Raw genomic sequence first — 461,373 nt, 5'->3', positions numbered from 1 at the left:
GCGGTCTTTTTGCGTTTCTAAAGCGTAATAATTTTCAGGTATGATGTTTTTTCTAATGATTTTCGATAAATATTCTAAGGCGTACTCTTCTTGAATTAAGCCAAGGTTGATGCCATCTTCAAAATCGATAATGGTGTAGCAAATATCATCGGCAGCTTCAACTAAAAAGGTTAGCGGATGTCTGGAATAGCTCATACTATCGTTACTGCGTTTTATAAGGCCGAGCTCCTTAGCGACATCTTCAAAGTTTTCTTTTTCCGATTGAAATACACCATATTTCTTATCGGAAATATGTGAGGTAGGTTTTTTAGGAAGCGATTCTTTAGGGTATTTTGTAAAGGCTCCAAGTGTGGCATAACTTAAACGTATGCCTCCTGGTCGTCCTACTCTGGTTTCGGTTAAGATTTTAAATCCGTTGGCGTTGCCTTCAAAATCACATAAATCTTGATATTCTTTAGGGGTGAGTTGGTCTTTGTAAATTTTTCCAGAACCGTTAATAAAAAACTCACCAATGGCTTTTTCACCTGAATGTCCAAATGGCGGATTACCAATATCGTGCGCTAAAGCAGCTGCGGCAACAATAGCTCCAAAATCATTAGCATGGTATCCATGAATGTTTTTTAAATGGGGATGCTTTTCTAGGAGTTTATGTCCTACACTACGGCCCAAGGAACGACCAACAACACTAACTTCCAAACTGTGGGTGAGTCTTGTATGAACAAAATCGGTATTGGATAGTGGGATAACCTGTGTTTTGTCTTGCAGACTTCTAAATTCTGAAGAGAATATAATACGGTCGTAATCCACCTCAAATCCTATACGGTTTTCATCTTGTTCTTTTCTTATACGTTTATTGGTGTCGCCAAAGCGCTTTAAGGATAGTAGTTGTTCCCAGTTCATTGCTGTCATTTAAAGTGGTGGCAAGATACTTATTTTCATTAATAAAATGGGCTATGTTGGTCGTACTTCGGATTATTAATAATAGGTCTCTTAACATTGCGGTAACATTATAATCACAAACGATTAATCTTTTGGTAACACATAACGTTCAGATCTGTAGTTACTTTGCAAAATAATTCAGTAGAACAATGAAACAATTTTTATATATACTCGTTTTTTGCTTTTCCGCATTTGGTTTTGCTCAAAATACAGGTTCGATAAGTGGAAATTTATTGGATTTAGAAGAAGGCAATGCACCGCTATTGTATGCTAAAGTTAAGGTAAAAGAAACTGGTGTTGAAACTTTATCTAACGAAGCTGGTTTTTTTAAATTCGAAAATGTAACACCAGGAACTTATACTTTAGTTTATAGTTTTGTAGGGTATGAAACTAAAGAAGTTAAAGTTGAGGTTTTATCGGCTAACGATCAGAATTTAAAATTGTACCTAGGAGCTAGTACGGTGTCTTTAGATGATTTGGCTTCGGTTTTTGCTAGTGCTACAACGGCTAGTAATGATTCAGGTATCGTAAGTAATAAATAAACATAAAGTATTTAGAATAAGGTTAGGTAATAATACTGACTTTATAAAATTTAAAAAAGCTGCTTTCTAGTAAAATGGAAGCAGCTTTTTTAGTTAGGTTAAGTTTGTGTCTTTTGGAAAATGTTACAATCTAATCTGTTGGTATTGAGGTTCTTTGTTTTTTCATGTTAACTTAATGTAATGCGTTTTTGGTGGGTTTTATTTTTAGATAACCTTAACATAACACTTATGTTACTGTTCTTTAATCATGTGGTAACACTAAAATTAATCTCCTATGGTTTCTTTGCAGCGTGAAATTATGACAAAAACAATGAAAAAATTATTAGTACTATTTACAATTTTTACTTCGGCAGTAGCATTCGCGCAATCTACCGGTTCGGTTAAAGGCAAATTAACCGATCAAGAATACAACAACGAGCCTTTGGCATTCGCTAATGTATTAATTAAAGGAACCACAAAAGGAACGACTTCAGATTTTGATGGCCTTTACTACTTTGATAATATTGAACCAGGAAATTATACTTTAGTTTTTAGTTTCGTAGGTTATGAAACTCAAGAGGTAGCTGTTACTGTTACTCCAGGAAAAACGGAAGAAGTTAATATAGTGATGACCGCCAGTGCGGCTTCTTTAGATGAGGTGGTTGTAACAACATCCACTAAAAGGGAAAGTGAAACGGCTTTATTATTAGAACAGAAAAAAGCCGTTGAAATCAAACAAAGTATTGGTGCTGAAGAGTTAACAAGAAAAGCTGTTTCTAACGTAGAGCAAGGGTTAACAAAAGTATCAGGGATTACTACGGTACAAGATCGTGGTATTTTTGTACGTGGATTAGATGACCGTTATAACTTTTTATTAGTTAATGGTTTGCCTTTAGCTTCAGCAGATCCAGATAATAAAATTATACCACTAAGCTATATCGCTACAAGTATTGTGGGATCGGTTGATGTATTAAAAACTTTTAATAGTAGTATTTATCAAGATTTTGCCGGTGCAACTTTTCAAATTAATACGAAGCAAATTCCTAGTCAACCTGTAACTGTTGTTAATTTTGGTGCAGGTGTAAATACAAATACGACTTTAAAAGATTTCAATATAGATAATAGTGGTGACTTAGAGTTTTTAGGTTACACAGGTGGTGGTCGTAGTCTTCCTGGCCCTTATAATAAAGATGCTACTTTAGGTTACACGGCAACTCCATCAGAATCGGCAACAATGTTCGATACCTCATGGACGCCTGAAACAACAAAAGCACCTTTAAGTACAAGGTTTGGTATTTCTCATGGTCAAAGTATTTATAATAATGGAACCGATAAAGTAGGTTTTTATTTTAGCTTAGATTATAGAAACTCATTTCTTACTCAACAGGGTGTAGAAAGAGCCTTGAACTCAGAGGGTACTGCACAGCAGGATTTTCAAACAACAAATTACAATTTCTCGACACAAAAGTCTTCTTTATTCGGACTTAACTATAAAAGAAATAATAATTTTAGTTTATTATTTAATACCATTTACCTTCAAAACTCTTCCAACTTTATTAGAGAAGCGGCAGGTGAAAATAATGGATTCACTCAGTTAAACGATAAAGTATTCTACATTAGAGATACGAAGTATACCGAAAATGATTTAGTGTCTTTTCAATTATTAGGAGAGAAATCTTGGAGAGATGACAAACACATTCTTTCATTTGGAGGATCTTATGCTTTGGGTAATAATAATGTTCCAGATAGACGTGTGTTAAGAACTGCCGGAGAGGGTGAAGAAGCAGAGTATATTACTACCAATGGTATCGATCCTTTTAAATTTTATCAAGAGTTAGAAAACTATAACGTAAATGCTAAATTAGATTATCAAATTGGTTTACAGAAAAATGAAGAATTAGATAAGTATACCGCCATATTAAAAGCTGGGTATAATTACGATGAGATCTCTTACGATTTCTTTAATAGAACGATATCTGTAGATCAAAATTATAGTGGTGTTTTACCTTTTATTAATACGAATGATCCTCAAGCATTTTTTGATCAAGGGTTTGAAGATGGCTACTTGTTTTATAGAAACACAGCCGATCCACAAGCCAAGAGTTTTATCGACCAATCTATACATGCAGGGTATTTAGATTTTACTAAAGAATGGGACCGATTATTAGTGCAAGTAGGGGTTAGAGGAGAGTATGCTTATAGAAAAATTACATACCGTGAGCAGTTAACTTCAATTAATTCGCCTTACTCCGAATTAGAATATGAGCCGTTCGATATTAGTCCGTCATTCAACGTGAAATATACGCTTAACGATGTTTCAAATATTCGTATTGCGGGTTCTAAAACCGTAACGAGACCACGATTAAGAGAGATTCTACCAACAACGTTTCAAGATGGAGATGGTAATCAAGTTATTGGTAATCCAGAAATTGAAAACTCTAAGAACTACAATCTTGATTTAAAGTATGAGATTTTCCCATCAAACTCTGAGGTGCTTGCCTTTACTGCCTTCGGAAAATTTATTGATAGTCCTATAGAACGTCTTTCTAGAGCTACATCTGTAGGTTATAGAACATACTTCGATAATTTCGATCAAGCTTATATATATGGTGTAGAGATTGAAGCCAAATTAAACATTGGTAATGTTACCAATACAGAGGTTTTAGAAGGATTCACTTTTGGTCTTAATGGGATTCTAATGGATTCGGAAGCTTCAGCTGATCCTGATAGTGATGAGTTTGCTTCGGTGACAAACACAAACAGAAAATTACAAGGAGCATCAGATTGGGGAATAAATACCGATTTGAGTTATAAATTGGTCGATAAAGGAGAAACTAATTCTTCACTAAACTTGATTTTTAACACATACGGAAGACGTATTTACGCAGTAGGTGTAGAAGGTGCCGATGAGATTTATGAAAAACCAATTAATCAATTAGATTTTTCATGGAATACACAGTTTAATGAAAAAATAGGATTGCGTTTTACTGTTAGAAATATCCTTAACGAAAAAACACTTTTCACTCAAGATGCAACACAAGAAGTGCAGTTCCCAGAAAAGTATAGTAACATAATAGAAAGTTTTAACCAAGGCGTTAACTTTAGTTTTAACCTAACATATAAACTATAATTAATTTTAATACAAACAGTAACAATTTAATAACAAAAATGATGAAAACAAACTTTTTAAAAATTACACTTGTAGCAAGCTTATTTTTAGCTGCAATGTCATGTAGTAATGATGATGATGTCACTGGAGGTGATGATGGAGGAGGAACCGAAGGTATTATTGAAGGAGATATCACAGAAGATTTATTTTTAGAAACAGGTAATTACATTCTTAGAGGAGCAGTTAAAGTACACGAAAATGCTACTTTAACTATTGAAAAAGGTTCAACTATCACGGTAACAGCTGAAGACCAAGCTGCAGGAATCAACTTATTAATGGTATTACAAGGTGGTAAATTAATTGCTGAAGGTACAGCTTCTGAACCAATCGTATTTACTTCAGAAAACCAAAACGCTGAAGGTGGTTCTGGTGACTGGGGTGGAATCACTTTACACGGTAGAGCGCCGTTTAACGGTCCTGCAGATTCATTATCTGAAGCTGGTCAAGAGCCTTACGGTGGAAATGACGCGGCAGATAGTTCAGGGTCTTTAAAATATGTACGTGTTGAGTACGCTGGTCAAGCATCTTCAGACGGAGAATTCGAATTTAATGCATTTTCATTCTTCGCTTGTGGTAGCGGTACTGTTGTAGAATATTGTGAGGCTTTTGAAGGTGCTGATGATGGTTTCGAATTTTATGGAGGAACTGTTCACGCTTCAAACTTATCTATGGTTGGTATGGAAGATGATTCTATCGACTGGGATGAAGGTTATACAGGTTCTTTAACAAACGTTGTGATTTACCAGTATGATAACGTTGGTGATTACGCTTTCGAATTAGCAAGTAGAAGTGGCGAGTTTAATGCTACACCAAGAGCTAATGTTTTAGTTAAAGATGTTACAGTTAGAGCTAGTAACAGAGGTGGTAAAGCTGCTTTCGATCTTAAACAAGGTACTGCTGGAAATTTTGATAACATCGTAGTTTCAAATGCTGAATCAATCATTTTCTTAAACGATCAATTAGATCAAGTAAATGATGGAACTTTAGTATTTACTAACGCTAATTTTGAATACAGCACAAACTTAGTAGTTAACAACGTTGATGGTACTGATGTTTCAGGAACTTTAGTATCTCAAAACCCTGTTGCATCAGGAGCTGATGCTTCTGCTTTTGCTGGATGGTCTAGATATTCTGAAATTGATGGAACTGGAGCTAACACAGGTGTAATTGAAGGAACAATTACAGGTGAAGTATTTATTCCAGCTGGAAATTATACATTAAAAGGAGCGGTATACGTTGAAGATGGTGCTACTTTAACTATCGAAAAAGGTACTACTATTACTGTAACTGCTGAAGATCAACTTGCAGGTGTTAACTTATTAATGGTATTACAAGGTGGTAAATTAATCGCTGAAGGTACTGCTGATGCACCAATCGTATTTACTTCTGAAAACAAAAACGCCGAAGGTGGTGCTGGTGACTGGGGTGGAATTACTTTACACGGTAGAGCGCCTTTTAACGGACCAGCAGATTCATTATCTGAAGCTGGACAACAACCTTACGGAGGAAACAATCCTTCTGATAGCTCAGGGTCTTTAAAATATGTTCGCGTTGAGTATGCTGGTCAAGCATCTTCAGATGGTGAATTCGAATTTAATGCATTTTCTTTCTTCGCATGTGGTAGCGGAACTATCGTAGAAAACTGTGAAGCTTTTGAAGGAGCTGATGACGGTTTTGAATTTTATGGTGGTACTGTAGAAGCTACTAACTTATCTATGGTTGGTATGGAAGATGATTCTATCGACTGGGATGAAGGGTATGCAGGAACTTTAACAAACATTGTTATTCATCAATATGATAACGTTGGTGATTACGCTTTCGAATTAGCAAGTAGAAGTGGTGAGTTTAATGCTTCTCCAAGAGCTAATGCTGTTGTAAAAGATGTTACTGTTAGAGGAAGTAACAGAACAGGTAAAGCTGCCTTCGATCTTAAGCAAGGTACTGCTGGACATTTTGATAATATCGTTGTAACAAATGTAGAGACTGTAATTTTCTTAAACGATCAATTGGATCAAGTAAATGACGGATCTTTAGTGTTTACTAACGCTAATTTCGATTATACAACTACCGAGGTTGTTAACAATGTTGATGGTTCTGTATTAATCAGTTCTTTTATTACTAACAATGCTTCTGCTACAGGTGCTGATACTTCTGCTTTTGATGGATGGTCTCACTATGCTGAACTATAATGATTATTTAAAATAGGAGTCTTAGTTCTAAGATTCCTAAATAATATAATTCTAGAAACCCTGTAAATTATTTTGCAGGGTTTCTTGTGTTTTTAGCATATATATAAGGTACTATTTAACAAATAATAGATTTCCGAAGCCATTAAAAACTATATTCAAAATTAGGCTTCATTTTTCAGTCTAAAAAAGCAATAAAAACAACTTTCTTTTTAAATTAAAAAATATATCTTTGCAGCGCGAAAACAAAAAGTGTTTTCACTCAACTAAGTCGCATAAAATTAAATAAATAAGTAATGTCTAAAGTTACAGGTAAAGTTGCTCAAATAGTAGGTCCGGTTATCGATGTTAAATTCGCTTCGGAATCAGAACTTCCAAAAATTTACGATTCATTAGAAATTAAGAGAGCCGATGGTTCTATTTTAGTATTAGAAGTACAATCTCATATTGGAGAAGATATCGTTCGTACTATCGCAATGGATTCCTCTGATGGTTTAAGTAGAGGTACTGAAGTTACTGCAACAGGTGCTCCTATTCAAATGCCAATTGGTGATGATGTTTACGGACGTTTATTTAATGTAATTGGAGATGCTATTGATGGTCTTGGAGATTTACCTAAAGCTGGAGAAGCGGGGTTACCAATTCACCGTTCTGCACCTAAATTTGAAGATTTATCAACATCTACAGAAGTTTTATTTACAGGTATTAAAGTAATCGACCTTATCGAGCCTTATGCAAAAGGTGGTAAAATTGGTTTATTTGGTGGTGCCGGTGTAGGTAAAACTGTATTGATTCAAGAGTTAATTAACAATATAGCAAAAGGTCACGGTGGACTTTCAGTATTCGCTGGAGTAGGTGAAAGAACACGTGAAGGAAATGACCTTTTAAGAGAGATGTTAGAGTCTGGAATTATCCGTTACGGTGATGATTTTATGCATTCTATGGAAGATGGTGGATGGGATTTATCTAAAGTAGATAAGTCTAAAATGAAAGAATCGAAAGCAACTTTCGTATTCGGACAAATGAATGAGCCTCCTGGAGCACGTGCTCGTGTGGCTTTATCTGGTTTAACTATTGCTGAGTATTTCCGTGATGGTGCTGGTGAAGGTCAAGGGAAAGATGTATTATTCTTCGTAGATAACATCTTCCGTTTTACACAAGCTGGTTCAGAGGTATCTGCATTACTTGGTCGTATGCCTTCTGCGGTAGGTTACCAACCAACTTTAGCAACAGAGATGGGTGCTATGCAAGAGCGTATTACTTCAACTAAAAGAGGTTCTATTACATCTGTACAAGCGGTTTACGTACCTGCGGATGATTTAACGGATCCTGCACCGGCAACAACGTTTGCTCACTTAGATGCAACTACAGTATTATCTCGTAAAATTGCCGAGCTTGGTATTTATCCTGCGGTAGATCCTTTAGATTCTACTTCAAGAATTTTAACAGCCGATATTTTAGGTAAAGAGCATTATGCTTGTGCACAACGCGTAAAAGAGTTATTACAACGTTATAAAGAATTACAAGATATTATTGCGATCCTTGGTATGGAAGAATTATCTGAAGAAGATAAATTAGCCGTAGGTAGAGCAAGACGTGTACAACGTTTCTTATCTCAACCTTTCCACGTAGCTGAGCAGTTTACAGGGATTCCAGGTGTATTAGTAGATATCAAAGAAACTATTAAAGGATTTAACATGATCATGGACGGTGAATTAGATCACTTACCAGAAGCAGCGTTTAACCTTAAAGGTACCATTGAAGAAGCTATTGAAGCTGGAGATAAAATGCTTGCAGAAGCTTAATAGGTTTTCGGTTACTAGTTTTTAGTTTCTGGTTGATATGTGAAAACTAACAATCAATAACAAGAAACTAATAACTATCAACTAATAACAAATAACTAAAATTATGTATTTAGAAATTGTATCGCCTGAAGCAACCTTTTTTAGTTCAGAAGTGGAATCTGTGGCTGTGCCAGGTGTTGATGGTGAATTTCAAATGTTAGAAAATCATGCGCCAATAGTATCGCTTTTAACAGCTGGAACTGTTAAGATACGTATTCATACTAAAAGCCATTTAGATTACGATAAATTACATCCAGAAGTAAAACCTCATATGGTTGATACAAAAGTATTACTAATTGATATTAAATCTGGTACACTTGAAATGAAAGATAATAAAGCTATTATTTTAGCCGATTAAATTTAATTTCAATAACATATAAATTAAAAACGCGAAGCCTATGCTTCGCGTTTTTTGTTTTTGGCAAAAGTAAAATGTGGTGGATTCAGACTTCTGCCGAGTTTAAATTTAGTTGTTGTTGGTAAAGTGTAATAAGTTTATGATAGATTTAAAGGGTTCTAAAGTATTCTAATAGTGCTCTAGCTTCTTCTTTTGAATTGATTTGAACGGGCATTGGAGAGCCGTGGTACTCTTCTAATAAGGCTTTGGCTAAAGGGTCGTCTTTAACCATTTTATTTGGGCTTAATATCATGTTCATAACCCATTCTGGAGTGCGTCGGTTTAGGATGTCTTTCGGTGCTGGACCAATAAATTTTTTGTCTGTTCTGTGGCACGCTGTACAAGTGCTTTTAAAAATGTCTTCGCCTTGTTTAGCTAGTTCTGTATTTATTTGTGCATCTAAAATGATATTAGAAATAGGACCAACACCTTTATTCGTTAAATCTATGGTTTTTGATGGTGGCAATTCTTCAGATGCTGCTGTAGCGCCAGATTCTAATGTTGTTTTGTTCTCGTAAGTAAAACCCGGTTTTTTTTTCTCCGAAGTATCACCACAACTTATTAGGGCAGTCAGTATGACTGGGATTACAATTTTTAAAGCTGATTTCATAGAAATAATTAATATGGCAAAAGTAATCGCCTTAATTTTTAGAAATTATGATAATTGTCATAATTATCGATCCTTTTTAAAGAGATTTTTATAATTGTGGCCTTGTGTTTGTTTTACTAAGGTTTAAAAATACACCCTGAAAAATGGGGACCATGGGCTGAAATAAATGCTTTTATCGTCGTCATATAACACGTCATAACGCACGCCAAACGCAAAATTTCCGGTGCGGTAACCAGCGCCCAAATATAGTGCTGAAACCCAATAATTTTCATCTCGGTAAATAGTAGTAGCATCGAAATTTTGGTTAACATTAAGCTGTTCGAATTCTGCCGAAATTTGTATCGCAGGAATTACATTGTATAAACCAATAAGGCTACCACCTAAAATGGTAGATTTGTATAGGTCTTTTTGGTTGTTAAATGTGGCGTTTAGGCCCAGACCTAAGGCAAAACGCTCATCAAATTGGTAAATGGCACTTGGAGCAATCGTGCCGCTAAAAAAATCATTGCCGAAACTTAATCCCAGGCTGCCACCGTAGCGCACCTGATTCCAAAAATCGCCTTTAGTCTGTTGTGCTTGAATATTGATAAAGCAGAAAGAAAAAACAACGCATAATAGGCTTGCTTTTTTAGTAATATGAAATAAAGTCTTCTTCAAAATAATAATATATTAAAAAATTAACACTATTTTGATCATATTCGTGAAATGAAGATGAACTGCCATAAATATAGGCAAAGAATCATCTAATTTTACTAAAAGTTGTATTTTTGAGAAATATTTTTTTTGAAAAAACTACAGGAGACTTTAACTTACAATGGATAAATATTCTTTTTTAAACGCCGCACACACGGCGTATTTTTCTGACTTATATAATCAATATTTAGAAAACCCAGATAGTGTAGAGCCTAGTTGGAGAGCCTTTTTTCAAGGTTACGACTTTGGAACAGAGAACTATGGGTTAGATGGTGAGATTATTGAAGGTGTTTCAACACAAATACCAGAACATGTTCAGAAAGAATTTAATGTATTAAGACTGATTGATGGGTACAGAATGCGTGGGCATTTGTTCACCAAAACTAACCCTGTTCGCGACAGAAGAAGCTATACCCCAACTTTAGAATTAAGTAATTTTGATCTTTCCGAAAACGATTTAGATACACTTTTTAATGCTGGTGAAGTTTTAGGTGTCGGACCTAAAACATTAAGAGAAATTGTAAAACACCTTGAACGTATTTATTGCAGTTCTATTGGTGTGGAGTATATGTACCTGAGAAACCCGGAGGTTATTAAGTGGTGGCAAGATCAATTAAATAAAAATGATAATCACCCAACCTTTTCGGCAGATACTAAAAAGTATATTCTTTCTAAATTAAATCAGGCCGTAACTTTCGAAAACTTTTTGCAAACCAAATATGTTGGGCAAAAACGTTTTTCATTAGAAGGTGGAGAATCTCTAATTCCTGCTATTAGTAATGTGCTTTTTTATGCGTCTAAAAAATACGATGTAAAAGAGTGTGTTCTTGGAATGGCGCACCGTGGTCGTTTAAGTACTTTGGTTAACATTTTTAGAAAGCCAATGAACGAACTTTTTAGCGAGTTTGATGGTAAAGATTTTGAAGATGCTTATATCGATGGTGATGTTAAGTACCACTTAGGTTTAACACTTGATAAAACATACCAAAACGGTAAAACTATCAAAATGAACTTGGTGCCTAATCCATCGCATCTAGAAACTGTTGCCCCGGTTGCCGAAGGAATTACTAGAGCGAAGATTGATAATGATTATGATGGTGATGATTCTAAAATCATTCCAATTATCGTACATGGTGATGCTGCAATAGCGGGTCAAGGTGTGGTTTACGAAGTTGCTCAAATGAGTCAGCTAAACGGATATAAAACAGGAGGTACTATTCATATTGTTGTGAATAACCAAGTAGGATTTACTACCAACTATCTAGATGCAAGATCTAGTACTTACTGTACAGATATCGCTAAAGTTACTTTGTCGCCTGTATTACATGTTAATTCAGATGACGCTGAAGCTGTAGTTCACGCGGTTGAGCTAGCATTAGAATACAGAATGCGTTACAAAAAAGATGTGTATATCGATTTATTAGGCTATAGAAAATATGGTCATAACGAAGGTGATGAGCCTAGGTTTACACAGCCTAACTTATATAAACATATTGCAAAGCATGCCAATCCGTTTAAAATATACTCGGATAAGTTAATTGCTGAAAACACTATAGATAAAGCATATTCTACTCAAATTGTTGAAGAGTTTAAAGAAACGCTTGAAACGGCTTATACAAAATCTAAAGAAGACGATTCGTCTAAAGTTCGCGAGTTCATGATGGAGCGTTGGAAAGGATTTGTACGTCGTGGTGTTGATGCCATGTTAGAGCCTGCCGATACTGCCTATGCTAAAGATAAATTAGAAGGTATTTCAAAAATTGTGTCTACTGTTCCAGAAGGTGTGAAGTTTTTACGTAAAGCAGAGCGTATTCTTGACGGAAGAGCAAAAATGGTTTTTGAAACCGATACTTTAGATTGGGGTATGGCCGAAACTTTAGCATACGGAAGTTTGCTAGAAGAAGGATTTAATGTGCGTATCTCAGGTCAAGATGTAGAGCGTGGAACCTTTAGTCATAGACACGCGATTTTACGTGATGAAATTTCTGAAGAGCGTATCAATTTATTAAACACAAACCCAGCTAATAAAGGGGAAATGTATATTTACAATTCCTTCTTATCAGAATACGGTGTGTTAGGTTTCGATTATGGTTACGCCATGGCCAACCCAAATACATTAACTATCTGGGAAGCGCAGTTTGGAGATTTTAGTAACGGTGCCCAAATTATATTCGATCAGTACTTATCGGCTGCAGAAGATAAATGGAAATCTCAAAATGGTATCGTTGTATTATTACCTCATGGATACGAAGGACAAGGCTCTGAGCACTCTTCAGCAAGAATGGAGCGTTACTTACAGTTATGTGGAAACGATAATATGATTGTTGCCGATTGTACAACGCCAGCAAACTTTTTCCACCTGTTACGTCGTCAAATGAAACGCGATTTTAGAAAACCTTTAATCGTATTCACGCCTAAGAGTTTATTGCGTCACCCAAAAGCCGTATCTTCCATAAGTGAATTAGCATCAGGAGAATTCCAAGAGGTTATTGATGATACAATCAATCCAGATAACGTTACAAAATTAGTGTTCTGTACAGGGAAATTCTACTACGATTTATTAGCACAACGTGAAGAATTAGGAACAGAAGAAGTTGCTTTAGTTAGAATCGAGCAATTATTCCCATTACACATCGATAAAATAGATGCGGTAATAAATCGTTACCCTAATGTTGAGAAATATATTTGGGCACAAGAAGAACCTAAAAACATGGGAGCTTGGATGCATATTGCACAACGTATGGAACTTGTAAAACTTGAAGTTTGTTCAAGACCATATAACTCTGTGCCTGCTCCAGGGTCAAGTACAAGAGATAAAAGAAGACAGCAACAAGTTATTAATGCTGTATTTGATATAAAAAGTTAGATTAAAGAAATAAGATACCATTAAAATTATAAAAAATGATTTTAGAAATGAAAGTCCCTTCACCAGGGGAATCTATTACAGAAGTTGAAATTGCAACATGGCTTGTTGAAGATGGAGATTACGTAGAAAAAGATCAAGCTATTGCTGAAGTGGATAGTGATAAAGCAACCCTAGAATTACCTGCTGAAGTTAGCGGAATAATTACGCTTAAAGCGGAAGAAGGTGATGCTGTAGAAGTAGGCGCCGTGGTTTGTTTAATCGATACCAGTGCTGAAAAACCTGAAGGTGACGCTCCTGCAAAGGAAGAAAAGAAAGAAGAAGCTCCAGCTGCTGAAGCTCCAAAAGCGACTCCTGAAGCTAAAACTTATGCAACGGGTAGCGCAAGCCCTGCTGCTAAGAAAATATTAGCCGAAAAAGGTATTGAAGCATCTGCTGTTTCTGGATCAGGTAAAGATGGTCGTGTTACTAAAGACGATGCGATTAATGCCGTACCTTCTATGGGAACACCAACAGGAGGATCAAGAACAAGCACGACTAGTAAAATGTCGATGCTAAGAAGAAAAGTAGCAGAGCGTTTAGTTGAAGCAAAAAATACAACAGCTATGTTAACGACTTTCAACGAAGTTGATATGTCGCCAATTTTTGCTTTACGTTCAGAGTATAAAGATACTTTTAAATCTAAACACGGTGTTGGATTAGGATTTATGAGCTTCTTTACATTAGCTGTAGTGAGAGCATTAAAAATGTATCCTGCAGTAAACTCAATGATTAGTGGTAAAGAAATGCTTTCTTTCGATTTTTGCGATATTAGTATTGCAGTATCAGGACCTAAAGGATTAATGGTTCCTGTTATTAGAAATGCTGAAAATTTAAGTTTTAGAGGTGTTGAAGCCGAAGTAAAGCGTTTAGCATTACGTGCAAGAGACGGTCAAATTACTGTTGATGAAATGACTGGTGGTACTTTTACCATTACCAATGGTGGTGTGTTTGGAAGTATGTTATCTACGCCTATTATCAACCCTCCTCAAAGTGGAATTTTAGGTATGCATAACATTGTTGAAAGACCTGTAGCTATCGATGGTAAAGTTGAAATTAGACCAATCATGTACGTGGCACTATCTTACGACCACAGAATTATTGATGGAAAAGAAAGTGTTGGATTCCTTGTTGCTGTTAAAGAAGCTTTAGAGAACCCTACTGAAATTCTAATGGATAACGATATTAAAAAGGCTTTAGAATTATAAGCCAATAGATAATATAAAAAATAAAAAAGGGCGCTGAATTTATTTCAGCGCCCTTTTTTATTTTTTAGTTGATAATAGCATTAAATGAAAAACACGTAAATGTTTATACTGAGAATAAAAACAATAAGGAGTGTTAGACCTATTGTACAGTACCTGTTGAATGTGTTATTTTCCATGAGAGTATTGTTTTTAGTTTTAAGAGGATTTCTTAATAAACCCTGCACTGTTTCCAGTGCAGAGTGTTAAAAAAAATTCTCTCTCAAAAGAATTAATAGCAATACGAAGATAGTAGCTTATATCTTAATAGCAAATACGCAGTTCTACGTAATTTTAAGAAATCATTGTGATTTACTTAAGAAAATTCACATAAAACACACTGAATTGTAGGGTTTTAGCTTTATTTAATTAATGATTTTACAAGAGAAAGCGTAAAAGCATTAGGTTTTCTCTTGTTAAATTTAAAAATTAAATTTACTGTATTGTTAAAGTTTGAAGAGTAATCTTTTATTTATTAAAGCCCAGATGGCTAGTGATGTTGGTCTGTTATTAATCTCTAATTTTTTTACAATATTACTTCTGTGTTTTTCTACCGTTCTAACAGAAATAGATAAGTGCTCGGCGATTTCGTGACTTGACTTATGCTTTGAAATCAGTTTTACTATTTTTAATTCCGATTTAGTTAACTGGCGCATAGCATCAGTTGGCTGGTTATCTATGTGATCGGGATCTAAATAAGCATCAATTTCCTGACTAAAGTAAGTGTTACCTTGTTTAAGTTGCTCAATGCATTCTTCAATTTGTTCTATGGCTAATTCTTTTAGAATATAACCCTGTACTTTATATTCAAGCGCTTGATTGAAGTATTTTTCATTAATATGTAACGTAAGCAAAACCACTTTCGTAGGTAAGGCATTTTTTAAACAGAGTTCTGCAACTTCAAGTCCCGACATTACTGGCATATTAATATCCAATATGGCGACTTCAGGCTTGTGTTTTACAATTTGGTTGTATGCCGTTTGCCCATCACTAGAACTTCCTAAAATTGGATAACCTTCTGTGGTTAAGAAATCTAGTAGTCCACGTAAAATTAGGGGGTGGTCATCCGCAATTACAATAGAACTTTTCATATTTTGCTATTAACTCAGCTTTAAATATAAGTATTTCTTTTCGTAGTCTATTACAGCTTTCCCTTTTTTTAAAATATCGGCCCCTATAATACCATCTACAGGTTTGGAATTGTGATTAATTAAAGCAGCATTCACATGATTGAGGTTGAATAAAACTAATACAACCTTATTACTGGACCATTTTCCTATCTTTATTTTGTTCTTTTTAGACAGTTTGGTTTCCATATCAGTGGCACCTGCACCAGCAGCTTTAATTAAGGAATCCTCAGCGTTTAGTTTAAAGGATTTAATGGCTTCAAAACCAACACAGGAATTCGAAGCTCCGGTGTCTAAAATAAAAAGTCCTTTTTTCCCATTTATGGAGGCCTTAATTTCAAAATGATTTGTTTTAGTAAGGTGTAGTTTTATCTTAGAATACCCTTTATCAGTAAGAAATTGTTGCAGCGTTTCCATATCATCATGTTTTATACAAATATAATCATGTAAAAACGATTATTTTTGCCAAAAGCCATAACCCTTTAATTTAAAATTTTGCCTTTGATTATTACAGACACACACACCCATTTATATAGTGAAGCTTTTGATGACGACCGTGAGGAGATGATTACCCGAGCAATAGAGCAAGGGGTTTCAAGATTTTTCATTCCAGCCATAGATTCTACATATACTCAATCGATGCTGGAATTAGAAACCCGTTTCCCTGAAAATGTATTCTTAATGATGGGTTTACATCCTACACATGTTAAGGAAGATTATAAGGCCGAACTTCAACATGTAGAAGACATGCTAGAAAAACGGTCCTTTTATGCTGTTGGTGAAATAGGAATTGACTTATACTGGGATAAATCTACATTACATATTCAGAAGGAAGCATTCGTCTATCAAATCCGCTTAGCGAAAAAATATAAATTGCCCATTGTAATTCATTGCCGTGAAGCCTTTGATGAAATTTTTGAAGTTCTTGAAAGTGAGAAGTCCGATGATTTATTTGGTATATTTCATTGTTTTACCGGAAATTTGGAACAGGCACATCAAGCCATTTCTTACAATATGAAACTAGGGGTCGGCGGGGTAGTCACTTTTAAAAATGGTAAAATAGATCAGTTTCTAAATAATATTGACCTTAAACATATTGTTTTAGAAACAGATGCGCCCTATCTAGCACCAGTACCGTACCGCGGAAAACGGAACGAAAGTTTATATATACTAAAGGTTTTAGAGAGGTTGTCTGCGATATATGGTAAATCCATAGAGGAAATTGCAGAAATAACCACAAAGAATTCGGTAGAAGTCTTTAATAAATAGGATATGAAAAGTTCGAAAGTAAAAATATTACTCATTTATACAGGTGGAACCATTGGGATGGTTAAGGATTTTAAAACCGGGGCCTTAAAATCATTCGATTTTAAAACCTTACTCGATCAAATCCCAGAATTAAAACTTTTGGACTGTGATATCGATACGGTGTCTTTTGAAGAACCTATTGATTCTAGTAACATGAACATCGATTCTTGGGTTCAAATCGCAGAACTTATAGAAGATCAATATGATGATTTCGATGGTTTTGTTGTACTTCATGGTAGTGATACCATGAGTTATAGTGCTTCAGCTTTAAGTTTTATGTTGGAAAACCTGGGAAAACCTGTGGTGTTTACCGGCTCACAATTGCCAATTGGAGACTTACGAACCGATGCCAAAGAAAATTTAATAACCTCTATTCAGGTGGCTTCATTGCAAACTAAAGGTAAGCCTGATATTCAGGAGGTGTGTTTATACTTTGAATATAAATTATATCGCGCTAATAGAACAACGAAATTAAATGCTGAAGATTTTCAAGCTTTTTCGTCATTTAACTATCATGATTTGGCCGAATCGGGGGTGCATCTTAAGGTGAATTACGAGTATTTGTTTAAACCCAATACACGTAAAAAACTTAAAGTTCATAAAAAACTAGACAATAATATAGCTCTAATAAAGGTATATCCCGGTATTACCGAAGCTGTAATTCAAAGTATATTTCAAACTCCAAACCTAAAAGCAGTTATTATAGAATCATATGGTGCTGGAAATTGCACCACCGAATCTTGGTTTTTAAATATTTTAACAGAAAATATTTCAAAAGGTATTCATATAATAAATATTACACAGTGTGTAGGAGGAAGTGTTATGATGGGGCATTATGAAACGAGTAGTGCTTTAAAAAACATAGGCGTTATCTCTGGAAAAGACATTACCACCGAAGCAGCTCTAGGAAAATTAATGTTTTTACTAGGGCAAGAAATACCTGGTAATCGGTTCAAAACCATGTATGAAACGCCTTTACGCGGAGAATTGTCTTAAAATTAACCTTCAAAATTTTAGGGTTCAAAGAATTTTTTGTTATTTCATCCCCGAAAAAAAATAAGCATACAATAGAGAGGTGGCCGAGTGGTCGAAGGCGCACGCCTGGAAAGTGTGTATACCTCAAAAGGGTATCGAGGGTTCGAATCCCTTCCTCTCTGCTGTGATTTTTTGCAGTTTAATTGCTTTTTTTTTTTATCTTTAACCCTTTAACTAATAAAATTAAGATCTAGAACATGAAAAGATTATTTTCTATCCTTGCCATAACAGGAATGATGGTATTTGGAACTGCTAATGCAACTACAATTGCAAGTACAACTACTACGACAACAGTAGCAACAACTATTACACAAGATGACGCTGCGCCTGCTGAAACTTTAGGGTTTCACCAAGAATTAAAAAAGAGATTTATTGAAGGTGGTCCTGGATTTATGGGGATCGTATTATTATGTTTAATTCTAGGTTTAGCAATTGCTATTGAGAGAATTATCTTTTTAAACCTTTCTACTACAAATACAAAAAAATTAACTCAAGATGTTGAGGACGCATTAGCATCAGGTGGTGTTGAAGCAGCTAAAGAAGTTTGTAGAAACACAAAAGGACCTGTAGCATCTATCTACTACCAAGGTTTAGATAGAACTGATGAAGGTCTTGATGCTGCTGAAAAAGCTGTTGTAGCTTACGGTGGTGTACAAATGGGACAGTTAGAAAAGAATGTATCTTGGATATCTTTATTTATCGCTCTTGCACCAATGCTTGGTTTCATGGGTACGGTAATCGGTATGATTCAAGCCTTTGATAAAATTGAAGCAGCTGGTGATATGCAACCTTCTCTTGTAGCTGGTGGTATTAAAGTAGCACTTTTAACAACAGTATTTGGTCTTGTAGTAGCGATTATACTTCAAATTTTTTACAATTACATTATTGCTAAGATCGATAGTATCGTTAACAACATGGAAGATGCTTCTATTACGTTAATGGATCTATTAATCAGACACAAAAAGTAAGAGTAACAAATTTAAAAGACTAAAATTATGGGTTTACATAAAGTATTAAAAATAGTGGCTTTCGCTCTTGCTATTATTGGTGCCATTTTCGCACTAATGATTATGGCAGGTGACGATGAGACTGCTTTAAGTATGAGTGGAAACATGCTGTATATTGCCTACATCGTATTAGGTATCGTATTGTTGCTTGTACTATTGTTTGTAATTAAAGGTCTGTTTGCTGGTAATATTAAAAAGACAATCATGACTGTTGGTGCTTTTGCATTGATTATTGTGATTTCTTACGGAATATCTTCTGGAACAGATTTAAACTTAAAACCTTTTACAGATAAAGGTTTAGATATCACTGAAGCAACATCTAAAAATGTTGGAGCTGGATTGTATGCATTTTACATCCTTGCAGCTTTAGCTATTGGATCAATGCTTTACGGAGGAGCGAAAAAATTATTTAATAAATAAAATTATGGCGAAAAGAGCATCACCAGAAGTAAATGCAGGCTCTATGGCCGATATCGCGTTCTTACTATTAATATTTTTCTTAGTAACAACAACTATTGAAACAGATTCAGGTATTAACCGTAAACTTCCTCCAATGGAAGAATCTGATGTGGATGTTGTTATCAAGCAAAAAAACATCTTTACCGTTTTATTAAATGGTAAAGACCAATTGCTTGTTGAAGATGAACTTATGGAGCTTAAAGATTTAAGACAAGCTGCTAAGGAATTTTTAGATAATGGCGGTGATAGAACATGCGACTACTGTTCAGGAAAAAAGGATCCAGCTTCATCTGATAACCCAGATAAAGCTATTATTTCGCTTAAGAATGAACGTGAGACTACTTATAAAACGTATATAGCTGTACAAAATGAATTGGTAGCAGCGTATAACGAATTAAGAGATTCTAGGGCGCAATCATTATATGGGAAATCATTTAAGGAAATGGAAGCCAACTATAATGACGTTAACTGGCCTGGGAATAAAGAAAAGTTAAAGGAACAAATTGAGCAAATTAAGCTTGATTATCCTCAAAAACTTTCAGAAGTTCAATAGAATAAAAATAACGTTTAAACTATATGTCTAAATTTAAAAAGAAAAAAGACGGAGGCGTACCTGCAGTAAACACAGCAGCTTTACCTGATATTGTATTTATGTTATTATTCTTCTTTATGGTGGCCACTGTAATGAGGCAAAACACTTTAATGATTGAGAATAATTTACCATTTGCAGATCAAGTAGAAAAGCTGGACAAAAAAGATTTGGTTATGTATATTTATGCAGGAAAACCAAGCGAAAATTACAAGCAATACGGTACAGAAGCTAAAATTCAGTTAAATGATAAGTTCGCCGATGTTAAAGAAATTGCTGCTTTTATTGCTGCAGAACGAGCTTCTAAAAGAGAAGAATTAATTCCTTTTTTAACCACTGCTTTAAAAGTAGATAAAGGTGCTAACATGGGATTAATTAGTGATATTAAACAAGAACTACGTAAGGTTAATGCCCTTAAAATAAATTACACAACCAAAAAAGGTAGTGTATTTGGAAGAGATTAATTTACATTCTTAATTTTATAATAAAAGGCGTTTTGATTTTCTCAAAACGCCTTTCATTTTTTAATACCTTTAATGTTTTAATTTTAAACCGATTCTGATTTAATGAAGTACTTGGTCTTTACATTATTTCTTCTTCATAGTTTCTTCCTATGCACGGCACAGGACATCGCAACCGTGGAAGTCGATTCGCTTTATAAGGAAGACCATTTTTATGCAGGAATTACTTACAATTTGATTGTTAAAAGACCAGAGGGACTCTCTCAAAATGGCTTTTCTTGGAGTTTGAGTCTAGGCTATATTAAAGATATGCCCATAAATAAAGCAAGAAATAAAGCTTTCGGTATTGGATTAGGCTACGCTGCCGATTCATACAATCAAAATTTATTAGTTCGTGAGGATGATGGGAGTTTTGTATATGAAGTTATTGATGGTGATAGTTCCTTTTCTAAAAATAAATTTACTTTTCACCTTATCGAATTGCCTATAGAGTATCGTTGGAGGACTTCTACACCTACCGAATCTGCTTTTTGGAGAATCTACACGGGGTTTAAATTAGGTTACGTAATAAGCGATATCTCTAGTTATAAAGGTGATCTGGGAAGTTTTCGATATACAAATAATCCCGACTTCAATAGCTTTCAATATGGCCTAACTTTAAGTGTGGGTTATAATACATGGAATTTACATGTTAATTATCTTCTTAATCCCTTATTTTCCGATTCCGCAAAGCTTGATGGTGAAACCATAGATATGAGTATCATTAAAATGGGACTTATATTTTATATTCTGTAGATGGCAAACATTAGAAAAACAGAACAAGAAACAGAATGAATACAATCAAATCTTTATTGGAAACACCTGAAAGTTGGTTGCTTAGTATAGTGTTCGCAATTATTGGCTACTTTACTAAAACTCTCGTAGATATTTATCTAAACAAATCAAAAAAAAGAGTTGAATTACAACAATTATACTGGAAAGAGAAAATTGAATCTGCAAAAAAAGCATCTGAATTTTATTTGTATCAAATCGGATTTTTTAGCTTGACTGCGGACAAATATGAAATGATTGAAGAAGACCGAAAAGGAGCTGAAGAATTAGTCAAAAGTACTGAAGAATTAATTTCAAGTTACCAAAAGAGATTAATAGAATTTCCGCATTTTGAACATTATCACATAAATTTATTTTATGATTTTAACGAATCCAAAACAAAGCAAATAATAAAAGAAAATTACGAATCTATACAGAGTATTCATTCGGTAAATTTTCTGGAAAATGATGACAATTCAGAGTTTAAAAGAAAATTTGGAGTTTTGAAAAGTAATTTCGGAATTTTAAAAAAGAATAATAGAGAGTTAATCAGCATTTATCAAGGCTATTTGAAAATCATTAGAGATGACATAAAAACATTACCTTATAAATAAATAACGATTTGCCAACACCGTGTATAATTCATTGCTAGTACAAGATTACTTACGAAAATCCTCGCGAATTTTCTATTCGGTTTGTATTTGCTAAATTAGTTGCTGAAACACGCAACGAAATCATACACAAACACGTTGGCAACAAGCTGATAAAAAACTACACTTTAATTATCATATCATAATCGCCCGCTGTTTTTATTACCTCTTGAATAATTTCGGGTGCTACTGACTTTTCTTGAGCGTTTTGGTCGTTAACAGAAACCCCTAATGTTTCAAAAAAGTTGCGGAACCCTTTCGGGCTATGAATGTTTACCCATTTACAAGGCTGATTGGACTTGTTATTGAATGTATGCAATGTTTCAGGTGGAATATCTATAGATTCACCTGCTTTACAAACTTTTATTTCACCGCTAACCATAAATTCCATTTCGCCTTCTACCACCAAAAACACCTCTTTAAAAGAATGGTGTAAATGTGGCGGCGGCCCTTGTACCATTGCGGGTGTTTCACCCATCATTAAATCGTAATCCCCTGTTGTTTCATAAGGTGTTACTTTGTGTCCAAGCACCCATTTTGTTGTATTGTTATTCATTTTATGAGATATTTGTCTCACAAACATAAAATGTATTTTTGACTTTTACAAATTTTATAAGATATTTGTCTCATGAAAAATGAATATTTAAAAAAAGGAAGAGTTAAGCAAAAACAAGAAACTCGGGAAAAAATACTATGCAGCGCCCAAGAGCTTATGAATTATGGTGAAAAATTCACACTTGAAGACGTGGCAGAAAAAGTAGGGGTTTCAAGGGCAACGATATATCGATATTACTCAAATATTGACATATTATCTGCCGAAGCAGGAATAGACATCAATACAAAAAAACCGATAACGATATATGAGAATTTACAGGGTTTGAAAATAAAGGATAAAATTTTGGGCGTACAAGAATATTATAATAATCTTGCTCTTGACAACGAAAATGCATTTAGGGCTTACTTAAGTATTGTACTTACTTCGAATTCTCAACTTACCAAAAGAGGAGCAAGAAGGAGTAAAACGCTTAAAATGGTGTTGGATGAAACTAACCTAAAAAAAACGGAAATCAAAAATCTTAAAAATTTATTTACTGTTTTAATGGGTATTGAACCGCTTATTGTTTCAAAAGATGTTTGCGGATTAAACAATGATGAATCTAAAGAACTACTAAAATGGGGAATGGAACTTCTTCTAAAGGGAATTTCAATTGACGAAAGTAAATAGCCAGTTGCCAACAACGTCTATAGCTAATTGCTATTTAGTTGATTAATCAAAGTTAAGGCAAACTTGGAAAGGCGCCAAATTTTTAAATTTGACGATTTCCAATAAAAAATAAATAGTAAAATTTAAAAATCAGGCTTGTGGCTCAACCGAAAAATAATCGCTAATTTTCATGCAACGAAACCATAGCCAAACTGTTGTACAACTTATAATAGAGAAAACTTATGAGAAAAATAATTTCAATTATTGCAGTGACAGTTTTATTGTTTTCATGTAATGAGAATAAAAAAGAGTCTAACACCATTGACATTGATGAAATAAGTCAAACAAAAATTGAACAAGAAGTTTGGAAAGCGATTGAAGGTCGTTTTGTATCTTGGAAAGACAATGATTTCGAAACTTATATGGCTTATCATCATCCAGATTGGAAGAAATGGGAGTCAAAAAAAAATGAATTGACTACAAAGGAAGGGATAGCGAAGTTTTGGGAAATTATGAAGGAGGAAGAACAGTGTTTAGAAATGAAGGTTACTCCTGTAGAAATTCAAATATTAGATGATGGTAAATCAGCTATTGCCCATTATACACATACTGAAACATTCACTTATTATGGTGAGGATATGCCCGATGGACCAACAAAGGGGAATACCTTTATAGGTACTTTAAGATGGAGTGATTTTATGGTCAAAAAAGATGAAAATGGCTTGTAATTGGTGGGCATCGAGACATGAGTATGCCTGAAGGAGGATTAATTCAAGTTGATAACTGAAAAGAAATCCGCAGTACGACATTGTTTGTAAATTACTGGACAAGACTTGGTTAAAATAAAAGTAAGTGTGTTAGACAAACATATTAGCGGTTTAGCAGTGAAGTGATTCGAAATGCACAATGCTTCATACACAGGAGATCGTTATAATATATTTTGAGAATGAAGAACATCTTAACAATTTTACTGTTTTCGATTTTAGCTTTTAGTTGCTCAAAAAATGATTTTGAAAACACAAAGCTCTACTGGGAGCTTGATAAGGAAACGTATCAGTCTACTGACAATTTTGAATTGATCATTAGAGTTTACCCAACTGAGGCAGAAAAAACTATTCGATTTTATAAAGACTTAAATAATATTGAGATTTCATTTGTGCCAAATGTAGAAGAATTTAAATCCCGAGAGGAATTAAAAAAACGATTCATTGAAGGTCCACCTATATTCGGAGACGACAGCGAATATATTAACGAATATACCATTTCAAAGGAAAAACCATTTGAAAAAATATTTTTGGGAACTATATCTGAATCGATAGACGACATTGTATTTGAAATACCTGAGTTGAACATAAAGAACAAAATAGAAAAATTCTTCATACAGAAAAACCCAAATATTTTAATAAAAGGAAAGTGCAGTACAGTTTATGGAGGAAAGGACAAACCTTTTATGTCAAAGGAAATAAAAATAATATTGGAATAAAAATATACTACAAAAGGGTGTGTAATTTATACCTTGTTTGAGCTTACTTACCGATATTCATGCGTAATTTTCTAAACAAATTTTTTTTCTAGATTGATTGCATACACAGACAACTAAACACTTGATTATTGCTCTTTAGATAAACAATATTTCAATTTTTTACAGCCAATAGGGCACAAGTATCAATTGAGGAATAAAGCCTATAAAAGCGCCTATTACGAGTTCTATGGCATTATGAGCTTTATAGTGAAGTCTGGAAGTGGCTACAGCGCCAATTATTAAGGCCATTAAAGCTAAAGTGCCGTTTATATTAATGCTGTAATGAATGCTAAGGGCAACAAAATACATGGCTAAGCCATTTACTCCAATCATGTGAATACTTGCCTTAAATCCGAACATAGCTAAGCACAGGCAGGCCATATTTGAAATGAGAATACCCACAAAGAAAAAGTAAATCTCAATGGATTGATTGGGTGTTGTAATTCTTTTTATCACCAAAAGTAGAATGATACAATTCAGCATTAAAGGTAATACCCTTTGCCTGGCTGTTTCTAAACGAATACTGTTGACACGCCCTGTAATTTTTAGTAATAAATACAGTAAAATAGGCAATATAACAGTTAAAATAAATAAGGAAATTAATTTCGCTGAAATAATATCAAAAGGAATAAACCGTGGTGATTTAGCAAAATAAAACGCTACACCAGCAATAGGCATTAACAGCGGATGAAAAATATACGAAATACTCTTTAGTAATTTATCCATTATATTTTTTTACGTAATCGCGCTACAGGAATGTCTAATTGTTCTCTATACTTGGCAACGGTTCTTCTTGCGATTGGATATCCTTTGTCTTTCAGAATTGACGCTAGAGTTTCGTCGGTTAATGGCTTTTTCTTATTTTCTTCTTCAATAACAGTTTCAAGAATTTTTTTGATTTCTCGCGTTGAAACATCTTCACCTTGATCATTTTTCATCGATTCCGAAAAGAATTCTTTGATCAGTTTGGTGCCATAAGGAGTATCGACATATTTACTATTGGCAACGCGTGATACGGTCGAGACATCCATAGAAATTTCGTCAGCAATATCCTTTAGGATCATGGGTTTCAAATTGCGTTCATCTCCAGTTAGAAAATAATCTTTTTGATAATGCATAATCGCACTCATCGTAACAAACAGGGTTTGCTGGCGTTGTTTAATGGCTTCAATAAACCATTTTGCGGCATCTAATTTTTGTTTGATGAACATCACCGCATCTTTTTGCGATTTAGACTTCTCTTTAGAGTCTTTATAACCCTTAAGCATGTTGTTATATTCTCTAGAGACATGAAGTTCGGGAGCATTTCTTCCGTTAAGAGACAATTCTAATTCACCATCTACAATTTTAATGGCAAAATCTGGAACGACGTGCTCTACAATACGATTATTTCCTGCGTACGATCCGCCTGGTTTCGGATTTAAATGCTCGATTTCGGTGATGGCTCCTTTAAGTTGCTCTTCGGTAATATTAAATTTTTGAATCAATTTTTTGTAATGCTTCTTAGTAAATTGATCAAAAGCTTTATCAATAATGGCAATAGCCAAATCGGTATCTTCGGTTTTATTTTTTCGGTGTAATTGAATGCTTAAACACTCTTGTAAATTGCGTGCCCCAACACCAGCAGGGTCTAATTGGTGTACAATTTTAAGCACTTTTAATATGGCTTCTTCACTGGTGTAAACATTTTGAGTGAAGGCCAAATCGTCCATGATATCACTTATTTCACGGCGTATGTAACCACTTTCATCGACACTACCGACTAAAAATTCAGCAATATCGCGTTCTTCGTCGGTTAATCTATAAGTGTTTAACTGGTTAATTAAATATTGAGTAAACGATGTTCCAGCAGCATAAGGCATGGTTTTTTCTTCATCATCACTACTGTAATTATTAGCCTGGGTTCTGTATTCAGGAATCTCGTCGTCACTTAAATATTCGTCAACATTAATGTCATCAGTATTGATGGATTCGTTGTCGTTATATTCTTCAGATGAATTATCAAATTCGGAGTCTAAGTCGTTTAAGGCTTCTTCTTTACCACCCTCTAAGGCAGGGTTTTCTTCTAACTCTTGCTTTAAACGCTGTTCAAAAGCTTGCGTAGGCAGCTGTATCAATTTCATTAATTGAATTTGCTGCGGCGACAGTTTTTGAGATAATTTAAATTGTAAATGTTGTTTAAGCATGATTTGAAATTACATTAACCAAAAATAATTAAAATCGCTTAATAAGTGGAATAGATCGTATGCTTTCTTCTATTAGGGGCAAGCTATTTCTAATGAGAAGTATAAATCCCATGACTTACAGCTTGTTGCTAGCATGGGATATTTAGGCTACCTAGAATATTAATGGTCTAAGTTATTTGATATGTATGTTTTTAAAAGATACTGCTAGTATGTTTTGAACTAGAAAAATGCTTTAAAATTCTGCATTTTGAGGCGTTCTAGGGAAAGGAATAACATCTCTAATATTACTCATACCTGTGGCAAACATGACTAAACGTTCGAATCCGAGTCCAAAGCCAGAATGAACAGCGGTTCCAAATTTACGTAAATCTAAATACCACCAAAGTTCTTCTTCAGGGATGTCTATAGCGGCCATCTTTTCTTTTAAAATGTCTAGACGCTCTTCACGTTGTGCACCACCAACTATTTCACCAATTCCTGGGAATAGAATGTCCATGGCTCTAACGGTTTTACCATCGTCGTTTAAACGCATGTAAAAGGCTTTGATGTTCGCTGGGTAGTCAAATAAAATTACTGGGCATTTAAAGTGCTTCTCAACAAGGTAACGTTCGTGCTCACTTTGTAAATCGGTACCCCACTCGTTAATAAGGTATTTAAATTTCTTTTTCTTATTGGGCTTACAATTGCGAAGAATATCAATAGCTTCGGTATAACTAACACGTTTAAAATGGTTGTCGGTAACAAAGTTTAATTTTTCAATTAGAGACATGTCGCTACGTTCAGCCTGTGGTTTCTTTTTGTCTTCATCCTGTAAACGTTGATCTAAAAACTCTAAATCTTCACGATTGTGTTCTAAGATGTATTTAATCACCGATTTCATAAAGTCTTCGGCCAAATCCATGTTACCAGCTAAATCCATAAAGGCAACTTCGGGTTCAATCATCCAAAATTCTGCCAAGTGGCGTGATGTATTTGAATTTTCAGCTCTAAATGTAGGGCCAAAAGTGTAAACTTTACCTAAAGACATCGCATAGGTTTCAGCTTCTAACTGTCCGGAAACCGTTAAATTGGTTTCCTTTCCGAAGAAATCTTTAGTATAATCCACTTTGCCTTCTTCTGTTAAAGGCGGATTTTTTGGGTCTAAACTTGATACTTTAAACATTTCACCGGCGCCTTCAGCATCACTTCCAGTAATAATTGGTGAATGCATGTAGTAAAAACCATGTTCATTAAAGTACTTATGAATGGCAAATGAAAGTGACGATCTTAAACGCATTACGGCACTAAAAGTATTGGTTCTAGTACGTAAATGGGCATTTTCTCTTAAAAATTCGAAAGAGTGTTTTTTAGGTTGAATTGGATAAGTTTCTGGATCGGAATCTCCTAAAATTTCAAGGCTTGCGACTTGAATTTCTACACTTTGACCTTTACCTTGACTTTCTACTAATTCACCTTTTATATGAATGGCAGCTCCCGTAGTGACACGTTTTAGAGTAGCTTCATCAAACTTTTCGAAATCTACTACACATTGTATATTATTTATGGTAGAACCATCATTTAAAGCAATAAAACGGTTTGCTCTAAAAGTTCTTACCCATCCTTTTATTTCCACTTCTGGGATTACCGTATTTTGTGTTAATAAATCTGAAATGGTTTTTAGTTGCATAGGTTTAAGTTTTGAACTGTAAATATAAAGCATTATATCATTAAAATTGAAATAATAAAACTAAAAAGTGATATTGAATTTCTAAATATAAGCAGTAAAAGGTGCTAAATTGTAATCGGTGAGTTTTAGTAATTCTGTGTATTTTTATCGTTATCCTCCTTAGGAATCACATCGATCGCTGGTTTTTTAAATTCCTTTTTGTTTGCAATGCTACGTTCTAAAGACAGTAATAAAGATGGTAAAAGCAGCAGATTGGCCAACATGGCAAATAGTAAGGTTGCCGAAACTAAAGCACCCAAGGCTACAGTACCTCCAAAGCTAGATATGGTAAACACAGAAAATCCAAAGAAAAGTACGATAGAGGTATAAAACATACTCACACCTGTTTCGCGTAGTGCCCCGTAAACCGATACTTTAATTTTCCATTTATTAGCTTGTAACTCTTGACGGTATTTTGCTAAAAAGTGAATGGTGTCATCGACCGATATGCCGAATGCAATACTAAACACTAAAATGGTTGATGGTTTTAAAGGCACGCCCAAATATCCCATCAGTCCAGCGGTGATAACTAGGGGTAGGAGGTTAGGGATTAAAGAAATAATAATCATCTTCCCTGATCGAAACATAAAAGCCATAAATAAAGCAATTAATACAATGGCTAGTGAGAGTGAAATGACTAAGTTTTTTACCAAGTATTTTGTCCCTTTTTGGAAAACTAACGCTTTTCCAGTCATGGTGACATTATAGCGCTCTTTAGGAAAAGTTTTATCAATTTTAGTTTGTAGGTTTTCCTCGATACGTTCCATCTTATCAGTGCCAATATCCTTCATGAAAGTGGTGATACGTGCATATTGACCAGTAGAATCAACGAAGTTTTTTAATAGATCGATATCCGAATTTGATGTCGAATTTTTAGCATAAGAAAGTATGAAACTATTTTCTTGAGCTGTAGGTAATTGATAGTATTTAGGATTTCCGTTATAGTAAGCTTGCTTCGAATATTTTACTAACCCAACTACCGAAATAGGTTTCGATAATTCTGGTACATCAATAATCAGTTCTTCTAAGTCGTTAATGCGTTTTAAGGTAGAACGTTTCATGACACCTTTTTTACGTTTGGTATCAATCATGATTTCAACAGGCATAATACCATTGAATTCTTGTTCAAAGAAACGGATGTCTTTAACAAACTCAGATTTTTGAGGCATGTCTTCAATAAGACTCCCTGAAATTTTAATTTGGTAAACACCAATAATACTGGCTATAAGTAAAACAAGAGACGTGATATAAATGGTAATACGGCGGTGTTTTACCATGCGTTCCATCCAATCTACAAAACCACCAATCCAGCGTCTATTAAGGTGTTCTAAATGGCGGTCTTTCGGGAATGGTAAAAATGTGTATATAATTGGGATGATAAGTAAACATAGCATAAAAATGGCTAGAATACTCAAAGAAGCTACAATACCAAATTCTTTTAAAAGCTTGCTTTCGGTGAGTATAAAAGTTGCAAAACCAGAAGCGGTAGTCACATTGGTCATTAACGTGGCGTTACCAACTTTTGTAATAACGCGTTGTAATGATTTTACTTTGTTGCCATGAAGATTAACTTCATGCTGATATTTATTTATAAGGAAGATACAGTTAGGTATCCCAATGACAATAATAAGTGGCGGAATTAAAGCGGTTAAAACCGTTATTTCATATTCTAGGAAACCCAAAATACCAAAGGTCCACATCACACCTATACAAACAACAATTATGGAAATAAGCGTGGCTCTAAACGATCTGAAAAAGAAGAAGAATATGAGCGAGGTAACTAATAAGGCTGCTACAAGAAAGAGTCCTATTTCATCAATAATATTTTGCGCGTTCAGGGTTCTTATATAAGGCATTCCTGAAGCATGAACGTGTAAGTTTTGCGCCTCTTCAAATGCTTTCACCTTAGGAATGAAATCGTTGAGAATATAATTTTTACGGGCAGCCGTGTTTACAATGTCTTTCTTTAAATAAATGGCAGACCTAATGGTTTTGGTCTCTTTGTTGAATAAAAAACCATCGTAAAAAGGATATTTTTCAAATAAATCCGATTGCAGCTTTTCAATTTCTGCTACGGAACTTACCGAATCTTTAATGAAAGGCTCTAGTTTGAATTTTTCGTGTTCGCTATCTTTTACAAGTTTTTGAAGATCTTTAATAGATAGTACCGATTCAACTTCTGGAGCTGATTTAAATGAGGTGGTTAAATTGTTCCAAGCATTTAACTTTTCAACCGTAAAAAGACTTGGATCTTTAACACCAAGAATAATAAGATTACCTTCTTCACCAAAGGTTTCTAAGAATTTATTGTATGCTAAATTAACTTCATGATCATCTGGTAGTAGATTGGCCTCGGTATTGGTGAAGCGCATGTTTTTCCAATTCAAACTTAAAAGGAAAGTCGCTACGATAATACAAATGAGTATTATTATTTTATTTCGTAAAATGAGTCTAGCGACTGCGTCCCAAAAATCTTCGGTAAATAGTTTAAGCATGCGTTAATTTAATGAGGGCAAAGGTAGAAAAAAGGAGCATAATACCTTATAATGAGACGTTAAATGTGAATTTAAAAGCAATGTTGTCGCTAAAGGTAGGAAGGTAATAGGCCCCATACCTGTAGGTGAAACTTAAACCAAAGCCGTAAAGCAGTTTGTTGATTTCAAATCCAGATTCGGTATAGCCGTAATTTAAAGTGTCGAAAGTAACGTCTTGGTGTCGGTCTATGTTGTCCATATCGCCTAATGCATAACGCGTTATTAATACAACCTGAGGCCTAAATCGTTCTGTGACATGAAAGGGTTTAATGAAATATTTTAATTGAAACGTAAAAAACTTATCTGAAAAGAACTCATTAAAATACATGGTTTCAAAACTATTTAAACCTGCTATGGAAAAGCGTTCAAGGATTTTTTCTTTTCTAATATTATTAGGGTAGGCATGGTATAAATGGGTAAGCGGGGTGTCGCCGATAGCCATTCCCGAAACGAAAATGATTTGTGCAAAATGACTTTTTTTCTGACCCAGCTCAAAAATGGTTCGAAAATCTAACTTGGTAAAATCAAAATCACCTTTAAACACATCGTGATAACTTTTGGTATATTGAAATGAAAACTTTGGAAAGCCCGATTTTACTTCTTGTGTTCCTAAAGGGGTCTCCTTAAATTTACTAAATGGGCTCCATTGAAATCCTATAATGGCCGTGCTTAAATTATATGTAGTATAAAGCTGATCGTCTAGGGCGTAGGCATAATCGTAAGTAGGGTCGATGTCACTCACAGCAAATTCAACTTTACTCAATAAGTGATTAGTTATTTGATGTTCGAAGGTTAAAGATTTACTAATGTACTTATAAAATAAATCGATGTTAAGCAAACGGGGTTCAAAAAATTGAAAGACACGATCGTCGGTAATATATTTTGTGCTTCCTGTTTCTTGAAGGTCGTCGGTATAAGCAAAGTTTAACCAGGTGTTCGATTTTTTAATTAGGCGCATACCGCCGCCAATACTAAATTTAAAGCGGTGATCTCTAAATCCATAAACACCATAACTATTTAGGCGGTATTTTTCTGAAAACTTGTCATTAGTGACACCTCCAATACCTGTTCTAATACCTTCAAATTGATTAAATTTTATAAGGTATCTTAAATCAAAATTGAAATATTTGGTTGGGAAATAACCCGTACCAATACTTTTTAGGAGTAAATGCTTTTTTAATGTGTCTTTTGAAGTTTTTTGTGGTTGCTCGGTAAATGATTGTGCTTCCACAAAGGTAGAGCAGAATAGGAGTAACAATAAAAACGTACATTTTTTTAGCATTAGGGCCGACTGAAAATAAGGATTTAAAAAAAGCGACAATACTGTCGCTTTTCATATTATACGGTCATGATTTCTTTTTCTTTATTCTCGAAGACCTCGTCAACTTTTTTAACGTATTTATCGGTTAATTGTTGTACATCTATTTCGGCATTCTTTTTTAAATCTTCCGAAATGTCATCGTTTTTCTTAAGATCGTTATTGGCTTCTTTACGCGCCGATCTAATACTCACTTTAGCATCTTCAGCTTCAGCTTTAGCTTGTTTAGCTAAATCTTTACGACGCTCTTCCGTTAATGGTGGTACGTTTATAATAATGGTTTCACCATTATTCATCGGATTAAATCCAAGATTAGAATAAGCGATGCCGCGTTCTATTTCTTGCAGCATGTTTTTTTCCCATGGTTGTACTGTAATGGTTCTTCCATCTGGCGTATTTACGTTGGCTACTTGGCTTAATGGTGTTTGTGAACCGTAGTAATCAACCATAACACTACCTAACATCGCAGGACTTGCTTTTCCTGCTCTAATGTTTACAAATTGTTTTTCTAAGTGAGTAATGGCATTTTCCATTGCCTCTTTAGTACTGTCTAATATAAATTTAATGTCTTCGTCCATGATTTTAAATGCTTGTATTAAATCAAAAAAAGTAAGTCTTATATGTTAACAACGGTTCCAATATTTTCTCCAGAAACGACTTTTAGTAAGTTGCCTATGGTATTCATATCGAAAACAATAATTGGTAATTCGTTTTCTTGGCTTAAGGTAAAGGCTGTTGTATCCATAACTTTAAGGCCTTTACGTAACACATCATCAAAAGTAATGCTGTTAAACTTAACGGCTGTTTTATCTTTTTCAGGATCTGCATTGTAAATACCATCTACACGTGTTCCTTTTAAAATAACATCCGCTTCAATTTCGATAGCTCTTAAAACGGCTGCAGAATCGGTTGTAAAATAAGGATTCCCTGTACCACCTCCAAAAATAACAACGCGTCCTTTTTCAAGGTGACGAATGGCTTTTCTACGAATAAACGGTTCGGCAACCTCGTTAATTTTGATGGCCGATTGTAATCGTGTTGGAATGTCTACATCTTCTAAAGCACCTTGTAAAGCCAAGCCATTAATTACTGTGGCTAACATTCCCATATGGTCACCTTGTACACGATCCATACCTTTACTTGCTCCAGCAACACCTCTAAATATATTACCTCCACCAATTACAATGGCAACTTCTACACCTTTGTCGGTAATGGTTTTAATGTCTTGAGCATATTCTGCTAAACGATCTGGGTCGATGCCGTATTGGCGATTTCCCATTAAGGCTTCACCTGAGAGTTTTAGGAGTATTCTTTTGTATTTCATGGAATGGATTAATCTGTTAAAGGTTCTCGCTTTCGCGGAAATTAAAGTTTAGCAAAACTACATAAAATTTTTATTTTTTTGAATTTATATGAATTTAGAATTTAGTTATAAAAAAAACCACCACTCTAAATTTTAGAGTGGTGGTTTGTATTTAAGAGATTCCTGTTTTCACAGGAATTAAATTAACCTACAGAAGCACGTTTAAATCCAGCGATGGCAACTTCACCGTAAGAAGAAACATATTCTGCTACAGTTTTCTTTTCATCTTTAATGAATTTTTGATCTAATAAACACTGCTCTTGATCTAAAGTTGTGTTATCAGAGATAAAACGTTGCATTTTACCTGGTAAGATGTTACCCCAAATTTTCTCTGGTTTCCCTTCAGCAGCTAACTCAGCTTTAGCAGCTTCTTCAGCAGCAGCAAGAACTTCAGGAGTTAATTGTTGCATAGAGATGTACTGAGGTACATTTTTAAGAGTTTTTCCTAAACGACCTAATTCGATATTATCTTTTTCGATAACTGCGATTCTAGCTTCAGTTTCAGAAGCTACATAAGCAGGATCAAAATCTTTGTAAGATAATGAAGTTGCTCCCATAGAAGCTACTTGCATAGCTACATCTTTAACTAAAGTTTCAGCGTTATCAACTTTTGCAGTTAAACCTACTAAAGCAGCAATTTTGTTAATATGTACGTAAGCACCAACATAAGCAGCTTCTAATTTTTCAAAAGAAGTGATGTCTAGTTTTTCACCAATAACACCAGTTTGCTCAACTAATTTGTCTGCAACAGTCATGCCTCCAAAATCGGCAGCTAAAAATTCTTCTTTAGAAGTTGTATTTAAAGCGATATCAGCTAATTGGTTTGCTAACGCTAAAAAGTTTTCGTTTTTACCAACAAAATCAGTTTCACAACCTAAAACAATAGCAACACCAGCAGTTTGGTCTGCATTAATTTTAGCTACAGCAGCACCTTCAGAAGAATCTCTGTCGGCTCTTTTTTCTGCTACTTTTTGTCCTTTTTTACGTAATACTTCGATTGCTTTATCAAAGTTACCTTCAGCTTCAACTAAAGCTTTTTTGCAGTCCATCATTCCTGCACCAGTTGCTTGTCTTAATTTGTTAACTTCAGCCGCTGTTACTTTTACTGTAGTACTCATAGTGATTATAATTTAAAAAAGTCGTTCAATACATTTTCTGTAAAGAAAAGAACTAAACGACTTATTTGTGTTGTGTAAATGTTATTTATTCTTCTTCTTCAGCAGTTGCTTTAGCTTTAGGTGCTGCTTTAGCTTTAGGAGCATCGTCCTTAGCTGAAGCATCTTTCTCTGCTTTGCGTTCTGCTAAACCTTCTGCGATTGCAGATGATACGTGAGATAAAATTTTATCTATCGATTTAGAAGCGTCATCATTTGCAGGAATTACATAATCAACTTGACGTGGGTCAGAGTTGGTATCAACCATTGCAAAAATTGGAATGTTTAATTTTTGAGCTTCTTTAATCGCGATATGCTCACGCTTAATATCAACAACAAATAAAGCACCTGGTAAACGCGTCATATCGGTAATAGAACCTAAGTTTTTCTCTAACTTAGCTCTTAAACGATCAACTTGTAAACGCTCTTTTTTAGATAAAGTCATGAAAGTACCGTCTTTCTTCATTCTATCGATAGAAGCCATTTTCTTAACAGCTTTTCTAATAGTTACGAAGTTAGTTAACATACCACCTGGCCATCTTTCAGTGATGTAAGGCATGTTAATGTCTCCAGCTTTTTCAGCTACGATATCTTTAGCTTGCTTTTTTGTTGCAACGAATAAAATTTTACGACCAGATGCTGCAATTTTAGCAAGTGCTGCACCAGCTTCTTCAATTTTAGCCGCTGTTTTGTATAGGTTAATAATGTGGATGCCGTTACGCTCCATGTATACGTAAGGTGCCATGTTTGGATCCCACTTACGTGTAAGGTGTCCAAAGTGTACACCTGCTTCAAGTAATTCTTTTACTTCTACTGCCATTTTTGTAATAGTTTACGTTCTTTTAAATTAGCAATGTTCCGTTCGGTTTTTGGCTGTTAAGCTTCGGCCTTTGGCTTCATTTAGATGCTAAACTTTCAATTCTGAATTCGATTCAGAATCTTTTTAAATTAAATCGATACTCTGAAAATTTCAGAGTGTTTATTTTGAATATGGATGTAAACCTATAAAGGTGTTGAAACATGTTCAAAAGATGCTGAACCAAGTTCAGCATGAGCATATTAACGTTTCGAGAATTGGAATTTCTTACGCGCTTTCTTCTGACCGAATTTCTTACGCTCTACCATTCTTGGATCTCTAGTTAATAAACCTTCTGGCTTAAGTGTTAATCTGTTCTCAGCATCAACCTCACACATAGCGCGAGAAATTGCTAAACGAACAGCTTCTGCTTGTCCAGTAATACCACCTCCATATACATTTACTGTAATATCAAAGTTGCTGTCATTGTTAGTCAAAACTAAAGGCTGCTTTACTTTGTACTGTAACGTAGCTGTAGTAAAGTAGTTAGTTAAGTCTTTTTTGTTAATCGTAATGTTACCGCTTCCCGCAGAAACATAAGCACGAGCAACAGCCGTCTTTCTACGGCCGATTTTGTGAATTACTTCCATTTACTTGAATTCGTTTAAGTTAATTGTTTTTGGCTTTTGTGCTGCATGAGCATGTTCTGAACCAACAACAACTGTTAGATTACGGAATAAATTTGCACCTAATTTGTTTTTAGGTAACATTCCTTTAACTGATTTCTCTACTACTCTTGCAGGATCTTTTCCGTACAATTCTGTAGCAGTTAAACTTCTTTGACCACCTGGGTATCCTGTGTGACGAATGTACGTTTTGTCGTTCCATTTGTTACCAGATAACGTGATTTTTTCAGCATTGATAATGATTACATTATCTCCGCAATCCACGTGAGGTGTGAAGTTAGGCTTGTGTTTACCTCTTAAAAGTTTTGCAACTTTAGAAGCTAAACGTCCAAGCGCTTGACCTTCAGCATCAACAACTACCCACTGCTTATCTGCAGTAGCTTTGTTTGCTGAAATCGTTTTGTAGCTTAATGTGTCCACACTAATTATTTTTAATTATTAAACATTCCTCTCTTAAAAAGAGTTTGCAAATTTACGATTATATATTTGATTACCAAATAGTGAGCTCACTTATTTTTAATTGCACTTATTAACTGATTTTGAATTCATTATAAGCCCTTTAAATTGAAAATCATTTTTAGTTAAATATTTGTTTTTCAAGACCATGCTTTTATTAGTTTTGCAGCTTTAAATTTTTGCATATGATTTCAGTAGATAATTTAGCCGTAGAGTTTAGCGGACATACCTTGTTCAGTGACGTGTCATTTACCATAAATGCCAACGATAAAATTGCATTAATGGGGAAGAACGGTGCAGGAAAATCTACCATGATGAAAATTATTGCAGGAGAACAAAGTCCGACAAGAGGTAACGTGCGTTTTCCTAAGGATGCTGTAATTGCTTATTTACCACAACATTTACTAACTGAAGATAATACCACCGTTTTCGATGAAGCTTCTAAAGCTTTTAGTCATGTGTTTGAAATGCGTCATGAAATGGAAGCATTAAACAAGCAACTAGAAACGCGTACAGATTACGAATCGGATGATTATATGAAAATCATAGAACGTGTTTCCGATCTTGGCGAGAAGTATTATGCTTTAGAAGATGTTAATTACGATGCTGAAGTTGAAAAAGCTTTAAAGGGACTTGGTTTCAAGCAAGAAGATTTTACAAGATTAACCAACGAATTTAGTGGCGGATGGCGTATGCGTATCGAGCTTGCTAAAATATTACTGCAAAAGCCTGATTTAATCCTTTTAGATGAGCCAACGAATCATATAGATATAGAGTCGGTCATTTGGTTGGAAGATTTTTTACTGAATAAAGCCAATGCCGTCGTGGTGATTTCACACGATAAAGCCTTTATTGATAATATTACCAATAGAACGATTGAAGTGACTATGGGACGTATTTACGATTACAAGGCTAATTACTCACATTATTTACAATTGCGTGAAGAGCGTAGAGCGCATCAAATAAAAGCTTACGAAGAGCAACAAAAATTTATTGCCGATAATATGGCTTTTATCGAACGCTTTAAAGGAACCTACTCTAAAACCAATCAGGTGAATTCGCGTGAGCGTATGCTTGAAAAGTTAGAGATTATTGAGGTAGATGATATCGATACCTCGGCCTTAAAATTACGCTTCCCTAAAACCCAGCGTTCTGGCGATTATCCTATTACTGTAAAAGAGGTGTCGAAATCTTACGGCGATCATGTGGTGTTTAAAAATGCCAGCATGTCTATTGCTAGAGGTGAAAAAGTGTGTTTTGTAGGTCGTAATGGTGAAGGAAAATCGACCATGATTAAAGCCATTTTAGGTGAAATTGAGGTTGAAGGTACTTGTGCTTTAGGGCATAATGTACAGGTGGGCTACTTTGCACAAAACCAAGCCGCCTTGTTAGATGAAGAACTTACCGTATTTCAAACCGTTGATGAAGTCGCGCAAGGCGATGTAAGAAAGCAAATAAAAAACATTTTAGGACGCTTTATGTTTAAAGGCGATGCTATCGATAAAAAAGTAGGGGTGCTTTCTGGTGGTGAAAAAACCAGATTAGCCATGGTGAAATTATTACTAGAGCCGGTAAACTTGCTGATTCTTGATGAGCCTACAAACCACTTAGACTTAAAATCGAAAGATGTTTTGAAAGAAGCCTTATTAGATTTTGATGGTACTTTGGTTTTGGTTTCTCACGATAGAGATTTTCTTCAAGGCTTATCTAAAAAGGTATTCGAATTTAAAGACCAACGCGTTATCGAGCATTTCGAAACGATTGACGATTTCTTAGTTAGAAACCGTATTGAGAGCTTGAAGGCGATAGATTTGTAATGGGTGTTTAATTGATTAACTGTTGATGCGTTTATTTGTTTAATCGATGTTCTGCCGTCACCCTGAACTCGTTTCAGGGTCTCATATTATAAGCCTTTAGTGAAAAATAGTCTTGAGAAAGATGCTGAATAGGAATATCCCATATTGATATTTTTTTCTTTTACATGAAAAGACCCTTCAGGTTTTTGAAACCTGAAGGGTCTGTGGAAATTCCGATATTTATAGTGTTTTTTTAACAGGCTTTTATTGTGATGATGTATATAGGATGAGATTCTGAGACTAGCTCAGAATGACGAAATCGATGTTCTGCCGTCACCCTGAACTTGAATCAGGGTCGCATAAAGCAATGCCTTTGATGAAATATATTTTGAGTAAAAGCGATAGATTTGTTGTTATTATGCTAGGAAGGAGCGGTTTTTTAAAACGCAGATTTACAGATTTACACTCATTCTATGGTATGGCATGTGTAAAAATCCGTAAACACGATGCTTAAATCCATATGTTCGGTGAAGCTCTAAGAAGTCCTTGTAGCTTCAAGTTAAAGCGTCACAATAATAAATGTAATACCATGTTATAGTACCATGAGAATTTTCATCGTTTTTATTTTTCTGCTGAATAGCCTCGGTGTCTCATCGCAAATGCCCCCTGGTTTTAATGAAGAGGAAGCTGTTACGGCAATTGCCTTTTGTAATAGTTTTAATTTTAAAGAACAGTTTCAGAGTAATGAAGCTATAATTCCCAAGGGTTTTCGGTTACGTCATACTTCAAACATATTGAGTATGGACAATAAATTTGAAGTTTATCAGAACGATTCCATTGGTATTATTAACTACCGCGGTTCTACGGCAAAATTAATTAGTTGGATTGAAAATTGTTATTCAGCTATGATTCCCGCAAGCGGAAGTATCCTCCTTAATGAACAATCCTTTGATTATAAATTTGCTGAAGATGCCTTGGCAGCAGTTCATGCTGGTTATGCCTTAACCGTGGTTATTATTTCTGAAGATTTAATAGAACAAATTAACGCACTCAACAAAGCAGGTATCCATCATATCATCATTACGGGTCATAGTCAAGGTGGCGCTTTGGCGACTTTAACACGTGCTTATCTCGAGAATTTGCCAGCAGGTATTTTGTCTGAACACAACCGTTATAAAACCTATGCCTTTGCGCAGCCCATGTCTGGAAACAAAGAGTTTGCTGAAGAATACGATACGAGATTTAGTCACCTTGGAACCAGTTATTCCATAGTTAACCCGAAAGACCCTGTGCCTTATATGCCATTCAATTATGAAGAAGAGCGATTGGTTACCAAAGAAAAGGTGGTCTCTTGGCTTTTGGGAACTAAAGAATTTAAACCTAAAAAGCTCGGTCAAGATGCTATGATTCGTTTATTTGAAGGTGGCTTAACCGGATATATTAATAACAGTAATGCTTTAATTAATAAGATTCTAGATTTTAAATTTGGAAGTATTACCATGCCAGAGTTTGTGGCTGATATTAATTATTACCCCACCGGTGATCGCAAGGAGTTGCCAAAATTTGATTACCCTAAAATTGAAGTCGATGTTACTGGTTTAACCGAAGCGGAGCTAGATGATTTGGTTCAAGATGAAAACGGAACATGGTATAAAAAGGAAACCAAGTTTTTTCAGCATAAGCCTTATAATTACTACGTTGGGGTTTTAAAAAAATGGCAATATTCTTCGTATGATGCCTTAGATCTTAAGTATTTGCCTGGCGATTTGTAGTTGGTATATTTTATAGATTTACGCGTCTATAAGTGTCTTTTCAATATAAAAACAAAGTGATTTTAGTTAAATATTTGGTAATCAAATCATTGTAGTTATGGTGTCGTGTAGTTTTTTGACTATTTTTGCAGCGCTATGCAAGAATTAAAACTTTCAGATTGGTTACCTACCACAAACAAGGAGGTGAAAATACGCGGCTGGGATGCCCTAGACGTGATATTATTTAGTGGCGATGCCTACGTGGATCATCCATCGTTCGGGCCTGCCGTTATTGGACGTATTTTGGAAAGTTACGGATTGCGTGTAGCCATTGTTCCGCAGCCTAATGTGAATGATAATCTTCAGGATTTTGAAAAGCTAGGAACGCCAAAATTATTTTTTGCGATTACCGGAGGCTGTATGGACCCGATGATTAGCAATTATAACGCGAATAAAAAGCGTCGTGATAAAGATGCATACACGCCAAATGGTGATATTGGTTTTAGACCCGATTACGCTACTTCGGTGTATTCGAAAATATTAAAAGACAAATTTCCAGATGTTCCTATTTTAATTGGTGGGATTGAAGCGTCTTTACGACGTGTTACCCACTACGATTATTGGAGCGATAAGCTGTTGCCTTCTATTTTAGAAACCTCGAAAGCCGATATGTTGGTTTACGGTATGGGCGAGCAGCCTTTACGTGAGGTGGTGCGTTTAATGCAAAAAGGAGTGCCTTTTAGTAGTATTAATACGGTGAAACAAACAGCCTTGTTGGTTGATGGTGATGATAAAATTCCGAAAAACAGTAATTGGGAGGATGTTGAAATCCAGTCGCACGAAACCTGTTTAAAGGATAAAAAAGCCTATGCTTCTAACTTTAAAACGATAGAGCAGGAGAGTAATAAATTGGCGGCACGTCGTATTTTTCAGAAGATAGGTGATAAAACCTTGATGATTAATCCGCCGTATCCAACCATGACCGAAGACGAGATTGATGCCTCGTTCGAGTTGCCGTACACGCGTTTACCGCACCCGAAATACAACAAACGCGGACCAATACCTGCCTTTGAAATGATTAAGTTCTCGATAAACATTCACCGTGGGTGTTTTGGAGGCTGTAGTTTCTGTACCATTTCGGCACACCAAGGGAAGTTTATTGCTTCTAGGAGTCAGGAGTCGGTGCTTCGTGAGGTGGATAAAGTAGCGAATATGCCAGATTTTAAAGGCTATTTGTCTGATATTGGTGGCCCAAGTGCCAACATGTATAAAATGCAAGGGAAAGTGCAGTCCATTTGCGATAAGTGTGTGGCGCCTTCCTGTATTTCGCCTGTAATTTGCAGCAATTTAGATACGTCGCATAAACCGTTAACCAAATTATACCAAGCGGTTGATAGTCACCCGAAAATTAAAAAATCCTTTATTGGTAGTGGTATTCGTCATGATATGTTGGTGCCGGAATTTAATAAAAATGCCGACCCTAAGGAATTAGACGATTACACTGAAGAGGTGATGACCAAGCATATTTCTGGACGTTTAAAGGTGGCGCCAGAACATACCAGCGATCCTGTTTTAAAACTGATGCGTAAGCCTTCGTTTAGTTATTTCCATAAGTTTAAGGAGCGTTTCGATAAGATAAACGTAAAGCATAAGCTGAAACTGCAGTTGATTCCGTATTTTATTTCGAATCACCCAGCTTGTGAAGCTGAAGATATGGCTAACCTAGCTGCGGAAACTAAAGATATGGGCTTCCAGTTAGAGCAAGTACAAGGTTTTACACCAACACCTATGACGGTGGCTACCGTAATTTATTATAGTGGTTACCACCCATACACGCTTAAAAAAGTAAAAACGCCTATTACCGCTAAAGAAAAAGAGGAACAACACCGTTTTTTCTTTTGGTATAAAGACGAAAATAAAGCCTGGATTAGAAAGACCTTAAACAAACTAGGGCGTCAGGATTTACTAAAAGTGTTACTTCCTGAAAAGAACGAAAAATGGCGTAAAAACAAACCTAAAGGCGATGCTAAACACACTTTTGATGATGCTGTTCCTTTTAATAAACGCAAGAATAAGGTGAAGTTTCAAGGGAAGAAGAATCGGAAGCGTAGGTAGGGTGGCTATTTATCAATAACTTTCATTAATTCTGTAAGTGTGGTGGTGAATGGAATACCCGCTGCTGTTCTTATGTTTTTCCCTTTGACGGTTTTTTTGTATTGCTCTAATTCTTTGAAATTCCATACAGTATCCCTAAATTCCACAAGTTTTTCTGTGTCTACTTCGAAATCGTAAACGAGATAATTGTCTTTCGTTAAGTTTAATAATCCAAGCTCCAATAGCCTTTGTTTAGAAAATACACGAATTCCATGTTTTAATTTGAATATGTGTGAAGCTTGAGAATTTCCACTTTCACGAAGTAGTAAAAATTTTGCGTTTACAACTTCATTAGTGAATCTAGGAGAACCACTTTCATCATCCATTCTAAAATTATAAAGACCATGCTCTTTATACCAATTTAATCTATTATTGTTTTTTGAAAACCCAACTAAAACATAAGTGTCATCTGGAATTAATTTTTCATCATTAAAATATTCAGGAATAGGTTCTAAGAGCTCATTAGGAGTGTCATTTTTACGAATGGTATAACTTTTATGAGCAATATTTTCACGCTGTGAAGCAGTGTTTAAAAAGTGTTTTAAAACTTCCTTAATAAAATTTTCTAGGTATATAGTTTCGTTAGTGTTCTCAGTAGGTTTGATTGGGAATGCACCTAACCCTGGTAATACTTCATGAAAACCTCGAATTGGTTTATTTGTTTCCCCAGGATATAAAACATAAGCACCACTTGTACGTCTAATGGCATCTTTGTAAGCGTGCATTTTTAGTAAATCTGCATTTTTATAAATGCCTTTAAGGTTTTGTTTTTTCTGTTTATTTAAAGAATCTTCTGATTGCTCTTCGCCTAGTATTTGATTGATATTTGCAATCTTGTATTTGGCATCAAAATGAATGTGAACAATTTGGTCGGTTGCTTCAGCTTCAGTTTCCTTAAGTTTTGTTGGCCAAATGGATAGTGTATAATCTGGTCTTAACGTTGTTGTCCAACTTCCAGTTTTGGAAATATCATGAGTGCCACCATTAAAACTTCTATTATAATTAAATCTGATATTTAAATGTCTATTTGCTTTGGTATAAGAGCCTCTCAAAGCCGTTACTTTTCCTTGTTTAAGTTGCAAACTTAATTTATCGTTTGAGGGAATAATTAACTGTTCTAATTCTTTTGGTTCAATTTCAAAAATGTTCTTTAAAACATCTAAAAGTTTAAAAAATAACCAATATTCATATAGTGTGGCAATGTCCTTCTTTCCACCACTATAAACGTCGTCTCCTCCATTCCATATTAACTTTGCAGCCAAATCAAATTTTAACCACACTTTTAAGACTTCACGATAACCTTCTTTTTTCTGAAGTGTAGGGCTATTTAATTTTAAAGTAGTTGGTCTGGATACTTCTTTAAATAAATCATGTTGAAGATGTGTCTCTAGTTTTTCTGAAACGATATCTGCTTCTTCTTGAAGCCTCGTACCTGCATTAGGATGATTTGCAATATCCATACAAAATTTCAAAAACGTTTCTAATGCATGTTTTATAAAGCGATTTTCGGAAGTATCTACGCTTTCAAATTTTCTATAAGATTGTATTTTTGTTGCTACCGATTTAATGCCTTTTTGATATAAAGGATGTGTGACTCTCAGTTTTAAACGATTATCAGAATTTATAAGCGACCTTAATTCTGAATTTTTAAAACGTTTTATTTTTCGCGCATCTGTAAGTTCAGTCTCTTCTGTCCAATTAGTTGTTGGACTTGTTACAATACGTTGTACTGCATCTTCAAAATCATTAGAATTAATTATAGAATTAATGAAAGCAAAGCGTTGGTATAATGTTTTATTATCTGCTTCGAAATCGGTTTCAAAAGAATGAGTTACCGGTGAGTTGGCTTGAATGATTAAATCGGTACATTTAGAAGTGATTTCGTTTAACATGTACTGATAATCTTTTCTGTAGCCTGTTTTTTTAGATTGTACCTCTAAATGTAAATCCCATTTTTTGTCAGGCTGTTCAGTATTTAAAATTTGTAATGTTAATGTGCCAACAAATATGTTTGGAGCAATTACACCAATGTATTCTTTTCTTTTTCTGTTTTTTACAATATTACTTTGGTCGCTACAAAAAAGGCGAAAGTGTTTTGCTATGTTTTCATTTTTGTGTGAGAATTCAAAATCATAAAAACAACCTTCTTTTAATTGATAAATAGGTTCGTGTTTATAAAAATTTGTGGTATCAACTTCTATGTCGCCTTTTTTTTGAGCATCGACACATAAGTACAAACCATCTTTTATATAAGATAAATTTCTATGGATTGTTTTCTTTCCATCTATTAAGCTTCGGCGTAGCTCGCAAAACCATTGTCTATGGCACCTTTATACATTCTAGTAATTTTTTCTAAGGATAAAGGATATATTACGTTTACATTTCCTTTAAAAACTACAGTTTCCTTATTGTTTAAAAAGTCTTTTGAAACATCTGTTCTTTCTGTAACGCAAAAGGACGCCAATACTTCTAAAATAGGGCATAACTTACGTCTAGAGCCATGCAATTTTGGTAATAGCTTTTGCATAATGGCAACGTCTATTTTAGTGGTTTCTTTTATGGAGCTGTCTAAAACCGTTAATTGGTTGTAAAGCCTGTGTATTTCCGTAGCAGTACGATAGCCAAACTCAGCTCCTGTTTTCTTTAATTCTTCAAAAAACCTGATTAAGTTGGTATTTAGTGGAGAGTCGGTGTCAATTGAAGGAAAATCTTTGTTAGAAGCCAGGTTTATAAAACTTTCTCCCATTACAGCACCTGAATAATTTAAGGTAGTAAAATCTATTTCTTTAGGGGTCTTTAAAAAATCAGCAATATCGTCTTTATCTACTCTAAACTCTATAACATTAGCCCTGTCTAAAACTTTAGGGCTAAACATATACGTGGTTTCATCTATATTAACAGTACCAATAATAAATAAGTTTTTTGGCCAACTATATTCTTTTTCTACTTTAATCCCATTATTTCCAATTAAAGAGGTTTCAGAACTATGAAGTTTAAACTTAGCCTTAGATTCCATAACACTTAAAAAGTCTGCAAAATAGCGTTCTACATGACTTAAGTTCATTTCATCTAAAATTAGAAAATAGGGTCTATTTGCGTTTTCTTCTTTATTAGCTTTTAAAAGTAATTTTAAAGCGCCATTTTCGGGTAATATATATTCTTCGTTATTCAGTGCATTTATATAACCTAGAAGAGGTTCCCTGTTAGTCCAATCTGCTCCAACTGGTACAATACAATATTGGGTATTATCTTCCGAAATCCATTGAGCAAATGCTTGGGCTAATTTAGTTTTTCCTGAACCAGATAAACCACTTAATAGTACAAATGGCTTTGTTGCTAATGATGCAATGTATCTAGTTATTAGTTCTGGTTTGTAATTTAAACCTGAAGATTTACAGGATTCTTCGAATAACTTTAAATCAAATTCCTCTGATTGTATACTTATTTCAATTTTAGATTCTTTAGTTTCTATTTGAGAATATTTTTCAATGATTTCGTCTAAATCATGATTTAGTTCTTTTTCGTCAGGTAAATTGTTTACTTCATAGACTTTGAAAATATGTGAATCACCATATCTATCTGGGGTTCCATAATTATTTTCTTTAAAATATTCGGATATACTTTTAGAATTATGAATATTCCATTCAATAATCGGTTTATTCGTTTCACTTCTACCATAGGCAAGAATTAACTTGTTTATGCTTTTGTAGAATAAATAAACAGGATAGATGCCATCGCTAGTCGTAAAAGGTTCTTTTAAAAATGAAATCCAGGGTATTTTTGCAGTATTTCCTTGACCAAAACTTACTTTTACCTTTGTGTTTTTGTAGAATTTTAGATAATGTTTCGTTTTTAAATTGTCAGTTTTAGCCTGTTCTAAAAATTGATGTACAATTTCAAAAGCTTTAGACGAATCAATATGATCTGGTTTTGTTACTATTTCAATGCCTAATCGCTTATATGCCGCAAAACAAGGAGTGTTTTTACCTCCAGAAAAATAATTCCCAACAGTCTTTCCCGTAGCGTAATAATTTGCAATTGCCATTATAGGTTTTGGTGGATATAAAACTCCATCGATTTTTACGTCATAAAATTTAGAAGTGCTAAATTCGTCAGGGAGACCTTTTTTATTTAGGTGATCGACTGCTTTATTTATATGTTCAAGACTTACTTCATCGAATAGCATATTCTTTACTTTTTTTAATTAATCATATTAAATTAATAACGAAAAATTGTATTCGCTTCTAATGCGCCTCCAACCAATCACGACCAGTACCCAATTCCACATCAAGCGGAACTTCTAAAGTATAAGCACTCTCCATCTCTGTTTTTACTAAAGCTTTTATGGTTTCCAGTTCTGGTTTATAAACATCAAACACCAATTCATCATGCACTTGTAGGAGCATTTTAGTTTTATAATTTCCAGCTTCCAGCTTATTATAGATGTTAATCATGGCGATTTTTATAATATCGGCGGCACTACCTTGTATGGGAGCGTTCACGGCATTACGTTCTGCTGCGCCTCGAACTACGGCATTTCTAGAGTTGATATCTTTTAAATAACGACGACGCCCTAAAAGGGTTTGCACATAGCCGTTATCGCGAGCAAAATCTACCTGTTCGCTAATGTAAGCGCGAAGCTTCGGGTAGGTTTCGTAATAGGTGTCTATAAGCTCTTTGGCTTCTCCACGAGATAAATCGGTTTGATTGCTTAGTCCGAATGCCGAAACGCCATAAATAATACCAAAATTAACCGTTTTAGCATGGCTACGCTGTTCGCGAGTTACTTCTTCTAAAGGCACATTAAAAACTTTAGAAGCGGTTGAAGCATGAATATCCTCACCATTTTTAAATGCCGAAATCATGGTTTCTTCCTTACTTAAAGCGGCGATAATACGCAGTTCTATTTGCGAGTAATCGGCAGCTAGTAAAATATAATCTTCGTTTCGCGGGATAAAAGCCTTTCTAACTTGTCGGCCACGTTCGGTACGAATTGGGATGTTTTGCAAATTTGGGTTGTTACTGCTCAAACGCCCTGTCGCAGCTACCGTTTGCATATAATCGGTGTGCACGCGTGCCGTAACTTCATCAATTTGATTTGGTAAAGCATCTACATAAGTGCTTTTTAATTTCGATAAACCTCTAAAGTCTAATATATCCTGAACAATAGGGTGCTCTTTGGCTAAATAACTTAAGATGTCTTCACCCGTTTTATACTGTCCCGTTTTGGTTTTTTTAGGCTTGTCTACCAGTTTCAGTTTTTCGAAAAGCACCACACCCAATTGTTTTGGTGATGCAATGTTAAAGGTCTCGCCAGCCGTTTCATAAATACGGGTTTCTAGGGTAGCGATGTCACTATTAAGTTGCTCCGAAAGGCTGTTTAAAAAGGCCTTATCTAAATTAATGCCTTCCAATTCCATAGCTGCCAATACGCGAAGTAGCGGAATTTCAATATCATCAAATAAGGTTTGGGTATTTGCCTCGCCCAATTCATTTTTAAAATGTTCTTTAAGCTGTAGCGTAATATCGGCATCTTCAACGGCGTATTCGGTTAGTTTTTCCAAATCGACGTCGCGCATCGACAACTGATTTTTTCCTTTCCCGCCTGCCGAGCGGGCAGGCTTCCCAATTAAAGCTTCAATAGAAACTGGCGTGTAATTCAAATAGGTTTCGGCTAAAACATCCATATTATGACGCATATCGGCATTAATTAAATAATGCGCGAGCATGGTATCAAACAATTTGCCTTTTACCGAAATGTTGTATTTGGCTAAAACTTTAATGTCGTATTTTAAATTCTGACCCACTTTTTCGATGGCTTCATTTTCAAAAAACGGACGCAATTGTTCTATCAATTCTTGAGCCTCATCTCTGTTTTCCGGAAACGGTAAGTAAAAGCCTTTGCCCACTTCCCATGAAAATGCAATGCCTACCAATTCGGCCGATAACGGATTTAACCCTGTGGTTTCGGTATCAAAACACACACTGGTTTGGTTCAATAAATTTTTAATAAACAATTTGGTGGCCATGCCCGAAGCGACACTTTGGTAAAAATGTGGGGTGTTTACTATGTTTTTGCGCTCAAAAGTGTTTGTTGTTGTCGCTTCCGCGCCTGCCTGGTCGGCAGACAGGGAAGAAGGATCTGCTCCAAACAAAGAGAATTGTCCTGCTCCAGCAGCCTTTACTTCTTTAGGCGTTTCTTTGGTTTCTGCTACTTCTGAAGCTTTAGTTGTTTCGGTTGATGTTCCCGAAACCCCTTGAACAGCAAAAGTCTTGGTGAAATTATCAATTAAGCGTCTAAATTCTAATTCTTGGAAAATCTCGGTCACTTTTGGAATATCAGGTTCCGACATTTCAAAGTCTTCCGCATTAAATTCCACAGGAACGTCCAGCATAATAGTGGCGAGTTTCTTAGAAAGCAAGCCCAATTCACCGTTAGCCTCAACTTTTTCTTTCATCTTCCCTTTAAGCTGATCGGTATTGGCAAGCAAACCTTCCATGCTTCCAAACTGAGCAATAAATTTTTTGGCTGTTTTTTCGCCAACACCTGGAAGTCCAGGAATATTATCACTGGCATCACCCATCATACCGAGGAAATCGATCACCTGCATAGGATCTTCCACTTCAAACTTGGCTTTCACCTCAGGAATGCCCCAAGTTTCGTAACCGCCACCAAAAACAGGGCGGTACATAAAAATATTTTCGGTTACTAACTGGGCAAAATCTTTATCGGGAGTTACCATGTAGGTTTTGTAACCTTCTTTTTCCGCTTGACGGGAAAGGGTTCCAATCACATCATCGGCTTCATAACCGTTCTTAACCATGATAGGAATGTGCATGGCTTTTAAAATCTCGTAAATGTATGGCACAGCTGTTTTTATGCCTTCGGGTGTTTCATCACGATTGGCTTTGTAAGCCTCGAACATTTCAACACGATCGGCGCTGCCGCCTTTATCAAAACAAACGGCTAAATGATCTGGGCGTTCACGCTTTATTACATCTAATAAAGAGTTCATAAACCCCATAATAGCCGAGGTGTCTTCACCCTTAGAATTGATTCTTGGATTCTTTATAAAAGCATAATAACCACGGAAAATTAATGCATAAGCATCGACTAAAAAAAGACGTTTTTGATCGGACATTGTATTTGTTTTGATAGAAAGTCAAAACTACGAAAACTTAGGCTTAATTTGAGAAATATAATACCTTGCTTTGCTAAGGTTGGGGTTTTTTATGGCTTTGTAATGGATAAAATCTAAATTCTTTTTTTGATAGGATAGAGATGCTTATTTAAATATAAATCAAGTTTTTCAATGAATTTGGATTTCCAAAAGTAGTTGATAAAAGAAAATGTCTATTGGGATTGTTGACGGTAATACTTTTTATCTTTTAAACCAATTTTCAATTTTTAGATTGTTTAAATATTTAAAGTCTTTTATGTTGTCGGTTACTAAAGTCAGATTGTTTTCGATGGCTGATATTCCAATCATTAAATCAAATTCATCGTGCATAGGCGTTCCGTTTTTCCTTAGACGAACTTTTTCTTCAGCATATTTGTCTACAATTCCATAAATTGGAATAATTGATAGCCCTTTAATAAATTTACTAACAGCATTGTGTGATTTTTTTGGGTTTTCGCTGTTTTCAGCACCGTATTTAAGTTCGAAAACAGTTAATTCTGAAATAAAACAGTTTTTAGTTCCTTTTTCTCTTATTATCGAGTCAAGGTTTAATTTTCCTCGAAGAAAAAATACGCAAATATTGGTGTCTAACAAATACTGCATATCTCGTTATAATTTCAAATCTTCTCTGTTAAATTTCCTGCTATCTTTGATTTCTTTAGTGATTTGTTCAGCAGATTTTTCAGAACCGAAAGCTCCAAAAGATTTAAAGAAATCTGTATCGCTACTTTTTCTTTCTCTTTTTAAAGATTTAGCAAGTTTTTCAAGCAATTCAATTTTACTAATTGAGTTTAATCCCTCAAAAAGATTAGAATAAGTTTCAATTATATATTTTTCAGCTACTGTCATTATTTGCTATTTTTATCAAATATAGTGATTTTCGTTTGTTCGTATTTTCATCAATTAAAAAAATGAACAACAGAATCATTCAAATAAAACATGTTAATTCTTAACGATTCGTTAAATAAAAAAACCTTCGTTAACTATTCCCTTATAATACGACTATCTTTAGCAAAAATTTAAAATGATACGTTGGATTATTTTTATTGTTATTTTTTTAGTGGCCGATTATTATGCTTTTCAGGCGTTTAGAACCGTTACAAAAAATAATATACTTCTTGCTTTATATTGGGTGATTACCCTTTTTGTACTTGGTAACTTCGTTTTTCAGTTTTATGGTTTTAATCGTAGCGATGGGTTTTCACATACTCATGGTTATGCAGTTGGGTTTTTAATAGCCGTGGCTGTACCGCTTATTTTGGTAGTTGGTGTGATGCTTCTCGAAGATGTTTTTCGAGTACCTCAAGCCATTTACAGATATTTTACAGAAGGACAAAGTGACAATAGACAGTATATGTCTTCGCGTCGCCAATTTATAAGTAAAATAGCCTTGGGCCTTGCTGCCATTCCTTTTGCGTCTATTATTTATGGGATATATAAAGGACGATACAATTACAAAGTTTTAAAATACACCATGTATTTTGAAGACCTTCCAGAGGCTTTCGATGGTTATAAGCTCACCCAACTAAGTGATATTCATTCGGGAAGTTTTGATGATATGGAAAAGGTGGAATATGCAGTCGATTTAATTAATGAACAGGATAGTGATGTGATTCTCTTCACAGGCGATATGGTGAATAATAAAGCCGAAGAACTCATACCCTATAAATCTGTTTTCGGACGACTAAAAGCGAAAGACGGCTTGTATTCTGTTTTAGGAAATCATGATTATGGTGATTATGTGAAATGGGATTCTGCTGAAGCACAAAAGAAAAACTTAGACGACTTAAAGGCTATTCAAAAGGAAATGGGCTTTAATATGCTGCTGAATGAAACCAAGTTTTTAGAGAAAAATGGTGAACGTATTGCCCTGGTGGGTGTTGAAAACTGGGGAATTGGTGGTTTTAAGCAGGCTGGCGATTTAAAAAAGGCTTCCCAATTTGTTGATGCCGACGATTTTAAAATATTAATGAGTCATGACCCTACGCATTGGGAAAAACAAGTGATTGATGACGATTACCACTACCACTTAACCTTAAGCGGACATACCCATGGGATGCAGTTTGGTATTGAAATTCCGGGCTGGTTTAAATGGAGTCCTGTAAAATGGCGTTACAAATATTGGGCGGGTATCTACAAAGAGAAAGACCAATTTATTAACGTGAATCGCGGATTTGGATATCTGGCATTTCCAGGACGTGTGGGCATTTGGCCTGAAATAACGGTTATTGAACTAAAAAAGGGTCAGGCCGAAGCATAATTCCCTGTAATTGAGTTTAACTGAATTTGTTAAGGATTTATCTGATTTATTGTTCTAAGAATTATTTGTGATGAAACGTGATTTTATGGCCTATCGAAAATTTATCGTGAAATTTGAAGTGAAAACACCGTGAAATTTCAGGCTGTTTGAGCTAAACGAATTTTATAATTTAGTTCTAATTTTTATTGCGAGTTCCTGAAATTTAGGTGTCGAACAAAAAATTTAGATAAAGGTTCGTAAGCCTAGATTTTTTTGGTTCGTTTTTTTATCAATGAAAAAAATGAACTATGTTATACATAAGTTAGAAGTAATGATTCCATATAAAAGTTGCAATTGACTAGAAATTGCGTATTTTTATACTAATGCACTTATAATTAATAGTCCGTATTCAGGTGGTATTTAAACGACATGCAAACGGAACTTTTAAAAGTGTGTTTCAAAAATAAACTACATAGTATGTCAAAATTTGGGGACCTTATAGATGTGAATATTCCGGTATTATTAGATTTTTATACCGAATGGCATTCGCAATCAGAATCCATGAATCTCACACTTAGAGATGTGGCTGCTGCTTTAGGAGATAAAGCGAAAGTCATTAAAATTGATATTGAAAAAAACAAAGCGCTTGCCGATGCTTTGCGTATAAAGGCTTTGCCTACGCTTATAATTTACAAAGATGGCGAAATGAAATGGCGTTATAGTGGCGAGCAAGACGCTAACACCCTTATTGGTATTATTCAAGATTATATTTAGAAGTTCAAAGCTTTAAATGAAAAGCCTTGCTTTGTGTAATACTCTAAAACTTTAGGTAGCGCATATTGCATGTTTTTTGCGGCTTTTACACTGTCGTGAAACACAATAATACTACCAGGTACGGCATTTGAAAGTACGTGGTCGAGACACTTTTCTTCGCTTATTTCGCGATCCCAATCAAACGATATAATATCCCACATGATGATTTTATAACCTAAGGCGATTAGTTTTTTGCCTTGTGAATTTTTAATTCTGCCGTATGGTGGGCGAAATAGTTTTTGGGATTGAGGTTTTAGATGCTGATCTTGATCTAGTATGTCGTTGATGAGGTTTTGGTTTCTCGAAACATCTTCAAGATAAGGTTCTGTTTTGGTTTTCCAGCCCTTAAGGTGATGATAGGTATGGTTTCCTATGGCATGGCCGTCTTTTAAAATAGCTTTAAAAATATCGGGGTGTTTCTCTATATTATTTCCAATACAGAAAAATGTAGCTTGAGCTTGATATTCGGCCAATTTTTTTAAAGTCCAATCGGTAACCTCTGGTGTGGGACCATCGTCAAAAGTGAGGTAGATGGTTTTATCGTTGGTAGGGATGTCCCAAATGTACTTTGGGAACATCTTTTTCACTACCAACGGAACTTTTACAGGAATTAAGGGCATACCACCTTAATTTAAAATTATTTCAGACTGTCTATAATCTGTAATCCTTCAACCGCTTCAGGCGGTGTTACGGGTTCTACAGCATCTTCAGGTTCATCTTCACCATAAAAATGCTTAAAGGATCGTAAGTGGTTGTTAAAAATATCACCTTCACTTTCAGCGAATTTGATATCATACTGAATTAAAACATCAATCAAGCCTTTGTAGCGCTGGATATCGGTATAAATATCTTCAAACAAGCGCTCTTGGTTTTCAATTTTTAATCCGCTATAATAACTTAGGTTTTCTTGGTATTTTTTAGCGACATCTTTAAATAATTTACGAGCTTTTTCTTGATTACCAACTTCGTAATACAAGCTAATGTAAGGTTCTAAAAGCGTGTAGTAACCAAAGTACTCTACAGGCATATTCTTCATGGCGATGTCTGCAATTTCTTCAGCCTTATCCAATTTGCCTTCATTAATTAATTGTTCCCCTAAACGAGCTAGGTTACCACGATAAGTAATGGAGTTTTTTCTGGTTTCTACATCATGGTAAATGTCTGGGCTTCCACTGTTACCCCAATACCATTTCTTTACCTTTTCATACATTAAATCGCTATCTACACGTCCCATGTCAAATGGGTTATTTTTATCAATAGGCGTTTTAATAGGAACTAATTTATAGCATAAACCATCTAGTTGTAAATAGTCTTTCATCCAAAGGTAATCGTCGTCGCCAAAACTTCCGCCGGTAAAATAAATAGGGCGTTCCCAGTGGTTGTTAGCTACAATATCTAACATAAGAAGTCTGTTTTTGAAAAGCGCGCCACCAGATACCGTGATATCTATATACGGAACAATTTTATCGGCATCCTTTTCTTTCACAATACCAGATTTTAGAACATTCTCTTTGTTAACAGGAATGCGTAGATGAGGCGTTGGTAAGTAGGTAGCATTGGCATCCTGACTTCTTACTTTCGATATATCTACACCTTGTTGTTGTAATACGTATTTGTATTTCGTTTTAGGGTTGTTGCTTCCAACAAAATCTAAAAACTGTTTAACTTGCAAGGTGTCTTTAATTACGGGTTGAATGATAATATAGTCATTAGTACCAAAACGGTATAAATCGTGTGTAAGTTGAGAAGGAATTGGGTCACTCTCGTAAGCCTTACGCTTCATTTGGTCGATATACCAATCGGTTTGGAATAAACTGGTGTTTACAACACGTACATCTGTTCTATAGCCTTCAATTTCTTGAGCGTACCAAAGGGCAAAGGTATCGTTATCACCAATGGTAAATAATATGGCGTTTTCGGCACAGGAGTCTAAATACATTTTAGCCATAGAATTGGCTGTATATTTTCCTGAACGGTCATGGTCATCCCAGTTGCTAGCTATTAAATTTAAAGGCACCAATATCAAACAAAGGGCCGATACCACAGGTGCTGCTATAATTTTAGGAATATAGTTTTTAATAAAATCATAAGCCGCATATACCCCAAAACCTATCCAGAGTGCAAATACATAAAATGATCCTACTACCGAATAGTCACGTTCTCTTGGTTCAAACGGACGTACATTGGTGTATACCTGGATGGCTAAACCTGTAAATAGGAAGAATACTAGGGTTACCCAAAATATTTTTTTGTCTCTATTAAAAAGAAAGAAAAAACCTAAAAGCCCTAATAAAAGCGGTAAGAAGTAATAGGTGTTTCTTGCTTTATTGTTTTTTACATCACTAGGCAGATTCTCTTGAGGAAGACCAAGGTGCCACTCGTCTATAAAGTTTATACCTGAAATCCAATTACCATGGTTATCATAACGTCCTTGAATATCATCTTGTCTTCCTGTGAAATTCCACATAAAATAACGCCAGTACATATAGCCTAATTGGTATTCAAATAGATAGGAGATATTACTGAAAAGCGATGGTTTTTCGATGTCGATATAGTCTTTAAATCGTTTTAGGAAATTATGGTAATCTTCGTAATCGACATTACCTCTAGCTACATCTTTTTGGAAATTAGCTACCGAAGCTCGAAGCTCGTTTTCCATTTGATATTCTGGCTTTAATTTGAATTTCAAATACCCAGTAAACATCATATAGTTCTCTGCATGCTCGGAGCTCCACATACGCGGCAAAATAGAGGCGTGTTTAGAGTTATAATTTTGTTTGGCATTTTTGTAGTCGTTTACGATAACATATTTACCAGCTTCCTCGTCCTTTTCGTAATTCGGTTTGTCGTCTACATATGGGTTATTTTCATCCAAATAAGCGTATTGATCGGTGAATTGCGGACCATAAAACAAATGGGTTTCTGGGTATTGCTCTAAGTTATAATATGCTAAAAGTTCTCTCGCACTATTGGGGTTGTTTTCGTTTACAACCACATTCGCATTGGCGCGAATAGGTAGCATAATCCATGTAGCAAAACCTATAATAACAAAAGTTACACACAGAATGGCCGTATTTAAATGCACATAGCTTTTGTTTCGCGTGTATCTTAATGCATAATAAATAAGCGCTACTAAGGAAATACCAGCAATAATGGATCCCGAATTGAACGGTAATCCTACTGTGTTCACAAAGAAGATTTCAAAAACACTAAATATTTTTAGAATGTTCGGTGCAAGTAATTTAAATACAAAAAGCAGGATACCAACCGCAACGGCATTAGCAATAATGAAGTTTTTAACGGTTATGGTTTTGTAATTTTTAAAATAATAGATTAAGCCAATAGCAGGAATGGTTAAAAGACCCATAAAGTGAACCCCAAAAGAAAGTCCGATTATAAAGGCAATCAAAATGAGCCAGCGGTTACCTCTTGGTTTGTCCATGTCTTGTTCCCAGCGTAAGCCTAGCCAGAACAGTACCGACATAATTAAGGTTGCCATGGCGTATACCTCGGTTTCAACGGCATTAAACCAAAACGAATCTGTAAATGCAAAGGCTAAACTGCCTACAAAACCACTTCCTAAAATAGCGATAGCTTTACTTTGGGTCATGTTATCATCCTGCACTACCATTTTTTTTAAGAGTAGGGTAATGGTCCAAAACATGAATAAAATAGTGAAGGCACTGGCCACAGCACTCATCATATTCATCATAAAACCAACTTGAGAAGGTTCTAGTGCGAACATGGAGAAAAAGGCACCAAGCATTTGAAATAAAGGGGCTCCAGGTGGGTGTCCTACTTCTAGTTTTGCTGAGGTTAAAATGTATTCGCCAGCATCCCAAAAGCTTACTGTAGGTTCAACGGTTAAACTGTATGTTGTAAGTGCTATTAAAAAAGAAAACCAACCTAAAATGGTATTCCATTTTTTATAGTCAAAATTTGCCATGTATATCGTTATTTTTTTTGCAATGCGAATTTAAGAATAAATATGGTATAGCGGGTGATTTTATATTAAGCTTAAGTTTTTTGAAATATTTTTTTGTAAAAATGTTTGTAGAACTAAAACTTTGTTTTAAATTTGCAGCCTCATTACACGAATGGCCTATGGTGTAACTGGCAACACGTTGGTTTTTGGTACCAAAGAGTCTAGGTTCGAGCCCTAGTGGGCCAACAAAAAAGTCTTCCTTATTTAGGAAGACTTTTTTTATTTGTAGTGTTTTGTAATTAAACCTTAAAAGTAATCACGGGACGCATGGCATGATTTACTAAATCTTCACTAATGCTGCCGTTAAAAAAGTGCGAGATGCCTTTTCGGCCTCTGGTGCTCATGCTTATTAAATCGGCGTTTATGCTGTAGCTGTAATTAATAATACCTTTTTCAATCGTGTTGTCGTTGTAAATCGTTATCGTGAAGTCTTCAGCGTTTATATTTTTTACAAACTTTGTAATGCGTTCAGTTGCTGTTTTTGTAGTGATAAATTGATTTGGTGTATTTACTAAGAGTAAATGTATTTTAGCTTGCCATAGTTTAGCAAAATCTATAGTTTTTTGTAAGGCAGGTATGCTTTCTTCAGCAAAATCTGATGCAAATACAATATTATTGATGCTAAAATCGGTGTGCGGTCTTTTAATCACCAAAACAGGAATCTCAGAATTTCTAACCACTTTTTCGGTGTTACTTCCTATTAAAATTTCTTCAATACCACTAGAACCATTCGAACCCATAATGATAAGGTCGATGTTGTTTTTTTTGCATTGCCTAGAAATACCGCTGTAAATTTCAGTAAATTCTATGCTATCAATCACACGAATGTCTTTTAGGTAATCGCGTTTAAGCAAATCATTAAATTTTTGTTTTGCCAGTTTCATAAAGAATAACGCCTCAGGTCCTGAAGAGAAATTCATGGTGTTTACAGGGTCAATTTGCTGTAATGGTAAATCTAAAATATGGAGAATATGAATTTCACAGTTGTGCTTCTTAGCCAGTTGAGCGGCAACTTTTAGGGCATTTTCTGCTTGTGGTGAAAAATCGGTGGGGACTAGAATTTTGTTCATGATTTTAGTTTTTATTTTAAAGTCAAATTCAAATTATATGATTAGCTCTAAATTAAGAAATATTCTACTAAAAGTTAGTTTTTGTGGGGGCTTTAACGTTTTGTTTGGTTGCTTTTATTCATATGCACTAGGTGTGATTTTTTTGATTAAAGAAGTGTTTTTGATATCTGCGGACAAACCGTTCAATTCTTCGTAACTAAGTTAGCTTTAAGTGAGGTGCATCTAACTGAAGAGGTGGGTATTATGAAAACCAAAAATTCTGGTGTTAAGCGTTTTGTAAAGCTTTAAGTTTAGACTTATTTTAGCATGATGCTTTAAAAATCAATAAAATATTGTATATTTGCGCCGTTGAAAGGCGAATTTAAAGATATGAGGGGACGAAAAGTCCCCTCTTTTTATACTAAAAATGTTTAAAAATAAAGTTACAGAATTATTAGATGCAGCCCTGGTTGAAAGACCAGACTTGTTTCTTATTGATTTTTCTATAAATAATGAAAATCACATTAAGGTGATTATCGATGGTGATTCAGGTGTGTTAGTTGAAGACTGCATGTTCATTAGTCGCGCTATCGAGCACAATTTAGATCGTGAGGAAGAGGATTTTTCTCTGGAAGTGATGTCGGCAGGAGCAGCATCACCATTAGTTCACAATCGTCAGTACAAGAAAAATTTAAACAGAACCCTTAAGGTAAGAACAAAAACCGAAGAGATTGAAGGGACACTTGTTGAAGCAACCGATAATGAAGTTGTGTTAGAGTGGAAAGTTCGTGAGCCAAAACCTGTAGGTAAAGGCAAGGTTACTGTAAAAAAGGAAGGGCGTATTCCTTATGAAGATATTGTAGAAGCAAAAGTTATGATTAAATTTTAATTAAAAAGAGTTATGGAAAATATCGCGTTAATTGAATCTTTTTCGGAATTCAAAGACGATAAGCTAATTGATAGGGTAACCTTAATGGCAATCTTAGAAGATGTGTTTAGAAGCGCCTTGAAAAAGAAATTTGGTGATGATGATAATTTTGATATTATTGTAAACCCAGATAAAGGTGATTTAGAGATATGGAGAAATAGAGTTGTTGTTGCCGATGGTGAAGTAGAAGAGCCTAATCAAGAAATCTCTTTAACTGAAGCGCGTAAAATTGAGCCAGATTTTGAAGTTGGTGAAGATGTTTCTGAAGAAGTGAAACTTATCGATTTAGGTAGACGTGCTATTTTAGCGTTACGTCAGAATCTAATTTCTAAAATTCATGAGCACGATAACACTATAATTTATAAGCAATTTAAAGATTTAGTAGGAGAAATTTATACTGCAGAAGTACATCACATTCGTCATAGAGCCGTTATTTTATTAGACGACGAGGGGAATGAAATTGTATTACCAAAAGATAAACAAATACCTTCAGATTTCTTCAGAAAAGGAGATAACGTAAGAGGTGTTATTGATGGTGTAGAGCTTAAAGGCGCAAAACCTACCATCATCATGTCAAGAAGTTCACCTGTATTCTTAGAGAAATTATTCGAACAAGAAATTCCTGAGGTTTTTGACGGATTAATTACCATTAAAAATGTAGTTAGAATTCCTGGAGAAAAAGCAAAAGTTGCTGTAGATTCTTATGATGATAGAATCGATCCTGTAGGTGCTTGTGTAGGTATGAAGGGATCTAGAATTCACGGTATTGTTCGTGAATTAGGAAATGAAAATATCGATGTGATTAATTACACAAGTAATTTACCACTATTTATAACTAGAGCATTAAGCCCAGCACGTGTAACATCAATTAAAATTGATGAAGAAACGAAACGCGCTGAGGTTATTTTAAAACCTGAAGAAGTAAGTAAAGCGATTGGTCGTGGTGGTCACAACATTCGTTTAGCTGGTCAATTAACAGGTTTTGAAATTGATGTATTTAGAGAAGGAGCGGAAGAAGATGTTGAATTAAGCGAATTCTCAGATGAAATCGAAGGATGGATTATTGAGGAGTTTAGTAAAGCAGGTTTAGATACCGCTAAAAGTATTCTTGAGCAAGACATTAATGACTTGGTGAAAAGAACAGACTTAGAAGAAGAAACTATAAGTGAAGTGATCCGTATTCTAAGAGAAGAATTCGAAGATTAAAAAAATTAAGTGCAGATTTGCACGTTTGTTATGCCTTAACGGGTATAATGCATATATTTGAGTATTTTAAAGGCGATTTATGGCTGAAACAATTAGATTAAATAAAGTATTACGCGAACTTAACATCTCTCTAGATCGCGCCGTAGAATTTTTAGATTCTAAAGGTGTAGATATAGAGAAGCGACCAACTACAAAAATTTCTGAGGAAACTTATAAGATTCTTTCAGATGAATTTGAGACGGATGCTAATAAAAAGGTGAGATCGCAAGAAGTTAGTGAAGCGAAGCAAAAGGAAAAGGAAGATTTACGTGTTAAGCGTGAAAAAGAATTGGAAGCTAAGCAGAAAGCACAAGAAGCCATAGAAAAAGCCAAGCAAGAAGAGGTTGTAAAAGCTTCAAAAGCACTTTCAGGTCCTAAACAAGTTGGTAAAATCGACTTAGAGCCTAAAAAGAAAGTTGAAGAAGAACCTGTTGTTGAGAAAAAAGAAACCCCTGTAAAAGAGGAGCCTGTTGCTGAAAAGAAAACAGAACCTGCTAAAGAACCAGAGGTTATTAAAGCTCAAGCACCTAAAATTGGATTAAAACCTGTTGGCGATAAAAAGGTAGAGATTGAACCTAAAAAGGTTGAGCCTACTAAAACTGAAGCGCCTAAAAAGGAAACACCTGTAAAAGAAGAACCTAAAAAAGAAGCTACGCCAGCTAAGGCTGAAGCTACTGGTAAGGTTGATGAAGATGGTAATCCAATCGTTGAAGAACGCGTTAAAACACAATACCAAAAGCTTTCTGGGCCTAAAATTGCTGGAGATAAAATTGATTTATCACAGTTTAATAAGCCTAAAAAGAAGGTAGAGAAAAAGCCAGATCCTAAGCAAGGTGGTGGTGATCCTAAGAAAAAACGTCGTCGTATCAGTAAAGCTGGAGCGCCTAACACCGGTGGTCAAAACAGACCAGGTGGAGGTAGACCAGGAGGAAACGACCGTTTTAAAGGGAAACCAGGAGGTCCAGGTGCAGGACGTCGTAACATTGTTAAAGAAGAGCCTTCAGAAGAAGATGTTAAAAAACAAGTTAGAGAAACACTTGAAAAACTTCAAGGGAAATCTAACAAAGGTAAAGGTGCTAAATATAGAAGAGATAAAAGAGATCAGCACAGAGAACAATCTGAGATAGATCAACAACTCGAAGCTGCAGAAAGCAAAATCATTAAAGTTACCGAGTTCGTAACCGCTAGTGAAATGGCAACCATGATGGATGTGAGTGTGACTCAAATTATATCAGCTTGTATGTCACTTGGTATGATGGTAACCATGAACCAACGTCTAGATGCAGAAACTTTATCAATTGTTGCAGATGAATTTGGCTACCAAGTTGAATTCGTAACAGCCGATATTGAAGAATCTATTGAAGAGGTTGAAGATAAACCTGAAGATTTATTACCTCGTGCTCCTATTGTTACTGTAATGGGACACGTTGATCACGGTAAAACATCGCTTCTAGATTATATCCGTAAGGAAAATGTAATCGCAGGAGAGTCTGGTGGTATTACACAACATATCGGTGCTTACGGTGTGGAGTTAGAAAACGGACAAAAAATTGCTTTCTTAGATACACCAGGTCACGAGGCCTTTACAGCGATGCGTGCTCGTGGTGCTCAAATCACAGATATTGCCATTATCGTAGCAGCTGCCGATGATGAAATCATGCCACAAACTAAAGAGGCGATTTCTCACGCACAAGCTGCAGGGGTGCCTATCGTATTTGCTATCAATAAAATTGATAAGCCTGATGCGAATCCTGATAAGATAAAAGAAGGATTAGCACAAATGAACTTGTTAGTAGAAGACTGGGGTGGTAAAATTCAATCTCATGATATCTCTGCTAAAGTAGGTACAGGTGTTAAAGAATTATTAGAAAAAGTATTACTTGAAGCCGAATTATTAGAGCTTCAAGCGAATCCAAATAAAATCGCTCATGGTACGGTTGTAGAAGCGTACTTAGATAAAGGTCGTGGATATGTATCTACTATTTTAGTTCAGGCTGGAACACTTAAAGTTGGTGACTATGTATTAGCTGGTCAACATAGTGGTAAGGTTAAAGCGATGCACGATGAAAGAGGACATGATGTTGCTGCTGCTGGACCTTCAACTCCGGTGTCTATATTAGGATTGGATGGAGCGCCACAAGCGGGTGATAAATTCAATGTCTTCCAAGATGAGCGTGAGGCGAAACAAATTGCTTCTAAACGTGCTCAATTACAACGTGAGCAGTCTGTTAGAACGCAACGTCATATTACATTAGATGAAATTGGTCGTCGTATTGCTCTTGGTGATTTCCAAGAATTGAATATCATTCTTAAAGGTGATGTTGATGGTTCTGTGGAAGCATTAACCGATTCGTTCCAGAAATTATCTACTGAAGAAATTCAAGTGAATATCTTACATAAAGGTGTAGGTGCGATTACTGAAAGTGATGTGTTATTAGCTTCGGCTTCTGATGCGATTATCGTTGGATTTAACGTGCGTCCTGTTGGAAATGCTCGAATGATTGCTGATAAGGAAGAAATCGATATCAGAACGTACTCTATCATTTACGATGCTATTAATGATCTTAAAGATGCGATGGAAGGTATGTTATCTCCAGAGCTTAAAGAAGAAATTACAGGTACCGCTGAAATTAGAGAAATCTTTAAAGTGTCTAAAGTTGGAAGCATCGCAGGATGTATGGTTACCAATGGTAAGATCCTTAGAAGCTCTAGCATTCGTTTAATACGTGATGGTGTCGTTGTTTATACTGGTGAATTAGCGTCATTAAAACGATTTAAAGACGATGCCAAGGAGGTGACTAAAGGTTACGATTGTGGTATGCAAATTAAAAACTATAACGACATCAAAGAAGGTGATGTTATAGAAGCTTTCCACGAAGTAGAAGTGAAAAAGAAACTTAAATAATATTTAAGTTTACATAACAATAGTATAAAAAAGCACCTCTTGTAGGTGCTTTTTTTATTTGGAACTTTACCATCTGGTATTAGAGCAAAAAAAAGGGTGTTTTGGAATCGTAAATCCAAAACACCCTTTTTTTTATTTTAATGATGATGGCGTTTTATTTCTTAGGCTTAAAGATAAAAGCACTCGAAAACTCTTTTTTAATACGCTTTAAAGCGCGATCGGCTTCCAAACGCGTTCTAAAGTTACCAACCCATATTTTAAAGTTAGGTTGTTCGAAATGAATGCTAGGACGCCAGTCAGAAAACGTGGAACTAAACTTTTTTTGAGCTGCATAAGCGTCTTGTCGATTGCCGTTGTAAATTTGTATTTTATATCTGTCGGCATCGTCGTCGTTCATATTTTTTTTCAATTCCAACAGCTTCTCAATATTCTTATCTTGGTTAATGCTCACCTGACCTTCTTGGGCTTGGGTGTAAGTTGTTGTAAACAAAAGGCATACAGCCACGAATGTTAGAGCTCTAAATTTAATAGGAATCATATTTTAAATGTGTTTATGCAAATGTATAAGTATTAAACTAAATAGTTGCTTATTTTATTATTTAGAATGCCTCTAAATTAACTGTTAACACTTCCTTAGTATTTTGCTAATCGAGTTTAAATATTACTTTTGCGAGAGATTTTAAAGCTATGCTTTTTCATTTATTAAATGACAAAAGTCATACCAAAAGTTAAGAAGTTAATTTAACCAACAATATGAGAAAGGTGATTCACCGTAAATTAAGTAGAAACTTACTTCGTTTAAGCTTAATTGTATTATTAGCGTTTACAAGCTCGCTTTCAGCTCAGGAAGGCGATCCAGCAAAAGGAAAATCTTTATTTAATGCCAATTGTGCAGCATGTCATCAATTAGATAAGAAAATGACAGGGCCTGCATTGCGTCATGTTGAAGCGCGTCTGTCTGATGAAGAAGGATTAGATCGTGAATGGCTACATGCATGGATACGTAACAGTTCGGGTTTAATCAAGTCTGGTGATGCGTATGCAAATAAAGTGTATAACGAATTTGGAGGTGCTGCAATGACAGCTTTTCCTCAGTTATCTGACGACGATTTAAATAACATCTTAGCGTATACCGCTGAAGAAAAGAAAGCGGCTCCAGCTCCGGCGGCAGGCGCTACAGGGCAAGTTGCTGCAACAGGTGCTTCAGACGGTATTTCAAACGAGCTTATTTTAGGCGCTTTAGCGATTCTGTTTATTTTACTAGCTATTGGATTATATCTAGTTAATAAAACTTTACGTCGCTTTGCTGCTGCTCAAAATATTGAGTTAGAAACAGAAACTGGTAGAACACCACTTTGGAAAGCTTTTGTTCAGAATCAGTTTTTAATGATAGTAGTAGCTATTTTCTTCTTGCTTACTAGTGCTTACTTTGCTTTTGGTTTTTTAATGCAAGTAGGTGTTGATCAAGGTTACCAACCGGTACAACCAATTCACTTCTCTCACAAAGTGCATGCAGGTGATAATGGTATCGATTGTAAATACTGTCACTCTTCAGCTAGAGTAAGTAAAACATCAGGGATACCTTCTTTGAATGTTTGTATGAACTGTCATAAATCAATTTACGAATACAACGGTGAAACTTCAGCAGAGTACACTAAAGAATTTTACGATGGTGAGATTCAAAAGTTATACAAAGCTGCAGGATGGAGTGATGCCGATCAAAAATATACAGGTGAATCTCAACCAGTAAAATGGGTGCGTATTCATAACTTACCAGATTTCGCATACTTTAACCACTCACAACACGTCACTGTTGCAGGTGTAGAGTGTCAAACATGTCATGGTCCTGTACAAGAAATGGAAGTGGTTTATCAACATGCACCTTTAACAATGGGATGGTGTATTAACTGTCACAGAGAAACTGACGTGACGGTAAAAGATAACGCTTACTATGAGAAAATTCACGCTGAGCTTTCTAAAAAGTATGGTGTAGAGACTTTAACAGCAGCTCAAATGGGTGGTCTGGAATGTGGTAAATGTCACTACTAAAAACTTTTCGTAAATACGAAAAACCAAAAATTAATTTAAGAAGTAATTCAATTATATAATATGTCATCAAACAAGAAATACTGGAAAAGTGTTGAAGAGCTAAACGAAAATAGCTCTATTGTTGAGACGCTTAAACAAAACGAGTTTGTAGCAGAAATACCTACTGATGAGTTTTTAGGAAATAAAGAGACGTTAGAGTCTGGCTCTACAACGCGTCGTGATTTCTTAAAATATGTAGGGTTTAGTACAGCAGCTGCTTCTTTAGCAGCTTGTGAGGGTCCTGTTAAAAAAGCGATTCCTTACGTTGTACAACCAACTGAGATTATTCCCGGAGTAGCAAATTATTACGCTACAACAGTTGCAGATGGTTTTGATTTTGCAAGTGTTTTGGTTAAAACGCGTGAAGGTCGTCCAATAAAAATTGAAAACAATACCTTAGCTTCTACTCATGGCAGTGCTAATGCTAGAGTGAATGCTTCAGTTTTAGGTTTGTATGACAGTTTAAGAATTCAAGGTCCGAAAAAAGATGGTGCTTCAATTTCTTGGAGTGATTTTAATGCGGAAACTACTAAAAGTTTAAACAGTATTAAAGATTCAGGTCAGTCGATCGTGTTGTTAACACAGACTTTCGCTAGTCCTTCTACTAACAAGCTGGTTGCTGAGTTTAAAGAAACTTACGGTAACGTTAAGCATGTGGTTTATGATGCTGTTTCAGAATTTGCTGCTGTTCAAGCTTTTCAAAAGAAATACAATAAAAAAGGTTTAGCCGATTACGATTTTTCTCAGGCGATGACTATTGTTTCTGTTGGTGCTGATTTCCTAGGCGATTGGCAAGGTGGAGGTTTTGATGCAGGATATGCTAAAAACCGCGTGCCTCAAAACGGAAAAATGTCACGTCATATTCAGTTTGAATCGAATATGTCTTTATCTGGTGCTAATGCTGATAAGCGTGTACCGGTGACTCCTACTCAGCAAAAATTAGCCTTAGCGAAATTATACAGCCTGGTTACAGGAAATAATGTTTCTGTAAAAGGTTTACCTGAGCACGTTGAAACTGCTGTTAAAAATGCAGCTATTCAACTTAAAAAAGCAGGCAGTAAAGCTGTTGTGGTTACTGGAATTCAGGATGTCAATGCACAAACAGTTGTTTTAGAACTTAATGAATACCTAGCAAGTAAAGCTTTTAATAGTAAAGTAGCTATTAAAACTAAGCAAGGTAACGATAATGATGTTGCTCAACTTGTTGCCGATATGAAGGCAGGGAAAGTAGGAGCAATTATCATGAGCGGTGTTAATCCGTTATATACTTTAGCAAATGCAGCTGATTTTGCTGAAGGTTTAAAGAAAACAAAATTATCTATTGCGTTTTCAATGAAAGAAGATGAAACGTCTTCTCATACGCAATATATCGCTGCAGCACCTCACTTTTTAGAGGCTTGGGGTGATGTTGAAATAAAAACTGGTCACTACAGTTTAACGCAACCAACCATTCGTCCTTTATTTGATACGAAACAATTTCAAGATGTTTTATTAAAGTGGACGGGTAATAGCGCTTCATATAGTGATTATATTAAAACCACTTGGAATAGTGATATTCTAAATGGAGGATCTTACAACCAAGCTTTACATGATGGTTTCTTTGTGAAGTCTGTAGTTGCTTCTGAAGAAGTAGCAGAAGAGGTTTCCGAAACTGAAGAATCTGTAAACACATTTTCTGGAGCTGCACAAGCTTTAGTATCATCTGCCAAATCTAAAGGTATCGAGTTAAGTCTTTATACTAAAACAGGTATGGGTGATGGTCAACAAGCTAACAACCCTTGGTTACAAGAGTTTCCAGATCCGATTTCAAGAGTATCTTGGGATAACTACTTAACGGTTTCTAAAGCTGATGCTGAAGAGTTAGGATTAATTAACAGACACGTTGCAACCGGAGCGTTAAATGGTAGCTATGCTAACGTTACAGCTAATGGTGTAACAGTAAAAGCGCCTGTATTAATTCAACCAGGACAAGCTAAAGGTTCTGTAGGTTTATCTTTCGGTTACGGAAGAACAGCAGGATTAAAAGAAGAAATGCAAACAGGTGTAAATGCATATGCCTTATATCATAACTTATCAAACGTTCAAGATGTAACTATCGAAGCGGCTTCAGGTGAACATGAATTTGCTTGTGTACAGCTTCATAATACCTTAATGGGACGTGGTGATATCATTAAAGAAACGACTTTAGAGATTTTCAACACTAAGGACAAAGCGCATTGGAATGCGATGCCTGTTGTGTCTTTAGATCATGAAGAAACGCCTGTAACATCTCCAGATGTTGATTTATGGGATGAGTTTGATCGTAGTATAGGGCATCACTTTAACTTATCTATCGACTTGAATGCTTGTACAGGATGTGGAGCTTGTGTTATAGCTTGTCATGCTGAGAATAACGTGCCTGTAGTAGGTAAAGAAGAAGTGAGAAGAAGTAGAGATATGCACTGGTTGCGTATTGATAGATACTACTCATCTGATGATACTTTTGAAGAAGATAATGCCAAAAAAGAAGGCTTCTCAGGTCTGTTTGGAGATAATGGTTCCTTAGGTGGATTTGGTGAAATGGAACATGCAGCCGATAACCCACAAGTAGCTTTCCAAGCGGTAATGTGTCAACACTGTAATCACGCACCTTGTGAAACAGTTTGTCCTGTAGCAGCAACTTCTCATGGTCGTCAAGGTCAAAACCATATGGCTTACAACCGTTGTGTAGGTACAAGATATTGTGCAAACAACTGTCCGTATAAAGTACGTCGTTTCAACTGGTTCTTATACAATGGAAATGATGAGTTCGATTATCATATGAATGATGATTTAGGACGTATGGTACTTAATCCTGATGTGGTTGTACGTTCTCGTGGTGTGATGGAAAAATGTTCTATGTGTATTCAAATGACACAAAAAACAGTTCTTGACGCTAAACGTGACGGACGTGTAATTAAAGATGGTGAATTCCAAACAGCTTGTTCTGCAGCTTGTAGTAGCGGTGCGATGGTATTTGGAGACATCAACGATAAAGACAGTAAAGTTGCAAAACTTAAAGAAGATAACCGTATGTATCACTTGTTAGAGCATGTAGGAACAAAGCCTAATGTGCAATATCAAACAAAAGTGAGAAATACAACTGAAGCATAATATAGTTAAAAGGTTTTAAGTTTAAAAGTTGAAAAAATACGAGGTCAACTTTTAAATAAATAACAAGTAACAAATAACAAATAACAATAAATATGGCGTCTCATTACGAAGCACCTATTAGAAGACCTTTAGTTACAGGAGATAAGTCCTACCACGACGTAACTGTGGATGTGGCAAAACCTGTAGAAGGAAAAGCAAATAAACAATGGTGGATAGTTTTTGGTATTTCACTAGTCGCTTTCCTTTGGGGAATTGGATGTATTTTATATACCATTACAACAGGTATTGGTGTCTGGGGTCTTAACAAGACTGTAGGTTGGGCCTGGGATATTACCAACTTTGTTTGGTGGGTAGGTATTGGTCACGCAGGAACACTTATTTCTGCAGTACTTTTATTATTCCGTCAAAAATGGAGAATGGCAATTAACCGTTCTGCAGAGGCGATGACCATCTTCTCGGTAGTTCAGGCAGGTTTATTCCCAATCATCCACATGGGGCGTCCATGGTTAGGATACTGGGTATTACCAATTCCGAATCAATTCGGATCACTATGGGTAAACTTTAACTCGCCATTACTTTGGGACGTATTCGCCATCTCAACATATTTATCGGTATCACTAGTATTCTGGTGGACTGGTTTATTACCAGATTTCGCGATGCTAAGAGATCGTGCTATCAAACCTTTTCAAAAGAGAATTTACTCGATATTGAGTTTTGGATGGTCTGGTCGTGCTAAAGATTGGCAACGTTTTGAAGAAGTATCATTGGTACTTGCAGGTTTAGCAACACCATTAGTACTTTCTGTACACACGATTGTATCGTTTGACTTCGCAACATCTGTTATTCCAGGTTGGCATACAACGATTTTCCCACCATACTTCGTTGCTGGTGCGGTATTCTCTGGATTCGCGATGGTAAACACATTACTTATCATTATGAGAAAAGTGTGTAACCTTGAAGACTATATTACAGTACAACACATCGAGCTTATGAATATTGTAATCATGATTACAGGTTCTATCGTAGGTGTGGCCTATATTACTGAGCTGTTTATCGCATGGTACTCTGGTGTTGAATACGAACAATACGCCTTCTTAAACAGAGCAACAGGTCCTTATGCATGGGCATACTGGATGATGATGTCTTGTAACGTATTCTCTCCACAATTTATGTGGTTTAAGAAATTAAGAACAAGTATCATGTTCTCTTTCTTTATCTCGATTGTAGTAAACGTAGGAATGTGGTTTGAGCGTTTCGTAATTATTGTAACCTCGTTACACCGTGATTACTTACCATCATCATGGACGATGTTCTCACCTACATTTGTTGATATAGGAATCTTTATCGGAACTATAGGATTCTTCTTTGTATTGTTCTTATTATACTCTAGAACATTCCCTGTAATCGCTCAAGCAGAGGTTAAAACCATCTTGAAATCTTCAGGTGATAAGTACAAAAGAATAAGAGAAAGCGGAGAAAGTTTGACTGGAACTGGTGCAGATCCTAGAACTTCGAACGTTAATAATGAACCAAAAAACTAAAAGTAGCATATGGAAGCTTCAAAAGTAATTCACGCTATTTATAACGACGACGATATTTTAATGTCTGCCGTAAAAAGGGTTAAGGCTGAAAGATATCATATAGAAGAAATATATACACCATTTCCAGTTCACGGATTAGACCGCGCTATGGGACTTGCTCCTACACGTATCGCTATTACAGCTTTTATTTATGGTCTTATTGGTTTAACAGTGGCTACTTTAATGATGAACTTCATCATGATTGAAGACTGGCCTCAAAACATTGGTGGTAAACCAAGTTTTAGCTATTTAGAAAACATGCCAGCTTTCGTGCCAATTATGTTCGAGCTTACGGTATTTTTCTCTGCACACCTTATGGTAATTACCTTTTACTTACGTAGTAGAATGTGGCCATTTAAAAGTGCTGAAAACCCAGATCCTAGAACTACCGATGATCATTTCTTAATGGAAATAGCCGTAAATGGTAATGAAGAGGCTCTTTCTAGTATGCTTAAAGATACTGGAGCCGTAGAGATTAATTTAGTAGATAAAGCCCATTAATAAAAGATATGAAAAGCTTAATTAAAATATTAGCAGTAGCAGTTGTTTTTGTAGCCGTTTCTTGTAATAAGAGTACTGCACCAAATTACCAATTCATGCCTAACATGTACGAATCTGCAGGTTATGAAACTTATGGAGAAGCAGCATTTTCTAATGGCTTTGAAGCGCAATTACCTGCTGAAGGTTCTGTAGCTAGAGGATTTATCCCATTTGATATTGAAAATTCTACCGAAGGTTATGAATTTGCTAAAGCTAATTTGGTTAGTCCATTAGATTCTACTCAAGTAGATTTAAATAGAGGTAAAGAATTATACGATATATACTGTGGAATTTGCCATGGTGGTAAAGGTGATGGACAAGGTAACTTGGTAAAACGTGAAAAAATTCTTGGTATTCCAAGTTATGATGATGCGGGTCGTGCTATAAATGCAGGAAGTATTTACCACACTATTTACTACGGTAAAAATGCTATGGGATCTTACGCTAACCAATTACAAGAGGAAGAGCGTTGGCAAGTGGTTTCATATGTGTTACAATTAAAAGCAGATTTAGAAAAGTAAGATTGATAAGATTATTATAGATATGTATACATTTTCAAATAAATTAAAGACATTTTCTTTCATTCTAATGATTTTAGGAGCATTAGGTGTAGGTTATGGTTTTATGACGTCTCATAAATCTTTTGAGGAGGTTGAACACTTACTTGCTGAAGAATCACATCATGGTGGTGGTCACGGTGAAGCTAATGCGCATCATGCAACACCAAGTCACGATACCCACGCTAAGGCTGAAGGAAGTCATGGTGAAGAAGCACATGCTCATGTTGATGAACATACGAAGCATGTTGAACACGTACAACACCAAATTGCAAACAGACCTTGGTCTGCTTTATATGTAGCAGCGTTTTTCTTTATGATGATCGCTTTAGGTGTTTTAGCTTTTTATGCGATTCAAATTGCATCTCAAGCAGGATGGTCACCGGTTTTATTCAGAGTGATGGAAGGCATTACAGCTTATCTTTTACCAGGGGCTATTATCGTACTTCTTATTGCTATTGCATCAGGTACTATTGGTCACTATAACATATTTATTTGGATGGATCCAGATGTTGTAGCTCACGATAAACTTATTCAAGGTAAATCAGGATGGTTAAACCTAGGTGGTTTTGCTATTAGAGGAATCATTTTTATTGCTGGATGGGCTTTATACCGTCACTTTGCACGTAAATTTTCTATTGCTCAAGATAATGCTGAACCTGGAGATAAAACTAACTTCAAGAAAGCTTTCCGTATTACAGCTGGATTCTTAGTATTCTTTATCTATACCGAATCTATGATGTCTTGGGATTGGATTATGAGTGTTGATCCACACTGGTTTTCAACTTTATTCGGTTGGTACGTATTCGCATCAATGTTTGTTAGTGGTATTACGGTAATTGCACTATTATCAATTTACTTAAAATCTAGAGGGTACTTAGCATTTGTAAATGAAAACCATTTACATGATGTGGCTAAATTTATGTTCGGTATTAGTATTTTCTGGACTTACCTTTGGTTCTCACAATTCATGTTAATTTGGTACTCTAACATTCCTGAAGAGGTTACATATTTCATTACGAGAATTAATGATTACAGATTACCTTTCTTTGGTATGGTAGTTATGAACTTCGTATTCCCATTATTATTATTAATGAACGCAGACTATAAGCGTATGCCTTGGTTTGTTGTTATGGCGGGAATCGTGATCCTTGCTGGTCATTATATTGATATTTTCAATATGATTATGCCTGCAACTGTTGGAGATAGATGGTTTATAGGAATTCCTGAAATAGGCTCTGTATTATTATTTGGAGGATTATTCATATTTGTAGTATTCATGTCTTTATCTAAGGCTTCATTACTAGCAAAAGGATACCCACTTATGAAGGAGAGTGAAGATTTCCATTATTAATTAAGATTTATATAAAGAAGAAAGAAGAACCACCATGACTACTTTATTAACGATTATAGTTTTAGTATTTATTTTAATTGCCATTTGGCAAATGGTTAAGATTTTCGATTTGGCACAAGCTAAAACTGAAAACTCTCAAGTAGCTAACGATAAAGACAATGCCTTAAATGGTTATTTAATGATGGGCTTTTTAGCTTTCATTTACATCATAACTATTGTATGTATTGTGAAATGGGGCGATTTACCGCTTTTATCAAACTCTGCATCAGCACACGGACCTACTATTGATAACCTTATGGTTATTTCATTAGTAATTATATTCTTTGTACAAACTATTACGCAATTTTTGTTACACTACTTCGCTTTTAAATATAAAGGAGAAAAAGGAAAACAAGCATTTTTCTTTGCAGATAACAATAAGTTAGAAATGATTTGGACGATTATCCCGGTTATCGTTTTAGCAGGTTTAATTATTTACGGTTTGAATACTTGGATTAACATTACTAGTGTTGATGAAAGTGACGATCCTTTAATCGTTGAATTATATGCTCAGCAATTTAACTGGAAAGCGAGATATGCTGGAGCCGATAATACTTTAGGTAAAGCCAATGTTCGTTTAATTGATATTGATCGTGCTAATATTTTAGGTTTAGATGAAGCTGATCCTAATGCTCAAGATGATATTATTACTACAGAATTACACTTACCTGTAGGAAAGCCTGTGTTGTTTAAAATGCGTTCTCAAGATGTTTTACACTCAGCATACATGCCACACTTTAGAGCACAAATGAACTGTGTTCCTGGAATGATTACACAATTCGGATTTACACCTACTATTACAACTGCCGAAATGCGTCAAAATCCTGATATGGTTGAAAAAGTAGCTCATATTAATGAAATAAGAGTAGAAAATAGTAAACCATTAGTTGCTAAAGGTGACGATGCTCTTGAGCGTTACGAGTTTGATTACCTGTTATTGTGTAATAAAATTTGTGGTAAATCACACTACAACATGCAAATGAAGATTATTGTTGAAACTCAAGAGGAATATGATGCTTGGATTGCTCAACAAAAGGAATTTAAAAATTCTTTAATTAATTAATTTAAACAAGAAACCAAACCGATTATAAGATTATGTCAGCACACGCAGATACTCACGCTCACGAAGACGACCACGGACATCATCATAAAGAAACTTTCGTAACGAAGTACATCTTCAGTCAGGATCATAAAATGATTGCTAAGCAGTACCTTGTAACAGGTACGATTATGGGAATTATTGGTATCATGATGTCAATGATGTTCCGTATGCAAATTGCATGGCCAGAAGAGCCAAATGTATTATTTGAAGCGTTATTAGGTAAATGGGCTCCCGACGGTGTTATGGATGCCGATATTTATTTGGCATTAGTAACCATCCACGGTACCATCATGGTATTCTTTGTACTTACAGCAGGTTTAAGTGGTACTTTTAGTAACTTACTTATTCCGTTGCAAATTGGTGCTCGTGATATGGCCTCAGGTTTCTTAAACATGGTTTCTTACTGGTTATTCTTTTTATCAAGTGTAATCATGGTTATTTCATTGTTTGTTGAAGCTGGACCAGCTGCTGCAGGATGGACAATCTATCCGCCATTAAGTGCTTTACCAATGGCTCAAGGTGGTTCTGGTATGGGTATGACTTTATGGTTAGTGTCTATGGCTATCTTTATTGCTTCATCATTATTAGGTTCTCTTAACTATGTGGTTACCGTTTTAAACTTACGTACTAAAGGGATGTCAATGACGAGATTGCCACTTACTATTTGGGCTTTCTTTGTTACAGCTATTATTGGTGTTATTTCATTCCCAGTATTATTATCAGCTGCATTGTTATTAATTATGGATAGAAGTTTTGGTACATCGTTCTTCTTATCAGATATATTTATTCAAGGAGAAGTTTTACATTACCAAGGAGGTTCTCCAGTTTTATTTGAGCACTTATTTTGGTTCTTAGGTCACCCAGAGGTATACATTGTAATTTTACCTGCCATGGGACTTGTTTCTGAAATTATGGCTTCAAATTCACGTAAACCAATTTTTGGTTACCGTGCCATGATAGTATCTATTTTAGCCATTGCTTTCTTATCTACAATCGTATGGGGTCACCATATGTTTATCTCAGGAATGAATCCATTTTTAGGTTCTGTGTTTACGTTTACAACCTTATTAATTGCGATTCCATCGGCGGTAAAAGCCTTCAACTGGATTACAACCTTATGGAAAGGTAACTTACAAATGAACCCAGCGATGTTATTTTCAATCGGATTTGTTTCTACTTTCATCACTGGAGGTTTAACAGGTATCATCCTTGGAGATTCAGCTTTAGATATTAACGTTCACGATACATATTTCGTAGTAGCACACTTCCACTTAGTAATGGGTATATCTGCACTATATGGTATGTTCGCTGGAATCTACCACTGGTTCCCTAAAATGTACGGACGTATGTTAAATAAAAATCTTGGTTATATCCACTTCTGGTTAACTGCTGTTTGTGCTTATGGTGTATTCTTCCCAATGCACTTTATTGGAATGGCAGGTTTACCACGTCGTTATTATACAAACAGTAACTTCCCATTATTTGACGATTTAGCTAACGTTAACGTAATTATCACGGTGTTTGCTTTAGTTGGTGGTGTGGTACAGATAGTATATTTATATAACTTCTTTAGTAGTATTTTCTACGGAAAGAAGGCTACTCAAAACCCTTGGAAAGCGACAACCTTAGAATGGACTACGCCTGTAGAGCATATCCATGGTAACTGGCCAGGTGACATTCCTCATGTTTACCGTTGGGCTTACGATTATAGTAAACCAGGTTATGATGTTGATTTCGTTCCACAAAATGTACCTTTCAAAGAAGGTGAAGTGGAGTTACATCACTAATTTATTCCTGCGAAGGTAGGAATCTCTTAATAGAGTATCCAAAAGATTATTTAAAGCCTTTCCATAATGGAGAGGCTTTTTGTTTATATTTGAAATTGTATTTTTGTGTTTTAAATTATAAGTATTTATAAACCTCATTAAAGTTGGAATTATAATAATTTATAATATAAGTTAACCTAAATAGATTTCTGCCATCGCAGGAAGTTAGCATGAACGAAAACCTAGATCCTACCAACGATAATTTTTCTCCTGAAGAGTTTGATGTAGAAAAAAAATTAAGGCCGCTGTCTTTCGATGACTTCACGGGGCAAGACCAAGTATTGGAAAATCTTCAAATATTCGTTCAGGCCGCTAATTTGCGTTCAGAAGCCTTGGATCATACCCTTTTTCATGGCCCTCCAGGTCTGGGTAAAACAACACTAGCCAATATACTTGCTAATGAATTGAATGTAGGTATAAAGGTGACCTCTGGACCTGTGTTAGATAAGCCAGGTGATTTAGCAGGTTTGCTAACGAATCTTGAAGAGCGTGATGTCTTGTTTATAGATGAAATCCATCGTTTAAGTCCGATTGTAGAGGAATACTTGTATTCAGCTATGGAAGACTTTAAAATTGATATCATGATTGAATCGGGGCCCAACGCCAGAACGGTTCAAATTAACCTAAACCCGTTTACGCTTGTTGGCGCTACAACCCGTTCAGGTTTGTTAACTTCTCCAATGCGTGCCCGATTTGGAATCCAAAGTCGATTACAATATTATAAAACTGATTTATTAACCACCATCATTCAACGTAGTGCCAGTATTTTAAATGTGCCTATTTCTATGGAGGCGGCTATTGAAATTGCTGGACGAAGCCGAGGCACCCCTAGAATCGCAAACGCTTTACTACGTCGTGTGCGGGATTTTGCCCAAATTAAAGGGAATGGTAGTATTGATATTAAAATCGCAAAATACAGTTTAGAAGCCCTTAACGTGGATGCTCATGGTTTAGATGAAATGGATAATAAAATTCTATCCACTATTATCGATAAATTTAAAGGAGGACCTGTTGGTATTTCGACCATTGCTACGGCTGTAAGTGAAAGCCCAGAAACGATTGAGGAGGTTTATGAGCCTTTCTTAATTCAGCAGGGATTTATTATGAGAACACCTCGCGGTCGTGAAGTGACTGCTGAAGCTTATAAACACTTAGGGCGTGTAAAAGGACCTACCCAAGGTGGCTTATTTTAGCAGTCATGTTTTATATTACATTGAAATCAACCCCAAATAACCTATGAAATCATTTAAATTAATTACTTCAATGTTATTATTATGCCTTGTCTTTTCTTGCGATAAGGTGGATAAGCTTACTCAATTTGATATAGCGTATAACGAAAAAGTTGTTATAGAATCTTCAGCGGTAGTCGATTTACCATTTAATGCCTTTACGCCAGAAATCAGTTCTAATTCAGAATCGACTTTTGCAAATAATAACACCAGAAAGAATCTTATCGAATATATTGAATTAAAATCGATGACCTTGGAGATTGATGGACCAGATCATGGTAATTTCGATTTTCTAAACAGCATCGAAATCTACATTTCTGCAGAAAATGAACCTGAAGTTAAAATCTCATGGAAGGACCAAATTGAAGCTAACGGTAGTCGCGTTTTGAAATTGGATACCTCTAATGACGATCTTTAAAAATATCTTAAAAAGGATCAATTCAATCTAAGATTAGCTACCATTACCGACGAAATTATAACGTCAGACCACCATATTAACGTGAAGTCAGTGTTTTTTGTTGATGCTAAAATATTCGGACTTTAAGAGGTAAAAGTTTCAAGTGGCTTCGATTTAATTTTATTAATTTAGAGCAGAAGCCTTTAGAGCAGCTTAATGACATGTTAGATAATAAAGCGAAATACAGTCAATTGATTAAAACCGAAGCCAAGCGCCTCGGTTTTTTGTCTTGTGGTATTAGTAAAGCCGAATTTTTGGAAGAGGAAGCGCCTCGTTTGGAAAAATGGTTAAAAAATAACATGAATGGTGAAATGCGTTATATGGAAAACCATTTTGATAAACGCCTAGACCCTACAAAACTCGTTGAGGGTTCTAAAAGTGTCGTCTCCTTATTGTTAAATTATTATCCTGAAGACATTCAAACGGAAAACAGCTATAAGCTTTCTAAATATGCTTATGGTACCGACTACCATTTTGTGATTAAAGATAAACTTAAAGAACTCTTACATTTTATTCAAGATGAAATAGGTGAAGTAGACGGTCGGGCATTTGTCGATTCGGCACCGGTTTTAGACAAAGCCTGGGCTGCAAAATCGGGATTGGGTTGGATTGGTAAACATAGTAATTTGTTAACTCAGCAAGTAGGTTCCTTTTATTTTATTGCAGAACTTATTATCGACTTAGATTTAGAATATGATTCACGAGTTACCGACCATTGTGGTACTTGTACGGCTTGTATTGATGCTTGCCCAACGGAAGCCATAACAGCACCCTATGTGGTTGATGGCAGTAAGTGTATTTCATATTTTACCATCGAACTAAAAGAAAATATTCCTTCAGAATTCCAAGGTAAATTTGACGATTGGATGTTTGGTTGCGATGTCTGCCAAGATGTTTGTCCGTGGAATCGCTTCTCAAAACCGCATAACGAACCGCTTTTTAATCCGCACCCCGAATTACTATCCATGACTAAAAAGGATTGGGAGGAGATCACGACGGAGACTTTTCAAAAAGTTTTTAAAAAATCGGCTGTCAAACGCACCAAGTTCTCTGGACTTAATCGAAATATCAACTTTTTAAAGGGGAACTAATCTATTGTTAGTAGAGTAGCGATTTTGTTTATAGTATTTGTAAAATATGAAGCACGTCACTTATGTAAATTTTACGACTTAAATAGATCAAATGTCATGTAATCCTAATATAGGATTCTTATATTTGTTAGTCACAAAAACAATTACTACATGAGCGAAGAAAGCAAACGCAGAGAAGCCCTTATATATCATGCCAAACCTACCCCCGGCAAAATAAAAGTAGTTCCAACCAAGAAATATGCAACACAGCGCGATTTATCATTAGCCTATTCACCTGGTGTGGCAGAGCCTTGCTTGGAAATTGAAAAAGACAAGGAAAACGCCTATAAGTATACCGCTAAAGGCAATTTGGTAGCCGTAATTTCTAACGGAACAGCCGTTTTAGGCTTAGGAAACATTGGTCCCGAAGCATCAAAACCAGTGATGGAAGGTAAAGGCTTGCTATTCAAGATTTTTGCTGATATTGATGTTTTTGATATTGAAGTAGATACCGAAAATGTTGAAGAGTTTATCGCAACTGTAAAAAATATAGCGCCAACCTTTGGAGGAATAAATCTAGAGGACATTAAAGCTCCTGGTGCATTCGAAATCGAAAGACGCTTAAAGGAAGAATTAGATATTCCTGTGATGCACGACGACCAACATGGTACGGCAATCATTTCCGCGGCAGCGCTTATCAATGCTTTAGAAATTGCGAATAAGAATATTGAAGAAGTAAAAATTGTGATTAGTGGTGCTGGAGCTGCAGCCATTTCATGTTCGCGTTTATACCAAGCTTTTGGAGCTAGACGTGAAAATATGGTGATGCTGGATAGTAAAGGGGTCATTCGTGATGATCGCGACAACCTCACTGCCGAAAAAGCCGAATTTGCAACCCACCGCAAAATAGATACCCTAGATGAAGCTATGATTGATGCCGATGTGTTTATTGGTTTATCTATGGCTAATATTGTATCGCCAGAAATGCTATTGGCAATGGCCGAAAATCCTATTGTTTTTGCCATGGCAAACCCCGATCCAGAGGTTAAATACGAGGTGGCTATTGCAACACGTAAAGATATTATTATGGCAACGGGAAGGAGCGACCATCCTAATCAAGTGAATAACGTTCTTGGTTTCCCGTTTATATTTAGAGGAGCCTTAGATGTTAGAGCAACTAAAATCAATGAAGCCATGAAAATGGCTGCTGTAGAAGCTCTGGCGCGATTAGCCAAAGAACCAGTTCCAGAACAAGTAAACATTGCCTACGGGGAAACACGTTTAACTTTTGGTAAAGAGTATATCATTCCTAAACCTTTCGATCCACGTTTAATTGCCGAAGTGCCTCCAGCAGTAGCAAAGGCGGCTATGGAAAGTGGTGTTGCTAAAGAGCCTATTACCAATTGGGAAGATTACCAAGATGTTTTAAGAGAGCGCTTAGGCTCTGATAATAAATTTGTACGATTGCTTTTAAACCGTGCTAAATTAAATCCTAAACGTGTGGTTTTTGCTGAAGCTGATCAATTAGCCGTTGTTAAAGCTGCTCAAATTGTTCATGAAGAAGGTGTGGCCATTCCTATTTTATTAGGTAGAAAGGATACCATTAAAAGCTTAATGAATGAAATTGAGTTTGATGTTGATGATGTGATCATCATCGATCCTAAAACTGATGAAGAAGACGAACGTAAAAATAAATACGCCAAAGTTTACTGGGAACAACGTAAACGTAAAGGTGTAACACTATATGCCGCACAACGTTTAATGCGAGAGCGTAATTATTTTGCAGCCATGATGGTTAGTGAAGGTGATGCCGATGCCTTAATTTCAGGGTACTCAAGAAGCTACCCTACCGTAGTTAAACCCATGTTAGAGGTTATTGGTATGGCTAAAGGGGTTAATAGAGTAGCAACGACAAACGTGATGATGACCAAGCGTGGTCCTTTGTTTTTAAGCGATACGTCTATTAATATCGATCCAAGCGCAAGAGAGCTTACTAAAATAGCACAAATGACCGCTCAGATTGTTAAAATGTTTGGCATGGAGCCTGTTATGGCTATGACATCATATTCGAACTTTGGATCTTCATCCAATCCAATGGCTACAAAAGTGAGAGAAGCGGTATCGTATTTACATCGTCATGCACCAGATTTAATCGTCGATGGTGAATTACAAACCGATTTTGCACTTAATAACGAGATGCTTAAAGAGCGATTCCCGTTTTCGAAATTAGTAGGACAAAAGGTGAATACGCTTATTTTTCCAAATTTAGACTCAGCCAATATCACCTATAAATTAATAAAGGAATTGAATGAAGCAGATTCTATAGGACCAATTATGATGGGTATGAGTAAACCTGTTCATATTTTACAATTGGGTGCTAGTGTAGACGAAATTGTGAATATGACCGCAATTGCTGTGATTGATGCACAGAAGAAAGAACAATTAGATTCATAAAAGGAGGTTTCATTATATTTCCAATGAAAATAATTTTATTACATTTGGTCAGATAACCAACTGACATAGATGATAACCCATATTCAAGGTAAACTCACCGATAAAAATCCAACCCACGTTGTTATAGATTGTAACGGCGTGGGCTATTTACTTAATATATCTTTACATACCTACTCTCAAATTCCCGAAGGAGAACACTTAAAACTATATACTCATCTTCAAGTTAAAGAAGATTCTCATACTTTATACGGTTTTTCAAGTCTTGCCGAACGTGAAATTTTTAGATTGCTAATTTCTGTAAGTGGCATTGGTTCTAGCATTGCGCGTACCATGTTGTCGTCATTAACACCTAAGCAAGTTCGTGAAGGGATAGCTACTGGAGATGTGGCTTTAATTCAATCCATTAAAGGAATTGGAGCCAAAACAGCACAACGTGTTATTATTGAATTGAAAGATAAAATCATTAAGATTTATGATATTGATGAAGTTTCTGTTTCACAAGGCAATACCAATAAGGATGAAGCGTTATCAGCTTTAGAAGTTCTTGGTTTTGTTAAAAAACAAGCCGAACGTGTAGTAGATAAGATTATGATAGCCCAACCAGATGCTAATGTCGAAACCATCATTAAGCAGGCTTTAAAAAATTTATAATTCATTTTGAAAATAACTAACCTTCAATTTTATAAATCAATTAAACCGTGTTTTTTATTGCTTTTTGCCCTATGCTGTTTTACAGATGTATGGGGGCAAGGAACACCTCAAGATTCCATTCCGCCAGAACCTGGGTATCATGTTGGAAATATAAAAGAGCCAATGCCGTCAAGTGTAGTATCTAAATACACTTACGATCCTGTTTCTAACCGATATATTTACACCGAAAAAATTGGGGAGTATGATATTCGTTTTCCGGTAATCTTAACACCAAAGGAGTATTATGAGTTAGTCGCGAGAGAAAATCTAAGAGCATATTATAAAGAAAAAATTGATGCTTTCGATGGTAAAAAAGAAGGCTCTGAAGAAGGTCGTAGAAACTTACTGCCTGAGTTTTATATCAACTCAGGACTTTTTGAAAGCATTTTTGGAGGAAATACTATAGAAATTATTCCTCAAGGTTCTGTTGAAATGGATCTGGGAATATTGTATTCAAAACAAGACAACCCATCATTTTCACCTAGAAATCGTAGTAACTTAACCTTTGATTTCGATCAGCGAATAAGTTTGAGTTTGACAGGTAAAGTGGGAGAACGTCTTCAAATTAATACGAATTACGATACACAATCTACATTCGATTTTCAGAATTTAATAAAATTAGAATACACACCAACTGAAGACGATATTATTCAGAAAATAGAAGTTGGTAATGTGAGCATGCCATTGAATAGTTCCTTAATTACTGGAGCACAAAGTTTATTTGGTGTTAAGGCGCAACTTCAATTTGGTAAAACCACCATTACAGGGATTTTTTCTGAACAAAAATCACAATCCAATACCGTTGTGGCTCAAGGTGGTGGAACCCTCGAAGAGTTTGATGTTTTTATTAGGGATTATGATGAAAACAGGCACTTTTTCTTAGCACAATATTTTAGAGAAACTTACGACGCTGCTTTATCCAACTACCCGTTTATAAATAACAAAGGTTTACAAATTAAACGTTTGGAAGTTTGGGTAACCAACCGAAGTAATCGTACTGAAAATGTACGAAACGTTGTGGCTTTGCAAGATTTAGGAGAATCAGATAGAATTGGTTTGCAAACACCTCCAAATGATTTCGTAAACGTTGGGCCTGGGGCCTTTCCAGATAATGGAAATAATGATTTTGACCCGACCAATATTGGTGGTCCTGGATCACAACTAACTCCTGCTGTAAGGGATATTGCGACTGTGCAATCTGGTATTTTAGTGCCAAATGTTAGTGAAGGGCCTGATTATGCTAAACTAGAAAATGCAAGAAAATTAATTGAGGGTCAAGAATATACTTTAAATACAGAATTAGGATATATTTCGTTAAACCAACGGTTAAGTAACGATGAAGTTTTAGCTGTAGCTTTTCAATATACCATTTCAGGGAAGGTGTATCAGGTTGGAGAATTTGCTAATGATGGGGTAGATGCTACCGATGTGGATACCGATAACAATGGAAACGTTACCAATGTGGTTAACTCGGCTCTTTTGCTTAAAATGTTAAAAAGTAGTGTGACCAATGTAAATCAGCCAGTTTGGGATTTAATGATGAAAAATATCTACGACACTGGGGCTTATAATCTAAGTGTTGAGGATTTTAAACTGAATATCTTTTACAATGAATCGACACCTTTAAACTTTATAAAACCTGTTGGTAGTGAATTTGCTAACGATATTAATGGAAATCCGATTGGAACTAATACCAATCAGGAGGACTTGATTCAAAATATACCTTTATTAAGGGTTTTCAATTTAGATAAATTAAACTATAATAACGATCCACAAAGTCGTGGTGATGGTTTTTTCGATTTTGTTCCAGGTATCACAGTCATTCCCGTAAATGGTAAAATTGTGTTTACCAGTGCCGAGCCTTTTGGAGAGTATTTATTTGATGTGCTTGGGGGTGGAAATTATGAGGATGATACCTCCTATAATGACGATCAAAAGAAGTATGTATTTGATAAGCTTTATTCAGAAACTAAAACAAAGGCTTTAGATTACGTAGAAAAAAATAAGTTTAAATTACAAGGACGTTATAAATCCACAGGTGGCGATGGTATTCCAATAGGCTCGTTTAATGTACCTCGTGGTTCTGTACGCGTTACAGCAGGAGGTCGTGTTTTAGTTGAAGGCATTGATTATACTGTAAATTACCAATTGGGAAGGGTGCAAATTTTAGATGAAGCCTTAAAAGCTTCCAACACGCCTATTGAAGTTTCTACAGAGAATAATGCCGTTTTCGGACAACAAACAAGGCGTTTTACAGGATTTAACGTCCAACATCAGTTTAACGATAATTTTGTTTTAGGTGGTACGTTTTTAAATCTTAATGAGCGTCCTATAACACAAAAAGCAAACTACGGCACAGAATCAATAAACAACTCTATTTTTGGTGTTAATGGAAATTACGCTACTAAAGTACCATTCTTAACGCGTTTAGTTAATAAGCTACCAAATATCGATACCGATGTAGAATCGAACGTTTCTCTTAGAGGGGAATTCGCTTATCTTTCTCCAGGTGCTCCAAAAGGTACCGATTTGAACGGAGAAGCGACCTCATATATAGACGACTTTGAAGGTTCTCAAAACAGTATTGATTTAAAATCGCAACTGTCGTGGGTTTTGTCTAGTAGGCCTTTGGATTTAAATATTCCAAGTAATCCAAATCAAGATGATAATGGTATCCAAAATGGATATCAACGTGCCATGTTAAACTGGTATTCTATCGACCCTGTTTTTTACAGTAGTCAACGTCCAGATGGTATGACCGATGATGATATTTCTGGATTGTATACCAGTCGTGTATTTATTAACGAATTATTCCCAGATAGAGATTTAGTTCAGGGTCAGAATTCCGTGTTATTTACTTTAGATTTAGCTTATTATCCTAACGAACGCGGCCCTTATAACTTCGATCCCAATGCTGCTAGTGGCGTGATAAATAATCCGCAGGACAGTTGGGCCGGAATCACGAGACAAATTACTTCAACAGATTTTGAACAACAAAATGTAGAGTATATTGATTTTTGGGTACAGGATCCCTTTCAAGATAATCCTAATAACCCTGGAGGTAAGCTGGTTTTTAACTTAGGAAATATCTCAGAAGATATTATTAAGGATGGTAAGAAGCTCTATGAGAATGGGTTACCAAAAGATGGGGATGTTACTTTTTTACAGCCTACCGACTGGGGAACGGTAACACCACAAAACCAATCTTTAGTATATGCTTTTGATAGTACAGGTGAGGAGCGTATTAACCAAGATGTGGGGTACGATGGTTATAGTGATGCTGAAGAAATTATGGAATTTGGAGCACAGTTTGGCGACGACCCTTCTAATGATAATTATGTATATTTTTTAAATACCGATGGTAATATTTTCGATAGATATAAAAAGTATAACGGGGTAGAAGGGAATACCCCTGATGGATTTTCTAACACAGACCGTGGTGCAAACACCCAACCAGATGTGGAAGATATTAATCGTGATAACACCATGAATACCATAGATAGTTATTACGAGTATGAGCTGGAATTAAACAGGCAAAATTTACCAACAACCGAAGCTGACTTTGAGAACATTCCAGACAGTAATCCTTTAAAGCAGTTTTTAAGAGATTATAAGGAACGACCACGTCAATTACCAAACGGTCAGTCTGTAAATGTAAGATGGTATCAGTTTAGAGTTCCTGTTGAAGGTACACATGCTAAATCTGTTGGAAATATTTCAGATTTAAGATCGGTACGTTTTTCAAGAATTTATTTAAAAGAGTTTACCGAGCCAACGGTTTTCCGTTTTGGGACACTCGATTTAGTGCGAAGCGATTGGCGACGTTATACCTTGCCTTTAGATGAAAATGACCCAGACCCTATCGATCCTAATACCGAGTTTTCGGTTGGGGTTATAGGTACTCTAGAGAACGAAGGGCGTTATGAAAGTCCACCAGGCATTGTTCCAGAACAATTGTATAATAACAACACTGTTATTCGTCAAAACGAACAATCTTTAGTGGTTGAGGTTTGTGGTTTGGAAGCCGAAGATTCAAGAGGTGTATACAAAAATATCGATTTAGATATGCGTCAATATAAACGCATTCGCATGTTCTTTCATGCCGAAGATCAAGATGCTTCTGTTGGAACCTTAGATGATAAAGACTTAGTAGGATTCATTCGTATGGGAAATGACCTTACCGAGAATTACTATCAAATTGAAATTCCGTTACAAGTCAAAGGGTCCGAGTTATGGCCAGACGTGAATGAAATAAACTTGCCTATTGAAGTGTTAGGAGATATTAAAGCCGAAAGCATCTCTAGCGGCAATGCCGATTTAACATATTATGATGTCATTGGAGATGATGTATTACCTGTAAGCGATCCATTTACGGGCTATGTTTTAGGGCAGCATCGTGTGGCAATTAAAGGAAATCCTAACTTTGGAGATATTCGAACACTAATGGTAGGGGTTAAGAATGCTAGTGGCACTGATGTATGTGGAGAAATTTGGTTTAACGAATTGCGCATGTCAGACCTAGACAATCATGGCGGTTGGGCGGCAGTGGTAAGCATGGATTCTAACATTGCAGATTTTGCAAATATAAGCGCGACAGGGCGTCAAAGCACTTCTGGTTTTGGGTCCTTAGAACAAGGGCCAAGCCAACGTAGTCTTGAAGATGTTCAGCAATATGATGTGGTTACCAATGTGAATGTGGGGCAGCTATTACCTAAAAAATGGGGCGTACAATTGCCTTTTAATTATGGTCGAGGTGAAGCTCTTATTACACCTAAATATGATCAGTTATATAAAGATTTAACGTTAGAATCACGTTTGGATGCTGCTAATGATGCTGCCGAAAGGGAACGTATTAAAGAACAGTCGGAAGATTACACCATGCGTCACAGTATTAATTTTATAGGCGTCAGAAAGGTGCGTACTACCGATGCGAAACCTCGTTTTTATGATGTGGAAAATTTCACGCTTAATTATTCTTATAATAAAATTGAACATCGGGATTTTGAAATTGAGAACTCTGTTAATAAAACTTTACGTTTAGGGGCTAATTATGCCCATAATTTTGAGCCTCTGGTTATCGAGCCTTTTCAAAAGAACGATTCGTTGTTTACAGGTAAGTATTGGAAAATTTTAAAGGATTTTAACTTAAACCTGTTGCCAGCAAGTTTTACGGTTAACTCCGATTTAAATCGACAATATAACCGACAAAAATTTAGAGAAGTAGATCTTACGGGTGACAATATCGGCATTGAAGAATTGTATCGAAGAAACTATATGTTCGACTTTCAATACACTATAAATTATAATTTAACCAAATCCTTACAGTTAAATTATACGGCCACTAATAGTAATATTGTACGAAACTATTTTAAGAATGACGATTTTGAAGCTGGTGAGCAGGATGAAACCCTAGATATATGGAATGGCATGCTAGATTTTGGTGACCCTAACCGACAGATGCAGAATTTAGGGCTTACCTATAAAGTGCCCATTAATAAAATACCAACCTTTAGCTTTTTAGATCTTACCTACCAATACACTGGTAGCTTCCAATGGCAAAAAAGTTCCGATTTGTATCAAGAAGTGACCCTGGAATCTACTGGTGCGGTTTACGACTTAGGAAATACGATTCAGAATTCAAACGTTCATACCATCAACTCGTCTATGGATATGAATCGATTATATAAATATATTGGTTTAACCAAAAAGCCTGTTAGTCGTGCAAGGTCACGAGGTGTGCCAGGACGACCTGCAGCTACTCCGGAAGGGATGGAAGAAAATTCGCAGCCTAAAACAAAAGGGCAAGCCGGAACAAAAGCATTAAATGCTGCTATCGATATTTTAACAAGTGTTAAAAGAATTCAAATTAATTATTCTGAAAATAACGGAACCTTTTTACCAGGTTTTGTTCACACGCCTGGTTTCCTAGGGACTACGAAGCCAACATTAGGATTTGTTTTGGGAGGACAAAGTGATGTACGTGACAGGGCAGCTAGAAATGGGTGGTTAACACTGTTTCCAGAATTTAATCAGCAGTATACCACTACTGAAACCAAGCAGTTAGATATTTCGGCATCAGTACAACCAGTAAGAGATTTAAAAATTGATATTCTGGGCAACCGATCATACTATGAAAATTACTCCGAAAATTATAGAATAGAAAATGAAGAGTATTATTCCTTAACTCCAAATACCTTTGGAAACTATAATATTTCAACATTATTAATAAAAACAGCCTTTCAGGCTAGTGATGAAACGACTTCAGAAGCCTTTACAGAATTTAGATCGAATAGAATAAAAATAGCCGATCGTTTGGCGGAAGAGTTTTACGGTACAACCAATTATGCTAGAGATGCAGAAGGCTATCCTTTAGGATTTGGTAAGAACAACCAACAGGTATTATTGCCATCATTTTTAGCAGCCTACCAAGGAAAAGATGCCGAAAACATCACTACTGAAACTTTTAGAAACGTGCCAATCCCAAACTGGGATTTGAAATATACGGGGTTCATGAAGTTTGGGTGGTTTAAAAAGAACTTTAAACGATTCTCGTTAACGCATGGTTACCGTTCCACGTATACCATCAATCAGTTTTCAACGAATTTAAACTTGAATCTAGACCCTGCAGCTAATGAAAAACCAATTCCTGGTACACCTTACGCGAATCAACCAGCCGAGGCTTTAGATCAATCAGGGAATTTTAAAAACGAAACACTGTATAGTAATATCAATTTAACCGAAATGTTTAGTCCGCTTATGCGCATTGACATGGAAATGAAAAACTCGGTTAAAATATTAGCCGAAATTAAAAAAGACCGATTGCTGTCCCTGAGTTTTGATAATAATTTAATGACCGAAGTTCATGGTAATGAATACATATTAGGATTGGGATATCGTATTAAAGATTTACGCATCCGATCTAAATTAGCGGGGCCTCAGAAGCGTATTATTAGTGATTTAAATATGAAAGCCGATGTTTCGGTAAGAGATAATAAAACGATTGTTAGGTATTTAGATTTAGATAATAATCAAATTACTTCAGGGCAAACCATTTGGGGTGTAAAATATACAGCCGACTATGCCTTTAGTAAAAACCTAACGGGAATCTTTTATTTCGATTATACGTTTTCAGATTATGCCATTTCTACCGCATTTCCACAAACAACTGTAAGGTCAGGATTAACTATTCGTTATAATTTTGGGAATTAACAGAAAAGCAGTTTGAATTTAACATTTGAATAAATACATTTGTTGCAAATTATTAACTTAAAATATTAGACATGAATATTCCTTCAGAATTAAAGTACACTAAAGATCACGAATGGGTTAGATTAGAAGGCGATATCGCTACGATAGGCGTTACAGATTTTGCACAAAGTGAATTAGGAGATATCGTTTATGTGGAGGTTGAAACTCTAGATGAAACATTAGATGCCGATGAGGTTTTCGGAACAGTTGAAGCTGTTAAAACCGTGTCTGATTTATTTTTGCCACTAGCTGGTGAAATTATTGAGTTTAACGATGCGTTAGAAGATGAACCTGAAAAGGTAAATTCAGATCCTTACGGTGATGGATGGATGATAAAAGTGAAATGCTCTGATTTATCTCAAGCTGATGGTTTGCTTTCGTCTGAAGAATATAAAAGCCTTATAGGTGCTTAATAAAATTGTACCTATCGCTGCAGTAAGCTATACTGTTTTATTAGCAACGGTTTGTCTTATCACGCTTAAGAATGTTCCAGATATTGGGGTTTCTTTTGGTGATAAGATTTTTCATTTTCTGGCCTATGGTCTCTTAACTATTTTATGGTTTGGAACCTTTTTACTTAATTTTAAGATGGCCAATAAACCCGCTGTATATTACGCACTAATTTTAGCTGTAGTTTTTGGTATAATTATTGAGGTTTTACAAGGTACATTGACGGTTTCTAGGTCGTTAGATGTTTACGATATGGTGGCAAATACCCTTGGCGCCCTCTTAGCATCTTTAATCCTAATAGTTAAAAACAAAGTCCTGCGTTAAAAACTTTTGAAACGCTTGTTATTTTGGTAAATAAATAGTTATTTTAGCAATCTTGATAAACGAATTAAATTATGGAAGTTAAAAAAAATCCCAAAGCAAATGTAGGACGTAACAGTTCATTATACTTTGCTGTTGGCCTAGCACTAATGCTATTTCTTACAAATTATGCAATAAACTATAAAACTTACGATAAGGAAGATATAGATATTGGAATGGTGAATATGGATGAGGAATTAGAAGAAGATATTCCATTAACAGAACAAATTCAAACACCACCACCGCCACCACCGCCACCTGCAGCTCCAGAAGTTATCGAGATCGTTGAAGATGAGGTAGAGGTTGAAGAAACTGTAATCGAATCTACAGAGGTTGATCAAGAAACTGAAATTGTAGAGGTTGAAGAAGTAGAAGTAGAAGAGGTAGAGGAAGATGTAGATGTACCGTTTTCAGTAATTGAAAATGTGCCAATTTTCCCTGGTTGTGAAAAAGGAAGCAACAACGAGAAAAGAGATTGTATGTCTAAAAAGATTTCTCAGTTTGTAAATAAAAAGTTTAATACAGAGTTAGCTAGTGAGTTAGGTTTATCGGGAAGACAGCGTATTAACGTGATCTTTAAAATTGATAAAACAGGTTCTATTACAGGAGTAAGAGCAAGAGCACCACACCCTGGTTTAGAAAAGGAAGCTGCTCGTGTAATTAACTTATTACCTAAAATGCAACCTGGAAAACAACGTGGTAAGCCGGTAAATGTACCATATTCTTTACCAATTATCTTCCAAGTTCAAGATTAAGGTTTTCAAATACAAGGTTACATAATGTAATCTAGATAATAAATCAAAATCCCGTTACAATCCTTTTGTAACGGGATTTCTTTTTTTGGTATGCTTCTTGTGTCTTTAAGAAATTATTAACATTTAATTTGATAATATTATGAAGATTCAAAGTAAAAACAAGGATATTATACGATATGATGGTAAAATCATGAGAAAGTCACAAAAGCATGATGTGAATTTACAGAAAAACTCCACCAACTATTTCCAAGTAGGTATCATCTTATGCTTGTTGGTTGCTTTTGGTTTATTGGAATTAAATTTTAAAACGACCATTCCAAAAGTTGATGACGATTTACCTCCAATTGAGGAATTAGCTTGGGTGGATGTGCCGCTTATTAAAACAAAAGTTCCAGAAACTATGGAACGCATCAAAAAAAGGGCCCCAAAGGAACCTTTGTCTTTTGAAGTTATAAAAAATGATGAGCCGGAAGATATTTTATTTGAGGATGTCCAAACGGAAACACCAACCGAACCTGTTACCCCTGAAACGCTTGTGCCCTTAGTAGAGAAACCTACCGATGAGGAACCTGTTACTTTTAGAGCTATTCAAGAAGCTCCAATTTATCCTGGCTGTGAAAAAGTCAATGGGAATGAAGCTAGGAAAAAATGCATGTCCGATAAAATAACTCAACTGATTCAAAAGAAGTTTCAAGGTAGCGATATAGCATCCAATTATGGTTTAACAGGACGTCAGCGTATTCAAGTGCAGTTTACTATAGATAAAACAGGACATGTTACCAACGTTAAAACGCGCGCTCCTAACCCAGAGCTTGAACGAGAGGCCAAACGTGTTATTAACTATATTCCAGAAATGACACCCGGTAGACAGCATGACAAGCATGTTGGTGTGGTATATACCTTGCCTATTGTTTTTCAAGTACAATAATGAGTTAAAAGAATGCTGTCTTAAAAGCGAAGTAGTATGTGTTAAATGGAGCTTGTCGAAATACCTTAATATTTATTATTAAAATATGTTTCGGCAAGTTCTATCCTTCAAGCGGCTCATTTAATAAATGGCAAATCGACTTCTTTTTTTCAATCAACAGTATCAATATAGAGTACTTTAAATTAAGAATATAAAAAATATAGTATCTTTCCGCTCTAAAACCATTCTATCCAAACAAACATGAAGCAATTCATTGTACTTATCCTAATTATTATACAGGTTAAGGGGCATGCACAACGCTCTATTTTAAAAGAAAAACCACCTGTTTTTCCAGAATGTAAATCGGTATCTATAGATTCGCTTCAACAGTGTTTTGATCAATCCGTTTTTAATCATATATATAATGAGTTTCAGGTGCCAGAGCGGGTTTATAAAGAAAATTATAAAGGTGAAGTAGTCGTGCTTTTTGAGGTGGATACCACAGGAACTTTTCGAGTGATTTATATCGATGCGATGTATGATGAGCTTAAAAAGGAAGCCATTCGTGTTTTTTCTACTTTTCCTACTATTACACCAGCTACCTATAATTCTCGAAATACTTTTAAGCAGTATTCCTTTCCTATTAAAATTCCATTAGTTAATCAAAAAATGTCTTCTCAAGACTTAGCTAAAGCAAACAAATTAACGGCATTAGAGGAGCAAGCTAAGCGTGAATTCGATAGTGTAACAGCCCAAACGCGTGCCTTCAATAAACCAAATTATAAAAGTCAGTTAAACATTCCTTTTGTACATAGTGACTATGCAAAGTTCGATAAAGAGATGAATCTCGTAGGGACGAACAGCCATACCAGTGCCAAACCATTTATCTACTCAGAAGTTTCAAAATATTACGATTTTAATGCCGAAAATGAAAAACTACTTCAAGATAGAAAGACCTGGGTAGGGCGTAAACTTTGGAACGAGAACTTTGTTCAGTTACAAACCGATAATTATTGGTTTACAGTCGACCCTGTTTTTGATATTCAAATGGGTAAAGATCAGGATGCCGACTTTAGTTATACTTATAACAATACCAGAGGTATTGTAATTCAAGGTGGTTTTGGCGATAAATTTAGTTTTTTCACTTCGTTTCTAGAAAGCCAAGGTCGTTTTGCCGATTATTTTAATCGTTATGCAGAAACACTGAAAGCTGCAGGGCCAGACCCAGCCCTCATACCTGGTCGAGGTATTGCTAAGCGCTACAGAACAGATGCATACGATTATCCGGTTGCCGAGGCTTATTTATCTTATACACCTTCAAAATATTTTAATTTTCAATTCGGACATGGGAAATCCTTTATTGGAGATGGTTATAGATCTTTAGTTCTAAGTGATGTTTCAACCCCGTATCCCTTCTTCAAAATTAACACCACTTTTTGGAAAATGAAATATACCAATACTTGGATGTGGCTTATGGATGTTCGTGACGAAGTTCTTGAAGATAAAGCCTATAAAAGAAAATATATTGGCAATCATTTTTTAAGTTGGAATGTAACGAAACGTTTAAATCTGGGTTTCTTTGAATCTGTAGTATGGGATGATTCCAATGATAGAGGTTTCGATGTGAATTACTTGAATCCGATTATCTTTTATAGGGCTATAGAGTTTGAAACGGGTCAGGGAGCAGGTAATGCGCTCATGGGAGCTACGGCTAAATATAAGTGGAATGATAAGATGTACTTATATGGACAGCTAATTTTGGATGAATTTTCACTTGCAGACATGACAGGAGGTGAAAAAAGTTATAAGAATAAATACGGATACCAATTGGGTATAAAATATTTTGATGCCTTTAAAGTTGATAATTTATTGCTCCAATTCGAGTACAATCGCGTAAGACCGTATACATACTCCCATAATACTATTGTGCTTAACTATGCCAATAGTAACCAGTCAATGGCGCATTTATGGAATTCCAATTTTAGTGAAGCTATTGTTATTGGACGCTATCATTATAAAAGATGGTTTGCTAATGCTAAACTTATTTTTGGAGTTCGTGGTTTCGATTTTGATGATGATGTTGATAATTACAGTTATGGTGGGGATATCTACAGAGACTATTATGATCGTCCTTATGATACTGGTGTTGAAGTAGGGCAGGGTATTAGAACCAATATCTTTAATGGTAATTTACAAGCAGGTTATTTGTTAAATGTGGCTTCAAATATGAAGATTTTTGGAGATGTGACCTTTAGAGATTTCGATCCTGATGCTACAACATCTACGACGTATAAAAATAATACTGTGTGGTTTACTGTTGGTGTGCGTACCGATTTATTTAACTGGTATTTCGATTTTTAATTAAATTCTCCTTTTCACAGCCTCGTATTTTAACTTTATTCGGCTTGCTAAAATGCTTTTATAGAGTATCTTTGCACTCGCATTAAAAAAACCGTCAAGGAAAATTATATTGAGTCGTTCAAAATCAGCCATACAAGAACCTACTGTTATTTCAGATTTTAAAGAGATCACCAAGATGCGCTTGTCTTTAAGCGTCGTGTTTTCATCGCTTGCAGGCTATTTGTTAGGTGTCGATGTTATTGATATTAAAGTGCTCGTATTATTAGCCTTTGGAGGGTACTTCATGGTTGGTGCTTCCAATGCTTTCAATCAGATTATAGAAAAAGATTTAGATGCCTTAATGGACCGCACAAAAAACAGACCAATTCCAGCTGGACGTATGTCTGTTAATACCGCTTTTGTTATTGCTTCTATTTTTACAGTACTCGGCATCATTATTCTGTATACCATTAACAAGCAAACCGCTATGTTTGGTGCGATTTCTATTTTTCTTTACACCTGTGTTTACACGCCGTTAAAAACCAAAACACCTATTTCGGTATTTGTAGGAGCCATTCCTGGAGCTATTCCTTTTATGTTAGGTTGGGTAGCTGCTACCGATAATTTTGGTATTGAGCCAGGAACTTTATTCGCTTTACAGTTTTTTTGGCAATTCCCACATTTCTGGGCTATAGGTTGGTTTTTATTTGAAGATTATAAAAAGGGAGGCTTCTTTATGTTGCCTACTGGAAAACAAGATCGCGGAACTGCAGTGCAGGTTATCATGTATACCATTTGGACCATCATTGTGTCTATCATACCAGTTTTTGGTTTTACAGGTGAATTAAAACTTTCGATTGTAGCAGCAGTTATTGTATTTCTGTGCGGACTATTCATGCTGCATTATGCGGTACGATTGTTTAGAGAAATGACCGAAAAAGCTGCAAGACAATTAATGTTAGTGAGTGTGTCTTACATAACACTTATTCAAATTGTTTACGTAATAGATAAATTTATACGATAATCATGGACTTAACCCAAGGGACTAAAGAAGAGAAAATTGGCAGAGCAAAAAAAATGATGCTTTGGTTTGGAATCATTTCATTGGTAATGTCGTTTGCTGGTTGGACCAGTGCTTTCGTAGTGAGCAGTAGCAGACCTGATTGGTTAAAAGATTTCCAATTGCCAAATGCCTTTTTAATTAGTACGGTGTTTATTGTAATCAGTAGTATTACTTTTATAATGGCTAAAAAAGCTTTAAAAGCTGGCCAAAATAAAGCTACTATGCTTTGGTTATTAGCGACTCTAGTTTTAGGAGTGTTTTTTATTTATAACCAATTTGTGGGATTTCAGCAAATTATTGACTTGGGATACAATTTTACAGGGCCTACTAGTAATGTAACCATGTCGTATATTTATTTAATAGCCGTGGTTCACATTCTACACGTTGTGGTCGGGCTAATTTGTTTGTTGGTTGTAATTTTTAATCAATTTAAACAACGTTATAGCGCAAGTAATATGCTTGGTTTTGAGTTAGCTCTAACCTTTTGGCACTTCATTGATATTCTGTGGGTTTACCTCTTTTTATTCCTCTACTTTGTAAGGTAATTAGTAGTGGTCATTTATTTTTTTGATTATTTTAACAGCTAACTCCCAGTAAAACTGACAATTATCATAGTTTAAAATTTCAAGGCGTATATTTCGTCAGATGAATAAAATGATTATTTTTGTGCAACTTTTAAATAACAACCATTATATATGAGTACTACAGTTGTAAACGCTGGATCGGACCAAACATGGACGGGTGGTAATGAGCCTTTAAAAGCCAGTTATGGTAAAATGATGATGTGGTTTTTCATCGTTTCAGATGCATTAACTTTTTCTGGGTTTTTAGCAGCCTACGGATTTTCAAGATTTAAATTTATTGATTCATGGCCAATTGCCGATGAAGTGTTTACTCACTTTCCATTTTTACATGGTGTAGAAGCGCCAATGTATTATGTGGCTTTTATGACATTTGTACTTATTATGTCGTCTGTAACTATGGTGTTAGCTGTAGATGCAGGTCATCATTTAAATAAAAGCAAAGTAACCATCTACATGTTCTTAACGATTATTGGTGGTTTAGTCTTTGTTGGTTCTCAAGCTTGGGAATGGAACACTTTCATTAAAGGTGAATTTGGAGCTGTAAAAACAAAAGGTGGTAATATTTTACAATTTGTAGATACCGAAGGTCATCGTGTAGCTATTGGCGATTTTGCCATTGCTGATGCTCATGCCGAACGTGTTCAACAGGAAAATAAAAACGGACTTTGGTTCGTGTCTGAAGGTACTTTACCAAGTTTTACTGTTGATGAAGTTTTACATGGTTTAGAAGCTAACGATAATATTTTGGTTAGAACGCAAACTTTAACAGAAGAAGGTCATAAAACCGTACTGTCAAGAGAAGAGTCTATAAAACTTATTAAAACCTACGGAGTAAAAGTTGTTGAAGGTGCAAATCTTAAAGAAAATGAATATGGCTCGCCTTTATTCGCCGATTTCTTTTTCTTCATTACAGGATTCCACGGATTCCACGTATTCTCTGGAGTAATTTTAAACATCATCATATTTTTCAACGTTGTTATTGGAACTTATGAAAGACGTAAAAGTTACGAAATGGTTGAAAAAGTGGGGTTATACTGGCACTTTGTAGATTTAGTTTGGGTATTTGTATTTACATTCTTCTACCTAGTTTAATAAAATAGATTCTTTTTTATTTCCGTGAAAACGGGAATCTAAACATAAATAGACTTAAAATGGCAACAGATCATAAATTAGAAATATTTAGAGGCGCATTAAAATTCAAATCGAATACTCAAAAAATTTGGGGTGTTTTAATCTTGTTAACTATAGTAACTGTAATTGAAGTTATTTTAGGTATTATCAAGCCTGAAATCTTAATGGGTTATGTATTTGGAATGAAAGCCTTAAACTGGATTTTCATTATCCTAACCATTGTAAAAGCTTATTATATTACTTGGGATTTCATGCACATGCGTGATGAAACTCCAGGATTAAGACGTGCTGTTGTTTGGACAGCCATCTTTTTAATTGCTTACTTAGTATTTATTTTATTACAAGAAGGTGGATACGTGTTTAGCGTATATGATGAAGGCTATATAAAAAGAGATTTTTAAGAATTAAATAGCGCTTGATAGCGTATAGACTAAGTGTTAAATAGAGATGTAAGGTGGTTTTTTTAACCACCTTTTTCTATTTTTGCAGTGCTTTAAAAAAGGCTATAAAAAGGATGGTTAATGGATTATAAAAAAGTAAGTCGCTATGTGATTTTAGGAATATTATTTTTCCTTCCTGTCACGTTTTTATTGTTTTTGTACCCCGCTACTCATAACTATCAGCCTTTAGATATTGTAAACGAGTCGGTGGTAGATTTGGAGCATTTTACTTCAGATTCCGATACCCCAATCGTTCTTAAAGACCATATTACGGTATTAGGTTTTTTAGGTGCTCAGCCTTTAAGCAAAATCATTGCAGCTTCTAATTTAAAGGAATTAGTTTACGATAAATTTAAAGGTTTTAAGCGCTTTCAAATTGTTATATTAATGCCAAGAGGTACTGAGGAAGCCGTTAAAAAATTACAAGCTGAAATTAACTCCTATGAGGATATGCGGTTCTGGCATTTTGTTTTTGGCGAACCTCAAGACATTAAACGTGTTTTTTATAGTTTAAAAAGCACTGAGGACCTTGATGCCGATTTAGCAACCGACTATATCTTTTTAGTTGATAAAGACCTGAATCAACGCGGACGATTGGATGATAGAACCGATCCTGAGATTGAAAAAAATAAACCTGTATACCGATTAAACGCATATAACTGCATTGAGGTGGCCGAAATTAAAAATAAAATGAGTGACGATTTGCGTATTGTTTTTACCGAATACCGTCAAAAGCGTAAAGGGGAGTTTAATTCGGATACCAGACGTGCAAACGATTTAAATAGTCAAAATGAAGAAAAATAACTATTCATACATTGGCATTGCCTTTATTATTCTTGTTTTTGGAATTCTTTTCATTCCTAAAATTGTAGATAGAATTACCAATAAGGATGTCATTAGAAATGAAAGCAGAAGTAATTCTGTCAAAGAAAATCCGGCTCAAACATCCGATTTAGCATTCATCGAAATTAATGGAGAGGCTAAAAAAGTACCTCATTTTTCTTTTATCGATCAAAATGGTAACACGATTACGAATAAAGATTATGATGGTAAAGTTTACGTTGTAGAGTTCTTTTTCACGACTTGTCCAACCATTTGTCCGCGCATGAATGCTAACCTCGTTCAAATTCAAAATACTTTTGAAGGTTTTGAGGACTTTGGAGTGGCTTCCTTTACCATAAACCCAGATTACGATACCCAAGAAGTACTTAAAGCTTACGCTGAAAACTACGGAATTACAAACTCAAATTGGCATTTAATGACTGGCGATAAAGACGCTATTTACAAATTGTCTAATGAAGGTTTTAATCTTTATAGCGCTCAAGATGATGAGGCCGCTGGTGGCTTTGAACATTCAGGAAATTTTGCTTTGGTTGATAAAAATGGTTTCATCCGTTCAAGAAAGGATGATTTTGGAAATCCGATTATTTATTACAGAGGTATCGTTTCAGAAAAAGAACAAGTAGATGAAGACGGTGTGAAAGAAGAAATTAGTGCCCTAAAAGCAGATATTAAAAAATTATTAAACGAGTAGTTATAACCTACAATTACAGAATATGAGTAACTCAAGTATGATGCTAAATGAAAAAAAATATAACAGATTAATTATTGTATTGTCTGTACTAATACCTGTTGTGGTTGCTATTTTGTTTGGAGTTAAAATTCCTAACGTCGAGCCCTTATCGTTTTTACCACCTATTTATGCATCGATCAATGCGCTTACCGCTTTAGTGCTTGTTTTAGCTTTTTTAGCGATTCGAAAAAAGAATGTGAAGCTGCATAAGCAACTAATGATTTTCGCCATCGTACTTTCAACATCATTTCTAGTGATGTATGTGGCATACCATATGACTAGCGATTCGACAAAATTTGGAGGCAAGGGACTTATAAAGTATGTTTACTATTTCATTTTAATAAGCCATATTATTTTATCTATCGTTGTGATTCCTTTTGTATTGATTACTTTTTTACGCGGACTTACAAATCAGGTGGAAAGGCATAAAAAAATAGCGAAAATTACTTTTCCGTTATGGTTATATGTAGCTGTTACTGGAGTGATTGTTTATATTATGATTTCTCCGTACTACGTTTAAAACGGCTTACATGAAAACACGGTTTTTAATTATATTATTTTTTTGTACTAGCTTGTTTCAAGCTTCAGCACAGTGTGCTATGTGTCGGGCTGTATTAGAAACAGCCGAAGGGCAGTCTGCTGCCGAAGGTATTAACGACGGCATTGTGTATCTCATGGCCATACCATACGTGTTAGTGGCGGGAATGGGTTATTTTGTTTATAGAAAGTACCGTACGCTAAAAAAGGAAGGCTAAAATTTTTTTACGTTGTATTGTAACATTTCTTTGTGTTGTTAGTCTTATTGTAAAGTCTTTAGCCAAAAAACTTAAATAGAAATGTTGAAAATCAGCGAACTTCACAAGTCCTACAAAATAGGCGATTCCAGTTTACATGTTTTAAAAGGTATCGATCTTTCTGTTGAAGCAGGCGAGATGGTCGCCATTATGGGATCTTCAGGTTCGGGAAAATCAACACTTCTTAATATTATAGGTATGCTAGATGAAGCCGATGAAGGTGAATATATTTTAGATGGCTTACCTATAAAAAACCTCACAGAAAAAAAAGCTGCAGTTTATAGAAACAAGTTTTTAGGATTTATTTTTCAATCCTTCAACTTAATCAACTATAAAAATGCGCTCGAAAATGTTGCTTTACCACTGTATTATCAAGGCTTAAAACGTAAAGAGCGCCTAGAAAAGGCTGCTTTTCATTTAGAAAAAGTAGGACTTTCAGCTTGGGCACATCATTTACCTAAAGAGCTTTCTGGTGGTCAAAAACAACGTGTAGCCATTGCAAGAGCTTTAGCTGCTAACCCAAAACTACTTTTAGCAGATGAACCTACAGGTGCTTTAGATACCAAAACATCTCATGAAATCATGGCTTTTATTCAACATCTTAATGATGAAGGTAAAACCATTTTAATGGTAACACACGAAGAAGATATTGCTAATATGTGTAAACGTATTGTCCGCTTACGCGACGGAATAATTCTTGAAGACACCATTGTAAACCAGGTTAGAGCAGAGCAGTATGTTTGATATCGATCTTTGGCGAGAAATATTTCAAAGCATCAATAAAAACCGAACACGTAGTTTGATGTCGGGATTTACTGTAGCTTTTGCTATCCTATTATTCGCTATCCTTTTTGGTATCGCAAACGGATTAAAAAACACCTTTAAGGAGGCTTTTGGTACCGATGCGAATAATTCCATAATGATTTTCCCTGGACGCACTACAAAAGCATATAAAGGGTTGCAGGTAGGAAGACAAATCCAGTTTAAAAATGAAGATCGCGCGCTTATAAAAGAGAAATATGGCGACAAAGTACAGTTTATCACATCCAAAGTCAATAAAAGCGTGAGTGCTTCTTATCGCGGTGAAAAAAACAATTATGAGCTGCGAGGGGTGTACCCCGAATTTATGTTTATTGAAAATAATGTGGTTAAATCGGGACGGTATATTAATCAGAATGACTTAGATAATAAAGCTAAAGTCGTAGTCATTGGTAAATCTGTTGAAGATGATTTGTTTTTCAAAGAAGATCCTATTGGTAAATATATTAACCTGAGTGGTATACAATATAAAATTGTTGGGGTCTTTACCGATGATGAAGGCGATAGTGAAGAAAGTGTGATTTATATGCCCATTACAACCACACAGTTTGTGTATGGCAATAATGATTTTATAGACTTACTGCATCTCACCTATAATCCTGAAATGTCTAACGATCAAGCCTTAGCTTTTGGGAACTCCATTAAAAAAGTTTTAAAAGATAAATTTGATGTTGCTAGAGATGACCAACGTGCCATCAGAATGAGGAACATGGCCGAAGGCACCAAAAAAGTGGAACTGATGACTTCTAGTTTAACCGTTATTATCCTAGTTATTGGCTTTGGTACCCTTATCGCAGGGATTGTGGGGATAAGCAATATCATGATTTTTGTTGTTAAGGAGCGTACTAAGGAAATCGGTATTCGTAAAGCACTAGGAGCTACACCCCGTTCTATTGTGTCGATTATTTTAATCGAGTCGATTATCATAACTACCATTGCTGGTTATATCGGCCTGCTAATAGGCGTTGGTGTGTTGGAACTTGTAGGGCCTAGTTTGGAAGTTTATTTCATAAAAGATCCTGGGGTAAGTAACAGTTTAGTAGTTGGTGCTACTCTTACACTTATTGTCGCGGGTGCTATTGCGGGTTATTTACCAGCTAAAAAGGCGTCAGAAATTAAACCTATAATAGCTTTAAGAAACGATTAACGATGTTCAGATTTTTATTCGATAGAGATACATGGCAAGAAGTTTTTGATAGCTTGAGTAAAAATAAACTGAGGTCTATTTTAACTATGGTAGGTGTCTGGTGGGGAATTTTATTATTAATCGGTCTGTTAGGTTCAGCTAGAGGCTTAGAAAACTCCTTTAACAGATTGTTTGGCGATTTTGCCACGAATACTGTTTTTATATGGGGGCAAAATACTGGGAAATCATTTAAAGGGTTTCAAGAGGGTCGTCGTGTTAATTTAACGCTCACTGATGCTAAAAAAATCGAAGAAAATGTTCAAGGTGTTGAATTTGTACTGCCGCGAAGTCAGCAACCAACAGTCATAACCAGAAACTTTTTGTCAGGAAGTTTTCAAATGGCCGGTGATTATCCATTGCTGGATCAATTACAGAAGAAGAAGTTAATTCACGGACGCTTCATTAATCAAAGTGATATTCACGACCGAAAGAAAATTGCAGTGATTTCTGAAGATGCCTATAAGCAACTATTCGAAGTCGATGAAGATCCTATCGGAAAGTATTTAGATGTTAATGGCATTAATTTTTTGGTAGTTGGAATGTTTGAAACAGGAGATGTCAACATGGGACCTGCAACCGATGTGCACATTCCATTTACTACTTTTCAACAGATTTATAATAAGGGCGATCAAATTGGTTGGATGATGATAACGGGAAAACCCGAATACGATATCAAACAGATTGAAGCCGATACTAAATTATTACTTAAAAATCTAAACCACATTCATCCAGAAGATACTAGAGCTTTTGGTAGTTTTAATTTGGGTAAAGAATTTGCAAAAATGACAGGCTTTTTAACAGGCATGCAGTTTTTAACTTGGTTTGTAGGTATAGCGACTTTAATTGCAGGTGTTTTTGCTATTGGGAATATCCTTTTAATCACCGTAAAAGAACGTACAAAAGAAATTGGATTAAGGCGCGCCCTTGGAGCCACACCGTTTGAAATAAAGAGACAAATTGTAGTCGAGGCTGTTTTTATCACTTTAGTAGCAGGTATCATAGGAATTATTTCTGGTGGATGGATACTCATAGCCTTAGATCACTTTTTTGGTCAGGGTGAAGATGCCGCCATCGTGAACGCTTCAGTTTCTATAGCCGTCGTTTTCGTAGCCTTAGCTATTTTAGTGTTTTTAGGAACTTTAATTGGGTTAATTCCTGCAACCAAGGCCACAAGCATTAAACCCATTGAAGCATTAAGAGAAGAATAAATAATAAGCAACACAATGAATAAAACCGTAAAAATTATTTTAGTCATAGTCGTTATTGTACTATTAGCTTTTGTATTAAAATACTTTAAAGATTCGAACTCCAAAGACATTTTGGAATACCAAGTTGAGGAACCTTTTTACACTTCGATAAATACCAAAGCGGTGGCTACGGGTAAATTAAATCCCGAAGAAGAAATTGAATTAAAGCCTCAGATTTCTGGAATTGTCGATAAAATTATGGTAGAAGAAGGTGATGTTGTAGAGAAGGGGGCCTTAATTGCTACCATTCGAGTGGTGCCTAACGAGCAAAATTTAGTGAGTGCAAAAAGTAGAATTGCTACGGCAAAACTATCTTATGAAAACTCGAAAATTTTATATGATCGAAACAAAAGTTTATTCGACAAAGGGGTGATTTCAAGACAAGATTTTGAAAATAGCGAATTGTCCTTCATGCAAGCCAAGGAAACCTATCATCAAGCACAAAATGATTATAAGATTATTAAACAAGGATCGGTATCTGGTGGTTCCACTTCAAATACCAGCATCGTAGCACAAATTGCTGGGACGATTTTAGAAATTCCTGTACGTGAAGGTAATCAAGTTATTGAAAGTAATAATTTTAATGATGGTACAACCATTGCGACTATTGCTGATATGAGCAAGATGATTTTTGAAGGTAAAGTTGATGAAGCAGAAGTTGGAAAAATTAAAGAAGGCAAAGCAATTAAAGTGGTTTTAGGTGCGATTCAAGATGAAGAATATCCTGCAGTATTAACCTTTGTTGCTCCTAAAGGAATTGAAGAAAATGGCGCGGTACAGTTTACTATTAAAGCTGACGTAAAAATTGAAGGCAAATCAAATATTAGAGCAGGTTATAGCGCTAATGCTGAAATTGAATTGGAGAATAAAGAAAAGGTTTTAGCCATTCGTGAAGCTTTGTTACAATACAACCGTATTACCGAAAAGCCTTTTGTAGAGATTTTAGATGGTGAAAACAAATACAAAAAGCAAGATGTCGAGCTTGGTTTGTCAGACGGTATCGATGTTGAGATAGTAAAAGGGGTGAAAGAAGGTGATAAAATTAAGGTTTGGAATAAAGCTTCAGAAGATAATGAAGACGAAGTAGGTCGTAAAGGAGGAAAACGTTAGTCATATGGAAATATTAAAATATAAAATATTATTAGGTTGCTTTCTTATAGCTTCTGTGTCGATAGCTCAGGAAAAATTATGGACACTTCAGGATTGTGTTAATTATGCACTAGAAAATAATATTTCTGTCAAGCAAACAGAATTAGATACCCAGGTTGCCGATCAAGATTTAGTAAGTGCAAAGGGAAACTTTCTACCAAATTTAAATGGCTCTGCTTCACAAAACTATAACTTTGGGTCCTTTATTGGTCAAGATGGAAACCGTGTTTCTAGAGATTCTCGTGGTAACAACTTTGGTTTAAGTTCTAGTACTGTTTTATTTAATGGCTTTCAAAATACAAATATTTATAAACAGGCAAAGTTAGGTATTCAATCTAGCCAGTTGCAGTTGTCTATTTTGAAAGATAACATTTCGCTAAATGTTGTAAATCAATTTTTAAACATTATGCTTAATCGTGAGAATTTAAAAGTGGCACATGAGCAAGTGGATATCACCACGAAGCAAGTTAATCAAATTCAGGAATTGGTGAATTCTGGTGTTCGTGCTAAAGTCGATTTATACGAAGTGAAAGCACAATTGGCAAGCGATCAAGAGCAGTTAATTAATGCTGAAAACAGTTTAGAACTAGCCAATTTGGCTTTAGCACAATTGTTACAAATCCCAAATGAAGGTTTTGAGGTAAGTGCTATGGAAATAGAATTGCCATATGTCGTTTTAGAACATAAGAGCGCTTCTGAGATTTATAATTTTGCACTGTCCAACAGGCCTGAAATTAAGGTTGCAGAACTAAATATAGAAGATGCAGAATTAGGGACTAATATTGCTAAGAGTAGTTTTTATCCAACTTTAAGTTTTGGCGCTGGTTTAGGAACGTCGTATCAGCATTTTCAAGGTCAAGAAGATTTAAGACCCATTATAGATCCTTCAGATCCAAATAATATTATTCTTGTAGATAATGGTTTCGGTCAGCAATTAGAAGATAATTTAGGTTATAACTTCGGGTTTAGTTTGAATATCCCTATTTTCAACAGATTTCAAACTAAAGTCAATGTTAATAAAGCTGAAATCAACGTTAAAAAATTAGAATATTCTTTAGAACAAGAGAAGCAAGATTTACGAACCAATATAGAACAAGCTTACGCTGATGCTAAGGCCGCATTTAATCAATATCAAGCCTCAAAAGCGTCGTTGGATGCTCAAACAGAGTCTTTTAAAAATGCCGAGGAAAGCTATAAATTAGGCGTTATGAACTCTTTTGATTTTGAGCAGGTTAGAAACCGATTGGTAAATTCAAAATCCAACATTATAAATGCCAAATACAATTTTGTTTTTAAGACAAAAGTTTTAGACTTTTACATGGGAAAACCTTTAACAGATTAACGTGAACACATACATACTAAACATTGAAACAGCAACCACCAATTGCTCGGTAGCCTTGTCTAAAAATGGTAAAACTATTGTTTTAGAAGAAGACAATGATAAAAATTATTCGCATGCCGAGCGCCTTCATGTATATATCGATACGGTTTTAAAGGAAGGGAACATCACTTCTAAAGATTTATCAGCGATATCAGTCAGTAAAGGACCGGGTTCATATACTGGATTACGTATTGGTGTTTCGGCAGCAAAAGGTCTTGCTTATGCCTTAAACAAACCATTAATAGCGGTGCCTACGCTAGAAGCATTAGCACAACAAGTGAAAGCAGAGAGTGGTGTTATTGTAGCTATGTTAGATGCTAGACGTATGGAAGTGTACTCGGCCGTTTATGATACTAATTATAATGAGGTACGTGAGACACAAGCCCAAATTTTAGATGAATCGTCTTTCATGGAATATTTAGAGCAAGGACTGGTTTATTTTGTTGGAAGCGGTGTAGAAAAAACAAAAACCATAATTCAGCATCCCAATGCGCGCTTTATAGATGGTAAATTACCTTCGGCCAATTATATGGGTGAGATCGCTAATATGAAGTACAAAATAAGCGACACCGAAGATGTCGCTTATTTTGAACCTTATTACTTGAAAGATTTTGTAGCTCTAAAGCCAAAACCAAAGTCTTAAAAGTATTAAGACTCTTTATGAATTTCAACTTGATGTGGGTAAGGAATTTCAATTCCAGCTGCATCAAGAGCTTCTTTTACATTTTCAGTAACATCAAAATACACAGTCCAATAGTCTCCAGAAGCACACCATGGTCTCACGGCAAAGTTTACCGAGCTATCAGCTAATTCAGAAACATTAACTGTTGGTGCAGGTTCTTCAATTACTAATGGATGTGCTTTTAAAACATTCATTAAAACTTCTTTAGTCTTTTTGATATCTGAAGCGTAATCAACACCAAAAGTTAAATCTACACGACGTGTTCCTGCAACCGTATAGTTTACAATATTTCCGTTAGATAAAGATCCATTAGGAATGATAATTTCTTTGTTTGATAAACCTGTAAGTTTGGTAGTAAAAATGGTAATTTCTTTTACACCACCAATTTCACCTTGAGCTTCAATAACATCACCAACTTTAAATGGTTTAAAAATCATAATAAGCACACCTCCAGCAAAGTTTGAAAGCGATCCTTGTAAGGCTAAACCAACAGCTAAACCAGCAGCAGCAATAATAGCGGCAAATGATGTTGTTTCTACACCTAAAGTACCCAGTACTACGATAATTAAAACAATTTTAAGTCCCCATCCCGCAAGATTAGATAAGAAACCTTGAAGACTCTCGTCGTAGTTTCCTTTAGACATAATCGTTTTTATGCCTTTTAAAAGTTTTGAGATAACCCAAGAACCAATGATCCATATAACTATGGCTCCTATAAGTTTAAGTCCGTAATCTACGGCTAAAGCCATCCAGGCTTCAAAGTCAATTTTTTCTAATTCCATCATGTTGTTTAAAAATTAAGTTTGTTTCAAAAATATTAACAATTCGGAACAATTCTTCTATGAAACGATAAAAAATAGTTAAGTTTCATTAAAAAAAGACGAAAAACAGAAAAACAAGTATGGCAGGAAGTGCCTGTACAAAAAAGATGACTTTGTTTTTTGTAGAATAAAAGCCATAAATACCAGCAATTGCAATACAAATTAGAAAAAAAGAAGCAAGTCTTTCGGAATTTTCATAAATAGAAAACCATAACCCTGCAGCTAAAAAACCATTATAAAGTCCTTGATTTGCTGCTAATACTTTCGTGTTTTGAGCAAATTCTTTTGATTCTAATTTAAAAGCTTTAATGCCTTTAGGTTTATCCCATAAAAACATTTCCAGAATTAAAAAATAAAAATGTAAAAAGGCTATGAAGCTTAAAAGGATGATTTGGATGATTGTCATGAGTGATTTGGTCGTTTTTAATGACGTTGTATAAAAAAAGCTGCCTTAAAAGTTATTTTTACGTCAATCTGATTTTATTTCGGATTCTCATAATTATTGAATTTCAATGTCATGAGATTCTGTGTCGAGCACAGAATAACGATGGTTTTAACTTTTAAGACAGCCTCTTTATTTTTTTTGTAATGGTTTAATCTACTTCAAAAGTGATCTTCACATTGACTCTAAATTCCGTCACTTCACCGTCTTTTACGTTAGCACTATGGTCCTGAACATAAACAGAGCGGATGTTTTTTAACGATTTTGAAGCGTGTTTAACGGCTTGTTTTGTTGCATCTTCCCAGCTTTTTTCTGAGTTAGCTAAAATTTCAATTACTTTTAATACTGCCATGATTTTTGTTTATTTAAGTTGAATCTTAAAGTTAACAAAAATTATTGGGATTATCCGTTAATTGCCTCAACCATAGCAACTTTCCCTGGTAACATTTCTTTTAGCATGTTCTCTATACCACTTTTTAGGGTATAGGTTGACGAAGGACAACCGCTACAAGCACCTTGAAGCAGGACACTTACATTTTTAGTATCCGCGTCATAGGATATAAATTGAATATTACCACCATCGCTCGCCACAGCTGGTTTAACGTATTCTTCAAGAATATTTATAATTTCCTTTGAAGTATCGTCTAACGATTCAAAATGGCTATCTAATTGCTGATTTGTTTTTTCTAAACTTTCAGCAGCATTAGCCACAACGATTTCTTTTCCGTTTTCAATAAACGATCTAATAAACTCTCTAACCTCAATAGTAACATCCTGCCACTCGGCCATATCATATTTAGTTATAGATACGTAGTTTTCATCTAAAAACACACTTTTTACAAATGGGAAATGAAATAATTCGGTCGCTAATGGCGATAATTTCGCTTCATCGATACTGGTAAATTCAAAAAGTGCATTCACTATTTTTTTATTAGCAACAAACTTCATTACCGAAGGGTTAGGCGTGCTTTCAGCGTATACCGTAACAGGTACTTTCTTAGCAGTTGTCGTGTCTTCAACCACAATGCCACCATCATTAAGATAGGCTTCAATTTGTTCGGCTACTTCATCCTGTACATCATTCCACTCTACAATATTATAGCGTTCTACAGCAATAAAATTCCCGGATATATATACCTTTTTTACAAATGGTAAATAAAATAATTGCTGTGCTAAAGGTGAGGCCTTAGCTTCGTCGATATTATTAAACTCAAAACTTTGGTGTTGTGTAATAAATTGATTGACTTCAAATTTTACAATCGCATTATTTGTGGTCTCTTGCACGGAAACTTTAAAAGTGTTCATCTTATCTATTTTTTGCAAAAATACGAAAACTAAATGTGAGCATTAAATATATTTGAAAGGCTTTCGATATTTCTAAATTTCGATATTATATGGAAAAATTATCAAGTTGTTCGTTTCAATATGATTTGATGTTGTGGTGCGTTGTGCAGTAATTTCAAAGCTGAAATGGTACTATATTTAGAGGGGTTTTTGGGGAATTCTTATTAAATTCATGAATTTAAGTACCTAAAGGGTGAAAATACATGTATTATTTCTATCAAATTTCGTTTATTACACATTAATATAGCGAAGGTATTGAAAGGTAATAAGTTGTATTGCCATTTTAATAATTTACATGTTGAAATATTGCCTGTTTTTTATGTAAATACGTTATGTTTGTTAATTGATTAAACAAAGACTACTTTATATTATGAAACTAAACCACGTTATTCTTGCGGTTGTAGCTCTACTAAGCTTTCAATTTGTAAGAGCCCAGGAAGGCATGCCTATTTATGCCGATTATTTAAGTGATAATTATTATTTAATTCATCCTTCTATGGCTGGTGCCGCTAATTGTGGTAAAATTCGAGTAACAGGTAGACAACAGTGGTTTGGGCAAGACAATGCCCCTAAACTATTAACAGTAAGTGCTAACAGTAAAATTGGTGAATCGCAATCGGCAATAGGTGGTATTGTTTACACCGATAAAAACGGATACCATTCGCAAACGGGAGGTTATTTAACTTATGCACATCATCTTATGTTTTCTAGAAGTGCAACCGACTTAAACATGCTTTCTTTTGGTTTAAGTGCTGGGTTTATTCAGTATAAATTGGATGAAACCGAGTTTTTAAACGATTTACCAGTTCGTGATCCTAATATCGATGGAATTGTACAAAGTGATGCCAATTTTAATTTAGATTTTGGGTTTTCATACTTTTACTTAAACTTTTATGCTCATGCTACCGTTAAAAACTTACTTAATAATTCCGGTATTAATAACGATCTTGAAATTACAAGTAACCTAAGACGTTTTTTATTTTCAACAGGTTATGTGTTTAACCGACCAGGGAGCTCTTGGTCTTTTGAGCCGTCGACGTTATATCAATATAAGGCGGGTACAAAGGAAAATATTATTGATATCAATGCTAAGGTTTATAAGCAAATGGATTTCGGACAAGTTTGGGCAGGTTTATCTTACCGTCAAAGTCTAGATGGTGCCGAATACCAAACGGACGCTAACACTATTGAAACTCAAAAACTCAATCAAATTACACCGCTAGTTGGTGTTAATTATGAACGTTTTATGTTTGCATATACATATACTTATCAAACGAATGATATTGTATTTACTAATGGTGGATTTCATCAATTTTCTTTAGGTTATGACTTCAATTGTGCCCCTAAGCGTTACGAGTGTCATTGTCCTGCTGTTAATTAGATTAGAATAAGGACCAGGAGCCAAGAGTTAAGATTTGTAAAGCCAATAACTATTAACCAATAACCCTATAGTCAGCATGCCTGTAATAAAACCCGTAAATGGCAAATCGCCTCAAATTCCAGAAGATTGTTTTGTAGCTGAAAACGCAACCATCGTTGGAGATGTTACCATAGGTAAACAAGGTAGTATTTGGTTTAGTGCTGTAGTTCGTGGCGATGTTAATTACATTAAAATGGGCAATAAGGTGAACATACAAGATGGTGCTGTAATTCATGCTACATATCTTACTGCGCCCACCAATATTGGTAATAACGTGTCTATAGGACATAATGCCCTGGTGCACGGTTGTACTATTCACGACAATGTCCTTATTGGTATGGGAAGCATCGTTATGGACGGTTGTGTTGTTGAAAGCAATAGTATTATTGCGGCTGGTGCTGTAGTTACTAAAAATACTAGAGTAGAGGCTGGCAGTATCTATGCTGGTGTACCTGCTAAAAAGGTTAAGGATGTAAGTCCAGAGTTACTATCGGACGAAATTAACCGTATTGCCGATAACTACATTAAATATTCTAGTTGGTTTAAAGAATAAACAGCAATACTTTAAGTTTAAGCTCTTAGGGTTGTTTTTTTAGGGCGTTACCACAAGGGTCGCGTTTTCCACTATATCTTTTTTGGGTTATGTTTTCGTAGCTTTTTTAGTATTTTGAGTCAAAATGAAGGTATGGAAGCTAAAATTGTAGTTACCCAACCAAAAAAGGATGCCGTTGCAACCGCTAACGCAAAATCTTACCTTTTAAAAGTCCAGATAAGAAATATCATTAGACGCCCCCAAAAGCGTTGTAATAACCTGAGGATTCGCATTTGTAAATAATGTTGATTTGCCTTTTTTAGTAGACTGGTTTAGTAAATTGTGTTGAATTAAAACGGCTTTCGTTTGTCTAGCAACCGCTTCACCAGAATCTATAATTTTTATGCTTTTAGGTAATATTTTTAAAAGTATTGGGATAAGGTAAGGGTAATGGGTACAGCCTAAAACAAGGTAATCTATATCGGCATCAATCATGGGTTTAAGGTATACTTCTAACAGCCCTGTCATGGCTTCAGAGTGTAGTTTTCCGTCTTCAATAAGTTCTACAATACCATGCCCTTCTTGTTCTATAATTTTAGAGTCACTGGCGAATAAATGGGCCGTTTTATGAAAAAGCTCACTACTTAAGGTCCCTTTTGTAGCCAAAATACCTATGGTATGTGTTTTGCTGTTTAATGCGGCTGGTTTAATGGCTGGTTCTATCCCAATAAAAGGTATATTGTAATTCTTCCGAAGATAGTCTATAGCGTTTGTTGTAGCCGTATTACAAGCCACTACAATAAGTTTACAACCTTGCGCGATTAAATATTCTGTGTTTTTAATGCTGAGATCTATAATGGCCTGTTTCCCTTTAGGGCCATATGGGGCATTCTTACTATCGGCTAGATAAATCATATTTTCGTGCGGTAACAAGGCTTGGATTTCTTTCCAAATGGAAGTCCCCCCAACACCAGAATCGAAAATGCCAATAGGTTGTTTGCTCATAGTTTAACAAAAATAAAAAAGCTGCCTATACAAGGCAGCTTTTTTTGGAATTATTATGTTTTACTATGTTGTAGTCATTTAATCATCAGTCCTTTTTACAGCTCTTTTTCTCGCATATGAACCATTTTCACTAATAAATAATTGGTATGAATCTGTGTCTTCAAATAAATAGATATATCCAGTTTCTGAATCTTCATATATTATAGTTGTATTCTTTTCTAATAACGATTGGATGTATTCTGATTCTTCTGTTTTTATAACAAAAGCCTGCTCTTTATTTGTAACGTCAGTTTTCATATGGTATGCCTTACCATCTATAATATAAGTTGAATTTTCGTAGTTGATCTCAGACGATACATCAGAATTGGTGCTACAGGATAATAAAACAGTTAATAGGAGAAGGGTAATAAAATTTTTCATAAACTTCTTATTTTGGATTTAAATAAGCCTCTAATGTAAGTTAATACCTATAATATCGAAGATAATACGTGTTAAAAAAATGTTAAAATTTATTTGATTTTAAGGTATAATAAAAAAGCCACCTCTAAGTAAGAGGTAGCTTTAATTATGTCGTTTGACGTTTTGTGTTAGATCCCTAACTTTTTCTTCACGTCGGCTAAAATGTCTTTTCCGTCAGCAACGATTAAAGAAGCTCTATCTACTACGTAATCGTAACCTTGAGCTTTAGCAACTTCTTGAATAGCTTTCATTGCTTTCTCTTGGATAGGCTTAAATAACTCAGCTTCTTTTTTAGCGATGTCTTGTTGAGCATCAGCTCTAAACTGCTGAATACGTTGTTGTTTTTCTTGTAATTCTAAACCTCTTTTTTGGTTTTCTTCATCTGTTTTTGTTGCAGCTTCAGCTTCGTATTGTTTTACTGTGTTTTGGTACTCAGTAATAGAAGCTTGAATATCTGTTTGGTATGTTTTACCTAAAGTTTCAATCTCTGTTTGAGCCGCTTTAGCTTCTGGCATTGCTGCGATTAACTCTTGCGTATTTATATGTGCAATCTTGCTTTGTGCTTGAGTAAAACTAACTGTTGCAATACAAAATGCAGTTGCTAATAAGAGATTTTTTAATTGTTTCATTTTTAATAGTATTAAGTGTGTTATAAATTGATTATTTGTTTTGGTTTATACTGTCTCTTGCGCGTTGGCGCTCTTCTAATATTTTACGTTTTCTTTCTTCTAATTCTTTTTTTCTAGCTTCGCGATCGGCGAGTTTCTTTTGTCTGTTTTCTTCTATGAGTTGTTCTCTAGTTTTGGTTTCAGGTGCATTTTCCTTAGCAGTTTCTCCAGATTCTTCAATGTCATCACCGACTTCACCTTCTTCTTGTGGTGTAACACCGTTTCTAGCATCTAACTTGGCTTGACGTTCACGTTCTCGCTCTTCAATGATTTTCTGACGTCTTTCTAGAGCTTCTTGTTTTTTTGCTTCCCTAGCAGCCAAAACTTCTCGTTTTCGAGCTTCGGCAGCACTTTCACGAGCTTCAAGTTCCTCATTTATTTCCGGAACCAGTTCTTCTTCTTCGGCCGCTTTACGCTCTGTTCGGTTTTGTGCTTGATTTCTTTTTGCAGTTCTTGAAATACTTCTTAAAATCTGCTCGCTTAAATCATAACGTTTTGCCGAGAATAACATAGTGGCATCCGAAGATTTATCGAAAATAAAATCATATTTTTTACCTTCTGCGATATCTTGAACTGCCGAAAAAATTTGATCTTGTATCGGTTGCATTAATTGCTTTCTTTGAATGAACAAATCACCGTTTGGACCAAATCGTTTTTGTTGGTAGTCTAAAATTTCACTTTCTTCAAAATCGATGTCTTCTTCGCGTTCATGAATTAGTTCTTCCGTTAAAAGAACCTTTTCAGTGGTTAGGTCTTTTCTTTTTTGTTCAACAGCTTGCAACTTTTCATGGATTTCATTTTTCCATTTCTCAGCTTTTTGGTTTAACTGTTTCGTGGCTTCTTGATATTCGGGTACATTTTCTAAAATATATTCGGTATCAATATAGCCTATTCTAACCCCACGCTGCGCATGTAAATTAAAACATGCCGTAAAAATTAATATCAGTAAAAAAAGAACGTTGCTTTTATGATTTGTCAACATGTTTCTAATTTGGGTAACAAATAACGGGCTTATAATGTCATTTTTAAATGTTGTGTTTTTTAACAAGGCTCGTTTCATTTGGTTAATGTTTAGTGTTTGGTTTTAAAGTTTTAAAAGGGTAAACAAGGACGCCTTTTAAAATACAATCTTCAAAATTAACGAAATATAATCTTAAAAATTTTAATTCCCATGCAAAACATTAAAGTGTTATTAGAAAATATCGTGCCACAATAAATTAAGTTTTTAAAATTGTTGCCCAATAATAAAATGTGTTTCCCATCCATTACTTACTGTTGTTCCTGGAATTGGATCAAATCCATAACCAAAATCAATGCCTAATAATCCAAATGCAGGCATGAAAATTCTTAGTCCTACACCAGCTGATCGATTTAAATCGAAAGGATTATAATCTCTAAAACTATCATAGGAGGCTCCAGCTTCGGCAAAACCTAAAGCAAATATTTTAGCCGAGGCTTTTAATGTTATTGGGTAACGTAATTCTAATGAAAACTTATTGTAAATAGTACCTCCGTCTTGGCCAGATAAAGAATTGTTTGGGTAACCACGTAATTGGATAGTTTCCCTACCGTCTAAACTGTAATTCCCTAAACCATCACCACCAACGAAGAAACGCTCAAAAGGAATAACTCCTCTATCATTATTGTAGGCTCCTAGGAACCCAAATTCTGTGCTTGGTCTTAAGACTAAATCTTTAGCAATTTGTGTAAACCATTCTGCTTTAAACTTTATTTTGTAAAATTCTAGCCACTTGTAACGTTCTTGGTCTATTTCAGAGATTCTTTCGTTGGCAGCTAGAACTTCGTCAGGCTGTGTATCAGGTAGATTTCTAATGATATCATTTTCTTCACGTTCAATTTTTAATGCTTCATAATCCACATTGTTAAAGAGTGAATATGGTAAAGTAAGTTTAGCACTTACCGAGTAACTCGATCCTCCTGTTGGATAAATAGGATCTACGCTAGTGTTATTTCTACTAAGTCCAATAGTGTACGAAAGGTTGTTCGAGTAGCCGTCACCAAACTCAAAAAGTCCTGTGTTGTAGTTGTTCAAATCATAACGTTGGTAACCAATAGCTTGAGAAAGTGTAAAGAAATCATCTGGAACACTTAAACGTTTTGCTAAACCAAAAGTGATACCTGTAATGTTAAAACTTCTGCTCTTATCTACCTCGTAAGTGAATGGATTCTGTCCGAACTGTTTCGTATGCGATAAAGAAGCCGAAAATTGTACAGGCTTTTTACCACCTAACCAAGGTTCTGAGAACGAAAAACTGTAGGTTTGGTAAAACTGACTGGCTTGTAAACGAAGTGCTAGTTTTTGACCATCACCCATAGGGATTGGTTTATAGGCGTCCTTTTTAAAGATATCTTTTATAGAAAAGTTATTAAAGGATAGTCCTAAAGTACCAATAAATCCACCACCACCGTAGCCACCTTGTAATTCAATTTGACTAGATCCTGTTTCCTTAACCGAGTATTCCATATCTATAGAGCCCTCAACAGGATTTGGGTTTAGGAAGTTTGGCGTTAACTCTTGGGCATCAAAGAACCCTAACTGTCCAAGCTCTCTCACTGTACGAACCACATTAGCTTTACTATATAATTCTCCCGGACGTGTACGTATTTCTCGATAGATAACGTGATCGTTTGTTTTGTCGTTTCCAACAACACTTACATTGTTGAAATAGGCTGGTTTTCCTTCAGAAATTCTAATTTCAGTATCAATAACATGGTTTTCAACATTCACCTCTACCGAGTTGATACTTGAGAATAAATACCCGTTATTTTGATACTGGTTGGTAATATCGAAAGCATCTGGCTTGGAATTGTCAGCAATACGTTCCTGTAAAAGGATGCTGTTATAAACATCGCCTTTGTTAATTCGTAGTAATCGTTTTAAATATAAGTCACTGTAAACAGTATTTCCAATAAAATTGATTTCCCCAAATTTATATTGTTCTCCTTCGGTAACATTAATTTGAAGTGATATGGTTTTATCGTCGTTAACGATAAGGCTGTCCGATATAATTCGGGCATCTCTATAACCATTTTTCTTATACGTGTCAATAACATGACCTAAATCGGCTTGATACGCAGAGTCGATAAATTTAGAGCGTTTCCAAATGCGTAAACGATTTCTTTTTTTCGTGCTTTTCATACTAGCACGAAGTTTTTTATCCTCTAAAACCTCATTGCCATTAAATGTAATATCTTTAATTTTCACTTTGGCACCCCTGTCGATGTTTAATACCATATTCACGCGTTGCGTATCAATAGAATCTTTAACTTCAATAGTGTTTATGTGTACTTTGGTATTATAATAACCGTCCTTTTTATATTTTTTTGTAAGGAAGTTTTTGGTTGTAGTAATTAAGTTTTCAGTAACCTTTACACCTTTATTAAGGTTGTTTTCTTTAATAATTTCGTCTTGCTTCCCTTTTTTAACACCGTTAATTCTAAGTTCGTTAAGCTGAGGTAAATCAGAAAGCCTAATTTGTAGCGTCACAACGTTACCTTCTATATTGGTAACATAAACTTCAATGTCGTTAAAAAGTTTAGAGTTCCAAAGTTTCTTAATGGCGTTACTAATTTCTTCTCCAGGAATGTATATTTCTTTGCCTTTACTTAAACCGGAATATGTGATAATGGTTTGCTCGCTAAAGGTTGTATTTCCTTCTACAGATATCTCGCCAAGTGTATACTTTGTGTTAGGGTTTTGTGCTTCAATAATAAAGCTGCCTATAAAAAGAATTATAGAGGTACAATATTTCAAAAGTGTTAATACAGAAGGTGTATTAACTAAGTTGGTCGCTGGTTTTCCCAAATCGTCGTTCTCTTTTTTGATATTCAATAATAGCTTCATACAAATGTTGTCTGGTAAAATCTGGCCATAGCACACTTGTAAAATGTAATTCGGCGTACGCAATTTGCCACAACAAGAAGTTACTTATGCGTTGTTCTCCGCTGGTTCTGATAAGTAAATCTACATCTGGCAAATTTTGCGTGTAAAGATGCTCATTAATAATTGATTCATCAATATTTTCGGGCGAAATTATATTATTTTTAACTTTATTGCTAATTTCTTTTACTGCGTTTACTATTTCATCTCTTGAGCCATAGCTAAGTGCAAGAGTAAGAGTCATTCGTGTGTTATCTTTGGTTGATTCAATAGCAGATGAAAGCTCTTCAAAAACTTTTTTAGGTAGGGTTTTTAGACAGCCTATAGCAGAAAGTTTGATATTATTTTTTTGAAGGGTCTTTAATTCTTTTGTTAACGATGACACTAAAAGTTTCATAAGCGCTTTAACCTCTAGCTTTGGGCGATTCCAGTTTTCTGTAGAAAAGGCATAAAGCGTGAGGTTTTCTATGCCAAGTTCGGCACAAGCTTCTACGGTTTTTCTTACTGTTTTTGTGCCATTTTCATGTCCAAAAGCACGAATCATACCTTTTTGCTTCGCCCAACGACCATTGCCATCCATAATTATGGCAATATGTTTTGGTAAAGCGTCGGGTATTATATTATTTTTTAAATCCATTTTTATTTCACACAATAACATGGGTTTTGTCCAAACGTATAGGTTAGGGTAAGCCCAGAAAACATGTACCAGTCGTTATTGTTTATATTTCCAAATTGGTATTGCTGTAAATTGTCGGAACTCGGCATACTGCCATCAATTTCATCGGTAAATGTATAGCGAGCACCTACTTCTATACCAACAACAAAATTTCCAACTATTTTGGCTTTAACACCTATGGCCATGGGGATAGCAAAATCCCAACTTGATTTGTTTTCTGAAGTTTGACTTCCATTAATAAAATAGTAATTGCCATAACGTACCGTGCTAATACCACTATAGAGGTAAGGTGTAAATTCTTTTTTTCCGGAATGTAAATCGAAATCTAAAAAGGTGAATTCCATTCCAGCAGAGATTTCTAATAGGTTAGAATCAAAGTCATAATCGCGTTGAATACGTCTCGGGTCTTCTGATTTAGAGTCGTATGCTTTTAAATCGGAATAGATAATCGATGCTCTCCAAGAGTGTCTGGTGCTTCTGTTCCATCGGTATAGGAGACCCAGTGCTGGGGCGTTTGGCGCGATATATTCCGTAGAACCAACATCACCAATTAAATTACTGCCTCCTGCAAAACCACCAATTTCATGAATTTGTGCTTCACAAAAATGGATGCTTAAAATGCTTATTATCAATAGGGTTAAATGCCTCATAAAAATTCAAAAGTTTGCAAATATAATAAATAAGATTAGTTTGTAGTACATTGAACTAAATAGTCTTAGTGTAAAACAGCATTTCTTTATAATTATTGCTTTTATAAGTGTAGATAGTTAGGTTAGTTGTTGCGTTTGTCTTCTCCCCAAAGTAGTTTTTTTCTTAAAGTAATTAGGAAGCTTTCGTCTAGAAGATCAATCATTTTTATTTTGAAATCGGCTTTTTTAATTTTTATCAAAGTCCCGTTATCAAGTGTGGCAATTCTCGAATCTAAAGATACTAAATGGTTTTCTTCACGACCGCTAACCCTAAGGTGGACTTCGGTAGAATCTGGTATAATTAGAGGGCGGGCACTTAAATTATGAGGGGCGATGGGTGTTAATACAAAGCTGTTGGTGCTAGGTGTAATTACGGGGCCGCCACAGCTTAAGGAATATCCTGTTGAGCCTGTTGGTGTTGATAAAATTAATCCGTCACTCCAATAGGAGGTTAAATATTCGCCATCCAAATGGGTTTCCACGGTAATCATGGATGTGGTGTTTTTTCTGCTAACCGCAACTTCATTGAGCGCAAAATTCATCGCGCTAATATCTTTATTTTTCGGTGTTGTTTCCACAGCTAATAAACTACGCTCCGATATTTTGTAATTGCCATCAATAATATTTTGCATGGCGTTTTCAATCACATCGACTTGAATGGTGGCTAAAAATCCAAGGCGTCCTGTATTGATACCAATAATTGGAATGTCAATATCTTTCACAAAAGTAATCGCTCTTAAAATGGTGCCGTCACCTCCAATACTTACTAAAAAATCGAAGGACGTATCTAGGGTGTCAAAGGTTTTAAAGGAGCTGAAATCGTTTATTTGAGCGGAATTTTCTCTTATAAGGTTGAAAAAATGGGTTTCGATATAGGCATCGATGTTTTTTTTCAAGAGATAATTGAATAATCTTTCTACTGAAACAGATGTGTTTTTATTGTAAAATCGTCCGAAAACGGCAACTTTCATATATTATATGTTTAAGTATTTTTTTAAATAATCTGAACGCTCTTTTAGGGTTTCAATATACCCATCTTGTTCATGTCCAGATACGATATTATAGCTGTATCTTCTAAATGTTTGAATAACGTCTGTAATATCTGTTTGTCCAATTTTGAGAGTAATTTGGGCTAAATCACTGCTCATTCTAGAGATAAAAGCCCCGAGTATTTTACCGCCATTAGATTCAACAATCTGACTGATTTCACTAAACGAGTAGTCGTTTGTGCCTTTTTCAATCACTAAAACACCGCCAGACTCCGTGAAAAATGGAGAGTCACTAAACAAACTAATAATATCGTTAAGCTCGTAGTAGCCCAAATACTCATTTTTATCGTTTAGCACCGGCATTATATTGGTAGAGTTTTTGGCAAAAGCCTCTAAAACATCCAACCATAATGTGGTGTCTTGAACAAAAAAACCTTCAATAGAATATTTGTACTCCGTTAAGGATTTAGTTTTCTCAAAACAATAGGCATCGGCTTCAGAAAAACTGCCAATAAAAGCATTGTTCTCATCACTAACAGGGATATGAGAAAAGGTTAGCTGGTTGAAAAGCAACTGCAAATCACTCACCTTGCTCTCTATGTCCAAAGGCTTTATATCGTTTATAATATATTCTGAGAGTTTCATAATTCCTGTTGAATTGGACTGCAAATTAATCAAAAAAAAAGTATGATAGGCTGTTCTACTTTGTATTTTTGCTTTTTAAAACGGATTTATGACAAAGTTAAGTGTTAACATCAATAAGATAGCAACGTTAAGAAATTCACGTGGTGGCGATGTACCTAATGTGGTAGGTTTTGCAAAAGACGCACAGCGTTTTGGGGCCGAAGGGATTACTATTCACCCTAGACCAGATGAAAGGCATATTAGATATCAAGATGCACGCGATTTAAAACCAGAGGTGTACACCGAATATAACATTGAAGGAAACCCTGTAGAGTCCTTTATGAATTTGGTTCTTGAAGTTAAGCCAACACAGGTTACACTCGTGCCGGATGCGGTTGATGCCATAACTAGTAATGCTGGTTGGGATACGATTAAACATAAAGACTTTTTAATTGATGTGATTCAGGAATTTAAAAATAATGGCATTCGAACGTCTATTTTTGTCGATCCTGTTTTAAAGCAAATTGAAGGCGCTAAACTTACAGGAACCGATCGTATTGAATTATATACCGAGGCTTTTGCACATCAATATAGTTTAGGAAATAAATCAGCAATCAAACCTTATTTTGAAAGCGCTCAATTGGCCAATGAACTTGATTTAGGAATCAACGCTGGACACGATTTGTCTTTAGAAAATATTAAATTTTTTAAGGACGAAATTCCTAATTTATTGGAAGTTTCTATAGGTCATGCCTTAATTACCGAAAGTTTGTATTTAGGGGTAGAAAACGTTATTCAAATGTATTTAAACAAACTTAAATAATGCTATTACATTCAACAGTTATAGGTGAAGGAAAGCCTTTTGTTATTTTACACGGATTTTTAGGTATGAGCGATAACTGGAAAACCTTAGGGATGCAGTTTAGCGAGGCAGGATATGAAGTACACTTAGTTGATCAGCGTAATCATGGACGTAGTTTTCACGATGATGCATTTAGCTATGAAGTACTTGCTGAGGACCTAAAATTTTATTGCGAACACTATAATTTACAAGATATCGTACTTCTTGGGCACTCTATGGGCGGAAAAACAGCTATGATGTTTTCTACACTTTACCCAGAATTGGTGTCTAAATTAATTGTTGCCGATATATCGCCTAGGTTTTACCCGGTGCATCACGACGCTATTTTAAACGGATTAAGCGCTATTAAGTTTGATGAAGTTAAGAGTCGCGGACAAGTAGATAAGGTTTTAAGTGACTACGTTAAGGATTTAGGAACCAGACAATTTCTACTTAAAAACTTGTATTGGGTTGAAAAAGGACAGTTGGGTTTACGTATTAACTTAGAGGTGCTTCAAAATGAAGTTGCCGAAGTAGGTGAGGCCTTGCCAAGTCATGCGACATATGGTGGTGATACCTTATTTTTACGTGGCGATCGCTCAGAATATATAGGTGTAGGTGATGAGCGTATTATTAAAACACATTTCCCTAAAGCAAATATCGTTACGATTTCTAACGCAGGTCACTGGTTACATGCTGAAAATCCAAAAGATTTTTATGCTGAAGTGATGAAGTTTGTGTAAATTGTAGGAATTTAAATTCTAAAATCATGAAACTTATTCTAAAATGGTTATTAACTGCTGCTGCCGTGTTTCTATTGGCAAATTTTTTATCTGGTGTCACTGTTGATGGTTATACTACAGCGCTTATAGTTTCGGTTATTTTAGCAGTGTTAAATCTTTTTGTGAAGCCCATTTTGGTAATTTTTACTTTACCGATAACGATTTTTACCTTAGGCTTATTTTTACTTGTTATCAATGCTATAATTATACTTCTGGCAAGTAATCTTACTAGTGGGTTTCATGTAAATGGTATTTGGACTGCTATTATATTTAGTATTCTATTGTCTATTCTAGAATCTATACTCCATTCGCTTATAAAAGAGGATTAAATCACTCTAAAAATCAAGCTCTTAAAAACTTTGTCAGGATATAAAAATATATTATTTTTGCATCCCGATTTTAGTAGCACAAACTCTACGTGTATTCACTCTTAGAGTTTTCCATTGAAATTATCAGGCTCGTTAATTCGGGGATCTATTAATTTTAGGTTTTACAAAAAACCTTATTGTTAAATGCCTAATTTAAGGCTTTATATCATTTAAAATGAATATTACAAGAGAAAACGTTGATGCATTAAATGCTGTTGTTAAAGTGGATATCGCTAAAGAAGACTATAGTGATAAAGTTGAGAAAATCTTATCAGATTACCGTAAAACAGCAAACATTCCAGGTTTTAGAAAAGGACATGTGCCAATGGGCATGGTTAAAAAACAGTACGGAAAAGCTGTTTTGGTTGATGAAGTGAATAAATTATTACAAGACGCTTTAAACAAATATTTAACTGAAGAAAAATTAGATGTATTAGGGCAACCATTACCTAAAGCTCAAGAAGGTATTGATTGGGATGCTGATAACTTTTCATTTGAATTTGAATTAGGGCTTGCACCAGAATTTGACGTAGAGTTAAAAGGAAAAAAAGCGATTACTCAATATAATATCGTTGCTGATGATAAAATGATCGACGAGCAAATTGAGCGTATTCAAAAGCAATACGGGAAATTAGTATCTCAAGATACTGTTGAAAAAGACAGTGAAATCACAGGAACTTTTACTAACGAAGAAAAAGAAATCGATAATACGGTAACTTTAACTTTAGATAAATTCAAAGGTAAAGCTACTGCAAAACAATTTGTAGGGGCTAAAGTAGGTGATGTTATTACTTTAAAAACTAAAGGTCTTTATGATGATGATCACGAACTTATGCATGCTTTAAAATTAAGTCATGATGATGTTCATGGTTTAGATATTGAAGTAAACTTTACCATTACTGAAATTAACGAACGTGAGTTAGCTGATTTAGATCAAGAGCTTTTTGATAAACTTTTTGGTGAAGGTGAAGTAAAATCTGTTGATGAGTTAAAAGCTAAAATCAAGGAAGACGCCGAAAAACAATTTGCTCAACAAGCCGATCAAAAGTTATTAAACGACGTTACTGAATATTTAGTTGAAAACACAAAATTCGATTTACCAGCTGAGTTCTTAACAAAGTGGATGCAAACTGCAGGTGAAAAAGAAATTGATGCCGATCAAGCTAAAGAAGAGTATGAGAAATCTGAAAAAGGTTTGCGTTACCAATTAATTGAAGGAAAATTAATTACCGATAATGACGTTCAAGTAACAATGGACGATATTAAAAATCATGCTAAAGAAATGATTAAAGGGCAAATGGCTCAATTTGGTCAATTGAACCCTTCAGATAAAGAGTTAGAAGATATCGCAGCACGTGTGCTTGGAAACCAAGATGAAGCACGTCGTATTTCTGAGCAGTTAATCAGCCAAAAGTTATTAGCTGTTTACAAAGAAAAAGCAAATCTTAAAGTAAAGGAATTGAGTTACGAAAACTTTGTTAAAGAAGTTTACGGTGACAAATAAATAAAAGAATAATTGTTTATCTTTAAGCGCTTAAACCGGAAGGTTTAAGCGCTTTTTTTTAAACGAAAAGCTTATTTTAGTGATTTTCATGGTATTTGTTTGAAAATCAAGATCACATTAAATAATAAGAAAGAAAACTATGGATTACGCAAAAGAATTTGAAAAGTTCGCGATAAAAGATCAAGGGATTAGCAGCACCTATTACGATAAAATTATTAGTAGTATGTACCCGCAAAATCTGACTCCAAATATTATAGAAGAACGCCAAATGAATATTGCTGTTTTTGATGTATTCTCTCGATTAATGATGGATAGAATCATTTTCTTAGGGACAGGCATTAACGATCAAGTGGCTAATATTGTGCAAGCACAATTGTTGTTTTTAGAAAGCACCGATGCTAATAAAGACATTCAAATTTATATCAACTCTCCAGGAGGAAGTGTATATGCTGGTTTAGGTATTTACGATACTATGCAGTTTATTAAGCCGGATGTGGCAACGATTTGTACAGGAATGGCAGCGTCTATGGGCGCTGTACTTTTATGTGCAGGAGCTAAAGGGAAACGTAGTGGCTTAACACATTCACGTGTTATGATTCATCAGCCTTTAGGTGGTGCGCAAGGTCAAGCTAGTGATATTGAAATTACAGCGAGAGAGATCTTAACTTTAAAAGAGGAATTATACCAAATCATTAGTAAGCATTCAGGACAGGATTACGACAAAGTATATCAGGATAGTGATCGTGATTACTGGATGAAAGCCGATAAAGCTAAGGAGTACGGTATGATTGATGAGATTTTGGCCCGTAATTAAATAAAAATTTGTAATTTTAAATAATTGTTACCTAGGGGTTTATGAAATTTGAAATCCTCTCAAAATAAAATTAATGGCAAAAGAAGAATTAGAATGTTCGTTTTGTGGTAGAAAAAAGCCAGAAACAAATCTGCTTATAGCTGGTCTAGATGCTCACATTTGTGATCGCTGTATAGAGCAAGCGCATGGCATTGTTTTGGAAGAATCGAAACAAAGTGACAGTAGTGATTTATCTGCAGAATTAAAACTAAGGAAACCTCAACAAATCAAGAATTTCTTAGACGAATATATTATTGGTCAAAATGTGACTAAAAAAGTCATGTCTGTGGCTGTTTATAACCATTACAAGCGTTTATTACAACCGGTTACCAATGATGATATAGAAATCCAAAAGAGTAATATCATGATGGTTGGTCAAACAGGTACAGGAAAAACCTTAATGGCTAAAACCATTGCAAAAATGTTAAATGTACCATTGGCTATAGTCGATGCTACAGTTTTAACAGAGGCTGGTTACGTAGGTGAAGATGTAGAAAGTATTTTAACTCGCTTATTACAAGCTGCCGATTATAATCTTGAAAAGGCAGAAAAGGGTATTGTTTTTATTGATGAAATTGATAAAATTGCAAGAAAGAGTGATAATCCTTCCATAACACGAGATGTGTCTGGTGAAGGGGTGCAACAAGCTCTTTTAAAACTTTTAGAAGGTACTGTAGTTAACGTGCCACCAAAAGGCGGAAGAAAACACCCAGATCAAAAATTTATTGAAGTAAATACTGAAAATATTTTATTTATCGCTGGTGGTGCTTTTGATGGTATTGATCGTGTTATTTCTAAACGTTTGAATATGCAAGCGGTTGGTTATAGCGCATCCATTTCTGAAGATGTCGTTGATCAAGATCACTTATTACAATATATTATTCCAAAAGACTTAAAGGATTTTGGTTTAATTCCTGAAATTATTGGGCGTTTACCTGTATTAACTTATATGGATCCATTGGATGCAGAAACTTTAAGAGCCATTCTTACACAACCTAAAAATGCTATTATTAAGCAATATAAAAAGTTGTTTACAATGGATGATATTGAGTTTTCAATTACTGATGGCGCTTTAGATTTTATCGTAAATAAAGCTATCGAATATAAATTAGGAGCAAGAGGTTTACGTTCTTTATGTGAAGAAATATTAACCGATGCGATGTTTGAATTGCCAAGTAGTAAAGAAAAAACGTTGAATGTTACTAAGGCATATGCCGAAGAGAAATTAACAAAAACAACATTAAAGAAACTAAAAGCGGTTTCATAATGGGTTGGTTAAAGTAAAATAAAAAAGAGACTATCTATAAAAGGTAGTCTCTTTTTTTTGTTTAACATTTTATTAACTTTATTTTAGTTCGGTTTGTTCCGAACCAATATTATATTTGTAGCTTAATTTTGCTGCTTCGTATAAATGTTATTAATCATGACAGCAGTTTAAATAGTATATGATGAACGATAATGTTTGTAAGGATAAAATGATCCTAGTAGAGAAATTCGGGGTGTTTTTGGAGAAGCGAGAACAGTTAGCGCCCGTAGCAGCTCGCATCTTTGCATATATAGTTTTAACTGGGAAATCTGGAACTACATTTGATAATCTCGTTCAGGTTTTATGTGCCAGTAAAAGCACAATTTCTACAAATCTCAATCATTTGCAAGATTTAAAAAAGATTGAATACTTCACTAAAACAGGAGATCGCAAAAAGTATTTTAAAATCAATGATAATAGCATTCTGCAAAAAATTGATGAGATGATTTTTAATTGGACCGAAGAGCGAGAAATTCACACCGAATTAATGAATTATAAGAAGACTATTAATGCTTTAGATACAGTGCCTCATGAAGAAAAATTTGATCTAACCATACACCATGATTTTGTTCATTTTATAGATAACGCTACGTCTGCAATAAGCGACTTAAAAGAGAAAATAATTAAAACGCAATCCAAACTCAAATAATGTAATATGAAAAGAAAGCACACCTATAAATTAATCCTTTTTTCGGCCTTTCTCGCGGTTGTTGGCTGTGGTAACCAAGAAAAAAAGGAAGTAGCTCAAGCGCCACCACCATCTATTCCAATCATTCAATTAACTACAAAAACAGTTACTGGTTTTAAAGAGTATCCTACAAATATTGAGGGGGTAATTAACAGCGATGTTAGAGCAAAAACGGCTGGTTATATTCAAAAGGTTTTAGTAGACGAAGGTCAGAAAGTAAAAAAAGGTCAAGTGCTTTTTAAACTTGAAACGCAAGCTCTATCGGAAGATGCCGGTGCTGCAAAAGCCCGCGTTAATGTGGCTCAAGTTGAGGTGGATAAATTAGTTCCTTTGGTGGAAAAGAATATTATTAGTTCGGTACAGCTAGAAACTGCTAAAGCCAATTTAGCTCAAGCCAAAGCTAATTATAGCAGTATTGCTGCAAATATAGGATACGCGACTATAAGAAGTCAAGTTGACGGACACGTTGGAAGGATTAACTTTAGAGAAGGTGCTTTAATTAGTCCGAATGATGCCACACCACTTACCACGGTTAGTGATATTAAACAAGTGTATGCCTTTTTTAGCTTAAATGAAACCGAGTATTTAGATTTTTTAGAACATGCCGAAGGTAAAAGTTTAGAAGAAAAATTATCTAATTATGCCGAGGTGAATTTAATTTTAGCTAATGGTTCCCTTTATTCCGAAAAAGGTCAGATTCAAACTAGTTCGGGACAAATCAATCAGAATACTGGTACGGTAAGTTTTAGGGCCGTTTTTGATAATCCAAATCAGTTATTAACCAATGGAAATAGTGGAAAGATTCAAATTCCAACGGTTTATGAAAATCATATCGTGATTCCACAAGAAGCGACTTTCGAGCAACAAGGGAATATTATGGTTTTTAAACTCCAAGAAGGTAATAAGATTACAACAGCCATGATTGAAGTTAAAGCGGCCATAGATCATTTATATGTTGTAGAATCTGGACTGCAAAAGGGAGATAAAATTGTGATGTCTGGCGTTGGGAAACTAAGAAACGACATGGCCATTACCCCTCAAGAGGTCCCTTTTGAAAAGGCCGTTAAGCCGATTGCAAAATTATTTAGGAACTAGAAACTTATATCCATGTTAAAAACATTTATTGAAAGACCTGTACTGTCTACGGTGATTTCTATTATTATTGTCATGCTTGGGTTAATAAGTATTTCAAGCTTGCCTATTGAACAGTATCCAGATATTGCGCCTCCTACCATTAAGGTTTCGGCTTCCTATCCTGGAGCTAATGCCGAAACGGTTTTAGAAAGTGTTATCATTCCTATTGAAGAACAGATTAATGGTGTTGAAGGGATGACTTATATCACCTCTACTGCATCAAATAATGGGACAGCCGATATTACCGTTTATTTTGATCAAAATACGGATTCCGATATCGCTGCTGTAAACGTTCAGAATCGTGTGTCTAGAGCAAATTCTTTGTTACCTCAAGAGGTGAAGCAAATTGGTGTAACTACCCAAAAGCAACAAACAAGTGCATTGATGTTTGCTTCCTTGTATTCCGATAACGATGATTACGATGCCACTTTTATTCAGAATTATTTAAAAATTAATGTCATTCCTAAATTACAACGTATTAATGGTGTTGGTGATGTGAATGTGTTCTCTCAACAGGATTACGCTATGCGTATTTGGTTGAAACCAGAAAAACTAGCCGCATATAATTTAATACCTTCCGACATTACAGCCGTTTTACAAGAACAAAATTTAGAGGCTGCTGCTGGTGCTTTGGGAGAAAATAATGGTGAAGCGTTTTCATATATCGTAAAATACAGCGGACGATTTAAAAATGAGAGTCAGTATAGCAACATGATTATAAAAGCTCTAGGGAATGGTGAATTTCTACGCTTAGAAGATGTGGCCGATATTGAATTAGACGCGCAATCCTATTCCTCGGGTGCGCAAAGTTTAGGGAAGCCCGCTGTTTTTATGGGGATTTACCAAACCAAAGGTTCCAATGCTCAGGAAATTATCGACAACATAAAAACAACCATGGTGCAAATTAAAAAGGATCTGCCTAAAGGGTTAGATATTTTTACGCCTTATGATACCAGTTTGTTTTTAGGAGCTTCCATTGAAAAAGTTGTACATACCATTTTTGAAGCCTTTTTATTGGTTTTCTTCGTGGTGTTTATCTTTTTACAGGACTTTAGATCGACATTAATTCCGGCTATAGCCGTGCCCGTTTCTATTGTAGGAACCTTTTTCTTCCTCAATGTATTTGGGTTTTCAATTAATTTATTAACCCTATTTGCTATTGTATTGGCAATTGGGATTGTTGTTGATGATGCTATTGTTGTTGTTGAAGCTGTTCATGCCAAGATAGATGAAGGTGAGAAAAACCCGAGAAAGGCAACACTCGACGCCATGCATGAAATATCAGGAGCTATTATTTCTATTACCCTCGTTATGGCAGCTGTATTTATTCCTGTTACCTTTATTCAAGGACCAACAGGGGTATTTTATAAACAGTTTGGAGTAACCTTAATTATAGCCATTCTTATCTCTGCTGTTAATGCCTTAACGCTAAGTCCCGCTTTATGTGCCTTACTTCTAAAGTCTCATGACGAGGAAGCTCTTAAAGATAAAAATGCCTTACAACGTTTTTATACTCTTTTTAATCGTGGCTTTAATGCGACAATTTATAGATACGGACAATCACTTCAGTTTTTATATAAAAAGAAATGGATATCGGTTGTGCTAGTTATTATTGCGGCTGTTGGTATTATTTGGGCTTCTAAAACAACACCTACCGGGTTTGTGCCTAATGAAGACCGCGGCATGGTGTTCGCCAATATCGAATTGCCAGCAGGAGCTTCTTTAGATAGAACCAACGAAATTATACAAGACCTCTATGGTAAAACAGAAGGTTTACCTGGTGTAGAAGGGGTGTCCTTTGTTAGAGGACGAAGCTTATTAAGTGGTTCAGGTAGTAACTACGCTATTGGTTTTATAAAGTTAGATGATTGGTCTGAACGAGAAGATCCGTCGCTTTCTACACAGGCTACCATTGGAAAACTGTTTGGAATTGCATCAACCGTTCCTGGGGCTAATATTATTTTCTTTGCACCACCAAGTATTCAAGGTTTTGGAAACTCAGCTGGTTTCGAAGTCAACTTGTTAGATAAGTTTGGAGGCGATTTTGCCGAGCTCGATAAAACCAACCAAGAGTTTATAGGAGCTTTAATGAAGCATCCTGAAATCCAGTATGCGCAATCGGCTTTTAATACCAAATATCCGCAGTATGAGATGGATGTTAATGTACCGCTAGCTAAAGAAAAAGGGGTGCCTATTAATAGTATTTTTGCTACTTTACAAGGTTATATTGGAGGGGTTTATGCTTCCGATTTCTCTAGATTTGGGAAACAGTTCCGTGTATACATTCAGTCATTACCAGAGGATAGGGCTGATGTGTCTTCGTTAAATAGCATGTATGTTAGAACGGATAATAACGAGATGGCACCCATCACACAGTTTGTTACTTTAAAACGTGTTTATGGGCCACAATCGGTAACCCGTTTTAATTTGTCTAATTCAACAACCTTAACTGGTGCAACCAATTCAGGTTTTAGTACTGGTGATGCCATCCGTGTGATTGAAGAGGAGGCTTCAAAACTGCCTAATAATTACGAAGTCGCTTACTCTGGTTTAACCAGAGAAGAGGTTAATGCCGGAAACCAAACTACTTTTATCTTTATACTAAGTATCTTGTTTGTATACTTTTTATTATGTGCCCAGTATGAAAGTTATATTTTGCCATTAGCTGTGGTGCTTTCATTACCATTTGGTGTTTTTGGAGCATATATTAGCACCAAGTTTTTAGGTTTAGAAAACAACATTTATTTTCAAATAGCCTTAATCATGCTTATTGGATTGTTAGCTAAAAATGCGATTCTAATTGTGGAGTTTGCCTTGCAGCGCCGCCGAAAAGGGGCTACTATAGTTGATGCTGCGATAGATGGTGCAAAAGCCCGTTTACGTCCTATTTTAATGACGTCATTTGCCTTTATTTTAGGATTGATGCCATTGGTGTTAGCAAAAGGTGTTGGTGCTGCGGGAAACAATTCTATTGGAACAGGTGCAGCAGGGGGTATGCTCATTGGTACCATATTGGGACTATTTGTTATACCTATTTTGTTCATATTTTTCCAATGGTTACAAGAAAAAGTATCTAGTAAACCACAAATTCAAACAACCGAAGACTAATTATGAAAGTGATTAAAGAACCAAAATATTTACATAGGGCACTACTTCTAGTTGTTGTGTCATTGACACTTCAAAGTTGTTTTGTTGCTAAAAACTACGAGCGACCAGAGGTTATTGAAACCGAAACAGACAGCTTGTATAGAACCGATAACTTACCCGTAGATAGCTTATCGATGGCCGATGTTTCTTGGAAAGAGGTTTTTACAGATCCTTATTTACAACAATATATTGAAGAGGGGTTGTCGAAAAATATAGATATCCGTATCGCCATTCAGCAAATTATCGCAGGCGAAGCCTATATGAAACAAGGTAATGCTGGGTATTTGCCTACCTTAAGTGCAGGAACTTCTTTAACGCACCAAGAGTTGTCTAAAAACAGTCAGTTTGGTAGCTTTTTTAACGGTGCCATCAATCAGTATGAAGCCGTAGCTACACTGTCTTGGGAAGCTGATATATGGGGAAAGATTCGTAGTAACAAACGTGCTTTTCATGCAAGTTATTTAAAAAGTGTAGCAGCACACCAAGCTGTGAAAACTAAATTAATTGAAAGTATTGCCACAACCTATTACACCTTGGTGGCTTTAGATGCGCAGTTGGTTGTAACTAAAGAAACGGTGGACACTCGTGAAAAAAGTGTGGTCACAATTCAAGCTTTAAAAGATGCAGGCGAGGTTACTCAAGTGGCGGTCGATCAAAACATTGCGTTATATAATAATGCTAAAGCTATTCAGGTTGATATTGAGCGTGAGATTTTTAGAACCGAAAACGCCCTTAGTATATTATTGGCTAGAGAACCACAACATTTTGAGCGAAGTACGTTAGATGCACAAAATATAACAACGCCTATAAAATTAGGTGTTCCTTATTTGTTGCTAAGAAACCGTCCGGATGTTGTAGCCGCCGAAAGTCAGTTCATTCAGTCGTTTGAATTAACCAATGTAGCTTTAACTAATTTCTATCCTTCATTAACCTTAAGCGCTTCAGGAGGTTTTCAAAGTTTAGAGTTTGATAACTGGTTTAATACTAATTCTTTGTTTGCTAATATTGTGGGTGGTATTACCCAGCCTATATTTAATCAGCGTAAAATTAGAACCCAATATGAAGTGGCTCAAGCTCAGCAAGAAACAGCTTTGTTAAATTTTAAGCAAACGTTGCTGGTGGCAGGACGAGAAGTTTCGGAGGCTTTGTATTCCTATAATGCCGAAACGGAAAAACTGGAATACCTCGATAATCAGGTGCAAGCTTTACGACGTGCCGAAGTGAACTCCGAAGAATTATTAAATAACGGTTATGCCACTTATTTAGATTTATTAGTGGCCAGACAAAGTGTATTAACTTCAGAATTGACAAGTATTGAAAATAAACTAGATCGATTGATAGCTATTGTTAATTTATATAAAGCCCTTGGTGGTGGATTGAATTAACATTTTTTTGATTATTCATTAATTGTGTTATGAAGCAAGTCATTATTAGATGGCTTGCTTTTTTTATTTGCCTTTTAATGAAGGTTTAAAATCTAAAGGTGTATTGGAATAGTATTTAAAATTGTTTTTCAAACGCTATGAAATAGAATCTTCTACAACGGATTTATTATTTTTGCAAGATGAAAGAAGATATCAAAATCCCTAAAGTTGAATCTGTTTACATAGCAGTAGTTAACGAATACAACGACATTTATAAAACTCAAGATTGGAACGCTTACATCATAAATGATAAAGATGTCGATTTGGAGATGGTTCTTATTGTAACTAGTGGGTATTCTGAAAATAAAACGACTTCCGTTTTTAGAAAGAAGATAGATGTACTACCTAAAAAAAGTTACGCCAAAATAGAACTGATGCAAGAAGAATTATTTGCTTTAAATAACACGTTTAAAGTGACTTTTTTTGAAGGTAATCAAATGTATGATAAAACGTATTTGTTTAGGAAAAACAGTATCAATTTGAAAGCTTTACAGCCTGTTCCGCTCATGTCGGTAAAAGGTGTGCTGGTAAAATAACCGATTCCTGCGATAGCAGGAATCTTGCTAATCTAATTTCTCGGTAAGTTTCGTAAATACTTTCTTCGGATTTTTATTTTCATATAAAATCTCGTAAACCGCATTTATGATAGGCATTTGTGTTTTTTTGGCGTTTTTAAGGTTGAGTTCATGCGCACTCTTAGTGGCGTAATAACCTTCAGCAACCATATTCATTTCCATTTGCGCCGATTTTACGGTATAACCTTTACCAATCATATTACCAAACATGCGATTTCGGGAAAACACAGAGTATCCTGTAACCAGTAAATCTCCCAAATACGCCGAATTGTTAATGTTGCGTTTCATTTTATGAACTTTTTTAATGAAACGTTTCATTTCTCGAATCGCATTACTCATCAGGACACTTTGGAAGTTATCACCGTAACCTAAACCATGGGCAATTCCGGCAGCTATAGCGTAAATGTTTTTAAGCATTACGGCATATTCCACACCAATGACATCATCGGTGATTTTTGTTTTTATATAGTCGCTGCTTAAACTATTGGCTATGGCCTTGGCTTTACTTTGGTCGGCACAAGAAATAGTGAGGTATGATAAACGCTCTAAAGCGACCTCCTCGGCATGACAGGGACCAGCAATAACGGCTATGTTTTCATAAGGTACTTGATAGATATCATGAAAATGCTCGCCAACCAATAGCTCTGTTTCAGGCATAATACCTTTAACAGCTGAAACGATAATCTTGTTAGAAATATCTACTTTCAGTTTTTCTAATTCACTATGTATAAAAGCTGATGGTATTACGAATATAAGGACATCGGCATATTCGGCAATTTCATTAATATCATTACTGAGTTTGAGTTGTTCTAAATGAAACTCTACAGAACTTAAGTAATTGGGGTTGTGTTGTTCGCGTAAAAGGTGTTCTTTCGTATAAACGCTACGCATATACCAACCAATTTCATTTAAATTTTCAGAAAGCATTTTTACAATGGCAGTCGCCCAACTTCCTGCTCCGAAAACGGCGTATTTTAATGGTTTATCCATGAAATTTCTATCTAATTTCTGAGTCAAAAATACATAAAAAAATAATGATGCGGTTGATTTTGGAGGTTAAGCCTATGTAATTTTGGCACGTGTTTTGAATTTAATCGTTTTGAAATCCTTAACTTGTTTAGATATGAAAGCGATAAAATTATTTTTAGTAGTTATATTAAGTGGCGTTTTTTTTACGTCCTGTGATAGTGTACGAGAGGACATTGATCCTGGAATTTCTTTAAATCAGTTATTAGGGTCTTACGAGTTATGGTATGTCGATATTAATGCCACCTTAGGCTATGGTGAAACGCCTTGGCTTCAAAAGGCTTTTACTGTGTCATTTCGTAACGGGGTGCTTTACGCTAATAATAATATCGCTCGTATTGGTGTAACAGGCAATGGGTTTGGAATTGATGTTGGCTATTACGATGCTTATGAAATGATTTTAGATGTAGACCATGATATCGACGGTTTTTCTACCTACGATGTATATCAAATTTCTAATAATCGCATTGAATTACATAACCCCGATAACAATACTTCTTATTTTTTAGATGGCTACCAACGATCTAATTTTGATTATGATTTTGTGTTTTATGATAACATTCATTATTTCTTACAGGATTATGAAGCTTGGGAAAAAGTATATACTAGCAATACAGGAGCTGTTAATCCATTTGATGCCGAAAATTATTTACGCTTTTTGGCTGGAGGAAATGATGAAACGTTCCAAAGTTCCCAGGACCCTACAGGATTAAATCCAAATCGCGTTTATTGGGATTATACAGGTGCTTATGGCGTAGGTGATGTGGCTAATGATTTCTATTTAAAAACTTTAACATTAAATTATGATCAGTACGGCAATGAGTTTTTTGAATTGCGCGTTATAGATGACGAGACCATTTCGTTGTATCAGCCATCGACTAATACAACTTATAGATTTGCCGGTAGAGGTTATATTCAATATATAAAAGCGACAGATACTAAAACGGGTAAAACGGTCTTAAAAGAGAAGAAACGTAAATTTAAAAAAGAAAGAAAAGATAACCCGCGAGTTAGTTCAAGGGTTTTATAAGAGTTTTTTTGGTTGGTTATTTAGTTTGAAACCGTTTAAAGTCCATAGCTTTGAGCGGTTTCTTTTTTTATGTGAAATAGAGGGTATTTGGTTGCTAGAGGTAATAGAAGGAGAGAGAATGTTTTTTGAGCTGGTTGTGTTTACGATTCAATAGAGTACATGGCAGAATTATTGCCGTGTGTTAAGATGTGCTTTAGATTTTCATATTTTGAAATATGAGTCACCGACCAATAGGTGGTCCATAAAGCTAGGAGGAAGAAAACAGTTATTCCAATTTTAAAGTTGAAAAAGGCGATAATAGCACTTAAAACGATGTTGCACATGAGGTTTAATAAAATAGCTCTTCTAATACTCATTTTAAGAACGCCAGTAATAAAATTCCATGTTACTAATTCATCTTTGATTATAATCTTATTCGGATTTTTAAAATCCATGAAAATGCGATGACTATAATCCATGATGATGGTTAAGGTTTTGCCTTTACGTTCGTACTTGTAGTCAAACTTTTCTAAAAAATCGGCCGTATTATCTATGTTCATTTAATCTTTTTCTTAGCACTGCTCTTGAGAATTTGAGACTATGACTAAATTAATAGATTAAAAGTATGTTCTATACCAAACAGTAAGGTTAACAGAATGTTAATTAATTGTAAAGTTTTTAAACAAATAAACTTTTTATTGAATATTGTTCAAAGTGTTTGTGAAATTGATAAATATTCTAAGGTTTTATCTGTAAAAATTCATTTCATCCATATATTCCCATACGTGTTCAGGAAGCATGGGTTGGACGTTTTTGCCTGCGGCAATTGATTTTCTTATAAATGATGACGACAGTTGCATAATCGGGGCATTGATATGTATGATTTTCTCATGTCCATCAAATTGCGTTTCTATTACGTTTTCAGAAATTCTTGGGTACACATAAACAAAGTGGTTTTCAAGAATAAGTTGGTAGTTTTTCCATTTGTGAAAACTTTTTAAATTGTCCTCTCCCATAATTAGACAAAACTCTTTATTAGGGTACTTTTCCTGTAAATGTACCAAAGTGTTTATGGTATAGTTGGGCTGAGGTAAGTTAAATTCAATATTGCAAGCTTGTAGTTTGTCATAGGGTTCTGTAGCGCGATATACCATTTCTAGCCTGTGGTGGTTGGCAAGCAGTGTTTTCTTTTCTTTAAAAGGGTTATGCGGTGTCACAACAAACCACACTTCATCTAAATTACTATATTCTGCGATGTGGTTGCCAATAACCATGTGTCCGATATGAATCGGGTTAAAAGAACCAAAGTACAATCCAATCTTCATTTACAAAAAATGACTATGAGTTAATAAAATCGCTAATTTTTTGATGCGCTTCTTCTAAGGCGTGCTCCAGGGTATCGTTAACCACAATGGTGTCAAACAAAGGAGCTGTGGCCAACTCGGCCGAAGCTTTGGCTACACGCATATTAATTTTATCCTCGGTTTCGGTTTTACGTTTTTTTAAACGAATTTTTAGCTCATCAACACTTGGTGGTTTAACAAAAATAGCTAAGGTTTCATCGGGGAACTTGCGTTTTATACGTAGTCCTCCAGATACATCAATATCGAAAATAACGTTTTTTCCTTTGGCCCAAATGCGTTCTACTTCAGATTTTAAAGTGCCATAAAAATTATCGCGATACACTTCTTCCCACTCTAAAAAATCGTCATTTTTAATGTGTTGCTTAAAGTCGTCTGTCGATAAAAAATAATAGTCTGTTCCATCGATTTCCGTGCCGCGTTTAGCTCTAGAGGTGGCCGAAATGGAAAATTCTAAATTTAAAGATTCTTGACCAAGCAAGTGTCTTACAATAGTTGTTTTACCAGAGCCCGATGGTGCTGAAAATACAATAAGTTTCCCTTTTTTTGTTTCTTGTTGTGCTGTCAAACCTTAATGTTTTTATGGCTTAATATATTTTTATACCGTTAAAGAACGTTTAATAATTGTTCCTTAATTTTCTCCAATTCGTCTTTCATTTGAACCACTAACTGTTGCATAGGGGCGTAGTTACTTTTCGAGCCTATAGTGTTAATTTCACGACCCATTTCCTGACTAATAAAACCTAATTTTTTTCCGTTAGAATCTTTAGAGTTTATGGTTTCAGTAAAGTAGTTTAAGTGGTTTTTTAAACGGACTTTTTCTTCGGTGATATCAAATTTTTCGATGTAATAAACCAGTTCTTGCTCGAAACGGTTTTCGTCATACTTCTCCCTTAATTCTTCAATGCCTTTTAATAAACGTTCACGCACACCTTCAACACGTTCGGGATCCATAGCGATCACTTTTTCCAAAATGTTTTCAATGGTACTGATGCGTTGGTTGAAGTCTTGTTCTAAAACTTTTCCTTCATTTAAACGGTAGTTGTTTAGGTCGTTTATGGCGTTTTCAATATGAGTTTCTATACTTTTCCATTCGGTTTCGTCAATTTCCTCCCTTACAGTATTTAGGGCATCGGGAAAACGTACGGCCATTTTAAGTAATTCGATATCATTGCCATCCACAACATTTTTTAACTGCGTCATGTACTGTTTTACAACAGGGACGTTTATTTGTGTGGATGTGTCTTCAGCAGTTGTTTCTATATAAATTGAAAAATCAACCTTTCCTCTCGTTAATTGATCGGCTAAAACTTTTCGAATGGCAAGTTCCTTTTCACGATAAATCGAAGGCATCCTAGCATTTAAATCTAAATTTTTACTGTTTAAAGATTTTAGTTCAATCGTTACTTTTTTAGTAGGTAATTGCAATACAGATTTTCCGTAACCCGTCATCGAATATATCATATGCTGAAGTATTAAGTTACGCAAAGGTAATTAAAACCAAAGGTATAGGAAATAGTTAAATGTAGTAAAAGGGCATCAAGCCATAAATTGGGTTAAAACCCTAAAATGAGCTTGGCAATTAGAAAGTAAATAAAAATTCCGAAAACATCATTGCTCGTGGTGATGAATGGCCCTGTGGCTACGGCTGCGTCGACCCCTTTTTTATCTAAAAAGATAGGAATAAAAGTGCCGATAAGTGCTGCCATAATAATAACGGTAACTAAAGCGACGCAAATGGTTATGGACTCTAAATAGGTGGTTTTAAAAACAAAGTGGCTAATTAATAATACAATTGCCGCAATAGCAATTCCATTAACAAGTCCTAAGGCAAATTCTTTTAATAAACGGCTAAATATTTTACCATCAATACTGTTATTGGCTAATCCCTGAACCACAATGGCCGACGATTGTACCCCTACATTTCCTGCGGTAGCTTGAATTAATGGAATAAACATAAGCAATGCTGGATATTTTAGCATGGCATCACTAAATCCATTTATAATACTTGCAGCACCAATACCTCCAAACATACCAATTAGTAACCACGGTAATCGTGCTTTGGTAAGTTCCCAAATGCTATCGTCATGTTCAACATCACTGGTGATACCTGCCGCTAATAAGTAATCCTCTTCGGCTTCCTCTTTCATGACATCTACAATGTCATCAATGGTGATTCTTCCTAAAAGGGTATGGTTATCGTCCACAACGGGAATGGCTTCCAAGTCATATTTCTGCATGATTTTTACAACCTCTTCGGCATCATCATGAACATTAACAAAGTCTACATTTGAAATATAGATATCGGCTATTTTTTGATCATTTTTGGCAACAATCAAATCTTTTAAAGAAAGTCTACCAACGAGTTTTTCTTGCTTGTCCACCACATAAACCGAGTGTACACGTGTTACCTCTTCAGCCTGGCCACGAATACGTCGTAAACAGCCCGCGACGGTCCAGGTATCATAAACTTTTACCAGCTCCTTCGCCATTAAACCACCAGCTGTATCTTCATCATAGGCCAAAAGTTCTCTAATTTCGGCACGATGCTCGATGTCCTCAATATTAGAGATTACTTCTTGTTGGCGCTCTAAGGGCAGTTCGGCAATAATATCGGCGGCATCATCGGTATCTAGTTCTTCGACCTCTTCGGCGATTTCTTTGGCTGAAAGATTTTTTAAGACCTTTTCACGGTTGTCTTCATCCAGCTCCATAAGAATATCGGAGGTGGTTTCAGAATCCAGAAGTTTAATCACATACATGGCGTCTTCTAGATTTAATTCATCTAGAATTTCGGCAATATCAGCGTAATGAAACTCTTTTAAAAGCTTTTGTAGTTCTTTGTTGTTTTGTTGCTCAACAAGATTTTCTACCTGCTCAATAAGGGCGTCGGTTAGTTGAAATTGTATGTTTTCTTTTTCTTCTGCCAAATTAAGGGGTTTTAGGCGGTTTAAGCGTCGTTTTCAATCAATTGGGTGAGGGCAATAAAGTCTTCAACACACAATTGTTCTGGTCGTTGGCCAAATATAGGGTTTGCTTTTAAATTATCGGATATGTTGAATGTTTTTAAACTGTTACGAAGTGTTTTTCGTCGTTGCTGAAAGGCTGTTTTTACCGTTTTGAAAAACAATTTCTCATCACAAGGCAATGAGTAATTCTCTTTTCGAATTAATCTTAACACCCCAGAATCGACTTTTGGTGGCGGATTAAAAACGTTTGGTGGCACGGTAAACAAATATTCTGCCTCGTAGAAAGCTTGTGTTAACACCGAAAGGATACCGTACACTTTGCTGCCTTCTTTAGAGCAAATACGTTGTGCGACTTCTTTTTGAAACATGCCCGAAAACTCAGGAATTTGATCGCGCATTTCAAGCGTTTTAAATACTATTTGCGTAGAAATATTATAAGGGAAGTTTCCAATAATCGCAAAGGGTTCGCCTTTAAAAACATCATTTAAATCGAACTTTAAAAAATCCTTTTCAATAATGCGCGGAGCAAGATTTAAGTAATTGGCCTGTAAATAGGCTACCGATTCGGTATCAATCTCAATAACATAAGTAGTAAGATCTTTTTTTAGGAGATACTTGGTAAGTACGCCCATGCCTGGCCCAATTTCCAAAACCGTTTTGTAGTGCTCTAAAGTGAGCGTATTGGCAATTTTTTCGGCAACAGATTCATCATTTAGAAAATGCTGACCTAAATGTTTTTTTGCTTTTACTTGATGTTGATTTTGATGGTGTGCCACGAATTCGGATTTATAATTAGTAAAAAGCTCTTACGACCTGCGATGCAAAGCTACGTTATTTAAAGTTTACGGTATATTCATCTACTATTTGTAGCTCGGTTTTGAAGGTCAGCATTTTATCGGCAAACTGTTTCAAAGCTTCTAATTGAAATTTTTCAGCATCATCGCGATAAAAAGCATCTAAAGCTTCACGCGAATAGCTTCTGTATTGTACAGAATAGGTTTGTCCGCCTAGCTCTTCTTCAACCATAACCTTCGTTAAGGTGGCTTTTTCAAACTTTCCGGTCGATAAAACCTTTGGGATGTGTGCTTTTATCCAAACGAGCCATTCATCATGAACGGCATCATCAACATTCATGGTTTCGTTATATATGTACATGTTGTATGTTTTTTGTAATCTGTTTTGTTTTCAGAGACTAGTTAATCGCATCGCCGCGTAAAGCTCTAAATCGTTTTCTGGATTCTACGAAAAAAATACTGTCGGCATGATTAAAAATTATTTTTTCGTATAATGATTTGGCTTTCTCGGGCTGATTAAGCTGATTTTCATAAATTTTTGCTAGATGAAAATAAGCATCATCAATTAATAAACCATCTCTGTAATTTGTAATAATAGCTTCGTAATTATGCTGTGCTTTGTCGTATTGTTCTTCTATTTCAAACAATTGGGCTTGTTTGTATAAAGCTTGGGCTACGATAGGTTCAGTTTTATGCCCTTCTAAAATATTATTTAATAAGGAAATGGCTTCGTCATTTCTGTTTTGATAAGCCAATAAATCTGCTTTAGCATAGAGTTTTAAAGCTGTTTGAAGGGAATCTTCATATTTATTATCGCTAATAAGTAGTTTTAAATCTAAGGCATCGTTAGCGGTAAGTTGCGAGGTTGAAGATTTTAATATTTTCAGTTGAGATTCGGCCCATTTAAAATCACCTTTGTAATAACTGGCCTTTGCCACTTTAAAACGCGCTTCCTGCGATATGGTGCTGTTTTTTAAATTACGCTGAATTTGTGAATAATAAATTAAGGCCTTGTTGAATTTTTCCTGAAGCACCAATATGTCACCCAACTTAAGTTTAACTTGCGCTTGTTCTAATTTTGATAAAGGTGCCTTTAAAACATCTTCTAAAAAACTAACGGCTTCATCAGTCTCGTTAAGATAAAAGGCTAGAAAATTGGCGTACGAAATTTGTAAATCTAAAGTTCTATCATTGTTAGGATATTCCGTTAAAAGCGTTTGGTAATCAGATTTTATACGATCATAGTCGCCTTTTTTATTATTTTTTACCTCTAATTCTAGCAGATTAAAATGTGCATCTAATTTGGTGTCGTTGCTTGTTGAGGTGTCAATAATATATTGGTAAATATCTTTAGCGATGTCACTATCTTCATCGTTTGCAGCAATTTGAGCCAGTTCAAAAATGCGATAAAGACTTTGTTGATCTCTATTATAAATCGCTTTCTCTTGAATAAAAGCCTTGTTGTATTCCTTTTGCTGAATAAACAACCAGCTTAGCAGGGAGTTCCAAAGTGTTTTTGGGTCTTGCTGCATTTTTTTTAACAAGATTTTTTTGAATAGGATATTGTTTTCGTTTGAAGGATCTTCGCTAATAAAATCATTGATGGCGCGTTTGATGTCGCTTACTGCAGAAGGGTTGTTTTCTGCATAATCGATATAACTCGTAAACATTTTGTCGAGTAAACCTTGCTCGCCGTAAATTTGAGCCAATTGTACGCTAAAGTTAAAGTTTGGGTTCAAGGTCATGGCTTTTTCATAAGCCTGAGCAGCTTCATCCAAAAGCGAATGGGTTTGAAAAGCACGCGCTATAGCAAATACTTGGGTAGGCTGGTTTTCTAGAGCCAAAAGCGCTTTTTGATAATACGATTCGGCCGTGTTTTGATCTTTTTTAAGCTGATAATTATAACCCATTTCAACTAAAAAAGCAGGATAATGCACCCGTTTCATGATGCCTTCTAAAAAAGCATGGGTTTCATCATACTGTTCCAATTGTTGTTGTGCACTAACAATTTGATTGATGTAATTGATGTTTGAAGGAGACTTGTCGTAAAGCTTTTTATAAGCAATTAGCGCTTTTTCGTATTCCCCATTTTTGTAATATTCCTTAGCTAAAATATCTTCCTGCGCAACTAATGAAGCGCTAAGCAGTAGAAATAAAATTAGGAATCTTCTCATGGGGTAAAGATAAGCAATGTGCCTTGTTGTATTTATGCGAATTAGCAATTTTTAAGCTTTGCTGGCCATTAACGAGTAGGGTAAGGATAAAAAAATGCCCGAATTTTATTCGGGCATTTACCAATCAAAATAATTTGTATTGCTACTATTAAATTAAACACTCGATTGGGGACAGTCTTTAAGCCCTTGTGTGTGCAAGAAAGACTTTATTATTAAACTTTGAAATAATAAACACAACAGTTACTACTTACCAGCAATCTTGGTTGTCTTATCTATCGATTTTGTGGATTCAAAACCTGATGACAACAATTGACTTGCAAAAACAATGAGGGCAATTAATAGCCCAAGGCGTATTAAGTTTTTCATGTTTGAAAGATTCAGGAGGGGTTAGCAAGGCTAACTTGAAGATTTTTATTGTAAAACACAAAAAATCCACACACTTATCGTTGAATGACGTTTTCAGAGTGTGGTTTATCGATGTTTTATTAAAAATCTTATCTAACTCGTAATCTTTTACTTATTTTTTTGAGTTAGCTTAATTGATGATTTTAAACCCCGTGTAAGATTGAAGTGCTTCTGGAATAACTATCCCTTCTGGAGTTTGACAGTTTTCTAAAATACCTGCAAGAACACGTGGTAGAGCTAATGAGCTTCCATTCAGTGTGTGTGCTAATTCGTTTTTACCATCGCTGTTTTTAAAACGTAGTTTTAAACGATTGGCTTGAAAAGTTTCAAAATTAGATACCGACGATATTTCTAACCAACGGTCCTGCGCTGTAGAGAACAATTCAAAATCGTAAGTTAGGGCTGAGGTAAATCCTAAATCGGCACCACATAAACGTAAAATACGGTATGGCAATTTAAGATCTTCTAAAATTGATTTCACATGATTTACCATGCCGTCTAAAGCTTCGTAAGACTTGCTTGGGTGTTCTACACGAATAATTTCAACTTTATCAAATTGGTGTAATCGGTTTAAACCTCTCACATGGGCACCGTAGCTTCCCGCTTCACGACGGAAACATGGTGTGTAACCAGTAATTCCGATAGGTAAATCGCTTTCGTTTAAAACCACATCCCTAAAAATGTTGGTTCCAGGAACTTCAGCGGTTGGGATTAAATATAAGTTGTCTTCAGTGATGTGGTACATTTGCCCTTCTTTATCTGGCAATTGCCCCGTTCCAATACCTGAAGCTTCGTTTACTACGTGTGGTAACTGATATTCTGTATAACCTGCAGCTGTATTTTTGTCTAAAAAGTAAGCAATTAAAGCACGTTGTAAACGCGCACCTTTTCCTTTATAAACAGGGAAACCTGCACCTGCAATTTTATTTCCTAATTCGAAATCAATAATATCGTATTTCTTAGCTAATTCCCAATGAGGTAAGGCACCTTCATGTAAAGTTGGTACTTCTCCAGCTTTAAAAACTTCTTCATTGTCATCTTCAGAAACGCCTCGAGGTACAATCTCATTTGGGACATTTGGGATTTTGTACAACAATTCATTTAAAGCATCGGCTTTGGCATTTAGTAATTCCGAAAGTTCTTTAGATGTTTCTTTTAGTAAGCTCGTTTTTGCCTTTAATTCGTTGGCTTTTTCGGCTTGACCAGATTTAAATAAGTTTCCTATTTCTTTGGAAAGGGTGTTGGATTCGGCTAAGGTATTGTCTAATTCTGCTTGTAAACGACGTCTGTCTTCATCAAAAGTAATAACATCTTCAACCAGTTGAACCGCATTAAGATTTCTCTTTGCTAAACGTTCAACTACCAATTCTTTGTTTTCTCTAATAAAAGGAACTTGTAACATGTTGTAAAAATTTAAGCTGCAAATTTAATAAAATGAATTTTAGTACATGGTAAAATTAATCTAAACCTTGTTAAGTTTATTTTACCTTTTATGGATGTTTTTTTATGTGTATAAACCGTTTATATTTGCGTATAATTTCAATAAAAACGAGCCTAAATTAATTTAAATATTAAAGTTGAGATCATTTAATGTTTCTAAATATATTGAAGCTAATTCTGTGTCGGTATTTTCTTAAAAAGTACTACTAAAATTTAATGGTTTAAAAGAAAAATAGATGATAGTTTATTTTGTTCTTTTGTGAAGAACCACTAGGAAAAGTAGATTTTTTTGAATTAAAAAAGAATATATATAATTAGAAAATAGATATGAATTTATCAAAATGGTATCAGCTTATAAAACCAAACTTTAGGTTTTATAAAGATGGTTTTTTTGAATTTCCTTTTTTAGCAAACACACCGGAATTATTCATAGAGTCTACTGTAAAAAGTCCTGGAAGCAGACATGTTTCGGAAGATCAAGTTGTTTATAGAAATAATCCATTTGTAAATGGAGAAATGCATTACAGAAAAATAGATGACGGTTTATGGCTTACCATTACTAATATCAAGTTTAAATATGACACTGTAATTAAATCCAGTTATTCCAAAGATATTCCTAGTGATCATTATTCAATTACATTTACTGTATTTGACAGCGAGGTAAAACTTCAAAATGTTTTTATTGATAAAGTGCCTTTTCAAAACAAATTTTGGAGCTTTAAAAAGCCAGGCACCGATGTAGGGGCTTGTTTTTACAAAGGGTCGAAATGCCAGTTTTATATCTATTATATTAGCCCTAGTTGGTTTGAAAAACATGTGCCACTAGATGCATTAGATGCAAAGATTCCATTTAAAAGATTTCTAGATTCGAGCAAAGGCTTTATTTCTTATCAAGATATTGTGCCTAATGCAGAGGTATTGTCGCATGAAATACTACATACTTTCAAGACATTTAAAAATGACCCTTTTAACTCTACGATACTAAAAGCCCAAACATTAAGCATATTATCCACCTTTTTTAAAAATGTTTTTAACGACTCAAGAACTGATAATTACCAAGAATTGAGCTCTGTAGATTATAGTAAGATTACAAAATGCGAACTGATGATTTCTAAGCAATTATCGAAACCTTTTATAGGTATTGATGCCCTTGCAAAAGCATTAAATATATCTTCCTCTAAGTTAAAAATGGATTTCAAATCAGTTTACGGGACATCAATACTACAATACAACATTGATAAAAAAATGGAACTAGCAAGACACCTTACACTTAATACGACCATGCAAATAAAGCATATAGCTAAGGAGGTTGGCTATGAAAGTTCAAGTAAATTTAGCGCTACATTTAAGAAAAAACATGGGAAACTCCCTTCGGAATTGCGCTCGGGTAGTTTGGTCGACTAACCAGGTGCTTTTGAACTCAAATTAGAATATTTTAAAGAAAGCTACTGGGAGCTTCGTAATCCTGTATTTCACATGCTACTTTTATAATATAGTTAGATGATCGTTTATGAAATGTGAAGTTTTGACCATCTACACTATCATATTAATATGTCCGAATGGGCTATTGGTTTGTCTTAATGGACTACTTAAAAAAAATTTCATCTTCTAACTTTGCGTCCCTAAAAAACGTTAAAAAATAATTTAACCACCAAACTTATGAAGAAAAACTACTTTTTAATTCTACTTTTTTTAAGTATCAATTTTGTAAACGCCCAAAGTCAAGCCGATCATTTAAACTTTGATGGGGTAAACGATATTATTAGACTCGCCAATTCATTTAATGATGCAACCGATTATACTATTGAAGCTTGGGTAAAAACAGACACTGATGGAACGATTATATATAATGCTTCTGGTTATAATAATGGGTCTGTAGCAATAAGTAACGGAAAGTTGCAATATAGAGCACACAGACATGGTTATCCAGATTTGGTTGTGACTTCTACTACAAGTGTTGCCGATAATAATTGGCACCATGTTGCAGTGACTATGAGCTCGCCAATAACTAATGGTCTATGTAGTCTATATATTGATGGTGTTTTAGATAATTCAGGGACATTAGGTGACCATTCATTTTCACTTGGTGCTTTAGCAATTGGAAATTATTGGTCTCCATATTTTACCGGCTCAATTGATGAGCTACGGATATGGGATATGATTAGAACTGAAGCAGACATTAATAGTGGAAAAGATAGCGAAATCGCCTGTGGTGAAACAGGTTTAATTGCCTATTATCAGTTTAATAATGGTATTGGTGCTGGTGAAAACACAAATGCAACAATATTAAGGGATGTAACAGGAAATGGCCATGATGGTCCATTAACTGATTTCGCTTTAACGGGAACAACTTCAAATTGGTTAACTGGTTCACCAATAACTTCGTTTTTATCTCCACCAACTGTTGTTTCCTCAGTAGAATATGGACAGGATGAAACTGCCACAGCATTAACTGCAACCCCAAGTTTAAACGGTACAAGTTTATTGTGGTACACAACAGCAACAGGAGGGACAGGTTTGGTAACAGCACCAACCCCTTCAACATCAACTACTGGTGTGACGTCTTATTATGTTTCTAGTGTTAATGATAATGGTTGTGAAAGTGAAAGAGTAGAAATTATGGTGATAGTAGTGCCACCAGCTACTTATTTAAATTTTGATGGGGTGGATGATTTTGTGAATTTACCAAATTTAATTAATACAGGAGTTTCATATACAAAGCAAGCCATGATTCGACCTTATGATATTTCTTCAAATGCTGGACATAATATTTTATCAAATGATAATGAAGTATTTTGGATTTGGGACGGTAGTCTTAGAGCAGGGAATAAAGGTGATTTTCAACATGTACTAACAGATGCTTCATCATTAGTAAATAATTGGAGTCAAGTTACTGTAACTTACGATGCTCCAAGCACAACAATGAAATTGTTTCTAAATGGTAATTTAGTTGATGAAAACAATAGCGTTCCTGCAACTGTTGGTGGTGATATTCATATAGGAGCATTTGGTACATCTGCTACTTTTAATGGTGATATCGATGAAGTTCGTATTTGGAATAAAGCACTTACTGTAGACGAAATTAATGCTTATTTAAACTGTGAAATGAAGGGTGATGAAACAGGTTTGCTGGCACATTATAAATTTAATCAGGGTTATCATGGAATAAATAATTCCGAAGTGACATCATTAACAGATAATGCAGGTTCAAATCATGGTGCTTTTAGTAGTGGTTTTGTTTTAAGCGGAAGTACCTCTAATTTTTTAGCAGGGTCGCCAATTACAACGAATGTTACATGTGAGACGTTAAACGCAGCTAATTTTGATGTTAGTACTAAATTAAAAATGTTTCCCAATCCAGCAACGAACCATATTATAGTTAGTATTAATGATTTAACCAATGTAAAATTGCAAATATTGGATATTACAGGTAAAATTTTAGAAAATAGAATTTTAAATAGCAATTCAAATAGTATTAATATCGCTAAATATCCTTCTGGAATGTATTTGTTTAAAGTAGTTACGGATAACGGAACCTTAATAAACAAAGTAATTAAACAATAACAAATTAGATATAAATAGCACTAATATAGGTGTTTCAATATTCAAGTGGCCGTTCTTTTTGGACGGCCATTTTTTTTAACCAACTTTAGTTTTAAAAACATGTTACTTCATAGGTAAGATCCAATCACTGTGTTTAAAAACATCCCAAGGTACACTAGAGATGTCGATATCAGGATTAACAAGGGTTTGGTAAGCTTTGCCATTCACGCTTACTTGGCAATCTACATACACCCCAATATCCATTCCCGAAGATTTATAATGGGATTTAAGATATTGCGAAAACTGCCAAATGACATCGGGTTTAGCACTGGCGGTTCGAACTTGCTTTCGTGTTAAATGGTCACGAAGGTTTACTTTAATTCGTTTGCCATTGGCTTTGTTTTCAATCCAATAAGTGGTTCGAGCACGTTTTGTTCTAAGCATCATTCGCCAGGATAAACGATGACCTTCTTCCGTCCATAGAACATCGCTAGCAATAAAATGATGACGAAGGGGTAGGCCTATCTGTATGATGAAATAGATGAAGAAAATGGTTGAAAAAATCGGTTTGTAATTAGGAACAATGATTTCCGAGGCATCGTAATGCGGTTTTTTCTTTAAAAAGATTTTTTGAATGACTTCTGAAGGAAAAAAGAACAAGGTGAAAGCCAAGGATAAATAAGGAAAAATGCCAATTTGAAACACAAACGAATTAAATAGATGAAATACGATTGAAGCGGCAAAAGCATATTTTCGAGTAGGTTTGAAAAGTAGAAGCGGCACAATTAGGCCGTCAAATAAAATACCACCGTAGGCTAAAAAATACTGTACGCCTTTTTGTTGCAGTAATTCACCAACAAGCATATAGTTACGCTTACCAAACATAAGGATTTCCATGGCTGTGGCATCCAACCAATCGGGGTATAATTTCGCTATGGAAGCATAAGTGTAAACTATAAATAATTGTAAAATAATAACAATGCGACACCATCGCGGCATGCTGTTGCTTTGGATTTTCGGGTTTAACTTGGCATCTACCGAAGCATAGGTGTTTGCAGGAAGAAACACCATGAGACTGCTTATAAGGATTAATAAATAGTAGTGGTTGTTATACGACGATTTTTGCATTAAGTAGGTTGCTGTCCACATGAGTGTAAAACAAATCATGCTTAATCGATACTTGTATCCAATCATAATGAGTAAGCCAAAAACGCCCATAATGGCGTAATAATAATACATGCCATCGCCAGGAAGTGGTTGTAACCACTCGAAACCTATAAAATTAAAAGTAAAAGAGGGTTCGACTAAGGTGCGTCTAATCCATCCAGTAAAAATAGCGCCTACGGTTTCTAAAAAGCAAAGGGCTCCGAAAATTATTCGAAAAACAATTAAAGCCGAGTTGTCTATATGTTTAAAAAACCACTTATTCAGCATGGTGTTCGGCGATGTATTCAAGCGCAGTTTTGCGGTCTATAATGAGTTGCTGTGTGAGCGCTTCAACCGAATCAAATTTTTCTTCGTCTCGTAAGCGGTGTAAAAATTCAATTTTAATAGTTTCACCGTAAAGGTTCATGTCAAAATCGAAAAAGTGTACTTCAACCGATTGTTTTTTGCCGTTTACTGTAGGGTTGGTGCCAATATTCATCATACCAAAAACCGTTTTTCCGTTTATAGATGAACGAACGATATAGGAGCCCTGTTTGGGGATGATTTTATAATCGGCCGTCAGTTTAAGGTTTGCTGTTGGGAAGCTTAATTGTTTTCCTAAGCCTTTACCTTTGGTTACTTCACCCGAAAGCATAAAGGGATACCCTAAATAAGCGTTGGCTTTTATAATATCGCCTTCTTCTAAAGCCTTTCTGATTTTAGTTGAACTTACCGAAACATCGTTAATATCTTGTGCCGATATTTCTTCAACTTCAAATCCGTAGGTTTTACCATAAGCTTTTAGGTCATTAATGTCGGCATTTCTGTTTCTACCAAAACGGTGGTCGTAGCCAATAATAACCTTTTTAGCGTTTATTTTATCTACTAAAATGTCTTTAACAAAGTCTTCGGCAGAAATTCGAGAAAATTCTTTGGTGAAATTTTTAATGATTAAATAATCCAAGCCTAAAGCGTCTAAAATATCATGACGCTCCTCGATGGTGTTTATCAATTTGATGTTAGCATCTTTTTGTAAAACCATCCGCGGATGCGGGAAAAAGGTAAGAATAACAGATTTTAAACCCTCTTGTTTGCCTGTTGTTATTAAGCGTTTTATTATTTTTTGATGACCGATATGAACGCCGTCAAAAGTACCAATAGTAACAACTGCTGGCTCAACAGAATGATACGTTTCTATATTTTTAACTTTTCGCATTTAATGAATTAAAACCTAATACTTATAGTTTTGCTATATTTGAGATTAAAATATAGCTCCAAAAATTGTTTATGAAAACAAAACTACATTATGTTTTAACAACCGCAATACTTTTGTTTGCATTTTCAGCTGTTGCTCAAACTAATTTTTTTGTTAAAGTTGGTGATAGTAAATCGTTACAGAAGGGTAGATTAACTAAAAACCAAGGTAAAGGCACTTATTATCAATTTGATTATACAGCCTTAACAGAAACTTTAGCGGTAACATCAAAAGTTTCGAGTTCGTCGAAATCGTCTGGGGTTATTTTGAGTTTTCCTAGCAATAATGGTGTTTTTGAGCGTTTTCAAGTGCAAGAAGCTTCTGTTTTACATCCCGAATTACAAGCCAAATATCCAGAAATTAAATCGTTCGTAGCCCAAAGTTTAGAAGATCCCCATGTGCGTATGCGATTTAGTTTGTCGCCGTACAACGGACTTTCAGCCGTGGTTTTTGGTTATGATAAAACGCTTGTTTATCAGCCAGTAAAAAATAATCCTGATGAAATATTAGTGACTTCAAAGTCTAATGTTATTGAAAATGTTTTTTTAAATTGTGATAATTTAGGAAGCGATTTGGGAAAAGTTTCAAAATTAGCAGCTCAAAAAGATGCTAACGATGGTATAAATCGTAAATATAGAATCGCTATTTCTGTTACTGGCGAGTATGCACAGGCTAATGGCGGCACAATGCCATCGGTAAACGCTGAAATAAATGCGACTTTAACGCTTGTTAATGCCGTTTTTGAAAATGATTTTAATGTGTCGTTGGAGTTGATTGCTGGAAACGATGCTGTTGTTTATTTAAATCCGAATACCGATCCTTATACGTCTTTAGGGAGTTATAATCAGCAATTAGCAAATACGTTAGATACAGTTATTCAAGAGGCTAATTACGATATTGGTCATCTTTTTGGCGGTATAAATGACGCTAATGGCAATGGTACGGGAGATGCTGGGTGTTTAGGCTGTGTCTGTAATAACGGCGGATCCTATGCCGCAAAAAATCATAAGGGGTCAGGGTTTTCCACGAGTTCGAATCCGAGTGGTGTTAATTTTGCTATCAATTATGTCGCCCATGAGGTGGGGCATCAATTTGGAGCTACACATACCTGGTCGCATAATGGAAATGAAGGCTATGATTCACAAATGGAACCTGGTGGAGGGTCAACTATTATGAGCTATGCAGGTATTGCAGGATCCTATAATTTACAACGTAATAGCGATCCTTATTTTCATGCGATTTCGATTCAACAGGTTATGGGTGTTGTGAAAGCCACCAGCTGTGCGACTGAAACTAATACTGGAAATAGCACACCGATTGTTGATGCGGGTGATGATTTAACGCTTCCTATTGGAACGCCTTTTATGTTAAAGGCCACAGCTAGTGATGCCGATGGAGATGCCCTTAGTTATTGCTGGGAGCAATTTGATGAAAATAATGCTGCAACAACCTACCCAGATCCGAATTCTACCAATTCTAATAGTATCTTATTTCGATCATATCTACCAAGCACTGAAGCGACACGATACTTTCCTAATCTTTCCGATTTAAGGTTTGGTTTTAATGCCACACAATGGGAAAAAGTACCTAATGTGGCTCGATCGGCCGATTTTAGATTAACCGTTAGAGACCAAAGGGTTGATGGTGGCAGTAATAGTCATGATGATATGCGTGTTACTTTTAATGCTAGTTACGGACCTTTTGAAGTCACGTCTCAGAATACGGAAGGTGTTTCATGGATTGCAGGTACGACCGAAACGATAACTTGGCGCGTGAATAACACCAATAATATGAGTGGTGCTTCACAAGTTAATATTCTATTGTCTACCGATGGTGGTATGACTTATAATCAAATTTTGGCTTCCAATGTGCCAAATAGCGGGTCGCACACCTTGGTGGTTCCCGATACGCCTGCACCGTATTGCAGGGTAATGATTGTACCTACAAATCATCAGTTTTTTAGCATCAACACCCATGATTTTACTATAAATTACGAAGTAGAGACCCAGTGTAACCAATATGCTTCGGGGTCTAATTTAGGGATACATATTACTGATAACGGTAAGGCTTATACCCAAAGTCATACCATTAATATTGGAGCCTCTAAAACCATTTCTGATTTAAATATTGGTGTGAATATTACCCACGATTATATTGGCGATTTAGAATTTTCAGTAGTGAGTCCTAGCGGAACAGAAGTGATGCTTAAAAATCACCAAGATTGTAGTGATGAGGTTAATATATTAGGGCTGTATGATGATGAAGCTGAACCTTATATCTGTTCCAATTCGGGAGCAGGTTTGTCTTTTCAGCCACAATTTGAATTGTTATCACAATTTGATGGTGAAAATATTTCAGGCGATTGGACGATTCGATTAGGTGATTTTGAAGCTGGTGATGCTGGTACCTTAAATTCCTGGTTTATTGAAATATGCGATACTACTGAAACGGCATTGGATAGCCCTGAAAATCCTAATAAAAACGAGAGTTTAGTTGTGTTTCCTAATCCGAGTTACGGCGACTTTATTTTAAAAATGTACAACCCCTCTCAAAATAACATTGAGATTCGCGTGATAGATATTAACAACCGATTGGTGTATCAAGAAACACTGGAAGGATTAACTAATTTAGAACATGAATTAGATTTAAACCAGTTGAAGTCAGGTATGTATTTTTTAACGGTTTCAAATTCGGAAAAAAACTTCTCCAAAAAGCTTGTTATTAGATAGGTTACTAAGAGGTCTATTTACCGTTAAAACTATTCATAGTATTATTAATACCTGCTAGTCCGAAAGATTTAATAAGTTCCATAGATTTTTCTAAGCGTTCTTTTAGTTGATTGCTTTCTTCTGGTGTCCATTCGCCAAGAACATAATCAACTTGACTACCTTTAGAGAAGGCGTCGCTAATACCAAATCGGAATCGGTTATATTTTGTGGTGTTTAATTTGTCCTGGGTGTCCTTTAATCCGTTGTGTCCGCCATCACTGCCCTTAGTTTTTACACGAATGCTACCAAAGGGTAAGTTTAAGTCGTCTGTAATGACTAATAAGTTTTCTAAAGGAATTTTTTCTTTTGTTAACCAATATAAAATGGCTTTTCCGCTTAAATTCATGTAGGTATTCGGTTTTAGAAAAATAAAGGTTCTTCCTTTTAGCTTATAGGTGCAGATATCACCTAGTTTTTGAGTTTCAAAAGTTAGAGCTTCTTTATCAGCAAAGAAATCTAAAATCTTAAAGCCAATATTATGGCGTGTATTTTCGTATTTATCACCAATATTTCCTAAACCAACGATTAAAAATTTTTTCATGGGATCTGTTTCTTCTACAAGGGTGTTATTCTTAATAAAGTATTTTAAAAACGGCCACATAAACGTTTTTATGTAAAAATAAAAAAAGCATCCTGATGTATCAGGATGCTTTTAAATAAGTTATAGAATAGAATTTATTCTTGAGTTGCTTCAGCAGCTGCTTCTGCACCTTCTTCAACATCTTCATCCTCATCATCAACATCTGCAACAGCAGTTCTAGATGTTCTAACTTGACAAACTACAGTGTTGTTAGGGTGTAAGAAAGAGTAATCATCGTTTAAAATGTCACCTACAGATACTTTATCACCAATTTTAAGTGGTGTAATATCGATTTCGATAAAATCTGGTAAGTTAGCAGGAAGTGCTTTAATACGTAATTTACGGTTGTTTCTTCTTAAAACACCACCGTTTTTAACACCTCTAGAGTTACCTACTAAATGTACAGGAATGTTAAGGGCGATTTCTTTATCTTCAAATAATTGGTAGAAATCGATGTGTAAAATTCTGTCTGTTACAGGGTGAAATTGAATGTCTTGTAAAACAGCATTTAAAGTTTCACCGTTGTCTAAATTAATCACAACTGTATGCGCATTAGGCGTGTATACAAGTTTAGAGAAAGCTAATTCTGGTGCAGAGAAATGCACTGGTTTATCTCCTCCGTATAATACGCAAGGAACCTGACCAGCATTACGTAAGGCTTTTGTTGCTTTTTTGCCTACGCTTTCTCTTTGAGATCCGTCGATTGTAATTGATTTCATTTGTTATATATATTAATTAAAAAATTCTTTTTTAGTGCTCTGGTCTCTTTGTGGAGATAGAACCGTTACATTACAAAATTTGAACTGATAGATTGGTTGTTGTGAACCTTTTCCATAACCTGAGCAAATAAATTGGCACAGCTTAAAACTCTAATCTTGTCGCTTAAAGGCTTTACAGGAATAGAATCGGTTACTATTAATTCTTCTAATTTTGAGTTATTGATATTATCGTAAGCAGGTCCCGATAAAATAGGGTGCGTACAAATAGCTCTAACGCTTAATGCACCACGCTCCATCATTAAATCGGCTGCTTTAGTTAATGTTCCAGCAGTATCTACCATATCATCTACTAAAACAACATTTTTACCAGTAACATCACCAATAAGCTCCATGTGAGAAATCACATTAGCTTTAGCACGTTGCTTGTAGCAAATAACAACATCGCTCGATAGAGCTTTAGAGTATGCGTAAGCACGTTTAGAACCTCCCATATCTGGAGATGCTATAGTTAAATTTGGTAAATTTAATTCTTGTAAGTATGGTAAAAATATAGTCGATGCAAATAAGTGGTCTACCGGTTTTTCGAAGAATCCTTGAATTTGATCGGCGTGTAAATCCATAGTAATAATACGTGTAGCTCCAGCAGCTTCCAACATTTTAGCTACTAATTTTGCTGCAATAGGCACACGAGGTTTGTCTTTTCTATCCTGTCTTGCCCAACCGAAATAAGGTAAAACAGCGGTAATGTGTCTTGCCGACGCGCGTTTTGCAGCATCAATCATTAATAACATTTCCATTAAGTTTTCGGCACCAGGATTGGTAGAACCAATAATGAAAATCCTTGTACCACGAATAGACTCTTCGTAAGATGGTTGAAACTCACCATCGCTGTAAGTAGACGTTATAACATTTCCTAATTCTGCTCCAAAGGCTTTAGCAATGTTTTCTCCTAAAGCTTTACTTTGGGTACATGCAAAAATTTTTGCTTCTGTGATTACAATTGGCATAGTTAACTTGTTGTTTTAGAGTGTTTAAACGCTACCTGTTTTTTAACGAGGTGCAAATTTATGGATTTATTTTTACCTAAAAAGCATATTGCGCGGTATTTTTATGATTAATTATGGAAAAAATATATATTTTTGCAGTCCATTTGCTCAAGTGGTGGAATTGGTAGACACGTCGGATTCAAAATCCGATTCTTCGGAGTGCGGGTTCGATTCCCGCCTTGAGTACTATTAAAACCGTAATAGCCTTGGTTGTTACGGTTTTTTTATGCCTTACTTTTTAGTATAGCGCATAAATAAGATTAACCAACTTAACCAATCAAAATGAGAATTATTAAAATTGCTTGTATGTTTTTTGCTGTATCTATGCTAACAAATTGTGCATCAGGATACAAGGAAATTCAATTGAAATCCATTAATTATATTTCTAAAAATGAGGATTCAGACATTATTTTAGAGTATAAATATGATTTGCTGGACAAAAAATATGCTAAAAAAGAAACCAAAAGAGGTGTAAAACTTGTTGCTGTTAGAATAACCAACAACTCCGAAAAAGATATCATTTTCGGTAGAGATGTCAAGTTGGGTTATGTTAACGGTCATGAACTTTATGTTATGGATAACGATAAAGTTTATAAGACACTGAAGCAAAGCCCGGCCTCTTATTTATGGTATTTGTTATTAACACCTATAAATTTTTATACCTATGAGACCAATAGTTATGGGGGACAAGAAACAACAAGTTCTTTTCCTATCGGTCTTATTTTAGGTCCTGGGATTGCAGGGGGTAACATGATTGCTTCTGCTAATGCCAATAAAAAGTTTAAAACACAAATGTTAGATTATAATTTAAACGGGACTGTTATTAAGTCTGGTGAAATTAAGCACGGCCTGATTGGCATAGAGGCTGACACCTATGAGGCGTTAACTCTGACAGTGCAATAGTAAATAAAACGTAACCTCAGTTTAATTAAGGTATAAAGAGGTTGAATTAAAAGTCGATTTACGTCAATCTGAATTTGTTTCAGATTCTCATAACCATGGAACTTCAATATTATGAGGTTCTTTGTCGAGCAGAGTATGACGATTGTTTCAACTTTTTATTCAACCTCTTTTTTGTGTTTTAATGCATTCCACTTTGGATTTTTACTTTCAGTACTTTGGTTATTAAACCGTTAAATTAATCTTAGTTTATCCCGTAAATTAAGTTTTTTAGCTGTTTTTATAAGCTAAATCATTAATTTTAAGCAAGTAAACTTAAAACATGAAACACGATGAAGTATTTATTTTTATTCTTTTTTGTACTGTCCATGACCACACAAGCGCAAAAGGACTCAGATAATTGGACTAAACTTGCCGAAAAAACGGTAGCCTTTAAAAGTGAAACCGATAAAATTCAGTTGTTAGGATCTAACCGAACCATTGATAAGGTTAAAATTAAATGTGTACAAGGCACATTGCAATTAAAGAGTGTGACCATTGTGATGGATAATGGTAAAGAAAAAAAATATGATGCTAAAGGTGTAGGGGTACTAACCAAAGGCATGTCTTCCATGGCCTATGCCGTTCCAGATAAAGACGACAAAGTAAAGCGTATTGAATTTGAATACGATAGCAAAGGCGCCATGATAGTGACAAAAAAAGCTAAAATTGAGGTTTTGGGAAAGAAGGAGTAGTAGCTTTTACATTCTAACAGGGCTAAATTGCGAAGTTTAGTCCTGTAACCTTCTATCCCGAAATTCATTTTATAATTTGACACTTTGTGATTCTAGATCTTAATTCTGAATTACAAAAATTCTCAGCCTTAGAATCCTTTTTATCTTCCATAAATTCGTGCTGCAAATTTGGGGCATGCAACAGATGTTCTACACATAATTGTTATTCCGGCCTAGCCAAAACCTTTCCATGTCTAGTAAAGCAAGCATTTGCAACAAATGTTTTACAAGGTGCTGTATTTGTTTTAAAGTTATTTTCCTTTTCTAGATAGTTTTATTTTCTCAAACCAACTCAAAAATTGCGTTCTGCATTTTGGCTTAAAAAGTTTAACTATTTTATGAAAAAGAAATTTCCAGGCCTCTTGATATTAGGAATTGTGCTGCTCCTAGCTTCCTGTACTTCAAAAAAAGAGAAAGAAAAGAGTCCTATAACAAAAGCTAACCATGACATAGAAGCTAAAATCGATAGTATTTTACCTCTGTTAACCTTAGAAGAGAAGGTCGATTTATGTCATGCACAATCAAAATTCAGTACTAAAGGTGTAGCTCGATTGGGGATTCCAGAAATATGGATGTCCGATGGTCCGCACGGCGTTCGTGCCGAAATTAGTTGGGATTCCTGGGATTATGCAGGTTGGACGAATGATTCTATCACCGCTTTTCCCGCATTAACTTGTTTGGCAGCGACTTTTAACCCTGATTTGGCAGGTGAATTTGGCTTTAATTTAGGTGAAGAAGCTAGATACCGCAAAAAAGATGTCTTATTAGGACCAGGAGTAAACATTTACCGAACGCCGTTTAACGGAAGGAACTTTGAATATTTGGGTGAAGATCCCTTTTTAGCATCTACCATGGTAGTGCCTTATATTCAAGGGGTGCAAAAAAACGGTGTGGCCGCCTGTGTGAAGCATTTTGCTTTAAATAATCAAGAACATTGGCGCGATGTCGTGAATGTAGAAGTAAGTGACAGAGCGCTTTATGAAATCTATTTACCCGCTTTTAAAGCGGCCGTTCAAGAGGGAAACTCTTGGGCCATTATGGGTGCCTACAATAAATTTAGAGGACAATATACCACGCATCACGAATTGCTAACCAACAAAATATTAAAACGCGATTGGGGATTCGATGGTGTTGTAATAAGTGATTGGAGTTCTGCACACAGCACACTCGAAGCTGCAAACAATGGTTTGGATATTGAAATGGGAACGGGAACCGATGGTTTGGGAACCACAACTGAAAATCACTATCAGCATTATTATTTGGCCAATCCTTTTTTAGAGAAACTAAAAAGTGGTGAAATTTCAGAAGCGGTTTTAAACGATAAAGTCAAACGTGTTTTAAGATTACGGCTTAGAACCAATATGAAAGATGACCGCCCTCTGGGAAGTTTAAACACTCCGGAACATCATGAAGTGGCAAGAAAAGTAGCAACCGAAGGAATTGTATTGCTTAAAAATGAGGATAATTTCTTTCCTATAGAAGATAAAAAAGGACTTACGATAGCTGTTATTGGTGAAAATGCTACACGCTCGATGACTGCTGGTGGAGGGTCTTCAGAACTGAAACCACAATTTGAAATTTCACCTTTGGAGGGGATAAAAGCACGGTTCAAAAAGGCTAAAGTGATTCATACGATGGGCTATGAAACGGGTATTTCTGAATATGATGTGGTTCATCCACCAAAATTAAATCAAGATTCGCTTAAAGCGGAAGCCATCAAAATAGCAAAAACGGCCGATGTGGTGTTGTTTGTGGGCGGACTAAATAAAAGCCACTTACAAGATAGTGAAGGGGACGACCGACAACAATATGGTTTGCCATTCGGACAAGAAGCTTTAATTAATGAGCTTAGTCATGTGAATGAAAACCTTGGGTTTATACTTTTAACAGGAAATGCTGTGGCCATGCCTTGGTTAGGCCAAGTGAAAGGTTTGATAGAGTCTTGGTATTTGGGTAGTATGGCGGGCCATGCCATTGCCGATGTGGTTAGTGGTGATGTCAACCCATCCGGGAAATTGCCGTTTTCCTTTCCGAAGCAATTGGAGGATAATGCGGCGCATGCCTTTGGAGAAACCTCATATCCTGGAGTAGATATGACTCAGCATTACAAAGAAGATATTTTAGTAGGATACCGATGGCATGACACGAAAAATATCGAGCCACTTTACGCCTTTGGTTTTGGCTTATCGTATACCAATTTCAAGCTGGACAATATTTCTTCCGATAAGGAAAACTACACGCAAAACGATCAGATTAAAATAAAAACAGCGGTTTCAAATACAGGAGATTTGGCTGGTGCCGAAGTGGTACAAGTATATGTTGGTAAAAAGGATTCCAAAGTAGATCGCGCTTTAAAAGAATTGAAAGGTTTTACTAAAGTTTTCCTCGATAAAGGTGAAAACAAATCGGTAACCATAGAAATTCCAGTTGAAAAACTAGCTTTTTATAATGAAGAGCAATCCGATTGGGAAATTGAAACCGGCGATTACCAAGTTTATGTAGGGAACGCTTCTAATCATATTTCGGAAACTTTAAAAATCACTGTGAAGTAATGCTAAAAATTCTGAAGCCCCTCGTGTATTTGTTGGTTTGTATTTGTGTTTTTGGTTGCAAAACAGAAAAAAATAAGGATTTGGATATTAACCTTAAAGCGGATTTGGTCTATGATATCAATGCGCAATTGGGTGAAGGGGCGCTTTGGAATTATAAATCCCAAGAACTGTATTGGGTGGATATCGAAAACAAGACCTTGAACATTTACGATCCAAAAACGAAAACGAATACCGTTTTTAAAACCAAATCGCGCATAGGAACCGTCGTGCCTGTGTCTGAAAGTGAAGCATTAGTAGCGCAAGAAGATGGGGTGTACATTTTGAATTTGAATTCCGGAACCACTAACAGGTTTGTTAATATGGAAAACGAATTAGTAGGCAGCCGATTAAATGATGGGAAATGTGATCCTTCCGGACGCTTTTGGGTTGGGTCTATGCACTTAAATCAAGAGACTGGAAAGGCTAATTTATATTGTTTAAATGGTCGTGGGGAACTTGAGGTAAAATTGACCAATAGAACCATTTCTAACGGTATTGTTTGGACTTCAAACAAGAAAACCATGTATTACATTGATACACCAACTTCACAAATTAAAGCTTATGATTATGACGATGCCACCGCTACTATTTCAAACGAACGTGTGGTTGTTCAAATTCCAGTGGATTTTGGTTTTCCTGATGGGATGACTATCGATGAAGAAGACATGCTTTGGGTGGGGATGTGGAATGGTAATGGCGTGATACGCTTCAACCCTAAAACAGGAAAAGCAATTCAAAAAATAGAAGTGCCTGCTCATAATGTCACCTCCTGCGCTTTTGGAGGAGAAAACTTAGATGTGCTATATATCACCACTGCTTCGGTAGATATGACTGCCGAAGAAATACAAAAATATCCGCATGCAGGTTCCTTGTTTTCGGTGGTTCCTGGCGTAAAAGGGGTGCGTGCTAATTTTTTTAATAAACCCACTAATTACTAATCTCAAAACTTATGAAAAAGATAGTTTTTCTTTTATGTATACTAAGTGTCTTTTTGTTTTCATACACAAAAAAAACATCGATTAATAGCAACAATGAAGATCGATTTGTAAACGATTTGTTGGCTAAAATGACCTTAGAAGAAAAAATTGGGCAAACCAATTTAAGAGGTACTTCGAGTATGACAAAAGCCTTGCCAGAAGACCTAAAAACAGCCGTTAGAAACGGTGAAATCGGGGCTTTTTTAAATATTTCTAATTTAGATTATGTCGATGAGTTACAACGTATTGCCGTAGAGGAGAGTCCGAATAAAATTCCATTAATTTTTAGTCGCGATGTTATTCATGGTTTTAAAACCATTTTTCCTATTCCTTTAGGTATTGCGGCTTCCTGGGATACCGAAGTGGCTAAAAAATCTTCCGAAATTGCCGCTTTTGAAGCCTCAGCGATGGGCATACGCTGGACTTTTGCTCCAATGTTAGATATTGCCAGAGATAGCCGTTGGGGACGTATTGCAGAATCGCCAGGAGAAGATCCTTATTTGGCTAGTCTTTTAGGAAAAGCTTATGTAGAAGGTTTTCAAGGTGATGATTTAAGTAACCCTACAAGCATAGCGGCTTGTGCTAAGCACTATATTGCCTATGGAGCAGCCATTGGCGGTAGAGATTACAACACCGTAAATCTTAGTGAGCCTTTGCTGCGTAACGTGTATTTACCACCTTTTAAAGCCGCTATCGATGCTGGAGCGGCAACGGTAATGTCTTCCTTCAATGAGATTAACGGGATACCTGCCTCAGGGAATGCCTTTTTACTAAAAGAGGTGCTTCGTGACGAATTAAAGTTTGATGGCTTTGTGGTGAGTGATTGGGATTCTACTGAAGAAATGATTGCTCACGGATTTGCAAAAGATAAAAAGCACGCCGCAGAACTTTCTGCTAATGCGGGGATGGACATGGAAATGAATAGCACCTGTTATGCAGATAATTTGAAGCAACTTATTAAAGAAGGTAAATTTTCGGAAACGGAACTGGATACCTTCGTTAAAAACATTCTTCGTATTAAATACCGATTGGGTTTGTTTGAAAAGCCGTATCGTGATAAATCCCATACAGGAAATTATTATGCCGAAGCGCATATGCAAGAGGCTAAAAAGGCAGCTATAAAAAGCTCGGTATTATTAAAAAACGAAGACGTTTTACCTTTAGATAAAAATACGAAAGTTGCCTTAATTGGCCCGCTAGCCCATGCGCCACATGAGCAATTAGGTACTTGGACTTTTGATGGCGAAAAGGAACACACCATCACACCAGTAGATGCTTTTAAAGCAGCCAAAGTAAATGTTAATTTTGCAGCGGGTTTTACCCACAGTAGAGATCGATCAGATAAGGGGTTTCAAGAAGCGATTCAGGCGGCAAAAGCTTCCGATGTGATTTTGTTTTTTGGGGGTGAGGAGGCTATTCTTTCAGGGGAGGCTCATAGTCGTGCTTACATCAATCTGCCCGGCTCACAAGAGGCTTTAATCCACGAATTAGCAAAACTTAATAAGCCTATCGTTTTAGTGATTATGGCAGGAAGACCCATTTCAGTGTCTAACATTATGGATAAAACTGATGCGATTTTAATGGCTTGGCACCCTGGAACTATGGGAGGCGAAGCGCTTTATGATATGATTTATGGAGTTGCTGAACCTCAAGGACGTTTGCCGGTATCTTGGCCTAAAACCGCTGGACAGCTGCCTTATTTTTACAATCATAAAAACACAGGAAGGCCTGCATCAGCTGAAGAGTTTATTGAAATGGATTCTATTCCAATTCACGCGTGGCAAAGCTCCTTAGGTAACGATTCACATTATTTAGATGTTGGCTTTACGCCACAATATCCTTTTGGTTACGGCCTAGGGTATTCCAAGTTTAGTTATGAAAACTTGTCGATTTCTAAGGATACGATTGTTTTTAATGAAAAAATAACCATCAAAGCCAGAATCACCAATGTAGGGAAAAAGGCAAGTACCGAATTGGTGCAATTATATATTCAAGATGTGGTTGGGAGTATTACAAGACCTGTTAGAGAGTTGAAACGCTTTGAACATGTGTATTTAAAACCTGGTGAATCTAAAGAAGTTCGTTTTTTAATAAGTTCTAAAGATCTAGAGTTCGTAAACCATAGGATGGTTAAAGCTGCCGAAGCTGGAGATTTTAATGTGTGGATTGGTGAAAATGCAGCTTCTGGGTTAAAAACGGCATTCTATTTAAAGGAGTAGTTTTATTTTATTCATACAAGAATTTATTTTTTTGTTGTTTTAGTTTATGGTAATTAAGGTGGGGTTAAACCTGCCTTAATTTTTTTATGCCTTTTAGTTTGAGGAAAAAAGCTATGATTTTCTACGAATCAATAGGATTTATGATTCGTTTTGTCCTTTAATTTTGATCAAGGAAAACATAAGTTGGAAGATAGTATTAAGACTCAGTGTAATGGTATTGATATTTTATTCTTTTATGGTAGTTTGATAGGTATTGTAAAATCCTTTCAGAGGCTTAAATAGAGGTAAAAGGGGGTTATTTTAGCTGAATAATCAACTTGTTTTAAGTGAAATGGGGCTCTTTTTTTTGTAGGGTTGTTATCGAAATAAAAAAGAAACAGGAGGAGGATAATGTAACTATAGAATGGCTGAAACGTCATGTTCGTATTATACAAGTTCATCTATCTTCTTTTGACTTCACTGAATGGAGGTTGCTACTCGTAATAAAGTGATGGGTAAAAAAATAAGGCAGCAAGAAAAGTATTCCAGCTGCCTTATGAAACAAACAAACTAAACCAATTAATTATGTTTTTTCTTAGTAACCAGGGTTTTGGTCACTTTCATCTAATTCCGAATTTTTATCTATTTCAGTAATCGGAATGGGAAATAAGTCATTTTTAGACGAATATCCTGTGCCTGCTAATTCTGTTGAAGCTAAATCCCAACGAACTAAATCCCAAAAACGTTGGCCTTCAAAAGCGAGTTCTAAGAACTTTTCATTAACAATGGCATCAAACAGAGCCTCGCCTGAAATCGAAGGGTCGATATCACCTATATCAGCTCTATTTCTTACTTTATTTAATTCTGTTCTAGCCGCATCATCTTGCCCTAGTTTTTGATAGGCCTCTGCTGCTAGTAATAAGACTTCCGCGTAGCGCAATAATCTATAATTGGTGCTATAGTTTAATTCTCTAACACCATCTGGACTCGTATCTTCGGCTTTAGTGGCGTATTTTATTCTAATAGAACCTTCATAATCCCAAATAGCACCTCCAGTTGCGGCACTAGGATCTACAGCGCCACCAGCAGCAATGAGTTCGGCTTCAGTCATTAGAGAAGCTGCTTTTCTTTTAGTGTCTCCAGCATTTTCGAAAGCATTGGCTAGTTTTGCTGTTGGTAAGTTAAAACCCCAACCATTAATTAAGTCGGTACCAGTAAGATCAAAAATACCATCACCACGAGGTCCCATTAACTGGATGTGAATATTACTTTCGTTTCTTCCTCCCCAGTTAAAATTACCCCAGTCTCTTTGTGAGGTTGATATAAAGCCTAATTCAAATAAAGACTCAATACCAAATTCGTGGTTAATGTTCCAAACATCCTCTGGATTTGGTTCTAAGTCGTGTGACGGATTAGAAATGACACTGCTGAAAAAGGGAATAGCCTCGGCATATTTTTCTTGAAAAACTAACACCTTACCCATTAAGGCTTGTGCTGTACCTTTTGATACTCTAAAATCTTCGGTAGCCGATTTATCTGGTAGTGAAGCTATAGCATCGTTTAAATCGGATTCAATTTGTGTGTATATTTCTTGACGTGTTGATTTTGGAATGCCAAACTCATCTGTTTCCGAAGGAATGGTTAACCGTAAAGGCACATCACCAAACATGGTAGTCAATTCAAAATAACACCATGCTCTCATGAATTTTGCTTCCGCTAGAGCGGTGTCTTTATTACTTAGGCTACTGTCTTTAATGTTTTCGATAACCAGATTAGACAGGGCAATGGTGCGATAATACAAATCCCAAATACTAGTAATGGAAGCGTTAGAAGATGATACATCGGTATAGTCGTCAATATCTTGTAATTGTTGTTGATCTCCAGAGTTACTTCCTGCAGCATTGGAGGCGTCACTAGGGAGTAATTTTACTAAAAATGCGCTACTCCAGTCTTTACTGTAGTTGTGTTGCATTAAATCGTAAATACCTATTATAGCCGTTTCTACATTTTCTTCTTCAAGAAAATAGGTGTCTAGGTCTTCTACATTTAATCTCGGATTGGTGGTAAAATCATCGCTACATGACACCATACCAATACAGATTATTGCTATAAGAGTTATAATTGTTTTTTTCATAAAAAGTTAATTTTTTAGTATTAAAAGTTTAGCGATAATCCGAACAGAAGTTTAGCAGCTGTTGGATAAAAACCTCTATCGACACCTATCGAATCGTAATTAAAGTTTCCAATTTCTGGATCTAAACCACTGTATTTTGTAAAGGTGAAATAATCGTCTAACGAGAGATAAAGTCGTAGGTTTTTAATTTTCAACTGACTTAAAAAGGCCTCTGGCATGTTGTAACCTAGTTGAATTTGTCTGATTCGCATATACGAACCGTCTTCTACCACTAAATCGGTATCATAAGAGTCAATTACATTGGCAGCTCCAGGAAAACTAGCGTTATCACCAGGTTGTTGCCATCTGTTTTCATAAAAATGAATCGGTTTATTGGTGATTGGTCGAGATGGTTGGTGGTATACCGCTACGATATCGTTACCTGCAGTACCTTGAAATTGTAAATTAAAATCAAAAGCCTTGTAAGCTAAGTGGATGTTTCCACCATAAAGTAAGTCTGGATGCGGCGAACCAATGAAGGTCTTATCGGAATCGGTGATGGAACCATCATTATTTTTGTCAACTTTAATAACCTCACCAGTAGCCGAATCGATACCGTCTGTTTCAAACCCATAGAAATACCACGATGGCAAGCCTTCGGTAAATCGCGTAATACCATCGGCATTTTGAGGTGCTCCTGCTCCTACTAGGGACGCGCCTTCTGGAACGAATAAAATTTCTGTAACTTCATTTTTAAGGGTTGAAAGGTTTGCGCTTATGCTATAGCTAAATCCGCTAGTGGTGGTGTCGCTAAAACCGAGCTCAAATTCAAAACCAGAGTTTTCAATAGTTCCTGCATTAAATTCATTGGATAGAAAGCCTGCAGATCCTGGTGTAATTAACGAGCCATCTTCTACAATCGCATCTCTAGTGGTTTTTTTGTAGTAATCGGCCGTGAAAGAAAGCCTATTGCTTAGAGCTCTTAGGTCGATACCAACATCAAATTGTTCGGAGGTTTCCCATACTAAATTCGGGTTGGCATAACCGGTGATTTCTGCACCCTCGTTGCCTTCATAAATAATAGGAAGTTCGTTAACGATGTTGGTAATATAAGTTTTATCAGAATTACCTTTTAAGTTCGTTCGGCTACCATTTTGACCCCAACTTGCTCTAAATTTAAGATAGTTGAAACCAGCTTGTGTGTTCCAGAAGTTTTCATTTGAAATGATCCAACCTGCAGAGAATGAAGGAAAAACACCTGTTTTGTTATCTGTTGGGAATTTATCAGACTTATCTGATCTTACTGAAGCTTCAAATAGGTATTTATCGGCATAATCGTAAGAGAATCTACTGTAAAAAGACACCATGTTATCATAATATGGATCTACAATGTCTTGCTGCGTATTAAAACCGGGTAAGCTAAAATCCCATCCTGTAAAATCTGCAATAGCTACCGAGCCACTGTTTTTTAATGGAGTGTTAACCTCTTGGTCTTCGGCGGAATATCCTGCCAGTAATTTCATGTTATGTGATCCCAAAGATTTTTCATAGGTTAGGAAGTTTTCCCATAACCATCTCGTGCTTTCTACTTCTTCATGGGAACCTGTATACGTGGTGTTTGCGGCTTCTGAAGACACATAATATGGAATAATACGGGTTGTGGTTTTGGTGTCTTCTTGGTCGAGACCAAATCTTGAGGTTACCGATAGGCCTTTAGCTAAATTTAATTTTAAGTAGATAGAAGCCAAAAATTGGTTGCCGTCATAATTGGTTTTATCAATTTCATTAGCATAGGCAACTGGGTTTATAACTTCACCTGTTGAAAAAGCAGGGTAGCCGTAAACGTTACCGGCGCCATTGGTTAATAAAGGTACACCATTGTTATTAGCATTATCGATAACCGACTGTGGTACTTGTCCGTTGGGATAGGTAACAGGAGTTAAAGGATCAATGATTAACATGTTTTGAATAACACCTCTAGTATCGCTGTTTTCTTGAATCCCATTTCTATCGGATAGGGAATAAGTGGCGTTAAGTCCGATTTCAACAACCTTACCTAATTTACTTTTTAAATTGGTACGAAAGGTGGTTCTTGTAAAGTTCGAGTTTGATCTTCCAACGACACCATCTTGATCTAAGTGAGAAGCCGAAGCATAGTACATGAATTTCTCACTACCACCAGATACATTAAAATCGTAGCGTTGTAGCATGGCTGTTGAAAAGATTTCGTCCACCCAATTGGTGTTGTAGCCATTATCGGTTACTGTTCCAATTCCGGCTTCGTTCATATAGGTTTCAAACCGCGAAGCATCCATTAACTCCATGCTCGTATTTACAAACTGTACACCTGTTTGACTGTTAAATGAAAATCTTAAATCGCCAGCACGACCACTTTTAGTATTTATAATGATCACCCCGTTAGCACCTTCGGTACCATAAATGGATGACGAAGCGGCATCTTTTAAAATTTCAATGTTTTCAATATCTGAAGGAGCAATATCTTCTATTGATGAGGTTTTCATACCATCTACGATGTAAAGGGGTTCGGAATTACCACTGGAACCAGCTCCACGAATTCTAATTTTCGCCCCAGCACCAGGTGCTCCTGAAGATGATGATACAGTAACCCCAGAAGTTCGACCTTGAATGACTTGCTCCACTCTTTGGTCAGAAGAGGAACCAATGCGTTCATTGTCTATACTAGAAATAGCACCCGTAACCAAGCTCTTTTTCTTAGTACCGTAACCTACAACAACAACTTCATCCAGAACCGAAGTGTCCTCAGCTAAAGTGACGTTTAATGAGCTTTGCCCCGTATATTTTATTTTTTGTGATTCATAACCCACAAAGGAGAATACAAGGGTGCTTCCTGAACTGGTGTTTAATTCATAATTTCCGTCAAAATCTGTTACAGTTCCAATGGATGTTCCTTCAACTACAACATTCACTCCTGGTATAGGAAGTCCTGTTTTGTCGGAAACAGTTCCCGAAACTGATTGTGCATAAATGATACTGCCAAGTAATAAAAAGGCGGGAAGTATCAATTTTTTGAGTAATCTGTTTTTCATAAAGTTTAGCTAGTTTTTAAGTTATTACTATCCTTGTTTTAAAACACATATACAATAATGAAAAGAAGCAATGCTATAATGCATAGTATTAAAATGACTTCTCCGATTTTTTTGTATCTATTTGTTTTAAACATATCCCAAATGTTAAAAAATTATTAAATGAAATATGTAACCTTTAAAGCATGTGTTAGAAATTTTGTAGCAAAAGCCTTTCGTGACCGGGGTTTGCGACATTTGAATTAGATGGTGCAACAATTTTACTAACAGTGTGTTAAGGAGTGTTTAATGGCTTAAATGCTTTCATGAAGCTGTTTTGGTCTTTACTTCGGTAGGTAAAAAGCCAAAGTGGTTTTTAAAACATTTGGTGAAATAGGAGTGCGATGAAAACCCAGTAGCGTAACAAACTTTGCTAATATTAGTTTCGCCCATTTCTAAAATTTGCTTCGCTTTTTGCAGTCTAATATTTCTTAAAAACTCACTAGCCGTTTGATTAGTAAGGGCTTTAATTTTACGATAAAACTGACTTCTGCTTAAGTTGAGTTGGGAGGCCAAGGATTCTACATTTAAGTTCGGATCGCTAATGTTTTTGTTAATGTGATTTAGCACGTTTTCAATAAACTCTTTATCTAAAGGTGTGCTGTTTACGTCTTGTGGGACTTCGCTAATTACGCTAAAGTATTTATTAAAAATGAGTTGTCTGCTCGTGATAAGCTGAGCCAATCTCAGTTTAAGTAATCGTATGTTGAAGGGTTTTACCAAGTAGGCATCTGCTCCTGTTTCAATACCTTGAATACGATCTTCTACCTTGGCCTTGGCGGTAAGCATTAATACGGGAATGTGACTGGTACTTAAATCCTTTTTTAAATGTTGGCAAAATTCCATGCCGTCCATTTCAGGCATAACCACATCGGTAAGCACCACGTCCGGAAACGTTTCCTTGGCAATTTTTAGTCCCTCGGCACCATTGTTTGCAATGAGCACTTTATATTGCTTGCCTAACTCAAGCTTTAAATAAGCTCGAAGTTCTTGGTTATCTTCAACGACTAATATGGTGTGTTGTTTTTGAGCAGTACCTTCTAAGTGTTCTTCTTCCTCTTCCAATGTTACTGTTGGGACATAGGAGAAATCATCATCTTTAAGAAATTCAGAAGCATCATCAAAAATAATTTGGTTTTCCTCAAAGTGACTATAGCCTGTGGGTAGTAGTATTTTAAAAGTGGTGCCTTCACCAACTTTGCTACTTACTTCAATGTGGCCCTTATGTAACTGCACAAAGCTTTGTACGACTTCCAGACCAATGCCTGTGCCTCCAAAATAGGTTTTACTTTGGTTTTCTACTTGATAAAAACGTTCAAATATTTTCTCGGCTTCTTCAGGGTTTAGTCCAGGGCCCGTATCTGAAATAATAATTTCTACGGCTTGCACATTTTCATCCTTATTAGCCAAAGGCAAATGATATAACTGTTCAGTAGCTAATAAATCGATGTTTATAGCGCCACCTTCAGGCGTAATTTTAATGGCGTTAGATAGCAGGTTGAAAATGATTTTTTCCAACATTTTAATATCGGCCCAAACAGTTACATGGGGGTTGTCGGAATCGACGCTTAATAAGATGTTTTTATTAATAGCTTCTTCTTTAAAATAGCTCACGATGTTTTTTGTGAAATCAAGAAGATTTATTTCTCTGGCTTTAACATGAAGCTTATGCATTTCCAGTTTTCTAAAATCCATGAGCTCATTAATGAGACGGTATAAGCGATCTGCATTTTTATTAATAATGGCGTGTTTGTTTTTTACATGATGTGGTAAGATTAACTGCGTATCATGAATGAGATCTTTTAGAGGATTCATGATTAAAGTTAGTGGTGTGCGAAACTCATGTGAAATATTGGTGAAAAACTGAATTTTTTTCTGATTCAGTTCCTCTTGTTGTAAACGCTGCATGCGTTCATTTCTAATAAGTTCTTTTTCCTTTATTCTGCTTTGAGTAAGGTAGTTGAGGTAGTAGAAGCTAATTAAAAATAAGAGTACGTATAGGGTAATGGCCCAGTTAGATTTCCACCATGGCGGTAGAATTTCGATGCTTAATTCTAAAGGAGTTTCGGTCCAAACCCCATCATTGTTTGATGCTTTTAATTTAAAAGTATAGTTGCCCTGATCGAGGTTGGTATAGGTGGCACTGCGTTTTTGTCCTACATAATTCCAAGAATTTTCATAGCCCTCTAAATAATAGGCATAACTGTTTTTTTCGGGTCTGGTAAAGTTTATGCCGGTATATTCTATGGTGAAAACCGATTGCGCACTGTTAAGTGTAATGCTACTGGTTTCAGAAATGGATTTGTTTAAAGGCGAGTCATCTTGGTTGGGCGTCACCTTTTCATTAAATAATTTTAAATCGGTTAAATGTAAAATAGGAACCTTAGCATTGGTTTTTAGGTTGCTAGGGTGAAAATAATCCAGTCCTTTTAAATTTCCAAAGTAGAGCATATCTTGGCAGTCTTTTAAAACAGCTCCAGAATTAAAATCGTTAGAAAGCAAGCCATCGTTAATGGTGTAATTGGTATACCCTAAAGGATCCAATTCTATTTTTGTTAATCCGGAATTACCGCTAACCCAAATGTTGTTGTCGGCATCTTCAATAATGGCAGCAACGTTGTCTTCATCTAAACCATTTGATCTGTTAAACCATTCTAATTGTTTATTGGATGTATTGTATTGATAAAGACCTGTTCCTCGCGTTCCCACCCAAATATTAGCTTTAGAATCTTCGTAAATACTTAGGATGTAATTGGTGTTCGATGTGCTATTAAACGTTTTGTTTATTTTATCTGAAAAAGGAAGAATTTTCTTGATGCGCATGCCGTCTTTCTCAATTTTAAAAAGTCCGTCTACAGAGCCAAGCCATAAATCATCGTTGGTGTCTACAAGTACTTTGGAAACGTCGGTGGTGTTTAGTCGATGCTTCACAAAAGCTTCAGAATTGAAATGCTTAAAGTTTTGTGTTTTCGGATTAAAAGCATGGAGTCCCTGGAAGGAAGTGCCTATCCAAATGATACCTTCAGCGTCTTCAGTAATACTTCTAATGGTATTGGATTGTAATCCTTTGGCATTTTCTGTTGAATAGCAAATAAATTTTCTACTACCTTTCTTTAAAAAGAATAAACCATGATCCCAACTTCCGGCCCAAATGTTTCCGTTGGAATCTTTAAATAAAGACATGATATGGTTAGAGGCTAATCCAGAATACACACTCTGATCTTCGCTGTTTATATGTGTAATTTTATAGGATTTTGTGTTTAAAACATCGATACCTCCACCGTCGGTAGCCATCCAAAGATTTTCGTCTTCATCTTTTATAAGGGCCATTATGGAGGTGATTTTTAGTGAATTGTCTTTGTTTGGAGAACTTTTAATGTCCTCAAATTTGTCATATAAAGCATCACTAATGGCAACACCGCTATTAAAATAGCCCATCCAAATGCGACCATCATTATCTACGTATAATTTCCAAATGGAATTGTGTAATAAGCTGTTTTCGTCTTCCTTGCTATAGATGTAATTTTTAACAATAGCATCGTTGTGATCTAAATGAAAAAGCCCATCGTTTTCGGTGCCAACCATCATGGTGTCATCGGGTAATTGAGCTAGGGTGATGATTTTTTTAGTAGTTAATGAAATTTGTTTAACAGCAATAATGCTATAGTTCTGATTTTTATTCAAAGTACACTTATAAACCCCTTGGTTGGCTTGGGTACCAATCCATAAATGGTTATTTCGGTCGACCATAAGGGTCGAGATATCAGTTTCAAAACTGCTTTTGTCCTTAGTATAAAAATTGGTATGCACCAGTTTGTTTTCGGAAACATCAATTTCCTTTAAACCATAATTTGTGGCTACGTATAATTTGTTGTTGCCCACATGTTCAATACAGTTGGTGTTGATGCGATGCGATTCATCTTGAAAAGTCGAATTTGCCACTTTTTCAACTTTAAAGGTGTCGATGTTCAGTTTGTAAATACCATTACCATAGGTGCCCACGTATAGATGATTGGAGGCGTCTTCGGTTATGGTTGTAATTTTATCACTATTAGGATTGTTAGGATCTAGTATAAAGCGTTGAAATTGATCTGTGGCACTATGGTATAAGTCTAAACCGTTTTCGGTGCCAACCCAAAGTCTTTGTTTGCTATCAATAAAGGTGCAATCTACGCGGCTACTGCTTAAAGATGTGGAGTCGTTTAAAACATGTTTGTAGGAAGTGTAATTAATGCCATCAAATTTGAACAATCCTGTGGCATTAGTGGCAATCCAAATGAAGCCTTTGTGGTCTTGAACGATATCGGGAATTCCAACTTTGGGAATTCCTTCTTTGATACTTACAAAATCATATTGCTGCTGCTGGTTCTTCTTCTGAGCGTAGGAGTAAAAAACCCACAATAAAAGTAGGGATAAACATATGGTTTTTTTCATTAGTAAAGTGGTTCGTTGGATTTGTATTTAAAGATAAAGATAAAATTTAACAAAATTAGCTACTGAAATTAAACAAGCATCCATTGTAAATTATGTTGCATTTGGGTTGTAAATGTTGCATAATTAAGGGTTTGCGGATGTGTTGGCTTAATATGGAGTTCGAAGAGAATCTATAATCGGACTCTGTGCTATTTAAATCTTGAATGGTTTACGTGCTTGTTACTCGTGTTTCCTTTTTCAAGATTCGGAGAAGCTTCGGTATGCTAAAACTTCGTAAATTTGAAATCGAAATCCAGATTTATGAAAGTCCTCCATTTAGATACCAATCACGAGTTATTAATTGATCAATTAAACGCTTTAGGTTTTGAAAATCATGAAGATTATACGGCTTCAAAATCCGAAATTGAAGCTAAAATACATGAGTACGATGGTATTGTATTAAGAAGCCGTTTCACGATTGATAAAACGTTTTTAGATGCCGCAAGCCATTTAAAGTTTATAGGGCGTGTTGGTGCTGGTTTGGAAAATATTGATTGCGATTATGCCGAATCCAAAGGCGTGTTTTTAGTATCGGCACCCGAAGGCAACAGAAATGCAGTTGGCGAGCATGCACTTGGGATGCTACTGTCATTATTTAATAAATTGAATAAGGCTGACGCCGAAGTGAGAGCTGGTAAGTGGTTGCGCGAGGCCAATCGCGGGATTGAATTGGACGGAAGAACCGTGGGACTTATTGGTTACGGAAACATGGGCAAAGCCTTTGCCAAGAAATTACGTGGTTTTGATGTTGAGGTGCTTTGTTACGATATAAAGAACGGAGTTGGTGATGATAATGCAAAGCAGGTTTCACTCGCTGAATTTCAAGATAAAGTCGATGTAGTGAGTTTGCACACCCCACAAACGCCACTAACGTTAAACATGATTGATAGTAGCTTTATTAATCAAGTGAAAAAGCCCTTTTGGTTAATTAACACCGCACGCGGAAAAAGTGTGGTGACTCAAGATTTGGTTGCAGCTTTGCAATCAGAGAAAATATTAGGTGCCGGATTGGATGTTTTAGAATACGAAAAAGCCTCTTTTGAAACCTTATTTTCTACCGAACTCCCTGAAGCTTTTAAATATTTAATTGAAGCTGAAAATGTGTTGCTTACACCTCATGTAGCAGGTTGGACTGTGGAAAGCAAGGAGAAACTAGCTCAAACTATAGTAGATAAGATTAAAGCGAAATTTTGTTAACTTTAGGAAAAACAAAATAACGTGCAGTACAAAGCAACCTCTCCAGAAGATTATATCAGTCAGTTGCCAGAAGATCGGGTAGTACCCATTAAAAAGTTAAGAGCAACTATTTTAGAACATTTACCTCAAGGTTTTGAAGAAGGTATTCAATATGGTATGATTGGGTATTACGTGCCACACAGCTTATATCCAGATGGCTACCACTGCAAGCCTGAAGAACCTTTACCGTTTATGAGTTTTGCTTCTCAAAAGAATTCGATAAATCTTTACCATAGTGGCATTTATGCCATTCCAGAATTGTACGATTGGTTTGTTGCCGAATATCCAAAACATAGTAAATACAAGTTGGATATGGGGAAAAGCTGCATTCGGTTTAAAAAAGTAGAGGCTATCCCATATGAACTTATAGGGGAACTCACTACGAAGTTGAGTGTGTCGGAGTGGATAGCACTTTATGAGAACGCTATAAAAAGAAATTGATGTTTCGCTTTCGCGGAAAAGTATAATAGTTGGCTAAAGAATGCATTGCTGTAGATGGGGTTATGCAACTATAATTTTAATATTTTGACTTTTTTAAATGCTCTTTTTGTGTAATTTGGAGCTGTTTTAGAAATTCAATTATACTATGACTGAAGAAAATAATAAAAATCAGCATTTTAATGATTCTTTTGAATCGGCAAAGGAAAAGGCAAAGGGTTTTGCTGAAGAAGCCAAAGAAACCGCTACCGAATTTGCTGAAAATGCTAAACAAACCTTTGGGTCAAACGATAATCAGAAAGTGTTAGCTGGAATCTTAGCCTTGTTATTTGGGTCCTTCGGACTTCATAAATTTATTTTGGGATATACCAAAGAGGGCGCCACGCTTTTAGGAGTAACAATTTTAGGCGTGTTATTATCTTGTTTCGGAATAGGAGCTCTATTTGTTTGGGTGCCTACGGCTATTGGTGTTGTGGAAGGCATCATTTACTTAACAAAATCTGATGCCGATTTTTATAACACCTATCAAGTAGGGAAGAAACCTTGGTTTTAGGTTGGAGGTAATAAGCTGTTTGCTATAGGCTATGAGCTAAATGCTTTACGTTTTAGGCAATATGCTATATTGTTGTCAATCAATAATAAAAAACAAAATCGGTAGGCAATAGTAGAAAATCCTTTTATTAGTTTTCTTTTAACTGATAATTAAACCCCAATATCTTTAATACTATCGTGGCTTTCCTTAGGGTTTGGTCCCCATTTATTATTCCCAGTAATTTATTAAATCCTCTATGTCTGTATTATTGTCTTGAAAATAAATGTTTTCCCAGTATATTTTTCCGTCGATTTTTACAAAAACTTTATAATAGCCAAACTTTATCTCCTTTAAATCGAAAATTACCCTGGAGGCAGTCATGTCAGTAATTTCTAATTCAGCATGTGATGCAATTTTTGATTCATCATATAGGTTTGAATTCAATATCGTAGAAAAGTCCGTTTGTTGGTATATTTTATTGGCTTGTGAAGGAATAATCCATACGTCTGATATGCCAGAATTGGCTTTTATGTTCAATATACCTAAAGTTGGATTAGGGTATACGATAAGTTGATCAGCTATTAAAGCATTCGGATTACCTACTTGATATGGCGGTGAAATTTCTGAACTTCTCAAATTAAGACCTGTAACAAGTGTCATGTCGGTTTCGCCATTTGAATGATTATTTCCATCGTCGGATGAACAGCCAACTGCTGTAATAAAAAGTGTGAAAAGAGCTAAAAATTTTAAATTCATATTTAGTTGGTTAATTGGTTGTATAAAATAGTAGATATTAAATAGGTTTAAACGGGGAGCTTGGGTTTAAACATATATAGTTTTTTGGTCAAGAGTCAATAGTCAATATTCAAGAATCAATTCTCTTCCTCCTCGTCTTTTTGTCCGTTTTGAAGCTTGTTTTCTAACTCAGCTTGAAATTCTTCCATAACAGGACGTACCGTGCTTTCAGGTAAATCGGCGATTTTGATATACATCAAGCCATCCACTGAATTATTAAATAAAGGATCGACATTAAAGGCCACTAAACGTGCATTTTGTTTGATGTATTTTTTAAGTAATACAGGAAGGCGTAAGGCGCCTGGTTCAATTTCATCAATAAAACGGTCAAATTTATTTAAATCGGCTTCTGTTTCATCGAAAACAAAATCTTTGTCGGCGTCCTTAAGTTTTACCTTGAATTCTTTTTTCGGACGAACATATTGGGCGATATAAGGGTCGTAGTAATGCGATTTCATAAATTCAATCATCAATGATTTTGAAAAATTTGAAAACTGATTACTAATACTCACGCCACCAATAAGGTAATTGTGTTCTGGAAAACGTAATGTGGTATGTACGATGCCTTTCCATAGTAAGAATAAAGGCATGGGTTTTTGTTGGTATTCTTTAATGATGAAAGCGCGACCCATTTCAATAGATTCACTCATCATTTTATACAGTTCGGGTTCAAATCTAAAAAGGTCTTGCAAATAAAAACCATCGATACCATAGGCTTTAAAAATTTGAGAACCAAGCCCCATTCGGTAAGCCCCAGCTAAAACATCTTTGTCGTTGTCCCAAAGGAACATATGGTGGTAATAATTATCGAAGGGATCCAAATCAATAGCTTCATTGGTACCCTCGCCAATTTCTCTAAAAGTAATTTCTCTAAGACGCCCAATTTCCCTAAGGATGTTAGGTATTTTTTTCGGTTCGGCTAGAAACACTTCATAGTTCTTGCTTTCAAGAAGGCGTGAGCCGTCTTCCCTCACTATTTTAAGCTCTTCTAACATTAAGAGTTGATCCACCGGTGTTACGATTTTTTTTGGTGGTTTGGCTGTTTTGAAATTCGAAGTGATGTTGCTAGTTAACTTTGAAACTTCTTCAAAGGAATTAGAAAGCATATAGGTTTTTCTTCTTAAAAAATCGCTAAAATCTTGTATGGACGGATATTCCTTTTGGTCGTCGACAGAAATAGGTTTTCCTATTCTAACCTTTATAACGCGTTTTTTCTGAGTAAGTAATTCCGAAGGTAATTTGGCCGTTCTAAAAGTGTCGCTAATTTTAGATAGTTTATAAAAAAGACGACTATTTTTAGCATGAAAATAGATAGGTACTACGGGTACACTAGCTTTTTGAATAAGCTTCATGGCGGTCTCTTCCCAAGGTCGGTCTACAACCAATTTACCATCGCGGTATGTGGAAACTTCCCCAGCAGGGAAAATACCTAAAGGGTGACCCGATCTAATATGTAAAATGGCATTTTTAAAACCAGTAACGCTCGACTTGACATCTTTTCTGTCTTCGAAAGGATTCACAGGCATGATAAAAGGCTTCATTGGCTCGATGCGATGCAGTAAAAAATTGGCTATAATTTTAAAGTCACTGCGCTGTTCTAACATCAGTTTAAGCAATAAAATTCCGTCAATACCACCAAGCGGATGGTTAGAAATGGTAATGTATGCGCCATCTTTAGGTAAACGCTTTAAATCTTCTTCAGGAATCTCGAATTTAATTTGAAAGTCGTCTAAAATACCATCTAGAAAAGGTAAGTCACTCAGGTGCTTATTACGCTTATAAATTTTATTGAGCGTAGATATTTTTAAGACTTTCATTAAAATCCACCCCGTAAAAGTACCCAGAAAACCATATTTATCTAACTGGATGGCTTTTGCAACTTCTTTAGCGGAAACGAGTCCTAAATCTTGCGGTTTACTCATAGCTGTAAAAGTACTAAATTGTTTATTTAGTTACTACTTGGGTTGTTTCTTGGGTTAATTGTTTTAATAACACGGTTTTACTGGCTTCTATTTGATGAATGGAAGCCTCGTTATAGTGTCTTATCGTGTATAGGGAAACATTTTCATGGCAAGTTACTTTAAATTTTGCTTTTAAGTGATGTAAAAGTTTTTCAAGATTGTCATAAATGTTGTCAATGCACACGGAAAAGCTAATGGCAGAATTCTGAATCACATTAACTTTCATTTTATAAGTGGCTAGTAAACTAAAAATCTCACTGATATTCTCTTCTACGATATATGAAAAATCTAAAGACGATAAAGCGATAAGGGCTTGATCTTTTTTAACGATAAAGCACGGGATTTTAGGTTCTAAATCTTCGTTTTTTCCTATTTGTGTACCAGGAGCTTCTGGATCTAAAAAGGACTTTACAAATAAAGGGATTTCTTTGCGCTGTAAAGGCTGAAGGGTTTTAGGGTGAATCACCGAAGCGCCATAAAAAGCCAGCTCTATAGCTTCACGATATGATATTTTGTTTAGTAATTTGGCGTTTTCAAAGTAGCGTGGATCGGCATTTAATACGCCGGGTACATCTTTCCAAATGGTAACGCTTTCGGCATTTAAACAATAGGCGTAAATAGCAGCTGTATAATCACTGCCTTCACGTCCTAATGTGGTAGTGAAATTATGCGAATCACTAGCAAGGAAACCTTGGGTGATGGTTAATGTATTCGGATTGTAATTCTGGTTAATAAGACGCTGCGTACTGTCCCAATCTACATTGGCGCGTCTAAAATAACTATCGGTTTTAATGTGTTCACGCACATCAATCCAGGTGTTTTTAATGTTTATGCTATTTAAATAGGCGCTTACAATACTCGTAGAAACCAATTCGCCATACCCAATAACTTGGTCGTAAACATAACTGTAATCTGGCGATTTGTTTATTTTAAAGAAGGTGTTTAGCTCTTCGAAAAACTGGTTTATTTTATGGAAAATGGTGTGGTTTTCATTGTCAAATAAATCCAGTAAAATAGCATTGTGATATTTTCTAATATCTTGAATTGAGCTTTGTAATTCCTCTTTGTTTTCAAAGTAATTTTTGATAACAATTTCTAAGGCATTGGTGGTTTTACCCATAGCCGAAATAACAATAAGTGTATGCTCGTATCCTGTTTTTTGTAAAACCGAAGCTACATTTTTTACACCATGGGCATCTTTAACCGAGGCGCCGCCAAATTTAAATATACGCATACTACAAATTTGCTATATAGTTATTTATACCAGATTCATCGAGGTGAACCACATTCCAGTCTCTTAATACTTTAGCACCTTTTTTTTCATATAAAGTAATAGCGCCTTGATTCCAATCCAATACTTCCCAATTGATGCGTTTTACCCCTAATTGGTGACCGTATTTTATAACTTTATCTAAAAGAGCCGTTCCTAAACCTTGACCACGCATCGCTTTGCTAACAATTAAGTCTTCTAAATGAATAATTTTACCTTTCCAAGTGGAATAGCGGTTATAAATTAAAGCGATACCTTCAACCTTGTTGTTCACTTCAGCAACAAAACAATGAAACGCAGGTTGGTCTCCAAAACCATCGTTTTCTAAGTCGCTAAGGGTAACTTCTACAGCTTCTGGTTCTTCCTCAAAAATGGCTAGTTCATTAATTAAATCGAGCACGCGAGGCATATCGGTTTTTTCGGCATCTCTTATCGTAAAGTTCATTCTGGATATAATTGAAGGTCAAATATAGTTTAAAGTTGAATATTTTCGGTGTATAACCTTTTCGAAATCGTTGTAGTTACTAAAAAAATACAGATATTTGTCCAAACAAATAACCTCACATATGTCGCATAAAAAACAAACCTTAGGAGAATTTATTATTGAAAATCAATCAGCTTTTAAATACTCTTCAGGAGAGTTGTCCAGTTTGCTAAATTCCATTCGATTAGCAGCCAAAGTTGTGAATCACGAAGTGAATAAGGCCGGATTGGTTGATATTATTGGTGCTGCAGGAGATACGAATATACAAGGTGAAGATCAGCAAAAGTTAGATGTTTATGCTAACGAAAAGTTTATTCAAACCATGACCAAGCGTAATATTGTTTGTGGTATTGCTAGTGAAGAGGAAGATGATTTTATCTCGATTAATAGTCAAGATGAAAATAATGGAAATAAGTATGTTGTTTTAATAGATCCTTTAGATGGGTCGTCAAACATTGATGTTAACGTTTCAGTTGGAACGATTTTTTCAATTTACAGAAGGGTAACTCCAGTAGGAACCCCTGTGCAAATTGAAGATTTCCTTCAAAAAGGAAGCGAACAAGTGGCTGCAGGTTACGTGGTTTATGGAACGTCTACCATGATTGTATATACTACGGGCGCTGGCGTAAACGGATTTACATTAAACCCAGCTATTGGTTCTTTTTACCTATCTCACCCCGATATGACGTTTCCAGAAGATGGTCATATCTATTCTGTAAACGAAGGGAATTACATTCACTTTCCGCAAGGCATTAAAAATTACATAAAATATTGTCAGCAAGAAGAAGACGATCGCCCTTATACCTCTAGATATATTGGATCTTTAGTTTCCGATTTCCATAGAAATATGATTAAAGGTGGTATCTATCTTTATCCACAAAGTTCTAAAAACCCAAAGGGAAAACTTCGTTTGTTATACGAATGTAATCCTATTGCCTTTTTAGCAGAACAAGCAAAAGGTAAGGCTAGTGATGGATTTACACGAACTTTAGATGTGGTGCCTACCGAATTACACGAGCGTGTGCCATTTATTTGTGGAAGTAAAAATATGGTTGAAAAAGCTGAAGAATTTATGCGCTTAGCTCAAGAGAAATAAACGTTTGAAGCTATTCCTGTCTTAAATAAAAAGTATTACTGTTCATTTTTTCCATTGATGAAAAAACGAACCAAAAAAATCTAGGCTTACGAATCTTTATCTAAATTTTTCGTTCGACACCTAAATTTCAGAAACTCGCTATGAATGTTGCAGCTAATTTTATACATTAGTCTAGCTCAAACAGCCTGAAATTTTACGGTGTTTTCACTTCAAATTTCACGATAAATTTTCGATATGTCATTAAAATCGATTCATAATAAATAACTAATGTTATCTGTCGAATTCCTATTAAATACAGAATCTAATAAGGGGGTATTACAGACGTTTTAAACGTTATTGTTACCCACAATTTGAAAAAATGACTTACAGAATAACAAAATTTGACCCAAAAAAGAGAAATAAAGAAGGGCATTTTCTAGATAATTCCGAATGGACTGCGATTAGCGACATAGGGAAATCTAAATATAGAAACGTGGACTATGAAGAATATGAACAAACAGAAACGGCATATGCGGAATCTATTAAACTTATTCTTGACGAAAAAAACATATCGAGTCTAAAAATTGACTCATTAGAATTACACGATTCGTTCGATGATTATGAAAATTATAAAAAAAATGGTCGACTAAAGAACATTGATGTTGATTATAATAATGAAATTGACATTTTGGAAAACGGAACTATTTTGAATTTAACGCAGATTCAAAAAATGATTCGCTTGATTTTAAGAGAAACTATTTGGATGAATTTACTCGAATCTGAATTTAAAATAACTTTCGGATATGATTATTATATGTATGTTGAATGCTCAAAATTAACAAACTCAACAATAAAACGGATTGGAGAAATGGGACTTTTTGTCGAGCCAAATATGGGACAAAGGACAATTATAGTAACAGACGAAAAAGGAAACAAAATATAAAAACTGTGGGTAACACCGTGTATAATTAACGGCTTGTCCTCGCCTACTTGGAAAAATCCTGCGGATTTTTCCGCTGGTAAGTCTTTGTTTGCTAATTTAGTCACTCAAACAACGCCACTAACAATACACATAACCGGTATGAAACTATTATTAATATAAAAAATGCGAACTGTAACAGTTCGCATTTTTTTGTTTTAAACAACCTCTTAAGGTTGTATTTAGTTTTGGATTAATGCGCTACAAAGTAGTCGTAAACAACAACTTCTCCGTAGTTATTTGATTTTCCAGTTTCGCTACCTTCTTCTTCAGCATTACTTTGAGTATAGTTTCCTATTTTAAAGTAAGCTTCGCCATAAGATTTATCCATTAAAATGGTGCTAGAGCCATCTTTTACAAGATATGAAGATGCATTACCATTAGCATAAGCGTTTTTAAGGTTACCATCTTCGCTATAGTAGCAGTAATGTTTACCGTCTTTAACTTCAAAAATAACTTCATGTAGGGTTCCTAAAGAATAGTTAGTTTTTATGGTTAAGTCATCTCTTAATTTATTACCATTAAAGCTTAAGAAAAGGTGATTTCCTTCAAGTCTTAATACCATGGCATCATCAATACCGTCATCTTTATTACCGTGAATTTGAGTTGCCACTAAATGATCTTTAACAATAGGTAAATGGGTGATGGCTTGTTTAACATACACCACATGGGTTCCTGAAGTCGTCCAATAGATATCCGATCCACCATCTTCTTCACGTTCTCTAAGTTCAGAACGTACATAATCAGAGTTAGGTGTTGTACCATTATTACTTCTAATTGGTGCACGGAAAACCATACCGTTTTTGGCACTATTCACGTAGAAGTATTCGTTATTAGCTTCTCCACATAAGGTTTTATCTTCTTCACCATCTGGATACGTAATTTTCCATTGGTTACAGTTGCTCATTAAATCTGAAGGAATGCTAGCGTTCCCTGGGTTAGGTGTTTCTGGATCTGTAGGATCAGTTGGGTCTGTAGGATCTGTGGTTCCGCTACCCGTAGAAAATACTTGTACTTCAGCTAAAGAAAGCGCATTGGTGTCTTTTAATTTGATACGTACACGTGAACCTGTTACACCTCCTGTATTTATGGTAACTGATGGGTTTGGAGCATCTGCAATCGTTGTTTTATAAGCTAAATCGCCATTGTCTTTATAAACAAAAACATCAAAATTACTTAGTCTCGCTTTACAACAGCTATCGGTACGTCCCCAAATTTTTATGGAACCTATTTGGTAATCTTGTCCTAATCTTACTTGCCACCATGGTTGAGCTGTGCTTAAGGTATGCGTTACGCTACCGTTTGCCCATACACCAGAAGTGTTGCCATCTACCGCTCTACTTGGATCTCCGCCATGAGATACAGAAGATTGTTCTGCTGTTTTTCCTAATGCTAAATTTTCAGAAGTACTTTCATCCACATCGATTGGTGTGATTTTAATCCAATTGATATTCCAACCTCCGCCTGTAGCAAGAAGTTTTAAAGTGCTACTTCCTGCTTCTAAGTCAACGGTTTTAGCAGTGGTAACCCAAGTTTGGTAGTTACCGGTTGCTGCTTTGTTTACATTACTTAGTTTTGTGCCATCTTGATAGAAATCAAATTTAGACGTGTTGGTCTTAGAGGCCACTCTAAATTCAAATTTGTAACTTCCTGATGCTGGTACTTCGATATCGTATTCGAGGTAATCACCAGTATCTATCCAACCTACATTAAGTCCGCCACCAGAATCGGCAGTGTTTTCAGTTTTTATTCCGCTCATGCTATCATAAGCTTCAGCTTGAATGGTTACAGCAGATTTGGCTGATAGGGCAGATTTGGATAGGGCAGAGGCAGACAAGTTTGTGGCTTCTGTTGCTGTATCTTCTTCCATAATCTCTTCGTTAGAGCAAGCGTAAAATACAAGGGTGAGTGCTAATGTTGCAAAACTTACTGATGTAAACTTTACAAATTTTGAAAATCTGTTTTTCATGTTTAATTCATTTAAATTAGTTTAGTAAAAGATTAATTTTTAGCTGGTTAACTAATTTGGTCAACCAGAATGGTTTTCCAAATGTAAATGAATAACTAGAAATTCCAAATTTTAGTATATAAAAAGTGAGAATTTTATAATAAATATGTTAAAATATTACCGTTTGTCGAGTATATTACGGTTTTACCGTAATAAAGTTACTGGTAGTTAAGTGGTTATGGTATTATGAAATTCGTAACAGGTGTCTTTTTTACGCTGAAATAGAAGCAAAAAAAATGCGAATCTAAAAGATTCGCATTTTTTAATATTACACTAATTTTATTTTAACTACAGGGCAACAAGATCGCCAGTCATGTCTTTAGATGGTAAATTCGATTTACCCATTAAAAAGATATCTACTTGTCTTGCAGCCTCTCTACCTTCAGAAATTGCCCAAACAATTAATGATTGTCCGCGACGCATATCACCAGCAGTAAAGATGTGCGGTATATTGGTTTGATATTTGCCATATTCTGCTTTGTAGTTAGAACGAGCGTCTTTTTCGATACCTAATTTATCGGCTAAGTTGCCTTCAGGACCTGTAAAACCTAAAGCTAATAAAGCTAAGTCACAAGGCCATGTTTTTTCTGTTCCAGCGATTTCAATAAGTTGTGGACGCTCGCCAGGAACCATTTTCCACTCTACATTAACAGTTTTAAGAGCGATTAGTTTTCCGCTATCATCCTTTACAAATTCTTTGGTGTTAATTAACCAATTTCTTTCAACGCCCTCTTCATGAGAAGAAGATGTTTTTAATTGTAAAGGCCAGAATGGCCAAGGTGTTGTTGGCGAACGGTGTCCAGGTGGTTTCGGCATAATTTCAAAATTAACAACCGATTTAGCGCCTTGACGGTTAGAGGTTCCAACACAGTCAGATCCCGTATCACCACCACCAATAACAATAACGTTTTTGTCGGTAGCTAGTACTTGGTCTTTTATGTCTTGACCAAATACCACTTTGGTTTGTTGTGTTAAGAAATCCATAGCTTGTACAACACCGTCAGCATCGATACCAGGCGTTGGTAAGCTTCTTCTTTCTGTAGCACCGCCACAAAGTACAACCGAATCAAAGGCTTTTAAATCTTTAACATCATAATTAACACCAACATTTACGTTAGTTTTAAAAGTGATGCCTTCAGCCTCTAAAATAGCCACACGACGGTCAATAATGCCTTTTTCCATTTTGAAGTTAGGAATACCATAACGAAGTAAGCCTCCGATAGCATCGTCACGTTCAAAAACGGTTACAGTATGTCCAGCCCTGTTTAATTGTTGTGCTGCAGCTAATCCTGCAGGTCCAGAACCTACAACTGCGACAGTTTTACCTGTTCTTGTTTTTGGAGGTTGAGGTTTAATCCATCCTTCCTTAAAGGCACGTTCAACAATATTTTTTTCTATTTCTTCAATAGCTACAGGGTCTTCAATAATACCTAATACACATGATTTTTCACATGGTGCAGGACAAAGTCTTCCTGTAAATTCAGGGAAGTTGTTTGTTGAATGTAATAACCAAGAAGCTTTTTGCCATTCACCTTGGTGTACCATGTGATTGAAGTCAGGGATTAAATTCCCTAACGGACATCCACTGTGGCAAAATGGAATCCCACAATCCATACAACGGGATCCTTGTTTTACTTGGTCTTCTTCACTTAATGGAATCGTAAATTCATTATAATTCTTTACACGTTCCTTTACAGGAACGTTTTGTTCATCTTGTCTTTCAAATTCTTTAAATCCAGTTACTTTTCCCATGACACTATGCTATTGTTAATTCTTCTACCATTGGTTCTTCGTTCTCTAAACGCTCTAATGCACGTTTGTATTCTATTGGCATGACTTTTACAAAGTTGCCTAAGCTAGTTTCCCAATTGTCTAATATGGTTTTTCCTTTGTTACTATCGGTGTATAATACGTGTTTTTCGATAGCTGATTTTAATTCGTTTGCATCTTCGGTAGTAATGTCTTCAAACTCGATAGTTTCTGTATTACATAAACCATTAACAAATTTGTTTTCTGGATCATATACATAAGCGATACCTCCACTCATACCTGCGGCAAAATTTCTACCTGTAGATCCTAATACTATCACACGTCCTCCAGTCATGTACTCACAACAGTGATCACCAACACCTTCAACTACAGCTGTAGCTCCAGAGTTTCTTACTGCAAAACGTTCTCCTGCGATACCGTTAATGTAAGCTTGGCCTTCAACAGCACCAAATAAACATACGTTACCAACAATAATATTGTTTTCTGCAATAAAGTCTGCTTTAGCAGGTTTTTTGATGATTAATTTAGCTCCAGATAAACCTTTACCTAAATAATCATTGGTATTTCCATCTACTGTAAAGGTTAAACCGTGTGCTCCAAAAGCTCCGAAACTTTGACCAGCAGAACCTGTAAAGTTGATGTTTAGAGTGTCTTCCGGTAAGCCTAAGTGACCGTAAATTTTAGAAATTTCGTTACTTACAATCGCACCAACCGTACGGTTAATGTTATTGATAGGGTATGATAGATTTGTTTTTTCTTTTCTATATAATGCACGGTGTGAATCTTTCAGAATCGTAAAATCTAAAACTTTATCTAAGTTATGATCTTGTGTTTCTGTATTTCTTACCGTTAATTGTCTGTATGCACTTGGGCGGTGTAAAATGCTAGATAAATCTAAACCTTTAGCTTTATAGTGCTTAATGGCTTTATTAGCATTAATTTTATGTGTTTGCCCAACCATTTCAGCAAGCGTTCTGAAACCTAACTTTGCCATGATACCTCTTAATTCTTCAGCAATATAGAAGAAGAAGTTGATCACGTGCTCTGGAGTCCCTTTAAAGTTTTTACGTAACTCTTTATCTTGAGTTGCGATTCCAACAGGACAGGTATTTAAATGACACTTACGCATCATAATACATCCTGAAGCCACAAGTGGCGCGGTAGCAAAACCAAACTCTTCAGCACCTAAAAGGGCAGCGATAGCAACGTCACGACCTGTTTTTAACTGACCATCACATTCTACTACGATACGACTTCTAAGGTTATTTAATACTAAAGTCTGTTGTGCTTCCGATAAACCAAGCTCCCATGGAAGACCTGCGTGTTTTAAAGAAGTAAGCGGTGACGCTCCTGTACCACCATCGTATCCTGAGATAAGTACCACATCGGCTTTCGCTTTGGCAACACCGGCTGCAATAGTACCAACACCAACTTCAGAAACTAGTTTTACGTTAACTCTAGCATCACGGTTAGCATTTTTTAAATCGAAAATTAATTGTGCTAAATCCTCAATCGAATAAATATCGTGGTGAGGCGGTGGCGAAATTAATCCTACGAAAGGTGTAGAGTTTCTAGCAGAAGCAATCCATGGTAATACTTTCTCACCAGGTAATTGTCCACCTTCACCAGGCTTAGCACCTTGAGCCATTTTAATTTGAATTTCCTTGGCATTAGTTAAGTAATGCGAAGTCACACCAAAACGACCAGAAGCAACTTGTTTGATAGCAGAGTTTCTACTATCGCCATTCATATCTTTTTGGAAACGTTTTCTGTCTTCTCCACCTTCACCAGAATTAGATTTTCCTCCAATACGGTTCATGGCAATGGCTAAATTCTCGTGAGCTTCACGTGAAATCGAACCGTAAGACATGGCTCCAGTTTTAAAACGCTTAACGATTTCGGTCCATGGTTCCACTTCTTCTAATGGAATAGGATCTAAGTTGTCAAACTCGAATAAACCACGGATGGTCATTAAGTTTTCCGACTGTTCGTTTATGGCTTTAGAGTAAACATCATAACTTTTTTGATCACTTAAACGTACCGCTTGTTGCAGTTTAGCAACGGTAGTAGGGTTGAATAAGTGACGCTCGCCGTTACGTCTCCATCTGTAATCGCCTCCGATATTCAGGCCTAAACGTTTGTCGATTAAGTTATCTGGATACGCTTGTTTATAACGTTCGTTAATTTCTTTTTCAATTTCATATAATCCGATACCTTCTACACGAGAAGCGGTGTATGGGAAATATTTCTCAACAAATTGTGAGTTGAAACCAACGATTTCGAAAATTTGAGAACCTCTATACGAGTGTAAAGTAGAGATTCCAATTTTATTCATGATTTTTAAAATACCTTTTCCAATAGCTTTGTTAAAGTTATCAACGGCTTTTTGCTCGTCCATACCTTCAATGAAACCTTCTTTCACCTGCATTCTAATAATTTCGTTAACCATATAAGGGTTGATAGCACTTGCGCCATAACCAAATAAGGATGCAAAATGATGCGGTTCACGAGGTTCTGCCGATTCGATAATGATATCGAAATAAGAACGCTTACGTAAACGGTTTAACTGGTGGTTTACATACGAACAGGCTAATAAAGCTGGGATTGGTGCGAATTCTTGATTTACACCTCTATCTGAAAGAATAATAATATTCGTTTTTCTTTCAATAGCTTTTTCAATTTGAACTACGATATCTTCTAAAGCATCTTCTAGTCCGTTTAGACCTTGTGCTTTTGGATATAATATTTGAATAGTTTCAGCTTTAAAACTCTCGATAGAAATACTTCTGATTTTTTCTAAATCGGCATTCGAAATTACTGGATTTTGAATGCGAAGCTTTCTACATTGTCTGTCGGTAATACTGAATATGTTTCTGTCTTTACCAAGGTTTAAGCTGATATCTGTTACAATTTCTTCACGAATACCATCCAATGGTGGGTTGGTAACCTGTGCAAATAATTGTTTAAAGTAGTTTGAAATAAGTTGAGGCCTGTCCGATAACACAGCTAAAGGTGTATCGATACCCATAGAACCTAAAGCTTCTTTTCCAGCGATCGCCATTGGCGTGATCACTTCTTGGATATCCTCAAACGTATAGTTGAATAAACGTTGTCTTGTTTTGATGTCGATGGTTTCAATCGGACAAGTTTCACTTGTGTAAGGAACGTCTTTTAAGTGTAATCTTGTTTTGTCTAACCATTCTTTATAAGGTCTTTCAGAAACAATTTTACTTTTAATTTCTTCATCACCTATAATACGGCCTTCGTTCATGTCCACCAAGAACATTTTTCCTGGCTCTAATCTACCGTGTTCTTTAACATCTTCTGGAGCAACTTCAACCACACCAATTTCTGAAGACATGATAAGTTTTCCACTTTTAGTTACGGTATAACGTGAAGGTCTTAAGCCATTTCTATCTAATAAAGCACCTACGTAATCACCATCTGTAAATGGTACCGAAGCTGGTCCATCCCAAGGCTCCATAATACAAGCGTTGTACTCGTAAAATGCTTTACGTTCTTCCGACATGGTTTTGTGTTTTTCCCATGCTTCAGGAATCATCATCATCATGATTTCTGGAAGCGAACGTCCTGTATGTGTTAATAATTCCACAACCATATCCATAGAAGCAGAATCTGATTTACCAGGAAGGATGATAGGGAATAATTTGTCAATTTGCGGACCGAATACGTCACTTTTCATGATTTCCTCACGAACACGCATACGGCTTACGTTACCACGCAAAGTGTTGATTTCTCCATTCTGACACATAAAACGGAATGGCTGAGCCAATTCCCATGTAGGCATGGTGTTGGTAGAGAAACGTTGGTGTACTAGCGCTAAACGTGTTACTAAATCGATTTGTTGTAAATCGGTATAATAAGGTCCAATATCTTCAGGCATGATAATACCTTTATAGATAATGGTGGTGTTAGATAAACTAGGTACATAAAAATATGTGCTTTCAGAGATTTTAGATTCTCTAATAGCATGTTCTGTGATTTTTCTAGCAGCGTATAATTTTGCTTTAAAATCAGCTTCAGAAATGTCTTCTGTTTTACCAATAAATAATTGTTCGATATTAGGTTCTGATGCTAATGCAATTTCACCTAATTGTGAAGAATCTACAGGAACTTTTCTCCATCCTAAAACAGTGAGTCCTTGCGCATTTACTTCGTTTTCAAAAGTTGTTTTACAAAACTGGTATTGGTTAGATACTTTTGGTAAAAACACCATTCCTACAGCGTATTCACGTTGTTCTGGAATCGTAAAATCGCAAACGCGTTTAAAGTAATCGTGGGGAATATCTATTAATAATCCAGCACCATCACCGGTTTTTCCATCAGCACTTACACCTCCACGGTGTTCCAGTTTTACGAGTATCTCTAAGGCATCATGAATGATTTGATTGGTCTTCTCTCCTTTAAGATTACAAATGAAGCCAGCGCCACAGTTTTCGTGTTCAAATTCGGGCAAATAAAGTCCTTGTTTCTTCAGCATAATCAACAATATTGGTTTTAAAAACTTGAGTTGAAGCGTAAAGATATGCACTAGTGTTTGAATAACAATAGGCAGGAATTCATTATTTCGGTTTTACGAGTTAACTCAATATTATTATAATGATATGTCAATATTAATGGACTTTTTTAATAAATATTCAAACGCGAAAAAAGAGGTCTATTTATAGGGATATCTAATTTAATGCAAGCAATTCAATTAAATATTAGGGTAATGCTATGAAATGTTGAAAAATATTGCTGATAATTCAAATGAAGAAGATGTTAAAAAAACAATAAATTAAAAATAATTACGAAGACCCTTAAAAAAATGGGGGTAAAAATGGAAAATCAATAAAAGTGAACCAAATACCCCCTTTTTTTATGGGGGTTAAAAGTTTTTAGCATAAGTTTGAACCATTCTTAAGGGATAAAGATCTAAGTAAATCAACCAAAACTCTTAAACAAAACAACAGCTTACGTCTTGATTATTAACAACTTAACAATATTTACAATTATGAAAAAACTATTTACACTATCAGCATTATTACTAGCTAGCGTAGTTTTCGCGCAAGATGAGCCAAAAAAATTATCGATTAGTGGGTCTGTTGATACTTATTATCAAACGTATTTAACTGCTCCAGACAACGAGGGAGTTAGTTTCGGAACTGCTTTCGCAGGACAATCTGGTTTTGCCTTAGGTATGGGGAATGTGATTTTTGCTTACGAAGGAAAAAAAGCAGGAGCTGTACTTGATTTAGTAGTTGGCCCAAGAGGTGCTGGTGCAACATTTAGTAATGATATTGTAGATGGTATCGTTAATCAAGCATACGTTTACTGGAATGTTTCTGATAAAACAACTTTAACTTTCGGTAGATGGAATACCTTCTTAGGGTATGAGGTAATTGCTCCTGCAGCAAACTTCAACTATAGTACGTCTTATTTATTTTCTAGCGGACCTTTCTCTCATATGGGTTTAAAAGCTGATTTTGCTTTGTCTGATGACTTTAGCTTGATGTTAGCAGTTACAAATCCTTGGGATACTAACGATACATCTTTTACTGGACAATATGCACTTGGAGCACAATTAGGTTATAAAGGACAATTCTTAAATTTCTATTACGATAGTGGAGCTTACCAAGGTTTAGGTTTTGAAGTAGACTATACTGGTGGTTTTGATTTAACTGATTCATTTTTCTTAGGTATTAACGCAGCATACCAAACGACGTCATATGTGTTTGATGATGCTGGAGATGTGATTTCTGATGATTTCAAAAATGGATTCTACGGTGCTGCTTTATATCCACAGTTCGCTGCAACAGAAAGTTTATCTGTTGGTTTAAGAGGTGAGTATTTTGGATATCACGCAGAGGATGGAGATGATTTACCATCTGTATTTGCTACAACTTTAACTGCAAGTTACACTTTAGAGAATTTAATTCTTAAGCCAGAGGTAAGATTAGACTCTTGGAGTAACAATATGCCTTATATCAATAATGATATGGAGGCATCGAAAAACTTAGCTGCTTTCACATTAGCTGCTATCTATTCTTTCTAAACCAAGAAAAACAAACCTATAAAAAGGAGTATAAAGTAAAGCCACAACCATCTTTTTTTGTACTCCTTTAATTAACTAACCAAAAATATATTAATTATGTCAATATTAAATTTGCCCCTATTAATTCAAGATGTTGCTGCAACCAAAGCCGACATTGAAGGTATCATAGGTGATATGGGAATGTTATGGATGCTAATTTCAGGGATTTTAGTATTCTTAATGCAAGCAGGATTTACCTTAGTAGAGTCGGGAATGACACGTGCTAAGAACGTTGTAAATATTGCAATGAAAAACGTTTTAGATATCGCGGTTGGATCGATTGTATTCTGGTTCATGGGATATTCTTTAATGTATGGATCTACCAATGGGTGGATTGGATGGAGTGGTTTTATGTATAACCAAGGACCAGCCGATTTATTTTTCCAAACCGTATTCTGTGCGACTACAGCAACGATCGTTTCTGGAGCTATTGCAGGTAGAACAAAATACACAACCTATATTTTATTCTCTTTAGTGATGACTGCTGTTATCTATCCAATTTCTGGTGGATGGCAATGGAATGGCGATGGATGGTTAGCTCAAATGGGCTTCATCGATTTCGCTGGATCTTCAATCGTACATGCTGTTGGTGGATGGGCTGCCTTAGTTGGTGCTGCTTTAGTAGGACCAAGAATTGGTAAATATATCAATGGTCAAGCTGTTACTATTCCTGGACACAACAAATTATTAGCGACTTTAGGGGTTTTCATCCTTTGGTTCGGATGGTTTGGTTTCAACGGTGGTTCTCAATTAGCTTGGGGAGGTGATGATGCTGTAGGTGCTTCTATGGTAGTTTTAGTAACGAACCTAGCAGCTTCTGCTGGTGCGGTTGGTGCGCTTTTCTTATCATGGTTCAAATACAAAAAACCAAACTTAGATATGACTTTAAACGGTGCCTTAGCTGGTTTAGTGAGTATTACTGCAGGTTGTGGAAACATGACAGAAGGTGGTGCTTTAATCGCTGGATTCATTGGTGGTCTTATCGTAGTGTTCTCTATGGAATTCATAGAACAAAAATTAAAAATTGACGATGCTGTAGGTGCTGCTTCTGTTCACGGTGTATGTGGTGCATGGGGTACTTTAGTAATCGGTCTTTGGGGAGTTGATGGTGATACAGCTATTGGATTATTCAATGGTGGTGGATCTGCACAATTCGTAACTCAATTAATAGGAACAGTATCTTATGCTGTTTGGGCTTTATTAACGGCGTTCATCTTCTTCTTTATTCTTAAGAAAACATTAGGATTAAGAGTAACTGAAAAAGAAGAAGTAGAAGGATTAGATCTTTCTGAACACGGTACTTTAGCTTACCCAGGTAAGAGACAAAGAGAAATAGAAGAATAAACTCTTCTAAACTGAATAACGTTAGTTTTTAAAATGAAAACTCAAATGTTTATTAAGATTTAAGTGATTAAGTTTAAGTTTATATAAGGATGCCTGCTGATAAAGCAGGTATTCTTTTGTGTTTGCATTATTTGTGTTAGCATATAGTTAACAGGAAAAATCTTAAAAAGCATATAAATTTTTATATTTGGAATCTAACCATTAAAACGAAATGATATTATGAAAAAAATTGAAGCAATTATTAGAAAATCTAAGTACCGCGTGGTAAAGGAAGCTCTTCATGAAGTTGGAGTGAATTTTTTCTCGTATTGGGATGTTACCGGCTTAGGAAATGAAAAGGAAGGTCATGTTTACCGTGGTGTTTCTTATAGTACAAGTGATATTCAACGTAGATACTTGTCTATTGTAGTAAATGACGATTTTGAAGAGATTACCATTAAAGCGATTCTTCAATCTGCCGCTACAGGTGAAGTAGGTGATGGAAAAATTTTCGTTTCTGATGTTAGTGAATGCTACAGAATTCGTACAGGAGAAAAAGGTGGAGACACATTAAAATAAACTAATAAATACACAAAAAACTAATTAAAGATTTATGGAATTATTAACAATTAATAATGTATGGATGATGGTCTGTACAGCGCTCGTTTTCTTTATGCATACAGGATTTGCATTTTTGGAAATTGGTTTAACAAGACAAAAAAACACCATCAACATATTATTTAAAAACATTTTTATTATTACAATTGGCTTACTACTTTATTATATAGTAGGGTTCAATTTAATGTACCCAGGGTTTGCTGAAGATTCTGCTGGTATTTTTGATTTCGCAGGATTTGGTATTGCACCTCCTGAAAACGGAATGACTCCTGAATATGCCGATGGTGGTTATACTTGGTGGACTGATTTCTTATTTCAAGGTATGTTTGCTGCTACAGCTGCAACGATTGTATCTGGAGCGGTAGCTGAGCGTATGAAAATCGGACCTTTCATGATTTTCACAATCATTTACGTTGGATTGGTTTACCCAATTGCTGGTTCTTGGAAATGGGGTGGCGGATTTTTAGATCAAATGGGATTCTATGATTTTGCTGGTTCTACTTTAGTACACTCTGTTGGTGGATGGGCAGCCTTAGTAGCGGTTTGGTTATTAGGTGCTCGTATTGGGAAATTTCAAAATGGAAAGCCTCAGGCGATTCCTGGTCATAGTATTCCTTTAGCGACTGCGGGGGTTTTAATCCTTTGGTTAGGATGGTTCGGATTTAATGGTGGTTCCGTACTTTCTGCCGATCCTAGTTTAACGTCTTTAACTTTAGTAACTACATGTTTAGCTGCAGCTGCCGGTGGTGTAGTATCGGCTTTAGTGTCGTTCTTTAAATACAAAAACTTAGATTTAACCATGTTTTTAAATGGTATTTTAGGTGGTTTAGTGGGTATTACTGCTGGTGCAGATGTAATGACTCCTGAAAGTGCTATTATTATTGGTGCTATTGCTGGAGCTCTTATTGTTTTTGCAGTGAGTTTTGTAGATGCTATTAAATTAGATGATCCAGTTGGAGCCATTGCTGTACACTTAATTTGTGGTATTTGGGGAACTTTAGCTGTTGGAATCTTTTCAACTAACCCAGAGCATAGCTTTTTAGTGCAACTTATTGGTGTGGCATGTTATGCAGGATTTTGTTTAGTAACCTCTTTTATAATTATTTTCACGCTTAAGAAGACTCTAGGTATTAGAGTATCTGAAAGAGAAGAATTAGAAGGATTAGATGCACATGAGCACGGTATGGATGCTTATCCAGACTTCAGACTTAATGAGCATTAATTAGATATAGCTATTATCAATAATTCGTTAAAAGGATGTTTTACTTTATGTGAGACATCCTTTTTTTTGTTTCTATACCTGTTTTTGATGGTTACCTATAGTTGACGTATTCGTGTTAATTAGTGCAATTCGTGTCTTAAAACAGCCTTTTGTAGGTGTATTGGGTAATAGGAAATAGTAGTTTTATTCAGATTTGATTTTTGTGATATAGGATGAAATTAGTGTTTTAATTAGAGGATTTATAGGCGCCAGTGATTATATAGGTTTAGGATTACAGTCTTGGTTTTGATACAAGGATTAATCTTCTCAACAAAAAAAACCTCCACATCTACATGTGAAGGTTTTTATTTATAATATAATTCAAAAAGCTATTTATTAAGCTGAATTTCTACTGGCATTAATATTTCCGAATAACGAACGCGTTACAATTTTCTCAAAAATTAACTTTTCAGGATCATCGGCAGGAACTCCTGCTTTTTCTAACTCCTGAACCTTTTTAAGGGCGTATTGCTGAATCGTTAATAACGGTAGTACTATAGATTCTCTAACTTCAATGGAAGCCTTTCCTGTTGGCTCATTTTGCATTAAAGTTTCATATCCTGTAAGCTTTAAAAGCAAACGTTTTGTGGTTTCGTATTCCGTGTGGATAATGTTCCAAAAAGCACCAAATTCTTCGTCATTAGACATGTATTTTGTCAGGTTAAAGAAAGACTTTGTTAGTGACATCATACTGTTTTCAAGAAGCGTTTTAAAGAATTTATTGTTTTTGTAAAGTTGTTCAACCTTATCAAATTCGCCGCGATCTTCGTATTGTTTCAATGCGGTTCCTACACCGTAAAATCCAGGAACGTTTTGTTTTAATTGGCTCCAAGATCCTACAAAAGGAATAGCTCTTAAATCAGAGAATACTAATTTATCTGAAGAACCACGTTTTGATGGTCTACTACCAATGTTTGTTTTTGCATAATATTTTAAAGTACTCATGCGTTCCAAGTAAGGAATAAACATCTCATGACTCTTAAAGTCTTTGTAAACTTGGTAACTGGTTTCAGCTAAATCGGTCATTACTGCACGATCTTCGTCAGAAAGTTTGTTTTTCTCACTGCCTATACGGTTTGTTACACCCGAACTAATTAACTGTTCTAAGTTGAATTGGGACGAGTTTAATGTTCCGAAATTAGAACTAATCGTTTGACCTTGAATAGTAAGTTGTACTTCTTTATCTTCAATAGTAGGACCTAATGATGAATAGAAGTTATGTGTTTTTCCTCCTCCACGTGCTGGTGGTCCACCACGTCCGTCAAAGAATATGGCGGTAATACCATATTTTCTAGACATTTCGGTTAGCAATTCTTTGGCTTTGTAAATTCCCCAGTTAGCCATTAAGTAACCACCGTCTTTAGTTCCATCAGAGAAACCAAGCATGATAGTTTGTTTGTTTCCTCGGGCTTTTAAGTGCGCCATATAAGCTGGGTTGGTATACAATTGTTCCATAACCCCAGGAGCATTTTCTAAATCTGGAATAGTTTCAAAAAGCGGTGCTAAATCAACAGTTAAATCATCCTGGAATGATACCATTTTCAACATGGCAAAAAGTTGCATCATGTTTAATGCCGTCTGGTTGTTACTAATAATGTATCGGTTAGCTCCACGTTCACCATTCATTTTCTGAATTTGCTTAATAACCTGAATCGTTTTTAACGTGTTATAGGTCATTTCATCTTCAAAAACATCTAAATCGGTTATGACATCAGTAGTTTTCGATAAAATATCGATTTGTTCTTCTTCAGATAAATCATGGTAATTTTCAGGTAAACAAGAGTTACCGCTAGCTAGTAATTGATCGACAACATTTGTGAAAACACTGTGGTGAATTCTACTATCTTGTCTAATATCTAAAGTGGCAAAACGGTATCCGAATAGGTGAATGCGATTAATTAAATTGTTAATCTCATTTTCGTATAACGATTGGTGTTGCTCAACTACTATTTTTCTAATACTTAAAAGTTCTTCAGTCAATTCCTTTACCGAAATTGCTTTTTTACTTTTAAGGTTAATACTGTAATCGTATAAAATCGTTTCTAATTTAATGATACGATCTTCAACGCCTTTAAAAGTTAGTTTTCTTCTTAAATTCTTAAGGTCTTCATAGTATTTCTTAAGAATCGCTTTTTTAAGCTTTTTAGCTACTTTTAAAGTGGTTTCAGGCTTCACAAACGGATTTCCATCACGGTCACCACCTGGCCAGAAACCAATGTTTATAATCTCATTATGCTTCTGTTCGTCAGCATAAATATTCGTTTGAATGTAATTGTAAATTTTACCAAACGACGTATAGAATACATTCTCTAAATACCATATTAAGCTTTTAGCTTCATCGTATGGTGTTGGTTTTTTATGCTTGAAGAAAGGTGTTTTACCTAACTGACCAAAAAGGTTATTAATTTCAGATAAATTATTCTGTTCAATGGCTTTAGATAAATCGGTAATAATTCCTAAAACCGAACCTGGGTAAAATTGTGTTGGGTGTGCCGTTAAAACGATACGTACCTTAAAGTCATCTAGATAAGCTTTTAACTCATCTAAATTGTATTCAGCCTGTGCTTTATCTTTTAAGTTTCTTAAAGTTCCTACACCTTCCATGTTGTTTACTATAGGAAAGGCAGCATCTTCAATGGCATCAAAGAGTACAACTTGTCTTTCGATGTATTGAATAAATCGAAACAATAAATTGATCTGGCTTTCTTTGTTTCTACGTGCTTGGTATTTTTCAAAAAAAGTATCAACTATCGTTGTGGGATTGTCGCCGTTTTCGAACCCTTTTTTACAAGTTTCGTGAAATAGCGGAAGTAATACGCCTGTTTTGGTTACGGCATCAAAGGGTAATGTCATGAAGATACTGTTGAATATCTGGTATTTAGACAAGACGCTTTGATTAAATCGTGTTAATTTTGGCTCTATTGACATGTTATGGTTCTATTGAATTTTACGCATAAAAGTACTAAAGCTTAAGTGAAACACATAGTCTTTTCAAAGTTTTATCAATATTTGCTGATAAGGGATTTCTCTTTGTGAAAAATGAAATAAAAGACAGTTTAATCCAAAGTTTTTGTAATTAGTTTTTGAACGAAAAGACAACAAAATGAGTTAAAAAGTGGCTTTTTTGGTCTTTTTAGTGCGAAAAATGCTTGGTTTAAGTATGACATAAGTCATGTTTTTAGCTAAGATGTCGTCCTATCTTTGTAGCTCAAAATATAAATTATGAAAAAGACACATTCGTTCCACATTCCAGTTATGGGTATTGGTTTTACCATCGATACACCTTTGAAAGTGGCACAATATGGTATGGACTCTGTAATTTCGTTAGTAGATGATATTCTACTCGAGAAATTACGGAAAATGTATAGTGAGAAGTTTGAGGTGCCTTACCAAGAAATCACCGATAAAATTGATGATTTTAGAGCAAAAAGAATAACCTCATATTTAAATTTAATTAGTGATTTAGCCGATAAAAAGTTTGAAGCTTTAAAAAATTTAACCTCTAAAACCAGCGATGACATTTTAGCTTACATAAATATGTTGCCTAATAATTCTAAGCTTAAAGCGGAATATAAAAAGCTTACCGAAAAGGAGTTTAATTTTACTGAAGTTAAACGTTGGGCATCAAATAACTTAGTTATGGGTTCTATTGATGTGAACATTATGACTAAAGTTGATAAAGACAATTACAAGGATAAGGAGTTGTTACCAACCGAATATAACGATGCGCATGCCGCTTTGCGTGGTTTTGCAAACAGTAAGTTGAATTCTTCTGTAGTGCTTTCGGCAGGGATGAACCCGAGATTGTACAGTTATATGGGACAGTTTAATGATTTTTTTCCTGATACAAATGGTCAGTTTAAAAAGCGTATCATTTTAAAGGTTAGTGATTATAGATCGGCGCTAATCCAAGGGAAATTTTTAGCTAAAAAAGGACTTTGGGTTTCAGAATATAGAATCGAATCGGGATTAAATTGTGGTGGACATGCTTTTGCTACTGATGGGTATTTATTAGGACCTGTTTTAGCGGAGTTTAAAACAAATAGAAAAGCTTTACAGGAAACCATCCAGCAAGTTTTGTTTCAGGAACTTGAAAATTTAAACAAAACCATGCCTGAAGCAGATTTAACTTTCGAAGTTACAGCGCAAGGTGGTGTTGGTACCGAAGAAGAGCATAACTTTTTAATTGAGGAATATGATTTAGACTCAGTAGGGTGGGGAAGTCCATTTTTACTAGTTCCAGAAGCGACAACAGTTGATGATAGTACTTTACAAAAGCTTGTTAAAGCTAAGGAAAAAGACTTATATTTAAGCGATATTTCGCCTTTAGGGATTCCGTTTAATAATTTAAAAAACAACACCAAGGATCTCGAAAAGCAAGTGAATATTGATAAAAATAGACCAGGTAGTGCTTGTCCAAAGAAATTTGTGGCCCTTAATAAAGAGTTTAAAGAAACTGGAATTTGTACGGCCTCAAGAGAATATCAACATTTAAAAATAAAGGCTTTAGACGAGCAAGGTCTGGACTCAGAATCATATAAGAAAGCGTTCAATAAAATAATTGAAAAATCTTGTACTTGTGTTGGCTTAGGTACTTCAGCATTGTTAGCCTATGGCTTAGATACCAAAGTGGAAGGTGAAGGGGTGTCGGTTTGTCCAGGACCTAATATGGCATATTATTCTAAAGTGATGAGTTTGGCGAATATGACCGATCATATTTACGGAAGAGCAAATATGGTATCACGAGCCGATCGTCCAAATTTATTTATAAAGGAACTGGCCATTTATATGGATTTCTTAAAAAATAAATTTGAAGAGGCTAAGGTTAACATGAATAAAAAAGAAGAGAAGTATTTAAAAACCTTCACAACCAATATGAAAGCAGGTGTGGCCTACTATCAGGAGTTGTTTAAAGATGTTAAAGGTAGTTTTCAAGGTATAAAAAGCTCAGTGCTTAACGAACTTGAAAAAACGGAAGTGGTTTTAAATCAAATGCAACAAGACATTCAAAACTTAGCAGTTAAGTTTTAAATAGCAATAGAACTAAGTATAAATTTAAAAGTCAATAAAATGAAAAAATTAGTATTAGCTGTGTTGATTGCTGTAGGTGTTACTTTTTTAGTTACTTATACCTACAATCAAAGTCAACAAGAAACAGCAACGGAATCTAAAATAGCATTAAATTACATTACAGGCTGGAAAGATGGGTATTGTGAAGGTTGGAAGTTCGTAAAAGGTACTGATTGCCCTGCCGTCCCAACAGCCGAGGATTGTGGTGAGTGCCCAAACACCTATAAAGCTGGTTTTAGTATGGCCTTTAAGGCAGGAATGAAAGCAGCCAAATAATAAGAAAGCCTTAACTATTATAAGGATTTGTAAACTCTTTACTGTGAAGTAAAGAGTTTTTTTATGGATAAAAATAAAGGGATTTCTATTTTGTTAATTTTTAGAGGGAATCATTTCAGAAACATTAAAAGATGTAATAAATAGGGCATAGGTTGTTAATTTGATGCTTTTTTTTGATAGAATCTCATTTAATAAAATTAATAATTAGGATATTTGTATCTTTATAGGTGGTTAATGGCTGCCAATTATGAATTTCAAATTGTTCCAGAAACTTTAAAATGGATTTAGTAAAAGAAATACAACGCCTTAAGAAGGAGAAAAATGCTGTGATCTTAGCGCATTATTATCAAGTGCCAGAGATACAAGATATTGCAGATTATGTTGGTGATAGTTTAGGCTTGTCTCAAAAAGCTGCAGAAACTGATGCCGATATTATTGTATTTGCAGGAGTACATTTTATGGCTGAAACCGCCAAAATATTAAACCCAACTAAAAAAGTTGTATTACCAGATTTAGATGCAGGTTGTTCGTTAGCTGATTCTTGTCCGCCAGACGCCTTCGAGAAATTCACTAAAGCACATCCCGATCATATCGTGATTACTTATGTGAATTGCTCTGCAGAGATAAAAGCCCTTACAGATATTGTTTGTACATCATCTAATGCTTTAAAAATTGTAAATTCTATTCCTAAAGATCAACCTATCATTTTTGCTCCAGATAGAAATTTAGGGCAATATATTATAAATGAAACGGGTAGAGACATGCTGCTTTGGGATGGTAGTTGTATTGTTCACGAAGCTTTTTCCATGGAAAAACTTTTAGACTTACATAAAAAATACCCCGATTATAAAATCATTGCGCATCCAGAATCGGAAACTCATATTCTAAATACGGCAACGTACATTGGGTCTACTTCAGGAATGATAGACTATGTGAGACAGCATCAAGATCAAAAATTTATCGTGGCTACCGAAGCTGGTATTCTTCATAAAATGCAAGAAGAAATGCCAAATACAGAATTGGTTCCTGCTCCTGCTAAGGAAGATAATACCTGCGCTTGTAGCGAATGCCACTTCATGAAAATGAATACCCTTCAGAAATTACACGATTGCTTACTTAACGAATCGCCACAGGTGGATGTTGATGAAGCTATTCGAGAGCGTGCTTTATTACCTATTCAACGTATGTTAGACCTTTCTAAATAATGATGATGACTTCAGATTATTTAGTTATTGGGTCGGGTGTTGCCGGATTGACATTCGCGGTAAAAATTGCAGAAAAATTTTCAGATCGTAAAGTAGTCATCGTTACTAAAGCTAGTGAGGATGAGTCTAACACCAAATACGCTCAAGGGGGTGTTGCGATTGTTTTAAATAAAGAAGAAGATTCTTTTAAAAAACATATTAAGGATACTTTAATTGCTGGCGACGGACTTTGTAACAAAGAGGTCGTTAAAATGGTAGTTAATGAAGGTCCAGATCGTTTTGAAGAACTTTTATTATGGGGTGCAAATTTTGATGCTAACGATGCTGGAAAGTTTGACCTAGGAAAAGAAGGTGGGCACTCCGAATACCGCATCGCACATCATAAAGATATTACAGGTTTCGAAATTGAGCGCGCCCTACTTACTCGAGCACACCAATTACCTAATATTTCTATATTACCGCATCATTTTGCCATCGATTTGGTAACCAATCACCATATTGAAGGGAAAGATCCCGACGATTTATGCTGCTATGGGGCTTATGTGATGAACCAAAATACAGGTGAGATTTTCACCATAAAATCTAATAGTATCCTTTTAGCTTCTGGAGGTATTGGTCGGGTATACGGGCATACCACAAATCCTGTTATTGCTACGGGCGATGGTGTTGCTATGGCACATCGCGCTAAGGCACGCATTAAGGACATGGAGTTTATTCAATTTCACCCCACAGCGCTTTATGATGCTAAAGGCGAATCGTCTTTTTTAATCTCTGAGGCTGTTAGAGGCTTCGGAGCCATTTTAAGAAATGGTAAAGGGTATCGCTTTATGCCCGATTATGATGAGCGCGCCGAATTGGCGTCTCGTGATATAGTATCGCAAAGTATCGATAACGAATTGAAAAAATCGGGAGATTCGCATGTATACTTAGATTGTACACATTTGGATATGGATGGTTTTATGGCGCATTTCCCAAACATTTATGAAAAGTGTTTAGAGCACCACATCGATATTAAAACCGATTGGATTCCCGTAGTTCCTGCTTGTCACTATTTATGTGGTGGGGTAGATGTGAATATGCTTGGTAAAACCACGATCGATAATTTGTATGCCTGCGGCGAATGTACCAGAACCGGCTTGCATGGCGCTAACCGTTTGGCATCAAATTCACTGCTAGAAGCTTTGGTTTATGCTCATAATATTTATAAGCACTTAGCGGAAAGTGATAATACCGTAAAGGATGTTAATATTCCCGATTGGAACGACGACGGTACTGTAATTCCTAAGGAGCATGTACTGGTACAACATAACTTAAAGCAAGTTCAGGCGATTATGCGTGACTATGTGGGTATTGTTAGAAGTAACAAGCGTTTGAAAAGTGCTCTAAAGCATTTAGATGTAATTTCTAGCGAAGTAGAAGATTTGTATAAAGAATCAAGAATTTCTACAACCCTTTGTGAGCTTCGTAACATGATTAGTGTCGCCTATTTAATTATCTGGCAGTCTTTAGAGCGTACAGAAAACAAAGGCGGTTACTACAACCTGGATAACATCAAAAAGTAAAATTTTATAGTCTTTATAAAATTAAGTGTGACTGTAATGCACGATAAATAATATTTACGAAGCCTGCTTAACCTATTATGTGATTCATAATTTGGTTTAAGCAGGCTTCGTGTTTTAATAGGAGCTTTATTAAAAGCCTTTTATCTCTTTTTTGTCAGGCTGAGCTTGCCGTAGACCAATTGTATTCGAACATTAAAAAGATAGGTCGATAAGCTCCATGGACTAGGACTGAACTTTTCAGGCAGTCTCTTCTAATAGTATTCTATTTCCCCAGCATTAAAAGCTCGTTGCAAACAATTTCGGTCATGAATTTTTTTTGACCTTGTTTATCATCATAACTTCTTGACGTTAGTTTACCTTCAATGGCGACTTCTTTACCTTTTCCAACATATTTTTCAATAATATCGGCTGTTTTGCCCCAAGCAACCACATAATGCCATTGGGTATCTGTTATTTTTTCACCCTTCGCGTTGGTGTAATAGTCGTTTGTGGCTAGTCTGAATTTTGCCATCTTTTTCCCCGAGTCTAAATTCGTGATTTCTGGATCGTTTCCTAAGTTTCCAATCAACTGTACTTTGTTTCTAAGTGTGTTCATAATTTTAATTTTTTCGTTAAACAGTTAATACTAGTGTTCATGTCTGTTTGAGAGTAAATTTTATCAAACAAGGACAGGGCAAAGATGCGATAGCTTCAAAGTTTTAGTCGGTAATTACATATTTAAAATCGTTTGTAAACGTTTGTAGTCGTTTGTAAACAGTTTTTTTTGTTAAAGCACTTAAAAATTCACAAGCTTTTGAGTTTTATAATTGATTTTGAATTTATATAGCATTAACAGCTAAGATTCTAAATTGAAATTATTAAATTCATATGCTTAATATTCCTTTTGATTGTAAATAAGTATGCAGCAAAAGAGTTTACTTGTTTTAAATTATCTGTAAATTATGATTGCAAAAAAGCATGGGGTTACAAGTATATATGATCGTATTCGTCTAAAATTGACATCTAGGTTGCTGTTTAAATATTTTATTTTCATGCTTATTTTGCTAATACAGACACTTGTATTTGCTCAAAAAAGTATCAATGTAAAATATGTTGACAACGATAATTTTATAATTGATGGTGCCTTAGATGAGGGTAACTGGGAAAATGCGGTCTTAACAAGTGAATTTACAGAATACTTTCCTACAGATAGTAAGCTTGCTGATTATCAAACCGAGATCATGATGTTATATAATGAAAGGTTCTTGTATATTGGTGTTAAAGGTTATGCTCCTGGAAAAGATTACAGAACTCCTTCGTACGAAAGGGATTTTAGTATTAGTGGCGCCGATATTGTAAACTTAATGTTTGATACCTACAGTGATCGTGCCAATGCTTTTTTATTTGGAATTAACCCTTTTGGAGTAGAACGTGAAGGTGTGATTTATGGCGGTGGTGTTACTGGAGATCTTGATTTAAACTGGAATACCAAGTGGGTCGGACAATCTCAAATATATGATGGGTATTTTATTTCAGAATTAAGAATACCAATGTCTGCTTTTAAATTTAAAGCAGGCATTACTTCATGGAAATTTTCGGCCATGCGGTCCGATACACAATCTAATACTAAAAGTTCGTGGACGCGAGTGCCACAGAATCAAAATCAGCTTAACCTCGGGTATTTTGGTGATTTGATTTTTGAAAAGCCTTTAGTAAAAACAAGAAATCCTATTTCAGTGATTCCTTTTGTTACACCTTCCTATACCAACGAACATTATAAAGGTGAAAAGTCATTTAATTTCAAGGCTGGATTTGACGCCAAAATCCCCGTAAAAAGTAGTCTGATGCTCGATTTAACGGTACTCCCTGATTTTTCGAGTGATGATGTGGTTTCAGGACAAAATAATGTCACACAATTTGAAATTAAACAAGATGAAACCAGGTTATTCTTTATAGATAATGGTGATTTATTTAATGGTTTTGGAGAAGGTAATGCCTTAGCGTTTTATTCGCGACGCGTAGGAATTGGTAAAGATTCGCTTGGTAATGATAAAATTGTGCCTATTTCTGTAGGGGCAAAATTTACTGGAAAAATAAATAATAACTTAAGAATTGGTGTTCTAGATGTACAAACTGAAGGAGATGACCAGTATGGCATTGCGGCAAATAATAACTTAGTGGTTGCTGCCGAGCAAAGGGTGTTTAAAAAATCGAATATAGGAGCTTTTTTTATTAATAGGCAGGCCACAAACTATGACGAGTCTCTAAACGGTACTTCGTATAATCGTGTTATAGGTTCCGATTTTAACTTTTTTTCAAAAGATAATAGTGTGGACGGTAAACTGTTTTTTCATAAGTCATTCACTCCCGATATATCTGGTAATGCTATTTCAGCAGGAAACGAATTGAATGTTGAAAAAAGAGCATATTCTTTAGGACTCACAACTCAGTATGTTGATGCAGGTTTTCAATCAGATCTCGGTTTTACCAAAAGAAAGGATATTTTAAGAGTAAACCCTTCTGGAGCCTACAATATGTATCCGAAATCGAATAAAATAAACACGATTATAGTCGATGCGAGTTACAATGCCTATTGGAGGGCTTCAGGGGATATGTCTCTATCAGAAAGATATACGGCTTTAGGTGCTGCAATTAACTTTACAAGTGGCGCTTCCATTGGCTTACAAGGAACTAATGCTTATGAGTATTTGTATAGTCCGTTTGATCCTGTAGGCGAAAAAGGAACAGGAGCTCCTATACCGGTGGGTGGTTATGATATGAATTATTTAGATTTAGACTATAATACAGATAGGCGGAAAGCCTTTTGGTTAGAAGGAACGACAAGATATGGTTCGTTCTATACGGGAAATAAGTTTACCACTGATGTTACATTTCAATATCGTTATCAGCCTTTTTTCTTTGTTTCATTACAATTGCAGTATGATAACATTAAAATGCCAGAGCCCTATTCATCCGGACAAATTTGGTATTTGGGGCCGACATTAAATGTTACATTTACTAAAACTTTATTTTTTAATACCGATGTTCAGTTCAGCACACAATCGAATAGTTTTTTATTAGTTTCCAGACTACAGTGGCGATATGCACCTTTGTCTGATTTGTTTTTAACCTATACTGATACCGACACTACAGCACCTTTTGAACTAATAGAAAGAGGTGTTTACTTGAAATTAACTTATTGGTTAGATATTAGCAGAAAGAATAAAATCACTAATTAAGTCGGCTAGGAAGCCTAGAAATAAATGCTTATAAATAATGAAGATGATTTTGATACGAGTCATCAAGATAATTTATTGAACTTTAAGATGAACCTCAGTTTATGCTATAGGTGCTTTGTTTTAGTAGCTCATTGCAATTTGGTAAATGGTTATCATAAAAAGTAGGTTTTTTCGTATATTTGATTTTTGTATAGTATGCAGCTACCTTTTGCATTAAATTTAGAGGAAACATAAAAAAAGAGTCTTAATGTTTATGTTTCCTAAAAATGATAAAGCTGAGATTATGATGTTAAATGATATACTTATCGAGGTAATTAAATTAGAAAAAACATAGTTTTTCATCCTTATTCCTTATTGTTTTCTTAGGAGCTCCCTCTATACAAGCTGATAATTCTTAGGGAAGATCAAGATACATAACGCTAAAAACGTAAAACAAATGAAATACGCTGAATTTAATATTAACACGAACAAAATAAAATTTACAAATTCTGTACTCGGATTGGAGTATGTTTTAATAAACGGTAAGAAAGTTTCAAGTAAATTTTCTATTACTGGAACTGAACATAAATTCGAAATGCATTCCAAAAATTATATATTAAAATCTACAGCTAGATTATTGGCCAAAAGTGACATTAATATCCAACTTTTTGAAAATGGAAGGTTAATCGAAACGAGCAATCTTGGATATCATAAAAATCATCGCATGTACTGGATGGCTTTTGGCGTGTTTTTAGGTTTGCTTGGTTTTAAACTTGGGAAAATATTTGTTACTAATCTTTTATAGTAAAACCATTCTAAAATTACGTAAACCTCAAAATAGGTGGTTGAATTAAACCAAATAAAACCCGATTCATGGATAAGAAATGTTTAGAATGCAGCGATAAAATTATTGGACGCATCGATAAGAAATTTTGTTGTGACGCCTGTAGAAACGCCTATAACAATCGCGTGAATAAGGATAGCAAAAACCTCATTCGAAATACCAATAATCGCCTACGTAAAAACTATCGCATTTTAGAAAGCCTAAATCCGAACCAGAAAACCAAAACCTCACGAGCCAAACTTGTCGAAGCCGGATTTGACTTTAATTATTTTACCAGTATTTATAGGACTAAAGCGAATACGGTATATTATTTCGTTTACGATCAAGGGTATTTGCCCTTGGATAACGATTTTTATGCGCTTGTGAAACGAGAGGGGTAAATCGAAAAAAAAGCCTTCAGCCAAAAAGAGCTAAAAGCTTTAATAAAATTGCAGTGTGTAAAATTATAATATTATTTCCACGTCTGACCTTTCATAGTCATGGCGGCTTTTAGGATGTCTTTCTGACTTATTTGTCCAACGAGTTTGCCTTTTTCAATAATTGGGAACCTACGGCGTTTCGATTCTAAAAATTTCTTAGCGGCATCAAAAATATTCATGTTGCCGTCTATAGTTTCAACTTCAGAAATCATGTGTTTTTCAATCGTCTGATCTTGTAAAGGCATGTTGTAGTAACGGCTTTCACTAATTTGTTTAATGCAATCGCCTTCAGAAATAATGCCAACAAGTTCATTTTTTCTGTTTACTACTGGGCCACCAGATATTCTATTTTTTATTAATGATTGCATCACGCTTTCGATCGTTTGGTCTGGCCGGAATGTAATTAAATTACGGCTCATATAATCGCTTACGGTTAATGATGGTGTTGTGGTGGTGCCAGTACGCTTTCTTGCGCCTATAAAACTCTTTATCCCCATAGTAGTTAGATTTTTTGGTAATCCTAAATATAATGTATTTAATTTGGAATTCCTAATATAATTGGAGATAAACTATTGGTTAACACGGTTATAGTGTTGAGGTACGTGTTTAACAGAGGAGTGGCTGACTTTTAATCAGATTAATTTGAAACGGCGAAACTCATGTCATGCCTTAGAAAAAACAATTTAAATTAAGGTTTTTATGAATCCTTAATCCTAATTATTGCACTCAAAACGAGAGATGTTTATTGGGGTTTTACAATGTTGATGGCGTCAAACTCTGCTTTTTTATTCATTTGAAGGTTTAAATTCGAAAAAGCTACCAATACTTCTTCAACACTGGCCTCGAGTTCCTTTTCGCTAGTGGTGCCCAGATTAAACAAACTTTCCAATTTATAAAATTTGGTTTCTACAACCAAAATTCGAGCCTCAATTGAGGGCGATTTTATAGTTCCAGGAATGGTTGCTCTCAATTCTTTAAAGGTGTCTTTTATTGTTTTTTCATTATCCTTAAAAAAGTGTAAGTCGCTGGCTTTTACTTTTTCGATAACATCTTGCAGTTTATAATACTCGGTCCAATCCTTAATTTGAGCTTGTACTTTATTGTCTATGGAAAACTCGGTGTAATCGAAACTTTTAATGTCGTTTTCAGAAATGAGTTTACTGTTATCGACTTCAGTTTCGGTTGTTGTTGTTTGATCGGGATCTTTTTTACAATTCCAAAGTAGGATACTTATGCCGACTAACCATAAAAATTTATTACGCATCATTTTCATTTTGAGACAATAGGCTACAAAGATATAGGAATAGTTGATTTTATAATAACATAGCTGGATAGCAAATTAAGAATATTTCGGTCTTTTTGTAGATTATTTTTAACGAAAACTTATTATTTTTGAAAATTCTTTATAAACACCTTGAATATTGAGCTCTAAAATACTAATTATTGGTGCCTGTGGGCAAATTGGATCCGAATTAACTTTTAAGTTGCGAAGCATTTACGGCGATGAAAATGTGGTCGCAAGTGATATAAGCTACAGTAACTTAGATATTGTTAATTCAGGACTGTTCGAAATTGTTGATGCCAAAGATTATGCAAGCGTAAAAACATGTGTTGAAAAGTTTAATATTGATACCGTTTATTTAATGGCTGCGATGTTAAGTGCAACAGGGGAAAAATATCCTATGGAAGCCTGGGACTTAAACATGACCTCGTTATTTCATGTGTTAAACTTAGCCAAGGATAATTTTATAAAAAAAGTGTTTTGGCCTTCTAGTATCGCTGTTTTTGGTCCGACCACACCTAAAGAATATACGCCACAATATACCATTATGGAGCCTACAACGGTTTATGGGATGACCAAACAAGTTGGGGAACGCTGGTGCGAATATTATTTCAATAAATATCAGGTTGATGTGAGAAGTTTGCGTTACCCGGGTATTATCAGTTGGAAAACCTTACCAGGAGGTGGAACTACCGATTATGCTGTAGAGATTTATCATGAAGCCATCAAAAACAAATCTTATCAATGCTTTTTAAAAGATGAAAGTGAATTGCCTATGATGTTTATGGATGATGCTATTAAAGCTACTGTGGATATTATGCAAGCTAAAGCTGAAGATATTAAAATCCGTTCTTCCTATAATTTGGCGGCAGTAAGTTTTACGCCAGAGGATATTACTGAATCCATAAAAAAGCAAATTCCTGAGTTTGAAATATCTTATAAACCCGATTACAGACAGGATATTGCCAACAGTTGGCCAAAAAGTATTAACGACTCTTATGCGAGGCAAGATTGGAAATGGAAACATCAATTTTTTTTAGATGATATCACAGAGGAGATGTTGTCGCAACTCCGTTTAAAATATAATTAATTGCATATCTTTGAGCCACCCAAATTGTTATAATTATGCTTGAAAATTTCTGGTTTCACGTGGAATATGGTATCAACCATGTGCTTGATATTAATGCTTACGATCATGTTTTATTTTTAATTGTATTGGCTGTGCCGTATTTGTTTAAAGATTGGAAACGTGTATTGCTTTTGGTAACCATGTTTACTTTAGGTCATACTTTGTCTTTAATTTTAGCAAGCTATGGGGTGGTAAGTATTAACGCTTCCATTGTAGAGTTTTTAATTCCTATTACCATTTTAATTATTGCACTTTTTAATGTGTTTACCGCTGGAAAAGGAGCGCAAAAGGAAAAGGTTGGTGTTTTGTTTTTGTCGACCTTATTTTTTGGTTTAATTCACGGATTAGGGTTTGCTCGAGAGTTTAGAATTCTTTTAGGGGATTCGGATAGTAAATTACTGTTGCTTTTTGAGTTTGCCTTGGGTATTGAAATCGCTCAAGTGATTATTGTCTTTTTAGTCCTATTTTTAGGTTACCTCGTACAAACCATTTTCAGGTTTTCTAAGCGTGATTGGGTAATGGTAATTTCTGCTATCGTGGTTGGTTTAGTGATTCCAATGATCTTGAATAGTGATTTTTTAGCTTAAAAACAGGCTTTACTTATTCCTATCTTCCAGTTAAAGGCTGAATAAGCTTAAATTATTCTTAAAATTTAACGGGCTTACGTTGTAATTAAAATACGAAGCACCTATCTTCGTTAATCAGAATGGATTAGAGTTCGAACGTGAATTTGCGTTAAGGATTGCAGTGGAAATCCTTTTGCTTTTTTCGGCAAAAGATTGCAGCGTAAAGCCTGACCCGAATTGTAGTAAGGTCTCATTTTTAACGAGGACTTGAAATGAGGGTAACGCCCTAATGATTATAATTTTTAATGCCAGAACATAAACAACTTAAGTACGACAAGGCCTATTTGCGCATTGCTCAAGAGTGGGGGAAGTTGTCGTATTGCAATCGCCGACAAGTAGGAGCGATTATCGTAAAAGATCGCATGATTATTTCCGACGGATATAATGGAACACCTTCAGGATTTGAAAATTTTTGCGAAGATGACGAAGGTTATACAAAATGGTATGTGTTACATGCTGAAGCCAATGCCATTCTAAAAGTGGCGGCTTCAACACAATCGTGTAAAGGTGCAACCCTGTATATTACCATGTCGCCTTGCAAAGAGTGTAGTAAACTTATACATCAAGCTGGCATTGTAAAAGTGGTGTATCACGAAGCTTATAAGGATGACTCCGGTTTGAAATTCTTAGAAAAAGCGGGTATAAAACTTAAAAGAATAGAAGATCTAAAAGCATAACGTTTTATGGCTTTTCAAAAAAAATACCTTCCCTTATTTATAGGTGCTGCAATTGCGGCGGGTATTTTTATTGGCGGAAAATTAAGCTTTAGAGATTCGCCAGACCGTTTATTTACTACCAATAGCAAGAAAGATAAGCTTAACAGACTCATTGATTATATTGAATACGATTATGTAGATGATGTTAATACCGATAGTATTGTTGATGTTACCGTTAATGGAATTCTTGAGAATTTAGATCCGCATTCGGTATATATTCCCAAGGAAGACATGCAGCGAGTTGCCGAAGAAATGAAAGGTGATTTCGTGGGTATTGGTGTGAGTTTTTATACCTATAAAGATTCGATTGCTGTGATTCGTGCCATTGAAGGCGGACCAAGTGCAAAGGCCGGCATTAAAGGCGGCGACCGTATTATTTTTGCCGATGGCGATACCTTGTTTGGGAAAAATATTGAAGATGGCGCTTTGGTTAAAAAACTTAAAGGACCTATAAATTCTAAAGTGAATTTAACGGTGTATCGACGCGGCGAACCCGAACTATTAAAATTCTCGGTTAAACGCGATCATATTCCTATTAATAGTGTCGATGCCTATTACATGCTTACCGACAAGCTAGGCTATATTAAGGTGAATCGCTTTGCTGAGTCTACCTATAAAGAATTCCGAAAAGGCATTCAAGAACTCGAAGCTTTGGGAGCTACCGAAATTGCTTTAGACTTAAGAGGAAACCCTGGAGGCTTTTTAGGAATTGCCGAGCAGATTGCTGATGAGTTTTTAGAGGATGATAAGCTTATTTTGTTTACTAAAAACAAACGAGGAGATATCGAGGAGAGTTTTGCAACCAGTAAAGGGGACTTTGAAAACGGAAAAGTTTATGTTATGATTGATGAAAACTCCGCTTCGGCAAGTGAAATTGTAGCAGGGGCTTTGCAGGATAACGATATAGGTACCATTGTTGGTCGTCGATCTTATGGTAAGGGTTTGGTGCAACGTGAAATGGATTTGGGTGATGGATCGGCGGTGCGATTAACGGTTTCTAGATATTATACGCCTACGGGACGTTCTATTCAACGGCCTTACGATCAGGGTAATAAAGATTATTACGATGAGTATTTTGATAGGATTACCAGCGGTGAACTTTTAGATCCAGAGAAAATTCATGTTGACGATTCCTTAAAATTTGAAACCCCAGGAGGGAAAATTGTGTATGGCGGCGGTGGTATCATCCCCGATGTTTTTGTGCCTATTGATAGCAGTATGCAAAATGAAACCCTTTCCTTTTTATTACGTCGTGGGTTTTTTGGAAACTTTGTGTTTGAAGAACTTGAAAAAGACCGTCATCTCTACGATGGTATTTTAAGGCGTGATTTTATAGATAGTTTTGAAGTGGGGGACGACCTCGTTTTTGCTTTTCAGGATTATTTAAATCTGCGCTCCGATTCTAAAGTGACTTTCGTAGCCTATCACGATGAGGTGAAGCAATACATAAAAGCAACTTTAGCCGATCAGCTTTACGGTAATGGTGCTTTTGAAGAGGTGTACAACCAAACCGATATCATGATTGAAGAAGTGGTGCGCTTGAGTCGTGGTGAAGTTGTTGATGATGTTGAGGAAGTAGACTTTGAAAGCGGGGAGTAGGGTAGACGTTAGTTTGTTTTAGCTGGAAGGGTCATGCCGTAAAACACCTTGAAAATTATAAAATTATAAAGTTTCCAGTGTTAAATTATAGATTACACCGCAACCTTATCATGAATCTTCACATGTTTACCATTATTCCAAATGGTTAAAATATCGGTAGCCACATGAGCGCCACTTCCGGAAGCTATGGCAAACTGACTGCGCCAACCCGCTAAAGTACCAGTCACATATAGGTTTTCTTCAATAAGGTGATCGGTGATGTGTTGAAATGTTTTGAAGCTAGTAATTACCCTAAATAAATAGCATCTAGAATTCATGTTTTGTGGTTTATACGCTTACTATGTCGATAATAGTGATTAATTTTGCCCGCTTAAGTTATTCTTTATATTCTTAAATTATTCTCCCCAAATTGAAGACGAATAAGACGAAATACTTTATATGTTTAATACTTTCTTTTTGTTTAATAGGAAGTATATGTGCTCAAAATTCAGTTTCTTATAAAGTGTTCGATTTTAATAAAAACAATCCTATTCAGGATGTTGCTATTCTTGTGAAAGGGACGAAAAACGGAGCTTATACCGACGAGGAAGGTTTTTTTACTTTAAATGGAGTTTCAAGTGATGCTGTGTTAATTATTTCAAAAATAGGGTATAGCACATTACAGGTAGCTATTAGAGATATTAGTGATATTGTTTATCTGGAATCGGAAATTAATTTATTAAATGAAGTAACCATAAGGACTTTTTCAAGTAGCCAGTTAAAAAAGGTAATTCCAGATCAAGTTTACTTCTCACAGCAAGATATTCAACGACTTCCATTTATTTTAGGTGAAAAGGATCTTATTAAGTTAATTCAATACACTCCGGGGGTGCAACAGGCCACTGAAGGGCAATCGGGGTTACTGGTTCGTGGTGGGAATGGGAGTATGAATTTGACATTGTTAGATAATATATATTTACATAATACATCGCATTTGGGAGGTTTGTTTTCGGCTATAAATTCAGATTTTGTTCAATCCTTAGAGTTTTCGAAAGCAGGTTTTGATGCCAGTTATGGAGGTAGATTATCTTCGGTAACAGACATACAAACCTTAGATGTGCCAGATAAAACAAGCTTTAGTGGGAGTATAGGGCTTTTGTCGGCAAAGTTAACTGGCAATGTGAAAATTGATGACAAAAACAGTTTATTGGTTTCTGGACGTAGAACATATCTTGAGCTTTTTAAGCCTATTTTTCAAAGCGAAGACTCTGTTCTTGGTAAAAACAGTAATTATTCTTTATATGATTTTTTTGTTAAATATACTTTGAAATTATCGCCAAAAGATAGAATAGAAACTACGGTTTATTTAACAGAAGATAATTTTAAAGACAAAACTAGGGGGAGAAATCGGAAATTACAATGGGGAAATGTTATATATGGAACAACATATACACACCAGTTTTCTAATGGTTTAAGTTCTCAGACAACAATTAGTAATAGTTTTTACGAATTTTCATTTGGGAGTGATGATTTTATTTATGATTATTCAGCTAATAGTAATTTTTCGGTTTTTAGTTTAAATCATAAATTTTTATGGAATAAACCTAATTATTTCTTCATGCTTGGTGCTGCATATAATAATAATACAATCTTGCCAAAACGAGTACAAGCTACTATAAATAACGCGCCTTTAGAAATTTTAAACCAGGAAACTTCTAAGTTTGATGAGCTAAATTTATATGGGGATTTACAGTTTTCTTTTTCTGAAAGAATTAAGATTAAATCGGGTTTAAGGTTTACAACAATTGCAACAAAATCAAATGCTTTAGTTGATGCGGATCAATATTACTATTTAGAACCCAGATTAAGTGTTAAATATGAATTAAATGATAATCAAGCTTTAAAATTTAGTTATCAGAAATTAAATCAGTTTATTCATCAGGCATCTGTTAGTTCATTTAGTTTGCCTGCTGATTTTTTTGTAATTAGTAATAATAATGTACGACCTCAGGTTGCTAACCAATTGAGTTTAGGTTATGTTTTCGAGGAAAACGGCATGCAGTTTAATAGTGCTTTGTATTATAAAAACGTATCGAATTATACCGAGTTTAAAAATGGTTCTATTAATAATTTATTCTCGAATAATATTTATGAGGATATGGTGTCTGGTAAATTTAATTCCTACGGTTTGGAATTAAGTGTGAATAAAAAAATAAATAAATTTACTGCGCAATGTGCTGTTACGCTGTCAAAAACGATAGCTCAATTTGATGCTATAAATAAAGGCGAAGAATTTCCAACGGATTTCGATCGCCCTATAAATTTTAATACGATAGTGAGTTATAAATTAAATGATAAAATAGAATTTGGGTCTATTTTTTTATTTACCAGTGGTCAAAACTATACAAGACCATTGGATATTAGAATTATTAACGAGCGTCCTATAATTAATTTTGAGCCTAAAAATGCCTCACGATTCCCTAGTTATCATCGTCTAGATTTATCGTGTACATATTCTTTTAAAAGAAAGGGACGTTGGGGGTCAAAATTAAACTTAACTCTGTATAACGTTTATAATAATAAAAATCCTTTTCAAATATATTTTGCTACCGAAGGTAATACGGATGATTCTTTTGTGGAAATTGTGGAAAAAAGAGATAATTTCTTTCCATTTATACCTACAATAAACTGGTTATTTTCTTTTAACTAAAACGAATTAATATGAAGAAATTTATTTTGCTGCTAATTGTTCTGTCAAGTTGTACTGGAGATAATATAGATGTTTTAGCGTCTGACCAACTTACTGTTGAAGGAGAGATTAAAGACAATAGCTTTGCAGAAATACGATTAACAAATAGTATTGCTTTTGCAGGAGTTATAGATTCTTTAGAAATAGCTAAATCCATTGAATCGAAAGCTAGAGTTGAGCTTTTTGATGGGGAAGTCTCTGAAGTGTTAACTTTAAAAAGGGATGATTTTAATTTTCCTTTTTTATATTATAGAAGTAATATTATAAAAGGAGAGAAAGGGAGGGTTTATAACTTATCTATTTCGATACGGGGTAAGGAATTTAATTCTAAAACTCAAGTACCAGAAAAACCAGAAGTAGTGAATATTGATTTTTTAGAATCTGTTAAAGATGGTGTTGTTCAGCCCGATTATAGAGATGTTAAATTAACAATTAAAAATGATATTAAATCGGTTCAGTATTTTAAAATATTAGTTAGAAATGAAAATGAAGCTAAATTTAGTTATGCTAAACCTTTTATTTTTAATACCGAAAATATTGCTACGAATCAATTTCCTGTAATTGTAACATATGTTGAAATTCAAGATGATGGTGAAAGAAAAAATAAATTTAAGGTAGATGAAGTTATAGAATTACAACTTGTAGGAATTACGAAAGAACAGTTTGATTTTTGGAAATCTATTAAAGGTGATGAATCGACTTTAATAGATAATTCGTCCTTTACAAATGAAGTTATTTCAAATATAAGTAATGGGGCATTTGGCTATTGGTCTGGTGAAAATGTTGATAATTTAAAGTTTAAAATACTTCAAAAATAAAGGCCACCATAATTGTATGGTAGCCTTTTGTAGGTAAGAGAGGAGTTCTCTATGTTTTATTGAATATGCTGAAGGTTAACTAAGCATCAATATTTTCGAAAAGTTTTTCATAAGCTTCAAAAACAGCTTCAAATTTATTTTCTAATTCAGTAAATGATCCTTCAAAATAGGCCTCAAAATCACTAGAACTTCCGTCTTCAAATAAAAATCTAGCATTAATGATCTCTTCAGAAACTTCTATTTCTTCCCAGTTTTGCGTATTTGGATCGTATTCGTAGTCCATGTAAGTGTCTTGGTCTTTATAGAATTCAGTTTTAGCTAAAGGTCTGTTTTTGATACTTAGTTCGCCTTTAATATTGTTATTTAATAACTCTATTTGCTCGTCTATCGTTAGATCATCGTCGGAATTGAAATTTTTATCGTTAGCTGTTAAAGATAAATTTGCGTTTAAAACTTTAAACTTTAAATCAAAATCATTAAGAACATCTTCAATGCTACTGTCTTCAATTTGATCGTTTTCATTGTTGAAATCTCCGTTGGCTATAAGCTCGTATCCAGTTATAACATCATCATCAATTTTAAAATCGAAAGATTGTTTAATTAAAGCGCTGTTTGAGTTTGTGTAAGCTGTAATAAGTTTAAAACCTCCAATAGTAGTTGTGTTGTTAACCATGCTTGGTATTAAGCCGTTATCTTCAAAAGAAGCAGTAAATTCTTGAGAGAAAACAGTGGTGTTATCAACTTTAAGATTTGCTTTAACTAAAGTTGGAACTTCTTCGTCATTTTCGATAGTTGTATTGAAATTTGTAAAGCTAAAGATTGCATTTTTTCCGTAATAATTTACTTTGTAAATAATGATATCACTGTCTCCAGTTTTGTCAAATTCTTCAGTGTCTGCATTCCATTCGTAAATGCCTTTTTCTTCGTTATAGTCGTCAGTAAGTGGAGTTTCAGATACTAATGCAGTAGTTTGTTTAGCATTAAAAGCAGTTATGTTAGCTGTTTTAAGAGATGATAGATTGTTAATAGTGCTAAGTGTTGTTTTTTTAAAGCTAGTAGTAACTTTAGATGTTGAAGAGTTGCTTAGGTACTCTGCTAATTCTACTATTTCATCTAAAGCATCACTGTTTCTAAAGTCGTCAACTTTGTTTAACGCTTCAATCATATTGTCTTCTAATTGAGCTTTTCCTTCTTCAATACTTAAAGGCGTAGTGTTTTCCTCTACACTATCATCGCTTCCGCAAGAAATGTTTAAAATTAATAGTAGTGATAATAAGCTTAGACTAAGGTTTTTTTTCATTGTTTTGATTTTTATATATTTGAAGCCAAATATAACTCTTAACTTTATATTTTTCTTACTTACTAATAAGTTTTAAAAGAGTCTTCTTTTAACCGTGTTGTAGGTTGTTGATCTTTAGTGTTATAGGCTGTTTTTGAAGGCTAAATTAAATACCCGCAACCTTATCATGCACCTTCACATGCTTCCCATCATTCCAGAGTGTTAAAATATCGGTAGCCACATGAGCGCCACTTCCTGAGGCTATGGCAAACTGACTGCGCCATCCTGCTAAAGTTCCAGCCACATATAGGTTTTCTTCAATAAGGTGATCGGTATTTTTTAGCCAGATACGATTTTTTTCGGCTGCTGCTCTAGGGTGGGCTTCAATATACGGCTCCAAGCCTTCAATGGTCATCAAGTTGGTATAGCCTACCGCGATAACCGCTATTTTGGTGAGGTATGTGTTTTTATTCGTGGTTACGCTATAAACATCGTTTTGTTTGGTGAGGCTTAACACCTTTTCGTGGTCTATTTGCTCAACGTGTGGATATAAGTTAGCGAGTTGAATTTTTCCGCCTTCTAAAATACTTTCCCCAGTGGTTCCTGGGGTTAGACCTAAAACATTATTGAATAGGGCTGTTTGTAAATGTGATGTTTTTTGGTGTACGATGATACCAATCTTTTTATCGCTAGCAAAAGCCTTGTTTTTTGCGGAACCTAAAACTAAAGTGCAAGATAAACCTGCAGCGCCACCACCAATAATAAGGGCATCGTACATTATTTTCTGTTTTTTACTTTTTGTTCAATGCGTTTTGAAGTACGTAAAATGGCCATCATAACAATAACACAAAGTGATGCAACAATGGTAATTATGGCAACCATGCTTTCGCCTTCAAACGGTGTGTTAAAATCCAATTGCGTACAATTAAAAATGATTAAGCCTAAAGCAATGATGCTTAGTATAATGGTGAAAATTTTCATTGGTAAATAAATTTTTAAATAAGCTCGAACAACGCTTTAATGTTGTGGGCAAATAGTTTTACGGCAATGGCTAGTAGCACCACACCAAATACTTTTCTAATGATGTTGATACCGTTCTGTCCTATTAAACGTTCGATCTTAGCTGATGTTTTAAGCACGATAAAGATAATGATAACATTTAATAATACCGCAATTATGATATTTTCGGTAGCGAACTCAGCACGTAAGGATAGTAAGGTGGTTAAACTTCCTGGTCCTGCAATAAGCGGGAATGCTAAAGGGAAAACAGCTGTTGTCATGGCATCGTGTTCTTCTTGTTTGTAAAGTGTGATACCTAAAATCATTTCTAAGGCAATAAAAAATAGGATAAATGAACCAGCAACAGCAAACGAATTGACGTCGATACCAATAAGGTTTAAAATGCTTTTTCCTAGAAATAGGAACATAATCAATATGACTCCAGCAATAATCGAGGCTTTCTCACTTTGAATCTGTCCAGCCTTTTTTCGCAAATCGATAACAATGGGAATGTTTCCAACAATATCAATTACAGCGAATAAAATCATGAATGCTGTAAATATTTCTTTAAAATTGAATTTTAGTTCCATAGGTATTAAATTGTTAACCTAGTAATAACACTTGGTTTTTTTAGTTTTGTATTTTATATTCTTTTAAGAAAATTCTAAATTAAAAATCTGTTTTTCAGGTAATTTTGAATTTTCGGCAAAAATATACCATTATTGCCGAATAATCTTAAAAGTTTACGCTAAAGTTTGTTTATTTTTGCCCACGATTTTAATAGGTGATTTTTATGTTTCAGTTAGGGAAAACTATTGTTTCAGAAGATGTAGTAAAGAAGGATTTTTTATGCAATCTGTCGGCTTGTAAAGGCGCTTGTTGTATAGATGGGGATGCTGGTGCGCCTCTAGATGCTGAGGAAGCTAAAATTCTGGATGATATTTATCCGAAGGTTAAGCCTTTTTTGCGACAAGTAGGTATTGATGCTATTGAGGAACAAGGTACTTATACCGAAACTGAAGATGGTGATTTAGAAACCACGTTAATTGATGGCGCAGATTGTGCTTATGTTATTTTTGATGACAAAAATGTGGCGCTTTGTGCTATTGAGGAAGCCTATAATCAAGGAGAGATCACTTGGAAAAAGCCTGTGTCTTGTCATTTGTATCCTGTAAGAGTTCAGGATTACTCCGAATTTTCGGCAGTTAATTATCATAAATGGCAAATTTGTGACGATGCCTGTGCCCTTGGCCAGGAGTTGCAAGTGCCTATCTATAAATTTGTAAAGGAAGGTCTGATTCGTAAATTTGGAATAGACTGGTATACCGAATTAGAGAAGGTTGCTGCGTCTATGTAGCTTTCTAATTTATCTGTTAATAACGCTTAAAACCCCTTTAAATTAAGGGTTTTAACTGTAAAAATCATTAAATTTTTTTGTAAACTTTTTGAAGTTTGAAAATATGTAAAACACACATTTGTAGAGTTTTAGGTGTTTTTTTGTGTAAACTTATTGATTTTTAGTGTTTTCATTGTTTGTTAAAAACTTGTTGAAAAGCTTTCTTCTTTTTTGTTAAAACATATCAATCATTTTACAATCTTTGTTCTGCTCAAAATACAAGAATAGAATCCTTTTTTTAGCCTGTTAATAAACTTGTTAAAAATGTATTTTGAAATCACCGAATACCTTTTTTAATAAATCTTAGCTTTAAAGAAGTCTTTTTACTCAATGGACTTTATAGCGAATGATGTTGAATTTAGTCGTTATTCGGGAATGTTAGTTGCTATATTAATTAAATAATCTAAATCAGCGCCACAACCATGGAGATTACCCACATTATTAAACGCGATTACGACACAACCCCTTTTGTGTTGGAAAAGATCACAAATGCCATTGAAAAGGCAATGCTTTCTGTAAATCACGGTACTCGTGAAGATGCAGAAGACATCTCAAACAAAGTGTTCGAAGGCCTTTTGGCTCGAAAAGCCTTAGATGCACGCTATGTGCCAACTGTAGAGCAAGTTCAAGATATTGTTGAAGATAAATTGATGGGTAGTGCCTTTCATGATGCAGCAAAGGCTTATATATTATATCGTGACGAACAAAATAGAAAGCGTCAAACAAATATTTTTGAAAAACGTATCAATTTAAAGCCTTATGAATATCCAGATTTATATGAATATGTAAATGCTATTAGACATTCATATTGGATCCATAGTGAATTTAATTTCACAAGTGATATTCAAGATTTTAAAACCGGACTAAGTTCAGTTGAAAAATCGGCTATAAAGAATACCATGTTAGCCATTTCACAAATTGAAGTTGCTGTAAAAACATTCTGGGGTGATATTTATCAAAAAATGCCAAAACCAGAAATTGGTTCGGTTGGAGCTACTTTTGCCGAAAGTGAAGTGCGTCATCATGATGCGTATTCTCACCTTTTAGAGATTTTAGGATTAAATTCTGAATTTAAATCTATAAAAAAGAAGCCGGTAATTATGCGTCGTGTACACTATTTAGAAACGGCACTTAAAAATTCTAAAAGTGAAAATATTCAGGAGTATGCTGAATCTATTTTGCTGTTTTCTTTGTTTATCGAGCATGTTTCTCTGTTCTCTCAGTTTTTAATTATTATGGCCTTCAATAAGCATAAAAATATGCTGAAGGGTATATCGAATGTGGTAGAAGCAACGTCAAAAGAAGAGCAAATTCATGGCGATTTCGGAATTGATGTTATAAATATTATAAAGAAGGAAAACCCGAAATGGTTTGGAGAAGAATACAACGAAAAAATCCAGGCTATTTGTAAAGAAGCTTTTGAAGCCGAAAGCGATATCATCGATTGGATTTTTGAAGAAGGCGAGTTAGATTTTCTTCCAAAAGATGTTATAAACGAGTTTATTAAAAATCGTTTTAATAACTCACTAGAAAGTATTGGTATAGGTAAAGTGTTTACTGTGAACGAAAAATTAGTAGCAGAAACCGAATGGTTTGATGATGAAATTATAGGTACCAAACACGGCGATTTCTTCGTGAAACGCTCAATCAACTACAGTAAAAGAACAAAAAGTATAACCAGCGATGACCTATTTTAATTATGAAAGTACAAACGAACCTCCAAGAATCTAAAACCGAAAAATCTACAAACTACGACGAATTAGTAAATGCTCGTAAAGAACAAATTAAAAAAGCAACGCAACAGGATGACGCTCCTGAATTTAAATGGTTAACTGAAAACAGTCGAAAATTTTTAGAATCGGGTTACTTAACCGATGGGACTACCCCTGAAGAACGTATTCGTGAAATTGCGAATCGTGCAGAAGAGATTCTACAAATTGATGGTTATGCTGATAAGTTTTATAAATATATGGCGGAAGGGTTTTTCTCTTTAGCTTCGCCAGTATGGTCTAACTTCGGTAAAAAACGTGGCTTACCTATTAGTTGTTTTGGTTCGAATATCGCTGATGATATGGGGAATATCCTTTATACCCAATCGGAAGTCGGTATGATGTCAAAATTAGGAGGAGGAACCTCTGGTTATTTTGGTAATTTACGTCACCGTGGGGCACCGGTAAAAAATAATGGCGTTTCATCTGGTGCGGTACACATTATGCAACTTTTTGAAAAAATGGTTGATGTGGTAAGTCAAGGTTCTGTTCGTAGAGGACGTTTTTCTCCGTATTTACCTGTAGAGCATCCAGATATTAAAGAGTTTTTAGAAATTGGTACCGAAGGAAACTCAATCCAAGAACTTACGCATGGTGTTTCTGTAACCGACAAATGGATGCAGGAAATGATTGATGGTGATGTTGATAAACGTTCTATTTGGGCAAAAGTGATTCAGCGTCGTGGTGAAATAGGTTACCCGTATATCTTCTTTAAAGATCATGCTAACAATCAAGCTCCAGAAGTTTATAAAGAAAACGATCATAAAATAGTAGCATCTAATTTATGTACTGAAATTATGTTGCCTTCAAATGATCAGTGGTCATTTGTTTGTGTATTATCTTCAGTAAATGTATTGCACTACGATAAGTGGAAGGATACCGATGCTGTTGAAACAATGGTGTATTTCTTAGATGCTGTAATTACAGAATTTGTTCAGAAATTAGAGGAGTATAGAGATTCTTCAGATTTAGAGGATAGACAAACGTTCATGTTTATGGAACGTGCTTATAACTTCGCGAAATCTAACCGTGCATTAGGTTTAGGTGTTTTAGGATGGCATTCTTTATTACAGTCTAAAATGTACTCATTTGATAGTGAAGAGGCATATAGTTTAAATAGTGAGATTTTTAAGTTAATTCAGGAGAAGTCGTATAAAGCCTCAGAAGAATTAGCAGAGTTATATGGCGAGCCGGAAGTTTTAAAGGGCTATGGAAGAAGAAACGCGACATTAAACGCGATCGCACCAACGACATCTTCAGCCTTTATTTTAGGACAAGTATCACAAGGTATCGAGCCAATCTGGTCTAATATCTATGTGAAAGATATCGCTAAGATTAAAACCACGATTAAAAATCCATTCTTAGAGCAATTGCTAGAAGAGAAAGGTAAAAATACACCTGAAGTTTGGCGTAGTATTCGTGATTACGATGGTTCTGTTCAACATTTAGATTTCCTTACAGAACACGAGCGTGATGTGTTTAAAACTTATTCTGAAATCGATCAGTTGGTTATTGTATATCAAGCTGCCAATCGTCAAAACCATATCGACCAAGGACAGTCGGTAAATATTATTGTGCATCCAGATATGCCTGTAAAAGATATAAATAATATTTATGTTACAGCATGGAAATTAGGGCTTAAATCATTGTATTACCAGCATAGTATGAATGCGGCTCAAAAGTTTAAACAGAAGAAAGAATGCGCAAGCTGTGAAGGCTAATCGTATTAACTTTATAGAGTTAATCTTTTAAATATTAAAACGTCTAAAACGCATGTTTTAGACGTTTTTTTTTTTGCTCAATGCTAATACACCTAGTTAAATAAAACAGAACGAGCCGCCCAAAAGGCAGCTCGTTCTGTTTTATACAATATTGTGGAAGTGCTATAAATTAACTTTCATCAGCCATTAAAGCAAAAAACTTATCAATATTCGGAAGAATGATGATACGTGTTCTTCTGTTTTTCGCACGGTTGTCAGAGCTATCATTATCTACGATTGGTTGATAGCTACTTCTACCTGAAGCAATCAGCTTTTCTGGAGCTACATTATATTTATCTTGTAGCTTTCTAACTACCGATGTGGCTCTTAATACACTAAGGTCCCAGTTATCTGCGATATGATCTGTATTGATGGTTCTAGAGTCTGTATGACCTTCAACCATAACATCTAAGCTTTCTTCAGAGTTAATAACATCAGCTAATTTTTTTAAGATAGGATCTGCTTTAGAGCTTAATCTGTAACTAGCTGTGTTAAAAAGCATGTCGTCAGCAATAGAAATCATAACCACAGTACCGTCAATACTCACACCAAAATCTTCTTCGTCATCTAATTCTGAAGAGTTAATTACTTTTTCAAGGTTATAAGCCACAGCTAAATTCATAGAATCTTTAAGTGTTTTAGCTTGACTTAATTTTTCTGCATCCACATGTGTTAATGTTTCACGCATTTTAATTTTAGCATCATTAGAAATGACCGTTCCGTTTTCTACAACATCAAGTTTTGTGTCATTTTCGGCTTGTAAAGATGAGATTTTAGAGTTGTAGGTTTCTACACGCTCCTCAATTCTGGCAAATTTCGCCTCTAAATCCTCTTTTTCAACTTTCGTTTTTTGTAATTCGCTTCTTATTTCCCCATTCTCATGTTCTAAAGCCAGATACTTTTTTTTAGATACACATGATAACGTTAGGCCTGCGAGTAGTAAAATCGAAATTTTCTTCATAATTATAGTTTTTGTTTAATGCATTTACGTACAAAAAAACTATATAGATTACGAAGAACTAAAATTTATGCGTTTAAACGATTATTTGTAGGTGCACAAGTATGAAGTTTGAGAAGATACTTTAACCTGAAATTTTTCGTTCGCGTCAATTTCGTAAGCTTCTCCAGCGCTAAAAGTAGCCCAATCTGTAGCGTTTGGTAATTTAACAACCATTTGGCCTTCGATAACTCTCATAGTTTCATGCTTAGATGTAGCAAACTCATATTCACCTGGGTTCATAACCCCTAAAGTTGAGTTACCTTCTGAAGTCGTGTAACCTAAAGATTTTACATTGTCGTTAAAATACGCGTTGTTTGAAATCATAAAATTATTTGTTTTTTGTTTTTATTGCCAACAAAGGTATAAGTTTTAATGAGCTGAGCGAAAATATTGCGGGTTTTTTAGGAAACACGATTTATGACATCAAAAAAAACACCCATGAAACAAGTGTTTTATGGGTGTTTAGTCGGTAATGAGGATTAAGACTTATTCTTCCTCGTCTTTAATTTTAATCGTTTGAACCGTATTGACTTCAGCTATTTTAGCAGGCTTAACCGAATCGTCATGTGCATGGTCGTATTCTTCTAAAAGACTCATTGTTGCCGATAACAAATCCTTAGTTTCTAATAATAAGCTAAAATATAAGGTTGTGTTTTTCGGACTAGATTCTTCTGTTCTTGTGCGTTCCACTTGCTTATGAATTTTTTCAGTAAGCAATTTAAATAAAGGTTCTTTACTTGTTAATATATGCGAAATCTTACTGAAGGATTGAGTTTCAAAAGCCTCTTTAGTATCATTGAAAAGTTGTTCTAAAATAACATCAACCTCCTTCAACTCTTTAATCTGATTGAATTTTAATTTTTTATGATTGTTATTAACGTGCTTATGAACCGCTTTAGAAATGTATTCTAAGGATTGTGTCATATCTTGTAAGTATCCTAAGATATTTATGTAAAAATCACTAGCGCCAATACTTGAATCGTCTAAGTTTTTAATAAAGTAGAAAATATTATCTCGCAGGCCTTCTACTTCTTGTGATAATTTAACAATTTGTTTGTTGTTCTTTTTCAGCATGACTAAATCTTGCTTAGCCAATCCGTTTATAGAATTTGTATAAATTTTGTTACCACGTTTAACCACGTTGGCAATGTTATTAGCGCTTTCGTGAATAACACCTTGGATAGAGCTGCTTTCTGCTTTTATTAAGCTATCTTCAGCTCTTAGCTCTTTTGATTTTTTGTTATGTACTATAGAGCTTCTTATTAATAGAGCCAAGGCTACTAGTAATAAAATTGGAAACATTAAACCAATATTCAAATTAAGTAAGTAGGCTACAAGTGCAGCTGCTGTAAAGGCACTAAAGGCCGTAAAAAACCAACCACCTATAACATTGATTACTCCCGCAACTCTATAAACTGCACTTTCTGCACCCCAAGCACGATCGGCTAAGGAACTACCCATGGCTACCATAAAAGTTACATATGTTGTAGAAAGCGGTAATTTATATGATGTTGCAATCGAAATAAGTACAGCAGCGACCATAAGGTTTACTGCAGCTCTAACTAAATCGAAAGCTGGTAATTCAATTTTTTTATCTTTTGAAACGTTAATTACAGGGGCTTCAAATTGCTTATCAATTTTCTCTTGCCATGATTTTGGAAGCATGTAGCCGAAAATCTGTGACATTAATACCGCCGTTCTTACAAAAATTCGAGATAAGAAGTTTGGTTGAAAGCGTTCTTTTGTTTCACTTTGGCTTGAAAGATCTAAAGAAGTTTTTACAACATTTTTAGCTTTTGTTGAAAACCAAAGCGTTAAAACCATAATCATACCTGCTAAAAAAAGAAGCCAGTTGTTTGTTGGAACCTTTTGAGCTAGAATGCCCATTGAAAATTCACTAGCTGGAACACCGGAGCTAGACCATGCGGTAAAGGCATTATAAGCAGCTACAGGAACACCTATAAAGTTTACGAGGTCGTTACCTGCAAACGCTAAAGCTAGAGCAAACGTTCCTGCTACAATAACTAATTTGTAAATATTTGATTTTAGAAAAATAATTAAGGCATAGGATAGTAAAGACCAAAAAGCAAAGTTAGCAAGCACTATAGAAACTACTTGTGTTTCTAAAAAGTGACTCATAGTATCACCACCAAAAATATCGAATGACTGACTCGCGTAGGAAGTGCCTTTCAGTCCCTTCATAAATATAAAATAGGTAATCGCCGTTAATGCAAACCCACCAAATAAAGCGCCTACCCAATTAGCCTTCTTTTCGAAGTTATAGGATAATAGAAGTCTCGAAAACCATTGGACAAAGGCACCCACTGAAAACGCGACGACTACCGAGAGTAGGATACCAAAAATAATTTGTGTGGCTTTAGAGGTGTTTATATAAGTGATAACATCAGAAAAACTTCCACCATCATGGCCAATTTTTATGAGAGCGATGGCCACTGCAGCACCTAAAAGTTCAAATACAATGGATACCGTAGTCGATGTTGGCATACCTATAGAATTGAAAAAGTCTAATAGGAGTATGTCGGTTATCATGACGGCGAGAAATATAATCATGATTTCGTCAAACATGAATTCCCCGGGATTAAATATGCCCTTTCTGGCTACTTCCATCATTCCGCTGGAAAAAACGGCTCCAACTGCTACGCCTAAACTGGCAACAATCATGATGGTTTTAAACGAAATGGCTTTAGATCCAATCGCCGAATTTAAAAAGTTTACTGCGTCATTACTAACCCCAACAACCAAATCAGCAATGGCTAAAATGGCTAATGCGATAATCATGTACAAATAGATGTTATCCATAGTATTTAATTGAAATAAGTTTGCAAATATCATGAGTATAAATGTGTGTTGTGTTACCTAATTGTTATGTTTTAGAAGTGTACTTCCATTTGTAATCTTGCTAGGATTTCATTGGTTCCACTGTAGGTTTTTATGTAACTTAAATCACTTTGAATTTTTAATTTATGCCCAACAATATATTTTGAAACCCCTAAGGTATACATATCTTTAGAGTTTTGCATAGTAAAAGCGCTCATATTTAAGTCAGTATAGCGTCCTGAGACTTCCCAATTTGAGGGGAATAAATAACCAGATTGGAAATTTAGAGCGTTCCCTGCTTCTACGATGTCTCCTGTTAGGCTACCATCAGTATTTTTAGCAAAAGGATCGTCGGCAGTACGATCGGCATATTCAAACATAAATGAAAAGCCTCTAAATTTAAACATGGCGTCTACAAATACCGTGTTTATATTTGTTTTATAGAGTGCATTGTTATTGTCAATAAACATATAACTTCCTTGGTTACTTCTGGTTCTAACCGCATCATGGTTAAATTCATAACTTGCGGCAATCGCGAGTTTAGGTGTAGGCTCTCGTTCTAAATCACCACCTTTATAATCGCCTTTATTTTTAAAATTTCCAAAAGGTAATACTTCGACACCACCAACATATTGAAGGCCACCTAAATTTCCGGTGGTAATGTTTCGTCCTTCTCCTAACGAAATGGATAATATTTCACGAAACACGACATTTCCAAAAGGATTAAAAAAATGTTTTAGCTGAAAACCAATATCTCTATCAATATTAAACTTGCCATTTAATAATGATCGGTCTACCAGTTGGAGATTTGCTGAAGAAATAATACGTTCTCTATTTCCTGGAAGTTTTCCTTGACCTACGCGTAGAATCATATTTTTGTAGAAGTTCCAGTCTACATAGGCATCCATAATAAACCTAGGAGAACCATGAGTAAAATCATCGGAACCTCCAGACATGTCTCTGTTAGAGAAGCCGGCTTCAAATTTATATTTTAATTTAGGGGAATACACAAAGCCATCTAGCTTTAGTCTAGAACGTCTTACTAAAAAATTTAGATCAGCTGGTTGGTTTTCTTTCCAACTTGAAAAGCCTAGGAGTTGGAAGCGTACTGCGAATTTCATCGTAAAAGTACTATCCTTTCCTGTAATATTGAAAATGCCTTTTCCGAATGTGCCTGTCTTAATTTCTTGTGCATTCAAAAATGTGCATACCAGAAACGCTACCCCTAGTAGGGGATATTTGATATTCATTAAAATTAGTTTTTGTCGGCGGCAAAGAACTAACTCTAATGTTAACCCAATGTTATGTAATTGTTAATATTAGAAACAGTAAAGACTGCCTTGGCCAGGGCAGTCTTCCTAGAAATCATAATAATGTAGTCGACAAAAACTAATAAATTATATGAAATACTATTTTGTCTTAAGACATGGCAAATATCCTTTTTATAGTTCATTTCAATGTAACTTGAATATTATGTAATTATTAATAAACTTATGTTAATGGGTTTTTGTAAATAATTTACAAACAACTAGTTATGGTTTCAATGTTAAATTAATGTTACGTAAAGATTGTCTAAATGTTAATAATATCGTATATTTGTGTTATAACATTAAAACCCCATAATTATGAAGAAATCAATTTTAATATTTTTCGCTTTGTTAATGACAGTGGTTTCTTTTGCGCAACAAAAGAGGGAATTAAAACTTAATAAAGAAACCAATTTAATCGATGTTGTTTATTATCATGACAATGGTGTTGTAAGCCAAACAGGGTCTTACACAGTAGATGGTAAATTACAGGGAGTTTGGTTAAGTTTTGACACTGAAGGCAAAAAAATTGTTTCAGCTAATTATGATAATGGTAAAAAAGTCGGCAAATGGATTCACTGGGTAGACGGTGTAGCCAAAGAAGTAGATTATAGTAAAAATGTTGCTTCACTTTAAAAGTAGCAACTTTGAGATACTAAAAAAAGCACTCTTTTATAGAGTGTTTTTTTTGTTGTTAGAGCTTATACATCATTAATCAGATTTATGATATAGTGGGTCTTCTAATAATATAAATTATAAAACTTCTTGTTTTAAAAAAAGCTCTAATACGATACGTATTAGAGCTTTTTTTGGGGTTAATCTAAAAGGTCTTAAATTTAATTCAGATCTTCTTCATGCAGCGTTGGAGCATATGATATAGGGAAGTCTGCAGCTTTCATTAAGTTCCCTGAAGCTTCAAAATTAGACCCATATGTAGTATCAATAGCTTTTAAAAAGGTATTTGCCATTAAGGCATACCCTCGTGCTGTTAAATGGATGCCGTCTAAACTTACGAGCCCTCCAAAGACCAAATCTGTATTTAGAAAATAATTATCAAAAGCAATTCCATTTGTAGAAGCTTCATCTAAAACACTTTGTAAATCAGCTAAAGCTAAGCCTTTTGTTTTGGCAATAGCTTCAATACTGGCGTTGTAGGCCATAGTAGCATCGTTAATTTCGGTTTGTTCTTCTGGTGTCAGTACAAATTTATCACCCATTGGGGTCGATACGCCTATACCTTTAGGAATCTCAGATGATGCTGTAAGTAAAATTAAGTCATCTGTTGTAGCTTGTCTTAAATTGATTAAAGCGGGGTTCAAGGCTGTTAGATCCCTTAAATCTTCATCAATAATAACCAAAGCATTATTTGGACCAGCAGAAAAGGAGATTGTCCGTTCAGCAATCTCAGCATCAGCCATTTCTTGAGTTAATGGGGTATTAGCTACTAAATACGCGTATGCTTGGGTAATTCCAGCGTTATAAGCGCCATAGCCGTTCATACTATTAAGTAAATCCGCTGTAGATTGATCCAAAGGAACGGGATTATGTGTTACGGTAGTGAAATTAGAAACACTTGTAATACTTGGTACATTTGCTATAGCTCCTTTAGCACCGTTTGCTGTGAGTTTGTTTATTAAAATTTCTAAAGAGGCGCTAAAAGTTGCAGCATCTGTGATAGGGTCTGAGCCGTCGCCACCAGATAACGCGTAACCAAGAACATCATTTGCGCCAACTTCAGATAAAGTGAAAAATGTAGGCTGTTGTGCAACTGCGTCATCAATAACGGTCGCAGTGGGTGCAGAAGCAATTCTTGCATAATAAGGGTTAGCGCCAGCATACCCAGGAGTTATTAAATGAAAACTTTTGGAACCTGGAATACCAAAATTATTAAAGTCACTACCAATATTAATTCCTGCTTCTGTAGTAATTGGTGGTACAGGTTTGCCTATTCCTTCTAAAAATTCATTTAAAGGTTGCGGACCAGGAATCTCGCTGTTAAATGTTAATCGGTATCCACGAACAGGCGTGCCGCTAACTAAAATACCTCCTGTGTCATCTTTAACTAGTGGTTGTAAAAAATCACCACCTCCAACTTTTTTGAATTGTGAGGCTAACATGTTTGGGAATGAATTTTCTTGGCCAGCAATAAATAATCCAAGGTCGGTATATCCAGCTGTAAGGGATGCGCCTACGGCTATGTATTTTGAAAAATTGGCATCACCAGCGGTTAATTCAGGAAGCGTCTCCTCGTTTACAGGAGGAACCACATCTTCTGGAGAATTGCAAGCCGAAATGCTCAATACGGCTAAAATTATCCCTATATATTTAGATTTAATCATAATAGTAAGTTTATAAGTTGTTAATAGTCCATGAGATGTAATACATAGAGCCTATAAATCCAGTTCCGTAAGCCGTGTAGTATTCGTCTCCTAGTAAGTTAGTGGCTCCTAATTTAAACGTCGATTTAAAGCTAGGAATTGTATAGTTTACCTGGGCATCTACCACGTGGTATTGTGGAATTAGTCCGTTTCCGAAAGTTGATTCCCAATAATAATCATCACTAAAACGATAAGCGATATTAAAACCAAGATTTTTAAAAATATTAGTGTTTCCAAAAGTCGCTTTGAATTTATGTTCTGGCGTGTTGAAATTTGTAGTGAAGTCTGGATATTTCTCCTCGTCGAAATCTAATTTAGCAAAGGTGTAGTTGGCGCCTAAATCGAAATTACCAAATACTTTTGTAGATACACCAATAGAAGCACCATACGATTTTACGGCTGCTTTAGAATTCGTATAAGCGTTGTAGGTTACATCATCACCGCGATTAAGTGCGTCTATAGACAGTGAATTATCACCAGCTTGACCGTATAAAGTCGATATCACGTATTCTTGTGCGATAAAATTTTTGTAGCTATTGAAGTAGGCGTTAAAATCTATAATAAAGCCTTTATGTTTACCACGATATCCAATTTCAGCAGAGGTCACCTGTTCAGGCTTGATTATATCTGGATTAGAAACCACCAAGTCGTTAACATCACCTGAAGCTTGATAAGCTAACACCGAATTTTCAGAGTAGGAGTTATGGTATGCAGCAGCACCTGTTTGCGTGATGGTACTTGGTTGTCCTGCTATTTGTCCGCTTCCACTAACATTATAATCACCAGAATAGCGGTCTAAGTTTGTTGGGGCAGAACCTATTAATACGGCGCGATTAGCATCTAGACCAATAAATAAATCCTGAGTGGTAGGGTTTCTAAACCCCGTTTGAACAGAAGCTCGGAAGTTGTGGTTTTTGTTTAAAGTTAAACCAGCCGATATTCTTGGAGAGAAGAATCCATCGAAAAACTCGGATTTATCATAACGAACAGATCCTGTTAGTTTCAGATCTAGACTTTCATTTAATTCTAGGTTTTTCTGAATTTGTGTATACATGCCATATTCGTAATAATCAATAGGACCATCGTAATCAGTGTATATGGTTCCGAAAGAGTTTAGACTGTATTGTCTAAAAGATCCACCAACTTGAATTTCAGCAAATTTTATGATTTCGCTAAAATTATAATTTCCATCAGTATGATAATATTTTGAAGCATCTTGAAATTTTGATCCGGTTAATAAATCGGGGTCATTAATACTTCTATTAAAAGCCTCGATATATTCTGGTGTACCTGGTTCAAACCTTCCTGTTTCTGCTTGCGCACGAGCAGCAGCATGGGCTTGGGCATCATTTGAACCACCTAAAGTTTCTAACACATAGGTACCAGCATATTCTGCAAACCAGTTTAAATCTGGTTTCCATGCTCTATTAATATTAATACCTGTGAAAACCATATCGTATGAATCACCTGCTTTATCAGCAACCAAATAACTTCTTAGGAAGAAATTTCTATTGCGTAATTCAATTTTATGTTGTTCTTGAAAAAAGTTGTCAATGTAGTAACGATTTAATCCTTGGTAAATGGTTGAACCTGTTCCCACTTTTCCGACGTATGAAACCTCAAAGTCATTTTCAAACGGACGGTAGTATAAGCCCCAGTCTGCCTTTATACTTTTAGCCTCATTACTAGTAAGATATTTTTCATTATAACCTGTTCTACTTACTTGTACAGAAGGAGCTAAAGTGCTTGCGCCAGCTGGTAAATATGGTTGCCCAGTTGCAGGATTGATTGCCGATTCTAATAAAATAGCAACTTGTTTTAGGTTTTGAGATACTTCATCACCATAAACGTTAATACCGTTATAGTTTAGATCGGTTTCTCTAGTGCCTCCTTCCATGTTTCTGTCTACTTCACTAGTGGCTGCCCAATCTGTACCTTCTAAGTATCCAAAATTAACTTTAGCTGCAAATTTTTCGCTAAACTTATGAGCGGCTCGTATGCTTAAATCTGTATAAGGATTTGTACCAGCAGCTTCTTGAGAAGTAACTCCTCTTTTAAGTGAAGCACTTAATCCTTGATATTCGAATGGGTTTTTACTGCGCATAAATAGAATACCGTTAAAGGCGTTTGCTCCGTATAAAGCCGAAGATGCTCCTGGGAGAAGTTCGACACTTAGTACATCGGTTTCTGTCATACCAACTAAGTTACCAATAGGGAAGTTAAGGGCTGGTGTAGAGTTATCCATACCATCTACAAGTTGCATAAATCTGTTGTTTGAAAAAGTTGCGAAACCCCTTGTGTTGACAGATTTAAAAGTTAGTGAGTTAGTGTTGACGTCCACACCCTTTAAGTTTTCTAATCCGTCATAGAAATCTGCTGAAGCTGTACTTTTAATCTCTTTTAGACCGATACGTTCCACAGTCACCGGAGATTCGAAAATACGTTCAGGGGTTCTTGAAGCTGAAATAACAACTTCATCTAATGCTGTTCCTTCTGTCAATACGAAATTTATAGTTTCATTATTTGTACTAACTGTTTTAGTAACGGTTTCAAATCCAACGCTGCTGGCTTGAATGGAGAAGGGTGGATCTTGAGAGTAGTTTAAAATAAATTTACCATCAAAATCGGTAACGGTACCAACAGCGGCACCAACCACAATGATGTTAGCCCCTGGAATTGGTAAATCACCATCATCAACTACAGTTCCTGAAATGATTGTTTGTCCGTAAGTTAAGCTACAAATAAACAGCAAAATTAGTGGGAGAATTTTTTTCATTTAGTTTGTTTAGTTTAGGTTAAAAATAATAATCAGCAAAAGAACGAAATAATGTCCATTGTTAAAAATATAAAAATCTATGTATGCATAATAAAATATCGTAAAAAAAAGATGATTTTTTTGTGAAATAAACACTTTTAAACAGAAAAATGCCATGATTTCAATAAATCATGGCATTTTTAAATAATGTTATTTACGTTATTGTTTATTCAACAGTTACTGATTTTGCTAAATTTCGCGGTTGATCCACATTTTTATCTAACATAACAGCAATGTGGTATGATAGGAGTTGTAAAGGGATTGTTGTCAGTAAAGGTGAAAGAGATTCTAGAGTTTCAGGAACTTCAATCACATGATCAGCTAAGCCTCTAACTTGGGTATCACCTTCCGTTACGATACCAATAATTTTTCCTTTTCGGGATTTAATTTCTTGAATGTTGCTTACCACTTTTTCGTAATGTCCTTTTTTAGTCGCAATTACAGCAATAGGCATGTTTTCATCAATTAATGCAATAGGTCCGTGCTTCATTTCGGCAGCAGGATATCCTTCAGCATGTATATATGAAATTTCTTTTAGTTTTAAAGCGCCTTCAAGTGCTACAGGGAAATTATAGCCTCGACCTAAGTACAAAAAGTTTTTGGCGTCTTTGTAAATTTTAGAAATGACTTTAATGTTATCGTCCGATTCTAAGGCTTTTTCAACTTTTTTAGGTATTAATTCTAATTCAAGAAGATGGGTTCTAAAATCGGAACTACTAATAGTTCCTTTAGCACGTGCAAGTCTTAAAGCGATTAGAGTTAAAACGGTAATTTGAGTTGTAAAAGCTTTTGTTGAAGCAACACCAATTTCTGGACCAGCATGCGTATATGCTCCTGCATCCGATTCGCGAGCAATAGAAGAGCCAACAACATTACATACTCCAAATACAAAGGCTCCCTTTGATTTAGCAAGTTTAATAGCTGCTAAGGTGTCGGCCGTTTCTCCCGATTGGGAAATGGCGATAACCACATCGTCTTCATTAATTACAGGGTTACGGTATCTAAATTCAGAAGCGTATTCTACTTCGACAGGTATACGTGCTAAATCTTCAAATATATATTCTGCAACTAAACCAGCATGCCATGAGGTTCCACAGGCCACAATAATAATGCGATTGGCATTAAGAAACTTTTTCATATTATCTTCAACACCTGCCATTTTAATAATGGCTTCGTTTCTTAATAAACGTCCTCTATAGGTATCGGTAATGGCTTTAGGTTGTTCATGAATTTCTTTAAGCATGAAATGGTCAAAACCACCTTTTTCAATTTGCTCTAAGTTAATCTGTAATTCTTGAACGAAGGTTTCTACTACAGAATCATCCTTGATTTTTCTAATTTTAATGCCTTTATGGAATCTAATAATGGCCATTTCCTCATCTTCAAGATACACGGCGTTTTTAGTGTATTCTAAAAACGGAGACGCATCACTTGCGATAAAAAATTCATCATCATTATCTCCAATTCCAATAGCTAAAGGGCTGCCTAGACGCGCAACAACAATTTCTTCAGGTTTGTTTTTATCGAAAACTGCAATGGCATAGGCACCAATAACTTGGTTTAATGCCACTTGAACGGCTTTACCTAGTTTAAGATTGTCTTGCTTTTGAATTTCTTCAATTAAGTTTACAAGTACTTCAGTATCAGTATCAGACTTAAATGTGTATCCTCTCGATATTAATTCAAGTTTCAACGATTCGTAGTTTTCAATGATTCCGTTATGGATAATAACTAGATTACCTGAATTTGAAACGTGAGGGTGTGAATTTACGTCATTTGGAACGCCATGTGTAGCCCATCTTGTGTGTCCAATTCCAACATTACCAGTAGTGGTTATCTCTTTCTCAACTTGTGCCTCTAAATCGGCAACTTTACCTTTAGTTTTTGAAACTTTTAAATCTTTACCATCAAATAATGCAATTCCAGCACTATCATATCCTCGGTACTCTAATCGTTTCAAACCTTCTATTATAATTGGGTAGGCTTTTCTAGGTCCAATATATCCAACAATTCCGCACATATGTTATATTTTGATATTGAAGTTAATAATTCCTGACAAATATGTAAAATAAAGCGTAATGAATCACATTTATTATGTGAAGCTTTCATTTTATACGATGAAAGTCACAAAAAGGGTTGATTCATGGTTTTATTCTTTGGCTTCGGAAGAAAATATCCTCAATCGAAGTCTAGATTCTACAGGAATCGCAGTTGTACTACCTTGAATAATAGTTCCACGCGGCGAAATGATGGAAGCTCTTGGTACCTCTGTTACTTCGTCATCACTGTCTAAAATTATCCCGGTATCGGTATAATTTACATTAGTAGAAAGTACAAGCCCTAGTTTAGTAGGAGTATCTTCCGCAATGGAATCTGTAAATAAAATATTATTAAGGTGTTGGGTTAAACGAATTTTGAAAACGCCATCATCGCTACGTTGTCCTAAACTTATAATTTTGGAGTTTAATGGGTCTGCAGCATTTGTTGTAGCATCACCAATAGAGTAATCTAAAGTAGGGTTATTGGTTTTTAAGTTGTAAGCATAAATACGGTCGTATGTATGATAATCTTCATAACCTCCTGAAGGCAGGCCGTCTGCTTCTGTAACTATAAGTTGGGCTTCATTGATCAATTTTTTCACTTCAAACCTATTGGTTAAAGGATCTTTAATGTAGTTACCATTCTCATCTAGTTGTCTATAAGTTTGCTTAAAACAATCAATAGCATCCATATCTAAAACACCATCACCATCGCAATCCACCTGTCCGCTGAATAGCTCGACTACCGCCATGGATCCTTCGGTGCCTTTTAAGTACAGTTGGTCATCGCCTGAGGTTTTGTCACCATTGGTTAGTGTGATGTTATAATTGTTGACAAAAGTATTTAGAATATTACCTGAGAAATTTAAAATATAAGTATTCTGAATTCTACTTTCAGCTTCACCAGAGGTGTAATACAAGGTGATATTCGCATTAGTAGCTGCTAAATTTAGGAGTAACATACTTCCATCGGCGTTGATGGCTTCCGTTTTAAAATAAAGTCCGCGAAAATAATTTTTAAAATTATTGTTACTGCTAAGTACAGGATCACCTGCTTTATCAATAATGGTTGTTTTCCAATAAGTGGTATCCAATTTTACGCGAAATGCCGGGGATTCCCTAGTAATAACTTCGTCGTCGTCTTCTCCCACCGTTGTTATAGTGGCTTTGCTCTCAGGAATAAACGAAGGGTCGGAATATATAGGCGTAATCGGGTCTGCGATATGATCGTCGAAGTTAATAACAGAAGTACCATTTAGTACTGAATTAACTGAGCTGCTTCCGTTCGAATAATAGTTTTGTGCTGTGTTTTCTGTACTAGTTGGATCAAAATCTCTTAGAAAATAATTATTTCGATAGATTGTTAACTTAATAGAGGAATCGCTTTTTCCGTACAAAGAATCTAATTTATATTCTGGATTATTGTCGTCATCATAACTATCAATAGTACTGTAATAAGGGATTTTTAAAACCACACTATCTAAAACAGGGTTTTCACCAAAATCTGGAGAAAGTGTAACAGGTACCAATTGCGATACAATGCTTGCTGTTGTTAAACCATATGCAGGATCGTTAAATACACCAAGTAAATTTCCTCCCGAACCAGCATTACCCGTATTCCCTAGGTTGTTAATTTGTAATGAATCTAGCTTTTTGTTATAAGCGATTATAGGCCAAAGCGTGTCTTTAGTGTTAAAGTTTGCGTTCTCATCGCTAAGAACATCACTTTCTATAACGTTAAAATCTTTATCGCAGCTAATAAAAGCGCTAACCAAAAGAAGAAAAACAATAGGGTATCGAAGGAATTTAATTGTCTTTTTCATAAAATGTAATGACTTTGATCTTAGCCTAAAACGGTTTCGTTGAAGAATGTTGTATAAGCTTCACCAAATTCATCTTTTGATTTATATTCTAAAATAGGTTTGTCGGATGCTTTTAAGTAGGTTTCTAAATCTTCTGGAATGGTTTCAGAACCAATAATTAAAGCGTCAGAATAATCAATAGCAACCTTCATTAAGTTTGTATATGTTGGTTCCTCCAGTGGTTTAACCGAATCGTTATCAATATTGTCAAACTTGATTTTATTAATCATTTCTTCATTTAACGTCCCATTGAAACTTTGATTGTATACCGAGGTTACAATTTTACTTTCGTTAAATAACGGTTCGTCTTTATAATACTCCTTGAAATAAAGCGGTAATAAAGAAGCTAACCAACCATGAACATGAATAATGTCGGGCGCCCAATTTAATTTCTTCACCGTTTCAATAACGCCTTTTGCGAAAAAGATGGCACGTTCGTCGTTGTCTGGAAATAATTTTCCTGCTTCATCAGTTAACGTTGCTTTTCTTTTGAAATATTCGTCGTTATCTATAAAATAAACTTGAATGCGTTCTTTTGGAATAGAAGCTACTTTAATAATTAACGGCATGTCTAAGTCGTTAATAACTAAATTGATACCAGATAGTCTTATAACTTCGTGTAATTGGTGTCTTCGCTCATTTATATTGCCATACCTAGGCATGAATATTCTAATTTGTCCGCCTTGCTGGTTCACTAATCTAGGCGCTTCAAATGACATTGAAGAAATTTCGGTTTCAGGTAAATAGGGCACTACTTCAGATGATACATATAATATCCTCTTATCTTTCATATGATGGTTTTTGTTGACTTTAAAAAAACTTTACAAACGTAAATATTACGGTTTTCAACTTTAAATAAGAAGCTTTGTAAAGTTGTTTCTTTTAGCAATTGAAAATAAAAAACACGCAAAAATACAAAATTTTATGCAAATTGCTTGTAAAATCTTAAGTTTGCACCCGTTAATTTTATATTAAATCGTGGAAGTTTACTCAGAAAAACAACAAATTACAGCAGCGCTAGATGCTGTGAAAGCACAAAATAAAACCGTTGGTTTGGTGCCTACCATGGGAGCTTTGCATGAAGGTCACCTTGAATTGGTGAAAAAAGCTTTGGTTGAGAATGATCTAGTGGTGGTGAGTATTTTCGTGAATCCAACCCAGTTTGATAATAAGGATGATTTAGAGAAATATCCCAGAACTTTGGAGACAGACGTTGCTCTTTTAGAAGTAGTGAATGCCCACCGAATAATGGTTTATGCGCCAACTGTTAACGATGTTTATGAAAATGAATTAATCGCTCAAAAATTCGATTTCGATGGTTTGGAGTTTGAAATGGAGGGTAAATTTAGATCTGGACATTTTGACGGTGTTGGTACCATAGTAAAGCGTTTGTTTGAAATTGTTAAGCCTGAGAGAGCTTATTTCGGAGAGAAGGATTTTCAGCAGTTGGCTATCATTAAAAAAATGGCAGAGAAACATGACATGCCTATAGTTATTGTGCCTTGTGCTATTTATCGGGAATTGAATGGATTAGCGATGAGTTCGCGTAATGTTAGGCTTAAGCCAGATTATAAAGAAGCGTCCCCTTTTATTTATAAAACTTTAACAACTGCCAAAGAGAAATTTGGCACAGAAAGTGCAATTGATGTGTCGGAATGGGTTGAAAATCAGTTTTCTGCACATCCGTTGTTGGATTTGGAGTATTTTATTATCGCCGATGAAAACACGTTAAAAACAATAACAGAAAAAGAAAATCAAAAAAAATACAGAGCTTTTATTGCTGTTTATGCTGATGACATCAGACTAATCGATAATATCGCTCTAAATTAATTACCTTTGCCTCATGCAAATTCACGTAGTAAAATCTAAGATTCATAGAGTTAAATGCACCGGTGCAGAACTCAATTATATAGGTAGTATCACCATTGACGAAGACTTGATGGAAGCAGCCAATATTATTCAAGGAGAAAAAGTTCAAATTGTAAATAATGATAATGGCGAGCGCTTAGAAACGTATTGTATTCCAGGACCTCGAAATACTGGAGAAATTACCTTAAATGGAGCGGCAGCAAGAAAAGTTGCGGTTGGAGATACTTTAATATTGATTACCTATGCGATGATGGATATTGAAGAAGCTAAAGTGTTTAAGCCTGCTTTAGTTTTTCCTGATGAAGCGACAAACTTGTTAAAATAATTTATTGAACCAGAAAATAAAAAATCTGTTAAAGATTATACTCCCATTGTTATTGGGAGTTTTTTTAATCTGGTATTCTCTGTCTAAAGTTTCTATTGATAAACTTCTAGTGTATGTGCAAAACGCAAACTATTCATGGATTGTGTTGGGCATGTTTTTGGGTTTGTTAAGTCATATGTCGCGGGCTTACCGTTGGCGTTTTATGCTGTCTCCAATTGGTTATCATGTAAAGTTTGGAAATAGTTTTATGGCTGTTTTTGCAGCGTATTTAATTAATTATACCATACCAAGGGCGGGAGAGGTTGCTCGAGCTTCATTATTAACGAATTATGAAGGCGTTCCTTTTGAAAAAGGCTTCGGAACTATTGTCGCCGAACGTATTGCTGATATGGTTGTTATGATGGGGATTATGCTGATTACGCTTTTTCTTCAATTCGATTTTATATATGGCTTTTTAATTAAGAAGTTTAATCCGCTTAAGATTATACTGCTCTTAATGGTTGGTCTTATCTTGTTTTTAATTGTTGCCTTTTTTGTGACTAGAAGTCAGTCTGCAATTGCTTTAAAAATTAAAACTTTTGTTGGAGGCTTAATTGAAGGGGTTTTAAGTATTTTCAAAATGAAAAATAAATGGGCGTATATTTTCCATACCCTTTTTATTTGGGGGATGTACGTGCTTATGTTTTATGTCACCACTTTTGCAATTAGCGAACTAGGGGTGGTTGCCCCTGGGGCTATACTGGTTGGGTTTATTTCTGCAAGTTTTAGTATTGCTGCCACTAACGGGGGGATTGGGTCTTACCCTTTAGCAGTTTATGCAGCCTTTTCTTTATTTGGAATTCCCGAAGAACCAAGTATTGCTTACGGATGGATTATGTGGGCGTCTCAAACATTAGTTATAATTGTTTGTGGCGGACTATCGTTAATCTATCTGCCTATTTACAATAGAAAACGTATCAAAATTAAGGGGTAATACGAAGTTTGTACTTCCTAAAACTTTGCTTTTAAACTCTCGGTTTATTTATTACCTTGGCCTACCGAACCAAAATCTAATTATTTAATATGAAAAACCTACTTTTTGTTTTATTGTTTGCCGTGTCAGTGAGTTATGTGGGGGCACAGGTTAAATATCAAACCATCACTTCTTCAAAATTGGGAGAAGATCGTCAGCTGAAAATTCAACTGCCTCAAGGTTATAATAAAGATCAAGGTAACTATCCTTTAATTATTGTTTTAGATGCCGATTACATGTTTGAAGCCGTTGCAGGAAACGTTGCTTATTTTACGTATTGGGAAGATATGCCACCAGCCGTTGTGGTGGGTGTGAATCAATTAAATAAGCGTTATGACGATTGTATGTATTCAGAGCAAAATTCATTGCCTATTGATTCTGGAGCTGCATTTTTTGAGTTTATTGGCTTGGAATTGATTCCGTTTATTGAAAAATCATTTAAAACCGGCAGTTTTAAGGCTATAATAGGGCATAGTGAATCTGCAAATTTCATTAATTACTACCTATTAAAACCGCAACCGTTATTTCAATCTTATGTAGCGATAAGTCCAGATTTGGCGCCAAATATGTTGGATTATTTGCCAGAAGCTTTACGAAAAGTACCATCTAAAACCTTTTATTATTTAGCAAATACAGATTACGATACGGAAACCATTAAGTCGATGACAGATGCTTTAAATTCAGATATTTCTGGTATTGAAAATGAGCAGTTAGAGTATAACTTTAATAACTTTAAAGAGGTTTCGCATTATTCGGTTCCGACCAATGCCATTCCTGTAGCTTTAGAAAAAATGTTTAAAATCTATCAGCCTATTTCTAAAAAAGAATATAAAGAAGTTATTCTTGAATTGGAAACTTCACCTGTAGTATATCTTCAAGAAAAATATCAAGAAATTAGTTCGGTTTTAGGTATTGAAAAACCTATTTTGATTAATGATTTTAAAGCTATTGCTGCTGCCATCGAAAAGAAAGAGGCTTACGAGTATTATGAAGAATTAGGTAAAATGGCTAGGAAGTCTTATCCTGAAACTTTATTGGGAGGTTATTATATTGGACGTTTTTATGAGGAAACAGGTGAAACTAAACGTGCTATGAGAACCTATCAGTCGGCTTATACTTTAGATGAAATAGCAGGAATTACTAAAGATGAAGTGATGGATAGAGCCGACCTTATTAAAGCGGATTTTGGATATAACTAATCGCATTGTTTCTGTTAAAATAAAAAGATTTTATGGCCAAGGTTAAAACCACATTTTTTTGCCAGAATTGCGGAACACAATTTGCAAAATGGCAAGGGCAATGTACTGCTTGTAAAGAGTGGAATACCATTGTAGAAGAATTGGTGCAAAAACCTGAAAAAAGCGATTGGAAAACACCAACAACGGTATCAAAACGAGCGGCTGTGCCATTATTAGTGAGTGAAATTGATACCTCGAAAGAGCCACGATTAAACACTTTTGATGGGGAATTAAACCGCGTTTTGGGAGGTGGTATTGTGCCTGGATCTTTAACGCTTTTAGGAGGAGAGCCGGGTATTGGAAAAAGTACCTTGTTGCTTCAGGTTTCTTTGGGCTTGCCTTACAAAACGCTTTACGTTTCTGGAGAAGAAAGTCAGAAACAAATTAAAATGCGTGCCGAACGTGTTAATCCCAATAACAGCAATTGTTACATTTTAACAGAAACAAAAACTCAAAATATTTTTAAGCAAATAGAAGCTTTGGAGCCTGATATTGTGATCATAGATTCCATTCAGACCCTTCATAGCGATTATATTGAATCTTCTTCAGGGAGCATTTCTCAGATAAAAGAATGTACTACCGAACTTATAAAATTTGCTAAAGAAACGGCAACGCCTGTATTGCTTATCGGACATATCACTAAAGATGGAAATATCGCTGGTCCAAAAATTTTGGAGCATATGGTTGATACTGTTTTGCAATTTGAAGGCGATCGCAACCATGTATTCCGAATTTTAAGAGCCCATAAAAACCGTTTTGGTTCTACAAACGAATTAGGCATTTATGAAATGCAAGGTTCTGGACTTCGCGAGGTGTCCAATCCTTCAGAAATATTAATATCTAAAAAAGACGAAGAGTTATCAGGTAATGCTATTGCAGCAACTTTAGAAGGTATGCGTCCTTTAATGATTGAGGTTCAGGCTTTGGTAAGTACCGCGGTTTATGGTACACCTCAGCGTTCAGCAACTGGGTTTAATGCCAAGCGGTTAAATATGCTTTTGGCTGTTTTAGAGAAGCGTGCTGGCTTTCGTTTGGGTGCAAAAGATGTCTTTTTGAATATTACTGGCGGTATTACTGTTGATGATCCAGCTATCGATTTGGCCGTTGTAGCTTCTATTTTGTCTTCCAATGAAGATGTGTCTATTCCTAAAGATTACTGTTTTGCCGCCGAGGTTGGTCTTTCAGGTGAAATACGACCCGTTCAGCGTGTGGAACAACGTATTTTAGAAGCTGAAAAATTAGGTTTTGCTACCATTTTTGTTTCTAAATACAACAAGATTTCGCTTCAAAATACCGCAATAAAAATTCAGCTTATTTCCAAAATGGAAGATTTAGTGGATTTTCTAGTTTAATCAGTTCACAATCTTTTTAGCATAACAGAAATCGGTTTGTAAAAGGCGGACTTTGCATACTGTTAAACCCTTGTATTTTTCTTCTAAAACCCAGTAAATTCAAGTATAATTCCTTAAATTCGCGGACTTATTAGAAATACAAGTAAATGAACGCTAAATTTCCTGAATATAAAGGTCTTAGCTTGCCAAATGTAGCAAGTGACATTTTACAATATTGGCAAGAGAACAACATTTTTGAGAAAAGTGTAACCACTAGAGAAGGTAAAGAACCCTACGTGTTTTTCGAAGGGCCACCATCTGCAAACGGGCTTCCCGGGGTGCACCACGTTTTAGCGCGTGCGATTAAAGATATTTTTCCACGTTATAAAACCATGAAAGGTTTTCAAGTAAAGCGTAAAGCTGGTTGGGATACCCATGGTTTGCCTATTGAGTTGGGCGTGGAGAAAGAATTAGGTATTACTAAAGAAGATATTGGTAAAAGCATTTCTGTTGAAGATTATAACGCCGCTTGTAGAAAAGCCGTGATGCGTTATACCGATGTTTGGAATGACTTAACTGAAAAAATGGGCTATTGGGTAGATATGGACGATCCGTACATTACCTATGAACCAAAATATATGGAGTCTGTTTGGTGGTTACTAAAACAGATTTACAACAAAAGTTTGCTTTACAAAGGCTATACGATTCAGCCGTATTCTCCAAAAGCAGGAACAGGTTTAAGTTCTCATGAGCTAAATCAGCCAGGAACGTATCAAGATGTTACCGATACGACTATCGTAGCCCAGTTTAAAGCTGTAGCTGAAAGTCTTCCGGAATTCTTCCAAAATCAAGGTGATATTCACTTTTTGGCATGGACGACAACACCATGGACGCTACCAAGTAACACGGCATTAACCGTTGGTCCGAAAATAGAATATGTATTGGTTGAAACTTTTAACCAATATACCTTTGAGCCTGTTAAAGTGGTATTGGCTAAAAAATTAGTAAGTTATCAGTTTTCTGGGAAATTCAAATTAGTTGAAGAGGCTTCTGAAATTTCTGCTTATAAACAAGGCGATAAAAAAATTCCATATAGAATTATTAGCGAATGTATCGGGAAGGATTTAGTAGGAATAAAATACGAGCAACTTTTAAAGTATGCGCTTCCAAATGATAATCCAGAAAATGCATTTCGCGTCATTGCTGGTGATTTTGTTACTACCGAAGACGGTACAGGAATCGTACATACTGCGCCTACATTTGGTGCCGACGATGCCTTGGTTGCAAAACAAGCGACCCCAGAAGTACCGCCTATGTTGGTGAAAGATGAGAATGGCAATTTAGTGCCTCTTGTAGATTTACAAGGTAAATTTAGACCAGAAATGGGTGAGTTTGCTGGTAAATACGTGAAAAACGAATATTACAACGACGGCGAAGCGCCAGAGCGTTCGGTGGATGTTGAAATTGCGATCAAATTAAAAGAAGAAAATAAAGCCTTTAAGGTTGAAAAATATAAACACAGTTATCCAAACTGTTGGCGTACCGATAAACCAATTTTATACTACCCGTTAGATTCTTGGTTTATTAAAGTTACCGATGTAAAAGACAAAATGGTAGCGCATAACGACACCATTAACTGGAAACCAAAAGCTACAGGAACTGGTCGTTTTGGAAACTGGCTTGCCAATGCGAACGATTGGAATTTATCACGCTCGCGTTACTGGGGTATTCCGTTGCCAATTTGGAGATCTGAAGATGGCAAGGAAGAACTTTGTATAGGTTCTGTTGAAGAATTAAAAAGTGAAATGGCCAAGGCTGTTTCAGCAGGAGTTTTAGAAAAGGATATTTTCGAAGATTTTGAAGTAGGAAACAATTCAGAAGAAAATTACGCGAAACTCGATCTTCATAAAAATATTGTCGATAACATTGTGTTAGTATCGCCTACAGGTCAGAAAATGTTCCGCGAAAGCGATTTAATTGATGTGTGGTTCGATTCTGGATCTATGCCTTATGCACAATGGCATTATCCATTTGAAAATAAAGATTTAATAGACGATAAAAAATCGTACCCAGCCGATTTTATTGCTGAAGGTGTCGATCAAACACGTGGATGGTTTTACACACTTCACGCTATTGCTACTATGGTATTCGATTCTGTAGCCTATAAAAATGTGGTGTCTAACGGATTGGTGCTCGATAAAAACGGACAAAAAATGTCTAAGCGTTTAGGGAATGCTGTCGATCCTTTTGAAACTTTAAGTAATTACGGTGCCGACGCCACCCGTTGGTATATGATTGCAAATGCAAACCCATGGGATAACTTAAAATTTGATATTGAAGGTGTAGAAGAGGTGAAACGTAAATTCTTCGGAACACTTTATAATACCTATTCTTTCTTCAGTTTATATACGAATCTGGATAAGTTTAGTTATGCTGAAGCTGATATTCCATTAGCAGAACGTCCAGAATTAGACCGTTGGATACTTTCAGAATTACATACCTTAATCCAGAAAGTGGATGCTTTTTATGCCGATTACGAGCCAACAAGAGCTGCTAGAGCGATTTCAGATTTCACTCAAGATTATTTGAGTAACTGGTATGTGCGTTTAAGTAGAAGGCGATTCTGGAAAGGCGATTATGAGCAGGATAAAATTTCGGCTTATCAAACGCTTTATACCTGTATGGAAACCATAGCTAAATTAGGTGCGCCTATTGCACCGTTCTTTATGGATAGACTGTATTTGGATTTAAATTCGGTGTCTAATAAAGAACAATTTGAAAGTGTGCATTTAGCAGATTTCCCTGTATTTGATAGCGCTTTTGTCGATAAAAGCTTGGAGCGTAAAATGGAAAATGCGCAAATCATATCTTCTTTAGTCTTGTCTTTAAGAGCTAAGGAAAAAATTAAAGTACGTCAGCCGCTTCAAAAAATTATGATTCCTGTAAATTCTCTTCAGCAAAAAGAAGAAATCGAAGCGGTATCAGAATTGATAAAACACGAAGTGAATGTTAAGGAGATTGAGCTTCTGGAAGATGCGTCTGATATCTTAGTAAAACAGATTAAACCAAACTTTAAAGTGCTAGGGCCGCGCTTTGGAAAAGATATGAAAGCCATTGCTGGAGCAGTAATTAACTTTACAGCTGAAGATATTAACAAAATTGAACAAAATGGCAGTTTAGAAGTTGATATTAATGGAAAAAATATTACATTAGAACGCTCAGATGTTGAAATTACCTCACAAGATATCGAGGGGTGGTTGGTAGCAAATGAAGGTGCTTTAACCGTAGCTTTAGATGTAACTATTTCGGAAGACTTGCGTAAAGAAGGGATTGCCAGAGAGTTAATTAACCGCATTCAAAATTTACGAAAAGATTCAGGTTTTGAAGTTACAGATAATATTGCTGTTAAACTTCTTAGAGATGAGCAAATTGTAAACGCTGTAGAGGCAAATGTGGCTTATATTAAGTCGGAAACTTTAACCAAAGAACTAGAAATAGTTGAAAATTTAGACGGTGGTATAGAAATTGCTTTTGATGATGTCAATACCAAACTGTTTATTGAAAAACATTAATATTATGGCAGATAACGTAAGATATTCGGATGCAGATTTAGCAGAGTTTAAAGCGCTAATTACAGAGAAAATTGAAAAGGCGAAATACGATTTAGAGCTTATTAAAAGTGCCTACATGAACGATTCAACCAATGGTACTGAAGATACATCACCTACTTTTAAGGCTTTTGATGAAGGTAGTGCTGTTATGAGTAAAGAATCGAATTCTCAATTGGCTATTCGTCAAGAAAAGTTTATTCGTGATTTAAAAAACGCCCTTATTCGTATCGAGAATAAAACCTATGGTATTTGCCGTGTTACAGGGAAATTAATTAATAAAAAACGATTAGAGCTTGTGCCTCATGCGACTTTAAGCATTGAAGCAAAAAACATGCAACAATAAGTTTTTTAATATAGCTATATAGGCTGTCTGAAAAGTATTTTATATGTCATATTGAAGCTGTCAAAATATCTCAATGTACTTTTACATTAAAGGTTTTGACGCACTCAAACTAACAAACTAGAATGACATCACTTTTGAGACAGCCTTTTTATTTTTAGCTTCTACCTTTTTTAAAATTTCACCATTTATGTATAAAGTTTTTAAAGCTTTATAGACTTCTAATTTCTGTCCATGTCTTTAAAGAAATCGATTTTTATTATCATTGTTATTTTACTTATTGATCAAATTAGTAAGATCTACATTAAAACACATTTTGCTTTACATGAAAGTGTTGATGTGTTTTCATGGTTTAAAATCTATTTTATTGAAAATGACGGCATGGCTTGGGGTACCAAAATTAGCGATTTTACATCCTTAATCTCCGATAGAAGTGCTAAAGTGGCCTTGACTTTATTTCGTGTGTTTGCTATTTTCGGAATCGGGTATTGGTTATATGATGCCACTAAAAAACGAAGCTCCAAAATATTAATAGTGGCCATTGCTTTAATTTTTGCCGGTGCTTTAGGAAATATTATCGATTCGGTATTTTACGGTGTTTTATTTGACCATAGTTTCAATCAGGTTGCAACGTTTCTGCCAGAAACGGGAGGCTACGATACCTTATTACATGGTCGTGTGGTCGATATGTTATATTTTCCTTTAATCGAAATAGACTTGCCTCATTGGCTTCCTGTGTATGGCGGCAAGCGTTTTAATTTCTTCGAACCTGTGTTTAATATTGCCGATGTGGCTATAAGTACAGGCTTTATTATGCTAATTGTATTTAATAAAAAGGCCTTTTCTAAAGCCGAAGCGTAAATTTATTCGGTCAAGAATTTTCTTCTGATAGGGGTTTTCCTATATTTGGGGTTTAAAGCCTTATAAATGAAGCCGAACCGCCTACTTTTAGCACTTGTACTTGTTTTTTCTTTTCAGAAAGTTTATGTTCAAAATCATTACGATATTATTTTTCCTAGGAGTGCCAATGAGAGAAATCAAAAATGTAAATCCTGTTTTGAAACTTTTAAGAACAAACCCAAAGAGGTTAAGTTTTCCATAAAAAGAGACGGGAATAACCTGTACTTTGAAGTGAATGATAAGGACTGGTTTAATAAATTATTTGCAACCGAAAGTGATGGTATTGCCATAGATTTGGTTACAAAAAGTAAGTATGATTGTAGTATAGATTCTATAGAAAACAAACAAATTCGTGGCCGATTGATGCGTCCACTCTATGGCTCACGATTACGAAAAGCCTTGAGGCCTCATGGCGATAAAGCCTATCGTGTGCATGTAGGACGTGTTTCCGATATGGAAATTAAAGAGCCTATAGAATATAACATCCTGTTTTTAGGTAATAAAACACTTTGTAGATATAATCTGTTATACGATTTAGAATCTTATCCTTGGGATTTGCTCGATATGGGGATGTACTTGGATTCATTAAGTTATACAACTAGAAAAATTCAAGCCAAAGGTCATGAAGGCTATGATCTTAAGAATAAAACCTTGAAGTTTAAAATTCCTTTTGAAAAAGACAAAGCTGAATATTCTCAAGAAGATATAAAACCTATATACGATTCATTAAGACTTACCGATTATAATATAACGGCTATAAATATTAAGGCATATGCCTCGGTTGAAGGGAGTTTAGAGCGTAATTTGGAACTGCAAGAACAACGCGCCAATAGTATTGTGGCTTCATTGCAGTCGTTTCAACAACCTACTATTGAGACGACAGTTTCATCTTCCGAGAATTGGGTGGAATTTTTTAATGATATTAAAGGGACACCCTATGAAAATTTAAATACCTTAAGTAAAGATCAAATTAAAAGGGAACTTGCTGCAGGTGTAAGTGAGAAAATGGAGCCTATTTTGGAACGTCACCGTAAGGCAGTTGTCGATTTGGAATTGGAGCGCAAAGACAAGTACAAAACCATGTCTGAAGATATTTTACTTGAAAAGTTTCATGCGTCACTATCCACCGATGATTTAGAAGAAGCTATAGCGATTCAGAATTCCATTTTTGAGAAAATTAAAGGAGGCACGGTCTCGCCATTATTTTTAAGAAAAATGGAAGTTCCTCAGCAGGAGAAATACGCTAATTTGCTTAATAAAAACATGTCCTTTTTATATATGATAGATAAAAGGCAAGCGCTAAACGTGTATAATGCTTTGTTAGAACTTGAAAAATTAGTACCACAGGATGCTCACGTTAAGTACAATATCACGGCTATTAAAATAATATTGTGGCGTCATAAATGGCAAGATGTTGATGATAATCAGATTAAAAATGATATCAATGCCTTAAAAACTTACGGCATTGATCATGCGCTTATTTCCAGAATGCTTGTTAATTATAATATTGTTAAAGCTGAAGACTATATGAGAAAACGTGATTACGACAATAAAGACAAAGCTGTTGGTTTTATTGATAAGCACTATAGCGAATTTACTTTGTCTGATTACGACTATTTAAGTTTAGCACAGTTTTTTACCTATTACGCGAACTTGGATTATGCTGTTAAGCTGTTAGAAAATAAGGCAAAAAGTATCGATGTTGACGAAGATTTACTTTACTATTACTTAAACCTGACTTTAGTTAATAAAGAACTTACTCAGGATACCGATTACCGATCTATTTTACTCAATGCTTATAATATGAATCACAAGCGTTTTTGTGAGCTCTTTAATGCTGTTGAAGATGGAGGTGTGACCTTTCAATTGTTAGATGACGCCTATTTACGAGCAACGTACTGCGAAAGCTGTAACGATTAAAAGCGATATGTTTTATGTGGTGTTACACAGAAATCTAATTTAACATCCGTTTCAAAAGTTTCAATAGTCTCTGTTTCGGCTTCAAAAAAAGACAGGCCTATTTTTACGGTACCAGGTTTACATTGTGCTAAAAAGCGATCATAAAAACCTTTGCCATAACCAACCCGATTGCCTTTTTCATCAAAAGCTAAAAGCGGAATAAAAACAACGTCAGTTTTACTGTTCTCTATTTCAATACCATCTATCGGTTCTGGAATGTTATAGCTATTTTTTTTAATCACTGTGTTGTCTGTGAGCAGGAAACTATGCATGGCACCGGTTGTAAAATCAGATTTAGAAATCAGAATGTTTTTGTCCTTTCCCGATAAAATATTCAGGATATAATCGGTGTTTATTTCTTTTTGTTCAGCAATACTTAAAAAGATATGGTAAAAAGTATAGCTCCAAATGGGTAAATGTAAAAGCTGATTAGAAATGAGTAAACTTAAATCTTCCAATTGCGTTTCGGTGAGTTCCGATCGAAGCGTTTTATATTTTTTTCTTAATGCTAACTTATTCATGTCAATCTGAGTTTTGTTAATTTTGATTGTAGCATTACAATCGAAATCAGATTATTAGCTTAATACACGTTTTAGTTTTTTTGAAATATGAAATAAAGCATCGCCTTGGTACACAACAGGCGCTTCATTTACATTTATAATATAACCCGAATTCGGCGCTTTTACAAAGTAATTAAACTTTCCGTAAGGGTCGGTAATATGACCTAAAACATCGCCTTTTAATACATATGCACCAATATGAATAGAGGCTTTAAACATGCCCGAGTATTTGGCTCGTATCCATTTACTGTCATCAATAAATACGCAATCATGACGAGGTTTAGATGATTTTATATTGGTGTTAAGCATACCCAGATGTTTCAAAATACGCTTAGAACCATTTACACCAGAATTAGTAACTACATCATCAATATGAAAAGATTTACCGCCTTCAAAAAGTAAAATTGGTTTTCCTAATTTTGAACAAGTGGCTCTAAAAGATTTCGATAAATTTTTGGAGTAAAGTACAAAAGGTGCTCCAAAAACTTTGGCTAAAGCGATAAGCTCTTCATTCGATTTTTCAAAACGAAGTTGAGGTGCATTGAAGCGTCCCGATCCCCCGGTATGAAAGTCGATTATAAAGTCTACATTCGGAATCACATCATTAATCAGTTTATGAGCAACGCGTCCTGCAAGAGAGCCAGTGGGGCTACCAGGGAAAACACGGTTTAAATCACGACCATCGGGAAACTCACGTGTTAAGTTTATAAAACCGAATATATTAATAACAGGCATACACATAATGGTGCCGCATTTCGGTTTATTTATGTTTTTCGCGATGAGCTGTCTAACAATTTCAACCCCATTTACCTCATCACCATGAATACCTGCTGTAAATAAAACCGTTGGCCCGGGTTTTTTGGAGCGTTCAATAATTATAGGAACGTTTACTGGGGTAGAAGAGTGTAAGTTGGCCACATTAAAGTTAACCTCTTTACTTTCTCCTAATTTTATGGTGGTACCAAGAATGTGCAAATCACCTTTGTTTATGTTTGTCATTACCTTTTGTTTTTTTCAATAAAAGATATAATGGCTTTGGCGATGTTGCGACCAGTGGCTTTCTCGATGCCTTCTAATCCGGGTGTCGAGTTCACTTCTAAAAGTAGTGGACCTCTAGATGATTGAAGCATATCTACGCCACAAACAGGTAGTTTAAGGGCTGCCGCTGCACTCATAGCTAATTTGAGTTCATCATGACTTAATTTTATAATATTGGCTGATCCTCCACGATGCAGATTGGAGCGGAATTCGCCTTCTTTACCTTGGCGTTTCATGGCACCAACAACTTGACCGTCTACCACTAAAGCACGTAAGTCGGCGCCTCCGGCCTCCTTAATAAATTCTTGAACAATAACACGCGCTTGTAAACCATTAAAAGCTTCAAGTACCGATTCGGCCGCACTTTTAGTTTCGGCTAAAACTACACCTAATCCCTGGGTGCCTTCAAGTAATTTAATGATTACAGGAGTGCCTCCAACATGCTCGATAACTTCCTCGACATCTCTAGAGTAATTTGTAAAAACAGTTTTAGGCATGCCTATTCCTGCTTTGCTTAAACGCTGTAAGCTACGTAGTTTGTCACGTGAGCGCTGGATAGCATCAGAAGTGACAATAGTAAAAACCCCCATCATTTCAAATTGTCTAACAACGGCACAGCCATAAAAGGTTACCGAAGAGCCAATCCTTGGGATAATGGCATCTACGTAATCCAAATACCGGTCTTTATAGAAAATTGTGGGTTTTTCTTTTTCAATAATGATATCGCATTTTAGAGGATCGATAATTTCCATTTTATGTCCTCGTTTTTCGCCTTCTTCAATAAGGCGATCGGTAGAGTACAACTGCGAATTTCTAGATAGAACGACTATATTCATGTTATTTTTTTAGAAAGGAAACGTTTATTAAATCTACGTCTACTATAAATTTTTGTTTTAGAAACTGTCTGCCAATAAGCACTGGAAATTTCATATCGTCTCTTGTGCTTAAAGTTAGGTTAATCTTATATGTTTTGCCAAAAAAGACGATGTCAGATTTAATTTTGTAACGATTTTCTTTGTAACCGTTACTGCTTTTTACATCGGTACGCCAGAAAGTGTCGAAAACTATTTCTGTTTTGCCAAAGTTTTTATGGGTATTACTGTTAAAAATACATCTTAAAGTGCTGCCTTCTTCAATAATTTTTGAACAATGGATCGTAGAAGTGTAGGCTCCAGTGTCCATTTTTACATCTATATTGAAGAGTTCCAGATTAGGGAAGTCAACAATATCAGTGCGTCCGAGGGTTTTCTTACTCATTATTATTTTTTTTAAAAGTGGCGCAATGTAGGGAATTAGTTAACTCAAAGATAAATAATAGCTATTATGATTTTCAATCTATAAAAAATAATTTACATGTACAGATTCTCACATGTTAAAGCGCATTCTTATTATGCTTTATTTTTAGATAATGGATTAAATGTGACGGTAAAGTATTAGGCTACATTTACTACAATTCTGGCTTTGAGCGTGTTGTTTTTATGAATACTTAAAGCGATTTATTAAAGCTGTGAATTTCCTTTAAAATCTAAAAAGAATTACCTTTACGGGAATGGATCAGCCTAATCTAAAGATACAATTAAAAACACTTCCCAATCAGCCAGGAGTTTATCAATACTATGATAAAGATGGAGTTATTATCTATGTTGGGAAGGCTAAAAATCTAAAAAAAAGAGTCAGTTCCTACTTCAATAAAACACACGATAGCGGTAAAACTAGGGTTTTAGTAAAAAAAATTGTAGACATTAAGCATATTGTTGTCGATACAGAAACCGATGCGCTGCTATTAGAAAACAATCTTATAAAAAAATACCAACCCAGGTATAATGTATTGCTGAAGGATGATAAGTCATACCCTTGGATTTGCATTAAAAAGGAGCGATTTCCCAGAGTGTTTAGCACCCGACGTGTTTTTAAAGATGGCAGTGAATATTTTGGTCCCTATACCAGTTTAAAAACGGTTTATACTTTATTGGATTTGATAAAAGGGCTATATAATCTTAGAACTTGCAATTATCATTTGTCTGAAGAAAAAATAGACTCTGGGAAATATAAAGTGTGTTTAGAATATCATTTAGGAAACTGTAAAGGCCCTTGTGAAGGATTGGAAACTGAAGTGGCTTATAATGAGAATATCAAAGCCATTCGCGAGATTCTAAAAGGAAATTTTAAAGATTCTTTACAGCAGTTTAAAGTTCAAATGAAAGCTTATGCAGAGAATTTGCAATTTGAAGAGGCTCAAAAAATTAAAGAAAAAGTTGAGGTTTTAGAAAACTATCAAGCAAAATCGACCATTGTAAATCCTAAAATAAGTAATGTCGATGTGTTTTCGATTATGAGTGATGAAAGTTATGGTTATATCAACTTTTTACAAATATCTTACGGTTCTATTATTCGGTCTCATACTTTAGAAATTAAAAAGAAATTAGAAGAAACCGATCGCGAACTTTTAGAGCTGGCTATCACTGAAATAAGGCAACGATTCAATTCCAATTCTAAAGAAATTTACGTACCTTTTAATGTAGATTTGGGTGAGGATATCAAGGTAACGGTGCCTAAGTTAGGTGATAAAAAACATATTTTAGATTTGTCTCTACGAAATGCAAAATACTATCGTATGGAGCGTTTTAAGCAAATAAAAATAGTAGATCCCGACCGACACACCAATCGGATCATGGCACAAATGAAAATAGATTTAAGGTTATCGGAAGAACCACGACATATAGAGTGTTTTGATAACTCTAATATTCAAGGAACAAATCCGGTAGCGGCATGTGTGGTGTTTAAAGATGGTAAGCCAAGTAAGAAAGACTACCGTCATTTTAATATCAAAACGGTTGTAGGACCAGATGATTTTGCTTCGATGGAAGAGGTGGTGTACAGGCGCTATAAGCGCATGGTTGAAGAAAATCAATCCTTACCTCAATTAATTATTATTGATGGTGGTAAGGGGCAGTTATCTTCGGCTTTAAAAAGTTTAGACGCTTTAGGTTTACGTCAGGAAATTGCCATTATAGGCATTGCTAAGCGTTTGGAAGAATTATTTTATCCCGATGACCCTGTCCCGCTATATTTGGATAAAAAGAGTGAAACGCTTAAGGTGATTCAGTTTTTACGAAATGAAGCACACCGTTTTGGTATCGAGCATCATAGAAATCGTAGAAGTAAAACGGCCTTAAATACCGAGTTAGAAACCATACCAGGTGTTGGCGAAAAAACAATTGTAGAACTTTTAAAGCATTTTAAATCGGTTAAACGTATATCAAATGCTAAACGTGAAGAATTGGAAGCTGTTATAGGGCATTCTAGAGCTTCAAAAGTGTATAACCATTATCATAAAAATTAAAAAATTAAGGCTGTAATCCTAATAGAACTTTGAATCAAAAATACCTCATATGCATCTTGTTATTTTTCGCTGTATTTTCCGCGGAAGCGCAAAATAATGCTCAAGAAAATCAGCCTAAAGTAGGTTTGGTGTTGAGCGGCGGTGGTGCAAAAGGCTTGGCTCATATTGGTGCATTAAAGGTGATTGATAGTCTTGGGGTGAAAATAGATTATATAGCAGGAACCAGTATGGGGGCCATTATTGGAGGTTTATACGCTGCGGGATATTCTGGAAAACAATTAGATTCTCTATTTCAAGTGATTAATTTTGATGATCTTATAAGTGATGAATTGCCTCGTACTTCTAAAACATTTTCCGAACGTGCTAATGCCGAAAAATATGCAGTAAAATTACCTTTTAATAAGTTTTCTGTAAAATTACCATCAGCTATTTCTAAAGGACATAATGCCTATAATTTATTTTCAAACTTATTGTTTCCAGTTGGAAGTATAGATGATTTTAGTAAGCTTCCAGTGCCTTTTTTTTGTGTAGCTACTAATGTTGAAAATGGCGAACAAGTTATTTTAAATAAGGGGAATTTAGCACAGTCTATATTGGCAAGCGGGGCTTTGCCTTCACTTTATCAGCCCGTAATGATTAATGATGCCATTTTGGTAGATGGTGGCGTTGTAAATAACTACCCAGTAGATGAGCTTCGAGATTTAGGTATGGATATTATTATTGGTGTAGATGTTCAAGACGGTTTGGCCGATCGTGAGCATTTATCTTCTGCTCCTGATTTATTATTTCAAATAAATAATTTCAGAACTATTAATGATATGCGGCTTAAAGTTAGGAAAACAGATATCTATATTAAGCCAGATATTATGGATTACAATATGATTTCCTTTGATGATGGACAACAAATAATAAACTTAGGGAGAGAAGCTGCTTTAACTAAAGTTAAAGTGCTTAAAAAATTACCTGCGTATACTAAGGAAACAGCTAAAAAACCATTGCAATGTCGTAATGTAGATAGTATTTCTATTAACCATATTCGGATTAATGGTATTAAACATTACACCAGAGCTTACGTTTTGGGTAAACTTAAATTAAAAGAAAAGGAGACTGTAAGTTATGCCGATTTTAATGAAGGGGTTAATAATTTGGTGGCCACCGATAACTTTGATACGTTTGAGTATCAACTAAAAGAATCTAAAGATACGGTGGGTTATGATTTGGTAGCACGAGTTAGGGAATCTTCGGTAGATGCTTATTTAAAACTGGGGGTGCATTACGACGATTTATACAAAACAGCTGTTTTACTTAATCTCACCAAAAAGCGCCTATTGTTTAAAAATGACGAGATGTCTTTCGATTTGATTTTAGGAGATAATGTGCGCTATAATTTTGAATATTTAATTGATAAAGGATTTTATTGGAGTATAGGTGTTAAATCGCGTTATAATCAGTTTGCTAAAAAAATAAATGCGAACCTGGTTTTGGAGGATGAACCATTACGGGATAATGGCCTTAATAAAATTGATGTGAAATTAAGAGATCAAACGAATCAATTTTATGTACAAACCTTATTCAAAAGAGATTTTGCCTTTAGTATGGGGGCAGAACACAAACATATTGAAATTGATACCGAAAATTTAACAGGGATTGATGATGAAGATTATTCCTTTGGAAGTACCAACTATTTAGGTCTTGTAGGCGCATTAAAAATGGATAAGTACGACGATTTTTATTTCCCGAGAAATGGGGTTTATTTCGATGGTCAATTGAATATCTACCTGTATTCTTCCAGTGAAGGTAGCGATTTTAAAAATTATTCTATTGCCAAAGCAAGTATGGGTTACGCTTATAGTATTTCTAAAAAGTTGGCCTTTAATTTTCAAACCAGCGGCGGCTTTAAAATTGGAGATAAATCCGATCCAACCCTGGATTTTGCTCTGGGTGGATATGGAAATCACCTAATTAATAATTTTGTTCCCTTTTTAGGTTACGATTTTGTTTCGTTAACAGGTAATAGTTACGTAAAATCAGCACTCTCTTTCGACTACGAAATTTTTAGAAAACAGCACATTTTGCTAGAAGGGAACTGGGCTAATATCGATAATGATATTTTCGATTCTGGCGAGTGGTTTACACTACCCGATTATTCTGGTTACAGTATAGGTTATGGTATAGAAACCTTTATTGGACCTATTCAACTTAAATACACTTATTCCCCAGAATTGGGAGAGCGAAAATGGTTTTTTAATGTAGGGTTTTGGTTTTAATGTCTCGGTTATAGCAATTTCATTATTAGTGTCTTACTAATTCATATTTATATTATAAATAGATCTATTATAATTAAACGTAATAGGTCTTTTTTAATGATTAAAATTTGAATACATTTAGATGTCGTTTTCTGACAAAACTTAAGTTTTTGCTCGTGAAGCTTTGCGGTAACTATTTTATAAATAGAATTTCAATGTGTTTTATGGAACAGTAATTGCCAGAATTTAAGTATAACAATAAAAACACAGCTAAGAAGTTGTATAACAAACGACCCAACGTATGATGAAAAAAACACTACTTATATTATTTGTTTTAGGTGTTATGCCTACTGCTATCGCACAAGAAGAATCGGCTTTTGGAGTTGGTGAGTGGTTTAAATTTAAAATGAGTTATAGTAATTGGTTAAAGGCAGGGAATGCCACTTTAACGGTGAAAGAAGGGGAGGTAAAAGGTAAAAATGTTTATCATGTTGTTGGTAAAGGCTGGACTACAGGCATGATAAAATGGTTTTTTGCTGTAGAAGATCGTTATGAGAGTTATTTCGATAAGGAAAGTTTAGTACCGTACAAGTTTGTTAGAGACATTGATGAGGGTGGGCATACCAAGGATTTGGTAATCGATTTTGATCAAGTTAAACATAAGGCTTATATACATGATAAAAAGAAGGATACCAAAAAGGTTATTGAAACCAAACCTAATGTTCAAGACATGGTTTCTACGTTTTATTACCTTCGAAATAATTTAGATACAAAAAGCATTAAAATTGGTCATGAAGTACATGTCGATATGTTTTTTGATGATGAAAATTATGGGTTTAAATTGCGATATTTGGGAGAAGAAACCATTATTACAGATTTTGGGCCCGTTAGAGCTTTAAAATTTAGGCCTTATGTAATGGCAGGGCGTGTTTTTAAGGAAGAGGAAAGCTTAACGCTTTGGGTTTCTAAAGATAAAAATAAAATACCATTACGTATACAGGCAGATTTAGCGGTTGGGTCTTTAAGAGCCGATTTAGAAGATTTTAATGGTTTAAAACACCCTTTTAAAACGAGTAAAAAATAGGTATGGCTAATAAAGATTTATCAGATAAACTAAAAGAAAAATACGATGCTCTAGATCAAGATCTCGAAACGCATTTAGAAGGTTTATTACATAGCCGCCCAATTAATTATTGGGATTACATACAAACCGATACCTTGTTAAGTCTTCAAAAACCACGAACAGACTTTCCTGATGAAATGGTTTTTATCATGTACCATCAAATTTCCGAACTGCTGTTTAAAATGGTACTTAGTGAAATTAGTCAAGTGGCCGAAGCCGAAACTTTAACTGCAGAATTATTTACCGATAAAATTATGAGGGTGAGCCGTTATTTTGATGTGCTCACGTCGTCTTTTAGTATCATGAAAGACGGTATGGATTTGGAACAATACAATGCATTTAGAACCACCTTAACACCAGCAAGTGGTTTTCAAAGTGCGCAGTATAGAAAAATAGAATTTGCATCTACCGAGCTTATAAACCTCATTGATAAGCGTTTTCGAGATACCATAGATCGAAATACCTCCTACGAACATGCTTTTGAGCATTTGTATTGGCAAGCTGCTGGAAAAGATTTTGTTACAGGGAAAAAGTCTTATACTTTAACAATTTTTGAACAGAAGTATAAATCTGAATTTATTAATTTTACGCGGTTTTATAAAAACAACAATTTGTGGAGCAAGTTTAAACAGCTACCTAAGGCTGCACAAGAAAACAAAGCATTGGTGAAAGCCATGCGCCACTATGATTATACAGTAAATATCAAGTGGGTGATGGCACATTACAACACCGCAAATCACTATTTAAATATTGGTGGAAAAACTGCCGAAGCAACAGGTGGCAGTGAATGGGTGAAGTATATGCACCCAAAATATCAAAAAAGAATATTTTTTCCAGAATTATGGACAAAGACAGAAAAAGAAGCATGGGGAACAAATATAAAGTAACAGCATTTTTAGTATTAATCATTTTATTTTCAGCTTGTAAAGATAACCCCAAGAAATCGACGCCTATTGTAAAAGCAGAACCCCCTGTAGTTGAGGAAGTCAAAGAAATTCATGAATTCGGTTATAATTTAAACGATTACGTCGTAAAACGTGATACCATTAAAAGTGGTGATAGTTTTGGTCATATTCTTGGTCGAAATCATATAGGCTATTCAACCATTCACAATATTGTAGAAGCGGTAAAAAATACTTTTGATATTACAAGTTTACAATTAGGGAAGCCTTATACGCTTCTGTGTGCTAAAGACTCATTGCAAACACCAGAATGCTTTATATATCAGCCTAATCTGGAAGATTATGTGGTGGTAGATTTTAAAGACTCCATTCAAGCATATACCGAGCAAAAACCAATAAGCTATATTGAAAAATCGGCTACAGGTGTTATTAATAGTAGTATTTCAGAAACCTTAGAAGAACAAGGCTTAAGTCCGAGATTAGCCTTTAAATTGGCTGATGAAATTTACGCATGGACTATTGATTTTAGAAGACTCCAAAAGGGCGATCGATTTAAAGTTATATATACCGATAAATATATTGATGATACTATTTATACTGGAGTTCACAACATTAAAGCAGCTTATTTTGAGCATAACAGCGAACCGTTTTATGCCTTTGCATTTGAAACAGATTCCGATAAGGGGATAGTAGATTATTTTAATGAAGATGCCAAAAATTTACGTCGTGCGTTTTTAAAGGCACCGGTTCAGTTTAGTCGTATTTCATCGCGGTATAATTTAAAACGTCGAATTGCGGTTTATGGTTATAAAGTAAGACCTCATAAAGGTACCGATTTTGCAGCTCCTATAGGAACCCCAATTATGGCAACTGCTAATGGAACCGTTACAAAATCGGAACGTCGTGGTGGTAATGGGAATTATGTGAAAATTAGACACAACGCTACTTACGAAACGCAGTACCTGCACATGAGTAAGCGTAAAGTTAAAGTAGGGCAATATGTGAAACAGGGTGATGTTATTGGATGGGTTGGAATGACCGGGAATACTGGTGGTCCTCATGTGTGTTATCGCTTTTGGGTAAATGGAAAACAAGTCGATCCGTTTAAGCAAAAACTACCACAAGCGCAATCTATTTCAGATTCGCTAAAAGTAGAATATTTAGAGTTTATTAAACCGATAAAAGAACAACTAGACGATATTCCTTTCGAGATTAAACCTGAGCTTATCGAAGAGCCAAAAGGTGAAACCGTTAGGCAAAATGAACACTTAATTTCATAAACCAAAAACAACTACATGACACTACCAAGCATTAATCCTTTAAACACCCCTTCATGGAAAAAGCTTCAAGAACATTTTGAAGCTGTAAAAGACATTCATATGAAAGATTTATTTGCTTCCGATGCAGATCGTGCAAATAAATTTACAGTAAAATGGGATGATTTCTATGTCGATTTTTCTAAAAACAGAATAACCGAAGAAACCCTAAAATATTTATTAGAGCTCGCAGATGATGTGAAGCTTAAAGATGCTATTGCTAGCCAGTTTTCAGGAGAAATAATTAATCAAACTGAAGGAAGAGCTGTATTACATACCGCTTTACGTGCTCCAAAGACAGCTAATTTTAAAGTAGATGGTGAGGATGTCATGCCTGAAATCTATAAGGTAAAAGATCAAATAAAAGCCTTTACTAACGAAGTGGTTGGCGGCGTTAGAAAAGGATACACCGGAAAAGCATTTACCGATGTGGTGAATATTGGTATTGGTGGTTCAGATTTAGGACCAGCCATGGTTGTAGATGCTTTGCAATTCTACAAAAATCATTTAACCACACATTTTGTAAGTAATGTAGATGGCGATCACGTTAATGAAGTGATTAAAAATCTAAATCCTGAAACGACTTTATTTGTTGTGGTGTCAAAAACATTCACCACGCAGGAAACTCTGTCTAATGCCAATACGTTAAAAGAGTGGTTTTTAGAATATGCCGATGAATCGGACATTGCAAAACACTTCGTTGCTGTATCAACTAATATTGAAAAAGTTCAAGCCTTTGGGATTGATCCTAACAACATTTTCCCAATGTGGGATTGGGTTGGAGGCCGTTTTTCATTATGGAGCGCCGTAGGTTTAACTATTAGTTTAGCGATAGGCTATGAGCATTTTGATAGTTTGCTTAGTGGTGCTCATAAAATGGATGAGCATTTTAGAAATGAAGATTTCGATTCTAATATTCCAGTGCTATTGGCTTTAATAAGTGTTTGGTATAATAACTTTTTTAATGTAGAAAGCGAAGCTGTAATTCCTTATTCTCAGTATTTAAATCAGTTTGCGACTTATTTACAACAAGGGATTATGGAAAGTAATGGTAAAAGTGTAGATAGAAACGGAAATCCAATCAACTACCAAACAGGAACCATTATTTGGGGAGAGCCAGGGACCAATTCGCAGCATGCCTTTTTTCAACTTATTCACCAAGGTACTAAACTCATTCCTGCCGATTTTATCGGGTTTGCAAAATCTTTACACGGTAACCAAGATCATCAAGATAAATTAACTTCCAATTTTTTAGCCCAAACAGAGGCTTTATTAAACGGAAAGACTGAAGCAGAGGTGGTTGCCGAGGGTACTGGAGAAGCTATTATTCCGTTTAAAATTTTCCAAGGGAATAAACCGACAAATACTATCTATGTTGAGAAGTTGTCACCAGAAAGTTTAGGAAAATTAATTGCCATGTATGAGCATAAAATTTTTGTACAAGGGATTATTTGGAACATCTTTAGTTACGATCAATTTGGAGTAGAATTAGGGAAGCAATTAGCTAGTAAAATTTTACAGGAATTTAACAGTGCAGATTCTCACGAACATGACTCCTCTACACAGAATTTATTAGATTATTATAAAAGTTTTAGTTAAAAAATTAACAAGCATATAATAATAAGGCGCCTTTTTTATAAAATTGGCGCCTTATTTTTTTGTATAACGTGCTGATTGTGTTAATATTTAGTTAATATAGGTATTAAAATATTATGTATTTTTGCCCCGACTAATTCATAATAATTAATTCATGAAAAAAATTACACAATTTTTATTTGCAATGGCAGTTCTGTTATGTTCTGCAGTGGCGACATCACAGAGTACGGTTACAGGAACTATTGTTGATGGCGAATTAAACTCCCCTCTTCCTGGTGCCAATATAGTTGAAAAAGGCACAACGAATGGCGCTTCTTCAAGTTTTGAAGGCACATTTACACTACAAACTAATGCGTCTTCTGGACAATTAGTGATTTCTTATGTTGGTTATAGTACGATTACAGTTAAATTTAATGGTGATCAAGATTTAGGTGAAATTAAATTAATGCCAGATAACACCCTAGACGAGATCGTTATCGTAGGTGGTGGCGTTATTGATTTAGCTGAAGATAGAAAAACACCAGTAGCCGTGTCAACTATTAAAGCTAAAGAAATTCAAGAAAAAGCTGGAAACTGGGATTTACCAGAAGTTTTAAAATCGACACCTTCAGTTCAAAACATTAAAGCTGGTGGATTTGGTGACGGCCAAATGTTTTTACGTGGTTTTGATCAAACCAATACAGCATTCTTATTAAACGGACAACCAATTAACGGTATGGAAGATGGTAAGATGTACTGGTCTAACTGGTCTGGTGTTATGGACGTAGCCAATGCGATACAAGTGCAACGTGGTTTAGGAGCTTCTAAATTAGCTATTTCTTCAGTTGGTGGTACGGTTAACATTGTTACTAAAACCATCGATCAAAAAGAAGGTGGATTTCTTCAGCAAATGCTTGGTAACGATTTTTTTACAAAAACAACAGCATATTATTCAACAGGAGTTAACCAAAAAGGATGGTCTTTTGCCTCTTTGTTAGGGTACTGGCAAGGTGATGGTTATGTAGATGATACCGATGGACAAGGTCAAACGTATTTCTTTTCTGTTGGATACACTCCAAACGATCACCATACATTTAACTTTTTACTTACAGGAGCACCTCAATGGCATGCTGTGGCAGGAAGTGGCGATATCCAATCATTTTTAGATAATGGTAGAAAGTATAACTCTTGGACTTTTGACGGTGTAGATAGTCCTAATACTTTATCTAGTGGAAAATACCCTGGAGGTAGAAATATTTATCACAAACCTGTAGCTAACTTAAGTTGGGATTTCACTATTAATGATAAATCATCACTTTCTACAGTGCTATATGGTTCTATGGGACGTGGTAGTTTTGCACAGTCTATTGGTTCGGTGGACTATGCTAGAGGATCTAACAATAACCACAACTGGTATGGGTTAGTGTCTAACTATAACAACCAATTGACAGAGAACTTAAACTTTAATGTTGGAGCCGATATCCGTTTATATAATGGTATTCACTTTAGAGATGTTCGCGAGTTTATTACTGTAGATTCTGTTCAAGCTAATTCAGCTTATAACAACAACCAAGATTATTACTTAACGGAAGCTGGAGGTATTAATCCGTGGGAAGTGTTTTTTAAACCTAACACCGATCACTTACAACGTTTTGGATATGATTACGAAGAGCAAATCAATTACGGTGGTATATTTGGTCAATTGGAATATGCTAATGATAGTTTCTCTGCTTTTTTCCAAGGTGCATTTTCTAACCAGTCACACGTGCGTACCGAGTATTTATTTACTTCAACACCGGGTGAAGGAGAAAAGAGTGATAAGGTAAACAATCTTGGATTTAACGTAAAGGGTGGTTTAGCTTACGAGCTAAGTGATGCACACCGTGTATTTTTTAATACAGGATATTACTCTCGTCAGCCATTCCACGATACACTATATCAAAACAACAGAACAGGTAATGCTTTATTACAACCAGAGGCAGAAAACGAAGAAATTACTGGTTTCGAAGCAGGATATCAATTTCATGGAGGTAGAGCAATTTCGGCTAATTTAAACGCTTATCACACAACTTGGGATAATGTAACAAAATACCGTAATAATGGTGAGAATGGTGATGATTACATTAGCTACCAAACTATGGGTGTAAAACAAGTGCACTACGGAATTGAGCTTGAAGTGATGACACGTCCACTTGATAATTTAACGCTTAATGGATTCCTTTCTTTAGGTGAATGGCAATTTAAAGACAATGCGAATCAAAGAACTTTTGATAACGATGGAAACCAAATAGGTGGTGATGAAGAAATTGTTATCGACGGATTTAGTGTTGGTGGTGCAGCACAAGTAACTGGAGGTATTAATGGAAGTTATATGATTTGCCCAAGATTTAGTGTTGATGCTGCTTGGAACTGGTATAATGACATGTTTTCTGTAGGTGCATTAGATGAAGCGCCGCTTTCTATGCCTTCTTACAATACTATGGATGCTGGTTTATCATACAAAGTGATGGTAGGGTCTGATAACAAGTCTTTACAATTCCGTTTTAACCTTGATAACCTTTTCGATGAGGTTTATTTAGAGTCTGTTTCTGGAAACTTAGGGGCTTCTTCAAACCCAGATGAAAACTACAAAGGAATTAACACAGGCAATACGGGTCGTTTTGGATACGGCAGAACTTGGAACTTTAGTGTACGTTTCAATTTCTAATCAAATTGTTTGATGAACATAAAAAAACGCTTCAATTGAAGCGTTTTTTTTATGCCCATAATTATTATCTTTGGTTTTTAAAAATAAAACATAACCAACTATGTACGAGATTATATTGTCACTTCACTCTTATTGGGCTTATTTAGTGCTTATTGTTATAACCATTACTGCGGTTACGGCCATTGTTAAAACGATGGGCGATAAGGAATATGAAAACAATGATTTTAGAAGAGGTTTATTCTCTTTAATTGTATCCCATATACAGTTACTAATTGGTTTAGTGTTGTATTTTGTATCACCACGTTTCGAGTTATGGAGCGAATTAGGTGGTAAGGTGATGAGTAATTCATTAGCGAGACTATATCTTGTGGAGCATCCATTTGTTAATATTATTGCCATTGCTTTGATTACTATTGGTTATTCTAAACACAAAAGAAAACTTACTTCAAAGGCCAAACTTAAAACCATAGCTGTTTTTTATTCTTTAGCTTTAGTGTTATTGCTATCTAGAATTCCTTGGGGTACTTGGTTGAGTTAAGCTCAATCTGCTTCCTTAATTAAATAGAGATACACCGGAAAATGGTCGCTAAAACCATTTGTAAATCCGCTGTAGCCCCAACTTCTAAAAGGATAACCTTTATAGGAACCTGTTTGTTGTATGACCTCGTTTTTATTGTATATACCGGCTTTGTAATACGTGAAACCGTTGTTGTTTTTATTAAGTAAGGGTTTGGTTATCATTATTTGGTCGAATAAACTCCAGGCATCACGATAGGCTGTAGTCCCAAAACCTTCTTTATAAAATTTGGCAAACGGATTGTATATACCTTTCAACCCAACTTGATTTCTATCTGTTTTGGCTTTAAGTGTTTTTTTGACACTTTGGTTATTCGGGTTATCGTTTAAGTCACCCATAATGATAATTTTTGCATACGGATCGGTAATTTGGAGGGAATCGATAATACGTTTATTCAATTTTGCTGCGGCTACCCGTTTGTAGTTACTTTTAGCTTCTCCACCACGTCGTGACGGCCAGTGGTTTACAATAACATGTATCCATTCATTTTCAAGCTTGCCACTTACTAGAAGTTGATTTCTAGTAAAAACGCGTTTTCCGTTCGTTTCGTCGTAAATTTTTAGAACATGAGAACTTTGGTGTATAAGGGTGAATACTTCAGATTGATATAATAAAGCGACATCAATACCTCTGGCATCGGGCGAATCAAAATGAATAAATTTGTAGGACTTAGATTTTAAATAAGGCTCTGAAACCAAATCTTCTAAAACACGCTCATTTTCTATTTCACAAACCCCAATAAGCGTCGGAGAATTGTTGGTGAAATCCCTGCCTATATCTGCTATAACCCGAGCCATATTCTTTGTTTTTTGTTTATAGGCTTCACGGCGATGTGTTTTGAGTTCCATAATAGGACTGTAATCATCGAGCGTATTGGGATCGTTAATCGTATCAAAATAGTTTTCGAGATTATAGAAGGCAATGGTGTGAATTTTAAACTTTTTTTGCTGTGCATTTAGGTTAGTCACAAGTAAAAAAGTGAGGGCGCAGGTAAATAATTTTAATAATGACATGATTATAATTTGACATTCAAAAATAAGATATTACAACAATAATTGTAAGATTTTATTTTCATTTCATATAATTTTATATTTTTGGCTTTCAATTATTTTATGTGAAACAGCCCCTGTTCCTAATCTTTTTTCTAAGTATTTCATGTGTTATTTGTGCACAGGAAACGCTTATTATGGGTAGTGTTAAAAGCGCTGAAACCCTTCAGCCGATTGAAAGCGTTAATATTCACTTGGAAGGTACTTCACTTAGTGCGCAAACAAATAATTTGGGCGTATTTGCTCTTGAAGGTCCTATTCCGTTAGGTGAACAAATTCTTGTGGTTTCAAAACAGGGTTACAGCCAAAAACGTTACCCTATTGTGGTTTACGAAGGTAAAACGATTAATATTAACGATATGGTTTTGAGTCGGGATTTGTCACCAAACAATGATTTGTTTACCATTAGTTTGACTGATGATGAACTTCACGACGACACACTCGCATCCGATAATATTTCAGGATTACTTGCCGCTTCATTAGATGTTTTTCAACGTACTGCAGCTTTTGAATTTAGTGCGTCGTTTTTTAGACCTCGCGGCTTAGACTCTAACCACAGCAATGTGCTTATAAATGGGGTAGCGATGAACAAAAGTTTTAATGGCCGACCCTATTGGAGTAATTGGGGCGGATTAAATGATGTGCTTCGCAATCAAGAATTAGCCTTTGGTCTTGCGCCTTCCAGTTCTAGTTTTGGTGGTGTTTTAGGGAGCACCAATATTAATGTACGCCCTTCGGAAGCACGTTCTGGTGGCCGGTTAACTTACTCGTCATCTAATCGAAGTTATGCACACCGCATTATGGCGAAGTATGCTTCGGGCTTGTTAAAAAATAATTGGGCTTACACCGTGTCTTTAGGTAGACGATGGGGTTCGGAAGGGTATCAGGATGCTACTTTATATAGTGCTAATTCCTTTTTTGCTAGTGTAGAAAAGCAATTTATCGGAAACCAAAGTTTAAATTTTACAGCTATTTACGCGCCTAATATACGTGGAAAATCATCACCAAACACCCAGGAAGTTTACGACATAAAAGGCACAAAATACAATGAGTATTGGGGTTGGCAAGATGGCGAAAAACGCAATTCGAGACTAAAAGAGGTTAACGAACCCATACTCATGCTTAATCATTATTGGAATCTAAGTTCTAAAACTACGCTTAATACCAATATAGCTTTTCAGTTTGGACATATGGGTAATAGTCGATTGGATTACAATGGCACCGATTTAATCGACGGCATGCCACAAGGCGGAGGTTCTAATCCGAGTCCGACCTACTACCAAAAACTCCCAAGTTACTTTGAGCGGAATGATCCCGACCATTTAGAGTATGCCTATCAAGCCTTAAAAGCGTTTCAAAATGATGGGCAAATACATTGGAGCGATATGTATGAGGCTAATATATCCCATGCCACACAAGGAGGTCATGCGATTTATGCTTTGTACGAAGACCGTGTAGATGATACACAGCTCACCATAAATTCAATTTTAAATACGGCTATAAATAATAATGTAACCCTTAATGCGGCGGTTAATTATAACAGGTTGAATTCTGAAAATTTTGCTAATGTACTGGATCTTTTAGGTGCTTCGTATTATTTAGATGTCGATGCTTTTGCTTCCAATAGTCATGATGCGCAAAATGATTTACAGCACCCAAACCGTCTCGTAACAGAGGGAGACAAATTTAAATACCATTATCGCCTTTTTTCTAAAGCCTTAAGCGCTTTTACTCAAGCGCAGTTTAGGTATAACAAAATCGATTTTTATTTGTCAGGACAGTTCAGTCAAACCCAATACCAACGTGAAGGCTTGTATCAAAATGGCGGATTTCCAGATACCTCTTTAGGCAAAGGAAAAAAAATGAATTTTACAGGATTTGGTTTTAAAGGCGGATTCACATATAAATTTTCGGGGAAACATCTTTTTGATGGCAATTTAGGAGTTTTAACACGAGCTCCAAGCCTTCAGAATACCTTTTCAAATGCCAGAGAAAATCATAATACCGTACCTCAAATTTCAACTGAAAACATCCGGTCGGTTGATGTTAGTTATCATTTTCGTTCTTCGATAGTTAAGGCTAAATTAACGGGGTATTTTACAAAAATAGGTCGTGCTAACGATATTGCTTTTTATTTTGCTGATGGCGTTGGCGGGGATCATGCCGTTTTTGTTCAGGAGATTTTACAAGATATCGAAAAGAAACATCTTGGAGCCGAATTGGGTATTGAAGCCCATGTCACTTCAACCTTAAAACTTAAAGGAGTAGTCTCACTGGGGCAATTTACGTATGCTAACAACCCCAATCTATTACTAACAACAGAACCAGATGCTGAAGCTATAACCGCCGGATTTGTTGATGGTGCGAAGTATTTTGGAGAAACAAAACTTAAAAATTATCGACTAGCCTCTGGACCTCAAAACGCGTATTCCATTGGCTTCGAATATCGAGATCCCAATTACTGGTGGTTCGGGGCTACGGCAAATTTTTTCTCTAATACGTTTTTGGATGTGAGTCCACTAACTCGATCTTCCAATTTTAATACCGATTACGACGGACAAGTATTTAATGATTACGATGAAAATATTGCTAGGGAACTGCTGAAACAAGAGCGGTTTGATGATTATATGGTGGTGAATTTAGTTGGTGGAAAATCATGGAAAATTGGTAAGCACTATGTGGGTTTATTTGCTAGCGTTAATAATTTGCTTAATGCCAGTTATAAAACTGGTGGTTTTGAACAAGGCAGAAATGCCAACTATCGAGAGCTTCGAGATGACAAAGCTCTAGAAACTCCTGTATTCGGACCAAAATATTGGTATGGTCGTGGGACAACCTATTTTTTAAACCTAAATGTTAGTTTTTAATACAAATTTTTCATGAAGATAATGAACAGCCTTAGATTCGTATTACTGCTTTTATTGTGTATAGATTTGCTCCAATCCTGTGTAAAAACAGACGATTACGAACTTCCTGAAACTTCAATTAAGGAACCCCAAATACCTTCTGAAAACAAGACGACTTTTAAAGCGATAAAATCACTTTATGAGCAAGCGGTAAACGGGGGAAATTCAACTGTCGTTATAAAATCTGAAACCGATTTGTTTATTGAAGGGTATGTGGTTTCTTCCGATAAATCAGGAAATTTTTTTGAAGAACTCATCATTCAGAATAAAATCGATTGGAGTAATCCCGACGCCGATCCGAGACTCGGGTTTTGCCTGCTTTTAAATAAGAGTAATTTGTATGAAACCTTTCAATTCGGACAAAAAGTTTATATAAAAATGAACGGTTTAACCGTAGGTGAGAACAGTGGGGTGCTATGTATTGGAAAAGGTGATGGTGTTCGTGTCGAGCAAATTCAGGCTTCGGAAATCTCTTCCATTATTAGTAGAAGTCCTGAAATTGCAGAGATACAGCCTAAGCAGCTGCAATTACAAGATTTAACATCTAAAGATGAAAACACCTTCATTCAGTTAGAAAACATGCAGTTGAATCGCTTCGAATTAGGTGCAAGTTTTTCCAGTGAAGCTTATGATGAATTTGATGGTTTTCGCGTTTTGGAGTCCTGCGACTCTGGTGTTTCAGTAATGATGCAAACCAGTACCTATGCCGATTTTAAATCACTAATTGTTCCGCAAGGAAAAGGAAGTGTTTCTGGTATTTATAGTCGGGATTATGGCGATGATTTTAATGTGTTAGTTGTAAACAGTTCTGCTGATGTCCTTTTAAGTAACTCCGAACGTTGTGACCCATTAGAACTTCATTGCGGACTTGCCGAATCTTTCGGATCTGGAAATTTACTTACCGAAGATTTTGAGGCACAGAAAAACAATAAGCCTATAGAAATCACGGGGTGGACCAATTATATTGAAGCAGGTACTCAAGCCTGGGAAGCTTATTCGTCAACTTCATCAAATGCTTCGTTAGGGCGTTCAGCAAGGTTCCAAAGTGCTAGTTCTGGTGATACGAGTAATATTGGTTGGCTCATTACACCGCCCATAAATTTAGATGACCAAGAAGGTGAAACTTTACGTTTTAAAACTTCAAACAGTTTGGCAGATAGTAGTTTTATGGAAGTACTTTGCAGTCAGGATTGGGACGGTACCGAAGCAGGTGTGTTACAAGCCACTTGGGCTGTGTTATCGGCTGCTTACGTGGTAAAAGATTCCAATTCGTTTGTGCCGTGGTTTAATTCTGGTGTGGTCGATTTGTCTTGTGCCACAGGCGTAATGCATATCGCTTTTAAATATACGGGTGGCGGACAAGAATCTTTCGATGGGGTTTACGAATTAGACGATATTCGTATTGATTATATCGAATAGTTTTTAACTTTGAGGACTTTTAAAAATATACATGACCACATTCGATAAATTATTCTTTCATTTTTTTCAATACTACAAAGCTAAAAAAAGTAAGAAAGCCAACGAGATTGCTACCTTTTACGTGTCATTTTTGCAATGTAGTTTGTTACTGCTTCTAGGCGTTTTCTTTGCGGGATTTTTTAGGCAAATGAATGTGCAAACTATGTCGTCATCAAAAGCATGGATATTATTCGTGTTGGTTGTTATCTTCATTTATTTTAAAAATTGGATGCAGTACGGCGGTAGAAAACGAAAAATACGCAATGTTAAAATGCTTAAAAACAAAAAGCTAGATTATAATATTTGGGTGTTGTGGTTTTTGCCCGTTGTGGTTATAGGACTTACTTTAGTTTTATTTCAAGCGCTATAGCGGTTAATATCTTGTTGAAAAATCAATTTTTGAATTAATCTAATCAGCGTCCTTTTTTACTACTTTTAAACTATGAATTTGGTTCTAAAAACAGTCTGTACACTGTTTTGGATTAAAAGGGAATATGGTGAAAATCCATAACTGTTCCCGCAGCTGTAAACTCTTAAAAAATGGTGTTACATTCTTTAGTCACTATTTGAAAATTCAAATGGGAAGACGTAACTACCAGAGTAAGTCAGAAGACCTGCCGCTTTCATAATATGCTCAACTTTCGGGAAAAAAGTTACTGGCATTAAACCATCCTCATAAAGGATACCTATTGCAATTTAATCGTTTTTTTAATGTTTCGATAAACTCGTTTTATCGGTATTACCCTGTTATATGTATTATTATAATATGCAAATAGCGTTGCAAGAAGTACCAGGACAAATAAGTATTTGTTTTAGTATTTGCGGTTGTCAATTAAAGTGTCAAGGCTGTCACTCACCTTTCCTTTGGAAGGAAAAGAATGGAGAAAAGCTAACACAAAATATCTATTTGGATATCTTAAACAGATACAAAGGCCTTGCGTCTTGCGTGTTGTTTATGGGCGGGGAGTGGCATGCCCAAAAGCTTTCGAAATATTTAAATATCGCCCAAAAGCAAGGTTATAAAACCTGCTTGTATACTGGGGAAACCACCGTTCCAAAACACATTTTAGATGAGTTAACTTGGTTAAAAACAGGTAAGTGGATTCCGGAATTGGGAGGGCTTGATAGTAAAAAAACCAATCAGAAGTTTATTGAAGTACAATCCAATAAGGTATTAAATCATTTATTTATAAATCCCCAAAACCTATGATCAGATTAACCCCAAGACAAATTGAACAAAAAATTCAATTCATTTCCAATTACATCAATGCCAATAATGCTGCCGATGGATCTACTATGGATGCCAATGCCAATGTGGCTTCCAAAAACATAGCGACTATGGAGTTTGAGCTCAATAAAGATGTGAATATTCAGGTAAATAGACAATTGGTTAAAAATAAAATTGCCACGCTTTTTGATGAAGACTTAGCCAATGAATACGTACGACAAATTGAAAATCATGAGATTTATGTTCATGATGAAACCTCATTAAAGCCGTATTGTGCCTCCATAAGTATGTATCCATTTTTGTTAGATGGCATGACTAAATTGGGCGGTGAAAGTAAAGCGCCTATGCATTTAGAAAGCTTCTGCGGCGAGTTTGTTAATTTGGTGTTTGCGGTAAGTTCTCAGTTTGCTGGAGCTTTAGCAACGGTAGAATTTTTATTGTATTTTGATTATTTTGCTAAAAAGGATTATGGGGCCAATTATTTAGAAACCAATACAAAAACGATAGAAAATCATATGCAACATGTGGTTTATGCTATCAACCAACCTGCAGCTGCTCGTGGGTATCAATCGGTTTTTTGGAATATTTCTATCTACGATGAGCTTTATTTTAATAGTATGTTTAGTGATTTTGTTTTTCCAGATTTAACACCAGCGAGATGGAATGATTTAAAAAAACTACAAAGCTACTTTATGTCATGGTTTAATAAGGAACGTGAAAAGGCTGTAATTACCTTTCCTGTGGTTACCGCGGCCATGCTTGTAGCTGAAGGTAAACCCGTAGATCGTGATTTTGCAAACATGTGTGCCACCGAGTTAAGTGAAGGCAACTCTTTTTTTGTGTATCAGTCGGAGCGCGCCGATAGTTTAGCTTCTTGCTGTAGGTTAAGAAATGAGATTAGCGATAACACCTTTAGTTATTCACTTGGTGCTGGAGGAGTTTCAACGGGGTCTATAAATGTGATCACTCTAAATATGAATCGCCTTATTCAACAAAGAAGAGATCTTAAGGAAGAGGTTGTCAAAATTCAAAAATATCAGGTGGCTTATAGAAGTATTGTAGAAGATTATTTGCAAGCAGGAATGCTTCCTGTATATGATGCTGGTTATATATCATTGGATAAACAGTTTTTAACCATAGGAATTAATGGCATGGTAGAAGCGGCCGAATTTATAGGTATAAAAGCCGAAAACAGTACAACATATAAAGACTTCGTAAAAAAACAATTGAAAACCATTTTTGACGCCAATAAAGAAGCGAAAGAGAAATATGGTTACATGTTTAATACCGAGTTTGTTCCAGCAGAAAATTTAGGGGTTAAGAATGCTAAATGGGATGCAGAAGACGGCTTGTTTGTGCCTAGAGCCTGTTATAACTCTTATTTTTATCCTGTGGAAAGCCAGCAAATAAATCACCTAGACAAAATTATTTTACACGGTGAAGAGATTATTCAATATTTGGATGGCGGATCGGCATTACATTTAAATTTAGAAGAAACACCTAATAAAGCTGGATTTTTAAAACTTTTAGAAACCACCGCTGCTGCAGGGTGTAATTATTTTTGTTTCAATATAAAAATTACCATTTGTAATGATTGCCAACATATCGATAAGCAAACCCTTCAGAAATGCCCTAAATGTGCCTCACAAAACATAGATTATGGTACTCGTGTTATAGGTTACTTAAAAAGAGTTTCAAATTTTAGTTCCCCAAGACAATTAGAGCATGGTTTAAGATACTATGAACGCAAGGAAAAGAAAGCAGAAATGGTTTAAAAAAACAGAATATCTAAGTGCTTTCCGCGGAAGCGTAGTATTTATAAATGATCCTAAAATGTATTTGAATCCCCTTCGGGGGATTTTTTAGTTAATAAATGGGATTGTCTTATTCTTTATTTTTTATGGTTTTAGGCACTCTTCGCATGCTGGTTAATGTTTAAATAATATCCCCACGAATGAGGTACCAATAGAGTTAATCCTTTCAAAGAGTTACATCCATATAATGTCACAATTAGATATGATTTAGCTAGTAAAATAAGTTTTGCGTACGTCATTATTACTTCAAAAATCTCCTTTAAAAATAATAACGTTTAAGTATAACAGTGGATAATGCGCTTAAGCTATCTTTTTTATATTTTAAATGTATGAAATTACAGCAACCTTATGCATGTTAAGGGTTTGCTAGGTTTTATGAAAGACTAAAGAAAGTAGGGTTTTTGTGAATTACTCCTATTTATCTGTACTTCATTTTTTCTACTTGATAATTTAAATAGTGTTAAAATAAATATTTCGTAGAAATGACTTTCTAATTGTTATGCGTGCATAGAATAGATATTTTCGCCCAGTATTTTTTGTAGTGAAAAATCCTATAGCACACTGCGATAATACGTGTTTAATAAATCTTAAAATTAGAAATTATATAGCAAAAACCAAATCAAAAATTATGAACTTTAAAATTAAATTAACCAGTATCTTATTTCTTATCTGTACGTGTTGGGGGTATTCCCAGACGATAGATAATTCAGATTTAAAGACCTTTCTGAAAAAACACGTGTCGGAAGAAGGTTTTGTAAACTATGACAAGTTAGTTAGAAATAAGGAATCACTTGATGACATTGTAATGGGGCTTTCCAAAATTTCACCAACCAGTACTTGGTCGAGTAATGAAGTAAAAGCCTATTGGATTAACGTATACAACATCAATGTGCTAAAGTTAGTGTCTAGCTACTACCCATTGAAGTCTATTAAATATATTGACAAGCCTTTCCAAGTCGATTTTATTAGTGTTGAAGGTAAAAAGGTATCACTAGATTATATTGAAAACACCATCATGAAAGGCTTAGAGGATCCTAGAATTTATTTTACGTTAAATAATACTTGTGTGTCTGCTCCTTCACTAAACAGAGAGCCATATACAGCCGAAAATTTAGAATTGCAATTAGAAACTGCTGTTAAAGCTTTTGTGAACGATACTAGTAAAAACTATTTCTCAAACACTACTAACGAGGCTATCATTTCTCCAATTTTCAAATGGCATGCTTCAGAATTTAAAAACCTTATAATCTTTATTAACAACTATTTAGAAAACAAACAAATTACAGAACAAACCAAATTAACCTATTCTAGCTTTGATTGGACCTTAAACAAAGAAACCTATTAATCAACAAGCAATTATCATGAAAATCAAATTAACAACTATATTACTACTACTAGTTAGTCTCTCAACCTTCTCTCAAAATTACATCAAAGGAAAAATTATAGGGGATGACGGTACACCATTAATTGGTGTAGAAATTAAAATTAACAACAGCATAGAAGCTTCATCAGATTTTACTGGGGAATTTAATATTCCATATCAAGGCAGCTACCCTGTTGATGTAACTTTTAGTTATATTGAATATATTACATTAACGAAAACCTTATTCGAACCAGCAAACGGAATCAATTTGCTTGTGCAAATGAATAAGGAGAAAATTACCGATTTAACTCAAGTCGTAGTAGCGGCTTCTAGATCTACAGAAAAAAAGATTGAAACTCCGGTAACGATCGAAACTTTTTCTGAAAAATCTATTATCAATGGAACAAGCCCTAACTTTTATGATGAACTTGTAAATGTTAAGGAAGTACAACTTAATAGTAATAACTTAGTAAGTAAAACCATTAACACACGTGGATTTGCCCAAGGTACTAACACACGATTTTTACAAATTGCAGACGGTGCAGAATTTACAATTCCTGTATTTAATGCTTCTATAGGAAACTCCTTAGGGGTAAATCAATTGGATGTGGATAATATCGAAATTTTACCAGGAGCATCATCGGCCTTATATGGAGCAAATGCCTTCAACGGTATTATGTTTATCAATAGTAAAAGTCCGTTTGAAAAACCAGGAATATCTGTATACTATACGCATGGATACACTAGCCAAGAGGCAGCTGGAGTTAATGATTTTAATGATTTTGGACTGCGATGGGCATATAAAATGACCGATAAAGTAGCCTTAAAATTGAATATTAGCTACATTGAAGGTTCTGATTGGATTGCCAATGACCAGAATAGTAAGAATATAGTTGACATAGGCTTGCCTCCAGTTCAATATTTCGATGCTGTAAATATATACGGTGATGAAATAACAGGTAATAGTGCTGCTGCCGGTGGACCTGTTAGTAGAACAGGGTATAATGACGCCGATTTAAATGACGGTAAGATTGAGAACTTCAATGGAGACTTGTCTTTTCATATCAAACCTACCCTAGATTCTGAAATCAAAATACAACAAAAAATCTCTTATGGTACTACAAACTTTAGTGGTACTAACACCCGTGCAACCCTTAAAAACTTCTTAGTATTACAAACAGGATTGTCTTATACATCAAGTAATTTAACTTTTAGAGCTTATTATACGGTTGATGATGCTGGAGATTCTTACGATATGGTAAGAACCGCAATTAACGTGAGCAAAAGTGCTAAAAATAATAATGAATGGTTTACAGACTACGATAATGCTTTAGCGACGTTTAGAAATGATAATCCAACTTTTGACAATAACACGTTGTTGACAATGGCTCGTGAGTTTGCCGATTATAGTACTGTAGAAGGTTACAATGGTAATTTACCTAATTCTATTGGCGGTCAGCCACGTTTCGACCCAGGTACCGCTGCTTTTAACAATGCTTTTAATACCGTTACTACAAGTAATGATTTAACCAATGGTTCGAGATTTCAAGATAATTCATACACATTGCAAAGTGATATTAACTACAATTTCCAGGATATTATAAAATTTGCAGAATTTCAATTAGGAGGAACTTTTAAAAAGTATGGCTTAAACTCTAAAGGAACTGTGTTTAACGATGCTAACGGAAAAATTGATTACGACGTATATGGTGTTTATGGACAACTACAAAAGAAATTGTTAGATGATCGTTTAAAATTAACGGGATCGGTTAGGTATGATAAATTAACAGATTTAGAGGGGAGTTTTTCACCAAGATTATCTGTTAACTACGCTTTAGGTAAAAGAAAAACTCGTAACCTTAGAGCTTCTTTCCAAACTGGTTTTAGAAACCCTACGTCTAGTGATTTATATAATGGAGCCAATTATGGATTTATTGCTTTAGTAGGTTCAGCAAAAGACAATTTAGAAAACTACTCGCAAGTTATTAATTTTAGTAACCCTATTTTAGGGCCAGACCTACAAACTGTAGATATTACAGGTAATCATATTTATGATAGTTCTTTCTCTGTAGGATCTGTGCAAAAATTTGCGAATAGCTTTAGTTCATCTAATCCACAAGCGGCTATTGATTTATTAGAAATTAAAAAGGTAGAAGCTGTAAAAGCAGAAAAAGTAGAATCTTTCGAACTTGGATATAGAGCTGGAATTGGTAGATTTACTTTCGATTTAAATGGTTATTATAATAAATACACCGATTTTATTTACACAAAAAAGGTTGTTACTCCTTACTTTATGGATGCCTCTATAGCGCCTGAGTATGGTGGAATTGGAGCTGCCATTTTATCTCAACAATTTTTAGTGCACCAAGTGTATACTAATGCTGAAGTACCAATTGAAACTATTGGTTTAGGTTTTGGTGTTGAAAGAGATTTTAAAACATTCTTTGTTAGCGGTTCCTACAATTACACAAAACTTTTAGATTATGACCAAACGATTGATCCAGATTTCGTTCCAGAATTTAATACTCCAGAACATGCTGCAAAATTAACTTTTGGATCTGAAAAGTTATTTAGCAATTTTGGATTTAACACGAATCTAAGATGGAATTCTGAGTACGAATGGGTATCGCCGTTTGCTTTCGGAACGATTCCAGAACGCGTGGTTTTTGATGCTCAAATTAGCTACCGCATACCTGCGATTAAATCTATGGTAAAAGCTTCTGCAAATAATTTATTTGGAGAGGAATATATTCAAGTTATCGGAGCAGGGAACATAGGACAAACCTATTTCTTGTCACTAACTTATAATCCATAATTATAAAGTAAGTTCTATATTTTAATTTAAAAAACGGCTAGAGCATAGGTTCTAGCCGTTTTTTTTAATTAATGTTTTACCGTCCGAGTTTTTTCAAAGAAGGTTGCTGATTTTTTTTGTAATGACTATTTAGAGTTTTTCAACTGTTTATGCGACCCATCACAGGTAGGTTTGCGTTTGGATAACCCACAAGTGCAATCGGTTAGTCCGTAGCCATCGAGGATACGAGCCATGTTTTTTTCAATACGCGTTGTTTTGGTTTTAGACTGTTTTGGTTTGTCGAAATGTAAAAGATAACCCCGTTGACGCCCTGGAGTTAATTTATAAAATGCCTTTTTAAAATCGGCATGGTCTTTAAAAATGGCTTCCAATTCGGCAGGTACCGTATAATCGGAAGTTTTTTTCATTTCAATTTTTTGTCCCGATTTGGCAATGGCTTCCTTTACATATTGTTTTATAACCGGTTCAAGTGCTGTTATGTCTTCTAAACTCGTAAACCGCATTTGTCTAGCCGTTTGCATGTTTTCGGTTTGCTGAATGAGAAGTTTTTCAGGATCTTCTAAAAGCACGCCTTTAAAAAATGAGAGGCCACAATAGTCTTTAAACTCATGAATAAGCACCACATTATTCTTGTTATACGTATAGCACGGGTGCTTCCATTTGAAAGTTTCATCAAGCTCACAATCTAATATGAGGTCTCTAAGTTTTATTAGCGCCTTTTGCCAGGTTTTTTGGCGATCTAGATATTTTTTAACGTCTTCATTCATGGTTTTCGTTTCTCGTTGAACTTTCTATAGCAAAACAAAAAGTTGAAACTACATATAAGTCAGTTACTTCTTAAAAATAGCATACACTGGAAAGTGATCGCTATAACCGCCATTATAGCGTTTGCCGATGTACGTTCTGTAAGGTGTGCCTTTATAGGGGCCGCTAAAGGTTTTTAGGAAGTCTTCATCAAAAATATTGGCTTTGCTAAACTCAAAGTTGTTTTCAGAAACTTTAAAAAAGTTTGTAGAGATTAATATTTGATCGAACAAATCCCATTTTCTGTTATAGTAGGTCGAGCCGCGGTTGTAGGAACGCAAGGTTTCCATAAGATTAAATAAACTCGAGGTTTTAACTAATTCTTGAATACCAGGGTTGTTGGAGTCTTCATTAAAATCGCCCATAACAATGATTTTAGCATCCTCGTTAACAGCTTTTAATCCTGAAATGATCTCGCTAACTTTTGCAGAAGTGGCTAATCGTTTCGGTTCAGATAATACTTCCCCTTCACGACGCGATGGCCAATGGTTTACAATAACGTGTATTTCTTCATCGTCTAAAAGTCCAGAAACTAGTAGGATATCGCGGGTGTAATCGGGTAAACCACTGCCGTGGAAAAGTTCTATTCTAAACGGTTCGGAGTGGGTAACACTAAAAACATCCTGGTCGTATAACAAGGCCACATCAATGCCACGTTCGTCCAAGGAGTTGTAGTGCACATAATTGTAGTTTAAATGCTCTAAGTGTTTCGACTGTAATAAATCGTTTAAAACCTTTTTGTTTTCAATTTCAGCCACCCCAACAATAGCAGGGTTTTTCCCTGTTTCTCTTCGGCCTATATTCGAAATGGCATAACCTAATTTCCTCAGTTTATTTTCATACCGTTTATGCGTCCATCGTTTTGCTGAAGTTGGTAGAAAATCTTCATCATGAATGTGAGTATCATGTATTAAATCGAATAAATTTTCAAGATTATAAAAAGCAACCGCTTGTAAATCGTGGCGCACTGGAATATCGTCGAAGGTATTTGTCATAATTTCAAAAATAAGACTTATAGTTTAAAATTGAGGTTTAATAATATCTGTAAGTCTAAAATTCTTTTTTAATTATAATGGTAGCAATTGTGTAACTTTGTATAATATATTTATTTATATGATAGAAAAGAAGGATGTCGCTTTAGAAAGAGCCGTATTAATCGGTATCATTACTAAAGATCAAGATGAAGAAAAATCTAAAGAATATTTAGATGAATTGGAGTTTTTAACGTTTACCGCTGGTGGCTATGCGGTGAAGCGTTTTACCCAGAAAATGGAGATGCCAAACTCTAAAACTTTTATTGGAACTGGGAAGATGGAAGATGTGCGCGAGTTCATTGAAGCGAACGATATTAGCACAGCTATTTTTGATGACGAGTTATCGGCAGCACAAGAACGAAATATTAGTAAAATTCTAAATGTTAAGGTTTTAGATAGAACCAATTTAATTTTAGATATTTTCGCTCAACGTGCCCAAACTAGTTATGCGAGAACGCAGGTAGAATTGGCGCAATGTGAATATTTACTACCCCGTTTACGTGGTATGTGGACTCACCTTGAACGTCAAAAAGGGGGTATTGGTATGCGCGGACCTGGTGAAACCGAAATTGAAACCGATAGACGTATTGTTCGTGATAAAATAGCCTTGTTAAAATCGCGTATCAAAACCATTGATAAGCAAATGGCTGTACAACGCGGTAACCGTGGTAAAATGGTTCGTGTGGCGCTTGTAGGGTATACCAACGTTGGGAAGTCAACCCTCATGAATGTGATTAGTAAAAGTGATGTGTTTGCCGAAAATAAACTCTTCGCTACTTTGGATACGACCGTTAGAAAAGTGGTGATTCAAAACCTGCCTTTTTTACTTAGTGATACGGTAGGGTTTATTAGAAAATTGCCTACCCAGTTGGTAGATAGTTTTAAAAGTACCCTTGATGAGGTTAGAGAAGCCGATTTATTATTACATGTAGTTGACATTTCACACCCTAATTTTGAAGAGCACATCGCCTCGGTTGAAAAGATTTTAGGTGAAATTGATAGCAGCGATAAACCTACCATCATGGTTTTTAATAAAATTGATGCTTATCAACAAGAACCTATCGAAGAGGATGATTTAGCAACCGAACGTACCGAAAAACACTATTCTTTAGAAGAATGGAAAAGTACTTGGATGAGTAAAGTAGGCAATAATGCCTTATTTATTTCTGCGCTTAACAAGAAAAACTTAGAAGAATTTAAAAAACGGGTGTATGATGAAGTACGAGACATTCATGTGACTCGTTTTCCTTATAACCACTTTCTTTACCCCGATTATGAGGAAGAAGATTAATAACCTTTTGTATCTTGGATATTTATGAAACATAGTATTAAAAAGATATTACAGAATAAATGGATAAAACGGTTGCTACTTTTAGTGGTAGCTGTTTTTTTATTTTTTGTGGGTTTGTACTTTAGTATTTATCTCGGACTTTTCGGAAAGGTGCCAACCACGCAAGATTTAAGTTTTATCATTCAGGAAGAATCTACCGAAGTGCTAGATAAGGATGGTGAACTCATTGGTAAATATTATATCTATGACAGACAGCCTTTAGAGTTTGAAGATTTCCCCAAGCATTTAATAGATGCTTTAGTGGCTACAGAAGATGTGCGTTTTTTTAATCACGACGGCATCGATAATGTAAGTTTACTACGTGTTTTCGTGAAAAGTATTTTGCTTCAAGACAAATCGTCTGGAGGCGGAAGTACCATCACACTTCAGTTGGCTAAAAACCTTTTTGGGAGAGACGACTACTGGTTTTTTGGGATTGTGGTCAATAAATTCAAAGAAAGTATCATTGCCAAGCGTTTGGAAGAAATTTACACTAAAAATGAAATCCTAACCCTTTACTTCAATACGGTTCCTTTTTCAGATAACACCTATGGTATTGAAAGTGCTTCTCAAAAATTCTTTAATAAATCAACAAAGGAGTTAAGCATTTCTGAGGCGGCAACCTTAATAGGAAGCTTAAAAGCAAATACCTATTATAATCCTAGATTACATTTAGATCGCAGCCAAGAACGTCGTGATGTGGTACTTTCTCAAATGGAAAAGTATGGCTACTTGTCGGCCGATTCCTTAGAAGTTATTACAGAAACGCCTGTGGAGTTAAATTACCGGTCGTTTAATCATGACCAAGGCGTGGCACCTTATTTTAGAGAGCAGGTTAAAAAAGAATTATCAGCCATTTTGGATACCCTTAAAAATTCAAATGGCGATGCTTACGATTTATATAAAGATGGATTAAAAGTATATACCACCTTAGATTTAAAAATGCAGCAGCTTGCGGAAGAAGCCATGAAAACGCATATGGCTAAACTTCAAAAGGATTTTGAGGCATCTTATGGAAAAGCAGGACCTTGGACGAACTCCAAATTAATTGATGCAGAGGTTAAAAGATTACCCAAATATAAGCTGTACAAGGAGCAAGGTTTATCGGATGCTCAAATTCAGGATTCGTTGGCTGTAAAACGCGATGTTGAATTGTTTTCTTGGGAAGGTGACACCATTCAAAATTTGAGTGTAAGAGATAGTATTAGTCAGTTTTTAAAATTTTTAAACACAGGCATGTTGGCCGTCGACCCTAAAACCGGAGCTGTACGAACTTATATAGGAGGTGTCGATTACCGCTTTTTTAAATACGATCATGTGTCGCAAAGTGAGCGCCAAGTGGGGTCAACCTTTAAGCCTTTTGTGTATACGGCCGCCATTCAAAATGGTATGGATCCTTGTGAATATTTCTCATTGGCAGAAGTGACTTATACGAATTACAAAAACTGGACGCCAAGTAATTCTGGTAGCAGCGAAGAGGATGCTTATGAGAATTATTCTTTAGAGAAAGCCTTAAGTCATTCGGTAAACACCATTGCTGTTAAGGTGTTGAATAAGGTTGGTATTTCTAAGGTTATCGAGCAAGCCAAGCGTATGGGCATCACTAAGGAATTGCCTAACGAACCTTCCTTGGCTCTTGGTGTGGCCCAAATCAATTTAAAAGAACTTACGGGTGCTTATACCAGTTTTGTAAATAATAGTCATGTTGCCAAACCGTATTATATCACGAAAATTGAAGATCGTCATGGCAATGTTATCGCTTCTTTTGAGCCTGAAATAGCAGAAGAAGAAGCCTTTAGTGATTATACTAGGCAAGTGATGCTTCACATGATGAAGGCCACGGTAAATCATGGTACTGCTAAACGATTAAGAAGTAGTTACGGTTTAAAAAATGATATTGCAGGTAAAACAGGAACCACGCAAAACAATAAAGATGGTTGGTTTGTAGGCATTACACCAAAGTTAGTTACCGTGACTTGGGTGGGGAATGATAATCATAGCATCGGATTTAAAACCACAGGAATGGGGCAGGGAGCCAATTCTGCATTGCCCATTTTTGGTGAATTTTATAAAGCTTTAAATGCCGATAACGCTTTCGCGGAAATTACCAAAGCTCATTTTGAAGCGTCATCTCAACAAGTTATTTCAGATTTAAATTGCGAACCAGAAAAGCGTGATGGATTTTTTAAGCGTTTGTTTAAGAGTAAGAATAAAAAGAAAAAGTTTAAGGGCGATTAGCTCTAATGGGTAAGTTGAAATTTAAAAGGTCTTAAAAGTTAATTTTACGTCAATCTGAATTTATTTCAGATTCTCATAATCATTGAAGTTCAATATCATGAGATTCTGTGTCGAGCACAGAATGACGCTTGTTTTAACTTTTAAGACCTTTTTTGTTATGAACAGAAGTGGTTTATACGTTAAAAATTAACGTTGATACCAAGTCCGAAAACTTCACGAATTTGAAATCCTTTAAAGGCATCGTCATCATAAACAGTTTGGAAAGTGAAATTGGTTGAAAATACGTCGTTTATTTTCATTACCACATTCAAAGTATAATCGATATCGGTATTCAAGGGTTTATGAAGGTAATCGGAGTACAAGCTTAAAGTGTTTTCCATTGATATATTTTTCATAATGTCAAGCTTGTAATAGGCTCTAATGTTAAGACCAAACTCATATAATAGATTCTTTCCAGGCGGCACACCAAAAGTTTCTACATCATTACTAGACTCATAAAAAACGTTGTTTTCGTCATCGTCGTTAATGGTAAATATTTCATCGGTAATGAAAGTGAACCTAGATGAAAGTGGTGCAATATTCACATTTAAGTTGTTGCTTTTTTTCCATAGAAAACCAGGACCAAAACTCCAATAAGCTGGTTTGAAAAATCCAGATGTTGGGTACAACTCATTGTCACCCATAAAATCGTCGTTATAATCGTAGCCATCGGTAAACTGGGTTTTAAAGTTCATATAGAAGGAAAAGTTCCAGTATTTTTTTTTCATAGCCCTTCCTACAACCGAGTTAAGCTCTAAACGGTCATCTGTTTTACGTCTGCCATCATCTTCGTTAATGTTAAGTCCGTAACTCGCTAAGATTTTATTATCCCATGACCAAGGGCCTTTATCATAATTGAAATCATAGTTTACAGATAGGTTCGCAGCCAAGTTGTTATCGCCACCAGGTTGCCAGTTTGAAAATGCCGATTGGTTGACAAGTAAATTTATTTTACCAACGGTAGTCCAGCCTTCGGGGGTAATAATAGTGTCTTTAACTGTCGGGGTTTTTTGAGCATGAATGGCAAGAGTACTCAAAACTAAAAAACAAAAAATATGTAATGATTTTTTCATACGTGTTGTTGTTTAAAATTAAGGAAAAAGTAAAAGCGCCGATTAAGGCGCTTTAGTTAAGTGTTATAGGGTAATGGTGTTAAAAAGCATAGCTTAAACCAAAGGTCCAATAGGTTTGTAAGTCGTTATCAACGTTGTCAAACGTAGGCTCCGTTTGTGCTGGGATAGCCGTCGGATCGTAGTTGTCAAGTGCAAAATTTAAAGCTTCTTGTTTGTTGTCTCTTAAACCAAATTCAAATCCTAAACCAATACCTTTCCATACTTCGTAAGCAAAAGTGTTTGTCCATGTCCAGTTTGATAAATCAGAACTTTTATACGATTGGAACATCGATAAATTAGACTTTAATTTTAATTTCCCAATAGATTTCGAGTAGTTAGCAACTATTTTAGCACCTAAAGAGGAATCGAATACGGTAGATTCGTCGCTAAATACAATATTGTAGTTTAAAGGGTGTATAACCACTACTAAATCGCTAATTGGTGTCCAGGTTACACCAATACCTAAATCTAAGTAACCAGGATCGTTAAAATTGTTTAGTAAAGTTGTTCTGTACTCACCTAAGGTAGAAGCGGCCAATGTTTTACTAATTTTATAACCATAAAGCGATGTTAAAGTAAAAACATCAGTAGCTTGTCGGTAGCTATCATCATCTGTTGGATCATCTTTATCATCAAATTTCACCCAGCTTAAATTGATGTTTGCTGTATTATACCAAAAATATTTTTCGCGGTTTAACTTCGCAAAAGGGTTAACTGTAATGGTAACGTTACCTGCTGAATTGTTAGGTGTACCCTGAGCATACCAATTGTTGAATTCTGATAAATTAGCACCAATAGTACCAAAAGCACCATAATGCCAACCTGGGAATTTTTCTATTTGTTTTTTAAGGGCATCAACTTCAGATTGTAGTGCGCTAATAGAATCTTCTTTTTGAGATTTTAAGGCTTCTAATTCTTCTTTAGTTTGTGCGTTTAAGGAAATAAAACCCATAAATAAGGCACAAATTAGTAGCGTTTTTTTCATAGTTTTTAAGTTTTTAATAAAATGGATTGATTTAAAAAGTTTGTTTAATATTAAGGGTTATTTGTTTTTGTATAAGGGTACGGACGAACAGGCTTCGCCATACATAATGGATTTAGCAACCGGCTGCAATTTATTAGCAAGCATGATGTAGGCATTTTGAGGGACTGGTTTGTTCGAGCAACCTTTTATAATAATAGGTTTTCCTTTAAATTCAGAAACATCCAATTGCTTAATCACGTCTTGGTATATGGACGTTTCAAGGTTGTCCAAACTACCAACTACAATTTTTTTTGCAAAAGGTTGCAATTGAATACTAAGCAACATATAGGCCCATCCTGGAATGATGGCATCAGAACTACAGGTTAAGGCAACATACTGGTCTTGAAATTGATTCCAATCGAAGTTGGCAACCTGCTCTCTAAAGTCTTTTTCACGAAGCACAAAACCTTCGTAAAGCCAATCTTTAATGTCAAATAACACACGGTTGCCTTTAGGGTAATAATCCTCTAGGTTTATCGTGATTAATTTGCTATTCGCTACGCGATTGATGATTTCATCAGCCATATAAATGTTTGTTTTTTTAATATACCGTTAAGTGATATTTTGTGGAAGAAACAGGAGCAATTAATTGTTAACTTTTAATTATTAATTAATTCTAAAGCATACCCAATTCCAATTTCGCCTCTTCGCTCATCAGTTCTTGAGTCCAAGGTGGATCGAAAGTAATTTCAACTTCGGCATCCTTAACTTCGTCAAGAGATTTTACTTTCTCTTCTACCTCTAAAGGAAGGGTTTCAGCAACAGGACAATTAGGTGTTGTTAAAGTCATTAAGATCTTAACATCATTGTCTTCGTTAACAAAAACATCGTAGATTAATCCTAATTCGTAAATGTCTACTGGAATTTCAGGATCGTAAATAGTTTTTAAAACGTTTACAATTTTTTCGCCGAGTTCGGCGGTATCTATATTTTCACTCATAATCTTATAATTTTATTTTCATTTCCGCGCAGGCGGAAATCTGTTTGTTATGCTTCCTGTTTTTTTACAGAAATTATTTCAACTGAGTCTGATAAGCAATTGCATACATTTTTAATTGCTTTATCATACTGATTAGACCATTTGCTCGGGTTGGCGATAAATGTTCTTTAAGGCCGATTTTATCAATAAAATCAGTTTCTGAATGAATGATATCTTTAGGATGCTGATTAGAAAAAGTACGAATCAGAATCGCAATAATACCTTTGGTGATGATGGCATCACTATCGGCAGTAAATACCAATTTATCGTCTTGCATTTCGGCATGTACCCAAACTTTACTTTGGCAACCTTTAATGATGTTGCTGTCCGTTTTGTATTGGTCTTCGATAAGGGGTAAATCTTTCCCTAAATCAATCATATATTGGTAGCGTTCTTCCCAATCTTCAAACATTGAGAATTCATCTATGATTTCATTTTGTATCTCTTCTATACTCATTAATCTCAAATTTTAAGCAAAAATACAATATATACAGTTATTAGGTAAATTAAGGTTTTAAAATACCACTGAAATATCAGATTCTTGTGTTTTTATTTTCTTTAAGGAAGCTTAATTGGTTTCTCTTTCCTTATTCCATATTAGTAGCCAGATCTGTAATTTCTTTTACTAGTGCCTTAATGGCTTCTGGCGGATTGCCTTGGTCGAAGGCTTGAGTTTGGTAGGTATGTTCGTTAAGGGTGACTTTTAGTGTGGTTTGTGCTGCACCGTCAAAGGCGTAATTTTTACTTGGTGCTTTTAATTTTGGAATTTCTTTTAGTTGAATACCATCTAGAAGTTCAAGTAACCGTTCCCATTCTGGTTGTGGAAGCATGACAGGTGCTCCAGGTTTTCCTCGCTTTTTACTAACGACTATGAGGTTTTCAATAACTCTAATTTTATAATATGAATTTCTTGTGGTTGCCAGATATTCAAAAGTAATTAAGCCTTCGGAAGCCGCTTGCTGTTCTTTAGAAACACCAGCTTGAGTTTTTGCTTTAGTAGTACTTAAAGTATCACAAGTTTTTAATGACAATAAGACTATAAAAAGAATGTTTACGAGTTTCATAATCAAAAACTTAACGAGGTTTGTTAGCGAAGTTAAAATAAATTATTGAAACTTTTATTTCAGAAGGTTCAGCTTGACTTCAAAAGCAATGTTATGACATATAACCGACAATCTGATAAAATAAAGAAAACTGAAGGTATTTCCTTAAGCTAACATCATTTTTGCTTTTTTAACGCCTTCCACAAGACTATCTATTTCCGCTTTAGTATTATAAAAAGCTAATGATGCTCTAACGGTTCCTGGAATTTTATAGTAATCCATGATAGGCTGTGCACAGTGGTGTCCCGTTCTAACGGCAATACCAAGTTTGTCTAAAATAGTACCTACATCGTAAGGGTGAATGCCTTCTAAGTTGAATGAAATCACCGAGGTTTTGTGTTTTGAAGTACCGTAAATTTTTAAACCTTCAATGTTTAAAAGCTTTTCCGTAGCGTATTCCAGTAGCTCATTTTCATAATTTGCTATGGCTTCAAAACCGATGTTGTTCATATAATCGATAGCTGCTCCAAAAACAATACCGCCGGCAATATTTGGTGTACCAGCTTCAAACTTATGAGGCAATTCGGCATAGGTGGTTTTTTCAAAAGTAACTTCGGCAATCATTTCACCACCACCTTGATATGGCGGTAATTTTTTCAGCCAAGCTTCTTTTCCATATAAAGCGCCAACGCCTGTAGGACCACACATTTTATGAGCAGAAACCACATAAAAATCGACGTCTAATTTTTGAACATCAGGTTTGATATGTGGCGCAGATTGAGCTCCGTCAATAAGAACGGCTGCTCCAACTTCATGGGCTTTTTCAATAATGTATTCAATAGGATTTACGGTGCCTAATGCGTTTGAAACGTGATTTGTAAAAACGAGTTTCGTATTTGCAGAAAGGAGTTTATCAAACTCACTCATTACCAATTCGCCATCGTCATTCATAGGAATAACTTTTAAAGTGGCTCCAGTGCGTTCACAAAGCATTTGCCAAGGCACAATATTAGAGTGATGCTCTAAGGCCGATACAATAATATCATCACCTTTTTTTAGAAGTGATGAAAATCCATTTGCGACTAAATTGATACCATGGGTAGTTCCCGAAGTGAAAATGATTTCATGAGAAAACTTAGCATTAAAATGCGCTTGTATTTTATAACGTGCTTGCTCGTATAAATCGGTGGCCTCCTGACTTAAAGTATGAACACCACGATGAATATTAGCATTGTAATTTGAATAGTAGTCTACAATAACATCAATAACCTGTTTTGGGGTTTGTGATGTTGCTGCATTATCAAAATATACTAAAGGTTTGCCATTTACTTTGCGAGAAAGAATGGGAAAATCTTTTCTGATGTCTTCTACGTTGATCATGGCTTGTTTGGTCTGGGCCCCGATTGAGGCGTTGTTGAAGCTCCTCTCAGAGAGTCCTTGGATCCCGCTTTTGGTACTTTAACCGAAAGCGGGAAGGAGCTCAAAAAATAATTTGTTTAAGAGAAATTAAAGGTCGAAACCTATGCTAACCCCCAATTTGTTAGCTATAATTTTATTGATACGTTGTTTAATTTCAGGTATTTTAACCGAACTTAACACGTTATTACTAAAGGCATACATTAAAAGTGCCTTAGCTTCTTTTTTAGGAATACCACGCGATTGCATGTAAAACATGGCACTTTCGTCTAGTTGACCAATAGTACAACCGTGAGAACATTTTACGTCGTCGGCAAAAATCTCCAATTGTGGTTTAGTATTGATCGTTGCTTTATCGCTTACTAAAATATTGTTGTTCGCTTGGAAAGCGTTGGTTTTTTGGGCTTCTTTTTCTACAATAATTTTTCCGTTGAAAACTCCTGTAGAGCTATCACCAAAAATACCTTTGTAATCTTGATGACTCTCACAATTAGGTTCGATATGGTGTACCAAAGTATTGTGATCGACATGTTGTTTGTCGCCAAGAATAGTTACCCCTTTTAATATAGAATCGATGCGTTCTCCTTCTTGGAAGAAATTAAGATTATTTCTAGTTAATTTTCCACCAAATGAGAATGTATGTACCGAAGCAATACTTTCACGTTGTTGCTTAATGAAGGTATTATCAATTAATGAGGCATTTTCGGCATCATTTTGAATTTTGTAATAATCGACAATAGCACGTTTTTTAGTGAAAATTTCGGTTACACTATTGGTTAAAACAGGGTTTTCTGTTAAACTTTGGTGACGCTCGATAATTTGAACATGCGCATTCTCTTCAGCAACAATTAAATTACGAGGCTGAAGTAGGGTTGCCGATTCGTTTCCTGTTGAAAAATTGATAAACTGAATGGGTTTATCGGCAATTTTATTTTTAGGAATGTGTATATAAACACCTTCTTGTGAAAACGCCGTGTTTAACGATGGTAAACTATCGGTAGTCGCTGCTTTATTGAAATGGTTTTCAATAATTAAGCGGTATTTCGGATTTGTTAAAGCAGAAGACATTAAGCACACATCGATACCATCATGTGTGGTGTTGGATAAATGTGATGAATATTTTCCATCGATGAAAACCACATGATATGTGTCGATTTCGTGGATGAAATATTTTTTAACATCTTTATAATCTAATGCATTTTCTTGCTTTGGGAAAACGCTATAATCTTCTTTTAATAATTTATTTAAAGAGGTGTATTTCCAAGCTTCTTCCTTTTTCGTAGGAAAGCCTTTTTCTTCAAATATTTTTATAGCTTCAGATCTAACATTATGAACGTGAGTGTCGACATCGACCTTGTTTTCAAATGCTAAAAATGATGATACTAATTTGTCTTTTAAATCCATTGTTATAAATCGTTTCAAGTTTAAGGTTTAAAAAGTTTCAAGTTGTTGACTCAACCCTAATTACTTAAACTTGTTTCCTTTAAAATCTTTTTTGTTCAGATATAAAATGAAAGCGGATAATCGCTTGCTTAATTGTTCATAATCTGATACTAATGTTCTGAATTTTTCTTCTGAAATATATTCTGAATCAAAAACTCTATATAATTGTGACCTTGCTTCTCCAGCTGAACCTTTTGCTATTGAAAGAAATTGACGAAATTCTAAGTTTCCATCTCTTTCAAAGCCTTCAGCGATATTATCCATTACGGATCCGGACGACGCTTTTATTTGGTCTTTTAATCGATAATCTGTTTTTAAATCTGTTTCGTTAGCAATGTCTTTTATTTGATTAAAAAGACGCCTAGCTTCTTTCCATGTTTCTAAATCTTCAAATTTAGTTATCGTTGCCATGAACTTGAAACATTAAACCTTAAACAGAAAAACTATAAAGAGGCTTCTTCTTTAATCCAATCGTAACCTTTGGCTTCTAGCTCGTGAGCTAATTCTTTACCACCAGATTTTACAATTTTCCCGTTGTGTAAAACGTGTACGAAATCTGGAACGATATAATCAAGTAAACGTTGGTAGTGTGTAATAACAACTACAGCATTGTCTTTACTTTTTAGTTTGTTTACACCGTTGGCAACGATACGAAGGGCATCGATATCTAATCCAGAATCGGTTTCATCAAGAATAGCCAATTTAGGTTCAAGCATCGCCATTTGAAAAATCTCGTTACGTTTTTTCTCACCACCAGAAAAACCTTCGTTTAACGAACGTGATAAAAATTTACGATCGATTTCTAACATTTCAGACTTTTCGCGAATAAGCTTAAGCATATCTTTAGCAGGCATTTCCTCTAAACCTTTTGCTTTTCTAGATTCGTTAATCGCTGTTTTGATAAAGTTTGTTACCGATACACCAGGGATTTCAACTGGGTATTGAAACGACAAAAACACACCTTTATGTGCGCGTTCTTCAGCAGCTAATTCTTCAATGTCTTCACCTTCAAAATAGATTTTACCTTCGGTTACTTCATACTCTTCTTTACCTGCAATTACAGAAGAAAGCGTACTTTTTCCTGAACCGTTTGGTCCCATAATGGCATGAACTTCGCCTGGTTTCACTTCAAGGTTAATACCTTTTAAAATGTTTTTATCCTCAACACGTGCGTGTAAATTCTCAATTTTTAACATACTTCTATTCGTTTCCTATTTTTACAACTTCGTTATTTTCTTTCGAGTTAGGTGTTACTTTAAGTATTTCTACAATTTCAACCTTATTGTCCCAAAGTATAACGTCGTCTTTTTGATCTGTAACTTTTCCTTTAATCTCCACCAAAACCATATCTGTTGGTTTTGTTTTGATTTTATCTGCTTTGCTATTAAGCTCCTTTAATTTTTCAGAGTCTAAAACACCATATATTTTACGGTGTGTTTGGATAACCCCAGCACCGTCAAAATACACAAATTCACCTTTTATGGTTGTGAGTTCGTCGTCGCTATAAACGGTGTTCTCTGTTTTAGATTCGGATTTACAGCTTATAAATGCTGTAAGAATTAATGTGATAAAAAATATTTTTTTCATTTTAAATCGCTATAGATTCCTGTTTTATCCTACACTACCTTCTAAACTAATTTCTAATAATTTTTGTGCTTCAACAGCGAATTCCATTGGAAGTTTATTTAAAACCTCTTTACTAAATCCGTTTACAATTAAAGCAATCGCCTTTTCTGTATCGATACCACGTTGGTTACAGTAGAAAATTTGATCTTCACCAATTTTACTTGTTGTAGCTTCGTGTTCTATTTTTGCCGTTTTATTTTTAGCTTCTATATATGGGAACGTATGTGCGCCACATTCATTACCCATAAGTAAACTATCACATTGTGAAAAGTTACGGGCGTTTTCTGCTCTTGAATTAATTTGTACTAATCCACGGTAACTGTTTTGTGATTTTCCTGCTGAAATTCCTTTAGAAATAATGGTTGATTTGGTATTTTTTCCCAAGTGAATCATTTTTGTTCCTGTATCGGCTTGTTGGTAATTGTTGGTTACGGCAATAGAATAAAATTCACCTACCGAGTTATCACCTTTTAAAATACAAGATGGGTATTTCCATGTTACAGCAGAACCGGTTTCTACTTGTGTCCATGAAATTTTAGCGTTTTTCTCACATAAACCACGTTTGGTTACGAAGTTGTAAACACCACCTTTACCTTCGGCATTTCCTGGGAACCAGTTTTGAACGGTTGAGTATTTTATTTCGGCATCGTCTAAAGCAATAAGCTCTACAACGGCAGCGTGTAATTGATTTTCATCTCTACTTGGTGCCGTACAACCTTCTAAGTAACTTACGTAACTCCCTTCATCAGCAATAACTAGCGTACGCTCAAATTGTCCGGTACCTGCTTGATTGATTCTGAAATAAGTTGATAATTCCATTGGACATTTTACGCCTTTTGGAATGTAACAGAAAGAACCATCACTAAATACGGCCGAGTTTAAAGCGGCATAGAAATTATCTTTTTGAGGCACTACAGTCCCTAAATATTTTTTTACTAATTCTGGATGCTCTTTAATAGCCTCAGAAATACTCATGAAAATAATACCCTTTTCTCCTAAAGTTTTCTTGAATGTTGTAGCAACAGAAACAGAATCAACAACCACATCCATGGCTACGCCTGCTAATTTCTTTTGCTCATCAAGAGAAATACCTAGCTTTTCGAAAGTCGCTAATAATTCTGGATCTACTTCATCAATGCTATCGTACTTAGGCTTGCTGTTTGGGGCAGAATAATATGAAATCCCTTGAAAATCTGGTTTTGTATAATGAACGTTTGCCCATTCTGGCTCTGTCATTTGTTCCCAAACTCTAAAGGCTTCAAGTCTCCAATCGGTCATCCATTGTGGCTCCTCTTTCTTCTTAGAAATAGCGCGTACAATATCTTCGTTTAACCCATTAGGAAACGTATCAGATTCAATATCGGTATAAAACCCGTATTCGTATTCTTTGGTTTTTAGCTCCTCGCGTAAATCATCCTCGGTATACTTGCTCATATTTTTAATAATATTGTTGTAAAGTTGAAAGTAAGCATGTTATAAAGTTGAGTTTAGGTATTTTATTAACCCACTTAACAGTTTCGAAACTTCGTTTACTTTTAACTTTAATTTTTTAAATTAATTCTCAACCTCTGTTATAGCGAAAATGATTCGCCACAACCACAAGTTCGGTTGGCATTTGGATTGTTAAAAACAAATCCCGTCCCATTCAATCCACCTGAATATTCTAAAGTGGTGCCAATTAGATATAAAAAACTTTTTTTGTCAACAATGATTTTTACACCATTGTCTTCAAATACTTTGTCATCATCTTGTTGTTCTTTGTCGAATTTTAAATCGTACGACAAACCAGAACAACCACCGCTTTTCACTCCAACGCGCACATAATCTGTTGAGGCGTCATAACCATCATCGGTCATAAGCTCAATCACTTTCTTTTTAGCAGTTTCAGAAACTTTTATCATAATTTATGTTCGATTTTATCATGTTATATTTATTGTTGTACATGGCAACTACTATCTTTAAAAATCAGTGGTTAAAATTATATTAATTTATTCTATTTAAACCGATTTTTAAAATAGAGTGCAAATATACAATATAAGTCATGCATTACCACATAACCTAACATTATATTAGTTAATAGTTTTATAGTTTTTTGTTATTATTTGTTAATAGAAGAATTATTAACAAATTCATAATCAGATAGGGAAAGTAGAAATTTTTTTAAATCGGCTTTGTCTTTATCTGATAAATTTACACCACCATTTGCCACTTTTTTCATGAGCGGATCTATGGTCGCTGAATTTTTTAAACCTTCGCTGTAGTGGTTGATAACGTCTTCCAAAGTTAGGAAGCGTCCGTCATGCATGTAAGGTGCTGTAAAAGCTAAGTTTCTCAGTGATGGCGTTTTAAATTTGCCGTTATCGGCAGGGTCGCCGGTTATCGCGCCTAGCCCCAGATCTTTAAAGTTTTCATCTAAACCGTTGTTATGGAATATGTTGTCTGTCCATAACGGATTTTTGTCACTGCCGTGGCAATGAAAACAATCGCCGCGGTTTTCGTCCATAAAGACCTCAAATCCGTTGCGTTCTTCGGGGGTTAAATCGGCTTCACCAAGTAAATATTTGTCAAATTTTGAATTCGCAGAAATTAGGCTGCGTTCAAATTGGGCTATGGCTTTTCCAACCAAAACCGAATCAATTTTTGAAGTCCCAAAGGCTTTTTCAAAGAGCTCCGGATATTCGGCATGTTGCTGTAATTTGTTTTCAACGACGGGCCATGTGTTTTGCATCTCCAAGGGATCTGTAACTGGAACAAATACTTGATGTTCTAAGCTAAAGGTTTTGCCGTCCCAGAAGAAAAGTTCGTCGTAATTCCAAGCTAAATTAAAAAGAGGCATCGCATTTCTACTTCCTAAAGTCCCATTAACACCCGAGCTGATGCTTTCCGAATCTGAAAATGCTAATTCTGGCGCATGACAATTGGCACAGGCCAAACTGTTGTCTATCGATAAAATAGGGTCGAAAAAAAGCTTTTTACCAAGTGCAATTCCTTCTATAGTTTGGGGATTGTTTGCTGGTATGACAGGTGATAAAATAAGCGATTCAAATAAAGGTGGAATATTTAAAGGGCTAGGGGTTGGGACATAGCTAGCTTCATTTTCTTTAGAGCAAGCTGTGCTTATGAAAATGACAAGAATAAAAAGATATGTCGGCCATTTTTTCAAAGTTTAAAACGGATTTACAGATTCTAAACTGAAGACGTTTTGACGATTTTGGTACATCATCATTTGGGCATCAAAGTTAGGCATTAGCATGTTGTTTAGTTGATTTAAATCCCAGGTGTTTGGGTTTTTAAACCATTCGGCAATATTCATATTCATGTTAAAATTTGTGCTCTTACTTAGGTTAACAGCTCCTATGTCAACAGTAAAAAAGGTGTCTTCAAAAACCAATGGCGATTGGGTGTTGTCTACCGCTCTTATGTAGTGATACGCATAGCCAGTTTCAGTATTCGTTGCATCTATAAACTTGCCTTCTAACTGCATAAAATGGTAACCGCCACCAAGCATTTCTGGGACGTTCCATGATGCCGAATTCAAATCGGTGTAATTCATGTAATTGTCTTCATTATTAAAACCAAAAGTGAAATATACATGGCTGTATTCTCCTGGTGGTATGGTGTTATTTGGGGTGAGAGATAGGGTGTTTTCTTGAGTTAAATCGACAAGGAAATAGTCGTCAAACGTAAAATATTCGCCATTTGGTTTTTCAAAAGTAATCCTAGAAATGAGGTAGCGTAATTTTGAAATACTAAGCAGTTCTCCATGAGCATTGGTGAATTTTAGGCTGTTAAAATCCGTGGCTGTTACAGGTGTGTCGTCCCATGAATGGTTAAAATTGAATGTGACTGAAGTCGGAAAAACGTCATCGTCTAAATCTTTATGGCATGAGCACAGGATCATACATAGGAGGCAGGTTGTAGCAAGTATTTTATTCATGTTATTGTTTTAGTTTAAAAAGTAGTAAATCTGAAAAACCTTTATTTGAAGGTATATCTTCGTTGGAACTGTTCGATTCTCCAACGCCGATAATGTTATTGTTATTAAGTTCGATGGCATTAAAAGCTAAATCAACAGCGCTTCCACCAATAGTTTTTTCCCAAATCAAGTTTCCTGAAGCATCGATTTTTATAATCCAAGCATCATTTTGGCCTTTGTTTTCCGAAACATCGGCATCTATACTTCTTGAGTTTCCTGAAATAATAAAGCCTTGATCTTGCGTTTTAGAAATCGATCGACCCGAGTCGAAACTTGTTCCACCATAAGTCTTTTCCCAAATGAGTGTTCCGTCTGGCGATATTTTAACCACCCATAAATCGGCCGCACCATGATTATAACTAACGTCTAAATCGTCACTTCTAGTATCGCCTACAATCATATAATGGCCGTCGTGAGTTGCTGTTATAGAAAATGCTTCGTCGATACCAGAGCCTCCAAAAGATTTTTCCCAAACTAAAGTGCCTGTGGCGTTTATTTTTACCACCCAAAAATCGTAAGTCCCTTTGTTGTTGTTTATGTCTACATCATCACTATCGGAGGAGCCTACAATGAGATATCCTAGATCTTCGGTTTGTACGACATCGTAAGGTGTGTCGGTAAATGTTCCGCCGTAATAATGGCTCCATTGTTTTTCTCCTAAGTGATTTAGTTTTATCGCCCAACAATCACCTCCAGCATGTCGTTTTGCAAAGGCTAATTTGCTAATGCCTTCACCGCCTGATGCTGTGACGTCTAGGTCGCCAATAAGGAGGTAGCCCCCATCTGCTGTTTGAATGACTTTTCTACCATTATCGGGCCCTGAAAACCCAAAAGATTTTTCCCAAAGGATATCTCCGGTCGTATTAAGTTTGGTCATCCAAAAATCTGTAGCGCCGTTATTTTCCGAGACATCGCGATCGCTACTTTGACTATAGCCAAAAATAGCATAGCCGCCATCTGATGTTAGAATGCAGCTTGTGCCTCTATCGTCCAGGCTTCCTCCGTATGATTTTTGCCATTCTAGCTCATTATTTTGATTAAATTTTAGAAGCCAATAGTCAAACGAATCGTCGGGTTTATTGGTGACATCGAGATCGTTGCTTTGAGTGTGTCCAAAAACAGCATAGCCGCCATCGTTGGTTTTAATGATAGATTTCCCGCTGTCATTTAAGGAGCCGCCAAAAGTTTTTACAAAGTCAATATCTCCAGGAGTGTAGTCTGGCTTTTCTTGAGAGTCGTCGTTATTAGAGCAGCTTGATGCGTACAGGCAAACCAGAGTAATTATAATTTTAAAATAACGCATAGGTTAAATTACAAGTCTTTTTTTCTTATCACAAACAAGCCACGGTTAATGTCGCTTACAATAATATTGCCACTAGGAAAAAACGGGTAAACGCTCCAAGCCCCATTAAAACTGGTATTGTCGTTTTCTGGGTATGTATCGAAATAACCAGTTTCAGAAATAGTTTTGCCTTCAATATTTGAAATGTTGATTTCGCGAAAACCTGCTGTGTAGCTTGCTTGGTAATAAACATCATCTTTAATATACCCATTGTGGTCTATAGCCGCTGTTGGGCCTAGGTAATCCATGTAGTATTTAGGGGCTTCCAAGTCGGTGAAATCGAAAATAATGGTTCTGGTTTGGTTACCAATGTTAACCTCATCTAATTCATCTCCTAGAATAAAATAAGTCATATCTTCAGTAAACCACCCTTGATGGGTGTAGCCTACATTATTATAAGTTATAGATGATATTTTTAATGGGTTAGATTTGTCTGTAACATCAACAATAACTACTTCATTTTCATTACTACCAATAAGGATTTCTCTATTCGCATACCGTGTATCAGGACCATTATAGGTGATCACTTGGGCATCATGAGCATAGCCAGGAAATCCGCCAGCATCGGTTGGGTTTATGGGGTCTTGAATATTTATGAATAGCGGCCCACCAGCATAAGTGCCCGATCTCGTCGTGCCAACGGCATAGGCAAAACCAGATGCTTCATTAATAACCATATTGTGGGCGCTACCAAAACCTGTGTAACGGCTATCGGCAGTGAATGTTTCGGGAGGATTACTCACATTTCTAAGTCTGGTAAGATCGAAAATTTGCATGCCATGATCGCTAGCATTATCAGCCACGATATATGCATGGTTGTTGTAGACTTTCACATCACGCCAAGAGCTATTAATAGTAGCTGTTGGTAATTTACCAAGGAAAACAGGAGCGTTTGGCTGGCTGATGTCTACAAAAGAAACACCACTAGAAGCGCAAAATAAGGCATATTCTTTTTGCGTTGTAGGGTCGGTCCATCCCCAGCAATCTGTTCCCGAAGCACCGGTTTCAGCCAGTGTTTCAATAGGCATATGAGCCATTAAATTGTATTCTTGACAAGGATAGATATCTGCAAAACCGTCTTCGCAATAAGCAAGTGGTTCAAAAGGATAATCGGTGTCGCAAGCATCGCCAATACCATCGTTGTCGCTGTCTTCCTGGTCTGGATTTGCAGTTTCTGGGCAGTTATCGTTTTCATCTTCAACACCATCGCCATCGCCATCAGTAATTTCTGTTGGATCGTCAATGGATTCTGTTTTGCAGGAATTTGTTGTTACTATTAAAAGGAACACGAAAACAATGCTTAGGTATTTGGAGATTCTTTTCAAGGTGTTTTTATTAATTAACTAAAAAGGTTTTGTTTTGTGATAAAGGTAGTAAAAACAAAAATAGCTTCTTATTTTTGCATCATGATAGAAGATAAGAATCAACAACGGACGCCATTAAGTGCATTAGGTGAATTTGGGTTAATAGAGCATTTAACTCAAAACTTCAAGATTAAGCAAACTTCAACAATAAAAGGTATAGGTGATGATGCTGCTGTTTTAAATTTTGATAATAAACGTGTTGTAATAAGCACCGATTTATTGGTAGAAGGGGTGCATTTTGATTTAAGTTATGCGCCATTGAAGCATTTAGGGTATAAATCGGTCGTTGTAAATTTGTCTGATATTTACGCTATGAATGCCAAAGCGACTCAGATTACGGTTTCTATCGCGGTTTCCAACCGTTTTCCGTTGGAGGCTTTGGAAGCATTATATGATGGTATCGAGACAGCGGCTAGCATATATAATGTTGATGTTATTGGTGGCGATACTACTTCTTCGACTTCTGGATTGCTTATTTCTGTGACGGCTATAGGCGAAGTTGAAGCTGAACAAGAAGTATATAGAAGTGGCGCTAAACCTAATGATTTACTAGTAGTTTCGGGCGATTTAGGTGCGGCATATATGGGCTTGCAAGTACTTGAAAGAGAAAAGGAAGTTTATAAAGTGAATCCTAACAATCAACCAGATTTAGAGCCTTACACTTATATTATCGAAAGGCAATTAAAACCTGAAGCTCGAAAGGATATCCCTAACTTGTTATCTGAATTGGGTGTTAAACCAAGCTCTATGATTGATGTTAGTGATGGATTATCATCAGAAATCATACACATTTGTAAACAAAGTGATGTGGGTTGCGATTTATATGAAGAAAAAATTCCTTTAGATCCTCAAGTGATTTCTACCTGTGAGGAGTTCAATATTGATAGTACTACCGTGGCGTTAAATGGAGGAGAAGATTATGAGTTGTTATTCACAATTTCTCAGGAAGACTATCCTAAAATTAAGGCCAATCCAAATTTTACAGTTATTGGTTATATGAAGGAAGCTAAAGAAGGCTTGCACTTAGTGACCAGAGCAGATACTCGAATTCCGATTAAAGCTCAAGGCTGGAAAAATTTTACTGAATAAACAAGCGTTAAGAGGGAAGACCTGCTTGTTTAAACTTGCTGATAAACCGAAGTGTTCATCACTTTTTCTTTTAAACGCTCTGTTTTTGATTGGTAAACGCGTTCTAAAATGGCGTTAATTTCTCGAAAAGTTGGTGTTAATTCGGTTAAATTCCCGTTGCTATCTGTGGTTAATTCTTTTTTACAGTTTTTGCAGCGGTACTCTTTTACATGAGAGGTTACATTTTTAGAAACCTGATACTCATGATTAAAAAGTGTGCAATACATTTTTGGAATTAACGCTAGTTTGTTTGACGTTATTTTCATGGTTTTTTGGTTTGGGGTGCTTTAAATGTATAAAAGAAATCCAAACAAAACGACAAAGAGCGTTATTTTTCGACGAAATGCATTATTTCGTGTAGTAATTCACTTTCATTTTCAATAAAACTCATGTGGCCATCGGGAAAGGTAACCAGTTTTACTTGTGTGCCTTCAACTTGTTCTAAAATGGTATTATAGTCTAAAACAGGATCTTTTTTTCCAGCAATGATCATTTTTTTAAAAGGAGTAAAATGAAGTAGAGCTTCGCGATCATCTCTGATTTTCATACCTTCTAAAGCAGCTACAATACCTTGTAAAGGTGTTTTTTGAGCACTGGCTATTAGTTCTTTTATTCTTTCCTTGAATACAATTCGGTTCTTGGGACGAAATAGGTTCGTAACGGCTATTTTAATAAAAGTTTCGTGATTTTTTTTAACGACTTCAATAGTGCGTTCTCTGTTTATTTTTCTTTCAGCACTATCGGCACTAGCTGTTGAGTTTAATAGGCAAAGCCCTTTTAAATCGTCTGGCTTTTTTTCCGCGAAAGCGAGGGCTACATAGCCACCCATCGAATGCCCAATAATGGTTGAACGTCTAATGCGCAAATGTTTAAGGACAGCTTCAACAGCTTCGGCCATTTGTTCCATAGTATGTACATAACCTAAGCAGCCAGTTTGGCCATGACCTAGTAAATCGATACAAATAACTCTGAATTTTTTAGATAATTCTGGTTGTAACTGTTTCCATATTTGGGTGCTTTCTAAAAAGCCGTGAAGCAATACTAAAGCGCTGCCCTTTCCAGAATCGGTATAGTGAATGTTGGTGCCTTTAAAATCTAAATTCATACCCTCAATTGTGAATGGCAAAGATAAAAGATAGCTAGGAAAAATCTAAAATTATGATTTCACACGCTTTATAGCTGTAAATGCCTTGTCTACATATTCATCTTCCACTAAAATGGTAAACTCGTTGGTGGTTGAAATCACTTCATACATGACCACACCATCCCAAGCTAAGCGTTTGAAAAAGTGATAATACAAACCAGCTATTTTAGAGTTGTCTTGAGGTAAGTTAATGCTAATGGCCGATAAACCTTCCTGAACAGCCAATAAAGTTTCACCTTTAAGTTCGTCTTTGATAAAATCGTTTAAGCTGCTCGAAATAATAAGATTGCTTTCATGAATCCCTCTCGTGAAGGTGTAAAAGGGTTTCGACTCCGTTTTAATGCGCTCCAGAATTTTGGAATGGTTGTCTATTAACGTGTCAGAGTTTTTTACAGTAAAATCGGTAAGATTTGAGCGCACTGTGATATCGCCTAAATTCTGAATGGCTTTTTTCATTTTCACAGAATTTGATAAAGTCGCAGGAGGATTGTATCGGCGTAAAGCCATCATGATGGCTCCAGGTTTAACATCTTTTTTTAGCATTTTACTTATTGGTTCTACTAGCTCGATGGCCAGAGCGCTAAAGTTTATGATGTTTCTTGATAAGGCTTCTTCTAAATAAGGTTGCGTGATTAAAATGTCTTCGACACAATTCGATACCGTTTTCATGAATACTTTCTGTTAATTATTTAACAATATGTGTAAAAATAAACTTTTTTTTTAATAAACATCGTGGTTACGCAAATGAATTATAATTTCGCGGTCAAATTAATGACCATGAAAGTATTAAAATTTGGAGGAACCTCGGTAGGTTCGGTGGTAAATATGGCCAACGTTAAAAATATTATTAACGATGGTGAGAAAAAGGTAGTTGTGCTTTCAGCTATGTCTGGAACTACAAATCAATTGGTAGCTATTGGGCAGGATATAAAATCAGGAAATGTAACTGATGCTGTTGCAAAAGTTTCTGCGCTACATGAAAATTACAAAGTGGTTATCGATGATTTGTTGCAGAATGAAGCATTGAATGCAGAGGTGAAGATTTATGTTGCTGAAGTTTTTAATGTACTAGAACAGGCTACTGCAAAACCTTTTTCTGAAACATTAGCCAATCAAATTGTGGCTCAAGGTGAATTGCTTTCAACTTATATGTTTAATGCGTATTTGAATCAAGAAGGTGTGAGCTCGGCGTTGTTGCCTGCTTTAAGCTTTATGCGTATTGATGAAAATAAGGAGCCAGACATCGCTTATATTAAAGAAAACTTTAAAGCGGTTTTTGAGGCTACTAAAGATTCTCAAATTTACATCACTCAAGGTTTTATTTGTTTAGATACTGAAGGGGAGATTTCAAACTTACAACGTGGTGGAAGTGATTATACGGCAACTATTATTGGTGCTGCTTTTATTGCTGATGAAGTTCAAATTTGGACTGACATTGACGGGATGCATAATAATGATCCAAGACATGTTGAAAATACACATCCAATTTCAAACCTGTCATTCGATGAAGCTGCCGAGTTAGCTTACTTTGGTGCTAAAATATTACACCCTCAAACGGTAACTCCTGTTAGAGCCGATAATATTCCAGTGCGTTTAAAAAATACGATGGAACCTTCAGCTCATGGTACCTTAATTTCTAATATTACAACGGGCGATGGTATTAAAGCTATTGCCGCTAAAGATGGTATTACGGCTATAAAAATTAAGTCGGCCAGAATGTTACAAGCACATGGTTTCTTAAAGAAAGTCTTCGAGATTTTTGAGACTTACAAAACATCTATTGATATGATTACTACTTCGGAAGTAGCTGTATCTCTAACTATAGATGATGACTCTAATTTGGATGCTATTTTAGTTGAATTAGATAAAATTGCAACTATTGAAGTAGATAAAAATCAAAGCATTGTATGTTTGGTAGGACATGAAGTTGTAAATCATGATGATACCTTCAAGCTATTTAAAATATTACAAGATGTAAAAATTAGAATGATTTCCTACGGAGGAAGTCAAAATAACATTTCGTTATTAATAGATTCTAAAGATAAAATTAATACGCTGCAAAAACTCAACGATTATTTATTTGAATTAGTCACTCTTTAAAAATATTACTCAGTATTTGTATGCAAAAGAGGCTGTCTTGTTAATCAAGCAGCCTCTTTCTTTTTATGTGATTCTAGGAAAATAGAATGGAATACCTGTTTAGTAGGTATTAAGCATTCATAATTTCTTCTATTTCTTCAACTTCAATAGGAATGTTTATCATAAGATTTACAGGAGCTCCAGTTTCTTGAATGACTAAATCATCTTCAAGTCGAATACCAAAACCTTCATTAGGGATATAAATACCAGGTTCAACTGTGAATACCATATTAGGCTCCATCGGTTCAGTTAAAATGCCGTAATCGTGGGTGTCTAATCCAATATGGTGTGAGGTACCATGCATAAAGTATTTCTTGTATGCAGGCCATTCTGGGTTTTCATTTTGTACATCAGCTTTGTCTAGTAAACCTAGACCGAGTAATTCGCTAGTCATTAATTTACCAACCTCAACATGGTACTGTGCCCAATCGGTTCCCGGAATAAGCATGCTTTCAGCTTGTTTTTTCACGTTTAAAACGGCGTTGTAAACATCTTTTTGGCGGCTAGTAAACTTACCTGACACAGGAACACTACGTGTCATGTCACTAGAATAATTAGCGTATTCAGCACCTACATCCATTAAAATAAGCTCGCCAGCTTTACATTGTTGGTTGTTTTCAACATAATGCAAAACATTAGCATTGTTTCCTGAAGCGATAATAGGGGTGTAAGCGAATTTTTTTGAACGGTTGCGTAAAAATTCGTGCATAAATTCGGCTTCAATTTCATGTTCCCAAACGCCTGGTTTTACAAAATTTAAAATACGACGAAATCCTTTTTCAGTAATGTTACATGCTTGTTGGATTAAGTCAATTTCAATAGGGTCTTTAACCGATCTTAAACGTTGTAAAATAGGGTTGCTTTTAGCTACACGGTGTGCAGGGTATTTATCTTTTAACCATTTGGTGTAGCGATCTTCACGAGTTTCAACATCAACATTAGCACGATAATGCTCATTGGTGTTTATATAAACCGTGTCGCATTGTGTCATGATTTCAAACATGATTTTTTCCATGTCTTGTAACCAATAAACGGTTTTTATACCGCTCGTTTCAAAGGCTTTTTCTTTAGTTAATTTTTCGCCTTCCCAAATGGCAATATGTTCATTGGTTTCTTTAAGGAATAAAATCTCACGGTGTTTCTCTTTTGGGCAGTCCGGAAAAAGAACTAAAATGCTTTCTTCTTGGTCTACGCCACTTAAAAAGAAGATGTCGCGATGCTGTTCAAAAGGTAGGGTGCTGTCTGCACTTACCGGATAAATATCATTGGAGTTAAAAACAGCTAAGCTGTTAGGGAGCATTTTTGCTTTAAAATTTTCACGATTTTTTACAAATAGCTTACTATTAATAGGTGTGTATTTCATTTTTATAGGAAATTTAAAAGGAGGATAAAAGTAATGATTCTAAATAAATTATACATTATTATTTAGTATTTTTGAGTATAACACATTCGTGTTTAATTATATACATAGTATTATGGGGATTAAAAAAAATACTTTCGTAACAATAAACTTTGTTTGGTTCTTGATTTTTCTTACAGGTCCATTCGTTTTTTCTCAAGTTTATTTCAAAGAGGTTGCCTTAGAGCAACAAGTTAAACAGTCAGATTTGATTGTTGAAGGCAAAGTGATTTCAAAGACATCATTTTGGGGTGATGATGATCATATTTACACAAAAAATACGATTGAAGTTTATAAGGTTTTTAAAGGGTTAGCTGTATCCACGGTCGAAGTGATTACTAGAGGAGGAACTGTGGGCTACGATTGTCAGTTGGTTACCCATAGCTTGCAGCTAGAACCCAAAGATTTGGGTGTATTTACACTTATAGAAAGTGGTTATGTTGGTGTGGATAATGTCGATCTTTATAAAGTATACAGTGGCGTACAAGGATTTTATAAATACAATTTGTATAAAGATGTAGTTGCAAATGTTTTTACGGCTAAATCTGGTATCGTTAAAGGGTTTTATAAAACCCTTTCTAATTATACTCAAATGAATTATATCGAGGTAAAACCATTTAATATTACGGATGAAACTTCAAAATTAGTCCAATCTAAGCAGGAAGTGGTTCCAACAGGAATAACATTTTCTCCAACAAGTACTACAGCCGGCACGCGTTCTACTATTACCGTTTCCCTTGCAAGTGGCGCTACCGGTAATTTTGGGAGCGCTCGAGGAAAAGTGAGTTTTAGAGATGCCGATACCGGTGGTGAAGATAATATGGGAAATGCAGTCTTTACCGATGCTCTAGATACACAAATTGTGAGCTGGTCACCAACCTCTATTGTTGTTGAGGTACCTGCTAAAGCGGGAACTGGAAGTATTCGTGTTACCGATGCGAATGCCAATGTGATTGAGTCGGCAACCGATTTAACAATAACCTATGCTTTGTTAAATATTGTTTTTAATATTGATGCTGGTAGTGGATTAAAAAATTATGCGTTTCCTACACGATTGGTAAATAACGATGGTAGTGGTGGCTATGAATTTGATTTAGAAACTAGTTTTAATGCGGATAATGAGCATCCTGGAGCGAAAGATGATTTCCTTACGGCTTTAGAGACTTGGCGTTGTGAAACTGGTGTTAATTTTAGTATTGGCGGCGTGTCTTCAGTAGATGAATCTGATATCACCGATGGAGTGAATATTATTCGTTTCGACAATGGTAATGAATTACCTGATGGCACCTTAGGTAATACGTCCTATTCTTTTACACTTTGTCTTAGTCAGAGCGACATGTTGAATGATTCAGAGGTGTTTCCGACGGCCATAGATATGGTCTTTGATAATGAGACCAATTGGTTTTTTGGAAGTGGGTTACCAGGTTTTTCAGTCGATTTTCAAAGTGTAGCTTTGCATGAAATTGGCCATGCACATCAATTAGGGCATGTTATTAAAGAGTTTAATGATGTGATGCATTACAGAACATCACTTGGAGAACAAATACGAGATCTATCAAATGAAAACCGCATGGCGGCAAATGCTATTCAAGCAGAAAGTGAAGCAAGTCTTCCTTTTTCATCTTGTTTTGGAGGTCGAACTGCTATGATTGGTGTAAGTCAGTCCAATTGCCTTCTTGGAGTTAGCTCAAATAATATTAATAATGTGGCCTTAAAGTTTTTTCCTAACCCTACCGACGGGATACTTTATATGCAGGGCGGAGATAATAGTAGAGTAGAAAGTTTATTAATTTACGATTTAAGCGGTAGAACCGTTTTTGAAAAAGCGGCTTTTACACCTTCTAATCAAGAAGCTATCGATCTTTCTGCCATCTCAAGAGGTGTGTATTTCGTTAAGGTTTCTGGTAAGGAAGGGGAGCTAACTAAAAAAATCGTAGTGGAGTAGGTAGGAAAACTACGTATTTTGTAAGTATAAATACTTAGTTAATTATAATGATTCTAAATAACAAAAACATGACAAATGTTATTTGCCTATATTTCGGTTCTGAACTACCTTTGCTAGAATCTTAAAAATAACTTAACTAATGAGCGGATTTTTTAAATCTTCGATAGGAAGAAAGGTAGCCATGGCGCTTTCTGCATTCTTCCTCATGTTTTTCTTACTTCAGCATTTTGCTATTAATATTTTATCGGTTTTCAGTCCTGAGCTTTTTAATGAAGTGTCTCACTTTATGGGGACAAACCCATTAATACAATTTGCTTTACAGCCTGTTTTACTTTTTGGTGTGATTTTTCATTTTGTAATGGGATTCATATTAGAATTAAAAAACAAAAAAGCAAATGGTGTAGCTTACGCTAAAAATAATGGTGCTGCAAACTCTACTTGGGTAAGCAGAAACATGATTTGGAGTGGGGTTGCTATTTTAGCTTTCATCATCTTACACTTTATTGATTTTTGGTTTCCTGAAATTAACACGAAGTTCGTTAAAGGCGATTGGTCTGGTACGATGGCGGGTGTAGAAGGGTATCGCTATTATGAAGAATTAGTTCATAAATTCGCAAACCCAATTCGTGTTGGTGCTTATGTTGTTGCTTTTGTGTTTTTAGCATTGCACTTATTACACGGGTTTACTTCGGCTTTCCAATCAATGGGAGGTACAGCAGGAAGAAAAAAGACCTTACAAACTATAGGTAAAGCATATTCAATAATTATTCCTTTAGGGTTTATTTTTATTGCACTTTACCATCATTTTTTTAACCATTAATCTTCAATAGAATGGCTTTAGATTCAAAAATACCAAAAGGTCCACTTAAAGATAAATGGACAGATTATAAAAATCATATTAATTTAGTAAACCCTGCAAACAAGCGTAATATTGATATTATTGTTGTTGGAACAGGTTTAGCAGGAGGTTCGGCATCTGCAACATTAGCCGAATTAGGATATAATGTAAAAGCATTTGCTTACCAAGATTCTCCACGTCGTGCGCACTCTATTGCAGCACAAGGGGGGATCAATGCAGCAAAAAACTACCAAGGTGATGGCGATTCTAATTACAGATTGTTTTACGATACTGTAAAAGGAGGCGATTACCGATCTCGTGAGGCTAACGTTTACCGTTTGGCTGAGGTTTCAGGAAATATTATCGACCAATGTGTTGCTCAAGGGGTTCCTTTTGCACGTGATTATGGTGGATTATTAGATAACCGTTCATTTGGTGGGGTTCTTGTATCAAGAACATTCTATGCAAAAGGACAAACTGGACAACAATTATTACTAGGAGCTTACTCTGCGATGAACAGACAAATTGCTCGTGGTAAAATTGAAATGTTTAACCGTCATGAAATGCTTGACGTTGTTAAAATTGACGGAAAAGCTAGAGGAATTATCGCTCGTAATTTAATTACTGGTGAAATTGAGCGTCACTCAGCACATGCTGTTGTTATTGCAACAGGCGGTTACGGAAACGTTTATTTCCTTTCAACAAATGCGATGGGTTCTAATGCTACTGCAGCATGGAAAATTCATAAAAAAGGGGCGTATTTCGCAAACCCTTGTTATACACAAATTCACCCAACTTGTATTCCACGTTCGGGAGACTACCAGTCTAAATTAACCTTGATGTCGGAGTCTTTACGTAATGATGGTCGTATTTGGGTACCTGCAAAAATCGAAGACGCTAAAGCGATTCAGCAAGGGAAATTAAAACCTACTGAAATTGCTGAAGCAGATCGTGATTATTACTTAGAAAGACGTTACCCTGCCTTTGGTAACTTAGTACCTCGTGATGTAGCATCGAGAGCCGCTAAAGAGCGTTGTGATGCTGGATTTGGTGTTAATGCTACTGGTGAAGCGGTTTACTTAGATTTCGCTTCAGCAATTGAGCGTTACGGTAAAGAGCAAGCAAAAATTCATAACATCGCAAATCCTTCTGCAGAGAAAATCTACGAATTAGGACAAGCGATTGTAGAGGCTAAATACGGAAACTTATTCCAAATGTATGAGAAGATCGTCGATCAAAATCCATACAAAACGCCGATGATGATTTATCCTGCAACACACTACACCATGGGTGGTGTTTGGGTTGATTATAACTTAATGACAACGGTTGAAGGTTTATACTGTATTGGTGAAGCTAACTTCTCCGATCACGGTGCAAACAGACTTGGAGCTTCGGCTTTAATGCAAGGTTTAGCCGATGGTTATTTCGTATTACCTTATACAATTGGTGATTATTTATCTCATGATATTAGAACAGGAAAAATCCCAACTAATACACCAGAATTTGATGCTGTTGAGAAAGAAGTGAAAGATCGTATCGATTTCTTCATAAACAACAAGGGAACAAAATCTGTAGATTACTTCCACAAAAAACTTGGAAAAGTAATGTGGGATAAAGTAGGAATGTCTAGAAATGCTCAAGGCTTAACTGAAGCTATGGCCGAAATTAAAGCCATTCGTGAAGAATTCTGGAAAGAAGTTAAAGTTCCAGGAAATGCGAATGAGTTAAATCCTGAATTAGAAAAAGCTGGACGTGTAGCAGATTTCCTTGAATTAGGAGAGTTATTTGCTAAAGATGCTTTAAACAGAGCTGAATCTTGTGGTGGTCACTTTAGAGAAGAGTCTGTTGAGCTTGATGGCGAGCAAGAAGGAGAAGCAAAACGTGACGATGTAAATTATGCATACGTTGCTGCTTGGGAGTATAAAGGAGAGCCTGCAGATGCGGTATTACACAAAGAAGAATTAGAATTTAAAGACATTGAACTGAAACAACGTTCATACAAATAAGATTGACATTATGAATATGAATTTAACACTTAGAATTTGGAGACAAAAAGACTCAAATGCAAAGGGTCAAATGGTCGATTATAAAGTATCTGATATTTCAGAACATATGTCTTTCCTTGAAATGATGGATGTTTTAAACGAACAATTGGTAAACTCTGGTGAAGAGCCAGTAGCTTTCGATCATGATTGTCGTGAAGGAATATGCGGTATGTGTTCTTTATATATTAACGGTGAAGCACACGGTCCTGATAGAGGAGTTACTACTTGCCAGTTACACATGAGAATGTTTAAAGATGGTGATACCATTACTATCGAGCCTTGGAGAGCAGCAGCTTTCCCTGTAATTAAAGATTTAATTGTTGATAGAATGGCTTTTGAGCGTATTCAACACGCTGGAGGGTATATTTCTGTAAATACTTCGGGTAATACGCAAGATGCTAACTCATTACCGATATCTAAAATCGCTGCCGATGAAGCTATGGATGCTGCAACTTGCATTGGTTGTGGGGCTTGTGTGGCGACTTGTAAAAACTCATCTGCGATGTTATTCGTAGGTGCTAAAGTATCACAATATGCATTATTACCACAAGGTCAGGTTGAAGCTGCCGAACGTGTTAAAAACATGGTAGCACAAATGGATCTTGAAGGTTTTGGTAACTGTACCAACACTGGAGCTTGTGAGGTGGAATGTCCTAAAGGAATTTCATTAGACAATATCGCAAGAATGAATAGAGAACTTATGAAAGCAGCGCTTAAATAAGACGCATTCAATAATAAAATGGAGCCCATATCGTTTTTAGATATGGGCTTTTTTGTAAATAATTCCCAAAGTCTATAAAATTCACCATGTTTAGAGCCTATGTAATCACATACTTTACCGGTTTATGCTTATTTGTAAACCTACATGCTCAAACATCACCTTGTGAGTCTAATTATTTTTCTGAGACTACCTTACTCAAGCATTTAAAATCATTGTCTTCTGATGCTTTTGAAGGGCGACGAACAGGAGCGGCTGGAGCTATAAAGGCAAAGCAGTTTATTATTAATCAATTTCATGCTTTAGGCGTTTTGCCTTTCACTAAAAATTACGAACAAAAATTTAGTTTTACCGAAGGAAAGGTCAGTTATAACGCCACAAATATTCTGGGTGAAATTAAAGGAACCCATTTTCCAGATTCCTATGTTGTTATTAGTGCGCATTACGATCACGAAGGAATTAAAAACGGAGAAATCTATAATGGTGCCGATGATAATGCGTCTGGTGTATGTGCGCTTTTTAGTTTTGCCGAATACTTCAAAAAACATCCGCCTAAACATTCTGTAATTTTTGCTGCTTTTGATGCCGAAGAATTAAATTTGCAGGGTTCTAAATACTTTATGAAAAGTGCTGTGGCTCAGGCCACCAAAATAGTCCTTAATTTAAACCTGGATATGGTAAGTCGAAGCGAAACCAATACCTTATTTGTGGTTGGCACTTCACACAATGCTCGTTTAAAATCGATTTATAAAAAGTCTAATCCTGCCTGTGGTATCATTTTGGAAGCAGGTCATGACGGTCATGATGGCCGAGAGGATTGGACCTATGCTTCAGATCATATGCGTTTCTTTTTGGAAAATATTCCTTTTCTGTATTTTGGAGTCGACGATCATGAAGATTACCATGAACCCACAGATACTTTTGAGAAAATTCAACCTCAATTTTATATCAATGCTGTTAAAACTATGATCAACTATTTTGAGAAAATAGATGATTTAAGGTCTTTTGAATAGGGACTCCTTTAACTGTTATTTTAATTCATAAGAGTCATAACCCCTTTGTTTTACTGCCGTTTGTAGCCATGTAACAATAGTTCTATATATTGTTACATATGTGATATCCTTTTCTTTAACTACTTTATACTTTTATATCTGTTGAGATTGACATCAACTTAATCACAACTAATGCTTTCCTGGGGTGTTAGTCCTTTATGTCGGAATATTAATGTAAAAAATGAAGCAGATGAAAAATTTTAAACATATAGAAAACCATATCAATTCCTTTAAGCTTAAAACAGCATCACTTACTTATTTTACTATTTTTTCTAATAGTAAAAAGTCGAATATTGCTAAAAATCTTCCGGTTTCCGAACCTTTAAATGATTTCATTTGGTCTGATCGCTTGGAAAAGGCCTTGTCCTATTTTAATGCTGCAGGGAGTGAATTCAGAAATAATCCAACTGTAGAGAATTGTTCTAAATATAAAAAAGCGACAGAGGTATATTATGATGCTTTGCTGGATAAATACGACTGTATCCCAAGAGCTATTACCGATGATTTAGAAGTAGAACAACCTGCTCTTAGAACAGGTTAAACTTTGGTTGAAGTTGTTTTATTTAGGCTGTAATTTGTAACTAGTTATTTAAATCTTAACATGGATTTTAATATGTCGTTAATCTGGGTGCGTTTTTGCCTTGAAACAGGAATTTCGGTGCCATCATTCATAACTAAACTACCTCCATCTTGTTTTAAAATTCCTTTTACGCATTGCGGATTAATTAAATGGGATTGATGTACTCTTAAAAAACCATGTTCACTTAATATATCATCAATTTCTTTTAAAGTTCTGCTAATTAATATTTTGTTTTCATCCTTAAAATAGAAGTTGGTGTAATTGTTGTCAGATTGGCATCTCAGGATGTCTTTAATTTCTACAATATGATACCCTACGCCCGTAGGTAAAGCGATTTTAGAGTGCTCTAAAGTACTTTCTCCTAAATTTTTTTGTAGTATTTGCCATTGCTCATGACTTGTTTTTTTTCGTCGTTTTTCCCAGCTAGATAGGGCTTTAACCATGTTTTGTTCTGTAATGGGTTTTAAAAGATAGTTTATGGCGCTGTATTGAAAGGCTCGAATAGCATACCTGTCGTAAGCCGTAGTGAAAATGATATCGAAATCGATTGGTAAGAGTTTGTCTAATAGGGCAAAGCCATTTAAATTGGGCATTTCGATATCTAAAAACAATAAGTCTGGCGGATTGTTCAATATATAGTCAAGTCCTAAAATGGGGTTGGTAAATGCCCCTGTTATGGTGTAATCAGCATGCGTTTTTTCAATAAGGTTAGTCAACACATTTACACAGTGCATTTCGTCGTCAATAATAATGATGTTTGCCATGACTTAAAAGTTGTAAGTAATTATAATTCTCGTGCCTTGTGCAACTCCGTTTTTTTCAAGGTCTTCAATTTTTAAATGCATTTTAGAATCGTTTATATGATTATAAAGCGACATACGTTCTTGCGTAATATTGGTACCCATAGATTTATGCATTTTTTTTATTTCACCGCTGGCTTTTCTGCCCACGCCGTTGTCTTCAATAGTTATTCTTAAGGTTTCGTGAGTATCGAAATTAATCAACAGTCTTTTTTCTGCCTTAGTGCTCGGGCTTAGTCCATGCCAAATGGCATTTTCAACAAAGGGTTGTAGTAGTAGGGGCGGTATAGTGTATTGAGATAAAGCTTCTTTTGATGCCAATTGAATGTGATATTCAAAGCTGTCGCCAATACGACTTTTTTCTAAAGATAAGTAAAGCTCTAAAATTTCTAGCTCTTCTTCAACAGTAATGACATCCCTAGTACTGTTTTGCAAAATACTTCTTAACAAAATAGAGAAATTGTCGAGATAAGTAACAGCATCGTCATTTCGTGAAGTCATAACGAGGTATTTTAAAGCATTTAAACTGTTGAAAATAAAGTGCGGATTCATTTGCGAACGCAAAGCCAACATCTCCATTTCTCGAATACGTTCCGTAAACGCTTTTTTTAACTGTTCCTCCTTTTGTTTTTCAATTTTAGAATATAGTTGCACCAATTCTTCGGTTTTCTGATTGATTGTTTTGTCAAGTTCACGGTGCATCCCTTCTTGTAAAACGCGATGGGCTTGTAATTGGCTAATTAGTTTTTCATTGGCCTCATCTTTTTCTCGCTGCATGAGAAAAATATTTTCGCCAATAGCAATCGAGAAGCAAAATACTTCAATGAGCAAGCCTGCTTGAAAGATGATATTTAACGAATATGGGAAATTAAAATAATTCCCGGGCATAAAATGAATTTCAGTAAAGGCGACATAAAAAGACAGTACAGCACCTATAAAGAAGAAGGTCTGTCCTATTATAAAATACTTTAAAAGTGGATGCTTAACTTTAATAATAATCCAAAAAATAAAGACCACAGTAAGGGGTAAAATGATAAACCGAACTAGTGAAAAAATAATTTCGCTGACATAAGCATCTCTAAAGTAATAGTTAAAGAAAAAGTTAGAAACCGAATATACAAAGCAAAATATGGCCAAATACCGCATGGCTTTGCCCAATAACTTGTTGTGTTTTTTAACATCTAATAATTGCCTTATAAATAAAATGTAGAATCCTATAAAGGTAAATTGTACGGGTTCAAAAATAAAATAGGACAGTATTGGAGCATTTAAAAATATATTGCCAAGGCCTGCCGAAGTTCTTTGTAAGGTTAATAAACCATAAAGGATTTGGAATAGTAAATATCCTAAGTAGTAGAGATAGAGTCGTGATTGCAGTCGGATCCAAAACACTAATACAAACACAAAAATACAAGAGAGGGATATTAAATAGAAATATATAAAACCTATAGGTTTAGCGTGTTCTTTGGTGATGTTGTAAACCGTTTGCAAATACTGCGTTTTGGAAAACAGCCATGGGTAATTATTCTTTGTTTCAATGAATTTGTGACTCAGCTTGATATAACAAGTAGCTGACTCGAAAGGCTGCAAAGCAATTTTTGTAAAGTAAAATTCATTTTTGTTAGTGCGTGATGATAAGGAGATAAATACCCCATTAACAGCATGTTTGACACTGTTGTTTGTTTGTTTATAGATGTCAATTTGAGGGTTTAAAAGGTATACGTATGTTTCGGTTGGTTTATCCGATTTGTTTTCAAGGTTAAAACGAATCCAGACCGCCATTTTCTTAGTTGCAATAAAGCTTGAATCGTAAGGTTTCCAAGTGGTCACTTGGGTTATTTCTTCAAAGGGAATCGACTTGTTTCTGTGAATAGCTTCTACATTGCTATGGTTCTGTAAAGACAACTTTGTGCTTATGGAATCTACAACTATCTGAGCTGATAGACTATAAATTCCTAAAATGTAAAAAAACAGAGAAGCTACTTTTTTCATCATCTAGCTAATTTAAGCATCCATTTAATAGAGTGGTCATTTTTTTAGTATTCGGTTCGTATTATTTAGTATTCAGTGTTTTAAGTTGAATTTCCGAATTCTAACTTAAAGGTACCAAATTCTAATTATAGGTTTTTATTTACATATGTCCTGTATAAATTTGAATCAGTTTGGTAAGCACAAAATCATGAATTCTAAAACAGTAAGTAATCTCCCAAGATGTATTTAATGGTTTAAATTTTTAAAAAAAATATAATCTGAATACTAACTTAAAATGAAAAACATGAAAAATTTAAACAAGACCACCGTTAAAGTTAAAAGCAGTTCGCTGTTTTTTAGAACTTTAAAGTTATTAATGATAACCTGTGTTTCAGGATGCTTTCTTCTAAGCTCATGTGGTAAAGACGATGTGGTTGACGCCCTAGGAATAGGAGGTTGTGACGGTTCTAATTGGGAAGATCAATATGGAAATGCTATAGAGGATCTCAGCCAGGCATCAGCTAATTTAAGTAATAATCCATCAGTTCAAAGCTGTAATGAATACAAAGCTGCTGTATTAAGGTATTATGACGCCTTGGAAGATATTTATGATTGTATCCCAATTTTTGATTACGGTTATGACGAAGCTGTGCAGCAAGCTAAAAAAGAATTAGATGCTATCGATTGTAGTGATTATAATTAATGGCATTGAAACTCCCATCGTACATCACAATTTTGAGTTGTGAGGTTCTATAGACCAATCTATAATTTTCTCAGTCGAGCTTTTATATAAGAATTCAAAACATACCCATAAACATACCTACTTTGAATGGTTTCATAGCTATTATAACTAGAATAATTCGACATTTTATTCTAATGGCTAATAAAACAACTAAAAAGAAACCATCATGAAAAACTTTACTTGTCTTTTATCTTTATTTCTTCTTTTAAACCAGTCGCTTAATGCACAGGTGGAAAAGGTAGAAACCTACCCTATGGGAACCAAAGTAACCTATTACCAAAATCAATGTGGCAATACCATTCCTGAAGCCCAAGGGAAGTTATCTTTTTGTGATCGTAATAATAACCTTGGGGTTGTAGAGGAAAGTTACGGTTTAAATAGTATTAACATTGTTAAAGTCGTGCCTAATTATTACAACGATGATGAAGTGTATATTACCAATGCCGGTATATCCATAAAGAAGATGGATGGCAGCTGGGAAAATATCCCTAATTTAGCCATGCCTAGAACTTCATTAACTGGAAATGAGGCTAAACCTACGGATGCGCTTGTAAACGCCGATGGCTTAATATTTCTTAATAATACCGCTGGTAATACGGGTATATATTATTATGATTTAAAAACTAAAACCTTCGGATTTAAAACCTATCCAACTTCAGGAGTATCGAATTATCAAAACACCATACTTTTTGCCTATGATGGTGCTACTAATACGACTTATATCATAACTCATGGGCTTTACTACCAATTGTATAAATTTCAAAATAATACCTTAACCTATATAGGCGAACCTGGATTTTCTCGTAATTATCAGTTAGCTAAATTTATGTTTGTTGATGATGCCCTTTTTCTTTCTACAAGATATAGCGCTGCGTCTACACAAGAGTTTGTTAAATTAAATACTGACACAGCCGCTATAGAAACCACTTATCTTACTGGTGATGATGTTAAATATAAATATGTATCCGATTTCAGTTATGACGGACAAGGGAATTTCTGGTGTGCCAATAACACAAACGGTGGAGGTGCCATTTATAAGGTGAACATGGCTACAGGTGCTACAACCCAATATGAGTTTACCCATGGAAATGTACAAAGTGTACGGTTTAATAATTTAGAAATAGATTCGGAAGGTACGGTTTTGGCAGTTGCTATTAACCTTTCCGGGATTGTCGAACTAAAACTTAATGGATCTAACCCTGTTTGGACGGTGAGATCGATGAATGATATTCGCGATTTAGGTTTCCTCATGTCCTATTCCCCAAGCGCTGTAAACAAGAGTAAAGACAAAATATACTTCTGCAATAGCAGTGCTAATTATGGCACGAATCAAGAAACAAGATATGAAGCGCTTACTTATAAACAAGGAGAGTGGGGTGGTGTTACCGATCACGAACCAGGTAACATATCCTATAATTTAGTAAAGCGATATAATACAGCTTTTCCTGATAAATCTGGAGGAACATGGTGGTATAACCATACTGATGACGGTATTTTAAGTCACTTTAAAGCCGATGGAACCATAGAGAAACAATACAAATTAGGTGGTCATGGCCCCTTTGTATTAGACAGCGATGGTTATCCCATTATAGCAGGTAGTCCCGTTATGAAAAAATTATATATGCCTTACTTAACCACATTGCCCGATTTAGGAACATCGACGTTCACCGCGGTAAAAAATTACAAAGATCAGGTTTGGGTGTTTAGTAATAAAAGCAAGAAATTATTTGTTTACAAGAACAGTCAATTTATACAGACCATAACTTTAGATGAAGATGATTATTCCAATTATTTTGATTTTACTGTCGATATTCATGGGGATGTTTACTTTCCAAAATTCCAAAATGCCACTTTTACTCTAAAAAAGTTTAATGTAGCTTCTGGAACCACTACCACCTATACAGCAACTAAAAACTTAGGCGCCGTAAAAAAGATACTACCCTTGCCAAATGGCGATGTGGCTACTGTTTGTGCCAGTGGTGTTTACTTGTTTCATGGTACAAGTTTTAATGAAATAGATAATAGCATGAATGCTGATATTAGAAGAATTGTTGATGCGGTTTGCGATACAGATGGTGTGTTGCATTTACTAACCAACGATCTGGCTAAAATTATAAGCATTGAGCATCCCGAATCGAGCACCCCTAATTTTTCTAGTATCATTATTGAAGGCACAACAGGAATTATACCTTATAATGGTTTCTATCGTCCGGATGCCCTAGCTTTAGATGCCAATGGTGTATTTTGGTCTTGTGCATCATCTAGATGGGTTAAAATTTTCTCATCACAAACGGCAACTCAGTTTTTAAATGACGGTGAGGCTTTTGGTATATCGGGTCATGTATATGTAGACGCGAATGGTAATGGGCAGATGGATGCTGATGAGGTTCATCCAAATCAGAAAGTAACTTTGAAAACCCATTCTGGCGATATTTACGAAACCTATACCAATGCCGATGGTAGCTATTATTTTCCTTATCATGATAATGCGGGAGACTACGAAATTATACTTCCGGTAATACAAACCTTTGTTACACCAGGATCACGTCAACATAGTTTTAATGTTTCTGATACAAGCACGAATACCGTATTGCCTAGTTTTAAATTATTACCAAAAGATTCAGAGTCGGTTGTTATCAAATCGGCGGCTAAGGAAGGTGCTTGGGCGTTTTCTCGTGATGGGTTTAACAACACCTTTACAACAGCGGTAGGCAATGCATCGGCTTCAAAAACATTTAATAGTGTAACCATCGATTATGTTTTATATAACGAAAACCAAAATATAAGTATGGTTTTACCTGATATAAAAAGTGTGAAGGTTACCAGTTTAAATTCAAATTCCAACCTTCATATCATCGATAAACTAACCATTGAGCCTAGAAGCCATAGATGGGAAACCAATTTAGAAAATGGTGAATATACATCATCTGTACAGTCAATTACACCTATAATTACCAAACAAACCGATACGGTTAAGCTTCAGTTTATATTGCCAAAACTCAATCCGCAAGAAACCTATGTGATCGAGGTGGAAACCGAATTGTTTAGTTCATCTCATGTTTCAGAATCTATAGGCTATGGTGTTAAAAGTATTACTAGTGCCGATTTTACAGAAATGAACTCAGTAAAGTTGATTCCTAGAAATCCGGCTTCTAAAACGGGGTTTCATGATTTTGGAGCGCCTTATGCGCCACCAACAAGTTCCTTTAGTTCGACTTCAGCCACAAATCATTCCGAAGTTATTTCCAACGGACCGTTTAGTGCAGCTGTTATGGCGGCTCTCGATCCTAATGATAAATTAGTTTCTCCTGGATTACCTAATGCTTTAAATGAAATTCCGTTAAATGAAAAATGGCTAACCTATACCATTCGGTTTCAAAATGAAGGTAATTTTTCGGCAAAAGATATTTATGTGATTGACAAATTAGATGACAAATTTGAAAAGCATTCCTTAACGGTTTTAGAAAGTTCACACCCTATGACTGTTGAAAATATAGGTTCGGATACGGGTCAAATCGTGAAATTTAATTTTAATAATATTTACTTGGATTTCAGTGCGAACGATGAACCCGCCAGCCATGGTTACTTGAAGTATATGATAAAAGCAAAGGATGATGTGGTTATAGATGATATCATGGAAAATAGTGCTGACATTTATTTTGACCAAAATGCGCCAACTTCAACAAATACCACACGAAACAAGTACATTGAAGCCACTTTAAATGTGGATGATATCGCTAATAATGAATCACTAATTAGCTACTGGCCAAACCCAGTAAGCGATGTTATTCATGTGAAAACAGGTTCAACATTTGAATTTAAAGCTAGTGTTTATAATCTATTAGGTCAAGAAATATTTTCAAAACAGAATGTATCTCAGTCAGATTCTATTAATGTATCTGGATTAATTTCAGGAATTTATTTGCTGAAGGTTGAGGTGAAAAATGGCACACCAAAAACTATAAAATTTATAAAAAATTAACCTGTGCATATTGGACGCTCTCTCATTAATTTCCGTTATGTAAATTGCTAAAATGAGGAAGTTTTTTGAAACGTTATTCTGTTTGTTAGGGCATATTACTTTTCAAAAGCTTCCTCGTTTTTATTTCAAAGTTAACTTCTGTAACCTCAGTGATTCTCTGTGAAGCCTCTGCGAATCTCCGTGTAACAATAATTCACTTTAGAATCCAAATACAACAACCTCTTAAAAATAAGCCTTCAATTGTACAGATCCAGAATGAATGGTTCGGCTAGTTTCGGTTTTTCTTCCGAAGTAACTCAAATTCAAATCCAAAAATTTAGTCAGTTTTCGTTGAGCCAATAAGCTCCAAGTAAAGTTTTTTCCAGGCTGTAAGCCTTCTAAAATCTGATAGGCCACTGGGGTGTTTGAATCGCCATTAAAGGCATTTGAAATAAAGTTGAACTCCCCATTTATGGCACTCTTCTCACTGTTTCCAAAGGAAAACGAACTCCCGTACTTTTGTTGTTTTAGCGTTTCTTGGTCACCAATCGTATTGGTTTTTGTAGTGCTTTGATAATAAATATCGAAACTAGAGTTGGTGTTGAATAAGTAAGATAACTTCGGATTTAAAACCGTTTCGTCTAAGTTGTAATTTTTGCTTGTGAAATTTTCACTTTTGCTTTCATTCGTGTTCAATGCCGATAACAAGTTAACTAACCAGTTTTCGGCAATTTTATGATTGAAATTTAATTGATGGCTGCTTAAACTATTTTCAATAAAGCCCACCGAAAGTAAATTTCGGGTACTGTTTTCCAAATAGGTGTATGAGGTGGTATAATGTTGTTTGCCACGGTTAAAAAAGAAAACATTTCTAAAATTAAGCTGTAAGCCTAGTAAGTCATCTTCACTATTTTCAAAGGGGTTGAGGTTAAATCGGCTGCCTTCGCGTCGTAATTTACTATCGGTTAAATAGCTGGTTTGGTTATAAAAATGCGATAAAAACTTTTTGGTTTTATGGTTGGAAACCGACCATTGCGCAGGGTTTAAGGTAAGGGATAGACTCCATCGGTTTTGATGTGTTTTTACATAGACACGATTAGGTAATAACACGCGAATATAGGTGCCTTGGTCTTGAAATTGAGCCAATTCAAACTCTTCGAGCTCTTGGATGCCATTGCCGTTGTAGTCAATCCATGTGTACGAACCTTGGCCAGGCTCAACTTCCACGTAAGTGAAATCCTGAAGCGGCAAGCTACCCGAATTGGTTTCAAAAATGGTACTAAAGAAAATAATATTGTTGAATAATTTCTGACTAAACTGGAGCCTCGAGTTTAAAGAGTGCTCGTCATCAATAGTATCATCTTCATCTTTTAAACTACGGTAATTGGCATACAAACTCAAATTGGTATTTTGCTTTTGAATGAGTTTCGAATCCAAATAAATCGTGTTGGAAGTGTTTACCTTTTGAAGGGTGTTATTTCTAATACTGTCGTTTGTTCGGTTTATATAACCTACTTCAACAAAAACTTTGGTGCTATCACCAACGCCAACAAAGGCTTCGTAGGATTTGAACCGCTGACTTAAAGCCGTGAGTTCTTGGGTGCTGTTGTTTTTTTGTACGTTGTCTTCAAAAGCTATTTTGGTACCCACCCAACTTTTGTTCATATTATAGGTAATGCGGTTGTATGATCTTGAAAAGGTTGAATTGTTTACTAGAGCATTAGCATTTAAAAAACTAGAGTAGGAGCTTATATTGAATTTGTTTAGCTGTAAATTAATATTTGCAATGTGTCTGTTTCCGTTAAATCCGTCGGCGAAATTAAGGTGTTCATAGGTATAATCAATAAGTCCTTTTTTCTTGTGAAAGAGTTTGATACCTGTATTTAATAGGTTTTGATTTCCTAGATTATAGCCTATCCCGTTTAATGGTGTGGGATCTAAGTTCCAATCGCGATTAAATTCTGGGTTATATAACCCTTCAATATTCCGATAATTGGCACTTACATAATCATGATCTAAAAATAGGTTGACATTCCATTGATTTTCTTTTTTTACGAGGACTTGATTGATGGTGATTTTTCCGGCCAGACCATCATTTTGATCATCATCGATATCCGAAAATAAATTTTGATCGTTTTTACTTCCGGAACCTTCAAAACGTATGCTTGTTTTTTCGGTGGGGTTGTAAGCCCCATTTACAACTGCTATTTGTAATTTTTTAGGTGCTACTAGTTGTATAATTGGTGCGTATAAACCTAGTCCGTCGCCAACATATTCATAAATATTATTAATGGCATTAATGCTACTTAAGTTGTATGCACCTTGATTGGGACCTACCAAAGTAAAGGTCACGTTATATAATTCGTCATCCGGATCGTTTGAAAACACAAAAGCTTCTTCGCCGTTAATGAGTTCTTTTTTATAAAGAATGCGGTTTTGGTTGTATTCTGCGCGCGACTCCGATGGGGCAACCATTTTAGTTTGGTCATTTCCGGCCTGTGCTAGAATTTCCACTTGGTCTTCCGAGAGATTTTGCTGCAGGGGTTGGTTTTTAGCATCATTTTCAGAGTAGATGGAAACCCCTAAACTAAACTTTTTGCTCGCGTAGCGACCGCCGCCATATCCCACAAAACGGGTATAGTTGCGCTCACTAAATTGATAGTCGATGGTGATACGCATTTCGGAGGTTATAGGAAAGGTGGGGTTAAATATAATCTCACCAGCGTTATAATCGATAATGTAATCTTCATTTTCACCTCGTTTTAAAGCCACGCCATTGACATAAACGGTTTCACTACCCGATACGATTAATACAAACAATTCGCCATTGGGACCTTGTAATTTATAAGGCCCTTGATTGCCTTCTTGAGCGGTAAATTGGCTGCGTGTAAATTGTCCGCGAACTAATGCACCAGCAGCAAAAAGATGAGTTTCCTTCTCTTCAGAACCTAGGTTTATGTTAAAGTTTAATCCCTGCACACGCTTGGAGAATTTAGCAAAATAAGAGTCGGTATTCACAAGATCGATATCACCAGCGCGTATATTCCAACGGTCGCTAAACATTTCAATAAAAACCTGGTCAAATTCATCCAAACGTTGCGAATAACCACTTTCTTGTAACGGAATATTAGCATCCTGAATGGAAGCACGCAAAGATACTTTTTCGTTTAATTTTCCTGTGATTTGAAGGTCTAGCTCACTATTTAATACCGAATTTTGATTGTTACCAACCGTAACACCTCGCGAAATGCTTCCCGAAGTCGATAAGCCATCAAACGGAATAAATTGATTCGAGCTATTAGATTGTTTCAGTTTGTATAAGTTTTGATGGGAACTGTTGTTATTCACAATAATGCTTTCATCTAAATTTTTATAGGTCCTGGTAAGGAAGTCAGGAAACTTTAAATAATCGATAATAATACTATCGGTGTCTACAGGTTTTTTAAAGGTTAAAAGTGCCTTAGCAAAATCTACTTTGTAATAGCTTGAATCAATTATGGTACTGTTCTTGGTTTTAATAGAAAACACGCTAGAATTTATACTAACTTGTTCAATAAAAATAGAGTCTTTTACAGCTACTTTTTTAGATCTATAGTTATTGGGTAGATTTTGTGCAAACCCACAAAAACCTATAAAAACCAATAGTATAGAAGTAAAAAATTTCATCGGATACTTAAACTGAAAAAAACCAGAATTATTTTGAAAGTGTAACTTGTTAAAACTGCCGTAAAATAATAGCGTAAAAGTAACGTATTATTTATTTTAGCAGCAATCTGTACAATTTTGTCGAAAAACGAAAGGTTTCCTACAATTTTAGGAGCTTTTAATAGCAAAAAATAAACGAATGAAAATTATATCATACAATGTCAATGGGGTTAGAGCCGCTTTAAATAAAGGTTTTATAGAATGGTTAATAAGTGCCAATCCAGATGTTATTTGTTTACAAGAAATTAAAGCCTTAAAAGAACAGTTGGACTTAACACTATTTGAAGACGCAGGATATAATTATCACTATTGGTTTAGCGCTCAAAAAAAAGGGTATAGTGGCGTGGCTATTTTGTGTAAAACGGAGCCCAATCATGTAGAGTACGGTACAGGCATCGAATCTATGGATTTCGAAGGCCGTAATTTAAGAGTAGATTTCGATGGCGTTTCCATCATGAGTTTGTATTTGCCATCGGGAACTAATGATGCCAGATTAGGGCACAAGTTAGAGTACATGAGTATGTTCCAAGCTTATATCGATCAGTTAAAATTAGAACATCCTAATCTTGTTATTTGTGGCGATTATAATATTTGCCATGAAGAAATAGATATTCATAACCCTAAAATGAAAGGTGTGTCTGGATTTTTACCTGTAGAGCGTGAGTGGATAGGCGATTTTATAGCTAGTGGTTTTATTGATTCTTTTCGATTTGTGAATCCAGAATTACAACAATATAGCTGGTGGAGCTACCGCGCCAATGCCAGAGCTAATAACAAAGGTTGGCGATTAGATTATGCGATGGTGTCGGAAACCATACAAGAAAAAATTAAAAGAGCCGTTATACTAAGCGACGCGGTACACAGCGACCATTGTCCGATTTTACTAGAACTTGAAATTTAACTAAATTACTAATTATAGAACCCAATTAACATGATTAAAAAAAGTGTTTTTACCATTTTTACAATGGCTATTTTAGCCTCTTGTGTGTCTCCTAAAATATACAAGGATCTAGAAGCTAAATACGCCGAGTTAAAGAAAGAAAACCGCAAATTAAATGAAGATTACGAATCTTTATTAAAATCGAAAGCTCAGGCGGAAAACGATTTTAAACAAACCAAGAAAGCTTACGACGAAACCCTTGCCGAGCGTAATAAGCTGCAAGCTGAGTACGATGCTACCGCTGCAAATCTAGAGGCTTTAAAGGATTCGTATGCGGCACTTGAGAAAAATAGCTCTAGAGCCATCGCGTCAAACTCAGAGAAAAACCGTGAGTTGTTAGCGGAGTTGGAAGCTAAGGAACAAGCTTTATCTGCCGAAATTACACGTCTTGAGCGCCTTAAAAAAGAGCTAGAAGATCGTTCTAACCGTGTGGCCGAATTAGAAAGTGTTATTGCTGCTAAAGATGCTGCCATGAATAATTTAAAAGACGCTATTTCTAGTGCTTTAACCGATTTTGAAGGTAAAGGTTTAACTGTAGAACAAAAAGACGGAAAAGTCTATGTGTCTATGGAAAATAAATTACTTTTCAATTCAGGAAGTTGGGCTGTCGGTAGCGAAGGTCGTCGTGCTGTGCAACAATTGGGTAATGTTTTAGGACAGAACCCCGATATCGCTGTGTTAATCGAAGGTCATACCGATAATGTGCCTTATTCAGGTAATGGTCCCCTGACTACCAACTGGGATTTATCTACCAAAAGAGCGACTTCCATTGTGAATATCCTAAGAGAGAATAAAGCGATCAATCCAGAAAATTTAACGGCAGCAGGTCGCGGTGAATTTGCACCAATTGCCTCTAACGATTCGCCATCTGGTCGTGTTACAAACCGTCGTATTGAAGTGATTTTAACACCAAAATTAGACAAATTATCCAGATTGTTACAAGAACAGCATTAATTGTAGATCAGTGATTTGGGCGTTACCCAAGGGTCGCGCTTTACGTTGCAAGTCCGCGCTCGTACCTCGCTGTGGGCTTTCCACTGCAATCGCTAACGCAAGTTGATATACTATAAAAACCTTTCAGATACATTGATGGCTGAAAGGTTTTTTTAACTTTATTACTTAAATAAAAATGATACTTAAGGGCAAAAATCAGCCTTTATACACCAGGAAATAAACACTATGAAATACAGTATTCTACCTAAAACCAATATAAAAGTTAGTAAAATATGTTTGGGCACCATGACTTTCGGAAATCAAAATACCGAAGCCGAGGCCTTCAAGCAATTAGATTATGCCTTAAGTGAAGGGGTTAATTTTTTAGATACCGCCGAAATGTACCCTGTGCCAGCAAACCCAGAAACTTCGGGAGCTACAAGCACGATAATAGGGAATTGGTTAAAAAAATCAGGTAAACGGGACCAGGTTATTCTAGCCAGTAAAATTATTGGGCGTTCTAGCGATTACTCTGCGCACATTAGAACCACGGCCTTAAGCGGAAACTCTATTCAAGAGGCCGTGGATAAGGAGCTAAAACGTTTACAAACCGATTATATAGATCTTTATCAAATCCATTGGCCAGAACGCGATACGAATACCTTTGGCACTAGAGATTACAAACATAATCCAGACGATTTTTGGGAAGATAACTTTCATGAAGTTCTAACGAAACTAGACGATCAAATACGAGCAGGTAAAATTGGTCATGTTGGAATGTCTAACGAAAAAGCTTGGGGTGCTATGCGCTTATTAGAAGAATCTAAAGCACATAGTTTGCCTAGAATGCGTACCATTCAAAATGCGTATAGTTTAATTAATCGTGCTTTTGAAGGCGATATGGCTGAAATTTCAATGCGGGAAGATCTGGGCTTATTAGCGTATTCCCCAATGGCTTTTGGTGTGTTATCTGGAAAATATATCAAAGGGACGGATACCGATAAATCGAGATTAAATCTTTTTCCTAGGTTTTCACGATACAGTAGTGCATCATGTATCGAGGCTACTAAAAGGTATTTAAAAATTGCCGAAGAAAATAATATGACTTTAGCGCAAATGAGTTTGGCTTTTGTAAATCAGCAACCCTTTGTAACGAGTAATATTATTGGAGCAACAACCATGGCACAGTTAAAGGAAAACATCGATAGTGTCCATGTCACATTATCTGATGACCTCATGGAACAAATCAATGCTGTGCATGCCGAAATTCCTAATCCTGCGGTTTAGGGAAATTATAATTTATATAAATGGGTTCTTAGAGACCATTTAGTTTTAAAAAAAAAGGCTGTCTTAAATTCAACTTTAAGACAGCCTCTTTTACTTTGAAAATTTTAAAATTTACCTAGTGCAATTTGCAGTCCAGGTTTCGCCATTTTCGTTGTAAAATATATTTAAAGTGCTTTCATCAATTTTAATATAACTGGTTTCGCTACCACCTATATTAATATTGGTTTCTTCACCTTCTTCAAACTCTATACCTCGAATACTTGGAATATCGTCGTTTGAAAAATCAAAATCATATTTATCGTCGATTTTTGTCACAAAAACACTTCCGTTTTCTGTGCTTACTGTAGTGCCTTCACTGTTATATCCTATTTCACCTCGGTAAGTACCAGCAAATAAATTGTTGTCGGCAGGGTTGTCATCCTTACTACAAGAAGTGAAAATTAATGTTACGATGACAATTAAGCTACATGTTTTAATTAGTTTTTTCATTTTAAATGTTTTAGTTAAACGTTTGGTGTAGCTACGAACCCAAAATCCCTAAAAGTTTATATGTTAACAAGGTTTTAAGGTTTTTAACATAAATTTTGTAGACTAACTGTTATTCTAGAGTTGTCATGTACTTAATATGCTTTTTGTATTTTAGATTAAAATTACATGAGTCCGAAAAGTAGATTTTGTTTTTATAGGTGGAATGAATTGTTTCTCGTCATTTCGACAAGGGGTGTAACGAACGAGGAGAAATCTTCGTGTTAAGGAGATTCTTCCTCATTTTTCATCTGTATGACAACTATTCCACCAAAGCTTTTAAGATAGACTCAGATTAAAAAATGTATGAAAAAAAATAGATTAGGAAACCGTTCGTTAGCCATTGCTGTCATTTGTATGGTAGGAGGCTTGGTTTTAAAATATTTTAATATCTACCAAGGATATACTCTTGAAATACTACTTGCAGGTTTCGAGGCTGCTGTTGTAGGAGGTGTTGCCGATTGGTTTGCAGTGCGTGCTTTGTTTCAGGAAATTCCTATTCCGGTTGTTAAAAAGCATACGAACATTATTGTAAAAAGTAGAGAAAAACTATCGGCCGGGATTGTCGATTTAGTGAATAATGAATGGTTGTCTAAAGACATGATTCGCGATAAAATTGCTGGGGTGTCTATGGCAAAACCCATTGTAGATTATTTACTGAAGCAGGAAAATCAAGAATCGATACGAAAAACATTAAAACCAGAGTTAGAAGCCTTAGTCTTGAAGTTGGATCATGAGGATGTTGTTCAGACTCTTGAAGGTGTTATTAGACCCGCTATTAAGGGAAATAATGTGGCAGAGCCCTTAGGGAATTTATTAAAGCAAACGGTAACTCATAAAGATCATTACGGTGTGTTACATGTGTTTTTAGAGGTGTTAAAAGAAAAAATAGCCTCGCCATCGACCTTAGAGTTTTTAGTTGCTGAGGTGCATACGCTTGTTAATAAGCAAAAGGAAGGCACCCTTATAAAAGGGTTTTTAGTGGAGGCCGGAAAAGTTCTGGGCGCCATAAAGCCACAACGCATTGCCGAAGGTATACAGGAACAATTAGTTAGGCTTATTGAAGAAATTCAAAGCAATCCAGGAGATCATAAAATCATTAAAGCCTTGGATGAGCAGCTTTATAACTATGCAGAGCGTTTGAGTTCTGGTGATGAAAAAGCTCAGTCTGATGTTAATGCCTTTGGAGAACAATTTTTGGAACGTTTAATCGATTCAGGAATCGTTCAGCAAGCATTAACCCGAGTTAAAAGCATGATAAAAACGCATTTGTTTGAAAATGACAACGAGTACACCATGCTTATTAAAGATAAGGTGAACGACATGCTCACATCTTTTCACGACGATACCTCAAAATTACAGCAGACCGATGCTTGGTTAAAAACGACCATTTTACAACTTATAGAAACACATCATCATAAAATAGGTGAGTTGGTAAACGAAAGTCTGCAAAAACTTTCTAATGTAGAATTGGTAAAGCAAATAGAAAGTAAGGTAGGGGAAGATCTTCAGTATATTCGTTTAAACGGTGCTATTGTTGGAGGTATTGTTGGTATGCTTATTATGATTTTTAAGTTGTTTGTTTTAGACTTACATGTCTAAATGAAATCGAAGCCCCGCAATAGCGATTGAAGCGGCATCCTTTTTTGTACTTGTCGAAAACTTTGTTTAAACTCTAACTTGGATTTAAAAATGTTACATAATGTTTTCCCGAAACTATGTTTTGCACAAAAAAGATATAGCTGAAAGCGCGGTGCTTGCAATTGCCCAAATAAAAATAAAACAAGTTATTTGAGAGCGATGTTTCGTGTTTCAGAAAGAATATAAAACTAAAAAACCCCAAACTAAATGAATAGTACGGGGTTTTTAGTTATTTAATTTGATTACCATCTTTATCGAAAAAGTGGTACTCTAAATATGTGTAAGCATCTCTTGGTAATATTTTCACCCATTTTTTATGTTCTAAAAACCATTTAGAACGTACAGATGGAATGCCTTTTGTTAAGAAGGCTGCTATGAAAGGATGTGTGTTTAGGGTCACCTTTTTATAGTCTTTTTTAAATAGTTTTTCAAGATCGAAGTTTATCTTTTGTACAATGCCTATTGGCGCTTCTACTTCGGCACCATTGGAAATGGCATCTGGATTTTCTTCTCGTGTTTTAATGTTCATTTCTGGACGTACACGCTGTCTTGTAATTTGTATCAATCCAAATTTACTTGGAGGTAATATTTTGTGTTTGGCTCTATCGTCTTTCATTTCATCGCGAAGATGATTGAAAAGTTTTTGCCTGTTTTCGGCATTGGTCATATCTATAAAATCGACTACGATAATACCACCCATATCACGTAAACGTAATTGGCGCGCCATTTCGGTAGCCGCAATAAGATTAACCTCTAGTGCTGTGTCCTCCTGGTTGTTGGCTTTGTTAGAACGGTTTCCGCTGTTTACATCTATAACATGTAGGGCTTCGGTGTGTTCTATCACCAAGTAGGCGCCTTTTGCCATAGAAACGGTTTTGCCAAAGGAAGTTTTAATTTGTCTTTCGATTCCAAATTTCTCGAAAATCGGAACATTAGACTGATACAATTTCACTATTGATTCTTTTTTTGGTGCAATTTCTTGCAAATAATCTTTAATTTGATAAAAAAGCGTTTCATCATCAACATGAATACTTGTAAAGGTGTCGTTGAATATGTCTCTTAAAATAGAAGAGGCTTTATTCATTTCACCTAATACTTTACTAGGATGATGCGCTTTGTGTAGCTTTTTACACATTGCCGTCCAACGACTAAGCAAATTTTGTAAATCTTTATCTAGTTCTGCTACTTTTTTGCCTTGTGCTACAGTACGAACAATAACCCCAAAACCTGGTGGTGTAATACTTTTTACCAGGCGTTTTAATCGGTCTTTTTCTTCGCGGTCTTCTATTTTTTGAGAAATAGAAATGCGGTTTGAAAAAGGGACTAAAACAATATATCTACCGGCAATAGAAAGCTCTGAGCTTATTCTTGGGCCTTTGGTAGAGATAGGTTCTTTTACGATTTGTACTAATAGAGACTGATTAGATTTTAAGGCGTCGACAATTTTGCCGTCTTTCTCAATATCTTTCTCAAATGGGAAATTTTTTAAAGAAAAATCTTTTAGTTTACCTGTGCTTACACGTTTTGTGAATTTTAAAAGAGAAGGTAATTTTGGACCTAAATCATGATAATGCAAAAAGGCATCTTTCTCATAACCTACATTAACAAATGCAGCATTTAGTCCAGGAACAGCTTTCCTTATTTTGGCTATAAACACATCGCCAACAGAAAAGTCGTTACTATCTTCATCCTTTTGTAATTCAATAAGTTTTCCATCTTTTAATAAGGCAAAATCAACATTGTCGGAACTAGATCGAATAATCAATTCTTTATCCATTGCGTTAATTTTTATCCATACAGTCTGGTTAGAAGTTAAAAGTTAAGAGTTAAAAGTTAATAGTTTGAGATTAGAAGTTTAAGGTTAAAAGCATTTGACACTTTTAAACCCATAACTAAAAACCAGCAACCATTAACTAGTAACTAGAAACCAATAACCATCAACCAAATGGTATAGATGGATTATACATTATTTTATCTGATGTTTGCACACCAGACCACAGGATTTTTTAAAATCCGTGGAGTTTTACAGACTTTTTTTAAAGCCTTAAAACTCATTTCAAAGAACTCTTTGTTTCTTAAATCAAAAAAAGTAGTTAATCTAACTACTTTTTTGATTTATTTTTTCTTCTTGTGACGGTTAGCGCGTCTACGTTTCTTACGTTTGTGTGTCGCTACCTTATGTCTTTTACGTTTTTTACCACTTGGCATAAATAGTGTCTTTTAAGATTAATAATTCGTTTTAATGCTGAAATCAAATTCAGCTAATGCATTCTTATTTTACGTCCACATTTGTTTTAACGCCCTCAACAAAAACTTTTGCAGGCTTAAATGCAGGGATATTATGAGCAGGTATTTTAATAGTTGTGTTTTTTGAAATGTTTCTACCCGTTTTTTCAGCTCTTGTTTTGATTATAAAGCTTCCAAAACCTCTTAAGTAAACATTATCACCAGCTTCTAAAGAAGTTTTTACTTCTTCCATGAATGTTTCAACCGTTGCTTGAACATCACCTTTTTCAATTCCTAATTTCTCAGAAATTTTTGCTACTAAATCAGCCTTCGTCATTTTTAATATTTTATTATGGGTTACTATAAATTCTAAAAGGGATGCAAATATAAGGATTTAATATTCAATATTTCAAACCTAATTCACTTAAATTTAATATTATAAACGTTTATTTTTACGCCCTTTATTTAAATAATTCATGAATTTTTCAAAAAATATAACTCACTGGTATTCAAATAATAAGCGTGATTTACCATGGCGTAGAACCAAAAATCCGTATCATATATGGTTGTCTGAAATTATTTTACAGCAAACACAAGTGAACCAGGGGTTACCATTTTATGAAACTTTTGTGAATCATTTTCCGTCAGTTTTTCATTTAGCCGAAGCAAAAGAAGCTGAAGTTTTAAAATTATGGCAAGGATTAGGGTATTATTCTCGAGCTCGAAATTTACATGCTTCGGCAAAATATGTAGCCAACGAATTGCAAGGAGCGTTTCCGAATAATTATAAGGACCTATTAAAATTAAAAGGTGTTGGTGATTATACGGCAAGTGCTATAGCTTCATTTTGTTTCAATGAGCCCACTGCCGTAGTCGATGGGAATGTTTACCGCGTGTTGTCGCGCTACTTTGGTATTGATACGCCTATAAATTCTTCAAAAGGAAATAAAGCGTTTAAAGCTTTAGCACAGGAATTAATTGATAGAAAAAATCCTTCCGAGTATAACCAAGCGATTATGGAGTTTGGGGCGATACAATGTAAGCCTAAAAATCCCGATTGCTTAACCTGTGTTTTTAAAGATACCTGTGTGGCTTTTAATGAAAACCGCATTGATGCTTTACCCGTTAAAATTAAATCCGCGAAAGCGAAAAAGAAATATTTTAACTTTTTAGTATTTGTTAGTGGCGATGATAAAACCATTTTAGAGCAACGTGAAGGCAAAGGTATTTGGCAAAACTTGTATCAGTTTCCCTTAATTGAAACGCCAAGTGATATTACTGAAACTGCTTTCCAAGAACATTTAAGTGCGCATACCTTATTAAAAGGACAAGATTATAAATGGAGTCTATATAATAAGGATGCGATTGTACATAAATTATCGCATCAACATTTGTATACTAGATTTTGGATTATCAATATAAAGCAGTTAAAAGGTCAATCGATACCTATTAATAGTATTAGAGATTATGCGGTTCCTATATTAATTGGTAATTTTATAGAGCAGTTTAATTTTTAAACTACGGGAATGACCACTTATGTATGGTTGTTGTTGTAGAATTTCTTATTTTCGAATCAAAACTCGAATACACCTATATTTTTTTATTAATTTTAAAATCATGTGCGGCATTTGGGTTATTTTTGCTTTTCTAATTTTATAATAAATTATGTCTGGAACGTTAAATAAAGTGATGCTAATTGGGCATTTGGGTGATGAAGTGAAAATGCACTACTTTGAAGGTGGTAATTGTATTGGGCGATTTCCTTTGGCGACAAATGAAACCTATACCAATAGACAAACCAACGAGCGTGTTACCAATACCGAGTGGCATAATATCGTGGTTAGAAATAAAGCTGCCGAAGTTTGCGAAAAGTATTTAAGCAAAGGTGATAAAGTATATATTGAAGGGCGTTTAAAAACTAGAAAGTGGATGGATGATAAAGGCTTAGAGCGATACTCTACCGAAATTCATTGTACCGATTTTACCTTTTTAACTACTAAAGGTGAAAGCGGATCTCAACCTAGTTCTAGTTCAGCAACCCCACAAAAAACAGAAGCGCCAACCGCTCCAGAGTCTAGCTCTAGGGATGAAGGTGCGGATGATGATCTTCCTTTTTAATATGAAAACCATGATTTTTCAAGATTTAAGTTTAACTAAACCAATAGCCATTGGATCCTGATCCTGCCAGTTTCATTGCACTTTTTGTTGCCGTAGATCTTCCCGTAGTTCTTGGCTTTGTATTATTATTTGTGCTCTTAGTGTGTTCTGCCCTTATTTCTGGTGCCGAAGTCGCGCTTTTTTCATTAAATAGAACCGATATAGAGGAAGGTTTTGAAAATAAATCCCGACGCATACAAATTATAGCCAAACTTTTAGAGCGTCCCAAAAAACTATTAGCTACCATATTGGTTGCCAATAATTTTATAAATATCGCTGTTGTTATTCTATTTGCCTTTTTGGGGGATATTTTATTCGAGCATATTGCGAGTCCGCAACTTAAATTTTTTGTAGAAGTTGTTGTCGTTACATTTTTAATCTTATTGTTTGGTGAGATTTTGCCAAAAATTTACGCCAGTAGAAACAACCTTAAGTTTGCTGTTTTTATGGCTTATCCGTTAAGGGTATTGGATGTTTTGTTATCGCCTATAAGTTTACCAATGCGTAGCGTGACTTTAGGGATTCACAGCAAGTTAGGTAAGCAGAAATCGAATATTAGTGTCGATCAACTTTCTCAAGCTTTAGAGCTTACCAGCGAAGAAGACACCACTAAAGAAGAGCATAAAATTTTAAAAGGTATCGTGTCTTTTGGAAATACTGATACCAAGCAAGTGATGCGCCCAAGAATTGATATTTTTGCTTTAAATATAGAACAGAAATATGCCGAGATTATGCCCGAAGTGATTGCTAACGGCTATTCGCGAATTCCCGTGTATCGCGATAATATCGATACGATAGAAGGGATCTTATATGTAAAAGACTTATTGCCTTACATCGATAGAAAACAATTTGATTGGACGAGTTTGTTACGCGATCCGTTTTTTGTGCCAGAAAACAAAAAGTTGGATGATTTAATGACGGAGTTCCAGGAAAAGAAAGTACACTTAGCTGTTGTGGTAGATGAGTATGGCGGCACATCGGGACTTATTTCATTAGAAGATATTATCGAAGAAATTGTTGGTGATATTAGTGATGAGTTTGATGATGAAGATTTGACCTATTCGAAATTAGATGAAAACAACTATGTTTTTGAAGGCAAAACCGCATTAAAAGATTTTTATAAGATTATTAAAATTGAAGATGAAACGGTTTTCGAATCTAAAAAAGGAGAAGCTGAAACGGTCGCAGGTTTTGTTTTAGAGATCTCAGGAAGTTTTCCAAAATTAAACAGTAAAATAAATTTCGAAAATTACGTTTTCACTATTGAAGCGCTCGATAAAAAACGTATCAAGCTTGTAAAATTTACAATACTATAATGAAGAAAATAATATACGTTTTGGTTCTGGTACTTTGCTTTTTCTCCTGTGAAGAAGATCATGTCCCAAAGCCTAACGCATTTTTACGATTAGAATATCCAGAGGCCGTGTATAAGGAATCTACCTTCGATATGCCGGTTACTTTTGAAATTAACGAACTCGCTACAAAAATAAAGTTTCAAAAAGTTGAAGCCCCAACCGAAAGTTATGGTGTGAATTTGGTGTATCCGTCGTTAAAAGGGACGGTGTTTTTAACCTACAAGTCGATTGACAATAGTGAAGAGAATTTAAAGGATTTCCTTAGAGATGCTCAAAACTTTACCCAAAAACATACCATTAAGGCCGATGAAATTCCAGTAAGACCATACGAGAATTTTAAACGTAAAGTTTATGGTGCTTTCGCGGAAGTAAAAGGTGATGTGGCCTCGCCAGCGCAGTTTTATGTAACCGATAGTGTACAGCATTTTTTAACTGGTTCGCTGTATTTTTATGCCAAACCGAATTACGATTCTATTTTACCTGCCGCACATTATATTGAAAAAGATATACGTCATATCATGGAAACCGTAAGGTGGAAGTAGGGAAGGCGAAGTGTTCTGATTACCTTTTTAGAAAGGCTTTGTTGAACCTTCTGTGCTGAATGTTATACTTCTTTATAGTAATAAAAGAAAGAGGCTGTCTTAAAAGTTTTTTAACTTGGTGTATGTCAAGTTGAGCTTGTCGAAACCCATATAAACTATAGGTGTTAAGATATTTCGACAGGCTCAATATGACATAGCCTTTTACTTTTCAGACAGCCTCTTTTTTATAAATCTAAATAGATGTTTTATCTATTTAAGCAGCTTTTTTAGTGCAACAAGCTTTGTCGCAGTTTTCTTTACAAGCTATTTTTTCACCGTTTTCCTTATCGGCTTTGCAACATCCACCTTTACAATCAGCTCCACAAGCTTTCTTTGCCGCTGAAAAATCATCAACAGTTTTCATATCATGAACCGAATAAGTATCTGAAACTTTTACTACCGTTTCTTCTAATGATGCTGGTGTTACCTTAGCTTCATCATACTCTACCATAGCTAATTTGTTGTCAAAATCTACTTTAGCCGATTTTACACCTTCCATTTTAGTGATTTTCTTTTGGATTTGAGCAGCGCAGCCCATAGCACAAGTCATACCTTCTATGGTAAATTCTGCTTTGGCATAAGTGGCATTAGGATCTAATTCCTTTGTAGTTTCAGTAGCCGTTTCAACTTCAACGGTTTTAACTTCAGCATTTTTGTTTTTACAGCTAAAAGCGAAAGCTGTAATTAACGTAAGTATAAAAAGTTGTTTTAAAGTTTTCATAATTTAGTTTCTAAAGGTTTTGATGCAAAATTACTAAATTAAGCGGTCTACTAGGTTAAAAAAATCGAATTAGTACTTAAAAACAGGAGTGTATAGTGCGCTTAATATGAATGAAATCAATAGTTTGAGTGCTTGGTTTTGGGAATATGCTTGTAGAATTACAAGAAATATAGTAAATGGTATTAAAAAATATTTGTCAAAAAAAAGTAAAACGTTTGTCGTTTAATTAATTAGAAGTATATTTGCACTCATTTTTGAACAAAATTAATTAATAAAAACGTTACGCTATGTACGCAATTGTAGAGATAGCAGGGCAACAATTTAAAGTTGAAAAAGACCAAAAAGTTTTTGTTAACCGTTTACAAACTGAAGAAGGTAAGGAAGTTTCTTTCGATAACGTTCTTTTAGTAGGTGAAGGTGACAATGTAACTGTAGGCGCCCCAGCTATAGACGGAGCTCAAGTAGGAGCCAAAGTCTTAAAGCACCTTAAAGGTGATAAAGTTATAGTTTTTAAGAAGAAAAGACGTAAAGGATACCGTGTGAAAAACGGTCACCGTCAATCTTTAACAGAAATTGTAATTGAAAGTATTGTAACTTCGGGAGCTAAGAAGGCTGCCAAAGTTGAAAAGAAAGCTGCACCAGCAAAAAAAGCAAAAGCAACTAAGGCTGATGACTTGAAAAAAGTTGAAGGAATCGGACCAAAAATTGCTGAAACTTTAGCAGAAGCTGGTATTACTACTTTCGCTCAATTAGCGAAAACAGATGCAGCTAAAATCGCAGAAATCATTTCTGATGTTCGTGGAAACCACGTAACAGATACTTGGCCAGCACAAGCTCAATTAGCTGCTGATGGTAAGTGGGATGAGTTGAAAAAATGGCAAGACGAATTAGATGGTGGTAAAGCATAAGGCTTTCCGCTTAAGTTTAACAATATAAAACCTTAAGATCATGGCTCACAAAAAAGGAGTTGGTAGTTCGAAGAATGGTAGAGAATCAGAATCGAAACGTTTAGGCGTTAAAATTTTTGGTGGACAAGCTGCTATTGCTGGAAACATTATCATAAGACAACGTGGTAATACACATCACCCAGGTGAAAACGTATACCAAGGAAAAGATCATACTTTACACGCTAAAGTTGATGGACTTGTAAAATTCACAAAGAAAAAAGATAATAAATCTTACGTTTCTATCGAGCCTTTCGAGGCTTAAGAAATTTTTCTTAATGTATTAAAAAGGCCCTTTCTGTTTTTCAGGAAGGGCTTTTTCTGTTTACGACATTTTTAATCTAAACATAGTTTTTTAGTGATGTTTTGTTAATGTCCAACGGTTTACTTTACATCCTTTTGTAAATAAAAACCATACCGTGAACTTAATTAAAAACCTACTCTATATTGGTATTCTTACCATAACGACCTTATTACCGGCTCAAGACAAAAATGTAATTGCTCATGAAACAAAAATAAGCAGCATTAAAAATGCGCTTAATCGTGCCGAACAATTGAAAGATTCGGTTAAAATGGCTCAAGAATATGTGCATTTAGCTAACTATTATAAAAATTTAGGTTTAGATAGTGAGGCTCTAAAAAATTACCGCGTGGCACAAGGGCTCTACATAAAAAAGGATACCTTCTACATTAACATTAATAATGATATTGCTGCCATTCATCATAAACTAAAAAATTATAACGACGCGACATTATACCTTAATGAAAGCGTTAACCTATCTGAAAATCTATCCTATCAAAAAGGACTAGCTACGGCCAGTACGTTATTAGGAGGCGTAGCCGAAAAACAAGGGAATTATGAGGATGCCTTAACGTATCAATATACTAGTTTGGAAATTTTTCAAGCATTGAAAGACAGTACAGGCCTAGCCATTACCTACGAAAATATTGGAAGTATTTATGAAGATTTGGAGCAATACGATAAAGCGTATGGTTATTTTAAAAAGGCCTACTATTTTGAGTCTAATGCATCCTCCGACCTTAAAATAAATATTTTAAACAATTTAGGTGATGTTAATCGAAAGCGGGGGCATATTCAAAAATCCTTAGAATACACCCAACAAGCGCTAACCCTAGCTAAAAGTACCCAAAATATTAAACAAGAAGAAAGCGGGTTGAAAGATTTAGCACGCGCCTATGCCGATATGGGTAATTTCCAACAAGCGTATCAATACCTCTTAAAACAAAATGTTTTAAACGACCAGGCTTTTAAACAGAGAAACGCCGATTTAGTGGGTGCCATGGAAGTACTATACCATGTTAAAGAAAAGGAAGCCGAACTCAGTTTGCTTAATAAACAAAATCAAATTAATAAAACCCGTCAAATAGCCATCATCATTGCTAGCTGTGCCATGTTCATTGTTTTCATGGTTTGGCTAATATATTTAAAAAAGCGAAAAAGACAGGAACAAAGAATCTTAAAATACAAGCAGCAAATTCTTCAAGCCGATTTAGATATTAAAATTGCGGAAGAAGCCTCTTTAAAACGAGAAATTGAATCTAAAATATCTGCCTTAACCAATTACAGTCTCAATATCGCTCATAAAAACAAAATGCTTTCTAATGTTTCAAAAACCCTAACCAATTTGAAAAGTAGAAATGCCGATTTTGTAAAGTCAAAAATTGAAAGTTTAGCCAAAGAGATCGATTTCGATTTAGCTCGTGGAAATGAGTGGAACGAATTAATGGGGTACTTTGGAAAAATACATCCAAACTTTTTTGAAAAATTAAATTCTGAAGTTAACACGAAGTTGTCGGCCTCAGAATTGCGACTTTGTATGTTATTACGTCTAAATTTATCATCAAAAGAGATTGCTTCTATTCTTCATATCACACCCGAAAGTGTTCGTATTGCGCGATATAGACTCCGAAAAAAACTTCCTATCGATGCGAAGGCCGATTTACAAGCCTATTTGCTGAATCTTTAAGTATGTTTCATAAAGTTTATTGCAATGTTACCGACAGGTTAATGTTGCTATGCAATAACGCCTATTTCGGACTCCAAGTTACCTTTTGTTAATACAGATTTTAGAAAAAAACCATCCTTGGAAACTAGTTTTGTCCGAAACTAAAAATAATAAAATGATGAAAAAACAGTACGCATTATTATTAACCATAATATGCTTTTCGTTTTGGGGTTATGCTCAAAATGGAAATATTCAAGGGAAAGTAATAGACGAAAATGGTCTGTCTGTTCCTTTTAGTAACGTAATTATTGAAGCTTTAAGTAAAGGTAATTTATCTGATGAGGATGGGAAATTTACTATAGTAGATGTTCCAGTTGGAAAGCATGCTGTAAAAGTAACGTATATAGGATACACAACAGCCGAAACTAATGTAGATGTGGTTGCTGGACAAACTGCAGAAATTATTATTGTAATTCGCCCAACATCGGTAGCCTTAGAGGATGTTTTAATTACAGGCTACAACAGCGGACAAGCTAAAGCTTTGAACGCACAGAAAAACAAGGCTAATATTACTAACATTGTGTCTACCGATCAAATTGGTAAATTCCCAGATTCTAATATTGGTGATGCGGTTAAACGTATCCCTGGTATTACCATGCAGGTCGATCAAGGAGAAGCTAGAAACATTATTGTACGTGGTTTAGCACCACAATTAAACTCGGTAACTTTAAACGGAAGTCGTATTCCATCGGCCGAAGGTGATAACCGTAACGTACAAATGGATTTAATTCCTGCAGATATGATTCAGCTTATTGAAGTGAGTAAAGCAGTTACTCCCGATATGGATGCCGATGCCTTAGGGGGCGCTGTAAACTTAGTTACAAGAACATCACCTGAAGGTTTCAGATTATCTGCAACTGCTGGTTCTGGTGTTAACTTTATTTCTGGGAAAAGAATTTTAAATGGGTCATTTTTATTAGGTGATCGTAGTAAAAATGATAAATTCGGATGGATGCTTTCTGCCTCTATCAATGATAATGATTTCGGATCTCATGATGTGGAAGCTGAATGGTCTGATGAATTTGAATATTACAACGGTACCGATGTTGAAGCAGTTGATGTAGATCCTTATACTAACGTTTTTGAGCAACGAAACTACATCGTACAACGTATTCGCAGAAGTTTCTCAGCAAACTTTGATTACGATTTTGATTCTAATAACAGTATTTATCTAAAAACCATTTACAACTGGAGAGACGACCGTGAAAACCGTTATGTTCTAGAACATAGTATTTTAGATGGTGAACATATTGGAGTTGGTGATTTTGATATTGTTAACAATGTACCGACACGTTTTCCAGTTGAAGTAAAAAGAGAAACTAAAGGAGGTATTGATAATAACCGTAATAAAAATACGCGTTTAGAAGATCAACGTATGCAAAATTACAGTTTAGGAGGTGATCACTTAGTTGGGAAATTAAAAGTGGATTGGATGGCATCTTATGCAAAGGCTTCTGAAGAGCGTTTAAATGAGCGTTATGCGGTATTTCAGTCGGAATATATTATTAATAATGATGATTCTGATTCAAGATATCCGATTTTTACAGCAGCAAACCCTGCCGATGCCGATGATTTATCTAATTTCGAATATGATGAAATCACCGAAGAAAATCAATACACCGAAGAGCAAGACTTTAATACTTTTTTAAATTTTGAATTACCAGTAGATTTATTCGGACAAGGTGACGGAACCATTAAATTTGGAGGTCGTGGTCGTTTTAAAAATAAAAGCAGAGATAACAGCTTTTTTGAGAATGATTTAGAAGCAATGTACCCAACACTTGCCGATGTGCCTACACAAAATTTAACAGATCCAGATTATTTAGCGGGTAGTAAGTATAAAGCAGGTTATTTTGCTTCAAATGAATGGTTAGGTAGCTTAAATTTAAATGGAGGAGACCCTGTTCCAGATGAATATTTACGTGAGAATTTTGATGTAAGAGAAGATGTTTATGCTGCATACATCATGGCGCATCAAAAGTTATCTAATAAATTAAGTGTTATTTTAGGGGTAAGAGTTGAAAACACCAACTTAACAGCCACAGGTAACGAAATTGAAGATGAAGATACGTTTATTAGCGAAGTGACTAGAAAAAATTCATATACTAATGTGCTTCCTGGTGTGCATTTTAAATATGATGCTTCTGAGTCTACTGTATTTCGTTTTGCCTGGACGAACACTTTAGCGAGACCTAATTATGTGGATATTGTTCCTACAGTCGATATTGTTCATGGTGATTCTGAAATTTTCATTGGAAACCCAGACTTAGATCCAACAACTTCTATGAACTTCGATATCATGGCCGAACATTATTTTAAAAGTGTTGGTATCATCTCTGCAGGGGTGTTCTATAAAAACATTCATGATTTCATATATACTTCTCAATATGAAACTGAAGATGATAACTTCGGAAATGGAACTACAGGTTATGATGTGTACCAGCCTTTAAACGGCGATAAAGCTTCTGTTTTTGGAGTGGAATTCTCTTTCCAACGTCAGTTAGACTTCTTACCTGGTTTTGCTAAAAACTTTAGTGTTTATGCAAACTATACTCATGTGTCATCAGATGCTGAAGGGATTAAAAATGAAGATGGTGAGGAGCGTTCAGATTTGGACTTACCAAACACGTCACCAAATTTGGTAAATGGTTCTTTAGGATATAGCGACAAAAAGTTTAGCGCTAGATTATCGGCGAATTTCTCTGATGCTTACATCGATGAAATTGGAGGTAATGCCTTTGAAGATAGATATTACGATCAACAGTTTTTCTTAGATTTCAACGTTGGTTTTAACATCAATAAAAACTTAAGTGTCTATGCCGATTTAAATAACATAACTAACCAACCATTACGTTATTTCCAAGGGCAAAAAGATAGAACTATGCAAGCCGAGTTTTACGGAAGACGTTTCACTTTTGGTATCAAGTATGATTTATTCAAAAGAAAAAAATAAAATATAAATAGGAAGCTGACCGAGAAGTCAATTAGAATTGATGTGTTGGATTGGGCTTGTCGAAACTGCAAAACCTTAGCAATGGTTAAAGTTTTTCCACGGGTTGAATAGGACAACAAGGGTACTTCTCAGTCAGCTACTTTTAAAAAACATTAATGAAGAAATTACTTTTTGTAGGCTTGCTAGCTTTAGCAAGTTCATGTCATAAAAATTTACCAGAAATAGCACCCGATGTGATCACCGAGCATACGATGCACGATTCTGATGATCCAGCCATTTGGATTAACCCAAGTGATGCTTCGAAAAGCATAGTTTTTGGTACCGATAAAAATACCGAAGGTGCGATTTATGCTTTTGATTTAGATGGAAAAATCATTGAAGATAAAACCATAAGAGGGCTAAAGCGACCGAACAATGTGGATTTAGAATACGGCTTTAAAATCAACGATTCTACCGAAACAGCCATTATCGCTTTTACCGAAAGAGAACGTAAAAAAATGCGTTTGTTTGCCGTACCAGAAATGATTCCTTTAGATGGTGGTGGGTTTTCAGTTTTTGACAATGCTCAAGAACCAGAAGGCGATTTACCAATGGGAATTGCACTTTACAAATCGCAAGTATCCAATAAAATATATGCTATTGTAGGAAGAAAAAACGGGCCTTTAGATGGGTATTTGCATCAATACGAATTGTATAGTGACAGTTTAGGGGTACAAGCTAAATTGGTTAGAAAATTTGGAAAATTTAGTGGTAAAAAAGAAATTGAAGCTATTGCAATTGATAATAAAAATGGTATCGTTTATTATAGTGATGAAATGCATTGTATTAGAAAATATTATGCAGAACCATCAAAAGGGAATGAAGAAATTTCATGTTTTGGTAGCGAATATTTTAAAGAAGATATCGAAGGGATTGCTATCGCTCAATACGAAAATAAAGGTTTCCTTATCGTATCAAACCAGCAAGCGCATAGTTTCAATATTTTCGATTTAGAAACCAATGCCTTTATTAAAGAACTTAATTTAGGTACTGTTGAAACCGATGGTTGCGATGTTACCACAGTAGCCTTAGGTGATAAATTTCCAAACGGATTATTTGTTTCTATGAATGATGATAGAAACTTTTTCTTTCACGATTTAGCCAAATTGAAATTGTTAGAATAAAAGAACTCGAATAAATACGTTTTGTTTTTGTACCACATGATTTCACAACACAGTGGTCGAGTTTAGCCGAATAATAACGGAATATCGTTTTCGTTTTATTCGGCTTTTTTTATGACATAAGGCTATTAAAAAGGATACCCTATAGCGAAGTTTAGCACCGATTCCTGAGTGTCGAAAGTATAGCGTTCACCTTTGGGTAAAGCCGGATTATGAAAAGGTGTTGCTAGATCTAAACGAATTACAAATCCTTGAAAATCAACACGGGCACCAAGGCCAACACCCATACCTAATTCTTGCATAAACGAGCTTGTAAATTTACCTCCTGGTAAAGCTGGGTTTTCAATCGAGTTCCATATATTTCCAGCATCAACAAAAGCGGCGCCTTTAAGGAATGAATAAATAGGGAAGCGGTATTCTATATTGGCTTCTAAACGAATGTTACCCGTTTGATCAAAGTAGGTGTCACTAACCGTTGATCCGTCAAACGTTCCAGGTCCTAAAGAGCGTATTCTAAAGGCGCGAACGCTATAAGGACCTCCCGAAAAATATTGTTTTACATTGGGCAGTAATGTAGAATTCCCATAGGCGATACCGTAACCTCCAAAAATACGGCTGGCCAAAATATGGTCATCGTTAAATTTATGGTGGTAGTAAATATCAATATCGGCCTTGGCATATTGTGCATACTCTAAACCAAATATTTCACTAGGGCTGCCATCTGCATTATTTTTACTGATTAAGCTTAAAGAGTTTCCTGCAATATCCAGCTTGGTGTTAAAATAGATTTGATCGGTTTTACGAGTTTCTAATAACCCATTGTATGTGAAGGAAAAGGTGAGTCCGCTTATAAATTCTTGCTCAAAACTGTCTTGCATGTATGGGTTGTCATCTAATATCTGCTGAAAGGCATCGGTGATGTTCCACGGCTTGGTATAACTCACCGTTATAGGATTGACTTCGTAAGTTACTAGTTTATTAGCATCCCAAGTGTATCCAAATAAAGCTGTGGCTGAAATTAAACTAAAATATTCCTTACGGTTTAAGTAATCAAGGCTTAATGAAGTTTTGGATTTTGGAATGTTATACTTGAAAAAATGTGGACCAACTTTTATAGGGAAAATAATTCTAGGAAATGTTAATTCTCCAGTTAGACCCAATTGCGTACTACTTAATTTATCGGCACCCTCACTACCTCTAGTGAATTGGGCTTCATAACCAAATTTAGCACTTAGTTTAAAGCTTTCTCCACCTTTAAATAAATTTCGGTTTATCGATGAAACCGAAATTGCTGGTCCCGTAAAGTTATTGGATTTGGTAACCCCTTGTAATTCGACTTGTAAAGCTCTTTTATTTAATGGAGATAAGTAAATGTTGGCTTCTAAACGTCCTAAGCTATCTGTTAAAGCAGAGTCTATTTCTTTATACTGAATATTAACAAATTTGTAAGTGCCAATTTGAGATAAGCGTCTAGCTGTGTTTTTAGAGGTTTCCGCATTGTAAAGTTGCCCCTTTTGAATGGTTACAAAAGGATCAAGATATTTTAGCTTAAAAAATAATTCGTCTTGTTTGTAATTTTTATCATTATAGGTTTCGGAAGGAATATTTACAGAATCGGTTTCTATATTGTAATGCGGATAAATATTTATTCGAGAAATTTCATAAGGAACAATGGCCTGTTTTGGCGTTTCCGGTTTCATTTTTAAATATAAATCAAAGCGTTTGTTTTTGTACTGATTCGTGTCGGCTTCAAAAAGTAAAAACCTTTCATTGAAATTATAATATCCTCTTAGTTTTAGGGACTGATCGATGCGCTTACGCTCTAACTGCATCAAAGGCAAATCAAAACGCATACCCTTTTTTATAACTGTTTTGTTAAGATGCGCTTTAATATTGGCGCCAATGGGTTGTGGTAAACTATCGACGGCGTAATTTTCCATTTTATAAGGTTGGGCAACGTCAACATGGTAAGCTGCAGAAGCCTTTTTTTCTTCTTCAATAAATTCTGATGATGCCGAACTATAAAAGAACCCTCGATTATCCAAACGGTTTAGTAATAGAGATTCCACTTCAATAGGTTTAACATCACTTTGATATATGGGCTCTTCTCCAAAATTTTTATTTAGCCATTTATTTATAAACCCTGGGTGTTCTTTCTGGTTTTGATAGTAAAAATACAAGCCTAAATACATGCCCAAAATTTTACTATTCGGTTCTGGGTTAAGTACCGAATTAAGGTTTGTTTTTATGACATCTTTAGATTTGTCGGTTAACGTTGAATCACTTTCTATCTCTAGCGTAGCACCAGTGTACAAGCGCTCATCTTCAGGGATGTATCGCGATACACTGCAAGCGTAACACAGGAGCACTATAGTGCTTAAGATTAAAAAGTTTTTACACGACATATTCAAAAGGTTTCTCTATTTGGTTTGTTTTTTGTTTTTAGTATCGACGTTTTCTTGAGTTTTGGAAGTTGAATCGTTTAAGGCTTCTTTTTTCTCTTCTTTTTCTTCTTTCTTTTCCTCTTCTTTTTCTTGTGCTGCTTTAAACATGGAATCCCAAAGTTCTTTAAATTTATTAAACTCTTGGGTAAAAAGAATGGCAATTCCTGTAGCGATAGTTTGTCCGTCTATTACATTTTCATATTCATTTTTTCTGAATCCACGAAGTTTATAACGTCCATCTTTTGTGAGCATATACTCAAGGCTTACATTACCAATTAAAGGTGTGGGCTCCCTACTACCTTGTATGGCAACTTCGCTACCAACTTTAACAATTAAACGGTCGTGAAACAGTTTTTTCTGTGCCGCGATGTCTAAGTTCGTTCGGTCTTCTGGAGCATCACCTTGATAATCGGTGTAGCTGTTTAATCCGAAATCCAAATCAAAACCAGAGTCTCCTAAAAGTTTATCTGAAAACACATTTAATTGGTCGGAGAGTGCGCTGTTTAAGTTATCTCTAGCTATGGCATTAAATCCGCCTTCACTACCATCACTGTTAGAGTCCGGATAGAAACGGTTTAAAACCAAAAGGGAAAAAACTTGCTTGTTTAAGGCGTCTGGCTCCTGATTAATTTGTTGCACTCGTCCGTAAATCTGACCACTAGCCATGCCTTGATCATCTTCGGGCATGTCTAAATTAAAGGATAGAACAGGAGCGGTTAGTTCGCCGTCAATATTTAAGTATACAATAAAGGGTAATACTTGTTGGAATCTACCTTGATCGGAAATATCGGCCCCAGAAGAGGTTGATGCCATTAATCCAGCTGCCGAAGTTTCAATATTATATATGGCACGAATGTCTAATGCAGCGTCAAAAGGACTACCGGACCATGTCACACGACTTTCGGGAGCTAACTCAAATCGTCTGTTTACTAAATGGTATAGACTCATCTCATAATGCCCTCCAGAAACGTTGTACACACCAGCCAAATTCATTTGTCCGTTTGGCCTCATCGTAAAATCAAATTCACCTTCACCAAAAACTTTAAAATTATCGTTGGTTTGTTCGTCTATGACAATGGAGAAAGTGGCATTTTTTCCAACTTTTATATAACTAGAAATATCAAAACCTGTAAACGTGCTTGTTTGTTCGCTGGTTTGTGTTAATATGGCATCGGGGTTATTTCGATTTACGAAACGTACTATCCCATCGCGCGACTCGACATCGACCGATGAGGACGGCATAACGTAAGTCACATCTGTTTCAGAATCTACCGTAAGTTTTAAATCCACTTTCGGAATTTCCAAATCACCAGTAATTTTCGCGTCAGCATCAAAAACAATTTTGCCATATAGCAGGTCGTTATCATCCTTGGTAGCATTTAAAACTTGAAAGTTTTTAGCACTCAGACTTAAATCGAAAGTCGGATTAATAAAGGATTCTGTGTCGATATTTCCAGCAATGTCGAAGGTGTTATTGTTTTCGTCTTGAACAGTGAAATCGGTAAAATAAACACCTTTATTATCAATTTTTAAAGTTTCATCAAGTAAAGCAAAAGCAGTATTGAATTTAACAATTTTGAATTTGGCGTTGCTGAAATTTATGGTTCCATCATAATTAGGCTTTTCAGTAGTGCCACTAATTTTGAAACGCCCTTTAAAAAAGCCTTCAGTTTCTGAAACTTCTCCATCGGTAAAACCTTCTAAGGCATGCATGTTGAAGGCGTTAAGATTGAGGTCTAAATTTAAATTGGCTTTATCACTTTCTGCTTTATAATTTCCAGAAAGGTCTAAATCAATTTCGCCTCCAGAAAGCGTGCTTTCTAAGGTATAGTTGTTAGCTCCAACCGATTTTCCATGTAAACTTAAACGCCCCATATTTATGTTTTTAACATTAAGTTGCGAGATGTCTAAGTCGGCAATAATTCCGGGCTTATTAAGTGGGTCTTGAACAATAAAGTCACCGTTTAAAACCCCTTCAGCCAAGGGGGTTTCAGGATTAAAATATTCTAAAATTTCACTTATTTTAAAGTTTTTATATTCAACTGCGATATGGTCTGTATGCACTTTGGGTAATTGGTCCGTGACTTCTACCGACTGTTCGTTTTTGGTGATTTTAAAGTTATTAAATGAAATTTTATCCTTTGTAAATAGGATGGCATTGTCTTCAGGGATGCTCCAATTTTCTTTATTTAGCTTTAAGCCTTCAGGAAAAACATGAAATTTAATATCGTTTTCAACACCTGTTACAACAGCCCTAACATCTGTAAGTTCGGTGCCCTTATAGGCAGCATTAAAATCTAACTGCAATTCATTATTCTTTTGTACACCTGTTATATAGGTTTCAGGAAGTAATAGTGGTCCTGCGTTAATTTCTTTAAATCCTAAATTAAAAAGAAACTCATCCTTATAGGTGTTAATTAATACCGATAAACTGTCAATGGTATTGTAACTGTAGTTTATATGAGGCGCATCAACAATGGCTACTAATTCTCTTTCAAGTTCTTTGAATTCGACATCTATTTTAACGGTATCAATCTCTTTTAGGTTTACTAAAAACACATTATTTATTACGGGTGATTGCGAGAGTTGGGCATGTAATTTTAGTTCTACAGGGTTTTGAAGCGTGTCGAAAGTAGCGCTTCTGTCTTCTCTATAAAAGTAACTTAACACATGATGTTTAAGGGCTTTGCTAAATACGAGAGGTGTGGCATTAGATTGTAAATCTAGATTTAGTATTTTGTTTTCAATTTGTAACGATGTAGTGTCTTCTCGAACATGTGCGTTGGCTTTTAATTGGCCTAACAAGTAGGTTTTACTATCATAAACCACAACGCCATCGCTTAGCATGGCGCCAGCGTCGAAACTTTTAGAGTCTCCCTTGAAATTTCCGCTTAGGGTAAATCCTGTTTTAATATCTTGTTCTGTTAAACCTAGCGCTTGGAGGTTGGCGCCAGCTAAATTAAGGTCCATTTTTAATTCTGGGGCTATAGAATCTAGAATAACAAAGGCATCTAAATCGATATCAATATTCTGGTCTTTATAAACGGATATAATGTCACCTTGTCCTTTTGTAATGTCACCATCTATTTCCAAATTTTCAATGGGATACTCATTGTAACTAAAATTATTCACTACAGCTTTTAATTTAGCATCTAATTCGTTGATGGTTTTTCCGCTGCCTTCCGCATCAACTGTAACGCTTAATTTGCCTAGTTTTTCAATATTTAAAAGTTTGTCTAATTCGTATTCTTCAACCGTAATGTGGGTTTTAAAATGAATGTCGTTAAGGTTGTCAAATTGACCTTCGATACTCGCAAATCCTTGCTCTGATACCAGTTTGCTATCGGTTGCTATAGCATTCAACGAACCAGAAATATTACCAGATAACATCATTTTATTGGGGATATTTATCGTAGAGTCTGATAGGGCCACAAAGCGTTCAATGTCCGATTTTTTTGTGGTAAATCGGTAGCTAGGAATTTTAAATTTTAACGAATCAGTTTGTGTGGCATTTTTAATTTGACCTTTCAATACTAATTTGGTAGAATCACCCCAAGACACATTAAAACTAGGGATTTGAATGTCTGAAACATACCCTGATGCTTTGGCGTGGCCAGATAGCCTTTTTTTACTTAGTATTTGTAAATATTCATTGTTTTTTAAATCGGGTTGAAAAAGAAAAATATCATTAAAATCGAAGCGGAATTTTGAAAGAACAAGGTCAATTTTCGATTTTTCAGGGGTATTCATGAAGCTGTTAATCTCTGAATATTCCATATTCAAATCACCGAGAACCAAATCATTATTAAGAGCGATATCTAAATTTTTAAGAGCTAAGTTGGTGTTGCTAAAAACGGCTTCTGTGCTTAATTGTTTTAAATGTAGCCCCGAACCTTCTTGAAATTGTCCTTTTTCAATATGTATACCCACGCCACTTTTGTTCATATAAGCAGTGTTGGCAATAAGGCTGAGGTTTTTAAAATCTAAAGCATCGGCATTAAAAACGCCCTTCTGAGCTTTATGGTTATTTACAAAATAACCGATGTCGTTATTTTCTATATGTGCTTGGTTAACTTTGATGTCAAAATCAGGCCATTCAAAAGCTTCAGAATTATTGGTTTCTGCAGCCTCAGAACTATTTGCGACGTCGTTTAATTGGAGTTTTATTGTAGAATGTCTTAAAGCGATTTCATCTAAATAAATGCGATTGGTCTCTAGGTTAATATCTGTCGATTCTGCAGAGAAATCGTTAATAGTGGTATTTAATTCTAAATTAGAGGTATTCGATTTGTAATGTACTTTAACCGCTTCTAAAACAAACGATTCAACTAAAAAGGAAGGTAGCACGCTACTTGTGGTATCGTTATCTATAATTTTAGATTCGTTTTGAATGACATCTATTTTAGCTTCAGAAATTTTAGCCTCTGGAGCATTAAATACCATGCTATCAAGATCTATTTTCTTTAAATCTAAAAAGAGTTCGTTAAACTTTGCTTTGGTATTTATGCCAATAAGTTCGTCGTCGAATGATATTTCGAAATCTTTTAAATCTAAGTTTCTTAGAATAAGATTCATGCTAGTAGAGCTGGTGTCTACTTCGGTAACAGCAGTGCTGTCTTCGGAAGCAAAAGCATCAATTAGGAAATTAAAATTATAACCTACTATAGAGTCTTTGCGCCAAATATGGGCACGTACACCTTCCCAATCTAAGCCGTCTACACCAATGCTTTTTCCTGTAATTAAAGGAAGAAGTGCAATGTTAGCTTCTAAGGATTTTGAATAAAGTAAGGTGTCTTGTTGTTTGTCTTCTAAATAAACGCCCGTAATTTTTATATCACCATCAAAGGTTAAAAAAAGCGATTCGATGTCAATTTTGGTGTCTGTTTTGGAGGTAACATAATCGATGGCTTTATTTTTAATGAAGTTTTGCGCCCAAGGTGTTCTTATGACTAAAACTAAAAGAATAAAAAATAAAAAAAAGCCAATAATAACCTTGCCAAGGATTCGTAAACCACGGTATTTCTTTTTTTTGGGTGTAGGACTTTCTTTTGTTATGTTTTTTGTTTCTTCTTTCAGGTGTAGGGGTTTATTGCTTTGAAGGAATAAAAGTAATGTATTTTAAGATTATTTTAACCGGTGACTCCGTAAAATTTCTTGTACGATTTTTAAATGATGATTCGTGTGAATTTCTAAAAACCGCATGGTCTGTTTTTTAGATAAATTCCCAAAAATATGATGTTTAAAATAAGCATGAGGGTCTAGTGTTTTTATAATACTTAATGCTGTTTTAGCATGTTCTAACTGTTCGTGTAAATCCTTATCGGAAATGCTGATGTTTTCAGAAACTACTTTTTTTGGCGCTTTGACTTTGCCTCGCGGAAAGGATCCGAGGGTGAAAATAAGCCATCGTGTTGTGTTGAATTTAGATTTGTATTCGTTAGGATTAGACCCGGCCAATACCTCACAAACCACATTAAAGACTTTTAAACTATGGTCTAGGTGCCACCCAACAGTTGCTTTAGAAATGTTTGTATCTTCTATGTTTTTATTAGTGATGTTTGATTTAATTTCTAATAAAAGTGATTGAAGTTTCTGTAAAGATCTGTTAATCATAGCCTGAATTATTTTTAAAAGATATTAAATTAATCCTTAACTTTAGTGGATTCCAACTATAACCAACCTATTGTTTCATTTAAAACTAATATGATATGCTACCCTTTAGATCTGAAATTAGGAACTCCCCATCGCACCCTACTATTAAAATTTTTTTAAGTGATGAAACTCTTGTACCTCGAGTTAAAAAGCATTTAGAGCATTTTGAAGACATCGAATATTCAGAAATTAGAAAAACCCACGGCAGAAATCGTGAAGAAGATAACATTACAGTATTTCTTAAAGACCATGTGGATATCAATAAATTGAAGTCGTCTATCGATTCCAGTTTATGGTGGTATTTTGAAGAAGATATGGTAGAATAATAAGTGTTAAGAATTTTAATGATGAATTTTAAGGTGTTCGAGCGGAGTCGAGAACTAGGATTTTGAATTAAAAGATATTCCTCGACTGCGCTCGAAGACCGTTACGAAGGTGTAAGTTGTTGTCTTTTGTAGACTATGGTTTATGTAGATGTCTTGATGGAATTTGGTAGATGAATTGAGTTCTACATTTGCGTTAGGGATTGAACGGCTTGTTTGAGCTCCCCGACCTTAGGAGGGAGCGAGTAGTGAAAGCCCGACCCTTTGGGTAACGCCCAACTTATCCATATTGTTCCTCTTGCATCAGAATTGAAATTATAAACAAAATCCCAAACATTGCTGCTTGGGATTTTGTATTATAATTGATAAGATTTCCGCCTACGCGGAAATGCAATATTAATATCTGTAGTGTTCTGGTTTGTAAGGACCATCAACGGTTACGCCAATATAGCTGGCTTGCTCTTCACGTAACTCGGTTAATTCTACACCAATTTTAGCTAAGTGTAATTTCGCCACTTTTTCGTCTAAAGCTTTAGGTAACATGTAAACCTTGTTTTCGTAAGCATCGGCGTTTGTCCAAAGCTCGATTTGCGCTAACGTTTGGTTGGTGAATGAGTTACTCATTACAAAACTTGGGTGACCTGTAGCACAACCTAAGTTTACTAAACGACCTTCGGCAAGAATGATAATGTCTTTACCGTCGATGGTGTATTTGTCAACCTGAGGTTTGATGGTGTTTTTGGTATGACCGTGGTTTTTGTTTAACCAAGCCATATCAATTTCATTATCGAAATGTCCAATGTTACAAACGATCGCTTTGTCTTTTAAAGCTTCGAAATGACGCGCTTGAACGATGTCTTTATTTCCTGTAGTAGTGATAACAATATCAGTGTTACCAATAACAGTTTCTAGTTTTTTAACCTCAAAACCATCCATGGCTGCTTGAAGCGCACAAATTGGATCGATTTCAGTTACTGTTACAATACTTCCAGCACCTTTAAAAGAGGCAGCTGTACCTTTACCAACATCGCCATAACCACAAACGGTTACACGTTTTCCGGCAAGCATGATATCTGTAGCACGACGAATCGCATCTACGGCAGATTCTTTACATCCGTATTTATTATCGAATTTCGATTTTGTTACAGAATCGTTTACGTTTATAGCTGGCATTGGTAAAGTCCCTTTCTTTACACGCTCGTAAAGTCTGTGAACACCAGTTGTTGTTTCTTCAGATAAACCGTTAATTCCAGCAGCTAACTCTGGGTATTTATCTAAAACCATATTGGTTAAATCGCCACCATCATCAAGAATCATGTTAAGTGGTTTTCTGTCTTCACCAAAAAATAAAGTTTGCTCGATACACCAGTCAAATTCTTCTTCGGTCATATCTTTCCAAGCGTAAACCGCAGTTCCTGCAGCAGCAATAGCAGCAGCAGCTTGATCTTGTGTAGAAAATATGTTACAAGAACTCCATGTTACTTCAGCTCCTAAAGCTTGTAAAGTTTCAATTAACACGGCCGTTTGAATGGTCATGTGCAAACAACCAGCAATTCTTGCACCTTTTAAAGGTTGTGAGTTGCCGTATTCTTCACGTAAACTCATTAGTCCTGGCATTTCAGCTTCGGCTAATTCTATTTCTTTTCTACCCCAATCGGCAAGCGTAATGTCTTTTACCTTATTTGCTACGTATGGAATTGTTTTTGTACTCATATCAATTTTTCTTTTTGTTAAAACCTAAACTTCATTGTGAATAGTACTTAAAATACTTAAATTCGCTTGTCAATAAAGCCCTGAAATATTTGGAGCTGCAAAGGTAATCAATAAGTTTTAGATTTTAAATGCCTCTTTATAAAACCATAACGCCTAATTTACAAACTACCGTTAAAATCTGGAAGATTGAAGAATCCTACAACGATTTATTTGATGCAGTGGCTTTAAAACCAGAAACCTTACAACGTGTTTTGGGCATGAAAAGTGAATTGCACCAGCGCGGTTTCCTTAGTGTACGTAAATTATTGGCCGAATTTGGGTATGATGATTTCGATTTATATTACGATGAAAACGGGAAGCCTCATTTAAAAGATGGGAAACAGATTTCTATAACTCATTCGTTTATTTTTTCTGCGGTGATTATCTCCGATAGTATTGTGGGTATCGATATTGAAAAACAACGTGAAAAAATTCCAGTAATCGCCCATAAGTTTATAGATTATGAGTTTGATTATTTAAAGAAGGATGCCACTGATTATATTAGGAAACTCACCACGATTTGGTGCGTGAAAGAGTCATTATATAAATTATTTGCCACGCCAGGATTGAGTTTTAAAGACTATTTTTTAGTGATTCCTTTTGAGTTGAAAGATCAAGAAACAAAGGCATGGATTGATTACAAAGACAAAAAACATCCTTATAATATTCATTTTTTAGAATTTGAAGGTTTTACCTGTGCTTATGCTGTTGACAGTGAATAGTTAATAATTAACAATGAATAGTTAAAAAAATAAGGCGTTTAACGTTAGTGAAATATTTGTGGTGAATAACATATACCAAAACATATTAAAATCGGTTTTAGAGAAAAAAAAGCTATTAGCGGTTTTAATAGACCCTGATAAATTTCCTGTTGAAAATTCTGCTTCTTTTCTACAAAAAGTAAACGACTCTCAAGCCACGCATATTTTTGTTGGCGGTAGTACGGTTGACGATTTTGTGACCGAAATATTGGTTGTTGAAATTAAGAAGCACACGCCGTTACCTGTGGTTTTATTTCCAGGTGATGTGACACAAATCACCAATAAAGCCGATGCTATTTTGTTTTTATCGCTTATTTCTGGGAGAAATCCAGAGTATTTGATTGGAAAACACGTTAAAGCGGTTTCAAAATTACAAAAGAGTACCTTGGAGGTCATACCCACAGGCTATTTATTAATTGAAAGTGGAAAAGTAACTGCGGTTGAACGTGTTACTGGTGAAAAGCCTTTGAGCAGATCGAACATTCAAGAGGTTGCTGATACGGCTTACGCCGGACAATTGCTAGGCATGAAACTCATTTACTTGGAGGCGGGTAGTGGTGCCAAATCAGCTTTAACGGGGTCTATGATTTCTGAAGTCAAAAAAACTATAAATATTCCGCTCATTGTTGGTGGCGGTATTAGAAGTAAACAACAGCTGGATGACGCCTACAACGCAGGAGCCGATTTGGTGGTAATTGGTACTGCATTTGAAGAGAATACTGCATTTTTTGAAGAATTAAAAAGAGAGAAACATTATGAAATCCTATAATGGGCATTTGGTAAATAAAGGGCATTACCACCGAAATGATTAAATAACGGAACCAGAGGTTCTTGATAAAATTTAAATAGATGAAAATATCCGTTGAATTAACCTTAACACCGCTTCAGGACAATTACGAGCCTGCCATTATCCATTTTATTAAAAAATTGCGTGATTCTGGTTTAACCGTTCTAGAAAATCCGTTAAGCACACAGGTTTATGGCGATTATGATAAAGTGATGGCCTTGCTAACTTCTGAAATTAAAGAAGCTTTCGAATTGATTGAGCGTGGTTTACTTTACATGAAAATCGTAAAATCTGATAGACACGACTATGAACCACATTTTTGATTGGTTTTTTTCGCAATATCAAGGGATTCCAACACACCTTGTGGTTTTGGAGTTTATTGGTGTCTTTTTTGGTTTTTTGAGTGTTTGGTATTCTAAACAAGAAAACATTTTAGTATACCCAACCGGTATTATTAGTACCGCAATTTTCGTGTATATTTTGTTTGTTTATAGTCTTTTAGGAGACATGCTTATAAACGCCTATTATTTTATAATGAGCATTTATGGCTGGTATTATTGGACTCGAAAAGACGCCAATAATCACGAGGTTCCTGTTACGGTTACTACAAAGAAAGAGCAGGTTTGGAGTCTAATCATTTTTTTGTTAACGATTATGTTTATCGTTATTTTTTACAAGTTGAACGATAAATTTAATGGATGGATCCCTTATGTCGATACCTTTACTACCGCCGTATTTTTTGTAGGTATGTGGTTAATGGCCAAAAAGAAACTTGAAAATTGGGTGTATTGGATTATTGGCGACATCATTTCGGTGCCCTTATACTATTATAAAGGATTAATGTTTACATCCTTTCAATATTTAATTTTCACAATAATTGCCATTTATGGCTATAAAGCATGGAAGAAAAGTTTAAACAACAGCCTTCAAATGTTATAAAAGTGGTGTTGTTTGGGCCAGAATCCACAGGAAAAACCACGCTATCCAGACAACTTGCGCGATATTACAATTCGGTTTGGGTGCCGGAGTATGCCCGTGAGTATCTTCAAAACAAATGGAATAACGAGCGCAAAACCTGTGAGCCGGAAGATTTACTACACATTGCCGAAGGTCAAATGCGCCTAGAAAACCAACTGGCTCAAAAAACAAATACGGTTTTAATTTGCGACACCGATTTATTGGAAACTAAAGTATATTCTGAAGTTTACTATTTAGGATCTTGCGATCCCATTCTTGAAAAATATGCTTTGGAAAATACTTACGATTTGTATTTTTTGACCTATATTGATACGCCTTGGGAAGCAGATGATTTAAGGGATAAACCAGACCAACGTGAAGCCATGTTTGAAGCTTTTCAAAATGAACTAATTAAATATAATAAACCCTATGTTTTACTAAAAGGGAGTAAAAAACAACGCCTTGAAACCGCCGTAAAACATATTGATAAACTAATAAAAGAAAATCCTCATGTTTGAAGATAGAGATATACAACAAATCTATAGCAAAGGCATTACGCTAAACCAAATTAAAGCTCAAGTCGCTCGATTAGAAGAAGGTATGACCTATTCTGTTTTAATTGGAGCCGCTACCATAGGAAAAGGAATAGAACGCTATGACGCTTCTGAGACTGAAAAATTAATCCAGTTATACGAAGCGAAGAAGGAAAACTTCAGCATTTTAAAATTTGTACCAGCTTCGGGTGCAGCTACAAGAATGTTTAAATTTTTATTTCAATTTTTACAAAAGTACAATCCTTCCAAAGAAACTATTGAGTCTTACATTGGTAAGGAGGCAAATAGCCAAGTGGAAACCTTTATTTCTAATTTGAAACAGTTTCCTTTTTATGATGAAGTACTTACCAAAGCGCATGAAACAAATCCGAATTTTGATAATTTATCTCGCGGTGAGCGTTGCTTGTATTTCGTAAAAATGATGCTAGATGAAGATGCTTTAAACTACAGTTTTTTTCCAAAAGGTTTATTGCCATTTCATCAATATAATGGAAAAATTGTTACCGCTTTTCAAGAACATTTGTTTGAAGCGACCTTGTATGCCTCTTCAGAAAACCAAGCAAATTTACATTTTACGGTTTCAGAAAAACATCAAGTATATTTCGATAAGACCCTTAAAGCGATTAAATCGGATTTAGAAGCCGATACAGGTGTAACTTTCAATATTTCATTTTCTTTTCAGAAGGAGGCTACCGAAACCGTTGCCTTAACCGCTAAAGATGAGGTTTATAAAAATGAAGATGGTTCTATTTTATTCAGACCAGCAGGACACGGTGCTTTATTGGAAAATCTTAATGATTTGGATCACGATATTATCTTCATTAAAAACATTGATAATATTGTCGTTGCTGAAAAAAATATTGAAGTATCTAATTATAAAAAACTATTGGCGGGTGTTTTATTAGAAGCCCAAGAAAAGGTGTTTGCTTATTTGCAAAAATTAACAGAAGGTACTGCTGAAGAAGCCGATTTTAACTTAATGGTTTTGTTTTTACGTTACCGATTAAATGTACCCGTGAGTGTCGATTTCGAGACCTATACTTTCGATGAAAAAACGGCATATTTAATTGATAAGTTTAACCGACCTATTCGCGTTTGCGGCATGGTTAAAAATCAAGGTGAACCTGGTGGCGGACCATTTTGGGTGAAAGATAAAAATGACGAAGTTTCGCTTCAAATTGTAGAATTCGCGCAAATCGATTTTAGTAAAACTGTACAGCAGGGAATCGTTTATAAAGCCACACACTTTAATCCAACCGATTTGGTTTGTGGTGTAAAAGATTATAAGGGGAATAAATTCAACCTTAAAGATTTTGTTGATCCTGAAGCTGCTTTTATCACTTCTAAAACGCATAATGGCGTCGACATAAAAGCTTTGGAATTACCAGGACTATGGAACGGAAGTATGGCCTATTGGAATTCTATTTTTGTTGAAGTGCCGTTAGAAACGTTTAATCCAGTAAAAACGGTAAATGACTTGTTGAAGCCTGAACATCAAGCATCCTAATGTTTGATAAAGAAAACATCATAAAAGAATTAAATTTTAAGGCCATTCGCAGTTCGGGTAGTGGCGGGCAACATGTTAATAAAGTGGCTTCAAAAATTGAATTGAGTTTCGATTTGAATGCTTCATTAGTGCTGTCGGACCTTCATAAAGAACGCCTGTTTAAAAAACTAGAAAACCGACTAACAAAAGATGGTCTTTTAATTCTATTCTGTGATGAAAGTAGGAGCCAGCATAAAAATAAAACCCTGGCTATTTCTCGATTTTTAGACTTGCTAGAACAAGCCTTAAAAGTAAGAAAACGCCGTATTCCTACTAAAATTCCAAAATCAGTCATAAAAAAACGTCTTAAAAGTAAAAAGCAACTGTCTGATAAAAAGGTAAATAGGCGAAAACCCGACTGGGATTAAAAAACTTTGTTTAAAGTGAGCTATTTACAAATTGCTTAGTAATTTTGCAGTGTTCTCATAAAGGGGTGCCCATGCCAGTGAACGATTATGAGTTTTTATTGAATAGGTTTGTTGTAAGGCATTAATTATTCATGATTAACTTTTAATTTTTAACTCCAAAAGGGCTGAGATCATACCCATTGAACCTGGAACAGGTCATGCTGTTTAGGGATTTGAATTAAATAAGATATTAAAACGTCCCATTTAATTCTATAAACAAACCAATAATTTAAAGAATAATAGCCTCTTTTTATTCGATCATCATAATAAGATTAATATGAAATCGAATCAGAAAAAATTAATAAAACCGCTTTTTATTCTTGCTGTTTTATTGTTGTCATTTAGCAGTTATGCTCAAGAAAATGATAAGCCGGTAGACTCTACGGTAACCGAAAATCTTGACGAAGTTTTAGTAAAAGCAGTACGTGTAAGCGCCGATGCGCCAATCACGCACTCCAATATGACTAAAGAACAACTGGAAAAACGTAATCTCGGACAAGATATTCCAACCCTTTTAAACTATTTGCCATCGGTGGTAACAACCAGTGATGCCGGAGCAGGTATTGGGTATTCTGGCATCCGTGTGCGTGGTACCGATGCCACTCGTGTTAACGTAACCATTAATGGGATTCCGTATAACGATCCAGAAAGTCAAGGAACCTTTTGGGTGAATTTAGGCGATTTTGCCTCTTCAACCGAGAGCTTACAGTTGCAACGTGGTGTAGGAACCTCTACTAATGGTTCGGGAGCTTTTGGTGCGAGTTTAAACTTGTTAACCGATAAAGTGTCGGATATCGCTTCCGCGGAAATTGCCAATAGCTTCGGAAGTTTCAACACCAGTAAACACACCGTAAAGATGACCACCGGGCTTATCAATGATCATTTTGAAGTATCCGGAAGGTTCTCTAAAATTTATTCCGATGGTTATGTGGATCGTGCATATACCGATTTAAAATCTTATTTCCTTCAAGGGGTATATAAAGATGACAATACCTTAATTAAAGTCTTAACTTTCGGGAATCAAGAGAAAACCTATCAGGCTTGGTATGGCTTAACGGCTGATGAGTTGGAAGAAGATCGTCGTCAAAATCCGTATACCTACGACAACGAAATTGATGCCTATTGGCAAGACCATTACCAATTGCATTGGAATCAACGTTTTGATAATAACTGGTCTACAAACCTAGGATTAAACTACACTAAAGGAAAAGGGTATTTCGAGCAGTATGAGGGTGAAACTACCGATATCGATTTATATAATGGAATTGTCGTAGCGACCGATATTAATGACGATGGCGAGCCAATAACCGATGTAATTCGTAGACGTTGGTTGGATAACGATTTTTATGTGGTAAATGCGAATGTTACTTACAAAAATAATACGTTAGAGCTCATTTCAGGATTATCATATAATACTTACTCTGGCGATCATTTTGGGGAAGTTATTTGGGCTAGAGAATTTGCTCCCGATGCCGAGATTAGGGATCATTACTATGATGGCGATGCTACTAAAAATGATTTTAGTGTATTCTCTAAAGCTACTTTCAAATTTGCACAAAAATTTACAGGTTTTGTGGATTTACAAGGACGATTTGTGCACTATACCACCGATGGGATTAACTCCGACGGCGTGCCCTTTGTAACCGATGCAAACTTCAGTTTTTTTAATCCTAAGGTTGGCTTAACTTATAAACACTGTGATTTTAATAGTTTCTATTCCTCTTTTGCTGTGGCTAACCGCGAACCTAATAGAGACGATTTTAAAGCTGGTGTTACCGAAAACGAAACCCTTTACGATTTGGAGTTAGGTTGGCGTTATAATAGAAATAAGCTTCAGGTGAATACTAATATGTATTATATGTATTATAGAAATCAGTTGGTGTTAACCGGCGAACTGGACGATGTAGGAAGCCCTATTCGTGCTACCAGTGGGAAAAGTTATCGCTTAGGTCTGGAAGTTGATGCTAATATTATGTTTAACCAATGGTTTAGCATGAATACCAACGTGACTTTAAGTCAAAATAAAAACAGAGATTTTACCACGTCTATTGATGGAGAATTGGTAGACTTAGGTGAAACCAATATTTCATTCTCTCCGAATGTTGTGATTGGTAATGCGTTTAACTTTTCGCCTATAGATCATTTACAGCTTTCGCTTTTAAGTAAGTATGTTGGCGAACAGTACATGGGGAATACCGATAATGAAGATTCTAAATTGCCAGATTATTTTGTAAGTGACCTTAGTGTAACTTATGAAATTATTCCAAAGAAAATTTTTAGATCTATTGTGATTTCGGGATTAGCTAATAATATTTTTAACCGTGAATACGTGTCTAACGGTTATTTTGGTTCTTACGATTACACCGATCCTACAAGTCCTACCGGAATTACTACCGATTATTTTGAAGGCTATTATCCGCAGGCGACTGCAAACTTTTTAGTAGGAGTGAATTTGAAGTTTTAGAGATTGACAAGTTGATCTTGTTGAAACTCGTGTTGAAGACCAAGAAGGTTTAATGCTCTAAAAGCAATGGCACGTTATCATTTTTATTAAACCTTTGATAAAAATTATATTTTAATTGAGCTTCAACAAGTTCAATGGTTGTTAGGTTGTTTTTTATGGCCTATCGAAAATTTATCGTGAAATTTGAAGTGAAGACACCTTAAAATTTCAGGCTGTTTGAGCTAAACGAATTTTAAATTATACAATAATCATCCTTGCGAGTTCCTGAAATTTAGGTGTCGAACAAAAAATTTAGATAAAGGTTCGTAAGCCTAGATTTTTTTGGTTCGTTTTTTCATCAATGGAAAAAATGAACAGTAGTACTTTTTACATAGGACGGCAATGATTTAAAAATCGTTTATCAGACCTTTCAGGTTTTTAAAACCTGAAAGGTCTTTTTTAGCTATTTATAATAAATAAGTTAATTCGAAATATAAAGAATATTGCCACTACGGTTCGCAGGGTAGAATTTTAAGGCACAAGTTAAGGCATCGTTGTTGTCTGCTTCTCCAGTTATAAAATTATAGCGGTTATCATCACCACAGCCACATGTGCCAAAAAGACCATCTGGAATAATTGCCGAGCATTCGCTTGGTGCATGGTTTGGGTCGCTAGCATCCCAAGCCAAAATATTGGCGCCGGTATTGGCTAAAATAATCCCTCTGTTTCCCACATTAGGAATGTATATGGAATTACCTGGGCTATTCAGTGTTGAGTATTGTGGTAGGGTTAAATCGACACTGTAATTCACATTAATGTCTAGTAAGTAATTACAATTGTTATCGTTGTTATTATCGCTGCTACAAGCTAATAATACAGTAAAAAAAAGTATAAAATAAAGTGATTTCATAGTCGTAAAATAAATGGCAATGTAACAATAAAAAGCAAATCAACTGGCGTTTATTTCTGCTTTCCTAGGGTTACATGTAAGAGATAACGAATGTACTTTTAAAATATTAAAAAATAAATGATTTAAATATTTTGTATATTTGTTGGACAATCTCGTGAAAACGGGATTTTTTTGTTTGCTGAATCCTTTGACGCCGTTTTGTTGGAGTATTTCAGCATCTTTTATAATGTTAAATAATGAAGTTATGAGTAAAGCATCGTACTATACACCAGAGGGATTAAAAAAATTAAGAGATGAATTAAGGCAACTTAAGGATGTTGAGCGTGTAAAAGCATCAAAAGCGATAGCTGAAGCAAGAGATAAAGGAGATTTAAGTGAAAATGCCGAATATGATGCTGCTAAGGAAGCACAAGGCATGTTAGAAATGCGAATTTCCAAGTTAGAGGATGCTTTAGCAGGAGCACGTGTTATTGATGAATCGCAAATGGATACATCCAAAGTTTTAGTGCTTTCTAAAGTGAAAATTAAGAACCAAACAAATGGTATGGAAATGAACTATACCTTAGTTGCCGATGGTGAAGCTAATTTAGCCTCAGGAAAAATTTCTGTAAATTCACCTATAGGAAAAGGCTTATTAGGAAAATCGGTTGGAGATGTTGCCGAAATTCAAGTGCCTAATGGGGTAATGAAATTCGATATTATTGAAATTTCAAGATAGATTTTTGAAGAGTTAAATTCTACGTCATATTGAGCCTGTCGAAATATCTTGATCACGCATCGTTAATAAGGTCTTCGACAGGCTCAGCCTGACAAACACTCCATTAGGTTAGCTAATCTAATGGATTTTCTTTTTATATTTACATGAACGCTTAAATTAAACCACCATATTATGGCTTCAATTTTCACTAAAATAGTAAATGGCGAAATCCCTTGTTATAAGGTTGCCGAAACCGATGACTTTTTAGCTTTCTTGGATGTTAATCCGAATGCCAAAGGGCATACGTTGTGTATTCCTAAAAAGGAAGTTGATAAATTATTTGATTTAGATGAAGCCACTTATAACGGTTTAATGGCCTTTTCTAGAACGGTTGCTTTGGCCTTAGAAAAAGCAGTGCCTTGTAAGCGTATAGGTGTTAGTGTGATTGGTTTAGAAGTTCCTCATGTTCATGTGCACCTTATTCCTTTACAAACTATGGATGATGCGCGTTTTATAAAAAAAGTAAGTATGTCTACAGAGGAGTTTCAAGCATTGGCTGATGCCATTCATGCTCAATTATAAAACGAATACAGAAACACCAATCCCAATTATAGAGAGCCCGCCAGCAATTAAAGCCCAAGTCATTTGCTTTATTTTTCTGAAGGGAGTTTTTGGAACAAATACTTTTTTCTGATAATCTACAACACGATCAATATCATCAGTCCATTGTTCTGGATAAATCGCGGTTTCGCAAGTTTTGCAGTTTAATTCATGGTGAATTTCAGAAGTAATCGCTTTATAAAAGGCGGTTTCTACCACTTTCTGCTTAAAAAGTAAATGCAATCCCTTTGTGTTGTAACATTCGGGACAATTGTTATTTAGGGGCACTTCTTTAATGTCGATTAGTTTTTCTGGCATGGTTATAAGGTGTTTTTTAAACTGATTTGGAAAGTGGTTCCTTTTCCAATTTCAGATTGTAATACTTTAATTTTTCCGTCATGGAAATCTTCAATAATACGCTTTATTAATGATAATCCTAGGCCCCAACCACGTTTTTTCGTGGTGTAACCAGGTTCGAAAATTTTTGAAAAATGCTTTTTTGCAAGTCCTTTTCCAGTATCGGTAACACAGATTTTTACCTGATTTTCAAGCTGAGTAATCTCAATAAGAAGCTTACCGCGACCTTTCATGGCATCAATTCCATTTTTTACTAAATTTTCAATAACCCAACTGTATAGTTGTTTGTTTAAATTTATAAAAATTTTTTCTTTTGGCACACGAATTTCAAATTCTATAAGATCGGATGATCTGGCTTTTAAGTAGTCATACGATTTTATGGTTTCCTCTACGATATCCGATCGTTCTAGGGTGGGTAGGGAGCCTATTTTACTAAAACGCTCGGTAATGGTTTTTAAGCGTTCGATGTCCTTTTCCATCTCCATGATATAATCGGGATCCACATTTTCTGTTTTTAAAATTTCGGTCCATCCAATTAACGAAGAAAGCGGTGTGCCTATTTGATGTGCTGTTTCCTTTGCCATACCCGACCATAATTTATTTTGGGTGGCATTTTTATTACTGCGATAAAAGAAGAAAATAACAGCTCCGAAAAGAAAAACAATAAGCAACAAGGCTAAGGGATAGTACTTGAGTTTGTTAATTAAAGGGGAGTTTCCGTAGTAAATGGTGCTGTTTAATTCGTTTTCAAAAACTACCTCAATGGGTGTGTTTTCACTTTTAAAAGTCGCAATTAATTGGTTGACATATTTTTGGTCTGAAAAACGTTCGTCGTCAATATTGAGGTAACTGCCAATACTGCCGTCCTTGTTAATTTCTAATACCGGAGTTGTGGTATTGCTGTTAAGGACTTTAAGGGTGAGATCCAGATTGGTATTGTCGTCCGAATTAATTAAATCGGTTTGAGCAAAGGACCAAATCTCCATTTTTATGCGCTCTTCCTCTTTAAAATGCTGAAAGAACTCATAGGTTTTCCATAAAATGAGAGAGACAATAGCGAAAGATGCGATAATAATCGCCCAACGAAATGTATTGCTATACTTTGCAAAAATCATTAATTCTAAAATTTGATCGGTAATATAATGTAAATCTGCTAATATTATTGCGTAAACAATTGGCAAAATGATTTTCTGTGCGATACGCCGCTATGAATGGGTTATCCCTTGATATGTGAAAAATGATAAAATAGGATTTTGTTATTGTTGAAAACTAGATTCATTTTTCATGTTTTTTTTAATTAGTTTTGTGCAGATATATTGGGGTAAATATTCTACGTAAATCTAAAAAGGCATTTCGCCAATAAATTACAGGATTTTTTCGTTTGTGTCTATAAGTTAGTATCTTACTGGATATTAATTTTATAGCATTACATATTACCACAATAAATGAAGACCGGTGGTCTTAAGTTCTTAGTTAAAGAAATAAAATCAAATATAAATACGAGTAAATGGAAGTTCAAGGAAGAATTAAAATGGTTGGAGAGACACAATCATTCGGAAGTAACGGGTTTAGAAAAAGAGAAATTGTAGTCACTACAGACGAGCAATACCCACAGCATATTATGGTGGAGTTTGTTCAAGATAAAACCGATTTATTAAATAATTACCAAGTTGGACAACAAGTAAAAATTAGTATTAACCTACGTGGTAGAGAGTGGGTAAACCCTCAAGGTGAAACCAAATACTTTAACTCTATTCAAGGATGGAGAATCGAGGCGCTTCAGGCTGAAGCCGGAGGAGCAAACATGCCTCCTGTACCACCAGCAGATGCTTTTGAGCCTGCAGGTGATTTAAAAGAAGATGATTCAGACGATTTACCTTTCTAAAATGTAAACGCATTCATTTCCGCGAAAGCGTAAATATCATATATTATAAAACCTCAATGTTTAATCATGTTGAGGTTTTGTTTTTTTAGAAATTTAATATGTACTACCTCTCTAAAGACTTGTGGTTTCCAGACGTTAGTGAAGCTTTTGTCCACGGTTTACTAGCTGTTGGTGGCGATTTATCGGTTGAGCGTTTGCTGTTGGCTTATCGCAGCGGTATTTTTCCTTGGTTTAGTCAGGATGAACCTATTTTATGGTGGTCGCCAAATCCGCGCTTTGTTTTGTTTCCAGAACGTTTAAAAGTTTCCAAAAGCATGCGACAAGTGCTAAGGAATGGCGGTTTTAAGGTTACTGAAAATAAGGCATTCGTTGAGGTGATGCAATCCTGCTCCAAAATAAAACGTGAAGGTCAAGAGGATACTTGGATTACTCAAAGTATGATTTCTGCTTATACCAAGCTTCATGAATTGGGTTATACTAAATCGGTTGAGGTTTGGAAAGATGATGAATTGGTGGGCGGGCTTTATGGCATCGATCTAGGAAACGGCGTTTTTTGTGGCGAAAGCATGTTTTCTAAAGTGAGTAATGCCAGTAAAGTAGGATTCATTTCATTGATTCAAAATCATCATTATAAATTGATTGATTGCCAGGTTTATACGTCTCACTTGGCAAGTTTAGGGGCCGAAAATATGAATCGAGCCACTTTCTTAAAATATCTGGAAGGCTAGGTTTTTAATAATTTGTTATCTTCATTAAAAATTTGAAAAAGCTTGCTATATGAAAATCGCCTTATTTAGTTCAAAACCATACGATCAGGAATATTTTGAGAAATATAATGCCGATTACAATTTTGATTTTACCTTCTTCGAAACATCTCTTGATAGTCATACAGCCAATTTAACCAAAGGTTTTGATGCGATTTGCTCTTTCGTGAACGATAAATTAAATGCTAAAACCATGGCTGTTTTAGCCGAAAATAACATCAAATTAATTGCCTTGCGTTGTGCAGGATTTAATAATGTAGATTTAGATGCTGCAAAAAAGTATGATATTAAGGTGGTTCGTGTACCAGCCTATTCTCCAGAAGCTATAGCTGAACATGCTTTGGCTTTAATTTTAACTCTAAATCGTAAAACTCATAAGGCCTATAACAGAGTTCGTGAGGGTAACTTTTCTCTTAATAAACTCATTGGTTTCAACTTAAGTAATAAAACCATTGGAGTTATTGGTACAGGGAAAATTGGTGCTACTTTTTGTAAGGTTTTAAGCGGATTTGGCTGCGAGATTTTAGCCTATGATGTGTATCCTTCAGATAAGTTAATTGAACAAGGAGTTAAATATGTGTCCTTAGAAGAATTGTTCAAACAATCGGATGTGATTTCATTACATTGTCCGTTGCTGGAATCTACGAAGCATATCATCAATAAAGATTCTTTAAAACTGATGAAAGATGGCGTGATGATTATTAATACAAGCCGAGGGGCTTTAATTGACACAGCTGATGCTATCGATGCCTTATCTCAGAATAAAATAGGGTATTTGGGGATCGATGTTTATGAGCAAGAAGAAAATTTATTTTATGAAGACTTGTCGGAGAGCATCATTCATGACGACTTATTGTTGCGTCTAAATAGCTTTCCAAATGTTTTAATAACGTCTCATCAAGCTTTTTTCACAAAAGAAGCCATGTTTGAAATTGCAACCACAACCTTAGAAAATATTAAAGCCTTCAAAAACGGTGAAACATTAAAAAATGAAGTGGTTTAAACTTCTTTGTATCTAAAACAATGTACCATATGGTCGTTAACCATACCTGTAGCTTGCATGTGAGCATAGATCACGGTTGATCCCACGAACTTAAAGCCACGTTTTTTTAAGTCCTTGCTTATAGTGTCACTCAGCGGGGTGTTAGCTGGGACGTCTTCCATGGTTTTAAAATTGTTTATTATGGGTTTTCCATTTACAAATCCCCATATATAGTTGTTAAAACTTCCAAATTCCTCTTGTATTTTCATAAAAGCCTGGGCATTGGTTATGGTCGCTTTTATTTTTAATCGATTCCTGATGATACCGGCGTCTAAAAGCAGAGCGTCCATTTTATCTTGTGAATAGTTGACTATTTTTTTATAATCAAATCCATCAAAAGCTTTTCGGAAATTTTCGCGCTTTCGTAAAATGGTAATCCAACTCAGTCCTGCTTGAAAAGTTTCTAAAATTAAGAATTCAAAAAGTAAATGGTCGTCATGAACAGGAACGCCCCATTCTTCATCATGATAGGCTTCGTAAAGCGTATCGCCTTCACACCATGAGCATCTTTTTTTTGGGTTCATATGATTGATTGTGTTGATTTTAAATTTGAATTATGACAAATGTCATCAAAAATATCTTGTTAAGATACTAATTTTGCCGTGTTAAGTTATTTTCCATTTTAAATATAAGGCCTATGAAATCCATTATTAAAGAAAGTTTAGAGCGTAGCATGTCCTATGAAGCGTACCGTGCTTTAGTAAAACAATTAGTTGATGAGCATTCGAACACTGGCGTTAATAAATCGGAAGAATTAGCCGATTACACGAAATTGAATGACAGACGAATGAAGCGTTGGGATAAAACCGTAAGGATTACCCAAGAAGCGAAAGATTGTATGGCTGAATTTCAGCAAAAGGTCACCTGGTTGGTCATTACCGAAAGTTGGTGTGGCGATGCGGCACACGTATTACCTGTCTTGAATAAATTGGCTTCATTAAGCGAGAATATTGATTTTAAAGTGGTTATTCGAGATGAAAATTTGCAACTTATGGATTTGTTTTTAACCAAAGGCAGTGCTTCCATTCCGAAATTAATTGTAATTGATAACCTAACAGGAGAGGTTCTTGATACCTATGGGCCAAGACCTAGTGAAGCTGCAAATTATGTGAAACGCTTTATCGCTAAAAATGGAAAACTAACACCTGCTTTTAAGGCCGATTTACAGCATTGGTATAATGATAATAAAGGGCAAAATGTTATCGAAGATGTTATTCAAATGCTTACAAAGTTACAAACTACCGTTTGCCAACAAACATAAAAGTAATTGTTCCTAATTGGCTTTTTTGATTAGGGTCCTTGCTAAATCGCGATTGATTGGCGTACTCTAAAGCGCGTTCTATTAAACATTCGTTGTCAGAAGTTGATGAGGTGTTTACATACGAATCAACCACATCGCCATTGGCATTAACGGTGACATTAACTATAATTTTTCCGTCTACCTCACATAGATAAATCGGAATTGGTATGTAAATTTTTGTACGGTTAGGTAACGAAAAACTAATGCTACTACGCGAATTGTTTTGCGAACGTTGTTTTTTAAGCAATTCATTAACCTTACTAAATTTAGCCAGTTCTTCTTGGTTTAAAGAAGCGTCTGTGTCTGGTTTTAAATCTGTTTTTTCACTTGTCTCCGATGCATCTCCTTGGTCTTCAGATTTGGGTTGATAGTCTTCAGGTGGCGCAATAGGCTTAAAGGCTTGTGCAAAATGCTTTACTTTTTCAGTTTCATTAAAAGCGTTATTAGTTTCTGCTTTAGCTTGATTCTGATTTTCTAAGGCTTCGATTGCTTTTAATTCTTCAAGAGTGGGCTCTTTTTCGGGTTCTATTTCGTAGTAACTCTCTGAGGCGAACTCCTTTTTTTTATTCAGACTTAAATTAAAAACCATAAGAATGACCGTTCCAGAAATTAGAAGGGTGATAAGTAGGGCTCTATGTTGATTTGTAAGATTCAAATCTTTGATTATTATGAGTTTGCGTTTATTTAATATACGTAAAATTAAATTAATCAGTTTTTTAGCGATTCGATAAAGGCTTCAATGCTCGTAGCGTTTTCAACCTTAAAATCACCTATTTTAGTACGCCTGAGGGAAGAAAGGTGCGCACCCGAGTTTAGGGCTTTTCCAAAATCGTTGGCTAAGGAACGAATATAAGTGCCTTTGCTACAAACAACTCTGAAAGATATATAATTTCCATCAATATTTGTGATTTCAAATTCAGAAATTGAAACGGTACGGGGTTTTATCTCCACATCTTCTCCAGCTCTGGCGAATTCATACAAGCGTTTTCCGTCTTTTTTTAAAGCTGAAAATACTGGTGGGTATTGTTGAATGTCCCCTATAAATTGTTGGGTGGTTTCTTTAATTAAGTCTTCTGTAATGTGTGCCGTAGGATAGGTTTTATCAATGTCGGTTTCTAGATCGAATGATGGGGTCGTACTCCCTAAAACAATAGTACCCGTGTATTCTTTAATTTGCCCTTGAAAGGTGTCAATTTGCTTGGTCATTTTTCCTGTACAAAGCACTAATAAACCTGTAGCAAGCGGATCTAAAGTTCCGGCATGACCTACTTTTATCTTTTTTATTTTGAAGGCTTGTCTTATTTCCCAACGTAGCTTATTAACCACTTGAAAGGAAGTCCAATTTAAAGGTTTGTCGATAAGCAAAACTTGTCCAGATTGATAATCTTCAAGGGTTTTCATTAGGCATTTAACATTGAAAATAATACGGCAATTAGGCCTACAATGGCACAGTAAATGGCGAAATATATAAGTTTACTTTTCTTAACTAAGGCAATCATCCATGTGCAGGCAAAAAGTCCAGCAATAAAAGCAGCAACAAACCCTATGGAAAGGGAAGTGAAATTACTGCTGTCATAAGCTAAATCACCACTAAGTACATCTTTAGCAATTTTACCAAAAATTAAGGGAACGACCATTAAAAATGAAAAACGAGCGGCTTTTGTCTTGTCATTTCCTAATAACACAGAGGTGGAAATGGTGGCTCCCGAACGAGAAATACCTGGAAGCATCGCAATGGCTTGTGAAACACCTATGATAAAAGCATCTTTAAAAGACACTTTTTTATTGGTGTTTTTGGCTTTATCGGCAAAGTATAGCAATATGGCCGTAATAATGAGCATAAATCCAACCAACATGATGTTACCGCCAAAAAGTTGCTCTAATTGTTCTTCAAAAAATAAGCCTACAATAACGGCAGGAATCATAGAAATGACAATTTTGGTTACAAATTGCAAATCTTCGTTCCATTGAAATTTAAGAGCACCTTTAATAAGGTCTAAAATGTCCTTTCTAAAAACTACTAAAGTACTTAAAGCCGTAGCGAAATGTAATACGACCGTAAAAAGTAAACTGGTTTCGGCTTCTAGGTCTTCGCCTAAAATAGCTTTTCCTATTTCTAAATGACCACTTGAAGAAACGGGTAAAAATTCAGTAAGTCCCTGAATGATACCTAAAATAATTGCATCTATAATTTCCATGGCGCTAAAATATTAAAATACTCCTATATTCAACAGATGTTCCTAAATAATAAAAGGTTATTTTAGAATCTATGCAGTAGGTTGTGTTCACACCTCCCTTAGTCCTTCCTTTTTAGGAGGGAAACTCAAGCGCAATAGTTTTCCATCTAGTAACAGGGGGTTAAGGGGTGTGTTTTTGGGGTTTTTGATTTTAGCTCATATTTTATTTTTGGTCGTACGGGTTTACACCTCCTTTAGTTCATCCTTTTTAGAAGAGAAACTAAAGCGTAACAGTTTCCCCTCTAGTAAGAGGGGATTAAGGGGTGTGTGGTTAATATTGTTTATTTTTAAGTAATGAAAATAATACTAGCACCTGACAAGTTTAAAAATTCGGTTTCAGGATTTGAATTCTGTAAGGCCGTTGAGGCTGGGCTGAAAGAAATCCGTCCAGATTTAAAAGTCGTCACATTACCGCTTGCCGATGGTGGCGATGGCACCATTGATATTATTAATTTTTATTTGAAAGGGGAATTTGTTTCTGTTCAGGTTCATAATCCGTTTTTTGATTGGATTTCTGCTTCTTATTTATTTGCTGAAAAATCTAAAACAGCTTTTATTGAAATGGCTGAAGCTTCAGGAATAAAGCTACTGAAACATGAACAACTAGACTGTAAAAATACCACGACTTTAGGAACTGGCGAATTGATTGTTGATGCTTTAAATCGAGGCGCTGAACAAATTATTTTAGGAATAGGAGGAAGTGCGACAAACGATTGTGGCATTGGTATGGCAACGGCTTTAGGTTACCGGTTTTTAGATGAAAACGATAAAGAAGTAAAACCTATTGGCGCCAACTTATCTAAAATAAAAAGGATTGATACTTCCAATATTCATGCTAAATTAAAGTCGGTTAAGTTTCAAATAGCCTGCGATGTTGAAAATTCATTACATGGGAAAAACGGAGCCGTTCAGGTTTACGCCAAACAAAAAGGCGCAAACAAAAAAGATAGGGTATTGCTAGAACAGGGGTTGCAAGATTTTTCAGAAGTTCTCGATAATCATTTTAATATGGATGTGCAATCTGTAAAAGGGGGTGGTGCAGCAGGAGGTATGGGTATCGCATCCAAAGTGTTTTTAAATGGTGTTTTGGAGCCTGGAATTACTTTGGTGAAGGATTTAGCAGATTTTGATCATCAAATTCAAGATGCCGAGTGGCTAATTACGGGTGAAGGGAAGTTGGATGTTCAAACCTTGTCTGGAAAGACGATTCGTGGCGTGCTTGATTCCGCGAAAGCGAAAAAAATAAAAGTCGCCGCATTATGTGGAGCCATCGATTTAGATGAAAATAAATTAAAAGACTTCGGGATAGATTACGCAGATGACGTTTTAAACTACTCAAAAAATTTAAACGATGCCATGGAAAATGGTAAAGCGTATCTTGTTGAAATGGCTCGAGTATTTGCTAAAAAACGCCTGTGATTTACTCTTTATCCGGATTTAAAAGAATGGCATAAATTTGAATTCCAAAACCGATAAGCACTAAAGTTGGTGCTAAACGAATACGTCTCCAGCTAAAAATTTCTGGATTAAAAACGTTGGGATCGTCGCTGCCACCGCCAGCCATTAAAATAAACCCAAGAGCGATAACGGCTAAACCAATAAACATGAATTTATAGTTTTTCTTTCCAAATACAAAAACTGGTTTTGTTGCTTCTTTTCGTTTTTTTTCTCCCATAATTGTAATTCTGCCGAATATTTAGTGCAAAGTAAAAGATTTATTTAAAATTAACGTGTTAATCTCTTTCTAATATTTTGCTTATCAGATTTAATAATATAATTGATCGGTTCTTAAATTTAAGAAGCGTTGTGTTGCAAAATAGGTACTAATCCAAGTGATTATAATGCCTAATCCGAAAATAAAAGCAAATAGCATAGCTACAAAAATAGGTTGCCCTAAGAGGTTGAGTTCTATAAAGGTTTTGTCTAAATAGTAAAGTACTACGGCCATGCCTATAAGCGCTAAAATAGCACCAATAATACCAAGTTTTACACTTTGCCAAACAAATGGTCGTCTAATAAATTGTTTGGTTGCACCAACCATTTGCATGGTTTTAATAGTAAAACGCTTGGAGTAAACCGCTAATCGGATGGAACTGTTTATCAATAAAACCGCAATTAAAGTGAAAATACTACTGATAATGAGTACCCAAAAACTAATTTTTTTAACGTTGTCGTTCATCAAATTAACCAAGTCATTATCGTAGGTTACCTCTTCTACGAAGTCTTTATTTAAAGCTTCCGCTGAAATTTTTTCAAGATGTTCAGAGGTTACATAATCGGCTTTAAGGTAAACGTCTATAGAGTTTTGTAATGGGTTATAGCCTACAAAATCCATAAAATCTTCGCCGTTTTCGGCCTTCATAAACTCGGCAGCTTCTTCTTTTGAAACGTATTTAGTTGTTTTAACATATTCGGCCATGGCCAAACTTTTCTCTAGTTGTTTGGTTTCAACATCTTTGGCAGTGTCCTTTAAATATATGGTAACTACCACTTGTTCTTTAAAGTGATCGGACACTTTTTTGGCATTAAGAATTAGCAAACCTAATAGTCCTAATAAAAATAAAACCAGAGCAATACTCAAAACTACAGAAAAGTATGAGGAGATAAGTCTGCGTTTTTGGTGCCTTTCAAAAGATGAACTCATAGAAGAATTTGGATTAATGATGTAAAAATACTAAAGTATTATTAATCTGTATTTATATAAACCAAAACAAATTAATAATGTTGTGAAACTTGTACCTACCTAAGCGGTTTTTGTAAAATTTTATTAGAATCAATATTCAATAGAACCTCTTTTAAATAATAGGTGATGGATTGTTTTTTATAACATGGCTTATATGGCCTATCGAAAATTTATCGTGAAATTTGAAGTGAAAACACCTTAAAATTTCAGGCTGTTTGAGCTAAACGAATTTTAAATTAAACACCAATTGTTCTAGCGAGTTCCTGAAATTTAGGTGTCGAACGAAAAATTTAGATAAAGGTTCGTAAGCCTAGATTTTTTTGGTTCGTTTTTTCATCAATGGAAAAAATGAACGGCAACACTTTGTGTTTAGGACTGGTGTGTTGTAAAACCATTAAACAATTATGCTGAAGACTTTGTTTTTTTACTAATTAAATACACACCAATAATTACAAAAAGACAGGAAATTACCTTTACAATATTTATATCTTCACTGTAGGTGTTGTTATCTAAAAAGTACGACAACATCAAGACGATAGCAAAACTAACCGCAGGTTGTATGTAGGTGTAACTTCCTGCTACCGACGGCGACACTTGGCGTAATGCATAGATGTTAAATAGAAAGGTTAAAAAGGTGGTGAACACGATAACATAGCCAATAACCAGGAAGGTGTTTGTGTTAAAAAGACTGTAATCTGTATTAGAAACAGCATCGTTTAAACCAATTGGAAGCATAAACAGGAGTCCGAATAGAAACACCCAACTAATGATGGTTATAAAATGATATTTCTTCATCAAGGGTTTTACAATCACTTGGTAAAGCGAGAAACTTACAACGTTTAGAAAAACAAAGAGGTTTCCTAAAAAACTACTAGTGCCTTCGGCAATTTGGCCATACCATACTAAACCAATAGCACCAATGGCACCAATACTTAAGCCTATGAGTTTATTGGTGGTTGTTTTTTCCTTTAAGAAAATCATGCTCAAAATAAATACAACGGTAGGTGAAGAGGTCATGATTATGGACGTATCGATAGGCGATGTTCTACTCAGTCCTTCAAAGAAAAACAGTTGGTTACATGATGCGCCAAAAAGTCCGCAAAGTATGAGTCTGAAAAAGTCTTTCTTTTCAACCTTTTCTTTAATAAATAATTTAATACACCAAAACAGGATGCCTGCTCCTAAAACACGAAATAGCACAAAGGGTCTCGGATCTAACTTTTCGGGCATGATTCCTTTTGCAATAAAATGATTGGCGGCATAAATAACATGGGCACCAAATAATGCAAGATGGGCTTTTATAATGTTTGCTTTTATCAAAGAAATATGTGGTATTAGGTAGTAATTGTATAGCGAGTCAAAAGTAATTCTATTAATTTAAATGATTAAGGAAAGTCATTTTTTATTCATTAAGACCTCCTGTTTCTAATTAAAACGTAAATTTGCAACTTCTTAAAATAAGGATGATAATGACGTATAATTTCAACGAAATCGATGCCAAGTGGCAAAAATATTGGGCCGAAAACCAAACGTTTAAAGCCGAAAACAACAGCGAAAAACCAAAATATTATGTTTTGGATATGTTTCCTTACCCTAGTGGTGCTGGATTGCATGTTGGGCACCCGTTAGGTTATATCGCTTCCGATATTTATGCGCGTTACAAACGTCATCAAGGATTTAACGTGTTACATCCGCAAGGTTACGATAGTTTTGGTTTACCTGCCGAGCAATATGCGATTCAAACAGGACAGCATCCAGCAATAACCACAGCCGAAAACATAAAAACGTATAGAAGGCAATTAGATCAAATAGGGTTTTCTTTCGATTGGTCGCGTGAAGTGAGAACTTCCGATCCGAGTTACTATAAATGGACCCAATGGATTTTTATCCAATTGTTTGAATCGTGGTATTGTAAGCGTGAAAATAAAGCTTTTGCTATTTCCGATTTGATAAAAGTGTTTGCTGGAGAAGGTAACAAAAATGTTGAAGCTGTTTGTGCTGATAATGCGGAAGTTTTTACTGCTGAAGAGTGGAATTCATATTCTAAGAAAGAGCAAGAAGAAATTTTATTACAATATAGATTAACTTACTTAGCTGAAACTGAAGTTAACTGGTGCCCAGCATTAGGAACTGTTTTAGCTAATGACGAAATTGTAAATGGCGTTTCAGAGCGTGGTGGACATACTGTGGTGCGTAAAAAAATGACCCAATGGAGTATGCGAATTTCCGCTTATGCCGAGCGTTTACTACAAGGTTTAGAAACGATTGATTGGACCGATTCTTTAAAGGAGAGTCAGCGTAACTGGATTGGAAAATCGGTTGGTGCTTCGGTTACTTTTAACGTGCTACCAATAACCAATAACCAAAAACCAGCAACCATATCTGTATTCACAACACGTCCTGATACCATTTTTGGAGTAAGTTTTATGACTTTAGCGCCAGAGCATGAATTGGTATCGCAAATAACCACACCTGAACAAAAGGAAGAAGTGGAAGCCTATATTTTAGCGACTGCTAAACGTAGTGAGCGTGATAGAATGGCTGATGTAAAAACCATTTCTGGTGCTTTTACTGGCGCTTACGCGGAACACCCTTTTACAAAAGAGCCGATTCCAGTTTGGATTGGTGATTACGTTTTAGCTGGCTACGGTACAGGAGCTGTTATGTCAGTGCCTTGTGGTGACCAACGTGATTACGATTTTGCGAAGCATTTTAATATTCCGATTCCGAATATTTTTGAAGGTGTCGATATTTCTGAAGAAGCTTTTTCAGATAAAGATAAAACAGTGATTGCTAATAGTGATTTCCTTAACGGGATGAACTATAAGAAAGCAACCAAACGCGCCATTTACGAATTGGAACAATTTGGTGTAGGTGAAGGAAAAACCAATTACCGTTTGCGTGATGCGGTATTTTCGCGTCAGCGCTACTGGGGTGAGCCATTTCCAGTGTATTATGTAGATGGAATGCCACAAATGATTGCTGCCGAACATTTACCGATTAGATTACCTGAAGTAGAAAAATATTTACCAACCGAAACGGGCGAGCCACCTTTAGGAAACGCTACCGTTTGGGCTTGGGATACTAATAAAAATGAAGTCGTTTCTAACGATTTGGTTGATAATGAAACCGTGTATCCTTTAGAACTGAACACTATGCCAGGTTGGGCAGGAAGCTCTTGGTATTTTAACCGCTACATGGACCCAACGAACACCGATGAATTTGCTAGTCAAGAAGCATTGAATTATTGGAAAGATGTTGATTTGTATATTGGTGGAAGTGAGCATGCAACCGGACACTTATTGTATTCGCGTTTCTGGCAAAAATTCCTGTTCGATAGAGGTTTTGTGCCTGTTGATGAGTTTGCTAAAAAACTGATCAACCAAGGGATGATTTTAGGAACAAGTGCTTTTGTATATAGAGAAGTAGGAACGAACATCTATTATTCAGCGGGATTAGCAAAAGACAAAAATGTGCAACCTATTCACGTGAAAGTAAAATATATAAATGCTTCCGATGAATTGGATATTGAAGGTTTAAAAAATGATAGTGAGTTTGGTGAAGATTATAAAGATGCCGAATTCATACTAGAAAATGGAGTTTACAAAGTGGGTCGCGATGTGGAAAAAATGTCGAAATCGAAATACAACGTCGTAAACCCAGATGATATTGTTGCCGAATATGGTGCCGATAGTTTAAGACTTTACGAAATGTTCCTTGGACCATTAGAGCAATACAAGCCTTGGAATACCGCCGGAATTACTGGTGTGCATAACTTCCTTAAAAAACTATGGAAATTATATGCCGATGATAACGGTTTAAAAGTAAACGACGCACCTGCAACTAAAGATGCTTTAAAAACATTACACAAAACGATTAAGAAAGTTCAAGAAGATATTGAGAACTTTTCGTTTAATACGTCGGTATCAACCTTTATGATTGCGGTAAATGAATTGAGTACTCAAAAATGTACTAGCAAAGACATTTTAGAACCTTTATTGGTTTTAATTTCGCCGTATGCACCACATATTGCTGAAGAATTATGGAGTCAGTTAGGTTATGAAACGTCTATTTCGACAGCTGCTTTCCCAGAATTTGATGCGAGTCATTTGGTTGAAAGTGCTAAAAATTATCCGATTTCATTTAATGGTAAAATGCGATTTACCTTAGAGTTGCCTTTAGATATGAGTAAAGAGGATATCGAAAAAACAGTGATGGCTCACGAAAAAACACAGGAACAATTACAAGGTAGAACGCCTAAAAAAGTGATTGTGGTACCTGGAAAGATTGTGAATATTGTAGGGTAGGTTGAAGTTAGATATTAAAAGTTAAAAGTTAAAAGTTAAAAGTTAGAAGTTGAAAGTTGAAAGTTCAAAGTTTGGACTTCACTTTTCTTTATTATATTGTTGAATTAACAAACCTGAAGTCGATGGCTTCGGGTTTGTTGTTTTATAGGCATGATGCTCGCGTTAAGGATAGCAGTGGAAATCCTTTTTTATAATCAGTAAACAATAACTCGAGCTTACAGCTAAAAACCACCAACCAATAACCAAATAAAAAAGATTGTAGCGGATAGCCTGATCCTTGTGGTAACGCCCGATAAACATTCAAGAAATTTAAATATGGAATGTGTAATAAAATCCCTAGTAAATCAGTATGCTTTATATAATTATTAACAAAATGTTAAAATTGTTATTGAAAATCTAAGAAAAAACAGCTTTTAGAACTTTTTTTCAATCATTTAATTTAGCTTTGTTCCGTTATCAAAAATTAACTTATTAAAATAATGCGCTTATGAAAATTGGTGTTCCTATTGAATTAAAAAACAACGAGAATAGAGTGGGGATGACGCCTTCTGGGGTGTTTGAATTGACTAAAAGAGATCATGAAGTTTTCGTTCAGAAAAATGCTGGTTTTAACAGTGGTTTTTTAGATGAAGATTATATGGAAGCTGGAGCTAAAATTCTTGATACTATTGAAGAGATTTATGCTATCGCTGAAATGATCGTAAAGGTTAAAGAGCCTATCGAACCGGAGTATTCATTGATTCAGCCAAATCAAGTGGTGTTTACTTACTTCCACTTTGCATCAAGTGAAGCGCTAACAAACGCGATGATTGCTAGCAAGTCGGTTTGTATTGCTTATGAAACTGTTGAAGATGCCGATGGTACGTTGCCATTATTAATTCCGATGTCGGAAGTAGCAGGTAGAATGTCTATTCAACAAGGTGCTAAATATTTAGAGAAACCAATTAAAGGTCGTGGTATTTTATTAGGTGGTGTTCCAGGAGTACCTCCTGCAAAAGTACTTATTTTAGGTGCTGGTATTGTAGGCTATCAAGCGGCTAAAATGGCAGCAGGATTAGGAGCTCACGTCGTAATCATGGATATAAACATGAAAGCTTTACGTTATGTGAGTGATTCGATGCCAAATAATGTTATTAGTGAGTTTTCTAGTGAATACAATATTAGAAAGCATATTAAAGATGCCGATTTAATCGTTGGTGGTGTATTAATTAAAGGTGCCAAAGCGCCTAAGTTAATTACAAGAGATATGCTTAAAGAGATGCAGCCGGGAACCGTTATGGTTGATGTTGCTGTAGATCAAGGTGGTTGTTTTGAAACAACAAAACCAACAACACACCAAGACCCAACTTATATTATTGATGAGGTAGTACACTATACTGTAGCAAATATGCCAGGTGCAGTACCTTACACGTCTACTATGGCTTTAACCAATGTTACTTTGCCTTACGTTGTTAAATTAGCGAATGAAGGTTGGGAAAAAGCTTGCGAGAATAACCCACCATTAGCAAAAGGATTAAATATTGTTAAAGGAGAAATCGTTTATAAAGAGATTGCTGAAGCTTTCGATATGGAAATGGCTTAAGTCAATTAAATTTAAATAATTTAAACGTCTAGTACTTATTTTAAAAGTCTAGACGTTTTTTTTGTTTATAATCTTATGTTAAACTGAAAAAGTCTGACAAATTTTCACAATACCTTTATGGCGTTATTTTTGCTATATTTACTATAGAAATCAAAACTTAAAAAAGAAAGATGTTAGGATATTATATAATTATTGGGGCCATTGCTTTAGTAAGCTGGTTAGTGAGTAACAAGCTTAAAAGTAAGTTTGAAAAGTACTCTAAAGTACATTTGCGTAATGGCATGAGTGGCGCCGAAATAGCACAAAAAATGCTTGCCGATAACGGTATTTACGATGTAGAAGTTATTTCTACACCGGGACGATTAACAGACCATTATAACCCAAAAAATAAAACGGTTAATTTAAGTGAGTCCGTATACAATCAACGAAATGCAGCTGCTGCTGCAGTTGCCGCTCACGAATGTGGGCATGCGGTGCAACATGCTCAGGCCTACAATTGGTTACAAATGCGTTCGGCTTTAGTGCCTATTGTGAGTGTAACTTCTGGTATGTCGCAATGGCTTATTATTGGTGGACTCGTTTTAGGAGGTGCTGCTGGTATTGGATTAGGCTGGTGGGTTGCCGTTTTAGGTGTGGTTTTTATGGGCTTTGCAACTTTGTTTAGTTTTATCACTTTACCTGTAGAATACGACGCGAGTAACCGTGCGTTAGCGTGGTTAAAAAACAGACATATGTTGGCTCCAGAAGAATTTGCTGGTGCCGAAGATTCTCTAAAATGGGCGGCTAGAACCTATTTAGTAGCTGCTATTGGTGCCTTAGCGAACTTGCTTTATTGGGCGCTTCAGCTTTTTGGAGGAAGAGATTAAAACACACAAATACAAAACATACACTAAAAGCTCTGAACATTTTCAGGGCTTTTTTGTTACTTTATGCCCAATTTGTTACCACATGAAACAGCCTTTAGATTATTATAAAAAACACTTAGAAATTTATCAAACCGAGGTTAAAAGCCTCTTGAAAAAAATGACCAGCTTAAGCCTGCTGCGTTTAACGGTTTTTGTAGCCACAGGTTTTGGTGTTTATTTTCTTTTCAATTACTGGCAAATGGCTGTCGTTATTGGGGTTTTAGGTTTGTCGGTTTTTCTTTTTTTACTCTTAAAGTACACCAATGTAAAACGTGAACGCGAATTTCATAAAGCCCTTGTAGCACTTAACGAATCTGAAATTAAAATCGCTTCTGGTGATTTTCACGATCGCGATCATGGCCTTCAGTTTCATGATGCTAACCATGAATACAGTTTGGATATCGATTTATTTGGACGCGGTTCTTTTTTTCAATTTATGAATAGAACCACAAGTCAAGAAGGTGCTAAAAAACTTGCCGATGCTTTAAAGGCGAATGATGTTTCAAATATTGTAGAGCGCCAAGAAGCCATTAAGGAGTTGGCCGAAAAAACAAAATTTCGACAGTTTTATTCAGCAACGTCAACCTTGGTAAAAGTTGAAACACCCGCTCATTTTATAGTAAGCTGGATTAAAAATCATAAAAGCTTTCTAAATAAATCATTATTCTGGTTTGCTCAAGGTTTTGGTGCGGTATCTATTCTTATCTTTTTGCTTACTGTATTAAATGTTATTACCTACAAACCATTAATAGGCTATTGGTTGTTTTTAGGTTTAGGGATTTCAAGTATTTACTTGAAAAAAGTAAATAAACTAGCCGCCAACACCGATAAGGTTAGAGATACATTTCGTCAATACGCCACCTTATTGGATTTGATTGAAAATGAAAACTTCTCTTCACAACTTCTTAAAGAGAAACAACAAAATATTCAAGCCGAAACTAAGAAAGCTTCAGATATTTTTAAAGCCTTTTCAAAATCTTTAGACGCTCTGGATAATAGAAATAACCTTATAGGTGCCATTTTTGCCAACGGGTTATTTTTAACGGATATTAAAAATGCTTTTCGCGTGGAACAGTGGATTTCGCTTTACGGACATAAAGTGGCCGATTGGTTTGAGGTGGTCGCTTTTTTTGATGCTTATAACAGTTTTGGTACTTATGCGTTTAACCATGCAGAATTTGTGTTTCCAGAAATTGTTAAGAACGGACCGGTTATAAAAGCAGAAGCATTAGGACATCCGTTATTGAATAAAGCCAAACGTGTAGATAGCGATGTCATTATAGAAAACGAACAGTTTTTTATTGTAACCGGAGCCAATATGGCTGGTAAAAGTACTTTTTTACGAACCGTGTCTTTGCATATTGTTATGGCAAATGCAGGTTTACCAATTTGTGCTGAAAAGAGTCAGTACTCACCTGTAAAACTTATTACGAGTATGCGTACTACAGATTCTTTAACCGATGACAGTTCGTATTTCTTTTCAGAATTAACACGATTAAAATTCATTGTCGATGCCATTCAAAAGGAGCCGTATTTTATCATTCTAGATGAAATTTTAAAAGGCACGAACAGCACCGATAAGGCCATTGGCTCGAAAAAATTTGTTGAAAAACTCGTGGCTTCAAACGCAACAGGAATTATAGCAACACACGATTTAAGCTTGTGTGAGATGGAAAAGGAACTTGAAGAAGTTAAAAACTATTATTTTGATGCCGAGATTATCAATGATGAATTGCATTTTGATTATACCTTGAAATCTGGTGTTTGTAAAAATATGAACGCGTCTTTCCTCTTAAAGAAAATGGAAATCGTTTAACTGAAATTCACTATGTATGGAAGGTATATTTCCCAAAGGAAGTTTTTATCTTTACCATTATGCAGAACCAATTAAAAGTAAGTTGGATTCAAGCCGATTTGGTTTGGGAAAATCCGAAACAAAATAGAGTAGCGTTTAGCAAGCATTTTGAAAGTCTTTCAGATGATACAGATCTTGTTATTTTACCTGAAATGTTCTCCACGGGATTTACAATGCATGCTGCTGAAGTCGCCGAAACCATGGAAGGCGAAACTGTTTCATGGTTAAAGCACATGGCTTTAACATACAACACGGCGATTACGGGGAGTTTGGTGATTTCCGAAGATGATAACTATTATAATCGCTTACTTTTTGTAGAGCCTTCAGGGAAAATTACGTACTACAATAAACGACACACCTTTACTTTGGTAGGTGAAGAGCAAACCTATACGGCAGGCGCAGAAAAAATCATTTTAGATTATAAAGGCTGGAAAATTTGTCCGCTAATATGCTACGACTTGCGTTTTCCGGTTTGGGCACGTAACACCGAAGATTACGATCTTTTAATTTATGTAGCCAATTGGCCAAAACCACGAATTTTAGCCTGGGATACCTTATTAAAAGCTAGAGCTATCGAAAATATGAGTTATTGTATAGGCGTGAATCGCGTTGGTATTGATGGGGTCAATGCTGTGTATTCAGGACACTCTGCTGCCTATGATGTGTTGGGGAATTTAATTTCCGAATTGAGACCAAATGAAATATCTGTGGAAACCATCACCTTAGAAAAGCGACATATTGAAGCCTATCGTAATAAATTCAAATTTTTAAACGATAGAGACGCCTTTACTATAAATTAGAGGTCGTTTAACCAGTTGCAAAGTAGCGGTAGCGTAGGAGATAGCGCGGACTTGTAGTCCGTGCCAAATGTAAAATATGAAATAGGCACCCTAAGAAAGTTTCTTATCTTTTACCTTTTTGGAGTTGACTTTTTCGTCACAATGACTACATCATAAAAATAAATGTGTATAAGTTATTTAAACTCCAGAGTATCTTTAATCAGTTGCAAAGTGGCGGTAGTGTAGAAGATAGCGCGGACTTGTAGTCCGTGCCAAATGTAAAATATGAAATAGGCACCCTAAGAAAGTTTCCTGTCTTATACCTTTTTGGAGTTGACTTTATCGTCAAAATAACTACATCACAACAATAAATAGGTATTAGCTATTTAAACTCTAGAGTATCTTTAATCAGTTGCCAAGTGGCGGTAGTGTAGAAGATAGCGCGGACTTGTAGTCCGTTCCAAATGTAAAACATGAATAGGCATCCTAAGAAAGTTTCTTGCCTTTTACCTTTTTGGAGTTGACTTTTTCGTCAAAATAACTACATCACAACATTAAATAGGTATAAGTTATTTAAACTCCAAAGTTTCTTCAACCCCCCAATCGGCGCGAATTTCAACATTTTGAAAATGACTTATTTTCTCAGGTTGGCGTTTTTCTAAATAGCTTCCTGTGTCGTATTTCTGGTTACCATTGGCATCGTGTATAATCCTAATCGCATAAATGGCTGGATTAATGTCGAAGAAATCTACAGGTTGTTGTTCGGTAACATAAGACTCGTATTTTAATTTACCATCTTTATCAGTTAACTGAATTATGATAGGAAATGTAGCGTTTGCCAAAGTAAAGCGCACGTAACCGTAATCGGAACTTTTTTTAGTTTTTACCGATACGTTCAGTGTGTCATTTTTGTAATCGAAAATATCCATAAAAGCTTCAGGTAGAAATTGCATCTTATAAAGGTTGTCTTCGGTTTTTTCAAAATTGAAATCGTACGTATTGGTGATTGTGTCAAACTTAGTATCAAACGAAACGGCCGAAGAATCTTTGTCTATTAAAGTTATTTTTGAAGCATCAAATTTGGTAATAGGTGTATTTGATGTTAATTTAAGTGACTCTTTTAATCCTATAGTGTTTCCTGTAAGGATGTCTACCCTAATGGAATCTCTTTTTTGCTCACTAATTCGTACTGTGAAATCTTTTTCGAAATCATCTTTTTGTACTTTAAAAAGTAAGGAGTCTACTTTCATTCTTGGGGTGTACCAGTACATTAGCGAATCGGTTTTTGGATCTTTTGTAATGCGGTAATTAAAATCCTCTGGTGTTTCAGATACCATTTTAATTTTCATGCCTTTGTAATCGCCTTCATAGCCAAAAGCAATTTTTTCTCCAGAAATGAGCTTTGGTCTGGTAGCGTCAAAAGTGGCTTCTTCATTAAACAGTTTTAGTGTATATGTCGAATCGGTAGGCACATTGATAAAACTATTATGAAATGCAATTTGATCGGATTTCTGCTGATATTTATTATCGCCATTACCATCTTTTAAGGCTACCAGTAGGTATTTCCCTGGTTTAACATTTTCAATAGCAAAAGTGGTAACACCATCTAAAGTATTGGTAATGTATTTCGGTTTTTCTTTAAAAATAATGGAGTCGCTAAATGTTGAATCTACTTCATAAAGACCTACATTAACAAAGGTTTCAGGGGATTTCTTTACGGCATCAATAATGTTTCCCGTGACTTTTAGGGAGTCGATATAGTTTCCCGTAGAAAAAACATAACGGTAGTAAGGGTACGGATTCCCTTCGTTGTTATCGGTAATGCTGTTCCCAAAGTTAAACGCGTATGTGGTATTTGGGGCAAGCGTATCCTTTATTTTGATAACAACCTTTTTACTAGCCGCACTCAGCGGGGTAATATCAGGTTGATATTCCATAGGAGGTGAAATAATCAGTTGCTTTTGGATGTCTTTAATCTTGATATACTCATCGAAAATGATTTCAATTTCATTGCCTTCAAAATTGGTTGAATAATTTTCTGGAGTAGATTTGATAATTACCGGTGGTAATTCATCTTTAGGCCCCCCACCAGGTGTGCCTCGATTGGCGCAATTGATAAATATAGTGGTAATTAGAAGGGCTAGAATAAAATTAAAAAGCGTCTTTTTCATTAAAGAATCAAAATTTTTACAAACCTACATAATTTTAAAGATATATTAGGTAGTCTGTTAAGCTATCGCCATGGTAGCAATACTAATTTTTATATGATCTGCTAAATTTAAAACCGATGCACAAGATTCTATGGTCGCGCCTGTAGTTATAAGGTCGTCTACTATTAAAATGTGCTTGCCTTTAATAGACTCGACGTCTGTAATTGTAAATTGCTCGCTGTTATTTTGCCAACGCGCAAATCGTTTTTTGTGCACCTGTGATTTAGATTTTGAAACTTTAAGTAGAATATCATCTCTATATTCCGCTTGTAACGACTTGGCAATCTGTTCCCCAAATTTAGCAACTTGGTTATAGCCGCGGGTTTTCAATTTATTTTGGTGAAGTGGAACCGGAATAACCAAATCGATATCCTGATAGTCTTTAGCTTCTTGTAATTCGGCGCCAAGCCATTTTCCTAAAAAAGCTCCTATTTCTTCCTGATTTTTATATTTTAAATTATGAATGAGTTGTTGTACGTTACTTTTCTTTTCAAACCTAAAAAGAGCAGTGGCATGTTCGATTTTCGTTCTGCCATACAGTACTTTCTTGACGCTTTCGTCTTTTGTGACATGAAAGTTGGTTACTGGTAAATCATGACGGCAATCCAGACAAATCATTTCTACATGGTCGTTTAATGCCTTTAAGCAGGCACTGCATACCCTAGGAAAAAATAAGTCGATTATAGCTTGGAACATGTATGTGAAAAATCTTACTTGTAAACATAACTAAAAAATGGCGCTTTTTGATGCTATTTTGTTTCAAAAAATCTTTATTAAACAGGCTATTAGTTTACTGCGGTTTTTTATTTTTGCAGGATGGCAAATCAAGATGATCAATTTAAAAAAGTAATCTCTCACGCAAAAGAGTATGGTTACGTGTTCCAAAGTAGTGAGATCTACGACGGACTAAGTGCAGTTTACGACTATGCTCAAAATGGTGTTGAGCTTAAGAAAAATATTCGCGACTATTGGTGGAAAGCCATGGTTCAAATGCATGACAATATTGTAGGTTTAGATGCTGCAATTTTTATGCACCCTACCACATGGAAGGCCTCTGGTCACGTTGATGCGTTTAACGATCCTTTAATTGATAACAAAGATTCGAAAAAACGTTATAGAGCCGATGTTTTAATTGAAGACTATTGTGCTAAAATAGAGGCTAAAATAGATAAAGAAGTTGCTAAAGCTAACAAACGTTTTGGTGATGCTTTTAATAAAGAAGAGTTTGTTTCTACGAACCCTCGTGTTTTAGGGTATCAAGAAAAAATAAATACCACGCTTTCGCGTATGGCCAAATCTCTTGAAAATGAAGATTTAGCCGATGTAAAAGCTCTAATCGAAGAATTAGAAATTGCTTGTCCGTTATCCGGAAGTAAAAACTGGACCGACGTTAAGCAGTTTAACTTGATGTTTGGAACAAAACTTGGCGCTTCCGCGGAAAGTGCTATGGACCTATATTTAAGACCAGAAACGGCACAAGGTATTTTTGTGAACTTCCTAAATGTTCAGAAAACAGGACGTATGAAGATTCCTTTTGGAATTGCTCAAACAGGAAAAGCCTTTAGAAATGAAATTGTTGCAAGACAGTTTATTTTTAGAATGCGAGAGTTTGAGCAAATGGAAATGCAATTTTTTATTAAGCCTGGCACGCAAAAAGAGTGGTATGAGCACTGGAAAGAAACGCGTTTAAAATGGCACCTGTCTTTAGGAATGGGTGAAGATAATTACCGTTTCCACGATCATGAAAAATTAGCTCATTACGCTGATGCTGCTGCCGATATCGAATTTAAGTTTCCATTTGGATTTAAAGAATTAGAAGGCATTCACTCAAGAACTGACTTCGATTTATCGCAACACGAAAAATTCTCTGGAAAGAAATTACAATATTTCGATCCTGAAGAAAATAAAAGCTATGTGCCTTACGTATTAGAAACTTCTATTGGTTTAGACCGTATGTTTTTAGCGGTATTCTCAAACGCTTTGCAAGAAGAAGAATTAGAGAATGGCACCACAAGAACGGTTCTAAAATTACCAAGTGTATTAGCACCAGTGAAAGCGGCGATTTTACCTCTAGTTAAAAAGGATGGTTTACCTGAGATTGCAAAGGAAATCATTGAAGACTTAAAGTGGGATTTCAATGTGGTTTATGATGAAAAGGATGCTGTAGGTAGACGTTATAGAAGACAAGATGCCAACGGTACGCCATTCTGTATCACCGTAGATCACGATACATTAGAAGATCAATCGGTTACTATTCGTCACAGAGATTCTATGGAGCAGGAACGCGTGAAAATTTCAGATTTAAGAAACATCATTAAAGAAGCTGTAGATATGCGTTCTTGGTTGATGAAAATGAAATAATCTATAACAAAATAGATGCAAAAAAAGAGGCTTTTTATAAGGCCTCTTTTTTTTATACTAGTATTTGTCTGTCAATTTGTTGATCTAGAGAAATGAGCGATTCTGTTCTTAAAACGCCTTCAATTGATTGAATGTTTTTATTGAGCAGATGCATTAAATGCTCATTATCAATCGATAGTAATTTTATGAATAAATTGTAATTACCTGTTGTAAAATGACATTCCAAAACCTCAGGAAAACGCCTTAATGCTTTTACCACATCATCAGTATTTGCTGCTTTATCGAGATATACCCCAACGAAAGCCATTGTTGAATAGCCTAATACTTTAGGGTTAATTACAAATTTTGATCCAGATAAAAGTTTTGATTTCTCAAGTTTTTTTAATCGCTGATGTATGGCCGCTCCAGAAATTCCTACATTCCTGGCTATTTCAAGTATAGGCGTTCTGGCGTCTTCCGTCAATACGCGCAGAATCTTTTTGTCTATACCATCAATGGCTATAGTTTTTGGTTTAGTGTTCATTTGGTTATAATTTAAAGCATAAATGTAAACATTTGATTTTAAATTGAAACTATTTTTTTAAGGCCAACTATGAGAGTGGAATGTCTTTTGATGTGTAAGTCGTTGATTTACAATAAGTATTGTGTCGTATTTTTTAAATGTTAAAAAATACAATGTAGATTAGGGGTGCTTTAATTTTTCGTTAAATTCCTGATTTAACAAGATAATTCTTAATAAATTTTTATGTGTTCATTAAAAATTATTCCAAAGTCTTGTAGTTCTTTTAAAATAGGAGTGTAAATGGTTTTCGCTGTTGGTATTTGTACGCCTACCTGTGTTATTTTTTTGTTTAAAATAGCACAGGTCGCTATGGCAACAGGAAGTCCGACAGTTTTGGACATCGCCGTATAAGTGCTATCTTCTCCTATAACAACCAGATTACTGTATAATTCGTGTTGTTTGTAGTTCATTTTGTAGCCTATCTTGTGGCACATTACCAGCATATCCTTGTCGGTTTTTGTTAAAGACCAGGCATCCGTTAATATCTTTTCAAGCATTTGTGCAGGCGTCGCATTTTTAATACCGCAATAGCTGCTGTTATTAAAAAGGTTTAGAGATTCTAGTTTTTTCCATATGTGGTGATGGGCATCTATTTTTAGTACATCTTTTAATTTTGATTCCACCGATTTGCTTGGGTGGTAGGGCAAGAAAGCGTTCAAGAAGTCGCGATGACTCAAAGTTTCACTGCCTATCATGCTATAGCTATTGTCGGTCATGCCTAAGGAAACAAAAACATGCCAAGCTTCGCAAAATCCGCTTCGACGAATTGTACCTCGTAAAAGGGTTTTAACCTGGTTGAGTTGATAGAGGTCTTTGTATTGTAATGAATCTCTATTGGCATATACTTCAAAATCACCGTAAGGTTTAATACTTAATGGTTCCACCCGTTTAAAAAGTTGGTGGTAGTGAATGTATTTATAGCTTCCTTCTTTTAAATATTTTGCCGTTCCGTGTTGGCCTGCGAGTACAACATTTCTTGGGTTCCATGTAAATTTGTAATGCCAAGGATTGTTGTCGCTTTCAGGAGCAATTAACCCGCCGGTATAGGACTCAAAGGAACATATTTCTCCTCCATTCTCCCTTAGACGATCAATAATCTGCATGGCGCTCATGTGATCTAATCCAGGGTCAACACCAATTTCATTAAGAAAAATAAGGTTTTTAGCACATGCTTCTGCATCTAAAGCCTGCATTTCTGGACTTACATAAGAGGCTGTAACCATATGCTTGTTAGCTTTTAAACAGTCTTTAGCAATGTCAATGTGAAGATGAGCAGGAAGCATGGAAATGACGATATCTGCTTTATTTATCAAGTTAAATCGGGAGTCAGCATTAAAAATGTCAAGTTTAACTGCTTGAGCTCTGGCGTTATTTTTAATGAAATTTTCAGCGTTTTCGAGATGTAAATCGGCTATCGTAATGAATAGGTATTCAGAAAATGCATGGTCACATAAATACTTTAACAGATAAGAGGTCGATTTTCCGGATCCAATCACTAAAATCTGTCTCATATTAATTTATGTTTAGGTAATTTTGTGAAACACGGCTTCATTTCTAGAAGCTGTGCTTCACTAAAATATGAATATTAAAAATAATTATAAACTATAATTTAAGATAAATGAATAAACGACTGTTAGTTACTGGAGCTATTTTAGGGATGCTAAGTATTATTTTGGGCGCTTTTGGTGCTCATGGATTAAAAGCTTTGATTACTGAATCATCAATTCAAACATTTGAAACTGGGGTGCGCTATCAAATGTATCATGCTTTTTTATTGCTTATCGTTGGAGGAACTGGTTTCGTGAGTTTCAAGGCCAAAAAAGCCATCTATTATTTAGTTTTAGTGGGGGTGATTTTTTTCTCAGGCTCCATTTATGGATTAGCTACCAATGCATTAACCTCATTTGATTTTAAAGTGATTGGGTTTGTTACACCTATTGGGGGGCTATTGTTAATTTTAGCTTGGGGTCTAATGGTTGCGAATTTGATAAAAAACAAGTCTAAAATTGATGTTAATTAAATTTTGTTTATAATAATTATATTAATTTTACAGAATAAATAATTTAAGGCAAAATATGGAAAATCAAAATCAGGTTGTCAAAACCATTTCGTTAGATCAATATGGTATTAAAAATGCTAAAATTAATTATCAATTATCACCAGAAGAATTACAAGCTATCACCATTGAAAAAGGACAAGGTGTTGAGGCAGATTCTGGGGCACTGGCTATAAAAACAGGCGAGTTTACAGGCCGTTCTCCTCAAGATCGCTTTATTGTAAAAGACGATGTTACTAAAGATCGTATTTGGTGGGGAAAAGTAAATATTCCTTTTGAACCTGAAAAGTTTGATAAGCTCTATAATAAAGTGGTCGATTATTTATCGAATAAAGAAGTTTATGTGCGAGATAGCTACGCTTGCGCGGATGAAAATTATAAGTTGAATATTCGTGTCATTAATGAATATCCATGGAGCAACCAGTTTGCTTATAATATGTTTTTGCGTCCAACTGAAGATGAGTTGAGTCATTTTAATCCGGAGTGGACTATTGTAAATGCTCCAGGGTTTATGGCCGATCCAGAAGTCGATGGTACCAGACAACACAATTTTGCGATTCTAGATTTTACTAAAAAAATAGCGCTTATTGGAGGAACGGGATATACCGGTGAGATTAAAAAAGGTATTTTTTCAGCGTTGAATTTTATTTTGCCGGTTTTTAAAGAAACCATGCCAATGCACTGTAGTGCGAATGTGGGTAAGGCAGGTGATACTGCTGTGTTTTTCGGGCTTTCTGGAACTGGTAAAACAACGCTTTCTACCGATCCAGATCGTAGTTTAATAGGTGATGATGAACATGGGTGGACTAAAGAAAATACCATCTTTAATTTTGAAGGGGGCTGCTATGCGAAAGTTATTAACTTGTCTAGAGACCAGGAACCTGAAATTTTTGATGCTATTAAAAAAGGAGCCATTTTAGAAAATGTTATTTTAGATGATAGCGGTAAAGTGGATTTCGCAGATACGTCTATCACTCAAAATACCCGAGTAAGTTATCCAATTCATCACATTGAAAATATTCAAGTACCATCTATAGGGAAGAACCCAAAAAACATATTCTTTTTAACAGCTGATGCCTTTGGGGTAATTCCTCCCATTTCAAAATTAACACCTAGTCAGGCAGCGTATCATTTTATTTCTGGGTATACAGCTAAAGTAGCTGGTACTGAAGCCGGTGTTGTAGAGCCCGTGCCTTCATTTTCGGCTTGTTTCGGAGCGCCTTTTATGCCTTTACATCCTGCTAAATATGCGGAAATGTTAAGTGCAAAAATGACCGAAGCTGGTGTTAATGTGTGGTTGGTAAATACTGGTTGGACAGGTGGTCCTTACGGTGTAGGAACACGGATGAAATTAAAATATACACGTGCCATGATTAATGCGGTGCTTAATGGTGATTTAGGTCTGTATAACTACGACGATTACCACATCCATTCTGTTTTTGGGGTGGCGCAACCTAGAAGTTGTCCAGGTGTTCCAACCGATGTATTAAGTCCAAGAGCTACTTGGAACGACGATGAAGCTTACTATACAACAGCTTTTAAATTAACGAATGCGTTTCGCGAGAATTTTAAAAAGTTCGAGGAGCACTGTACTGAAGAAATTCGACGTGGAGGGCCGCAACGCTACGCTTTTTAAATAATAATAATATACCTTACTAAAAAGGGGATGATTTTTTTAAATCATCCCCTTTTTTATGTGTTATTAATAAAGTCTGTTATTATTTTCCTTTATTGGCTTTTTCAATATATTTTTCTAAAGCCATAGTCATTGAAGGCGTTTCAGGAGTTGGCGCAGCAATATCTACCCGTAAACCTTTTTCCTCAACAGCCTTAATGGTTGTATTTCCAAATACCGCAATACGTGTGTCGTTTTGCTTGAAATCAGGGAAATTTTGAAATAAAGATTCGATTCCTGAAGGGCTAAAAAATACAAGAACATCGTAAGATACATCTGCTAAATCAGATAAATCACTAACCACGGTTTTGTAAAAAGTAGCTTGTTTCCAGTCTACACCTAAAGCGTCTAAAGTGTTAGGAACCTCAGGTTTTACTTTATCAGTATTTGGTAATAAGAATTTTTCGTCTTTATACTTTTTAATAAGTGGAGAAAGCTCAGAAAATGTACGTTTTCCAACATAAATTTTACGTTTTCTGTACACCACGTATTTTTGTAGGTAGTAAGCAACAGCTTCAGACTGACAAAAATATTTTAAAGTATCAGGAACTTTAAATCGCATCTCGTCGGCGATTCTAAAAAAATGATCTACAGCATTTCTACTTGTTAAAATAATAGCTGTGTAGTTTTTTAAATCGATTTTTTGCTGTCTAATTTCTTTAGCGGACACGCCTTCAACATGAATAAAAGGTCTAAAATCAATTTTTACACGTTGTTTTTGTTGTAAATCAAAGTAGGGAGAGTTCTCTATTTTAGGCTCTGGTTGAGATACCAAAATTGTTTTTACTTTCATAAGGGATCAGGTCGATTGTCTTTAGTTAGAAACAAACACCTTATATAAAATGATATAGGGTGCGATTTCGAGAGTGCAAAGATACAAAATAAAATAAAACAAGTTTAATTTTATTATACTTTGATAGGTTTTAAATGAACTGATTAAGCCAATGATGTTTATAATTAACAATAAAATAATGATACCATAAATTATAGGCAATGTAGGAGGGAGGCTGTACAATAAGATCGCATTTATTGGTAGTAATAGCACACCCAAATAGTTAATAAAGGTTATTTTTTGAAATAAATAATGATCGGTTAAGCTATCAATTTCAAAAATACTTCCAATTAAACGTTCAAACAGCACTTTTATTAGGATAAAAACAGCTAAACAAATAATAAATTTTAGCATGTCGTTTATTGGAATGTCGTTCACGGTTGTTGTTTGCCTATAGATTATGAAGCAAAACAAGGATAACGAAATGGCCAAATTGCCAAAAAGCAAGGCATCGAACCTGTCGAAAAACTTTTGATCTCTGGCATGTATTTTAAGATAACGATCGTTCCCTAAAACCAGCATAAAGTCATGAAACCGTTTTGGAGCCAATAATTTAGCCGTAGCTACTATGGCTAATCCAACAATAATTAATATTGTAAATATCTCGTTTGAAATTATGTTACGAAGCATGGCATAAAATTATTATAAATTTTAGTTTTTTAGCGTATTATTAGGGATTTTTTAAAAAATATAATGGCTTAATCATGTACATTTGTCAAAATAAAAAGGATTGCGATAATTAAAAAATATGCCTGATACAGTTGTTATTATTCCAACGTATAATGAGATTGAAAATGTAGAAGCGATTATTCGAGCAGTGTTCTTGCAACCAGTTGATTTACATATCCTTATTGTTGATGATAATTCGCCCGATTTAACAGGACTAAAAGTTAAAGAGCTTCAAAAGGAATTTGAAGGAAAGCTGTTTTTAGAAACTAGAAAGGAAAAATCTGGTTTAGGAACAGCTTATATTCACGGATTTAATTGGTGCTTGGCGAGAGACTATCGTTATATATTTGAAATGGATGCCGATTTTTCTCACAATCCAGATGACGTTATTAAGCTTTATAATGCCTGTCATGAAGACGGAGCAGGTTTGTCTATCGGATCTCGATATGTTACAGGAGTGAATGTTGTTAATTGGCCAATGGGAAGGGTTTTAATGTCGTATTTGGCATCAAAATATGTGCGTTTCATTACAGGTATGAATATTCAGGATACTACGGCTGGATTTGTGTGCTATAAACGCGAGGTTTTAGAGACTATCGATTTAAAAACCATAAAATTTATAGGTTATGCTTTTCAAATTGAAATGAAATTCAAAGCCTATTTAAAGGGATTTAAAATTATTGAGGTGCCTGTAATTTTTACAGATAGAACACGAGGCGAATCTAAATTAAGTTCAAGCATAATTTCCGAAGCCATTTTTGGAGTTATTTCAATGAAGATAAAAAGTCTATTTAAAAAGTAGAAACCAATGAAAGAGAAAACTACACTTATTAAAAACGCTAAAATTGTCAATGAAGGTAAAGTGTTTAGCGGTGATATATTAATTGAAGGCGAAATTATTAAACAAATCGACGAATCGATAAGTGCAAAATCTTCTGAAGTTAATATTGTTGATGCAGAAGGTAAATATATTTTACCAGGGGTTATAGACGATCAAGTGCATTTTAGAGAGCCTGGTTTAACCGAAAAAGCTACAATTGCTACCGAATCCAGAGCTGCAATTGCTGGGGGTATCACGTCTTTTATTGAAATGCCAAATACCAATCCGCAAACCACCACTATTGAAAAATTGGAGGAGAAGTTTGCTATTGCTGCCGAAACATCACTAGCCAATTATTCCTTTATGTTTGGCGGAACCAACGACAATTTGGATGAGATTTTAAAAGTTGATAAAACGAATGTCGCTGGATTAAAATTATTTCTTGGTTCATCTACAGGAAATATGCTTGTTGATAATCCTGAAGTTTTAGAAAATATATTTAAAAGCACCGATTTGCTTATTTCAGTGCATTGTGAAGATGAAGGCACTATTAAGGCAAATTTCAAGAAATATCACGATGAATATGGCGATGATATCCCTGTGAAGTATCACCCTTTAATTAGGAGTGAAGAAGCTTGTTATTTATCGTCATCAAAAGCTATTGAATTGGCCAAGAAAACGGGAGCCCGTTTACATATTTTTCACTTATCTACAGGAAAGGAAACGAGTTTGTTTTCTAATAAAATTCCATTAAAAGATAAGAAAATAACGGCAGAAGTTTGTATACATCATTTATGGTTTTCAGATGAAGACTACGATAAAAAAGGGACGTTGATAAAGTGGAATCCTGCAGTGAAAACAGCTTCCGACAGAGAGCAACTTTGGAAAGCTTTACTCGATGGTAGAATTGATGTGATAGCTACCGATCATGCGCCACATACCAAACAAGAAAAAGATAACGTTTATACTAAAGCGCCTTCGGGAGGGCCTTTGGTCCAACATGCTTTACCTGCGATGTTAGAAATGTATCACCGAGGTAAAATTTCTTTGGAAAAAGTGGTTGAAAAAATGTGTCATAATCCAGCCATTTTATTTCAAGTGGAAAAGCGTGGTTTTATTAAAGAAGGTTATTTTGCCGACTTGGTTTTAGTCGATTTAAACACGCCATGGACGGTAAATAAAGATAATATTTTATATAAATGCGGTTGGTCTCCTTTTGAAGGTACTACCTTTAGATCTCGAGTGACTCACACTTTTTTAAATGGTAGCCTGGTGTATCAGAATGCTGAATTTAAAAATGTTAAAGCTGCAAAGCGATTAACTTTTACTAGATGATTTTAAAACGTGCAATTTTATGTTTGGGAATGTTGTTGTCCTTTATAGCCTGTAACAGGTTTAAAGGTCCAGAAAAACCTGAAAACTTAATTCCTGAGGATAAAATGATTAATATATTAATCGATTCTAAATTGCTTACTTCTACGAATTCTGCGAATAAGAGAATTATGAAAGACAGTAATTTAGATGTGAATACTTATGTGTATAGAAAATATAAGATTGATAGTACTCAGTTTGCCGACAGTAATGCCTACTACGCTTTTCATGTAGAAATTTACGATGATATTTATAACAAAGCGATTGATAGTTTAGAGCGATTGCATGAGGAATTAAAGACGCTTCAGGCTGACGAATGGAAAGCGCAAACTAAAAAAGAAGAAGAAGCTTCACTAAAAGGGGAGGCTGAAAGAGATTCTTTAAAGCTTGTAAAGCCTATTATAATGGATTGAGTTATTTTAAATAGTGCTGTCCAATTTTAACAATAGATGTATCAACCGCTTTAAATTTATAGTTTAAAGCGGTTTTTATTTTGGCACTGCTGTAATTTTTCTCAGTGTCTAAAGTTTTGGCTAAGTGTTTCGTTAATTGCCTTTTTTGTCCTGTGAGTTTGTGTTTTAACCAATCCATACGCCAAGCAAAACTTAAAAGTCTACTGCTAGCTAATTTTTTAGGCGGTTTGGATTGAACAGCTTCGCTTAGAGCCGTAATGAATTTTTTGTAGTGCCAATTTTCGGCAACTAAAATATAACGTTCATTTTTAATGTCGCTGTTGGTAAGTGATATCATTGCAGAAACCACATCTTCAACATCAACTAAAGCAATAGTGCCCGAAGTGTAATAATTTATGCCTTTAGCTGCTTTTTTAAACAAACTCCCGGTGCCGTTTTTCCAAATGCCAGGACCTAAAATCACTCCTGGATTTACAATAATAGCATCTAAGCCTTCCTGAGTGCCTCGCCAAACTTCCATTTCGGCGCCATATTTTGTAATGGCATAATCGTTATGGTCTTCTTCGGGGTTCCAAATGCTATCTTCATTAATGGGTGACTGGTTTAAGGTGTCTCCCAAAGTGGCAATAGAGCTTACGTAGCAAAACTTTTTAATGTCATGACTAAGTGATAAATTCACCAAATTTGCCGTGCCTTCAATGTTTGTTTTTCGTAATTTATAATATTTATTTGGTTCGAAAGCGACTAGAGCGGCACAGTGATAAACTAGGGTAATGTCTTTGAAGGCTTCAGTTAAATCCGGGATATCCAAAATATCGGCTTTTACCCATTCTATAGTATTGAATAAAGCTTCAGGGTTTTCAGTGTAACAAGAAAACACATTTTTGGTATGTTTTAAACTTTTTTTGCTTCTGTAAATGGCTCTTACTTTTTTACCTTCCGAAGTAAGTCTGTAAAGTAAATGTGCGCCAACTAAACCGGTTCCTCCTGTTACTAAAATCATGCAACTAAATTAAAGAATTATTCATAATTGATGCCTTAATATATATGTATTTTTATCTTTGCCTAGGTTTTTTAAAAAGAGTTAAAATGATAAAGAATTTTGTTGAAGAATTGACATGGCGCGGTATGATCCAAGATAGTATGCCGGGTACTGAAGAACACTTATTAGAAGCGATGCGTTTGGCATATGTGGGTATCGACCCTACAGCTGATTCGTTGCACATTGGGCATCTGGTTGGTGTTATGGGCTTGAGACACTTTCAGTTATCTGGTCATAAGCCTGTAGCGCTTGTAGGTGGTGCAACAGGAATGATTGGCGATCCTTCAGGAAAATCGGCAGAGCGTAATTTGCTTAACGAAGAAACGCTAATTCATAATCAAAACGCTATTAAAGAACAACTTTCAAGGTTTTTAGAATTTGATAGTGATGCCGATAATGCTGCTGTTATTGTGAATAACTACGATTGGATGAAGACTTTTTCATTCCTTGAATTTATTAGAGATGTAGGAAAGCATATAACAGTGAACTATATGATGGCTAAAGATTCGGTTAAGAAACGTTTGTCTTCCGAGTCGTCTGTTGGAATGAGTTTTACCGAGTTCACTTATCAATTGGTTCAAGGGTACGATTTTTTACATTTATATCGTGATAAAAACTGTACGCTTCAAATGGGCGGTAGTGATCAATGGGGAAACATTACCACGGGAACCGAATTGATTCGTCGTGTTGATGCAGGAAAGGGTTATGCCTTAACCTGGCCATTAATAACAAAAGCAGATGGAACCAAATTTGGAAAAACTGAAGGTGGTAACATTTGGCTTGATGCCGAAAGAACCTCGCCATATAAATTCTACCAATATTGGTTGAATACAAGTGATGTTGATGCTGAAAAGTACATCAAAATCTTTACCTTTTTAAGTAGAGAAACTATAGAGTCTTTAATTGAAGAACATCAGGAAGCTCCACATTTACGTGCGTTGCAAAAACGTTTGGCAGAAGAAATTACAACCATGGTACATTCTAAAGAGGATTTAGATAATGCTATTAAAGCAAGTAATATTCTTTTCGGAAAATCTACCAGTGAAGATTTAAAAGCTTTAAACGAAAAAACCTTTTTAGATGTTTTTGATGGCGTGCCACAAACACAAATCTCAAAATCTGAAATTGAAAATGGCTTAGATATTATAGCGGCACTAGCCGAGCAAGGTGGGTTTTTAAAGTCTAACGGAGAAGCAAGACGCGCCTTAAAAGAGAACTCGATTTCTGTGAATAAGGAAAAGGTGAAGGACGATTTTAAAATTACATCAGCAGATTTAATTAATGATAAGTTTGTGCTTTTACAACGCGGTAAGAAGAATTACTTTGTGTTACAAGTGGTTTAGTTGAACTTAAAAGTTTGTGTTTAGGGGGTGTTATCAATAGCCCTTTGATTTTATTATACTTTTTATTTAAAATATTTATAAAATAAGAACGCCTGATTTAGTAATAAATCAGGCGTTCTTTTGTAACTAATAATTAAATTTTTCTTTTTCTAACTGTGGTATTAGACGTTATGCACTTGCATAACTTACAAGGCAAAATATTTTTTATAAAACCATAAGATTACAACCGCGAATATCAGCATTATCAAAGCGACCTATCACCTCAAAAGTGCCGTCAGTTTTCACACGACCTAAATCTTGCGTGGCAATAAAAGCACAGGAATTGATGTTGGCTAAATCAATAATATTCAGTCCACCAGCTTTTTCTGCTGGCTGTATGCTTAGGGCGTCTTCGGTGTCTCTGGTTAGTATTTTCATCCATGGCGGACACTCAAATACACCTTGTCCTTTGGAGTAGGCCTGACTCAATAGTTCGGTCATGCCGTACTCACTATGGATGTCTTCAACGCCAAAACCTGATTTAAGAATGTCATGAAGCTCATTTCTTATCAGTTCTTTGCGTTTGCCTTTCATGCCTCCAGTTTCCATGATTATGGTGTTTTTTAATTGGAATTGATAGGTTTCAACTAAATCTAACAAGGCAAATGAAACTCCTATTAATAAAACTTTTTTGCCTTCAGTATCTAGTTTAATCAGAGCTTCTTTTAATTCTTCAAGATTATTCAAGTAAAATCCGCTTTCTGGATGTTTAGAGGTTTTAATCATGGCATCGACCATATATATTAACGACGAGCCCTGGCGTTCCAAATAGGAGGGTAAAAGTCCTAAAATGACATAATCTTCAATAGGGCCATAAAAATGTTCAAAACCCTTGGTGAAACTTTTATTGTAAACGTCAAGATCTGTAACATGGTGCTTACTGGTCTCATTGCCTGTAGTTCCAGAGCTGGTAAAGGTTGTTTGTATGGCAGATTGCGAACTTAAAATGTCACGCGTTTTAAAAAACTGAATAGGTAAAAAAGGGATTTGTTGTATGCAAGTCACATCGCTAGGATGAATGTATAACAAATCGCAAAAAGAACGATAAACCCTGTTGTTTTTAAACTGAAAATTGAAAACTTGTAAAGCGACATCTTCGAAATCGGCCGCGTTTTGAATATTGAAAATCGTATTACTATCCATTCTTTTATTGATATGATACAAAAGTATGTAAAATAAAAAAGCACTGCTATTGCAACGCTTTAAATAGATTTATTTTAAGTTTTGATGCTACTTAATAACAAGCTTGCGGGTTTCGCTTTGACCTTTTTCTGTTATTTTTAAAATGTAAATCCCTTTGCTGAATTGTGAGATGTTCAGTTCTTTCCCAACAAGATTTTTAGACATTAATTGCTTACCAAGCACATCGAAAATTTGAACCTGTTTAGGGGCGTTTAATTTTGAGATGATATGGACGTAGGTGTTTTGACTATTAACCGGGTTAGGGTAAATGGTTAAACCTGGAATATTTTCTAGGGCAGACGATATGGTCTCTTTATTTTGAGCTTCTGAAGGCAGCGCTAAAAACAAAGTGAACATAAGAAAAATATAAAAAAAGTAGTTTTTTACCATTTGTTGAAATTAGTTAATACTAGGTTATGATTTTAGGCTTTAGCCCCCTCATAATTAGTAAGGTATAAAGTTAGTGTTTTGTATCAAAAGTGGTGCCATAAAACTGTTAAAAATTTGGTTTTTAAGGTTAAATTTAAATCTTTGTAACAGTATTGTTATCTTAGTGTTATTAATAATGTAATTTTATTTAAATTGTGTTATTAGTTCTATCTTTACTTCGACAAACGTCGTAACTACAATGAAAAAAAAGGATATAAAAATTTTACTGGTTGATGATGAACCAGATATTTTAGAAATTGTTGGATATAATTTATCCAGCGAAGGCTACCAGGTGATTACTGCTGAAAACGGACAAGAAGGTGTTAAAAAGGCTAAAAAAGAATTGCCGCACCTTATTATTTTAGATGTTATGATGCCTGAAATGGATGGTATTGAAGCCTGTGAAATCATCAGAAAAAATCCAGACTTAAAAAACAGTATTGTTACATTTTTAACAGCTAGAGGAGAAGACTATTCTCAAGTAGCTGGTTTTGATGCTGGTGCCGATGATTATATAACGAAGCCTATAAAACCAAAAGTTCTAGTTAGTAAGGTGAAAGCGCTATTAAGACGTTTTAAAGAGGAAGATGTTGCCGATACCATGAAAATTGGTAGTTTAATCATTAACCGCGATGAGTATAAAATCACTTCTAAAGGAGTTGAAATTATTCTGCCTCGAAAAGAATTTGAATTACTTTCATTATTAGCTTCTAAGCCTGGAAAAGTATTTAAAAGAGACGAAATTTTAGATGCAGTTTGGGGTAATGAAGTGGTTGTAGGAGGTAGAACCATCGATGTTCACATTAGAAAACTTCGTGAAAAATTAGGGGATGATAGTTTTAAAACGATTAAAGGCGTGGGCTATAAGTTTGTTGATTAATGCCTTCTCAATTTAAAAAATCATATCGTTTCGCGGTAAGAACATCGCTATGGATAGCCCTTTACACAACACTCGTAATGGGTGTTTTTTTATACTATCTGGAAGCCCTACACTGGTACTGGCTTGCTTTGTTTAGTGTTATCGTGTTCTTATTTTCTCTAGTCATCATTCAATATAATGTTGAACGGTTTATCTACAAGCGTATTAAAAAAATATACGATGATTTAACACTGCTCGAGTCGGCTAATCTTTCTAAAGGTCCTATTACAACAAATATTAAAACCCTTACCGAGGATATCGATCGTTATGCTAAGGATAAAAAGATTGAAATTGAAACCTTAAGGGTTCGTGAGGAGTATCGTAAAGAGTTTATCGGTAATGTGTCTCATGAATTAAAAACTCCGTTATTTACGGTTCAAGGCTATATTTTAACTTTGTTAGATGGGGCTGCTGACGATAAGGAAATCAGAAAAAAATATTTAGAACGCGCAAGTAAGGGTATCGAAAGACTTGGTTTTATTATCAAGGATTTGGATATGATTACTAAGCTAGAGGTGGGTGATCTCAGGTTGCAATATGAGGTTTTTAATATCGTAGAACTTATAAGGCAAGTTTTTGACATGTTGGAGATGAAGGCTAACAAAAAGGATATTACTTTAACTTTTGATAGAAAATACGCAACTCCTGTTTTTGTGCGAGCTGATAAAGAGCGTGTACAACAAGTTTTAGCAAACTTAATTGTGAATTCGATTAAATACGGAAGCGAACGAGGAACCACCGAAATCAGTATCGAAAATCTTATTAAAAACAAAGTCATCATTCGGGTAACCGATAATGGTGAAGGCATAGCTAAAATGCATTTACCACGTTTGTTTGAACGTTTTTATCGGGTAGATAAAAGTGGGTCTCGAAAAGAAGGTGGGTCAGGTCTTGGTTTGTCTATTGTAAAACACATTATAGAAGCGCATAAAGAGAAAATTTATGTAGAAAGTGAAGAAGGTATTGGTAGCGAGTTTTCTTTCACTTTAGAAAAAGCTGAACAGTGATTTATAATCAGGTGTAAAATCGAAAGCTTTCAACCCTTCATAGGCTACAACTTCATCGAGTTTATCTATGGTAAACGCATCTTGTTTACAGGTAGGAACCATACTTAATTCCCAAAGTCTTTCTGCAAGGTATTCTTGTTCAAATTGTCCCGGCGTTGGAATAAAAAAGGCCTTTTTGTTAAGTTTCGCTAAATCCATGACTGTGGTATATCCAGAACGTGAGATAATTAAAGCGCTTTCATTGATGGTTTTTTCAAGTAAATTGGAAGTCATGAAATTATAAATGGTGATGTTTCCAAAAACTTCTTTGGTTTGTTGGGCTTCCATTTGACCTCTAACAAAAACAATTTTTCCAGTGAAGCTTTTAAGTTCTTGTAAAAGTTTTTCTTCTAATAAAGAACGTTGAGGTTCTGGTCCCGAAATTAAAACCATCAAATCATTTTTGATTACCTCGTTTGATGCTGTAAATCGGCTTAAAGGGCCAATATATTCCGTAGGGATATCAAATGTTTTTACGTGACCTAGTTTGCCACTTAAATTCGGTTCTCCAGGAATATCTGGTACCCAGCATCTGTCAAATTTCTTTATAAATTTTTGATGCATTTTAGTACTCAACCAAGAGGTGCTTCCGCTTAAAACATATAATTGATGCGTTATAAAAACAGAAGGCACTTTTTTATTTCTAACGCCCATTCTATTATCTGAAATAATTCCAGAAATATCGTGAGTGTCTAAAATTTCAGCAACTGCTTTTTTTTCCCTTTTTATAGCTTTTAGAAGCTTAGGAGAGTCTTTAATCAGTTTTAATTTAAAGTGTTTTCCGTTTTTGGCGTAAGTCACGTTATACGAAGGCAGTTCGATAGATGATACATTAGGGAATTCCTTTCTTAATAGGGCTAATGCAGCACCATCACTGGCTATTATTGGTGTAAAATTTTCTGCAATTAAAGCGTTAATTATCGGTATGCATCGCGTGGCATGACCTAGGCCCCAGTTTAATGGAGCGACCAAAATTTGCTTTTTCATAAGTAGGAGTTACTTTTTCATTTTGCATTGAGCAAAGCGCTGTATCATCACCACAGCGAACCTTGAATATCCATGTTTTTCACTTCGCCATGTAGCTTGTGAAAATTTTTATAATTTCAAAGATAAGTGTATTACCACTCTTTTATATTTCCTTAATTTTACCAAATCTATTTCAAATAATAATTAATTGTTAATTCATTGTTTTAAAATAGCTTAACGTTGTCATACTTTTGCAAACGCTTACAGCAGTGAAATTAAATAATTAAAAATAGTTAGCACACCTTGGGAAGTAAAAATAAACTCAGAAGATTTAAGGAAAACGAAACATTTTCAAATGTATTTCAACCTACAAGAGATGAACTTGTAGAATCTCAATTCAAATTAAAAGGGCAGTGGCGCACTGAAGTTTTTAAAAATAACAACCCTTTAGTTTTAGAGTTAGGTTGTGGTAAAGGTGAGTATTCTGTGGCTTTAGCTCAAAAATATCCAGATAAAAATTTCATTGGAATTGATATCAAAGGGGCGCGATTCTGGCGCGGGGCAAAAACTGCCATTGAAAATGGAATTTCAAATGTAGCTTTCTTACGTACTCAAATAGAGCTTATTGATCACGCTTTTGCCGAAGGTGAAGTCGATGAGATATGGATTACATTTCCAGACCCACAAATAAAATATAAGCGTACCAAGCATCGTATGACAAACGCAACCTTCTTAGAGCGTTACAAGAAAATATTAAAACCAGATGGTGTGGTTAATCTAAAAACAGACAGTGAATTTATGCATGGTTACACCCTTGGTTTACTACATGGTGCTGGGCATGAAGTACTTTATGCTAATCATAATGTGTATAAGCAAGAGGGAAGTCCAGAAGAAGTAACTTCCATTCAGACCTTTTATGAATCGCAGTACTTAGAGCAAAACAAAGCGATTACCTATATCAGGTTTAAAATCAAATAGTTTGGAGGTTACAATTGTATTTTTATTAGGTTTTATCTTCGCTTTTTTAGGTGTTATTCCTCCGGGTTTGTTAAACATGACTGCGGCAAAAATTAGTCTTAAAGAAGGTCATGTTCGCGGTATTATGTTCTCCATAGGAGCCTGTATTGTAGTTTTAGGTCAAACCTATATTGCTTCCATTTTTGCAAGTTACTTAAGTACAAACCCCGAAGTGGTTGATGTGCTAAGGCGTGTGGCCGTTGTTATCTTCATTTTAATTACCATTTACTTTTTGTTTATAGCAAAGTCCAAGGAACCTAAGGAAGTCAAACTTCAAAAAAGAAGTAAGCACAGCCGTTTTTTTCAAGGGGTACTCATGTCTGCTTTAAACGTGTTTCCTATACCGTACCAAGCTTATATGACCATATCCTTGGCTTCTTTGGGTTGGATAACTTTCGAGAAAATTAGTGTGATTTCTTATGTCGCTGGAGCTGTTATGGGATCATTTGCGACCTTGTATTTGTATATTTTCTTTTTTGATAAAATAAAGAGTAAGGCTCTTACTTCTCAGAAAAATATGAACCGCCTTATTGGGGGTATCACAGCTATCATGTCTATAGTGACTATTATAGGAATTATAAGAGGATCATGAAACCAGAAACACTAAGTTTTTTCGAACGTGTATATGATGTGGTAAAGCAAATTCCCTATGGAAGTGTAACGAGTTACGGGGCTATTGCGAACTATCTGGGTGCTCCGCGAAGTGCAAGGATGGTTGGTTACGCCATGAATAATGCGCATGGTAAGGACGTGCCTGCGCACCGCGTAGTAAACCGGAAAGGTTTATTAACGGGCAAGCATCATTTTGAGGGTACAAATTTAATGCAGCAGCTTCTCGAAAATGAAGGTGTTGTGGTAAAAGACAACCAAATTCAAAGTTTCGAGAAAGTGTTTTGGAATCCATCTGAAGCATTGCAGTAACGATTAGCTTGATTTTAAGTTAGGCGTTATGGTAAGCGCTTTTTTCTTACGAGCAGAAAGCTTCAAGATTTTATCTAAAAGATTAATTTCATTCTTAAAGAGTGTTTTCTTTAAATCCTGCATTTCTTTTTCCATTTGTCTCTTAATGATTTTCTTAAGATCGCTGGTAAAGGCTAGATTAAAAGCTTTTTTGTAAAGGTAAATGTGATTTGCAAGTATTATTTCGTCATCGGCAATACAGATTGAAACTTGGTTTTTTTCATCTAATAAATAGTATTCATCAGAAATTGGTGAAATTAATTTTTTGATAGATTGATCTTCAGAATAGTTATTTATAATGTCAATTATGAATTTACAATCCTCTCGCGTGGCTTTGCTTTCGAAGTTAAACATCTTAAACATAATTAGTTATATTAAACTGTTATTATGTAGGTGCCTTAGGTTGTACGAACCTATGTAAGTATTAAAAACTTCAATATACGATTTGGGTTATACTGAAAATAGTCGTTTTTATACTAGTTTGATCTTCACTAAGATACGAAATTCTTTAAACAAGTATGTTATGTATGCATAAAAAAATCTTTAATGCATTCTTCGTAATTTATCATGACCTGCTTTTAGAATTTGCTGTTTTTAACAGGTGAAAATTAGCAATAAAACCGTTGTTTATATGAAGTTTTAAGCTTTGTAAATGAAGTGGGTATTAGTTTAATAAGTCAATTAGCAGTTAAATGGCTACAAAACTTACGGCTATATAACCTTAAACTAAAGTTAATTATAAACAAAACTTATAGGATAGCACTTCCGTCTTAGCGCATTATTAATTATCTTTGTAGTTAGAATTAATTTGAATAAATGAAGCTTAATAAGAAAGATATTTTAACAGCACTCGAAAGCATTACAGTTCCAGGAGAAGGACAAAACATGGTTGAAAGTGGGGCTGTTAAAAATGTGGTAACTTTTGGAGACGAAGTTATTGTTGAAATTACTATAAAGAACCCAAGTCTTCAGGCGAAAAAACGTACTGAAGTTGATATTTTAAAAACCATTCACGAAAAGGTTTACGAGAAGGCTAAAATTAAAGTCAATGTAAAAGTTGAAGCGCCAGAAACTCCAAAACCAAATGTGATTAAAGGCAAGCCTGTTCCAGGGATTCAAAATATTATCGCTGTGGCATCCGGAAAGGGTGGTGTAGGGAAATCTACCGTTACAGCAAATTTAGCTGTATCATTAGCGAAAATGGGCTTTAAAGTTGGTGTTTTAGATGCCGATATTTACGGGCCTTCAATTCCTATCATGTTTGATGTGGTTAACGAAAAACCATTAGCCGTTAATATTGAAGGGAAATCGAAAATGAAACCCATCGAAAATTATAACGTCAAAGTGTTATCTATTGGTTTTTTTACACAGCCTAACCAAGCGGTAGTTTGGAGAGGACCAATGGCCGCTAAAGCTTTAAATCAAATGATTTTTGATGCCCACTGGGGAGAACTGGATTTCTTATTGTTAGATTTACCTCCAGGAACTGGAGATATTCATTTAAGTATCATGCAGTCGCTGCCTATAACTGGGGCTGTTATTGTAAGCACGCCTCAGAATGTGGCATTAGCTGATGCTAAAAAAGGAGTTGCGATGTTTCAACAAGACAGCATCAATGTGCCTGTTTTAGGATTGATTGAAAATATGGCGTACTTTACACCAGAAGAATTACCAGATAATAAATATTTTATTTTTGGAAAAGAAGGAGCAAAACACCTAGCAGAGGATTTAAAAGTACCGTTTTTAGGTGAGTTACCTCTGGTACAAAGTATAAGAGAAGCTGGAGACGTTGGTCGTCCTGCAGCACTTCAAACAGGAACACCTCTAGAAAAAGCTTTCGAAAAAATCACTCAGAATGTAGTTCAGGAAGTGGTTCGAAGAAACGATGATTTACCGCCTACAGAGGCTATTAAAATAACAACAATGGCTGGTTGTGCAGCGGTTAAAAAATAAGAATATGACATCAGAAGAGTTAAAAATGAATGTTGAAAAAGCACTTGAAGAAATTCGTCCTTTTTTACAAAGTGATGGCGGTGACATTTCATTGCTATCTATTGAAAATGATAATTTGGTAAAAGTACGTTTGGAAGGTGCTTGCGTAGGGTGCAGTGTGAATCAAATGACACTTAAATCTGGTGTAGAAATGACTATTAAAAAATATGCGCCTCAAATTAAGCAGGTTATTAATATTGAAGATTAATTTAAAGAGCTGTTAAAGCCTCAATTAAATTATTGTTTCAATGCAAAAGGGTTTCTAAAAAATATAGAATTTTAAAAATTTAATATTTTTTAGAAACTTTTTTTAATTACCCTTATAAAACTTATAATAATAAAGGTGCTTCGTTTAAATTTGTATTCAAAATTAATGTGAGGTGCGTTTGCACGAACAAAAATTAAGTAATGGAAGATATTAATATCAAAATAACAGACAGAGATGGTGTTACACATGAGATTGTTGCGCCAACCGATATGGCAATGAATCTTATGGAAGTGGTAAGGTCCTATGAACTAGCTCCAGAAGGAACAATTGGAGTTTGTGGTGGTATGGCTATGTGTGCTTCGTGTCAATGCTACGTCTTAAGTGATACGGTTTTACCTGAAATGGGTGATGATGAAGAGGCGATGCTTTCTGAGGCATTCGACGTAAAAGACAATAGCCGTTTAGGATGTCAAATTCAAATAACTCCAGAAATGGAAGGGCTTGAAGTTGAATTAGCTCCAGAGAGTTAATTTTTTAAAATGCCATTATAGTATATAAAGCTATTATAAATTTAAAAAGCCCCTTATTTAGGGGCTTTTTAAGTATTTGTCTCCTATTAAATAAGACAATTATTTCGATGTAATCTTGATATTTGGATCAATTTTTTTAAGGGAATCACTAAACTTTTGAACAGCAGTTTCTACTTCTTTTTGGTGTCCTGAAAAGGTTTTAGATCCAGAGATTGCTTTTCCCATTACTGTATAAGAGTAAGTAACTTCTACAGTTTCCGCATCCTTAACATCGCCGTAAGATCCATCGTGATTTAAAGGAGCATCACTTGAAGATGTTGAATGGGCTTTTTCTACCGTACCTGCTTCTTCTGTAGCCCCTTCTGATTCTTCAGTGGCGTCTTCCACTACGATTTCCTCTTCTTCAACAACTATAACTTCTTCTGTAGGTTCTTCAGTTGTTGGAGTAGCTTCAGCTGCTTTGGCATTATCTTTACATGACGTAAATGATACGATTAAAGCTGTGAGAGCTAAAGTACTTAAAATTGATTTTTTCATAATTTTGAAATTTGTAATATTGGTTTGATTATTTATTAGGACTAAATTAATAACTTTTTTTTAAGAATAATCTTGACGAGTTCTTTTTACGTTGATTTGTAATGAAAATCCGATATAAAAAAATCGAGGTATTTAAAATTAAGAATCTATAATTTGAATAAAATTGTAGTTTAACAATCTAATCCTATAAAATATAATGTAGGTTGACGTATTATTTGTCGTCACCAATTTTATTCGCTTCTTTTTTTACCTTGTCTGACGTTTCTTTAATAGCATCTTCAGTAGCATCAGCAGCATTCTCTAAAGCTTCTCCAGTGGCATCCACAGCGTTTTCAACGGCGTTCTCCGTAGCATCAGCAGCATCTTCTAGCGCTTCGCCTGTAGCATCAGCAGCGTCTTCAATAGCTTCACCTGCTTTATCTGCCGACTCATGCATGGCTTCTTTAGCGGATTCTGCTTTTTTCGAATCTCTACAAGATGTGAAACTTAAAGATAAAACGGCACATAAAACGGTACTTAAAATTACTTTTTTCATTTTTTCGGGTTTGGTGTTAATATTTAGTTTTAAACATGTATTTAACACAATAACAAAAAAAAGCATTGCGTTAAACGCTATAATATACGTAGATAATTTAAGATTTGGATTACAGCACCTTTATTCTTTTTAATGAACGCTTCGTTTAGCAAGCCAGTAGCGTGTCGCTTTTTTGGGTTTTCAACCAATTCTGTTAAAATGGTATCAAATTGAATTTGGGTGGCAATTGAAAACATCCCTCCGTTTTCTATGAGCGCTTTGGCTTCAGGAAATTTATCGTAGTGATTTCCTATAATTATTGGAATACCAAAAACAGCTGGCTCTAAAGTATTGTGTAACCCCGTATGACCTAACCCACCGCCTACATAAGCGATATCAGCATAGTTGTATATTTTTGTGAGTATGCCAATGGTGTCTACAATAAATACTTTGGCGTGAACCAAATTACTATGCTGTTTGTTAGAATAAAGTACGGTTGGTGCTTTAATTTGCTTTTGAATATAATTTATCTGATCAGATTTTATATTGTGGGGCGCAATGATAAACTTGATGTCTTTATCACCATGGTTATTGATGAAATTTATTAGCATTGCTTCGCCTTCAGGCCAAGTGCTACCTGCAACCACGCATAATTTATTATCTTTAAAAGTATTAATAAAATCTAAAGTATTATCGATACTTAATTGGTTGTAAACCCTGTCATATCTAGTGTCGCCTGTAACGGTTGTATTTCGATAGTTTATAGAATGAAGCAAGGTTTGAGAGGATTCGTTTTGAGTGAAAATATGCTCGAAAGCAAATAAGGCATCCCTCAAAGGTTTTCCATAATATTTAAAGTATGGCTGGTTTTCTCGAAAAGCTGCCGAGATTAAAATAGCTTTACCCTGACGTTTTTTTAATTCCTTTAAGTAATTGGGCCAAATATCGTATTTAACAAAAATAGTAAGCTCGGGATTTACAAGGTTTAAAAAGCGTTTAGCATGTGCTTTGGTGTCTATAGGTAAGTAAACGACAACATCGGCAATGGGACTGTTTTTGCGAATTTCATAGCCCGATGGTGAAAAAAAACTCAGCACAATTTTATGTTCCGAATAGTGTTGGCGTAACGCTTGAAAAACAGGGAGACCTTGCTCATACTCACCTAAGGAAGCACAGTGAAACCAAAGGGTTTTGTCGCTGGGGTTTAATGCGTTTTTTAATACAGAAAAGGTGTTTTTCCTACCAATAACGCCCTTTTTTAGTTTATCACTAAAAATGCCGCTAAGAGGTAATACCGCATTAGTTATTTGGGTGCCTATATTGTAAAGTAAATCCACTATTTTTCTTTGTGCTAAAATACATGACTTTAAAATATTATAGGAATTAAAAGCATAATTTATTGAAATTTAGTGCTGAAATTTATCCAAATTCCCGCTATATTATTCTTTTTAAACGACTATAGAAACACAATCATTTTGTAAATTTGTGTACTGTAAACTCAGTTTGAGTTTCATTAAAATTAGTCTTAGCAATTTTTAATTTAGCGGGCTTAACTCTTTTTTAGATGAAAAAAATTCAAATGGTAGACCTTAAAGGTCAATATAGTGAGATAAAAGATATTGTTAATCCTTCCATTCAAGAAGTTATAGAAAACACCGCTTTCATAAACGGTCCTAAGGTTCACGAATTTCAGAAAAACCTAGAAACTTACTTAGACGTAAAGCACGTTATTCCTTGTGCCAATGGTACCGATGCCCTTCAAATTGCAATGATGGGGTTAGGTTTAAAACCTGGGGATGAGGTGATCACTGCTGATTTTACCTTTGCAGCTACGGTTGAGGTGATTGCCTTACTTCAATTAACTCCCGTTTTAGTTGATGTTAATGCAGATGATTTCAATATTAATATAGAAGCGATTAAAAACGCTATTACGCCAAAAACCAAGGCGATTGTACCAGTGCATCTTTTTGGGCAATGTGCCAATATGGAAGCGATTATGGAGCTAGCAAAAGCTCATAATTTATTTGTAATTGAAGATAACGCCCAAGCTATTGGAGCCAATTATACCTATGCCGATGGTACAAAAGTAAAGGCAGGAACCATAGGGAATGTTGGAGCGACTTCTTTTTTTCCATCTAAGAATTTAGGATGTTATGGTGATGGTGGTGCTATTTTTACAAATGATGATGATTTAGCTCATACCATTCGCGGAATTGTAAATCACGGAATGTACGAACGTTACCATCATGATGTCGTTGGGGTTAATTCACGCTTAGATAGTATTCAGGCTGCGGTTTTAGATGCTAAACTACCACTTTTAGATAAGTATAATAATCGTAGAATTGAAGCTGCAAATAAATATGACGCGGCTTTTAAGGGTCTTGAAAATATTGTTACGCCTTATCGTTATGGCGATATAGATAATCATGTGTTTCACCAATATACTTTACAAGTTAAGGGTGTAGATCGTGATGCCTTAGTAAAGCACCTAAATGAAAATGACATTCCTTGTGGTGTGTATTATCCAATTCCACTACATAGACAAAAAGCCTATGTAGATGAGCGTTATAATGAAGCCGATTTTGAAGTGACTAATCAATTGGTTAAGGAAGTGATTTCATTACCTATGCACACCGAATTGGACGACGAACAAATACATTTTATAACAACAACTATAATAAGCTATTTAAATGAGTAAAATTTTAGTCACAGGCGGCCTAGGTTTTATAGGTTCGCACACTGTAGTAGAACTACAGAATGAAGGATATGAAGTCGTTATTATTGATGATTTATCGAATTCTTCTGAAAAAGTATTAGACGGCATTACAGCCATAACAGGTAAAACACCCCTTTTTGAAAAGTTAGATTTAAAAGAAAAAGCTGGCGTTGAAGCTTTTTTTGCTGAACATAACGATATCAACGGTGTGATACATTTCGCAGCAAGTAAAGCTGTTGGCGAAAGTGTACAAGAGCCTTTATTGTATTATGAAAACAATATAAGCACCCTAGTTTATATTTTAAAAGAGTTGAAAAAACTACCTGAAGCCTCTTTTATTTTTAGTTCTTCTTGTACGGTTTACGGTCAGGCAGATGAGCTACCAATCACAGAAAATGCCCCAGTAAAACAAGCTGAATCCCCTTATGGAAATACCAAACAAATAGGAGAAGAAATTATTAGTGATACCTGTAAAGTGGTTCCAAGCTTAAAAGCTATAGCACTGCGCTATTTCAATCCTGTTGGAGCTCATGAATCTGCTGCAATAGGAGAGCTTCCTATTGGAGTACCTCAAAACTTAGTGCCGTTTATTACCCAAACAGCCATTGGTTTACGTGAGCAATTATCTGTTTTTGGTGACGATTACCCTACGCCAGATGGTACCTGTATTCGAGATTATATTCACGTTGTAGATTTAGCTAAAGCACATGTGGTAGCCTTAAAACGTTTGTTAGAAGGAAAAAACAAAGCGAACTATGAAACCTTTAACTTAGGAACAGGAACGGGAAGTTCAGTTTTAGAAGTTGTAAAGTCTTTTGAAAAAGTTTCTGGTGAAAAATTAAATTATAAAATCGTAGGTAGAAGAGCGGGAGATATCATCTCTGCATATGCCGATACGAATAAAGCTAACGATGAGTTAGGCTGGAAAACAAAACTTTCTCTAGACGATGCGATGCGTTCGGCTTGGAAGTGGGAACAAAAAGTAAGAGCGGAACAGTAAGCTTCCGTTTTTACTAAAATTAAAAAAGCATTAAAACCTCAAGTTGAAGTTTTAATGCTTTTTTTTATCTATTTCTGACTCTTTTCCTTCGGACGAATAATCATTCTAAAAGATTGGTCTTTGTTGATGTAGTATCCCATCCAGTCGTAAAAGGCGCGCATTCTATTTCTAAAATTAACTAACGACATGATGTGTACAAAAATCCAAACCCACCAGGCTATAAATCCTTTTAGGAAGAATTTTTGGTTAGGACCATCGGTAACTGCCTTGTTGGTGCCAATAATGGCCATGGATCCTTTGTCGTTATAACTAAAGGCTTTCCAGTCGTTAGATAATAGGTTTTTTCCTAAATTAAGCGCTTGTTGAATGGCTACTTGTGCCAATTGTGGATGCCCATCAGGGTGTTTTTTATCATCCATAACTATAGAGCCGTCTCCAATCGCATAAATATTCTTGTAGCCTTCCACTAAATTATGACCGTTTGTTTTTAAACGTTTCCCACGGCCATAAGATGCTTCTTTAAAACCCTTAAAGGTTCTTGCTGATATTCCCGCGGCCCAAATTAAATTTCTAGAATGAATTTCTGTGCCATCAGAGAGGTAAACCACATCATCTTTAAAGTCATTAACAAAGGTATTTAGTTTAATATTGATGCCGTAGTCTTTTAACTTATCATAGGTGTATTCTTGTGTTTTTTTAGACATGGCAGCCAATACGGCATCCTGCCCATCAATTAAATAAATGTCACCTAAGTCAGAAGTGTCTAATTCGGGGTAGTCCTTCGCTAAAATATGAGCACGCATTTCAGAAAATAACCCTGAAAGTTCTACGCCTGTAGGGCCTGCTCCCGCAATAACAAAAGATAATAGGGCTTTTCTTTTGTTAGGATCGGTAATACGTGTAGCGCGTTCGAGTCGTGTAAAAATTAAATTTCGAAGCGCGAGAGCATCCGAAATGGTTTTCATCGGTAAGCTAAGCTTAGCGATATTTTCATTGCCAAAAAAATTGGTTTCAGCACCTGTAGACATGACTAAAATGTCGTAGTGTAATTCACCGTTGCTTAAAATGATTTTGTTTTCTTCAGGGATAACCTCTTGCAGTTCACCCATTCGGAATCCTACGTTTTTATTTCGTAATATTTTTCTGTAAGGGTAACTAATAGCCGAAGGCTCCATAAATCCTGCAGCAACTTGGTATAAAAGCGGAGGAAAGAAGTTGTAATTATTTAAATCGACTAAAATGACTTTAAAATGACTTTGATTTTTTAGTTGATCGACCAGTTGTAAACCAGCAAAGCCTCCACCAACAATAATAATGGTTTTTTCTTTTTTCATAGAACAATTTTGGTAGTTGTGTAACAATGTTTAGTTGTTACAAAGATACACGTGTTTTTTATGAAATGTAAGAGAGGAGTTGATAAAATTTGTTAGATTTTAGAGGTATTATAAATACAAAAACGGACTAAAAAAAGTTGATTTTTAGTCCGTTTACAAATTTTATATATGCTGTGTTTTTAAGCCGTTTTCTGCTTTTTAAAACTCATTAATAGTAAAATTATCATACCAGCACTCACCGACATATCGGCTAAATTAAAGATGCCCGTTTTAAAAACGCCACCTAAGTCTATAAACAAAAAATCAGTTACTGAGCCATATACAATTCTATCGTAAACATTGGCAATACCACCACCAATAATACTGGCAAATGCAAAAAGCGACCAGTTATCGAGTGTTTTGTCTTTTAAAATGTGTCTTAATACAAGACCTAATACAACAATAGGCAGTATTAATAAAAGAATAATACGAAGGGTTGGATTCAAATCGCTTCCCATGCCTAAAAAGGCTCCTGTGTTTTCCACATTCATAAGAGTGAAATAGTCTCCAATAATAGGAATGCGTTCGCCCGGTTGGGTATCGGTTCTACCAACTATGGTTGCTCTAACAATCACTTTTGAAATTTGATCGGCAGCAATGGTTAGGAAAATAACCAAAAAAATGTAGATGGAACGTTTAGTAATTTTCATCTAAATTAATTTTCTAAAGTAGCCGAAACAGTTTCAGAAGCTCTATTAATCTTTTTAACCAAACCTTGTAAAACTTTTCCAGGACCAACTTCAGTAAATAAAGTGGCACCATCGGCAATCATTTGCTCAACAGACTGCGTCCAACGTACAGGAGCTGTTAACTGAGAAATTAAGTTTGCTTTTATGGCGGCTTCATCGCTTACAGCGTTTGCAGTAACATTCTGGTAAATTGGGCAGTTTGGTTTGCTGAATGTCGTGTTTTCTATAGCAGCAGCAAGCTCTTCACGTGCAGGCTCCATAAGTGGTGAATGAAAAGCGCCACCAACAGGTAATACTAAAGCACGTCTTGCTCCAGCATCTTTTAAGGCTTCACAAGCTTTATTAATAGCTTCAATTTCTCCTGAAATCACTAATTGCCCCGGGCAGTTGTAGTTAGCTGCAACCACAACACCTTCGGTTTGTTTACAAATATTTTCAACCAGGTTATCTTCTAAACCTAAAACAGCAGCCATAGTACTTGGTTGTAGTTCACAAGCTTTTTGCATGGCTAAAGCACGTTGAGATACAAGTTTTAATCCGTCCTCAAAAGTTAAAGCACCATTTGCAACTAAGGCCGAAAACTCTCCTAAAGAGTGTCCTGCAACCATATCTGGTTTAAAACTATCTCCTAATGTTTTTGCTAATATCACTGAATGTAAAAAGATTGCAGGCTGAGTTACTTTAGTTTCCTTCAAGTCTTCTGCAGAACCTTCAAACATAGTGTCTGTAATTTTAAAACCTAAAATTTTATTGGCTTTTTCAAATAATTCTTGTGCTAAGGCAGAGTTTTCATAAAGATCTAAACCCATTCCAGTAAACTGTGCGCCTTGACCAGGAAAAATATATGCATTCATTGTTTTTAATTTTTTAGAGCTGCAAAAATAAGCATTATAAATTTAGTCGTTATCTATGCTTTTAATAATTTTGGCAGGATTTCCTGCAACCACAACATCATCTGGAAAGCTTTTAGTTACTACGGCTCCAGAGCCAACAACAACATTATTTCCTAAAGTTACGCCTGGGCAAATGGTAGCGTTGCCACCAATCCAAACATTATCGCCAATGGTAATCGGTTTAGCATATTCTTTGCCGCTGTTTCTAGCTTTAAATTCTAAAGGATGTGTAGCGGTGTATATTTGTACATGTGGCCCAAACATGCAATTGTCTCCAATAGTTACTGTAGCGACATCTAAAACACAGCAGTTAAAGTTCATAAACAGGTTTTTTCCTGCTTTAATATTACTTCCATAATCGCAGTGAAAAGGTGGTTCAATAAACAGGTTTTCTCCGGCGTTGGGTAGGATTTTATATAAGGTAGCCTGACGTTCCTCTAGGTCTAATTCGCTTAAAATATTGAATTTATGAAATAATAAACGTACTTCATGTCGTGCTTTGACCAATTCGGGATCGGAAGGGCTGTACATGTGGCCAGCTAACATTTTATCTTTTTCAGTCATAGCTATTTTTGTTTAGAAAGTAGCGATAGCAGCTTCAGCGCAGCGTTCACCATCCATGGCTGCTGAAACAATACCTCCAGCATAACCACCGCCTTCGCCACAAGGGTATAAATTGGTGATTTGTGGATGTGCTAAATGATCGGTTCTAGGAATGGAAACCGGCGATGAGGTTCTAGATTCTACCCCAACAATATTGGCTTCTTCAGTATAATAACCTTTCATTTTTTGTCCGAAGGCCTCAAAACCTTTTCGTAATCTCCCGCCAATAAATTTTGGAAGTAAGGAGTGAAGCGGCGCCGAATTTAATCCGGGTTGATAAGAGCAGTCATTCAAACTGTTAGAAAATTTACCTTCTACAAAATCGGTTAGACGTTGTGCTGGAGCGACCTGACTTCTTCCGCCTGCCGTAAAAGCCAAACGTTCTAAGTTTTTCTGGTATTCTAGACCTTTTAATACGCCAAATTTTTCATACTTAGGTAAATCGGTGTCTACATTAATTTCAACAACAATACCCGAATTGGCATATAAATTATTCCGTTTTGATGGAGACATACCGTTTACAACCACCTCACCATTGGCTGTGGCAGCTGGAACAATAAATCCGCCAGGACACATACAGAATGAATATACACCTCGGTTGTTTACTTGTTGCACTAAACCGTAAGAAGCCGCGGGAAGTAATTCACTTCGTTCTCCTGAACAGTGGTATTGAATAGAATCAATAATATGTTGTGGATGCTCTACGCGAACACCCATAGCAAAAGACTTTGCCTCTAGGGCAATGGCCTTGTCGTGTAGCAAATAAAAAATATCTCGTGCTGAATGACCCGTTGCTAAGATAACTTTTTCAACCGCTAGTTCTTCTCCGTTTTGAAGTTGAACGGCATGTATGCTATTATTTTTTATTTTGAAATCTGTTACTCGAGTTTCAAAATGAATTTCGCCACCATATTTGAGAATGGTTTCACGAATGTTTTGCACCACTTTAGGTAATTTATTGGTGCCAATATGCGGATGCGCATCAATTAAAATTTGATCGGTGGCGCCATGATATACGAGGTTTTCAAAAATACGTCGCACATCGCCACGCTTTAAACTTCGGGTGTATAGTTTACCGTCGCTATAAGTTCCTGCTCCACCTTCGCCAAAACAATAATTGGAATCTTCATTTACAAAGTGTTCCTGGTTTATAGCTCTTAAATCTCTACGACGATCTTGTACATTTTTACCGCGTTCTAAAACAATAGGTTTCATGCCAAGCTCTATACAGCGTAAAGCAGCATACATACCTGCAGGACCAAATCCAATTATATGAACCGATTTGGCTTTTGAAACATCTTTGTAGTCAAACTGATATTCGGAGGTTTTAGGTAACATTTCGCGAATATATACGGCCACTTTATAATTGAAAATGATCTTTGGTTTTCGAGCATCAATAGATTTTCGTAACACTTTTACGCCAGTAATGTCTTCTCTGTCTATATCGAGCTTTACGGCCGATTTTAACACTAGAATATCGCTACGCTCTTCCTCTGCTAGCGTGATACGAAGTTGAATTTCTTTTACCATACTGCGAAATTAATGAAAATTGTATTGCTTTTAAGAATCACAAATAAAAAAGCTTGCAGAATCAAATTGATGATTTTGCAAGCTTTATATAGCTTTAGTATGTTTAATTAAAATCTAAATGTTTTAAGAGTAAATCTGGGAAATTATTATTTGTTCCAATTTGTTAACGTACGTTTAATACTTTCTGCTTTTATCAAATAATACACGGTCCAAATTAAAATCCAGAAGAAGATGCCTATACAAAGGATCTTTGTTGTTAAATGATTAAAAACAGTAGGCATGTAGATATAAAAAAGTACAAGAATAAGCCCGCCAATAAAATTGTAAATCATGGCATTTTTAAGGCTCATTTCTACGAGTCCTGTCAAGAAATTCCAACCGAATAAACGATCGGATAATATAATTTTATTAGGGTTAGAAAAGTCGGCAATAACTCTGAATGAAAAATCAGATTCAACTATAAGCTTATCGTGCTTTCTTTCGAATTTATAATGGAATTTTTGCAATAAAGCTTCTGTTTTATCTATTTCCAAAGTGTTTAAGGTTATTATTTTCTAACGTAAGTGATAAATGAAAATTCGTATTCATTTTTATCATCGGTAGGGTGGAACTTGTGCTCGGTTTCTTTCCAAATCTTTTTATCAATTTCAGGGAAAAAGGTGTCGGCTTCAAAGTTTTCATGGACGCGGGTCAATTCAATTTTATCGGCTAAATCTAAAGCTTGTTCATAAATTTGACCACCACCAATAATATAAGGTTGTGGGTCGTTTTTACAAAAATCAATAGCCTCTTGAAGGCTGTTCATCACAATAACACCTTCCGGCACCGTGTAATCTTGTTGTCTACTAATCACAACGTGTGTGCGATTTGGTAGTGGTTTTGGGAAACTTTCAAACGTTTTACGTCCCATAATAATATGGTGCCCGCTCGTTAAAGCTTTAAAACGTTTTAAGTCGTCACTTAAATGCCATATTAATGCATTGTCTTTTCCTATCGCGTTGTTTTCCGCGGCAGCGACAATAATAGTAAGCTCTTGGTTTGAAGTCGTTGTTGTTGGTGCGATAGCTGCTTTAGTCACTGGGGTTTTCTTTATAGCCTCTTCTTTAGGTAATCCCGCCTGCAGTTGTTCAATACGCTTTTTCTGTTTGTCAACTAACTTGGCTAATTGCTTTTGTTCCCAGTCCTTACCCATAAATCTATGAGTGACATACACGTTAAAGGCATGATATACAAAAATAAATGACCATATAAGAATCGCAAAAACAAACCATTCGGCACCCAGTATTTGAGTTAATTCGGTACCCATACCCAATACCGTATTGGCAAGTATTAAAAAGGCACTACCAATTAAAAATAAAACAAAGTGGAAATACAGTCTCTTTTTTTGTTTAATACGTTTTTGAGCATTTTTAATAAGTTCTAATTGCTCTTTGTCTATTTCTGGTATGGATTTCTTTTTGCCGAACATAATTATAAAAATAATAACGGTAAAGTTAGTGCTTTTTTATTGAGTTTAAAATGTTTAATTGATAATGGCTGTTTCTAAAATATCTTAATATTTGAAGGGTTAAAAGCTTCTGAAAATGAAGTTTTTATCAGCTTTAGTTGTTGGTAATACGATAAATTTATGATTGAAATATTTTGTAAGTATTATTTTTTTTGAACCGAAATTATTAAAATGATAATTCTTTCACTATGAGATAACTAAATCATTGTTTGTGCTAAAATCTTTATAAATTAGTAGCTATAACAACACTGAAAATTTTAATTATGGCTATCAAAAAACAATATTTAAAAACAAAACCAGTATGTAAAGTAACTTTTGCGCTTGAGGCTGAGGCAGCAAAAAAAGTATCTGTTGTAGGAACTTTTAACGACTGGAATGATAAAAAAGCAGTCTTAAAAAAGCTTAAAAATGGAACTTTTAAAGGGACTATTGATTTGGATGCAGGAAACTCGTATGAGTTTAAATATCTGGTTGATGGCGTTTATGTAAATGACACTGAAGCTGATGCCTATGCATGGAATGATTATGCAGGTGCAGAAAACAGCGTTTTAAATTTGTAAGATATAATAAAAAGACTGGAAGGCCATTAGATGGTATGCCGTACTGAAACTGTCGAAATCTCTTGATGTACTTAGGTGTCTAATGGGATTCGACAGGTTCAAGCTGACAAATATATTGAATGAACGTCTTTTTAGGTTGTTTTATAATTATATCGCGACCTGACCTTTAATATGTGGATGCGGATCGTAGTTTTCAAGCGTAAAGTCTTCAAATTTAAAGTCGAAAATATCTTTGACCTCCGGATTTATCTTCATGGTAGGAAGTGGTCTTGGCTCTCGTGATAATTGCAGTTTTAACTGTTCAAAATGATTGTTGTAAATATGTGCATCACCAAAGGTATGGATAAATTCTCCAGCTTGGTAACCGCAAACTTGAGCCATCATCATGGTGAATAATGCGTACGATGCAATGTTAAAAGGCACGCCTAAAAATATATCGGCACTACGTTGGTAGAGTTGGCAAGATAGCTTTCCGTTGGCCACGTAAAACTGAAAAAAAGCATGACACGGTGGAAGTGCTGCTTTTCCGTTTGCGACATTTTCGCTAAAAGATTTTGAAGTATCAGGTAAAACAGAAGGATTCCAGGCCGAAACTAACATGCGTCGACTATCAGGATTATTTTTCAAACTACTAATAACCTCTTTAATTTGGTCTATTTCATCACTGTTCCAGTTACGCCATTGATGTCCGTAAACAGGACCTAAATCACCATTTTCATCAGCCCATTCATTCCAAATTCTAACACCATTTTCTGTAAGATAATTGATGTTAGTATCGCCTTTTAGAAACCAAAGCAACTCATAAATAATCGATTTTAAGTGTAGCTTTTTGGTTGTAACCATAGGGAAACCTTCGCTTAAATCGAATCGCATCTGGTAACCAAACACACTTTTTGTTCCCGTTCCTGTGCGGTCTTCTTTTAAGTTTCCGTGTTCTAAAACGTGCTTAACTAAATCGTGATATTGCTTCATAGGCCTATTCCTGCGTAGGCAGGAATCTCTTAAAAGGTGAAAATTCCGTAAAAAAATGAATAAATTCTGCAATGGCGAATTTAAGGAAATTGAAAGATTCTGAATAGATTTTAACAAACTTAGATGTTAAAAGTTATTAACGCCATGGCTTTTTAGATGGAATTCTATAATCGTAAAGGGTTAAATTAAATTGTTTTTAGACTAAGCAATTTGGATGATTTACTTAGATCTTTCAGGTTTATTTGATAGGAAAGGAAATTCAGTTTGAAAAACTGTAATGCAAATTTATGGTGATTTTTTTTATGTGATAAACATGAGATTCTTGCTTTCTCAGGAATTTGTTACCCAATAATCATCCCCGCAATAGTAGCCGAAATTAAAGAAGCGATAGTACCACCAATTAAAGCTTTCATGCCAAATTGTGATAGGGTTTTACGTTGCCCAGGAGCTAAGGAACCAATACCTCCAATTTGGATGCCTATAGAAGCAAAATTTGCAAAGCCACAAAGCATATAGGTTGCCATAATCACCGATTTTTCGTAATTAAGATGAATCGCGTTTGCCGTATTTTTTAATTCACTAAGTTGTATATAGCCTACAAATTCACTTGCTGCTAACTTAATGCCTAGCAATTGCCCCATCATCATAATGTCTTCTTTAGCAACCCCAATAAGCCACATTAGTGGAGAGAAAACAGTACCTAAAATGGCTTCAAGAGACAAGGCGTTGTATGGTGAGTTTTCACTAACCCACAAGTTAAAATTACCAATACTACCAATTTTTAAAAGGCCATAGTTTATCATGGCAATAAAGGCTACAAAAACTAAAAGCATGGCCGCGACATTGGCTGCAAGCTTAAAACCTTCGGTTGTTCCAATCGCGATAGAATCTAAAATATTGTCGCCAATTTTTTGTTTAGAAACCATGACATCTGTTTCAATGGCTTCGGTCTGCGGATATAATATTTTAGAAATAACTATAGCGCCAGGAGCTGCCATAACCGATGCGGCAAGTAGATGTTTGGCGAAAAACTCACGCAATTGCATATCATCACCACCTAAAAACTGAATATAAGCCGCAAGCACACCGCCGGCAACGGTAGCCATGCCGCCTATCATTACCAGAAGAATTTCAGATTTATTCATCTTCTCCAAGTAAGCTTTTATCATTAAAGGCGCTTCGGTTTGACCTAAAAAGATGTTACCTGCAACACTTAAGCTTTCTGCTCCCGAAATACCTAATAATTTGGTAAGTAACCAAGCCATAGCTTTTACCACTTTTTGTATGACTCCAAGGTAGAATAACACCGAAGTTAGGGCTGAAAAGAAGATAATAGTTGGTAATATGGTGACTGCAAAATTTATAAGCGGACTTTCAATGGTGCCAGATATAAATGATTTGAACAAGAATTCGGTACCAGCTTCTGTAAAAGTGAGAATTTTATTGAATGCCTTTCCTAGATATTTAAAGATGTTTTGAATGAAAGGCACTTTTAATACACCAATCGCGATAATTAGTTGAAACGCTAAACCGATACCAACAGTTTTCCAATTGATGGCCTTACGGTTACTGCTGAATAAAAAAGCAATAACAATAAGTGAAATCATGCCCAGTATACCACGCCATAAGCTGTTCATGGAAAAACCTTGACTTGGATGAATAGCACTATTTATACTGGATTCTGTGGCTTCGGGGGTGCTTGTTTGTCCAATTTCTTCATTGATATGCTCTACAAGAGTACGCGTAGAATCTGTAGCAATACTTTGTTGAACGGAATCAGTAACAATGTTGTTTTGTGTTTCTTGGGAAAACCCTTGTGACGACGTTAATAAACAGATGGCGACAATACACAAAAACAACTTTTTCATAGTCTAAAAATAAGGATTACTCACGTTTGGAAATTTCATCTCGAATATGAGCTGCTTTTTCATAGTCCTCTGTAGCAACGGCTTCTTCTAATAATTTTTGAAGCTCCTCTATGGTTTTACCTTTATAGGTTTCGCGTTGCTCATTAGGATTAGGTTCCATTTCATTGGCAACAAGTTCATCTAAAATAACACTGTCTTCTTGGTCTTCATCTTCTTTTTTAGGATTTACTTTTAAGTAGATTCCCGCTTTATCAAGAATGTTTTTATAAGTGAAAATAGGGGCTTGAAAGCGTAGAGCTAAAGCGATAGCATCACTAGTTCTAGCGTCTATGATTTCTTCAATTTTGTCGCGCTCACAAATTAAGCTAGAATAAAAGACGCCATCAACAAGTTTGTGTATAATCACTTGTTTAACCACTACATCAAATCGGTCGGCAAAATTTTTAAATAAATCGTGTGTTAAGGGTCTTGGCGGGCTAATTTCTTTTTCTAAAGCAATGGCGATAGACTGCGCTTCAAAAGCACCAATAACGATAGGGAGTTTGCGGTCGCCGTCAACTTCATTTAATATTAATGCGTACGCGCCATTTTGCGTTTGGCTATAGGAAATTCCTTTTATATTTAATCTTACTAAACTCATATATTTAAAACGTAAAGAACCGCTTAATTTAGAACTTAACCAACCGAGCGTACCCATTTGGTATAAAATGCTAAATTAAGCAGTTCTTTAGGACTACACAATTTATAAAAAATAAATTATTGTTGAGCTTTAAAAGCTTTTAATTTTTCTATTAAGGCAGGAACCACTTCAAAGGCATCGCCTACAACACCGTAATCGGCAGCCTTAAAGAAAGGTGCTTCAGGATCGGTGTTAATCACCACTTTAGTTTTTGAAGCACTTACACCAGCTAAATGCTGAATAGCTCCAGAGATACCAATAGCAATATATAGATTAGAAGCAACAGGTTTTCCGGTTTGTCCAACGTGTTCGCCATGTGGGCGCCAACCTAAATCAGAAACAGGTTTCGAGCAAGCAGTTGCAGCACCTAAAACTTCGGCTAATTCTTCAATCATACCCCAGTTTTCAGGACCCTTTAATCCTCTTCCTCCAGAGACAACGATTTCAGCATCGGCAATAGTAACTTTGTCTGTCGCTTTATCAACCGACTCAACAGTAACACCAGCACTTGGTAATTCAGGCGAGAAGTCTTCCGCGGAAGCGCTAGCACTATTTTCCACCAATCCGAAGGCATTATTAGAAACACCTATTATTTTTACATCGGTATTAATTTGAGTGGATTCGAAAGCTTTATTAGTAAACGCTGTACGTTTTACTGTAAATGGATTGGTGTTTGACGGGACTTCAACAACATTTGAAGCGTAACCTGCCGACAAGCCAACCGCTAATAACGGCGCTAAATACTTGCTGTCGGCGCTAGAACTTAGAACGACCACTTTAGTGCCCTCTTTTTCTGCAGCTTGCTTAATAATAGCGGCATAAGTTTTTGCTGTAAATTTATCGAGTTCCGATTGATTAACTTGAAGCACTTTATCGACACCATATTTACCAAGTTCGGCAGTGTCGTTAGTGTTAATAGCAATAGCTGTAACGCTTGTTCCTAGTTGATCGGCAACGGCTTTAGCGTAAGATGCCACTTCGAAAGCAGCCTTTTTTAGTTTGCCTTGTTCTGATTCTGTATATACTAAAACGGACATAAATATACTTTTTTTCATTTCCGCGAAAGCGAAAATTTCATTAATGAATTTTGTTTTTTTACCTGAGTTTGTTTCAGGATCTGATGATAATTTCGGTATTTTAACGAACATCTCCCTAATCATTTACCCTCCCATGGAAAGGCTAGGGGAGACTTATATCACCTTAGCTTCGTTATGAAGTAAGTTTACTAATTCGTCTAAATTATCTGGGGAAACTAAAGTTACCGCGCCTTTTGGTGCTGGTTTTTCGAAGGCTACAGAGGTAGTTTCAGCCTCAGAGCTTACGGGTTCTACTATAGTTAAAGGCTTTTTTCTGGCCATCATAATACCTCTCATGTTCGGGATGCGTAAATCGCTTTCTTCCACTAAACCTTTTTGACTACCAATAACTAAAGGTAATGCTGTAGAAACAGTTTCTTTACCACCGTCTATTTCTCTTATCGCTTTCGCGGAAGTACCCTCAACTTCTAATCCAATACAGTTGTTTACAAAATTAGCGTCGGTAAGTCCGGCAAGCATTCCAGGAACCATGCCACCGTTATAATCGATTGATTCTCTACCAGCAATAATTAAATCGTAAGCACCTTCTTTAGCCACATGAGCTAATTGTTTAGCTACTGAAAAACCATCGGTAGCTGTAGTGTTCACACGGATGGCTTCATCGGCACCAATAGCCAAGGCTTTACGTAAAGTAGGCTCGGTGTCGGCATTACCAACATTCACTACGGTAACCTGAGCGCCTTGTTTTTCCTTAAACCACATGGCACGGGTTAATCCGAACTCATCATTAGGATTAATTACAAATTGTACACCAGTCGAATCAAATTTCGTGTTGTCGTCGGTGAAGTTAATCTTCGAAGTAGTGTCTGGAACATGACTTATACACACTAATATTTTCATTTGTATAAATTTTATAATGATTAGATCTCAATGTCATACCCGAACTATCTGTATAATCATACAAATCGTGATTTAAGGTATCGTCTTAAGAAGTTTTAAGTAAAATCGTCTGAAAAATTCAGGATACGAAGTTAATTATTTTATTCTGATTATTTGATATGGCACTCTAGTAAATAGGTAAAATAAGCCCGTTAAACTTTGTGAATTGATAAAATGATATACAAATTTTGAAGGGATTAATAATTGGATAATCTAAAATTAAAATAAAAGGGATTGGCCTTTTCATATATTCCTATTAATTGTGAGTTATTTCTGTTTTTTTACTAAAAATAATTTTTCCTGAATTTTACATATGCTTTTTATGGTATAGTATGGGCAATAATTATTATTTTTGCTACTCGAATAAAAATAAACTTTAATGAAGACAATTCAATTTAGAGAAGCTATTTGCGAAGCAATGAGCGAAGAAATGCGCAGAGATGAGAGCGTTTACTTAATGGGTGAAGAGGTAGCAGAGTACAATGGTGCTTATAAAGCATCTAAAGGCATGTTAGACGAGTTTGGTGCCAAACGTGTTATTGATACACCAATTGCAGAGCTTGGTTTTGCTGGTGTTGCTATAGGATCTACAATGACTGGAAACAGACCTATTGTAGAGTATATGACCTTTAACTTTTCGTTAGTTGGAATTGATCAAATTATAAATAACGCGGCTAAAATCAGACAAATGTCTGGTGGACAGTTTAATTGTCCGATTGTTTTCCGTGGTCCTACAGCCTCTGCTGGTCAGTTAGGAGCGACGCACTCTCAAGCTTTTGAAAACTGGTTTGCAAATACACCAGGTTTAAAAGTAGTTGTGCCATCAAACCCATACGACGCAAAAGGCTTGTTAAAAGCATCTATTCGCGATGAAGATCCAGTTATTTTCATGGAAAGTGAGCAGATGTACGGTGATAAAGGTGAAGTGCCAGAAGGTGAGTACATCATTCCTTTAGGTGTTGCCGATATTAAGCGTGAAGGTACCGATGTTACTATCGTGTCTTTTGGTAAAATCATTAAAGAAGCTTACAAAGCAGCCGACGAATTAGAGAAAGAAGGTATTTCTTGTGAAATTATCGACTTACGTACGGTACGTCCAATGGATAGAAAAGCGATTGTAGAGTCGGTAAAGAAAACAAACAGATTAGTTGTTTTAGAAGAAGCATGGCCTTTTGGAAGTGTTGCTACTGAAATTACGTACTTAGTACAATCTGAAGCTTTCGATTATCTTGATGCTCCAGTTGTTAAAATAAACACAGCAGATACACCTGCACCGTATTCTCCAGTATTATTGGAAGAATGGTTACCTAACAAAGATGAGGTAATCAAAGCGGTAAAAAAGGTGATGTATAAATAAATTGTAATTTATTACAATAATATAAACTTCATCAACATTTTATGTTGGTGAAGTTTTTTTTATTATGAGGATAAGACTTTTTCTAGCTTTATTTTTTACATGTTTTTGCGCAGTGTATGCGCAAACCAAAGTTAGTGGTTATGTTTTTGATGAAAATAAGGAGCCTATTGCCTTTGCAAACGTTATTTTCAGTGGTTCTACTCAAGGAACCATCACCAATGAAGATGGTCGTTTTTATTTGGAGTCTGATGAAACATGGTCTGGTGTAACCGTTTCTTTTATCGGTTATGAAACTTTAAAAATTCCGTTAGAAAAAAGAATAAACTACGATTTAAAATTCACACTAGTAGAGGCTGCAGCTCAATTAAACGAAGTTTTTATTGTATCCGGCAAGCAGCCCAAAAAGAATAATCCCGCCATCGATTTACTGCGCAAAATATGGGAGCATAAGCGTAGTAACGGTCTAAAACAATTCAATCAGTATCAATATAACAAATACGAAAAACTCGAATTTGATATCAATACCATAGACAGTGCGCTTATAAAAAGCAAATTGTTTAAAGGTATGGAGTTTGTTTTCGAGGAGGTAGATACCTCTAAAGTAACTGGGAAAACCTACTTGCCCATTTTTGTGAATGAAGCTGCTTCTAAAGTATATGGTGATAATGTATTGAAGAAATACAAAGAAATTCTTCAAGGGAATAAAAACTCGGGGTTTAGTGATAACCAGAGTCTCATCGATTTTGTTAAGGATTTGTATGCTGATATCAATGTGTATGATAATTACCTGAAATTTTTCGATAAAAGTTTTGTTAGTCCGCTGTCAAGAACAGGGATTAATACCTATAACTATGTTTTAGCCGATAGCGCTTATATTGATAATAAGTGGTGTTATAATATTATTTACTACCCAAGGCGAAAAAATGAACTCACTTTTAAAGGTGATTTTTGGGTAGCCGATACCACGTATGCCATCAAGGAAATAAACCTACAAGCTTCTAAAAGTGCTAATATAAACTGGGTAAAAGAAATTTATATCGAGCAGGAGTTTGAAGTGCTTAACGATTCGCTATTCTTAGTGAAACGTGATTATATGATGTCGGATTTTGCGCCAAGTAAAAAGGAGAAGTCTCGCGGACTTTACGGAAAGCGTACAACGCTCTTCGATAATTACGAGTTCGATATTGTAAAGGACAAGAAATTTTACGAGAAAGAAGTGAACTATTACGATAAGGATGTCTATAATCGTGATGATGCCTTTTGGGATGAAAACCGCATGGAGCAGTTGAGTAAAGACGAAAAGGGTGTTTACAAAATGCTCGATACCTTAAAAACGGTAAAAAAGTTTAAAAATCTATATAGTGCAGGTACTGTTTTGGCCTCTGGCTATTATGAGTTTAATACCCTGCCTTTAGATTATGGACCTGTATTTTCGTCGTTTGGATATAACGAAGTGGAGGGGTTTAGAACCCGTGTGGGTGGTCGTACATATTTTGGTCGAAACGATTTATGGCGTATTGAAGGCTTTATGGCTTATGGGTTTCGAGATGATAAGTTTAAGTATGGTATTTCAGGAAAAGTGCTGTTAGACAAAAAAACGCGTTTGATTATTTCGGGAGGAAACCGTCGGGATATCGAACAAATAGGGGCGAGTTTAACCAACTCTACCGATGTGCTAGGGCGTAGTTTTGCTTCATCTGGGCTTTTTACAACAGCAGCCAACGATAAACTTACTAATATCAATTTATCGACTTTATCCCTAGAATTTGAACCTGTAAAAAATTTCACGGTGAGATTGGGTGGGAGTTACAGAACATTAGAGTCAGCTTCAGATACCTTTAGTTTAGATTATTACGATCCCAACTCTCCAACAGGGATTTCTTCTGAAATTAAACAATATGAAACCGAATTATTAATGTCTTTTTTTCCAAATCGAAAAATGACGGGATTCGGGGTGGAACGTACAGCTGCGAACGACGATTTTGCGCAAATATTTGCTTTAATTACCAAAGGTGTGAAGGGCAGGCACAATGATAATTTTGATTATACTAAACTTCAGTTTCGCTATGTGCAACCCTGGCAAGTTGGTGGTTTTGGAAGACTTTATACCACCATTGAAGCAGGAAAAACCTTTGGAACCGTACCACTCGGTCTGTTAAGTGTGATTCCAGGAAATCAGAGTTATTTCTCGATTTATAATACTTTCTCGCAAATTGATTTTTATGAATTTGTAACCGATGCGTACACTTCGGTACATGTAGAGCATAATTTTAACGGCCGCTTATTTTCTAGAATTCCTTTAATTAAAAAATTAAATTTAAGAGCCATCGCAGGATTTAGAACCGTTATAGGAAGCATTTCCCAAGATAATATCGACTTGAATGCTTCAGGATTAGTGTATCAAGCACCGTCTGAAATACCTTATTATGAATACAGTTTCGGTATCGGGAATATTTTTAAAGTTTTCCGTTTGGACTTCAATTTCCGAGGCAATTATCTAGATGAAGTTAAAAATCCGAATGCCCGACAATTTGGTATTACTGGAGCGTTTGGATTTAGTTTTTAAGATAGAGGTAAGTTCTAAGAACAGTATGTTTAATAAATTTTTAATATAAATTACTTGTTAAAGCATTTAAGTTACTATACTTTTAACCGCTGTAATGAAAAAGTCATTTTTTAAATACTTCATTTTTCTTTTTGCACTCTTACTTGTTGGTCAGAGTACCTCGTTTGCTGAGGTAAGACAACAGGAGGCCAGTGCATCTACCTCAAAGACTTTTTCAAAAGAATCACAACTTTTTTCAAAATCACATTCATCAACACATCTTCTTGATATAAAAGTTGATGAAATTGAAATTGAAGAATACAAGAATAGTCTTCGTAAAAAAACAAGTCTTCAATACGATTTTACTACATGGTTTGAAGCCTTTATAGCATTTATCACATTTGAAAAAGGGACACCACGCTTTTCAAATACCCTTCCACTAAAAGTATCGAATAAGCGATATATCTTATTTCAGGTTTATAGGTTATGAAACTTTAGTAGTCATTACTTGTCTATTAAACACCCATAAGATTTAGTCTTTATGGGGTAAAAGAGATGTGTTTACATTTCTCAAAACAAACCAAAACCCAAATATTTTATATTTTAATTATGATACAAAAGAGTCTTCTTTTGGCGGGCTTGTGTATGCTATTATTAAGCACAAGTTGCCAATCGGAAAAGAAAAAACACGAAAAGGAAATCGAGTTTTTAGTTACTAATCCGATAAAAATAGACACCACAATAACTAAAGATTATGTGTGTCAAATCCATTCCATTAGAAATATTGAAGTAAGAGCATTAGAAAAAGGTTATCTAAAAACCATTTATGTTGATGAAGGCCAGTCCATTAAAAAAGGACAAAAAATGTTCGATATTATGCCGAATGTCTATCAAGCCGATTTACAAAAGGCTAAAGCAGAGGCCGATGTAGCTCAGATTGAATACCAAAACACAAAAATGTTAGCCGATGAGGATGTGATTTCTCAAAATGAGTTAAACATGGCTAAAGCAAAACTAGAGAAAGCAAATGCTGAAGTGTCTTTAGCGCAAACCCATTTAGGTTTTACAAATATTAAAGCACCATTTGATGGTATTATGGGGCATTTACATGTTAGAGGCGGTAGTCTTTTAGATGAAGGCGAACTGCTTACGTCTTTATCTGATAACAGTAAAATGTGGGTGTATTACAATGTGTCGGAAGCTGAATATTTAGATTTTATTACCAATATAGACCGAAATAAGGACCAAGAAGTTAGTCTGTTAATGGCTAATAATCGGGTGTTTCCTCATAAAGGTATTGTAGAAACTATAGAGGGTGAATTTAATAATCAAACAGGAAACATTGCCTTTAGAGCCGTTTTTACAAATGAAGAAGGCATTCTACGACATGGTGAAACCGGTAGTATTCTTATGGAAGTGCCATTTAAAGATGCTATTATCATCCCTCAAAAAGCAACCTTCGAAGTTTTAGACAAAAAATATGTTTTTGTCATCGATGAGAACAATACAGTAAAACAACAAGAAATCACGCTTCGTGGTGAGTTACCTCAACTTTTTGTTGTCGATCAAGGACTTTCTGTGCAAGATAAGATTTTGTTAGAAGGTATTCGTATGGTTAAAAATGGAGAAAAAATCCATTATAAAGTGGAAGATGGCCATACTGTTATAAAGCACTTAGAAATGTACGCTGAGTAATAACCCCTTATAAAATAACAAGATGTTTAGTAAATTTATAAAAAGACCCGTGTTGGCTATTGTCATATCGGTAATCATTGTATTTACAGGGTTATTGGCAATAAATCGATTGCCTATCTCTCAGTTTCCCCAAATCGCTCCAACGACTGTTAATATATTTATTGCCTATCCAGGAGCGAGTGCCGATGTGCTTGTTAAATCCACATTAATTCCGTTAGAAACAGCAATTAACGGCGTACAAGATATGCGTTATATCGCTTCGGATGCCACCAGTGCTGGTGAAGGGACGTTACGTATAATTTTTGAACCAGGAACAGACCTCAATCAAGCCGTAGTCAGGGTGAAAACTAGGGTCGATCAAGTCATGCCTTTACTGCCAGAACTGGTTCAGCGAGAAGGTGTGGTTATCACTCCTGTGCAGCCGAGTATGTTAATGTATGTCAATCTGTATAGTAAGAAAAAGGATAACGACGAGAAATTTCTATACAATTATGCCTACACTAAAATAGTACCCGAAATTCAAAGAATTAAAGGTATTGCAAGTGCTCAAATACTAGGAAGTCGTAAGTACGCCATGCGTGTATGGTTAAAACCAGATCGTATGCGTGCTTATAAAGTTTCAGCAGAAGACGTTCTTGAAGCTATGGATGAGCAAAGCATTATTGCTAGGCCTGGCCGTTTAGGACGAAGTTCAGGTAAAAAAGCACAATCCTTAGAATATGTTTTAACATACGAAGGGCGGTATAATGAACCCGAACAATATAAAGATATCATCATTAAGGCCACCGAAGAAGGTGAAATTTTGAAATTAGGTGATATTGCCGATGTCGAATTAGGAAGTGAGTTTTTTGATATTTATTCCAATCTCGACGGACAACCATCGGCTTCTATCGTGTTGAAACAAACTTTTGGAAGTAATGGTAGTGATGTTATCGATGCTGTAAAAGAAAAATTAAAAGAACTTAAAGAAGATTTACCTCCCGATGTAGATTATAAAATAAGTTATGATGTTTCAAACTTTTTAGATGCCTCCATAGAACAGGTTATCGATACCTTACGCGATGCCTTCATATTGGTGGCCATCGTAGTATTCTTATTTTTAGGAGATTTTCGATCGACCCTCATTCCAATTATTGCTGTTCCCGTTTCCCTTATCGGAACCTTTTTTATCATGCAGCTCTTTGGATTGTCTATCAACCTTATTACTCTTTTCGCTTTAGTTTTAGCCATTGGTATTGTGGTTGATGATGCCATTGTCGTCGTTGAAGCCGTCCATGTTAAAATGGAGGAAGAGAACCTTTCACCATATAAAGCGGCTTATGCTGTTTTAGGCGAGATTGGTGGTGCTATTCTAGCCATAACCATGGTTATGGTTTCGGTGTTTATTCCAATTGCATTTATGTCTGGTCCAGTGGGGGTATTCTACCGTCAATTCTCAATAACTATGGCTGGTGCCATTATTTTATCGGCCATTGTAGCACTTACATTAACGCCAGTTTTATGTGCTATGATGTTAAAGAATAATCATGGAAAGCCAAGGAAAAAATCACCTATAAACAGGTTCATCGATTGGTTTAATTCCAAATTTGATACCCTAACTTGTGCTTATGTAAAGGTTTTAAAAGTTATTGTAAACCGTCGTGTCATTACATTTGGACTCTTAATAGCCTTCTGTGTAGGTATATTTTTAACAAATAAAGTGCTTCCTGCAGGTTTTATTCCAAATGAAGATCAAGGAATGATTTATGCTATCGTGCAAACACCACCAGGAGCTACTCTAGAACGTACCAACGAGGTGGCTCACAAGCTTCAAAAAATTTGTGAAGAGACTGAAGGTGTAGAGTCGGTGTCTTCTTTAGCGGGTTACGAAATTATGACCGAAGGTCGTGGTTCTAACGCAGGAACCTGTTTGATTAACTTGAAACCTTGGTCGGAACGTCATCATTCTGTTCATGAAATCATGGAAGAATTGGAAGAGGAAACAAAAGACCTAGGTGCTGTAATTGAATATTTCGAACCGCCAGCGGTACCAGGGTTTGGATCCTCGGGAGGTTTTGCCTTACGCTTACTTGATAAAACAAACTCTACCGACTATCATGAGTTTGAGAATATTAATACACAGTTTATGGATGCTTTAAGAGCACGTAAAGAACTAGCGGGATTATTCACTTTCTATGCTGCTAATTATCCACAGTATAAATTGAAAATTAACAATAAGGTGGCTATGCAAAAAGGGGTTTCGATAGGGAAAGCTATGGAAAATCTTAACATTTTAATTGGTAGTACCTATGAACAAGGATTTATTAAATATGGTAGATTCTTTAAAGTTTATACACAAGCGGCTCCAGAATATAGAGGCATGCCATCGGATTTAGAAAAGCTTTTTGTTAAAAATGAAGACGGTGAAATGGTGCCGTATTCGTCATTCATGACCATGGAAAAAACATTAGGGCCTAATGAGATTACGCGATATAATCTCTATAACTCGGCAGCTATAAGGGGACTTCCGGCAGCAGGTTTTACTAGTGGTGATGCGATTAAAGCCATTCAAGAAGTGGCTAAAGAAAAATTGCCAAGAGGTTATGGTATTGCATGGGAAGGACTGTCTTACGATGAAGCTTCAAGAGGTAATGAATCGCTATATATTTTCATGGTGGTTCTAATCTTCGTGTACCTCGTATTAGCAGCGCAATATGAAAGCTTTCTGTTGCCTTTAGTTGTTATTCTATCACTACCAGTTGGAGTTTTTGGTTCCTTTTTATTATTAAAATTGATGGGGCTTGCAAACGATGTGTATGCCCAAATTGGGGTCATCATGTTAGTCGGATTATTGGGTAAAAATGCCGTTTTAATTGTTGAGTTCGCCGTACAAAAACGGATTGAAGGTGCAACCATTCTTGAGGCCGCAATAGAAGGTGCCAAAGTAAGGTTTAGACCAATTTTAATGACCTCCTTTGCCTTTGTAGCAGGGTTAATTCCTTTGGTGATAGCCACAGGAGCAGGCGCTATTGGAAACAGGACCATTGGTGGTTCGGCCATGGGTGGTATGCTTATAGGTACGCTTCTAGGGGTATTAGTTATTCCTGGGTTATACTACATTTTTGCAAAAATGGCAGATGGACGCACGCTTATAAAAGACGAGAAAGTAGAAACCGTCTCAGAAGAGTTTATGCGTGCTAGTGAAAATAATATAGAGGTTAAAACAGAGCTTTCTAAAATTAAAAAGCTTTTGAAAAAAATAACTAAAAAATCAGAAGATGAATAAGAAAAAAGCCATGGTGCGACATTATAAAAATACAGTTTTTCTTGGCGTTATTCTGCTAACGAGTCTTTATTCTTGTGTGCCTTCTTTAGAAGTTATGCAAGAACATAAGGATGTGCCTAATCAGTTTAAAAACCAAACATTGGATACCGTAAATACAGCACGGGTGAAGTGGAATGACGTTTTTACTGATGTTTATTTAAGGACACTTATTGAAGAAGCGCTTAAGAATAACCAAGAGTTGAATATTACCTTGCAAGAAGTTGAAATGGCAAGGAATGAAGTGGGAGCTAAAAAAGGAGAATATCTTCCTTTTGTAGACATACGTGCTGGTGCCGAAGTTGAAAAAGTTGGTCGATATACCAGTCAAGGTGCTAGTGATGCGAATAACGATATTAAACCAGGTAAAGAATTTCCAGAGCCATTAGGAAATTATGGTATCGCACTTGAAGCCAGATGGGAGCTAGATATCTGGAAGAAGTTGCGCAATGCTAAAAAAGCGGCTTACCAACGTTATATTGCTTCTGTTGAGGGTAAAAATTTCCTAGTAACTAATTTAGTTGCTGAAATTGCTAATTCATATTACGAATTACTTACCCTTGATAATCAATTGGCAATTGTTCAGGAGAACATTAAGATTCAAAGTAACGCTTTAGAAATTGTTAAGCTACAAAAAGCTGCAGCTCGAGTAACACAACTCGCAGTAAGTAGGTTTGAAGCTGAAGTATTGCATACTAGGAGTTTAAAATTCGATATTCAGCAGAAGATTACCGAAACTGAAAATAAAATTAATTTTTTAGTAGGGCGTTATCCGCAGCCAATAGAACGTAGTTCAAAATCTTTTTACGATTTGGTTCCAGATACGTTTTTGGTTGGTGTGCCAGCACAGTTGTTAGATAATCGCCCCGATATTAGAGAGGCCGAGTTAGAATTGGAGGCTGCAAAATTAGATATTAAAGTAGCTAAAGCTCGGTTCTATCCCTCGGTAGGTATTTCAGCGGGTGTAGGTTTCGATGCTTTTGATCCTTCATTATTATTGGAAACTCCGGCATCTTTAATTTATTCTTTGGTAGGCGATATTGCCGGACCATTAATCAATAGAAATGAAATAAAAGCATTGTACTACAATGCGAATGCTAAACAAATTCAGGCCGTTTTTAATTACGAGCGTACCGTTTTAAACGCCTATTTAGAAGTTGCAAATCAGCTTTCTAATATTAGTAATTTAGAACAGAGTTTCGATTTAAAATCAAAGAAAGTAGATGCGCTTACGCGTTCTATTGGAATTTCTAACACACTTTTTAAATCGGCAAGAGCCGATTATATGGAAGTGCTGTTAACTCAAAGAGATGCCTTGGAGTCTAAGTTTGAATTGGTGGAAACCAAAAAAGAACAAATGAATGCCATGGTTAATATGTATCGGGCTCTGGGAGGTGGTTGGAACTAAACGTTTTGCCTTTATAGTTATTAATTGGTTTGATGTAAACCCTCTTAAGTATTATGCTTAGGAGGGTTTTTTATACAATAAAATAGATGATCATAAAAAAAACACATGTGTATAATCTTACATTTATAGAAATATACTTACATTTGAGCGATTCAAATCTATCAAATGTATAAATCATGCCTGGAAAACCAGCCGCAACTTTAGGAAGTCATCATACGTGTCCCATGTGTAGTGGTACGACGCCTCATGTGGGCGGACCCGTAATTAAAGGAGAGGTTAATGTATTGTTTAATAGCAAACCTGCAGCTACTTTGGGTAGTTTATGTACTTGTGTAGGTGGTCCTGATACTATTATTTCTGGGAACCCCTCGGTTTTGATAAATGGTAAACCTATGGCTTGCGTGGGGGATTCATCGGCTCACGGCGGAATAGTAGTTATGGGAGAAGCTAATATTTTAATTGGAAGCAGTGTGGTGGAACCATCAAAGGTCCTGCCTGCGGAAAAAATTCCATTTCCTAAAATTAGCACGATTGATCGCTTAAAATCTGTCGTTGTTGGTCAGGGTGAAAGCCTTAAAGTTGCCGAACGAAATCAGGAAGCCTCTAAGAAGCGTGGTTATTTAGTTGAAGTCGATTTTAGTATTTAGTAAAACCCCATGAACGTAGATTATCCTATTCTCCCTGAGTATGCCAATGCTGCTACCGAAGTTGATAAGTCCAAAACGATAGAACGTTATTTCGGACATTATAACCGAGCGGGATTTTTTCCTTTAGGTGTTCATAACACTTGGCATGGTGGCATTCATCTTGAAGGTATAGGCACTAAAGTAAGAGCCATTGCCGATGGTCGTATTATAGCTTACCGTATACCAGAAGATTATTTATTAGAAAAGCATAGTGAAAATGCGCCGTATTCTAACGGGTTCATTCTCATTCAACATGATTTTGAAACGCCCGAAAAAGTAAAACTCCGATTTTATAGCCTGTATATGCACTTGCAGTCTAAAATAGAAATGGAAGCGAGTGAAGCAGGGGAAAACATTCCCGATTTGTATGCAAAGTATGTCGTAAAATCAAAATTGAATTCTAGGGAAATGGGATTGAAAGTTCGTGAGTATAGCCCTGAAATTCTTGAAAAACAGAAAAAAGAAACCCATTTTTTTGCTAAAGGAACCAAGCTGAAAATGGAGTATGATATATGCCTTCCAGAAGAGCATTGGATGTGTGGTAATCCTTCATATGTTTTTTGTTCTTATAACAATAAAGTATTCTGTGTATATAAAGGTTACTTAACTGAAGAGGTTGATGGGTATGTTAAAATAGATCATTATAAAGCTAATGAGGTTAATGTTTTTGGGGAAGATGATCATATGGGAACCATGATGTTTGACGCTATTGAAGGGCGTTACCTAGGTATGGCATGTAAAAACACGGGGCTTGAAATAGAAACTACAAAAAATAAAGCGTGGTATAAAATTAAAGGCACCGAACATTACGTTTTAGTTCAAGATTGCAGTAAAATCATCAAAAAAATAAAAGATGATGTGGTTCTCAATAAAGTTGAAAATGTTGATGTTCCTATAAAAGCAGGGCAAATTATTGGAGCCGTTGGTACTTACGAATCCGATTTTCGAAAGTCCTACAAAACAGTGCATTTGGAAGTGTTTACCGACGATGAAAACTTAAAAGATTTTATAAATAACACGAAAGATAAGTCTAAAACCGCTCATGAGGTGAACAAAGGCAAAAAGCTGCAACAGGGAAAGCCTTGCGATTTCTTAAAAGTAAATACTAAAGTCAAAATTTTTAAATCTGATGGGGATTATACGCAAATCGGATTTGAAGATGAAACCACCGTTGTGCCTTATGCTGTATTGAATGATGAAAATAAAAAAACGAAAACCTATGTCAATGGCGTTAAAGTAAGGAACAATGTTTACACTATTAAGGAGGCGGATTTTGACGAAATCAATTTAAAATTAAACCATGTCTTACCAGATAAAAAGGCTGAAGTCTATTATATAAATAAAACAGGAGCGGAAAATGTCAACAGAACCATAGGTTATGGTATGAAATACTCAGGGAAAAAGTTTTGGGTAAAATCTGAGGAGTTAACAGGAGGTATTAATAACTGGAAAGATTTAAGTACGTCTATTAATATGGTGTTTGAAAACAAGCCTAGTGATCATTCTGAAACAGTTGAGGTGCTAAAAACCTCAAAAGTAAGAAAAACAGCTGAAGCTAAAGATAGTCAAGGCGTATTGTGGTGGCATGTTAAAACAAAACAGGAATCTGGTTGGATTAAAAAAAGTGAACTCACAGAAAAGAACCCTTATAATTGGTCAGATTTCGGCTGGAAGATCCTGGATAATACCGGCGACCAATACTTTTACATGTTTGGGGAGTTTGTGGATAAAAGTAGTCCGCATGCCTTCGTGGAAGACATCTGGAAGCAAGCCGACACCAATGGTGATCGGGTGTTATCTAACTTCGAGCTGCAACAAGTGATGCAAAACAAAACGCATCTCAATAACATAAGCAAGCTTATTTGCAAACACGAAAGTGAATGGAACATGCGAGCGAAACTCGAAAAGTTCGAAACCGAACTCCAAATGCTTTTTGAAAAAGGCATCAAAAAAGCCGAAGGCACCGACGCCGAGGGCAATGACCTAAAACAAAAACTAGAAAGTCAACGCGACAAAAAAATAGAGATCATAAAAGATAAGATCGACAACTTATGTTTTTGGGATGAAATAAAAACAGGTGATTTAATCCCGAAAGAAGAACGTAAACAACGATATATCGCAGCTCATCGCAAGCACAATCCCAGTTTCAGAATTACCGATGACCTCACTTGCGAAGAGCAAAACCTAGCGAACGATTTCGATCAGTTAGAAGAACAACGTGTAAAACGACTCTTTCCTAAAGATTCCAATGTGTATCATTTTCATCCGATTGCTTTTGTGGAGCAGATGAAGATGGTTGTTGGGAAAGTTTATACGAAAGGAGATAAAGGTTCGGAAAAAGGAAAAATACTTCAAGAGATAAATATTCGATTGGCAGGTTTTGGAGGAAATGTGCCCGATGAAGACTTTACAGAACGCACAGAGAAAACAGTAATTCAATTTCAAAAAGATTATATGAAAATTGCGCCGACTGGGATTGTTGATAATGAAACTATAATTGCTATTGATGAGTTTTCGGAAAAGTATGTATTTGATTTTGAAGAAGTAAAGTGTAAATGTGGTGAGTGTACAGGGTTTGGAGACGGTAGCAATAAAGGATTAAATAATTATGAAAGACCAGGTTTGCATCGAACTATTTTATTTTCATTAAAAACACTTTTGTTCTATTTTGAAATGAATAATTCTATTTATTCATTAAATAAGATAAGTTCAGGTTATAGATGTCGACATCATTCAATATATAAAAAATCTAAAACAACTAATCATATGGGAAGAGCTTTAGATTTACATTTTAATAAAAATAACATAAGAACTAGGGAAGTTCTCGATATGGAGGCAATTAGAAAAGATTATTTTTCAGATTTGATGGGAGCTCCTTACAATGATGGAGGGCAAACTTATAAGTTTGGGTGGAAGAAAAATCAATTTGGATTAGAGCCTAAAAAATTTAAATCTGGAGCTCAAGGCGCGACTACTTGGATTCATGTGGATGTGAGAGAATTTGATTCGGAATATCAAAAGGATGAATTTTTTATTAAAAAGGAACAATATATTGTAGGTGATAAACTAATTAATTTAATATAAATTTAATTTATGAAAAAAATAATCTTAATAATACTTCTTTGCTTTTCGTGTAAAACCAATAATGAAAGTCCCACTTCCTCTACAGATAATTCGGCTAAAGAAGGGCGTGAATTTGTTAAAGATACGATTCTGGTTAGAAGAGAAATTGTAGGTAGTAATAATTACAATGAAAAATTAAAAAAAATAGCATTCGATAAGACGAATGCTCCTATTAATCTTATAAGTTTTGTTTGTGATGGAGTAGAATCGCCAAATTTTTATTTGTTGTTTGAAAAATCAAATAAAGCTATTATTAGTCAAGATATTTGCGGTGATTTTAATGTTGTTAGTTTGCAAGTTATTAATGCAAGTAATAAGATTGTTGATAATCTCATTATTGAAAGTGAATGGTATGAGCCTGGTAATGAAAATGAATATTTCAAAAAAGAGACTTTCTCTATTGATGATAAGTTTAATATAAAAGTTAAAGAAGAAATTATTGAGTATGGAGAAATAACACAGGCAAATATTTCAAAGTATACAATTACTAAATCAGGGGAAATATCAAAACAATAAAAATTGTAGGGCGGCTTTGTTTATGTCTAAATAAAAAGCCCCACAATAACTGCAGGGCTTTTAGATATATCAATCTAAAAACTACTTGAATTTACAATTCGAAAGCAGCTTTTACTTGGTCCACATAGTCTAGTTTTTCCCAAGTGAATAATTCTACATCTAAGGTTACACTATCACCTTGTGGTTGTGTAAAGGTTTTAGTTACCGTTTCATTTTTACGTCCCATGTGACCGTAAGCTGCGGTTTCACTGTAAATAGGAGCACGTAATTTTAAACGTTCTTCAATGGCAAACGGACGCATGTCAAAAATCTGACTTACTTTTTCAGCGATTTCGCCATCGGTCATGTTAAACGGACAAGTACCATAAGTATCAATAAAAATACCCATTGGTTCTACAACTCCAATCGCATAACTTACTTGTACTAAAACTTCATCGGCAACACCTGCAGCAACTAAGTTTTTGGCAATATGTCTGGTGGCATAAGCGGCACTTCTATCAACTTTACTTGGATCTTTTCCTGAGAAAGCACCACCACCATGAGCACCTTTTCCGCCGTAAGTATCAACAATAATTTTACGACCTGTTAATCCAGTATCACCGTGAGGACCACCAATTACAAATTTCCCAGTTGGGTTAATGTGGTATTTAATATCGTCATTAAATAACTTTTGGATCGCTTCTGGAAGTTTAGAAATCACACGTGGAATTAATATCTCCACGATATCTTTTCTAATTTTCGCTAACATCGTTTCGTCATCAGCAAAATCATCATGCTGGGTAGACACCACTATAGCTTCAATACGTTGAGGTATGTTATCATCATCATACTCAATCGTTACCTGACTTTTAGAATCAGGTCTTAAGTAAGTAATCTCGTTGTTCTCACGTCTTAAATCAGCTAGTTCTCTTAAAATTAAATGCGATAAATCTAAAGCTAACGGCATAAAATTCTCCGTTTCATTAGTCGCATAACCAAACATCATTCCTTGGTCACCAGCACCTTGTTCTTCTTTACTACCACGATCTACACCTTGGTTAATATCTTCCGATTGTTCGTGAATTGCAGATAATACACCACATGAATTTCCATCGAACATATATTCACCTTTAGTGTATCCAATTTTATTAATCGTATCACGAGCAATTTTTTGAACATCTAAATAGGTTGTCGATTTAACCTCTCCAGCAAGCACGACTTGTCCAGTTGTTACTAAGGTTTCGCATGCTACTTTTGAATCAGTGTCAAAAGCTAAAAAATTATCTATTAAAGCGTCACTAATTTGATCTGCTACTTTGTCTGGATGCCCTTCAGAAACACTTTCCGAAGTGAATAAATAAGCCATAATAATTTAAATTATAGTAAGATTTGACGATAACGTCGAAGGAAGTTTACACTGCCTTTAGCATTTTTTCTTGGGTTAAGGTGTTTCATGTATTTTATGAAATTCCGTTTAACACAAAGAGGTTGCAATCAGTCAAATCTTTCCTCTGTTGTTTTGTGGCGCAAAAGTAAAAAAATAAAAGAAAATGAACATGGCTTTTTTATTTTTTAAACAAAATATGTTGGTGGTTACATATTAATTTCGAATATTTGTTTCATCAAGATGAGAAAACAAATTATACAAGTCATTTCTATTATTGTTATTGTGATTATTTCACAAGGCTAGGGAATGCAATAATTTAAAACATATAAATTAAAAAGCTTTCCCAAAACGGAAGGCTTTTTTTATGCACTTTTTTTCATTTTTGAACATCATAAAAATATCGATTTAAAATACTGTAAATCAGTAGTTTGAATTATTTTTTGTGATTGTGAATTTAACTAGAAAAAATCAAGGTTAAGTGAATTGAGGCCTTAATAAATTACTTTCGAATCTTATTTTGGGTTTTGAAGAGTTTTTATTGAAAAGTCTAAAAAGCTTAGGATTGTGACATAAATTAAGAAAAAGCATAAAATTATTTGCAATAAATATGAAAGAACTTAATAAACATAGTAGAAGGCTAACGCAAGATCAATCGCAGCCAGCATCTCAAGCCATGTTATATGCCGTAGGATTAACGGATGAGGATATGAACAAAGCTCAAGTTGGAATTGCTAGTACAGGCTATGATGGAAACCCGTGTAACATGCACTTAAACGGATTGAAAGATGAGGTTAAAGTAGAGTGTAATATAGCTGGTCTAGTAGGTTTAGGATTTAATACTATTGGTGTTAGTGATGGTATTTCAATGGGAACTTCAGGGATGAATTACTCTTTGGCTTCTCGTGATATTATTGCCGATTCTATTGAAACTGTAATGAATGCACAAAGTTATGATGCGTTGGTTTCTGTAGTAGGATGCGATAAAAACATGCCTGGTGCCGTAATTGCGATGCTACGTTTAAACCGTCCGTCTATTATGATGTATGGTGGGACTATTGCTTCGGGAAAATATAAAGGACGTAAACTAAATATTGTTTCTGCTTTTGAAGCTCTAGGACAAAAAGTAGCCGGAGAAATTGATGAAGAAGAATACAGAGAAATTATAAAAAGTGCGATTCCAGGTGCTGGAGCTTGTGGTGGTATGTACACAGCAAACACTATGGCTTCGGCAATTGAGTGTATGGGGTTTGCATTACCTTATAACTCTTCGATTCCTGCTGAAAATCCGAATAAATTATCGGAAAGTGAAAGAACAGCACGTGCGATTAAAAATCTTTTAGAATTAGATTTAAAACCTTTAGATATCATTTCTAAAAAATCTATTGAAAATGCGATTGCTTTGGTAAACGCCCTTGGAGGATCTACTAATGCCGTACTTCACTTTTTAGCGATTGCTCATGCAGCAGATATCGACTTTACACTTGAAGATTTTCAACGAGTTAGTGATAGAACGCCATTAATTGCCGATTTAAAGCCTAGTGGTAAATACTTAATGGAAGATGTTCATGGAATTGGTGGTACGCCAGCAGTTATGAAATATTTACTAGATGCAGGTTATTTACACGGTGATTGTATGACCGTAACAGGAAAAACCTTAGCAGAAAACTTAGCGGATGTAGAGCCATTAACTTTTGAGGATGATCAGGATGTGATTTTTCCTAAAGACAAGGCTTTAAAATCTTCTGGAAACTTACAAATCCTTTACGGAAACTTAGCCGAAGAAGGTGCAGTAGCAAAAATTTCTGGAAACGAAGGTCTGCTATTTGAAGGTAAAGCCGTAGTATATGATGGCGAGCAAGCGGCAAATACGGGGATTTCAAACGGAGAAGTAGCTAAAGGTGATGTGGTTGTTATCCGTTATGTCGGACCTAAAGGTGGTCCTGGAATGCCAGAAATGCTAAAGCCAACCTCATTAATTATGGGTGCTGGTTTAGGGAAATCGGTAGCATTAATTACCGACGGTCGTTTTTCTGGCGGAACTCACGGTTTCGTGGTAGGACATATTACGCCTGAAGCACAAACTGGAGGGGCTATCGGACTTATTAAAACTGGAGATACTATTAGAATTAGTGCTGAAGACAACTCTATTAATGTGTTAATTTCTGAAGAAGAATTAGCGCAAAGAAAAGCAGCATGGGTACAACCAGAATTAAAACACAAAAAAGGTATTTTGTATAAATATGCAAAAACGGTAGCATCGGCTTCAAAAGGTTGTGTTACAGATGCGTAAGTAGTAGATTTTTTCATTTCCGTGAAGTCGGAAATCTCAATAAATGGGAACTCTCAATAATGGGAACTATGGAAACAAAAACATTAAACAAAAAAGAAGTGGCAGAAAAAACACAGCGTATTACAGGTTGCGAAGCAGTTGTAAGGTCTTTAATAGCTGAAGGTGTTGATATTCTTTACGGATATCCTGGAGGTGCTATTATGCCGGTTTACGACGAATTATATAAATTTCAAGATCAAATTCATCACGTCTTAACACGTCATGAGCAAGGTGCCGCGCATGCAGCCCAAGGTTTTGCAAGAATTTCTGGTCGCGTTGGTGTCGCACTAGCGACCTCTGGTCCTGGAGCAACCAATTTAATTACCGGAATTGCCGATGCACAAATCGATTCGACCCCTGTGGTATGTATTACCGGTCAGGTGGCGTCGCATTTGCTAGGTAGTGATGCTTTTCAAGAAACTGATATCGTAGGTATTTCTACGCCAGTTACAAAGTGGAACTGTCAGGTTACTAAAGCAGAAGATATTCCTGCAGCGATCGCTAAAGCCTTTTATATCGCTAAAAGCGGAAGACCAGGGCCTGTTTTAGTTGATATTACTAAAGATGCGCAGTTTGGAGAATTGGATTTTAAATACGAAAAATGCAAAGGAGTAAGAAGTTACCAGCCTGTACCTAAAACGAGTCAGGATGCTGTTAACGCTGCCGCGGAATTGATTAATGCTGCGAAAAAACCAATGATTGTTTGGGGACAAGGCGTGATTTTAGGTGAAGCTGAAGCGGAACTTAAAGCGGTTGTTGAAAAAGCAGGAATTCCATCGGCTTGGACTATTCTAGGCGCTTCGGCTTTAGAATCTTCACACCCATTAAACGTTGGTATGGTTGGTATGCACGGTAACTACGGACCAAACAAATTAACCAATGAATGTGATGTGCTTATTGCTATTGGAATGCGTTTCGACGACCGTGTTACAGGCGATCTAAAAACCTATGCAAAACAAGCTAAAGTGGTTCATTTTGATATTGATCCAGCTGAAATTAATAAAAATGTACAATCTGATGTAGCTGTTTTAGGGAATTCTAAAGAAAGTTTAGCCATGTTGTTAGACGCTTTAAATGAAAATTCTCATGAAGCTTGGTTACAGGAATTTAAAGATTTATATCAAATAGAATTTGATAGCGTTATCGATAAAGATGTTAATCCGACGAAAGAAGGTTTAACTATGGGAGAAGTTATTAAGCAAATTAATATCGCTTCGGAAGGTAATGCCGCTATTGTATCGGATGTAGGACAACATCAAATGATTGCTTGTCGTTATGCCGATTTTAATGTGTCTAAAAGTAATATTACTTCTGGCGGATTAGGAACTATGGGCTTTGCGCTTCCAGCCGCTATTGGTGCTAAAATGGCAGCTCCAAACCGTGAGGTTGTTGCGATTATTGGTGATGGTGGTTTCCAAATGAATATCCAAGAACTGGGGACTATTTTTCAACAAAAGGTACCTGTGAAAATCGTGGTTTTAAACAATGAGTTTTTAGGTATGGTTCGTCAATGGCAACAGTTATTTTTCGATAAGCGTTATGCGTCTACCGAAATGACTAACCCAGATTTTGTAACCATTGCAAAAGGGTATCAAATAGAAGGGAAACGCGTTTCAAACCGTAAGGATATGGAAGCTGCTGTTAAGGAAATGATTGCTTCAGAAAACTCCTATTTCTTAGAGGTTTGTGTAGAGAAGGAAGATAATGTATTTCCTATGATTCCTTCGGGAGCATCGGTTTCAGATGTACGATTAAGTTAATAAAAAAGCATGTAAATCAGAAGATAAAGATGAATCTGGCCAGTGTGTTCTTCCGCGGAAGCGCCATTTAAAACAATCATCTTTTTTCTAATATCTAACTAAAAAACATGAGTGAAGACATAAAAATATTTACGATTTCTGTGTATACCGAAAATAATATCGGGTTGCTAAATCGTATCTCAGCTATTTTTCAGCGCCGACACATCAACATTGAAAGTCTAACCACTTCGCAATCGGAAATAGATGGCGTTAATCGTTTTGTCATTGTGGTTAATGTGACGAAGACCAATGCTGAAAAAATAGTGAAGCAAATTGAAAAGCAGGTTGAAACCATAAAGGCGTATTACCATACCGATGAGGAAACGATTTTTACCGAGTCTTGTATGTTTAAAATTAAGTCGGAATTGCTTTTCGAAGAGCCTCAAATCCAAAACATCATTAAAGAAAGTAACACGCGTATTGTAACGGTAAATAAAGAGTTTTTTGTACTTGAAAAATCAGGTAGAAGAAATGAAATAGAATCTTTACGTCGCGATTTAAATGTTTTTGGTATCATGCAATTTGTACGTTCTGGACGTATTGCAGTAACTAAAGATGAAATGAAAATAACTGAATTGCTTTCAGCATTCAATAATCAATAATAACAAGTAAATTAAAAATGGGAAATTATTTTAACACATTATCGTTAAGAGATAAATTAAATCAATTATCGAAATGTAGATTTATGGACACTTCAGAATTTGCTGATGGAGTGGACGCTTTAAAAGGAAAGAAAATTGTTATCGTAGGCTGTGGAGCTCAAGGTTTAAATCAAGGTTTAAACATGAGAGATTCAGGTTTAGATATTTCTTATACTTTACGTGATGCTGCTATTACTGAAAAACGTGCTTCTTTTGTTAATGCAACAGAAAATGGTTTCGAAGTTGGTACTTACGAAGAGCTTATTCCAAAAGCAGATTTAGTATTAAATCTTACTCCAGATAAGCAACACACTAATGTAGTTAAAGCGGTTATGCCTTTAATGAAAAAAGGAGCTACTTTAGCGTATTCTCATGGTTTCAATATTGTTGAAGAAGGGATGCAAATTCGTGAAGATCTTACTGTAATCATGGTAGCACCTAAGTCGCCAGGTTCGGAAGTTCGTGAAGAATATAAAAGAGGTTTTGGTGTGCCAACGTTAATCGCGGTACACGAAGAAAACGATCCAGAAGGAAAAGGATGGGCACAAGCTAAGGCTTATGCTGTTGCAACTGGTGGTGATAGAGCTGGTGTTTTAGCATCTTCTTTTATTGCTGAGGTGAAATCGGATTTAATGGGTGAGCAAACGATTCTTTGTGGGTTGTTACAAACAGGTTCAATCCTTTGTTTCGATAAAATGGTTGAAGAAGGTATCGAACCAGGTTACGCTTCTAAATTAATTCAATACGGATGGGAAACCATTACTGAAGGTCTTAAATACGGTGGTGTTACTAACATGATGGATCGTCTTTCTAACGCTGCAAAAATTAAAGCTTTTGAATTATCTGAAGAGTTAAAAGATATCATGCGTCCGTTATTCCAAAAGCATATGGATGATATTATCGAAGGTCGTTTTTCTGCTGGAATGATGGCAGACTGGGCTAACGATGATAAAGATTTATTAGGATGGAGAGCAGCAACTGCAGAAACGGCTTTTGAAAAAACGCCTGCTGGAGATGTTGAGATTACAGAGCAAGAATACTACGATAACGGTGTATTAATGGTTGCTATGGTAAGAGCTGGTGTGGAATTGGCTTTCGAAGCTATGGTAGACTCTGGAATCATCGATGCTTCTGCATACTACGAATCGTTACACGAAACGCCATTAATTGCTAATACGATTGCTAGAAAGAAATTATACGAAATGAACCGTGTAATCTCTGATACGGCTGAGTACGGATGTTACTTATTCGATCACGCATGTAAGCCTTTATTAGCCGATTTCATGAAAACGGTTAATACCGATGTGATGGGTAAAGCTTATGCTAAAGATAATGGTAAAGGTGTTGATAACGCGAAACTTATCGCTGTTAATAAAGCATTAAGAAGTCATCCAGTTGAAAAAGTTGGAGAATTCTTAAGATCATCTATGACGGCTATGAAGCCAATAGTTTAAAACTTATCCCAATGAACAAGGAAAACACATATTTTCCTAAGTTAAGTGATATAAAGGTAGCTGCCGATACGATTAAAAACGTATCGGCAGTTACGCCTTTAGGGCATAGCTTAAGGTATTCTAAACAGTTTGATGCGCAGGTGTTTTTGAAGCGTGAAGACCTTCAGCAAGTGCGTTCTTATAAAATACGTGGGGCCTATAATAAAATCAGTTCTTTAACGGCTAAACAATCGGCCTGTGGTGTCGTTTGTGCCAGTGCAGGGAATCATGCGCAAGGCGTGGCGTTATCTTGTAAATTATTGAAGATAAAAGGCACTATTTTTATGCCTACACCAACGCCGAAACAAAAGGTAGAACAGGTTGAAATGTTTGGTGAGGATTTTATTGAAATCAAACTCATTGGCGATACCTATGACGATGCGAGTAAAGCGGCGCTTCTAGAGTGTGAACAGTTGGAGAAAACCTTTATTCATCCTTTTGATGATGAAAAAGTAATCGAAGGACAAGCTACTGTGGGGCTAGAAATTATAGAGCAAGCTCAAAACCCTATCGATTATGTGTTTATTCCGATAGGCGGTGGCGGTTTAGCGTCCGGATTGTCTACCGTTTTTAAAGCTTTATCACCGGAAACTAAAATTATTGGTGTGGAGCCTGAAGGCGCACCTTCCATGACGGTGTCCATTAAAAATAATAAAAACACAGCCTTAGACGAGATTGAAAAATTTATCGATGGTGCTGCTGTAAAACGTGTTGGCGATTTAAATTTTGCCATATGTAGAGAAAACCTGGATGATACGGTAACCGTACCAGAAGGGAAAGTGTGCGAAACCATACTAGAACTCTACAATAAAGATGCTATTGTAGTAGAACCCGCGGGGGCTTTGAGTATTTCGGCTTTAGATTTTTATGCTGAAGAAATAAAAGGCAAAAACGTAGTTTGCGTGGTGAGCGGTAGTAATAACGACATCACCAGAACACCAGAAATTAAAGAGCGTGCTTTATTATACGCGAATTTGAAGCACTATTTTATAGTAAATTTTCCGCAACGTGCTGGGGCTTTAAAAGAATTTGTGGTCGATATTTTGGGTGAAACCGATGATATTACCTTCTTTCAATATGCTAAAAAAACCAATCGGGAAAATGGTTCGGCCGTAGTAGGCGTGCAGCTAAAATCTTCAGAAGATCTAGAACCACTCATTTCAAGAATGAAAAAGCGTAATTTCTTTGGAGATTATTTAAACAATAAGCCTGATTTGTTTGAGTTTTTAGTTTAATACGGACTTTGTGGAGCGAAATCGTTTTCGTTTTAATACCTTAAAATATCAGAGGATTATCTAATAAATTTAGGTAATTTTCGTTTACTTTGAGGTAAAATGTAAGTGTGATAATTATTACAAATACATAAATAAACCACAACAACTACTATAAACTTAATATTATGAAAACAGCTTTTCAAGAGATTCCTGAAGCTTATAAAATTAAATCACTTCTACATCAAACCACATACTTGGTAAATGGTGAGTTGAAAAGTTGGGAAGGAGATACTGCTGAGGTATACTCAACCATTTCATCAACCTCGGAATATAAACCAACACTTTTAGGTACTATTCCGCAATTAGGCGAGAAAGAGGCTATGGAAGTTTTAGATTCTGCAACCTCTGCCTACGATCATGGTAAAGGGCTGTGGCCAACAATGAAAGTAGCCGATAGAATTGCTTGCATGGAAACCTTCGTAGAGCAAATGAAAACCAAGCGTGAAGAAGTTGTAAAACTTTTAATGTGGGAGATAGGGAAAAATTTGCCAGATTCTGAAAAGGAATTCGATAGAACGGTAGAGTACATTTACGATACTATTGAAGCTTACAAACAAATTGACAGGTCTTCTGCTAAATTTGAAAAAAACTCTGGGGTTTACGCGCATATCCGTCGTGGTCCACTAGGTGTGGTTTTGTGTTTAGGGCCTTATAACTATCCGCTTAACGAAACGTTTGCCTTATTGATTCCGGCTTTAATAATGGGGAATCCTGTAATTTTCAAGCCTGCTAAATACGGTGTTTTATTAATCTCACCTTTATTGGAAGCTTTTCAAAGCAGTTTCCCAGAAGGGGTAGTGAATATTGTGTATGGACGCGGACGAGTTTTAGCGGCACCAATTATGAAATCTGGCGCTATCGATGTGTTGGCTTTAATTGGAAATAGTAAATCGGCTAACATCCTTCAAGCGCAGCACCCGAAAGGAAACAGACTGCGTATGGTTTTAGGTTTAGAAGCTAAAAATCCAGCAATTGTGTTGCCAGATGCCGATTTAGATTTAGCGGTCGATGAGTGTATTGCCGGTACTTTATCTTTCAACGGACAACGTTGTACAGCATTAAAAGTATTGTATGTTCACGAATCAGTTGTTGAAGAATTTAATCGCCGATTTGCTTATAAAGTTGATCAGCTTAAATTTGGAAATCCATGGGAGGAAGGTGTGAAATTAACACCACTTCCAGAAACTGATAAGCCAGCATATATTCAAGAGCTTATTGACGACGCTCTAGAAAACGGAGCAAGTATCATTAATAAAAAAGGTGGTGAAACCTCCGAGAACTATATTTTTCCAGCGGTATTGTATCCGGTGTCTAAAGAGATGCGGGTTTATAAAGAAGAGCAATTCGGACCCGTAATTCCTGTGATTTCTTTTTCTGACATTGAAGAGCCTTTAGATGACATGGCTGAGTCGGATTACGGACAACAAGTGAGTTTGTTTGGTAAAAATATTAATACGCTATCACCACTTATCGATACTTTAGTGAATTTAGTATGTCGTGTAAACTTAAATAGTTCTTGTCAAAGAGGACCAGATGTTTACCCTTTTACAGGACGAAAAGATTCGGCTTCAGGAACTTTAAGTGTGCATGATGCATTGCGTTCTTTCTCTATAAGAACATTTGTTGCTTCAAAGGATAACGAATATAATAATGCCATTTTAACAGAGTTACTCGAAAGAAAAACGTCGAACTTTATCAGTACCGATTATATTTTATAAAAGAAAGGCTTTTGTATAAAGCTTGATTTAAATATTAGCAGCATTCATTCTTAATTGAAATTGAATGCTGCTTTTTTATTATATGATTATCTTTGGTTGAATCGTTTAGAAAATGCGTAGCAGTAACTTTTTAAGATATTATAGATGAAAGCAGCAAAACATACCTTAGTGATTATTCTTTTTTGTGTCACCTTAATGGCTTGCGGAAACAAAGAAAAGAGACAGAACCAGAGTCCGTCGCAAACCGAAACTAAAGCGGCTTCAAGTGATGAAGCTATAACAACTATAGACCTTACTGCAAGCGATGGGATGCAGTTCAATAAAAATAAAATTGAGGTTAATGCCGGCGAAAAAGTAAGACTTACATTGACTCATACTGGTAAAATGGCGAAAACCGTCATGGGACATAATTTCGTCTTGCTAAAAAAGGGCGTGGATCTTACCGATTTTGGTACCGAAGCCGCTACGGCAACCGACTCAGAGTTTATTCCTAACGATGGAGATGATGTAATTGTACACACCAAACTCATTGGTGGTGGCGAATCTACAACTATTGAGTTTAACGCCCCAGAATCAGGTGATTATGATTTTTTATGTAGCTTTCCGGGGCATTTTATGATCATGAAAGGTAAATTTATAGTGAAATAAAGTGTTTTTCTTACGTTTTTAAGGGGTTTCAATAATTAATCATTTAATGTTTTTTAAAAAATATTGAAAGATTGAGATTTTGAGGCTTTAAAATTAGAGATATTAATAATTTTTTAAAATTAAAATTAGGAAAGTCCGTTATTGTCTTCAATATGTTTTAATTTTACGGTATGAAAACATTAAAAAACATATTACGTTGTTCTACACCCGGTTTGTCTGCGCGCCGTCGCCGCAGCTTCTAATTTTTTAGATGAGTAAACCCAAACCCAAAACGTAGTTTTTAATTTTTTTCATAGTGTCCAAAAATAATTTCATAGCATTTCAAAATAACGTTAATTTAGTAGAAGTTAACACTCATACTGTGCGCCGTACTTTTTTTCGTCGCCCGTAAGGGTGTGTTTCATTTTTTGAACTAGGTGTGTCCAGTTCAGCTATTAAAAAAAAGAGTAATAAATGACAAACAATATATACTAGGAAATGAAGGTTGTAATAGCCGATAAGTCACATGTGAAATTCGCAGAAATCATCTGCGAAACCATTGCATCTTCCGCCGCTATAAGGGGTACGGGGATTGCTAGACGTTCCCCAGAATATATTGCTACTAAAATGGAAAATGGAAATGCAGTCATAGCCTTAGATCAAGGTAATTTCGCAGGATTTTGTTATATCGAAAAGTGGGGGCACGGTAAATTTGTGGCCAATTCAGGCCTGATTGTGCATCCCGATTATAGAGGCATCGGATTAGCTAAGCTTATCAAGCACAAGGTTTTTGAACACTCTAGAACAAAATTTCCAGACGCCAAAATTTTTAGTATTACCACAGGGTCTGCTGTTATGAAAATGAATAGCGACTTAGGTTATAAACCAGTGGTTTTTTCCGAGTTAACCGACGATCAAACCTTTTGGGATGGTTGTCAAACTTGTAAAAACTATGATGTTTTAACACGAACAAACCGCAAAATGTGTTTGTGTACGGGTATGTTATACGACCCCCATGCGAAAGACAAAGACATCAAGCCTATAAAAAATAGTGTGTTTGCCAGATTGAAACGAATTAAACGCGCTCTGTTTTTAAAATCTGAAAAGAATAACGATTCAGGGCAAACTAACAATGACACAAATTAAAATGAATACATTACTAGATATCGATGCTGAAATCGATCAGCTTATAGAACAAGCTGAAGCCTTTTGCGAGAAAGAAGGTATCGAAATCAAATTGGTTTACAAACTTTCCAATAAATCATTAGAAATCATTTCTGAAAGATCTAAAGCACTGCCTACATTGTATTATGTAAGTGTAGAGATGCTTAAAAAACGTGCCGAAAACGGATGTTTTATCTTAAAGAAAGATGATGAGATTATTGGACACATCTTTGTTCATGAACACCAAGTGAAAGAACATTTTGTATATGAGCGCTCATCATTATGGGTGGATAGCACGTATAGAAATTGCAATTTAGGCTTGTTGTTAATGGCTAGAATGACCGAGTTTTTTAGTGAAACTTTTCTCATTTCAATCGCACAAACCCCTAAAGTACATCAGTATAATGAGTTGCTTGGTATGACCCATGTAACCTTATCAAAAATGTCTACTCAACTTGTACAAGAGCTTGAGAAATTAGGGAAATTACGTGATGAATTGAATTATAGATATTATGTAAATGCCTGTTTTGCTTCAGAAATAGGTCAGTTAAAATAGAATAGAAAATTAGTTATATAAATAGAGTAAAATGAAAAAATTAGTAATAGCATACAGTGGTGGATTGGATACGTCATACTGTGCAGTAAGTTTATCAAAAGAATATGATGTGCACGCCGTAAGTGTAAACACAGGTGGTTTTACTAAAGAAGAAATTAGTCACATAGAGAGTAACGCCTACAAAATGGGTGTAACGACCTATAAAAATATTGATGCAGTATCAACTTTTTACCAGAAAGTGGTGAAGTATTTGATTTTTGGAAATGTATTAAAAAATAATTCATACCCATTATCGGTAAGTGCCGAGCGTATCATTCAAGCGATTGAAATTATTGAGTACGCTAAAAGTATTGATGCCGAATATATTGCTCATGGTAGTACAGGTGCAGGAAACGACCAAGTGCGTTTTGATATGATTTTCCAAACTTTGGCTCCAAATATCAAAATTATTACGCCAATTAGAGATGAGAAATTAACCAGACAACAAGAAATCGACTATTTGAAAGAAAATGGTATCGATATGAACTGGGAAAAAGCAAAATACTCTGTTAATAAGGGGCTTTGGGGAACTAGTGTTGGAGGTTCAGAAACTTTAACATCCGACAAAGCATTGCCTAGCGAAGCTTATCCGTCTCAGTTGAAACACACCGAGGAAGAAAAAGTAAAATTAACTTTCAAACAAGGCGAGTTAGTAGCAGTAAACGGTATTGAAAACGCGCCTCAAAATAATATTGAAGTGCTTAATAACTTAGCTTCGGCATATGCTATTGGTAGAGATATCCATGTTGGCGATACCATTGTTGGTATTAAAGGGCGTGTTGGTTTTGAAGCTGCAGCAGCGCTTATTACTATTAAAGCACATCATTTATTAGAAAAACATACGCTAACCAAATGGCAGTTACAACACAAAGAATATTTGTCAAGTTTCTACGGAATGCACTTGCATGAAGGGCAATACCTAGATCCTGTTATGAGAAATATTGAAGCTTTCTTAGCAAGCAGTCAAGATAAGGTTACAGGTGATGTATTTGTCACTTTAAAACCTTACCACTTTGCACTAGATGGTATTCAGTCTGAACATGATTTGATGAGTGCGAAATTTGGAAGCTACGGTGAGGAGAACAAAGCGTGGACCGCTGATGATGCCAAAGGCTTTATCAAAATTCTAGGTAATCAGAATAAAATCTATCAACAAGTAAATTCAAAATAATGATCCAAGTTGGAATTATAGGTGGCGCAGGGTACACAGCAGGCGAGTTAATAAGATTACTTATTCATCACCCCGAAGCTGAAATGAACTTTGTGTATAGCACCAGTAATGCAGGAAATCAAATAAGTAAAGTACATCAAGATTTAGTAGGGTCTTTAGATTTTGAATTTACAGATACCGTAAATCCAAATGTAGACGTATTATTTTTATGTTTAGGCCATGGAAATTCGGTGAAGTTTTTAGAGGCTAACACGTTTTCTGAGCAGACTAAAATCATCGATTTAGGAAACGATTTTAGACTTGAAGCCGATAAAGTTTTTAATGGAAAAACCTTTGTGTATGGCTTGCCAGAATTACAAAGAGAAGCTATTAAAAACGCAAACTATTTAGCGAATCCTGGTTGTTTTGCAACAGCCATTCAGTTGGGGCTTTTACCTTTAGCTGAAGCCAATTTGCTAAATAATGATGTGCATATAAATGCCGTAACAGGGGCAACAGGTGCAGGGACTTCATTGTCTGCGACCACGCATTACACGTGGCGTGATAATAATTTCTCTTATTATAAGCCTTTTACACATCAGCATTTAGGAGAAATTAACCAATCGGTTAAACAGTTGCAGGGTGATTTTGCTTCAGATATTCTTTTTATGCCAAATCGTGGGAATTTTTCAAGAGGCATTTTTGCGACGATTTACACCGATTTTGAAGGTTCTGTAGAAGATGCGAAGGCCATGTATCAAGCTTATTATAAAGATGCGGAATTCACCTTTGTAGCCGACGATTTTTTACATTTAAAGCAAGTGGTAAATACAAACAAATGTTTAATTCACTTGCATAAACATGAAGGGAAACTTTTAATAACAAGCATTATCGATAACCTTTTAAAAGGAGCCTCGGGACAAGCCGTTCAGAATATGAACTTAATGTTTGGTTTAGAAGAAACCACAGGATTAGGATTAAAGGCGACTTATTTTTAAGTCGCTAAACTTCCCAGAATAGGTAAATATATGCAAAAGAGTAGGGGTTTAATCTTAAACGATACGTAAAGGCTTTCTGTGAGATGTATTGAAGTTGGTTTTAAACCAGTCAATTAACAGAAAACCCTTCTAAAATCGTTACTTTTGCGCAGCAACCAAATAAATTATAGGGGTTAGCATAACTCCTAATAAAGAAGGAAACTTCTTTTGAAAAACAAACCAACTAATAAATATGTAATTATGCCATTATTTAACGTTTATCCGCTGTACGATGTAACACCAGTTTCAGGAAAAGGTGTTTATGTTTACGATAAGAATGGAACAGAGTATTTAGACCTTTATGGTGGTCACGCTGTGATCTCTATTGGGCACGCACACCCAAAATATGTAGAGGCTATTTCTCGTCAAGTTTCCGAACTCGGATTTTATTCCAATGCCATCCAAAATCCGCTTCAGGTTCAATTGGCCGATAAGTTAGAAGCGCTTTCAGGATGTAAAGATTACGAACTGTTTTTCTGTAATTCAGGAGCAGAAGCTAATGAAAATGCACTAAAATTAGCATCCTTTAAAACTGGGAAATCTAGAGTTATAGCGTTTAAAAATGGTTTTCACGGACGTACATCTGCTGCGGTTGCAGCCACCGATAATCCGGGTATCGTAGCGCCAATTAATGCGCAACAAGAAGTAACTTTTCTTGAGTTAGACGATATTGCTGGCGTAAAAGCCGAATTAGAAAAAGGGGATGTATGTGCTGTTATTGTTGAGTTTATCCAAGGCGTTGGCGGTCTGGATCAAGGCTCGGCTAAGTTTTTCAATGAAGTTGATAAACTTTGTAAAGCCAACAACTCGTTTTTTATCGCCGATGAGGTGCAATCGGGATACGGACGTTCAGGTAAGTTTTTTGCTTTTCAGCATTATAATGTGACACCAGACATTGTATCGATAGCAAAAGGTATGGGGAACGGTTTCCCAATGGGAGGAATTTTAATCCACCCTAGTATAGAAGCTAAATTTGGTATGTTAGGTACCACTTTTGGCGGTAATCACTTGGCATGTGCTGCTGGTTTATCGGTTTTAGAGGTTATTGAAGACCAAAAACTGATAGATAATGTGCAAGTGATGTCTGAGTATTTTATAAAAATCGCTAAAACCATTCCGCATATAAAAAATATAAAAGGAAAAGGTTTGATGCTCGGATTAGAATTTGACTTTGAAGTTGGCGACTTAAGAAAACGCTTGATTTATGAAAATCATATTTTTACTGGTGGTGCTTCAAACAAAAAATTATTAAGAATATTACCTCCGTTAACCGTTAGGAAAGAGCATATCAATATGTTTTTTGAAGCCCTAATTGAAGCGTTACCAGAGGTGGAATCTGCAGAGGAACTGCAGACAGAAAAAATTTAAAAAAAAAGAAAATGAACACTTTATTAACTATAGAAACAAGAAACGCAGTACTGCTTAAAATGGGCGTACTATTAGAAAAGGAACGAGAAACTATAATTAATATCAATAAAGAAGATTTAGAGGCTTACAAAGGCGATGATATTTCTATGTACGATCGTTTAAAAGTTGACGATTCGAAAGTCGATGAAATGATTAAGTCCGTAACCCATCTAGCTTCACAAGACGATCCTGTTGGAGTAGAACGCTTTGCTTTTAAACACGACAATGGCATGCAGGTTTACAATAAAACAGCATCGTTTGGAACCGTTCTAATCATATATGAATCTCGTCCTGATGTAACAGTTGAAGCCGCAGGAATCGCATTTAAATCTGGAAATAAAATTTTACTAAAAGGCGGAAAGGAATCTTTACGCTCAAACTTAAAAATTGTTGAATTGTGGCACGAGGCTTTAAAAGCGAATGGTGCTTCTACCGATTGGGTAGAGTATTTACAATTCAATAGAGAGGAAACCCAAGCTTTCTTGGAAAATCCAACTCAAAAAGTTGATTTAATGGTACCTAGAGGAGGCGAACGTTTAATTGCTTTTGTAAAGAAACACGCCAACTGCCCTGTTATTATTAGTGGTAGAGGAAACAACTTTGTGTATGTACACCCTAAAGCCGATTTAGATATCGCTATGGATGTGATTATTAACGGAAAAACAGCAAAAATTTCAGCTTGTAACGCCGTAGATAAAGTTTTAATTGATGAAAACCTTCCTGAAAAAGAAGCTTTCATGAAACGCTTTATTTCTAAACTAAAGGAATTTGATGTTGAAATTTTAGGTGATGAAAAAACGTCTAAATACGATGAAATTAGTCAGTTTGAATCTGATGATATCTGGTATGAAGAGTTCCTAGATTACAAAATCGTTATAGGAGAAATTGCTGGAGTTGAAGATACGATCGCCATGATTAATAAATATTCAGGAGGTCACTCGGCATCAATCATCACTACCGATGAAGCTGTTGCTAAAACCTTCATGGAAAATGTAGATACGGCTGCTGTATATCACAACGCCTCAACACGATTTACCGATGGTAGTCAGTTAGGTTTAGGTGGTGAGTTGGCAATCAGTACTGATAAGTTACACCAACGTGGCCCTATTGGTTTACAGCATTTAGTAACCAATAAGTGGTATGTTCATGGTAACGGACAAATAAGATAAGTATGCCTGTGCATACCAGCATAAAAAAATAAGCGTCCACTTGTGGTAAGATCAATTTTTAAAATTATCACAAGTGGAGTTTTAAATAAATGAAGAAAAAACGCATTTTATTAAAAGTAGGGTCCAATACGCTTACCAAGGAAACCGATAATATTTCTAGAGGTAAAATTGAAGATATTGCCAGTCAAATCGCGCAGCTTCAAGACCGATACGAATTTATAATTGTAAGCTCAGGAGCTATTGCTGTAGCGAAACAGTTTGTAAAGCTGGAAAGCCAGCGAGAAGAATTATTCGTTAAACAGGCTTTAGCATCCATTGGGCAACCGCATTTAATTCGTATTTATCAAGAAATTTTCAGGGAATATGGTCTGTTGAGTTCCCAGTGTTTATTGTCTTATTCCGATTTCGAGAAAAAGGAAAGTAAAACAAACATTGTGAATACCATAAACGTTTTGGTTAACAACAACTATATTCCTATCATTAATGAAAATGATACGGTAGCTACCGACGAAATTAAATTTGGTGATAACGACAAACTAGGCGCGTTAACGGCATCACTTTTAGGTGTCGATTTGTTTATAATAGCGACCAATACCAACGGCATATATACCAAAGCTTCATTTGAAAATAACAAACCAGAAACCATTTCAGAGGTTGTCGATTTCGATGCTTTAAAAGCCGAGGTTGTAAACTCAAAATCTACGCATGGTAGTGGTGGTATGGCTTCAAAAGTAGAAGCAGCAGCATTAGCCAAAAACTCAAAAATAGAAACTTGGATTGTAAACGGACTCGAAGATTATTTCATTCTAAATGCAATGGAAAACAAAGTGGCGTTTACCAAAATAAAAGCATAGTAATATGAAAAATTACACATCCATAAACGATATTGATAACATCAAAACATGGATTGAAGAAGCTAAAGCTTTAAAGCAGAATCCCCTTAAAAATGTTGAACTCGGTAAACACAAAACCTTAGGTTTATTGTTTTTTAACTCTAGTTTACGTACACGTTTAAGTACGCAAAAAGCGGCCTTAAACTTAGGTATGGATCCTATAGTGATGAACGTTTCTGGCGATGCTTGGGGAATCGAATTTGAAGATGGTACGGTGATGAATGGTAACACTGCCGAACATATAAAAGAAGCTGCTGCAGTGGTGTCGCAATATTGCGATATTATTGCTGTAAGAGCCTTTCCAACCTTAACCGATAAGGTTAAAGATGAAAGCGAGCAGGTTTTAAAAGCCTTCGTAAAGCACGCTTCGGTACCTGTGGTGAATATGGAAAGTGCTACAGGACACCCTCTACAAGCTTTAACAGATGCCATAACCATTTCAGAGCATACCAAAAAAGAGAAACCTAAAGTGGTTTTAAGTTGGGCGCCTCATGTTAAAGCCTTACCGCATGCCGTAGGAAATAGCTTTGTACAAGCCATGCAAAAAATGGATGTGGATTTTGTGATTGCAAATCCAGAAGGTTATAATTTAAGTCCGGAGATCACTAAAGATACGCCTATTGTTCACAGTCAAGAGGAAGCATTTAAGGACGCCGATTTCGTTTATGTGAAGAATTGGAGTTCCTACGACGATTATGGTAAAGTGTTAAATACAGATCCCAATTGGACCATCACAAAAGAAAAATTAGGTGATGCCAAATTTATGCACTGTTTGCCTGTAAGACGTAATCTTATTGTAGAAGACGCCGTTTTAGATAGCGATAGCTCATTGGTTATTCAGCAAGCTAATAACAGAACCTACGCTGCACAATTGGTACTTAAAAAAATATTAGAAAATGGCTAAAGAGAAATTATCAGTAGTAAAAATTGGTGGGAATGTTATAGAAAATCCAGAGGCTTTAGCGACTTTTTTAGAGCAATTTTCAGAATTAGAAGGGAAGAAAGTTTTAGTGCATGGCGGCGGAAAACGTGCCACACACATCGCTTCAAAGTTAGGGATTGAATCTCAAATGGTGAATGGTCGTCGTATTACCGATGCTGAAACCTTAGAAGTGATTACCATGGTTTATGGCGGACTAGTAAACAAAAATATTGTGGCTCAGCTGCAAGGTTTGAGTACCGATGCTATTGGGTTAACTGGCGCAGATATTAATAGTATCGCTTCAAAAAAACGTCCGGTAAAAGAGATAGACTACGGTTTTGTTGGCGATGTTAAAAAGGTAAATCATACAAGCATTAATAAACTTATTGAAGCTGATTTTACACCTGTTTTTTGTGCCATTACGCATGATGAAAACGGACAACTATTTAATACCAATGCAGATACCATTGCTTCAGAATTAGCCATTGGTCTTTCAAAATTATATAAAGTAGAACTGGTATACTGTTTTGAGAAAAACGGTGTGCTTATGGAGGTTGATGATGATAACTCGGTTATCGATTTTATGGATTCTGGTACCTACGAAGTATTAAAGCACAAAGGTGTTTTTCACGATGGGATGCTTCCTAAATTGGAGAACTGTTACCACGCTATTGAAGCCGGTGTATCTAGAGTTTTCATTGGAAATCCAAGCATTATTAGTAATAAAAATCAAAAGTTTACCACCTTATTTTTATGATAGAGCAGTTAACACAAGATGCCATTGCTTTACTAAAAAAGCTCATCGAAACCCAGTCTTTTTCTTCCGAAGAAGAACAGACAGCAGGGCATATCGAAGCATGGTTTACAAATCACAATATAGATTATAATCGTACTAAAAATAATATTTGGGCGCTTAACAAACACTTTGATGAGAGCAAGCCAACCTTATTGCTAAACTCACATCACGATACGGTTAAACCTAATTCGGCTTATACCAAAGATCCGTTTAAAGCCGTTGTTGAAGATGGGAAATTGTACGGACTAGGAAGTAACGATGCTGGCGGTTGTTTGGTGTCGCTTCTGGCTACCTTTGTCTATTTTTACAATCATGAAAACTTAAAATACAATTTGGTTATTGTCGCTTCCGCGGAAGAAGAAAGCAGTGGTCCAAACGGACTAAACAGTATGCTTCCTATCATTCCTAAAGTGGATGTGGCTATTGTGGGCGAACCTACATTGATGAATTTAGCTGTTGCTGAAAAAGGATTAGTCGTTTTTGACGCTGTGGTTGAAGGTACGCCAAGTCATGCCGCGCATCCAAATGATGATAATGCCCTTTATAACAGTATTGAAGCGTTGCAATGGTTTAAAGATTACAAGTTTGAAAGGAGCTCGGAAGCTTTAGGTGATGTGAAACTAACAGTAACTCAAATTAATGCAGGCTCACAACATAATGTGGTTCCTGGTCATGTAGATATGGTTGTTGATGTTCGTGTGAACGATGCTTATTCGAATGCCGAAATTGCCGAGATTTTACAAAGTCAGGCGCCAGTAACACGAATTATACCTCGCAGCTTACGTTTGAACTCTTCAAGCATTCCTATGGATCATGATTTGGTAAAAGCAGGAATGGCTATGGGAAGAACGACTTATGGGTCGCCAACTTTATCCGATCAAGCGGTGTTAAGCTGTTCGTCGTTAAAATTAGGCCCTGGAGATAGTACGAGATCACATTCGGCTGATGAATTTATTTATATTAGTGAAATAGAAGAGGGTGTTCAGATTTACATCGAACTGTTAAATCGCGTCCTTATTCCTGCGTAGGAATATGTGGAATCGTTGAACTGTTTAGTTGTTTAATCGGTATTAGGATAAACAACTAAACCAAAAAGAAAACCCACAATAAAAAAGAATAATAGTAGCCCTTCGTTTAAAAGGCAAACCGATATGTTGTGAATAGGCAATCAGTTAAACCATTAAACGATTAAACACATAAACATTTTTAAAAATGAAACTTTGGGATAAAGGCATATCGATAGATAAAAAAATAGAGCAATTTACTATTGGAAACGACCGAGAAATAGATATTCATATTGCAAAATACGATGTTATTGCATCGCGAGCGCATGCCATAATGCTTCAAAAAATTGGCATTCTTTCTGAAATAGAATTAGAGAAATTGCTTTCTGGACTTCAGGTTTTAGCCAATCAAATAGAGGCCGGAACTTTCGTTATCGACGAACAGTTTGAAGACGTACATTCTAAAATTGAATTTGAATTAACGAAGTCTTTAGGTGATGTGGGTAAAAAAATCCATACAGCTCGTTCTAGAAACGATCAAGTTTTAGTAGCTCTTCATTTGTATTTTAAAGAAGAGTTACAAGCTGTAAAATCCAAAACAAAAACACTTTTCGATACCTTAATCAATCAGGCAGAGACTTATAAAGATAAGGTGCTTCCTGGCTATACGCATTTACAAGTGGCTATGCCATCATCATTCGGGTTATGGTTTTCAGCCTATGCCGAATTAATGATTGATGATGTGTTTTTATTAGATGCGGCCATAAAAACCGTAGATCAAAATCCGCTAGGTTCGGCAGCTGGTTACGGAAGTTCTTTTCCTATCGATCGCGAGGTGACCACTAAAGAAATGGACTTTGCAACTCTAAAATACAACGTTGTTGCCGCACAAATGGGACGAGGTAAAAACGAGCGTACCATTGCTGCAGCTTTAGGGAGCTTGGCAAACACCATGGCTCGTTTTGCTATGGATACCTGTTTGTATATGAGTCAGAATTTCGGATTCATTTCCTTTCCAGACGAGTTAACCACAGGAAGTAGCATCATGCCACATAAAAAGAATCCTGATGTGTTTGAGTTAATCCGAGGGAAATGTAACAAAATACAAGCCTTGCAAAGTGAAATGATATTAATAACAAACAACTTGCCTAGTGGTTATCACCGTGATTTTCAGTTGTTAAAAGAAAATATCATTGCAGCTTTCGAGGATATTAAAGACATTTTGGATATTTTTAATTATTCGATCCAACAAATTATTGTGAAGGATATCGATATCAACGACGATAAATACAAATACTTATTTACAGTAGATAACATCAATACCTTAGTAGTCGAAGGACAAACTTTTAGAGAAGCCTATCAAAAAATTGGGGGACAAGTGCAAGACGGTACTTATGTTCCAGACACATCTAAAAAACACACCCATGCAGGAAGTATTCACAATTTATGCTTAGATAAAATTCGTGATAAGTTTCCTGGGTAGATCGTAATTGTTGAAAATAGGTTTTTTTATTGTTTATTTATTGTAGTAGGCTTAGTTTTGATAGACAAGCATACAGCTTAAAAAAAATGAGCATCAGAGAAAAAGAATAAACTATTTTTGAGCAATGAACTACGACTTAAAAAAACTATATAGCATTGCATTTTGGGCGAGCGTTTTTGGAATGCTCGCCTTTATTTTTGATTTTGGTTTTTCGAAAACGGTATTAACGCAACAAATCATTGATGCGTTTTACTTCATAGTTATTGCTTTAGGCTTAGCGGCAACTTTTGCTAGATATTTTGAAAATAAGCAGCTGTTAAAACGTAGGGTTGCTGTTTTCGATGTGATTTCAGTGGTTTATACCTTGTGTGTTTTTTATATGTACCTCTTTCACGGTGAAGCATTTAAAACTGATTTAATTTTAGAAAATCCCATATGGGTCGTTTTGGCTGTCATCCTGTCTTTTATTAGGGAGTTTTCAGAACAAAAACTAAATCTGCATCGAACCTATCTTAATCCGGCACAAATATTCATATTAAGCTTCTTAGTCATTATTTTACTAGGCTCCTTTCTATTAATGATGCCAAAGGCAACACATGAAGGTCTGTCATTCATAGATGCCTTGTTTACGTCAACAAGTGCGGTTTGTGTAACAGGATTGATTGTCGTCGATACTGGAACTTATTTTACGCATTTCGGACAAGCTATCATCATGTTTTTAATACAAATTGGAGGCTTAGGTATCCTAACTTTTGCAAGCTATTTCAGTTACTTTTTTAAAGGAGGAAGTACCTATGAAAACCAATTAACCTTAGGGGAAATGACCAACTCCGATAAAATTAGCGATGTATTTAGCACCCTAAAGAATATTATAGTTATTACGGCTATAGTTGAATTGACAGCCGCTATATTTATTTTCTTTTCCTTGGATAAGAATTTGTTTAGTAGTTTTTCTTATCAAGTATTTTTTTCAATATTTCATGCCATTTCAGCATTTTGTAATGCCGGTTTTTCAACATTATCCAATAGTATCTATGACGTTGGTTTCCGATTTAACTATGCCTTGCAACTCATTATCGTAGCCACGTTTGTTTTAGGAGGTTTAGGGTTTCCTATTGTGGTTAATATCATTAGATTTATCAAATTCAAATTCATTCAGATTTTCTTTTTCAATTCAAAAAACAGAACCTATAAACCTTGGGTGTTAAACATTAATAGTAGAATTACTCTAGTGACTACAACTTCCTTAACTGTAATTGGTTTTATATTATTTTTGATTTTTGAGTATCATAATACACTCGCTGAACACACCTTGTCAGGGAAATTAGTAAACGCATTATTTGGAGCTACAACACCACGAACGGCTGGTTTTAACGCTGTAGATATGGGCGATTTGGCATTTCCTACCATAGTCATCACAATTTTACTCATGTGGGTGGGAGCTTCGCCAACATCAACAGGTGGTGGTATTAAAACTAGTACCTTTGCTATAGCGACGCTAAATATTTTAAGCTTAGCAAAAGGGAAACAGCGTATTGAAGTTTACAGAAGAGAAATAGCCGATATTTCGGTGAGAAGAGCATTCGCAACCATTGCTTTGTCCTTAATGGTTATCGGTGTTGGAATCGTAATTATTAGTGTTTTTAATCCAGAAATGGGATTACTAAACATTGCGTTCGAGTGTTTTTCGGCATATAGTACTGTAGGTTTAAGTTTAGGGGTTACAGGCGATTTAGATACCATTAGTAAATTTGTAATTATCGCTATTATGTTTATTGGAAGGGTTAGTATGCTTTCCATCATAGTTGCGGTGTTCAAAAAAATAAAACATAAA

General features: G+C 35.5%; 379 protein-coding genes, 3 tRNA genes, 2 pseudogenes and 1 riboswitch (2 of these 385 only partly in view). Of the genes and pseudogenes, 226 read left to right on the top strand and 158 right to left on the bottom strand.

Annotated features, from left to right (window positions below):
- Nucleotides 1-900: the 5' portion of a dGTP triphosphohydrolase gene (gene dgt, locus A6I66_RS02405; protein WP_067145618.1), read on the bottom strand. The gene continues 441 nt to the left of window position 1, outside the view; the window shows 900 of its 1,341 coding nt (coding positions 1-900); its start codon is at nt 898-900; the stop codon falls past the left edge of the window.
- Between the two features lie 188 nt (nt 901-1,088).
- Between dgt and A6I66_RS02400 the strand changes: the two genes are divergently transcribed.
- From A6I66_RS02400 to A6I66_RS02380, 5 genes are all read left to right on the top strand, one after another.
- Nucleotides 1,089-1,481, top strand: coding sequence for a carboxypeptidase-like regulatory domain-containing protein (locus A6I66_RS02400; RefSeq protein ID WP_067145159.1), 393 nt, complete (start codon nt 1,089-1,091; stop codon nt 1,479-1,481).
- A gap of 310 nt (nt 1,482-1,791) precedes the next feature.
- On the top strand, nt 1,792-4,590 hold the full coding sequence (locus A6I66_RS02395) for a TonB-dependent receptor (protein ID WP_067145157.1): 2,799 nt from the start codon (nt 1,792-1,794) through the stop codon (nt 4,588-4,590).
- A gap of 38 nt (nt 4,591-4,628) precedes the next feature.
- Complete coding sequence (locus A6I66_RS02390) at nt 4,629-6,818, top strand: hypothetical protein (protein WP_157614031.1); 2,190 nt, start codon at nt 4,629-4,631, stop codon at nt 6,816-6,818.
- Between the two features lie 293 nt (nt 6,819-7,111).
- Nucleotides 7,112-8,620 (top strand): F0F1 ATP synthase subunit beta, encoded by a 1,509-nt coding sequence (atpD, locus tag A6I66_RS02385; RefSeq protein ID WP_067145153.1) that lies wholly within the window; start codon nt 7,112-7,114, stop codon nt 8,618-8,620.
- Between the two features lie 103 nt (nt 8,621-8,723).
- Nucleotides 8,724-9,017 (top strand): F0F1 ATP synthase subunit epsilon, encoded by a 294-nt coding sequence (locus A6I66_RS02380; RefSeq protein ID WP_067145152.1) that lies wholly within the window; start codon nt 8,724-8,726, stop codon nt 9,015-9,017.
- A 148-nt stretch (nt 9,018-9,165) separates the two neighbouring features.
- On the opposite strand, the gene A6I66_RS02375 is transcribed toward A6I66_RS02380, so the two are convergent.
- Both A6I66_RS02375 and A6I66_RS02370 read right to left on the bottom strand, forming a co-directional pair.
- Nucleotides 9,166-9,666 carry a c-type cytochrome gene (locus A6I66_RS02375; RefSeq protein ID WP_067145150.1) on the bottom strand — a complete coding sequence of 167 codons (501 nt, stop codon included), beginning with the start codon at nt 9,664-9,666 and terminating at the stop codon, nt 9,166-9,168.
- A 123-nt stretch (nt 9,667-9,789) separates the two neighbouring features.
- Nucleotides 9,790-10,323: an alpha-ketoglutarate decarboxylase gene (locus A6I66_RS02370; RefSeq protein WP_317047659.1), complete on the bottom strand. Its 534-nt coding sequence runs from the start codon at nt 10,321-10,323 to the stop codon at nt 9,790-9,792.
- A gap of 157 nt (nt 10,324-10,480) precedes the next feature.
- On the opposite strand from A6I66_RS02370, the gene A6I66_RS02365 reads away from it, so the two are divergent.
- Together A6I66_RS02365 and odhB are read left to right on the top strand one after the other, a co-directional pair.
- A complete protein-coding gene (locus A6I66_RS02365) occupies nt 10,481-13,225 on the top strand; it encodes a 2-oxoglutarate dehydrogenase E1 component (protein WP_067145146.1) in 2,745 nt (914 codons plus the stop codon).
- A 35-nt stretch (nt 13,226-13,260) separates the two neighbouring features.
- Complete coding sequence (gene odhB, locus A6I66_RS02360) at nt 13,261-14,469, top strand: 2-oxoglutarate dehydrogenase complex dihydrolipoyllysine-residue succinyltransferase (protein ID WP_067145144.1); 1,209 nt, start codon at nt 13,261-13,263, stop codon at nt 14,467-14,469.
- A gap of 482 nt (nt 14,470-14,951) precedes the next feature.
- Here the strand turns inward: odhB and A6I66_RS02355 are convergent, their stop codons facing one another.
- Nucleotides 14,952-15,596, bottom strand: a complete 645-nt coding sequence (locus tag A6I66_RS02355) for a response regulator (RefSeq protein ID WP_067145142.1) — start codon at nt 15,594-15,596, stop codon at nt 14,952-14,954.
- Between the two features lie 9 nt (nt 15,597-15,605).
- Nucleotides 15,606-16,049, bottom strand: a complete 444-nt coding sequence (locus A6I66_RS02350; RefSeq protein ID WP_067145140.1) for a retropepsin-like aspartic protease — start codon at nt 16,047-16,049, stop codon at nt 15,606-15,608.
- 84 nt (nt 16,050-16,133) lie between these two features.
- Here A6I66_RS02350 and A6I66_RS02345 point away from each other — a divergent pair, with 84 nt between their 5' ends.
- The 9 genes from A6I66_RS02345 (at nt 16,134) to A6I66_RS02305 (ending at nt 21,915) form a co-directional block, all read left to right on the top strand.
- A complete protein-coding gene (locus A6I66_RS02345) occupies nt 16,134-16,901 on the top strand; it encodes a TatD family hydrolase (RefSeq protein ID WP_067145139.1) in 768 nt (255 codons plus the stop codon).
- Between the two features lie 3 nt (nt 16,902-16,904).
- Nucleotides 16,905-17,936 carry an asparaginase gene (locus A6I66_RS02340; protein WP_067145137.1) on the top strand — a complete coding sequence of 344 codons (1,032 nt, stop codon included), beginning with the start codon at nt 16,905-16,907 and terminating at the stop codon, nt 17,934-17,936.
- Nucleotides 17,937-18,009: 73 nt separating this feature from the next.
- Nucleotides 18,010-18,097 (top strand) — tRNA-Ser (locus tag A6I66_RS02335).
- A 75-nt stretch (nt 18,098-18,172) separates the two neighbouring features.
- Nucleotides 18,173-18,943, top strand: coding sequence for a MotA/TolQ/ExbB proton channel family protein (locus A6I66_RS02330; protein WP_067145135.1), 771 nt, complete (start codon nt 18,173-18,175; stop codon nt 18,941-18,943).
- Nucleotides 18,944-18,970: 27 nt separating this feature from the next.
- On the top strand, nt 18,971-19,402 hold the full coding sequence (locus tag A6I66_RS02325) for a hypothetical protein (RefSeq protein ID WP_067145133.1): 432 nt from the start codon (nt 18,971-18,973) through the stop codon (nt 19,400-19,402).
- 4 nt (nt 19,403-19,406) lie between these two features.
- Nucleotides 19,407-19,994 carry an ExbD/TolR family protein gene (locus A6I66_RS02320; RefSeq protein WP_067145131.1) on the top strand — a complete coding sequence of 196 codons (588 nt, stop codon included), beginning with the start codon at nt 19,407-19,409 and terminating at the stop codon, nt 19,992-19,994.
- Nucleotides 19,995-20,017: 23 nt separating this feature from the next.
- Nucleotides 20,018-20,494, top strand: a complete 477-nt coding sequence (locus A6I66_RS02315) for an ExbD/TolR family protein (RefSeq protein ID WP_067145129.1) — start codon at nt 20,018-20,020, stop codon at nt 20,492-20,494.
- Nucleotides 20,495-20,596: 102 nt separating this feature from the next.
- Nucleotides 20,597-21,286, top strand: a complete 690-nt coding sequence (locus tag A6I66_RS02310; protein ID WP_067145127.1) for a porin family protein — start codon at nt 20,597-20,599, stop codon at nt 21,284-21,286.
- 35 nt (nt 21,287-21,321) lie between these two features.
- A complete protein-coding gene (locus tag A6I66_RS02305; RefSeq protein WP_067145125.1) occupies nt 21,322-21,915 on the top strand; it encodes a hypothetical protein in 594 nt (197 codons plus the stop codon).
- A gap of 157 nt (nt 21,916-22,072) precedes the next feature.
- On the opposite strand, the gene A6I66_RS02300 is transcribed toward A6I66_RS02305, so the two are convergent.
- On the bottom strand, nt 22,073-22,507 hold the full coding sequence (locus tag A6I66_RS02300; RefSeq protein ID WP_067145123.1) for a cupin domain-containing protein: 435 nt from the start codon (nt 22,505-22,507) through the stop codon (nt 22,073-22,075).
- A 72-nt stretch (nt 22,508-22,579) separates the two neighbouring features.
- Here A6I66_RS02300 and A6I66_RS02295 point away from each other — a divergent pair, with 72 nt between their 5' ends.
- The 3 genes from A6I66_RS02295 to A6I66_RS02285 all read left to right on the top strand — a co-directional run bounded on the left by A6I66_RS02295 (nt 22,580) and on the right by A6I66_RS02285 (nt 24,638).
- Entirely contained in the window at nt 22,580-23,176 is a 597-nt protein-coding gene (locus tag A6I66_RS02295) for a TetR/AcrR family transcriptional regulator (RefSeq protein ID WP_067145121.1), read from the top strand.
- Between the two features lie 248 nt (nt 23,177-23,424).
- Nucleotides 23,425-23,883: a YybH family protein gene (locus tag A6I66_RS02290; RefSeq protein WP_169815701.1), complete on the top strand. Its 459-nt coding sequence runs from the start codon at nt 23,425-23,427 to the stop codon at nt 23,881-23,883.
- Between the two features lie 218 nt (nt 23,884-24,101).
- Nucleotides 24,102-24,638, top strand: coding sequence for a hypothetical protein (locus A6I66_RS02285; RefSeq protein ID WP_067145117.1), 537 nt, complete (start codon nt 24,102-24,104; stop codon nt 24,636-24,638).
- A 159-nt stretch (nt 24,639-24,797) separates the two neighbouring features.
- On the opposite strand, the gene A6I66_RS02280 is transcribed toward A6I66_RS02285, so the two are convergent.
- From A6I66_RS02280 to rplM, 11 genes are all read right to left on the bottom strand, one after another.
- The gene (locus A6I66_RS02280) at nt 24,798-25,403 is read right to left on the bottom strand and encodes a hypothetical protein (protein ID WP_067145116.1); all 606 of its coding nucleotides are present in this window, start codon (nt 25,401-25,403) and stop codon (nt 24,798-24,800) included.
- Nucleotides 25,403-26,863, bottom strand: coding sequence for an RNA polymerase factor sigma-54 (rpoN, locus tag A6I66_RS02275; protein ID WP_067145114.1), 1,461 nt, complete (start codon nt 26,861-26,863; stop codon nt 25,403-25,405). Before rpoN ends, A6I66_RS02280 begins: the two co-directional genes overlap by 1 nt.
- 232 nt (nt 26,864-27,095) lie before the next feature.
- The gene (gene asnS, locus A6I66_RS02270) at nt 27,096-28,529 is read right to left on the bottom strand and encodes an asparagine--tRNA ligase (RefSeq protein WP_067145616.1); all 1,434 of its coding nucleotides are present in this window, start codon (nt 28,527-28,529) and stop codon (nt 27,096-27,098) included.
- A 125-nt stretch (nt 28,530-28,654) separates the two neighbouring features.
- The gene (locus A6I66_RS02265) at nt 28,655-31,063 is read right to left on the bottom strand and encodes an efflux RND transporter permease subunit (protein ID WP_067145112.1); all 2,409 of its coding nucleotides are present in this window, start codon (nt 31,061-31,063) and stop codon (nt 28,655-28,657) included.
- Nucleotides 31,064-31,109: 46 nt separating this feature from the next.
- The gene (locus tag A6I66_RS02260) at nt 31,110-32,360 is read right to left on the bottom strand and encodes a hypothetical protein (protein WP_245683417.1); all 1,251 of its coding nucleotides are present in this window, start codon (nt 32,358-32,360) and stop codon (nt 31,110-31,112) included.
- Nucleotides 32,361-32,440: 80 nt separating this feature from the next.
- Nucleotides 32,441-32,998 carry a ribosome recycling factor gene (gene frr, locus A6I66_RS02255; protein WP_067145109.1) on the bottom strand — a complete coding sequence of 186 codons (558 nt, stop codon included), beginning with the start codon at nt 32,996-32,998 and terminating at the stop codon, nt 32,441-32,443.
- A gap of 38 nt (nt 32,999-33,036) precedes the next feature.
- Entirely contained in the window at nt 33,037-33,744 is a 708-nt protein-coding gene (pyrH, locus tag A6I66_RS02250) for a UMP kinase (protein WP_067145107.1), read from the bottom strand.
- A 182-nt stretch (nt 33,745-33,926) separates the two neighbouring features.
- Nucleotides 33,927-34,901, bottom strand: a complete 975-nt coding sequence (gene tsf, locus A6I66_RS02245; RefSeq protein WP_067145105.1) for a translation elongation factor Ts — start codon at nt 34,899-34,901, stop codon at nt 33,927-33,929.
- Nucleotides 34,902-34,986: 85 nt separating this feature from the next.
- Nucleotides 34,987-35,757, bottom strand: coding sequence for a 30S ribosomal protein S2 (gene rpsB / locus A6I66_RS02240; protein ID WP_067145104.1), 771 nt, complete (start codon nt 35,755-35,757; stop codon nt 34,987-34,989).
- 239 nt (nt 35,758-35,996) lie between these two features.
- Nucleotides 35,997-36,383, bottom strand: a complete 387-nt coding sequence (rpsI, locus tag A6I66_RS02235) for a 30S ribosomal protein S9 (protein ID WP_067145102.1) — start codon at nt 36,381-36,383, stop codon at nt 35,997-35,999.
- Complete coding sequence (rplM, locus tag A6I66_RS02230; RefSeq protein ID WP_067145100.1) at nt 36,384-36,839, bottom strand: 50S ribosomal protein L13; 456 nt, start codon at nt 36,837-36,839, stop codon at nt 36,384-36,386.
- A gap of 221 nt (nt 36,840-37,060) precedes the next feature.
- Between rplM and A6I66_RS02225 the strand changes: the two genes are divergently transcribed.
- From A6I66_RS02225 to A6I66_RS02215, 3 genes are all read left to right on the top strand, one after another.
- Nucleotides 37,061-38,692 (top strand): ABC-F family ATP-binding cassette domain-containing protein, encoded by a 1,632-nt coding sequence (locus A6I66_RS02225; protein ID WP_067145098.1) that lies wholly within the window; start codon nt 37,061-37,063, stop codon nt 38,690-38,692.
- A 779-nt stretch (nt 38,693-39,471) separates the two neighbouring features.
- The gene (locus A6I66_RS02220; RefSeq protein WP_169815700.1) at nt 39,472-40,443 is read left to right on the top strand and encodes a lipase family protein; all 972 of its coding nucleotides are present in this window, start codon (nt 39,472-39,474) and stop codon (nt 40,441-40,443) included.
- A gap of 135 nt (nt 40,444-40,578) precedes the next feature.
- Complete coding sequence (locus A6I66_RS02215) at nt 40,579-42,537, top strand: YgiQ family radical SAM protein (protein ID WP_067145093.1); 1,959 nt, start codon at nt 40,579-40,581, stop codon at nt 42,535-42,537.
- A gap of 5 nt (nt 42,538-42,542) precedes the next feature.
- Here A6I66_RS02215 and A6I66_RS02210 read toward each other — a convergent pair whose 3' ends face one another.
- From A6I66_RS02210 to A6I66_RS02190, 5 genes are all read right to left on the bottom strand, one after another.
- Nucleotides 42,543-44,813: a DUF2357 domain-containing protein gene (locus A6I66_RS02210; protein WP_084399406.1), complete on the bottom strand. Its 2,271-nt coding sequence runs from the start codon at nt 44,811-44,813 to the stop codon at nt 42,543-42,545.
- Between the two features lie 50 nt (nt 44,814-44,863).
- On the bottom strand, nt 44,864-46,762 hold the full coding sequence (locus A6I66_RS02205) for an MrcB family domain-containing protein (RefSeq protein WP_067145088.1): 1,899 nt from the start codon (nt 46,760-46,762) through the stop codon (nt 44,864-44,866).
- Between the two features lie 58 nt (nt 46,763-46,820).
- Nucleotides 46,821-49,718 carry a DNA polymerase I gene (polA, locus tag A6I66_RS02200; protein WP_067145087.1) on the bottom strand — a complete coding sequence of 966 codons (2,898 nt, stop codon included), beginning with the start codon at nt 49,716-49,718 and terminating at the stop codon, nt 46,821-46,823.
- 240 nt (nt 49,719-49,958) lie between these two features.
- Nucleotides 49,959-50,360 (bottom strand): PIN domain-containing protein, encoded by a 402-nt coding sequence (locus A6I66_RS02195; protein WP_067145085.1) that lies wholly within the window; start codon nt 50,358-50,360, stop codon nt 49,959-49,961.
- Nucleotides 50,361-50,366: 6 nt separating this feature from the next.
- On the bottom strand, nt 50,367-50,606 hold the full coding sequence (locus tag A6I66_RS02190) for a hypothetical protein (RefSeq protein ID WP_067145083.1): 240 nt from the start codon (nt 50,604-50,606) through the stop codon (nt 50,367-50,369).
- A gap of 175 nt (nt 50,607-50,781) precedes the next feature.
- Here A6I66_RS02190 and A6I66_RS02185 point away from each other — a divergent pair, with 175 nt between their 5' ends.
- Together A6I66_RS02185 and A6I66_RS02180 are read left to right on the top strand one after the other, a co-directional pair.
- Nucleotides 50,782-52,017, top strand: coding sequence for a metallophosphoesterase (locus tag A6I66_RS02185; RefSeq protein ID WP_067145081.1), 1,236 nt, complete (start codon nt 50,782-50,784; stop codon nt 52,015-52,017).
- A 456-nt stretch (nt 52,018-52,473) separates the two neighbouring features.
- On the top strand, nt 52,474-52,770 hold the full coding sequence (locus A6I66_RS02180) for a thioredoxin family protein (RefSeq protein WP_067145614.1): 297 nt from the start codon (nt 52,474-52,476) through the stop codon (nt 52,768-52,770).
- On the opposite strand, the gene A6I66_RS02175 is transcribed toward A6I66_RS02180, so the two are convergent.
- Both A6I66_RS02175 and A6I66_RS02170 read right to left on the bottom strand, forming a co-directional pair.
- Nucleotides 52,767-53,429 (bottom strand): polysaccharide deacetylase family protein, encoded by a 663-nt coding sequence (locus A6I66_RS02175; RefSeq protein WP_067145078.1) that lies wholly within the window; start codon nt 53,427-53,429, stop codon nt 52,767-52,769. The two genes, A6I66_RS02180 and A6I66_RS02175, sit on opposite strands and share 4 nt — an antisense overlap.
- Before the next feature lie 17 nt (nt 53,430-53,446).
- Nucleotides 53,447-56,755 carry a DUF2723 domain-containing protein gene (locus A6I66_RS02170; RefSeq protein WP_067145077.1) on the bottom strand — a complete coding sequence of 1,103 codons (3,309 nt, stop codon included), beginning with the start codon at nt 56,753-56,755 and terminating at the stop codon, nt 53,447-53,449.
- A 152-nt stretch (nt 56,756-56,907) separates the two neighbouring features.
- Here A6I66_RS02170 and A6I66_RS02165 point away from each other — a divergent pair.
- Nucleotides 56,908-56,980 (top strand) — tRNA-Gln (locus A6I66_RS02165).
- 53 nt (nt 56,981-57,033) lie between these two features.
- Here A6I66_RS02165 and A6I66_RS02160 read toward each other — a convergent pair.
- Nucleotides 57,034-57,864, bottom strand: a complete 831-nt coding sequence (locus A6I66_RS02160; protein ID WP_067145075.1) for a universal stress protein — start codon at nt 57,862-57,864, stop codon at nt 57,034-57,036.
- 406 nt (nt 57,865-58,270) lie between these two features.
- Here A6I66_RS02160 and rimP point away from each other — a divergent pair, with 406 nt between their 5' ends.
- The 3 genes from rimP (at nt 58,271) to infB (ending at nt 62,921) form a co-directional block, all read left to right on the top strand.
- Nucleotides 58,271-58,732 carry a ribosome assembly cofactor RimP gene (gene rimP, locus A6I66_RS02150; protein WP_067145073.1) on the top strand — a complete coding sequence of 154 codons (462 nt, stop codon included), beginning with the start codon at nt 58,271-58,273 and terminating at the stop codon, nt 58,730-58,732.
- A gap of 12 nt (nt 58,733-58,744) precedes the next feature.
- Entirely contained in the window at nt 58,745-59,977 is a 1,233-nt protein-coding gene (nusA, locus tag A6I66_RS02145; RefSeq protein ID WP_067145072.1) for a transcription termination factor NusA, read from the top strand.
- Nucleotides 59,978-60,056: 79 nt separating this feature from the next.
- Nucleotides 60,057-62,921, top strand: a complete 2,865-nt coding sequence (infB, locus tag A6I66_RS02140) for a translation initiation factor IF-2 (protein WP_067145071.1) — start codon at nt 60,057-60,059, stop codon at nt 62,919-62,921.
- A gap of 154 nt (nt 62,922-63,075) precedes the next feature.
- Here the strand turns inward: infB and A6I66_RS02135 are convergent, their stop codons facing one another.
- Nucleotides 63,076-63,459, bottom strand: a complete 384-nt coding sequence (locus A6I66_RS02135; protein WP_067145070.1) for an SPOR domain-containing protein — start codon at nt 63,457-63,459, stop codon at nt 63,076-63,078.
- Between the two features lie 215 nt (nt 63,460-63,674).
- Here A6I66_RS02135 and A6I66_RS02130 point away from each other — a divergent pair, with 215 nt between their 5' ends.
- The 33 genes and pseudogenes from A6I66_RS02130 to tsaB all read left to right on the top strand — a co-directional run bounded on the left by A6I66_RS02130 (nt 63,675) and on the right by tsaB (nt 105,109).
- Nucleotides 63,675-64,970, top strand: coding sequence for a c-type cytochrome (locus A6I66_RS02130; protein ID WP_067145069.1), 1,296 nt, complete (start codon nt 63,675-63,677; stop codon nt 64,968-64,970).
- A 60-nt stretch (nt 64,971-65,030) separates the two neighbouring features.
- Nucleotides 65,031-68,141: a TAT-variant-translocated molybdopterin oxidoreductase gene (locus tag A6I66_RS02125; RefSeq protein WP_067145068.1), complete on the top strand. Its 3,111-nt coding sequence runs from the start codon at nt 65,031-65,033 to the stop codon at nt 68,139-68,141.
- Between the two features lie 92 nt (nt 68,142-68,233).
- Nucleotides 68,234-69,655: pseudogene (nrfD, locus tag A6I66_RS02120) on the top strand (NrfD/PsrC family molybdoenzyme membrane anchor subunit); the annotation flags it as partial.
- 36 nt (nt 69,656-69,691) lie between these two features.
- On the top strand, nt 69,692-70,222 hold the full coding sequence (locus A6I66_RS02115) for a DUF3341 domain-containing protein (RefSeq protein ID WP_067145066.1): 531 nt from the start codon (nt 69,692-69,694) through the stop codon (nt 70,220-70,222).
- Nucleotides 70,223-70,230: 8 nt separating this feature from the next.
- Entirely contained in the window at nt 70,231-70,782 is a 552-nt protein-coding gene (locus A6I66_RS02110; protein WP_067145065.1) for a c-type cytochrome, read from the top strand.
- Nucleotides 70,783-70,804: 22 nt separating this feature from the next.
- Nucleotides 70,805-72,172, top strand: coding sequence for a quinol:cytochrome C oxidoreductase (locus tag A6I66_RS02105; RefSeq protein WP_067145064.1), 1,368 nt, complete (start codon nt 70,805-70,807; stop codon nt 72,170-72,172).
- 34 nt (nt 72,173-72,206) lie between these two features.
- Nucleotides 72,207-73,274, top strand: coding sequence for a cytochrome c oxidase subunit II (locus A6I66_RS02100; protein WP_067145063.1), 1,068 nt, complete (start codon nt 72,207-72,209; stop codon nt 73,272-73,274).
- 32 nt (nt 73,275-73,306) lie between these two features.
- On the top strand, nt 73,307-75,100 hold the full coding sequence (locus A6I66_RS02095; RefSeq protein WP_067145062.1) for a cytochrome c oxidase subunit I: 1,794 nt from the start codon (nt 73,307-73,309) through the stop codon (nt 75,098-75,100).
- 209 nt (nt 75,101-75,309) lie between these two features.
- On the top strand, nt 75,310-76,332 hold the full coding sequence (ruvB, locus tag A6I66_RS02090; RefSeq protein WP_067145061.1) for a Holliday junction branch migration DNA helicase RuvB: 1,023 nt from the start codon (nt 75,310-75,312) through the stop codon (nt 76,330-76,332).
- 43 nt (nt 76,333-76,375) lie between these two features.
- A complete protein-coding gene (locus A6I66_RS02085; RefSeq protein WP_245683416.1) occupies nt 76,376-76,786 on the top strand; it encodes a hypothetical protein in 411 nt (136 codons plus the stop codon).
- Between the two features lie 200 nt (nt 76,787-76,986).
- Nucleotides 76,987-77,916 carry a tRNA epoxyqueuosine(34) reductase QueG gene (queG, locus tag A6I66_RS02080; protein ID WP_067145060.1) on the top strand — a complete coding sequence of 310 codons (930 nt, stop codon included), beginning with the start codon at nt 76,987-76,989 and terminating at the stop codon, nt 77,914-77,916.
- A 150-nt stretch (nt 77,917-78,066) separates the two neighbouring features.
- Nucleotides 78,067-80,349: an NADP-dependent malic enzyme gene (locus A6I66_RS02075; RefSeq protein ID WP_067145059.1), complete on the top strand. Its 2,283-nt coding sequence runs from the start codon at nt 78,067-78,069 to the stop codon at nt 80,347-80,349.
- 69 nt (nt 80,350-80,418) lie between these two features.
- Nucleotides 80,419-81,000: a Holliday junction branch migration protein RuvA gene (gene ruvA / locus A6I66_RS02070; RefSeq protein ID WP_067145058.1), complete on the top strand. Its 582-nt coding sequence runs from the start codon at nt 80,419-80,421 to the stop codon at nt 80,998-81,000.
- 6 nt (nt 81,001-81,006) lie between these two features.
- The gene (gene sov / locus A6I66_RS02065) at nt 81,007-88,248 is read left to right on the top strand and encodes a T9SS outer membrane translocon Sov/SprA (RefSeq protein ID WP_169815699.1); all 7,242 of its coding nucleotides are present in this window, start codon (nt 81,007-81,009) and stop codon (nt 88,246-88,248) included.
- Nucleotides 88,249-88,319: 71 nt separating this feature from the next.
- Nucleotides 88,320-88,700: a glycine cleavage system protein GcvH gene (gene gcvH, locus A6I66_RS02060; RefSeq protein ID WP_067145056.1), complete on the top strand. Its 381-nt coding sequence runs from the start codon at nt 88,320-88,322 to the stop codon at nt 88,698-88,700.
- Entirely contained in the window at nt 88,693-89,061 is a 369-nt protein-coding gene (locus A6I66_RS02055) for a VanZ family protein (protein WP_084399404.1), read from the top strand. The genes gcvH and A6I66_RS02055 overlap by 8 nt, the downstream gene beginning before the upstream one ends.
- A gap of 71 nt (nt 89,062-89,132) precedes the next feature.
- On the top strand, nt 89,133-89,852 hold the full coding sequence (locus A6I66_RS02050; RefSeq protein ID WP_067145055.1) for an energy transducer TonB: 720 nt from the start codon (nt 89,133-89,135) through the stop codon (nt 89,850-89,852).
- Between the two features lie 139 nt (nt 89,853-89,991).
- Nucleotides 89,992-90,780, top strand: coding sequence for an energy transducer TonB (locus A6I66_RS02045; protein WP_084399402.1), 789 nt, complete (start codon nt 89,992-89,994; stop codon nt 90,778-90,780).
- Nucleotides 90,781-91,020: 240 nt separating this feature from the next.
- Nucleotides 91,021-93,120 carry a gliding motility protein RemB gene (locus A6I66_RS02040; protein WP_067145054.1) on the top strand — a complete coding sequence of 700 codons (2,100 nt, stop codon included), beginning with the start codon at nt 91,021-91,023 and terminating at the stop codon, nt 93,118-93,120.
- A 109-nt stretch (nt 93,121-93,229) separates the two neighbouring features.
- Nucleotides 93,230-94,123, top strand: coding sequence for a heme o synthase (gene cyoE / locus A6I66_RS02035; protein WP_067145053.1), 894 nt, complete (start codon nt 93,230-93,232; stop codon nt 94,121-94,123).
- A gap of 2 nt (nt 94,124-94,125) precedes the next feature.
- Complete coding sequence (locus tag A6I66_RS02030) at nt 94,126-94,707, top strand: cytochrome c oxidase subunit 3 (RefSeq protein WP_067145052.1); 582 nt, start codon at nt 94,126-94,128, stop codon at nt 94,705-94,707.
- Nucleotides 94,708-94,857: 150 nt separating this feature from the next.
- Nucleotides 94,858-95,838, top strand: a complete 981-nt coding sequence (locus A6I66_RS02025) for a cytochrome c oxidase subunit 3 (protein ID WP_067145051.1) — start codon at nt 94,858-94,860, stop codon at nt 95,836-95,838.
- A 59-nt stretch (nt 95,839-95,897) separates the two neighbouring features.
- Nucleotides 95,898-96,278, top strand: a complete 381-nt coding sequence (locus A6I66_RS02020; protein WP_067145050.1) for a cytochrome C oxidase subunit IV family protein — start codon at nt 95,898-95,900, stop codon at nt 96,276-96,278.
- 120 nt (nt 96,279-96,398) lie between these two features.
- A complete protein-coding gene (locus tag A6I66_RS02015) occupies nt 96,399-97,121 on the top strand; it encodes a hypothetical protein (RefSeq protein WP_067145049.1) in 723 nt (240 codons plus the stop codon).
- Nucleotides 97,108-97,851 (top strand): SCO family protein, encoded by a 744-nt coding sequence (locus A6I66_RS02010; protein WP_067145048.1) that lies wholly within the window; start codon nt 97,108-97,110, stop codon nt 97,849-97,851. Before A6I66_RS02015 ends, A6I66_RS02010 begins: the two co-directional genes overlap by 14 nt.
- Before the next feature lie 22 nt (nt 97,852-97,873).
- Nucleotides 97,874-98,410, top strand: a complete 537-nt coding sequence (locus A6I66_RS02005) for a DUF420 domain-containing protein (protein ID WP_067145047.1) — start codon at nt 97,874-97,876, stop codon at nt 98,408-98,410.
- Between the two features lie 10 nt (nt 98,411-98,420).
- Nucleotides 98,421-98,645 (top strand): hypothetical protein, encoded by a 225-nt coding sequence (locus A6I66_RS02000; protein WP_067145046.1) that lies wholly within the window; start codon nt 98,421-98,423, stop codon nt 98,643-98,645.
- Between the two features lie 81 nt (nt 98,646-98,726).
- Nucleotides 98,727-99,428 (top strand): ABC transporter ATP-binding protein, encoded by a 702-nt coding sequence (locus A6I66_RS01995; protein WP_067145045.1) that lies wholly within the window; start codon nt 98,727-98,729, stop codon nt 99,426-99,428.
- A complete protein-coding gene (locus A6I66_RS01990) occupies nt 99,421-100,650 on the top strand; it encodes an ABC transporter permease (protein ID WP_067145044.1) in 1,230 nt (409 codons plus the stop codon). Before A6I66_RS01995 ends, A6I66_RS01990 begins: the two co-directional genes overlap by 8 nt.
- A 2-nt stretch (nt 100,651-100,652) precedes the next feature.
- Entirely contained in the window at nt 100,653-101,897 is a 1,245-nt protein-coding gene (locus tag A6I66_RS01985) for an ABC transporter permease (protein WP_067145043.1), read from the top strand.
- A gap of 15 nt (nt 101,898-101,912) precedes the next feature.
- Nucleotides 101,913-103,046: an efflux RND transporter periplasmic adaptor subunit gene (locus tag A6I66_RS01980; RefSeq protein WP_067145042.1), complete on the top strand. Its 1,134-nt coding sequence runs from the start codon at nt 101,913-101,915 to the stop codon at nt 103,044-103,046.
- Nucleotides 103,047-103,050: 4 nt separating this feature from the next.
- Nucleotides 103,051-104,427 (top strand): TolC family protein, encoded by a 1,377-nt coding sequence (locus tag A6I66_RS01975; protein WP_067145041.1) that lies wholly within the window; start codon nt 103,051-103,053, stop codon nt 104,425-104,427.
- A gap of 1 nt (nt 104,428) precedes the next feature.
- Nucleotides 104,429-105,109, top strand: coding sequence for a tRNA (adenosine(37)-N6)-threonylcarbamoyltransferase complex dimerization subunit type 1 TsaB (tsaB, locus tag A6I66_RS01970; RefSeq protein ID WP_245683414.1), 681 nt, complete (start codon nt 104,429-104,431; stop codon nt 105,107-105,109).
- A 5-nt stretch (nt 105,110-105,114) separates the two neighbouring features.
- Here the strand turns inward: tsaB and A6I66_RS01965 are convergent, their stop codons facing one another.
- From A6I66_RS01965 to A6I66_RS01950, 4 genes are all read right to left on the bottom strand, one after another.
- Nucleotides 105,115-105,930, bottom strand: coding sequence for a mechanosensitive ion channel family protein (locus A6I66_RS01965; protein ID WP_067145605.1), 816 nt, complete (start codon nt 105,928-105,930; stop codon nt 105,115-105,117).
- Between the two features lie 88 nt (nt 105,931-106,018).
- Complete coding sequence (locus tag A6I66_RS01960; RefSeq protein WP_067145040.1) at nt 106,019-106,375, bottom strand: DUF1304 domain-containing protein; 357 nt, start codon at nt 106,373-106,375, stop codon at nt 106,019-106,021.
- A 187-nt stretch (nt 106,376-106,562) separates the two neighbouring features.
- Nucleotides 106,563-106,763 carry a dodecin family protein gene (locus A6I66_RS01955; protein ID WP_067145039.1) on the bottom strand — a complete coding sequence of 67 codons (201 nt, stop codon included), beginning with the start codon at nt 106,761-106,763 and terminating at the stop codon, nt 106,563-106,565.
- A 50-nt stretch (nt 106,764-106,813) separates the two neighbouring features.
- Complete coding sequence (locus A6I66_RS01950; RefSeq protein ID WP_067145038.1) at nt 106,814-107,716, bottom strand: NifU family protein; 903 nt, start codon at nt 107,714-107,716, stop codon at nt 106,814-106,816.
- A 409-nt stretch (nt 107,717-108,125) separates the two neighbouring features.
- Here A6I66_RS01950 and A6I66_RS01945 point away from each other — a divergent pair, with 409 nt between their 5' ends.
- On the top strand, nt 108,126-109,136 hold the full coding sequence (locus A6I66_RS01945) for a PorP/SprF family type IX secretion system membrane protein (protein WP_067145037.1): 1,011 nt from the start codon (nt 108,126-108,128) through the stop codon (nt 109,134-109,136).
- 76 nt (nt 109,137-109,212) lie between these two features.
- Nucleotides 109,213-109,728: a gamma carbonic anhydrase family protein gene (locus A6I66_RS01940; protein WP_067145036.1), complete on the top strand. Its 516-nt coding sequence runs from the start codon at nt 109,213-109,215 to the stop codon at nt 109,726-109,728.
- A gap of 204 nt (nt 109,729-109,932) precedes the next feature.
- Here the strand turns inward: A6I66_RS01940 and murI are convergent, their stop codons facing one another.
- The 9 genes from murI to A6I66_RS01895 form a co-directional block, all read right to left on the bottom strand.
- Nucleotides 109,933-110,712, bottom strand: a complete 780-nt coding sequence (murI, locus tag A6I66_RS01935; RefSeq protein ID WP_067145035.1) for a glutamate racemase — start codon at nt 110,710-110,712, stop codon at nt 109,933-109,935.
- Nucleotides 110,713-110,790: 78 nt separating this feature from the next.
- Nucleotides 110,791-111,132, bottom strand: a complete 342-nt coding sequence (locus A6I66_RS01930; RefSeq protein WP_067145034.1) for a hypothetical protein — start codon at nt 111,130-111,132, stop codon at nt 110,791-110,793.
- Between the two features lie 167 nt (nt 111,133-111,299).
- Nucleotides 111,300-111,800, bottom strand: coding sequence for an OmpH family outer membrane protein (locus A6I66_RS01925; protein ID WP_067145033.1), 501 nt, complete (start codon nt 111,798-111,800; stop codon nt 111,300-111,302).
- Between the two features lie 31 nt (nt 111,801-111,831).
- The gene (locus A6I66_RS01920; RefSeq protein WP_245683413.1) at nt 111,832-112,899 is read right to left on the bottom strand and encodes an OmpH family outer membrane protein; all 1,068 of its coding nucleotides are present in this window, start codon (nt 112,897-112,899) and stop codon (nt 111,832-111,834) included.
- Between the two features lie 165 nt (nt 112,900-113,064).
- A complete protein-coding gene (locus tag A6I66_RS01915; RefSeq protein WP_067145032.1) occupies nt 113,065-115,704 on the bottom strand; it encodes a BamA/OMP85 family outer membrane protein in 2,640 nt (879 codons plus the stop codon).
- Nucleotides 115,637-116,377 carry an isoprenyl transferase gene (locus tag A6I66_RS01910; RefSeq protein ID WP_067145031.1) on the bottom strand — a complete coding sequence of 247 codons (741 nt, stop codon included), beginning with the start codon at nt 116,375-116,377 and terminating at the stop codon, nt 115,637-115,639. The genes A6I66_RS01915 and A6I66_RS01910 overlap by 68 nt, the downstream gene beginning before the upstream one ends.
- Before the next feature lie 2 nt (nt 116,378-116,379).
- A complete protein-coding gene (porG, locus tag A6I66_RS01905) occupies nt 116,380-117,066 on the bottom strand; it encodes a type IX secretion system protein PorG (RefSeq protein WP_067145030.1) in 687 nt (228 codons plus the stop codon).
- Nucleotides 117,067-117,188: 122 nt separating this feature from the next.
- The gene (locus tag A6I66_RS01900) at nt 117,189-118,076 is read right to left on the bottom strand and encodes an NAD kinase (RefSeq protein ID WP_067145029.1); all 888 of its coding nucleotides are present in this window, start codon (nt 118,074-118,076) and stop codon (nt 117,189-117,191) included.
- Nucleotides 118,077-118,079: 3 nt separating this feature from the next.
- Nucleotides 118,080-118,739, bottom strand: a complete 660-nt coding sequence (locus A6I66_RS01895; protein ID WP_067145028.1) for a CBS domain-containing protein — start codon at nt 118,737-118,739, stop codon at nt 118,080-118,082.
- 88 nt (nt 118,740-118,827) lie between these two features.
- On the opposite strand from A6I66_RS01895, the gene A6I66_RS01890 reads away from it, so the two are divergent.
- The 11 genes from A6I66_RS01890 to A6I66_RS01840 all read left to right on the top strand — a co-directional run bounded on the left by A6I66_RS01890 (nt 118,828) and on the right by A6I66_RS01840 (nt 131,301).
- Nucleotides 118,828-119,541 (top strand): pyridoxine 5'-phosphate synthase, encoded by a 714-nt coding sequence (locus A6I66_RS01890; RefSeq protein WP_067145027.1) that lies wholly within the window; start codon nt 118,828-118,830, stop codon nt 119,539-119,541.
- Nucleotides 119,541-120,302: an alpha/beta fold hydrolase gene (locus A6I66_RS01885; protein ID WP_067145026.1), complete on the top strand. Its 762-nt coding sequence runs from the start codon at nt 119,541-119,543 to the stop codon at nt 120,300-120,302. The genes A6I66_RS01890 and A6I66_RS01885 overlap by 1 nt, the downstream gene beginning before the upstream one ends.
- A 26-nt stretch (nt 120,303-120,328) precedes the next feature.
- A complete protein-coding gene (locus A6I66_RS01880) occupies nt 120,329-120,670 on the top strand; it encodes a phage holin family protein (RefSeq protein ID WP_067145025.1) in 342 nt (113 codons plus the stop codon).
- Between the two features lie 214 nt (nt 120,671-120,884).
- Complete coding sequence (tig, locus tag A6I66_RS01875; RefSeq protein ID WP_067145024.1) at nt 120,885-122,213, top strand: trigger factor; 1,329 nt, start codon at nt 120,885-120,887, stop codon at nt 122,211-122,213.
- A 139-nt stretch (nt 122,214-122,352) separates the two neighbouring features.
- Nucleotides 122,353-123,027, top strand: coding sequence for an ATP-dependent Clp endopeptidase proteolytic subunit ClpP (gene clpP, locus A6I66_RS01870; RefSeq protein WP_067145023.1), 675 nt, complete (start codon nt 122,353-122,355; stop codon nt 123,025-123,027).
- A 73-nt stretch (nt 123,028-123,100) separates the two neighbouring features.
- On the top strand, nt 123,101-124,333 hold the full coding sequence (gene clpX / locus A6I66_RS01865) for an ATP-dependent Clp protease ATP-binding subunit ClpX (RefSeq protein WP_067145022.1): 1,233 nt from the start codon (nt 123,101-123,103) through the stop codon (nt 124,331-124,333).
- Between the two features lie 178 nt (nt 124,334-124,511).
- Complete coding sequence (locus tag A6I66_RS01860) at nt 124,512-125,021, top strand: GbsR/MarR family transcriptional regulator (RefSeq protein ID WP_317047656.1); 510 nt, start codon at nt 124,512-124,514, stop codon at nt 125,019-125,021.
- Nucleotides 125,022-125,027: 6 nt separating this feature from the next.
- Nucleotides 125,028-126,155 (top strand): efflux RND transporter periplasmic adaptor subunit, encoded by a 1,128-nt coding sequence (locus A6I66_RS01855; RefSeq protein WP_067145021.1) that lies wholly within the window; start codon nt 125,028-125,030, stop codon nt 126,153-126,155.
- A gap of 12 nt (nt 126,156-126,167) precedes the next feature.
- Nucleotides 126,168-129,302 (top strand): efflux RND transporter permease subunit, encoded by a 3,135-nt coding sequence (locus tag A6I66_RS01850; protein WP_067145020.1) that lies wholly within the window; start codon nt 126,168-126,170, stop codon nt 129,300-129,302.
- Nucleotides 129,303-129,304: 2 nt separating this feature from the next.
- The gene (locus A6I66_RS01845) at nt 129,305-130,726 is read left to right on the top strand and encodes an efflux transporter outer membrane subunit (RefSeq protein ID WP_067145019.1); all 1,422 of its coding nucleotides are present in this window, start codon (nt 129,305-129,307) and stop codon (nt 130,724-130,726) included.
- Nucleotides 130,727-130,905: 179 nt separating this feature from the next.
- A complete protein-coding gene (locus tag A6I66_RS01840; RefSeq protein WP_067145018.1) occupies nt 130,906-131,301 on the top strand; it encodes a hypothetical protein in 396 nt (131 codons plus the stop codon).
- A 27-nt stretch (nt 131,302-131,328) separates the two neighbouring features.
- Here A6I66_RS01840 and A6I66_RS01835 read toward each other — a convergent pair whose 3' ends face one another.
- A complete protein-coding gene (locus tag A6I66_RS01835) occupies nt 131,329-132,330 on the bottom strand; it encodes an NAD(P)H-dependent glycerol-3-phosphate dehydrogenase (protein ID WP_067145017.1) in 1,002 nt (333 codons plus the stop codon).
- A 133-nt stretch (nt 132,331-132,463) separates the two neighbouring features.
- Here A6I66_RS01835 and A6I66_RS01830 point away from each other — a divergent pair, with 133 nt between their 5' ends.
- Nucleotides 132,464-133,396: a nicotinic acid mononucleotide adenyltransferase gene (locus A6I66_RS01830; protein WP_067145016.1), complete on the top strand. Its 933-nt coding sequence runs from the start codon at nt 132,464-132,466 to the stop codon at nt 133,394-133,396.
- A gap of 140 nt (nt 133,397-133,536) precedes the next feature.
- Here the strand turns inward: A6I66_RS01830 and A6I66_RS01825 are convergent, their stop codons facing one another.
- The 9 genes from A6I66_RS01825 to serS all read right to left on the bottom strand — a co-directional run bounded on the left by A6I66_RS01825 (nt 133,537) and on the right by serS (nt 142,480).
- On the bottom strand, nt 133,537-133,935 hold the full coding sequence (locus tag A6I66_RS01825; RefSeq protein ID WP_067145015.1) for a hypothetical protein: 399 nt from the start codon (nt 133,933-133,935) through the stop codon (nt 133,537-133,539).
- Between the two features lie 186 nt (nt 133,936-134,121).
- The gene (gene nadD / locus A6I66_RS01820; RefSeq protein WP_067145014.1) at nt 134,122-134,700 is read right to left on the bottom strand and encodes a nicotinate (nicotinamide) nucleotide adenylyltransferase; all 579 of its coding nucleotides are present in this window, start codon (nt 134,698-134,700) and stop codon (nt 134,122-134,124) included.
- Nucleotides 134,701-134,713: 13 nt separating this feature from the next.
- Nucleotides 134,714-135,304: a guanylate kinase gene (gmk, locus tag A6I66_RS01815; RefSeq protein WP_067145013.1), complete on the bottom strand. Its 591-nt coding sequence runs from the start codon at nt 135,302-135,304 to the stop codon at nt 134,714-134,716.
- A gap of 38 nt (nt 135,305-135,342) precedes the next feature.
- Nucleotides 135,343-136,200 (bottom strand): YicC/YloC family endoribonuclease, encoded by an 858-nt coding sequence (locus A6I66_RS01810; RefSeq protein WP_067145012.1) that lies wholly within the window; start codon nt 136,198-136,200, stop codon nt 135,343-135,345.
- Nucleotides 136,201-136,292: 92 nt separating this feature from the next.
- Nucleotides 136,293-137,666 (bottom strand): magnesium transporter, encoded by a 1,374-nt coding sequence (gene mgtE / locus A6I66_RS01805; RefSeq protein WP_084399398.1) that lies wholly within the window; start codon nt 137,664-137,666, stop codon nt 136,293-136,295.
- A gap of 20 nt (nt 137,667-137,686) precedes the next feature.
- Complete coding sequence (gene rsmA, locus A6I66_RS01800; RefSeq protein ID WP_067145011.1) at nt 137,687-138,481, bottom strand: 16S rRNA (adenine(1518)-N(6)/adenine(1519)-N(6))-dimethyltransferase RsmA; 795 nt, start codon at nt 138,479-138,481, stop codon at nt 137,687-137,689.
- 55 nt (nt 138,482-138,536) lie between these two features.
- The gene (locus A6I66_RS01795; RefSeq protein WP_067145010.1) at nt 138,537-138,860 is read right to left on the bottom strand and encodes a DUF4286 family protein; all 324 of its coding nucleotides are present in this window, start codon (nt 138,858-138,860) and stop codon (nt 138,537-138,539) included.
- A gap of 37 nt (nt 138,861-138,897) precedes the next feature.
- The gene (locus A6I66_RS01790) at nt 138,898-140,673 is read right to left on the bottom strand and encodes a tetratricopeptide repeat protein (RefSeq protein ID WP_067145009.1); all 1,776 of its coding nucleotides are present in this window, start codon (nt 140,671-140,673) and stop codon (nt 138,898-138,900) included.
- 535 nt (nt 140,674-141,208) lie between these two features.
- Nucleotides 141,209-142,480, bottom strand: coding sequence for a serine--tRNA ligase (gene serS, locus A6I66_RS01785; protein WP_067145008.1), 1,272 nt, complete (start codon nt 142,478-142,480; stop codon nt 141,209-141,211).
- Between the two features lie 365 nt (nt 142,481-142,845).
- Between serS and A6I66_RS01780 the strand changes: the two genes are divergently transcribed.
- Both A6I66_RS01780 and A6I66_RS01775 read left to right on the top strand, forming a co-directional pair.
- Entirely contained in the window at nt 142,846-143,922 is a 1,077-nt protein-coding gene (locus A6I66_RS01780; RefSeq protein ID WP_067145007.1) for a helix-turn-helix domain-containing protein, read from the top strand.
- Between the two features lie 255 nt (nt 143,923-144,177).
- Entirely contained in the window at nt 144,178-146,082 is a 1,905-nt protein-coding gene (locus A6I66_RS01775; protein ID WP_067145006.1) for a LamG-like jellyroll fold domain-containing protein, read from the top strand.
- A gap of 102 nt (nt 146,083-146,184) precedes the next feature.
- Here A6I66_RS01775 and A6I66_RS01770 read toward each other — a convergent pair whose 3' ends face one another.
- Complete coding sequence (locus A6I66_RS01770) at nt 146,185-147,495, bottom strand: HTTM domain-containing protein (RefSeq protein ID WP_067145005.1); 1,311 nt, start codon at nt 147,493-147,495, stop codon at nt 146,185-146,187.
- On the bottom strand, nt 147,485-148,423 hold the full coding sequence (locus A6I66_RS01765) for a bifunctional riboflavin kinase/FAD synthetase (protein WP_067145004.1): 939 nt from the start codon (nt 148,421-148,423) through the stop codon (nt 147,485-147,487). Before A6I66_RS01765 ends, A6I66_RS01770 begins: the two co-directional genes overlap by 11 nt.
- Nucleotides 148,424-148,494: 71 nt before the next feature.
- Between A6I66_RS01765 and A6I66_RS01760 the strand changes: the two genes are divergently transcribed.
- Nucleotides 148,495-151,191, top strand: a complete 2,697-nt coding sequence (locus tag A6I66_RS01760) for a zinc-dependent metalloprotease (RefSeq protein WP_067145003.1) — start codon at nt 148,495-148,497, stop codon at nt 151,189-151,191.
- Between the two features lie 13 nt (nt 151,192-151,204).
- On the opposite strand, the gene pth is transcribed toward A6I66_RS01760, so the two are convergent.
- The 3 genes from pth to A6I66_RS01745 all read right to left on the bottom strand — a co-directional run bounded on the left by pth (nt 151,205) and on the right by A6I66_RS01745 (nt 153,536).
- The gene (gene pth, locus A6I66_RS01755) at nt 151,205-151,831 is read right to left on the bottom strand and encodes an aminoacyl-tRNA hydrolase (protein ID WP_067145002.1); all 627 of its coding nucleotides are present in this window, start codon (nt 151,829-151,831) and stop codon (nt 151,205-151,207) included.
- 74 nt (nt 151,832-151,905) lie between these two features.
- Nucleotides 151,906-152,529: a 50S ribosomal protein L25/general stress protein Ctc gene (locus A6I66_RS01750; protein WP_067145001.1), complete on the bottom strand. Its 624-nt coding sequence runs from the start codon at nt 152,527-152,529 to the stop codon at nt 151,906-151,908.
- Nucleotides 152,530-152,594: 65 nt separating this feature from the next.
- Complete coding sequence (locus A6I66_RS01745; protein WP_067145000.1) at nt 152,595-153,536, bottom strand: ribose-phosphate pyrophosphokinase; 942 nt, start codon at nt 153,534-153,536, stop codon at nt 152,595-152,597.
- Nucleotides 153,537-153,681: 145 nt separating this feature from the next.
- On the opposite strand from A6I66_RS01745, the gene A6I66_RS01740 reads away from it, so the two are divergent.
- From A6I66_RS01740 to A6I66_RS01715, 6 genes are all read left to right on the top strand, one after another.
- Nucleotides 153,682-153,761, top strand: a tRNA-Leu gene (locus tag A6I66_RS01740).
- Nucleotides 153,762-153,857: 96 nt separating this feature from the next.
- Nucleotides 153,858-154,478 (top strand): hypothetical protein, encoded by a 621-nt coding sequence (locus tag A6I66_RS01735; protein WP_067144999.1) that lies wholly within the window; start codon nt 153,858-153,860, stop codon nt 154,476-154,478.
- Between the two features lie 329 nt (nt 154,479-154,807).
- The gene (locus A6I66_RS01730) at nt 154,808-155,209 is read left to right on the top strand and encodes a DUF2541 domain-containing protein (protein WP_067144998.1); all 402 of its coding nucleotides are present in this window, start codon (nt 154,808-154,810) and stop codon (nt 155,207-155,209) included.
- 377 nt (nt 155,210-155,586) lie between these two features.
- Nucleotides 155,587-157,800 carry a beta-glucosidase family protein gene (locus A6I66_RS01725; RefSeq protein WP_067144997.1) on the top strand — a complete coding sequence of 738 codons (2,214 nt, stop codon included), beginning with the start codon at nt 155,587-155,589 and terminating at the stop codon, nt 157,798-157,800.
- 80 nt (nt 157,801-157,880) lie between these two features.
- A complete protein-coding gene (locus A6I66_RS01720; RefSeq protein WP_067145596.1) occupies nt 157,881-158,777 on the top strand; it encodes an SMP-30/gluconolactonase/LRE family protein in 897 nt (298 codons plus the stop codon).
- Nucleotides 158,778-158,788: 11 nt separating this feature from the next.
- Entirely contained in the window at nt 158,789-161,035 is a 2,247-nt protein-coding gene (locus A6I66_RS01715) for a glycoside hydrolase family 3 N-terminal domain-containing protein (protein ID WP_084399394.1), read from the top strand.
- Between the two features lie 574 nt (nt 161,036-161,609).
- Here the strand turns inward: A6I66_RS01715 and A6I66_RS01710 are convergent.
- The 3 genes from A6I66_RS01710 to A6I66_RS01700 form a co-directional block, all read right to left on the bottom strand.
- Nucleotides 161,610-163,148: a RagB/SusD family nutrient uptake outer membrane protein gene (locus tag A6I66_RS01710; protein ID WP_067144996.1), complete on the bottom strand. Its 1,539-nt coding sequence runs from the start codon at nt 163,146-163,148 to the stop codon at nt 161,610-161,612.
- A gap of 20 nt (nt 163,149-163,168) precedes the next feature.
- Nucleotides 163,169-166,195, bottom strand: a complete 3,027-nt coding sequence (locus A6I66_RS01705) for a SusC/RagA family TonB-linked outer membrane protein (protein WP_067144995.1) — start codon at nt 166,193-166,195, stop codon at nt 163,169-163,171.
- Nucleotides 166,196-166,495: 300 nt separating this feature from the next.
- Entirely contained in the window at nt 166,496-170,665 is a 4,170-nt protein-coding gene (locus A6I66_RS01700; RefSeq protein ID WP_067144994.1) for a hybrid sensor histidine kinase/response regulator transcription factor, read from the bottom strand.
- Nucleotides 170,666-170,965: 300 nt separating this feature from the next.
- On the opposite strand from A6I66_RS01700, the gene A6I66_RS01695 reads away from it, so the two are divergent.
- The 3 genes from A6I66_RS01695 (at nt 170,966) to A6I66_RS01685 (ending at nt 172,931) form a co-directional block, all read left to right on the top strand.
- The gene (locus A6I66_RS01695) at nt 170,966-171,901 is read left to right on the top strand and encodes a 2-hydroxyacid dehydrogenase (RefSeq protein ID WP_067144993.1); all 936 of its coding nucleotides are present in this window, start codon (nt 170,966-170,968) and stop codon (nt 171,899-171,901) included.
- Nucleotides 171,902-171,922: 21 nt separating this feature from the next.
- A complete protein-coding gene (locus A6I66_RS01690; RefSeq protein ID WP_067144992.1) occupies nt 171,923-172,381 on the top strand; it encodes a DUF1801 domain-containing protein in 459 nt (152 codons plus the stop codon).
- 145 nt (nt 172,382-172,526) lie between these two features.
- Complete coding sequence (locus A6I66_RS01685) at nt 172,527-172,931, top strand: TM2 domain-containing protein (RefSeq protein ID WP_067144991.1); 405 nt, start codon at nt 172,527-172,529, stop codon at nt 172,929-172,931.
- Between the two features lie 207 nt (nt 172,932-173,138).
- Here A6I66_RS01685 and A6I66_RS01680 read toward each other — a convergent pair whose 3' ends face one another.
- The 4 genes from A6I66_RS01680 to A6I66_RS01665 all read right to left on the bottom strand — a co-directional run bounded on the left by A6I66_RS01680 (nt 173,139) and on the right by A6I66_RS01665 (nt 177,381).
- Nucleotides 173,139-173,666 carry a hypothetical protein gene (locus A6I66_RS01680; protein ID WP_067144990.1) on the bottom strand — a complete coding sequence of 176 codons (528 nt, stop codon included), beginning with the start codon at nt 173,664-173,666 and terminating at the stop codon, nt 173,139-173,141.
- Nucleotides 173,667-173,782: 116 nt separating this feature from the next.
- Complete coding sequence (locus tag A6I66_RS01675) at nt 173,783-175,627, bottom strand: GNAT family N-acyltransferase (RefSeq protein ID WP_067144989.1); 1,845 nt, start codon at nt 175,625-175,627, stop codon at nt 173,783-173,785.
- A 22-nt stretch (nt 175,628-175,649) separates the two neighbouring features.
- Entirely contained in the window at nt 175,650-176,900 is a 1,251-nt protein-coding gene (locus A6I66_RS01670; RefSeq protein WP_067144988.1) for an aspartate kinase, read from the bottom strand.
- A 1-nt stretch (nt 176,901) separates the two neighbouring features.
- A complete protein-coding gene (locus tag A6I66_RS01665; protein WP_067144987.1) occupies nt 176,902-177,381 on the bottom strand; it encodes a GNAT family N-acetyltransferase in 480 nt (159 codons plus the stop codon).
- Nucleotides 177,382-177,502: 121 nt separating this feature from the next.
- On the opposite strand from A6I66_RS01665, the gene fbp reads away from it, so the two are divergent.
- Nucleotides 177,503-178,516 (top strand): class 1 fructose-bisphosphatase, encoded by a 1,014-nt coding sequence (gene fbp / locus A6I66_RS01660; RefSeq protein ID WP_067144986.1) that lies wholly within the window; start codon nt 177,503-177,505, stop codon nt 178,514-178,516.
- Nucleotides 178,517-178,874: 358 nt separating this feature from the next.
- A complete protein-coding gene (locus tag A6I66_RS01655; protein WP_067144985.1) occupies nt 178,875-179,438 on the top strand; it encodes a hypothetical protein in 564 nt (187 codons plus the stop codon).
- Between the two features lie 229 nt (nt 179,439-179,667).
- Here the strand turns inward: A6I66_RS01655 and A6I66_RS01650 are convergent, their stop codons facing one another.
- The 3 genes from A6I66_RS01650 to gltB all read right to left on the bottom strand — a co-directional run bounded on the left by A6I66_RS01650 (nt 179,668) and on the right by gltB (nt 187,753).
- The gene (locus A6I66_RS01650) at nt 179,668-181,443 is read right to left on the bottom strand and encodes a carbohydrate-binding protein (protein ID WP_067144984.1); all 1,776 of its coding nucleotides are present in this window, start codon (nt 181,441-181,443) and stop codon (nt 179,668-179,670) included.
- Nucleotides 181,444-181,770: 327 nt separating this feature from the next.
- Nucleotides 181,771-183,234: a glutamate synthase subunit beta gene (locus A6I66_RS01645; RefSeq protein ID WP_067144983.1), complete on the bottom strand. Its 1,464-nt coding sequence runs from the start codon at nt 183,232-183,234 to the stop codon at nt 181,771-181,773.
- A gap of 4 nt (nt 183,235-183,238) precedes the next feature.
- On the bottom strand, nt 183,239-187,753 hold the full coding sequence (gene gltB / locus A6I66_RS01640; RefSeq protein ID WP_245683412.1) for a glutamate synthase large subunit: 4,515 nt from the start codon (nt 187,751-187,753) through the stop codon (nt 183,239-183,241).
- Between the two features lie 513 nt (nt 187,754-188,266).
- Here gltB and A6I66_RS01635 point away from each other — a divergent pair.
- The 4 genes from A6I66_RS01635 (at nt 188,267) to A6I66_RS01620 (ending at nt 192,509) form a co-directional block, all read left to right on the top strand.
- Nucleotides 188,267-189,307, top strand: coding sequence for an outer membrane beta-barrel protein (locus tag A6I66_RS01635; protein WP_067144982.1), 1,041 nt, complete (start codon nt 188,267-188,269; stop codon nt 189,305-189,307).
- Nucleotides 189,308-189,403: 96 nt separating this feature from the next.
- Nucleotides 189,404-190,690: an ammonium transporter gene (locus A6I66_RS01630; RefSeq protein ID WP_067144981.1), complete on the top strand. Its 1,287-nt coding sequence runs from the start codon at nt 189,404-189,406 to the stop codon at nt 190,688-190,690.
- Nucleotides 190,691-190,909: 219 nt separating this feature from the next.
- Entirely contained in the window at nt 190,910-191,248 is a 339-nt protein-coding gene (locus tag A6I66_RS01625; protein WP_067144980.1) for a P-II family nitrogen regulator, read from the top strand.
- Nucleotides 191,249-191,282: 34 nt separating this feature from the next.
- Complete coding sequence (locus A6I66_RS01620; protein ID WP_067144979.1) at nt 191,283-192,509, top strand: ammonium transporter; 1,227 nt, start codon at nt 191,283-191,285, stop codon at nt 192,507-192,509.
- A 375-nt stretch (nt 192,510-192,884) separates the two neighbouring features.
- Here the strand turns inward: A6I66_RS01620 and A6I66_RS01615 are convergent, their stop codons facing one another.
- Nucleotides 192,885-195,476 carry a phosphoenolpyruvate carboxylase gene (locus tag A6I66_RS01615; RefSeq protein WP_067144978.1) on the bottom strand — a complete coding sequence of 864 codons (2,592 nt, stop codon included), beginning with the start codon at nt 195,474-195,476 and terminating at the stop codon, nt 192,885-192,887.
- A gap of 294 nt (nt 195,477-195,770) precedes the next feature.
- Here A6I66_RS01615 and A6I66_RS01610 point away from each other — a divergent pair, with 294 nt between their 5' ends.
- The 4 genes from A6I66_RS01610 to nadB all read left to right on the top strand — a co-directional run bounded on the left by A6I66_RS01610 (nt 195,771) and on the right by nadB (nt 200,661).
- Nucleotides 195,771-197,579: a hypothetical protein gene (locus tag A6I66_RS01610; protein ID WP_067144977.1), complete on the top strand. Its 1,809-nt coding sequence runs from the start codon at nt 195,771-195,773 to the stop codon at nt 197,577-197,579.
- Nucleotides 197,580-197,618: 39 nt separating this feature from the next.
- A complete protein-coding gene (locus tag A6I66_RS01605) occupies nt 197,619-197,894 on the top strand; it encodes a hypothetical protein (protein ID WP_067144976.1) in 276 nt (91 codons plus the stop codon).
- A 278-nt stretch (nt 197,895-198,172) separates the two neighbouring features.
- Nucleotides 198,173-199,099, top strand: a complete 927-nt coding sequence (gene nadA, locus A6I66_RS01600) for a quinolinate synthase NadA (protein ID WP_067144975.1) — start codon at nt 198,173-198,175, stop codon at nt 199,097-199,099.
- A 2-nt stretch (nt 199,100-199,101) separates the two neighbouring features.
- Nucleotides 199,102-200,661, top strand: a complete 1,560-nt coding sequence (nadB, locus tag A6I66_RS01595; RefSeq protein ID WP_067145590.1) for an L-aspartate oxidase — start codon at nt 199,102-199,104, stop codon at nt 200,659-200,661.
- Between the two features lie 262 nt (nt 200,662-200,923).
- Here the strand turns inward: nadB and A6I66_RS01590 are convergent, their stop codons facing one another.
- On the bottom strand, nt 200,924-201,256 hold the full coding sequence (locus tag A6I66_RS01590; RefSeq protein WP_067144974.1) for a single-stranded DNA-binding protein: 333 nt from the start codon (nt 201,254-201,256) through the stop codon (nt 200,924-200,926).
- Between the two features lie 436 nt (nt 201,257-201,692).
- Between A6I66_RS01590 and A6I66_RS01585 the strand changes: the two genes are divergently transcribed.
- The 3 genes from A6I66_RS01585 (at nt 201,693) to A6I66_RS01575 (ending at nt 205,082) form a co-directional block, all read left to right on the top strand.
- Nucleotides 201,693-203,879, top strand: coding sequence for a DUF5916 domain-containing protein (locus tag A6I66_RS01585; protein WP_067144973.1), 2,187 nt, complete (start codon nt 201,693-201,695; stop codon nt 203,877-203,879).
- A gap of 436 nt (nt 203,880-204,315) precedes the next feature.
- On the top strand, nt 204,316-204,663 hold the full coding sequence (locus A6I66_RS01580) for a hypothetical protein (RefSeq protein WP_067144972.1): 348 nt from the start codon (nt 204,316-204,318) through the stop codon (nt 204,661-204,663).
- 68 nt (nt 204,664-204,731) lie between these two features.
- A complete protein-coding gene (locus tag A6I66_RS01575) occupies nt 204,732-205,082 on the top strand; it encodes a hypothetical protein (protein WP_067144971.1) in 351 nt (116 codons plus the stop codon).
- A 71-nt stretch (nt 205,083-205,153) separates the two neighbouring features.
- Here the strand turns inward: A6I66_RS01575 and A6I66_RS01570 are convergent, their stop codons facing one another.
- Together A6I66_RS01570 and A6I66_RS01565 are read right to left on the bottom strand one after the other, a co-directional pair.
- Nucleotides 205,154-205,618 carry a CBS domain-containing protein gene (locus A6I66_RS01570; RefSeq protein WP_067144970.1) on the bottom strand — a complete coding sequence of 155 codons (465 nt, stop codon included), beginning with the start codon at nt 205,616-205,618 and terminating at the stop codon, nt 205,154-205,156.
- A 245-nt stretch (nt 205,619-205,863) separates the two neighbouring features.
- Nucleotides 205,864-206,388, bottom strand: coding sequence for a hypothetical protein (locus tag A6I66_RS01565; RefSeq protein WP_157614024.1), 525 nt, complete (start codon nt 206,386-206,388; stop codon nt 205,864-205,866).
- A gap of 154 nt (nt 206,389-206,542) precedes the next feature.
- Here A6I66_RS01565 and A6I66_RS01560 point away from each other — a divergent pair, with 154 nt between their 5' ends.
- From A6I66_RS01560 to A6I66_RS01545, 4 genes are all read left to right on the top strand, one after another.
- Nucleotides 206,543-207,493 (top strand): NAD-dependent epimerase/dehydratase family protein, encoded by a 951-nt coding sequence (locus A6I66_RS01560; protein WP_067144968.1) that lies wholly within the window; start codon nt 206,543-206,545, stop codon nt 207,491-207,493.
- Between the two features lie 35 nt (nt 207,494-207,528).
- A complete protein-coding gene (locus A6I66_RS01555; protein WP_067144967.1) occupies nt 207,529-208,119 on the top strand; it encodes a HupE/UreJ family protein in 591 nt (196 codons plus the stop codon).
- 284 nt (nt 208,120-208,403) lie between these two features.
- The gene (locus A6I66_RS01550) at nt 208,404-208,835 is read left to right on the top strand and encodes a deoxycytidylate deaminase (protein ID WP_067144966.1); all 432 of its coding nucleotides are present in this window, start codon (nt 208,404-208,406) and stop codon (nt 208,833-208,835) included.
- A gap of 6 nt (nt 208,836-208,841) precedes the next feature.
- Nucleotides 208,842-210,473, top strand: a complete 1,632-nt coding sequence (locus tag A6I66_RS01545) for a S41 family peptidase (protein WP_067144965.1) — start codon at nt 208,842-208,844, stop codon at nt 210,471-210,473.
- A gap of 92 nt (nt 210,474-210,565) precedes the next feature.
- Here the strand turns inward: A6I66_RS01545 and A6I66_RS01540 are convergent.
- Nucleotides 210,566-210,727, bottom strand: a pseudogene (locus A6I66_RS01540) (NAD(P)/FAD-dependent oxidoreductase); the annotation flags it as partial.
- Between the two features lie 248 nt (nt 210,728-210,975).
- Between A6I66_RS01540 and A6I66_RS01535 the strand changes: the two are divergent.
- Nucleotides 210,976-213,162 (top strand): TonB-dependent receptor, encoded by a 2,187-nt coding sequence (locus A6I66_RS01535; RefSeq protein WP_067144963.1) that lies wholly within the window; start codon nt 210,976-210,978, stop codon nt 213,160-213,162.
- A gap of 11 nt (nt 213,163-213,173) precedes the next feature.
- Nucleotides 213,174-214,019 carry a DUF4249 family protein gene (locus tag A6I66_RS01530; RefSeq protein ID WP_067144962.1) on the top strand — a complete coding sequence of 282 codons (846 nt, stop codon included), beginning with the start codon at nt 213,174-213,176 and terminating at the stop codon, nt 214,017-214,019.
- 79 nt (nt 214,020-214,098) lie between these two features.
- On the opposite strand, the gene A6I66_RS01525 is transcribed toward A6I66_RS01530, so the two are convergent.
- The 4 genes from A6I66_RS01525 to A6I66_RS01510 form a co-directional block, all read right to left on the bottom strand.
- The gene (locus A6I66_RS01525; RefSeq protein WP_067144961.1) at nt 214,099-215,319 is read right to left on the bottom strand and encodes a hypothetical protein; all 1,221 of its coding nucleotides are present in this window, start codon (nt 215,317-215,319) and stop codon (nt 214,099-214,101) included.
- A 145-nt stretch (nt 215,320-215,464) separates the two neighbouring features.
- The gene (locus A6I66_RS01520; RefSeq protein WP_067144960.1) at nt 215,465-216,076 is read right to left on the bottom strand and encodes an FAD-dependent oxidoreductase; all 612 of its coding nucleotides are present in this window, start codon (nt 216,074-216,076) and stop codon (nt 215,465-215,467) included.
- Entirely contained in the window at nt 216,076-216,279 is a 204-nt protein-coding gene (locus A6I66_RS01515; protein ID WP_067144959.1) for a hypothetical protein, read from the bottom strand. Before A6I66_RS01515 ends, A6I66_RS01520 begins: the two co-directional genes overlap by 1 nt.
- A gap of 14 nt (nt 216,280-216,293) precedes the next feature.
- Nucleotides 216,294-216,887 carry a MarC family protein gene (locus tag A6I66_RS01510; protein WP_067144958.1) on the bottom strand — a complete coding sequence of 198 codons (594 nt, stop codon included), beginning with the start codon at nt 216,885-216,887 and terminating at the stop codon, nt 216,294-216,296.
- A gap of 203 nt (nt 216,888-217,090) precedes the next feature.
- On the opposite strand from A6I66_RS01510, the gene A6I66_RS01505 reads away from it, so the two are divergent.
- The 3 genes from A6I66_RS01505 (at nt 217,091) to A6I66_RS01495 (ending at nt 221,183) form a co-directional block, all read left to right on the top strand.
- Nucleotides 217,091-217,654 carry a DUF3109 family protein gene (locus A6I66_RS01505; protein WP_067144957.1) on the top strand — a complete coding sequence of 188 codons (564 nt, stop codon included), beginning with the start codon at nt 217,091-217,093 and terminating at the stop codon, nt 217,652-217,654.
- 461 nt (nt 217,655-218,115) lie between these two features.
- Nucleotides 218,116-219,390 (top strand): ribonucleotide-diphosphate reductase subunit beta, encoded by a 1,275-nt coding sequence (locus tag A6I66_RS01500; protein ID WP_067144956.1) that lies wholly within the window; start codon nt 218,116-218,118, stop codon nt 219,388-219,390.
- Nucleotides 219,391-219,392: 2 nt separating this feature from the next.
- On the top strand, nt 219,393-221,183 hold the full coding sequence (locus tag A6I66_RS01495) for a ribonucleoside-diphosphate reductase subunit alpha (RefSeq protein ID WP_067144955.1): 1,791 nt from the start codon (nt 219,393-219,395) through the stop codon (nt 221,181-221,183).
- A 169-nt stretch (nt 221,184-221,352) separates the two neighbouring features.
- On the opposite strand, the gene A6I66_RS01490 is transcribed toward A6I66_RS01495, so the two are convergent.
- The 4 genes from A6I66_RS01490 to A6I66_RS01475 form a co-directional block, all read right to left on the bottom strand.
- Nucleotides 221,353-222,183, bottom strand: coding sequence for an OmpA/MotB family protein (locus A6I66_RS01490; RefSeq protein ID WP_067144954.1), 831 nt, complete (start codon nt 222,181-222,183; stop codon nt 221,353-221,355).
- Nucleotides 222,184-222,264: 81 nt separating this feature from the next.
- The gene (gene ppnP / locus A6I66_RS01485; protein WP_067144953.1) at nt 222,265-222,546 is read right to left on the bottom strand and encodes a pyrimidine/purine nucleoside phosphorylase; all 282 of its coding nucleotides are present in this window, start codon (nt 222,544-222,546) and stop codon (nt 222,265-222,267) included.
- Between the two features lie 162 nt (nt 222,547-222,708).
- Nucleotides 222,709-225,042, bottom strand: a complete 2,334-nt coding sequence (locus A6I66_RS01480; RefSeq protein WP_067144952.1) for an inorganic phosphate transporter — start codon at nt 225,040-225,042, stop codon at nt 222,709-222,711.
- Nucleotides 225,043-225,113: 71 nt separating this feature from the next.
- Nucleotides 225,114-226,310: a porin gene (locus A6I66_RS01475; protein WP_067144951.1), complete on the bottom strand. Its 1,197-nt coding sequence runs from the start codon at nt 226,308-226,310 to the stop codon at nt 225,114-225,116.
- Nucleotides 226,311-226,685: 375 nt separating this feature from the next.
- On the opposite strand from A6I66_RS01475, the gene A6I66_RS01470 reads away from it, so the two are divergent.
- Nucleotides 226,686-227,003: a toxin-antitoxin system YwqK family antitoxin gene (locus A6I66_RS01470; protein ID WP_067144950.1), complete on the top strand. Its 318-nt coding sequence runs from the start codon at nt 226,686-226,688 to the stop codon at nt 227,001-227,003.
- A 200-nt stretch (nt 227,004-227,203) separates the two neighbouring features.
- Here A6I66_RS01470 and A6I66_RS01465 read toward each other — a convergent pair whose 3' ends face one another.
- The 5 genes from A6I66_RS01465 to A6I66_RS01445 form a co-directional block, all read right to left on the bottom strand.
- The gene (locus A6I66_RS01465) at nt 227,204-228,706 is read right to left on the bottom strand and encodes an SGNH/GDSL hydrolase family protein (RefSeq protein WP_067144949.1); all 1,503 of its coding nucleotides are present in this window, start codon (nt 228,704-228,706) and stop codon (nt 227,204-227,206) included.
- A gap of 10 nt (nt 228,707-228,716) precedes the next feature.
- Nucleotides 228,717-231,521 carry a TonB-dependent receptor gene (locus A6I66_RS01460; protein WP_067144948.1) on the bottom strand — a complete coding sequence of 935 codons (2,805 nt, stop codon included), beginning with the start codon at nt 231,519-231,521 and terminating at the stop codon, nt 228,717-228,719.
- 205 nt (nt 231,522-231,726) lie between these two features.
- Nucleotides 231,727-233,580, bottom strand: a complete 1,854-nt coding sequence (glmS, locus tag A6I66_RS01455) for a glutamine--fructose-6-phosphate transaminase (isomerizing) (protein ID WP_067144947.1) — start codon at nt 233,578-233,580, stop codon at nt 231,727-231,729.
- 129 nt (nt 233,581-233,709) lie between these two features.
- A complete protein-coding gene (locus tag A6I66_RS01450) occupies nt 233,710-235,422 on the bottom strand; it encodes a DUF4270 domain-containing protein (RefSeq protein WP_067144946.1) in 1,713 nt (570 codons plus the stop codon).
- 20 nt (nt 235,423-235,442) lie between these two features.
- On the bottom strand, nt 235,443-236,252 hold the full coding sequence (locus A6I66_RS01445) for a glycogen/starch synthase (protein WP_067144945.1): 810 nt from the start codon (nt 236,250-236,252) through the stop codon (nt 235,443-235,445).
- A gap of 187 nt (nt 236,253-236,439) precedes the next feature.
- On the opposite strand from A6I66_RS01445, the gene panC reads away from it, so the two are divergent.
- From panC to A6I66_RS01400, 9 genes are all read left to right on the top strand, one after another.
- Nucleotides 236,440-237,291: a pantoate--beta-alanine ligase gene (gene panC / locus A6I66_RS01440; RefSeq protein ID WP_067144944.1), complete on the top strand. Its 852-nt coding sequence runs from the start codon at nt 236,440-236,442 to the stop codon at nt 237,289-237,291.
- Nucleotides 237,292-237,304: 13 nt separating this feature from the next.
- Nucleotides 237,305-237,655, top strand: a complete 351-nt coding sequence (panD, locus tag A6I66_RS01435) for an aspartate 1-decarboxylase (protein ID WP_067144943.1) — start codon at nt 237,305-237,307, stop codon at nt 237,653-237,655.
- 4 nt (nt 237,656-237,659) lie between these two features.
- Nucleotides 237,660-238,628: a lysylphosphatidylglycerol synthase transmembrane domain-containing protein gene (locus A6I66_RS01430; RefSeq protein WP_067144942.1), complete on the top strand. Its 969-nt coding sequence runs from the start codon at nt 237,660-237,662 to the stop codon at nt 238,626-238,628.
- An 89-nt stretch (nt 238,629-238,717) separates the two neighbouring features.
- Nucleotides 238,718-239,866 (top strand): alpha/beta hydrolase, encoded by a 1,149-nt coding sequence (locus A6I66_RS01425; protein ID WP_067144941.1) that lies wholly within the window; start codon nt 238,718-238,720, stop codon nt 239,864-239,866.
- Between the two features lie 32 nt (nt 239,867-239,898).
- Nucleotides 239,899-241,257 carry a DNA repair protein RadA gene (gene radA, locus A6I66_RS01420; protein WP_067144940.1) on the top strand — a complete coding sequence of 453 codons (1,359 nt, stop codon included), beginning with the start codon at nt 239,899-239,901 and terminating at the stop codon, nt 241,255-241,257.
- Nucleotides 241,258-241,403: 146 nt separating this feature from the next.
- On the top strand, nt 241,404-244,808 hold the full coding sequence (gene ileS / locus A6I66_RS01415) for an isoleucine--tRNA ligase (protein ID WP_067144939.1): 3,405 nt from the start codon (nt 241,404-241,406) through the stop codon (nt 244,806-244,808).
- 4 nt (nt 244,809-244,812) lie between these two features.
- Nucleotides 244,813-245,190: a TraR/DksA family transcriptional regulator gene (locus A6I66_RS01410; RefSeq protein ID WP_067145588.1), complete on the top strand. Its 378-nt coding sequence runs from the start codon at nt 244,813-244,815 to the stop codon at nt 245,188-245,190.
- A 231-nt stretch (nt 245,191-245,421) separates the two neighbouring features.
- Entirely contained in the window at nt 245,422-246,048 is a 627-nt protein-coding gene (locus A6I66_RS01405; RefSeq protein ID WP_067144938.1) for a lipoprotein signal peptidase, read from the top strand.
- A gap of 66 nt (nt 246,049-246,114) precedes the next feature.
- Nucleotides 246,115-248,007 (top strand): OmpA family protein, encoded by a 1,893-nt coding sequence (locus A6I66_RS01400; RefSeq protein ID WP_067144937.1) that lies wholly within the window; start codon nt 246,115-246,117, stop codon nt 248,005-248,007.
- Here A6I66_RS01400 and A6I66_RS01395 read toward each other — a convergent pair.
- The 4 genes from A6I66_RS01395 to A6I66_RS01380 are packed head-to-tail and all read right to left on the bottom strand — an operon-like array spanning nt 248,004 to nt 250,901.
- On the bottom strand, nt 248,004-248,567 hold the full coding sequence (locus A6I66_RS01395) for a 5-formyltetrahydrofolate cyclo-ligase (RefSeq protein WP_067144936.1): 564 nt from the start codon (nt 248,565-248,567) through the stop codon (nt 248,004-248,006). The genes A6I66_RS01400 and A6I66_RS01395 overlap by 4 nt on opposite strands.
- A 54-nt stretch (nt 248,568-248,621) precedes the next feature.
- Nucleotides 248,622-249,605 (bottom strand): succinylglutamate desuccinylase/aspartoacylase family protein, encoded by a 984-nt coding sequence (locus tag A6I66_RS01390; RefSeq protein WP_067144935.1) that lies wholly within the window; start codon nt 249,603-249,605, stop codon nt 248,622-248,624.
- The gene (rimK, locus tag A6I66_RS01385) at nt 249,605-250,480 is read right to left on the bottom strand and encodes a 30S ribosomal protein S6--L-glutamate ligase (RefSeq protein WP_067144934.1); all 876 of its coding nucleotides are present in this window, start codon (nt 250,478-250,480) and stop codon (nt 249,605-249,607) included. Before rimK ends, A6I66_RS01390 begins: the two co-directional genes overlap by 1 nt.
- Nucleotide 250,481: 1 nt before the next feature.
- Complete coding sequence (locus A6I66_RS01380; protein ID WP_067144933.1) at nt 250,482-250,901, bottom strand: ATP-dependent zinc protease family protein; 420 nt, start codon at nt 250,899-250,901, stop codon at nt 250,482-250,484.
- A 292-nt stretch (nt 250,902-251,193) separates the two neighbouring features.
- On the opposite strand from A6I66_RS01380, the gene uvrC reads away from it, so the two are divergent.
- The 8 genes from uvrC to A6I66_RS01340 all read left to right on the top strand — a co-directional run bounded on the left by uvrC (nt 251,194) and on the right by A6I66_RS01340 (nt 263,394).
- Nucleotides 251,194-252,987, top strand: coding sequence for an excinuclease ABC subunit UvrC (gene uvrC, locus A6I66_RS01375; protein WP_067144932.1), 1,794 nt, complete (start codon nt 251,194-251,196; stop codon nt 252,985-252,987).
- A 56-nt stretch (nt 252,988-253,043) separates the two neighbouring features.
- Entirely contained in the window at nt 253,044-255,254 is a 2,211-nt protein-coding gene (locus A6I66_RS01370; RefSeq protein WP_067144931.1) for a patatin-like phospholipase family protein, read from the top strand.
- Nucleotides 255,255-255,537: 283 nt separating this feature from the next.
- On the top strand, nt 255,538-256,317 hold the full coding sequence (locus A6I66_RS01365) for a DUF3108 domain-containing protein (RefSeq protein ID WP_067144930.1): 780 nt from the start codon (nt 255,538-255,540) through the stop codon (nt 256,315-256,317).
- Nucleotides 256,318-256,319: 2 nt separating this feature from the next.
- The gene (locus A6I66_RS01360) at nt 256,320-257,243 is read left to right on the top strand and encodes a tryptophan 2,3-dioxygenase family protein (protein ID WP_067144929.1); all 924 of its coding nucleotides are present in this window, start codon (nt 256,320-256,322) and stop codon (nt 257,241-257,243) included.
- Complete coding sequence (locus A6I66_RS01355) at nt 257,222-258,538, top strand: peptidoglycan DD-metalloendopeptidase family protein (protein ID WP_067144928.1); 1,317 nt, start codon at nt 257,222-257,224, stop codon at nt 258,536-258,538. Before A6I66_RS01360 ends, A6I66_RS01355 begins: the two co-directional genes overlap by 22 nt.
- 15 nt (nt 258,539-258,553) lie before the next feature.
- Nucleotides 258,554-260,173 carry a glucose-6-phosphate isomerase gene (gene pgi, locus A6I66_RS01350; protein WP_067144927.1) on the top strand — a complete coding sequence of 540 codons (1,620 nt, stop codon included), beginning with the start codon at nt 258,554-258,556 and terminating at the stop codon, nt 260,171-260,173.
- A 151-nt stretch (nt 260,174-260,324) separates the two neighbouring features.
- Nucleotides 260,325-262,856 carry a TonB-dependent receptor gene (locus A6I66_RS01345; protein ID WP_067144926.1) on the top strand — a complete coding sequence of 844 codons (2,532 nt, stop codon included), beginning with the start codon at nt 260,325-260,327 and terminating at the stop codon, nt 262,854-262,856.
- A 100-nt stretch (nt 262,857-262,956) separates the two neighbouring features.
- The gene (locus A6I66_RS01340) at nt 262,957-263,394 is read left to right on the top strand and encodes a hypothetical protein (RefSeq protein ID WP_067144925.1); all 438 of its coding nucleotides are present in this window, start codon (nt 262,957-262,959) and stop codon (nt 263,392-263,394) included.
- A gap of 2 nt (nt 263,395-263,396) precedes the next feature.
- Here the strand turns inward: A6I66_RS01340 and A6I66_RS01335 are convergent, their stop codons facing one another.
- Complete coding sequence (locus A6I66_RS01335; RefSeq protein WP_067144924.1) at nt 263,397-264,446, bottom strand: endonuclease/exonuclease/phosphatase family protein; 1,050 nt, start codon at nt 264,444-264,446, stop codon at nt 263,397-263,399.
- 173 nt (nt 264,447-264,619) lie between these two features.
- On the opposite strand from A6I66_RS01335, the gene A6I66_RS01330 reads away from it, so the two are divergent.
- From A6I66_RS01330 to A6I66_RS01300, 7 genes are all read left to right on the top strand, one after another.
- Entirely contained in the window at nt 264,620-267,349 is a 2,730-nt protein-coding gene (locus A6I66_RS01330) for a TonB-dependent receptor (RefSeq protein WP_211267531.1), read from the top strand.
- A 21-nt stretch (nt 267,350-267,370) separates the two neighbouring features.
- Entirely contained in the window at nt 267,371-268,807 is a 1,437-nt protein-coding gene (locus A6I66_RS01325) for a DUF5689 domain-containing protein (RefSeq protein WP_157614022.1), read from the top strand.
- Between the two features lie 31 nt (nt 268,808-268,838).
- Entirely contained in the window at nt 268,839-269,216 is a 378-nt protein-coding gene (locus A6I66_RS01320; protein ID WP_067144921.1) for a hypothetical protein, read from the top strand.
- Between the two features lie 62 nt (nt 269,217-269,278).
- A riboswitch (cobalamin riboswitch) is annotated at nt 269,279-269,482 on the top strand.
- A 115-nt stretch (nt 269,483-269,597) separates the two neighbouring features.
- Nucleotides 269,598-270,056 (top strand): anaerobic ribonucleoside-triphosphate reductase activating protein, encoded by a 459-nt coding sequence (gene nrdG / locus A6I66_RS01315; RefSeq protein WP_067144920.1) that lies wholly within the window; start codon nt 269,598-269,600, stop codon nt 270,054-270,056.
- Nucleotides 270,053-271,849: an anaerobic ribonucleoside-triphosphate reductase gene (gene nrdD, locus A6I66_RS01310; protein ID WP_067144919.1), complete on the top strand. Its 1,797-nt coding sequence runs from the start codon at nt 270,053-270,055 to the stop codon at nt 271,847-271,849. Before nrdG ends, nrdD begins: the two co-directional genes overlap by 4 nt.
- Before the next feature lie 667 nt (nt 271,850-272,516).
- Entirely contained in the window at nt 272,517-273,233 is a 717-nt protein-coding gene (locus A6I66_RS01305) for a DUF547 domain-containing protein (protein ID WP_157614020.1), read from the top strand.
- Nucleotides 273,234-273,249: 16 nt separating this feature from the next.
- Nucleotides 273,250-276,066, top strand: a complete 2,817-nt coding sequence (locus A6I66_RS01300; protein ID WP_084399376.1) for a TonB-dependent receptor domain-containing protein — start codon at nt 273,250-273,252, stop codon at nt 276,064-276,066.
- A 125-nt stretch (nt 276,067-276,191) separates the two neighbouring features.
- Here the strand turns inward: A6I66_RS01300 and A6I66_RS01295 are convergent, their stop codons facing one another.
- Both A6I66_RS01295 and A6I66_RS01290 read right to left on the bottom strand, forming a co-directional pair.
- The gene (locus A6I66_RS01295) at nt 276,192-276,833 is read right to left on the bottom strand and encodes a DUF1801 domain-containing protein (protein ID WP_067144917.1); all 642 of its coding nucleotides are present in this window, start codon (nt 276,831-276,833) and stop codon (nt 276,192-276,194) included.
- Nucleotides 276,834-276,896: 63 nt separating this feature from the next.
- Nucleotides 276,897-277,865: an endonuclease/exonuclease/phosphatase family protein gene (locus A6I66_RS01290; RefSeq protein ID WP_067144916.1), complete on the bottom strand. Its 969-nt coding sequence runs from the start codon at nt 277,863-277,865 to the stop codon at nt 276,897-276,899.
- A 118-nt stretch (nt 277,866-277,983) separates the two neighbouring features.
- Here A6I66_RS01290 and hflX point away from each other — a divergent pair, with 118 nt between their 5' ends.
- Complete coding sequence (gene hflX, locus A6I66_RS01285; protein ID WP_067144915.1) at nt 277,984-279,195, top strand: GTPase HflX; 1,212 nt, start codon at nt 277,984-277,986, stop codon at nt 279,193-279,195.
- A gap of 24 nt (nt 279,196-279,219) precedes the next feature.
- Nucleotides 279,220-281,472 (top strand): transglycosylase domain-containing protein, encoded by a 2,253-nt coding sequence (locus tag A6I66_RS01280; protein ID WP_067144914.1) that lies wholly within the window; start codon nt 279,220-279,222, stop codon nt 281,470-281,472.
- A gap of 179 nt (nt 281,473-281,651) precedes the next feature.
- On the opposite strand, the gene A6I66_RS01275 is transcribed toward A6I66_RS01280, so the two are convergent.
- The 17 genes from A6I66_RS01275 to A6I66_RS01195 form a co-directional block, all read right to left on the bottom strand.
- Nucleotides 281,652-282,584, bottom strand: a complete 933-nt coding sequence (locus A6I66_RS01275; protein WP_067144913.1) for a DUF3078 domain-containing protein — start codon at nt 282,582-282,584, stop codon at nt 281,652-281,654.
- 79 nt (nt 282,585-282,663) lie between these two features.
- Nucleotides 282,664-283,608, bottom strand: a complete 945-nt coding sequence (locus A6I66_RS01270; RefSeq protein WP_067144912.1) for a DUF3078 domain-containing protein — start codon at nt 283,606-283,608, stop codon at nt 282,664-282,666.
- Nucleotides 283,609-283,665: 57 nt separating this feature from the next.
- Entirely contained in the window at nt 283,666-284,172 is a 507-nt protein-coding gene (locus tag A6I66_RS01265; RefSeq protein WP_067144911.1) for a DUF2480 family protein, read from the bottom strand.
- A gap of 91 nt (nt 284,173-284,263) precedes the next feature.
- Complete coding sequence (locus tag A6I66_RS01260) at nt 284,264-284,587, bottom strand: SUF system Fe-S cluster assembly protein (protein WP_067144910.1); 324 nt, start codon at nt 284,585-284,587, stop codon at nt 284,264-284,266.
- 73 nt (nt 284,588-284,660) lie between these two features.
- Nucleotides 284,661-285,083: a SufE family protein gene (locus tag A6I66_RS01255; RefSeq protein WP_067144909.1), complete on the bottom strand. Its 423-nt coding sequence runs from the start codon at nt 285,081-285,083 to the stop codon at nt 284,661-284,663.
- Between the two features lie 130 nt (nt 285,084-285,213).
- Nucleotides 285,214-285,690, bottom strand: coding sequence for a hypothetical protein (locus A6I66_RS01250; RefSeq protein ID WP_067144908.1), 477 nt, complete (start codon nt 285,688-285,690; stop codon nt 285,214-285,216).
- Between the two features lie 144 nt (nt 285,691-285,834).
- Entirely contained in the window at nt 285,835-287,049 is a 1,215-nt protein-coding gene (locus tag A6I66_RS01245) for an aminotransferase class V-fold PLP-dependent enzyme (RefSeq protein WP_067144907.1), read from the bottom strand.
- Between the two features lie 126 nt (nt 287,050-287,175).
- Nucleotides 287,176-288,489: a Fe-S cluster assembly protein SufD gene (sufD, locus tag A6I66_RS01240; protein ID WP_067144906.1), complete on the bottom strand. Its 1,314-nt coding sequence runs from the start codon at nt 288,487-288,489 to the stop codon at nt 287,176-287,178.
- A 60-nt stretch (nt 288,490-288,549) separates the two neighbouring features.
- Nucleotides 288,550-288,939, bottom strand: a complete 390-nt coding sequence (locus A6I66_RS01235; RefSeq protein ID WP_067144905.1) for a four helix bundle protein — start codon at nt 288,937-288,939, stop codon at nt 288,550-288,552.
- 32 nt (nt 288,940-288,971) lie between these two features.
- Nucleotides 288,972-289,724, bottom strand: a complete 753-nt coding sequence (sufC, locus tag A6I66_RS01230) for a Fe-S cluster assembly ATPase SufC (RefSeq protein WP_067144904.1) — start codon at nt 289,722-289,724, stop codon at nt 288,972-288,974.
- 4 nt (nt 289,725-289,728) lie between these two features.
- Nucleotides 289,729-290,115: a hypothetical protein gene (locus tag A6I66_RS01225; protein ID WP_067144903.1), complete on the bottom strand. Its 387-nt coding sequence runs from the start codon at nt 290,113-290,115 to the stop codon at nt 289,729-289,731.
- Nucleotides 290,116-290,139: 24 nt separating this feature from the next.
- Nucleotides 290,140-291,588, bottom strand: a complete 1,449-nt coding sequence (gene sufB, locus A6I66_RS01220) for a Fe-S cluster assembly protein SufB (protein WP_067144902.1) — start codon at nt 291,586-291,588, stop codon at nt 290,140-290,142.
- Nucleotides 291,589-291,725: 137 nt separating this feature from the next.
- The gene (locus tag A6I66_RS01215) at nt 291,726-292,055 is read right to left on the bottom strand and encodes a HesB/IscA family protein (protein ID WP_067144901.1); all 330 of its coding nucleotides are present in this window, start codon (nt 292,053-292,055) and stop codon (nt 291,726-291,728) included.
- A gap of 197 nt (nt 292,056-292,252) precedes the next feature.
- The gene (locus A6I66_RS01210; protein ID WP_084399374.1) at nt 292,253-293,317 is read right to left on the bottom strand and encodes a cytochrome-c peroxidase; all 1,065 of its coding nucleotides are present in this window, start codon (nt 293,315-293,317) and stop codon (nt 292,253-292,255) included.
- A gap of 3 nt (nt 293,318-293,320) precedes the next feature.
- Nucleotides 293,321-294,091: an MbnP family protein gene (locus A6I66_RS01205; RefSeq protein WP_067144900.1), complete on the bottom strand. Its 771-nt coding sequence runs from the start codon at nt 294,089-294,091 to the stop codon at nt 293,321-293,323.
- A gap of 1 nt (nt 294,092) precedes the next feature.
- Entirely contained in the window at nt 294,093-295,433 is a 1,341-nt protein-coding gene (locus tag A6I66_RS01200; RefSeq protein WP_067144899.1) for a hypothetical protein, read from the bottom strand.
- Between the two features lie 8 nt (nt 295,434-295,441).
- Nucleotides 295,442-296,761 (bottom strand): choice-of-anchor B family protein, encoded by a 1,320-nt coding sequence (locus A6I66_RS01195; RefSeq protein WP_245683411.1) that lies wholly within the window; start codon nt 296,759-296,761, stop codon nt 295,442-295,444.
- Between the two features lie 117 nt (nt 296,762-296,878).
- Here A6I66_RS01195 and thiL point away from each other — a divergent pair, with 117 nt between their 5' ends.
- Complete coding sequence (gene thiL, locus A6I66_RS01190) at nt 296,879-297,925, top strand: thiamine-phosphate kinase (RefSeq protein WP_067144897.1); 1,047 nt, start codon at nt 296,879-296,881, stop codon at nt 297,923-297,925.
- A gap of 29 nt (nt 297,926-297,954) precedes the next feature.
- On the opposite strand, the gene A6I66_RS01185 is transcribed toward thiL, so the two are convergent.
- The 3 genes from A6I66_RS01185 to A6I66_RS01175 form a co-directional block, all read right to left on the bottom strand.
- On the bottom strand, nt 297,955-298,230 hold the full coding sequence (locus A6I66_RS01185; protein WP_067144896.1) for a hypothetical protein: 276 nt from the start codon (nt 298,228-298,230) through the stop codon (nt 297,955-297,957).
- A gap of 62 nt (nt 298,231-298,292) precedes the next feature.
- Nucleotides 298,293-299,069, bottom strand: coding sequence for an alpha/beta fold hydrolase (locus A6I66_RS01180; RefSeq protein WP_067144895.1), 777 nt, complete (start codon nt 299,067-299,069; stop codon nt 298,293-298,295).
- 51 nt (nt 299,070-299,120) lie between these two features.
- Complete coding sequence (locus A6I66_RS01175; protein WP_067144894.1) at nt 299,121-299,777, bottom strand: hypothetical protein; 657 nt, start codon at nt 299,775-299,777, stop codon at nt 299,121-299,123.
- A gap of 108 nt (nt 299,778-299,885) precedes the next feature.
- Between A6I66_RS01175 and A6I66_RS01170 the strand changes: the two genes are divergently transcribed.
- Nucleotides 299,886-301,208, top strand: a complete 1,323-nt coding sequence (locus tag A6I66_RS01170; protein ID WP_067145582.1) for an aspartate kinase — start codon at nt 299,886-299,888, stop codon at nt 301,206-301,208.
- Nucleotides 301,209-301,317: 109 nt separating this feature from the next.
- Here A6I66_RS01170 and A6I66_RS01165 read toward each other — a convergent pair whose 3' ends face one another.
- On the bottom strand, nt 301,318-302,610 hold the full coding sequence (locus A6I66_RS01165; RefSeq protein WP_067144893.1) for an aminopeptidase P family protein: 1,293 nt from the start codon (nt 302,608-302,610) through the stop codon (nt 301,318-301,320).
- 160 nt (nt 302,611-302,770) lie between these two features.
- Between A6I66_RS01165 and A6I66_RS01160 the strand changes: the two genes are divergently transcribed.
- From A6I66_RS01160 to A6I66_RS01135, 6 genes are all read left to right on the top strand, one after another.
- The gene (locus A6I66_RS01160) at nt 302,771-304,591 is read left to right on the top strand and encodes a T9SS type A sorting domain-containing protein (RefSeq protein WP_169815698.1); all 1,821 of its coding nucleotides are present in this window, start codon (nt 302,771-302,773) and stop codon (nt 304,589-304,591) included.
- A gap of 139 nt (nt 304,592-304,730) precedes the next feature.
- Nucleotides 304,731-305,411: a succinate dehydrogenase cytochrome b subunit gene (locus A6I66_RS01155; RefSeq protein WP_067144891.1), complete on the top strand. Its 681-nt coding sequence runs from the start codon at nt 304,731-304,733 to the stop codon at nt 305,409-305,411.
- An 11-nt stretch (nt 305,412-305,422) separates the two neighbouring features.
- Nucleotides 305,423-307,435, top strand: a complete 2,013-nt coding sequence (locus A6I66_RS01150; RefSeq protein WP_067144890.1) for a fumarate reductase/succinate dehydrogenase flavoprotein subunit — start codon at nt 305,423-305,425, stop codon at nt 307,433-307,435.
- A gap of 16 nt (nt 307,436-307,451) precedes the next feature.
- The gene (locus A6I66_RS01145) at nt 307,452-308,195 is read left to right on the top strand and encodes a succinate dehydrogenase/fumarate reductase iron-sulfur subunit (RefSeq protein ID WP_067145580.1); all 744 of its coding nucleotides are present in this window, start codon (nt 307,452-307,454) and stop codon (nt 308,193-308,195) included.
- 86 nt (nt 308,196-308,281) lie between these two features.
- Nucleotides 308,282-309,205, top strand: coding sequence for a M28 family peptidase (locus tag A6I66_RS01140; RefSeq protein WP_067144889.1), 924 nt, complete (start codon nt 308,282-308,284; stop codon nt 309,203-309,205).
- Between the two features lie 229 nt (nt 309,206-309,434).
- Complete coding sequence (locus A6I66_RS01135; RefSeq protein ID WP_067144888.1) at nt 309,435-309,785, top strand: hypothetical protein; 351 nt, start codon at nt 309,435-309,437, stop codon at nt 309,783-309,785.
- A 44-nt stretch (nt 309,786-309,829) separates the two neighbouring features.
- Here the strand turns inward: A6I66_RS01135 and A6I66_RS01130 are convergent, their stop codons facing one another.
- The gene (locus A6I66_RS01130; protein WP_067144887.1) at nt 309,830-310,588 is read right to left on the bottom strand and encodes a LytR/AlgR family response regulator transcription factor; all 759 of its coding nucleotides are present in this window, start codon (nt 310,586-310,588) and stop codon (nt 309,830-309,832) included.
- Between the two features lie 3 nt (nt 310,589-310,591).
- Entirely contained in the window at nt 310,592-312,619 is a 2,028-nt protein-coding gene (locus A6I66_RS01125) for a histidine kinase (protein ID WP_067144886.1), read from the bottom strand.
- A gap of 280 nt (nt 312,620-312,899) precedes the next feature.
- On the opposite strand from A6I66_RS01125, the gene A6I66_RS01120 reads away from it, so the two are divergent.
- Nucleotides 312,900-313,298: a hypothetical protein gene (locus A6I66_RS01120; RefSeq protein ID WP_157614018.1), complete on the top strand. Its 399-nt coding sequence runs from the start codon at nt 312,900-312,902 to the stop codon at nt 313,296-313,298.
- Nucleotides 313,299-313,503: 205 nt separating this feature from the next.
- Nucleotides 313,504-317,319: a DUF7619 domain-containing protein gene (locus tag A6I66_RS01115; RefSeq protein WP_067144884.1), complete on the top strand. Its 3,816-nt coding sequence runs from the start codon at nt 313,504-313,506 to the stop codon at nt 317,317-317,319.
- Between the two features lie 222 nt (nt 317,320-317,541).
- Here the strand turns inward: A6I66_RS01115 and A6I66_RS01110 are convergent, their stop codons facing one another.
- On the bottom strand, nt 317,542-320,964 hold the full coding sequence (locus A6I66_RS01110) for a hypothetical protein (RefSeq protein WP_067144883.1): 3,423 nt from the start codon (nt 320,962-320,964) through the stop codon (nt 317,542-317,544).
- A 178-nt stretch (nt 320,965-321,142) separates the two neighbouring features.
- Here A6I66_RS01110 and A6I66_RS01105 point away from each other — a divergent pair, with 178 nt between their 5' ends.
- From A6I66_RS01105 to A6I66_RS01095, 3 genes are all read left to right on the top strand, one after another.
- Nucleotides 321,143-321,904 (top strand): exodeoxyribonuclease III, encoded by a 762-nt coding sequence (locus tag A6I66_RS01105; protein WP_067144882.1) that lies wholly within the window; start codon nt 321,143-321,145, stop codon nt 321,902-321,904.
- Nucleotides 321,905-321,934: 30 nt separating this feature from the next.
- Nucleotides 321,935-322,897: an OmpA/MotB family protein gene (locus A6I66_RS01100; RefSeq protein ID WP_067144881.1), complete on the top strand. Its 963-nt coding sequence runs from the start codon at nt 321,935-321,937 to the stop codon at nt 322,895-322,897.
- Between the two features lie 225 nt (nt 322,898-323,122).
- A complete protein-coding gene (locus A6I66_RS01095) occupies nt 323,123-324,163 on the top strand; it encodes an aldo/keto reductase (RefSeq protein WP_067144880.1) in 1,041 nt (346 codons plus the stop codon).
- Between the two features lie 111 nt (nt 324,164-324,274).
- Here A6I66_RS01095 and A6I66_RS01090 read toward each other — a convergent pair whose 3' ends face one another.
- Nucleotides 324,275-324,652: a hypothetical protein gene (locus A6I66_RS01090; RefSeq protein ID WP_067144879.1), complete on the bottom strand. Its 378-nt coding sequence runs from the start codon at nt 324,650-324,652 to the stop codon at nt 324,275-324,277.
- A gap of 342 nt (nt 324,653-324,994) precedes the next feature.
- Here A6I66_RS01090 and A6I66_RS01085 point away from each other — a divergent pair, with 342 nt between their 5' ends.
- Nucleotides 324,995-326,290: a DUF445 domain-containing protein gene (locus A6I66_RS01085; RefSeq protein WP_067144878.1), complete on the top strand. Its 1,296-nt coding sequence runs from the start codon at nt 324,995-324,997 to the stop codon at nt 326,288-326,290.
- A gap of 268 nt (nt 326,291-326,558) precedes the next feature.
- On the opposite strand, the gene A6I66_RS01080 is transcribed toward A6I66_RS01085, so the two are convergent.
- Both A6I66_RS01080 and A6I66_RS01075 read right to left on the bottom strand, forming a co-directional pair.
- Nucleotides 326,559-328,106 carry an Rne/Rng family ribonuclease gene (locus tag A6I66_RS01080; RefSeq protein ID WP_067144877.1) on the bottom strand — a complete coding sequence of 516 codons (1,548 nt, stop codon included), beginning with the start codon at nt 328,104-328,106 and terminating at the stop codon, nt 326,559-326,561.
- Between the two features lie 495 nt (nt 328,107-328,601).
- On the bottom strand, nt 328,602-328,892 hold the full coding sequence (locus tag A6I66_RS01075) for an HU family DNA-binding protein (RefSeq protein ID WP_013869848.1): 291 nt from the start codon (nt 328,890-328,892) through the stop codon (nt 328,602-328,604).
- Nucleotides 328,893-329,031: 139 nt separating this feature from the next.
- Between A6I66_RS01075 and mutY the strand changes: the two genes are divergently transcribed.
- The 4 genes from mutY to gldD all read left to right on the top strand — a co-directional run bounded on the left by mutY (nt 329,032) and on the right by gldD (nt 332,609).
- Nucleotides 329,032-330,072: an A/G-specific adenine glycosylase gene (mutY, locus tag A6I66_RS01070; protein ID WP_067144876.1), complete on the top strand. Its 1,041-nt coding sequence runs from the start codon at nt 329,032-329,034 to the stop codon at nt 330,070-330,072.
- A 148-nt stretch (nt 330,073-330,220) separates the two neighbouring features.
- On the top strand, nt 330,221-330,673 hold the full coding sequence (locus A6I66_RS01065) for a single-stranded DNA-binding protein (protein WP_067144875.1): 453 nt from the start codon (nt 330,221-330,223) through the stop codon (nt 330,671-330,673).
- Between the two features lie 50 nt (nt 330,674-330,723).
- Nucleotides 330,724-332,028, top strand: a complete 1,305-nt coding sequence (locus tag A6I66_RS01060; protein ID WP_067144874.1) for a gliding motility-associated protein GldE — start codon at nt 330,724-330,726, stop codon at nt 332,026-332,028.
- Nucleotides 332,028-332,609, top strand: coding sequence for a gliding motility lipoprotein GldD (gene gldD, locus A6I66_RS01055; protein ID WP_067144873.1), 582 nt, complete (start codon nt 332,028-332,030; stop codon nt 332,607-332,609). Before A6I66_RS01060 ends, gldD begins: the two co-directional genes overlap by 1 nt.
- 253 nt (nt 332,610-332,862) lie before the next feature.
- Here the strand turns inward: gldD and A6I66_RS01050 are convergent, their stop codons facing one another.
- The gene (locus tag A6I66_RS01050) at nt 332,863-333,369 is read right to left on the bottom strand and encodes a cation transporter (RefSeq protein WP_067144872.1); all 507 of its coding nucleotides are present in this window, start codon (nt 333,367-333,369) and stop codon (nt 332,863-332,865) included.
- Nucleotides 333,370-333,656: 287 nt separating this feature from the next.
- Here A6I66_RS01050 and rplU point away from each other — a divergent pair, with 287 nt between their 5' ends.
- The 5 genes from rplU to A6I66_RS01025 all read left to right on the top strand — a co-directional run bounded on the left by rplU (nt 333,657) and on the right by A6I66_RS01025 (nt 340,456).
- Nucleotides 333,657-334,277, top strand: coding sequence for a 50S ribosomal protein L21 (gene rplU, locus A6I66_RS01045; RefSeq protein WP_067144871.1), 621 nt, complete (start codon nt 333,657-333,659; stop codon nt 334,275-334,277).
- Nucleotides 334,278-334,317: 40 nt separating this feature from the next.
- Nucleotides 334,318-334,578 (top strand): 50S ribosomal protein L27, encoded by a 261-nt coding sequence (rpmA, locus tag A6I66_RS01040; RefSeq protein WP_013869859.1) that lies wholly within the window; start codon nt 334,318-334,320, stop codon nt 334,576-334,578.
- A 154-nt stretch (nt 334,579-334,732) separates the two neighbouring features.
- Nucleotides 334,733-336,301 (top strand): tetratricopeptide repeat protein, encoded by a 1,569-nt coding sequence (locus tag A6I66_RS01035; RefSeq protein ID WP_067144870.1) that lies wholly within the window; start codon nt 334,733-334,735, stop codon nt 336,299-336,301.
- A 154-nt stretch (nt 336,302-336,455) separates the two neighbouring features.
- Nucleotides 336,456-339,293 carry a TonB-dependent receptor gene (locus A6I66_RS01030; protein WP_157614016.1) on the top strand — a complete coding sequence of 946 codons (2,838 nt, stop codon included), beginning with the start codon at nt 336,456-336,458 and terminating at the stop codon, nt 339,291-339,293.
- A gap of 155 nt (nt 339,294-339,448) precedes the next feature.
- The gene (locus tag A6I66_RS01025; RefSeq protein ID WP_067144868.1) at nt 339,449-340,456 is read left to right on the top strand and encodes a phytase; all 1,008 of its coding nucleotides are present in this window, start codon (nt 339,449-339,451) and stop codon (nt 340,454-340,456) included.
- Nucleotides 340,457-340,581: 125 nt separating this feature from the next.
- Here A6I66_RS01025 and tamL read toward each other — a convergent pair whose 3' ends face one another.
- From tamL to A6I66_RS01010, 3 genes are all read right to left on the bottom strand, one after another.
- Nucleotides 340,582-342,858, bottom strand: coding sequence for a translocation and assembly module lipoprotein TamL (gene tamL / locus A6I66_RS01020; protein ID WP_067144867.1), 2,277 nt, complete (start codon nt 342,856-342,858; stop codon nt 340,582-340,584).
- A 15-nt stretch (nt 342,859-342,873) separates the two neighbouring features.
- The gene (locus A6I66_RS01015) at nt 342,874-347,472 is read right to left on the bottom strand and encodes a translocation/assembly module TamB domain-containing protein (RefSeq protein WP_245683410.1); all 4,599 of its coding nucleotides are present in this window, start codon (nt 347,470-347,472) and stop codon (nt 342,874-342,876) included.
- A gap of 549 nt (nt 347,473-348,021) precedes the next feature.
- The gene (locus tag A6I66_RS01010; protein ID WP_067144865.1) at nt 348,022-348,510 is read right to left on the bottom strand and encodes a DinB family protein; all 489 of its coding nucleotides are present in this window, start codon (nt 348,508-348,510) and stop codon (nt 348,022-348,024) included.
- 95 nt (nt 348,511-348,605) lie between these two features.
- Between A6I66_RS01010 and A6I66_RS01005 the strand changes: the two genes are divergently transcribed.
- A complete protein-coding gene (locus A6I66_RS01005) occupies nt 348,606-348,875 on the top strand; it encodes a hypothetical protein (RefSeq protein ID WP_067144864.1) in 270 nt (89 codons plus the stop codon).
- 393 nt (nt 348,876-349,268) lie between these two features.
- Here A6I66_RS01005 and ahcY read toward each other — a convergent pair whose 3' ends face one another.
- Nucleotides 349,269-350,585, bottom strand: coding sequence for an adenosylhomocysteinase (gene ahcY, locus A6I66_RS01000; protein ID WP_067144863.1), 1,317 nt, complete (start codon nt 350,583-350,585; stop codon nt 349,269-349,271).
- Between the two features lie 128 nt (nt 350,586-350,713).
- Between ahcY and A6I66_RS00995 the strand changes: the two genes are divergently transcribed.
- From A6I66_RS00995 to A6I66_RS00960, 8 genes are all read left to right on the top strand, one after another.
- Nucleotides 350,714-351,346, top strand: a complete 633-nt coding sequence (locus A6I66_RS00995) for a 4'-phosphopantetheinyl transferase family protein (protein WP_067144862.1) — start codon at nt 350,714-350,716, stop codon at nt 351,344-351,346.
- Between the two features lie 61 nt (nt 351,347-351,407).
- Nucleotides 351,408-352,154 (top strand): geranylgeranylglyceryl/heptaprenylglyceryl phosphate synthase, encoded by a 747-nt coding sequence (locus A6I66_RS00990; protein ID WP_067144861.1) that lies wholly within the window; start codon nt 351,408-351,410, stop codon nt 352,152-352,154.
- An 80-nt stretch (nt 352,155-352,234) separates the two neighbouring features.
- Nucleotides 352,235-352,495, top strand: coding sequence for a thiamine-binding protein (locus tag A6I66_RS00985; protein WP_067144860.1), 261 nt, complete (start codon nt 352,235-352,237; stop codon nt 352,493-352,495).
- Entirely contained in the window at nt 352,479-353,111 is a 633-nt protein-coding gene (gene pnuC / locus A6I66_RS00980) for a nicotinamide riboside transporter PnuC (RefSeq protein WP_067144859.1), read from the top strand. The genes A6I66_RS00985 and pnuC overlap by 17 nt, the downstream gene beginning before the upstream one ends.
- A complete protein-coding gene (locus tag A6I66_RS00975; RefSeq protein ID WP_067144858.1) occupies nt 353,072-353,647 on the top strand; it encodes an AAA family ATPase in 576 nt (191 codons plus the stop codon). Before pnuC ends, A6I66_RS00975 begins: the two co-directional genes overlap by 40 nt.
- Nucleotides 353,640-355,190, top strand: a complete 1,551-nt coding sequence (locus A6I66_RS00970; protein ID WP_067144857.1) for a DUF4301 family protein — start codon at nt 353,640-353,642, stop codon at nt 355,188-355,190. The genes A6I66_RS00975 and A6I66_RS00970 overlap by 8 nt, the downstream gene beginning before the upstream one ends.
- On the top strand, nt 355,190-355,597 hold the full coding sequence (gene arfB / locus A6I66_RS00965) for an alternative ribosome rescue aminoacyl-tRNA hydrolase ArfB (protein ID WP_067144856.1): 408 nt from the start codon (nt 355,190-355,192) through the stop codon (nt 355,595-355,597). Before A6I66_RS00970 ends, arfB begins: the two co-directional genes overlap by 1 nt.
- Before the next feature lie 316 nt (nt 355,598-355,913).
- Entirely contained in the window at nt 355,914-358,100 is a 2,187-nt protein-coding gene (locus A6I66_RS00960) for a TonB-dependent receptor (protein ID WP_067144855.1), read from the top strand.
- 460 nt (nt 358,101-358,560) lie between these two features.
- Here A6I66_RS00960 and A6I66_RS00955 read toward each other — a convergent pair whose 3' ends face one another.
- Nucleotides 358,561-358,989, bottom strand: a complete 429-nt coding sequence (locus tag A6I66_RS00955; RefSeq protein ID WP_067144854.1) for a Rieske (2Fe-2S) protein — start codon at nt 358,987-358,989, stop codon at nt 358,561-358,563.
- Nucleotides 358,990-359,233: 244 nt separating this feature from the next.
- On the opposite strand from A6I66_RS00955, the gene greA reads away from it, so the two are divergent.
- Complete coding sequence (greA, locus tag A6I66_RS00950; RefSeq protein WP_067145578.1) at nt 359,234-359,707, top strand: transcription elongation factor GreA; 474 nt, start codon at nt 359,234-359,236, stop codon at nt 359,705-359,707.
- A 171-nt stretch (nt 359,708-359,878) separates the two neighbouring features.
- Nucleotides 359,879-360,268, top strand: a complete 390-nt coding sequence (locus tag A6I66_RS00945) for an HIT family protein (protein ID WP_067144853.1) — start codon at nt 359,879-359,881, stop codon at nt 360,266-360,268.
- Here the strand turns inward: A6I66_RS00945 and A6I66_RS00940 are convergent.
- Together A6I66_RS00940 and A6I66_RS00935 are read right to left on the bottom strand one after the other, a co-directional pair.
- Nucleotides 360,263-360,604: a hypothetical protein gene (locus A6I66_RS00940; RefSeq protein ID WP_067144852.1), complete on the bottom strand. Its 342-nt coding sequence runs from the start codon at nt 360,602-360,604 to the stop codon at nt 360,263-360,265. The two genes, A6I66_RS00945 and A6I66_RS00940, sit on opposite strands and share 6 nt — an antisense overlap.
- 2 nt (nt 360,605-360,606) lie before the next feature.
- Entirely contained in the window at nt 360,607-361,758 is a 1,152-nt protein-coding gene (locus tag A6I66_RS00935; protein WP_067145576.1) for a sensor histidine kinase, read from the bottom strand.
- A 392-nt stretch (nt 361,759-362,150) separates the two neighbouring features.
- Between A6I66_RS00935 and A6I66_RS00930 the strand changes: the two genes are divergently transcribed.
- From A6I66_RS00930 to A6I66_RS00920, 3 genes are all read left to right on the top strand, one after another.
- Nucleotides 362,151-362,528 (top strand): DUF3127 domain-containing protein, encoded by a 378-nt coding sequence (locus A6I66_RS00930; protein ID WP_067144851.1) that lies wholly within the window; start codon nt 362,151-362,153, stop codon nt 362,526-362,528.
- A gap of 98 nt (nt 362,529-362,626) precedes the next feature.
- Complete coding sequence (gene aat, locus A6I66_RS00925) at nt 362,627-363,256, top strand: leucyl/phenylalanyl-tRNA--protein transferase (RefSeq protein ID WP_067144850.1); 630 nt, start codon at nt 362,627-362,629, stop codon at nt 363,254-363,256.
- Nucleotides 363,257-363,305: 49 nt separating this feature from the next.
- Nucleotides 363,306-364,295 carry a 2-hydroxyacid dehydrogenase gene (locus A6I66_RS00920; protein WP_067144849.1) on the top strand — a complete coding sequence of 330 codons (990 nt, stop codon included), beginning with the start codon at nt 363,306-363,308 and terminating at the stop codon, nt 364,293-364,295.
- Here the strand turns inward: A6I66_RS00920 and A6I66_RS00915 are convergent.
- On the bottom strand, nt 364,292-364,858 hold the full coding sequence (locus A6I66_RS00915) for a DNA-3-methyladenine glycosylase I (protein WP_067144848.1): 567 nt from the start codon (nt 364,856-364,858) through the stop codon (nt 364,292-364,294). The genes A6I66_RS00920 and A6I66_RS00915 overlap by 4 nt on opposite strands.
- A 113-nt stretch (nt 364,859-364,971) precedes the next feature.
- Between A6I66_RS00915 and A6I66_RS00910 the strand changes: the two genes are divergently transcribed.
- A complete protein-coding gene (locus tag A6I66_RS00910) occupies nt 364,972-365,595 on the top strand; it encodes a thioredoxin family protein (protein ID WP_067144847.1) in 624 nt (207 codons plus the stop codon).
- Here the strand turns inward: A6I66_RS00910 and A6I66_RS00905 are convergent.
- From A6I66_RS00905 to A6I66_RS00895, 3 genes are read right to left on the bottom strand one after another with little or no spacing between them, the layout of a single operon-like run.
- A complete protein-coding gene (locus tag A6I66_RS00905) occupies nt 365,573-366,289 on the bottom strand; it encodes a hypothetical protein (protein WP_067144846.1) in 717 nt (238 codons plus the stop codon). The two genes, A6I66_RS00910 and A6I66_RS00905, sit on opposite strands and share 23 nt — an antisense overlap.
- A 53-nt stretch (nt 366,290-366,342) precedes the next feature.
- A complete protein-coding gene (truB, locus tag A6I66_RS00900) occupies nt 366,343-367,035 on the bottom strand; it encodes a tRNA pseudouridine(55) synthase TruB (RefSeq protein WP_067144845.1) in 693 nt (230 codons plus the stop codon).
- Nucleotides 367,035-367,832, bottom strand: coding sequence for an undecaprenyl-diphosphate phosphatase (locus A6I66_RS00895; RefSeq protein WP_067144844.1), 798 nt, complete (start codon nt 367,830-367,832; stop codon nt 367,035-367,037). Before A6I66_RS00895 ends, truB begins: the two co-directional genes overlap by 1 nt.
- Nucleotides 367,833-368,165: 333 nt before the next feature.
- Here A6I66_RS00895 and A6I66_RS00890 point away from each other — a divergent pair, with 333 nt between their 5' ends.
- Nucleotides 368,166-369,290, top strand: coding sequence for a glycerate kinase (locus A6I66_RS00890; protein ID WP_067144843.1), 1,125 nt, complete (start codon nt 368,166-368,168; stop codon nt 369,288-369,290).
- Between the two features lies 1 nt (nt 369,291).
- Here the strand turns inward: A6I66_RS00890 and A6I66_RS00885 are convergent, their stop codons facing one another.
- From A6I66_RS00885 to A6I66_RS00875, 3 genes are all read right to left on the bottom strand, one after another.
- Nucleotides 369,292-369,546 carry a DUF3098 domain-containing protein gene (locus tag A6I66_RS00885; RefSeq protein ID WP_067144842.1) on the bottom strand — a complete coding sequence of 85 codons (255 nt, stop codon included), beginning with the start codon at nt 369,544-369,546 and terminating at the stop codon, nt 369,292-369,294.
- A 90-nt stretch (nt 369,547-369,636) separates the two neighbouring features.
- Nucleotides 369,637-370,515 (bottom strand): cell division protein FtsX, encoded by an 879-nt coding sequence (locus tag A6I66_RS00880; protein ID WP_067144841.1) that lies wholly within the window; start codon nt 370,513-370,515, stop codon nt 369,637-369,639.
- A 441-nt stretch (nt 370,516-370,956) separates the two neighbouring features.
- Complete coding sequence (locus A6I66_RS00875; RefSeq protein WP_084399369.1) at nt 370,957-371,874, bottom strand: DMT family transporter; 918 nt, start codon at nt 371,872-371,874, stop codon at nt 370,957-370,959.
- Between the two features lie 149 nt (nt 371,875-372,023).
- Here A6I66_RS00875 and leuS point away from each other — a divergent pair, with 149 nt between their 5' ends.
- From leuS to A6I66_RS00850, 5 genes are all read left to right on the top strand, one after another.
- On the top strand, nt 372,024-374,861 hold the full coding sequence (gene leuS / locus A6I66_RS00870; protein ID WP_067144840.1) for a leucine--tRNA ligase: 2,838 nt from the start codon (nt 372,024-372,026) through the stop codon (nt 374,859-374,861).
- A 487-nt stretch (nt 374,862-375,348) separates the two neighbouring features.
- Nucleotides 375,349-376,443 carry an alanine dehydrogenase gene (gene ald / locus A6I66_RS00865; RefSeq protein WP_067144839.1) on the top strand — a complete coding sequence of 365 codons (1,095 nt, stop codon included), beginning with the start codon at nt 375,349-375,351 and terminating at the stop codon, nt 376,441-376,443.
- A gap of 170 nt (nt 376,444-376,613) precedes the next feature.
- Entirely contained in the window at nt 376,614-377,309 is a 696-nt protein-coding gene (locus tag A6I66_RS00860; protein ID WP_067144838.1) for a zinc metallopeptidase, read from the top strand.
- An 82-nt stretch (nt 377,310-377,391) separates the two neighbouring features.
- Nucleotides 377,392-379,164 carry a MutS-related protein gene (locus A6I66_RS00855; RefSeq protein WP_067144837.1) on the top strand — a complete coding sequence of 591 codons (1,773 nt, stop codon included), beginning with the start codon at nt 377,392-377,394 and terminating at the stop codon, nt 379,162-379,164.
- A gap of 59 nt (nt 379,165-379,223) precedes the next feature.
- On the top strand, nt 379,224-380,003 hold the full coding sequence (locus A6I66_RS00850) for an amidohydrolase (protein WP_067144836.1): 780 nt from the start codon (nt 379,224-379,226) through the stop codon (nt 380,001-380,003).
- Between the two features lie 548 nt (nt 380,004-380,551).
- Here A6I66_RS00850 and A6I66_RS00845 read toward each other — a convergent pair.
- Together A6I66_RS00845 and A6I66_RS00840 are read right to left on the bottom strand one after the other, a co-directional pair.
- Nucleotides 380,552-382,153 carry an Ig-like domain-containing domain gene (locus A6I66_RS00845; RefSeq protein ID WP_067144835.1) on the bottom strand — a complete coding sequence of 534 codons (1,602 nt, stop codon included), beginning with the start codon at nt 382,151-382,153 and terminating at the stop codon, nt 380,552-380,554.
- 57 nt (nt 382,154-382,210) lie between these two features.
- Nucleotides 382,211-382,888, bottom strand: coding sequence for a ComF family protein (locus tag A6I66_RS00840; protein ID WP_067144834.1), 678 nt, complete (start codon nt 382,886-382,888; stop codon nt 382,211-382,213).
- 120 nt (nt 382,889-383,008) lie between these two features.
- On the opposite strand from A6I66_RS00840, the gene A6I66_RS00835 reads away from it, so the two are divergent.
- The gene (locus A6I66_RS00835; protein WP_067144833.1) at nt 383,009-384,553 is read left to right on the top strand and encodes a glycine--tRNA ligase; all 1,545 of its coding nucleotides are present in this window, start codon (nt 383,009-383,011) and stop codon (nt 384,551-384,553) included.
- Between the two features lie 52 nt (nt 384,554-384,605).
- Here A6I66_RS00835 and A6I66_RS00830 read toward each other — a convergent pair whose 3' ends face one another.
- Together A6I66_RS00830 and A6I66_RS00825 are read right to left on the bottom strand one after the other, a co-directional pair.
- On the bottom strand, nt 384,606-385,076 hold the full coding sequence (locus A6I66_RS00830) for an Lrp/AsnC ligand binding domain-containing protein (protein WP_067144832.1): 471 nt from the start codon (nt 385,074-385,076) through the stop codon (nt 384,606-384,608).
- 209 nt (nt 385,077-385,285) lie between these two features.
- Entirely contained in the window at nt 385,286-386,626 is a 1,341-nt protein-coding gene (locus tag A6I66_RS00825; RefSeq protein WP_067144831.1) for a saccharopine dehydrogenase family protein, read from the bottom strand.
- Between the two features lie 107 nt (nt 386,627-386,733).
- On the opposite strand from A6I66_RS00825, the gene A6I66_RS00820 reads away from it, so the two are divergent.
- Both A6I66_RS00820 and pckA read left to right on the top strand, forming a co-directional pair.
- The gene (locus A6I66_RS00820) at nt 386,734-387,135 is read left to right on the top strand and encodes a DUF423 domain-containing protein (protein ID WP_067144830.1); all 402 of its coding nucleotides are present in this window, start codon (nt 386,734-386,736) and stop codon (nt 387,133-387,135) included.
- 55 nt (nt 387,136-387,190) lie between these two features.
- Entirely contained in the window at nt 387,191-388,807 is a 1,617-nt protein-coding gene (pckA, locus tag A6I66_RS00815) for a phosphoenolpyruvate carboxykinase (ATP) (protein ID WP_067144829.1), read from the top strand.
- Nucleotides 388,808-388,889: 82 nt separating this feature from the next.
- Here pckA and A6I66_RS00810 read toward each other — a convergent pair whose 3' ends face one another.
- Nucleotides 388,890-389,639: a uroporphyrinogen-III synthase gene (locus A6I66_RS00810; protein WP_067144828.1), complete on the bottom strand. Its 750-nt coding sequence runs from the start codon at nt 389,637-389,639 to the stop codon at nt 388,890-388,892.
- Between the two features lie 21 nt (nt 389,640-389,660).
- A complete protein-coding gene (locus tag A6I66_RS00805; RefSeq protein WP_067144827.1) occupies nt 389,661-390,308 on the bottom strand; it encodes a DUF4271 domain-containing protein in 648 nt (215 codons plus the stop codon).
- A gap of 118 nt (nt 390,309-390,426) precedes the next feature.
- Between A6I66_RS00805 and A6I66_RS00800 the strand changes: the two genes are divergently transcribed.
- From A6I66_RS00800 to A6I66_RS00790, 3 genes are read left to right on the top strand one after another with little or no spacing between them, the layout of a single operon-like run.
- Nucleotides 390,427-391,149: a polyprenol monophosphomannose synthase gene (locus A6I66_RS00800; protein WP_067144826.1), complete on the top strand. Its 723-nt coding sequence runs from the start codon at nt 390,427-390,429 to the stop codon at nt 391,147-391,149.
- A 6-nt stretch (nt 391,150-391,155) separates the two neighbouring features.
- Entirely contained in the window at nt 391,156-392,502 is a 1,347-nt protein-coding gene (locus A6I66_RS00795; protein ID WP_067144825.1) for a dihydroorotase, read from the top strand.
- The gene (locus A6I66_RS00790) at nt 392,499-392,951 is read left to right on the top strand and encodes a DUF4296 domain-containing protein (protein ID WP_067144824.1); all 453 of its coding nucleotides are present in this window, start codon (nt 392,499-392,501) and stop codon (nt 392,949-392,951) included. Before A6I66_RS00795 ends, A6I66_RS00790 begins: the two co-directional genes overlap by 4 nt.
- A 1-nt stretch (nt 392,952) precedes the next feature.
- On the opposite strand, the gene A6I66_RS00785 is transcribed toward A6I66_RS00790, so the two are convergent.
- Nucleotides 392,953-393,954, bottom strand: a complete 1,002-nt coding sequence (locus tag A6I66_RS00785) for an NAD-dependent epimerase/dehydratase family protein (RefSeq protein ID WP_067144823.1) — start codon at nt 393,952-393,954, stop codon at nt 392,953-392,955.
- Between the two features lie 86 nt (nt 393,955-394,040).
- On the opposite strand from A6I66_RS00785, the gene tyrS reads away from it, so the two are divergent.
- Nucleotides 394,041-395,336: a tyrosine--tRNA ligase gene (gene tyrS, locus A6I66_RS00780; RefSeq protein WP_067144822.1), complete on the top strand. Its 1,296-nt coding sequence runs from the start codon at nt 394,041-394,043 to the stop codon at nt 395,334-395,336.
- A gap of 204 nt (nt 395,337-395,540) precedes the next feature.
- Here tyrS and A6I66_RS00775 read toward each other — a convergent pair whose 3' ends face one another.
- Both A6I66_RS00775 and A6I66_RS00770 read right to left on the bottom strand, forming a co-directional pair.
- Nucleotides 395,541-396,518, bottom strand: a complete 978-nt coding sequence (locus A6I66_RS00775) for a LuxE/PaaK family acyltransferase (protein ID WP_067144821.1) — start codon at nt 396,516-396,518, stop codon at nt 395,541-395,543.
- A gap of 87 nt (nt 396,519-396,605) precedes the next feature.
- Nucleotides 396,606-396,914: a T9SS type A sorting domain-containing protein gene (locus A6I66_RS00770; protein ID WP_084399366.1), complete on the bottom strand. Its 309-nt coding sequence runs from the start codon at nt 396,912-396,914 to the stop codon at nt 396,606-396,608.
- A gap of 271 nt (nt 396,915-397,185) precedes the next feature.
- Here A6I66_RS00770 and A6I66_RS00765 point away from each other — a divergent pair, with 271 nt between their 5' ends.
- Together A6I66_RS00765 and A6I66_RS00760 are read left to right on the top strand one after the other, a co-directional pair.
- Entirely contained in the window at nt 397,186-397,866 is a 681-nt protein-coding gene (locus tag A6I66_RS00765; RefSeq protein WP_067144819.1) for a response regulator transcription factor, read from the top strand.
- Nucleotides 397,866-398,912: a sensor histidine kinase gene (locus tag A6I66_RS00760; protein WP_067144818.1), complete on the top strand. Its 1,047-nt coding sequence runs from the start codon at nt 397,866-397,868 to the stop codon at nt 398,910-398,912. The genes A6I66_RS00765 and A6I66_RS00760 overlap by 1 nt, the downstream gene beginning before the upstream one ends.
- Here the strand turns inward: A6I66_RS00760 and A6I66_RS00755 are convergent.
- Nucleotides 398,892-399,938, bottom strand: coding sequence for a glycosyltransferase (locus tag A6I66_RS00755; protein WP_067144817.1), 1,047 nt, complete (start codon nt 399,936-399,938; stop codon nt 398,892-398,894). The genes A6I66_RS00760 and A6I66_RS00755 overlap by 21 nt on opposite strands.
- Nucleotides 399,939-400,220: 282 nt before the next feature.
- Between A6I66_RS00755 and trmB the strand changes: the two genes are divergently transcribed.
- Genes trmB through A6I66_RS00740 form a run of 3 tightly spaced genes read left to right on the top strand, consistent with a single transcriptional unit; the run spans nt 400,221 to nt 401,855 of the window.
- Nucleotides 400,221-400,895, top strand: a complete 675-nt coding sequence (trmB, locus tag A6I66_RS00750) for a tRNA (guanosine(46)-N7)-methyltransferase TrmB (RefSeq protein WP_067144816.1) — start codon at nt 400,221-400,223, stop codon at nt 400,893-400,895.
- A 1-nt stretch (nt 400,896) separates the two neighbouring features.
- The gene (locus A6I66_RS00745; RefSeq protein ID WP_067144815.1) at nt 400,897-401,526 is read left to right on the top strand and encodes a LysE family translocator; all 630 of its coding nucleotides are present in this window, start codon (nt 400,897-400,899) and stop codon (nt 401,524-401,526) included.
- Complete coding sequence (locus A6I66_RS00740) at nt 401,523-401,855, top strand: MGMT family protein (RefSeq protein WP_067144814.1); 333 nt, start codon at nt 401,523-401,525, stop codon at nt 401,853-401,855. The genes A6I66_RS00745 and A6I66_RS00740 overlap by 4 nt, the downstream gene beginning before the upstream one ends.
- 3 nt (nt 401,856-401,858) lie before the next feature.
- Here A6I66_RS00740 and A6I66_RS00735 read toward each other — a convergent pair whose 3' ends face one another.
- Complete coding sequence (locus A6I66_RS00735) at nt 401,859-402,257, bottom strand: hypothetical protein (protein ID WP_157614014.1); 399 nt, start codon at nt 402,255-402,257, stop codon at nt 401,859-401,861.
- A 453-nt stretch (nt 402,258-402,710) separates the two neighbouring features.
- Between A6I66_RS00735 and A6I66_RS00730 the strand changes: the two genes are divergently transcribed.
- From A6I66_RS00730 to A6I66_RS00720, 3 genes are all read left to right on the top strand, one after another.
- Complete coding sequence (locus tag A6I66_RS00730; RefSeq protein WP_067144812.1) at nt 402,711-403,847, top strand: Mrp/NBP35 family ATP-binding protein; 1,137 nt, start codon at nt 402,711-402,713, stop codon at nt 403,845-403,847.
- A 4-nt stretch (nt 403,848-403,851) separates the two neighbouring features.
- On the top strand, nt 403,852-404,094 hold the full coding sequence (locus A6I66_RS00725) for a NifU family protein (protein WP_067144811.1): 243 nt from the start codon (nt 403,852-403,854) through the stop codon (nt 404,092-404,094).
- Nucleotides 404,095-404,294: 200 nt separating this feature from the next.
- Entirely contained in the window at nt 404,295-404,624 is a 330-nt protein-coding gene (locus A6I66_RS00720; RefSeq protein WP_067144810.1) for a 2Fe-2S iron-sulfur cluster-binding family protein, read from the top strand.
- A gap of 99 nt (nt 404,625-404,723) precedes the next feature.
- Here A6I66_RS00720 and A6I66_RS00715 read toward each other — a convergent pair whose 3' ends face one another.
- The 3 genes from A6I66_RS00715 to A6I66_RS00705 all read right to left on the bottom strand — a co-directional run bounded on the left by A6I66_RS00715 (nt 404,724) and on the right by A6I66_RS00705 (nt 407,012).
- Nucleotides 404,724-405,161, bottom strand: coding sequence for a hypothetical protein (locus A6I66_RS00715; protein ID WP_067144809.1), 438 nt, complete (start codon nt 405,159-405,161; stop codon nt 404,724-404,726).
- Between the two features lie 211 nt (nt 405,162-405,372).
- Nucleotides 405,373-405,696, bottom strand: a complete 324-nt coding sequence (locus A6I66_RS00710; RefSeq protein ID WP_067145572.1) for a hypothetical protein — start codon at nt 405,694-405,696, stop codon at nt 405,373-405,375.
- A 77-nt stretch (nt 405,697-405,773) separates the two neighbouring features.
- A complete protein-coding gene (locus tag A6I66_RS00705) occupies nt 405,774-407,012 on the bottom strand; it encodes a 3-deoxy-D-manno-octulosonic acid transferase (RefSeq protein ID WP_067144808.1) in 1,239 nt (412 codons plus the stop codon).
- A gap of 227 nt (nt 407,013-407,239) precedes the next feature.
- Here A6I66_RS00705 and A6I66_RS00700 point away from each other — a divergent pair, with 227 nt between their 5' ends.
- A complete protein-coding gene (locus A6I66_RS00700) occupies nt 407,240-408,373 on the top strand; it encodes a DegT/DnrJ/EryC1/StrS family aminotransferase (RefSeq protein ID WP_067144807.1) in 1,134 nt (377 codons plus the stop codon).
- A complete protein-coding gene (gene galE / locus A6I66_RS00695) occupies nt 408,366-409,391 on the top strand; it encodes a UDP-glucose 4-epimerase GalE (protein WP_067144806.1) in 1,026 nt (341 codons plus the stop codon). The genes A6I66_RS00700 and galE overlap by 8 nt, the downstream gene beginning before the upstream one ends.
- A 68-nt stretch (nt 409,392-409,459) precedes the next feature.
- Here the strand turns inward: galE and A6I66_RS00690 are convergent, their stop codons facing one another.
- The 7 genes from A6I66_RS00690 to A6I66_RS00660 all read right to left on the bottom strand — a co-directional run bounded on the left by A6I66_RS00690 (nt 409,460) and on the right by A6I66_RS00660 (nt 415,947).
- Entirely contained in the window at nt 409,460-410,725 is a 1,266-nt protein-coding gene (locus tag A6I66_RS00690) for an NAD(P)/FAD-dependent oxidoreductase (protein WP_067144805.1), read from the bottom strand.
- A gap of 179 nt (nt 410,726-410,904) precedes the next feature.
- The gene (lspA, locus tag A6I66_RS00685; RefSeq protein ID WP_067144804.1) at nt 410,905-411,414 is read right to left on the bottom strand and encodes a signal peptidase II; all 510 of its coding nucleotides are present in this window, start codon (nt 411,412-411,414) and stop codon (nt 410,905-410,907) included.
- A gap of 5 nt (nt 411,415-411,419) precedes the next feature.
- Nucleotides 411,420-412,307 (bottom strand): ACP S-malonyltransferase, encoded by an 888-nt coding sequence (fabD, locus tag A6I66_RS00680; RefSeq protein WP_067144803.1) that lies wholly within the window; start codon nt 412,305-412,307, stop codon nt 411,420-411,422.
- 42 nt (nt 412,308-412,349) lie between these two features.
- A complete protein-coding gene (locus A6I66_RS00675) occupies nt 412,350-412,910 on the bottom strand; it encodes a sugar O-acetyltransferase (protein ID WP_067144802.1) in 561 nt (186 codons plus the stop codon).
- A 12-nt stretch (nt 412,911-412,922) separates the two neighbouring features.
- A complete protein-coding gene (locus tag A6I66_RS00670; protein ID WP_067144801.1) occupies nt 412,923-414,479 on the bottom strand; it encodes an NAD(P)/FAD-dependent oxidoreductase in 1,557 nt (518 codons plus the stop codon).
- Between the two features lie 146 nt (nt 414,480-414,625).
- Entirely contained in the window at nt 414,626-415,012 is a 387-nt protein-coding gene (locus tag A6I66_RS00665) for a hypothetical protein (protein ID WP_067144800.1), read from the bottom strand.
- Nucleotides 415,013-415,026: 14 nt separating this feature from the next.
- Entirely contained in the window at nt 415,027-415,947 is a 921-nt protein-coding gene (locus A6I66_RS00660) for a dihydrofolate reductase (protein ID WP_067144799.1), read from the bottom strand.
- A gap of 302 nt (nt 415,948-416,249) precedes the next feature.
- Between A6I66_RS00660 and A6I66_RS00655 the strand changes: the two genes are divergently transcribed.
- Nucleotides 416,250-416,546: an isoamylase early set domain-containing protein gene (locus tag A6I66_RS00655; protein ID WP_067144798.1), complete on the top strand. Its 297-nt coding sequence runs from the start codon at nt 416,250-416,252 to the stop codon at nt 416,544-416,546.
- Between the two features lie 147 nt (nt 416,547-416,693).
- Here the strand turns inward: A6I66_RS00655 and A6I66_RS00650 are convergent, their stop codons facing one another.
- The 5 genes from A6I66_RS00650 to A6I66_RS00630 form a co-directional block, all read right to left on the bottom strand.
- On the bottom strand, nt 416,694-417,518 hold the full coding sequence (locus tag A6I66_RS00650; RefSeq protein ID WP_067144797.1) for a thymidylate synthase: 825 nt from the start codon (nt 417,516-417,518) through the stop codon (nt 416,694-416,696).
- 341 nt (nt 417,519-417,859) lie between these two features.
- Nucleotides 417,860-419,386, bottom strand: coding sequence for a NupC/NupG family nucleoside CNT transporter (locus A6I66_RS00645; RefSeq protein ID WP_067144796.1), 1,527 nt, complete (start codon nt 419,384-419,386; stop codon nt 417,860-417,862).
- Nucleotides 419,387-419,402: 16 nt separating this feature from the next.
- A complete protein-coding gene (locus tag A6I66_RS00640) occupies nt 419,403-420,026 on the bottom strand; it encodes a bifunctional nuclease family protein (protein ID WP_067145570.1) in 624 nt (207 codons plus the stop codon).
- Nucleotides 420,027-420,142: 116 nt separating this feature from the next.
- Nucleotides 420,143-421,102, bottom strand: coding sequence for an electron transfer flavoprotein subunit alpha/FixB family protein (locus A6I66_RS00635; protein WP_067145568.1), 960 nt, complete (start codon nt 421,100-421,102; stop codon nt 420,143-420,145).
- 153 nt (nt 421,103-421,255) lie between these two features.
- The gene (locus A6I66_RS00630; protein ID WP_067144795.1) at nt 421,256-422,002 is read right to left on the bottom strand and encodes an electron transfer flavoprotein subunit beta/FixA family protein; all 747 of its coding nucleotides are present in this window, start codon (nt 422,000-422,002) and stop codon (nt 421,256-421,258) included.
- Between the two features lie 418 nt (nt 422,003-422,420).
- On the opposite strand from A6I66_RS00630, the gene A6I66_RS00625 reads away from it, so the two are divergent.
- The 9 genes from A6I66_RS00625 (at nt 422,421) to A6I66_RS00585 (ending at nt 436,672) form a co-directional block, all read left to right on the top strand.
- Nucleotides 422,421-423,398 (top strand): pyruvate dehydrogenase complex E1 component subunit beta, encoded by a 978-nt coding sequence (locus A6I66_RS00625; protein WP_067144794.1) that lies wholly within the window; start codon nt 422,421-422,423, stop codon nt 423,396-423,398.
- A 64-nt stretch (nt 423,399-423,462) separates the two neighbouring features.
- Complete coding sequence (locus A6I66_RS00620; protein WP_067144793.1) at nt 423,463-425,964, top strand: DUF5686 and carboxypeptidase-like regulatory domain-containing protein; 2,502 nt, start codon at nt 423,463-423,465, stop codon at nt 425,962-425,964.
- A gap of 94 nt (nt 425,965-426,058) precedes the next feature.
- Nucleotides 426,059-426,433, top strand: coding sequence for a hypothetical protein (locus A6I66_RS00615; protein ID WP_067144792.1), 375 nt, complete (start codon nt 426,059-426,061; stop codon nt 426,431-426,433).
- 122 nt (nt 426,434-426,555) lie between these two features.
- Complete coding sequence (locus A6I66_RS00610) at nt 426,556-427,638, top strand: efflux RND transporter periplasmic adaptor subunit (RefSeq protein ID WP_067145566.1); 1,083 nt, start codon at nt 426,556-426,558, stop codon at nt 427,636-427,638.
- 22 nt (nt 427,639-427,660) lie between these two features.
- On the top strand, nt 427,661-430,903 hold the full coding sequence (locus tag A6I66_RS00605; RefSeq protein ID WP_067144791.1) for an efflux RND transporter permease subunit: 3,243 nt from the start codon (nt 427,661-427,663) through the stop codon (nt 430,901-430,903).
- On the top strand, nt 430,896-432,347 hold the full coding sequence (locus A6I66_RS00600; protein WP_084399365.1) for a TolC family protein: 1,452 nt from the start codon (nt 430,896-430,898) through the stop codon (nt 432,345-432,347). Before A6I66_RS00605 ends, A6I66_RS00600 begins: the two co-directional genes overlap by 8 nt.
- A 176-nt stretch (nt 432,348-432,523) precedes the next feature.
- Nucleotides 432,524-432,994 carry a PAAR domain-containing protein gene (locus tag A6I66_RS00595; RefSeq protein ID WP_067144790.1) on the top strand — a complete coding sequence of 157 codons (471 nt, stop codon included), beginning with the start codon at nt 432,524-432,526 and terminating at the stop codon, nt 432,992-432,994.
- Between the two features lie 9 nt (nt 432,995-433,003).
- Nucleotides 433,004-436,117, top strand: a complete 3,114-nt coding sequence (locus tag A6I66_RS00590; protein WP_067144789.1) for a peptidoglycan-binding protein — start codon at nt 433,004-433,006, stop codon at nt 436,115-436,117.
- A 9-nt stretch (nt 436,118-436,126) separates the two neighbouring features.
- Entirely contained in the window at nt 436,127-436,672 is a 546-nt protein-coding gene (locus tag A6I66_RS00585; protein ID WP_067144788.1) for a hypothetical protein, read from the top strand.
- A 91-nt stretch (nt 436,673-436,763) separates the two neighbouring features.
- Here A6I66_RS00585 and metK read toward each other — a convergent pair whose 3' ends face one another.
- A complete protein-coding gene (gene metK / locus A6I66_RS00580) occupies nt 436,764-438,017 on the bottom strand; it encodes a methionine adenosyltransferase (RefSeq protein ID WP_067144787.1) in 1,254 nt (417 codons plus the stop codon).
- A 628-nt stretch (nt 438,018-438,645) separates the two neighbouring features.
- Here metK and ilvD point away from each other — a divergent pair.
- The 19 genes from ilvD to A6I66_RS00485 all read left to right on the top strand — a co-directional run.
- Nucleotides 438,646-440,328 carry a dihydroxy-acid dehydratase gene (gene ilvD / locus A6I66_RS00575; protein ID WP_067144786.1) on the top strand — a complete coding sequence of 561 codons (1,683 nt, stop codon included), beginning with the start codon at nt 438,646-438,648 and terminating at the stop codon, nt 440,326-440,328.
- Nucleotides 440,329-440,396: 68 nt separating this feature from the next.
- Nucleotides 440,397-442,127 carry a biosynthetic-type acetolactate synthase large subunit gene (gene ilvB / locus A6I66_RS00570; protein ID WP_067145562.1) on the top strand — a complete coding sequence of 577 codons (1,731 nt, stop codon included), beginning with the start codon at nt 440,397-440,399 and terminating at the stop codon, nt 442,125-442,127.
- A 107-nt stretch (nt 442,128-442,234) separates the two neighbouring features.
- Entirely contained in the window at nt 442,235-442,768 is a 534-nt protein-coding gene (ilvN, locus tag A6I66_RS00565; protein ID WP_067144785.1) for an acetolactate synthase small subunit, read from the top strand.
- 17 nt (nt 442,769-442,785) lie between these two features.
- The gene (gene ilvC / locus A6I66_RS00560) at nt 442,786-444,261 is read left to right on the top strand and encodes a ketol-acid reductoisomerase (protein WP_067144784.1); all 1,476 of its coding nucleotides are present in this window, start codon (nt 442,786-442,788) and stop codon (nt 444,259-444,261) included.
- Between the two features lie 11 nt (nt 444,262-444,272).
- A complete protein-coding gene (ilvA, locus tag A6I66_RS00555) occupies nt 444,273-445,535 on the top strand; it encodes a threonine ammonia-lyase IlvA (protein WP_067144783.1) in 1,263 nt (420 codons plus the stop codon).
- A 164-nt stretch (nt 445,536-445,699) separates the two neighbouring features.
- On the top strand, nt 445,700-447,292 hold the full coding sequence (locus A6I66_RS00550) for an NADP-dependent glyceraldehyde-3-phosphate dehydrogenase (RefSeq protein ID WP_067144782.1): 1,593 nt from the start codon (nt 445,700-445,702) through the stop codon (nt 447,290-447,292).
- A 144-nt stretch (nt 447,293-447,436) separates the two neighbouring features.
- Entirely contained in the window at nt 447,437-447,940 is a 504-nt protein-coding gene (gene azu / locus A6I66_RS00545; protein ID WP_067144781.1) for an azurin, read from the top strand.
- 477 nt (nt 447,941-448,417) lie between these two features.
- Entirely contained in the window at nt 448,418-449,065 is a 648-nt protein-coding gene (locus tag A6I66_RS00540) for a GNAT family N-acetyltransferase (protein ID WP_067144780.1), read from the top strand.
- 1 nt (nt 449,066) lies between these two features.
- Complete coding sequence (locus A6I66_RS00535) at nt 449,067-449,639, top strand: GNAT family N-acetyltransferase (protein ID WP_169815697.1); 573 nt, start codon at nt 449,067-449,069, stop codon at nt 449,637-449,639.
- A gap of 31 nt (nt 449,640-449,670) precedes the next feature.
- Nucleotides 449,671-450,849 carry an argininosuccinate synthase gene (locus tag A6I66_RS00530; RefSeq protein ID WP_067144778.1) on the top strand — a complete coding sequence of 393 codons (1,179 nt, stop codon included), beginning with the start codon at nt 449,671-449,673 and terminating at the stop codon, nt 450,847-450,849.
- Nucleotides 450,849-451,826, top strand: a complete 978-nt coding sequence (gene argC, locus A6I66_RS00525) for an N-acetyl-gamma-glutamyl-phosphate reductase (RefSeq protein ID WP_067144777.1) — start codon at nt 450,849-450,851, stop codon at nt 451,824-451,826. Before A6I66_RS00530 ends, argC begins: the two co-directional genes overlap by 1 nt.
- A 240-nt stretch (nt 451,827-452,066) precedes the next feature.
- On the top strand, nt 452,067-453,233 hold the full coding sequence (locus A6I66_RS00520) for an aspartate aminotransferase family protein (RefSeq protein ID WP_067144776.1): 1,167 nt from the start codon (nt 452,067-452,069) through the stop codon (nt 453,231-453,233).
- Nucleotides 453,234-453,244: 11 nt separating this feature from the next.
- Nucleotides 453,245-454,441: a glutamate-5-semialdehyde dehydrogenase gene (locus A6I66_RS00515; protein WP_067144775.1), complete on the top strand. Its 1,197-nt coding sequence runs from the start codon at nt 453,245-453,247 to the stop codon at nt 454,439-454,441.
- Between the two features lie 89 nt (nt 454,442-454,530).
- Nucleotides 454,531-455,295, top strand: a complete 765-nt coding sequence (proB, locus tag A6I66_RS00510) for a glutamate 5-kinase (protein ID WP_067144774.1) — start codon at nt 454,531-454,533, stop codon at nt 455,293-455,295.
- A gap of 4 nt (nt 455,296-455,299) precedes the next feature.
- Entirely contained in the window at nt 455,300-456,238 is a 939-nt protein-coding gene (locus tag A6I66_RS00505) for an N-acetylornithine carbamoyltransferase (RefSeq protein ID WP_067144773.1), read from the top strand.
- Nucleotides 456,231-457,013: an acetylglutamate kinase gene (gene argB, locus A6I66_RS00500; protein WP_067144772.1), complete on the top strand. Its 783-nt coding sequence runs from the start codon at nt 456,231-456,233 to the stop codon at nt 457,011-457,013. The genes A6I66_RS00505 and argB overlap by 8 nt, the downstream gene beginning before the upstream one ends.
- A complete protein-coding gene (locus tag A6I66_RS00495; protein ID WP_067144771.1) occupies nt 457,010-458,080 on the top strand; it encodes a M20 family metallo-hydrolase in 1,071 nt (356 codons plus the stop codon). Before argB ends, A6I66_RS00495 begins: the two co-directional genes overlap by 4 nt.
- A 184-nt stretch (nt 458,081-458,264) precedes the next feature.
- The gene (gene argH / locus A6I66_RS00490; protein WP_067144770.1) at nt 458,265-459,539 is read left to right on the top strand and encodes an argininosuccinate lyase; all 1,275 of its coding nucleotides are present in this window, start codon (nt 458,265-458,267) and stop codon (nt 459,537-459,539) included.
- A gap of 124 nt (nt 459,540-459,663) precedes the next feature.
- Nucleotides 459,664-461,373, top strand: partial view of a TrkH family potassium uptake protein gene (locus A6I66_RS00485; protein WP_067144769.1) — the 5' portion only. Its footprint extends 39 nt past the window's final position; 1,710 of the gene's 1,749 nt are visible here — the first part of the coding sequence; it begins with the start codon at nt 459,664-459,666; its stop codon lies off the right edge, out of view.

The organism is Pseudotamlana agarivorans (assembly GCF_001642835.1).
Taxonomy (GTDB): Bacteria; Bacteroidota; Bacteroidia; order Flavobacteriales; family Flavobacteriaceae; genus Pseudotamlana; species Pseudotamlana agarivorans.
This window is presented reverse-complemented; position numbering and strand designations above follow the sequence as displayed.

Coding starts and splice junctions, on each gene's coding strand:
- A6I66_RS02400 (WP_067145159.1), top strand. CDS start 1,089: ATGAAACAATTTTTATATATACTCGTTTTTTGCTTTTCCGCATTTGGT.
- A6I66_RS02395 (WP_067145157.1), top strand. CDS start 1,792: ATGAAAAAATTATTAGTACTATTTACAATTTTTACTTCGGCAGTAGCA.
- A6I66_RS02390 (WP_157614031.1), top strand. CDS start 4,629: ATGATGAAAACAAACTTTTTAAAAATTACACTTGTAGCAAGCTTATTT.
- atpD (WP_067145153.1), top strand. CDS start 7,112: ATGTCTAAAGTTACAGGTAAAGTTGCTCAAATAGTAGGTCCGGTTATC.
- A6I66_RS02380 (WP_067145152.1), top strand. CDS start 8,724: ATGTATTTAGAAATTGTATCGCCTGAAGCAACCTTTTTTAGTTCAGAA.
- A6I66_RS02375 (WP_067145150.1), bottom strand. CDS start 9,666: ATGAAATCAGCTTTAAAAATTGTAATCCCAGTCATACTGACTGCCCTA.
- A6I66_RS02365 (WP_067145146.1), top strand. CDS start 10,481: ATGGATAAATATTCTTTTTTAAACGCCGCACACACGGCGTATTTTTCT.
- odhB (WP_067145144.1), top strand. CDS start 13,261: ATGATTTTAGAAATGAAAGTCCCTTCACCAGGGGAATCTATTACAGAA.
- A6I66_RS02355 (WP_067145142.1), bottom strand. CDS start 15,596: ATGAAAAGTTCTATTGTAATTGCGGATGACCACCCCCTAATTTTACGT.
- A6I66_RS02350 (WP_067145140.1), bottom strand. CDS start 16,049: ATGGAAACGCTGCAACAATTTCTTACTGATAAAGGGTATTCTAAGATA.
- A6I66_RS02340 (WP_067145137.1), top strand. CDS start 16,905: ATGAAAAGTTCGAAAGTAAAAATATTACTCATTTATACAGGTGGAACC.
- A6I66_RS02330 (WP_067145135.1), top strand. CDS start 18,173: ATGAAAAGATTATTTTCTATCCTTGCCATAACAGGAATGATGGTATTT.
- A6I66_RS02325 (WP_067145133.1), top strand. CDS start 18,971: ATGGGTTTACATAAAGTATTAAAAATAGTGGCTTTCGCTCTTGCTATT.
- A6I66_RS02320 (WP_067145131.1), top strand. CDS start 19,407: ATGGCGAAAAGAGCATCACCAGAAGTAAATGCAGGCTCTATGGCCGAT.
- A6I66_RS02315 (WP_067145129.1), top strand. CDS start 20,018: ATGTCTAAATTTAAAAAGAAAAAAGACGGAGGCGTACCTGCAGTAAAC.
- A6I66_RS02310 (WP_067145127.1), top strand. CDS start 20,597: ATGAAGTACTTGGTCTTTACATTATTTCTTCTTCATAGTTTCTTCCTA.
- A6I66_RS02305 (WP_067145125.1), top strand. CDS start 21,322: ATGAATACAATCAAATCTTTATTGGAAACACCTGAAAGTTGGTTGCTT.
- A6I66_RS02300 (WP_067145123.1), bottom strand. CDS start 22,507: ATGAATAACAATACAACAAAATGGGTGCTTGGACACAAAGTAACACCT.
- A6I66_RS02295 (WP_067145121.1), top strand. CDS start 22,580: ATGAAAAATGAATATTTAAAAAAAGGAAGAGTTAAGCAAAAACAAGAA.
- A6I66_RS02285 (WP_067145117.1), top strand. CDS start 24,102: ATGAAGAACATCTTAACAATTTTACTGTTTTCGATTTTAGCTTTTAGT.
- A6I66_RS02280 (WP_067145116.1), bottom strand. CDS start 25,403: ATGGATAAATTACTAAAGAGTATTTCGTATATTTTTCATCCGCTGTTA.
- rpoN (WP_067145114.1), bottom strand. CDS start 26,863: ATGCTTAAACAACATTTACAATTTAAATTATCTCAAAAACTGTCGCCG.
- asnS (WP_067145616.1), bottom strand. CDS start 28,529: ATGCAACTAAAAACCATTTCAGATTTATTAACACAAAATACGGTAATC.
- A6I66_RS02265 (WP_067145112.1), bottom strand. CDS start 31,063: ATGCTTAAACTATTTACCGAAGATTTTTGGGACGCAGTCGCTAGACTC.
- frr (WP_067145109.1), bottom strand. CDS start 32,998: ATGGACGAAGACATTAAATTTATATTAGACAGTACTAAAGAGGCAATG.
- pyrH (WP_067145107.1), bottom strand. CDS start 33,744: ATGAAATACAAAAGAATACTCCTAAAACTCTCAGGTGAAGCCTTAATG.
- tsf (WP_067145105.1), bottom strand. CDS start 34,901: ATGAGTACTACAGTAAAAGTAACAGCGGCTGAAGTTAACAAATTAAGA.
- rpsB (WP_067145104.1), bottom strand. CDS start 35,757: ATGGCAGTAGAAGTAAAAGAATTACTTGAAGCAGGTGTACACTTTGGA.
- rpsI (WP_067145102.1), bottom strand. CDS start 36,383: ATGGAAGTAATTCACAAAATCGGCCGTAGAAAGACGGCTGTTGCTCGT.
- A6I66_RS02225 (WP_067145098.1), top strand. CDS start 37,061: ATGATTTCAGTAGATAATTTAGCCGTAGAGTTTAGCGGACATACCTTG.
- A6I66_RS02220 (WP_169815700.1), top strand. CDS start 39,472: ATGGACAATAAATTTGAAGTTTATCAGAACGATTCCATTGGTATTATT.
- A6I66_RS02215 (WP_067145093.1), top strand. CDS start 40,579: ATGCAAGAATTAAAACTTTCAGATTGGTTACCTACCACAAACAAGGAG.
- A6I66_RS02205 (WP_067145088.1), bottom strand. CDS start 46,762: ATGCTATTCGATGAAGTAAGTCTTGAACATATAAATAAAGCAGTCGAT.
- polA (WP_067145087.1), bottom strand. CDS start 49,718: ATGTCCGATCAAAAACGTCTTTTTTTAGTCGATGCTTATGCATTAATT.
- A6I66_RS02195 (WP_067145085.1), bottom strand. CDS start 50,360: ATGCAGTATTTGTTAGACACCAATATTTGCGTATTTTTTCTTCGAGGA.
- A6I66_RS02190 (WP_067145083.1), bottom strand. CDS start 50,606: ATGACAGTAGCTGAAAAATATATAATTGAAACTTATTCTAATCTTTTT.
- A6I66_RS02185 (WP_067145081.1), top strand. CDS start 50,782: ATGATACGTTGGATTATTTTTATTGTTATTTTTTTAGTGGCCGATTAT.
- A6I66_RS02180 (WP_067145614.1), top strand. CDS start 52,474: ATGTCAAAATTTGGGGACCTTATAGATGTGAATATTCCGGTATTATTA.
- A6I66_RS02175 (WP_067145078.1), bottom strand. CDS start 53,429: ATGCCCTTAATTCCTGTAAAAGTTCCGTTGGTAGTGAAAAAGATGTTC.
- A6I66_RS02170 (WP_067145077.1), bottom strand. CDS start 56,755: ATGGCAAATTTTGACTATAAAAAATGGAATACCATTTTAGGTTGGTTT.
- A6I66_RS02160 (WP_067145075.1), bottom strand. CDS start 57,864: ATGAACAAAATTCTAGTCCCCACCGATTTTTCACCACAAGCAGAAAAT.
- rimP (WP_067145073.1), top strand. CDS start 58,271: ATGTTTAAAAATAAAGTTACAGAATTATTAGATGCAGCCCTGGTTGAA.
- nusA (WP_067145072.1), top strand. CDS start 58,745: ATGGAAAATATCGCGTTAATTGAATCTTTTTCGGAATTCAAAGACGAT.
- infB (WP_067145071.1), top strand. CDS start 60,057: ATGGCTGAAACAATTAGATTAAATAAAGTATTACGCGAACTTAACATC.
- A6I66_RS02135 (WP_067145070.1), bottom strand. CDS start 63,459: ATGATTCCTATTAAATTTAGAGCTCTAACATTCGTGGCTGTATGCCTT.
- A6I66_RS02130 (WP_067145069.1), top strand. CDS start 63,675: ATGAGAAAGGTGATTCACCGTAAATTAAGTAGAAACTTACTTCGTTTA.
- A6I66_RS02125 (WP_067145068.1), top strand. CDS start 65,031: ATGTCATCAAACAAGAAATACTGGAAAAGTGTTGAAGAGCTAAACGAA.
- A6I66_RS02115 (WP_067145066.1), top strand. CDS start 69,692: ATGGAAGCTTCAAAAGTAATTCACGCTATTTATAACGACGACGATATT.
- A6I66_RS02110 (WP_067145065.1), top strand. CDS start 70,231: ATGAAAAGCTTAATTAAAATATTAGCAGTAGCAGTTGTTTTTGTAGCC.
- A6I66_RS02105 (WP_067145064.1), top strand. CDS start 70,805: ATGTATACATTTTCAAATAAATTAAAGACATTTTCTTTCATTCTAATG.
- A6I66_RS02100 (WP_067145063.1), top strand. CDS start 72,207: ATGACTACTTTATTAACGATTATAGTTTTAGTATTTATTTTAATTGCC.
- A6I66_RS02095 (WP_067145062.1), top strand. CDS start 73,307: ATGTCAGCACACGCAGATACTCACGCTCACGAAGACGACCACGGACAT.
- ruvB (WP_067145061.1), top strand. CDS start 75,310: ATGAACGAAAACCTAGATCCTACCAACGATAATTTTTCTCCTGAAGAG.
- A6I66_RS02085 (WP_245683416.1), top strand. CDS start 76,376: ATGAAATCATTTAAATTAATTACTTCAATGTTATTATTATGCCTTGTC.
- queG (WP_067145060.1), top strand. CDS start 76,987: ATGTTAGATAATAAAGCGAAATACAGTCAATTGATTAAAACCGAAGCC.
- A6I66_RS02075 (WP_067145059.1), top strand. CDS start 78,067: ATGAGCGAAGAAAGCAAACGCAGAGAAGCCCTTATATATCATGCCAAA.
- ruvA (WP_067145058.1), top strand. CDS start 80,419: ATGATAACCCATATTCAAGGTAAACTCACCGATAAAAATCCAACCCAC.
- gcvH (WP_067145056.1), top strand. CDS start 88,320: ATGAATATTCCTTCAGAATTAAAGTACACTAAAGATCACGAATGGGTT.
- A6I66_RS02050 (WP_067145055.1), top strand. CDS start 89,133: ATGGAAGTTAAAAAAAATCCCAAAGCAAATGTAGGACGTAACAGTTCA.
- A6I66_RS02045 (WP_084399402.1), top strand. CDS start 89,992: ATGAAGATTCAAAGTAAAAACAAGGATATTATACGATATGATGGTAAA.
- A6I66_RS02040 (WP_067145054.1), top strand. CDS start 91,021: ATGAAGCAATTCATTGTACTTATCCTAATTATTATACAGGTTAAGGGG.
- A6I66_RS02030 (WP_067145052.1), top strand. CDS start 94,126: ATGGACTTAACCCAAGGGACTAAAGAAGAGAAAATTGGCAGAGCAAAA.
- A6I66_RS02025 (WP_067145051.1), top strand. CDS start 94,858: ATGAGTACTACAGTTGTAAACGCTGGATCGGACCAAACATGGACGGGT.
- A6I66_RS02020 (WP_067145050.1), top strand. CDS start 95,898: ATGGCAACAGATCATAAATTAGAAATATTTAGAGGCGCATTAAAATTC.
- A6I66_RS02015 (WP_067145049.1), top strand. CDS start 96,399: ATGGATTATAAAAAAGTAAGTCGCTATGTGATTTTAGGAATATTATTT.
- A6I66_RS02010 (WP_067145048.1), top strand. CDS start 97,108: ATGAAGAAAAATAACTATTCATACATTGGCATTGCCTTTATTATTCTT.
- A6I66_RS02005 (WP_067145047.1), top strand. CDS start 97,874: ATGAGTAACTCAAGTATGATGCTAAATGAAAAAAAATATAACAGATTA.
- A6I66_RS02000 (WP_067145046.1), top strand. CDS start 98,421: ATGAAAACACGGTTTTTAATTATATTATTTTTTTGTACTAGCTTGTTT.
- A6I66_RS01995 (WP_067145045.1), top strand. CDS start 98,727: ATGTTGAAAATCAGCGAACTTCACAAGTCCTACAAAATAGGCGATTCC.
- A6I66_RS01990 (WP_067145044.1), top strand. CDS start 99,421: ATGTTTGATATCGATCTTTGGCGAGAAATATTTCAAAGCATCAATAAA.
- A6I66_RS01985 (WP_067145043.1), top strand. CDS start 100,653: ATGTTCAGATTTTTATTCGATAGAGATACATGGCAAGAAGTTTTTGAT.
- A6I66_RS01980 (WP_067145042.1), top strand. CDS start 101,913: ATGAATAAAACCGTAAAAATTATTTTAGTCATAGTCGTTATTGTACTA.
- A6I66_RS01975 (WP_067145041.1), top strand. CDS start 103,051: ATGGAAATATTAAAATATAAAATATTATTAGGTTGCTTTCTTATAGCT.
- A6I66_RS01965 (WP_067145605.1), bottom strand. CDS start 105,930: ATGGAATTAGAAAAAATTGACTTTGAAGCCTGGATGGCTTTAGCCGTA.
- A6I66_RS01960 (WP_067145040.1), bottom strand. CDS start 106,375: ATGACAATCATCCAAATCATCCTTTTAAGCTTCATAGCCTTTTTACAT.
- A6I66_RS01955 (WP_067145039.1), bottom strand. CDS start 106,763: ATGGCAGTATTAAAAGTAATTGAAATTTTAGCTAACTCAGAAAAAAGC.
- A6I66_RS01950 (WP_067145038.1), bottom strand. CDS start 107,716: ATGAACACTTTTAAAGTTTCCGTGCAAGAGACCACAAATAATGCGATT.
- A6I66_RS01945 (WP_067145037.1), top strand. CDS start 108,126: ATGAAACTAAACCACGTTATTCTTGCGGTTGTAGCTCTACTAAGCTTT.
- A6I66_RS01940 (WP_067145036.1), top strand. CDS start 109,213: ATGCCTGTAATAAAACCCGTAAATGGCAAATCGCCTCAAATTCCAGAA.
- murI (WP_067145035.1), bottom strand. CDS start 110,712: ATGAGCAAACAACCTATTGGCATTTTCGATTCTGGTGTTGGGGGGACT.
- A6I66_RS01930 (WP_067145034.1), bottom strand. CDS start 111,132: ATGAAAAATTTTATTACCCTTCTCCTATTAACTGTTTTATTATCCTGT.
- A6I66_RS01925 (WP_067145033.1), bottom strand. CDS start 111,800: ATGAAACAATTAAAAAATCTCTTATTAGCAACTGCATTTTGTATTGCA.
- A6I66_RS01920 (WP_245683413.1), bottom strand. CDS start 112,899: ATGAAACGAGCCTTGTTAAAAAACACAACATTTAAAAATGACATTATA.
- A6I66_RS01915 (WP_067145032.1), bottom strand. CDS start 115,704: ATGAAGCTATTATTGAATATCAAAAAAGAGAACGACGATTTGGGAAAA.
- A6I66_RS01910 (WP_067145031.1), bottom strand. CDS start 116,377: ATGGATTTAAAAAATAATATAATACCCGACGCTTTACCAAAACATATT.
- porG (WP_067145030.1), bottom strand. CDS start 117,066: ATGAGGCATTTAACCCTATTGATAATAAGCATTTTAAGCATCCATTTT.
- A6I66_RS01900 (WP_067145029.1), bottom strand. CDS start 118,076: ATGAAAGTTGCCGTTTTCGGACGATTTTACAATAAAAACACATCTGTT.
- A6I66_RS01895 (WP_067145028.1), bottom strand. CDS start 118,739: ATGAAACTCTCAGAATATATTATAAACGATATAAAGCCTTTGGACATA.
- A6I66_RS01890 (WP_067145027.1), top strand. CDS start 118,828: ATGACAAAGTTAAGTGTTAACATCAATAAGATAGCAACGTTAAGAAAT.
- A6I66_RS01885 (WP_067145026.1), top strand. CDS start 119,541: ATGCTATTACATTCAACAGTTATAGGTGAAGGAAAGCCTTTTGTTATT.
- A6I66_RS01880 (WP_067145025.1), top strand. CDS start 120,329: ATGAAACTTATTCTAAAATGGTTATTAACTGCTGCTGCCGTGTTTCTA.
- tig (WP_067145024.1), top strand. CDS start 120,885: ATGAATATTACAAGAGAAAACGTTGATGCATTAAATGCTGTTGTTAAA.
- clpP (WP_067145023.1), top strand. CDS start 122,353: ATGGATTACGCAAAAGAATTTGAAAAGTTCGCGATAAAAGATCAAGGG.
- clpX (WP_067145022.1), top strand. CDS start 123,101: ATGGCAAAAGAAGAATTAGAATGTTCGTTTTGTGGTAGAAAAAAGCCA.
- A6I66_RS01860 (WP_317047656.1), top strand. CDS start 124,512: ATGATGAACGATAATGTTTGTAAGGATAAAATGATCCTAGTAGAGAAA.
- A6I66_RS01855 (WP_067145021.1), top strand. CDS start 125,028: ATGAAAAGAAAGCACACCTATAAATTAATCCTTTTTTCGGCCTTTCTC.
- A6I66_RS01850 (WP_067145020.1), top strand. CDS start 126,168: ATGTTAAAAACATTTATTGAAAGACCTGTACTGTCTACGGTGATTTCT.
- A6I66_RS01845 (WP_067145019.1), top strand. CDS start 129,305: ATGAAAGTGATTAAAGAACCAAAATATTTACATAGGGCACTACTTCTA.
- A6I66_RS01840 (WP_067145018.1), top strand. CDS start 130,906: ATGAAAGAAGATATCAAAATCCCTAAAGTTGAATCTGTTTACATAGCA.
- A6I66_RS01835 (WP_067145017.1), bottom strand. CDS start 132,330: ATGGATAAACCATTAAAATACGCCGTTTTCGGAGCAGGAAGTTGGGCG.
- A6I66_RS01830 (WP_067145016.1), top strand. CDS start 132,464: ATGAAAGCGATAAAATTATTTTTAGTAGTTATATTAAGTGGCGTTTTT.
- A6I66_RS01825 (WP_067145015.1), bottom strand. CDS start 133,935: ATGAACATAGATAATACGGCCGATTTTTTAGAAAAGTTTGACTACAAG.
- nadD (WP_067145014.1), bottom strand. CDS start 134,700: ATGAAGATTGGATTGTACTTTGGTTCTTTTAACCCGATTCATATCGGA.
- A6I66_RS01810 (WP_067145012.1), bottom strand. CDS start 136,200: ATGATATATTCGATGACGGGTTACGGAAAATCTGTATTGCAATTACCT.
- A6I66_RS01795 (WP_067145010.1), bottom strand. CDS start 138,860: ATGTACATATATAACGAAACCATGAATGTTGATGATGCCGTTCATGAT.
- A6I66_RS01790 (WP_067145009.1), bottom strand. CDS start 140,673: ATGAGAAGATTCCTAATTTTATTTCTACTGCTTAGCGCTTCATTAGTT.
- serS (WP_067145008.1), bottom strand. CDS start 142,480: ATGTTACAAGTTCCTTTTATTAGAGAAAACAAAGAATTGGTAGTTGAA.
- A6I66_RS01780 (WP_067145007.1), top strand. CDS start 142,846: ATGAATTTATCAAAATGGTATCAGCTTATAAAACCAAACTTTAGGTTT.
- A6I66_RS01775 (WP_067145006.1), top strand. CDS start 144,178: ATGAAGAAAAACTACTTTTTAATTCTACTTTTTTTAAGTATCAATTTT.
- A6I66_RS01770 (WP_067145005.1), bottom strand. CDS start 147,495: ATGCTGAATAAGTGGTTTTTTAAACATATAGACAACTCGGCTTTAATT.
- A6I66_RS01765 (WP_067145004.1), bottom strand. CDS start 148,423: ATGCGAAAAGTTAAAAATATAGAAACGTATCATTCTGTTGAGCCAGCA.
- A6I66_RS01760 (WP_067145003.1), top strand. CDS start 148,495: ATGAAAACAAAACTACATTATGTTTTAACAACCGCAATACTTTTGTTT.
- pth (WP_067145002.1), bottom strand. CDS start 151,831: ATGTGGCCGTTTTTAAAATACTTTATTAAGAATAACACCCTTGTAGAA.
- A6I66_RS01750 (WP_067145001.1), bottom strand. CDS start 152,529: ATGAAATCAATTACAATCGACGGATCTCAAAGAGAAAGCGTAGGCAAA.
- A6I66_RS01745 (WP_067145000.1), bottom strand. CDS start 153,536: ATGCCAATTGTAATCACAGAAGCAAAAATTTTTGCATGTACCCAAAGT.
- A6I66_RS01735 (WP_067144999.1), top strand. CDS start 153,858: ATGAGAATTATTAAAATTGCTTGTATGTTTTTTGCTGTATCTATGCTA.
- A6I66_RS01730 (WP_067144998.1), top strand. CDS start 154,808: ATGAAGTATTTATTTTTATTCTTTTTTGTACTGTCCATGACCACACAA.
- A6I66_RS01725 (WP_067144997.1), top strand. CDS start 155,587: ATGAAAAAGAAATTTCCAGGCCTCTTGATATTAGGAATTGTGCTGCTC.
- A6I66_RS01715 (WP_084399394.1), top strand. CDS start 158,789: ATGAAAAAGATAGTTTTTCTTTTATGTATACTAAGTGTCTTTTTGTTT.
- A6I66_RS01710 (WP_067144996.1), bottom strand. CDS start 163,148: ATGAAAAAAACAATTATAACTCTTATAGCAATAATCTGTATTGGTATG.
- A6I66_RS01705 (WP_067144995.1), bottom strand. CDS start 166,195: ATGAAAAACAGATTACTCAAAAAATTGATACTTCCCGCCTTTTTATTA.
- A6I66_RS01700 (WP_067144994.1), bottom strand. CDS start 170,665: ATGAAAAAAACCATATGTTTATCCCTACTTTTATTGTGGGTTTTTTAC.
- A6I66_RS01695 (WP_067144993.1), top strand. CDS start 170,966: ATGAAAGTCCTCCATTTAGATACCAATCACGAGTTATTAATTGATCAA.
- A6I66_RS01685 (WP_067144991.1), top strand. CDS start 172,527: ATGACTGAAGAAAATAATAAAAATCAGCATTTTAATGATTCTTTTGAA.
- A6I66_RS01680 (WP_067144990.1), bottom strand. CDS start 173,666: ATGAATTTAAAATTTTTAGCTCTTTTCACACTTTTTATTACAGCAGTT.
- A6I66_RS01675 (WP_067144989.1), bottom strand. CDS start 175,627: ATGAGTAAACCGCAAGATTTAGGACTCGTTTCCGCTAAAGAAGTTGCA.
- A6I66_RS01670 (WP_067144988.1), bottom strand. CDS start 176,900: ATGCGTATATTTAAATTTGGCGGCGCCTCGGTTAAAGATGCCCATGGT.
- A6I66_RS01665 (WP_067144987.1), bottom strand. CDS start 177,381: ATGAACTTTACGATAAGAGATGCCGAAAAAACCGATATGCCTCGCGTG.
- fbp (WP_067144986.1), top strand. CDS start 177,503: ATGTCGCATAAAAAACAAACCTTAGGAGAATTTATTATTGAAAATCAA.
- A6I66_RS01655 (WP_067144985.1), top strand. CDS start 178,875: ATGACTTACAGAATAACAAAATTTGACCCAAAAAAGAGAAATAAAGAA.
- A6I66_RS01650 (WP_067144984.1), bottom strand. CDS start 181,443: ATGAAAAACAGATTTTCAAAATTTGTAAAGTTTACATCAGTAAGTTTT.
- A6I66_RS01645 (WP_067144983.1), bottom strand. CDS start 183,234: ATGGGAAAAGTAACTGGATTTAAAGAATTTGAAAGACAAGATGAACAA.
- gltB (WP_245683412.1), bottom strand. CDS start 187,753: ATGCTGAAGAAACAAGGACTTTATTTGCCCGAATTTGAACACGAAAAC.
- A6I66_RS01635 (WP_067144982.1), top strand. CDS start 188,267: ATGAAAAAACTATTTACACTATCAGCATTATTACTAGCTAGCGTAGTT.
- A6I66_RS01630 (WP_067144981.1), top strand. CDS start 189,404: ATGTCAATATTAAATTTGCCCCTATTAATTCAAGATGTTGCTGCAACC.
- A6I66_RS01625 (WP_067144980.1), top strand. CDS start 190,910: ATGAAAAAAATTGAAGCAATTATTAGAAAATCTAAGTACCGCGTGGTA.
- A6I66_RS01620 (WP_067144979.1), top strand. CDS start 191,283: ATGGAATTATTAACAATTAATAATGTATGGATGATGGTCTGTACAGCG.
- A6I66_RS01615 (WP_067144978.1), bottom strand. CDS start 195,476: ATGTCAATAGAGCCAAAATTAACACGATTTAATCAAAGCGTCTTGTCT.
- A6I66_RS01610 (WP_067144977.1), top strand. CDS start 195,771: ATGAAAAAGACACATTCGTTCCACATTCCAGTTATGGGTATTGGTTTT.
- A6I66_RS01605 (WP_067144976.1), top strand. CDS start 197,619: ATGAAAAAATTAGTATTAGCTGTGTTGATTGCTGTAGGTGTTACTTTT.
- nadA (WP_067144975.1), top strand. CDS start 198,173: ATGGATTTAGTAAAAGAAATACAACGCCTTAAGAAGGAGAAAAATGCT.
- nadB (WP_067145590.1), top strand. CDS start 199,102: ATGATGACTTCAGATTATTTAGTTATTGGGTCGGGTGTTGCCGGATTG.
- A6I66_RS01590 (WP_067144974.1), bottom strand. CDS start 201,256: ATGAACACACTTAGAAACAAAGTACAGTTGATTGGAAACTTAGGAAAC.
- A6I66_RS01585 (WP_067144973.1), top strand. CDS start 201,693: ATGCTTATTTTGCTAATACAGACACTTGTATTTGCTCAAAAAAGTATC.
- A6I66_RS01580 (WP_067144972.1), top strand. CDS start 204,316: ATGAAATACGCTGAATTTAATATTAACACGAACAAAATAAAATTTACA.
- A6I66_RS01575 (WP_067144971.1), top strand. CDS start 204,732: ATGGATAAGAAATGTTTAGAATGCAGCGATAAAATTATTGGACGCATC.
- A6I66_RS01570 (WP_067144970.1), bottom strand. CDS start 205,618: ATGGGGATAAAGAGTTTTATAGGCGCAAGAAAGCGTACTGGCACCACC.
- A6I66_RS01565 (WP_157614024.1), bottom strand. CDS start 206,388: ATGATGCGTAATAAATTTTTATGGTTAGTCGGCATAAGTATCCTACTT.
- A6I66_RS01555 (WP_067144967.1), top strand. CDS start 207,529: ATGCTTGAAAATTTCTGGTTTCACGTGGAATATGGTATCAACCATGTG.
- A6I66_RS01550 (WP_067144966.1), top strand. CDS start 208,404: ATGCCAGAACATAAACAACTTAAGTACGACAAGGCCTATTTGCGCATT.
- A6I66_RS01545 (WP_067144965.1), top strand. CDS start 208,842: ATGGCTTTTCAAAAAAAATACCTTCCCTTATTTATAGGTGCTGCAATT.
- A6I66_RS01530 (WP_067144962.1), top strand. CDS start 213,174: ATGAAGAAATTTATTTTGCTGCTAATTGTTCTGTCAAGTTGTACTGGA.
- A6I66_RS01525 (WP_067144961.1), bottom strand. CDS start 215,319: ATGAAAAAAAACCTTAGTCTAAGCTTATTATCACTACTATTAATTTTA.
- A6I66_RS01520 (WP_067144960.1), bottom strand. CDS start 216,076: ATGTACGATGCCCTTATTATTGGTGGTGGCGCTGCAGGTTTATCTTGC.
- A6I66_RS01515 (WP_067144959.1), bottom strand. CDS start 216,279: ATGAAAATTTTCACCATTATACTAAGCATCATTGCTTTAGGCTTAATC.
- A6I66_RS01510 (WP_067144958.1), bottom strand. CDS start 216,887: ATGGAACTAAAATTCAATTTTAAAGAAATATTTACAGCATTCATGATT.
- A6I66_RS01505 (WP_067144957.1), top strand. CDS start 217,091: ATGTTTCAGTTAGGGAAAACTATTGTTTCAGAAGATGTAGTAAAGAAG.
- A6I66_RS01500 (WP_067144956.1), top strand. CDS start 218,116: ATGGAGATTACCCACATTATTAAACGCGATTACGACACAACCCCTTTT.
- A6I66_RS01495 (WP_067144955.1), top strand. CDS start 219,393: ATGAAAGTACAAACGAACCTCCAAGAATCTAAAACCGAAAAATCTACA.
- A6I66_RS01490 (WP_067144954.1), bottom strand. CDS start 222,183: ATGAAGAAAATTTCGATTTTACTACTCGCAGGCCTAACGTTATCATGT.
- ppnP (WP_067144953.1), bottom strand. CDS start 222,546: ATGATTTCAAACAACGCGTATTTTAACGACAATGTAAAATCTTTAGGT.
- A6I66_RS01480 (WP_067144952.1), bottom strand. CDS start 225,042: ATGGATAACATCTATTTGTACATGATTATCGCATTAGCCATTTTAGCC.
- A6I66_RS01475 (WP_067144951.1), bottom strand. CDS start 226,310: ATGAATATCAAATATCCCCTACTAGGGGTAGCGTTTCTGGTATGCACA.
- A6I66_RS01470 (WP_067144950.1), top strand. CDS start 226,686: ATGAAGAAATCAATTTTAATATTTTTCGCTTTGTTAATGACAGTGGTT.
- A6I66_RS01465 (WP_067144949.1), bottom strand. CDS start 228,706: ATGATTAAATCTAAATATATAGGGATAATTTTAGCCGTATTGAGCATT.
- A6I66_RS01460 (WP_067144948.1), bottom strand. CDS start 231,521: ATGAAAAAAATTCTCCCACTAATTTTGCTGTTTATTTGTAGCTTAACT.
- glmS (WP_067144947.1), bottom strand. CDS start 233,580: ATGTGCGGAATTGTTGGATATATTGGACCTAGAAAAGCCTACCCAATT.
- A6I66_RS01450 (WP_067144946.1), bottom strand. CDS start 235,422: ATGAAAAAGACAATTAAATTCCTTCGATACCCTATTGTTTTTCTTCTT.
- A6I66_RS01445 (WP_067144945.1), bottom strand. CDS start 236,252: ATGAAAGATAAGAGGATATTATATGTATCATCTGAAGTAGTGCCCTAT.
- panD (WP_067144943.1), top strand. CDS start 237,305: ATGCAAATTCACGTAGTAAAATCTAAGATTCATAGAGTTAAATGCACC.
- A6I66_RS01425 (WP_067144941.1), top strand. CDS start 238,718: ATGAAAAACCTACTTTTTGTTTTATTGTTTGCCGTGTCAGTGAGTTAT.
- radA (WP_067144940.1), top strand. CDS start 239,899: ATGGCCAAGGTTAAAACCACATTTTTTTGCCAGAATTGCGGAACACAA.
- ileS (WP_067144939.1), top strand. CDS start 241,404: ATGAACGCTAAATTTCCTGAATATAAAGGTCTTAGCTTGCCAAATGTA.
- A6I66_RS01410 (WP_067145588.1), top strand. CDS start 244,813: ATGGCAGATAACGTAAGATATTCGGATGCAGATTTAGCAGAGTTTAAA.
- A6I66_RS01405 (WP_067144938.1), top strand. CDS start 245,422: ATGTCTTTAAAGAAATCGATTTTTATTATCATTGTTATTTTACTTATT.
- A6I66_RS01400 (WP_067144937.1), top strand. CDS start 246,115: ATGAAGCCGAACCGCCTACTTTTAGCACTTGTACTTGTTTTTTCTTTT.
- A6I66_RS01395 (WP_067144936.1), bottom strand. CDS start 248,567: ATGAATAAGTTAGCATTAAGAAAAAAATATAAAACGCTTCGATCGGAA.
- A6I66_RS01390 (WP_067144935.1), bottom strand. CDS start 249,605: ATGACAAACATAAACAAAGGTGATTTGCACATTCTTGGTACCACCATA.
- rimK (WP_067144934.1), bottom strand. CDS start 250,480: ATGAATATAGTCGTTCTATCTAGAAATTCGCAGTTGTACTCTACCGAT.
- A6I66_RS01380 (WP_067144933.1), bottom strand. CDS start 250,901: ATGAGTAAGAAAACCCTCGGACGCACTGATATTGTTGACTTCCCTAAT.
- uvrC (WP_067144932.1), top strand. CDS start 251,194: ATGGATCAGCCTAATCTAAAGATACAATTAAAAACACTTCCCAATCAG.
- A6I66_RS01365 (WP_067144930.1), top strand. CDS start 255,538: ATGAAAAAAACACTACTTATATTATTTGTTTTAGGTGTTATGCCTACT.
- A6I66_RS01360 (WP_067144929.1), top strand. CDS start 256,320: ATGGCTAATAAAGATTTATCAGATAAACTAAAAGAAAAATACGATGCT.
- A6I66_RS01355 (WP_067144928.1), top strand. CDS start 257,222: ATGGGGAACAAATATAAAGTAACAGCATTTTTAGTATTAATCATTTTA.
- pgi (WP_067144927.1), top strand. CDS start 258,554: ATGACACTACCAAGCATTAATCCTTTAAACACCCCTTCATGGAAAAAG.
- A6I66_RS01345 (WP_067144926.1), top strand. CDS start 260,325: ATGAAAAAAATTACACAATTTTTATTTGCAATGGCAGTTCTGTTATGT.
- A6I66_RS01340 (WP_067144925.1), top strand. CDS start 262,957: ATGTACGAGATTATATTGTCACTTCACTCTTATTGGGCTTATTTAGTG.
- A6I66_RS01335 (WP_067144924.1), bottom strand. CDS start 264,446: ATGTCATTATTAAAATTATTTACCTGCGCCCTCACTTTTTTACTTGTG.
- A6I66_RS01330 (WP_211267531.1), top strand. CDS start 264,620: ATGGGTAGTGTTAAAAGCGCTGAAACCCTTCAGCCGATTGAAAGCGTT.
- A6I66_RS01325 (WP_157614022.1), top strand. CDS start 267,371: ATGAACAGCCTTAGATTCGTATTACTGCTTTTATTGTGTATAGATTTG.
- A6I66_RS01320 (WP_067144921.1), top strand. CDS start 268,839: ATGACCACATTCGATAAATTATTCTTTCATTTTTTTCAATACTACAAA.
- nrdG (WP_067144920.1), top strand. CDS start 269,598: ATGTATTATTATAATATGCAAATAGCGTTGCAAGAAGTACCAGGACAA.
- nrdD (WP_067144919.1), top strand. CDS start 270,053: ATGATCAGATTAACCCCAAGACAAATTGAACAAAAAATTCAATTCATT.
- A6I66_RS01305 (WP_157614020.1), top strand. CDS start 272,517: ATGAACTTTAAAATTAAATTAACCAGTATCTTATTTCTTATCTGTACG.
- A6I66_RS01300 (WP_084399376.1), top strand. CDS start 273,250: ATGAAAATCAAATTAACAACTATATTACTACTACTAGTTAGTCTCTCA.
- A6I66_RS01295 (WP_067144917.1), bottom strand. CDS start 276,833: ATGAATGAAGACGTTAAAAAATATCTAGATCGCCAAAAAACCTGGCAA.
- A6I66_RS01290 (WP_067144916.1), bottom strand. CDS start 277,865: ATGACAAATACCTTCGACGATATTCCAGTGCGCCACGATTTACAAGCG.
- hflX (WP_067144915.1), top strand. CDS start 277,984: ATGATAGAAAAGAAGGATGTCGCTTTAGAAAGAGCCGTATTAATCGGT.
- A6I66_RS01280 (WP_067144914.1), top strand. CDS start 279,220: ATGAAACATAGTATTAAAAAGATATTACAGAATAAATGGATAAAACGG.
- A6I66_RS01275 (WP_067144913.1), bottom strand. CDS start 282,584: ATGAAAAAATCATTACATATTTTTTGTTTTTTAGTTTTGAGTACTCTT.
- A6I66_RS01270 (WP_067144912.1), bottom strand. CDS start 283,608: ATGAAAAAAACGCTACTAATTTGTGCCTTATTTATGGGTTTTATTTCC.
- A6I66_RS01265 (WP_067144911.1), bottom strand. CDS start 284,172: ATGGCTGATGAAATCATCAATCGCGTAGCGAATAGCAAATTAATCACG.
- A6I66_RS01260 (WP_067144910.1), bottom strand. CDS start 284,587: ATGAGTGAAAATATAGATACCGCCGAACTCGGCGAAAAAATTGTAAAC.
- A6I66_RS01255 (WP_067144909.1), bottom strand. CDS start 285,083: ATGAGTATAGAAGAGATACAAAATGAAATCATAGATGAATTCTCAATG.
- A6I66_RS01250 (WP_067144908.1), bottom strand. CDS start 285,690: ATGAAACTCGTAAACATTCTTTTTATAGTCTTATTGTCATTAAAAACT.
- A6I66_RS01245 (WP_067144907.1), bottom strand. CDS start 287,049: ATGATCAACGTAGAAGACATCAGAAAAGATTTTCCCATTCTTTCTCGC.
- sufD (WP_067144906.1), bottom strand. CDS start 288,489: ATGGATTTAAAAGACAAATTAGTATCATCATTTTTAGCATTTGAAAAC.
- A6I66_RS01235 (WP_067144905.1), bottom strand. CDS start 288,939: ATGGCAACGATAACTAAATTTGAAGATTTAGAAACATGGAAAGAAGCT.
- sufC (WP_067144904.1), bottom strand. CDS start 289,724: ATGTTAAAAATTGAGAATTTACACGCACGTGTTGAGGATAAAAACATT.
- A6I66_RS01225 (WP_067144903.1), bottom strand. CDS start 290,115: ATGAAAAAAATATTTTTTATCACATTAATTCTTACAGCATTTATAAGC.
- sufB (WP_067144902.1), bottom strand. CDS start 291,588: ATGAGCAAGTATACCGAGGATGATTTACGCGAGGAGCTAAAAACCAAA.
- A6I66_RS01215 (WP_067144901.1), bottom strand. CDS start 292,055: ATGATAAAAGTTTCTGAAACTGCTAAAAAGAAAGTGATTGAGCTTATG.
- A6I66_RS01205 (WP_067144900.1), bottom strand. CDS start 294,091: ATGAATAAAATACTTGCTACAACCTGCCTCCTATGTATGATCCTGTGC.
- A6I66_RS01200 (WP_067144899.1), bottom strand. CDS start 295,433: ATGCGTTATTTTAAAATTATAATTACTCTGGTTTGCCTGTACGCATCA.
- thiL (WP_067144897.1), top strand. CDS start 296,879: ATGATAGAAGATAAGAATCAACAACGGACGCCATTAAGTGCATTAGGT.
- A6I66_RS01185 (WP_067144896.1), bottom strand. CDS start 298,230: ATGAAAATAACGTCAAACAAACTAGCGTTAATTCCAAAAATGTATTGC.
- A6I66_RS01180 (WP_067144895.1), bottom strand. CDS start 299,069: ATGAATTTAGATTTTAAAGGCACCAACATTCACTATACCGATTCTGGA.
- A6I66_RS01175 (WP_067144894.1), bottom strand. CDS start 299,777: ATGAAAACGGTATCGAATTGTGTCGAAGACATTTTAATCACGCAACCT.
- A6I66_RS01170 (WP_067145582.1), top strand. CDS start 299,886: ATGAAAGTATTAAAATTTGGAGGAACCTCGGTAGGTTCGGTGGTAAAT.
- A6I66_RS01165 (WP_067144893.1), bottom strand. CDS start 302,610: ATGAAATACACACCTATTAATAGTAAGCTATTTGTAAAAAATCGTGAA.
- A6I66_RS01155 (WP_067144891.1), top strand. CDS start 304,731: ATGAGCGGATTTTTTAAATCTTCGATAGGAAGAAAGGTAGCCATGGCG.
- A6I66_RS01150 (WP_067144890.1), top strand. CDS start 305,423: ATGGCTTTAGATTCAAAAATACCAAAAGGTCCACTTAAAGATAAATGG.
- A6I66_RS01145 (WP_067145580.1), top strand. CDS start 307,452: ATGAATTTAACACTTAGAATTTGGAGACAAAAAGACTCAAATGCAAAG.
- A6I66_RS01140 (WP_067144889.1), top strand. CDS start 308,282: ATGTTTAGAGCCTATGTAATCACATACTTTACCGGTTTATGCTTATTT.
- A6I66_RS01135 (WP_067144888.1), top strand. CDS start 309,435: ATGAAAAATTTTAAACATATAGAAAACCATATCAATTCCTTTAAGCTT.
- A6I66_RS01130 (WP_067144887.1), bottom strand. CDS start 310,588: ATGGCAAACATCATTATTATTGACGACGAAATGCACTGTGTAAATGTG.
- A6I66_RS01125 (WP_067144886.1), bottom strand. CDS start 312,619: ATGATGAAAAAAGTAGCTTCTCTGTTTTTTTACATTTTAGGAATTTAT.
- A6I66_RS01120 (WP_157614018.1), top strand. CDS start 312,900: ATGAAAAATTTAAACAAGACCACCGTTAAAGTTAAAAGCAGTTCGCTG.
- A6I66_RS01115 (WP_067144884.1), top strand. CDS start 313,504: ATGAAAAACTTTACTTGTCTTTTATCTTTATTTCTTCTTTTAAACCAG.
- A6I66_RS01110 (WP_067144883.1), bottom strand. CDS start 320,964: ATGAAATTTTTTACTTCTATACTATTGGTTTTTATAGGTTTTTGTGGG.
- A6I66_RS01105 (WP_067144882.1), top strand. CDS start 321,143: ATGAAAATTATATCATACAATGTCAATGGGGTTAGAGCCGCTTTAAAT.
- A6I66_RS01100 (WP_067144881.1), top strand. CDS start 321,935: ATGATTAAAAAAAGTGTTTTTACCATTTTTACAATGGCTATTTTAGCC.
- A6I66_RS01095 (WP_067144880.1), top strand. CDS start 323,123: ATGAAATACAGTATTCTACCTAAAACCAATATAAAAGTTAGTAAAATA.
- A6I66_RS01090 (WP_067144879.1), bottom strand. CDS start 324,652: ATGAAAAAACTAATTAAAACATGTAGCTTAATTGTCATCGTAACATTA.
- A6I66_RS01085 (WP_067144878.1), top strand. CDS start 324,995: ATGAAAAAAAATAGATTAGGAAACCGTTCGTTAGCCATTGCTGTCATT.
- A6I66_RS01080 (WP_067144877.1), bottom strand. CDS start 328,106: ATGGATAAAGAATTGATTATTCGATCTAGTTCCGACAATGTTGATTTT.
- A6I66_RS01075 (WP_013869848.1), bottom strand. CDS start 328,892: ATGACGAAGGCTGATTTAGTAGCAAAAATTTCTGAGAAATTAGGAATT.
- mutY (WP_067144876.1), top strand. CDS start 329,032: ATGAATTTTTCAAAAAATATAACTCACTGGTATTCAAATAATAAGCGT.
- A6I66_RS01065 (WP_067144875.1), top strand. CDS start 330,221: ATGTCTGGAACGTTAAATAAAGTGATGCTAATTGGGCATTTGGGTGAT.
- gldD (WP_067144873.1), top strand. CDS start 332,028: ATGAAGAAAATAATATACGTTTTGGTTCTGGTACTTTGCTTTTTCTCC.
- A6I66_RS01050 (WP_067144872.1), bottom strand. CDS start 333,369: ATGAAAACTTTAAAACAACTTTTTATACTTACGTTAATTACAGCTTTC.
- rplU (WP_067144871.1), top strand. CDS start 333,657: ATGTACGCAATTGTAGAGATAGCAGGGCAACAATTTAAAGTTGAAAAA.
- rpmA (WP_013869859.1), top strand. CDS start 334,318: ATGGCTCACAAAAAAGGAGTTGGTAGTTCGAAGAATGGTAGAGAATCA.
- A6I66_RS01030 (WP_157614016.1), top strand. CDS start 336,456: ATGATGAAAAAACAGTACGCATTATTATTAACCATAATATGCTTTTCG.
- A6I66_RS01025 (WP_067144868.1), top strand. CDS start 339,449: ATGAAGAAATTACTTTTTGTAGGCTTGCTAGCTTTAGCAAGTTCATGT.
- tamL (WP_067144867.1), bottom strand. CDS start 342,858: ATGTCGTGTAAAAACTTTTTAATCTTAAGCACTATAGTGCTCCTGTGT.
- A6I66_RS01015 (WP_245683410.1), bottom strand. CDS start 347,472: ATGAATCTTATTCTAAGAAACTTAGATTTAAAAGATTTCGAAATATCA.
- A6I66_RS01010 (WP_067144865.1), bottom strand. CDS start 348,510: ATGATTAACAGATCTTTACAGAAACTTCAATCACTTTTATTAGAAATT.
- A6I66_RS01005 (WP_067144864.1), top strand. CDS start 348,606: ATGCTACCCTTTAGATCTGAAATTAGGAACTCCCCATCGCACCCTACT.
- ahcY (WP_067144863.1), bottom strand. CDS start 350,585: ATGAGTACAAAAACAATTCCATACGTAGCAAATAAGGTAAAAGACATT.
- A6I66_RS00995 (WP_067144862.1), top strand. CDS start 350,714: ATGCCTCTTTATAAAACCATAACGCCTAATTTACAAACTACCGTTAAA.
- A6I66_RS00985 (WP_067144860.1), top strand. CDS start 352,235: ATGAAAATATCCGTTGAATTAACCTTAACACCGCTTCAGGACAATTAC.
- pnuC (WP_067144859.1), top strand. CDS start 352,479: ATGAACCACATTTTTGATTGGTTTTTTTCGCAATATCAAGGGATTCCA.
- A6I66_RS00975 (WP_067144858.1), top strand. CDS start 353,072: ATGGAAGAAAAGTTTAAACAACAGCCTTCAAATGTTATAAAAGTGGTG.
- A6I66_RS00970 (WP_067144857.1), top strand. CDS start 353,640: ATGTTTGAAGATAGAGATATACAACAAATCTATAGCAAAGGCATTACG.
- arfB (WP_067144856.1), top strand. CDS start 355,190: ATGTTTGATAAAGAAAACATCATAAAAGAATTAAATTTTAAGGCCATT.
- A6I66_RS00960 (WP_067144855.1), top strand. CDS start 355,914: ATGAAATCGAATCAGAAAAAATTAATAAAACCGCTTTTTATTCTTGCT.
- A6I66_RS00955 (WP_067144854.1), bottom strand. CDS start 358,989: ATGAAATCACTTTATTTTATACTTTTTTTTACTGTATTATTAGCTTGT.
- greA (WP_067145578.1), top strand. CDS start 359,234: ATGAGTAAAGCATCGTACTATACACCAGAGGGATTAAAAAAATTAAGA.
- A6I66_RS00945 (WP_067144853.1), top strand. CDS start 359,879: ATGGCTTCAATTTTCACTAAAATAGTAAATGGCGAAATCCCTTGTTAT.
- A6I66_RS00940 (WP_067144852.1), bottom strand. CDS start 360,604: ATGCCAGAAAAACTAATCGACATTAAAGAAGTGCCCCTAAATAACAAT.
- A6I66_RS00935 (WP_067145576.1), bottom strand. CDS start 361,758: ATGATTTTTGCAAAGTATAGCAATACATTTCGTTGGGCGATTATTATC.
- A6I66_RS00930 (WP_067144851.1), top strand. CDS start 362,151: ATGGAAGTTCAAGGAAGAATTAAAATGGTTGGAGAGACACAATCATTC.
- aat (WP_067144850.1), top strand. CDS start 362,627: ATGTACTACCTCTCTAAAGACTTGTGGTTTCCAGACGTTAGTGAAGCT.
- A6I66_RS00920 (WP_067144849.1), top strand. CDS start 363,306: ATGAAAATCGCCTTATTTAGTTCAAAACCATACGATCAGGAATATTTT.
- A6I66_RS00915 (WP_067144848.1), bottom strand. CDS start 364,858: ATGAACCCAAAAAAAAGATGCTCATGGTGTGAAGGCGATACGCTTTAC.
- A6I66_RS00910 (WP_067144847.1), top strand. CDS start 364,972: ATGAAATCCATTATTAAAGAAAGTTTAGAGCGTAGCATGTCCTATGAA.
- truB (WP_067144845.1), bottom strand. CDS start 367,035: ATGAAAACCCTTGAAGATTATCAATCTGGACAAGTTTTGCTTATCGAC.
- A6I66_RS00895 (WP_067144844.1), bottom strand. CDS start 367,832: ATGGAAATTATAGATGCAATTATTTTAGGTATCATTCAGGGACTTACT.
- A6I66_RS00890 (WP_067144843.1), top strand. CDS start 368,166: ATGAAAATAATACTAGCACCTGACAAGTTTAAAAATTCGGTTTCAGGA.
- A6I66_RS00885 (WP_067144842.1), bottom strand. CDS start 369,546: ATGGGAGAAAAAAAACGAAAAGAAGCAACAAAACCAGTTTTTGTATTT.
- A6I66_RS00880 (WP_067144841.1), bottom strand. CDS start 370,515: ATGAGTTCATCTTTTGAAAGGCACCAAAAACGCAGACTTATCTCCTCA.
- leuS (WP_067144840.1), top strand. CDS start 372,024: ATGACGTATAATTTCAACGAAATCGATGCCAAGTGGCAAAAATATTGG.
- ald (WP_067144839.1), top strand. CDS start 375,349: ATGAAAATTGGTGTTCCTATTGAATTAAAAAACAACGAGAATAGAGTG.
- A6I66_RS00860 (WP_067144838.1), top strand. CDS start 376,614: ATGTTAGGATATTATATAATTATTGGGGCCATTGCTTTAGTAAGCTGG.
- A6I66_RS00855 (WP_067144837.1), top strand. CDS start 377,392: ATGAAACAGCCTTTAGATTATTATAAAAAACACTTAGAAATTTATCAA.
- A6I66_RS00850 (WP_067144836.1), top strand. CDS start 379,224: ATGCAGAACCAATTAAAAGTAAGTTGGATTCAAGCCGATTTGGTTTGG.
- A6I66_RS00845 (WP_067144835.1), bottom strand. CDS start 382,153: ATGAAAAAGACGCTTTTTAATTTTATTCTAGCCCTTCTAATTACCACT.
- A6I66_RS00840 (WP_067144834.1), bottom strand. CDS start 382,888: ATGTTCCAAGCTATAATCGACTTATTTTTTCCTAGGGTATGCAGTGCC.
- A6I66_RS00835 (WP_067144833.1), top strand. CDS start 383,009: ATGGCAAATCAAGATGATCAATTTAAAAAAGTAATCTCTCACGCAAAA.
- A6I66_RS00830 (WP_067144832.1), bottom strand. CDS start 385,076: ATGAACACTAAACCAAAAACTATAGCCATTGATGGTATAGACAAAAAG.
- A6I66_RS00825 (WP_067144831.1), bottom strand. CDS start 386,626: ATGAGACAGATTTTAGTGATTGGATCCGGAAAATCGACCTCTTATCTG.
- A6I66_RS00820 (WP_067144830.1), top strand. CDS start 386,734: ATGAATAAACGACTGTTAGTTACTGGAGCTATTTTAGGGATGCTAAGT.
- pckA (WP_067144829.1), top strand. CDS start 387,191: ATGGAAAATCAAAATCAGGTTGTCAAAACCATTTCGTTAGATCAATAT.
- A6I66_RS00810 (WP_067144828.1), bottom strand. CDS start 389,639: ATGAAAGTAAAAACAATTTTGGTATCTCAACCAGAGCCTAAAATAGAG.
- A6I66_RS00805 (WP_067144827.1), bottom strand. CDS start 390,308: ATGCTTCGTAACATAATTTCAAACGAGATATTTACAATATTAATTATT.
- A6I66_RS00800 (WP_067144826.1), top strand. CDS start 390,427: ATGCCTGATACAGTTGTTATTATTCCAACGTATAATGAGATTGAAAAT.
- A6I66_RS00795 (WP_067144825.1), top strand. CDS start 391,156: ATGAAAGAGAAAACTACACTTATTAAAAACGCTAAAATTGTCAATGAA.
- A6I66_RS00790 (WP_067144824.1), top strand. CDS start 392,499: ATGATTTTAAAACGTGCAATTTTATGTTTGGGAATGTTGTTGTCCTTT.
- A6I66_RS00785 (WP_067144823.1), bottom strand. CDS start 393,954: ATGATTTTAGTAACAGGAGGAACCGGTTTAGTTGGCGCACATTTACTT.
- tyrS (WP_067144822.1), top strand. CDS start 394,041: ATGATAAAGAATTTTGTTGAAGAATTGACATGGCGCGGTATGATCCAA.
- A6I66_RS00775 (WP_067144821.1), bottom strand. CDS start 396,518: ATGGATAGTAATACGATTTTCAATATTCAAAACGCGGCCGATTTCGAA.
- A6I66_RS00770 (WP_084399366.1), bottom strand. CDS start 396,914: ATGTTCACTTTGTTTTTAGCGCTGCCTTCAGAAGCTCAAAATAAAGAG.
- A6I66_RS00765 (WP_067144819.1), top strand. CDS start 397,186: ATGAAAAAAAAGGATATAAAAATTTTACTGGTTGATGATGAACCAGAT.
- A6I66_RS00760 (WP_067144818.1), top strand. CDS start 397,866: ATGCCTTCTCAATTTAAAAAATCATATCGTTTCGCGGTAAGAACATCG.
- A6I66_RS00755 (WP_067144817.1), bottom strand. CDS start 399,938: ATGAAAAAGCAAATTTTGGTCGCTCCATTAAACTGGGGCCTAGGTCAT.
- A6I66_RS00740 (WP_067144814.1), top strand. CDS start 401,523: ATGAAACCAGAAACACTAAGTTTTTTCGAACGTGTATATGATGTGGTA.
- A6I66_RS00735 (WP_157614014.1), bottom strand. CDS start 402,257: ATGTTTAAGATGTTTAACTTCGAAAGCAAAGCCACGCGAGAGGATTGT.
- A6I66_RS00730 (WP_067144812.1), top strand. CDS start 402,711: ATGAAGCTTAATAAGAAAGATATTTTAACAGCACTCGAAAGCATTACA.
- A6I66_RS00725 (WP_067144811.1), top strand. CDS start 403,852: ATGACATCAGAAGAGTTAAAAATGAATGTTGAAAAAGCACTTGAAGAA.
- A6I66_RS00720 (WP_067144810.1), top strand. CDS start 404,295: ATGGAAGATATTAATATCAAAATAACAGACAGAGATGGTGTTACACAT.
- A6I66_RS00715 (WP_067144809.1), bottom strand. CDS start 405,161: ATGAAAAAATCAATTTTAAGTACTTTAGCTCTCACAGCTTTAATCGTA.
- A6I66_RS00710 (WP_067145572.1), bottom strand. CDS start 405,696: ATGAAAAAAGTAATTTTAAGTACCGTTTTATGTGCCGTTTTATCTTTA.
- A6I66_RS00700 (WP_067144807.1), top strand. CDS start 407,240: ATGAAAAAAATTCAAATGGTAGACCTTAAAGGTCAATATAGTGAGATA.
- galE (WP_067144806.1), top strand. CDS start 408,366: ATGAGTAAAATTTTAGTCACAGGCGGCCTAGGTTTTATAGGTTCGCAC.
- A6I66_RS00690 (WP_067144805.1), bottom strand. CDS start 410,725: ATGAAAAAAGAAAAAACCATTATTATTGTTGGTGGAGGCTTTGCTGGT.
- lspA (WP_067144804.1), bottom strand. CDS start 411,414: ATGAAAATTACTAAACGTTCCATCTACATTTTTTTGGTTATTTTCCTA.
- fabD (WP_067144803.1), bottom strand. CDS start 412,307: ATGAATGCATATATTTTTCCTGGTCAAGGCGCACAGTTTACTGGAATG.
- A6I66_RS00675 (WP_067144802.1), bottom strand. CDS start 412,910: ATGACTGAAAAAGATAAAATGTTAGCTGGCCACATGTACAGCCCTTCC.
- A6I66_RS00670 (WP_067144801.1), bottom strand. CDS start 414,479: ATGGTAAAAGAAATTCAACTTCGTATCACGCTAGCAGAGGAAGAGCGT.
- A6I66_RS00660 (WP_067144799.1), bottom strand. CDS start 415,947: ATGTTCGGCAAAAAGAAATCCATACCAGAAATAGACAAAGAGCAATTA.
- A6I66_RS00655 (WP_067144798.1), top strand. CDS start 416,250: ATGGCTATCAAAAAACAATATTTAAAAACAAAACCAGTATGTAAAGTA.
- A6I66_RS00650 (WP_067144797.1), bottom strand. CDS start 417,518: ATGAAGCAATATCACGATTTAGTTAAGCACGTTTTAGAACACGGAAAC.
- A6I66_RS00645 (WP_067144796.1), bottom strand. CDS start 419,386: ATGAAAAAGTTGTTTTTGTGTATTGTCGCCATCTGTTTATTAACGTCG.
- A6I66_RS00640 (WP_067145570.1), bottom strand. CDS start 420,026: ATGAGTTTAGTAAGATTAAATATAAAAGGAATTTCCTATAGCCAAACG.
- A6I66_RS00635 (WP_067145568.1), bottom strand. CDS start 421,102: ATGTCCGTTTTAGTATATACAGAATCAGAACAAGGCAAACTAAAAAAG.
- A6I66_RS00630 (WP_067144795.1), bottom strand. CDS start 422,002: ATGAAAATATTAGTGTGTATAAGTCATGTTCCAGACACTACTTCGAAG.
- A6I66_RS00625 (WP_067144794.1), top strand. CDS start 422,421: ATGAAGACAATTCAATTTAGAGAAGCTATTTGCGAAGCAATGAGCGAA.
- A6I66_RS00620 (WP_067144793.1), top strand. CDS start 423,463: ATGAGGATAAGACTTTTTCTAGCTTTATTTTTTACATGTTTTTGCGCA.
- A6I66_RS00615 (WP_067144792.1), top strand. CDS start 426,059: ATGAAAAAGTCATTTTTTAAATACTTCATTTTTCTTTTTGCACTCTTA.
- A6I66_RS00605 (WP_067144791.1), top strand. CDS start 427,661: ATGTTTAGTAAATTTATAAAAAGACCCGTGTTGGCTATTGTCATATCG.
- A6I66_RS00600 (WP_084399365.1), top strand. CDS start 430,896: ATGAATAAGAAAAAAGCCATGGTGCGACATTATAAAAATACAGTTTTT.
- A6I66_RS00595 (WP_067144790.1), top strand. CDS start 432,524: ATGCCTGGAAAACCAGCCGCAACTTTAGGAAGTCATCATACGTGTCCC.
- A6I66_RS00590 (WP_067144789.1), top strand. CDS start 433,004: ATGAACGTAGATTATCCTATTCTCCCTGAGTATGCCAATGCTGCTACC.
- A6I66_RS00585 (WP_067144788.1), top strand. CDS start 436,127: ATGAAAAAAATAATCTTAATAATACTTCTTTGCTTTTCGTGTAAAACC.
- metK (WP_067144787.1), bottom strand. CDS start 438,017: ATGGCTTATTTATTCACTTCGGAAAGTGTTTCTGAAGGGCATCCAGAC.
- ilvD (WP_067144786.1), top strand. CDS start 438,646: ATGAAAGAACTTAATAAACATAGTAGAAGGCTAACGCAAGATCAATCG.
- ilvB (WP_067145562.1), top strand. CDS start 440,397: ATGGAAACAAAAACATTAAACAAAAAAGAAGTGGCAGAAAAAACACAG.
- ilvN (WP_067144785.1), top strand. CDS start 442,235: ATGAGTGAAGACATAAAAATATTTACGATTTCTGTGTATACCGAAAAT.
- ilvC (WP_067144784.1), top strand. CDS start 442,786: ATGGGAAATTATTTTAACACATTATCGTTAAGAGATAAATTAAATCAA.
- ilvA (WP_067144783.1), top strand. CDS start 444,273: ATGAACAAGGAAAACACATATTTTCCTAAGTTAAGTGATATAAAGGTA.
- A6I66_RS00550 (WP_067144782.1), top strand. CDS start 445,700: ATGAAAACAGCTTTTCAAGAGATTCCTGAAGCTTATAAAATTAAATCA.
- azu (WP_067144781.1), top strand. CDS start 447,437: ATGAAAGCAGCAAAACATACCTTAGTGATTATTCTTTTTTGTGTCACC.
- A6I66_RS00540 (WP_067144780.1), top strand. CDS start 448,418: ATGAAGGTTGTAATAGCCGATAAGTCACATGTGAAATTCGCAGAAATC.
- A6I66_RS00535 (WP_169815697.1), top strand. CDS start 449,067: ATGAATACATTACTAGATATCGATGCTGAAATCGATCAGCTTATAGAA.
- A6I66_RS00530 (WP_067144778.1), top strand. CDS start 449,671: ATGAAAAAATTAGTAATAGCATACAGTGGTGGATTGGATACGTCATAC.
- argC (WP_067144777.1), top strand. CDS start 450,849: ATGATCCAAGTTGGAATTATAGGTGGCGCAGGGTACACAGCAGGCGAG.
- A6I66_RS00520 (WP_067144776.1), top strand. CDS start 452,067: ATGCCATTATTTAACGTTTATCCGCTGTACGATGTAACACCAGTTTCA.
- A6I66_RS00515 (WP_067144775.1), top strand. CDS start 453,245: ATGAACACTTTATTAACTATAGAAACAAGAAACGCAGTACTGCTTAAA.
- proB (WP_067144774.1), top strand. CDS start 454,531: ATGAAGAAAAAACGCATTTTATTAAAAGTAGGGTCCAATACGCTTACC.
- A6I66_RS00505 (WP_067144773.1), top strand. CDS start 455,300: ATGAAAAATTACACATCCATAAACGATATTGATAACATCAAAACATGG.
- argB (WP_067144772.1), top strand. CDS start 456,231: ATGGCTAAAGAGAAATTATCAGTAGTAAAAATTGGTGGGAATGTTATA.
- A6I66_RS00495 (WP_067144771.1), top strand. CDS start 457,010: ATGATAGAGCAGTTAACACAAGATGCCATTGCTTTACTAAAAAAGCTC.
- argH (WP_067144770.1), top strand. CDS start 458,265: ATGAAACTTTGGGATAAAGGCATATCGATAGATAAAAAAATAGAGCAA.